General features: G+C 60.1%; 408 protein-coding genes, 5 tRNA genes, 2 pseudogenes and 4 riboswitches (1 of these 419 only partly in view). Of the genes and pseudogenes, 189 read left to right on the forward strand and 226 right to left on the reverse strand.

The genetic code is table 11. The features are described 5' to 3' along the window. Positions 1 to 176: 176 nt before the first annotated feature. From SMD27_RS12190 to SMD27_RS12215, 6 genes are all read left to right on the forward strand, one after another. Positions 177 to 356, forward strand: a complete 180-nt coding sequence (locus tag SMD27_RS12190; protein WP_320508680.1) for a glutathione S-transferase family protein — start codon at positions 177 to 179, stop codon at positions 354 to 356. Positions 357 to 372: 16 nt separating this feature from the next. Next, the gene (locus SMD27_RS12195; protein ID WP_320508681.1) at positions 373 to 822 is read left to right on the forward strand and encodes a GNAT family N-acetyltransferase; all 450 of its coding nucleotides are present in this window, start codon (positions 373 to 375) and stop codon (positions 820 to 822) included. A gap of 13 nt (positions 823 to 835) precedes the next feature. Then, positions 836 to 973 (forward strand): cupin domain-containing protein, encoded by a 138-nt coding sequence (locus SMD27_RS12200; RefSeq protein ID WP_320508682.1) that lies wholly within the window; start codon positions 836 to 838, stop codon positions 971 to 973. Between the two features lie 99 nt (positions 974 to 1,072). Further along, positions 1,073 to 1,714: an FMN-dependent NADH-azoreductase gene (locus tag SMD27_RS12205; RefSeq protein WP_320508683.1), complete on the forward strand. Its 642-nt coding sequence runs from the start codon at positions 1,073 to 1,075 to the stop codon at positions 1,712 to 1,714. Between the two features lie 3 nt (positions 1,715 to 1,717). Beyond that, positions 1,718 to 2,473, forward strand: a complete 756-nt coding sequence (locus tag SMD27_RS12210; protein WP_320508684.1) for an SDR family oxidoreductase — start codon at positions 1,718 to 1,720, stop codon at positions 2,471 to 2,473. A gap of 440 nt (positions 2,474 to 2,913) precedes the next feature. Next, on the forward strand, positions 2,914 to 3,204 hold the full coding sequence (locus SMD27_RS12215) for a hypothetical protein (RefSeq protein WP_320508685.1): 291 nt from the start codon (positions 2,914 to 2,916) through the stop codon (positions 3,202 to 3,204). A 122-nt stretch (positions 3,205 to 3,326) separates the two neighbouring features. Here SMD27_RS12215 and SMD27_RS12220 read toward each other — a convergent pair whose 3' ends face one another. From SMD27_RS12220 to SMD27_RS12235, 4 genes are all read right to left on the reverse strand, one after another. Then, on the reverse strand, positions 3,327 to 4,556 hold the full coding sequence (locus tag SMD27_RS12220; protein ID WP_320508686.1) for a DUF3618 domain-containing protein: 1,230 nt from the start codon (positions 4,554 to 4,556) through the stop codon (positions 3,327 to 3,329). Continuing rightward, entirely contained in the window at positions 4,553 to 4,951 is a 399-nt protein-coding gene (locus SMD27_RS12225; protein WP_320508687.1) for a phage holin family protein, read from the reverse strand. Before SMD27_RS12225 ends, SMD27_RS12220 begins: the two co-directional genes overlap by 4 nt. Continuing rightward, positions 4,938 to 5,459 carry a hypothetical protein gene (locus tag SMD27_RS12230; protein ID WP_320508688.1) on the reverse strand — a complete coding sequence of 174 codons (522 nt, stop codon included), beginning with the start codon at positions 5,457 to 5,459 and terminating at the stop codon, positions 4,938 to 4,940. Before SMD27_RS12230 ends, SMD27_RS12225 begins: the two co-directional genes overlap by 14 nt. Positions 5,460 to 5,616: 157 nt before the next feature. Beyond that, a complete protein-coding gene (locus SMD27_RS12235) occupies positions 5,617 to 6,648 on the reverse strand; it encodes a YihY/virulence factor BrkB family protein (protein ID WP_320508689.1) in 1,032 nt (343 codons plus the stop codon). Positions 6,649 to 7,421: 773 nt separating this feature from the next. On the opposite strand from SMD27_RS12235, the gene SMD27_RS12240 reads away from it, so the two are divergent. Continuing rightward, positions 7,422 to 7,640, forward strand: coding sequence for a hypothetical protein (locus SMD27_RS12240; RefSeq protein ID WP_320508690.1), 219 nt, complete (start codon positions 7,422 to 7,424; stop codon positions 7,638 to 7,640). Between the two features lie 443 nt (positions 7,641 to 8,083). Continuing rightward, the gene (locus SMD27_RS12245; protein ID WP_320508691.1) at positions 8,084 to 10,498 is read left to right on the forward strand and encodes a phosphoketolase family protein; all 2,415 of its coding nucleotides are present in this window, start codon (positions 8,084 to 8,086) and stop codon (positions 10,496 to 10,498) included. Positions 10,499 to 10,901: 403 nt separating this feature from the next. Here the strand turns inward: SMD27_RS12245 and SMD27_RS12250 are convergent, their stop codons facing one another. The 15 genes from SMD27_RS12250 to SMD27_RS12320 all read right to left on the reverse strand — a co-directional run bounded on the left by SMD27_RS12250 (position 10,902) and on the right by SMD27_RS12320 (position 29,713). Beyond that, complete coding sequence (locus tag SMD27_RS12250; protein WP_320508692.1) at positions 10,902 to 12,320, reverse strand: MATE family efflux transporter; 1,419 nt, start codon at positions 12,318 to 12,320, stop codon at positions 10,902 to 10,904. A gap of 52 nt (positions 12,321 to 12,372) precedes the next feature. Next, positions 12,373 to 13,941, reverse strand: coding sequence for a D-aminopeptidase (locus SMD27_RS12255; RefSeq protein WP_320508693.1), 1,569 nt, complete (start codon positions 13,939 to 13,941; stop codon positions 12,373 to 12,375). 245 nt (positions 13,942 to 14,186) lie between these two features. Next, positions 14,187 to 14,780 (reverse strand): HD domain-containing protein, encoded by a 594-nt coding sequence (locus SMD27_RS12260; RefSeq protein WP_320508694.1) that lies wholly within the window; start codon positions 14,778 to 14,780, stop codon positions 14,187 to 14,189. A gap of 45 nt (positions 14,781 to 14,825) precedes the next feature. Further along, positions 14,826 to 16,418: an ABC transporter substrate-binding protein gene (locus tag SMD27_RS12265; RefSeq protein ID WP_320508695.1), complete on the reverse strand. Its 1,593-nt coding sequence runs from the start codon at positions 16,416 to 16,418 to the stop codon at positions 14,826 to 14,828. Positions 16,419 to 16,723: 305 nt separating this feature from the next. Continuing rightward, positions 16,724 to 18,385 (reverse strand): ABC transporter ATP-binding protein, encoded by a 1,662-nt coding sequence (locus SMD27_RS12270; protein WP_320508696.1) that lies wholly within the window; start codon positions 18,383 to 18,385, stop codon positions 16,724 to 16,726. A gap of 4 nt (positions 18,386 to 18,389) precedes the next feature. Beyond that, positions 18,390 to 19,277 carry an ABC transporter permease gene (locus SMD27_RS12275; RefSeq protein WP_320508697.1) on the reverse strand — a complete coding sequence of 296 codons (888 nt, stop codon included), beginning with the start codon at positions 19,275 to 19,277 and terminating at the stop codon, positions 18,390 to 18,392. Then, positions 19,274 to 20,254, reverse strand: coding sequence for an ABC transporter permease (locus SMD27_RS12280; RefSeq protein WP_320508698.1), 981 nt, complete (start codon positions 20,252 to 20,254; stop codon positions 19,274 to 19,276). Before SMD27_RS12280 ends, SMD27_RS12275 begins: the two co-directional genes overlap by 4 nt. Positions 20,255 to 20,501: 247 nt before the next feature. Next, complete coding sequence (pcaF, locus tag SMD27_RS12285) at positions 20,502 to 21,704, reverse strand: 3-oxoadipyl-CoA thiolase (RefSeq protein ID WP_320508699.1); 1,203 nt, start codon at positions 21,702 to 21,704, stop codon at positions 20,502 to 20,504. Between the two features lie 15 nt (positions 21,705 to 21,719). Next, positions 21,720 to 22,382 (reverse strand): 3-oxoacid CoA-transferase subunit B, encoded by a 663-nt coding sequence (locus tag SMD27_RS12290; protein ID WP_320508700.1) that lies wholly within the window; start codon positions 22,380 to 22,382, stop codon positions 21,720 to 21,722. Between the two features lie 15 nt (positions 22,383 to 22,397). After that, positions 22,398 to 23,078: a 3-oxoacid CoA-transferase subunit A gene (locus tag SMD27_RS12295; RefSeq protein ID WP_320508701.1), complete on the reverse strand. Its 681-nt coding sequence runs from the start codon at positions 23,076 to 23,078 to the stop codon at positions 22,398 to 22,400. A 30-nt stretch (positions 23,079 to 23,108) separates the two neighbouring features. Next, positions 23,109 to 24,434 (reverse strand): aspartate aminotransferase family protein, encoded by a 1,326-nt coding sequence (locus SMD27_RS12300; RefSeq protein ID WP_320508702.1) that lies wholly within the window; start codon positions 24,432 to 24,434, stop codon positions 23,109 to 23,111. A gap of 27 nt (positions 24,435 to 24,461) precedes the next feature. Further along, positions 24,462 to 24,698 (reverse strand): hypothetical protein, encoded by a 237-nt coding sequence (locus tag SMD27_RS12305; RefSeq protein ID WP_320508703.1) that lies wholly within the window; start codon positions 24,696 to 24,698, stop codon positions 24,462 to 24,464. Then, positions 24,695 to 25,996 (reverse strand): NAD(P)/FAD-dependent oxidoreductase, encoded by a 1,302-nt coding sequence (locus SMD27_RS12310; protein WP_320508704.1) that lies wholly within the window; start codon positions 25,994 to 25,996, stop codon positions 24,695 to 24,697. The genes SMD27_RS12305 and SMD27_RS12310 overlap by 4 nt, the downstream gene beginning before the upstream one ends. A gap of 80 nt (positions 25,997 to 26,076) precedes the next feature. Further along, positions 26,077 to 28,176, reverse strand: coding sequence for an oxidoreductase (locus SMD27_RS12315; protein WP_320508705.1), 2,100 nt, complete (start codon positions 28,174 to 28,176; stop codon positions 26,077 to 26,079). Positions 28,177 to 28,210: 34 nt separating this feature from the next. Next, the gene (locus SMD27_RS12320; RefSeq protein ID WP_320508706.1) at positions 28,211 to 29,713 is read right to left on the reverse strand and encodes an aldehyde dehydrogenase; all 1,503 of its coding nucleotides are present in this window, start codon (positions 29,711 to 29,713) and stop codon (positions 28,211 to 28,213) included. Positions 29,714 to 29,772: 59 nt separating this feature from the next. Here SMD27_RS12320 and SMD27_RS12325 point away from each other — a divergent pair, with 59 nt between their 5' ends. Further along, entirely contained in the window at positions 29,773 to 30,753 is a 981-nt protein-coding gene (locus SMD27_RS12325; RefSeq protein WP_320508707.1) for an IclR family transcriptional regulator, read from the forward strand. A gap of 56 nt (positions 30,754 to 30,809) precedes the next feature. Here SMD27_RS12325 and SMD27_RS12330 read toward each other — a convergent pair whose 3' ends face one another. From SMD27_RS12330 to SMD27_RS12370, 9 genes are all read right to left on the reverse strand, one after another. Then, entirely contained in the window at positions 30,810 to 31,817 is a 1,008-nt protein-coding gene (locus SMD27_RS12330) for an ABC transporter ATP-binding protein (protein WP_320508708.1), read from the reverse strand. Continuing rightward, complete coding sequence (locus SMD27_RS12335; protein WP_320508709.1) at positions 31,814 to 32,824, reverse strand: ABC transporter ATP-binding protein; 1,011 nt, start codon at positions 32,822 to 32,824, stop codon at positions 31,814 to 31,816. Before SMD27_RS12335 ends, SMD27_RS12330 begins: the two co-directional genes overlap by 4 nt. Further along, entirely contained in the window at positions 32,821 to 33,681 is an 861-nt protein-coding gene (locus SMD27_RS12340; protein WP_320508710.1) for an ABC transporter permease, read from the reverse strand. The genes SMD27_RS12335 and SMD27_RS12340 overlap by 4 nt, the downstream gene beginning before the upstream one ends. A 5-nt stretch (positions 33,682 to 33,686) precedes the next feature. Further along, a complete protein-coding gene (locus SMD27_RS12345; RefSeq protein WP_320508711.1) occupies positions 33,687 to 34,700 on the reverse strand; it encodes an ABC transporter permease in 1,014 nt (337 codons plus the stop codon). 38 nt (positions 34,701 to 34,738) lie between these two features. Further along, a complete protein-coding gene (locus SMD27_RS12350) occupies positions 34,739 to 36,358 on the reverse strand; it encodes an ABC transporter substrate-binding protein (protein ID WP_320508712.1) in 1,620 nt (539 codons plus the stop codon). Positions 36,359 to 36,446: 88 nt separating this feature from the next. Continuing rightward, entirely contained in the window at positions 36,447 to 37,490 is a 1,044-nt protein-coding gene (locus SMD27_RS12355) for a transketolase family protein (RefSeq protein ID WP_320508713.1), read from the reverse strand. 34 nt (positions 37,491 to 37,524) lie between these two features. Then, a complete protein-coding gene (locus SMD27_RS12360) occupies positions 37,525 to 38,448 on the reverse strand; it encodes a transketolase (RefSeq protein ID WP_320508714.1) in 924 nt (307 codons plus the stop codon). Next, complete coding sequence (locus tag SMD27_RS12365) at positions 38,445 to 39,182, reverse strand: GntR family transcriptional regulator (RefSeq protein ID WP_320508715.1); 738 nt, start codon at positions 39,180 to 39,182, stop codon at positions 38,445 to 38,447. The genes SMD27_RS12360 and SMD27_RS12365 overlap by 4 nt, the downstream gene beginning before the upstream one ends. A 5-nt stretch (positions 39,183 to 39,187) precedes the next feature. Continuing rightward, a complete protein-coding gene (locus SMD27_RS12370; protein WP_320508716.1) occupies positions 39,188 to 40,420 on the reverse strand; it encodes an aminotransferase class III-fold pyridoxal phosphate-dependent enzyme in 1,233 nt (410 codons plus the stop codon). Between the two features lie 155 nt (positions 40,421 to 40,575). Between SMD27_RS12370 and otnK the strand changes: the two genes are divergently transcribed. Continuing rightward, positions 40,576 to 41,850 carry a 3-oxo-tetronate kinase gene (gene otnK / locus SMD27_RS12375; protein WP_320508717.1) on the forward strand — a complete coding sequence of 425 codons (1,275 nt, stop codon included), beginning with the start codon at positions 40,576 to 40,578 and terminating at the stop codon, positions 41,848 to 41,850. Further along, entirely contained in the window at positions 41,847 to 42,530 is a 684-nt protein-coding gene (locus tag SMD27_RS12380; protein WP_320508718.1) for a class II aldolase/adducin family protein, read from the forward strand. The genes otnK and SMD27_RS12380 overlap by 4 nt, the downstream gene beginning before the upstream one ends. A 32-nt stretch (positions 42,531 to 42,562) precedes the next feature. On the opposite strand, the gene pdxR is transcribed toward SMD27_RS12380, so the two are convergent. Next, a complete protein-coding gene (gene pdxR / locus SMD27_RS12385) occupies positions 42,563 to 43,978 on the reverse strand; it encodes a MocR-like pyridoxine biosynthesis transcription factor PdxR (protein ID WP_320508719.1) in 1,416 nt (471 codons plus the stop codon). A 105-nt stretch (positions 43,979 to 44,083) separates the two neighbouring features. On the opposite strand from pdxR, the gene SMD27_RS12390 reads away from it, so the two are divergent. The 3 genes from SMD27_RS12390 (at position 44,084) to SMD27_RS12400 (ending at position 46,421) form a co-directional block, all read left to right on the forward strand. Further along, positions 44,084 to 44,506: a cupin domain-containing protein gene (locus SMD27_RS12390; RefSeq protein WP_320508720.1), complete on the forward strand. Its 423-nt coding sequence runs from the start codon at positions 44,084 to 44,086 to the stop codon at positions 44,504 to 44,506. Next, the gene (locus tag SMD27_RS12395) at positions 44,499 to 44,963 is read left to right on the forward strand and encodes a carboxymuconolactone decarboxylase family protein (RefSeq protein WP_320508721.1); all 465 of its coding nucleotides are present in this window, start codon (positions 44,499 to 44,501) and stop codon (positions 44,961 to 44,963) included. Before SMD27_RS12390 ends, SMD27_RS12395 begins: the two co-directional genes overlap by 8 nt. Positions 44,964 to 45,260: 297 nt before the next feature. Next, positions 45,261 to 46,421 carry an MFS transporter gene (locus SMD27_RS12400; protein ID WP_320508722.1) on the forward strand — a complete coding sequence of 387 codons (1,161 nt, stop codon included), beginning with the start codon at positions 45,261 to 45,263 and terminating at the stop codon, positions 46,419 to 46,421. Between the two features lie 3 nt (positions 46,422 to 46,424). On the opposite strand, the gene SMD27_RS12405 is transcribed toward SMD27_RS12400, so the two are convergent. The 8 genes from SMD27_RS12405 to SMD27_RS12440 all read right to left on the reverse strand — a co-directional run bounded on the left by SMD27_RS12405 (position 46,425) and on the right by SMD27_RS12440 (position 55,740). Then, positions 46,425 to 47,864, reverse strand: coding sequence for a diaminopimelate decarboxylase family protein (locus tag SMD27_RS12405; protein WP_320508723.1), 1,440 nt, complete (start codon positions 47,862 to 47,864; stop codon positions 46,425 to 46,427). 40 nt (positions 47,865 to 47,904) lie between these two features. Beyond that, on the reverse strand, positions 47,905 to 49,413 hold the full coding sequence (locus SMD27_RS12410) for a M81 family metallopeptidase (RefSeq protein WP_320508724.1): 1,509 nt from the start codon (positions 49,411 to 49,413) through the stop codon (positions 47,905 to 47,907). 18 nt (positions 49,414 to 49,431) lie between these two features. After that, positions 49,432 to 50,403, reverse strand: a complete 972-nt coding sequence (locus tag SMD27_RS12415; protein WP_320508725.1) for an ABC transporter ATP-binding protein — start codon at positions 50,401 to 50,403, stop codon at positions 49,432 to 49,434. Then, a complete protein-coding gene (locus tag SMD27_RS12420) occupies positions 50,396 to 51,394 on the reverse strand; it encodes an ABC transporter ATP-binding protein (RefSeq protein WP_320508726.1) in 999 nt (332 codons plus the stop codon). Before SMD27_RS12420 ends, SMD27_RS12415 begins: the two co-directional genes overlap by 8 nt. A 3-nt stretch (positions 51,395 to 51,397) precedes the next feature. Then, positions 51,398 to 52,246, reverse strand: coding sequence for an ABC transporter permease (locus SMD27_RS12425; protein WP_320509169.1), 849 nt, complete (start codon positions 52,244 to 52,246; stop codon positions 51,398 to 51,400). Next, positions 52,246 to 53,172: an ABC transporter permease gene (locus tag SMD27_RS12430; RefSeq protein WP_320508727.1), complete on the reverse strand. Its 927-nt coding sequence runs from the start codon at positions 53,170 to 53,172 to the stop codon at positions 52,246 to 52,248. Before SMD27_RS12430 ends, SMD27_RS12425 begins: the two co-directional genes overlap by 1 nt. 34 nt (positions 53,173 to 53,206) lie before the next feature. Next, a complete protein-coding gene (locus SMD27_RS12435) occupies positions 53,207 to 54,796 on the reverse strand; it encodes an ABC transporter substrate-binding protein (protein ID WP_320508728.1) in 1,590 nt (529 codons plus the stop codon). Positions 54,797 to 54,864: 68 nt separating this feature from the next. After that, positions 54,865 to 55,740: a MurR/RpiR family transcriptional regulator gene (locus tag SMD27_RS12440; protein ID WP_320508729.1), complete on the reverse strand. Its 876-nt coding sequence runs from the start codon at positions 55,738 to 55,740 to the stop codon at positions 54,865 to 54,867. A gap of 133 nt (positions 55,741 to 55,873) precedes the next feature. Between SMD27_RS12440 and SMD27_RS12445 the strand changes: the two genes are divergently transcribed. Continuing rightward, positions 55,874 to 57,328: an N-acyl-D-amino-acid deacylase family protein gene (locus SMD27_RS12445; RefSeq protein ID WP_320508730.1), complete on the forward strand. Its 1,455-nt coding sequence runs from the start codon at positions 55,874 to 55,876 to the stop codon at positions 57,326 to 57,328. A 649-nt stretch (positions 57,329 to 57,977) separates the two neighbouring features. Then, on the forward strand, positions 57,978 to 59,294 hold the full coding sequence (locus SMD27_RS12450; protein WP_320508731.1) for an NAD(P)/FAD-dependent oxidoreductase: 1,317 nt from the start codon (positions 57,978 to 57,980) through the stop codon (positions 59,292 to 59,294). Between the two features lie 62 nt (positions 59,295 to 59,356). Here the strand turns inward: SMD27_RS12450 and SMD27_RS12455 are convergent, their stop codons facing one another. After that, on the reverse strand, positions 59,357 to 60,922 hold the full coding sequence (locus SMD27_RS12455) for an ABC transporter substrate-binding protein (RefSeq protein WP_320508732.1): 1,566 nt from the start codon (positions 60,920 to 60,922) through the stop codon (positions 59,357 to 59,359). Between the two features lie 354 nt (positions 60,923 to 61,276). Here SMD27_RS12455 and SMD27_RS12460 point away from each other — a divergent pair, with 354 nt between their 5' ends. After that, positions 61,277 to 62,137 carry a DUF1028 domain-containing protein gene (locus tag SMD27_RS12460; protein ID WP_320508733.1) on the forward strand — a complete coding sequence of 287 codons (861 nt, stop codon included), beginning with the start codon at positions 61,277 to 61,279 and terminating at the stop codon, positions 62,135 to 62,137. A gap of 32 nt (positions 62,138 to 62,169) precedes the next feature. Here the strand turns inward: SMD27_RS12460 and SMD27_RS12465 are convergent, their stop codons facing one another. After that, entirely contained in the window at positions 62,170 to 64,191 is a 2,022-nt protein-coding gene (locus tag SMD27_RS12465) for a YgiQ family radical SAM protein (RefSeq protein WP_320508734.1), read from the reverse strand. Between the two features lie 193 nt (positions 64,192 to 64,384). On the opposite strand from SMD27_RS12465, the gene SMD27_RS12470 reads away from it, so the two are divergent. Then, positions 64,385 to 64,969 (forward strand): isochorismatase family protein, encoded by a 585-nt coding sequence (locus SMD27_RS12470; RefSeq protein ID WP_320508735.1) that lies wholly within the window; start codon positions 64,385 to 64,387, stop codon positions 64,967 to 64,969. A 21-nt stretch (positions 64,970 to 64,990) separates the two neighbouring features. Here the strand turns inward: SMD27_RS12470 and SMD27_RS12475 are convergent, their stop codons facing one another. From SMD27_RS12475 to selD, 5 genes are all read right to left on the reverse strand, one after another. After that, a complete protein-coding gene (locus tag SMD27_RS12475; RefSeq protein WP_320508736.1) occupies positions 64,991 to 65,734 on the reverse strand; it encodes an SDR family NAD(P)-dependent oxidoreductase in 744 nt (247 codons plus the stop codon). 33 nt (positions 65,735 to 65,767) lie between these two features. Then, a complete protein-coding gene (locus tag SMD27_RS12480) occupies positions 65,768 to 66,487 on the reverse strand; it encodes an SDR family oxidoreductase (protein WP_320508737.1) in 720 nt (239 codons plus the stop codon). A 39-nt stretch (positions 66,488 to 66,526) separates the two neighbouring features. After that, positions 66,527 to 67,162, reverse strand: a complete 636-nt coding sequence (locus SMD27_RS12485) for a TetR/AcrR family transcriptional regulator (RefSeq protein WP_320508738.1) — start codon at positions 67,160 to 67,162, stop codon at positions 66,527 to 66,529. Between the two features lie 478 nt (positions 67,163 to 67,640). Then, positions 67,641 to 68,846 (reverse strand): hypothetical protein, encoded by a 1,206-nt coding sequence (locus tag SMD27_RS12490; RefSeq protein WP_320508739.1) that lies wholly within the window; start codon positions 68,844 to 68,846, stop codon positions 67,641 to 67,643. Positions 68,847 to 69,343: 497 nt separating this feature from the next. After that, entirely contained in the window at positions 69,344 to 70,432 is a 1,089-nt protein-coding gene (selD, locus tag SMD27_RS12495) for a selenide, water dikinase SelD (protein ID WP_320508740.1), read from the reverse strand. Between the two features lie 391 nt (positions 70,433 to 70,823). On the opposite strand from selD, the gene fdnG reads away from it, so the two are divergent. The 8 genes and pseudogenes from fdnG to SMD27_RS12535 all read left to right on the forward strand — a co-directional run bounded on the left by fdnG (position 70,824) and on the right by SMD27_RS12535 (position 80,926). Further along, on the forward strand, positions 70,824 to 73,907 hold the full coding sequence (gene fdnG, locus SMD27_RS12500; RefSeq protein WP_320508741.1) for a formate dehydrogenase-N subunit alpha: 3,084 nt from the start codon (positions 70,824 to 70,826) through the stop codon (positions 73,905 to 73,907). Between the two features lie 14 nt (positions 73,908 to 73,921). Beyond that, positions 73,922 to 74,863, forward strand: a complete 942-nt coding sequence (gene fdxH, locus SMD27_RS12505) for a formate dehydrogenase subunit beta (protein WP_320508742.1) — start codon at positions 73,922 to 73,924, stop codon at positions 74,861 to 74,863. After that, positions 74,860 to 75,558, forward strand: a complete 699-nt coding sequence (locus SMD27_RS12510) for a formate dehydrogenase subunit gamma (RefSeq protein WP_320508743.1) — start codon at positions 74,860 to 74,862, stop codon at positions 75,556 to 75,558. The genes fdxH and SMD27_RS12510 overlap by 4 nt, the downstream gene beginning before the upstream one ends. Before the next feature lie 84 nt (positions 75,559 to 75,642). Next, positions 75,643 to 76,602 carry a formate dehydrogenase accessory protein FdhE gene (gene fdhE, locus SMD27_RS12515; protein ID WP_320508744.1) on the forward strand — a complete coding sequence of 320 codons (960 nt, stop codon included), beginning with the start codon at positions 75,643 to 75,645 and terminating at the stop codon, positions 76,600 to 76,602. Between the two features lie 10 nt (positions 76,603 to 76,612). Further along, complete coding sequence (gene selA / locus SMD27_RS12520) at positions 76,613 to 78,049, forward strand: L-seryl-tRNA(Sec) selenium transferase (RefSeq protein WP_320508745.1); 1,437 nt, start codon at positions 76,613 to 76,615, stop codon at positions 78,047 to 78,049. Further along, the gene (locus tag SMD27_RS12525; RefSeq protein WP_320508746.1) at positions 78,036 to 78,866 is read left to right on the forward strand and encodes a tetratricopeptide repeat protein; all 831 of its coding nucleotides are present in this window, start codon (positions 78,036 to 78,038) and stop codon (positions 78,864 to 78,866) included. Before selA ends, SMD27_RS12525 begins: the two co-directional genes overlap by 14 nt. Next, positions 78,863 to 80,689, forward strand: a pseudogene (gene selB / locus SMD27_RS12530) (selenocysteine-specific translation elongation factor); the annotation flags it as partial. The gene SMD27_RS12525 and the pseudogene selB, both read left to right, overlap by 4 nt. Before the next feature lie 141 nt (positions 80,690 to 80,830). Continuing rightward, a tRNA-Sec gene (locus SMD27_RS12535) sits at positions 80,831 to 80,926 on the forward strand. A gap of 549 nt (positions 80,927 to 81,475) precedes the next feature. Here SMD27_RS12535 and SMD27_RS12540 read toward each other — a convergent pair. The 15 genes from SMD27_RS12540 to cysE form a co-directional block, all read right to left on the reverse strand. After that, a tRNA-Met gene (locus SMD27_RS12540) sits at positions 81,476 to 81,550 on the reverse strand. A 114-nt stretch (positions 81,551 to 81,664) separates the two neighbouring features. Continuing rightward, positions 81,665 to 81,967: an SCP2 sterol-binding domain-containing protein gene (locus SMD27_RS12545; RefSeq protein WP_320508747.1), complete on the reverse strand. Its 303-nt coding sequence runs from the start codon at positions 81,965 to 81,967 to the stop codon at positions 81,665 to 81,667. 17 nt (positions 81,968 to 81,984) lie between these two features. Then, positions 81,985 to 83,130, reverse strand: coding sequence for a tRNA 2-thiouridine(34) synthase MnmA (gene mnmA, locus SMD27_RS12550; protein ID WP_320508748.1), 1,146 nt, complete (start codon positions 83,128 to 83,130; stop codon positions 81,985 to 81,987). A 37-nt stretch (positions 83,131 to 83,167) separates the two neighbouring features. Continuing rightward, on the reverse strand, positions 83,168 to 84,034 hold the full coding sequence (locus SMD27_RS12555) for a hypothetical protein (RefSeq protein WP_320508749.1): 867 nt from the start codon (positions 84,032 to 84,034) through the stop codon (positions 83,168 to 83,170). A 4-nt stretch (positions 84,035 to 84,038) separates the two neighbouring features. After that, positions 84,039 to 85,490 carry an alpha/beta hydrolase family protein gene (locus tag SMD27_RS12560; RefSeq protein ID WP_320508750.1) on the reverse strand — a complete coding sequence of 484 codons (1,452 nt, stop codon included), beginning with the start codon at positions 85,488 to 85,490 and terminating at the stop codon, positions 84,039 to 84,041. Positions 85,491 to 85,530: 40 nt separating this feature from the next. Then, entirely contained in the window at positions 85,531 to 85,737 is a 207-nt protein-coding gene (gene iscX / locus SMD27_RS12565; protein WP_320508751.1) for a Fe-S cluster assembly protein IscX, read from the reverse strand. Positions 85,738 to 85,775: 38 nt separating this feature from the next. Continuing rightward, on the reverse strand, positions 85,776 to 86,111 hold the full coding sequence (locus SMD27_RS12570) for a ferredoxin family 2Fe-2S iron-sulfur cluster binding protein (RefSeq protein WP_320508752.1): 336 nt from the start codon (positions 86,109 to 86,111) through the stop codon (positions 85,776 to 85,778). Between the two features lie 39 nt (positions 86,112 to 86,150). Next, the gene (gene hscA / locus SMD27_RS12575) at positions 86,151 to 88,094 is read right to left on the reverse strand and encodes a Fe-S protein assembly chaperone HscA (protein ID WP_320508753.1); all 1,944 of its coding nucleotides are present in this window, start codon (positions 88,092 to 88,094) and stop codon (positions 86,151 to 86,153) included. 1 nt (position 88,095) lies between these two features. Beyond that, the gene (gene hscB / locus SMD27_RS12580) at positions 88,096 to 88,734 is read right to left on the reverse strand and encodes a Fe-S protein assembly co-chaperone HscB (protein ID WP_320508754.1); all 639 of its coding nucleotides are present in this window, start codon (positions 88,732 to 88,734) and stop codon (positions 88,096 to 88,098) included. 30 nt (positions 88,735 to 88,764) lie between these two features. Then, positions 88,765 to 89,085, reverse strand: a complete 321-nt coding sequence (locus SMD27_RS12585; RefSeq protein ID WP_320509170.1) for a HesB/IscA family protein — start codon at positions 89,083 to 89,085, stop codon at positions 88,765 to 88,767. A 107-nt stretch (positions 89,086 to 89,192) separates the two neighbouring features. After that, entirely contained in the window at positions 89,193 to 89,597 is a 405-nt protein-coding gene (gene iscU / locus SMD27_RS12590; protein ID WP_320508755.1) for a Fe-S cluster assembly scaffold IscU, read from the reverse strand. A gap of 64 nt (positions 89,598 to 89,661) precedes the next feature. Next, on the reverse strand, positions 89,662 to 90,960 hold the full coding sequence (locus SMD27_RS12595; RefSeq protein ID WP_320508756.1) for an IscS subfamily cysteine desulfurase: 1,299 nt from the start codon (positions 90,958 to 90,960) through the stop codon (positions 89,662 to 89,664). Positions 90,961 to 90,980: 20 nt separating this feature from the next. Then, positions 90,981 to 92,162 (reverse strand): cysteine desulfurase family protein, encoded by a 1,182-nt coding sequence (locus tag SMD27_RS12600; RefSeq protein WP_320508757.1) that lies wholly within the window; start codon positions 92,160 to 92,162, stop codon positions 90,981 to 90,983. Between the two features lie 17 nt (positions 92,163 to 92,179). Continuing rightward, positions 92,180 to 92,704, reverse strand: coding sequence for an Rrf2 family transcriptional regulator (locus SMD27_RS12605; RefSeq protein WP_320508758.1), 525 nt, complete (start codon positions 92,702 to 92,704; stop codon positions 92,180 to 92,182). Then, on the reverse strand, positions 92,701 to 93,495 hold the full coding sequence (cysE, locus tag SMD27_RS12610) for a serine O-acetyltransferase (protein WP_320509171.1): 795 nt from the start codon (positions 93,493 to 93,495) through the stop codon (positions 92,701 to 92,703). The genes SMD27_RS12605 and cysE overlap by 4 nt, the downstream gene beginning before the upstream one ends. A 279-nt stretch (positions 93,496 to 93,774) precedes the next feature. Here cysE and SMD27_RS12615 point away from each other — a divergent pair, with 279 nt between their 5' ends. Continuing rightward, entirely contained in the window at positions 93,775 to 94,443 is a 669-nt protein-coding gene (locus SMD27_RS12615; protein ID WP_320508759.1) for an alpha/beta hydrolase, read from the forward strand. Positions 94,444 to 94,517: 74 nt separating this feature from the next. Here SMD27_RS12615 and SMD27_RS12620 read toward each other — a convergent pair whose 3' ends face one another. Further along, positions 94,518 to 95,612, reverse strand: a complete 1,095-nt coding sequence (locus SMD27_RS12620) for an anhydro-N-acetylmuramic acid kinase (protein WP_320508760.1) — start codon at positions 95,610 to 95,612, stop codon at positions 94,518 to 94,520. A gap of 189 nt (positions 95,613 to 95,801) precedes the next feature. On the opposite strand from SMD27_RS12620, the gene tyrS reads away from it, so the two are divergent. Then, positions 95,802 to 97,055 carry a tyrosine--tRNA ligase gene (gene tyrS / locus SMD27_RS12625; RefSeq protein WP_320508761.1) on the forward strand — a complete coding sequence of 418 codons (1,254 nt, stop codon included), beginning with the start codon at positions 95,802 to 95,804 and terminating at the stop codon, positions 97,053 to 97,055. A gap of 4 nt (positions 97,056 to 97,059) precedes the next feature. Here tyrS and SMD27_RS12630 read toward each other — a convergent pair whose 3' ends face one another. Next, positions 97,060 to 100,257, reverse strand: a complete 3,198-nt coding sequence (locus SMD27_RS12630; RefSeq protein WP_320508762.1) for a YhdP family protein — start codon at positions 100,255 to 100,257, stop codon at positions 97,060 to 97,062. 151 nt (positions 100,258 to 100,408) lie between these two features. On the opposite strand from SMD27_RS12630, the gene SMD27_RS12635 reads away from it, so the two are divergent. The 3 genes from SMD27_RS12635 (at position 100,409) to SMD27_RS12645 (ending at position 104,815) form a co-directional block, all read left to right on the forward strand. Continuing rightward, on the forward strand, positions 100,409 to 103,384 hold the full coding sequence (locus SMD27_RS12635; protein ID WP_320508763.1) for a bifunctional [glutamine synthetase] adenylyltransferase/[glutamine synthetase]-adenylyl-L-tyrosine phosphorylase: 2,976 nt from the start codon (positions 100,409 to 100,411) through the stop codon (positions 103,382 to 103,384). 73 nt (positions 103,385 to 103,457) lie between these two features. Continuing rightward, on the forward strand, positions 103,458 to 103,922 hold the full coding sequence (gene bcp, locus SMD27_RS12640; protein ID WP_320508764.1) for a thioredoxin-dependent thiol peroxidase: 465 nt from the start codon (positions 103,458 to 103,460) through the stop codon (positions 103,920 to 103,922). 98 nt (positions 103,923 to 104,020) lie between these two features. Further along, positions 104,021 to 104,815 (forward strand): ferritin-like domain-containing protein, encoded by a 795-nt coding sequence (locus SMD27_RS12645; protein ID WP_320508765.1) that lies wholly within the window; start codon positions 104,021 to 104,023, stop codon positions 104,813 to 104,815. A gap of 38 nt (positions 104,816 to 104,853) precedes the next feature. On the opposite strand, the gene SMD27_RS12650 is transcribed toward SMD27_RS12645, so the two are convergent. The 4 genes from SMD27_RS12650 to SMD27_RS12665 all read right to left on the reverse strand — a co-directional run bounded on the left by SMD27_RS12650 (position 104,854) and on the right by SMD27_RS12665 (position 111,974). Further along, positions 104,854 to 106,197 (reverse strand): ammonium transporter, encoded by a 1,344-nt coding sequence (locus SMD27_RS12650; RefSeq protein ID WP_379990782.1) that lies wholly within the window; start codon positions 106,195 to 106,197, stop codon positions 104,854 to 104,856. 179 nt (positions 106,198 to 106,376) lie between these two features. Then, positions 106,377 to 107,496 (reverse strand): peptide chain release factor 2 gene (gene prfB / locus SMD27_RS12655; RefSeq protein ID WP_320508766.1). Its coding sequence is split into 2 segments (ribosomal slippage): positions 106,377 to 107,426 and positions 107,428 to 107,496, totalling 1,119 coding nucleotides; the frame shifts between segments, so codons are not numbered across the junction. A 98-nt stretch (positions 107,497 to 107,594) separates the two neighbouring features. Next, positions 107,595 to 110,408, reverse strand: coding sequence for a penicillin-binding protein 1A (locus SMD27_RS12660; RefSeq protein ID WP_320508767.1), 2,814 nt, complete (start codon positions 110,406 to 110,408; stop codon positions 107,595 to 107,597). Between the two features lie 240 nt (positions 110,409 to 110,648). After that, a complete protein-coding gene (locus tag SMD27_RS12665; protein ID WP_320508768.1) occupies positions 110,649 to 111,974 on the reverse strand; it encodes an N-acetylmuramoyl-L-alanine amidase in 1,326 nt (441 codons plus the stop codon). Positions 111,975 to 112,439: 465 nt separating this feature from the next. Between SMD27_RS12665 and SMD27_RS12670 the strand changes: the two genes are divergently transcribed. Beyond that, the gene (locus tag SMD27_RS12670) at positions 112,440 to 115,739 is read left to right on the forward strand and encodes a ribonuclease E/G (protein WP_320508769.1); all 3,300 of its coding nucleotides are present in this window, start codon (positions 112,440 to 112,442) and stop codon (positions 115,737 to 115,739) included. Positions 115,740 to 115,788: 49 nt separating this feature from the next. Here the strand turns inward: SMD27_RS12670 and bioD are convergent, their stop codons facing one another. Further along, positions 115,789 to 116,481: a dethiobiotin synthase gene (gene bioD, locus SMD27_RS12675; RefSeq protein ID WP_320508770.1), complete on the reverse strand. Its 693-nt coding sequence runs from the start codon at positions 116,479 to 116,481 to the stop codon at positions 115,789 to 115,791. Between the two features lie 171 nt (positions 116,482 to 116,652). Here bioD and bioB point away from each other — a divergent pair, with 171 nt between their 5' ends. Genes bioB through SMD27_RS12700 form a run of 5 tightly spaced genes read left to right on the forward strand, consistent with a single transcriptional unit; the run spans position 116,653 to position 121,634 of the window. Next, complete coding sequence (bioB, locus tag SMD27_RS12680) at positions 116,653 to 117,738, forward strand: biotin synthase BioB (RefSeq protein ID WP_452094338.1); 1,086 nt, start codon at positions 116,653 to 116,655, stop codon at positions 117,736 to 117,738. Further along, on the forward strand, positions 117,686 to 119,029 hold the full coding sequence (locus tag SMD27_RS12685; RefSeq protein WP_452094337.1) for an adenosylmethionine--8-amino-7-oxononanoate transaminase: 1,344 nt from the start codon (positions 117,686 to 117,688) through the stop codon (positions 119,027 to 119,029). The genes bioB and SMD27_RS12685 overlap by 53 nt, the downstream gene beginning before the upstream one ends. Before the next feature lie 4 nt (positions 119,030 to 119,033). Next, positions 119,034 to 120,221, forward strand: a complete 1,188-nt coding sequence (locus SMD27_RS12690) for an aminotransferase class I/II-fold pyridoxal phosphate-dependent enzyme (protein WP_320508771.1) — start codon at positions 119,034 to 119,036, stop codon at positions 120,219 to 120,221. Then, positions 120,218 to 120,850, forward strand: coding sequence for an alpha/beta fold hydrolase (locus SMD27_RS12695; RefSeq protein ID WP_320508772.1), 633 nt, complete (start codon positions 120,218 to 120,220; stop codon positions 120,848 to 120,850). Before SMD27_RS12690 ends, SMD27_RS12695 begins: the two co-directional genes overlap by 4 nt. Continuing rightward, a complete protein-coding gene (locus SMD27_RS12700) occupies positions 120,843 to 121,634 on the forward strand; it encodes a methyltransferase domain-containing protein (protein WP_320508773.1) in 792 nt (263 codons plus the stop codon). The genes SMD27_RS12695 and SMD27_RS12700 overlap by 8 nt, the downstream gene beginning before the upstream one ends. On the opposite strand, the gene SMD27_RS12705 is transcribed toward SMD27_RS12700, so the two are convergent. Both SMD27_RS12705 and SMD27_RS12710 read right to left on the reverse strand, forming a co-directional pair. After that, positions 121,635 to 122,783: a pyridoxal phosphate-dependent aminotransferase gene (locus tag SMD27_RS12705; protein ID WP_320508774.1), complete on the reverse strand. Its 1,149-nt coding sequence runs from the start codon at positions 122,781 to 122,783 to the stop codon at positions 121,635 to 121,637. It abuts the gene before it with no gap. Between the two features lie 51 nt (positions 122,784 to 122,834). Then, the gene (locus SMD27_RS12710; RefSeq protein WP_320508775.1) at positions 122,835 to 124,544 is read right to left on the reverse strand and encodes a gamma-glutamyltransferase; all 1,710 of its coding nucleotides are present in this window, start codon (positions 124,542 to 124,544) and stop codon (positions 122,835 to 122,837) included. Positions 124,545 to 124,646: 102 nt separating this feature from the next. On the opposite strand from SMD27_RS12710, the gene SMD27_RS12715 reads away from it, so the two are divergent. The 6 genes from SMD27_RS12715 to aat all read left to right on the forward strand — a co-directional run bounded on the left by SMD27_RS12715 (position 124,647) and on the right by aat (position 130,339). Beyond that, positions 124,647 to 126,038, forward strand: coding sequence for a M48 family metalloprotease (locus SMD27_RS12715; RefSeq protein ID WP_320508776.1), 1,392 nt, complete (start codon positions 124,647 to 124,649; stop codon positions 126,036 to 126,038). Positions 126,039 to 126,143: 105 nt separating this feature from the next. Then, positions 126,144 to 126,989 carry a DsbA family protein gene (locus tag SMD27_RS12720; protein WP_320508777.1) on the forward strand — a complete coding sequence of 282 codons (846 nt, stop codon included), beginning with the start codon at positions 126,144 to 126,146 and terminating at the stop codon, positions 126,987 to 126,989. Between the two features lie 157 nt (positions 126,990 to 127,146). Beyond that, positions 127,147 to 127,605 carry a type II 3-dehydroquinate dehydratase gene (gene aroQ / locus SMD27_RS12725; protein ID WP_320508778.1) on the forward strand — a complete coding sequence of 153 codons (459 nt, stop codon included), beginning with the start codon at positions 127,147 to 127,149 and terminating at the stop codon, positions 127,603 to 127,605. Further along, positions 127,605 to 128,045 carry an acetyl-CoA carboxylase biotin carboxyl carrier protein gene (gene accB / locus SMD27_RS12730; protein WP_320508779.1) on the forward strand — a complete coding sequence of 147 codons (441 nt, stop codon included), beginning with the start codon at positions 127,605 to 127,607 and terminating at the stop codon, positions 128,043 to 128,045. Before aroQ ends, accB begins: the two co-directional genes overlap by 1 nt. A 33-nt stretch (positions 128,046 to 128,078) precedes the next feature. Beyond that, positions 128,079 to 129,419 (forward strand): acetyl-CoA carboxylase biotin carboxylase subunit, encoded by a 1,341-nt coding sequence (accC, locus tag SMD27_RS12735; protein WP_320508780.1) that lies wholly within the window; start codon positions 128,079 to 128,081, stop codon positions 129,417 to 129,419. Between the two features lie 251 nt (positions 129,420 to 129,670). Beyond that, a complete protein-coding gene (gene aat / locus SMD27_RS12740) occupies positions 129,671 to 130,339 on the forward strand; it encodes a leucyl/phenylalanyl-tRNA--protein transferase (RefSeq protein WP_320508781.1) in 669 nt (222 codons plus the stop codon). Here the strand turns inward: aat and SMD27_RS12745 are convergent. The 4 genes from SMD27_RS12745 to SMD27_RS12760 form a co-directional block, all read right to left on the reverse strand. Next, the gene (locus SMD27_RS12745; RefSeq protein ID WP_320508782.1) at positions 130,276 to 130,692 is read right to left on the reverse strand and encodes a DUF2155 domain-containing protein; all 417 of its coding nucleotides are present in this window, start codon (positions 130,690 to 130,692) and stop codon (positions 130,276 to 130,278) included. The genes aat and SMD27_RS12745 overlap by 64 nt on opposite strands. Beyond that, positions 130,689 to 130,928 carry a hypothetical protein gene (locus tag SMD27_RS12750; RefSeq protein ID WP_320508783.1) on the reverse strand — a complete coding sequence of 80 codons (240 nt, stop codon included), beginning with the start codon at positions 130,926 to 130,928 and terminating at the stop codon, positions 130,689 to 130,691. The genes SMD27_RS12745 and SMD27_RS12750 overlap by 4 nt, the downstream gene beginning before the upstream one ends. A gap of 16 nt (positions 130,929 to 130,944) precedes the next feature. Next, positions 130,945 to 131,403 carry an outer membrane lipid asymmetry maintenance protein MlaD gene (gene mlaD, locus SMD27_RS12755; protein WP_320508784.1) on the reverse strand — a complete coding sequence of 153 codons (459 nt, stop codon included), beginning with the start codon at positions 131,401 to 131,403 and terminating at the stop codon, positions 130,945 to 130,947. A 127-nt stretch (positions 131,404 to 131,530) separates the two neighbouring features. Then, the gene (locus tag SMD27_RS12760) at positions 131,531 to 131,971 is read right to left on the reverse strand and encodes an NADH:ubiquinone oxidoreductase subunit NDUFA12 (RefSeq protein WP_320508785.1); all 441 of its coding nucleotides are present in this window, start codon (positions 131,969 to 131,971) and stop codon (positions 131,531 to 131,533) included. A gap of 154 nt (positions 131,972 to 132,125) precedes the next feature. On the opposite strand from SMD27_RS12760, the gene SMD27_RS12765 reads away from it, so the two are divergent. The 3 genes from SMD27_RS12765 (at position 132,126) to SMD27_RS12775 (ending at position 137,477) form a co-directional block, all read left to right on the forward strand. Then, the gene (locus SMD27_RS12765; RefSeq protein ID WP_320508786.1) at positions 132,126 to 133,028 is read left to right on the forward strand and encodes a DMT family transporter; all 903 of its coding nucleotides are present in this window, start codon (positions 132,126 to 132,128) and stop codon (positions 133,026 to 133,028) included. Positions 133,029 to 133,452: 424 nt separating this feature from the next. Continuing rightward, entirely contained in the window at positions 133,453 to 137,187 is a 3,735-nt protein-coding gene (locus SMD27_RS12770) for a vitamin B12-dependent ribonucleotide reductase (protein ID WP_320508787.1), read from the forward strand. A gap of 152 nt (positions 137,188 to 137,339) precedes the next feature. Further along, positions 137,340 to 137,477 carry a hypothetical protein gene (locus SMD27_RS12775; RefSeq protein ID WP_320508788.1) on the forward strand — a complete coding sequence of 46 codons (138 nt, stop codon included), beginning with the start codon at positions 137,340 to 137,342 and terminating at the stop codon, positions 137,475 to 137,477. 187 nt (positions 137,478 to 137,664) lie between these two features. Here the strand turns inward: SMD27_RS12775 and SMD27_RS12780 are convergent, their stop codons facing one another. The 3 genes from SMD27_RS12780 to SMD27_RS12790 form a co-directional block, all read right to left on the reverse strand. After that, positions 137,665 to 139,068 carry an FAD-binding oxidoreductase gene (locus tag SMD27_RS12780; protein WP_320508789.1) on the reverse strand — a complete coding sequence of 468 codons (1,404 nt, stop codon included), beginning with the start codon at positions 139,066 to 139,068 and terminating at the stop codon, positions 137,665 to 137,667. A 387-nt stretch (positions 139,069 to 139,455) separates the two neighbouring features. Beyond that, on the reverse strand, positions 139,456 to 139,707 hold the full coding sequence (locus SMD27_RS12785; RefSeq protein ID WP_320508790.1) for a hypothetical protein: 252 nt from the start codon (positions 139,705 to 139,707) through the stop codon (positions 139,456 to 139,458). Positions 139,708 to 139,857: 150 nt separating this feature from the next. Further along, complete coding sequence (locus SMD27_RS12790) at positions 139,858 to 141,036, reverse strand: alkene reductase (protein WP_320508791.1); 1,179 nt, start codon at positions 141,034 to 141,036, stop codon at positions 139,858 to 139,860. A gap of 141 nt (positions 141,037 to 141,177) precedes the next feature. On the opposite strand from SMD27_RS12790, the gene SMD27_RS12795 reads away from it, so the two are divergent. After that, entirely contained in the window at positions 141,178 to 141,504 is a 327-nt protein-coding gene (locus SMD27_RS12795; protein ID WP_320508792.1) for an ABC transporter permease subunit, read from the forward strand. 534 nt (positions 141,505 to 142,038) lie between these two features. On the opposite strand, the gene SMD27_RS12800 is transcribed toward SMD27_RS12795, so the two are convergent. After that, the gene (locus SMD27_RS12800) at positions 142,039 to 142,743 is read right to left on the reverse strand and encodes an SDR family oxidoreductase (RefSeq protein WP_320508793.1); all 705 of its coding nucleotides are present in this window, start codon (positions 142,741 to 142,743) and stop codon (positions 142,039 to 142,041) included. 115 nt (positions 142,744 to 142,858) lie between these two features. Here SMD27_RS12800 and SMD27_RS12805 point away from each other — a divergent pair, with 115 nt between their 5' ends. Together SMD27_RS12805 and SMD27_RS12810 are read left to right on the forward strand one after the other, a co-directional pair. Continuing rightward, complete coding sequence (locus SMD27_RS12805) at positions 142,859 to 143,329, forward strand: LysR family transcriptional regulator (protein WP_320508794.1); 471 nt, start codon at positions 142,859 to 142,861, stop codon at positions 143,327 to 143,329. Beyond that, on the forward strand, positions 143,227 to 143,748 hold the full coding sequence (locus SMD27_RS12810) for a LysR substrate-binding domain-containing protein (protein ID WP_320509175.1): 522 nt from the start codon (positions 143,227 to 143,229) through the stop codon (positions 143,746 to 143,748). Before SMD27_RS12805 ends, SMD27_RS12810 begins: the two co-directional genes overlap by 103 nt. A gap of 25 nt (positions 143,749 to 143,773) precedes the next feature. On the opposite strand, the gene SMD27_RS12815 is transcribed toward SMD27_RS12810, so the two are convergent. The 3 genes from SMD27_RS12815 to SMD27_RS12825 form a co-directional block, all read right to left on the reverse strand. Then, the gene (locus tag SMD27_RS12815) at positions 143,774 to 144,388 is read right to left on the reverse strand and encodes a dimethylsulfonioproprionate lyase family protein (RefSeq protein ID WP_320508795.1); all 615 of its coding nucleotides are present in this window, start codon (positions 144,386 to 144,388) and stop codon (positions 143,774 to 143,776) included. 39 nt (positions 144,389 to 144,427) lie between these two features. Further along, positions 144,428 to 145,315: a DMT family transporter gene (locus SMD27_RS12820; RefSeq protein ID WP_320508796.1), complete on the reverse strand. Its 888-nt coding sequence runs from the start codon at positions 145,313 to 145,315 to the stop codon at positions 144,428 to 144,430. 218 nt (positions 145,316 to 145,533) lie between these two features. Continuing rightward, entirely contained in the window at positions 145,534 to 146,736 is a 1,203-nt protein-coding gene (locus SMD27_RS12825; protein WP_320508797.1) for a TauD/TfdA family dioxygenase, read from the reverse strand. Between the two features lie 106 nt (positions 146,737 to 146,842). Between SMD27_RS12825 and SMD27_RS12830 the strand changes: the two genes are divergently transcribed. Continuing rightward, on the forward strand, positions 146,843 to 147,751 hold the full coding sequence (locus SMD27_RS12830; protein WP_320508798.1) for a LysR substrate-binding domain-containing protein: 909 nt from the start codon (positions 146,843 to 146,845) through the stop codon (positions 147,749 to 147,751). A 41-nt stretch (positions 147,752 to 147,792) separates the two neighbouring features. Here SMD27_RS12830 and SMD27_RS12835 read toward each other — a convergent pair whose 3' ends face one another. Both SMD27_RS12835 and SMD27_RS12840 read right to left on the reverse strand, forming a co-directional pair. After that, a complete protein-coding gene (locus tag SMD27_RS12835) occupies positions 147,793 to 148,428 on the reverse strand; it encodes a hypothetical protein (protein ID WP_320508799.1) in 636 nt (211 codons plus the stop codon). 18 nt (positions 148,429 to 148,446) lie between these two features. Further along, positions 148,447 to 149,838 carry a selenium-binding family protein gene (locus SMD27_RS12840; RefSeq protein WP_320508800.1) on the reverse strand — a complete coding sequence of 464 codons (1,392 nt, stop codon included), beginning with the start codon at positions 149,836 to 149,838 and terminating at the stop codon, positions 148,447 to 148,449. 278 nt (positions 149,839 to 150,116) lie between these two features. Here SMD27_RS12840 and SMD27_RS12845 point away from each other — a divergent pair, with 278 nt between their 5' ends. Beyond that, a complete protein-coding gene (locus SMD27_RS12845) occupies positions 150,117 to 150,353 on the forward strand; it encodes a hypothetical protein (protein ID WP_320508801.1) in 237 nt (78 codons plus the stop codon). Positions 150,354 to 150,392: 39 nt separating this feature from the next. Here the strand turns inward: SMD27_RS12845 and SMD27_RS12850 are convergent, their stop codons facing one another. Next, positions 150,393 to 150,776 carry an MbcA/ParS/Xre antitoxin family protein gene (locus tag SMD27_RS12850; RefSeq protein ID WP_320508802.1) on the reverse strand — a complete coding sequence of 128 codons (384 nt, stop codon included), beginning with the start codon at positions 150,774 to 150,776 and terminating at the stop codon, positions 150,393 to 150,395. 217 nt (positions 150,777 to 150,993) lie between these two features. Between SMD27_RS12850 and SMD27_RS12855 the strand changes: the two genes are divergently transcribed. Both SMD27_RS12855 and SMD27_RS12860 read left to right on the forward strand, forming a co-directional pair. Next, entirely contained in the window at positions 150,994 to 151,458 is a 465-nt protein-coding gene (locus SMD27_RS12855; protein WP_320508803.1) for a RidA family protein, read from the forward strand. 136 nt (positions 151,459 to 151,594) lie between these two features. Further along, positions 151,595 to 152,755 (forward strand): GNAT family N-acetyltransferase, encoded by a 1,161-nt coding sequence (locus SMD27_RS12860; RefSeq protein WP_320508804.1) that lies wholly within the window; start codon positions 151,595 to 151,597, stop codon positions 152,753 to 152,755. A gap of 6 nt (positions 152,756 to 152,761) precedes the next feature. Here the strand turns inward: SMD27_RS12860 and SMD27_RS12865 are convergent, their stop codons facing one another. From SMD27_RS12865 to SMD27_RS12880, 4 genes are all read right to left on the reverse strand, one after another. After that, positions 152,762 to 155,113: a Tex family protein gene (locus SMD27_RS12865; protein ID WP_320509176.1), complete on the reverse strand. Its 2,352-nt coding sequence runs from the start codon at positions 155,111 to 155,113 to the stop codon at positions 152,762 to 152,764. 262 nt (positions 155,114 to 155,375) lie between these two features. After that, the gene (clpA, locus tag SMD27_RS12870; RefSeq protein WP_320508805.1) at positions 155,376 to 157,688 is read right to left on the reverse strand and encodes an ATP-dependent Clp protease ATP-binding subunit ClpA; all 2,313 of its coding nucleotides are present in this window, start codon (positions 157,686 to 157,688) and stop codon (positions 155,376 to 155,378) included. A 97-nt stretch (positions 157,689 to 157,785) separates the two neighbouring features. Next, on the reverse strand, positions 157,786 to 158,142 hold the full coding sequence (gene clpS / locus SMD27_RS12875) for an ATP-dependent Clp protease adapter ClpS (protein ID WP_320508806.1): 357 nt from the start codon (positions 158,140 to 158,142) through the stop codon (positions 157,786 to 157,788). 218 nt (positions 158,143 to 158,360) lie between these two features. Next, complete coding sequence (locus tag SMD27_RS12880) at positions 158,361 to 159,086, reverse strand: hypothetical protein (RefSeq protein WP_320508807.1); 726 nt, start codon at positions 159,084 to 159,086, stop codon at positions 158,361 to 158,363. 224 nt (positions 159,087 to 159,310) lie between these two features. Between SMD27_RS12880 and SMD27_RS12885 the strand changes: the two genes are divergently transcribed. Further along, positions 159,311 to 160,756 (forward strand): D-alanyl-D-alanine carboxypeptidase, encoded by a 1,446-nt coding sequence (locus tag SMD27_RS12885; RefSeq protein WP_320508808.1) that lies wholly within the window; start codon positions 159,311 to 159,313, stop codon positions 160,754 to 160,756. Between the two features lie 67 nt (positions 160,757 to 160,823). On the opposite strand, the gene SMD27_RS12890 is transcribed toward SMD27_RS12885, so the two are convergent. The 18 genes from SMD27_RS12890 to SMD27_RS12975 form a co-directional block, all read right to left on the reverse strand. Then, entirely contained in the window at positions 160,824 to 161,717 is an 894-nt protein-coding gene (locus SMD27_RS12890; protein ID WP_320508809.1) for an urease accessory protein UreD, read from the reverse strand. Positions 161,718 to 161,723: 6 nt separating this feature from the next. Further along, positions 161,724 to 162,356 carry an urease accessory protein UreG gene (ureG, locus tag SMD27_RS12895; protein ID WP_320508810.1) on the reverse strand — a complete coding sequence of 211 codons (633 nt, stop codon included), beginning with the start codon at positions 162,354 to 162,356 and terminating at the stop codon, positions 161,724 to 161,726. A gap of 14 nt (positions 162,357 to 162,370) precedes the next feature. Next, positions 162,371 to 164,083, reverse strand: a complete 1,713-nt coding sequence (gene ureC / locus SMD27_RS12900) for an urease subunit alpha (protein WP_320508811.1) — start codon at positions 164,081 to 164,083, stop codon at positions 162,371 to 162,373. A 5-nt stretch (positions 164,084 to 164,088) separates the two neighbouring features. Further along, entirely contained in the window at positions 164,089 to 164,790 is a 702-nt protein-coding gene (locus SMD27_RS12905) for an urease subunit gamma (protein WP_320508812.1), read from the reverse strand. Between the two features lie 20 nt (positions 164,791 to 164,810). After that, positions 164,811 to 165,494 (reverse strand): urease accessory protein UreF, encoded by a 684-nt coding sequence (locus tag SMD27_RS12910; RefSeq protein WP_320508813.1) that lies wholly within the window; start codon positions 165,492 to 165,494, stop codon positions 164,811 to 164,813. Then, positions 165,491 to 166,000 (reverse strand): urease accessory protein UreE, encoded by a 510-nt coding sequence (ureE, locus tag SMD27_RS12915; RefSeq protein WP_320508814.1) that lies wholly within the window; start codon positions 165,998 to 166,000, stop codon positions 165,491 to 165,493. The genes SMD27_RS12910 and ureE overlap by 4 nt, the downstream gene beginning before the upstream one ends. After that, the gene (urtE, locus tag SMD27_RS12920; RefSeq protein WP_320508815.1) at positions 166,001 to 166,696 is read right to left on the reverse strand and encodes an urea ABC transporter ATP-binding subunit UrtE; all 696 of its coding nucleotides are present in this window, start codon (positions 166,694 to 166,696) and stop codon (positions 166,001 to 166,003) included. After that, complete coding sequence (gene urtD / locus SMD27_RS12925; RefSeq protein WP_320508816.1) at positions 166,689 to 167,483, reverse strand: urea ABC transporter ATP-binding protein UrtD; 795 nt, start codon at positions 167,481 to 167,483, stop codon at positions 166,689 to 166,691. The genes urtE and urtD overlap by 8 nt, the downstream gene beginning before the upstream one ends. Beyond that, the gene (urtC, locus tag SMD27_RS12930) at positions 167,483 to 168,640 is read right to left on the reverse strand and encodes an urea ABC transporter permease subunit UrtC (protein ID WP_320508817.1); all 1,158 of its coding nucleotides are present in this window, start codon (positions 168,638 to 168,640) and stop codon (positions 167,483 to 167,485) included. Before urtC ends, urtD begins: the two co-directional genes overlap by 1 nt. Before the next feature lie 2 nt (positions 168,641 to 168,642). Then, positions 168,643 to 169,533 (reverse strand): urea ABC transporter permease subunit UrtB, encoded by an 891-nt coding sequence (urtB, locus tag SMD27_RS12935; RefSeq protein ID WP_320508818.1) that lies wholly within the window; start codon positions 169,531 to 169,533, stop codon positions 168,643 to 168,645. Positions 169,534 to 169,647: 114 nt separating this feature from the next. Continuing rightward, a complete protein-coding gene (locus SMD27_RS12940; protein ID WP_320508819.1) occupies positions 169,648 to 170,895 on the reverse strand; it encodes a transporter substrate-binding domain-containing protein in 1,248 nt (415 codons plus the stop codon). Between the two features lie 252 nt (positions 170,896 to 171,147). Beyond that, positions 171,148 to 171,753 carry an ANTAR domain-containing response regulator gene (locus SMD27_RS12945; RefSeq protein WP_320508820.1) on the reverse strand — a complete coding sequence of 202 codons (606 nt, stop codon included), beginning with the start codon at positions 171,751 to 171,753 and terminating at the stop codon, positions 171,148 to 171,150. A 9-nt stretch (positions 171,754 to 171,762) separates the two neighbouring features. Continuing rightward, positions 171,763 to 172,959, reverse strand: a complete 1,197-nt coding sequence (locus SMD27_RS12950) for a transporter substrate-binding domain-containing protein (RefSeq protein WP_320508821.1) — start codon at positions 172,957 to 172,959, stop codon at positions 171,763 to 171,765. A 105-nt stretch (positions 172,960 to 173,064) separates the two neighbouring features. Further along, positions 173,065 to 174,813, reverse strand: coding sequence for a gamma-glutamyltransferase family protein (locus tag SMD27_RS12955; RefSeq protein ID WP_320508822.1), 1,749 nt, complete (start codon positions 174,811 to 174,813; stop codon positions 173,065 to 173,067). Between the two features lie 11 nt (positions 174,814 to 174,824). Further along, positions 174,825 to 175,928: an ABC transporter ATP-binding protein gene (locus tag SMD27_RS12960; RefSeq protein ID WP_320508823.1), complete on the reverse strand. Its 1,104-nt coding sequence runs from the start codon at positions 175,926 to 175,928 to the stop codon at positions 174,825 to 174,827. After that, positions 175,925 to 176,734: an ABC transporter permease gene (locus SMD27_RS12965; protein ID WP_320508824.1), complete on the reverse strand. Its 810-nt coding sequence runs from the start codon at positions 176,732 to 176,734 to the stop codon at positions 175,925 to 175,927. Before SMD27_RS12965 ends, SMD27_RS12960 begins: the two co-directional genes overlap by 4 nt. Further along, positions 176,731 to 177,681: an ABC transporter permease gene (locus SMD27_RS12970; RefSeq protein ID WP_320508825.1), complete on the reverse strand. Its 951-nt coding sequence runs from the start codon at positions 177,679 to 177,681 to the stop codon at positions 176,731 to 176,733. The genes SMD27_RS12965 and SMD27_RS12970 overlap by 4 nt, the downstream gene beginning before the upstream one ends. Before the next feature lies 1 nt (position 177,682). Continuing rightward, a complete protein-coding gene (locus SMD27_RS12975) occupies positions 177,683 to 178,801 on the reverse strand; it encodes an ABC transporter substrate-binding protein (protein ID WP_320508826.1) in 1,119 nt (372 codons plus the stop codon). A 261-nt stretch (positions 178,802 to 179,062) separates the two neighbouring features. Between SMD27_RS12975 and SMD27_RS12980 the strand changes: the two genes are divergently transcribed. The 3 genes from SMD27_RS12980 to SMD27_RS12990 all read left to right on the forward strand — a co-directional run bounded on the left by SMD27_RS12980 (position 179,063) and on the right by SMD27_RS12990 (position 181,900). Beyond that, positions 179,063 to 179,731 (forward strand): TetR/AcrR family transcriptional regulator, encoded by a 669-nt coding sequence (locus SMD27_RS12980; RefSeq protein WP_320508827.1) that lies wholly within the window; start codon positions 179,063 to 179,065, stop codon positions 179,729 to 179,731. A gap of 64 nt (positions 179,732 to 179,795) precedes the next feature. Next, positions 179,796 to 181,055, forward strand: a complete 1,260-nt coding sequence (locus SMD27_RS12985; RefSeq protein WP_320508828.1) for an NAD(P)/FAD-dependent oxidoreductase — start codon at positions 179,796 to 179,798, stop codon at positions 181,053 to 181,055. Between the two features lie 35 nt (positions 181,056 to 181,090). After that, positions 181,091 to 181,900: an EAL domain-containing protein gene (locus tag SMD27_RS12990; protein WP_320508829.1), complete on the forward strand. Its 810-nt coding sequence runs from the start codon at positions 181,091 to 181,093 to the stop codon at positions 181,898 to 181,900. Positions 181,901 to 181,948: 48 nt separating this feature from the next. Here the strand turns inward: SMD27_RS12990 and SMD27_RS12995 are convergent, their stop codons facing one another. Then, the gene (locus tag SMD27_RS12995) at positions 181,949 to 184,279 is read right to left on the reverse strand and encodes an aminotransferase class III-fold pyridoxal phosphate-dependent enzyme (RefSeq protein ID WP_320508830.1); all 2,331 of its coding nucleotides are present in this window, start codon (positions 184,277 to 184,279) and stop codon (positions 181,949 to 181,951) included. 240 nt (positions 184,280 to 184,519) lie between these two features. On the opposite strand from SMD27_RS12995, the gene SMD27_RS13000 reads away from it, so the two are divergent. The 11 genes from SMD27_RS13000 (at position 184,520) to SMD27_RS13050 (ending at position 196,250) form a co-directional block, all read left to right on the forward strand. Next, a complete protein-coding gene (locus tag SMD27_RS13000; RefSeq protein ID WP_320508831.1) occupies positions 184,520 to 185,332 on the forward strand; it encodes an enoyl-CoA hydratase-related protein in 813 nt (270 codons plus the stop codon). A 136-nt stretch (positions 185,333 to 185,468) separates the two neighbouring features. Continuing rightward, positions 185,469 to 186,509 carry an ABC transporter substrate-binding protein gene (locus tag SMD27_RS13005; protein ID WP_320508832.1) on the forward strand — a complete coding sequence of 347 codons (1,041 nt, stop codon included), beginning with the start codon at positions 185,469 to 185,471 and terminating at the stop codon, positions 186,507 to 186,509. 80 nt (positions 186,510 to 186,589) lie between these two features. Next, positions 186,590 to 187,699, forward strand: coding sequence for an ABC transporter ATP-binding protein (locus SMD27_RS13010; RefSeq protein ID WP_320508833.1), 1,110 nt, complete (start codon positions 186,590 to 186,592; stop codon positions 187,697 to 187,699). After that, a complete protein-coding gene (locus tag SMD27_RS13015; protein WP_320508834.1) occupies positions 187,699 to 188,604 on the forward strand; it encodes an ABC transporter permease in 906 nt (301 codons plus the stop codon). The genes SMD27_RS13010 and SMD27_RS13015 overlap by 1 nt, the downstream gene beginning before the upstream one ends. Before the next feature lie 10 nt (positions 188,605 to 188,614). After that, complete coding sequence (locus SMD27_RS13020; RefSeq protein WP_320508835.1) at positions 188,615 to 189,412, forward strand: ABC transporter permease; 798 nt, start codon at positions 188,615 to 188,617, stop codon at positions 189,410 to 189,412. A 22-nt stretch (positions 189,413 to 189,434) separates the two neighbouring features. Continuing rightward, positions 189,435 to 190,223 (forward strand): enoyl-CoA hydratase/isomerase family protein, encoded by a 789-nt coding sequence (locus SMD27_RS13025; protein ID WP_320508836.1) that lies wholly within the window; start codon positions 189,435 to 189,437, stop codon positions 190,221 to 190,223. A 45-nt stretch (positions 190,224 to 190,268) separates the two neighbouring features. Beyond that, the gene (locus SMD27_RS13030; protein ID WP_320508837.1) at positions 190,269 to 191,426 is read left to right on the forward strand and encodes an acyl-CoA dehydrogenase family protein; all 1,158 of its coding nucleotides are present in this window, start codon (positions 190,269 to 190,271) and stop codon (positions 191,424 to 191,426) included. Between the two features lie 3 nt (positions 191,427 to 191,429). Then, positions 191,430 to 192,221, forward strand: coding sequence for a TetR family transcriptional regulator C-terminal domain-containing protein (locus SMD27_RS13035; protein ID WP_320508838.1), 792 nt, complete (start codon positions 191,430 to 191,432; stop codon positions 192,219 to 192,221). 4 nt (positions 192,222 to 192,225) lie between these two features. Then, positions 192,226 to 193,068, forward strand: coding sequence for an SDR family oxidoreductase (locus SMD27_RS13040; RefSeq protein WP_320508839.1), 843 nt, complete (start codon positions 192,226 to 192,228; stop codon positions 193,066 to 193,068). A 19-nt stretch (positions 193,069 to 193,087) separates the two neighbouring features. Next, entirely contained in the window at positions 193,088 to 195,217 is a 2,130-nt protein-coding gene (locus SMD27_RS13045) for an acetate--CoA ligase family protein (protein ID WP_320508840.1), read from the forward strand. Between the two features lie 109 nt (positions 195,218 to 195,326). Then, positions 195,327 to 196,250, forward strand: a complete 924-nt coding sequence (locus SMD27_RS13050; RefSeq protein WP_320508841.1) for a LysR family transcriptional regulator — start codon at positions 195,327 to 195,329, stop codon at positions 196,248 to 196,250. On the opposite strand, the gene SMD27_RS13055 is transcribed toward SMD27_RS13050, so the two are convergent. The 14 genes from SMD27_RS13055 to SMD27_RS13120 all read right to left on the reverse strand — a co-directional run bounded on the left by SMD27_RS13055 (position 196,240) and on the right by SMD27_RS13120 (position 217,186). Next, the gene (locus tag SMD27_RS13055; protein ID WP_320508842.1) at positions 196,240 to 196,719 is read right to left on the reverse strand and encodes a GNAT family N-acetyltransferase; all 480 of its coding nucleotides are present in this window, start codon (positions 196,717 to 196,719) and stop codon (positions 196,240 to 196,242) included. The genes SMD27_RS13050 and SMD27_RS13055 overlap by 11 nt on opposite strands. A 5-nt stretch (positions 196,720 to 196,724) precedes the next feature. Beyond that, a complete protein-coding gene (locus tag SMD27_RS13060; protein WP_320508843.1) occupies positions 196,725 to 198,680 on the reverse strand; it encodes an oxidoreductase in 1,956 nt (651 codons plus the stop codon). Between the two features lie 242 nt (positions 198,681 to 198,922). Continuing rightward, the gene (locus SMD27_RS13065; protein ID WP_320508844.1) at positions 198,923 to 199,453 is read right to left on the reverse strand and encodes a hypothetical protein; all 531 of its coding nucleotides are present in this window, start codon (positions 199,451 to 199,453) and stop codon (positions 198,923 to 198,925) included. 11 nt (positions 199,454 to 199,464) lie between these two features. Next, on the reverse strand, positions 199,465 to 200,217 hold the full coding sequence (locus tag SMD27_RS13070) for a hypothetical protein (RefSeq protein ID WP_320508845.1): 753 nt from the start codon (positions 200,215 to 200,217) through the stop codon (positions 199,465 to 199,467). Between the two features lie 52 nt (positions 200,218 to 200,269). Then, positions 200,270 to 201,862 (reverse strand): formylglycine-generating enzyme family protein, encoded by a 1,593-nt coding sequence (locus tag SMD27_RS13075; RefSeq protein ID WP_320508846.1) that lies wholly within the window; start codon positions 201,860 to 201,862, stop codon positions 200,270 to 200,272. Next, positions 201,819 to 203,033 carry an ABC transporter permease gene (locus SMD27_RS13080; RefSeq protein WP_320508847.1) on the reverse strand — a complete coding sequence of 405 codons (1,215 nt, stop codon included), beginning with the start codon at positions 203,031 to 203,033 and terminating at the stop codon, positions 201,819 to 201,821. Before SMD27_RS13080 ends, SMD27_RS13075 begins: the two co-directional genes overlap by 44 nt. Continuing rightward, the gene (locus SMD27_RS13085) at positions 203,033 to 203,827 is read right to left on the reverse strand and encodes an ABC transporter ATP-binding protein (RefSeq protein WP_320508848.1); all 795 of its coding nucleotides are present in this window, start codon (positions 203,825 to 203,827) and stop codon (positions 203,033 to 203,035) included. The genes SMD27_RS13080 and SMD27_RS13085 overlap by 1 nt, the downstream gene beginning before the upstream one ends. 23 nt (positions 203,828 to 203,850) lie before the next feature. Beyond that, positions 203,851 to 205,869: a vWA domain-containing protein gene (locus SMD27_RS13090; protein ID WP_320508849.1), complete on the reverse strand. Its 2,019-nt coding sequence runs from the start codon at positions 205,867 to 205,869 to the stop codon at positions 203,851 to 203,853. Then, entirely contained in the window at positions 205,866 to 206,960 is a 1,095-nt protein-coding gene (locus tag SMD27_RS13095) for a tetratricopeptide repeat protein (RefSeq protein WP_320508850.1), read from the reverse strand. The genes SMD27_RS13090 and SMD27_RS13095 overlap by 4 nt, the downstream gene beginning before the upstream one ends. Before the next feature lie 106 nt (positions 206,961 to 207,066). Next, a complete protein-coding gene (locus SMD27_RS13100; RefSeq protein WP_320508851.1) occupies positions 207,067 to 209,760 on the reverse strand; it encodes a virulence factor SrfC family protein in 2,694 nt (897 codons plus the stop codon). 13 nt (positions 209,761 to 209,773) lie between these two features. Then, positions 209,774 to 212,806 carry a virulence factor SrfB gene (locus SMD27_RS13105; protein ID WP_320508852.1) on the reverse strand — a complete coding sequence of 1,011 codons (3,033 nt, stop codon included), beginning with the start codon at positions 212,804 to 212,806 and terminating at the stop codon, positions 209,774 to 209,776. Positions 212,807 to 212,863: 57 nt separating this feature from the next. Then, positions 212,864 to 214,396, reverse strand: a complete 1,533-nt coding sequence (locus tag SMD27_RS13110) for an SrfA family protein (RefSeq protein WP_320508853.1) — start codon at positions 214,394 to 214,396, stop codon at positions 212,864 to 212,866. A gap of 1 nt (position 214,397) precedes the next feature. Then, positions 214,398 to 215,990 (reverse strand): VWA domain-containing protein, encoded by a 1,593-nt coding sequence (locus tag SMD27_RS13115; protein WP_320508854.1) that lies wholly within the window; start codon positions 215,988 to 215,990, stop codon positions 214,398 to 214,400. 104 nt (positions 215,991 to 216,094) lie between these two features. Beyond that, complete coding sequence (locus tag SMD27_RS13120) at positions 216,095 to 217,186, reverse strand: trypsin-like peptidase domain-containing protein (protein WP_320508855.1); 1,092 nt, start codon at positions 217,184 to 217,186, stop codon at positions 216,095 to 216,097. Between the two features lie 592 nt (positions 217,187 to 217,778). Between SMD27_RS13120 and SMD27_RS13125 the strand changes: the two genes are divergently transcribed. Beyond that, a complete protein-coding gene (locus SMD27_RS13125) occupies positions 217,779 to 218,033 on the forward strand; it encodes an ATP-binding protein (RefSeq protein ID WP_320508856.1) in 255 nt (84 codons plus the stop codon). Between the two features lie 25 nt (positions 218,034 to 218,058). Here SMD27_RS13125 and SMD27_RS13130 read toward each other — a convergent pair whose 3' ends face one another. The 4 genes from SMD27_RS13130 to SMD27_RS13145 all read right to left on the reverse strand — a co-directional run bounded on the left by SMD27_RS13130 (position 218,059) and on the right by SMD27_RS13145 (position 223,098). Next, positions 218,059 to 218,925: an ABC transporter substrate-binding protein gene (locus SMD27_RS13130; RefSeq protein ID WP_320508857.1), complete on the reverse strand. Its 867-nt coding sequence runs from the start codon at positions 218,923 to 218,925 to the stop codon at positions 218,059 to 218,061. A gap of 255 nt (positions 218,926 to 219,180) precedes the next feature. Further along, on the reverse strand, positions 219,181 to 220,065 hold the full coding sequence (galU, locus tag SMD27_RS13135) for a UTP--glucose-1-phosphate uridylyltransferase GalU (RefSeq protein WP_320508858.1): 885 nt from the start codon (positions 220,063 to 220,065) through the stop codon (positions 219,181 to 219,183). A 106-nt stretch (positions 220,066 to 220,171) separates the two neighbouring features. Then, a complete protein-coding gene (locus SMD27_RS13140; RefSeq protein WP_320508859.1) occupies positions 220,172 to 221,041 on the reverse strand; it encodes a division plane positioning ATPase MipZ in 870 nt (289 codons plus the stop codon). Continuing rightward, the gene (locus SMD27_RS13145) at positions 221,038 to 223,098 is read right to left on the reverse strand and encodes a molybdopterin oxidoreductase family protein (RefSeq protein WP_320508860.1); all 2,061 of its coding nucleotides are present in this window, start codon (positions 223,096 to 223,098) and stop codon (positions 221,038 to 221,040) included. Before SMD27_RS13145 ends, SMD27_RS13140 begins: the two co-directional genes overlap by 4 nt. Before the next feature lie 81 nt (positions 223,099 to 223,179). Between SMD27_RS13145 and SMD27_RS13150 the strand changes: the two genes are divergently transcribed. From SMD27_RS13150 to SMD27_RS13160, 3 genes are all read left to right on the forward strand, one after another. After that, positions 223,180 to 224,067, forward strand: a complete 888-nt coding sequence (locus SMD27_RS13150; protein WP_320508861.1) for a DMT family transporter — start codon at positions 223,180 to 223,182, stop codon at positions 224,065 to 224,067. A gap of 217 nt (positions 224,068 to 224,284) precedes the next feature. After that, positions 224,285 to 224,671, forward strand: coding sequence for a hypothetical protein (locus SMD27_RS13155; RefSeq protein WP_320508862.1), 387 nt, complete (start codon positions 224,285 to 224,287; stop codon positions 224,669 to 224,671). A 39-nt stretch (positions 224,672 to 224,710) separates the two neighbouring features. Further along, positions 224,711 to 226,612 carry an APC family permease gene (locus SMD27_RS13160; protein ID WP_320508863.1) on the forward strand — a complete coding sequence of 634 codons (1,902 nt, stop codon included), beginning with the start codon at positions 224,711 to 224,713 and terminating at the stop codon, positions 226,610 to 226,612. A gap of 53 nt (positions 226,613 to 226,665) precedes the next feature. Here SMD27_RS13160 and SMD27_RS13165 read toward each other — a convergent pair whose 3' ends face one another. Genes SMD27_RS13165 through SMD27_RS13175 form a run of 3 tightly spaced genes read right to left on the reverse strand, consistent with a single transcriptional unit; the run spans position 226,666 to position 229,408 of the window. Further along, entirely contained in the window at positions 226,666 to 227,343 is a 678-nt protein-coding gene (locus SMD27_RS13165; RefSeq protein ID WP_320508864.1) for a DUF1028 domain-containing protein, read from the reverse strand. Then, positions 227,340 to 227,903: a RidA family protein gene (locus SMD27_RS13170; RefSeq protein WP_379990760.1), complete on the reverse strand. Its 564-nt coding sequence runs from the start codon at positions 227,901 to 227,903 to the stop codon at positions 227,340 to 227,342. Before SMD27_RS13170 ends, SMD27_RS13165 begins: the two co-directional genes overlap by 4 nt. Positions 227,904 to 227,941: 38 nt before the next feature. Next, entirely contained in the window at positions 227,942 to 229,408 is a 1,467-nt protein-coding gene (locus SMD27_RS13175) for a 4-hydroxyphenylacetate 3-hydroxylase family protein (RefSeq protein WP_320508865.1), read from the reverse strand. A gap of 96 nt (positions 229,409 to 229,504) precedes the next feature. On the opposite strand from SMD27_RS13175, the gene SMD27_RS13180 reads away from it, so the two are divergent. The 9 genes from SMD27_RS13180 (at position 229,505) to SMD27_RS13220 (ending at position 241,996) form a co-directional block, all read left to right on the forward strand. Next, positions 229,505 to 230,410, forward strand: a complete 906-nt coding sequence (locus SMD27_RS13180; RefSeq protein WP_320508866.1) for a LysR family transcriptional regulator — start codon at positions 229,505 to 229,507, stop codon at positions 230,408 to 230,410. 269 nt (positions 230,411 to 230,679) lie between these two features. Beyond that, entirely contained in the window at positions 230,680 to 232,230 is a 1,551-nt protein-coding gene (locus tag SMD27_RS13185) for an amino acid permease (protein ID WP_320508867.1), read from the forward strand. A 124-nt stretch (positions 232,231 to 232,354) separates the two neighbouring features. Continuing rightward, positions 232,355 to 232,453, forward strand: a riboswitch (glycine riboswitch). A gap of 167 nt (positions 232,454 to 232,620) precedes the next feature. After that, positions 232,621 to 233,778, forward strand: coding sequence for a GlxA family transcriptional regulator (locus SMD27_RS13190; protein WP_320508868.1), 1,158 nt, complete (start codon positions 232,621 to 232,623; stop codon positions 233,776 to 233,778). Between the two features lie 58 nt (positions 233,779 to 233,836). Then, positions 233,837 to 235,210, forward strand: a complete 1,374-nt coding sequence (locus SMD27_RS13195) for a glutamine synthetase family protein (RefSeq protein WP_320508869.1) — start codon at positions 233,837 to 233,839, stop codon at positions 235,208 to 235,210. Between the two features lie 9 nt (positions 235,211 to 235,219). Beyond that, entirely contained in the window at positions 235,220 to 236,608 is a 1,389-nt protein-coding gene (locus SMD27_RS13200) for an aldehyde dehydrogenase family protein (RefSeq protein WP_320508870.1), read from the forward strand. Positions 236,609 to 236,702: 94 nt separating this feature from the next. After that, the gene (locus SMD27_RS13205) at positions 236,703 to 238,082 is read left to right on the forward strand and encodes an NAD(P)/FAD-dependent oxidoreductase (RefSeq protein ID WP_320508871.1); all 1,380 of its coding nucleotides are present in this window, start codon (positions 236,703 to 236,705) and stop codon (positions 238,080 to 238,082) included. Beyond that, positions 238,079 to 239,344 carry an NAD(P)/FAD-dependent oxidoreductase gene (locus SMD27_RS13210; RefSeq protein ID WP_320508872.1) on the forward strand — a complete coding sequence of 422 codons (1,266 nt, stop codon included), beginning with the start codon at positions 238,079 to 238,081 and terminating at the stop codon, positions 239,342 to 239,344. Before SMD27_RS13205 ends, SMD27_RS13210 begins: the two co-directional genes overlap by 4 nt. A gap of 14 nt (positions 239,345 to 239,358) precedes the next feature. Beyond that, complete coding sequence (locus tag SMD27_RS13215; protein ID WP_320508873.1) at positions 239,359 to 240,555, forward strand: metal-dependent hydrolase family protein; 1,197 nt, start codon at positions 239,359 to 239,361, stop codon at positions 240,553 to 240,555. 7 nt (positions 240,556 to 240,562) lie between these two features. After that, the gene (locus SMD27_RS13220; protein ID WP_320508874.1) at positions 240,563 to 241,996 is read left to right on the forward strand and encodes an FGGY family carbohydrate kinase; all 1,434 of its coding nucleotides are present in this window, start codon (positions 240,563 to 240,565) and stop codon (positions 241,994 to 241,996) included. Here SMD27_RS13220 and SMD27_RS13225 read toward each other — a convergent pair. Genes SMD27_RS13225 through SMD27_RS13235 form a run of 3 tightly spaced genes read right to left on the reverse strand, consistent with a single transcriptional unit; the run spans position 241,971 to position 245,529 of the window. Continuing rightward, positions 241,971 to 242,501 (reverse strand): O-acetyl-ADP-ribose deacetylase, encoded by a 531-nt coding sequence (locus tag SMD27_RS13225; RefSeq protein ID WP_320508875.1) that lies wholly within the window; start codon positions 242,499 to 242,501, stop codon positions 241,971 to 241,973. The two genes, SMD27_RS13220 and SMD27_RS13225, sit on opposite strands and share 26 nt — an antisense overlap. A gap of 22 nt (positions 242,502 to 242,523) precedes the next feature. Next, a complete protein-coding gene (locus SMD27_RS13230) occupies positions 242,524 to 244,560 on the reverse strand; it encodes an oxidoreductase (RefSeq protein ID WP_320508876.1) in 2,037 nt (678 codons plus the stop codon). 15 nt (positions 244,561 to 244,575) lie between these two features. Then, complete coding sequence (locus SMD27_RS13235) at positions 244,576 to 245,529, reverse strand: ornithine cyclodeaminase family protein (protein ID WP_320508877.1); 954 nt, start codon at positions 245,527 to 245,529, stop codon at positions 244,576 to 244,578. A gap of 187 nt (positions 245,530 to 245,716) precedes the next feature. Here SMD27_RS13235 and SMD27_RS13240 point away from each other — a divergent pair, with 187 nt between their 5' ends. From SMD27_RS13240 to SMD27_RS13250, 3 genes are all read left to right on the forward strand, one after another. Further along, positions 245,717 to 247,702, forward strand: coding sequence for an oxidoreductase (locus SMD27_RS13240; protein ID WP_320508878.1), 1,986 nt, complete (start codon positions 245,717 to 245,719; stop codon positions 247,700 to 247,702). A gap of 230 nt (positions 247,703 to 247,932) precedes the next feature. Further along, a complete protein-coding gene (gene rimO / locus SMD27_RS13245; protein WP_320508879.1) occupies positions 247,933 to 249,333 on the forward strand; it encodes a 30S ribosomal protein S12 methylthiotransferase RimO in 1,401 nt (466 codons plus the stop codon). Between the two features lie 102 nt (positions 249,334 to 249,435). Beyond that, positions 249,436 to 249,909: a hypothetical protein gene (locus SMD27_RS13250; protein WP_320508880.1), complete on the forward strand. Its 474-nt coding sequence runs from the start codon at positions 249,436 to 249,438 to the stop codon at positions 249,907 to 249,909. 16 nt (positions 249,910 to 249,925) lie between these two features. Here the strand turns inward: SMD27_RS13250 and SMD27_RS13255 are convergent, their stop codons facing one another. Next, positions 249,926 to 250,750 carry an LOG family protein gene (locus SMD27_RS13255; RefSeq protein WP_320508881.1) on the reverse strand — a complete coding sequence of 275 codons (825 nt, stop codon included), beginning with the start codon at positions 250,748 to 250,750 and terminating at the stop codon, positions 249,926 to 249,928. Between the two features lie 63 nt (positions 250,751 to 250,813). Beyond that, positions 250,814 to 251,701, reverse strand: a complete 888-nt coding sequence (locus SMD27_RS13260) for a DMT family transporter (RefSeq protein WP_320508882.1) — start codon at positions 251,699 to 251,701, stop codon at positions 250,814 to 250,816. Between the two features lie 218 nt (positions 251,702 to 251,919). On the opposite strand from SMD27_RS13260, the gene SMD27_RS13265 reads away from it, so the two are divergent. Next, the gene (locus SMD27_RS13265) at positions 251,920 to 253,101 is read left to right on the forward strand and encodes an iron-containing alcohol dehydrogenase (RefSeq protein ID WP_320508883.1); all 1,182 of its coding nucleotides are present in this window, start codon (positions 251,920 to 251,922) and stop codon (positions 253,099 to 253,101) included. Between the two features lie 56 nt (positions 253,102 to 253,157). Here the strand turns inward: SMD27_RS13265 and SMD27_RS13270 are convergent, their stop codons facing one another. Continuing rightward, on the reverse strand, positions 253,158 to 254,183 hold the full coding sequence (locus SMD27_RS13270; protein ID WP_452094336.1) for a zinc-binding alcohol dehydrogenase family protein: 1,026 nt from the start codon (positions 254,181 to 254,183) through the stop codon (positions 253,158 to 253,160). A gap of 163 nt (positions 254,184 to 254,346) precedes the next feature. After that, a riboswitch (yybP-ykoY riboswitch) is annotated at positions 254,347 to 254,542 on the forward strand. Positions 254,543 to 254,547: 5 nt separating this feature from the next. Here SMD27_RS13270 and SMD27_RS13275 point away from each other — a divergent pair. Both SMD27_RS13275 and SMD27_RS13280 read left to right on the forward strand, forming a co-directional pair. Then, the gene (locus SMD27_RS13275) at positions 254,548 to 255,117 is read left to right on the forward strand and encodes a manganese efflux pump MntP (protein ID WP_320508884.1); all 570 of its coding nucleotides are present in this window, start codon (positions 254,548 to 254,550) and stop codon (positions 255,115 to 255,117) included. A gap of 35 nt (positions 255,118 to 255,152) precedes the next feature. Beyond that, entirely contained in the window at positions 255,153 to 255,686 is a 534-nt protein-coding gene (locus tag SMD27_RS13280) for a GNAT family N-acetyltransferase (RefSeq protein ID WP_320508885.1), read from the forward strand. 31 nt (positions 255,687 to 255,717) lie between these two features. On the opposite strand, the gene SMD27_RS24170 is transcribed toward SMD27_RS13280, so the two are convergent. Beyond that, positions 255,718 to 256,113 carry a DUF6356 family protein gene (locus tag SMD27_RS24170; RefSeq protein WP_407651921.1) on the reverse strand — a complete coding sequence of 132 codons (396 nt, stop codon included), beginning with the start codon at positions 256,111 to 256,113 and terminating at the stop codon, positions 255,718 to 255,720. Here SMD27_RS24170 and SMD27_RS13290 point away from each other — a divergent pair. Together SMD27_RS13290 and SMD27_RS13295 are read left to right on the forward strand one after the other, a co-directional pair. Beyond that, positions 256,096 to 256,587, forward strand: a complete 492-nt coding sequence (locus SMD27_RS13290) for an Lrp/AsnC family transcriptional regulator (protein ID WP_320508887.1) — start codon at positions 256,096 to 256,098, stop codon at positions 256,585 to 256,587. The genes SMD27_RS24170 and SMD27_RS13290 overlap by 18 nt on opposite strands. Next, positions 256,584 to 256,952, forward strand: a complete 369-nt coding sequence (locus SMD27_RS13295) for a hypothetical protein (RefSeq protein WP_320508888.1) — start codon at positions 256,584 to 256,586, stop codon at positions 256,950 to 256,952. Before SMD27_RS13290 ends, SMD27_RS13295 begins: the two co-directional genes overlap by 4 nt. Positions 256,953 to 257,029: 77 nt before the next feature. On the opposite strand, the gene gatB is transcribed toward SMD27_RS13295, so the two are convergent. The 4 genes from gatB to SMD27_RS13315 form a co-directional block, all read right to left on the reverse strand. Continuing rightward, positions 257,030 to 258,496, reverse strand: coding sequence for an Asp-tRNA(Asn)/Glu-tRNA(Gln) amidotransferase subunit GatB (gatB, locus tag SMD27_RS13300; protein ID WP_320508889.1), 1,467 nt, complete (start codon positions 258,494 to 258,496; stop codon positions 257,030 to 257,032). Between the two features lie 19 nt (positions 258,497 to 258,515). Continuing rightward, a complete protein-coding gene (gene gatA, locus SMD27_RS13305; protein ID WP_320508890.1) occupies positions 258,516 to 260,003 on the reverse strand; it encodes an Asp-tRNA(Asn)/Glu-tRNA(Gln) amidotransferase subunit GatA in 1,488 nt (495 codons plus the stop codon). Between the two features lie 15 nt (positions 260,004 to 260,018). After that, positions 260,019 to 260,306, reverse strand: coding sequence for an Asp-tRNA(Asn)/Glu-tRNA(Gln) amidotransferase subunit GatC (gene gatC / locus SMD27_RS13310; protein WP_320508891.1), 288 nt, complete (start codon positions 260,304 to 260,306; stop codon positions 260,019 to 260,021). A gap of 115 nt (positions 260,307 to 260,421) precedes the next feature. Continuing rightward, complete coding sequence (locus tag SMD27_RS13315) at positions 260,422 to 261,063, reverse strand: LysE family translocator (RefSeq protein WP_320508892.1); 642 nt, start codon at positions 261,061 to 261,063, stop codon at positions 260,422 to 260,424. A 428-nt stretch (positions 261,064 to 261,491) separates the two neighbouring features. On the opposite strand from SMD27_RS13315, the gene SMD27_RS13320 reads away from it, so the two are divergent. Continuing rightward, positions 261,492 to 261,989, forward strand: a complete 498-nt coding sequence (locus tag SMD27_RS13320; RefSeq protein ID WP_320508893.1) for a hypothetical protein — start codon at positions 261,492 to 261,494, stop codon at positions 261,987 to 261,989. Positions 261,990 to 262,018: 29 nt separating this feature from the next. Here SMD27_RS13320 and SMD27_RS13325 read toward each other — a convergent pair whose 3' ends face one another. Continuing rightward, the gene (locus tag SMD27_RS13325; protein ID WP_320508894.1) at positions 262,019 to 265,069 is read right to left on the reverse strand and encodes an aminotransferase class III-fold pyridoxal phosphate-dependent enzyme; all 3,051 of its coding nucleotides are present in this window, start codon (positions 265,067 to 265,069) and stop codon (positions 262,019 to 262,021) included. Between the two features lie 132 nt (positions 265,070 to 265,201). Between SMD27_RS13325 and SMD27_RS13330 the strand changes: the two genes are divergently transcribed. After that, a complete protein-coding gene (locus SMD27_RS13330) occupies positions 265,202 to 265,633 on the forward strand; it encodes an Lrp/AsnC family transcriptional regulator (protein ID WP_320508895.1) in 432 nt (143 codons plus the stop codon). Between the two features lie 15 nt (positions 265,634 to 265,648). On the opposite strand, the gene SMD27_RS13335 is transcribed toward SMD27_RS13330, so the two are convergent. Continuing rightward, entirely contained in the window at positions 265,649 to 266,098 is a 450-nt protein-coding gene (locus SMD27_RS13335; protein WP_320508896.1) for an Lrp/AsnC family transcriptional regulator, read from the reverse strand. Between the two features lie 116 nt (positions 266,099 to 266,214). On the opposite strand from SMD27_RS13335, the gene SMD27_RS13340 reads away from it, so the two are divergent. Continuing rightward, complete coding sequence (locus tag SMD27_RS13340; RefSeq protein ID WP_320508897.1) at positions 266,215 to 267,405, forward strand: MFS transporter; 1,191 nt, start codon at positions 266,215 to 266,217, stop codon at positions 267,403 to 267,405. Between the two features lie 63 nt (positions 267,406 to 267,468). On the opposite strand, the gene SMD27_RS13345 is transcribed toward SMD27_RS13340, so the two are convergent. From SMD27_RS13345 to glmU, 6 genes are all read right to left on the reverse strand, one after another. Continuing rightward, positions 267,469 to 268,509 carry a heme-dependent oxidative N-demethylase family protein gene (locus SMD27_RS13345; protein WP_320508898.1) on the reverse strand — a complete coding sequence of 347 codons (1,041 nt, stop codon included), beginning with the start codon at positions 268,507 to 268,509 and terminating at the stop codon, positions 267,469 to 267,471. A gap of 100 nt (positions 268,510 to 268,609) precedes the next feature. Further along, entirely contained in the window at positions 268,610 to 269,596 is a 987-nt protein-coding gene (locus tag SMD27_RS13350; RefSeq protein WP_320508899.1) for a PDR/VanB family oxidoreductase, read from the reverse strand. Further along, positions 269,593 to 270,186, reverse strand: coding sequence for a dimethylamine monooxygenase subunit DmmA family protein (locus SMD27_RS13355; protein WP_320508900.1), 594 nt, complete (start codon positions 270,184 to 270,186; stop codon positions 269,593 to 269,595). Before SMD27_RS13355 ends, SMD27_RS13350 begins: the two co-directional genes overlap by 4 nt. Before the next feature lie 66 nt (positions 270,187 to 270,252). Next, a complete protein-coding gene (locus SMD27_RS13360) occupies positions 270,253 to 271,386 on the reverse strand; it encodes an aminomethyltransferase family protein (protein ID WP_320508901.1) in 1,134 nt (377 codons plus the stop codon). A gap of 443 nt (positions 271,387 to 271,829) precedes the next feature. Further along, on the reverse strand, positions 271,830 to 273,650 hold the full coding sequence (gene glmS / locus SMD27_RS13365) for a glutamine--fructose-6-phosphate transaminase (isomerizing) (RefSeq protein ID WP_320508902.1): 1,821 nt from the start codon (positions 273,648 to 273,650) through the stop codon (positions 271,830 to 271,832). Positions 273,651 to 273,708: 58 nt separating this feature from the next. Further along, the gene (glmU, locus tag SMD27_RS13370) at positions 273,709 to 275,082 is read right to left on the reverse strand and encodes a bifunctional UDP-N-acetylglucosamine diphosphorylase/glucosamine-1-phosphate N-acetyltransferase GlmU (RefSeq protein ID WP_320508903.1); all 1,374 of its coding nucleotides are present in this window, start codon (positions 275,080 to 275,082) and stop codon (positions 273,709 to 273,711) included. A gap of 114 nt (positions 275,083 to 275,196) precedes the next feature. On the opposite strand from glmU, the gene gph reads away from it, so the two are divergent. Further along, the gene (gene gph, locus SMD27_RS13375; RefSeq protein ID WP_320508904.1) at positions 275,197 to 275,853 is read left to right on the forward strand and encodes a phosphoglycolate phosphatase; all 657 of its coding nucleotides are present in this window, start codon (positions 275,197 to 275,199) and stop codon (positions 275,851 to 275,853) included. Positions 275,854 to 275,877: 24 nt separating this feature from the next. On the opposite strand, the gene SMD27_RS13380 is transcribed toward gph, so the two are convergent. Next, positions 275,878 to 276,729 carry a DUF3108 domain-containing protein gene (locus SMD27_RS13380; protein ID WP_320508905.1) on the reverse strand — a complete coding sequence of 284 codons (852 nt, stop codon included), beginning with the start codon at positions 276,727 to 276,729 and terminating at the stop codon, positions 275,878 to 275,880. 211 nt (positions 276,730 to 276,940) lie between these two features. On the opposite strand from SMD27_RS13380, the gene SMD27_RS13385 reads away from it, so the two are divergent. Beyond that, positions 276,941 to 277,015, forward strand: a tRNA-Val gene (locus SMD27_RS13385). Positions 277,016 to 277,108: 93 nt separating this feature from the next. Here the strand turns inward: SMD27_RS13385 and SMD27_RS13390 are convergent. The 3 genes and pseudogenes from SMD27_RS13390 to SMD27_RS13400 form a co-directional block, all read right to left on the reverse strand. Further along, positions 277,109 to 277,764 (reverse strand): annotated as a pseudogene (locus SMD27_RS13390) (oxidoreductase). Then, on the reverse strand, positions 277,667 to 278,005 hold the full coding sequence (locus tag SMD27_RS13395) for a hypothetical protein (RefSeq protein ID WP_320509191.1): 339 nt from the start codon (positions 278,003 to 278,005) through the stop codon (positions 277,667 to 277,669). The pseudogene SMD27_RS13390 and the gene SMD27_RS13395 overlap by 98 nt, the downstream one beginning before the upstream one ends. A 204-nt stretch (positions 278,006 to 278,209) precedes the next feature. Then, positions 278,210 to 279,325, reverse strand: a complete 1,116-nt coding sequence (locus SMD27_RS13400) for a porin (RefSeq protein ID WP_320508906.1) — start codon at positions 279,323 to 279,325, stop codon at positions 278,210 to 278,212. 150 nt (positions 279,326 to 279,475) lie between these two features. On the opposite strand from SMD27_RS13400, the gene SMD27_RS13405 reads away from it, so the two are divergent. From SMD27_RS13405 to SMD27_RS13425, 5 genes are all read left to right on the forward strand, one after another. After that, a complete protein-coding gene (locus tag SMD27_RS13405; RefSeq protein WP_320508907.1) occupies positions 279,476 to 280,372 on the forward strand; it encodes a LysR substrate-binding domain-containing protein in 897 nt (298 codons plus the stop codon). A 54-nt stretch (positions 280,373 to 280,426) separates the two neighbouring features. Then, on the forward strand, positions 280,427 to 281,659 hold the full coding sequence (locus SMD27_RS13410; protein ID WP_320508908.1) for a bifunctional alpha/beta hydrolase/OsmC family protein: 1,233 nt from the start codon (positions 280,427 to 280,429) through the stop codon (positions 281,657 to 281,659). A 39-nt stretch (positions 281,660 to 281,698) separates the two neighbouring features. Then, the gene (locus SMD27_RS13415; RefSeq protein WP_320508909.1) at positions 281,699 to 282,166 is read left to right on the forward strand and encodes a flavodoxin family protein; all 468 of its coding nucleotides are present in this window, start codon (positions 281,699 to 281,701) and stop codon (positions 282,164 to 282,166) included. A gap of 135 nt (positions 282,167 to 282,301) precedes the next feature. After that, positions 282,302 to 283,204 (forward strand): KPN_02809 family neutral zinc metallopeptidase, encoded by a 903-nt coding sequence (gene ypfJ, locus SMD27_RS13420; RefSeq protein ID WP_320508910.1) that lies wholly within the window; start codon positions 282,302 to 282,304, stop codon positions 283,202 to 283,204. Positions 283,205 to 283,706: 502 nt separating this feature from the next. Then, a complete protein-coding gene (locus tag SMD27_RS13425; RefSeq protein WP_320508911.1) occupies positions 283,707 to 283,862 on the forward strand; it encodes a DUF3309 family protein in 156 nt (51 codons plus the stop codon). A gap of 47 nt (positions 283,863 to 283,909) precedes the next feature. Here the strand turns inward: SMD27_RS13425 and SMD27_RS13430 are convergent, their stop codons facing one another. Next, positions 283,910 to 284,818 (reverse strand): DMT family transporter, encoded by a 909-nt coding sequence (locus SMD27_RS13430; RefSeq protein WP_320508912.1) that lies wholly within the window; start codon positions 284,816 to 284,818, stop codon positions 283,910 to 283,912. A 188-nt stretch (positions 284,819 to 285,006) separates the two neighbouring features. Here SMD27_RS13430 and SMD27_RS13435 point away from each other — a divergent pair, with 188 nt between their 5' ends. The 7 genes from SMD27_RS13435 (at position 285,007) to SMD27_RS13465 (ending at position 292,358) form a co-directional block, all read left to right on the forward strand. Then, positions 285,007 to 285,786, forward strand: coding sequence for an SDR family oxidoreductase (locus tag SMD27_RS13435; RefSeq protein ID WP_320508913.1), 780 nt, complete (start codon positions 285,007 to 285,009; stop codon positions 285,784 to 285,786). A gap of 517 nt (positions 285,787 to 286,303) precedes the next feature. Next, the gene (locus SMD27_RS13440) at positions 286,304 to 287,416 is read left to right on the forward strand and encodes an ABC transporter ATP-binding protein (protein ID WP_320508914.1); all 1,113 of its coding nucleotides are present in this window, start codon (positions 286,304 to 286,306) and stop codon (positions 287,414 to 287,416) included. Next, entirely contained in the window at positions 287,403 to 288,503 is a 1,101-nt protein-coding gene (locus SMD27_RS13445; RefSeq protein WP_320508915.1) for an ABC transporter ATP-binding protein, read from the forward strand. The genes SMD27_RS13440 and SMD27_RS13445 overlap by 14 nt, the downstream gene beginning before the upstream one ends. A gap of 11 nt (positions 288,504 to 288,514) precedes the next feature. Further along, positions 288,515 to 289,390 carry a carbohydrate ABC transporter permease gene (locus tag SMD27_RS13450; RefSeq protein ID WP_320508916.1) on the forward strand — a complete coding sequence of 292 codons (876 nt, stop codon included), beginning with the start codon at positions 288,515 to 288,517 and terminating at the stop codon, positions 289,388 to 289,390. Positions 289,391 to 289,398: 8 nt separating this feature from the next. Continuing rightward, positions 289,399 to 290,196 (forward strand): carbohydrate ABC transporter permease, encoded by a 798-nt coding sequence (locus SMD27_RS13455; RefSeq protein WP_320508917.1) that lies wholly within the window; start codon positions 289,399 to 289,401, stop codon positions 290,194 to 290,196. 24 nt (positions 290,197 to 290,220) lie between these two features. Further along, entirely contained in the window at positions 290,221 to 290,493 is a 273-nt protein-coding gene (locus tag SMD27_RS13460; protein ID WP_320508918.1) for a DUF2160 domain-containing protein, read from the forward strand. A gap of 101 nt (positions 290,494 to 290,594) precedes the next feature. Then, positions 290,595 to 292,358 carry an ABC transporter substrate-binding protein gene (locus tag SMD27_RS13465; protein WP_320508919.1) on the forward strand — a complete coding sequence of 588 codons (1,764 nt, stop codon included), beginning with the start codon at positions 290,595 to 290,597 and terminating at the stop codon, positions 292,356 to 292,358. Between the two features lie 48 nt (positions 292,359 to 292,406). Here SMD27_RS13465 and SMD27_RS13470 read toward each other — a convergent pair whose 3' ends face one another. Next, on the reverse strand, positions 292,407 to 294,488 hold the full coding sequence (locus tag SMD27_RS13470) for an acetate--CoA ligase family protein (protein ID WP_320508920.1): 2,082 nt from the start codon (positions 294,486 to 294,488) through the stop codon (positions 292,407 to 292,409). 202 nt (positions 294,489 to 294,690) lie between these two features. Between SMD27_RS13470 and SMD27_RS13475 the strand changes: the two genes are divergently transcribed. The 3 genes from SMD27_RS13475 to SMD27_RS13485 all read left to right on the forward strand — a co-directional run bounded on the left by SMD27_RS13475 (position 294,691) and on the right by SMD27_RS13485 (position 297,911). Beyond that, positions 294,691 to 295,425, forward strand: coding sequence for an SOS response-associated peptidase (locus SMD27_RS13475; RefSeq protein WP_320508921.1), 735 nt, complete (start codon positions 294,691 to 294,693; stop codon positions 295,423 to 295,425). 173 nt (positions 295,426 to 295,598) lie between these two features. Beyond that, positions 295,599 to 296,939, forward strand: coding sequence for an NAD(P)/FAD-dependent oxidoreductase (locus SMD27_RS13480; RefSeq protein ID WP_320508922.1), 1,341 nt, complete (start codon positions 295,599 to 295,601; stop codon positions 296,937 to 296,939). A gap of 3 nt (positions 296,940 to 296,942) precedes the next feature. After that, complete coding sequence (locus SMD27_RS13485) at positions 296,943 to 297,911, forward strand: DMT family transporter (protein WP_320508923.1); 969 nt, start codon at positions 296,943 to 296,945, stop codon at positions 297,909 to 297,911. Positions 297,912 to 297,920: 9 nt separating this feature from the next. Here SMD27_RS13485 and SMD27_RS13490 read toward each other — a convergent pair whose 3' ends face one another. Next, positions 297,921 to 299,297, reverse strand: a complete 1,377-nt coding sequence (locus SMD27_RS13490) for a cobyrinate a,c-diamide synthase (protein WP_320508924.1) — start codon at positions 299,295 to 299,297, stop codon at positions 297,921 to 297,923. 3 nt (positions 299,298 to 299,300) lie between these two features. Beyond that, complete coding sequence (gene cobA, locus SMD27_RS13495; protein ID WP_320508925.1) at positions 299,301 to 300,140, reverse strand: uroporphyrinogen-III C-methyltransferase; 840 nt, start codon at positions 300,138 to 300,140, stop codon at positions 299,301 to 299,303. 68 nt (positions 300,141 to 300,208) lie between these two features. On the opposite strand from cobA, the gene SMD27_RS13500 reads away from it, so the two are divergent. After that, positions 300,209 to 301,312, forward strand: a complete 1,104-nt coding sequence (locus tag SMD27_RS13500) for a cobalt-precorrin-5B (C(1))-methyltransferase (protein WP_320508926.1) — start codon at positions 300,209 to 300,211, stop codon at positions 301,310 to 301,312. Next, positions 301,293 to 302,081: a cobalt-precorrin-6A reductase gene (locus tag SMD27_RS13505; protein ID WP_320508927.1), complete on the forward strand. Its 789-nt coding sequence runs from the start codon at positions 301,293 to 301,295 to the stop codon at positions 302,079 to 302,081. The genes SMD27_RS13500 and SMD27_RS13505 overlap by 20 nt, the downstream gene beginning before the upstream one ends. Here SMD27_RS13505 and SMD27_RS13510 read toward each other — a convergent pair. From SMD27_RS13510 to SMD27_RS13540, 7 genes are read right to left on the reverse strand one after another with little or no spacing between them, the layout of a single operon-like run. Beyond that, positions 302,021 to 303,277, reverse strand: coding sequence for an MFS transporter (locus SMD27_RS13510; RefSeq protein ID WP_320508928.1), 1,257 nt, complete (start codon positions 303,275 to 303,277; stop codon positions 302,021 to 302,023). The two genes, SMD27_RS13505 and SMD27_RS13510, sit on opposite strands and share 61 nt — an antisense overlap. 6 nt (positions 303,278 to 303,283) lie before the next feature. Further along, complete coding sequence (cobM, locus tag SMD27_RS13515; RefSeq protein WP_320508929.1) at positions 303,284 to 304,060, reverse strand: precorrin-4 C(11)-methyltransferase; 777 nt, start codon at positions 304,058 to 304,060, stop codon at positions 303,284 to 303,286. Next, a complete protein-coding gene (gene cobJ, locus SMD27_RS13520; RefSeq protein WP_320508930.1) occupies positions 304,057 to 305,913 on the reverse strand; it encodes a precorrin-3B C(17)-methyltransferase in 1,857 nt (618 codons plus the stop codon). Before cobJ ends, cobM begins: the two co-directional genes overlap by 4 nt. Then, entirely contained in the window at positions 305,910 to 306,614 is a 705-nt protein-coding gene (gene cobI, locus SMD27_RS13525) for a precorrin-2 C(20)-methyltransferase (protein WP_320508931.1), read from the reverse strand. The genes cobJ and cobI overlap by 4 nt, the downstream gene beginning before the upstream one ends. A gap of 16 nt (positions 306,615 to 306,630) precedes the next feature. Next, positions 306,631 to 307,833, reverse strand: coding sequence for a precorrin-6y C5,15-methyltransferase (decarboxylating) subunit CbiE (cbiE, locus tag SMD27_RS13530; RefSeq protein ID WP_320508932.1), 1,203 nt, complete (start codon positions 307,831 to 307,833; stop codon positions 306,631 to 306,633). Next, positions 307,830 to 308,468 (reverse strand): precorrin-8X methylmutase, encoded by a 639-nt coding sequence (locus tag SMD27_RS13535; RefSeq protein ID WP_320508933.1) that lies wholly within the window; start codon positions 308,466 to 308,468, stop codon positions 307,830 to 307,832. Before SMD27_RS13535 ends, cbiE begins: the two co-directional genes overlap by 4 nt. Before the next feature lie 27 nt (positions 308,469 to 308,495). Further along, positions 308,496 to 309,614 (reverse strand): sirohydrochlorin chelatase, encoded by a 1,119-nt coding sequence (locus SMD27_RS13540; RefSeq protein ID WP_320508934.1) that lies wholly within the window; start codon positions 309,612 to 309,614, stop codon positions 308,496 to 308,498. 58 nt (positions 309,615 to 309,672) lie between these two features. Between SMD27_RS13540 and cbiB the strand changes: the two genes are divergently transcribed. Further along, positions 309,673 to 310,659, forward strand: a complete 987-nt coding sequence (gene cbiB / locus SMD27_RS13545; RefSeq protein WP_320508935.1) for an adenosylcobinamide-phosphate synthase CbiB — start codon at positions 309,673 to 309,675, stop codon at positions 310,657 to 310,659. On the opposite strand, the gene SMD27_RS13550 is transcribed toward cbiB, so the two are convergent. From SMD27_RS13550 to cobU, 5 genes are read right to left on the reverse strand one after another with little or no spacing between them, the layout of a single operon-like run. Beyond that, entirely contained in the window at positions 310,649 to 312,112 is a 1,464-nt protein-coding gene (locus SMD27_RS13550; RefSeq protein WP_320508936.1) for a cobyric acid synthase, read from the reverse strand. The genes cbiB and SMD27_RS13550 overlap by 11 nt on opposite strands. Before the next feature lie 15 nt (positions 312,113 to 312,127). Further along, complete coding sequence (gene cobO / locus SMD27_RS13555; protein WP_320508937.1) at positions 312,128 to 312,751, reverse strand: cob(I)yrinic acid a,c-diamide adenosyltransferase; 624 nt, start codon at positions 312,749 to 312,751, stop codon at positions 312,128 to 312,130. Next, positions 312,748 to 316,509, reverse strand: a complete 3,762-nt coding sequence (gene cobN / locus SMD27_RS13560) for a cobaltochelatase subunit CobN (protein ID WP_320508938.1) — start codon at positions 316,507 to 316,509, stop codon at positions 312,748 to 312,750. Before cobN ends, cobO begins: the two co-directional genes overlap by 4 nt. Before the next feature lie 30 nt (positions 316,510 to 316,539). Next, positions 316,540 to 317,571 carry a cobalamin biosynthesis protein CobW gene (cobW, locus tag SMD27_RS13565; protein ID WP_320508939.1) on the reverse strand — a complete coding sequence of 344 codons (1,032 nt, stop codon included), beginning with the start codon at positions 317,569 to 317,571 and terminating at the stop codon, positions 316,540 to 316,542. An 18-nt stretch (positions 317,572 to 317,589) separates the two neighbouring features. Next, on the reverse strand, positions 317,590 to 318,147 hold the full coding sequence (cobU, locus tag SMD27_RS13570) for a bifunctional adenosylcobinamide kinase/adenosylcobinamide-phosphate guanylyltransferase (RefSeq protein ID WP_320508940.1): 558 nt from the start codon (positions 318,145 to 318,147) through the stop codon (positions 317,590 to 317,592). A gap of 53 nt (positions 318,148 to 318,200) precedes the next feature. Beyond that, a riboswitch (cobalamin riboswitch) is annotated at positions 318,201 to 318,419 on the reverse strand. 166 nt (positions 318,420 to 318,585) lie between these two features. Between cobU and SMD27_RS13575 the strand changes: the two genes are divergently transcribed. Together SMD27_RS13575 and speB are read left to right on the forward strand one after the other, a co-directional pair. Beyond that, entirely contained in the window at positions 318,586 to 319,458 is an 873-nt protein-coding gene (locus SMD27_RS13575) for an NAD(P)-dependent oxidoreductase (RefSeq protein ID WP_320508941.1), read from the forward strand. 78 nt (positions 319,459 to 319,536) lie between these two features. Beyond that, complete coding sequence (gene speB, locus SMD27_RS13580; RefSeq protein ID WP_320508942.1) at positions 319,537 to 320,442, forward strand: agmatinase; 906 nt, start codon at positions 319,537 to 319,539, stop codon at positions 320,440 to 320,442. Positions 320,443 to 320,464: 22 nt separating this feature from the next. On the opposite strand, the gene arsC is transcribed toward speB, so the two are convergent. Then, entirely contained in the window at positions 320,465 to 320,812 is a 348-nt protein-coding gene (gene arsC, locus SMD27_RS13585) for an arsenate reductase (glutaredoxin) (protein ID WP_320508943.1), read from the reverse strand. A 103-nt stretch (positions 320,813 to 320,915) separates the two neighbouring features. On the opposite strand from arsC, the gene moaD reads away from it, so the two are divergent. The 4 genes from moaD to SMD27_RS13605 all read left to right on the forward strand — a co-directional run bounded on the left by moaD (position 320,916) and on the right by SMD27_RS13605 (position 323,552). Then, positions 320,916 to 321,167: a molybdopterin converting factor subunit 1 gene (moaD, locus tag SMD27_RS13590; RefSeq protein ID WP_320508944.1), complete on the forward strand. Its 252-nt coding sequence runs from the start codon at positions 320,916 to 320,918 to the stop codon at positions 321,165 to 321,167. 9 nt (positions 321,168 to 321,176) lie between these two features. Further along, on the forward strand, positions 321,177 to 321,653 hold the full coding sequence (locus SMD27_RS13595) for a molybdenum cofactor biosynthesis protein MoaE (RefSeq protein WP_320508945.1): 477 nt from the start codon (positions 321,177 to 321,179) through the stop codon (positions 321,651 to 321,653). Between the two features lie 127 nt (positions 321,654 to 321,780). Continuing rightward, complete coding sequence (locus SMD27_RS13600) at positions 321,781 to 322,533, forward strand: TerC family protein (protein WP_320508946.1); 753 nt, start codon at positions 321,781 to 321,783, stop codon at positions 322,531 to 322,533. Positions 322,534 to 322,667: 134 nt separating this feature from the next. Beyond that, positions 322,668 to 323,552: an NAD(P)-dependent oxidoreductase gene (locus SMD27_RS13605; RefSeq protein WP_320508947.1), complete on the forward strand. Its 885-nt coding sequence runs from the start codon at positions 322,668 to 322,670 to the stop codon at positions 323,550 to 323,552. A gap of 62 nt (positions 323,553 to 323,614) precedes the next feature. Here the strand turns inward: SMD27_RS13605 and SMD27_RS13610 are convergent, their stop codons facing one another. Next, positions 323,615 to 324,511 carry a branched-chain amino acid aminotransferase gene (locus SMD27_RS13610; RefSeq protein ID WP_320508948.1) on the reverse strand — a complete coding sequence of 299 codons (897 nt, stop codon included), beginning with the start codon at positions 324,509 to 324,511 and terminating at the stop codon, positions 323,615 to 323,617. Between the two features lie 89 nt (positions 324,512 to 324,600). Between SMD27_RS13610 and SMD27_RS13615 the strand changes: the two genes are divergently transcribed. Genes SMD27_RS13615 through SMD27_RS13625 form a run of 3 tightly spaced genes read left to right on the forward strand, consistent with a single transcriptional unit; the run spans position 324,601 to position 327,184 of the window. Next, positions 324,601 to 325,089 (forward strand): MarR family winged helix-turn-helix transcriptional regulator, encoded by a 489-nt coding sequence (locus SMD27_RS13615; protein ID WP_320508949.1) that lies wholly within the window; start codon positions 324,601 to 324,603, stop codon positions 325,087 to 325,089. A 16-nt stretch (positions 325,090 to 325,105) separates the two neighbouring features. Then, entirely contained in the window at positions 325,106 to 325,837 is a 732-nt protein-coding gene (locus tag SMD27_RS13620) for a response regulator (protein ID WP_320508950.1), read from the forward strand. A 6-nt stretch (positions 325,838 to 325,843) separates the two neighbouring features. Further along, on the forward strand, positions 325,844 to 327,184 hold the full coding sequence (locus SMD27_RS13625; protein ID WP_320508951.1) for an ATP-binding protein: 1,341 nt from the start codon (positions 325,844 to 325,846) through the stop codon (positions 327,182 to 327,184). 24 nt (positions 327,185 to 327,208) lie between these two features. Here the strand turns inward: SMD27_RS13625 and pgeF are convergent, their stop codons facing one another. From pgeF to lgt, 3 genes are read right to left on the reverse strand one after another with little or no spacing between them, the layout of a single operon-like run. Next, positions 327,209 to 327,976, reverse strand: a complete 768-nt coding sequence (gene pgeF / locus SMD27_RS13630; protein WP_320508952.1) for a peptidoglycan editing factor PgeF — start codon at positions 327,974 to 327,976, stop codon at positions 327,209 to 327,211. Then, positions 327,969 to 329,090, reverse strand: a complete 1,122-nt coding sequence (locus tag SMD27_RS13635; RefSeq protein ID WP_320508953.1) for a class I SAM-dependent methyltransferase — start codon at positions 329,088 to 329,090, stop codon at positions 327,969 to 327,971. Before SMD27_RS13635 ends, pgeF begins: the two co-directional genes overlap by 8 nt. A 24-nt stretch (positions 329,091 to 329,114) precedes the next feature. Beyond that, complete coding sequence (gene lgt / locus SMD27_RS13640) at positions 329,115 to 329,924, reverse strand: prolipoprotein diacylglyceryl transferase (protein ID WP_320508954.1); 810 nt, start codon at positions 329,922 to 329,924, stop codon at positions 329,115 to 329,117. A gap of 150 nt (positions 329,925 to 330,074) precedes the next feature. On the opposite strand from lgt, the gene SMD27_RS13645 reads away from it, so the two are divergent. The 12 genes from SMD27_RS13645 to SMD27_RS13700 all read left to right on the forward strand — a co-directional run bounded on the left by SMD27_RS13645 (position 330,075) and on the right by SMD27_RS13700 (position 339,007). Next, positions 330,075 to 330,350, forward strand: coding sequence for an accessory factor UbiK family protein (locus SMD27_RS13645; RefSeq protein ID WP_320508955.1), 276 nt, complete (start codon positions 330,075 to 330,077; stop codon positions 330,348 to 330,350). Between the two features lie 197 nt (positions 330,351 to 330,547). After that, positions 330,548 to 331,051, forward strand: a complete 504-nt coding sequence (locus SMD27_RS13650) for a type III secretion system chaperone family protein (protein ID WP_320508956.1) — start codon at positions 330,548 to 330,550, stop codon at positions 331,049 to 331,051. A gap of 6 nt (positions 331,052 to 331,057) precedes the next feature. Then, positions 331,058 to 331,906 (forward strand): pyrroline-5-carboxylate reductase, encoded by an 849-nt coding sequence (gene proC, locus SMD27_RS13655; RefSeq protein ID WP_320508957.1) that lies wholly within the window; start codon positions 331,058 to 331,060, stop codon positions 331,904 to 331,906. A gap of 5 nt (positions 331,907 to 331,911) precedes the next feature. Continuing rightward, entirely contained in the window at positions 331,912 to 332,412 is a 501-nt protein-coding gene (locus tag SMD27_RS13660) for a YbaK/EbsC family protein (protein ID WP_320508958.1), read from the forward strand. A gap of 101 nt (positions 332,413 to 332,513) precedes the next feature. Further along, positions 332,514 to 333,296, forward strand: a complete 783-nt coding sequence (locus SMD27_RS13665) for a TetR/AcrR family transcriptional regulator (RefSeq protein WP_320508959.1) — start codon at positions 332,514 to 332,516, stop codon at positions 333,294 to 333,296. Positions 333,297 to 333,434: 138 nt separating this feature from the next. Then, positions 333,435 to 333,920, forward strand: a complete 486-nt coding sequence (locus SMD27_RS13670; protein ID WP_320508960.1) for a phasin family protein — start codon at positions 333,435 to 333,437, stop codon at positions 333,918 to 333,920. 287 nt (positions 333,921 to 334,207) lie between these two features. Beyond that, complete coding sequence (locus SMD27_RS13675) at positions 334,208 to 334,570, forward strand: tRNA-binding protein (RefSeq protein ID WP_320508961.1); 363 nt, start codon at positions 334,208 to 334,210, stop codon at positions 334,568 to 334,570. Between the two features lie 53 nt (positions 334,571 to 334,623). Continuing rightward, positions 334,624 to 335,775 carry a M24 family metallopeptidase gene (locus SMD27_RS13680; protein WP_320508962.1) on the forward strand — a complete coding sequence of 384 codons (1,152 nt, stop codon included), beginning with the start codon at positions 334,624 to 334,626 and terminating at the stop codon, positions 335,773 to 335,775. Positions 335,776 to 336,140: 365 nt separating this feature from the next. After that, entirely contained in the window at positions 336,141 to 337,085 is a 945-nt protein-coding gene (locus tag SMD27_RS13685; protein ID WP_320508963.1) for a ribose-phosphate pyrophosphokinase, read from the forward strand. Positions 337,086 to 337,215: 130 nt separating this feature from the next. Next, positions 337,216 to 337,887 (forward strand): 50S ribosomal protein L25/general stress protein Ctc, encoded by a 672-nt coding sequence (locus SMD27_RS13690; protein ID WP_320508964.1) that lies wholly within the window; start codon positions 337,216 to 337,218, stop codon positions 337,885 to 337,887. Between the two features lie 17 nt (positions 337,888 to 337,904). Continuing rightward, complete coding sequence (gene pth / locus SMD27_RS13695) at positions 337,905 to 338,540, forward strand: aminoacyl-tRNA hydrolase (protein ID WP_320508965.1); 636 nt, start codon at positions 337,905 to 337,907, stop codon at positions 338,538 to 338,540. Then, positions 338,537 to 339,007 carry a pyridoxamine 5'-phosphate oxidase family protein gene (locus SMD27_RS13700; protein ID WP_320508966.1) on the forward strand — a complete coding sequence of 157 codons (471 nt, stop codon included), beginning with the start codon at positions 338,537 to 338,539 and terminating at the stop codon, positions 339,005 to 339,007. Before pth ends, SMD27_RS13700 begins: the two co-directional genes overlap by 4 nt. On the opposite strand, the gene SMD27_RS13705 is transcribed toward SMD27_RS13700, so the two are convergent. Next, positions 339,004 to 340,299, reverse strand: coding sequence for an Nramp family divalent metal transporter (locus tag SMD27_RS13705; protein ID WP_320508967.1), 1,296 nt, complete (start codon positions 340,297 to 340,299; stop codon positions 339,004 to 339,006). The genes SMD27_RS13700 and SMD27_RS13705 overlap by 4 nt on opposite strands. Positions 340,300 to 340,586: 287 nt before the next feature. On the opposite strand from SMD27_RS13705, the gene ychF reads away from it, so the two are divergent. Beyond that, on the forward strand, positions 340,587 to 341,690 hold the full coding sequence (ychF, locus tag SMD27_RS13710) for a redox-regulated ATPase YchF (RefSeq protein ID WP_320508968.1): 1,104 nt from the start codon (positions 340,587 to 340,589) through the stop codon (positions 341,688 to 341,690). 95 nt (positions 341,691 to 341,785) lie between these two features. Here the strand turns inward: ychF and SMD27_RS13715 are convergent, their stop codons facing one another. From SMD27_RS13715 to petA, 4 genes are all read right to left on the reverse strand, one after another. Further along, positions 341,786 to 342,643, reverse strand: a complete 858-nt coding sequence (locus tag SMD27_RS13715; protein ID WP_320508969.1) for a VOC family protein — start codon at positions 342,641 to 342,643, stop codon at positions 341,786 to 341,788. 166 nt (positions 342,644 to 342,809) lie between these two features. Then, positions 342,810 to 343,607 (reverse strand): cytochrome c1, encoded by a 798-nt coding sequence (locus SMD27_RS13720; protein ID WP_320508970.1) that lies wholly within the window; start codon positions 343,605 to 343,607, stop codon positions 342,810 to 342,812. Then, complete coding sequence (locus SMD27_RS13725; protein WP_320508971.1) at positions 343,607 to 344,983, reverse strand: cytochrome b/b6; 1,377 nt, start codon at positions 344,981 to 344,983, stop codon at positions 343,607 to 343,609. Before SMD27_RS13725 ends, SMD27_RS13720 begins: the two co-directional genes overlap by 1 nt. Positions 344,984 to 344,997: 14 nt before the next feature. Then, positions 344,998 to 345,552: a ubiquinol-cytochrome c reductase iron-sulfur subunit gene (gene petA / locus SMD27_RS13730; protein ID WP_320508972.1), complete on the reverse strand. Its 555-nt coding sequence runs from the start codon at positions 345,550 to 345,552 to the stop codon at positions 344,998 to 345,000. Between the two features lie 371 nt (positions 345,553 to 345,923). Between petA and SMD27_RS13735 the strand changes: the two genes are divergently transcribed. Both SMD27_RS13735 and hemF read left to right on the forward strand, forming a co-directional pair. Further along, complete coding sequence (locus SMD27_RS13735; protein WP_320508973.1) at positions 345,924 to 346,430, forward strand: tRNA (cytidine(34)-2'-O)-methyltransferase; 507 nt, start codon at positions 345,924 to 345,926, stop codon at positions 346,428 to 346,430. Continuing rightward, the gene (hemF, locus tag SMD27_RS13740; protein ID WP_320508974.1) at positions 346,427 to 347,308 is read left to right on the forward strand and encodes an oxygen-dependent coproporphyrinogen oxidase; all 882 of its coding nucleotides are present in this window, start codon (positions 346,427 to 346,429) and stop codon (positions 347,306 to 347,308) included. The genes SMD27_RS13735 and hemF overlap by 4 nt, the downstream gene beginning before the upstream one ends. Here the strand turns inward: hemF and SMD27_RS13745 are convergent. Then, the gene (locus SMD27_RS13745; RefSeq protein WP_320508975.1) at positions 347,305 to 348,528 is read right to left on the reverse strand and encodes a CCA tRNA nucleotidyltransferase; all 1,224 of its coding nucleotides are present in this window, start codon (positions 348,526 to 348,528) and stop codon (positions 347,305 to 347,307) included. The genes hemF and SMD27_RS13745 overlap by 4 nt on opposite strands. Before the next feature lie 47 nt (positions 348,529 to 348,575). After that, entirely contained in the window at positions 348,576 to 350,195 is a 1,620-nt protein-coding gene (locus tag SMD27_RS13750) for a phytoene desaturase family protein (RefSeq protein ID WP_320508976.1), read from the reverse strand. Between the two features lie 134 nt (positions 350,196 to 350,329). Between SMD27_RS13750 and SMD27_RS13755 the strand changes: the two genes are divergently transcribed. Beyond that, positions 350,330 to 350,761: an Lrp/AsnC family transcriptional regulator gene (locus tag SMD27_RS13755; RefSeq protein WP_320508977.1), complete on the forward strand. Its 432-nt coding sequence runs from the start codon at positions 350,330 to 350,332 to the stop codon at positions 350,759 to 350,761. 16 nt (positions 350,762 to 350,777) lie between these two features. Here SMD27_RS13755 and SMD27_RS13760 read toward each other — a convergent pair whose 3' ends face one another. Next, entirely contained in the window at positions 350,778 to 351,455 is a 678-nt protein-coding gene (locus SMD27_RS13760) for a CoA pyrophosphatase (protein ID WP_320508978.1), read from the reverse strand. Beyond that, a complete protein-coding gene (locus SMD27_RS13765; protein WP_320508979.1) occupies positions 351,452 to 351,976 on the reverse strand; it encodes a DUF1285 domain-containing protein in 525 nt (174 codons plus the stop codon). The genes SMD27_RS13760 and SMD27_RS13765 overlap by 4 nt, the downstream gene beginning before the upstream one ends. A gap of 67 nt (positions 351,977 to 352,043) precedes the next feature. Between SMD27_RS13765 and SMD27_RS13770 the strand changes: the two genes are divergently transcribed. Genes SMD27_RS13770 through SMD27_RS13785 form a run of 4 tightly spaced genes read left to right on the forward strand, consistent with a single transcriptional unit; the run spans position 352,044 to position 358,940 of the window. After that, positions 352,044 to 353,102, forward strand: a complete 1,059-nt coding sequence (locus SMD27_RS13770; protein WP_320508980.1) for an AAA family ATPase — start codon at positions 352,044 to 352,046, stop codon at positions 353,100 to 353,102. Positions 353,103 to 353,111: 9 nt separating this feature from the next. Beyond that, a complete protein-coding gene (locus tag SMD27_RS13775) occupies positions 353,112 to 354,044 on the forward strand; it encodes a DUF58 domain-containing protein (protein WP_320508981.1) in 933 nt (310 codons plus the stop codon). A 49-nt stretch (positions 354,045 to 354,093) separates the two neighbouring features. After that, positions 354,094 to 356,832, forward strand: coding sequence for a DUF4159 domain-containing protein (locus SMD27_RS13780; protein WP_320508982.1), 2,739 nt, complete (start codon positions 354,094 to 354,096; stop codon positions 356,830 to 356,832). Then, entirely contained in the window at positions 356,829 to 358,940 is a 2,112-nt protein-coding gene (locus SMD27_RS13785; protein ID WP_320508983.1) for a hypothetical protein, read from the forward strand. Before SMD27_RS13780 ends, SMD27_RS13785 begins: the two co-directional genes overlap by 4 nt. A 96-nt stretch (positions 358,941 to 359,036) precedes the next feature. Here SMD27_RS13785 and SMD27_RS13790 read toward each other — a convergent pair whose 3' ends face one another. Then, entirely contained in the window at positions 359,037 to 359,390 is a 354-nt protein-coding gene (locus tag SMD27_RS13790) for a hypothetical protein (RefSeq protein WP_320508984.1), read from the reverse strand. Between the two features lie 166 nt (positions 359,391 to 359,556). On the opposite strand from SMD27_RS13790, the gene SMD27_RS13795 reads away from it, so the two are divergent. Next, positions 359,557 to 360,477, forward strand: a complete 921-nt coding sequence (locus SMD27_RS13795; protein ID WP_320508985.1) for an isocitrate lyase/PEP mutase family protein — start codon at positions 359,557 to 359,559, stop codon at positions 360,475 to 360,477. Between the two features lie 3 nt (positions 360,478 to 360,480). Here SMD27_RS13795 and SMD27_RS13800 read toward each other — a convergent pair whose 3' ends face one another. Further along, on the reverse strand, positions 360,481 to 362,925 hold the full coding sequence (locus SMD27_RS13800; RefSeq protein ID WP_320508986.1) for a GcvT family protein: 2,445 nt from the start codon (positions 362,923 to 362,925) through the stop codon (positions 360,481 to 360,483). Between the two features lie 393 nt (positions 362,926 to 363,318). Between SMD27_RS13800 and SMD27_RS13805 the strand changes: the two genes are divergently transcribed. Then, the gene (locus SMD27_RS13805) at positions 363,319 to 364,092 is read left to right on the forward strand and encodes a type 1 glutamine amidotransferase (RefSeq protein WP_320508987.1); all 774 of its coding nucleotides are present in this window, start codon (positions 363,319 to 363,321) and stop codon (positions 364,090 to 364,092) included. Between the two features lie 165 nt (positions 364,093 to 364,257). Here the strand turns inward: SMD27_RS13805 and SMD27_RS13810 are convergent, their stop codons facing one another. Further along, positions 364,258 to 364,638, reverse strand: a complete 381-nt coding sequence (locus tag SMD27_RS13810; protein WP_320508988.1) for a cupin domain-containing protein — start codon at positions 364,636 to 364,638, stop codon at positions 364,258 to 364,260. Positions 364,639 to 364,831: 193 nt separating this feature from the next. Further along, the gene (locus SMD27_RS13815) at positions 364,832 to 365,236 is read right to left on the reverse strand and encodes a hypothetical protein (RefSeq protein WP_320508989.1); all 405 of its coding nucleotides are present in this window, start codon (positions 365,234 to 365,236) and stop codon (positions 364,832 to 364,834) included. 246 nt (positions 365,237 to 365,482) lie between these two features. On the opposite strand from SMD27_RS13815, the gene SMD27_RS13820 reads away from it, so the two are divergent. Then, a complete protein-coding gene (locus SMD27_RS13820) occupies positions 365,483 to 366,481 on the forward strand; it encodes an aldo/keto reductase (RefSeq protein ID WP_320508990.1) in 999 nt (332 codons plus the stop codon). Positions 366,482 to 366,506: 25 nt separating this feature from the next. Here the strand turns inward: SMD27_RS13820 and SMD27_RS13825 are convergent, their stop codons facing one another. Together SMD27_RS13825 and SMD27_RS13830 are read right to left on the reverse strand one after the other, a co-directional pair. Beyond that, positions 366,507 to 367,280 carry an anti-sigma factor family protein gene (locus tag SMD27_RS13825; RefSeq protein ID WP_320508991.1) on the reverse strand — a complete coding sequence of 258 codons (774 nt, stop codon included), beginning with the start codon at positions 367,278 to 367,280 and terminating at the stop codon, positions 366,507 to 366,509. After that, positions 367,270 to 367,836 carry a sigma-70 family RNA polymerase sigma factor gene (locus SMD27_RS13830; RefSeq protein WP_320508992.1) on the reverse strand — a complete coding sequence of 189 codons (567 nt, stop codon included), beginning with the start codon at positions 367,834 to 367,836 and terminating at the stop codon, positions 367,270 to 367,272. Before SMD27_RS13830 ends, SMD27_RS13825 begins: the two co-directional genes overlap by 11 nt. A gap of 443 nt (positions 367,837 to 368,279) precedes the next feature. Between SMD27_RS13830 and SMD27_RS13835 the strand changes: the two genes are divergently transcribed. Both SMD27_RS13835 and SMD27_RS13840 read left to right on the forward strand, forming a co-directional pair. After that, positions 368,280 to 369,431: a patatin-like phospholipase family protein gene (locus SMD27_RS13835; protein ID WP_320508993.1), complete on the forward strand. Its 1,152-nt coding sequence runs from the start codon at positions 368,280 to 368,282 to the stop codon at positions 369,429 to 369,431. 157 nt (positions 369,432 to 369,588) lie between these two features. After that, positions 369,589 to 371,238, forward strand: coding sequence for an HD-GYP domain-containing protein (locus SMD27_RS13840; protein WP_320508994.1), 1,650 nt, complete (start codon positions 369,589 to 369,591; stop codon positions 371,236 to 371,238). A 17-nt stretch (positions 371,239 to 371,255) separates the two neighbouring features. Here the strand turns inward: SMD27_RS13840 and SMD27_RS13845 are convergent. The 4 genes from SMD27_RS13845 to SMD27_RS13860 all read right to left on the reverse strand — a co-directional run bounded on the left by SMD27_RS13845 (position 371,256) and on the right by SMD27_RS13860 (position 375,936). Beyond that, positions 371,256 to 371,330, reverse strand: a tRNA-Gln gene (locus tag SMD27_RS13845). A gap of 124 nt (positions 371,331 to 371,454) precedes the next feature. After that, complete coding sequence (locus tag SMD27_RS13850) at positions 371,455 to 372,321, reverse strand: 4-(cytidine 5'-diphospho)-2-C-methyl-D-erythritol kinase (RefSeq protein ID WP_320508995.1); 867 nt, start codon at positions 372,319 to 372,321, stop codon at positions 371,455 to 371,457. A gap of 21 nt (positions 372,322 to 372,342) precedes the next feature. Further along, a complete protein-coding gene (locus SMD27_RS13855) occupies positions 372,343 to 374,172 on the reverse strand; it encodes a tetratricopeptide repeat protein (protein ID WP_320508996.1) in 1,830 nt (609 codons plus the stop codon). A 120-nt stretch (positions 374,173 to 374,292) separates the two neighbouring features. Continuing rightward, entirely contained in the window at positions 374,293 to 375,936 is a 1,644-nt protein-coding gene (locus SMD27_RS13860; protein WP_320508997.1) for an electron transfer flavoprotein-ubiquinone oxidoreductase, read from the reverse strand. A 221-nt stretch (positions 375,937 to 376,157) separates the two neighbouring features. On the opposite strand from SMD27_RS13860, the gene SMD27_RS13865 reads away from it, so the two are divergent. The 9 genes from SMD27_RS13865 (at position 376,158) to SMD27_RS13905 (ending at position 385,284) form a co-directional block, all read left to right on the forward strand. After that, positions 376,158 to 377,063 carry a uracil-DNA glycosylase gene (locus SMD27_RS13865; protein WP_320508998.1) on the forward strand — a complete coding sequence of 302 codons (906 nt, stop codon included), beginning with the start codon at positions 376,158 to 376,160 and terminating at the stop codon, positions 377,061 to 377,063. Between the two features lie 312 nt (positions 377,064 to 377,375). Next, entirely contained in the window at positions 377,376 to 378,989 is a 1,614-nt protein-coding gene (locus SMD27_RS13870; RefSeq protein ID WP_320508999.1) for a lytic transglycosylase domain-containing protein, read from the forward strand. Between the two features lie 41 nt (positions 378,990 to 379,030). Further along, positions 379,031 to 379,573 carry a molybdenum cofactor biosynthesis protein B gene (gene moaB / locus SMD27_RS13875; protein ID WP_320509000.1) on the forward strand — a complete coding sequence of 181 codons (543 nt, stop codon included), beginning with the start codon at positions 379,031 to 379,033 and terminating at the stop codon, positions 379,571 to 379,573. Positions 379,574 to 379,586: 13 nt separating this feature from the next. Continuing rightward, the gene (locus tag SMD27_RS13880; RefSeq protein ID WP_320509001.1) at positions 379,587 to 380,789 is read left to right on the forward strand and encodes a M24 family metallopeptidase; all 1,203 of its coding nucleotides are present in this window, start codon (positions 379,587 to 379,589) and stop codon (positions 380,787 to 380,789) included. Between the two features lie 59 nt (positions 380,790 to 380,848). Next, positions 380,849 to 382,018: a PA0069 family radical SAM protein gene (locus tag SMD27_RS13885; RefSeq protein WP_320509002.1), complete on the forward strand. Its 1,170-nt coding sequence runs from the start codon at positions 380,849 to 380,851 to the stop codon at positions 382,016 to 382,018. 109 nt (positions 382,019 to 382,127) lie between these two features. Continuing rightward, complete coding sequence (locus SMD27_RS13890) at positions 382,128 to 382,619, forward strand: hypothetical protein (RefSeq protein ID WP_320509003.1); 492 nt, start codon at positions 382,128 to 382,130, stop codon at positions 382,617 to 382,619. Positions 382,620 to 382,622: 3 nt separating this feature from the next. Next, positions 382,623 to 383,258 carry a ribonuclease HII gene (locus SMD27_RS13895; RefSeq protein ID WP_320509004.1) on the forward strand — a complete coding sequence of 212 codons (636 nt, stop codon included), beginning with the start codon at positions 382,623 to 382,625 and terminating at the stop codon, positions 383,256 to 383,258. A 55-nt stretch (positions 383,259 to 383,313) separates the two neighbouring features. Beyond that, the gene (locus SMD27_RS13900) at positions 383,314 to 384,417 is read left to right on the forward strand and encodes a site-specific DNA-methyltransferase (RefSeq protein WP_320509005.1); all 1,104 of its coding nucleotides are present in this window, start codon (positions 383,314 to 383,316) and stop codon (positions 384,415 to 384,417) included. A gap of 195 nt (positions 384,418 to 384,612) precedes the next feature. Beyond that, complete coding sequence (locus SMD27_RS13905; RefSeq protein WP_320509006.1) at positions 384,613 to 385,284, forward strand: LysE family translocator; 672 nt, start codon at positions 384,613 to 384,615, stop codon at positions 385,282 to 385,284. On the opposite strand, the gene mutY is transcribed toward SMD27_RS13905, so the two are convergent. Further along, entirely contained in the window at positions 385,281 to 386,378 is a 1,098-nt protein-coding gene (mutY, locus tag SMD27_RS13910) for an A/G-specific adenine glycosylase (protein WP_320509007.1), read from the reverse strand. The genes SMD27_RS13905 and mutY overlap by 4 nt on opposite strands. A 29-nt stretch (positions 386,379 to 386,407) precedes the next feature. Here mutY and SMD27_RS13915 point away from each other — a divergent pair, with 29 nt between their 5' ends. The 8 genes from SMD27_RS13915 to SMD27_RS13950 all read left to right on the forward strand — a co-directional run bounded on the left by SMD27_RS13915 (position 386,408) and on the right by SMD27_RS13950 (position 394,189). After that, positions 386,408 to 386,980, forward strand: a complete 573-nt coding sequence (locus SMD27_RS13915) for a DUF721 domain-containing protein (protein WP_320509008.1) — start codon at positions 386,408 to 386,410, stop codon at positions 386,978 to 386,980. A gap of 230 nt (positions 386,981 to 387,210) precedes the next feature. Then, a complete protein-coding gene (locus tag SMD27_RS13920; RefSeq protein WP_320509009.1) occupies positions 387,211 to 387,867 on the forward strand; it encodes a DsbA family protein in 657 nt (218 codons plus the stop codon). 59 nt (positions 387,868 to 387,926) lie between these two features. Next, entirely contained in the window at positions 387,927 to 391,391 is a 3,465-nt protein-coding gene (smc, locus tag SMD27_RS13925; RefSeq protein WP_320509010.1) for a chromosome segregation protein SMC, read from the forward strand. Positions 391,392 to 391,618: 227 nt separating this feature from the next. Beyond that, the gene (locus tag SMD27_RS13930; protein ID WP_320509011.1) at positions 391,619 to 391,930 is read left to right on the forward strand and encodes an AtpZ/AtpI family protein; all 312 of its coding nucleotides are present in this window, start codon (positions 391,619 to 391,621) and stop codon (positions 391,928 to 391,930) included. Between the two features lie 69 nt (positions 391,931 to 391,999). Further along, positions 392,000 to 392,809 (forward strand): F0F1 ATP synthase subunit A, encoded by an 810-nt coding sequence (locus SMD27_RS13935; protein WP_379990718.1) that lies wholly within the window; start codon positions 392,000 to 392,002, stop codon positions 392,807 to 392,809. A 68-nt stretch (positions 392,810 to 392,877) separates the two neighbouring features. After that, positions 392,878 to 393,105, forward strand: a complete 228-nt coding sequence (locus SMD27_RS13940) for a F0F1 ATP synthase subunit C (RefSeq protein WP_320509012.1) — start codon at positions 392,878 to 392,880, stop codon at positions 393,103 to 393,105. A gap of 101 nt (positions 393,106 to 393,206) precedes the next feature. Next, positions 393,207 to 393,698 (forward strand): F0F1 ATP synthase subunit B family protein, encoded by a 492-nt coding sequence (locus tag SMD27_RS13945; RefSeq protein ID WP_320509013.1) that lies wholly within the window; start codon positions 393,207 to 393,209, stop codon positions 393,696 to 393,698. After that, the gene (locus tag SMD27_RS13950; protein ID WP_320509014.1) at positions 393,698 to 394,189 is read left to right on the forward strand and encodes a F0F1 ATP synthase subunit B family protein; all 492 of its coding nucleotides are present in this window, start codon (positions 393,698 to 393,700) and stop codon (positions 394,187 to 394,189) included. Before SMD27_RS13945 ends, SMD27_RS13950 begins: the two co-directional genes overlap by 1 nt. 80 nt (positions 394,190 to 394,269) lie before the next feature. Here SMD27_RS13950 and SMD27_RS13955 read toward each other — a convergent pair whose 3' ends face one another. The 8 genes from SMD27_RS13955 to SMD27_RS13990 all read right to left on the reverse strand — a co-directional run bounded on the left by SMD27_RS13955 (position 394,270) and on the right by SMD27_RS13990 (position 401,807). After that, a complete protein-coding gene (locus tag SMD27_RS13955; RefSeq protein ID WP_320509015.1) occupies positions 394,270 to 395,445 on the reverse strand; it encodes an aminotransferase class V-fold PLP-dependent enzyme in 1,176 nt (391 codons plus the stop codon). 18 nt (positions 395,446 to 395,463) lie between these two features. Beyond that, complete coding sequence (locus tag SMD27_RS13960) at positions 395,464 to 395,994, reverse strand: isochorismatase family protein (protein WP_320509016.1); 531 nt, start codon at positions 395,992 to 395,994, stop codon at positions 395,464 to 395,466. 7 nt (positions 395,995 to 396,001) lie between these two features. Next, positions 396,002 to 397,525, reverse strand: a complete 1,524-nt coding sequence (gene gcvPB, locus SMD27_RS13965; RefSeq protein WP_320509017.1) for an aminomethyl-transferring glycine dehydrogenase subunit GcvPB — start codon at positions 397,523 to 397,525, stop codon at positions 396,002 to 396,004. Next, the gene (gene gcvPA, locus SMD27_RS13970; protein WP_320509018.1) at positions 397,522 to 398,871 is read right to left on the reverse strand and encodes an aminomethyl-transferring glycine dehydrogenase subunit GcvPA; all 1,350 of its coding nucleotides are present in this window, start codon (positions 398,869 to 398,871) and stop codon (positions 397,522 to 397,524) included. Before gcvPA ends, gcvPB begins: the two co-directional genes overlap by 4 nt. Positions 398,872 to 398,885: 14 nt before the next feature. Further along, positions 398,886 to 399,263 carry a glycine cleavage system protein GcvH gene (gcvH, locus tag SMD27_RS13975; RefSeq protein WP_320509179.1) on the reverse strand — a complete coding sequence of 126 codons (378 nt, stop codon included), beginning with the start codon at positions 399,261 to 399,263 and terminating at the stop codon, positions 398,886 to 398,888. Positions 399,264 to 399,340: 77 nt separating this feature from the next. Continuing rightward, entirely contained in the window at positions 399,341 to 400,525 is a 1,185-nt protein-coding gene (gene gcvT / locus SMD27_RS13980; RefSeq protein ID WP_379990714.1) for a glycine cleavage system aminomethyltransferase GcvT, read from the reverse strand. Positions 400,526 to 400,723: 198 nt separating this feature from the next. Further along, positions 400,724 to 400,828: riboswitch (glycine riboswitch) on the reverse strand. 125 nt (positions 400,829 to 400,953) lie between these two features. Next, complete coding sequence (locus SMD27_RS13985) at positions 400,954 to 401,517, reverse strand: hypothetical protein (protein ID WP_320509019.1); 564 nt, start codon at positions 401,515 to 401,517, stop codon at positions 400,954 to 400,956. A gap of 50 nt (positions 401,518 to 401,567) precedes the next feature. Then, on the reverse strand, positions 401,568 to 401,807 hold the full coding sequence (locus SMD27_RS13990; protein ID WP_320509020.1) for a CDGSH iron-sulfur domain-containing protein: 240 nt from the start codon (positions 401,805 to 401,807) through the stop codon (positions 401,568 to 401,570). A gap of 289 nt (positions 401,808 to 402,096) precedes the next feature. Between SMD27_RS13990 and ispH the strand changes: the two genes are divergently transcribed. The 3 genes from ispH to rnhA all read left to right on the forward strand — a co-directional run bounded on the left by ispH (position 402,097) and on the right by rnhA (position 404,614). Further along, the gene (gene ispH, locus SMD27_RS13995; protein WP_320509021.1) at positions 402,097 to 403,041 is read left to right on the forward strand and encodes a 4-hydroxy-3-methylbut-2-enyl diphosphate reductase; all 945 of its coding nucleotides are present in this window, start codon (positions 402,097 to 402,099) and stop codon (positions 403,039 to 403,041) included. A gap of 112 nt (positions 403,042 to 403,153) precedes the next feature. Then, on the forward strand, positions 403,154 to 404,116 hold the full coding sequence (locus tag SMD27_RS14000; RefSeq protein WP_320509022.1) for a homoserine kinase: 963 nt from the start codon (positions 403,154 to 403,156) through the stop codon (positions 404,114 to 404,116). Between the two features lie 9 nt (positions 404,117 to 404,125). After that, positions 404,126 to 404,614 carry a ribonuclease HI gene (rnhA, locus tag SMD27_RS14005; protein WP_320509023.1) on the forward strand — a complete coding sequence of 163 codons (489 nt, stop codon included), beginning with the start codon at positions 404,126 to 404,128 and terminating at the stop codon, positions 404,612 to 404,614. A 21-nt stretch (positions 404,615 to 404,635) separates the two neighbouring features. Here rnhA and recQ read toward each other — a convergent pair whose 3' ends face one another. The 3 genes from recQ to SMD27_RS14020 form a co-directional block, all read right to left on the reverse strand. Then, complete coding sequence (gene recQ / locus SMD27_RS14010; protein WP_320509024.1) at positions 404,636 to 406,468, reverse strand: DNA helicase RecQ; 1,833 nt, start codon at positions 406,466 to 406,468, stop codon at positions 404,636 to 404,638. 59 nt (positions 406,469 to 406,527) lie between these two features. Beyond that, positions 406,528 to 407,010, reverse strand: coding sequence for a peroxiredoxin (locus SMD27_RS14015; RefSeq protein WP_320509025.1), 483 nt, complete (start codon positions 407,008 to 407,010; stop codon positions 406,528 to 406,530). A 90-nt stretch (positions 407,011 to 407,100) separates the two neighbouring features. Continuing rightward, the gene (locus tag SMD27_RS14020) at positions 407,101 to 409,116 is read right to left on the reverse strand and encodes a protein-disulfide reductase DsbD family protein (RefSeq protein WP_320509026.1); all 2,016 of its coding nucleotides are present in this window, start codon (positions 409,114 to 409,116) and stop codon (positions 407,101 to 407,103) included. Between the two features lie 194 nt (positions 409,117 to 409,310). Between SMD27_RS14020 and SMD27_RS14025 the strand changes: the two genes are divergently transcribed. After that, a complete protein-coding gene (locus SMD27_RS14025) occupies positions 409,311 to 409,856 on the forward strand; it encodes a YqgE/AlgH family protein (protein WP_320509027.1) in 546 nt (181 codons plus the stop codon). An 18-nt stretch (positions 409,857 to 409,874) separates the two neighbouring features. On the opposite strand, the gene SMD27_RS14030 is transcribed toward SMD27_RS14025, so the two are convergent. From SMD27_RS14030 to coxB, 12 genes are all read right to left on the reverse strand, one after another. Beyond that, entirely contained in the window at positions 409,875 to 410,486 is a 612-nt protein-coding gene (locus SMD27_RS14030; RefSeq protein WP_320509028.1) for a GNAT family N-acetyltransferase, read from the reverse strand. A gap of 16 nt (positions 410,487 to 410,502) precedes the next feature. Beyond that, positions 410,503 to 411,771, reverse strand: a complete 1,269-nt coding sequence (locus SMD27_RS14035; protein ID WP_320509029.1) for a M16 family metallopeptidase — start codon at positions 411,769 to 411,771, stop codon at positions 410,503 to 410,505. Between the two features lie 90 nt (positions 411,772 to 411,861). Then, on the reverse strand, positions 411,862 to 413,271 hold the full coding sequence (gene thrC, locus SMD27_RS14040) for a threonine synthase (RefSeq protein ID WP_320509030.1): 1,410 nt from the start codon (positions 413,269 to 413,271) through the stop codon (positions 411,862 to 411,864). A gap of 162 nt (positions 413,272 to 413,433) precedes the next feature. Beyond that, entirely contained in the window at positions 413,434 to 414,933 is a 1,500-nt protein-coding gene (locus tag SMD27_RS14045) for a carboxypeptidase M32 (protein WP_320509031.1), read from the reverse strand. Continuing rightward, positions 414,930 to 415,655 (reverse strand): SURF1 family protein, encoded by a 726-nt coding sequence (locus SMD27_RS14050; protein WP_320509032.1) that lies wholly within the window; start codon positions 415,653 to 415,655, stop codon positions 414,930 to 414,932. The genes SMD27_RS14045 and SMD27_RS14050 overlap by 4 nt, the downstream gene beginning before the upstream one ends. A 10-nt stretch (positions 415,656 to 415,665) precedes the next feature. Further along, positions 415,666 to 416,067, reverse strand: coding sequence for a DUF983 domain-containing protein (locus tag SMD27_RS14055; protein WP_320509033.1), 402 nt, complete (start codon positions 416,065 to 416,067; stop codon positions 415,666 to 415,668). A gap of 46 nt (positions 416,068 to 416,113) precedes the next feature. Further along, positions 416,114 to 416,959, reverse strand: a complete 846-nt coding sequence (locus tag SMD27_RS14060) for a cytochrome c oxidase subunit 3 (protein ID WP_320509034.1) — start codon at positions 416,957 to 416,959, stop codon at positions 416,114 to 416,116. Positions 416,960 to 417,045: 86 nt separating this feature from the next. Continuing rightward, positions 417,046 to 417,744: a cytochrome c oxidase assembly protein gene (locus SMD27_RS14065; RefSeq protein WP_320509035.1), complete on the reverse strand. Its 699-nt coding sequence runs from the start codon at positions 417,742 to 417,744 to the stop codon at positions 417,046 to 417,048. A 9-nt stretch (positions 417,745 to 417,753) separates the two neighbouring features. Then, positions 417,754 to 417,912: a hypothetical protein gene (locus tag SMD27_RS14070; RefSeq protein ID WP_320509036.1), complete on the reverse strand. Its 159-nt coding sequence runs from the start codon at positions 417,910 to 417,912 to the stop codon at positions 417,754 to 417,756. After that, a complete protein-coding gene (cyoE, locus tag SMD27_RS14075; RefSeq protein WP_320509181.1) occupies positions 417,913 to 418,860 on the reverse strand; it encodes a heme o synthase in 948 nt (315 codons plus the stop codon). Positions 418,861 to 418,989: 129 nt separating this feature from the next. Next, positions 418,990 to 420,618, reverse strand: a complete 1,629-nt coding sequence (ctaD, locus tag SMD27_RS14080; RefSeq protein ID WP_320509037.1) for a cytochrome c oxidase subunit I — start codon at positions 420,616 to 420,618, stop codon at positions 418,990 to 418,992. A 27-nt stretch (positions 420,619 to 420,645) separates the two neighbouring features. After that, positions 420,646 to 421,530: a cytochrome c oxidase subunit II gene (coxB, locus tag SMD27_RS14085; protein ID WP_320509038.1), complete on the reverse strand. Its 885-nt coding sequence runs from the start codon at positions 421,528 to 421,530 to the stop codon at positions 420,646 to 420,648. 544 nt (positions 421,531 to 422,074) lie between these two features. On the opposite strand from coxB, the gene tldD reads away from it, so the two are divergent. Then, positions 422,075 to 423,508 carry a metalloprotease TldD gene (tldD, locus tag SMD27_RS14090; protein ID WP_320509039.1) on the forward strand — a complete coding sequence of 478 codons (1,434 nt, stop codon included), beginning with the start codon at positions 422,075 to 422,077 and terminating at the stop codon, positions 423,506 to 423,508. 68 nt (positions 423,509 to 423,576) lie between these two features. Here the strand turns inward: tldD and SMD27_RS14095 are convergent, their stop codons facing one another. Then, positions 423,577 to 423,843: a DUF1289 domain-containing protein gene (locus tag SMD27_RS14095; protein WP_320509040.1), complete on the reverse strand. Its 267-nt coding sequence runs from the start codon at positions 423,841 to 423,843 to the stop codon at positions 423,577 to 423,579. A 127-nt stretch (positions 423,844 to 423,970) separates the two neighbouring features. On the opposite strand from SMD27_RS14095, the gene SMD27_RS14100 reads away from it, so the two are divergent. Next, a complete protein-coding gene (locus SMD27_RS14100; RefSeq protein ID WP_320509041.1) occupies positions 423,971 to 425,704 on the forward strand; it encodes an adenylate/guanylate cyclase domain-containing protein in 1,734 nt (577 codons plus the stop codon). 8 nt (positions 425,705 to 425,712) lie between these two features. Here the strand turns inward: SMD27_RS14100 and SMD27_RS14105 are convergent, their stop codons facing one another. From SMD27_RS14105 to SMD27_RS14115, 3 genes are read right to left on the reverse strand one after another with little or no spacing between them, the layout of a single operon-like run. After that, positions 425,713 to 426,186, reverse strand: a complete 474-nt coding sequence (locus SMD27_RS14105; protein ID WP_320509042.1) for a tetratricopeptide repeat protein — start codon at positions 426,184 to 426,186, stop codon at positions 425,713 to 425,715. A 17-nt stretch (positions 426,187 to 426,203) separates the two neighbouring features. Further along, entirely contained in the window at positions 426,204 to 426,773 is a 570-nt protein-coding gene (locus SMD27_RS14110; protein WP_320509043.1) for a glutathione peroxidase, read from the reverse strand. Next, positions 426,763 to 427,455 (reverse strand): sulfite oxidase-like oxidoreductase, encoded by a 693-nt coding sequence (locus tag SMD27_RS14115; protein WP_320509044.1) that lies wholly within the window; start codon positions 427,453 to 427,455, stop codon positions 426,763 to 426,765. The genes SMD27_RS14110 and SMD27_RS14115 overlap by 11 nt, the downstream gene beginning before the upstream one ends. A gap of 332 nt (positions 427,456 to 427,787) precedes the next feature. Between SMD27_RS14115 and SMD27_RS14120 the strand changes: the two genes are divergently transcribed. From SMD27_RS14120 to SMD27_RS14145, 6 genes are all read left to right on the forward strand, one after another. After that, on the forward strand, positions 427,788 to 428,393 hold the full coding sequence (locus tag SMD27_RS14120; protein ID WP_320509045.1) for a DUF1638 domain-containing protein: 606 nt from the start codon (positions 427,788 to 427,790) through the stop codon (positions 428,391 to 428,393). Positions 428,394 to 428,427: 34 nt separating this feature from the next. Beyond that, complete coding sequence (locus tag SMD27_RS14125) at positions 428,428 to 428,742, forward strand: virulence factor (protein ID WP_320509046.1); 315 nt, start codon at positions 428,428 to 428,430, stop codon at positions 428,740 to 428,742. 5 nt (positions 428,743 to 428,747) lie between these two features. Further along, a complete protein-coding gene (locus SMD27_RS14130; protein ID WP_320509047.1) occupies positions 428,748 to 429,314 on the forward strand; it encodes a methylenetetrahydrofolate reductase C-terminal domain-containing protein in 567 nt (188 codons plus the stop codon). Next, positions 429,311 to 430,357, forward strand: a complete 1,047-nt coding sequence (locus SMD27_RS14135) for a methylenetetrahydrofolate reductase (protein ID WP_320509048.1) — start codon at positions 429,311 to 429,313, stop codon at positions 430,355 to 430,357. The genes SMD27_RS14130 and SMD27_RS14135 overlap by 4 nt, the downstream gene beginning before the upstream one ends. A 44-nt stretch (positions 430,358 to 430,401) precedes the next feature. Further along, entirely contained in the window at positions 430,402 to 431,352 is a 951-nt protein-coding gene (locus SMD27_RS14140) for a methyltetrahydrofolate cobalamin methyltransferase (RefSeq protein WP_320509049.1), read from the forward strand. A gap of 154 nt (positions 431,353 to 431,506) precedes the next feature. Beyond that, positions 431,507 to 433,573 (forward strand): ASKHA domain-containing protein, encoded by a 2,067-nt coding sequence (locus SMD27_RS14145; RefSeq protein ID WP_320509050.1) that lies wholly within the window; start codon positions 431,507 to 431,509, stop codon positions 433,571 to 433,573. Here the strand turns inward: SMD27_RS14145 and SMD27_RS14150 are convergent. From SMD27_RS14150 to SMD27_RS14160, 3 genes are all read right to left on the reverse strand, one after another. After that, entirely contained in the window at positions 433,570 to 435,057 is a 1,488-nt protein-coding gene (locus SMD27_RS14150; protein WP_320509051.1) for an FAD-dependent monooxygenase, read from the reverse strand. The genes SMD27_RS14145 and SMD27_RS14150 overlap by 4 nt on opposite strands. A gap of 65 nt (positions 435,058 to 435,122) precedes the next feature. Then, positions 435,123 to 436,799: an energy-dependent translational throttle protein EttA gene (ettA, locus tag SMD27_RS14155; RefSeq protein WP_320509052.1), complete on the reverse strand. Its 1,677-nt coding sequence runs from the start codon at positions 436,797 to 436,799 to the stop codon at positions 435,123 to 435,125. Positions 436,800 to 436,948: 149 nt separating this feature from the next. Further along, a complete protein-coding gene (locus SMD27_RS14160) occupies positions 436,949 to 438,613 on the reverse strand; it encodes an MFS transporter (protein ID WP_320509053.1) in 1,665 nt (554 codons plus the stop codon). A gap of 433 nt (positions 438,614 to 439,046) precedes the next feature. Between SMD27_RS14160 and SMD27_RS14165 the strand changes: the two genes are divergently transcribed. The 9 genes from SMD27_RS14165 (at position 439,047) to SMD27_RS14205 (ending at position 448,119) form a co-directional block, all read left to right on the forward strand. Then, positions 439,047 to 440,717, forward strand: a complete 1,671-nt coding sequence (locus SMD27_RS14165; protein WP_320509054.1) for an ATP-binding SpoIIE family protein phosphatase — start codon at positions 439,047 to 439,049, stop codon at positions 440,715 to 440,717. A gap of 18 nt (positions 440,718 to 440,735) precedes the next feature. Next, positions 440,736 to 441,086 (forward strand): STAS domain-containing protein, encoded by a 351-nt coding sequence (locus tag SMD27_RS14170; protein WP_320509055.1) that lies wholly within the window; start codon positions 440,736 to 440,738, stop codon positions 441,084 to 441,086. 9 nt (positions 441,087 to 441,095) lie between these two features. Next, on the forward strand, positions 441,096 to 441,893 hold the full coding sequence (locus SMD27_RS14175) for an MlaE family ABC transporter permease (protein WP_320509056.1): 798 nt from the start codon (positions 441,096 to 441,098) through the stop codon (positions 441,891 to 441,893). 5 nt (positions 441,894 to 441,898) lie between these two features. Then, positions 441,899 to 442,777: an ABC transporter ATP-binding protein gene (locus tag SMD27_RS14180; protein WP_320509057.1), complete on the forward strand. Its 879-nt coding sequence runs from the start codon at positions 441,899 to 441,901 to the stop codon at positions 442,775 to 442,777. 33 nt (positions 442,778 to 442,810) lie between these two features. Continuing rightward, positions 442,811 to 443,836 carry an MlaD family protein gene (locus tag SMD27_RS14185; RefSeq protein ID WP_320509058.1) on the forward strand — a complete coding sequence of 342 codons (1,026 nt, stop codon included), beginning with the start codon at positions 442,811 to 442,813 and terminating at the stop codon, positions 443,834 to 443,836. A gap of 13 nt (positions 443,837 to 443,849) precedes the next feature. Then, a complete protein-coding gene (locus tag SMD27_RS14190; RefSeq protein WP_320509059.1) occupies positions 443,850 to 444,434 on the forward strand; it encodes an ABC-type transport auxiliary lipoprotein family protein in 585 nt (194 codons plus the stop codon). Positions 444,435 to 444,749: 315 nt separating this feature from the next. Further along, positions 444,750 to 445,700, forward strand: a complete 951-nt coding sequence (locus SMD27_RS14195) for a hypothetical protein (RefSeq protein ID WP_320509060.1) — start codon at positions 444,750 to 444,752, stop codon at positions 445,698 to 445,700. A gap of 62 nt (positions 445,701 to 445,762) precedes the next feature. Continuing rightward, positions 445,763 to 447,586 carry a hypothetical protein gene (locus tag SMD27_RS14200; RefSeq protein ID WP_320509061.1) on the forward strand — a complete coding sequence of 608 codons (1,824 nt, stop codon included), beginning with the start codon at positions 445,763 to 445,765 and terminating at the stop codon, positions 447,584 to 447,586. 101 nt (positions 447,587 to 447,687) lie between these two features. Further along, positions 447,688 to 448,119 carry a metallophosphoesterase family protein gene (locus SMD27_RS14205; RefSeq protein WP_379990695.1) on the forward strand — a complete coding sequence of 144 codons (432 nt, stop codon included), beginning with the start codon at positions 447,688 to 447,690 and terminating at the stop codon, positions 448,117 to 448,119. Positions 448,120 to 448,332: 213 nt separating this feature from the next. On the opposite strand, the gene SMD27_RS14210 is transcribed toward SMD27_RS14205, so the two are convergent. The 4 genes from SMD27_RS14210 to SMD27_RS14225 form a co-directional block, all read right to left on the reverse strand. After that, positions 448,333 to 448,409 (reverse strand) — tRNA-Ile (locus SMD27_RS14210). A gap of 89 nt (positions 448,410 to 448,498) precedes the next feature. Further along, a complete protein-coding gene (gene rpoD / locus SMD27_RS14215) occupies positions 448,499 to 450,466 on the reverse strand; it encodes an RNA polymerase sigma factor RpoD (protein WP_320509063.1) in 1,968 nt (655 codons plus the stop codon). Positions 450,467 to 450,519: 53 nt separating this feature from the next. Further along, positions 450,520 to 452,535: a DNA primase gene (gene dnaG, locus SMD27_RS14220; RefSeq protein ID WP_320509064.1), complete on the reverse strand. Its 2,016-nt coding sequence runs from the start codon at positions 452,533 to 452,535 to the stop codon at positions 450,520 to 450,522. A gap of 23 nt (positions 452,536 to 452,558) precedes the next feature. After that, the gene (locus tag SMD27_RS14225) at positions 452,559 to 453,014 is read right to left on the reverse strand and encodes a GatB/YqeY domain-containing protein (protein WP_320509065.1); all 456 of its coding nucleotides are present in this window, start codon (positions 453,012 to 453,014) and stop codon (positions 452,559 to 452,561) included. 613 nt (positions 453,015 to 453,627) lie between these two features. Here SMD27_RS14225 and carA point away from each other — a divergent pair. The 4 genes from carA (at position 453,628) to SMD27_RS14245 (ending at position 459,281) form a co-directional block, all read left to right on the forward strand. Next, positions 453,628 to 454,770 (forward strand): glutamine-hydrolyzing carbamoyl-phosphate synthase small subunit, encoded by a 1,143-nt coding sequence (carA, locus tag SMD27_RS14230; protein WP_320509182.1) that lies wholly within the window; start codon positions 453,628 to 453,630, stop codon positions 454,768 to 454,770. Positions 454,771 to 454,837: 67 nt separating this feature from the next. After that, positions 454,838 to 458,074 carry a carbamoyl-phosphate synthase large subunit gene (gene carB, locus SMD27_RS14235; RefSeq protein ID WP_320509066.1) on the forward strand — a complete coding sequence of 1,079 codons (3,237 nt, stop codon included), beginning with the start codon at positions 454,838 to 454,840 and terminating at the stop codon, positions 458,072 to 458,074. Between the two features lie 146 nt (positions 458,075 to 458,220). Further along, the gene (gene greA / locus SMD27_RS14240) at positions 458,221 to 458,694 is read left to right on the forward strand and encodes a transcription elongation factor GreA (RefSeq protein WP_320509067.1); all 474 of its coding nucleotides are present in this window, start codon (positions 458,221 to 458,223) and stop codon (positions 458,692 to 458,694) included. 110 nt (positions 458,695 to 458,804) lie between these two features. Further along, on the forward strand, positions 458,805 to 459,281 hold the full coding sequence (locus SMD27_RS14245; RefSeq protein WP_320509068.1) for a GNAT family N-acetyltransferase: 477 nt from the start codon (positions 458,805 to 458,807) through the stop codon (positions 459,279 to 459,281). 7 nt (positions 459,282 to 459,288) lie between these two features. On the opposite strand, the gene SMD27_RS14250 is transcribed toward SMD27_RS14245, so the two are convergent. Then, complete coding sequence (locus SMD27_RS14250) at positions 459,289 to 459,600, reverse strand: cupin domain-containing protein (RefSeq protein ID WP_320509069.1); 312 nt, start codon at positions 459,598 to 459,600, stop codon at positions 459,289 to 459,291. A gap of 174 nt (positions 459,601 to 459,774) precedes the next feature. Between SMD27_RS14250 and SMD27_RS14255 the strand changes: the two genes are divergently transcribed. Then, positions 459,775 to 460,125 carry an ArsC family reductase gene (locus SMD27_RS14255; protein ID WP_320509070.1) on the forward strand — a complete coding sequence of 117 codons (351 nt, stop codon included), beginning with the start codon at positions 459,775 to 459,777 and terminating at the stop codon, positions 460,123 to 460,125. Between the two features lie 7 nt (positions 460,126 to 460,132). Here SMD27_RS14255 and SMD27_RS14260 read toward each other — a convergent pair whose 3' ends face one another. Further along, positions 460,133 to 461,373, reverse strand: the 3' portion of a protein-coding gene (locus tag SMD27_RS14260; RefSeq protein ID WP_320509071.1) for a UbiD family decarboxylase. The gene runs 268 nt beyond the window's last position; only the last 1,241 of its 1,509 coding nucleotides appear in the window; its start codon lies off the right edge, out of view; the stop codon is at positions 460,133 to 460,135.

Consider the following 461,373-nt stretch of genomic DNA (forward strand, 5'->3'; position numbering starts at 1 on the left):
GGCCGGAGCGAGCCGGCAACTGGCCGCAGAAGCCGCGCCGTCCGGTGGCCGAGGTCCTCGATCTCGTCTGATATCGGTGAAACCAGCAATTTACGGAGACCACGATGCGCTACGCAACCGAATCAGCGCGGCTGCTCGGTGTCCTCGACCAACGGCTCACAGGCCGCGACTAGGTGATGGGCGCCGACTACAGCATCGCCGACATCTCGCTCCTTGGCTGGGTGCGCAACCTGATCGGCTTTTACGAAGCGCGCGAGCTCGTCGGCTTCGACCGCTTTCATCATGTGCAGGCCTGGCTCAACCGCGGCCTCGCCCGGCCAGCCGTGCAGCGCGGGCTCGAAGTGACAGCCGCCTAACTTTCAGGAGCAACTTGTGGAATCGGTCGAGATCAAAACCATTGAGCCCCGCGATTTTGATATTTGGCTTCCGCTGTGGAGAAGTTATCAGCAATTTTACGAAGTGGATATCCCTCACGCCGTGACGTTGAAGACTTGGGAACGCCTCTTGGATCCGGCCGAGCCGATGCACGCGATCCTTGCCATGGTGGACACAAGAGCATTGGGGTTGGCGCATTTGATCTACCATCGATCTACGTGGACCATGGGCGACTACTGCTATCTTCAAGACCTGTTTGTTGAGCCCGGTGCGCGCGGATTCGGCATCGGCCGCGCACTGATCGAGCACGTCTATGGAGATGCGAAAAGTCGCGGAGCGCCTCGCGTGTACTGGTCCACCCACAAAACAAACCATAACGCTAAGAAGTTTTACAACAGCATCGCTGATCGCTCGGATTTCATCCTTTACCGAAAAATAATTGGCTGATTCCTGAGTTCTTATGTCCCAAGTCGATTGGCTGAGCCATCTTCTGAAAATGATGCGCAATGCGAGCAAGACCGAGCCGACCAAGCTGCTCGCTGTCTTCGTCCTCGATACCAATGACAACATCCTGACCACGCCCATCAATGAACCGTAAGACGTGGTCGTGCGGCATCACCGAGAACTAACCAATACTGAGAGAAGCAAAGTTCATGAAGATAGTCGTGATCGACGTAAAACCATGGGAGACGTTCGCATGAACATCCTCCATATTGATTGCAGCCCGCGGCCAGAATCGTACAGCCGCCAACTGTCGGCGGCGATCGTCAAAAAGCTCCTTGGGGTCAGGCCCGGCGCGCACGTCAGCCGGCGAGACTTCGCCTCCGTTCCCTTGCCGCACGCTGCGCCGGACTACGCGACCACCCTGTCTTCGCCGGCCACTTTGGCGGCCCCGCTGAGGGGCGCGCTTGATGTTTCCGAGGCGCTTATTCAGGAAGTCGAAGCGGCCGATGTGATCGTCATCGGAACGCCCATGCACAACCTCACCGTTCCCTCGGTCCTCAAGGCGTGGATCGACCAAATCCTGCGTGCCGGTCGCACCTTCAAGTCAACGCCGGCCGGGAAGATAGGAATGCTGAGCGACCGCCCGGTGTTCATCGGCATTGCATCCGGTGGCGTTTTTGCCGGTGACCGAGCCAATCAGCCGGATTTTCTCACACCGTATTTGTCGGTGGTACTTGGCTCTATTGGGCTGAAGACCCTGCAATTCTTCCCCTTGCAGGCCACGGCGTTTCTCGACTGGGACCAGGCCACATTGGCGGTGGACAACGCGCTCGCGGCAATCGACCTGACGGTCCTGGCGAAGACCGCACGTCCAATGACTGTGAAAGGAGCGTAGGTCATGAAGATAGTGGTAATCGGCGGCACCGGCCTGATTGGTTCGAAGACCGTTACCGTTCTGCGTGGGAGTGGCCACGAGGTCGTCGCGGCGTCGCCCAAAAGTGGCGTTAACACCGTCACCGGAGAAGGACTCAAAGAAGCCATGGCCGGCGCGCAGGTGGTGATCGACGTCTCCAATGCCCCTTCATTTGACGCAAATGCGGCGTTGGATTTCTTCGAGACCTCCGGGCGTAACCTTAGCGCGGCAGAGGCCGCGGTGGGCATTCGGCACCATGTCACGTTATCCATCGTCGGAACCGACCGGGTTCCTGGTCAAGGCTATTATCGCGCCAAGGTCGCGCAAGAGAAGCTAACCGAGGTTTCCGGTATCCCCTACACGATCATCCGCTCGACCCAGTTTCTGGAATTCCTCGGCAGCATCGCCGACGCGAGTACGGATGGAAGCATCGTCAGGCTTCCACCAGGCCTGCTTCAGCCCATCGCGGCTGATGACGTTGCCGCCTTTGTCGCGGAAGTGGCTGTCGCTAATCCGCGAAACGGCATCATCGAGATCGCAGGCCCGGAACGAGCGGAGTTTAGCCAAATCATCGCGCGCTATTTGAAGGGTGTAGCCGACCCGCGAGAGGTCGTGAAAGCTTCCGAAGCCCGGTATTTCGGCGGACGACTCGAGGAAAAGTCACTCGTGCCATTGGGCGAAGCCCATCTCGGCCGCCTTACTCTCGATGACTGGTTCCGGCTTTCTCATAAAAAAGCCTGAGCCGGCGCGCGCTATGCTTATGCAGGTTTCATTGATCGCGATGCGATCATGTACGGCCGTGACTCGTCATGTCGGAAGGCGGCCGCCATGTCTGGCTGATGGGACATGATCGCGTCAACGATAGCTCACCTGTCAACGCGCGCAATCGGCATCTCGGGGCGGCCCGGTCGAAGGGACGCATGGCGCTTAGGCGTCGTCTGCAGCGTGCGGAGTTAGGATTTCGGCCTGACCTTGGAATTGGCCGCGATTCGCGATGTCGACCTAGCGGCCATTATCTCGACCATCCGGCACCCAGCCAATTTTAAGCACGCCTTCTTCACCAGCGATCCGCCATTTCCACTTCACATTTTGGGATCCGCTACCGCGCTGGCCGTGTCCGCTTGAAACCTCTCTTGTCCCTGTCGGTTTCTATCCGAGATGATTTGGAGGAGAAATCAGCCATGGCAACGCAAAATAAAGAAGCCGAGGGAACCGATTATATCGCGATCGTATTTGAGGGCGCGCCCAACCACGAAGGCGCGCGGTTTGTTCAGGTCGAAAACAGCCAGGGTGAAAGCATTCGCCTCGGTGAATGGATAAAGGCTGCCGATGCAGTTAATGACCGGTGGGAGCTCAGGTTATTCGTAACAAGGGAAAACGGAAAAATGATCCTCAATCCGCCTTCCGGGGATTGGATATCGGAGGAAGAGCTGCGATCCATCGGCGCTATTCCCACGGACGAGACAGCCTGAAACACTCGCGCTGACCAGCCAGGCAACAACCTGGCACATCAGGCACATATCCACGATCTAACTCTCAAGCTTCGTCGCGCGAGACTGGGCCGCGGGGCAGAAGGCCAGTCCACGATCGGAAGTTAGCTTCCTTTGATACCGGAGCCGCTAGGACCGCCCGCAAAGGAGCCGCTGCCGGAGGAGGTGCGGCCAGAGGAACCGCCTGCAGTTTCTCCGCTTGTGCCGCCAGGGCTATTTTCAGATACCCCTCCCGCTCCGGTCGGGGAGGCGCCTTTGCTAGCGGCACCGGACATGCCGCCCGAGCTACCCGAGCTTGTGCTGGAAGCGGAATTATCCGCGTCCGACCCTTCCCGACGGAGCGCAGTCTCTGCAGATTGAAGGGTCTCCCGGGCTGTGTCTTCGACTTTGTCGAGGAGCTCACCGCTTCGGGCACCTGCGATGAGCTCGCCCACCGATGTCTCACCTGAAAGGCCATGGGCGCTCGCGCTGCGTTGACCGGCGGAAAGGACCTGTTCCGCGGTCTCCCGGCCGCGGCCGATCACGCTCTGTGCGGCGTCGCGGGCGGTTCGGCTGGCCTTAGCGGCCACATCCCCAAGGGCAGCCTCTTCCTGTTCGGATTGAGGGATCAGCGCGCCAAGCAGCGCGCCAAAGCCTAGGGCCAGTCCTCCCAGGAGAAGCGGGTTATCGCCGATCGTCGTAATGAGATGACTGCCGGCCTCCTTGGCACGTTGCGTTCCTTGCATCACCTTGTCGCTTGCCGCCTGGGCAATAGCGCTTCCCCGCTCTCCGGCCTCTGCAGCACGATCCCGCACATCGTGCACGTTTCTCATGACACTCTCTTTACCCTTCTCAATCGCTTCCGTAATGCGCTGGGCAAAAGATTCAGCCGTCTCCGCCGCTTCCCGCGTGATTCCGACCACGCCGGCTCGAGCGTCATTCACCCGCGCACGCCAGGCATCATCAGTCTCATTATCGCGCCGGACCACATCACGTTCGGCGTTGGATAGACGCAAATCGAGGTCATCGAAGTGCCTTTCGGCAGGCTGGATATCCGGGGAAGGCTGGCCGGGCGAGACCGATGCTTGCGTCCCCGTGTAGCCTGGGCCTCGCGACCCCGAGACCATAAGCCAAGCCAAGCCGATTGCGGTAACCGTCGTCGGCAGTGGATTGTTTCGAACGCTCGCCAGCAGATTTCGCCCGAAGTCGCCACTGCCGCTGTCCCGGACATAGGCCATCACATCATCCAGAATTCGGCCAGGCGTCAGATGCTCTTGCAGCTCGGTGAGCCGGGTATCCATGCGGGCACGCGTCAACCTTAGATCATCTTCGAGCTGGGTGGTGGTGTCCGTCATCGCATATGTTCCTTCACCATGAGTGTATCTTGCTGGAGGTTAGCCGCTGTCCGCGCCGGCGCCAGGGACTTACGGGAAAGCATACCGCGGCCGACCCCCGCGACGAGAGCGCCGACTACGATGACGATCACGCCAACAATCAGAAGCGCCGCCCATACGGGAAGGCGAAGAGCAAGCGCGGCTGCCCCGCCTTCGAGCAGCACGACGAGCCCGGCGAACGCCACCAGAAAGCCTCCTAGGATCCAGAGGAATGCCCCAACGAGGCGATGCAGCTTTTCATCGACTTCTGCACGCGCTAAGGCAATCTCGCCCCGCACCAGGTCCTGCACATCTGTTGCCAGGCCTCCGACGATTTCGCCCAGCGTATGGTTATTTGCCGGTTTATTGGGGTCCATTTTTTGCCTCCTTTGCCCGGGCCGGATCGGAGCGGGAAGCACCGGAGATTGCGACTTTGCCGAGGCGTGCGCTGGCGAAGCCGGCCGCCATCGCCGCGCCAACAAAAAGGACCGGTTGTCTGCGGGCGAGATCTTGGAGTTTGTCGAGGAGGCCTCGCAAATCATTGGAGCGTACGGTTGAAGCCAGATGCGCAAGTTCGTCGGCGCCCCGCTCCACCAGTTGAGCCAGCCAATCCTCCTGGCCCTCCAGTTGCTCACCCGAGCGATGCACGGCACTTGCCACCTCCTCGAGGCGTCCAGCGATTTGCTCCTTCCCTTGTTCGGCGGCCGCGAGTGCATCGTCCTTCACATGCGCGGCGACTTCACCGGCCAGAGCGGTCCCGCGCGCAGCGGCATCTTGGACCGTATCCCTCACTGATTCAGTTGCGCGGCGCGCACCGTCTGTGAGCTTGTCGGGCGCGGCCTTCTCCTCAGGAAAGTTCCCGACGGTTCGCGGGGCATCAACCATGTGCCCTTCCTCCTTTATCGATCGGATATGAGAGCCGACCATAAACAGGGCCATCACAAGGTGTTGGCCGCGATCGGCATATCGGGAATAAGCCGACGGTCGTTGAGTCGTTCCGGCGCCGCACGAAAAAACTTTCAGCGGCGACCGAGTCGCCAGCTTATTCCTGGGCTTCGCCCTTCGCATCGGCGACCCACGCACCGCGCTGGCCCAGCGGCTTGTCACCGCCCACGGTTGTATCATGAACGGTCTGCCGCTCCATCTCGGCATTGATTTCAGCACCCGACAACAGCACGATGGCGGAAATCCATATCCAGGTCATGAAGCCAATAATGGCGCCCAGAGAGCCGTATGTTGCATTGTACTTCCCGAAATTCTCCGTATACCAAGAGAACAGAAGCGAAGCTGCGATCCATACGATGATAGCCCCCACGCTCCCCCAGCTGATCCAGCGCCAACGAGCCTGATGACGACTGGGGCCGAACCGATAAATGATGGCCAAGCCGAAGACTCCAATGCAAAAGAGAATAGGCCACCGAAGCAGATTCAGCAGAAATTTGGAAAAACTTGCCAGCCCCAAATAGTCCAAAGCGATGGGGAGCGCTATCAGAGCCGAGCTGACCAGCAGAAAGAAGATGATCACCGCGACCGTCGCGACGATGCTGAACGCATATAATTTTACCAAGCCGCGTTTTTCGTCCTCCCCGTAAACGATATTGAGCGCGTCGATAAGGGCGCGGACCCCGCTGCTGGCCGTCCATATGGACATAAGTAACCCGAGTATGAGGGTGAAGCCCAAATGGCCAGCAGGCTGTGCGGCGATGCGAGTGATCTGGTCGCGAAGAACCTCTTGCCCTCCACTGGGCAGCACGCCGGACAACTGATCGAAAAGCGCCTGGGCTGATCCTGGGTCAGCAACGAATCCATAGAAGGCGAGAGCTGCCGCGATGCCGGGAAAGATGGCGAGAATACCATAAAAAGTAATGCCCGCCGCGATCGCCAGGACTCTATGGCGACCTATATTCGCCCAGGTCCGTAGTAAAATGTCGCGCCATCCGCGCGGCGGGATCTGGCTAGGCGCACTGGCGTCTCGGCCTCGGCCTGGCTCTTCGACGGGTAATCGCTCCGCTGGGCCACCATGCTTGGCATCCGCGCGCTTCGCCATCTCCGGATCCTGGTTCGCGATTGTCATTCTCCTCCTATTTTCCTTTATGTCCTCCGCATAGTTAGCTTAAAGGAGACGTCCGGCGCTTTGTTCCCAATTGAAATTGGATATGCGGGGCACTGCCGTGGCCCCATGGCCGAGCGAGATTGGAGCAGATGAGCTAATGGCGGTGGACCGGCATCCTTTACGACGATGACTTCTGACCAACACGGCCAGCTTCACCCGGTGCTCGCTCACCGGAAGTCGCTGCAAATTCGTGCCGCTGCAAATCAAGAGGTCGAGGCATAAGAGAAGGTCTCATTCGACCGGCGGCGAGCGCTGGTTGAGCGCGTAAAATGCACGGAACGCGTCCGATATAGTTCGCTTGATGACAATAAGCCGACTTCTTTGATGCGTTGTATGAACGCGTCTTACCATGATCAATCAACGCGTTCATTGGGCTGAAAGACCCGCGTGCAGGGTTGAGAGGCAATCGTCCCCTTGGATTGTGTTTGTGCGGTTCGTTCTTCACCTCCCTTGATACTCTCCAGTGCACGTCCTTCAAGAAGGCTATCGTCAACGGCAGCACCCCGAAACCCGAGCGAACCACACTACTTCCAGCACATTCGTAGGTCGGACGGCCAGGGCAAGCGAGCCGGAGATGGATAGGACGACCAAGCCATGAGATTATGAGGTCAGGTATTGGACAGACGGATGGAGCATTCCAAAAGCGAGCTTCGTGCACATGCCGAAGCACTTGGGCGGTTTTCGAAGGCCGCTTGATCTCTCGAGGGGAAGAGCGTGTGAGACGCAAAACCCAGATGACGAAAACTGCGCTGGAAGCTTACCTAACGAACCGGATCCAGACCTATGAACCGGACGTTACCGGCGTGATCGTCAACCGCGAAGACCCCTCGCTCAAAGGCTATAGTTGGGACGTAAGCAGAATCGACGGTCCCCTATCCGAATCCATGCTCGATAAAGTGGAGCGCGCGGTTATTTTTCCGCTCCAGAGGAAAATCGACCTTATCGATGAATAGCGAAGCAGCACCGTCCGTGAACTCGATATTTCTTCGCGCCTTAAACTGGATCAGCCCACGCGAAATTGTATTTTGATGTTGATGCACGGCGAGGCAGGGTGAGTTGATTATTGAGCTAACTCAAAGTTCGCGCGAGACAGAGTAATTAATGTGCTGTTGTACTCTCTGTGCAAGACCTGCCTGGAGGAGTCAAAGTCGGTATCGAAGTAAAGGCCCAACTTTCCGACACGCGTGACAGCTGCTCCATGGAATCAGACAACTTATGCATCGTTCCGATGTCGCGCTCCTTTCCCCGTGCTCTTCAATCGGAACCACCATTGATTGACCGTGTTCCACCATCGTCCAGTGTTCTTCCAACCAAGTCTCAGCGCCAGCGGTCATGATGTATCGCCAACACGCGAGGAAGGTATTCAAACAGTCAAGCACCGGAGAGGTACAGACAAATGGAAAGCTCGCAATCATCTTCAAGTCGGAATGAGAGCCAGAAACAGACCCTATCCGGTGAACAAGAACGACTGATCGATGCGTGGTGGCGCGCCGCCAACTATCTCTCGGTCGGACAGATCTATCTGCTCGACAATCCGTTGCTGCAAGAGGCCCTCCGCAGCGAACACGTCAAACCTCGGCTGCTCGGCCATTGGGGCACCACGCCAGGTCTTAACTTCATCTACGTTCACCTTAATCGAATAATAAAAGCACACGATCTCAATATGCTGTTCATTGCCGGTCCCGGTCATGGAGCGCCAGGGGTCATCGCAAATACGTGGCTGGAAGGTACCTACAGTGAAATCTACCCTGAGGTCTCGCAGGACAAGGAGGGTCTGCGGCGCTTATTTCGCCAGTTTTCCTTCCCCCGTGGCATACCGAGCCATGCCTCTCCTGACACACCCGGATCGATTCATGAGGGTGGCGAACTTGGCTATTCACTGGCACACGCTTATGGTGCCGCATTTGATAATCCCAACCTGATTGTCACCTGTGTGGTGGGCGACGGCGAAGCTGAAACGGGGCCCCTCGCCACCTCCTGGCACGGCAACAAGTTCCTGAATCCAAAGACCGACGGAGCAGTATTGCCGATCTTGCACTTGAACGGCTTCAAGATCGCTAATCCGACGGTGCTTGCACGTATAAGCGCGAATGAGCTCGCCTCGCTGCTGCGTGGTTATGGGCATCATCCGATCTTCGTGGAAGGGGAGGATCCACGAGACATGCACCAAAAGATGGCGACAGCATTGGACAATGCAATTGCCGAAATCCACTCAATCCAAAAGCTCAGTCGCGACGGCGGATCTAACGAACGCCCATCATGGCCGATGATTGTGCTTAGAAGCCCCAAGGGCTGGACTGGCCCGAAGATCGTCGATGGACATAAAAGTGAGGGATCCTGGCGGTCGCATCAGGTGCCTTTTAGCGATATGTCCAGGCCAGAGCATCTTCGGATACTCGAAGAATGGATGCGGAGCTATCGCCCATCAGAGCTTTTCGACGTCTCCGGATGCCTGAAGGCCGAGATAGCAGCCTTGGCCCCGGCGGGTGATCGTCGGATGAGCGCGAATCCTCACGCTAATGGCGGCGCTTTGATGCGCCCGTTAAGATTGCCAGAGTTCTCCATCTATGCGGTGGCTGTTCCCGAACCTGGCAAGGTGATTGCCGAAGCAACACAAGTCATGGGTACCTTCCTGCGTGACGTCATGCGTGAGAACGAGAGAACCCGCAACTTCCGGGTTTTTGGTCCGGATGAAACTGCCTCCAATAGGCTGCAGGCGATTTTCCAGGCCACCGACCGCACCTGGAATGCCGCGATGACCTCGGAGGACGATCATTTGTCACCCAACGGCCGCGTGATGGAAATCCTCAGTGAGCATGCCTGCCAAGGTTGGCTCGAGGGCTATCTCCTCACAGGCAGGCATGGCCTGTTCTCGTGTTATGAAGCCTTCATCCACATCGTGGACTCGATGTTCAACCAGCATGCAAAATGGTTGAAGACGTCCCGCGAAGTGCCGTGGCGGCGCCCTATCGCTTCACTAAACTACCTTCTGACCTCGCATGTATGGCGGCAAGACCACAATGGGTTCAGCCACCAGGATCCCGGCTTCGTCGATCACGTTGCCAATAAGAAGGCGGATATCGTTCGCATTTACTTCCCGCCCGATGCCAATACTTTGCTCTGCGTAACGGATCATTGCCTCCGTAGCTGGGATCGAATCAATGTTATCGTTGCGGGAAAGCAGCCCGCGCCGCAATGGCTTGACATGAACGCGGCCATTCAGCATTGCAATCAGGGAAGCGGCATTTGGGCCTGGGCCAGTACCGACCGCGGCCGGGATCCAGACGTAATTATGGCCTGTGCCGGCGACGTTCCCACGCTGGAAACGCTTGCCGCGGTCGACCTGTTGCGCCGACATATACCAGATCTGAGCATACGGGTCGTCAACGTTGTTGATCTTATGACGCTTGTTCCGAAGGCACAGCATTCACACGGCCTGACGGATGAAGATTTCGATGCACTTTTCTCAACCGACAAGCCGGTTATCTTCGCCTATCATGGATACCCGTCCCTGATCCACCGCCTGGTCTATAAACGCCGCAATCATGAGAACATGCATGTACACGGTTTTATGGAGGAAGGCTCTACAACCACGCCCTTCGACATGGTGGTGCGAAACCGATTGGATCGCTTTCACCTTGCCGCTGACGTCATCGACCGAGTGCCCAAACTCGGCGACAGGGTGGCGTATGCCAAGCTTGCGATGAACAATAAGCTTTCCGAGCACAAGCGCTATATAGCCCTTCATGGGATAGACATGCCGGAGGTCAGAGACTGGAGGTGGCCCCCCGCGTCGCAGAAACATGGGTAACGCCTCCAGCACTTGGAAATCTCCTTTGAATTGATTTGTCGCTGACAATCGGGGTTCTGCGATATCGCCGGCGGCGGGATCTCAATGCACGACCGCTTCCGTTCCTCCACGAACACTTCGGAAAGGCCGGGACGTATTTTTACTAGGTCGCGCAGGGCATCGATAACCGGCCAGTACGAGCCAGCCGGGCCCGGAAGTCCGTGGGTGCTGAAACCGAGACCGATGATGACCCTACGCCGCGCCTCATCTAAGAAATCCGGCGCTCGGTATGAGGCGCTGACTCGAGCGTTCACTGCTTGGCAGAGGCCACTAAGACAGCTCCGCGCTTCGGCACTGCATCGCGAATATCGTCAGCTAGAATCCAACTGTCCTGAAACATCTACCCGTCCATCGACGAGTCCTGTTAGCGGATGCTATCCTCGATGATGGTTTCCTGCGAGACCTTGGCGGTCTGTTGTTCCTCTTCGGTCAGACGTGTGGTCTTCCAACTGCCGCGCAGAAACCAGCAGACCGATACGACAGCAACCACCACGTTGGTAACCGGAAAGGACCACCATAAGCCATGCGCCTGCAAAACCGTGTGTTTCGAGAGCACATAGGCCATCGGAAACTGCACCATCCATTGCGCGACCAAGGCGATCACCATGGCCATCAGCATGTTGCCGGAGGCGCGGAACGTGGAGACGATACTGAGCTGGATGCCGACGCAGCCCCAGGCTAAAGACATTGTACGGATGAAGCTGGCGCCTTCGGTAATCACCTGCGGATCGTTGGGGATGAAGAAGGCGACGATCCGCTCAGCGCCGACCCAGGCAAGGATGCCGACCAGGGTGAGGATGACGAAGCCGAGAATGGTCCCCAGCACCGTGATGCGCGCCGCACGCTCGATATTGCCCGCGCCGATATTCTGTCCAACCAGGGTCGAAACGGCCATCGAGAGGCCCATTGCGGGAATCGTCACGACCTGCAGCACATTCGACCCGACGCCATAGGCGGCGATGGTTACCGTGCCGAAGCTCGCCACCAGGAAGGACATGATCATCAGGCCAAGGCCGCGCGTCGACAACTCGATCGAGCCTGGAAAACCGAGAAGGAAGGCCCGGCGGATATATGGCAGATCCGGCTTCAGGCTGGCCCAGCGCAGCTTAATACCATGCCGGCCACGCAGGAAAATATAGATGCCGAACGCGGCGGCGAGAGCCTGTGTCACCAGAGTCGCCAGCGCCGCCCCCATGACGCCGAGCCCCGGGAGCGGACCGAGACCGAAAATGAATAAGGGATCGAGCGCGAAGTTCAGGCTGACCGCCGCCATGACGATATAAAGCGGGATGCGCGTCTGGCCAACACCACGCATCAAAGCCTGGAACATCGCATAGATGAAGACGAAGATGATGCCGATGAAAGACACGCGCATGAAGCCGAGTGCCCCGGCATGGACATCGGGCGCCACACCCAGCAGGTCGAGCAAATACGGCGCCAGGATGAAACCGAGGGAGCCGAGAATGACGGAGGTGATGGCCACCATCACCATTGTCTGAGCGGCGACGTGATCGACCATGTCCTGCCGACCGGCCCCCATATATTGTGCACTCAAAGTGGCACCCGCCATGGCGAGGCCGGAACCCAGCGCTATCACCAGGAAAGTAACCGGAAAACTGACCGAGACAGCAGCGACGGAAGCGGCGCCCAGCCGCCCGACCCAGAAGGCGTCACTCAACTGATAGCCGGTCTGGAGGACGTTGCCGAGAATGATGGGAATTGCCAGGGTGACAAGGGCGCGAGTGATCGGTCCTTGCAGAAACAATTGTCGACGTGAATCCACGCTCGGTCGCTCTTTTTCGTTAAAGACAGGATAAAGCTTAATGCGAGAATGCTTATCTCACTTTGGCGAAAGCAACGTTTCGGGCAAGCCAGCATCCAACGGTCACACCAGCAATTTTTCCATCTGCCGACCGCTTAATTTGTACAGTCCAGTCGCCAGGAGCAGGTGCATCGAGCGAGCGATGGCAAGCAAGACGCCAGATGTCCTTTCCCGCCGGAGACATCGGCATAAGCGGGCCGGTTCCGAGAAAACCGTGGAAAGCCGCGAACCAACTGCCGCCGGCGCATATCAACTCCAGCTCGGATTCCAGTTCAACCGACCGATAAGTCCCGCCTATATCAAGACCATCGTTTGACCCTTCGGTGACGGGAACCGCCAAGGAGTCGATAGCATCACCTTGCCGGAGAATACGGATACCGCCGGCTTCCAATCTAAGCGTCATATCGAGCCCATGCGCGACGCCGTCCGGACCCACGCTTAACACTTTCGGGCCGCCATCATAGCTCGCTTTGAGAGTCCCGTTGCCGGCATTCACCGAAACATCGAGCAATAACCCGGTTTCCCGGTCGATCCAGGTCCCCTCGAACTTCTGGGCTAAGTTACGATCCGATGGTCCCGGCTTATCGCTTTCACCCAAGGCGGCCGCCAGGAGATGCATGGCTGCGCCGGAGCTGTCACTCTCGTGGTTGAACGCGACATCGACGGACAACCGCTCTGAGGGGACCCAAAAGCGCTGTAATCGCCACCCGCGAATCGCACCGCCATGGCCGGTCATCTCGCGGCCCCATCGGACCCGTCTTGCGAGCCCGAGTCCATAATTTGCGGGAGCACCATTGGCGAAAGAGGTTGGACGGGACAACCGAGCATATATGCCATCGGCATCGTCGCGGGTTTTATCGATAAAGCGTTCCCAGGCCACGAGATCGTCAATTGAGGCACAAAGACCGGCATCTCCGGACCAATGTAGATTGTTGACCCCTTGACGCCAGCCGGTAGCGAGTGTGCCTTCATAGCCACTCGCCCCGCCAGGCAGAGCGCTGGTCTCGGGCACGAATGATGCTGTTTCCATCTCAGCTGGCGTGACGACCAAGTCGATCAACAATTCACCGAAATCGCGATCGGCTTTCCGTTCGATGGCGTTGGCCAGCATCCGAAAATTTCCGTTCGAATATGAGTAGCCCGTCCCTGGCTTGAAATGCAGGCTTCGGGTAAGCTCAATCAGCGCAACGGAGTCCCTCGGACGAAAATTCCCTTCAGGCGATGCACCGCAAGGGACGCTGACTGCCCAATAGTCACGGAGCCCCGACTGGTTGTTTGCAAGGTCTAGTGTAGATGGCATGCTTTCTTCAAGGCGTGGCAGTTGGTCCGCGATGAAGGAATCATAATCAGAGGGGTCCGGCGCGACCGACAACAGTGTCGCGCAGGTAAATTGCTTTGTGATCGAACAGATCGGCGTAAGAGTCGTCGGCGTAAACGGTTGATGCGTTTCGAGGTTGGCAAAACCCCAGCCATGTCTGACGATGGGAACGCCATCTTTGACCACCGCAACCGCACCGCCCGGCCCGGGATAGCGCCGTGGCAGATCTTCTACGGCCTGTTCCAATGCGGTAAGGTCCATCATATTCCCCCGAAGAGTGGTAAATTCTGCACGGTGCATATCCAGACCTCTGCCACGCCCCCAGTCAAGCGGGTAATGATTTGCCGAAGTCGATTACGCCCCGCTTCCGCAGCCGAGAACGGTGCCTTCAGAAGGACCGTCAAGCTTTAAAGAGCGCCCCCGGGCGCGATTTTACCATCGCATGTAAAAGCCGCCGATCTGCGGACAGCAAATCGGCGGCTAACGATCCTTCAGGACCGACAGATCGATTAGTATTCCAGACCGGACGTGTGTAGACTCCAGGGCTCACGCGCGAAGACCCGACGCAGGATCGGTTCAAACGCATCCATCGGCATTGAGTCGTAATTGGGATCGAAGGCCATCTGGTCCCATTTTCCGCAGAAATCCGCGGTCATCTCAAAACAGGGATGCCCGCGATATTGCTCACGCTCGTGCCGGTCCCGGCCGATGTGATGGTAGTAGTAATATCCTTGAAAGATCGCGTGGTGCTTGATCATCCAATAGGTTTCGTTGCGCACGAACGGCCGCAGGATCGAAGCCGCATATTCGGCGTGATTCTCCATGCAGAGAATATCGCCAATATCATGAATGAGGGCGGCGACAACTGTCTCGTCATCGGCTTCATCACGAAACGCCCGCGTCGCGGTTTGCAGGCAGTGCTGATACCGGTCGATCTGCTCGCCTTCATAGCTGTCATGGAGATTCTCCATAAAGCTGAGCACCCGGTCCGGCAAACGCGCGGAGAAGGCCTTGGCCGAGGAGATGACCAGTTGATAGTCCTCTGCCGTACCATCCTCCATCTTGATGTAACTTGCGCGCCTTTTCTCTTTTACGTCTGCCATCACTTTATCCTATCGAGGATGATCGCTGATACGCCTTGATGCTGATCACTCGAACCACCAACGCTCCGCCATCCGGAAGCCATCCATGTCCCAGATCTTCACCAGATCTCCGTGGGCAACGTTCTTGGCAGTCGCATTCACATAGTTATTGAAGACCAGAACGATCGTGCCGCTATCGTCGTGCACGATCTGCTGCATCTCGGCATACATGCTGGCACGCTTGGCATCGTCGAGTTCCGACCGGGCGGCCACCAGCAGCTCATTGAAGCGCGCGTTCTTCCAGTTCGTGTCGTTCCAGGCGGCGCCCTCCGCATAGGTCGAGGTGAACATCCAATCGCAGGTGACGCGACCGTTCCAATAGACCGCAACCATCGGCTTCTTCATCCAGACATTGTCCCAATAGCCGTCATTCGGCTCGCGGTTCACCTTGATATTGACGCCGGCTTTCGCTGCTTGTGCACTATAGAGAACGCCGGCATCGGTCGCGCCTGGGAAGGCGGCTTCGGCGACGGAAAGATCGATGGAAAGCGTCTCCAGTCCCGCTTTCTTCAGGTAGAACTTCACCTTGTCGGCGTCGTAGGTGTATTTTGGTTGCGGATCGATGGCATATCTGACCGAGGAAGCGATCGGATTGTCATTGCCCGCTTTGCCGTGGCCCAGGAAGACCTTCTTGACGATCTCCTCCCGGTCGATCGCGTATTTCAGTGCGCGCCGAACATCGGCGTTGTTGAAGGGCGCGATCGCCGTGTTCATGGCAAAGGTGTAGTGACCAATTCCCTCGACCTCCTGGATCTTCACATTCGGATTGCGCTTCAGAAGATTGAGCGTCTTCAAGTCGCAGCCGGCCATGAAATGCACTTCGCCCGTAGTCAGCGCATTGGTGCGAGCGGCGACGTCCGGCACCGACAGGAACTCGACCTCATCAAAATATGGCAGGTTGTTTTTATGGTAATTCGGATTGCGCTTCAGCTTCGTGCTGACGCCGGGATTGAAATTCTGAAGGATAAACGCGCCGGATCCGATGCCCTTGGCCCAATCGATGCCGCCACCATCCTTGGCCGGAAAAATCGGCAGATGATAGTCGCTGACGAGAGCGGGGAAGTCCGCATTGCCGCCATTCAACTCAAAGATCACGGTATTCGGATTGTCCGATGTGACATTGGTTACCGGTGCAAGAAGGGATTTAGCAGCCGATTTCGAATTCGGCGCCATGTGGTATTTGAACGTTTCCACGACATCCGTCGCGGTCAGGTCCTTGCCGTTATGAAAGGTGACACCCTTCCGCAACTTGAAGACCCATTTCTTCGCTTCCTTGTCCGGCTCGTAGCTTTCCGCCAGATCACCGACTACTTGACCACTCGCATTGATTTCCGTGAGGTTGTTACACATAGCACCATAGAAGGCGCACTGCGTATACGTATCCGGCCAAGTGCCTGGATCGATCGTATCCGTGGTCGCGCCTCCAGCCATGGCGAAGCGGGCGAATCCACCCTTCTTCGGTTCGGAAGCGCTGGCGATCTTTGCCACCAGGCTCGATGTCATGGCTGTCGCGCCGAGGGCGGCGGCACGTCCCATGAATTCACGGCGTGAGATCAGACCCTTCTGAAGCCGGCCCGCCCAATACTCCAACTCGCTCATTCTTACCTCCCAGGAACTTTGACTGTTTCATTAATGGATAACTGAGCTTCAAACCGGTATCCGGTTTCTGATACTTGGCACCGGTATTACGTCAAATAAAACAAACGTCGTCCTCGACCATGAACTTCCGCAAATCGCACCTGCGTGCCGACCTGGGCAGCGACCTAGTTCGGTCAGGATGCGTAGTTCGAATCTTTCGCATCCAGAAGAATTTTCGACTCATTGAAATGGGCGTAAGCCATTTCTTGCATTGGCGGGTTCCGCCGCGTTGCTAACCACAGCCTGACCCATCGCAACTTCTCCCCTCAAATCGACATTTCAACTGATGCGCCCTGAGCGGCGCCGCCCGTCTGCCTTTTCTGGAGCACGCGCGGCAACCAGGCGGGATCCATCTCCGGCATCGAGGAGAAAAGCAGCTCCGTATATGGATGTCGCGGCGGCGTAAGGATCTGACTTTTCGGTCCTTGTTCGACAATCCTGCCCCGATGCATGACGACAATCCAATCGGAGATCGCCCGGACGGTCGCCAGATCATGCGTGATGAAGATATAGGTGATGCCGATCTGCTGCTGCAGCCGCAGCAACAGCTTGAGGACGCCTTCTGCGACAATCTGGTCCAGGGCTGAGGTCACCTCATCACAGATGATGAGCTCCGGCTCGACAGCCAATGCCCTGGCTATACAGACCCGCTGTTTCTCGCCGCCGGACAACTCGGATGGGAGACGCTCCAATAGCCGCGTGTTCAGCTCGACCATGGACATCAGCTCGGCAACGCGCTGACGGCGCGCCTCGGCGGAAAGGTGCAGATGGCGGTGCAACGGCCGGCACAAAATATCCCGCACCCGGCGCCGAGGATTCAACGCGGTATCCGGCGACTGATAAATCATCTGGATACGCCTGTGTAGCGGTACTGATCGCTGTTTGAAGGCGAACGGCAGCGCCACACCATCGAATTCGATGGTGCCGGCAAAAGCCGGTTGCAATCCCATAATGGTCCGGGCAAGCGTCGACTTTCCCGATCCGGACTCACCGACCACCGCAACGGTCCGCCCGCGCGGAACGTCAAGATTGATCTGGTCGAGGACCTTAAGTGATCTTCCATAGCCGGCATCGATATCGCGCAGCTGCAGAATCGGCTTCGCCGCCAGATTCTCTTGCTTGTCGAGCTTCCGCACCGCCCATAGCGTTTTGGTATAAGCGGCTTCCGGCGCTGCCAGCATTTTCCTCGTTGACGCCTCTTCGACAATCTCGCCATAGCGCAGAACGATGATTCGATCCGCCACTTGGGAAACGACCGCGAGGTCATGGGTGATATAAATCGCTGCGACACCGAATTCATCTACGATTTGCTTGATCGTCGCCAACACTTCGATCTGCGTCGTGACATCGAGTGCGGTCGTCGGCTCATCGAAGATCAGCAAGCCTGGATGGCATGACATCGCCATAACCGTCATGACGCGCTGCAACTGGCCGCCCGAAAGCTGGTGCGGGTATCGCTCGCCAATCTCCTCGGGCTCCGGTAGAGAAAGCTTCCGAAAAAGGCCGACAATCTTATCGCGCAGCTTCTTCTCGCTGCGTTCTCCATGGATGATTGCCGGCTCCTGGCATTGCTCGATAAGGCGGTGGGCCGGATTGAAGGCGGCCGCGGCGGATTGCGCGACATAAGCCAGTTCCGCACCCCATAAAGCGCGCTTGTGGCGTTCCGGTGCAGAAACAAGATCTATGCCCTTGTATCGCACTTGCCCCGATTTGATCCGGCAGCCCGGCCGAACATAGCCGATCGATGCAAGGCCGATGGTCGACTTGCCGGCTCCGGATTCTCCGATCAGGCCCAGAACTTCGCCTCGCTTGAGATCGAAACTGACACCTTTGACGATCTCATGCCAGCTATCGTCGGATTGTCCCTCGACGCGAAGGTCCCTCACTTCAAGTAGCGGACCGGCCTCGTCGAACGCAGGCTTGCGCATCTGTCTATTCCTTCAGTCCGCTCGTGATATGCAAGAACCAGTCGACGACGAAATTGACCCCAATCGTCAGCAGCGCAATCGCGCCGGCTGGCAACAACGGCGTGATATCGCCATAGTTTATGAGCGTCGCATTTTCGCGAACCATCGACCCCCAATCCGCCGTCGGTGGCTGGATGCCAAGCCCGAGGAAGGACAGGGCCGCGATGGTGAGGAACACAAAGCAGAATCGCATGCCGAACTCGGCGATGATCGGTGCCAGGATATTGGGCAGGATCTCCCTGACCATGATCCAGATGGTGCCCTCGCCTTGCAGCCTGGCGGCCTCGACAAAGTCGAGGACGGTGATATTCAGCGCCACCGAACGCGACACCCGAAACAATCTCGTTGAATCGAGAACAGCGATGATCAGGACCAGATTGACGACTGAAGTGCCGAAGATCGACAGGAGCAGCAGCGCGAAGATCAATTGCGGGATGGCCATGATGACGTCGACGAGGCGGCTGAAAAGCTGGTCCACCCATCCGCCGACCGTCGCTGCAAGCAGTCCCAGCCCCGTCCCTAGCACGAAGGCAATGGAGGTCGTCATCAGTGCGACGGAAATCGTGTTCCGCGCACCAAAGATCAGACGTGAAAGCATATCGCGGCCCAGCTGATCGGTGCCGAGCAGGAATTCGTCGCTCCACGGATCGTATTGGCCACCGACAACCTCAGTTTCGCCATGCGGTGCGATCCACGGTGCGAACAAGGCAACCACCAGATAGGCAAGCACGATAACAATGCCGATCCAAGCCGATAACGGGGCCTTCCTTACGTGCCGCCATACTCTCCGCCAATGCGTTCCCGCGGGACCTGCCGCTTTGGATATGGTCATGACTTTTTCTTCAGCAATCATCGGCGGTGCAATAGTTTTGGATTGGTCACGATGCCGATGATGTCGGCAGTCAGGTTGAGCAGGATGTACGTCGCCGCAAAGATCAGCGCGCAAGCCTGCACCACAGGGATGTCCCGGCTGGCCACCGCGCTGACCATTAACTGGCCGATGCCGGGATAGACGAAGACATTTTCCACGATGACAACGCCGACGATCAGATAGGCCAGATTCAGGGCGATCACATTCGCGATTGGTGCCCAGGCATTAGGCAAGGCATGAAAGCAGATAAGGCGAAACCGGCTGGCGCCCTTCAGCCGCGCCATTTCCACATAAGGCGTCGACATGAGATTGACGAGCGCCGTCCTGGTCATGCGCATCATATGGGCCAGCGTGACCAACACCAGGGTCATCGCCGGCAAGGCGCATTTGACAAGATAGTCGCCGATTCCGGAGTCGCTGGAGACGCTGGCCAGGGACGGCAAGAACTGAAACTTCACTGACAGATACAGCATCAAAATATAGGCAATGAAAAATTCCGGAAAGGAGATCCACGCCAAGGAGAACGAATTGACAAAGCGATCGAAAAAGCTGTTGCGATAGAGCGCTGCGAGAACGCCGAGCAAGAGCGCTAAAGGAACGGCGATGACCGCCGCGAGGCTCGCCAGTATCAAGGTGTTCTTCAAGCGCGGAACGATAATGTCCGTGACTGCTCGGTCATGCCCGCCGCCCAGACTGCCGGCGCTCGAAAAAGAGGAGCCGAAATCTCCGTGTGCAACACCTGCCATCCATTCCCAATATCTCTGCGGAGCTGGCTTATCCAAGCCGATCTGGTGTTGAAAAGCCTTCACGGTTTCCGGTGTGGCCGACTGCCCCAGAATCGCCGATGCGAAATCACCAGGCAGCATTTGAATGGCGGAGAAAATGATGGCCGATACTGCAATCAGCGTCAACACGCCCAAGCCTAGCCGTTGCAGGACAATCTTGAGAACTGGGTTCATCAGCGATTTCGGGATCGCAGCGGTCCATCCTCGCGCTCAGCCATTATCTGGCTCAGCGCAGCCCTGCGGCCGCTCGCACTCCCACTCCTCCCTCGTTCCGTTTTTCGGTTTTTTGTTCCGTTATTGAAAATCGTAATGCCCATTCGACTTTGATGTCAACGCATAAGCCTTTTGATTTGCCCGAAGGCGCCAGCACTTAGGACCATTCTCTCCTAGCGGTCAGGCGCGCTTGCATTCTCGACTGGTTTCACGCTCGTTCAATAAGCATAGCGGTGCCCTGCCCAACGCCAACGCACATCGTCGCGATGCCACGCTTCCGTTGAGAGCCGGTCAAGGACCGAGCCAGCGTCCCGATCAGGCGAGCACCGCTCATGCCGAGCGGGTGGCCAAGCGCAATGGCGCCGCCATTTGGATTCACCTGTGGCGCATCATCGGGCAGTCCCAGCTGGCGCATGACCGCGAGGGCCTGGGCTGCGAATGCTTCGTTCAGCTCAATCAGGTCGATATCGCTGATCTGCAATGCCTGTTTTTCCAACAACCGACGCACCGCCGGAACCGGTCCGATTCCCATGACGCGCGGCTCCACCCCTGCGACCGCGAACCGGCTTATCCTGGCTTTGGGTTCAAGGCCAAAACGTTTGACAGCGGCTTCGGACGCGATGATCAGCGCAGCGGCGCCATCATTCACGCCTGACGCATTCCCTGCCGTTACCGTGCCATTGGCTCGGAACGGTGCCTTCAGCTTCGCCAGGCTCTCCAATGTGGTCTCCGGACGCGGATGTTCGTCATCAGAAACGGTGATCGATGTCTTCCTTTGCTCAATTGTGACCGGTGATATCTCCCCGCTGAAGAAACCCGCTGTCTTCGCCTGCTGCGCTCGTTGCTGCGAGCGGAAGGCGAAAAGATCCTGGTCCTCTCGGCTGATGGCATATTCTGCCGCGACGTTCTCAGCGGTTTCCGGCATTGAATCGATGCCATATGCCGCCTTCATCCGCGGATTGACGAAACGCCAGCCAATCGTGGTATCGAAGGTTTCAATCTGACGGGAAAAGGCTTCCGATGCCTTCGCCATAACCAGCGGCGCACGCGTCATGCTCTCAACCCCGCCGGCAATGACCAAATCGGCTTCCCCGGATCTGATGGCGCGCGCCGCCAACGCGACTGCATCCATGCCGGAGGCGCAAAGCCGGTTCACCGTCGAGGCTGGAATAGACGGCGATAAGCCTGCCAACAGCACTGCCATACGCGCGACGTTGCGGTTATCTTCACCTGCCTGATTGGCGCAGCCGAACACCACTTCGTCGACCGTCTCCCAATCCACCGACGGATTGCGCTCCGTCAAGGCAGCCACGACATGTGCTGCGAGATCATCCGGGCGCATGTCGCGCAATATGCCGGCATAGCGCCCGATCGGCGTGCGAATATAATCACAAATATACGCTTCGGTCATGATGGCTATCCTGGGTCAGTTTGCGCGATCATCGATAAGCGTCGCTTCAGTCATGTTTTGCAGCGACTCGAGGCTCAGCCCGGGTACCGTCTCCTTGACACGGAAGCCTTCGACCGCCACGTCAATGACGGCGAGATTGGTATAGATGCGGTGCACCGCCTTCAGCGCCGTCAAGGGATAAGAGCAGCGCTTGACGAGGCGCGGCTTCCCCTCTTTCGTGACATGCTCCATGACAACCCATAGGCGTCGCACCCCAGCAGCGAGATCCATCGCACCGCCGACAGCCGGCGCTGAATCTGCTTCCGAGGTCGCCCAATTGGCGATGTCACCATTCTCGGCCACTTCAAAAGCGCCAAGCACACAGAGATCCAGGTGACCGCCGCGGATGATGGCGAAACTGTCGGCATGATGGAAATAAGCGCCACCCGGTTGCAAGGTCACATGCTGTTTGCCTGCATTGATCAGCCAGGGATCGACATGCTGCGGGTTCGGAGCTCGCCCCATGCCCAGGATGCCGTTCTCTGACTGAAAGATGACTTCCCGATCGCCGGACACTTGATCGGCGATCAAGGTCGGAATGCCGATTCCGAGATTGACATACCATCCTTCGGGAATATCGCGGGCAACACGGGCCGCCATCTGACCGCGTGATAGCGGCTGCCAGTCCTTTTCCGTCATCGCTCTAGCCGCTCCTCAGCTTTTCGGATCGCCGTAAGGCAGATGTATGACACGTTTTACATAGATACCCGGCGTGACGACGATTTCGGGATCGAGCTCACCAAGCTCTTCGATATGCTGCGATTGGGCAATCGTCAGTTTCGCCGCCGTTGCCACGACTGGGTTGAAATTTCGACCACTCGATCGGTAGGTGAGGTTGCCCCACCGATCGGCTCGCCAGGCTTCCACCAAGGCGACATCTCCCGGCAAAGCGCGCTCCATGACATAGCTGCGCCCGTCGAATTCCTGCACAGGTTTCCCGGCGGCAAGCTTGGTCCCCACAGCGGTTGCCGTATAAAAGGCCGGAATGCCGGCGCCGGCGGCCCGCATCCGTTCCGCTAGAGTGCCTTGCGGGACGATTTCGAGCTCGATTTTCCCGGCCTTGAAAAGTTCTTCAAACACAACGGAACCCGCACTGCGCGGGAAACTGCAGATGATCTTTTTGACGCGACCCAACTCCATCAGACGGGCGAGCCCGGCGCGACCGGTACCGGCATTATTGGCAACGATGGTGAGATCCGAGGCGCCCTGCTCGATCAGGCCTTCGATCAGAAGGGCGGGCTGGCCCACGGCCCCGAAGCCGCCGATCAGAACCGTCGAACCGTCCTTGATGCCCTCCATGGCCTCGGCCATGGTCTTGACGATTTTGTTGATCACAGAACCCCCACTTGTAACCGAAGCCTGTCGCTATGACGCTGCGACCGACGAAAGTGACTTGCCGAAAGCATCGATGATCTCGCCGATATCATCGCCTGTCATCGGCGTCGACAAGGCCATCAAGCCGGTCGGTGCCATCAAGATACCGTTGCGCAACATTGCCTGATGCAGCGCGGTCATGCGCTGTTGCTTGGCGCCGTCGGCATAAGACGATCGGTAATCATGCAGCCGCGCCGATCCAAAATGGATGCGCCGAAGCGACCCTGCTCCGGTCACCTGTCCGTCGATTCCCTGCGTCTTGAAAATCTTTTCGATACCGTTCTGCAATTGCTCGCCGAGCCGGTGCAGATAGTCGAATGATTCGGGCGTCAGGAGCCGCAACGCGATCTGACCCGCGACCATGGTCATTGGATTGGCGGTGAAGGTGCCGCCATGCGGAACTGATGGCTTGCCCCGCCGAGGGTCGAAGACAGCCATGATATCGGCATTCCCGCCCAGCGCGCCGACCGGAAAACCACCGCCAATGATTTTCCCAAAAGTCGTCAGGTCCGGTTTGACGGATCCCGCGCCTTGAGCGCCGTTATAGCCGAGCCGAAAGGCGATGATTTCATCGAAGACCAACAGGCTACCGATCTTATCTGCAACGCGCCGCAACATCGCGAGATAGTCCGGACTGGCTTTGATCAGGCCGACACGGTTCGGCATGGGATCGATCAGGATACAAGCGAGACGTTCGGCATGTTCCAGCAACAGCTTTTCGCAGACCTCAACATCATTGAAGGGCAAGACCAGCACATCGCTCAAAACCCCTTGCGGCGTACCCAGGCTGCTGGCGACCGATTGCGGCCGGATCCGCTCGCCCCACCTGTCGGGCGATGCACCTTCGCTGATTTCCGCGAAATCATAGGTGCCGTGATAGGAGCCTTCGCATTTGGCAATCATCGGGCGGCCGGTATAGGCCCGCGCGGCCTTGATGGCCGTCATGACAGCCTCAGTGCCGGAATTCATGAAGCGCACCTGTTCCACACTCTCGACCCGATCGCAAAGCAGTTCGGCCAGATCTATTTCGGCTTCGGTTGGCAATCCGAAGCACATGCCGGATGCGAGCTGCTCTGTGACCGCGGCATTGATGGCAGGGTGATTGTAGCCGTGGATCAGCGAGGTGAAGTTGTTGATGGCATCAATCCGGACGGTCCCATCGACGTCGGTGATGCGGCAACCATCGCCTTTCTGCGCATAGAGCGGATGCGGTTTGAAGAAGACGGTCGTCCTAGTATTGCCGCCGGGCAGCACTTTCAAGGCACGTTCGTAAAGAAGCGCCGACTTCGCCGATGGCATGATGCTGGCATTATCCATTATATGAACTCTTCAGCTTGCGGTTCATCAGCAGGTTTTACCGACCTCTCCCACGATCGGCTGTTTTAGCTTGTCCTTCGCAGCGGCCAGCAGGTAGTTGCCAGCCGCGGCAATCTCATCGACCGAACGTTCTGCCTTCAGCAGACGCATCACCCCAAGGCCGGCAGCGCAGCTCACGGCATGGCCGGAATAGGTATAACCGGTGAAAACGCCGGTCGAAAGCCGCTCGCCCCAGCTTCGCCGGAAAACAAAGTCGCGGCTCATTGGCGGCCTCCCTGTCGCGCGCCTTGCCGGGCGATACGCTGGTCCTGCCAGTCGAAATAGCGCATGGCATAGGGCACAAACCACGGATTGCCGTGATAGAAAGGCATGGTCGGCACTTTTCCCTGGGAAAAAACCGACGGCTTCGTGTCCTTGCCGATAATCTGATTGGCGATCAATTTGCCGAAATAGGTGCCCATCGGCACGCCGGCGAAATTATAGCCAAGCCCGAACCAGATGCCGTCGCGCATGCCAAGATGCGGCATCATGTCGAAGGTGCCTGCGCATTGACCCGACCAGACATGACTGAAGGACACGTCTTTCAGACCCGGCAAGACCCGCAGCATGATTTCGCGCAGCCGGTTCGCCATCTCTGTCGTCGTCGTCAATCGCGATCCGGTCGATCCCCCGAGCAGGATACGGGGTGTATCTGGCGCGGGTCGGACGAAGTCGATGTTAAGATTGCTGTCGATAACCGTGCGTCGATGCGGAATACAAGTCCCCACCAGTTCCTCGGGCAGGATCTCGGTCGCGGCCATGTAGCCGGTGAAGGGAATGACCCGGCGCGCATGCCAGGGAAACTGCCGCGGCGTGTAGCCATTCGTGGCGATGATCACGTTCTTTGCCGTGATGATACCGCGGGAGGTGCTGACCTTGATATCCGGCGTTTGGCCTTCAACCGCCTGGACTTCGGTACGGCCTGCTACTTGTGCGCCCGCCTGCATTGCGCGTTCAAGTAAACCTTTGTGATAAAGTCCTGGATGAAGCGAGCCGAGATCGGGAATGACGACCCCGCCATAATAGCGGTCGGTCGCCAGCTCCTGGCGCTGGTCTGAACGCGGGACCATGTGATAGTCGAAGCCCATATATCGTCGCGTGATCTCGTAATCCTGCGCCATCGCTTCGTAATGCGTGGGTGAGGTTGCGCCGATGAAGCGGCCGGGCTGCGCGATGTGGCACTCGATATTCTCCTCTTTCACGAGGCTGCGCACATATTTCAGTGCAGCATCCAGCTCGTGATAGACGGCCCGGGCGTAAGCCTCGCCGTGGCTTTTCATCAGCGACGGAAAACTTTTCTTCAGCGTGCGCCCGATATAGCCCGCATTGCGCCGCGACGCGCCGAAACCGGGATCTTCCTTGTCGAGAACGATGACATGGCGACCCGCACGTGCCAAAAGCAGCGCAGCCGAAAGGCCGGTATAGCCTGATCCGACAATCACCACATCCGCCCTCGTGGGCAAGGTCTCGGCGGCAATCGGCACCGGCCGGGCGAGATCCCACCAATATGGTTCCGTCTTCATATCGGTCAGCCGTTTCTGAGTGATATCGCCTAGCATTGCCATCTTCGCCCAAGAATGTGTGGATGTTTGAACTCGCCGTATCAATCCCGGCTCTGCAGCGAAATGCGCTCACGGCGGAACGGGACTTCTTCTATCGCTTCCTCGAATTCCCGCGCGAAGCGATGGCCAGCATAAACAGCGTGATAGATAGCGGCGGGTGCGAGGCAATCGCCGATGCGGCTGACAGAGATGTCTCTATCCCGTTTCTCCTTACCGATGGCCTGGAGCAGCGGCTCATAGAGCGCGTCATTGGATTGCCGCGCGGTCAGCATCACAATGGCATCCGCCGCAATCTCGGCGGCGCGGCCCGTATGGATATGGGCAAAGCGCGGCCCCTGGCTATCGAGGCCCGACAGCAGGTGGTGGGTCAGCACGGTAACGCCCAAACTGTCCAGGCGCCGTGCCACGCGCGGCAATTCCAGCGTATTGTACGAGAAGGCAGAAATCTCCGGCGCCGATGTTACCAGTGTCACCTTGCAGCCCATCTGCACAAGCTTTTCAGCGATAACCCCGCCCATATAATAATGGTCCTCGTCATAGATGACGACCGAGCCGCTCACGGACCGGCCGGCCATGATGTCATCCGGTGTCAAGATCGGCAATGTTGACGTGTTTTCCAACGGCCGGTTGCGCAAACGACCGAGACCATCACGCCGCCAAGTCGAGCCGGTGGCAAGTACGATATGGTCAACATCGAGACCCAGGCAGTCTTCGACGCCGAGATCGCTTTCCAGATAAATCCGCACGTTGGGCATTTTCTGCAGCTGGGTGACCCGCCAATCCCGCACCCGGCCCCATTCCCGCAAGCCCGGCAGAGCCGATTCTGCCGTGACGCGGCCGCCAGGCTGGCGTGACTTTTCGGCAAGCGTCACGGCATAGCCGCGATCGCCGAGCGCTCTTGCGCATTCCAGCCCGGCCGGCCCGGCACCGACGACGAGAACATGCTTGTCCGAGGCTTTCGGCTGCATCTTTTCGGGGTGCCAGCCTTTGCGCCACTCCTCGCCCATGGTCGGGTTCTGCGTGCAGCGCAGATTGGCCATCATATAGTGGCTGGAGACACAGATATTGCAGCCGATGCATTCGCGAATATCTTCGTAACGGCCTTCTTCGATCTTCCTTGGAATAAAAGGGTCGGCGATCGACGGCCGCGTGGCGCCGATCATATCGAGAATGCCGCGCCGGATCAGCGATGCCATGGTGTCAGGCGAGGTGAAGCGGCCGACACCGACGACCGGTTTCTTGGTAACCGACTTGATCCGCTTCACGAAGGGTTCGTGTTCGTTTTCACCGGCGAATCTGGATGTCGGCGAATCATCCGCCCAGGTGCCGACGACGACATCCCAGAGATCGGGAAGATCGCACAGCATCTCGATGACGGCCAAGCCTTCATCTTCGACCTGCAGGCCGACATCACCGCACAGCTCGTCGATGATGAGCCGCACCGATACGGCGCATTCGCCCCTCACGCCCTCGCGCGCCTCCTCGATCAGCTCTTTCAGCAGCCGGGCTCGGTTGCGCAAGGAGCCGCCATATTCATCGGTACGCTGATTGCGGGGCGAGAGAAATTGAAAGGCGATGGTCGAGAAGTTCGCATCGACATTGACGATGTCGAAGCCGGCCTGGACGGCACGCCGTGACGCCGCGCGCATCCAGCCGCGCAGGTTTCGGATATCCTGCAAATCCATCGCACGGACCTGGACCGGGAAATACCCGTCCACCGGCCGTGCAATCGGCCCCATCGGCACTTCGCGTGTCAGCTTATTGGCGTTGTAATAAGCCGCATAAGCCAGCTGGACCCCTGCCAGGGCGCCGTGCTCATGGACCGCATCGCACATCAAGGCCAGAGGCGGAATATCGCCATCGTCCCATAGCGTATGCAGGACTTCCGGCATCAGATCAGAGGTCGGATGGATGGAACAGTGCTCGGTATTGACGACCGCCCATCCCCCTTCCGCCTTCATCCCGCGCATTGCCGCATGGGCCTGGGGCCGGAGACCGCCCATGCCATTGCAATGCGGCGGCTGGTAGAACCGGTTCTTGGCAATACGCGGGCCGATGTGAACATGTTCGAAGAGAATGTCAAACCGGCTGTCCCGCGTGCTTCCGATCTCGGCCTTGGCGGACACATCCATGGTGTTCATTGGCGCCCCTGACAGATGATACGGCTATGCGCTATCAGGACTTTCTGACCTTGATCCAGGTCGTCTTCAGGTCGGTATATTTGGCAATCGCATGGATCGATTTGTCGCGCCCGAATCCGGATTGCTTGAAGCCGCCGAAGGGCGAGGTAATGCTGCCTTCGTCGAAGCAATTCACCCAGACGACACCGGCGCGCAGACGCCGCGACGTGGCAATCGCCGTATCGATATTCTGGGTCCAGACGGCGGCGGCCAGACCATAGATCGTATCATTGGCGATGGCGATGGCTTCTTCCTCGGTCTTGAAGCTGATGGTCGAGAGGACCGGGCCGAAGATTTCTTCCTGAGCGATCCTCATCTTGCTGGACACATTGTCGAAAATCGTCGGTTCGATGAAGTAGCCGCCGGAATTCTGCCGCACCTGCTTGCCGCCCAGCCGCAGCTCGGCGCCCTCCTCCTGGCCGATCTTGATGTAGTTCAAAACGCGGCTCATCTGCTGCTTCGTCACCATGGCGCCGGCCCTGCTGCCAGGATCGAGCGGGTCGTTCGGCATCAATGCCGCGCTTTCGGCAATGAGCTTTTCAAGGAACTCGTCCTTAATACTCTCATCGACCAACAGGCGCGAACCGGCATTGCAAACCTCGCCCTGGTTAAAGAAGATGCCCCAGGCCGCAGCCCGCGCTGCGGTATCGAGATCGTCGCAATCCTTCATGACGATATGTGGGGTCTTGCCGCCACATTCCAGCGAGACGCGCTTCATGTTGGACTGCCCGGCATATTTCAGGAAGAGCTTGCCGACCTCGGTCGATCCGGTGAAGGTGACCGCATCGATATCCGGATGCAGACCGATCGCCTTGCCGGCCGTCTCTCCATAGCCCGGCACGACATTGAGAACGCCGACAGGCATGCCGGCTTCCACGGCGAGCTCCGCAATGCGGATGGCCGTCAAAGGCGATTGCTCCGCCGGCTTGAGGACGACGGAATTGCCGGCGGCCAGCGCGGGGCCCAACTTCCAGCACGCCATCAGTAAGGGGAAATTCCACGGAACCACCGCAGCGACCACGCCCAAAGGCTCGCGGGTGATCAGGCTGAGCGCACCCGGCCCGGTCGGCGCGATTTCATCGTAAAGCTTGTCGATGGCCTCAGCCATCCAGACGATGGTGTTGATCGAGGCCGGGACGTCGATTGACAGGCTGTCCGAAATCGGCTTGCCCATATCGATCGTTTCGAGCAACGCCAATTCTTCGGCGTGGTCGCGCATCAGCGATGCCCAGGCCAGCATCTTGCGCTTCCGATCCGCCGGGTCCAGGCGCGACCAGGTGCCGGCTTCGAAGACGCGGCGAGCAACCTCGACGGCACGATCGACGTCTTCCTGCTCACAGGCAGCGACCGATGCGATCACCTGACCGGTGCCGGGATTCACGCAGTCGAAGGTCTTACCGGAAGCCGCGGCGACATAACGGCCGTCAATAAAAGCCTGGGACTTCACCTTCAGCTTTGCAACTGCCTGCGCCCAATCCTTGGTCGGCTGGATTGTCATCGCCTTCTCCTCCCTGATTTACAAATTCCGTTTTTCGGTATATTGTACCGTATAACAGTATGATAATTAGGTCCTCTTTCTTCTGTCAACATGGAAACAGGCCCCGCTCTGCGGCAATCGACAGCCCGGGTTTTTTCTGGCAACTAAGTGTTATTGCAAGAATCGTTAGGATATTCATGGCAACGCAGTTGAATCCGTCGAAGCTTCGAACCGTCGTTGAGAGACGGCGGAAGGAATCAAGCGAGCAGGAGAACAATGCGGCGGCGGATTCGCCGCTGGACCGTTATTTCCGAGTCCTCGAAGTCGTCGCCAATTTTCCAAATGGCGTCACCTTGGTCCAGATGGTGGAAGTCCTCGGCCTGCCTAAAACGACGGTGCACCGGCTGATTAAGGGGCTCGTTGCCTCCGGTGCCTTGGCTGCCCTGACCCCCCGCTACGGACCTTACGTTCTCGGCTCGCGATTTCGCAATATTCTATATTCGGGCATGCCGGATGACTGGATCGACTGGCTGGCACGGCCGATTTTAAAGGAACTTGCAGACAAGACAGGAGAGACCTGTTTCGTCGCTCGCCTCAGCGATTTCAATATCCATTCGGTGGCGATGGTCACGCCGGAAAATGACGTACGCAGTTACGTGGTTCCGGGCAGGACCCTCACGCCGCATGGCGCATCCTCTGCAAAAGCGATCCTTGCGTTTCAACCGGAAGCCATCATCCGGGCGATTTTGCCGTCTCCATTGCCGGCAATCACGGACAATACGAAAACACGCCTCAAGGATTTGCTGAAGGAATACGAGGAAATCCGCGAGACCAATTTGGCCTATTGCGTCGGAGAAGATATCCCGGGTTTTGCAGGAATTGCGTCGCCAATTCATGTTCCGTCAATTGGGGTGAAATACAGCGTGGCGGTAACCGGAACGATCGATGACCTGATCATCAAGAACAAGAAGAAGTATTCTGCTTTGGTGAGGTCGGTTTCGGAACGATTGGCTGCCGCCATGATCATTCGCTTGTCGCAGACAGGGCAAGTTTCGATCTAGGCTCCAGGCGACATCGTTGATTTGCCTCCCTAATGGAGACCCGGCCACGGATATCATCAATCTTCGGGGAAATGGCACGCCAGATTGTGTGCCGGAGTATAGGCGCCCAGCAGCGGCTCCTCGCTGGCGCAGATATCAGCGCTTTTCCAGCAACGGCTATGGAACCGGCAGCCCGAGGGCGGGTCCGCGGGATTTGGCACATCACCTGTCAGAATGATCCGTTGCTTCGGCCCGCGCGATTGCGGCGACGGCACGGCTGAGAGCAATGCCTTGGTGTATGGGTGCGCCGGATGACGATAGAGCTCGTCCCGCGGGGCAATCTCCACGATCTTCCCCAGAAACATAACTGCGACCCGGTCGCAGAGATGGCGAACGACCGACAAGTCGTGCGAGATGAAGAGACAGGTGAGATTGAACTTCGCCTGTAGCTCCTTCAGCAGATTGAGCACCCCCGCCTGGATGCTGACATCGAGTGCGGAGACCGGTTCATCCAGGATCAGCAGGTCCGGTTCGACACTCAAAGCGCGGGCGATGCCGATGCGCTGGCGCTGTCCACCAGAGAGCTGGTGCGGATAGCGTTCCGCATATTCCGGATCAAGCCGAACCAGGCTCAACATTTCCCGCACGCGGTCCGCCATCGCCTTCTTCGAGAGGCCCTGCAACCGCAGCGGCTCGGCAATAACCTGGCCGATGGTCATGCGCGGATGCAGCGAGGCATAGGGATCCTGGAACACGATCTGGATATGGCGCCGCAGCGGCTGCATCTCAGACCGAGTGAGCGGCGCGATATCCTGTCCGCGGAACAGGATCTGGCCGGAGGTCGGCTGCAACAGCCGGACGAGGCAGCGGCCGAGCGTGGATTTGCCGCAGCCGGATTCACCAACGAGGCCCAAGGTTTCGCCACGCGCGATATCGAAGGAAACATCGGATACCGCATGGACATGGCCAACAGTGCGGTCGATCAGGATGCCCGATTTGATCGGGAATTGCTTCACCAGGTGACGCACGGAGAGGATAGGTTCGTCCGGCTCTTCCATCCGGCCGGCTGCGATGGCTTCGCTCATTCCGACGTTTCCTCGTGGCCGGTCGCGGTCGCCGTCAGCACGGTCTCCGCGAAGTGGCAGGCAACGGCGACATCATCAACCGGTCGCAGCGAGGGTTCCTCAGTCGCGCAGATCCCTTGTGCATAATGGCACCGCGGGTGGAAGCGGCATCCCTTCGGCCTGGACGCTAGCGGCGGCAAGCTGCCGGGAATCACGGTAAGCTTGTCCTCGACGCGGTCGATCTTCGGTAGCGAGGCAAGAAGACCATGCGTATAGGGATGATGCGGCCGGTCGAAGACCGCCGGTACCGTGCCCTTTTCGCAGATCCGGCCGGCATACATGATCGCCACCTCATCGGCGATTTCCGCCACGACGCCGAGATCATGGCTGATCAGCACCAGCCCCATATTGCGCTCGGCCCGCAGCCGTTGCAGCAGTTCCATGATCTGCGCCTGGATGGTGACATCGAGCGCCGTCGTCGGCTCGTCGGCGATCAGCAGTTCCGGATCATTGGCCATGGCGATGGCGATCATCACCCGCTGGCGCATGCCGCCGGAAAGCTCATGGGGATATTGCAGCAACCGACGCTCGGGGAACGGGATCGCCACCAGCTTGAGGAGTTCCATGGCGCGCTCGGCCCGGGTGCGCCTGGACAAACCGTGATGGTGAATCGCGATCGCTTCGCCGAGCTGTTGGCCGATCGTCATGACCGGGTTGAGTGACGTCATCGGGTCTTGAAAAATCATCGCGATCCGGTTGCCACGTAGCCGCGAAAGCTCGCGCTGCGACATGCCGATCAACTCGACGCCGCGCAATTTGATCGATCCGCTGACCGTCATCTCCGGCCCTAGCAATCCCATCAGCGCCAGCATGGTGATGCTTTTGCCGCAGCCGGATTCGCCGACTAACCCCAAGGTCTTGCCATCGGCGACAGTGAAGCTCGCTTGGTGCACCACCTCAAGGGATGCACCCGGCGTTCCGAGACCGACGGAGAGGTTGCTCACCTCTAGGAGTGGCGCGTCGCTCATCGCGACCTCGGATCGAGATAGTCGCGCAGGCCGTCACCCAGGAAATTGAAGCCGAGAACGACGGAAAGGATGGCGAGGCCTGGGCCGGCGCAGATCCACCATTGGTAGAAATGCACGGCACCTTCCGAGATCATCGAGCCCCATTCCGGCGTGGGCGGCGATGCGCCGAGACCGATGAAGGACAATGACGCCGCCAACAGGACTACCTGGCCGAAATCCATCGTCGCATTGACCAGGATCGGACTCCAGGTCAGCGGCAGGATATGCGTGACAAGGGTGCGGACATGACCTGCACCGCTCGCCGTGGCCGCTTCCACATGCTCGCGCGACTTTACGCTCAGCACCTGCCCGCGCATCAGGCGTGCATAGGCCGGCCACCAGACGATAATCATGGCGATTGCTGCATTGCGGAGACCCGGTCCCATCGCCGCAGTCACCGCCATGGCCAACAGGATCGGCGGGAAAGACAAGGTGATATCGACCAACCGCATAATCAACCCGTCGATAAAGCCGCCGGCATAGCCGGCGATGGCGCCAAGCAGCGAACCGACAGCTACCGCGGAGGCGATCACCGCGCAGGACATCAGCAGCGAGAAGCGCGCGCCATGCAGCGTGCGCGTCAGCACATCCCGGCCAAGCGCGTCGATGCCGAACCAATGCTCGGCGCTGGGCGGCGACAGGCGGCGGCCGACCATCTCGATCGGATCGTAAAGCGGCCAGCTATCGACGGTAAGCGCGGCAAGGATCCAGAAGATGGTGATCAGCCCGCCGATCAGGACGGGCAGTTTCAGCCAGGCCGGCAGACGTCGAGACCGGGATACGGTTGGAGCTACAGTCGGAGGCGCGGTATCAGTCATATCGGTCAACTCAGCCGGATGCGCGGATCGGCAAAGGCATAGGCGATATCCGTCAGCAGATTGCTGATGAGGAAGGCGCTACCGCCGATAATGGTCACGCCGATAATGGCAGGATAGTCCAGATTCCGCGTCGCATCGACCGCATAAGAGCCGATGCCGGGCCAGGCGAAGATCGTCTCGGTCAGCACTGCACCGGTGATCAGATAGGCGAAAGTGAAGCCGAGAATGGTCAAGGTGGGGACAAGCGCGTTGCGCAAAGCATGATTGAGCAGCACCCGCAGCTCACCCGCCCCTCGCGCACGTGCCGCAACAATGTAATCCTGGCTCAGCACATCCAGCATGCTCGCCCGCACCAGGCGCGAGACAATGCCCATCACGGTCCAGCCGAGCACCGCTGCAGGGAGCAGCAGATGGTAGATCGCCTGGCCGAACGCGGTGAAATCGCCGGCCAGCAGGCTGTCGATCGTCAGGAAGCCGGTGACGGTTTCAGGCGCGACGGCGCGCGCATCGAAACGCCCGGGGCCTGGCAGCCAGCCAAGCACGACGGAAAAAATATAAAGCAGGATCAGTCCAGACCAGAATACCGGTGTCGATGATCCCATCAGTGCAGCAAGCCGTGCGATGTGATCGATCATGGTGTCACGGAACCTGGCAGCGATGACGCCCAACACGATGCCGGCGATGCTGCCCACCAGCATCGCCGCGATCACCAGTTCCAGCGTCGCCGGCAGGCGCACCAGCAGATCCCGCGCGACCGGCTGCTTGGTCCGGAACGAGGTGCCGAGATCGCCCGTCACCAGATTTTTGAGATAAATGACATATTGCTCAGGCAAGCCCTTATCGAGCCCCCAGCGCGCCTTAGCCGCTGCGACCGCATCCGGATTATCCATCTGCCGGTCGCCGATGATCGAGATCAGGGGATCGCCCTGGGTGGTGTGAGAAATGAAGAAGGCAATGCTGACGATGCCGAGCAGCAGAAGCGGAATGGAGATCAGACGGCGGAGAATATATCTGGTCATCTAGCCGTTCCGCGCTCGCATCGTCTCTTCGGTCCGCCTTACTGGCGGCCGATTTCATCCATCATCAGGTTGCAGCAAGCGCTGTAGCGCACACCGGTGATGTTCTTGCCATGGGCCAGAACAAGGTCCGGACTCACCACCGGGATGATGATCCGGTCATCGATCATCTGCTGGGCGAGCTGCTTGTAGATGCCGTCCTTCTGCGCTTCCGAGGCCGAGAGCGCCTTGGTCAGCACGGTCTCGGTTTGCGGATTGGTGAAGCTTGCATCACGCTTGCCACCGGCGCGGTTCCACCAGGGGCTGCCCTCGATCATGCCGAAATATTGCACATATTGCGCGCTACCATAGTAATCCGGTGCGAAGAACAGGGTCGTCAGCGCGATGCCCTCGGATTTCACCCGGTCACGCCAGACCGAGAATTCGATCGGCGTCAGCTTGACCTTGATATTGATCTTGGCCAAGTCCTGCTGGATCTTCTGATTAAGCAGCGACATGTCGACGCCATAGACATTCATGTTCGGAAAGGCGTCATTGAGTTCGAAGCCCTCGGCATGGCCCGCCTTCTTCATCAACTCCTTGGCCTTCTCCAGATTCTGCTGCGGCAGCGTCAGACCGTCGGTACCAGGGAAGCCATTGGGGATGGGCGATGCAATCTTCCTACCGGCGCCGCCGACCGTGAAATCGATAATGCCGTCGTAGTCAAGCGCCAGGCCAATCGCTTCCCGCACCTCCTTGGTCAGCAGCTTACCGCCATCCTTGGCGCCGGGGGAGAGTGCGACATAAAGGAAATTGTAGGACGGAATGGTTTCGACGCTGACCGTATCGGCCTGGATTGTCTTCGCCGTATCCGGATCGATCTGCATGGCGACATCGACGTTGCCGCTTTCGAGTTGTTGCGCCTGCGTCACCGAATCCTTGGTTTGCTTAATGACGATATCGGCGACGCCGACCTTGGTCCGATCGTAATGCGGATTGGCCTTGAAGCGCAGCTCCTCGCCCGGCTTGTAATCCACCAGCTCGTAGGCACCGCTGCCGGCCGAATGCTGCATGAACCAGCTTTCCGCCTTGTCGGCCGTATCCGCGCCCGGCGCGGCGATGGCGCCATTGGCGCTCGCGACCTTGCTATTGACGACGCCGGTATAGGGTGCCGTCAGAATGTTTAGAAACTCGGAATTCGGGCCACTCAGCGTGACCACAACCGTATGTGCATCCTTGGCGTCGATGCTCTTGACGCTATCCATCATATAGGACGCACCACCTTTGATATTCTCCAGGCGCTCCATCGACCACTTCACGTCCTTGGCCTCGACCGGCGTGCCATCGGCGAATTTGGCGCCGGGATCGAGCGTGAAGGTAAACTTGCTTTGATCCGCATTCGCTTCCCATTTCGTCGCGAGGCGCGGCTTGAGCGTCTTGTTGTCCTTGTCGAGTCCGATCAGGGTCTCATAGACATTGCTCATATAGATCTGGCAGGTGTCGCACCAGGCGCGAGACGGATCGAGCGAATTGATGTCGATGTCGCGGGCGATCACCAGCGTGCTGTCCTGCGCCGATGCCCCCTCGGGCAGCATGGCGAGGGCGCTGACACCGACGCAGAGCGCAGCGGCCAGGCGCAAATGGGTCCAGCTTGGGAGCTGGCGGTTCAAAGCAGGTTTCATTCGAGCCTCCTTGATCGGGATTATCCCGTTGTTATCGACATTGCTTTTTCGGTCCGGGCCCCGGGCGAGATTGCCGTCGCCTCTCCCCTCAACTCTTTAGTAAAGCCTTCGCCTTTTTCGCGATGCCATCCGCATCGAGCTTGTAATGTGCATAGAGTGCCGCCGGCGGTCCCACCGGTACGAATTCATCCGGCACGCCATGACGCATGAATGGGATACGGTCTTCCTCGACGAGTACCTCGGCAACTGCGCTGCCGAGGCCGCCGGTGATGTTATGCTCCTCGACGGTCAGGATCGCACCGGTCTCCCGCGCTGCCTTTCGTACCGCTGCCGTATCCAGCGGCTTGATCGTGTGCATATCGATGACGCGGGCATCGATGCCGTGCTTCGCCAGCTTCTCCGCCGCATCGAGCGAAGCACGCACCACCGAGCCACAGCAGATGAGGGTGACATCTTTGCCCGGCCGCAAGGTGATCGCCTTGCCGAAGCGGAAAGCCTTGGGCACAGTCGGATAGACTTCGGGATCACGGCCGCGGCCGAGCCGGATATACATAGCGCCGGGGTGGTCGACGGATTCACGGAGGATCGCGCGCAGATGATTGGCATCGGTCGCACAGACCACCGTCAGATCGGCGATGGTCCGGGTGATCGCAAGGTCCTCCAAGGCGTGATGGCTGGTACCGTAGAAACCCATCGACATGCCGGAATGGTGACCGATCAGCCGCACCTTCATGCCGGGATAGGCACAATCGGTCTTGATCTGTTCGGCGCCGAGGATGGCGCAGAACGAAGCAAAGGTCGCCGCATAGGTGACGAGGCCGCAGGACGCCATGCCGGCTGCCACAGTCATCATGTTCTTTTCGGCAATGCCGAGATTGAAGAAGCGGTCGGGATGGCGGCGCTTGAAATCATTGGTGCGGTTGGCAACAGCGAGATCGGCGGTCAGCACCGCGATGCGAGGATCATGATCGGCAAGATCCGCCAGCTCTTCACCGAGGATGAAAGCGGGCAAACTCGCATTCGGCGTGCCGCGGACCGACTTCTTGTCCTTGAAAACCTCGTCCTTCAACGAAACATCGCCGCCGGCCGTCCCACGGAAAATGGCGTCCTGGCCCTGCGATGCACGCTGCATTTCCGAGGAACGCGCAGACCGGGATTTTTTCGCGTCAGTTCTTGCCACGCTTCTTCCCCCGTTTGGCCAGCGGCCGCAGACCGGCGCGAATTTCCGCTTCGGCGTCGTCGTAATCTTCGCCGGCGAGATTGGCGACATGCCATTGCAGGGAGAGCTCCATGCGCTTGACGCCGCGCCCCTTGATGGTGTCGCAGATCAGCGCCTGCGGCTTGCCCGTCCCGGCCGGTTTCAACTGGCCGAGCGCCGGCAGGATCGCCTCAAAGTCATGACCATCGATCCGCTGCACCTCCCAGCCGAAGCTGCGGAATCGCTGTTCCAGCGGCTCGACCCGCATGACCTCCTCGGTATGACCATCGATGCAAAGCTGGTTGCGGTCGATGATGGCGATGAGTCCCTGCAATTTGTAATGACTGGCCGCCATGGCTGCTTCCCAGATCTGCCCTTCGGCCAGTTCGCCATCGCCCAGCATGCAATAGACCCGATAGTCGCGCTGCTGCATGCGCCCGGCCAGGGCCATGCCGACACCCACAGAGAGCCCGTGACCCAGCGATCCGGAGGAAAAATCGATGCCGGGAATATGCTTCATGTTGGGATGGTCGCCGAAATGGCTGCCGAGCCGCGTGAAGGTGTCGAGCTCGCTCATCGGGTAATAACCGAGATCGGCTAGGATCGGATAAAGCCCGATTGCCGCATGACCCTTGCTGAGGATGAAACGATCGCGATCCGGCCAGTCGGGATCTTTGGGATCGATATTGAGATGTGCGTAATAGAGTGCGGCGAACAGCTCCGCTGCGGAGAAAGTCGAAGAATAATGGCCGGCACCACAGATGCGCGCCAGCCGCAAGGTTTCCAGGCGCACGAACATGGCGCGATCCGCCAGCATGGCCGACGAGACGTTATGACCGCGTGCCGCGATGCTCTTCTTTACGGCGCTGCCCTTCTTTGCGGCACTCTTCACGACTCTTGCCCCGCTTCTTCCTGGGCCTCCAATTCCCGCAAATGGCGCAGGAAATTCCGACCGCCTTCGACCAGGTCGGCGCGGATGGCGGCGCAGAGCGCGTCCTCATCCCGGCGACGCAGCGCCTCAATCACATATTCATGTTGATGCCGGCCGTCATAGGTCGGATGACCATGCGGATAGAGGTGATTGAGCAACGGCCCATGCTGGATCCATAGATTTTCCAACATGCTGGTCAGATGCGGCATGCCGGATTCTCGGTAAAGACCGAAATGGAAATCGAAATTTGCCCGGACCGCCAGGTCGTAATCCCTGGCTTGTTCGGCACCGACCAGCACCGCATGAGTCCGCGCCAGGGCGTCGATCTGCGCATCATTGATCCGGGCCATCGCCTTGCTGGCCGCCAGGGGCTGTAGGGTCAGACGGATCTCACGGCGTTCCAGATATTCGGCGACCGAAAGTTTTCGCACGCGATAATAGGAATGCGCCTTGCCCTCGACCGCACCGTCCCGGATCAGCTGAAAGATTGCCTCGCGTATCGGCGTTTCACTGGTGCCGAAGGCCTGCGACAGCTCACTTATGCGCAGGCGTTGATGCGGCTTGAAAATGCCGCGCATCAACCGGTCGCGCATCTGATGATAGACGTGGTCGGTCCGGCTCTTCGCTTCGACCTGCTCCAGTTTGAGATTGGAGAGGGACCGGTCACCTTCCAGCGATGCAAGCAGCGTCGTCATTCAGCTTATCCGAACCGCCGCGCGACTTCCGCCAGGGCAGCATCGGTCGCTTCCAGCGTCCTGTCGATGTCATCGGCAGTATGCGCCGCGCTCAGGAACATCGTATGGGTCGCATGCAGATAGACGCCACGCTTCAGCGCCTCGGTACAGAAGAACCAGCCCTTTTCGCGGTTATCGTCATTGTCGAATAGGATGACCGGCATCTGCACCGGACCGCTTTGCTGTAGTTTCACGCCATGCGCCTTGGCCTGGGCGTCGATGCCATCACGCAGACGCTGGCCCATCCGCTGCATGATGCCGATGCCGTCGATCGCCTTCATCTTGCGCCAGGTAGCGAGGCCGGCAGCCATCGACATGGCGCCGTACCAGAAGGAGCCGGTGACGAAGATGCGGGTAGCTGCGTCGCGGAACTTGTCATTACCCGTTACCGCCGCCAAGGCATAGCCATTGGCGATGGATTTCGACCAGGCGGCGAGGTCCGGCTTCACGCCAACCAGTTCCCAACTGCCGCCCATATGCAAGCGAAGGCTGGCGCGCACATCATCGACGATGAGGGCGGCACCGGTCCGGTCGCAAATCGCCCGCGCCGCTTTGGCGAAGGCTTGGGTCGGCAGCACATGGGTCTTGCCAAGATCATGCTTGAAGGCCGAAACGAAGATGCCCGCGAGATCGTCGCCCGCTTCGGCGGCCGCGCGTTCCAGGCTGGCAATGTCGTTATAGTCGTAGCGGATCAGATGCACGCGGTCTTCCGCCGTTGCACCGTTCGGATAGGGATTGCACCAGGGAACCGCGCCATGATAGGCGCCGGTCGCCACCAGCAGCTTGCGCTTACCGGTCGCCTCGCGCGCCGTCATGGCGCAGATCGTCGTCGCATCGGTGCCGTTCTTCTGGAACATCGCCCAATCGGCATGGACGACCGTGCCGACGATTTCTTCCGCCAGTTCGACCATGCGTTCGGTCGGGCCATTGAAAATGTCGCCGAGTGCGCGTTGTTCATCCGCCGCTGCATTCACATCGGGATCGTTATAGCCGAGCAGCATCGGCCCCCAGGAGCACATGTAATCGATATATTCCCGACCCTCGACATCCCACAGGCGGCTACCCTTGGCGCGGCGGAAATACTGCGGATACGCTGCCGGCAGGCGGGCCGCATTCATATGCCCCCACATCGCGCCGGGCACGACGCGGGCAGCGCGCTGCCGCAGGGTTGCATCAGCCGACGGGCGGAACTCAGTCACGAATGGCACTCCCGTTTTTAGATCGACGACAAGATCGCCTTCATGATCTGCCGCCGGAACCCGGTCGCATCGTCACGCCCGAGGATATAGGATATATCTTTCTTCATCCTATATGATATATCTCCAGAAGGAAAAGAGGAATTTGCGGGGGAGCCTTGGCGCTGTTGCTGGCCGGCATTTCAGACGATTTCACGGGCGGTCTGGAATTGGCGTCGATGATGACCCGGGACGGTTTACGCAGCCGGATGCTGACGAAGAAGGCGAAACCGGCAGATATGGAGGGCTTGCAAGTTGCCGTCGTCGCGCTCAAAAGCCGCGTCGCCGCGCCTAAGGAAGCGGTCGCCGATATGAAGAAGGCGATGGATCTGATTGAGACCGTGGGTACCCGTCAGGTCTTCTTTAAATATTGCGCAACCTTCGATTCGACACCGCGCGGCAATATCGGTCCCTGTGCCGATTATCTGGCCGACCGGATCGGCACGGATTTTACCGGCTTTTGCCCCGCCTTCCCCGATGTCAAGCGCACGGTCTTTCAGGGACATCTCTTCTACGCGGACCAGTTGATCTCCGAATCGCCCAAGCGTCTCGATCCGCTGACGCCGATGCGCGATCCCAATCTCGTCCGCGTGTTGCAACGTCAAACGACCCATAAGGTCGGATTGATCCGGCATGAAGATCTGCTCGGTGGCGCCGAAGCGTTGCGCGAACGGGTCCAGACGCTGAAGGCGGCTGGCATCCGCTATGCCATCAACGATGCCGCCGATAACGATGATCTGGCGCGGCTGGGCGAGGTTTGCGTCGACTGGCCCCTGATGACGGGCGGGTCATCCGTCGCCGAAAGCTACCCCCGTCATTGGCGGGCGCAAGGCCTTGCCGGCGCGCTGGTCGATCCCGTCCCTCTCCCGCTTCTCGGCGGACCCGCCGTTGTCCTTGCCGGCAGTTGCGCCGAGCAGACGGCAGCGCAGTTACAGCATTTTGGCCAGTCGCATCCCGTCTTCACCTTGGACCTGCTGGAAGTCGCCGCCGCGCCGAGCCTGTTGGACAAGCTGTTGATCGAGGCCAAGGCCGCGCTCAAGCAGGGCTCCATCGCCATCGCGACGGCGACCACCCCGGCGGCAATCGGTGCGGCGCAAAAGAAATTCGGCCGCCGCGGTGCCGGCCGCCGCATTGAAAAGCTGCTTGGCGATATTGCTGCCGACTTGCACCGCGACGGCATCCGCCGCTTCGTGGTCGCTGGTGGTGAAACCTCCGGCGCCATCGTCGAAGCCTTGAACGTCCGCGCTTTGGATGTCAGCCCCTATCGCGGGCCCGGCACGGCGCGCGCGGTCAGTTGTGGCCCCGACCCTATTTCTTTTCACCTCAAACCCGGCAAGCTGGGCACAGTCGATATGCTGGACAAGGTGACGGCCGGCGAAGGAGAGACAATATGAGCAATTCCGCATCGGAAGGGGAAATCCGCAAATCCATCGTCGAGGTCAATGCCGAGCTTGAACGTCAGCGGATGAATGTCTGTGCCACCGGCAATATCAGCGTGCGATGGAAAGGCGGCATGCTGATCACTCCAGCTGGCAGCCGTACCGAAACCCTGGCACCGGAACATATCGTCTACACCAAGGCCGACGGTACCTGGGAAGGTCCGCTGCGGCCGTCATCGGAATGGGCGATGCACCGCGAGGTCTATTTGAAAGTGCCGGCAGCGAATGCCGTCGTGCATTGCCACGCCGATCACTGCGTCGCCTTGTCCTGCTTCCGCAAGCCGATTCCCTCCTTCCATTACATGATCCAGGGTTTTGGCGGCCGCGACATTCCTTGCACCGATTATTTTCCCTTCGGCTCGCAGCAGCTCGCCACCGCGGCCGGTGAAGCACTGACCGACCGCACGGCCTGTCTGCTGGCCAATCACGGCATGCTGGCGCGGGGTATGACTTTGCTGGCCGCGTTTGACGCCGCGATGAAACTGGAAGTGCTGGCGCGGCAATATCTGATGACACTGTCCATCGGTACCCCGACGATCCTCACCGAGGCGGAGACTGCGGTTGTCCTGGAAAATTACAAAACCTATGGCAAGCCGCAACCGATTGCGCAGAAACCGCGCTGGCTCGTGCCCTAACCCAAGATGTCCGATCTCGCCTTACCGCATCATCACGCAGCTGCAAACTGCTCGATGATGCGGCAAAGGCGGTCGCAGGCTGATTTTAACCGCTGTTCAGGAACCGTCCCGATGCCGAGCAGCAGGCCCGGCCGCGCAGCCTTTAGCGTCGCATACCAAGGCGATAGCGGCGCAGGGGCCAAACCATAAGCCGACGCTTCCCTGGCAATGGCGATGTCCGGTGTCCCTTCCGGCAATCGCAGCAAAGCTGCTAGTCCGCCGATTTGAACCTTGTGCCCCCTGCGCTCAAGGCATGCCGTTAGGGCATCCCGCCGCGTCGCGTAGACCCGCTTCATATGTCGCAGATGGCGCATGTAGTGCCCGTCGCGCATGAATTCCGCCGTAGCAAGCTGGACTGACGGTCCGGGCGCCGGTGCCAGGCAGGCAGCCGTTTCGGCGAATTGCGCTGCCAGGGCCGCGGGGACGACGATAAAGCCGAGGCGAAGCGAGGGGCTGATCGTCTTGCTGAACGAACCGATATGAATTACGCGTCCTGCACGGTCAAGCGAAGCGAGGGCGGGAGCCGCGCGCCCGCGCAACTGCAATTCGCCTAGATAGTCATCCTCGATGATCCAGGCCCCTCTCTCTGCCGCCCAATCGAGCAGACGCAGCCGGCGCGTCAGCGCCAGGGTCGGTCCCAGCGGCGCCTGCTGTCCAGGCGTCACTACGGCAAGCGCCGCATCACCGGCGCGGCGAATTCCGTCATCCACATCGATGCCGTTTTCGTCCACCGCCACTGGTACCGGAATGAGCCGTGCAAGTTCCACGCCCCGCCTTGTCACCGGAAAGCCCGGATCTTCGAACCAGCAGCGACGTCCCTCCAAGCCGAGCACCCGGAGCGCCAGGCCGAGGCCGGCGGCAAAACCGGCGGTGATGATAATCTGCGACGGCGAACAGGCGATGCCGCGCGCGATCGCCAGATGCGCGGCGATCTCCCGTCGTAGCTCCAACTCGCCCTGAGGCGTCGGGTAATGCGCCGGCTTGCTGGTCTCGGTCCGTACCGCTTGAGCCCGGATGCGGGAGAAAAGTTTGGCGGGGAAACGGTCCGAGGCCGGGATTCCCATTTGAAAGATAGCCGGACCGGCCGCCGCGTCCCGGTACATCTCCAGGACCCAGCCGACGGCATCGGGGACCTCAGGCAAAGCCACGATTGACGGCCGTTCGGCAACATAGGTGCCGCTCGCCCGGGACGAGACGATCAACTGGGCGTCGATCAACTTTTCATAAGCCGAACGGACCGTACCGCGTGCCACACCCAACTGCGCCGCAAGATCCAGCCAGGACGGGAGGCGCGCGCCGGGTGCCAGCACACCATTATCGATCGCCGCCGTAATCCCGCGCCGTATCTGTTCCGACAGCGGCATCTTCGCGGAGCGGTCGAGTTCAAAGGGAAGCGATTTCAAAGCCATGCCTTGTGGTACACGAATTCGGTTGCTTTTTGGTGCTATTTTTTGACCCAGCGCGAGGGCATCTATCCCCGGACGCATCCATTACGGATAAAGGAGATGCCGAAAATGATGAGTCCCAAATTGCTTGCCATCGCCGCCTGTCTGGCCTTGGCGGCACCGGCTTATGCACATGGTCCCGCCGAGACCGTCAAACCGAATTTCGCCCATGCGATCCCGAACATTCCGGGCAAGTCGCTGATCGCCGTCGAGGTCACCTACCCACCCGGCGGTGCCTCGCTGCCGCATCATCATGCGAAATCCGCCTTCATCTATGCCTATGTCCTTTCGGGCGCCATCGAGAGCCAGGTCGCAGGCGAGCCGGCGCGGATCTATCACACGGGCGAAACCTGGTACGAGGCGCCCGGCGCCTACCATGTGGAGAGCCGTAATGCCAGCAAGACTGAGCCGGCCAAGCTGCTCGCCGTATTCGTCGTCGATACCAGCGACAAAAAACTGACAACATTTGATCGGGAGAAGACAAATGACTGAACGCATCAAATACATGGATGTGGCTCCAGCCGGCGTGAAGGCGCTGGGCGGCGTTTATGGCTATATCATGCAATCGGGCTTGCCCGAAAACCTCGTCACATTGGTTTATCAGCGCATCTCACAGATCAACGGCTGCGCCTATTGCCTGGATCTGCATACCCGTGACCTGCTGGAAAAAGGGGTGTCGTCGGAAAAGCTTGCGCTCTTGCAGGTATGGCGGGAAGCCGGACCCGTGTTCGACCAACGTGAACAGGCCGCACTCGCCTGGGCAGAAAGCGTGACTCGCGTGGCCGAAACCGCTGTGCCGGATGAAGACTTTCAAGCCGCACGCGCCGTCTTCAGTGAAAAGGAACTGGTCGACCTGACAATCGCGATCGGTCTCATGAATGCCTTCAACCGCATGGCCATCAGCTTCCGGCGCACACCGCAGGCGGCCCTCGCACTTCAGGCCAAATAAAAGGCCGGCATAAATCGTTCCTGGTCGCGGTGTGGTGCAGTTAACAGCGCTGAAGGCGTCGCTGTTAGCCGTACCACACCGCGACAAGCAAGATGGTTACCGTCCCGACAGCCGTGACTCAAGCCCGAGGTGACAGGCAATTGTTGTAGACAGATGTAACGGCTGTCGCCAACAAAGTTGATAACAATTCTGTTTGTGTTGCTTCCCTGCCTGCGCGTCCCTCCTGCGCGGAAAGAGAGTTTGACTTAACGCTTTGGCTGCGAAATTGTGTGCGCCCAAGTGGTCTGGAGGATTGAGATGCAGGGGGGCAATGACGCCATCAATTGGCGCACGCTGATCGCGGCCTGTGCAGCAGTATGTGTTTTCGCTTTTTCGCTCGGCGAAATCTTTCCGCTTTTGTCACTGAACATGGAAAGCTGGGGAACCAGCGCCCATGTCATCGGCCTTAACTCTTCCATGGCCCCTGTCGGCATCCTGCTGGCCGGATTGGTGATTCCCAAGCTGTCGCATACCTTCGGAGCGAAGCCCGTTGCTATTTTTATGGCCGCTTTGACCGGGGTGATTTTTCTCGCCTATCCGACGTTTCCGAATCTGCCGTCTTGGTTTGTTCTGCGTTTGCTTCAGGGCATCAGCGTTTCGACCTTGTTTGCCCTGAGCGAAGCCTGGGTCCTTGGCAGCGCGACGGGGAAAAGCCGTGGCATCGTGGTCGGCATCTATGCGACCTGCATATCGGCGACCTTCGGCATCGGCCCGGCCGTCGTCGGCTGGGCCGGCATTCACGGTTACCTTCCCTTCGTGATCGGCGCGGCCATCCTGTTTGTCGCCATTCTACCGATTACCCTGGTCAGTCCGAGGTCCGCGGCGGTCGAGCAGGCACATGTCTCCATGCTCGGCTTTCTGCCCAAGGCGCCGTTACTGCTGATCGGCATCTGCGTACATGCCATGTTCGATGGCGGCATGTTGGCCTTCCTGTCGGTCTATGGCGTCAAGATGAATATGGACGTGGAAAGTGCCGCGCTTACCTTGACCGCGCTCTCTTTCGGCAATGTCTTCTTTCAAATTCCCATCGGCTGGATTGCCGATCGGACATCCAAACGCGGCACCATCATCGCCTGCTTCATTGTCGCCGCGATCGGATTGGCGATCCTGCCCTTCGTCGTCACGACGATTTGGGTCTGGCCGCTCCTCCCGGTTCTGGGTGCGGCCGGGTTTGGCATTTATACGGTCGGTCTTGCGGAACTTGGCGACCGGTTCAGCGGTGCCGATCTGATCGCCGGCACGTCATCTTTCGCCGCCATGTGGGGCGTGGGATCGCTGATCGGCTCGGTCATCTGCGGCCTGGCCATGGATATCGCTGGGCCACACGGCTTCCCCGGCATCCTGCTTATTGTCTTCACCTTATATCTCGCTGCTCAGGCAATACGCATGCGGAAGATCAGGGTGGCGCGCGCCGGTTAATCGCTACCGCTCCTGCGATACAAGATCCGCATTTTCGTCGCGGGCGAGCATCGGTACGACATTGCCTTCGAGCGTCAACATGACGGCCGCCGCGCGCTGGCGGCCGCAATACTGGAACATCTCTTCCAGCGTATAGGCGCCGACATCGAGCAAAGCCACGATATCTCCCGGTATCGTCGCAGCCGGCAGCCGGCGCGTGGCCGGCAAACGGATGATGTCACTCCGTAACTCTTCCTGCTGCGCTGGCGTCAGATCGGGCAAACGAGAGAGGACCTTTTTAAAGAGGTATTCGCCCTCGACATCGAAGAAACAGTCGGCGGAATCGCAGAGCGGGCCGACGACGCGGAAATCCGCCATCTCGCTCGCCTGAGCGCGGCCGGCATTGACCATGTGGTAATACCAACGCACGGCCGCCGCATCGATCATCAGGTTGTAACCGGCATCGAGGTAGATCCAGGGATGACCGCCACGCTGCCGGCAGCTCTCGATCGTCGTCAACAGGAGGGCAGCATTGCCGACCATGGCGCGGCCGGGCTCGAACAGCAGCTCGACCTCCGTTCCGATCAGCTTTCGTGCGGTAGCAGCGACATCGCTCACCATAGCCTCGGCCTTGCGCATCGCTCCATATTGGCCAAATTCATTGCTGCCGGCCGGCTGGTGGCTGTAATCGATGGGATAGCCACCGCCCAGATTGACATGGCTGAGCGCGGCGCCGAGCTGCTGCTGCACGCGCTTTGCCTGTTCGGCGGCGAAGCTCACGCTGCGCAGATAGGCTTCAGTATCGTCGACCTGCGATCCGATATGAAGATGAATGCCGACGACGTCGACGGCATCGCCGGCCTTTTTCAACCAAGCGAGCGCTTCTGCAAACTCATCCTGCGTCATGCCGAATTTGCTGGTGGCGCTGCCGGTCTGAATGCCGGGCGTCGCGCCGCCGGCAATTCCCGGCACCAAGCGTAGAGAAACGCGCGCCTTTCGGCCCGCTGCCCGCGCCCGTTCGCCGATCCGGCGCAACTCATAGACCGCATCGACATTGATGGCCTGGATATCCAGCGCGATTGCGTGGTCGATCTCCGACGCAGATTTCGCAACCCCATTGAAGACAATCTGCCGTGGCGCGTAGCCGGCACGCTGTGCCTTGTAGAGCTCCCCACCGGAATTCACTTCGATATCGAGGCCATCCTCATGGAAAATCTCCAGCACCCGTCGATTGGAACAGGCCTTGCTGGCATAGAAGACCCGTGCCCTTTGGTGACCGGCGCGCGCTCCCGCGAGAAAGCTCGATGCATTGTGCCGCAACTGCCGCTCGGAAAAAACGAAGAGCGGCGTTCCATGCTCCTGGCCAAGGGCCACCAGATCGTGCCCATCGAAGGTCAGATGCGTATCGCGTTCATCAAATCCTGCCGGCAGAATCGTCTTCTTCGTCATCTCGCTTTGGGACATATCGGACTCCAATAGACTGATCGTCGACGGATCGAGGTCATCAGGCCCTGACTGGCCGCTGCATATTACGATCGATCGGATAGATCGGCCGCGGCACGTTCACATAGGGCAGCTTCTCGAGCTGCAAGGTGCACAGCGCGCCGCTATCGCAGACGATCACCTTCCCCGCGATCGGCTCAAAGGCCGCCCGGAAATGCTGCATCGATTTCAGCCCGACCACCGTCTTTGCCGCCGGGTCGATACCGAAGGCGCGGAACTGCTGCAGGTCGAGCATCTGCGCCGGCAAGGTCGTGACCAGGATGTCGAAACCATCGACTTGAATGACCGCCACCGGACCCCAGCTGAGATTGAGCCCGCCCACCATCGGTCCATCGCCCACATAATCGCCGTCGCTGATCAGCTTCAGCTTTCCGGTCAGATTGAGCGGTCCTCCGCCGAAGCGCGGATCGGTCTTGCCGCCGAGCCGCACCTGCACCGTTTCGCCGATCTTATGTTGCCGAAGCTGCATCGCCGTTTCCGGATCGACGATCGGGCCAAAACAGGCGTCCTCGATTTTAGCCTCCAGCAAGGCGCGGAGCAATTCGGTGGAATCGCCGTAGCCGCCGCCTCCCGGATTATCGGCATAATCGGCAACGATGATGGGACCACCATCGCGCTTATAGGACTTGCAGATCGCCGCCGCTTCCTCGACCGCCATATAGGTATTCAAGACGTCGAAGCGCTTCTCCCAGATCTCGTCAGCGATCGCTTCGGCGAATTTGCGATGCTCCGCCATGTCGCCCTGCCCTGTCACCAGAACCGTCGGACCCACTTCCTCGATATCGGCATTGCCGAAACCGGCATTGATGCTGACGGCAAAGACATCGGTTTCCTGTTCGTAGGCGATGGCGCGCTTGATCCAATCGATCATTGGCCCCACATCGGTGCGCCCGCCATTCGCCTCGTCCAGCATCGGCAGGCGCGCGGCTATGGTAACTGGCTTGATCTCGCCTGCCATGGTCCGATGCAGAATGTCGCCGGCCTGCCGGCCGCGCTCGCGCATGTCGACATGGGGGTAAGTCTTATAGGAGACGATGATCTGCGCGAAATCGCACATCTTGCGCGTCACGTTGGCATGGAGATCCAGTGTAATGGCGATCGGCAAATCAGGGCCAACCACGGCGCGCAGACGCTCCAGCAACTCGCCCTCGCCGTCCTGGCAGAAATCCGTCACCATGGCGCCGTGCAGGCCGAGCAGGATGCCGTTGAGCTTGCCTTTGTGCTCCTTCGCCGCGGCAACGATCGGCCCAGTGAGCCGGTCGAAGGCGTCCCGTGTCACGCGTCCGGCCGGCTGGGCCGAGGCACTCAGCACATGGACGATCTGCCAGCCGTTCCGTCGCCCCGCATCGAGAAAGCCCGCGAGTTCCGTATTGGCATTGCCCCGCTCGGCAATCGCTTCCTTGCCTTCGAAATAGCAATAGCGATCCATGAACGCGGCGTAATCCGTCGCACGCACGCTGAAAGTGTTGGTTTCATGGGCGAATTCGGCGGTCAGAACGGTGAAGCTCATGTCTTTTTCCCCGACGGCTTATTGTTGGTCGATTGGATGATGGCAGGCGGTGCTATGATCATTTGCGCTGGCGATCAGTTCCGGTCGCTCGTGCCGGCAGAGTTCGCTGGCGCGCGGACATCTGGCGGCGAAGGCACAGCCCGGCGGCAGATCGAAAGCGCTCGGGATCTCACCGCTGAGCCGCGTCACCACGCGCCGCTTCGCCGGATCGGGCTCAAAATTGCTGTCGAGCAGCGCGCGCGTATAAGGATGGCGCGGCGCGGCATTCTTGGCCGGCATGGTTTCGACGATGCGCCCCAAATACATCACCACCACCCGGTCGCAGAAATACCGGACCAGACCGAGATCGTGGGAGATGAAGAGATAGGTCAGCCCATATTCCGTCTTCAACCCTTCCAGAAGGTTGATCACCTGCGCCTGGATCGAGACGTCGAGTGAGGCCGTGGGCTCGTCGAGCACCAGGAAGGAGGGTTGCAGGATCAGCGCACGAGCGATGCCGATGCGCTGTTTCTGCCCACCGGAGAGCTGATGAGGATAGGCTTCCGCCATCTTGCGGCTCAGCCCCACTACATCCATCAGCCTGTCGACCTTGGCCGCGGCTTCGCCGCGCGCCAGCCGGATGCCCTGCACCTGCAACGGCTCCAGCAGCGCCTCGCGGATCGAATAGCGCGGATCGATCGCTGAATAGGGGTCCTGGAACACCATCTGCATGCGCTGCCTCAGCTTCCGCAAGCGCCGCGCCGGCAAGCTCCCGAGATCGATGCCGTCAAACATCACCTTGCCGCCGCTGGCATCGAGGAGCCGCAGCACGAGCCGTGCCAGTGTTGATTTTCCGCAGCCGGATTCGCCGACCACCCCGGTGACCTGTCCCGTCGCGATATCGAGCGAGACATCATTGACTGCACGCAGCACGCGGCGCTCGCCAAACAGGCCGGCACGGCTATGGAAATCGCGGCTCAGATACCGCAGGCTCACCAGTACATCAGCCATGCCGCATCCCTTTGGCAGGCGCGGACTCGCCGGCGAAATGGCAAGCTGCCAGGCCGCAACCAGTCAGGCCACCAACACCCACCGGCTCCAACGGCGGCACCGTATCGCAGCAGACCGCCTGGGCGAGCGCGCAGCGCGGATGGAAGCGGCAACCTGAAGGATAATCAAGCACGCTCGGCACCATGCCGGGAATACCGGTCAAGCTACCGGGCTGCGAGGCCGTGCGCGGAATACAGCCGATCAGCGCTCGCGTATATGGATGCTGGGGTGCGGCGAAAATCTCCGTCACCGTATTTCTCTCTGCGACACGCCCGGCATAGAGCACCACCACCCGGTCGCAGGTCTGCGCGACGACGCCCATGTCGTGGGTGATCAACATCAAGGCGAGACCTCGGTCGCGAACCAGTTCGACCAGGATCTGCATAATCTGCGCCTGGATGGTGACGTCGAGCGCGGTAGTTGGCTCATCGGCGATGATGAGATCGGGATCGGCGGCGAGCGCCATGGCAATGACGATGCGCTGCTTCATGCCGCCGGAAAGCTGATGCGGATACTGGTCGTGCACCACCTCCGCTTCGGAAATGCGCAATTGCTGCATCAGATCGATGCTGCGCGCTTTCGCTTCGGCCGGAACCAAGCCGAGATGCAGCCGGGATACCTGATCGATCTGGCTGCCGACGGTCAGCACCGGATCCAGCGATGTCATCGGGTTCTGCGTGATGAGGGCGATGCGCCGGCCGCGCAAGGCGCGGTACTCTTTCTCTTTCAGCCGCGTAAGATCGATACCGTCAAACAGCACCTGACCGCTGGTGATGCGCCCGCGGATCAGCGGCAGCAACCCCATGACGCTCATCGCCGTCAGGGATTTGCCCGAACCGGATTCGCCGACAACGCCGAGAATCTCGCCCTTGCCGAGATCGAAGGAGATCCGGTCCAGCGGTTGCATGCGGCCGATGGTGATGGAGAGGTCGCGTACCGACAGCAGCGCCACGGCTCAGCTCTCCCGCACCCGGCCGCGGATATCCAAAGCCTGGATGACCGCATCGCCGCAGAGATTGATGGCAATCACCGTCAACGCCACGGTGAGGCCGGGAAAGATGATGATCCAGGGGGCGAGGAAGATCTGCGCCGTGCCGCTATTCATCATGGCACCCCAGCTCGGCGTCGGCGGCTGTGCACCGAGGCCGAAAAAGCCCAGAGTCGCCTCCAGGATGATGGCATCGCCTGTTGCGAGCATGCCGCAGACCAGGACCGGCGCGAGGGCGTTGGGAATGAGATGACGGAACAGCACATGCAGATGGCCGGCGCCAAGATTGATCGTCGCTTCCACATATGTTTCGCCTTTGAGGCTCATGATCTGCGCCCGTGTCAGCCGCGTGAACTGCGCAAGATAGGCGATGCCGATCGCCATCATCGTGCTCTCGAGGCCGGGTCCGATGATGGCGACGAAGATAAGGGCGATGAGGATTTCCGGAAAGGACCAGCTGAGGTCCACCACTGCGGTCACGGCGCGGTCGAAGGCGCCCCCGAAATAACCGGCCGCCGCGCCAAGTGACATGCCGACAAAGACCGAGACGCAGATCGAGACGACGCTGACGGTGAGCGAGGTGCGCGCGCCGAAGATGATCCGCGAGAGCACATCCCGGCCAAATTCATCTGTCCCGAGCCAATGCGCCATCGATGGCGCCTGGCTCGAAATGGAGAGATCCTGCACATCATAGGGATAGGGCGCGATCCACGGAGCGAATATGGCGCAGAGCACGACGATCGCCAGGAACAGCGCGGAGATGCCGCCGCGCGGCGTCAGGACGACCCGCCCAAATGTACCGGCCTGTGCCACCATCACTTCAAATTCCCTCTGACGCGCGGATCGACCGCCGCCTGGATGAGATCGCCGAGGAAGGTGCCTAGCATGACCGCGATCGCCAGCATCAGCAGGCAACCCTGCACCACCGGATAATCCCGTTGATTGAGCGATTTGATCAGGAGGGTCCCCAGGCCTGGCCTCGCGAAGACGATTTCGACCGTGACAGCGCCGCCCAGGATCCATCCGATGCGCAGACCGAGAATTGTGATCACCGGCAACAGCGCATGACGCAGCACATGCCGCAACTGGATGCGGAGCGGTGCCAGGCCCTTGGCATGCAGCAGCGTCACAAAGTCTTTCTGTGCCACATCCACCATGGCGACCCGCGTCACCCGCGCCACCAGCGCCGTCCCGCCAAGACCGACGGTTAATACCGGCAGCACAAGCGAATGCCAGTTCCGCGCCCCCGATACCGGGAACCAGCCGAGTTGCACCGAAAAAACCAGGATCATCAACAGGCCGAGCCAAAAGCTCGGCACCGTCGAGCCCAGCAGAATAAGCGCCATGACGCCGCGATCGAGTGCGCTGTCCTTGTAGATCGCGGCCAAACTGCCGGTCACGATGCCGACCACGGTCGAGAACAGCAAAGCCAGACCACCGAGCGCCAGGCTATAAGGCAGGTTCTGGGTGATCAGCGAACTGACCGGACGACGTAGGATGATGGCCTCGCCGAGATCTCCGTTCAGCAGCTTTTTAAGCCAGATCACATATTGTTCGACCAGAGAGCGGTCGAGGCCGTATTTAGCAGTTAGAATCGCCTTCTGTTCCGGCGTCGATCCGGTGCGTATCAGGTTGTCGATCGGATCGCCGGGAATGAGATGGATGATCAGAAAAATGATCATCGACACGGCGAGGAAGACCGGGACGAGCATCACCAGCCGCCTTACAGCGAAACTCAGCATCCTCGGCCCTCCTCGTCTCTCTCGACAAGACCGCTCAGTCGGCGGCAGCCATGTCTAGGAAGGTTTCCGTGCCGATCTGCGTGCCGCGGATTTTTTGCGGCAGCGTCAACCGGTCCTTGTTATAGGCGGTGTTCTGCATCGGCTGATAGATCGGCGCGAAAGGAAACTGCGACAGGATATATTCGTGATAGGTCTTGAAATTCGCCACGCGCTCATCCCAGCTGCGTGACTGGGTCAGCGCCTTGTTATCGAGCTCATCGGCTTTCGGATCTTTGAACATCGAGATATTCGGATAGCCCAGCCGCTCGCCGTTGAAGAACCAGTCCAGAATATCCGCATTGCCCCAGCTATAGCTGCGCACGGCAAGCTGATGTTCATTCTTCTTGTACTGGTCGCGGATCGTACTGGAATCGAAGGTGGTGATATCGGCCTGCATGCCGATTGCCTTTAACTGAGCCTGCACCGCTTCGGTCACGCGCTTGAACTCACTGTCGCTCTGGGTCCAGAGCTTCACTTTCAACGGCTGGCCATCCTTGACACGAACACCATCGCCGCCGGCCTTCCAGCCGGCTTCCTCAAGCAGCTTCTTGGCCTTCTCGGGGTCGTAGCTAATGTCATATTTCGGATCGACTTTGGATTCCTGCAGCGAGCTGATCAGGAAATTATGGGCTTCCAGACCAACGCCTTTATAGATGCTGGAAAGGATTTCCTTCTGGTTGATTGCCAGTGCCGCCGCCTCGCGTACTTTGATGTCAGTGAAAGGCGCCGATGTCACATTGATCGGCATATACATGACATCGAGTCCCGGCATGCTATTCACCGCGATCGACTTCTCTTTCTGTAGCTCGGGGATGAATTCAGTCGGCACGCTGAGCAGCATGTCGACACCGCCCGTTTTCAATTCCAGGAAAGCGGTGGATTCCTCGGCAATCTCGCGGAAGGTCAGTTTCTCGATTTTCGCCGGACCCTTATTGACGCTGAGATCCGAGCCCCAGGTGTAATCGTCATTGCGCGCCAGCACGGTTTCCTGGCCGACCGTAAAGCTCTCAAGCTTGTAGGGACCCGTGCCGATCGCTTCGGTGATGCCGAATTTGTCGCCGAGGGTCTGATAGGCCTTCGGTTCCGGCACGCCCATGAACACGCTGGCGAGGTTGAAGAGCAGATTGGCATCCGGATGCTTCATCTTGAATTTGACGGTGTAGTCATCGACCACGACCACCTGGTCAATGCCGCCCACCAGGTATTCGTTGTCGGTCCCCTTGAACAGCGGGATCCAGGCCTCGATCGTCTTCGCGTTAAACGGTTCACCGTTATGGAACTTCACCCCTTGCCGCAGCTTGAAAGTCCATTCCATGCCGTCCGGCGTCGTCTCCCAAGACGTCGCGAGATGAGGATGGAAGCTATGATCGGCATCCTGCTCCACGAGGCGGTCATAGATCAGCGAGGTCGCGGTATTGAGGATGCTGGCTTTGATCGGGTTATAGGTCGGCGCGCCGACATCATTGCTGCCGAAGACAACGATCGCTTCCTGCGCCCAGGCCGACGACATACTTGCCGTGCCCCCCAAAGCGGAGGAGAACAGAATCGCGCTGGAAAAAAGGACTGCTTTTGTCAGTTGCCGCATGGTTTTCCATCCCTGTTTGGTTTTTATCGCTGTTGCTTTTCCCGGCGCGTTCCGGCACCGGACAATCGTCATTCAGGTCCCGACGTATCTCCGACATAGCCGGTGAATCTGCTGTAAAGCGCCGACACCTTGTTCATTCGTGCTTCAACCGCCGGACCAAGTTCGTTGAAAACGCCATTCACCAGGAGATTGATCAGGCTGCTCATCTGAGCATTGGAATCCCAGAATAGATTGAATTCCGTCATCACCACGAACATCTCATCGACCAGTTCCCGCCCCCAATCGCAATAGGCGTCGGTGATCAGCGTGGTCGGTATCTTCGCCGCGCGGGCCTGTTCCGCCAGCAAGCGAGCCATGCGGGAATAGCGACGGGCTTCAAAGATCACCAGACAGGAGCGTCTCGTATCGCCCAACAGCAACTCGGCGAAATTGCCGCTGGCCAGATCCAGCAGCCGTACACCGTCGCGGAGATATTGCAGCTGGTGGACCAGCGTCTGTGCCATGCCGCGTTCGGTCTGAAAGCCCGTTACATAGACATCCGGCGTCTTCGCCAGGCGGCGCACCACGCGCTTCCATTCCTTGGTATGCGCGAGTTCATAGATTGCCACCAGGCTGGCGATCTCCAATTGCAGGCTGCGTGCAAGCTGATCTTCGCCGGCTTTGTTGCGGCGCTGAAACTCCTTCAACCGGTCGCCGATCAACCAGGGCCGGTCGCCAATATCTTCTTTCAGATCCGCCTTCAGATCCTTGAAATGCTGATAGCCGATGGCGCGGCAAAACCGGCCCACTGTCGGTTCGCTCAGCCCGATCTTCTCGGCCAACGTCGCGGCCGTCTCAAAGGGGATGTGGCTGAGATTGGCGAGCATGTAATTGGCAATGGCCTTCTCGGCCTTGGTTGCCCCGGCCAAGCAATCGACCAGCCGCTGGCGGACTGACGCGCTCAATTTTCCTCCCCTTTGTTTTCGACATGAAGAATTTTTTCTGTCATCCTGTCAAATAATTTTTGTTTTCTTACAAATTTTATCCAACTGATCAATTCCCGGGAACGGGGTCATGATCGACAAAGGGGAGACGGCCATGGACGTGAAAAACCATGAGATCGTGCTGCGCGGCGGCATCATCATCGACGGCACCGGCGCGGCTGGGAGGCCCGGCGATGTCGGCCTCAGAGGTGACCGGATCACTGGCATCGGCGCGCCTGGCTCTCTTACCGGCGGGAATTGTCTCGATATCGACGGCAAGGCGGTATGCCCCGGCTTTATTGATGTGCATACCCATGACGACCGGCTGGTCCTGATCGATCCGGAAATGACCCCCAAGGTCTCGCAAGGCGTCTCTACCGTCGTGGTCGGCAATTGCGGCGTCAGCCTGGCGCCGCTCGATCTCGATGGGCGCGAGCCGCCGCAACCGCTCAATCTGCTCGGTGCCGGGAAGGACTTCCGATTTAAACGAATGTCCGATTACGTCGCGGCGGTAAATGCAACGCGCCCCGCCGTCAATGTCGCCGCTCTGGTCGGCCATTCATCCCTGCGCGTTGCCGCGATGGATGATCTGAAGCGGCCGGCAACCTCGGACGAAATCGAGGTCATGCGCGGCATTCTCGCCGAGGCTTTGTCGGCCGGCGCAGCGGGCCTTTCCAGCGGCCTCTATTATCCCCCGGCCCAGGCCTCGGACATCGATGAGATGGTGCCGCTGGCAAGCGATGTCGCCAAAGCCGGCGGAATCTATACCACCCATATGCGGGACGAGGATGATTACGTCATCGACTCGCTGGCGGAAACTTTCGAGGTCGGCCGCCGTGCCAACCTGCCGGTCGTCGTATCGCATCACAAATGTGCCGGCCGCAAGAACTGGGGCCGCAGCAACGAAACCCTGGCTTATATCGATGGTGCCGCCAGCAAGCAGGAGATCGGTGTGGATGCCTATCCCTATGATGCCTGCTCCACCATCCTCGCCGCCGATTGGGTCGATGAAACCATCCGCATCATCGTCACCTGGTCGACCCCGCATCCCGAGGTCGCGGGCCGTGATCTTGCCGATATCGCCGCCGAATGGGGCATCAGCCAGAAGGAAGCCTGCGCGCGGCTTGATCCGGCCGGTGCCGTCTATTTCGACATGCATGAGGATGATGTGCGGCGCATCCTCAAACATCCTCTCGTCATGATCGGCTCAGATGGCATTCCCCATGACAAGCACCCGCATCCGCGCCTCTGGGGAACCTTTCCCCGTGTCCTTGGCCATTATGCGCGCGATCTCAAACTCTTCCCGCTCGAGGAAGCGGTGCGGAAGATGACAGACCTTCCGGCCCGCCGTTTCAATCTCAAAGACCGCGGCCGTGTTGCCGTCGGTTACTTCGCTGATCTCGTCGTCTTCGATCCGGCCACCGTCGCAGATAGGGCGACCTTCCAATCACCCATCGCGCAGGCACGGGGGATCGAGATGCTATTTGTGAATGGCTCCCTATCCTTCTCGGTAAATGGCCTAACCATCGGACGAAGCGGACAATTCCTGTCCAGGAGGACACTGATTTAACGTCAGCAGTTGATGGAAGCGCCAATAGGATCCGTAGCGTCATCCCGTTGATCACCGATATTGCCAATCGCACGAATCTTCTGGCGTCGGATGTGGCGAGCGAAGCAGTCACGCCGGCAAAGCCCGCATGAGCTTGGCAGTCGCCGGATCGGAAGTGAAGCTCCGCCAACCAGCCATCCAAGGCCACCGACGAAAACGGCCGACAGATCGGCAGCATGCACTTCGCAACCAGGATGCGATGAGCGCGATCGGGAAGATCGAAATTTCATCGATCGCCTCAACGGCGTTGCCTCCAGCATTGCCGCGGCAGCCGAGAAACAGGGTGTCCCCATCTAGGAGATCTCGCGAAACCGCCGCGGCGGCCACCAAATGCCACCACGTGAAACGGCCCTCTTCCTTATCATTATTCTCCACATGGTCATTGGGGTACAGATCGGCGCGGTGTGGACCACGAGGCCCCGCTTCTGAGGAAATCGAGTAACGAAATTCGCATGATCGGTGATCTCTGTCACTTGCCGTACCGAGCTCCCGAAAATCGGCTCCAAAGTCTCGTCTGCCGCTTGTATCCAACATGATGGACATGGCAAGGTCGCGCTATTGACGCTCATTTCTCCGATCAAGCTTTAGTTGCGTTTTGGAGTTCTATTCCGTGAGGAGTATCCGTCGTCTGCCTGCGGACGATCAGACCAATGGCTGGCTGAAGCATCTGCCGCCGCGGCAGCCTCGGCCATCCCTGGAAGGCGCAGTCACCGCTGATTGGCTGGTTGTCGGCGCCGGCTATGCCGGCTTGGCCGCGGCACGGCGCCTCGCCGAGAATCGACCGACCGATCACATTATTCTCGTTGATGCTCGGGCCGTCGGCGACGGTGCGTCCGGTCGGAATTCCGGCTTCGCAATTGATTTGCCGCATCATACCAGCGGTGACTTACAGCATCTCGACACGGCCCGGCGCGCCATCCGGCTCAACCGACTGTCCATCGCTTATCTCGAAGATATCGTGAAGACCTACGGCATCGACTGCCAATGGAGCCGGCGCGGTCAGATCATGGCGGCAAGCGCGCCATTGGGTGCGCGCCACCTCACTCATTTCAAATCCATGCTCGAGGCGCTAGAGGAACCCTACGACTATCTTAATCAGGATAAACTGGCTGCCACGCTCGGTACCCGCTTTTACAGCAGTGCCATTCGGACGCCGCATACCGTGCTGATGCAGCCCGCCGCCTTGGTGCGCGGTTTGGCCGATACCTTGCCGCCGAACGTAACGCTTTATGAGAACAGCCCGGTGACCAAGATTGGTTACGGCGACAGAATCACTGCGGCGACGCCGAATGGAGCGATACAAGCCAGGAAGGTCGTTCTCTGCGTGGATGGGTTCGCGCCGCAATTCGGGCTTTATCGCGGACGGCTATTCGGCTTGCGCATTTTCGCCAGCATCACACGGCCACTGAGCGCAGATGAGCGCCGGGCGCTGGGGGGTGAGGAAGATTGGGGTGTGTTACCGGCTGCCCGCTTTGGGGGCGGGACGTTGCGCTATACCCAGGATCATCGCCTCCTGTTGCGCTCGTCTTATGCTTATCGTCCGTCGATGGTCGCGGACGCCGCCACCAATTCGAAGGTCGCCTTGATACATCGCCGGAAATTTGACGAGCGTTTCCCGATGTTGGGGGACGTGCCTTTCGAAGCGACATGGTCCGGCTTCCTCTGCATGTCGAAAAATGCCGCTCCCGGCTTCGGGCGCCATGCGCCAAACGTCTTCTCCGCGATCTGCCAGAATGGTGTCGGTGTCACCAAGGGAACCCAATCGGGCATCCTGATCGCGGACATGGCCTGCGGTATCGATAATCCCCTGATTGCCGACATGGAAGCTCTCGGCCAACCGAACAGAGTGCCGCCGGAGCCCTTCCTCGGTCTCGGCATCAAGGCAAACCTGCTCTGGCAAGGCTGGCGCTCCCGCAGCGAGCGTTAAGAAAAGCCGCGGCGATCCCAAGGACCGCCGCGGTGCCATTCAAGCCAAAGCGACCGCGGCCGCTATGCGGGTCTGAACTTCGGATAGACCACCGTTCCAGCCGGCGTCAGTCCCGGCGCCACCGTCTTGCGGTAGAGACATCCCTGAATTTCATGTGTGAGGAAGATGTAGGAACCGGATTCATCCATCAGATCCTGCATGCGCTTATAGATCTGGTCGCGCTTGGCGGTATCGAATTCGACCACCCCGGCTTTGTGCAACTCGCCGAACTCCTTCGAATTCCAGCGCTCCCAATTCCAGATGCCAATCTGTTCGGGCACGAACCAGGCGGTGGCCCAGGACGGATCGGGCTCCATCGAGAAACGGCCGATATACATCTGCAGGCTTTTCCATTGGTCGCCGGCGCTCTCCGCACCCAGCGACCAGAAAGCCCCGGAATCATATTGGTTGATCGTTGCATTGACGTTTACTGCGGCGAGATTGGCCTGGATGACCTGTGCCGCCGCCGTGTTCTCGGTGGAATTGAGAATAGAGATCGTCACCGGTTCGCTGACGCCGCCGGCTTCCTTCAACAGCGCTGCGGCCTTGTCCGGGTCGTAATCATACAGCACCTTGTCGCGGTGACCGATCAGGCTGGGGGCGATAATGCCTTGCGCGACGGCCGCCGCGCCGATGGAATAGGCATCCACCACTGTCTTGCGGTCGATCGCATGCTGCATGGCGCGGCGGATCTTCGGATCAGTGAACGGCTTTGCCTGCTGATTGATGCCAAGCCAGACATAGCTCAGCGGCGCCCGCGTCTCGAATTTCGCGTCCGGCGCGGTCTGCTTCTGCAAGCGGGTGACGGAACCTGACGGCACGACGGTAAAATCGATATCACCTGCTTCGAAGGCTCGCTCGCCGGCAGCGGCCTCGTCAATCGGCACGATCTCGATGCGGTCGTAAGCCGGCGCCTCGCCCTTCCAATCGGGATTGCGCACCAGAATGGTCCGCTGCTTCGGCTGCCATTCCTTCAGCAGATAGGGACCACTTTCCGCTGGCGGCTTAGCATCGAACTTACCGCCGGCCTGTTCCATCGCACGCTTCGACAGAATCATCCCGCTGGTGCCGGGCAAGGTGCTGTTCCAGAGCGGCGCAAAGGGTTTCTTAAGAATGATGATGCCCGACCGGGTGTCTTTGACCTCGACGTGATCCAACATCGCCCAGTCGTCGATGTAAGGCGATTTGTTCTCCGGATTGGCGATGCGCTCGATCGAAAATTTGACATCCTCAGCGGTCATCGGTCCGAAGCCGTTGGTGAAGCCGATATCGTCGCGCAGCACGAAGTGGATATGGGTATGGTCCAGTTCTTCGATGGATTGTGCCGCCATCGGCTTCCAGCCCCACTTGTCACCGGTATCGCGCAGCACCAACCCAGCAAAGATGCAGCGGGCGATGTCGGCATCTGGCTCGGAGACGCGGAAACAGGGATCCAGCACTTGGAGATCGCCGTAGGAGCGCACTTTGAGCGTGCCGCCACTTTGGGCAAAACCGGTCTTCGGCCAGATCAGGGCCGACAGGCCGGCAGCGCCTGCGGTCTTTAAAAGCGTTCTGCGGGACGTTTGCAGCGTCGTTTCATGATTTTCCATTACCTGCTCCCCTGCTGATATCCGAGCCAATTTGACGTTCGTCGGGCGATTTTCTCTACAATGGACGACAAGGCAGTGCGATGCAAACCGCGCATCCTGAAACGTTGGCGAAGCTATCGGCCCCGGCGCGGCCCCCAGCTTCCCCGGCCATTCCTTCGAGGCAATTGAGCTATATCCAGTCGTTTATGCTATTTTATGCTCAAGCAAAATCAAATGTCGAAAAAGGGGAAACGCGGCGGGTCTGCGGTTTATTCGGCCGTCCTTTCCGCTGGCGAACCGCAGCGTTTATCACTTGACGACGGGCCTCCCTGTAGGAGATCCGAACTGATTGCAGTCCTGCAGACAAGAGGCCCCATGCACGTCTCCACTTTCTCCATTGTGGCGCGCGATCCGCGCACCGGCGAACTCGGCGTTGCCGTTGCATCCAAGTTCTTTGCCGTCGGCGCTGTCGTTCCCTGGGTCGCTGCCGATATTGGCGCGGTTGCCGTGCAATCCTTCGTCAACGGCCGCTTCGGCAAGCAGGCGCTTTCCCTGTTGCGTCAGGGCCAATCGGCGCAGGACTGCCTGAAAGATCTGATCGAGACTGACGCCGAACCAGACGGGCGGCAACTCGGCATCGTCGATGCGCGCGGTCAGGCTGCCGCCTTCACCGGCCCTGGCTCGCTCCCCTGGGCGGGACATCGCACCGGAGAGGGCTATGCCGCCCAGGGCAACTATCTGGTTGGGCAAGAGACGGTCGATGCCATGGCTGCGGCCTTCGAAGCCAATCGGCATATGGATCTCCCCCGACGGCTGCTGCTCGCGCTGACGGCGGGACAAGACGCTGGCGGCGATAAAAGGGGCCGGCAAGGTGCCGCCCTCGTCGTTCATCGGACCGATGGCGGCTATGGCGGCAGCGATGTCGTCGTGGATCTCAGGGTCGATGACCATCCTGAGCCGGTCGCTGAACTAGAGCGGTTGCTGGCATCGCAGCATCTCTATTTCGGCCATAGCGCTCCCGCCGAACGTCTCGCCATCGACGGAGCGATCGACGCCGAGCTGCGGAAGTCGCTGATCCGGCTAGGACAGCTATCACCTAATGCGGACAGCGCGGCTTTTCTCGCCTCGCTGCGCAATGTCTCCCTGATCACCAATCTGGACGAGCGTGTGCATATCGACAAGCGGGAGATCGACCCGCCGGCCCTTGCTTATCTGACCGCGCTCGAGAAGCTCTGACGGTCACCGCCGAAGCAGCGAAGGAGCGAAGGTTACCGGTGCGGCAGGACGCCTTTGGTGGTGAATTTCTGCATGCCGTGCTTGCGCCCCTGGCGTCGCCCCTCGCCGCCGCTCAGGCCAGTGCCGGCCGGCTGCCAGTTCGGAATGAGGTGATGCTTGCCGGGGCCGATCAGGTCGGCGCGGCCCATGCGCTTCAAGGCATCACGCAGCAAGGGCCAGTTTTCCGGATCGTGATAGCGCAGGAACGCCTTGTGCAGGCGGCGCTGTTTCAGCCCCTTGACGGTCTCGACCGGTTCAGAAGCGCCACGCCGGATCGGACGCAGCGGATTGAGGCCCGAATGATACATCGCGGTCGAAAGCGCCATGGGTGACGGCAGGAAGGTCTGGACCTGGTCGGCGCGATATTTATTGCGCTTCAACCACAGGGCCAGGTTCATCATATCCTCATCCGTGGTGCCCGGATGCGCGGCGATGAAATAGGGAATGAGGAAGTATTCTTTCTTGGCTTCCTTGGCCGCCTTGTCGAACAGTTCCTTGAACTTGTCATAAGTGCCGATGCCCGGCTTCATCATCTTGGAGAGCGGGCCTTCCTCGGTATGTTCGGGGGCGATCTTCAGATAGCCGCCGACATGGTGCGAGACCAATTCCTTGATATAGGCCGGGCTCCGGACCGCAAGATCGTAGCGCACGCCAGATGCCACCATGACCTTTTTGACGCCCGGGATCTCCCGCGACTTCTTGTAAAGTTGGATCAGCGAGTCATGGCTGGTATTGAGATTGGGGCAAATATCCGGGAAGACGCAAGATGGCTTGCGGCACAGCTCTTCCGTGCGCTTGTCCTTGCAGGCAATGCGATACATGTTGGCGGTGGGGCCGCCGATATCCGAAATGATGCCGGTGAAGCCTTTGGTCTTGTCGCGGATCTGCTCGATCTCTTTCAGGATCGACCCTTCCGACCGGTTCTGGATGATTCGTCCCTCATGCTCGGTGATCGAGCAGAAGGAGCAGCCACCGAAACAGCCCCGCATGATCGTCACTGAGAAGCGGATCATGTCCCAGGCAGCGATCTTCGCATCGCCATAGGCGGGATGCGGTGCGCGGGCATAGGGAAGTTCGAAGACGCCATCCATCTCCGCCGTCGAAAGCGGGATTGGCGGCGGTGTTACCCAGAGTTCGCGATTGCCGTGCCGCTGCACCAGCGGGCGCGCATTGCCGGGATTGCTTTCCCGGTGCAGCACGCGCGAGGCGCGCGCATAAGCTTCCGGGTCCTTCTCCACCTGCTCGAAGGATGGCAGGCGGATGACGGTATTGCCCTCCAACCGCCGGGCCCCCTCGGCTGCATCATCGAGATCATTGGCCGGCGCTTCCACCCAGCCCTCGGGTACCCGGTCCTTGAGCAATGCCACGCCGCGAATATCATCGAGATCGCCCGGCGCATCGCCCTTGGCCAGACGGTGCGTCACCTCGACCACCGCCCGCTCGGCATTGCCATAGAGCAGGATATCGCCCTTGGCATCCGCCAGGATCGAGCGGCGCACCTTGTCCGACCAGTAATCGTAATGGGCGATGCGGCGCAGCGAGCTTTCGATACCGCCGAGCACGATTGGCACATCCCTGTACGCTTCGCGGCAGCGCTGCGAATAGACGATCACCGCCCGGTCCGGGCGCCTTCCGCCCTCGTCATTCGGCGTATAGCTGTCATTGTGCCGCAGCCGCCGATCCGCCGTATACCGATTGACCATGGAATCCATGTTGCCGCCGGTGATCCCAAAATACAGATTGGGCTTCCCTAGCGCCTTGAACGGCTCCGGACTCTGCCAATCCGGCTGCGCGAGAATGCCAACGCGAAATCCCTGCGATTCCAACAACCGGCCGATCACTGCCATGCCGAAACTCGGGTGATCGATATAAGCATCGCCGGTCACCAGGATCACGTCGCAGGAATCCCAGCCGAGCTCCTCCATTTCCGCGCGGGACATGGGCAGGAAAGGCGCGGTGCCGAACCGATGCGCCCAATATTTGCGATACGATAAAAGCTGTTTCGCGGTTTCCATAATTCCGCACCGAATTCATTACGCCCCAAACGAAAGCGCGACGTGCTTTTAAGGGGGGCCGGCGGACCGTGCCAAGTCGCGCGGCATATAGCATCTAACTTACTGAAAAGTCAATGTTTTGACCTTCTCTATTAGATCAATGGCTTAGCTTGGCACCAATGGCTATGGTCTGAACAAACGGAAGGGGATGGTAATGGAACATTCGCACCGACTGATCGACCGGGCACAGAGCTGCCTTGTAGTCATCGATGTCCAACAATATTTCCTGGATAAACTGCCGCTCGATCAAAGAGGTCCGCTCGTGGAGCGGATCGCCTGGCTGATGCAGGTGGCGCGAGGACTGGATATTCCCATTATCGCGACCGCGGAGGATATCGAGCGAGACGGGCCGCTCGTGCCATCCTTGATCGCCGAATTGCCGGACAGCAGCAAGGTCTTCGACAAGATGACTTTCGGGCTTTTTGGCCAGGGCGATATCAGAGCTGCGGTCGAAGCGAGTGGACGGCGCGACTTCGTGCTCGTCGGGCTTGAGACCGATGTCTGCATTGCGCATTCCGCGATCGGCCTTCACGAGGCCGGTTATCGCGTCACCGTGATCGACGATGCAACCGCCTCGCCACCACCGCATCACGATCACGGCCTGCGCCGAATGGCGGCAGCCGGCGTGATGATCACATCGGTGAAAGGTGTCTATTATGAATGGGTACGTGGCCTGAAGACCAATGCCGTGATCAGAGCGAAGCTGCCACAGGCGCTGCCGCCGGGATTGACGCTTTGACAGATCGTGGAGCGCCGGTGTTCACGCAGTGTAGCCGCCGTCGACTGAGATGGAATGGCCTGTCAAGAACTGCGATTTTCCAATTGCAGTGAAGACGATCGTGGCCGCAACTTCTTCGGCGCGACCCAGCCGTTGCATGGGCAGGCTTTGCGCCAAGCTGTTCGCATTTGCTGCATCACCGACGAAGCGTACGATCATATCGGTGTCGATAGGCCCGGGCGCCACGGCGTTGACCCGTATCCCTGCACCGGCCACCTCAAGCGCGACCGATTTGGTCAGCCCTTCCACAGCATGTTTGCTCGCAGCATAAACGGCAGCACCCGCAGCACCCTTCTTGCCGACTGCAGAAGACAGATTGACAATGCTGCCGCTACCCTGCGCGAGCATGACACGCACCTCGTGCTTCATGCATAATAGGGTCCCTAGGACATTCGTATCGAAGGTCGCAGCATAGCTTTCGGTGGTCTGCTCGACGATCGAGCTCAAAAATCCTTCGGTACCGGCATTGTTGACCGCGGCATCCAGGCGACCGAAGCGTTGGACTGTCGCATTGACCAAATGGCGCACGTCGTCATCATGGCGGACATCCGCCCGCACGAACTCGGCTTCGCCACCTCGTTCCCGCAGCTCACGAGCAAGGGCGCGGCCCGCGTCCTCGCGTCGCCCGGAAATCACGAGCCGCGCGCCCGCCTCGATGAACGCAAACGCCGTGGCGCGACCGATACCGGTAAGCGCGCCAGTAATTAGTACGACCGGAGAGGTCATGAACGGCTCCCTTGATGAAAATGCGATGGTCGGTCACAAGGCGGTTCTGCCGATTGATCCACCGCCGTCGACGAACAGGGTCTGCCCGGTGATAAAGCCGGCTTCATCCGAGAGCAGGAAAGCAATGGCGGCAGCGATCTCCTCTGGCTTGCCGAGGCGCCGCATGGGGATCTTGGAGAGAAAATGGCTCTCGGCCTCGCTTGCGACCGGCGTATTTTGCCGGAACATCTCCGTCTCCACCGGACCGGGCGCGACCGCATTCACGGTGATCCCCGTCTCGGCCAATTCCATCGCCCAGGTGCGCGTGAGGCTGTTGACCGCCGCCTTGGCTGCCGCATAGCCGCTGCGGAGCGGGATACCCGTGGTCACGAGACTGGTGACATTCACGATCCGACCCCAACCCTTCGCGCGCAGTGTAGGCAGGATTGCCTGCACCGTCTGAACTGCCGAATGCACGTTGACACGGAACATGTCGTCCACGTCGGTGAGATCAATCTCGCCGAGCGGATGCAGTCGCGCCAACCCGACATTGTTGACGACGCCGTCGAAAGAATAGCGTTGAGCGAGGTCGACCAGAGCCTGTCCCGATGCCTTGCTATCATGAAGATCAATCGAAACCAGCGTGCCAGGAAAGCCTGGATCCTTCCCACGCGCGACGCCCACTACCTCATGACCAGCATCCGCGAGACGGTTTGAAAGCGCGCGCCCGATTCCTTTGCTGGCGCCGGTGATCAGGAAAGTCCGTCTGACCATGACTAACTCCTTGGTCTTGGAAGCGATGAAGGTGCGACGCTAGGATCTGCGGCGCAAAGATCTCTTTGCAGAAGCAGCTGCGGCGGGAAGCGGCGGCAGACCGAGCAATTCGAGCGTCTGCCCCGCTGCTTCCGTCAGGAGCAGCCTCTCTGGACGAACCCGTGCCAGAACACGAATGCCCAACAATACGGCCAGCAATTGCCGCGCGGCGTTGTCAGCCGAGTGTGTATTCGCAATGTCGCCACGCTGCTGCCCTTCGGAAAACCGGGCGCGGAAGAAACCTTCGATGAGCTTGAGCTCTTGCGCAACGGCGCCGCAGAGCTCTGCATCCTGGGGCGACACTTCGAGTGCCGAGTTCACCAGCATGCAACCTCGCTGCAATGCGTCACCGAGGGTTCGTTCGATCGTGTCCCAGAAGAAGCCGGTGATCGCCTCTCCGGGAGACGCATTTGCCTCGAGATAGGACATCTTCTCGCGGAGCCGCTCAAGATAATGGTCGAGAGCCCGCCGAAACAGCCTGCGCTTGTCTCCGAATGCTGCATACATGCTGGAGGGGGTCAGGCCCATTCGGGCCATCAGGTCGCGCGTCGATGTCGCCTCATAGCCTTTGGTCCAGAAAATATCGCTGGCCGCCTCCAGCGCCGCCCGCTCATCGAACTCACGCGGTCGTGCCATACGCCCTCTCAAAAACGTATCATATTTTGGATCAACCGCTCCATATTGGGTAATATGGATCGGTCGCTCCAGAACGTCAAGGGGGACGGCATAGGAGCCCTATTGTGCCGTGAGCCGTCGGCAGAGCTGAGCTTTTCTGCGGAATGCTGGATGGGCGATCTGGATAGTAAAAGCTGCCGATCGCACCTTCGCCACAAAGTGTGTCGCCGTCTCTTCGAAGGAGCATCCGACAATTGGGCTCAGGCCAGCCTTGGTAGGCTGCCGGAAGATAGCACGCGGAACAGGTCCGCCAGGAGAGGCCCGGACGACGCTTTCGGTTATTTGAGAGCTTAAAGCTGATGATTGTTGGTAGCAGCGGAGGGATTTGTTCAATATCACCCGTTTTCCATTTGGTCTGTGCGTTTCAGATGCTAGCTGCAGTTTGATGGCCGCGATCAAGCATTTTTCTTGAATTTCTCAAACGCAAAACAGGTTGGCGCTATTTCGTGTGTTGTCTTCCGGCGCCAGTGTTTATGCCACCACCTCCTCCAGCAACTTGCTTGTGGCACAGGTTCCTGCACTCGGTGGCCATTAGCGCCGGTATGGCCAATGATCCAGCAACAATGACTGCACCTACGATTATTAAAGGCCAAGAGAGGGGGGTGGCGCCGACGCCGACCATGGCCATGCCTGCACCTATGCCAGTGCCCATGGCCATAGCCGCCGATTCTTTACTGTTGCAGCAACCCAGACAGGCATCACGGCTTGTATAGCCCTCACAGCTGAATTCGATGACGGCACCTGATGAGGTGCCGTAGGTGGTGTCGTCCCCTCCTTCTCCATTTTTCTCGATGATGATTGAGTACATCCTTACGGAATCAGTGGAAGGACCGAAGATCTCCACACCGTTGGGCGCCATGAAGCTATTATGCTCGAGGCCTTGCGCCAGCGATCGGAAGAGTCGCGGATCGAATGACTCAGGCTCAAAATCAGTCAGCTTAACGAGTTGATGTTCGATAGGTGAGAAAGCGGCCTCAGACGAAGAATTCGGGATAGTTTCAGCGAAGCTATCGTGCCGGATTCTAGCAGATCCCCATTTCTCTCCGTTCCAGCATAAAATCCGATTGGGCGGCCCTTTGAAGAAGGACGATGCATGCGGAAATAACTGATTCAGTTGCTTTCGATCACTCACCAATTCGCGTTCTTTGGGGATACGCTTGCGGCCAATGGTCGATAAGCCCATCGGTAGCAGGGTGTGAATGATTGCACCACCCTGTTCAAGATCGAGCTGAAGTACGACAATGTACTCCGTATATCTAAGGGCCGGCGCCCCGAAACGTCGCGAAGCTACCGGGTCGACAAACCTATTAACAAGAAATGCTGCTCCGGTGTTGCTTTCCGTCGCTTCCGTTCCCAATCTGCGCGATAGCGCATCGAAGAATTGATCATTGCCGGCGGGGGCAAGCGGCGCGATGAACGTGTGCTCATTAAAGTTAGGGCCGCCAAAATCAACAGTAAGGTTGTCCGCGAGAGACAACGGAAAATTTTGTCCATTACTAGTAAATCGCTCGGCTTGCGCTTGCAGAAATTCTGCGGTCTCGGGATCGTCAATCGGAGCGTCAAAATGCGACGCAAAGTTGCTGCCAGCGTTGTCGCCCACCAGCTTCGCGAGGTCATGAAACATAAGAGATTGATCATTGGGCATAGCTGGCTCCATCAAAGGATGGGTGCATTCCCAATTGCGCCTCATTGTCTGAGGCTATGATCACTGCATTTTACCACGTTGCAGGCGGCGGCAAAAGAACTGACGGAAGGGGATTGGAGAAGGAACGGCGCGATCGCCGAACCGCAGAGGGCCTATTCGAGGTAATTTGCGACCTATTGCTTAGAAGTGTATGGCCAACCCGCATAATTCGGCCGAGTTTCTGAACAATGGTCAGTTTTTGCCACTCATTAGAGGTATCCGAGTCCCATTTTGCGCAGATGTCCCATTTTGCGCAGATGAAGAAACAATGCTGCGCCGTTTAGGTCGACCGAATACCGCGGAGGCAATTAGCGCGTATTGGGGGACTTCAGCATGATCATTACGCAGCTTCGGCGGCGGCCGCCAAAAAAGAGCATACCGCATTCGTCGATTTGCAGGTAAACGGTGCACCAAAAAATGCCGAATTCACATAAATAGTGACCGACATTCCAGTCTGCTCAAGCCATCGTCTCGACCCTGACCCACGGTGCACCGGGCTCAACGCGGCCAATCCGACGCGCCGCGTTGTAGCCAGCAGCGGCGATCTCCGTCACGAGCCGGTCTGCTTCCGCCTCTACACAAGAAACAAGGAGCCCGCCGGAGGTCTGCGGGTCGGTGAGAAGCTGGCGCCGCCAGTCCGGAAAGCCCGCCGGCAGGTCGATCGCCGCGCCATAGCTGGCCCAGTTGCGGGTTGACGCACCCGTCACGAAACCTTGGCGAATGAGCGTCTCCGCATGCCGGAACAGCGGCAGGCGGCCGGCGTCGAGCCGCAAGGTGACGCCGGAGCCGCGCGCCATTTCCAGAGCATGGCCAAGCAGGCCGAAACCCGTCACGTCGGTGATGCCATGCACGGCATCATCTTGCGCGAGTGTCGTGCCGACGCGGTTCAAGAGCGTCGTGGAGGCGATCAATTCATCATAGGCGTCAGGGGCGAGCGCCTCTTTCTTCAGGGCGGCCGAATAAACGCCAACACCCAGCGCCTTGGTGAGGATCAGGGCATCGCCCGGCTTGGCGTCGGCGTTGCGGCGGATTTGCGCCTTGGGCGCGATGCCAATGACGGCGAGCCCGTAGATCGGCTCGACACTGTCGATCGAATGCCCGCCAGCGACAGGAATGCCGGCTTCGGCACAGATGGCGGCGCCGCCCTGCAGAATGGCGCGCACCGTGGCGATGTCGATCTTCTCGAGCGGCATGCCGAGGATGGCGAGCGCCATGATCGGCGTGCCACCCATCGCATAGATATCGGAAATGGCGTTGGTTGCGGCGATGCGGCCGAAATGGTCGGGATCGTCCACCACGGGCATGAAGAAGTCAGTGGTGGCGATGACACAGGTCTTGTCATCGAGATCCCATACCGCGGCGTCATCGCCGGTCTCCGTCCCGACCAGCAGATGAGCGAAGGGCAAGTGGGCGGAAGGCAGATGGGCGGACGACGGTATCGCGGCCTGACCGGCCAAAAGCTCCTGCAGGACAGACGGGGCGAGCTTGCAGCCGCACCCGCCGCCATGGGCGAGGCTGGTCAGGCGGAAGGAAGATCCGTCACTCATATCGTCACCTCGGTCTGACTGTTATTTGGGGTGTGACTGTTATCGGGGCGTGACTGATATCGGGGGTTTTGCAGTTGCCGATAGCGATAGCACCGGCGCTTGGCACTGCAGCAGGTGCGGTGCCGCATCTATCATCGACAAATTGTCTGCCCCGCCACGCGGGAGCCCAGAACGAAACCACATGTCATTGTCAGGCGGCATCGGGGGAACGTCAACTGGGCGTTCCGGCAAGGTCAGGCGTTTAGCCATTGGCCCGGCCAGGGTAGCCCGGCTGGATCACTGGCAGGATCGTCGGCTGGGTGATCGTTTGACAGGGGTTGAGCGCAAGAATACGCTTTGCAAGGTAGTCCGCTCCCGCCAAGGGGGCATAACCCAAAGAGAGGAGACCTCCATGAATATGGAGCTCTCGCGACGCCAGTTCCTGGGAACGGCGGGCGCGGGTCTCGCGGGTACCGCGCTCGGAGCCTTCGGCTTCGCAAGCGTGGAGGCGGCCTACGCGGAGGCGATCCGGCCGTTCAAGCTCGCCAATACCACAGAGACCCGCAATACCTGCCCATACTGCTCCGTGGCGTGCGGCATCATCATGTATTCCAAAGGGGATCTCAAGAAGGGCGAAAAGGCCGAGATCACCCATATCGAGGGCGATACCGATCATCCCACCAATCGCGGCACCCTGTGCCCGAAGGGTGCGGCACTGCTCGATTTCGTCAAATCGGAAACCCGCCTGAAATATCCCATGATCCGTAAACCGGGCTCGGACAAGTTCGAGCGGATCGAATGGGGTGAAGCGTTCGATCGCATCGCGCGGGTTCTCAAGGACGACCGGGACAAGAATTTCATCGTCAAGAACAATGATGGCGTGACGGTGAACCGCTGGCTCACCACCGGTTTTCTCGCAGCCTCGGCGACGACGAATGAGACGGCGTTCTGCACCTACAAGGTGGTCCGAAGCACCGGTATTGTAGCGTTCGACAACCAAGCGCGGGTTTGACACGGCCCGACGGTGTCCAGTCTGGGCCCAACTTTTGGCCGTGGCGCAATGACCAATTCGTGGACCGATATTCGGAACGCGGATCTTGTCGTGATTATGGGCGGGAATGCCGCCGAAGCGCATCCCTGCGGTTTCAAATGGGTGACGGAGGCGAAAGCCAACCGCGGCGCGAAGCTGATCGTCATCGATCCGCGCTTCACGCGCTCGGCATCGGTCGCCGATTTCTATGCGCCGATCCGCCAGGGAACGGACATCGCCTTTCTGCTCGGGATCATCAATTACTGCATCCAGAACGACAAGGTGCAGTGGGACTATGTAAAGGCCTTCACCAACGCTTCTTACATCGTCAAAGAGGGCTTTACCTATAAGGACGGCCTGTTCTCGGGATATGACGAGGGCAAGCGCCAATACGACCGGTCAAGCTGGGACTATGAGATGGATGCCGACGGCTTCGCCGCCGTGGACGACACCCTGCAAAATCCCCGCTGTGTCTGGAACCTGCTGAAACAGCATGTTTCGACCTATACGCCGGAAATGGTGGAGCGCATCTGCGGCACCCCGAAGGACAAGTTCCTCAAGGTCGCGGCAATGATGGCCGAATGCTCGTCACCGACCAAGACGATGACCTCCATGTATGCGCTTGGCTGGACGCAGCATTCGAAGGGCTCGCAGAATATCCGCACCATGGCGATGGTGCAGCTCATCCTGGGCAATATCGGGGTGCGCGGCGGCGGCATGAACGCGTTGCGCGGGCATTCCAATATCCAGGGGCTGACCGATATCGGGCTCATGTCCAACCTGATCCCCGGCTATCTGACGCTGGCGACGGACAAGGAGCCGGATTTCGCCACCTACATGTCGACCCGCGGCTTCAAGCCGTTGCGGCCAAACCAGATCAGCTACTGGCAGAACTACAAGAAGTTCATGGTGAGCTTCCAGAAGGCGATGTGGGGTCCGGCGGCAACGGCGGAGAACGATTTCGCCTTCGATTATCTGCCGAAACTGGACGTGCCGTCTTACGATGTCTTGCGGGCGTTCGACCTGATGTATCAGGGCAAGATGACGGCCTATTTCTGCCAGGGCTTCAATCCGCTGCAGGCCTTCCCCAACAAGACCAAGATCGCCACGGCATTGTCCAGGCTGAAATTGCTGGTGGTGATCGATCCGCTGGATACCGAGACAGCCCGCTTCTGGGAGAATCACGGCATTTACAACAGCACGGATCCTGCGTCGATGCAGACCGAGGTCATCCAGCTGCCCAGTACCTGCTTTGCCGAGGATGAAGGGGCGCTGGTGAATTCGGGCCGCTGGCTGCAATGGCATTGGGCCGGCGGTACGCCACCGGGCGATGCCAAGCGCGACAACTGGATCATGGCGCAGATCTTCCTGCGCCTCAAAGGGCTGTATCAGAAGGAGGGCGGTGTCTTCCCCGATCCGATCCTCAATCTGACTTGGCCCTACAAGAATCCGGAGGAGCCGTCATCGGAAGAACTCGCCAAGGAAATGAACGGCTATGCGATCGCGGATGTGTTCGACCCGAACGATCCGACCAAGAAGATCCTGGAGAAGGGCAAGCAGGTTCCGAGTTTCGCGGTGCTGCGCGATGACGGCACCACCGCCAGCGGCTGTTGGATCTATGCCGGTTGCTTCACCGAAGCGGGCAATATGATGGCCCGGCGGGACAACAGCGATCCGGACGAGACCGGCGCCTATTCCAAGTGGACCTTCTCGTGGCCGGCCAATCGCCGCATCCTCTATAACCGTGCGTCATGCGACCTTGACGGCAAACCTTGGGATCCGTCCCGCAAGCTCATCGAATGGGATGGCACCAAATGGTCGGGCTATGACGTGCCAGATATTCCGCCGGCGTCGAAGCCACGGGATGTCGGGCCGTTCATCATGAATCCCGAAGGGGTGTCGCGGCTTTTCGCCCGCGGCATGATGAAGGAGGGACCGTTCCCGGTGCATTACGAGCCCTTCGAATCGCCGGTGATCAATCCGATCGCGCCCGAGGTGCGGGGCAATCCGGCCGCCCGGGTCTTCAAGGGCGACATGGAGCAGTTCGCCGAGCCGGCATCCAAGGAGTTCCCCTATGCGGCGACCTCCTACCGGCTGACCGAGCACTTCCACTATTGGACCAAGCATGTCTGGGTCAATGCCGTCCTGCAGCCGGAGTTCTTCGTGGAAATCTCCGAGGAACTGGCCAAGGAAAAGGGCATCGCGAATGGCGGCTGGGTCAGGGTGTGGTCGAAGCGCGGCGAGGTGAGGGCCAAAGCGCTCGTCACCAAGCGGATCAAGCCGCTGATGTGCGATGGTAAAGCGGTCCACGTGGTCGGCATCCCGCTGCATTGGGGCTTCATGGGTGTTGCCAAGAAGGGCTTCGGCCCCAATGTGCTGACCCCATCCGTCGGCGATGCCAATATCGAGACGCCGGAATACAAGGCGTTCCTGGTCAATATCGAGCCGGTTGCCCCGGTGGCGTAAGGGAGGCGAGACAGATGTTTCCTCCGATCCCCAATCCCACCACCCAGCCGGTGCCGCCGAAATTCGGCGAGCAAGACCTGATCCGCCGGTCGGCGTCGAGAATAACGCCGCCGGCGCAGCGGCAGACCGAAGTCGCCAAGCTGATCGACGTTTCGAAATGCATTGGCTGCAAGGCCTGTCAGGCCGCCTGCCTTGAGTGGAACGACACACACGAAGAGATCGGCGTGAATACGGGTTCCTATGACAACCCGCCTGATCTGACGCCCAACATGTTCACGTTGATGCGCTTCACCGAATGGGTGAACCCGGAAACCGAGAATCTCGAATGGCTGATCCGCAAGGATGGCTGCATGCATTGCGCGGATCCCGGCTGTCTGAAGGCATGCCCCGCGCCCGGCGCCATCGTGCAGTATTCCAACGGCATCGTCGATTTCGTTCACGAGAACTGCATCGGCTGCGGCTATTGCATCAGGGGTTGCCCGTTCAACATCCCGCGCATCTCCATGGTCGATCACACGGCCTATAAATGCACGCTCTGCTCCGACCGGATCGCGGTCGGCCAGGGACCCGCCTGCGCCAAAGCCTGTCCCACCCAGGCCATTGTCTTCGGCACGAAGGACGAAATGAAGGAATGGGCGGATTTCCGCATCAAGGACCTGAAATCCCGCGGCTTCCAGAATGCCGGCCTCTATGATCCGCCCGGCGTCGGCGGTACCCATGTGATGTATGTGCTGCATCACGCGGATCAGCCGGAGATCTATGCCGACCTGCCGAAAGATCCCAAGATCAGCCCGGTCGTCGGTGCGTGGAAGGGCTTTACCAAGGTCGCTGGCCTGGCAGCGATCGGATTCGTCGGTGCCTTCGGCCTCATCCATCATTTCGTCATGGGGCCCAATCGGGTGACGGCGGAGGATGAGTCGAATGCCGAAAAGCTCACGGGGAGTGACCGGCCATGAGCGCCTATGATGTCGGACCGGCTGACAAGGTGCGTAAAGGGCATCCGGTCACGGTCGATCGCTATACGGCCGGCGCCCGGATCAATCACTGGATCAACGCCATCTGTCTCGTCTTGCTGGCGCTGTCGGGGCTGGCGATGTTCCATCCCAGCCTGTTCTTTCTGTCGAGCCTGTTCGGCGGTGGGCAATGGACGCGCACCATCCATCCCTGGATCGGCGTGGCGATGTTCTTCTCCTTCGCAGGCCTGTTCCTGCGATTCTGGCGCGCCAATCTGTGGAAGCGCGAGGACGGCACCTGGTTAGCCCGCATCCGCGACGTGCTGGCGAAGCATGACGAGCATTTGCCCGAAGTCGGCAAATACAATGCCGGCCAGAAGTTTGTCTTCTGGGCCATGTCGTTGCTGATCATCATCATGATCGCCACCGGCCTCGTCATGTGGGACCAGTTTTTCTATGATTATACCTCGATCCCGCAGAAACGCCTGGCGGTGCTGGTGCATGCACTTGCCGCAGTGGTGATGATCTGCATCTGGATCATTCACGTCTATGCCGCCATCTGGGTTCGTGGTACCTTCAGCGCCATGATCCGCGGCTATGTGACCGGCGGATGGGCTTGGCGCCATCATCGCAAGTGGCTCCGCGAATTGGTTTCGCGCAAGCACAATGAACAATCCAAGGGAAAGGCGGTGGAATAAGGCACCGCCGTTTTCGCTACGACAAGTGGCGGTTTCAAGGGCGGAACAAAGTCCACGTAGCCCGTGAGGTTCGTGAGGAAGACGATGTCGAGTTCTCCTGGTTCTCCTAATGCCGCGGGTACCCCTGGCGCTCTTCAACCCGATCCCAGCAATATCGGCGGCGTTCAACAGCCGCCTTTCGTCAGGCTGCCCGATCCCGCTTCGCTGTTCGACATGCGGGCGCGGCGCTTCACGGCGCTGGCAGAAGCAAACGCATTCGGGGCAAGTACGCTGAAGCCCTATCTGCTGTTTCTGTCCAATCTCGGTCAGGTGCAGCACGCGATCGTGGCGAGCTTGCCGGAACCGGTCCTGCCCACGCCCGACGCTATCGAGTGGGCGCGCAGCTTCGAGATGCCGCCGATCGACAGAGGCAGCTTCGTCGCGGATGCCGTCGCCGAGATGACATTGGAGCGCTTCATCGCCGGTGCAGGCAATATCGACATGCCGGAATCCGCCGCCGCACTGGAGACGCTCAGGCAAGCTGATACAGCCACACGACATGACTTGATGCGCAATGTGCTCGCGGACGCCATTCCGGTAGAGGCGCTCTCCGGACACATCTTCGTCGCTCTCGCCCTCCAGGTCCATTTCGCCCGTCTTGCGGCAGGGCTCGATGCCAAACGGCTCGTCCCGGTCGGCGACGGCGCATGTCCGTGCTGCGGTGGCCCGCCGGTATCAAGCCTGATCGTCGGCTGGCCGACGGCGCATGGCGCGCGTTATTGCGCCTGCTCGCTCTGCGCCACGTTGTGGAACTATGTCCGAATCCGCTGCACGCAATGCGGCTCGACCAAGGGGATCGCCTATCAGGAGATCGACGGTGGCAGCGGTACGGTGAAGGCAGAGACCTGCGACAATTGCCATGCTTATGTGAAGGTGCTGTATCAGGATAAGGAGCCGTCGCTCGAGCCGGTCGCGGATGATGTGGCCTCACTGGGGCTCGATATCCTGATGCAGGAGGGGCCTTATCGGCGCGGCGCCGTCAACCTCTTCCTGCTGGGCTATTGAGGCGCGACCCATGACCGCTTTCTCCCCCCTGTTGCGCCAGTTACCGTCGGTCGATCAGGTTCTCAATACCGAGACATCGGCCGTGACAATCGCGCGCTATGGCCGGCCGGCGGCTGTCGAGGCGGTTCGCGATGCCCTTGCCGAGCTGCGCGCGGAAATCCAGGCGGGTGCGGCGGGTGATGATGCGACCATCAGGCCGGACACCGTGGCGGCCATTGCCCAGGCGCGTCTCGACGCTGCGTCATTTTCCAGTTTGCGGCCGATCTTCAACCTCACCGGCACCGTGCTGCACACCAATCTTGGCCGGGCCGTTCTGGCGGGGGAAGCAATCGAGGCAGCCATCGATGCCATGCGTCATGCGGTCGCCCTGGAATACGATCTTGAAACGGGCAAGCGCGGCGAGCGTGACGATCATTTGCGCGGGTTGATCTGCGAACTCACCGGCGCGGAGGACGCGACAATCGTCAATAACAATGCCGCGGCCGTCCTTCTGGTGTTGAACACCCTGTCGCTGGACAAGGACGCCGTCGTCTCGCGTGGCGAACTTATCGAGATCGGCGGCGCCTTCAGGATGCCGGAAATCATGGTGCGCGCCGACGCCCGCCTGGTCGAAGTCGGCACAACAAACCGCACGCATCGCAAGGACTATATCGCAGCCCTCGGCCCGCAGACCGGATTGATCTTGAAGGTGCATACCTCCAATTACCGAGTCGAGGGTTTTACGGCGGAGGTTTCGCCGCGCGAGCTTGCCGCGCTGGCCCAGGAACACGGTGTGTCACTGCTCCACGATCTCGGCTCCGGCACCCTCATCGATCTCGCTTGCTTTGACCTGGGCCATGAGCCGACGGTGCGGGAGGCCGTGCAAGCGGGGGCCGATATCGTTACCTTTTCCGGCGACAAGCTGCTCGGCGGGCCGCAGGCCGGATTCATCCTCGGCCGCCGGGACCTGATTGCCGCGATCAACCGGAATCCCATGAAGCGCGCCTTGCGCGTCGACAAGATCCGCCTGGCGGCGCTGGAAGCAACACTGAAGCTGTACCGCGATCCGGATCGGCTCGCCGACCGGTTGCCGACCTTGCGCCTGCTGAGCCGCAAGTTGCCCGACCTCACGGCACAGGCCGCCCGGCTTGCTCCACTGCTGAAGCAGCATCTCGGTGCGGGTTTTTCCGTCGAGCCGGTTCCATGCAAGAGCCAGATCGGCTCCGGCGCCCTGCCGCTGGAAACGGTCCCCAGCATCGGCCTGAAGCTGCGACCGGTGCCTCACGCCGGTGATCGTCTTGGCCATCTTGTGGCAGCTTTGCGCCGGCTGCCGGTGCCGGTCATCGGGCGGGTTGCCGATGGCGCGCTGCTGCTCGACCTGCGCTGCCTGGAAGAGGAAGCAGGCTTTCTCGCCTCTTGGGAGGCGTTGAGCCTGTCCGATGGGGACTCACCCGATGAGCTGGCTTGAGCGTTTCGCCCACCGCGACTCCCGCCACGACTCTGGCTCGACGGTGGCGGACCAGATGGCGGCTGCGCTCGGCGCGGCAGAGCAGGACGATTACGCTAGTGCCCTTGCGCTCTGGGAGCCGCTTGCCCACGCGGGGGTGGCGCGGGCGCAAAATAATATCGGCGCCTGTTTTGCCGAGGGACTGGGCGTTGCCCGCAATGCGGAACTGGCCTTTCGCTGGCTCAGCCTTGCCGCCGAGGCCGGCGATGCGGTGGGGCAGCGCAATCTCGCGGCGCTGTATTTGAAGGGCGACGGCGTCACCCAGGATCATGGCCAAGCGGCGAAGCTTTATCGCGCCGCCGCGCGACAAGGCGATGGCGCGGCACAGGATATGCTGAGCTGGCTGCTGTTGCAGGGAGAGGGCGTCGTGGCCAACCCTACGGAAGCCTATCGCTGGGCGCTTGCTGCGGCGGAACAGGGGGTCGCTGCCGCGATGACACGCCTCGGCATGCTGTATCACGATGCGCTTGGCGTGGCGCGCGATCCGTTGCAGGCAGCCGAGTGGTGGCGGCGCGGCGCCGAGCGCGGTGATGCCGACGGCCAGGCGATGCTGGGTGCCGCCTATTACCTCGGCTCGGGCATGCCGCGCGATCTGGTGGCCGCCTATGCCTGGCTGCTGCGGGCACAAAGCGGTGGGAGCCTGCTGGCAGCGACCTATCTCGCCTCGGTGCGCGCCTCCCTCTCTGCGGAAGAGATCGCGGCAGCCGAACGCCATGCCGCCGCGCCTTTGCCCCAGCTGCAAACGCAAGCGCAGCCGCTATCACGGTCGCAGCCATGATCATCGGCACGGCGGGACATATCGATCACGGCAAGACCTCGCTGGTGAGGGCGCTGACCGGCGTCGATACCGACCGGCTGAAAGAAGAGAAAGCGCGGGGCATCTCGATCGATCTCGGATTTGCCTATCTGGCGGCGGATGGCGAGATGCTGGGTTTTGTCGATGTGCCCGGCCATGAGCGGTTCGTGCACACCATGCTGGCCGGGACGGAGGGCATCGATTTCGTGCTGCTGGTGGTCGCAGCCGATGATGCCGTGATGCCGCAGACCCGCGAGCATCTCGCGATCGTCGATCTGCTGGGCGTTGCCCATGGCGCGGTCGCGCTGACCAAAACGGATTTGGTGGATGAGGCGCGCTGCAACGCGGTCATCGCCGAGATCGAAGCCACACTCGCGGGAACCTGTTTGCAGGATGCGCCGATACTGCCGGTTTCCGCCGTCACCGGTGCCGGCGTCGACGAGCTGTGCCGGCATCTGGTTGCCGCATCACGCAGCATCGCCGCGCGCTCGGCAGCGGGCCGCTTTCGATTGGCGGTGGACCGCAGCTTCACCCTGAGCGGCGCCGGCACGGTAGTGACAGGCACGGTTCTGTCGGGGCGGGTGGCGGCCGGTGATCGCGTCATGATCAGTCCGGCGGGACTGCCAGCGCGGGTGCGCTCGATCCGCGCCCAGGACCGGCCGGCGGAGATCGGCAAAGCGGGCGATCGCTGCGGCATCAATCTGGCGGGTGAGGGCATCAGCAAGGACGCCATTTCGCGCGGCGACATGGCGCTTGATCCGACATTGCATGCGCCGGCCGATCATATCGATGCGACCTTGCGCGTGCTGGCTTCCGAGCCGAAGCCCATCGGTCAATGGTTTCCGGTGCGCCTGCATCATGCGGCACGGGAGGTCGGGGCACGTATCGTCCTGCTCGGCGATGCCATCCGTCCCGGTGAAGCGAATAAGGTGCAACTGGTTCTCGATGAGCCGATCGCCGCCGCCGCCGGCGATCGCTATGTGGTGCGTGATACCTCTGCCCGGCGGACCATCGGTGGCGGCAAATTCCTCGATCTGCGCGGCCCCAGCCGCAAGCGCCGGGTTCCGGAGCGGCTGGCGCAACTCGATGCGCATGCCTTGACCGATCCTGCGGCCGCCGCAGCGGCCCTACTGGAGATCGCGCCTTTCTACCTTGATCTGACCGCGTTCGCCCGGGACCGCGCTTTGGCATCGGCGGAGGCGACGAGGCTCGCCGACCAGCTCGGCCTCATCCGCCTCGCGGTCGGCGGCCAGATTCTCGCCGTCTCCGCCGCGCGCTGGACGTCATTCAGGCAGGCGCTTCTAGCGATACTTGAAGCCTTCCATACAGAGAATCCGGATCTGCCGGGCCTCGGCCGCGAGCGGTTGCGCCTTCAGCTTCAGCCACGGCTGCCGGCGCCCGCATTTGCCGTTGCCGTGCTTTCGCTGGCGCGTGCGGGCGAAGTCGCGCTTGACGGTGCCTGGGTGCGGCTTGCCGGCTTCGAGGTGCGGCTGACACCGCCGGAAGAAGCGCTTTGGGCCAGGATGCATCCCTTGCTGACCGATGCCGGACGTTTCCGCCCGCCGCGGGTGCGGGATATCGCCGGCATCCTGGAAACCGCCGAGGCCGAGGTGCGCCGCCTGCTCAAACTGATGGGCCGCCTGGGGCGGGTCGATGAGGTGGCGCATGATCATTTCTTTGCGCGCGCCACCGTGGCGGAAATGGTGGATATCATTTGCGAGATGTCTCAGGCGGCCAAAGATGCCCAGTTCACTGCCGCACAGTTCCGCGACCGGGTGGCGATCGGGCGCAAGGTCGCCATCCAGATTCTCGAGTTTTTCGACCGCCACGGCGTCACCCTGCGTCGCGGGGATATGCGGCGGGTCAATCAACACAGGCTGGACCTGTTCCGCGATGCTGCGGAAGATGACGAGGCAAAAGCGGTGGTGGTTGATCCGTTGATGCGAGGAAGAGAGGTGTCCCTGGTGGGGCGCCCGGACTTCAAATCCGGGAAGGGCTGCGAGCCGGTCCTTGGTGGGTTCGACTCCCACTCTCTTCCGCCACTCTCTGGCGAGCGTTAAATGGCTCTGAATTTTGCCTTCACACAATCCGAATTTGCCGCCTCAATGCTTTCAGCTCCCGCAAAGAGATTCCAAACGGTTCGTTAAAGCGGTCGGCCTTACCAGTGCCAGCGGATAGGAGAGCTGCGCCGCATCGGCAGCAGGACCATCCGCCGGCTACCGTGACTATCCAAAAAACAGGCTTTGAAAGGGGGCCTATGGCCCCGATACGAGATCCCGATTGCGCGCTGACTCACACGCGGACGATTGGCACGGCACAAGATTTAGCGCACCCACTGGCCGCAAAACTGCGTCGAATCAGTCCTCAGCTATCCGGCTTCGCAGCAATGTTGCTGCTGTGGACCGAAATGCGAAGGATAAATTGTGGGCCAAAAAAGGGCCGTCGCCAGAGCGGATCTAATAGAAAAATACGGAAAACCGCGGATTTCCAGGGATCTGGAAAGGAAACCGGAGAAAGCCTGTAAAACCACTGCCTCCGGCGAATTTTCTTCAACTTTCAGTTATTTAAACGCTTTAACGGCCGCTCGAAGATGGTAGCAGCGGAGGGATTTGAACCCCCGACCAAGGGATTATGATTCCCCTGCTCTACCACTGAGCTACGCTGCCACCGGGACCTGGATAGGTCTGCTGCCTGCCGCGACAGGCGGGATGCGTATACTCGCCCCCCGGCAGGCTGTCAACCGGCCTCTCACACCGATACTAAGCTTTTGATCGGGCAGCTTAATCGGCAAACATCGAGGTGAGCTTCAAGGCAACGCCCATGCTGCCCTCGACCTTCAGCTTGCCGGTCATATAAGCCAGAGTGGGATCAAGGCCGCCGGCCATCAACTTTTCCAGATTTTCCGCCGAAATCGCGATCGTCGTATTGGCCTCGCCGCCATCCTCGTTAGCAATCGCCGGGGGATGGACGGTCCCGTCCCAGAAGATGATCCCCTCATCAAGGACGAATTTGACCGTATAGCCCAATTGCACGTTTTGAGCGGCGCGGCGCCGCATTTCTTCGGTCAGTTGCGCCAGCTCCATTGGGCTCTCCGCTTCGGTTATTGAGGGACAGTCTGATCGTCGCGACAGATCCAGCCGCCGCCCAGCAGTCGCTCACCCTGATAGAAGACGCAAGCCTGGCCCGGTGCAATGCCATATTGCGGCGCCTCCAACACGACGACGGCGCTGGTGCCGGTTGGACCGGCCTCCTGCAAGGTCACCTTCGCCGGTGCCGGCTGGCTCATGGAACGCAACTTCACGGTGACCGGCACGTCACGGGTCGGTTCATCGGAACGGCCGAGCCAATTCACATCGCGCAAAGTAACGCGATGTCGCGCCAAGGCTTCCTTGGGACCGACATAGACGCGGTGCGTCTGCGGCTCGACCTTCACGACGTAGAGCGGTTTATTGTTGCTGCCGACATCATGCACGCCGATGCCTCGCCGCTGCCCGACGGTGAAGTTGATGACGCCATCATGATGTCCAAGCACCCGGCCGTCGAGATGTACGATCTCACCTGGCTCGATCGAGCCGGGCCGCAACTTCTCGACCACCTTGGCATAGCCGCCTTCAGGGACGAAGCAGATGTCCTGGCTGTCGGGCTTAGCGGCAACGGCCAGACCGAGCTTTGCCGCGATGGCGCGGGTCTCTGTCTTCGGCACATCGCCCAAGGGGAAACGGAGAAAATCGAGCTGCGGCTGCGTGGTCGCAAAGAGGAAATAACTTTGATCACGACTGGGATCGGTACCGCGATGCATCTCGGCACCATATGCACCCGGGACGCGCCGCACATAGTGACCGGTCGCCATCGCCTCCGCGCCGAGATCGCGGGCCTGGTCGAGCAGGTCGCGGAACTTGACGCGCTGGTTGCAGCGAACACAGGGAATGGGCGTCTCACCGTTCAGATATGAATCGGCGAATTCCTGCATCACCGCATCGGAGAACTTGTTTTCGTAATCCAGGACGTAATGGGGGATGCCGAGCTTGTCCGCCACTTGGCGGGCATCATAGATATCCTGGCCCGCGCAACATGCGCCCTTCTTCCCGACGGTCAGGCCATGATCATAGAGCTGCAGGGTGACGCCGACGACGTCATAACCTTCCTGCGCCAAAAGGGCGGCCGTCACCGAGCTGTCGACCCCGCCGGACATGGCGACAACGACCCGAGTGTTCTTGGGGGCCTTATCGAGACCGAGCGAATTCATCTCTGCATATTATCCTGCCGGGGGCGCTTGCGCCAATTCAGCCGAGACCGGCCTGACACAAAGCCGCCGCGAGCGGCGTATCGTCAACCATATGCTGAAACCAGTCCGGCACCACACGCGGGGCATGCCCATCGACATTGGGGGCCGCCAAGCCGGCTGTCACGTGGCGCAACGTAACGGTTCTGCTTTCGGTACTGAAGCGGGCGATCCCCTCCTCCGTCGCAATGCTGCCATGCAGGTGCTGCCCGGAAAAGGCCAGCATATCGCCAGGTTGCAGGACGATGGGCATGGCTGCAGCGGCGGGCGGCTCGTCGGTCACCACCGGCAGAACCGGATAGCTGTCCGCCTTGCCTGTTTCCATCAAGGTTTTCAGGATTTCGAAATCCCAATCGGCGCTGGTATTGGGAACCGGCTCGGCCCAGAGGGTGGGATAGAAGAGGATCGTCCGCTGTGCACTCGTAGGATAAAGGGGTGTCCACCAATTGATCTGCTGCCCGATATTGGAGCCCCAGTTATCGCGATGCGCCGGCAGCGGCATGATCCGACGCCCCTGGTGACTGTTCTGCGAGGGCACGACACGCAGTTGCAACGGATCCCAGTAGCTGTCCGCTGCCGTCAGCCCCGTCGCGACCAAGGCATCCTTGAAAGCGCCTGCGATGGCCGGATCCTGCTTGAACCGGCCGCGCAAGGCCCGCACCCGCTTCAAAAAGAGATCAGCCGGTACGCGTGCTTCAATGGTCAGGGGGTCGTTATCCTGCAAGCCGTCGCGCAACATCGCATCGGCGGTTTCGCAGAGCCGCGCCAAAGCCGGCAATTGCCGCCAGACGAGGAGATCGCCGCTCAGTGTCAGCCGGCCAATTTCCTCCACCGGCAAAGCGCGGTCCAGGAAGTGGACGGCCACCATGCGTTCAGCCTTTCAGGATTTGAATGATGCGTTGGTAGGGGGCCGGATCCACCGCCAAGCCGAAAGCCGCAGAGAAATGCCCCTGATCTCGATTGAAGATATTGCCGGCCGGCAAATGCCAATTACGCGCCAGCCGCACCCCGCCAGCATAAGGCGTAACATTGTCGCGCCGCCCGAGCAGCAGGACGATCCGTGCCGGATCGATCGGCGGTTCCGGAGATGCATCGGTGATTGGCGACAGCGCTTGTATATCTTCTTCCTGCCAGCCGGCAGCAAGGACCGCACGATCAACATCTGCTACTTGGCCAAGAGCCGAGTCCGTGGTCAAGCTGCTCACCTGATCGGTGGTGGTCAGCAGCAGCAGGGCATCCGGCCGGCAGATAGCGGGCCAGCTCGACATGTTGCAGGCAGCGACCTGCGTGCTGAGCGCGCCGAGCGAAATGCCGCCCAGGGCAACCTTGCCGTCGCCCTGCCGGCGGCACCACTCGACCAGCGTGGCGAATTCTCGCGCTGCCTGAATAAAGTGGTACAGGCCCGAGATCGGTGCAGCATGCAGGAAGGCTTCGCCCCCAAAGAAGCCGAGGCGAGTGCGCCGATTATGGCCCGGTGCATCCGGCATCAGGACACGGATGCCGGCGCGAACCAGCGACAGAAAATCCAATGGCCCCTTGACCATCATCTCCAGTTCCATGGCGAGACCGTGGCCCCAGATCAGGCTGGGCGTGCTGGCGTCGGCTCCCATGGGCTCATAGACATGCACCCAAGCCGTATCGCCGCCGCCATGGGCAACGGCCGGCGCAACCGGGCTATGGAATTTCAACCAGTATTCGGCGATTCCCCCCGAGGCATTACTGCCGATCACGGTGCGTCGGCTGACCTCGATGGATGGCAGACGGTCCGGCAGCGCAAACATGCGCTCGATAGCAGCCGGTTCCTCGCGCAACTGGGCAAGAGCGATATCGGGTTTAGGAATATCGTAATTGACCGCTGGCACCCGGTGCCTGCGGGCAAACATCATATAGGCCATGCGATGACCTATATGCGCCTGCGCCGATTGCCGCCGCGCGACTTCGATCTGCGCTAACTTTTCCGCGGGTATGGTTGAGCCCGAATTGAAAGCCGCGTCATGCCAGACGTCGAAAGCATGATCGGCAGCCACACGCAGCACGGCCGTATGCTTGATGCGCGTCTTCAGGCGGTCCGGAATGCGAGACAGATTAAGCAGCTCGGCAAACCGGGGTGGGTCGCCATCGGCGAGATTGGCTGCCGCCCAAGCGCGCGAGGCCGGCAGCAACCGCTTAAAGCCCCAAAGACAAATTGGATCAATAATCGGCTTTGCCAAAAGGCGATTGCTGAGCGGAATAGGATGAGCGATTGCCGAGCGGCCGGATGGCATCGCACCGGCCGGCGGGGCGCCCGCCGGCAGCGGGCTGCTTGGCACGGCATCACCCTGCATGGCTTCCTCCGGAAAGTTTCCGGAAGCGCCGTTGGTCGCGTCAGCTGCGCTCATCCAGCCAGGCCATCTGGATGGCTTCGAGGATTTTTTCGTTGGATTTCTGCGGATCGTCATCGAAATCCGGCAAAGCCTGGACCCATTTCCAAAGATCAGTAAACCGCAGATTCACCACATCGACATCGGGATGGTGCTCTTCCAACTCGATGGCGATATCGTGGACATCTACCCAGCGCAGTTTCTTGGCCATCCCGCCGTCCTATTCCATGATTCCGCTCGGCGGCCCAATTACTTGTCGACCATCATATTCCGGGTCGCGCCCGGCAGGCTGACCGTCAGTCCGTCAAGTTCCTCGGTCATTTTGATCTGGCAGCCGAGGCGCGAGGTATGGGTCAAGCCGAAGGCGAGATCCAGCATATCTTCTTCATCTTCGCTGGCGGCTTCCAAGACATCGTACCATTCCGGATCGACGATCACATGGCACGTCGAGCAGGCCAGCGAGCCCTCGCAGGCCCCTTCCAGGTCAATATTGTTGCGATGGGCAATTTCCATCACAGACAATCCGACCGGCGCATCGACCTCGACGCGGTTACCATCCGGATTGATAAAAGTCATCTTCGGCATTGCAATCTCTCCATACGGACCGGCGGTTCGCACAATCCTTTAATTTTTTGCCTTTCGACCCGCAGCCGAAGTGGCATCCGCCGCGGCCCGATCACCCGGCTCGTCAGTTGCCATACTCTTTTCGACCTCGTCAAGGCTGTGCCCGGTCAGCGCCTCGGCAATGGCCCGGTCCATCCGTTTCTGGGCAAAGCCATGCGTTGCCTGTTCCAGGATTTCAACGGTTGCGTTGATCCGGTCCCGGTCTTCGGACGACATCGCCTGTCGTACCTGGGCAATAGCGCCATTGATCGCTGCTTTTTCCGACGCATCCAAGAGATTACCGTCAGCCTTTAACGCGGCTGAAAGCGCCAGAAGCACGCGCTCCGCCTCAACCCGCGCCTCGATCAGCAGCCGGCGCTCCATATCCTCGCGCGCATGCGTCAGGCTGTCGCGCAACATCCCGGCCATCTCATCTTCGGTCAGGCCATAACTCGGTTTGATTTCGATCTCCGCTTTGGCGCCGGTCAGGCGCTCCTCAGCGCTCACCGTCACCAGACCATCGGCATCGACCGCGAACTTCACCAAGATACGGGCGGCGCCGGCCACCATGGCTGGAATGCCCTTCAACTCGAACCGTGCGAGCGACCGGCAAGCATCGACGGTTTCGCGCTCACCTTGAAGGACGTGAATCAGCATACCCGACTGACCATCCTGATAGGTGGTGAATTCCTGTCCCTTGGTGACGGGAATCGGCGTGTTGCGTTCGATCACCTTTTCGACGATGCCGCCCATGGTCTCGATGCCCAGGGACAATGGCGTGACGTCGAGCAACAGCGTGTCGCTGCCTTGCGTAAGCGCCTTCGCTTGCTGGGCCGCGCCGATCGCCACCACTTCATCCGGATCGATATCGGCAAGCGGTTCGCGTCCGAAAAATTTGCTGACCCGGCGGCGCACCGCCGGCACGCGGGTCGATCCACCGACCAGGACGACGCCTTTAACATCGGCCGCTTCGACCCGCGCATCGATCAAGACCTGACGGCAGGCGCGCAGGGTCCGCGCGATCAGCCCGTCGACCAATTGATCGAACGTATCACGTGTTACATTGACATGCAGGACATGACCATCGGCATCGCAGTCCAGCCAGACGCGGTCTTGCGCCGTCAGTGCTTCCTTCGCATGCCGCGCTGCAATCAACAGAGCCCGCGCACCAATCGGCGTCAGCTTGTCCAGCTTCTGGTCGGCAATCACCCATTCGGCCAAAGCATGGTCGAAGTCATCGCCGCCCAATGCGGCATCGCCGCCGGTCGCCAGGACACGGAAGACACCTTTTTCCAAGCGCAGCAGCGAGATATCGAAGGTGCCGCCACCGAGATCATAGATGGCGTAAAGACCTTCCGCCGCTGTATCGAGACCATAAGCCAGCGCCGCCGCGGTCGGCTCGTTGACAAGGCGTAGCACCTCCAGACCGGCAAGCGCCGCCGCATCCTTCGTCGCATTGCGTGCGGCGTCATCGAAATAAGCCGGCACGGTAATCACGGCACGATCGACCGGCTGATCCAGCTTGCTTTCCGCCCGGGCCTTCAACGCACGGAGAATATCGGCCGATACCTCGACCGGCGAGACCGCGCGGTCGCCGATTTTCAACCGCACCATGCCGCCGGCGCTGTCTTCGGCCAACTCATAAGGCAGGCTGCCGCCCAAGGTCTTGACGTCGCCGATACCGCGTCCCATCAGCCGTTTGACCGAACTGACCACCCGTCCATGCTGCTCGATCTGCATGGCTAAAGCCGCGCGACCAACCACGGGTTTATCGCCAACATAGGCAACTACAGAGGGAATCAAGCCATCGCCGCATTGATCACGCAGCACTTCTGCGCGGTCTTCGTGGCTATGAATGACGGCAACCACCGAATTGGTGGTGCCCAGATCGATACCTACGGCAAGGCTATGCTCACGCGCGTGCGGTTCCGGCGTTTCGCCCGGTTCGTGAATCTGCAGTAACACGTCAAAAACTCTCCAGGGCGACCCGGCGCGAACGCGTTTCCTCGAGGAACTTGCGCAGATATTTCAACCGGGTCGTCAAACGATTGGCTGCTGCCAGGTCATCCGCCGCGAAGGCCTTGGAAATCTCCGACAGCAACTTAATGGCGTCGGCCCCCGCTTTGACCGCCAGCTTCTCCACCGCTTCGGCACTTTCCGCTTCGGCCAGCGCCTCACGCGCTTCCATCGCTTCCATCAGCAAAGCGGGATCGTCGACCGTTTGATCCTTGGCAACCGATGCCGTCTGCCCCTTCAACTGCAGAAGGTAGCTGGCGCGCCGCAGCGGATCGTTCAAAGTCTCGAAAGCTTCGTTGAGACTGACCGATTGCTGTTCTGCCATGGTGCGGTCACGGGCCGATTTGTTTGCGAAGCGATCGGGGTGAACACTACGCTGGAAGCCGAGATAGCGCTTTTCCAGGAGATCGATATCGAGATCGAAACTCGGCTCGAAGCCGAGACGTGTGAAATGATCTATCTGCCGGGGCGGCTGGGCCGCACCGCAGGTATGGCAAAACATCGCCTGGACGGACACTGGTCCCTTACAGGACCAGCATTCGGCCAAAGCCGCGCGGGGAATGGCTTTATGCTCGCCGCCGATCATCATCCTCTTCCGTTCCGATCCGCTTGGGACCGCTCAGACGTGGAAGGATTCGCCGCAACCGCAGCGACCCTTTTCGTTGGGGTTGCGGAACTGGAAGCCGGATTGCAGCTTCTCTTCGACATAATCCATCTCAGTACCGAAGATGAACATGGCGGCCTTGGGATCGATCAGGACGGTCACGCCGTCCTGTTCCACCGCCTCGTCCATCGGACCGCGCTCATCGGCAAATTCAAGCGTATAGCTGAGACCGGAGCAGCCCTTGGTACGCACACCGATACGAATACCGACGGAAGGCTTGCCCCGTTTTTCCAGCAACGCACGCACACGCTCGACGGCCGCCGGCGTCAGCATCATCGCCTGCAGTCGCGGTCGCGGCGCACGCTTTGGCGCCGCTCCGGCGGCAGCTTCCGATGAGGTCGTTACCTGTTCGGACACGATCTTCAATCCTTATTCAGCAGTCTTTATTCGGCGGCCTTGCCACTGGCGGTCTGTCGCTTCTCGCGGTAATCCTTGATCGCCGCCTTGATGGCGTCTTCGGCCAGGATCGAACAATGGATCTTCACCGGGGGCAAGGAGAGATGCTGAGCGATCTCGGTATTCTTGATCTGCTCCGCTTCATCCAGGGTCTTGCCCTTCACCCATTCGGTGGCTAGCGAACTCGACGCGATCGCTGACCCGCAGCCGAAGGTCTTGAACTTGGCATCCTCGATACGACCATCGGCGCCCACTTTAATCTGCAGCTTCATGACGTCACCGCAGGCCGGCGCACCGACGAGACCGGTACCAACGGTACCGTCGTTCTTTTCCAGGGTCCCGACATTGCGCGGGTTTTCATAATGATCGATCAACTGTTGGCTATAGGCCATGACTACTCTCCCTTACTCTTCATCCAATGCGCGTCTGATCAACGCGAGTTCTGTGTTCGGTCAGTCAGTGTTCCGCCCACTGGATCGACTTGATATCGATGCCTTCTTGAGCCATTTCCCAAAGCGGGCTCATCGCCCGCAACCGGTTGACGGATTCGATGATATGCTCAACGGCATAATCGACATCCTGCTCCGTTGTGAAGCGGCCAATACCAAGCCGCAGCGAGGTATGGGCCAATTCTTCCTCGACGCCGAGGGCGCGCAACACGTAAGACGGCTCCAACGAAGCCGAGGTACAGGCCGAACCGGACGACACCGCCAGATCCTTGATGCCCATCATCAAGCCTTCGCCTTCAACATAAGCGAAAGAAAGGTTGAGATTGCCGGGGATACGCTGATCAAGATCGCCATTGAGGAATACTTCCGGCAGACGTTCCTTGAACTGCTTATACATCCGGTCGCGCAGATATTTCAGGCGCTCGGCTTCGCTCGCCATTTCCTTTTCGGCAATCGCGCAGGCTTCGCCGAGACCGACGCAAAGCGGGGTCGCGAGCGTGCCGGAACGCATGCCGCGTTCCTGACCACCACCGTGGATCAGGGCATCCAGCCGCACCCGGGGCTTACGGCGTACATAAAGGGCACCAATGCCTTTCGGCCCGTAAATCTTGTGGCCCGAGATCGACATCAAGTCGATGTTCATCGCGTTGACGTCGAGCGGTATCTTGCCGACCGCCTGCGCAGCATCGGTATGGAAGTAAACGCGGCGCTCGCGACAGATCTTGCCAATCTCAGCCAAAGGCTGGATCACGCCGATCTCGTTGTTCACGGCCATGATCGAGACGATGACCGTCTTCTCGGTGATCGCCGCCTTCAACTGCTCCAAGTCGATCAAGCCGTTCTGCTGCACCGGCAGATAGGTAACCTCGAAACCTTCCATCTCCAGATGACGGCAGGAATCCAATACGCATTTATGCTCGGTCACCGTGGTAATGATGTGGTTCTTGCGATCTTTCTGGAAATGCGCGACGCCTTTGAGCGCCAGATTGTTCGATTCCGTCGCGCCCGAGGTGAAAATCACTTCCTTCTCATCGGCACCGATGATCGATGCGACTTGCCGGCGTGCCTTCTCCACAGCCTCCTCGGCTTCCCAGCCGAAAGGATGGTTGCGCGAATGGGGGTTCCCGAATTTCTCGGTGAAGTAAGGCAGCATCGCCTGCACGACGCGGGGATCACAAGGTGTGGTTGCCTGGTAATCGAGATAGATCGGCAGCTGCGGTTGGTTCTGGCCATCCTGACGCAGGCCATTCACCTGCACCGGCTCATGCACCTGCTGACCGTTTGTCGAACTTCCGTTGACGCTCATGCCACTCACTCTCCTTATTCTCAGGCGGCCGATGAGACGCCGGCCGCGCTTGCTGCGCCCGACATCGCCGTCGCTCCGCCACGTGCCTGGATGGATGACCAAGCGGTAACAAACCGCTCCACATCTCCCAGGCTCGATTGCCAACCCAAACTGACGCGGATCGCCGTACCGGCGGTCGCTGCGTCGAATCCCATCGCGGTGATGACATGGCTGGGCCGCACCTTGCCGGAAGAGCAGGCCGAACCGGCGCTCACAGCAATGCCGGCCAGATCGAGAGCCATCACCAAAGTCTCACTGTTTTTCGTCCCGACCGCGAAACAACTGGTATTCGGCAAGCGCATCTGACCCTGACCGAGGGCGGTGCCCTGACTCCGTCCAAAAATGGTGATCGGCTGGCCGAGCGACAACAGCCGTTCTTCCAGCTTGTCACGCAAATAAGCGACCTGCGCCATTTCCGCAGAGGTATCCAGGGCCGCGGCAGCGCCGAAACCGGCGATCGCCGGGATGTTTTCAGTGCCGGCGCGACGACCGCGTTCCTGGCCACCACCGAGCAGCATGGCTGCCATGTCCCGATCCTTGCCGAGAACCAGCGCACCGGCCCCTTGAGGACCCCCCATCTTATGAGCAGACAAGGTCAGGAGATCGACATCCAGCGCCACCATGTCGATGGCGATGCGTCCCGCCGCCTGGCTGGCATCGCAGTGGACCAGGGCGCCATAACGATGCGCGATGACGCTAACCGCCTGGACCGGCTGAATGACCCCGGTCTCATTATTCGCCAGCATGACCGAGACCAAGGCCGGCCGGCTTTCTCGCCGCAGCAGAAAATCCAGTTGATCGAGATCGACTTCGCCACTGCGCTGAACCGGGATCACTTCGGCCCCGGCGATACGGGCCGGACGCAGAACCGAGTCATGTTCGATTGCTGAAACCAGAAGCCTGCGGGACTCGCGATTGAACAGAGCCAGATTGTTGGCCTCGGTACCGCTCGCGGTAAAGATGACGCTCTCCGGGCGGGCACCGACCAAAGCGGCCACCTGCGCACGCGCGGTATCCACCCGGCGCCGCGCGCCGCGTCCATAAAGATGCACCGAAGACGGATTGCCGGTTTCGACCAATGCCTCCGCCATCACCGACAGCGCCTCGGGGCGCACCGGCGAGGTGGCGTTGTAATCAAGATATGTTGCCGGCTGGTTCGTCATTCCCTTCTTCCCCGCGGCTATTCGGCAGCAACATTAGCACCGTCGCTGGCGACGGGCCGCGATTGCGGCGGCACAGCCGCCTTTTCATCGGTCGTGGTTTCCAACCGACCCATCGGCACAGCCTTGCCGAGAACCCGGCGCTGGCAGACATCCGCCAACGAAACGGAACTCAGAAAAAGCTGGATCTGATGGGAAAGCTCTTCCCACAGGTCATGAGTGAGGCAGCGGCTTTTGTCGCTATGGCAGCCGGCACCCGAATTCGGCTTACACCGGGTCGCCCGGATGGGCTCATCAACCGCCAAAATGGCATCGGAAATCCGTGTATCCTCCGCGCTTCGTGCCAGAAGGTATCCGCCGCCCGGACCACGCACACTTTTCACCAAACCGCTTCGACGCAACTTGGCAAAAAGCTGTTCAAGATAAGACAGCGAAATTTCCTGCCGTGTGGAGATATCCGCCAAAGCTACTGGCCGGCCATTGCTGTTGCTGGCAAGGTCCACCAGCGCCATGACTGCATATCGTCCTTTGGTGCTCAGCCTCATCGACTTGCCTCCTTCAGCCAAGGAGACGCGGCTTCCGGGACCAAGCCCGGTTCGTCCGACGTCGCGGCTTTGCCCGGCAACGCACCATTCAGGGTGACGGACAAGGCCTTTGCCTCCTCAAGCTCTCCTTCCAATGCCCGCAACCGCGCTTGCAGGCTGGATACCTGATCCAACAATCCTTCGATCGCCCGCGCCGTGGGATCCGGCAGGTCGCGGGACGGGATGCCATAGGCATTGAACTCACTGCAGCTGCCTCTGGGCATCACCAGGCGGCCGGGATTGCCGACGACGGCGGCACCCGGCGGTACATCTTTTAAAACCACCGATGCGGCACCTACGCGAGCGCCGGCGCCGACGGTTATATTGCCGAGCACCTGCGCGCCGGCGCCCACAATCGCGCGGGACTCCAGCGTTGGGTGACGCTTCACCCCGATCTGGGCCGCGGAATTCACCGAGGGCAAAATGCCTCCCAGCGTAACGCCCTGATACAGTGTGACGTCGTCTCCGACGATAGCCATTTCGCCGATCACCGTTCCCATTCCATGATCGATGAAGAGACGTTGGCCAATTCTGGCCCCCGGATGAATCTCGATTCCGGTTACCCAGCGCGCAATCTGAGAAACGACCCGACCGAAGGTCTTAAATCCATTGCGCCACAAATAGTTAGCCAAGCGATGCGCTATCACGGCATGGAAGCCGGGATAGGTTAACGCAACCTCGAAACGGGAGCGCGCCGCGGGGTCCCGCGCGATAATCCCGTCCAGTTCCTCTGCAAGGCGCTTGAAAATCATACCGGCCATCGTGTTTACTAGCTCGCCGCCGAGCGCCAAGACCTACAGCTTTTGTCGGATATTGACGCGGGGCGACTGCGGGAATGCCATTCGTATTGGTGATATAGTATGCCCTACTACCACAGTCAAGTTTATCACCGCGGCTCAGAAAAAGCCTGGCTCTTTAAATCCCCTATATGATATCAACTATTACACTTTTTAGCCAAAGCGGGCGCCTCGCGCCCACAAAGCCGAGGCGGCTGACCCCGAGCCGGCGCAAAAGGAACGAGCTGAATAGGCATGCCTGAAGTCATTATGAACGGGCCGGAAGGCCGCCTGGAAGGGCGCTATCAGCAGGGTAGTGGCCCCAATGCACCAATTGCGCTGATGCTGCATCCGCATCCGCAACATGGCGGCACGATGAACAACAAGGTTATCTATGCCTTGTTTCAAAGCTTCCAAAAACTGGGGTTTTCGGTCCTACGCTTCAATTTTCGCGGCGTCGGCCGCAGCCAAGGAAAATTTGACCGGGGCGAAGGGGAATTGAGCGATGCCGCCGCTGCCTTGGACTGGCTGCAGACCTGGAACCCCAATGCCAGCCAGTGCTGGATTGCCGGCTTTTCCTTCGGTGCCTGGATCGGCATGCAGTTGCTGATGCGCCGACCGGAAATCAGCGGCTTCATCTCGGTGGCGCCGCCGGCCAATATTTACGATTTCAGCTTCCTGGCGCCCTGCCCCTCTTCGGGCCTGATGGTCCAGGGCGACCAGGATACGATCGTGCCGCAGGAATCGGTCACCAAACTGGTGAACAAACTGAGCCATCAACGCGGGATCAAGATCGACTACCGGATGATCCCCGGCGCCACTCACTTCTTCACGGAGCACCTGGACCAATTGACCCAGACCGTGGACGAATATCTCAATGCGCAAGTGCCGGAAGTTGCAGCCAAGATCCGGGCCACACGCTGATCCGGAATAAGCCGGTCTTGATCACACGCAGTAAAAAGACGGCGCCTGTTGCAGAACAGGCGCCGTTTTCGCGATCACCGGTGGTTGTGCCGATGCAATGTCCCGCCGCTCAAGGGACGGGGGGCACCGGTGGTACCCGGAAAGCTAATCGGCAGGCCGGCAGAGGATCTTACGGCCATGAAGGCAAAAGCCTGCGCTTCCAAAGCATCGCCATCCCACCCGACTGCCTCGACCGGATCGACGGGGACGGATAGACGCCGGCGCAGCTCCTCCATTAGGACCGGATTGTGGCGTCCACCGCCGGTTACCAGCCAGCGGGCGGCAGGCTGCGGGAACCATTGCAGGGCCGCCGCTACCGTCGCCGCGGTAAAAGCCGTCAGCGTGGCCGCCCCATCAGCCGCCGAGGATCCGGTGGGCATGAGTTTGCGAAAGGCATCCCGATCGAGCGATTTCGGGGCCGGTGCCTGGAAATACGGGTGCGCCAACCAGTGCGCCAGCATTTGCTCGTCAACCCGTCCAGCCTTCGCCAAGGCGCCGCCGTGATCGACCGCCCGCCCCGTATGCAGGAGCGCCCAGTCGTCAATGAGGGCATTGGCCGGACCGGTATCGAAAGCCAGCAGATCCTGCTCGGGCGAACCGATCCAGGTGACATTGCCAACGCCGCCGAGGTTAAGGACTGCCAGCGGCCCCGCCAGCCCCGCCGCCAAGGCCCGATGATAGACGGGCGCGAGGGGCGCCCCCTGCCCGCCAGCCGAGACGTCATTGCTGCGGAAGTCATTGATGACATCGATGCCGGTCGCCTGGGCCAGCAGGGCGCCATCGCCGATCTGCCAGGTGCGGCGCTTCTCCGGCTCATGCAGGATGGTCTGGCCGTGGAAACCGATTAGGGCGATATCCCGGGGCGCGCGATCGGCCAGCCGCAACAGCTCCAACACAGCGACGGCATGTCGTTCGGTCAATTCCTGTTCCACCTCTGTGACAGTTTTTTCCTCCGCACCGCCAAGGCAGGCGCGCAGAGCACCGCGAAAGACGTCGTCATAAGGTATGGTCAGGCTCGGACCGTAAGCGGTGACCGCATTGCCGTCGGTGCGCAGCAGCGCCGCATCGATGCCGTCGCAGGACGTGCCACTCATTAGTCCGATGGCCCAGACTTCCGCCGATTTAGGCATACTTCCCCTTCCACTCGTTACTCATCCCCAGGTTCATTCCCTGGCTCTTATCCCTGGCCTGCCCCTGGCGTCGAGTTTGATCGGCCTCGGCTTTCTGTGTTACATCAGCGCCCGTTCTCCGGGACACTAACAAAATTTCCCGGGAAATTTTAGTCCGAGCCACCATTTTGCCCAAGCAACGAGCCTAAGATGTTTAAGCCGAAATCAGATTTCCTGCGTGTGATCCTGGAGCGCGGTTACCTGCACCAGTGCACGGCGCTGGAGGAACTGGATGCCCTCGCCGCCAAGGGACCGATCACCGGCTATATCGGCTTCGATGCCACGGCGGACAGCCTGCATGTCGGCTCGATGGTGCAGATCATGCTGCTGCGCCGCCTGCAACAGACTGGCCATCGCGCCATCGCGCTAATGGGCGGCGGCACCACCAAGATCGGCGATCCCAGCTTCCGGGACCAGTCGCGCCCGCTGCTGGACGAAACGGCCATTAACGCCAACCTCGCCGGGATCAAGAAGGTGTTCGGCAAGTTCCTGACATTCGGATCCGGTCCCACCGATGCCATGATGGTGAACAATGCCGATTGGCTGGACCGCCTGAACTACATCGAATTCCTGCGCGATTTCGGCCGGCATTTCTCGGTCAATCGCATGCTGAGCTTCGATTCGGTCAAATTGCGCCTGGACCGCGAACAGCCGCTAAGCTTCCTCGAATTCAATTACATGATCCTGCAGGCCTATGACTTTGTCGAATTGGCGCGGCGCAACAAGTGCGTCTTGCAGATGGGCGGGTCGGATCAATGGGGCAATATTGTCAACGGCGTTGAACTTGGCCGCCGCGTCGACAATCGCGACCTGTTCGGCCTGACCTCGCCGCTGATCACCACCGCTTCTGGGGCGAAAATGGGCAAGACGGCGGCCGGTGCGGTCTGGCTGAATGAGGAAAAGCTGTCCGCCTATGATTACTGGCAGTACTGGCGCAATACTGAGGACGCCGATGTCGGTCGGTTCCTGAAACTCTTCACCGATCTGCCGCTCGATGAGATCGCCAAGCTGGAAGCGTTGCAGGGTGCTGAGATCAACGAGGCGAAGATCGTGCTGGCGAATGAAGCGACAGCTTTGTGCCACGGTTCGGCCGCCGCCGCCGCTGCTGCCGAAACCGCGCGGCGCACCTTCGTCGAGGGCGGACTGGGCGAGGAGCTGCCGAGCATCGATATCGCCCAGGCGGATCTCGCAACCGGTATCCCTGCCTATGAGCTGCTGCGCCGCAGCGGTCTCGTCACCAGCAATGGCGAAGCCCGCCGGCTGATCAAAGGCGGCGGCGCTCGCCTCAACGACGTCTCCATCAGTGACGAGAACCGCAAGATCGGCACCGCGGATATCAATGCCGACGGCGTGATCAAGCTGTCGTCAGGCAAGAAGCGGCATGCTGTGATCCGCGCCATCTGAGCGGCTACTTGTTCTCCTGATTGCGCGGCTTCGGCCGCGCAGGCACCTGGCCGACATCATCGTTATCGTCCGCATCGGTGCTGTCATTGCTGAAAAGATTGCGCAGGAAGCCCGGCGCCAGCGCGGACCAGGGATTGATATCGATCTTAGGTTCGGCCAATCCGCCCGTGATCGCGTATGTCGCGGCAAATAACCCTTCACCGGCACCACCCTGGATGATGTTGCCGATCACCGGAATGTTGCCGAGAATGCTGTTGAAGGCATAAGCGGGCACCAGCGTGCCCTTGACATTGATCTGATCGCGGTCGAGATCGATGCGGCCTTGCGCCGTCAGGCCGATCGACGGGCCGGCACTGCGGAATTTGCGGATATCAACGACACCTCGGGTCTTGGTGAACCTGGCAGTGGCGCCATCGAAGAAGAAGCCCTCGCCAGTCAGCACATCGACGAGCCCGGTGAGCGAGGCGACTGTCAGAAAGCGGACGAAGAAGGGCGTGCCGACCAGGCGGTAGGATTTCATCTCCAGCTTGCCGCGCAAGGGCCGTTTGGGCTCACTGTCATTGACCGTACCGGTAATCGATAGCTCGCCGCCTTTGATATAATCGTAGATATTCAGGGCCTGCAATGCGCCGCCGCCATCCTTCGTCTGCGCCGTCAGTTGATGCATGCCGTTGCCGGCTGGCCGATAGGCGAAAGTCAGTGGCTGCCCGCCAGGCAAGCTGGCACGCACATCAATGATGTCCCACCACAGCGGGTCACGCTTGACCTCGACCGACACGTTGCTCAGTTCGCGCCCATCGGCGATACGGGCGGTGCGAAGATTTGCGGCTTTCAGGGTGAAGGGGCGCTGCGGCGTCTCCGCTTCGGCTTCCAAGGTGGCATCGTCCTTTGGCGGCATCTTTCGTGCCGTATCATCGCTCGACATATACGGCTCGACATCCAAGGTCCCGCCGCCGACCACGACATCGATACGATCGCCGACAAAGCTCGCCTCTACATCCTCGACATCCGTGTGATCGTATTTGGCTTCCGCGATCTTGACCTTGTCGACACCACCATCGGGCTTGAAGGTCAGGCTGCCATTGCCGGAAAGATTGCCTGCTGTCACGGCGAAAGACGGGATCGCCACGGCTCTGTCGCCGACCAGATCCAACCGTAATTTGGCAGCGCCGGATGTTCCGGCCGGTTTGCGCCATTTCAGAAAATCGATATTGATCGTCGAATCCCGCAAGTCGAAGGTGGCATCCAACTGCCCCCGCTTGTCGGGATAGCGCGTAAAGGTGAGGTCCGCCTTCCCCGGCCCGTCGATATAGGGCCGAAAATCATATCCGAGCAGCGCGCGCTGATCCGCCGTGGCGGTGCCGACCGCGTGAATCTGCTGGTCGAATTGCGCATTGTCGGTGAAGTTCTCGGTCCAGCTGACATCGAGGGGAATCCCCGCCAGTTTCGCCGGCCCCTTGATGGTCATGCTTTTCTGCGTCAAATCGAGCGAGAGGTTGCCCTCCGTGACGTCCTGGCCAAACATCGCCTTTTTCAGGCCGATATTCTCCAGCGTGGCGCGTACCGCCAGCTTCACCCGCGCGAAAGTCAGATCCTTTTCCGCCGGGAAGTCGAATTGTATATGCGCCGTCGCATCGCCGCTGCTATTGGCCGGCTTCAAACCCAGCTTGGTCGGATAGCCGAGACGCGGATTATCCAGCAAGGTCAGGGCATCCACCAGCGGACTGCTGAGATCGCCACCGACACTGACCGTCTGATCCTCCTGGTCGAGCCCGGCAATCATCAGCTTGCCGCCGGTGATCTTGATCTTGCCGGCACGACCGCCCTTGATATCGGCGGCGAATTGTTTCTCGGTAAATGTTGCGGTTGCCGAGCCCCCGGTGATCGGCGGCAACGGACGCAGGTAATGGACTGTCAGGTTGCTCACCTGCATCGTGCCATTGACTTCGACTACCGGACGCTCGCCCGGCGTGGCCGGCGCTCTGAGCATGATACTGGCTTGCAGATCGTCGATCATGCCGGCGGGGATATTGGGCACCAGCCAAGCCCGCGTATCCTCCGCGGCGCCAATCGGCCAATAGCCGTCCATCAATGCCGCATCGAACTTGCTGGCCGACAGCTTCAATTGCACTTTCATCGGCCCACCATCCGAAGCGGTCCCGCGTAAAAGCCCCTCGATCGAACCCGTCAGCCGCAGGATCGGCCCATCGATATTCGCCGTCAGATCATAGAGCGTGATGAGGTCATTCGAGGAATCGAGGCTGCCCGCCAGAGAAAGCGACTGGAGGGGGATGGGCTTCTTGATGTGCTCCGGCATGGAGACCGTACCGGGACCGCCCGTCATCTCGAAATGCGTGGGGCCAATCCTGCCGTCGAGATCGAATTCCGTCTTCACGCGGCCGCTCAGCGGCACATCGACATTCTCAAGTATCTTCAGACCGGGTTGGGCGAGTTGCAGCTTGCTCGCCTGCAGGCCGTTCATTTGCGCATCGATTTCGAGTTTCTTGGTCTTGTTGCTCAGTCTCAACTGGCCGGTCAGGGAAGCCGGCGAACCGAGATCCGGCGATTCAAGACTGATCGTCCCATCAAGCCCCTCGCGATCGCGCGTCACATTGATCTGCACCTGCTCGGCGCGCCAGAAAGTCCGGGCCTGACGATCCGCCAAAGTGATATCGCCGCCGATGATGGCGACTTCCGTGAGGTAGCCGGTCTGTTTGTGAGGATCTGGCGGCGCCAGCAATTCACCGAAAACCCGCGCCAGCACCTCAGACTGGTTGTCCGCCGCATCCGCTGAATCGCCCGCCAGTTCATGGGGCCCGAACATCAGCCGGTTATCGTGGCTGCGCCAGAATCGCAACGAAGGTCCAAAAATTTCGATCCGGCTGGGCGCGATCACGCCGCGCATCAAGGCTCGGGCGCTTAATGAAATACCGGCTTCCGGAATGGTTGCGAGATCCCGCCCCTTGCGATCGCGGACATGCAGATTGACGCCGCGCACATCCAAAGCGCGGCGCCAGCCGGCCCAGGTGAGAACGGCATCGTCGATCGTAATCCGCAGGTCCTGGTCAGGTCCATTGACGGCCTCTTCCAGATACGGCACCAGAAATCGCAGATGGACCGGCCCTTCATAGGTCAACCGCCAGGCCAGAAACCCGATCAGCAGGGCCAAGCCAGCCAGGGCGGCACCGAGAGCCTCCAGCACAAACTTTGTCGTGCGTCGTATCACGTCCCCACCATTGGTATCCTAGCCGTCGGTTTCCTCTCCCTTCTGGCCCCTGGCCTGTCAGTGATCTTGACCATGCCGCCATCCTTCAGCAGTCTCGATCACAGCCATAGCCGTCCCCCGAGCCTGCATGATGCCCTCGATTGACCAGCAACCGACCCTCGCCCTTGATCCAGCGCGCTTGCCGCGTCCAAGCGACATCCGCCAGGCCGAACTTGGCCGTGAGCATCTGGCCGAGAAACTGCGGGCCGAGAATTCGGACGGCGCTGTCAACCAGCTGAAATCGCCCGGTGTCGCAGCCCTGCTTGATGCGATTTTCGGCAATAGTCCCTTCCTTGGGCAATGCATTCTCGCCGAGTCGGCTTTCTTCCTGGAAGTTTTAACCAACCGGCCAGAGGCTGTCTGTAATAAAGTATTGCAAAATCTAAAGGATTCGACTGCTGCCAGCGGCGAAGAGCAGGAATTGATGCGTCTGCTCCGCCGTGCCAAGCGGCAATGCGCCCTGCTCATTGCCGTCGCCGACATCGCCGGCTGGTGGTCACTGGAGGAGGTGACCGGTGCCTTGAGCGATCTTGCCGAGACCGCCTTGCAGGCTGCCATCGGATTCTTGCTGCGGCGCCTGCATGATGGGGGGGAAATCATCCTGCCCAATCTGGTGCATCCCCTAAAGGATTGCGGGCTCATTGTGCTCGCCCTCGGAAAGTTGGGCGCCCGGGAGCTCAATTACAGCTCAGATATCGACCTTATGATTCTGTTCGAGCCCGAAAAGGTCCGATATGAAGGACGCAAAAGCGTTCAGGAATGCTTTGTCCGTCTCGCGCGCAATCTTGTCAGGTTGATGCAGGACGTGACCGAGGACGGCTACGTCTTCCGCACCGATCTGCGGTTGCGACCCGATCCCGGCTCCACACCCCTGGCACTCTCGACCTTGGCGGCAGAAACCTATTACGAGGGCATGGGGCAGAATTGGGAACGGGCGGCCATGATCAAGGCCCGTCTGGTCGCCGGCGACGAAGTTGCAGGCGCCCAGTTCCTCCGCAATCTGCGCCCTTTCATCTGGCGCAAGCATCTCGACTTCGCCGCCATTCAGGACATCCATTCGATCAAACGGCAAATCCACGCAGTTAAAGGGCACCGCGAAGTGGCTGTTGCCGGCCACAATATCAAAGTGGGACGTGGCGGCATCCGCGAGATCGAATTCTTCGCCCAAACCCAGCAATTGATCTGGGGCGGCCGATTGCCGGAATTGCGGGTCCCGGCGACCTGCGCTGCCATCGATATGCTGGTCGCCTTCGACAAGACCAAGCCGGCGGTGGCGGCGGCGTTGAAGGAAGCTTACCGCTATCTGCGTCATGTCGAGCATCGGCTGCAGATGATCGCCGATCAACAGACGCAGACCTTGCCAGAAGCAGGCATGGCGCTTGACCGGCTCGCCTTGTTCTGCGGCCATGGCGATACCGCCGAATTCTCGCGCGTGCTGCTGCATCATCTGGGACAGGTCGAAGATCACTACGCCGAACTGTTCGAGGAATCGCCGTCGCTGGGCGGCAGCGCCGAAGCTGGATCCGGCAATCTCGTCTTCACCGGAACCGAGGACGACCCAGCCACGGTCGAGACGTTACAGCAGATGGGCTTCACTGACGGCGCCGCGGTTTCCGCACTGGTACGCGCCTGGCATCATGGCCGATATCGCTCGACCCGCAGCGCCCGTGCCCGTGAGTTGCTGACTGAATTGATGCCGCAATTGCTGGAAAGCCTGACGAAGACGGCAGATCCCGATACCGCTTTTCGCCGTTTCGATGGCTTTCTCCGGGGATTGCCGGCCGGTGTGCAGCTTTTCTCGCTGCTTTACGCCAACCCCAACCTGCTCGGCCTCATCGCCGATGTCATGGGTTCCGCGCCGTTACTGGCGGAGATGGTCAGCCATTCGCCGGTTCTGCTCGACGGCGTCCTGAGCGCCGGCTTCTTCGAGGCGGTGCCGGACCGTGAGGATCTGCAGCGCGATCTCGCGCGCCAGCTCGCCATGGGCAACGATTTTCAGGACAGCCTCGATATCCTTCGTCGCTGGACCAAGGACCTGCAATTCCAGATCGGCGTGCGCCTGCTGCATAGCGGCGCCTATATCGATGCGGCGGCCAGCGACCTGAGCGATGTCGCCGATACGGCCATTGCGGCATTGCTGCCGCTGGTCACCGAGGAATTCGCGCGCCAGCACGGGGCATTGCCAGGAGAAGGTCTGGCGGTCATCGCACTTGGCAAACTCGGCAGCCGGGAGATGACCATTACCTCCGATCTCGACCTGGTTTTCATCTACGACATACCGGAGGGTGCCGAGGATTGGGACAGCACGTTGTCGGATGGCGCCAAACCGCTGGCACCGATGCAATATTATGCCAGGCTGGCGCAACGCTTCATCAATGCGATGACCGCCATGACCGGCGAGGGCAAGCTTTTTGATGTCGATATGCGCTTGCGGCCCTCCGGCAATTCCGGCCCGATCGCCAGCGGCCTCGGCCCCTTCGAACGCTATCAGAGCGAGGAGGCCTGGACGTGGGAACATATGGCGCTGACTCGCGCCCGGGTGGTCGCCGGCAAACCGGGGATGCAAGCGCGTATCGAAGATACCTTGCGGCGTATTCTGGCCCGGCCGCGCAATCCCGAGAAGCTGCGAACCGATATCGTCGACATGCGCCAGCGTATCCTACAGCAATATCGCGGCGACAATCCCTGGGACCTGAAATACTATCGGGGCGGCCAGGTGGATATCGATTTCGTCGCGCAATATCTCCAATTACGTCACGCGCATGCGCATCCGCAACTCCTGCGGCGCAATCCGATCAGCAGCCTGAAAGCGGCACGCGAGCTCAATTTGCTCGAGGCAGAGATGGCCGACGATCTGATCATCGCCGGCACGCTTTGGAGCCGGTTGCAGCAGATGATCCGCCTGATGGTTGCCGGCCGCATCGACAACACGAAGCTGCCGCCGCCGACCCAGAACCACCTGGCCATGGTTGCCGGTTGCCCCGATTTTCCTGCTCTCCAGGAAGAAATCGAGATGCGCGCACAATCTGCTTTGCGCGCCGTCACCAGTTTGTTATCGGGATAAGAGCAGGACTGGGCTATGATCCAAGCCACGATCCAGCAATGGACGAATGATCGCGTGTCACGAGGGAAATAATATGTCGTTGAGTATCGGCGATAAAGCACCGGCTTTCACCATGAAGACCGATGGTGGCGGTAAGGTTTCGCTTGCCAGCCTGAAAGGCAAAAATGTCGTTCTTTATTTCTATCCAAAGGACGACACCAGCGGCTGCACCGCCGAAGCTTGCGGTTTTCGCGACGATATGCCGAGCTTCGGCAAAATCGATGCGGTCGTGATCGGCGTTTCGCGCGATAGCGTCGAAAGCCACGATAAATTCAAGAAAAAATATGATCTGAATTTTCCCCTTGCCAGCGACGAGACCGGCAAAGTCACCGAAGATTACGGCGTCTGGGTGGAAAAGAGCATGTACGGCAAAAAGTATATGGGAATCGAGCGCGCGACCTTTTTGATCGATGGTAAAGGGATCATTCGCGGCATCTGGCGTAAGGTGAAAGTGAACGGGCATGTCGAGGATGTGCTGAAGGCCATCAAGGCGCTCTGAGGGAGCGTCCCAGGTTAGCTCCCTTGCGGATGGGTCTGGCGGGAGATAGGCGCGAAGGGATCTCTGGCTTTCCACCTTCGCCCGGTTATGATGCCGCCATGAAACTGCGGCACTCGGCAATCGATATTCTGACCACGGCGGATCCAGCGCTTAAAGTCGCCAAGTCGCGCGAGCTCGCTTCTGCTTGGCGCGCCGGCGCTGTCGAGCAAGGTTTCACTCCAGCCCACATGCCCGATCGACCGGCGCGGCCTGAACGACCGGAATTATGCCGACCCGGTGATATGCCGAGGCGCAAGGCCAGCGGCAGCGCCGCGAAACGCATTGCTTTGTTGCATGCCCTGGCGCATATCGAGCTCAATGCCATCGATCTCGCCTGGGATATGGTGGCGCGTTTCGGTAGCGACGACTCGCCCCGCGGTTTTTTTGATGATTGGGTTCGTGTCGGCGATGAGGAAGCACTGCATTTTGCCTTGCTGAGCCAGCGCCTTCAATCGCTCGGCGCCGCCTACGGCGATTTGCCCGCTCATGATGGCTTATGGAGTGCGGCCACCGAGACGGCGCATGATCTTCTGGCCCGGCTCGCCATCGTGCCCCTGGTTCTTGAAGCGCGCGGCCTCGATGTCACGCCGACGATGATCACCGATCTGAAACGCTTCGGTGACAGCGAAAGTGCGGCCATCCTACAGCGCATCTATGACGATGAGATCGGCCATGTGGAGATCGGCAGCCGATGGTTTCACGCCATTGCCGAAAAACGCAATCTTGTACCTGTTGAGGCTTGGCAGGAATTGGTGAAGCGGCATTTCCGCGGCCATCTCAAGAGGCCATTCAACACGGCCGCCCGCGACACCGCGCATCTGCCGGCAGATTTTTATGAACCGATCGCTGGCTGAGCGGCAGCCGAGACGGCAACCGGCTCTCCTGTTCACGATTACTGCACAGTCTCGCCATGCAGCCCCAGATCGAGCCCATCGCGCTCGATCTCCTCGGTCACCCGCAGGCCGATGATCAGATCGACGACCTTCAGAATGACAAAGGTACCGATGGCGGACCACAATACGGTCAGCAGAATACCTTCGACCTGCGTCATCACCTGCGCCACATTGCCCTCGATCAGCCCCACGGGTGCGTTGCCGCCCTTCACGGCTTGGGTTGCGAAGACGCCGGTGAGTATAGCGCCAACGATACCGCCGATGCCGTGCACCCCGAAGGCGTCGAGCGCATCGTCATAGCCAATAAGATTCTTCACACTCGTCGCAGCGAAGAAGCAGATGATACCGGCGCTGATGCCGATGATAAGCGCGCCGATCGGATCGACGAAACCGGAAGCCGGGGTAATGGCGACGAGACCGGCGACCGCACCGGAAATGATGCCGAGCACAGATGGATGCTTTTTCAGTGCCCATTCGACGAACATCCAAGAAAGGCCTGCCGCTGCCGTAGCGATCTGCGTGACCGCCATCGCCATGCCGGCTGTGCCGCCTGACGTCAAAGCCGAGCCCGCATTGAAGCCGAACCAGCCGACCCAAAGCAATCCGGCGCCGGTCACGCTATAGATAAGGTTATGCGGCGGCATTGGCGTCCTGCCATAGCCACGGCGCTTGCCGATGAGGGCCGCCACCAGACCGCCGATACCGGCATTGATATGCACCACCGTGCCGCCGGCAAAATCCAGGACGCCCTTGTTGAACATCAAGCCTGTACCGGCCCAGACCATATGGGCGACCGGCGAATAAACGAGCAGCGACCAGAGCGCGGTAAACAACAGCATGGCGCTGAACTTCATGCGATCGGCAAAAGCACCTGTGATCAAGGCCGGCGTGATGATCGCGAAGGTCATCTGAAAGCACATGAAGACCGATTCGGGGATGGTGCCGGAAAGCGCGCCCACCTCCATGCCCTTGAGGAAGAGGCGGGAAAAATCGCCGATGACAGCATTGCCGCCACTGAAAGCGAGACTGTAGCCAGCGATCATCCAGATTACCGACACCAGGCAGGTAATAGCGAAGGACTGCATGATGACCGAAAGCACGTTCATCTTGCGCACCATCCCGCCATAGAACAAAGCGAGGCCCGGTATCGTCATCATCAGCACCAAGGCTGTTGCGGTCAGCATCCAGGCCGTGTCGCCGCTATTCAATGTGGGTTCCGCCTGCGCCCAGGCGGGCGCGGCAACCAGTGCTGCGCTCCCGGCAAGTTCCAAGACGGCCATCACCCGCAGCGCGGCCCTGCCAACTGAAAAGGCTCGCATTCCCCGAACGCCATTCACCCGCATTCCCGCCTCCTGGATTTTCACTTGCATTGCATCATTACAAAGCAAGCGATATGCCATGCCGAAACCGGCGTTCTGACGGCCCGGCGCAAGGAGAAGGGCCAGAAAGTCGCCTAAATTAAAGGCAATTTCCTGATCACGCCGGTCTTCTGGTTATTTTTTGAGCAATCTGAGGGGAGTTCTCAAGCCTGCTCGTCCTGGCCGCCATGGATCTTGGCAGCCAGGGAAGCCGACAGAAAACGATCGATATCGCCGTCGAGAACGCCCGCCGTATCGCTGGTTTCGACATCCGTCCGCAGGTCCTTGACCATCTGATAGGGCTGCAAGACGTAGGATCGGATCTGATGGCCCCAGCCGATATCGGTCTTGGAGGCTTCGATCGCTTGGGCCACCTCTTCACGCTTGCGCAGTTCCAGCTCGTAGAGCCGGGCGCGCAGCATATCCATCGCCATGGCGCGATTGCGATGCTGCGACCGGTCCACCTGGCAACTTACCACCACGCCGGTCGGCAAGTGGGTAATGCGGATGGCGCTGTCGGTCTTGTTGATGTGCTGACCGCCCGCACCGGAGGCGCGGAAGGTATCGACCTTCAGGTCCTTGTCGAGGATCTCGACCTGGATATTGTCGTCGACCACCGGATAGACCCAGACCGAGGAGAAACTGGTATGGCGGCGCGCGTTGGAATCATAAGGTGAGATCCGCACCAGACGATGCACGCCGGATTCCGATTTCAGCCAGCCGAAAGCGTTGTGCCCTTTGACCTCGATGGTCGCGGATTTCAGGCCGGCTTCTTCACCCGGGCTTTCTTCCAGCCACTCGACCTTATAGCCGTGTTGTTCCGCCCAGCGCGTATACATGCGCATCAGCATCAGTGCCCAGTCCTGCGCCTCGGTGCCGCCGGCCCCAGCGTGAACTTCGAGATAGCAATCGTTCTGATCGGCTTCACCCGACAGGAGGGATTCCAGCTCGCGCTTGGCGACCTCGGCCTTCAGCGTCATGAGCTGCGACTGGGCTTCGTCGATGCTGCCTTCATCGCCTTCCATTTCGCCGAGCTCGGCGAGCGTCAGGGCGTCGTCCAGCTGCCGCTCCATGGCGCGATAGGCACCGATTGCATCGCTGAGATGCGTGCGCTCACGCATCACCTTCTGGGCTTTTTCCGGCTTGTCCCAGATTTGCGGATCTTCCGACAGGGCATTCAATTCGTCGAGACGACGCAGCGCGTTATCCCAGTCAAAGATGCCTCCTCAGCAGGGCCAGGGAAGCACGTATCTCCCCCGCCGCCGCCTCGATCTCAGCGCGCATGGCGAAACCTCAGTCGTGAATAGTCAGATGCGGCGATACATGCGCGAACTCGGCCGATCCGTCAACCCGCAGATCGGCCAGGCCCGCGCGCCAATCGGTCAATATAGGCCGCCGCTGCTGTCGCTTGCTGGCGGGGCGGCTGGGGCAGCAGGTGGAATCGGATTGGGCTGCTGCTGTTGCTGGGTCATTCCGGTTGCCGGTACAGCAGGCTGATCGCTGACGGCCGGCTGCTCGCCCGGCTGGGTGGTATCCGGCTGCGCTGCGCCGGGTTGGGGCGTGCTTGCCGTTTCGTCCTGCGATGCCGAATAGCTGCCGCCCGAATCGATGATCGTGGTTTCGCTATCCGTCGGACCGGCATTGCCGCCCAGCGGAATGATGCTGCCATAGCCGGCATCCTGGCCGTAATTCGAGTTACCCTCGATCACCGCCATCTGTCCCGTCGGCTCGGTACCCGGCTTGAAGGCTTCCAGGATGATCGGGCCTGAATCACCCGGCACCGGCCGTTGGCCGGTCTTGTAGTTCACCCGCACCAGACGCACGCCGGGGGGTACACGGAAAGGTGTCGCCGGCTTATCTTTCAACGCTTGGATCATGAAATCCCGGAAGACCGGCGCCGAGAGCAAGCCGCCCGTTGCCTTGCGGCCCAGAGAACGCGGCTGGTCGAAACCGAGATAGACTCCGGCAGCCAGATCCGGTGAGAAGCCGACGAACCAGACGTCCCGGCCGTCATTGGTCGTACCGGTCTTGCCGGCGATCGGCTTGCCCACCGCCTTGACCAGCGAGCCAGTGCCGCGTTGCACCACGCCTTCCATCATCGAGACCATTTGATAGGCGTTGACGGGATCGAGCACCTGCGGTCGCGTATCGGGAATTTGCGGCGGCGGCTGGTTGTTGTAATTCGCGGCGATGCATCCATCGCAGGGCCGGTCGTCATGACGATAAATCGTCCACCCGTGATTGTCCTGCACCCGGTCGATGAAGGACGGCGTCACCTTCTTGCCGCCATTCACGATCATCGAATAACCGTTGACCATCCGTAGCAAAGTGCTCTCGCCGGCGCCGATTGACATGGCCAGGGTTTGCTGCAGGTTATCCGCGACACCCAAGCGGCCCGCCATCTCCGCCACACGCTTCATGCCCATCGTCTGCGCCAGGCGAATGGTCATCAGATTGCGGGAATGTTCCAGGGCTTCGCGCATGGTCGCCGGACCCAGGAAATCCTTCTCGAAGTTTTCCGGCTTCCACAACGGCAAGCCCGGCCCTTGATCGATCACGATGGGGGCATCGAGAATGATGGTCGAGGGTGTATATCCGGCCTCCAAAGCGGCGAGATAGACGATCGGCTTGAAGGATGAGCCGACCTGCCGCATTGCCTGCGTCGCCCGGTTGAATTCGCTGAGCTCATAAGACCAGCCGCCCGTCAGCGCCAGAACGCGGCCGGTATGCGGATCCATCGCCACGAAAGCCCCGCTGATTTCCGGCACCTGACGCAGCGCATAAATCGCATTTTCCTTCTTCGCCGATGCATTCTCGGACTGTGCGTCCTTGCCTGGTGCGTCCTTGCCTTGCGCGTCGTTCCCCTGCGCGTCGGCAGATTGCGTATCCGGCTTGATCGGCTCGTCGGCTTCCTTGTCTTCCTTGCCGGCTTTCTCGACCGGTTCGACGGCGACGATATCACCGACCTGGAAGACATCCTCGGCCGATTTGATCGCCGGCCCGATATGCCCCTGCCCGGTGCGGTCAACGGTGCGGCGGCGTGCCCAGCTCAAATCACCGGTGGGAATGGTGCCTTGGCTGCCATCGGCGAGGCCGATCTTGGCGCCGCTCTTTTCCACAGACAGCACAATAGCCGGCTGCCAATCATAGAGCCACGGCATCGGCGCCAGATGCGCCATGGATTGCTGCCAGTTATCGGTGGTTTCAAGATGCCGCAGCGGTCCGCGATAGCCTTGCGTCCGGTCGTAATTCACCAACTGCTTGCGCAATGCCCGGTCGGCATCTGCCTGCAGCACCGGATCGACCGAGGTACGAACGCTAAGGCCGCGCTTGTAGAGCCCGTCCTCACCATATTTCGCCAGCAATTCGCGGCGAACTTCCTCGGCGAAATAATCAGCATCGACGCGTTCGGTATTGCCCCTCTGACGCTGGACCAGCTCCTCCGCCTTGGCCGCCTTATCTTCCTCTGCGGTGATGTGGCCGTCCTCAAGCATGCGGTCGATGACCCAATCACGCCGGGCTTTGGCCGCGTCGTGATTGCGCTTGATGCTGTAGTTGTTCGGCGCCTTGGGCAGGGAGGCGAGATAAGCCGCCTCGCCAACCGTCAATTCGTCGAGCGACTTATTGAAATAGTTCAGCGCCGCCGCCGCCACGCCGTAATTGCCGGAGCCGAGATAGATCTGGTTCAGATAGAGCTCGAGAATACGGTCCTTGCTGAAGGCTTTTTCGATGCGCAGCGCCAGGATCGCTTCCTTGACCTTGCGGCCATAGGAGACCTCATTCGACAGCAGAAAGTTCTTCGTCACCTGCTGGGTGATGGTCGAGGCGCCGATCGGCCGGCGATCGCGCCCGTAATTCAGCACGTTGATCCAGGCTGCCTTGATGACGCTGGGAATATCGATGCCGGGATGGCTATAGAAGGATTTATCCTCCGCCGCCAGGAAGGCATTAATGACCCGCTTGGGGATCGCGCCGATCGGCACGAAGACGCGATTCTCCACCGCATATTCCTGCAATAGGCGACCGTCGCCCGCCTGGACCCGGGTCACGAGCGGCGGATCATAACTGGCAAGCTGGTAGTAATCCGGCAGGCCTTCGGAAAAATGCTTGTACACGAACCAGGCAGCGATCGCTCCACAGACGGCGACGACCATCATCAGGCCCAACAGGAAGGAAAGAAGACGCGAAAAGCGCATGACGGATTCGATTCGCCGCTTTGGTTACTGCAATACGGTAGGCGGGTTCAGGCCCGATCTCCCGGTATGTCTGCCGTCCGGTTCATTCGCTTTCGCTCAAGATGCCGACGGGGTCGACCGCCACCGGCAGCCTTATCTAGCTCGATCTTGGCCTTATCCAAGCCATGGGGCAAGATCAAGGCAAATTTATGGTCCGCTTGGTCTTTGAAATGCCGTTTGCGAGCGTCGGGTCTCACCGCCTCACGAGCGCTTAACCAATTCGTGCCAATCGAAAAAATCATCGATGGCGCGCCTGATGGCTTTGGCAAGTTGGGCCTGATGCCCTTTGTTCACCAACAGGGCCTGGTCCTTGATACTGGAGATATAGCCCATTTCCAGCAGGACGGAGGGAACATCCGGCGCCTTGAGAACGGCGAAGCCGGCAGAGCGGTGCGTATGCTCCAGAAGTAAGGTATCTGCCTTCAATTCGCCGACCAGGTCGGTGGCGAAGCGGGACGACAGGTTGATCGTGTCGCGCTGCGCCAAATCGATCAGGATATCGGTCACCATGCCGCTCTGCTTCGACAGGTCGACACCGGCGATGATGTCCGATTTGTTTTCCTGCGCCGCCAAAGCCGCCGCTTCGGAATCGGAGGCCGTCTCGGACAGCGTGTAGACCGAGGCGCCACGCATCAGCGGATCGTTATGGGAATCCGCGTGCAGCGAGATGAAGAGATCTGCGCCATTGTCCCGCGCCACCTTAAAGCGGTCCCGCAGGGGAATATAGACGTCGCTGTCGCGGGTCATCATCACCCGGTAGCGGCCGGTCGACTGCAGTTCCTTTTTCAAGGCTTTGGCGACCGCCAGAGTGATGTTCTTTTCCTTCACGCTGTTGGCGCCAAGAGCGCCTGGATCGACGCCGCCGTGACCCGGATCAATGACGACCAGCGGCTTCAGGACCTTGCTTTTCTTGGCTGCGGTTCTTGTTTTCTCGGCGGTCTTGCCGGTCGTGGCCACCGGATCGCTGGCCGAAGGTTGATCGCCGACCGGCGCCAGGGCATCGGCCGGATCGACGCCTTTCTCTTTATCGCCATCCCTTATGGCGACCGTCATCGCCGGCTTGTCGGTGGTTTTTGCCGCGATCACCGGCCCGGTCTTGCCGCCCTTTACCGCCGAAAGGAAATCCGCTTCGGTCGTGGCCTCCAAATCGATACCGAGGACCGCCGGCTTGCTGCCACTCCCGCCTTCCAGACTCGAGCGGCCGATCCGGGCCGGTTTGGTGAGGTCGAGTACCACCCGCGAGGTGCCAGGCTTGAAAAGGCCGTAGCGCATGCCCGATACCCAGCCGCTGCCCTGCAGTTTCTGGCCACCCCGCACTTTCCAATCGACCTCATCCAGATCGACGACCAGCCGATACGGATTCGCCAGATAAAAAGTGTGGAATTTGACAGCCGAGCTCACTTGCAGCTCGATGCGGGTCACGGTTGAGGTTACCCCAATGCGCGCTTCGGTTACGGCCGGCTTGGCCAGGGCCGCGACGGGTAAAAGCAAAAAGAGGATAGCGAAAAGATGCCGTATCGCTGGCATTTAGCGTCAGCTCCGAAAAGATCGGCTAAATCTAATATGCTAACTCCATGTGAATCAACAGAAAATTTAGATAGACCCAAATGGGCACATGGGTAAAAAGTGTTAACCATTCTGGATTAGCCATTGTGTTTACCCCCCTGTCTCACTATTCTCCGGCTGTAGTCGCGTTTTCGACTCTTCGGGGTAAGCCTGAGAATAACTTGGTTTTCTCCCCAATCGGTTCGCGACAACCGGGCCCCATCGCCCGAGGCAGCAGCGCCGTCGACGACCATCGCGGCGCACCGGTGCATGGGGCTTATCGGCAGGAGATCGACCTGAATGGCCATGAGGATTATCAGGGCCGGTCGATTGACCGCCAACCGTCACAGGCAAGAATGACATACGTCTGGAATTCACTAACCCATACCGCGCCGCCGTCCGCTAGATCAGCGGATGACGCTTGGCGCGCCGAGGAGCTTTTGTCGCATGGCAAAAACAATGCTGATCGATGCCACCCACCCGGAAGAGACTCGCGTCGCCGTGGTGGACGGGCGGAAACTGGAAGAATTTGATGTCGAAGTCGCCACCCGGCGGCCACTCAAAGGAAATATTTATCTAGCCAAAGTCACCCGGGTCGAGCCTTCCCTGCAAGCTGCCTTCGTCGAATATGGCGGCAATCGGCATGGCTTCCTGGCTTTTAGCGAAATCCATCCAGACTATTACCGGATTCCTGTCGCCGACCGCGAAGCGTTGATGCGCGAAGCCGCCGAAGCGCTGGAGGAAGACGACGACGATATCGACGCTTCCCCGGAGGATTCGCATCACCACCATGATGATGACCACCATCATGATGATCATGGCCATGATCATGACGACGATTATGTCCATGATGAAAACCGCCCCGACGAGCATGTCGGCGAACATCCGGCCGATCATCACCCTGGCGATGAACAGAGCGTCATCGTCAGCGAAAGCGGCGAGTTCGTCGCGGCACCGTTAATCGACGAGGCGCCTGGCACATCGGAACCCGCCGGTCAGCCGTCTGACCACCGGAATACCGAGGAAGCGGCTACACCACCGGCCTCGTCGAGCGAACCGGCTGTCATGGCCCTGGAATCGCGGCGTGATGTGCTGCATGGCGACATTATTGTTCCGGCCAATGCCGAGGGCAGCGAGGCCGAAGTCATTCACCCGCCTTCGGCGGCCGAAGAGAATGCAGGTCCGGAAGCTGTCGCCGTTGAAGGCGAGATACTACCGCCGAACCAGGCCGAAATCGTCGAAGTGCCGGTCCGCGAGGATGTGATCGACACGGTGGGCGGTGAAGAGCCGGCCATTCAGGATGATCCCGAGGCGGACGAAGAGCGGGCTCGCCGCCGCCGGCAGCGCAATATGCGCCGCTACAAGATCCAGGAAGTGATCAAACGCCGGCAGATCCTGCTGGTCCAGGTCACCAAGGAAGAGCGCGGCAACAAGGGTGCCGCCCTTACCACCTATCTCTCGCTTGCCGGCCGCTATTGCGTGCTGATGCCGAATACCGATCGTGGTGGCGGCATCTCGCGACGCATCACCAATGCCAATGACCGCAAGCGGCTGAAATCCATCATCGACGATCTCGACGCGCCGGAAGGGATGGCGGTGATCGTCCGCACCGCCGGTAGCGAACGCAGCAAGGCAGAAGTGAAGCGCGATTTCGAATATCTGCTGCGCCTGTGGGATGAGATTCGCGAGGTCACGCTGCGCTCGACAGCACCGGCGCTGATTTATGAGGAAGCCAGCCTGATCAAGCGGTCGATCCGCGATCTCTATACCCGCGATATCGGCGACATAATCGTTGCCGGCGACGAATCCTACCGCGCGGCCAAGAGCTTCATGCGCATGCTGACGCCGAGCCATGCCAAGCGCGTCCAGCTCTATCGCGACAATTCGATCCCGCTGTTCCAGCGCTATCAAATCGAAAGCCAGCTGTCGGCGATCCATCAGCCGGTCGTGCAGTTGAAATCGGGTGGTTACATCGTCATCAACCAGACCGAAGCTCTGGTAGCGATCGACGTCAATTCCGGTCGCGCGACTAAGGAACGCAATATCGAAGAAACCGCCCTGCGGACGAACCAGGAAGCGGCCGAGGAAGTCGCCCGCCAGCTGCGCCTGCGCGATCTTGCGGGTTTGATCGTTATTGACTTCATCGACATGGAAGAAAACCGCAATAATGCCGCGGTCGAACGTCGGTTGAAGGAAAGCCTGAAGAACGATCGGGCACGTATCCAGATTGGCCGGATCAGCTCCTTCGGTCTGCTGGAAATGTCGCGGCAGCGTCTACATCCCAGCCTGGCCGAAGCCAGTACGGAAATTTGCCCCCATTGCGCTGGCACCGGCCGGATCCGCTCGGTGGATTCCACCGCGCTGCATGTCCTGCGCATGGTCGAAGAGGAAATCACCCGCAGCTATTCGCCGGGCGTCAGCGTCTTCGTGCCGGCCGCCGTGGCCCTTTATATCCTCAACCAGAAGCGTGCATCGCTTGCCGAACTGGAGATGCGGCGCGGGGTGCGGATTTATCTGCAATCTGATGACAGCCTGATCCCGCCTGATTATCGCCTTGAACGGATCAAACAGCTGGCGCCGGGCGAGGAAGTGGAACAGCGGCAACTGCCGCCGGCGAAGATCCTGGAAGAGGACATCGATATCGAGGACGAAGCCGATATCGAAGCCGAAGACGAGGAAGCCGAAAGCGAAACCGAGGCGCCCGAGGAAGTTGCTGCCGAAAGCGGCGAAGGCCGTGGCCGCCGCCGCCGGCGCCGCCGCCGCGGTGGCCGTGGCGAACGGTTCCGGGCGGATGAATTCACCGAAGCCAGCGAAAATGCCGCCGCTGCCGCCGAAAATGGCGGCGGCGCAACCCAAGCGCATCGCGACGAGGAAGGAACCGAGATCGACGAAGCGGAAGGCGAATTCGCCGAAGGTGATGGCGAGGAAGACGAGGCGGAAACAAGCGACGCCGCCGCCACTGAAGACGGCCAGCCCCGGCGGCGTCGCCGGCGTGGCAGACGCGGCGGTCGCCGCCGTTCGCGCCGTCAGCAAGACGGACAGGCCGATGCAGCGTCAGAGGAAGATGTATCTCAGGAAGATGCGAACCAGCCAGGCGAACCGACCCTGCATCCGGAACCAGCAGTCGGCTTCGGCGAGCAGCCGGATTTGCCGGATGCCCTGCCGCTGCACTGGCAGCAACACACCCTGACGCCGGTCGCTGCGCGCGACGCCACAATCACCATCGACAGCACGGTGGAAGCCGACGATGCACCCGCCGCTGGACCCAAGGCCGAAACACCGATCGGCACCGGCGAAGGTGAAGCGGTGACAGAAGCGGTTGCTGGCGATGCACCCGCTGCCATTGGCGAGCCTGGACCGGAAACGGCAACGCCGCGTCGGCGCGCCAAGCGCGAAGATGGTGAGCGTGCACCCCGGACCCGAAAGCCGCGTCGAAGCCGCGAAGAAGCGGCCGCGCCGGCAGCATCGGCCGCGCCGGTGGAAGATGTCGCGGCAGCATCCGATGCCGACGTGACCTCCGACATTGCGGTCGCCGCCGAACCGGCTTATGCGCCGCCCTCGCCGCCCAACGTGGAAGCGGCGACCTCTACGGCAAATGTGGGCGCGGTAAATGAGTCGGTTTCGACGTCGATTACGGTGATCGAGATTCCCAGTTCCGGCGATCCGGCCGTCACCGTCCTCGACAAGCCGAGCGACGATAACGGCGAGCCGAAGCGTCGCGGCTGGTGGCGCCGCTTGATGGAATAATGAAACGCAGCTAATGAAGAAAAGCCCGGCCAAAGAGCCGGGCTTTTTGTTATGCCGTCCGCTCGAGCTGTTCGGCCAATCGCGAAAATTCGCTTGCGGTTGCGTGCCGGTTCAAGCAAACGATATCTATCCCGCCCCAATGCTGCTTCAACGCGGCCGCTGTTTCGCTCAGGGGAACCGGGCTTACCGGCGATTCGTTCAGCACAACGCTGGCAACCGATATTTGCCGCATCTTCAGCACAGCGAGCGCCGTCAGCGTGTGGCTGATCGTGCCGAGATAGCTGCCCGCCACCAGGATTGTCGGTAGCTTCAAGCTTGCCATCCAATCAAGCACGGTGCCGCTTTCCGACAACGGCACCATGACCCCGCCAACCCCTTCGACCAGAATATAATCCAGGTCGTTTTCGAGATGCCGGCGGCAAAAAGCCGTGACGGCTTCGGGATCAATGGTCTTTCCTTCCCGCAGCGCCGCCATATCGGGCGACAAAGGTGCCGCGAACCGCCAGGGTGCCAGACGATCGAGATGCGCGTCGTCGACGGGCAGGCCCATCGCCTGGAGCAGCTCGCCGGCATCGCTGGCCGCCGCCTGGCTGCGGTCGAAGCCGCTCATGACCGGCTTCAGCGCCGAGATCCGCTTGCCAGCCTGGCGCCAATGACGCAGCAAGCCGGCACTGACATAGGTCTTGCCGATATCCGTGCCGGTGGCGGTCACAAAAAAACCCCGTTTAAGCGGCTGATTCATAGGAGACTCTTCTAATTACAGCGAGATTTGCTTGGTGGCCTTTGCTTGACAGGAAGTAAGGTCGCCGATAGCGTCCGGCATCCTGTAACCGGCTGCCGTCAGGCAGGCAAGCTGGGATTCCATCGCAGCTAGAGCCGAGCCGCGCGGGGTTGCAATTTCGAGGAGCAGAAGATGACAGTAATCGCCATGAATGGAACCGGTAGCTTGGCTGGGACCATTGCTACGGCCGGCATCAGCGCGGAGCCTCGCCACGACTGGACGCTGGCCGAAGTAGAGGCGCTGTTCTCTCTGCCCTTCAATGATTTGATCTTCCAGGCGCAGACCATTCATCGGGCGCATTTCTCGCCAAATGAGGTCCAGCTCGCGACATTGCTCTCGATCAAGACCGGCGGTTGCCCGGAGGATTGCGCCTATTGTCCGCAGGCAGCGCGCTATTCGACCGGCGTTGAAGCGGAGAAATTGATGGCGCTCGACGCCGTGCTCGCAGAGGCCCAGAAGGCCAAGGCCGCCGGCGCCTCACGCTATTGCATGGGCGCTGCCTGGCGTGAATTGAAAGATCGCGACGTCGATCAGATTGCCGCCATGATCAAAGGCGTTCGCGCACTTGGCATGGAAAGCTGCGTCACGCTCGGCATGTTGACCGGCGATCAGGCGAAGCGGCTGAAGGAAGCCGGCCTCGATTACTATAACCACAACATCGATACCTCGCCGGAGCATTATGGCGAGATCATCACGACGCGACATATGGAAGATCGCCTGGAAACCCTGGGACATGTGCGCGATGCAGGAATCAAAGTCTGCTGCGGCGGTATCGTCGGCATGGGCGAGCAGCAGCGCGATCGTGCCGGCATGCTGGTAACCCTTGCCAATATGCCGACGCATCCCGAATCCGTTCCCATCAACATGCTGGTCCAGGTGCCCGGCACACCGTTGCATGGCAGCGACAAGCTGGATCCGCTTGAATTCGTGCGTACGATCGCCGTCGCGCGAATCCTGATGCCGAAATCGATGGTGCGCTTGTCGGCTGGCCGGGAAACCATGAGCGACGAGATCCAAGCCCTGGCCTTCCTTGCCGGCGCCAATTCCATTTTTGTCGGCACCAAGCTGCTGACCACCGCCAATCCGACCCAGGATCGCGATGCTCAATTGTTTGCCAGGCTCGGCCTGACGGCAATGGAAGTCGAGATCGAGGCGGAAGATGGGCATGACCATGGCCATGGCTGCGGTCATGGTGGCGATCATGCTTGCCATGCCTGATAGCGCCGCTCCACCCACGGCGCCGGACTGGCTGCAAGCCGGTATGGATCACCTGTGGCTGCCCTATACGCAGATGCGCAATCTGCCGACGCCGTTGCCCATCGTCTCAGCCGAAGGCGTTCGCCTGCATCTCCCCGATGGGCGCAGCCTGATCGACGGTATTTCGTCATGGTGGACGGTCTGCCACGGCTATAATCATCCGCATATCCGCAAGGCCGTCGTCGAGCAGATCCAGCATTTGCCGCATGTCATGCTGGGCGGGTTGGTGCATGAGCCGGTTGCCCGCCTGGCAACGCGGCTGACCGCCATGCTGCCTGGCGACCTTGACCATGTCTTCTTCTCGGAATCCGGTTCGGTTTCAGTCGAAGTCGCCATGAAGATGGCCATTCAATACTGGATCAATCGCGGCGTTGCCGGAAGACATCGCTTCGTTTCCTTCCGCTTCGGCTATCACGGCGACACCATGGCTTGCATGTCGATCTGCGACCCGGATGAAGGCATGCATGGCCTGTTCGCGGGCTGTCTACCGGAGCAGATCATCGCGGATGTGCCGCGCAGCACCGAACAGCGCGCAGCCTTCCGTCAATTGCTCAAGCAGCGCCGCGGGGAGATCGCCGCCGTCATCATCGAACCGCTGGTGCAAGGTGCCGGCGGCCTCAAAATGTATGACGCGGAAACACTCGCCTTCATCCGGCAGGCATGCGACGCGCAGGATCATCTGCTGATCCTGGATGAAATCATGACCGGCTTCGGCCGTACCGGGACGATGTTCGCCTGCCAGCAAGCTGATATGGTTCCGGATATCGCCACCTTCTCGAAAGCCTTGACTGGCGGCACCTTGCCCCTTGCCGCGACTGTGGCGACACGCCGTGTTTTCGAGGCCTTTCTTTCCGACAGCCCGTCGACCGCGCTGATGCATGGTCCCACTTATATGGGCAATCCGCTTGCTTGCGCGGCGGCGCACGCCTCACTCGATTTGTTCGAGCGCGAACCGCGTTTGCAGCAGGTCGCCGCCATCGAAACACGCTTGCGTGACGGCCTTTCTGCCTGCCGTGGATTGAACGGTGTTCTCGATGTACGCACCAAAGGCGCCATCGGCGTCGTCGAGCTGGATCGCGCCGGTGAAGCAAACTGGTTGAAGCCTCGTTTGATTGCCGAAGGTGTCTGGGTCCGGCCTTTCGGCAATATCGTCTATCTCATGCCGCCTTTCGTCATCGAGCCAGTCGATCTCGACCGCCTGACCGCCGCCGTTGTCAAAGTGGTGAGCGATTGGTCGCGCGAACGCGCCTGACGAGATGACATCGCCAGTCCTAGATACGCTGCTGACGGCCAAGCTACAGACTTTGGCGCAGGAAAACGGCCTGCGCCGGCTACGCGGTTTTCGCCGCAATGGCCTGCGCTTGACCGATCAGAGCGGCCGCGAACTGATCGACTTTTCCTCCAACGACTATTTGGGATTGGTGCAGCACCCCAGGCTTATCGCCGCGGCGATCGACTGGACCCAGCGTCTCGGGACTGGCGCTGCAGCATCCCGATTGGTGACCGGCACCTATGAAAAATACCGTGAGGTGGAGCAGCGTCTTGCCGCCTTCAAAGGCAGCGAGGCGGCACTCGTTCTGGGCAGCGGCTTTCAGGCGAATGCCACGGTTCTCCCAGCCGTGATCGAGCTGCTGCAGGTGCAAGGTCCGGTCCGGGTCTTCGCCGACCGCCTCAATCATGCGAGCCTGCATCATGGTTTGGCCGCTGCGGGACTGCGCCAAATCCGCTTCCGCCATAACGATCTCAACCATCTGGAAAGCTTGCTCCGAAAGGAAGCAACGGAATCCGGTCCACGGTTGATCGTGACCGAGTCGGTTTTTAGCATGGATGGCGATCGCTGCGACCTCGCCGCTCTGGCCGATCTTGCGGAACGCTACGGCGCCATCACCTATGTGGACGAGGCGCATGCAACCGGCGTGCTGGGACCGCAGGGTCGCGGCCTTACCGCGACCATACCCGGCCGGATCGATATCGTCATGGGCACCCTGGGCAAGGCGCTGGGCGGCTATGGCGCCTATATCGCTGGGTCTCAAACGCTGATCGACTATCTTGTCACCCGGTGCAGCGGCTTTATCTATTCGACGGCCCTGCCGCCTGCCGTCTTTGGCGCTCTCGATGCGGCGCTCGATCTGGTTCCGCAGATGGAGGCAGAACGCGCGCACCTGCATCGTCAGGCGGACCGATTACGCAGCGCCCTCTGTGCGGCGGGCTTGGCAACCGGCCGCTCCGACACACAGATCGTACCGGTCATCCTCGGAGAAGCCGCCGACACGCTCGCGGCTCAGCGGCAATTGGAAGAAGCCGGCTTTCTGGGCATCGCCATCCGCCCACCCACGGTCCCCGCCGGCCAAAGCCGCCTTAGACTCTCCTTGAGCGCGGCGCATCGCGAAGAGGATCTCGACCGATTGATCGCGGCAATTACCAAATTGGGCCGATCGTCATGATCTTGCTGGTTCACGGCTGGGGTTATGATGCCACCATCTGGGACGAGGTGGCGGATCGATTGGCCGGACTGCCGATCCGGCGGATCGATCTCGGTTTCTTCGGCCAGGTGCAAACGGAGTTGCCACGGGAAACCTGTATCGGCGTGGGCCATTCTCTGGGCTTTCTCTGGTTGCTGCGCCAGGCCCTGCCGATCTGCAAAGCGCTTGTCGCCGTGAATGCTTTTTCCCGCTTCACGGAGACGGCCGATTTCCAGCCTGGCGTCGCTCCTCGCCTGCTTACCCGCATGCGCCAGCAATTTGAGCGGCAACCGGCAGCGGTCCTCGATGATTTTTGGCAACGTTGCGGTGCGGCCGGTCCCACGCAACCAGCCGAGACATCTCGATTGTCCGCAGGGTTGAGCTGGTTGCAGGATTGGGACGAACGCGATCGGCTTGCTGCATTCGACGGCCCGCTCAGCGTCATCGCCAGCCAGGCAGATGCGATCGTCTCGCCGGCCATGACCATGCGGGCTTTCGCCGGCGAAGACCTACTCTGGCATGAGAGCGCAGGCCATGCTTTGCCGCGGCAGGATCCAGCCTGGCTTGCCGCGCAACTTCGGCAGATTTGGGATAGTGCCGGTCATGGCTGACATCGCCCGCCCAATCGCCCAGCGTTTTGCCGAGGCATTGCCGACCTACGACCAGGCGGCCGATATCCAACGGCGCAGCGCGGCCGATCTTGTGGCGATCATCGCGACTTTGCCTTTGCCCGATGCGCCTCAGTTGCTGGAGCTCGGTTGCGGTCCGGGCACCCTGACCAGACAGCTACATCGGCAGTTTCCAAAGATGCAAGCCATGATCAGCGACATCGCGCCTGCCGTGGCTGCCGCTTGCCGGGACCGGCTGACGCTTAATCGCATACATGACGCCGCGAATGTCTATCGTTTCGTCGCGATGGATGGCGAGCTGCCGGCCGTTGCCGATAGCAGCTTCGATCTCGTCTGCGCCAACCTCGCCGTACAATGGTTCCGTGATCTGCCCCAGAGCTTGGCACGGCTGACAGCGGCCTTGCGGCCCGGCGGATATCTTGCCGTCACGACGCTGGGCCGCGAAACATTCAAAGAATGGCATGCGGTTCATGCGAAGCTGGGCCTCGTCGCGGCAACGCCGGTTTATCCAACCGTCGAGCGGCTGACCGCAGACTTGTCTGCCGCCACGAGAGTTTATCTCACTCGCGAGGAGTTGCTTGTCAGCCATCATCCGACAGCCCTGGACTTTCTGCAATCATTGCGCCTGATCGGTGCGGATTTTCCCGCGGCCGGTAGCCGACCGCTTTCTCCCGGTGCCTTACGGCGGGTCCTAAAGCAAATGGATGCGAGCGACCGGGTCGCCGTCAGCTACCAGATCGTGACCCTGGTCCTGCAGCGCCTCTGATTATTTCCGCCAGTTTTTCAGACGGCGAACGGCTTCCGCCATGTCTTCGGTCGCGCCGGCGAAGGAGAAACGCAAAAAGTGATGGCCGCGCTGGGGATCGAAATCGACACCCGGCGTCACCGCGATGCCTGCTTCCGCCAGGATACGTTGGGCGAAGGCAACGCTGTCATCGGTCAGGGCGCTGACGTCCGCATAGACATAGAAGGCCCCGTCGGTGGCGATCAGCCGGTCGAATCCGGCTTCCGGTAAACCGTTCAGGAGGATGTCCCGGTTGGCCGCATAACGCCGGACATTTTGCTGAAGCTCCTCATGGGCATCGAAAGCGGCGATTGCTGCATATTGCGACAAGGTCGGCGGCGAGATGAACAGATTTTGCGCCAGGCGCTCGACCGGTTGAACCAATGATGGCGGCAGAACGAGCCAACCCAGCCGCCAGCCCGTCATCGAGAAATATTTCGAAAAGCTGTTGACCACGATGCTTTGATCATCGATCGACGCCATGGTCGCCGCCGGCGCGCCAAAGGTAATGCCGTGATAGATCTCGTCGGAAATCAGCCGCACGCCCTGTGCACGGCAATAGGCGGAGAGATCACCGAGCGTAGCTGCCTGGATGACGGCCCCGACGGGGTTGGATGGGCTGGCGATGATCAGACCGTCGAACGGCGTTCCATGATACTGGCCCAGCGCATCGAGCGTCGGCTGGAATTTGCTGTCCGCCGACATCGGCAGCAGGATGGGATCGATGCCGAGCGTCTTCAGGATGTTGCGATAGCAAGGATAGCCCGGGCTGGCGAGCGCAACCCGGTCGCCCGGGTCGAAACTGGCGAGGAAAGCCAGAAGGAACGCGCCCGAGGAACCGGTCGTGACGACGACGCGTTCCGCCGGTATGTCGGCCTGGTAAAAATCCCTGTAGTGCCTTGAGATTGCGCCGCGCAATTCCGGCACCCCCAGGGCATCGGTATAGCCGATGCGGTTTGACTCGAGGGCTGCGACGGCCGCCGCCCGGACGATCCCCGGTGCCGGGGTCGAGGGTTGGCCCACTTCGAGATGCAGGATGCCCTCGCCGCGCGACGTGCGGAGATTGGCTTCCCGCATCACCTCCATCACGATGAAGGAATCCACCTCGCCACGTCGCGCGATTTTCAGCATGACCCTCTATTACGTCCTTCGATCTGCACTGTCAGATGCTTTGCCCGCGACTCAGTGCTTCGAGTAGAAACTCGCCAGGCCATTGCCGCGATAATCATTGCGCATGACGCAGCTATCCGGTTTGGTCGGCGCACCGCCAGGGCAATAGATGGCGTTGACCCGGCCCAGGCCATTGCGCTGCTCCACCTGGAAGCCCGCGGCGGTCAGGGCCGATACATCCGCACCATCTTCGTAGAAGACCTTATCCGGTTCGCCGTTGTGAAACACCCGTGGCGCCAGGATGGCCTTGTCCAGGGGAACGTCCTGCCCCATGACCCGATGCAAAATCACGGCTTGGGCAATGGCGCCCGGCATACCGCCGCTGGCAGCCGATGCGTAATAGAATTCGCCATTATGCTGGTTGGCGACAATCATCGGGGCCAAGGCACTGAAGCCGGCACCCTGGTCATTCGGTGCCGGCGCCAGAATGATGCCCGTATCACCCGCCAGGCGACCGGCGCCGAACAAGGCATTCATCGTGAACGTACACGCGATTGCCATACCGTTAAGATCGGCGGCGACCGCGTTGACCGACCAGGGGTTTTCCGGCGACCTCTGCGCCGGCGGCACCAGCGCAGAGGCAGCGATGACACGACCCGGCTGATATCCCGACATCAACTCGCTGGTATGGTTGCTCGAGACGAGATCGGCGACCTCGCGTGTCGCCTCCCCCCCAGGCTTCATCCAGTTGCTGCGATCGGCCATCAAGCGCATGCTGGCGCTGGCCAGGAACTGCGTCTCGCTGTCCTTTCCTTTCGGCGCCGATCCCATGACATTCAGCATTTGTGCCGTGGTGACACCGCCCGATGCCGGCGGCTGTGGCAGATAAACGGTCTGATCGCCGAGCGGTACCTGCAGCGGGCTATACATGCTCGCTTTGAAGTCGCGGAGATCATCCACAGTCAGCGGGGCGCCAATCGCTTGTGCGGCATCCACCAGACGTTGCGCCAAGGGCCCGCTATAAAAGGCCCCGGCGCCGCGAGCGCGAATCTGACCGAGAACGGCGCCCAGTTGCGCCTGCCGCAGATTATCAGCCTCGCCCAGCGGCCGGCCTTCCGGTGTAACGAACAGACCGGCCATCTGCGGATCGTCCCGCAGGATCGGTCCCGCCGCAGCGACGTCATTCGCCAGGGCCCGGCTGGCCGGCGTGCCCGCGGTTGCCAGTTTCTCGCCGGGCGCCACCAGCTGAGCCCATTGCAGCTTGCCGAAACCGGCCCAAAGGGCCGCCATGCCACGAACATTGCCGGGCACGGCAACTTTGCCGCCCGCCGCCATGCGCGGCAGGAAATCGATCACCTGGGTGTTCGACTTGTTCTTATCCCCTACCGGCTCATGCGCGATGCAGACGCCACCGCCGCCCAGCGAGGCGGCAGAAGGCATGGTGACAGCCATGGTAAAATACATGGCGACCATCGCATCGGCCGCGTCACCGCCATTTGCCAGAATGTCCCGTCCGACCAGCGCCGCGCGAGGCTCATCCGCCACGACGCCGCCATAGAAATCGGCAACCGAATAGAGATCGCCGGCATAGTTGACCGGTGCCGTATTGCAGGCGGTCAAATTGAGCAAAGCGACAGATACCAGCCCCAAGCCACAATTTCGACGTATTTTGCCGGCCTTGCGGACGGATCCGCCAGCCACCAGCTGGGTCTTGTTCGTCGTGGTCTCGCTGGCGGCCTTGCCGCTGCGGCTCAGCCTATTATGATAACGCGGTAACATCATGCACTCCGCTTGTGGCGCCTCGATCGGTTTGGCGGAGCATAATGAAGGATCCGCAATGTGATCAACAGATCGATCTTCGGCCGGCCTAGAGCTTTTGCCCCTGTGCCTGGACGACCGCCGAGTCGTCGGGGCTGGAATGGTCTTTTTGCCCGTCGCCTGATTGCCGGCGCGCTGATTCTGGCCTGGTTGGCAGGTCCTATCGGCGTGATTCCCGCCCAGGCGCAGGCGACCGGCGGCTTGATTCGGGATGCCGAGATCGAAGCGACCATTCGCGCCTATGCCGAACCACTGTTCACTGCGGCGGGGCTCGACGCGCCTTTCGTCCAGGTGCACCTGATCAATGATGATCGCATCAACGCCTTTGTCGCCGGCGGCCAACAGTTGTTCCTGAATACCGGCCTGTTGATGAAATCGAAAAACGCCAATCAGGTGATCGGCGTCATTGCCCACGAAACCGGTCATATGGCCGGCGGGCATCTGGCGCGCCTTCAGGACGAGTTGCGCAATCGTACAATCGAATCGATCATCGGCTTGGTCGCCGGTATCGGCGCCGGTGTCGCGGCGGGGAATGCGGGTGTGGGCGCCGGCGCGGTCATGCTGGGCCAGGACATAACGCGCCGTGGCTTCCTGCAATATAGCCGCACCCAGGAATCTTCCGCAGACCAAGCCGGTATGAAATTCCTCGACGCCACGCACCAATCCTCGCGCGGCCTGCTGGAGTTCTTCCAGATTCTCGAAGGCGAAATGGCCCTGCTTGGTGCCAATCAGGATCCCTACCTGCAAACCCACCCTTTGGTGCCCGAGCGTATCGATGCCGTCCAAGCCCATGTCGATCAGTCGCCTTATAGCAATGACAAGGAACCAGCGGAATTCGACATCATGCATGACCGCATGGTGGCGAAGCTGGTCGGCTTCCTGAAGCCGCTCAATCAGGTGTTGCAGCAATATCCAACAAGCGATCAGTCGGTACCGGCACGCTATGCCCGTGCTATCGCGCTGTTCCGCGTTTCACGCTTGCCGGAATCGCTCAACGAGATGGACAGCTTGTTGCGGGATGCGCCGAATGATCCCTTCTTTCTGGAGCAAAAAGGACAGATCCTGTTCCAGAATGGCCGCATCAAGGATGCACTGCCTTATTATAAGAAGGCCCTGGACCTGAAACCCACAGAACCGCTGCTGCGTCAGGAAGTGGCGCAGGTAATGCTCGAGACCGAGGATCCCCAATACCTGAAATCGGCCATCGCCAATCTCAACGAAGCGACCCGGCTCGAGCCGAACGACGCCTCTTCGTGGCGCTTCATGGCGGTTGCGCAGGGCCGTGCCGGCAACCTGCCGGAAGCGGCCCTGGCGCAGGCCGAAGAGCAATTGGCGCGCGGTAAGAAGAAGCAGGCGAAATACTTCGCCAACAAAGCGATGGACGGCCTGCCGATGGGATCACCCAGTTGGCAACGGGCCCAGGATATCCTCGGCGTGTCGGAAAACGACAATGACTGAGTCTCACCGGCCGACGACACGAAATCGTGATGCGCAGTCGTGTTGCAAACGATACCTAACTTACATCATTGACCAGGCGCTGGCCGCCCTAGCGAAGAGATACCGATGACACGTTTCGCCGGACTGATTATTTGTTTCATGCTTGCCCTGGCCGCCGGCTATGGCGTCATGCATTACAGCGGCGCGACGTCTCGCGCCCTCGTTTCTTCGGCTCAAGCTCAATCAGCCGGCTCCAATCAGGCGGCGCCGACGCAATCTTCTCCCGCCATTACCCTGCCTGGTGGCCAAGTTCTGAATGCCGAAGCGCTTGGCCCGATTATCGAGCAATATCTGCTCGATCATCCCGAAGTCATCGTCAAGGCCGTCGGCCGGCTGCAGCAGAAACAGGCTGCTGCCAAGGATGCAGATTTCCAGACCACCATCGCCAGCCAGCAGCAGCAATTGTTCAATTCGCTTTCATCGCCAGTGCTGGGCAATCCCAAGGGCGATGTAACAATGGTCGAGTTCTTCGACTACAAATGCCCGTACTGCAAGCGCGTAGCCGACGATGTGATCAAACTGATCGAAGACGATCCCAACGTCCGGGTGGTTTTCAAGGAATTCCCGATCCTTGGGCCGGATTCGCAAGTCGCTGCCCTGGCGGCGTTGGCTGCCAACAAACAAGGCAGATATTCTGCATTCCATAAGGCCGCCATGAAACACCGGGGGGCCTTCACCAAGGATGTCGTGGTCCAGATCGGCAAGGATGTCGGCCTCGATACCGACAAGCTGCAATCGGATATGACGGACCCGGCCCTGATGGCGGAGATCGAAGCCAATCGTGCCATGGCCGACAAACTCGGCATTGACGGAACGCCGGGCTTCATCATCGGCACCCAAAAGGTGCCGGGCGCAATCACCCTCGACGACATGAAGCAACTGGTCAGCAAGGCTCGGGATCAGAAAAGCTGATCCGCCGCCTTGCTCGCCCCTTCCGCCTCACTTTCCTGGACTGGCTCAGCTCGGCCGAATAGGAATAATATCTTCTTAGCGCCTGCCGCCGGTTTTCTTGCGGCCTGCGGCGTCGGTCGTTATAAGGACAAGCTTAAGCCGATTGGGAGCAATCATTTTGGCCACTCTGCCGCATGTCCTGGTTTTGAATGGACCGAACCTCAATATGTTGGGGGTTCGCGAGCCATCAATTTACGGCCGGGATAGCTTGCAGGACATCGAGAGCGCCTGCCAACAGCGCGCCCGGGAATTAGGTCTCAGCCTGGATTTCCGTCAAACCAATCTCGAAGGCGAATTGGTCACCTGGATACAGCAGGCGCGCGGCAACGCGGCCGCAATCGTGATCAATCCGGCCGCCTATGGCCATACCTCGATCGCCCTGCTGGATGCATTGCTGATCGCCGAATTGCCGGTGATCGAGGTGCATCTCAGCAACATCTTTCGGCGGGAAGACTACCGTCACCATACCTATGTCAGCCAGGCCGCCAGCGGTGTGATCTGTGGGCTGGGCGCCCAGGGATATCTCCTGGCGCTCGATGCCTTGGCGACGATCCTTAAAAATAAGAAAGACCGCTGATGAGCAAGTTCGACGTCGATGATGTCCTGGTGCGCAAACTGGCCAAACTGCTGCAGGAAACTGGCCTGACCGAGATCGAATATGAAAATAACGGCCAGCGAATTCGGGTGAACAGCAGCATCAGCACTTCCGCGCCGGCCGTTCCGGTCACGCCGATTGCCGCAGTTGCGGCCACTAGCGCACCGGCCAAGAGCGACCAGCCCGCCGCCGGCACTTTGAATTCGCCGATGGTCGGCACAGCCTATCTGGCGCCGGAACCGAATGCGGCGCCCTTCGTCAAGGTCGGAGACCGGGTGTCGAAGGGGCAGACCGTGCTGATCATCGAAGCGATGAAAGTGATGAACCCGATTCAGGCGCCTAATGCCGGCACCGTCACCGAGGTTCATATTCAGGACGGTCAGCCGGTCGAATTCGGCGAACCGCTCCTGGTCATTCAATAAGCCCCGCCACCAGCAACTGGACGACGAAGCGAGATGTTCGAAAAAGTCCTGATTGCCAATCGCGGCGAGATCGCGCTTCGCATTCATCGTGCCTGCCGCGAGATGGGTATACGCACCGTGGCGGTGCATTCCACCGCCGATGCCGATGCCATGCATGTGCGGCTAGCGGATGAAAGCGTCTGTATCGGGCCGGCACCGTCGCGCGATTCATACCTCAACATGCCGGCAATCATATCTGCCGCCACGATCACCGGCGCAGACGCCATTCATCCTGGCATCGGTTTCCTGTCTGAGAACGCCAAATTCGCGGCCATGGTGGAGGAGCACGGCTTCACCTTCATCGGCCCCTCGCCGGAACACCTGGCCCTGATGGGCGACAAGGTGCAGGCCAAGGACGCGGCGATCCGTTTGGGGATTCCGGTTGTACCCGGTTCCGATGGCGAGATCCGCAGCGAGGCGGATGCCCGCGTGGTGGGCGAGAAGACCGGCTATCCGGTGCTGATCAAGGCAGCCGCCGGCGGCGGTGGCAAAGGCATGAAGGTCGCCAACAACGCCGAGGAACTGGCCCAGGCCTTTTCCATGGCCCGCGCCGAAGCCAAGGCCGCTTTCGGCAATGACGCGGTCTATATGGAGAAATACCTCTCCCATCCGCGCCATATCGAGATCCAGATCCTGGCCGATAATCACGGCAATGTCGTGCATCTCGGCGAGCGTGACTGCTCGTTGCAGCGCCGTCACCAGAAGCTGCTGGAAGAGGCGCCCTCGCCTGCCCTCAACGAAGCCCAGCGCCGGCAGATCGGCGAGATCGCCACATCGGCCATGAGAAAGATGGGCTACCGCAGTGTCGGCACCATCGAATTCCTGTTCCAGGACGGCGAGTTCTATTTCATCGAAATGAATACCCGTCTACAGGTCGAGCATCCGGTGACCGAGATGATCACCGGCATCGATCTGGTACGTGAGCAGATCCGCGTCGCGTCGGGTGCGCCGCTCGGTTTCACGCAGCAGGAAATACAGATCAGCGGCCATGCGATCGAGTGCCGGATCAATGCGGAAAACCCCGATACCTTCGTGCCCTCACCGGGCAAGATCACCGACTTCCATGCACCCGGCGGTCTTGGCGTGCGCTTCGATTCCGCGCTTTATTCCGGTTATCGGGTGCCGCCCAATTATGACAGCTTGATCGCCAAGCTGATCGTCCACGGCCGCAGCCGCAACGAATGCCTGATGCGATTGCGCCGCGCTCTTGAGGAAACCGTCATTATGGGGGTGCAGACCTCGATCCCCGTGCATCAGCGCCTGATCCAGGCGCCGGATTTCATCAACGGCGATTACGACATCCGCTGGTTAGAGAAATTCGTTGGCCTGACTTGAGGGATCCGACGACGGCGTTCAAGTAACTGCAACGAACAGGGCGGGCCAGCATCGGTCCGCTCTTTTCTTTACTCGGCGGTTCGGCCCGCGCCTGAAAGCTAAAGTGTTGGGCGGCAACAATTCACACACTGCGGAGCTTTGCCAAGAGCACTACAAAGTGACTCAATTTGGATCGATCCGGCTCTAGGCGTGTTCATTCACGACGGCTAAACTACGAGCCATCATGACGCGCTTTGACGGCGGAGGCTGGGATGTCCAATAGGCGTTCGACGCCACAAATCACCCCCGGCATGTTGTTGCGCGCCTATGCAATCGGCATCTTCCCGATGGCCGAAAGCCGCGACGATCCGGATCTCTATTGGATCGACCCCGAACAGCGCGGCATCCTTCCCATGGACGACTTCCACGTCCCGCAAAGCCTGAAGAAAACCTTGAGGCGCGGCGATTTCGAGATTACCTGCGACCGCGCTTTCACCGCCGTGGTGGAGCAATGCGCGGCACCCGCCCCGGGTCGCCGCCAGACCTGGATCAACGATACGATCTTCGATCTATGCCGCCAGCTTTTCGTACTGGGGCATGCTCATAGCATCGAGGCCTGGGCCAATGGGCGCCTGGTCGGTGGCCTCTATGGGATCTCGCTGGGGGGCGCCTTCTTCGGCGAGAGCATGTTCAGCCGCGAGACCGATGCCAGCAAGGTCGCCCTGGTCCATCTGGTGGCACGGCTGAAGGCTGGCGGCTATGGCCTGCTGGATACGCAATTCGTCACCCAGCATCTAGCCCGTTTCGGGGCGATCGAAATCGGCCGCGACGAGTACCGCCAGCAATTGAACGCCGCGATGGCCCTGCCGGCGCGATTCTATTCCGAATTGCCCGAGGGGGCGCTGTCGGCGTTGATGCAATCGAGCACCCAAAGATCATAAACCGGATGCTCCATGGCCGAGAGGGCCGGGCTGGAGGCAAACATCCAGCCGGAGAATCGGCTGGCCGGCGCCTCGCCGGGCTTCACTTCGACGACCTGGAGAAAAGCCGCACTTTCCGGCGTCTCCTCCGGCGGGCGTTTGTCGCAGGCCTTGGCGGTGATCTGCAGCGATCCGAAGGTCACCGTGCCGCCGACCGGCACGGTAATGCGCGAGACCCGCGCGGTGATCTTGTCCAGCGCCTGCAACACCGCTTCATTCATCGGGATGGCCGATGCAGGCCCGGCAGCCGTCGCGGCCAATAGCAGGAGAATGGCGCCCAAGGCCGGCCGAACAAGCGATCCGAACATCGTCATGACTTTCGATAGGGGTTCTTGAGGCCGGCGATCATCTGGTCCAATACGGCCCGGATCTGCGTCTCGTCACAGCCCATGAGGATGGCGTCTTCGACCAGATCCTGAGCCATCTGCTGCAATTCGGTCAGGTTTTGGTTGAGGACCTTGATCTTTTCGACACAGGAAACCGGCTTGCCGTCCGGCTGGCGCCAGAGCGGCGGTTCGAAAGATTGTTTCTTCGGCTGGCGGCCAGCCATAGCCTATTCCATCGCTTCAGTTCTGCTTGCTGCCCGAGCCGCCGACCACAAATTTGTTGATGAGATCGGCAAGATTGAGCGCGCCTTGCACATGGGTGATCTGCTCATTTGGCTTCAAGGTTTCATCATCGCCGCCGATTTCCAGCAGTACATAATTGTCGCCCAGAAGCCCGTCGCTGGTGATGATCGCCGAGGTATCTCTCGGCAACTTGATCTTGGCGTCGATGTTGACCGTCACCACCGCCTGAAAGTTGTCCGCATCGAAGCTCTTCGACACGACAGTGCCGACCTTCGCGCCGGCGATGCGCACATCGGTGCCCGGGCTGACAGAGGCGCCGCGATCGAAGCGCATCACAAGATCATAGCCGTTGCTGGCTTCGCGGTAGCCGACCGTGATCGAGGCGAGATAGAGGAAACCAATAGCGGCAATCAGGACGACGGCGCCCATGACGGTTTCCAGAACGTTGCGCTGCATACTTTACCCCTAATCACCTGATGCGATTCCCGTATGCCGCCGTCGCGATGACGATGCGTCAGAGGATCGCGTTGTGGGCTACACGCACTGAACGGGTTGCAACCCAACATCGATCGCCGCTAACGGCTCAATTCGGAACCCAGGGTTCATAATCCCCGGTCGCCTTGGCCCGCTGGCCACCCATGACGGCATGTCCATCCGGGAAATAAGCGTGATCCGTACCCGTTAGATTCGGCTGATGGGGCTTTTGCCAAGTTTTCCGCTGAGCTTGGCTGGTCGGTGGCGTCACGGTCGTGCGATGCAACCAGGCATGCCAAACCGGCGGCACGCGGCTGGCTTCCACCGAACCGTTATAGATAACCCAGCGGCGCTCCCGCTTCTGACCCTTGGTCCGGCGGTCGATATAGTATTTGTTGCCGAATTCGTCCGTACCGACCAATTCGCCGTAGAACATCGTGAAAAGACGGGTGCCGAATGACATCTCGCGCCAAACCCTGAAAATTGAAGCTGTTACGATTCCGGCGCGCACTATACCGGTGCGCAAGGCCCGTGACAAGGTGAGGGTCACCGCCAATCTTCCTTGTGAAACAAGAACTTGATACTTGGTACGATAAGCCTCCCATTGGCTGCCACCTTATGCTGTGAGGTCGTTGGCGCAGTCCGGCGGCTCGGTTATGGTGGCGGCCTTATCTGCGAGGAGCCAGATCCTGACGACCGATTCGATGGCGGCAAGCCGCCGGCAATACTGGGCCGGATTATGCCTGATCCTACTCGCCTGTGCCTCGCTCAGCATTATTTCGACCTTCGCCAAGCTGGCTTATGAAAGCGGCGCCACGCCGACCACTTTGGTCTGGATGCGGTTTGCCAGCTTTGTCGTCGTGATCGGCGCCTATCACTTGATCCGGCGCCGGCGGCTGCGTCTTACCACCCGGCAACTTTGCGGCGCCGGCATCATGGCCATCGGCATGCTGATGAATTCCATCGGCTATCTGGGCTCGGTCGCCTATATCAGCGTCGGCTTGCAGGTTGTGCTGTTCTACACCTTTCCCATCATCACCATGCTTCTTTCCCTAGCGATCCGGTCGGAAAAGCCATCCGTGACGAAGATCGCCTGCATGTTCGCGGCCTTCGGCGGTGTGGTGCTCGCCTCCTCCCAATCGATCGGCAGCGCCTCAGACTGGCGCGGCGTGGTGCTGGTTCTCATGGGTGCCACCGGCCTTGCCATCGCCGTCGTCTCCGGCAACCGGGCTATGCGTGGCGCCTCGCCGCTTACGATGAATCTCTGGATGAATGTCTGGATGGCCTTGATTTTCAGCGGTCTGATCGCCGTGCCCGGCATGGGCTCCCTGCTCGGCGATTTTGTGCTTCCGGCCGGCGGCCTCGCCTGGTTCGGTGCCATCGCCGCCTCGGCCTGTTACATCCTTGGTTTTTCCACCTTCTTCATCGCCGTCCAGCTTCTGCCGCCATCGCAGACCGGCATCATGATGAATCTGGAGCCGTTCATTGCCACCATTTCCGCCATGCTGATCCTGCACGAACCGACCCATCCGACCCAATGGATTGGCATGAGCGTTATCCTGGGCGCTCTCGCTCTCTCTTCTCTCCTCGGCGCCGGACGCGGCTGAAACTAGGGATTGTGGCGAAAGCAAGTATGTCTGTCTAACTATAGCATGACATTGCGGGATGTTCGGATGACGCACCATGTTTTCCTCACCTGGCAACCACTTGTTTCAATTAGAGAAATCTACCTATTCTCGATCTTAACCTGTATTAACGCCCATTTTTCGAGGCTTCTCGGTCGCGACGCGGCGGTTTCCCTGGGGGAGCACAATATCCAGTGGCGTCAACCCAAAAGAATGACTAGTTCTTGAATTTCCTGCTTGCAGCCCGCTGCCGTTTTCGCCCAATATCTGGGTGTGGGCGCTGACTGTCTGTCAAGATTTAGCGCCTTTTCAACAGTCCCTTACCCCTAGCAGCTGAAGTGTTAGACGAACAATTCGGCCGGGAAGAGGGATTCTGTCTTGAGTGGCCTACGAACCGGGGGGTTGCATGCGTATTGAGCGTCGTTTCACCAAGTCCGACCAGTCAGCCTATGCGGGAATTGACTTCCGCAAGACCGTGAGCGAGATCCGCAATCCGGATGGTTCGATCGTCTTCCAGCTGAAGGATATCGATGTACCGGCCGACTGGTCGCAGGTGGCAAGCGACGTCCTGGCGCAGAAGTATTTCCGCAAGGCCGGGATTCCCGCCAAATTGCGCCCCGTGGTCGAGGCCGAGGTGCCTGAATGGCTGTGGCGCAAGGAAGCCGACCTGGAAGCCCTGATGCAGCTCCCTGCCGAGCAGCGCTATACCAGTGAGAAGAGTGCCACCCAGGTCTTCGATCGCCTAGCCGGCACCTGGACCTATTGGGGCTGGAAGGGCGGCTATTTCGACAGCGAGACCGACGCCAAATCGTTCTATGACGAAATGCGCGTCATGCTGTGCAAGCAGATGGGCGCGCCCAACAGCCCGCAATGGTTCAATACGGGCCTGCATTGGGCCTATGGCATCGACGGTCCAGCCCAGGGCCATTTCTATGTCGATTTCAAGAGCGGCGAACTGGTCGCTTCAAGCTCGGCTTATGAGCATCCGCAACCCCATGCCTGCTTCATCCAATCGGTCGCCGACGACCTGGTGAACGAAGGCGGCATCATGGATTTGTGGGTCCGGGAAGCGCGCCTCTTCAAATACGGCTCAGGGACCGGCTCCAATTTCTCCAAGCTGCGCGGCAATGGCGAGAAGCTGGCCGGCGGCGGCCGTTCCTCCGGTTTGATGAGCTTCTTGAAGATCGGCGATCGCGCTGCCGGCGCCATCAAATCGGGCGGCACCACCCGCCGGGCCGCCAAGATGGTGACGGTCGATCTCGACCATCCGGATATCGAAGAATATATCGACTGGAAGGTGATCGAAGAGCAGAAGGTCGCCGCTCTGGTCGCTGGTTCCAAGCTCGCCAGCACGCATCTCAACGAGGTCATGAAGGCGGTGCATGAAGGCCTGCCGAATGCCGCCAATGAGAATGACCGCATCGATCCCAAAACCAATCCGGCGCTGAAATCCGCGATCAAGGCGGCGCGCAAATCGGCGATTCCCGAGAACTACATCCAGCGCGTCATTCACTTCGCCGAACAGGGCTATACCGAGATCGATTTCCGCAACTACGACACGGACTGGGATTCGGAAGCCTATCTGACCGTCTCCGGCCAGAACTCCAACAACTCGGTGCGCGTTGCCAACGACTTCATTCAGAAGGTGCTGGATAATGGCGATTGGGATCTGATCCGCCGCACCGACGGCAAGGTCGCAAAGACCATCAAGGCGCGCGATCTCTGGGACAAGATCGGCAATGCCGCCTGGGCCAGCGCCGATCCCGGAGTCCAGTTCGATACCACCATCAATGAATGGCATACCTGCCCGGAATCCGGCCGCATCAATGCGTCCAATCCGTGCTCGGAATATATGTTCCTGGACGACACGGCCTGCAATCTCGCCTCGCTGAACCTGATGACCTTTCAGCGCGAAGATGGCAGCATCGATATCGCCGCCTATGAACATGCGGTGCGGCTCTGGACCATCGTGCTGGAAATTTCGGTGCTGATGGCGCAGTTCCCCTCGAAGGAAATCGCCCAGCTCTCTTATGAATACCGCACCCTCGGCCTCGGCTACGCCAATATCGGCGGTCTGCTGATGGCGATGGGCCTCGGCTATGACAGCGAAGAAGGCCGCGCCATCACCGCTGCCTTGACCGCGGTCATGACTGGCGTTTCCTATGCGACTTCGGCCGAGATGGCCGGCGAACTCGGGACCTTCCCCGGCTATGACAAGAACCGGGCGGCGATGCTGCGCGTCATCCGCAATCACCGCCGCGCCGCTTATAGCGAAACCGAGGGCTATGAGAAGCTGAGCGTGAAGCCGGTGCCGCTGGATGCCGCCAATTGCCCGGACCAGGAATTGATCGCCGCCGCCAAGCGCGCCTGGGACAAGGCGCTGGAACTGGGCGAGTTGTTCGGTTTCCGCAATGCCCAGGCAACCGTGATCGCGCCGACCGGCACGATCGGCCTGGTGATGGATTGCGACACCACCGGCATCGAACCGGATTTCGCGCTGGTGAAGTACAAGAAGCTGGCCGGTGGCGGTTACTTCAAGATCATCAACCGCACCGTTCCCGTCGCCCTGCAGACCCTCGGCTATAGCGAAAGCGAGATCGCCGAGATGACCGCCTATGCGGTTGGCCATGGCACGCTGTCCGGCGCGCCGGTCATCAATCATGAGAGCCTGAAGGCCAAGGGCTTCACCTCGGCCGCCCTGCAGGCGGTGGAGAATGCGCTGGCCAGCGCTTTCGATATCCGCTTCGTTTTCAACAAATACACGCTGGGCGAAGAGTTCTGCAAAGCGACGCTGAAGCTGAGCGATGCGCAGCTCAAGGATCCGACTTTCGACCTCCTCGGCAATCTCGGCTTCAGCAAGGCCGATATCGAGGGCGCCAATACCTATGTCTGCGGTGCGATGACCCTGGAAGGCGCGCCGCATCTGAAGGATGAGCACCTGCCGGTCTTCGACTGCGCCAATCCCTGCGGTCGCATCGGCAAGCGCTTCCTCTCGGTCGAGAGCCATATCCGCATGATGGCGGCGGCACAGCCTTTCATCTCGGGTGCGATCTCCAAGACCATCAACATGCCGAACCGCAGCTCGGTCGAGGATTGCAAGGAAGCGTATATGCTGTCCTGGCGCCTCGGCATCAAGGCGAACGCACTTTATCGCGACGGCTCCAAGCTGTCGCAGCCCCTCGCCTCCAGCGTGCTGGGCGAGGACGACGACACGGTCGACGAGCTGCTGGAGGCGCCGGCCGCCGCCCGCGCGCCGATCGTCGCCGAGCGCATTGTCGAGCGGATCGTCGAACGCGTGGTCAATGCCCAGCAGGAGCGCAAGCGCCTGCCCGAACGCCGCAAGGGCTATACCCAGAAGGCGATCGTCGGCAACCACAAGGTCTATCTGCGGACCGGCGAATATGAGGACGGCGCGCTGGGCGAGATCTTCATCGACATGCATAAGGAAGGTGCTGCCTTCCGCAGCCTGATGAACAATTTCGCCATCGCCATCTCGATCGGCCTGCAATATGGCGTGCCGCTGGAGGAATTCGTCGAGGCCTATACCTTCACCCGCTTCGAGCCTTCGGGCATGGTCGAAGGCAATGACGCGATCAAGATGGCGACCTCGGTCCTCGATTACATCTTCCGCGAATTGGCGATCTCCTATCTCGGCCGGAACGACCTTGCTCATGTCCAGCCGAGCGATCTGATGCCCGACAGCGTCGGCACCGGCAACGCCCAGGGCGACCTGCCGCAGAGCGGCCAGGAGGGTCGCCAGACCCCGGCGGCGATGGAAGCGGTGAAGCGCATCGCCTCCACCGGCTATGTGCGCAGCAACCTGGTGGTCTTCAGCAACGCCGCCTTCGCGGCTTCGGGCAACAACGCCCTGGCCGTCCAAGCCCACGCCGCACATGATCACGGTGGCCACGATCACGGCAGCCATGGTGGCCATGGCCACAGCCATGCCGAAGCCGCCGTTGTCAGCAGTGTCAGCAGCAGCGTCATAGCCAAGGTCGACGACCGGTTGGAGAAAGTGCGCGAAGCCCGCATGAAGGGCTATGAAGGCGATGCCTGCGGCGAATGCGGCAACTTCACTTTGGTGCGCAATGGCACCTGCATGAAGTGCAACACCTGCGGCTCGACCAGCGGATGCAGCTAAAGCTGCATTGGCAGCTGCCGCACCTCTTACCGCTACATATCTCAAGGTAGCGATTGACGCCTCGGAAGACCCGCTGTCTTCCGAGGCGTTCCCTTTAGGATATGTTATGCGACTTTTTTTTCTGCGCTGGAATGGCCACGCCGAAACGTTGAATGCAGTCTTGCTTGGTCCAGCGGCATATGGATGAGCTGGTTGACCGGTTGCCGAAACAACGGGATGGCTCGATCGCACCGCATGCCGTTTTCGGCAACCATGAATTCCAGGATTTCGGGATGGCACAGGGGCTGTGAGAGAAAGACACGGCCTGGCGCAGCTTCCATTATAAATGGTTCAAGGTGACATCCGGGATGCGCCAACGGTCGGCTGCTATCGCTGAGGCGATATCGACCGACGGATTCTTTTGGCAGTTATCGATGATCGGATTGGGAATCGACGACTTGCCACGGCCGGCCGCGCCACGCCCGGACCCCTGTCCAATCACGCGGCCGGCATCACGTTGTGATTGAGCCGGAACATGTTGGTCGGATCGTAGGTCTTCTTGATGGATGCCAAGCGCTCATAGCACTCCGGGCCGTAAATCGCTGCGGCATCAGCCGCCTCCTCCGGCGCAAGGCCGTTCACCATCCGCCGGTCGCCGTGCCAGGGTTTCATCCCGTCGAGCATTTTGGCGACCGAGCGCTTAAGCTGCTGCTCCTCCAACCGCGGACCGACGGCGACCCCCAACAGGACATAGGGCAGGCCCCTGGTCGCCACGGCATTCGGCACCGCCGGCTCCCGGTCCCAAGCCCCACCCAAGGCACGCAGTTCGGCGATCGCCAGGCTGGTTTGAGAATCCGGGCCGACGAGCTCGACCAACTTGTCCTGCGCCTGTGCGGGAAACGCCCGCAATGTGATACCCCGTTCGTAATAGGATACTGGTTCGGTCGGCTCGTTGTGGATCGACGCGACCGCGGTGTAGGGCATGTCTGCCACGGTGTCCAAGACCGCCGGCGCTACCGCCCGCAGCGGCGCTACCATTCGCTCGCCATCCTCGGATGTCCCCGTATAGGCGATCCGCAGCGACACTGTGAACGTCCCACGTAGCGGTTCGGGCACTTCCGGCAGCGATGGCAGCCGCAACACCGCGAACGACGAGACCATAATCTCCGGCGTAGCCGGGTGCCAGTCGGTCCAGGCACGCAACAGATCGGCCATCCGCTCACCGGGGAAGTAGATGCCGTCGCCATAGAGGCGGGGCACGGGGAACAAGCGGAACTCCAGCGCAGTGACCACGCCAAAATTGCCCTTGCCGCCGCGCAGCGCCCAGAACAGTTCGGGTTCGGATTCCGGGTCGACATGCCGGAATTCGCCGTCCGCCGTCACCACGTCGAGCGAGCATACATGGTCGGCGGCGTAGCCGTGGGAGCGGCCGAGGGTCGGGCTGAGCCCGCCGCCCAGGGTGTAACCGATGTCTCCTACCGTCGGATTCGACCCGTTCAATGGAGCAAGTCCGGCCTTGGCGGCCTTCTCGACGACATCGGACCATATTGCTCCGGCGCCGACCCGGGCCGTTCGGCCGGCCGCATCGATGGCCACGTCATTCATCCGCCGCGTCGCGATCACGACGGCGCCCTGCGCCTGGCCGACTATCTGGTGGCCGGTGGCCTTTACGAGGACCGGCCGGTGCTGCTGCGCCGCAAAAGTAACGGCGGCCTGGACATCGGCCACGCGCTCCGGCACCACGATCAGCGCGGGTATCAGCTCGTAGTTCAGGTTCCAGACGGCGCGTTCGTCGTCGTATCCCGCCTCGCCCGGCAGTAGAACCGAACCCGCAACCTTTGCCGCGAGCCGCGCTGCATCCGCCGGCGATACCGGCGGCAGTGACGAATCGCTGAACGTCATGACCTACATCCTTTTCTTGCCAGGTATATGCGAAGCTAAGACAGTCTGATCGCCGCGGTCAGCTGGGTGGTCGTCAAGTACATCTGATCGGCCAGTTTTCCGCTCATTAGGTCTTGCCAGCCTGGAATGCGAATGTGCAGGTATGCACTGGGATTGCGACGAGCTGCAGCGCTACCGGGATGTCGGTGCACGGCTGCGTCAAGCAATCACTCGACGATCAAGGCAGGTTGAGAGATACGATCTGGGATGAATTTCGGAGATTGGGTGCTATGACACGTTCTCGATCTTTGGGGAGCTACTCTCTTGGCTACTCTTTGATACGTAGCTTAGCTTTTCATAACCTGACGGCACAGGGAGGGTTGATTTTGAAAAAGCCGCAGGATCGATCTATCCCGCCGTCATGGAGGCATTGAGCGCCGCGACCCGATGCGCCTCCGGATTGGCGAACTTGTTCGACCCGTCAGGATGCTGAGCGTCCGAACGACGGAATTGTAGTTCCTGATTGCCCTGGCCTTTCGGGTCAGATAGCGCGCCGCGTGCGACACCGACCACATGATGGCCGCCAGCAGCGAGCCGGTTAGAGAGTGCACGCGCGATACCTTTGCTGGCACCAGTGACGAGAAATGTCAGTTTGGTCATGATGTCTCTACCTCTCGTGAACACGTGCGGCAAGCGCACCTAACCCGAATTATCGGAGATCACACGACTTCGCCTGCGATGCGCGCGGTTTTGTGGTCGATGGGCAGGCGCTGGTAGAAGCTCGTACCGAACGCCTGCTCCCGGCCGCGGTCAGGCGACGCTGCGGGCAGCGTCACCGTTCAGATATGCGGGGAAGTCGGTGTAACCCACCTCGCCGCGTCGTGTGTAATAGGTCGACCGGTCCGCTTCGGCCAACGGCCAGCCATGCTTGAGACGTTCAACAAGGTCGGGATTTGCGATATATGGCCGGCCGAAGGCGATCAGGTCCACCAAGCCGGTGTCGAGCGAAGCCTGGGCACGCTCGCGGTCCTTGAAGCCGCCACACCAGATGAAGGCGCCACGAAACACCGCTCGAGCCTTGGCAAGCAGGGCATGGTCGAGATAGCGAGGCTTGAACTCCGCCGTCTCCATGTTTCCATCGGGCATCAGCTCGTAGAGCAGATGGATGTAGGCCACGCCGCGCTGGCCCAGTTGCTCGGCAAGGTACAGAAACGTTTCTTCGGTAAGAGGGTCCGCCGGCATGGACCCGTACTTGCCGAACGGCGAGAGGCGAACGCCCACCCGCCCCGGTCCGAATTCAGCCACCACTGCATCGACGACTTCCATCAGGAAGCGCGTACGGTCTTCCATGCTGCCCCCGCCATAGCGGTCGGTGCGCGTATTAAGTACCGAGTTCATGAATTGGTCGAACAGATAGCCATTGGCGGCATGGAGTTCGACGCCATCGAAACCGGCATGGCGTGCATTGGCGGCGGCTTTGGCGAAGATGCCCACCATGGCCGAGACCTCATCGGTGCTAAGGGGCCGCGGTGCCTCGGCCGGCATATAACCCAACCGGCCATCCGGGCCATGGGCAAATACCGACGAGCCCTCTGCTCGTTGCGCGGTGACGCCCACCGGGCCTTGGCCGTTCGGCAGAATCGAGGAATGGGCCAATCTGCCGACGTGCCACAGCTGCAGAAAGATCGTCCCGCCATGACGATGAACCGCATCGGTCACCAGCCGCCAGCCCTGCATCTGGGCTGCCGAATGAATTCCGGGTGTTCTCGCATAACCATGGCCGGACTGGTCCACATCGGCGGCCTCGGCAATGATGAGACCGGCAGTGGCCCGCTGCCCGTAATAGGTCGCCATCAGCGCGTTGGGGACATCGCCATCGGTCGGGAGGCCGCCCTCTGAGGTTCGCGTGCGCGTCATGGGCGGCATGACGATACGGTTCTTGAGGGGGACGGTGCCACCAAGTAGGTGAGTTTCGAACAGGTCTACCATCGGTCTTCCTTCGGTTGGTTTTCCCCGAAGATTTAGTTTCGGTAGCCATCCCGATCTACACACCCTTTGGTCAGTGGTAGCAAATCCCCGCCCGAGGCTCCGAAAGGGGACGGAGCACGGTAAATCAAGATCTCTTCATGGATGCTCTTTCCAGCGCGCTTCAACATAGCAAAAGCGCCGGAAATCGATCAGGGCGCCTATATGACCGAGATTATCCGGGGCGTCATCAAGGCGATTCCGATTGGCGAGATCGAGGCTGGCCGGGCTTTCGGTATGAGCGCCCTCAAAATCTTTCGGCGCATCACGCTTCCCGCCATGCTGCCGCACGCTATTCCGGGTCTAGCAAATATGTGGCAAATCGCGACCAAGGATACCGGGCTGTTAGCTTTCGTCGGTGATGTCGAATTGACCCTTAGGAGGAGGCAATCGCCTCTGCAAGGGCGCTCAGTGCTCACGCTCCGTATTTAGGAAGAGAGGATGAGCCCCGGCGAGCGACCGGCCCACGTTACTTCGCTGCTGTTTCGCCGGCAGACGCCGCCATCGTGATCCCATATTGCCCGGCGCACTGCTATAATGGCTGCTCCGGTCGCAGATCAGCGCGCAGGCTTGAACGTATTCGCCGCGATCAGGCATCGTTCCCCGAAGCGCATCATCCTCTGCGCCCAAATTACCCGCGCGCTTTGAAATCCCCGTGCTCCCTGACGGCATCTTTGCCGCCCTTCTGGATATTGGAGGTCGCTTATGACGAAAAGTCAGTCTCGCCGCTTCCATCGACGGCTTGTCCCGCTCCGCGCCAGTCTGAGCCTCTTGCTCCTCGTTATCGCCGGCTGCGCAGATTCAGGAATGACGGCGAATCCGCGCGACTATCAAGCTGATAGAGATCAACACCCAATACGCTGGGTACACTACGACCACGGCAGATAACAGCTGCGGCCACCATCCGTGAAACGAACTTGCCCGTAAAGTGGTAGCAATCCGGAGCGGTTCGCCTCCCTATTTGTATTAAACCGCGCGCGTAACACCGCCATCGACGCGGATGTTCTGGCCGGTGATATAGGCTGCACCCGGCGAGGCCAGGAAGGCGATAGTCGCGGCGATCTCTTCGCTGGTGCCGTAGCGCTTCAAAGGGACGCTCTCCCGACGCTCTTCGGTCGCGGGCAGGCTGTCGATCCAGCCCGGCAGGATGTTGTTCATGCGGATGTTGTCCGCCGCATAGGTGTCGGCAAAGATCTTCGTGTACGAGGCGAGACCCGCGCGAAAGACAGCGGATGTCGGAAACATGGGGGTTGGCTCGAAGGTCCAGGCAGTCGAGATATTGATGATCACACCCGACTTCTGCCTTTGCATGACCGGCGTTACCAGCCGGGTCGGGCGCACGACGTTCATGAAATAGACATCCATCCCCTTGTGCCAATCCTCATCGGTGATCTCGAGAATGGGCTTGCGTGGGCCGTGGCCGGCGCTGTTCACCAGAACATCGACCCGCCCCCAGGTGGAGAGGGTGAGATCAACCAGCTTGCCAAGGTCGTCATTCGACTGGTTCGAACCGGTCACGCCGACACCGCCGAGCTTCCGCGCCAGTTCTTCGCCTTTGCCGGAGGATGAGAGGATTGCCACCTTAAAACCATCCGCTGCAAGCCGGGCCGCCGCCGCCGCCCCCATGCCGCTGCCACCTGCCGTCACGATCGCTACTTTTTCTACTGCCACGGTCCCCTCCACTTTCGAGAAATGAAAAATTTTTTGCGCTTTGCGAAGTGATATCATCTCCGAAGCATGGGAACGAGCCAATTCCCCTCCCGTGATACAGTAGAAAAACTATCGAATGGCTGATCTTCTTCGACGATTTCCACCGCTCAATAGCCTGCGGGTCTTCGAGGTCGTGACCCGGCACCTGAATTTCCGCCTGGCGGCAGAGGAGCTCGGCGTCACCCAGGGAGCGGTGGCCCAGCAAATCCGCGGCCTGGAGGCGGAGCTGGATCTGAAATTGTTCGACCGGCATCCGCGGTCGCTGCAAATGACGGAGGCGGGGCGAAGCTATATCACCAATATCCGGCGCGCTCTCGAGCTGATCGCCGATGCCACCGAGGCTTTGCGGTCGCAGCCGTTTCACCTGACGATCAGCGTCACGCCGACTTTCGCCGCCAAATGGCTCCTCCCCGGCTATCCGCCTTCACGTCCAGCCACCCGGACATCGACCTTCGCATTGTCGCGACTGACCGTATCTCGAATTTCCAGACGGATGCGGTCGATCTCGCGGTCCGCTACGGACGTCCGCCCTTCGGGACAGGGCTGAAGGCCGAATTGCTGTTCGATGAGGTGATCATCGCCCTCGCCAGCCCGTTCGTGGTCGAGAAGCTAGGCAAGCCCGACAAAGGGGACAACATGGTCCGCTACGCGCTGCTGCACGACGCCCACAATTTCTGGCCGCAATTCCTGGATAAGGCGCTCAAACGCGGCCTGAGCGCGCCTACCAAAAATATCCGCTTCAATCAGACGTCGCTCGCCATCGATGCTGCAATCGCCGGTCAGGGTCTTGCACTGGCAAGCCGGTTCTTTGTCGAGGAGGATATCGCGACCGGGCGTCTGGTGCGCGTTTTCCCATCTGAACTGCATGTCGGAGCCGGTTTCTATATCGTCGCCCCGCGCAAGCCGCGCCATCCGATACCGGTCGCTGCCGTGACCAAATGGCTTTTCGCTGAAGCGACCAAGTGACGATTATCGCTCATGGGCGCGCATTTCATCTCCGTTCGATGCAGCACGCCCAGTCCAAACACCAGACAGCGAAGAGCGGATGGTCGCCGGATTTCATGGCATGCACGATATCCGGCGTGTTGTAGACGATGCCGCCGAGACCGGGTTCGTGCCAAGGGCCCTGCTCCTGGCGCCAGGCGCCAGGCGACAAGACGAGATAAACTTCCGGCGGCGGGTGATGATGGTCGACATACTGGATATGCGGGGCGAGCAGGCTGACGCCGATCTGCAGATCCGAGCGGCGCTCCAGTCCTTCAGTTCCGATGATGATGGTATTGGCATGTCCCTCGGCGAATACCGGGCCCGCGGACTCGCTGCCTTTCCGCCGGTACCAGTTCAGCCGCGGTGCCAGCGCTTCGAAGGCATCCGCTACGGCGGCGAGATCCGCCGGGCCACTTCTCGCCGTTTCCAGGGCCTTGTGCAGATATTGATGTGCCGGCAACGGTTCCTGATCCACCTGCTGACCCGGTTCGCCGGGAATTTTCAAGGCATCAAAGATCTTCCGCGCCAGGTCATGCTCCGCTGATCCGGGTGTCAACCGCTGGAAGATTGCCTTGTCGAGCGCATCGATGAAACGGTGAAGGTCCTGATCTCTGCTCATGGAGGCTATCCCTAAGTCGACAAAAGAAAGCCGGCTATGTCAATGTTGGGCCAGTTGGCGTTGCCTGGCTAGGCGCCGCTGGCGCTCACCGGCAACGCTCAGGCATATTGCGGCACAGACAAGTACTAACGCGGCAATGTCCATCGGCCCGATCGGGTGCGTCAGAATCAGGGCGATGAGCGCGGTGGAGATGACCGGCTCGGCAAAGCTGAATCCGGCGAGAAGAATGGGATCGCCATGCCGGGCGCCCAGATCCCAAGCAAGATTAGCCAAACCCACCGGAATGAGCCCGACCGCCGCCAGGCGGATGAATTCATTCCAGGGTACCTCGCCCTGTTCGAAGCCAAGCGTGATTATCCAGCAGATCAGCGCGCTCGTTCCCACGAAGGCGATCATGGCATCGGGCGGACCGGCGGGAACCCGGGTGCGAAAGCCCGAATAGATCGCCCAGCAAAGCGCACCAACCAGCCCGACACAGATCGGCCAGTCGAGCTCGATATGACCCTCTTTCAGGGAGATCAGCACGACGCCGCTGAAGCCGATGATCATGGCAGTGACATCCCACAGCCCGGGGCGCCCGATGCCGAAGGCCGCGATCAGCGCCACCATGAAGACAGGCCAGCTCAGCGATGCGATATTGACCGTGACCGGTTCGCCGCCGAGCGACAGCGCAACGACATAAAGGCAATTGCTGCCGAAAAGCCCCAGCACGCCTAAAGCCAGGGTCGACAGGGGAATACGCAAAAGATCGCGCACCCCATGCCCTTTGGCGAGCCGCCGCAAAAACAGCACGGCCGCGGCAAAGGTGAATACGATCGCCATCGAGCGGAAGGGCGGCGTGACGGCATTGGATGCCAGCAACACTCCATAAAAGGACCAGCAGGCGATCGCGACCACGCCTAATGTCGTTCCTTGCGCCTTCGTCATGTCCCCCCGCCGACCGGATGCCCAAGGGCAATCTAGCAACTTCATCCGTGCGTCGGAAGGTGGCGCGACTGGACTGGGCCATCGCGGTCGAAGCCGGTGCCCCGAGCGGCTATATGCGGAAGGCAAAAAAGGCCCCCTGGAACCTGCGGTTCCGGGAGGCCTTCTAGATGTGTGTAGTCGCTGCTGTTACCGGCAGCTCGAGCATTCAGGGAGAACGGTCAACGTTCCAAAAGACGAAGCCTGCTCAACACGAAATCCCGGTCGACATAGCAACCCTGTAGATGGCGGCGACCTGTATTTGGGTTGAAAGCGTCGCGTCCATGCAAAATGCGATAATTGTCGAGAATGAACATGTCCCCGGCAGCCAAACGAGGGCGAACATAAAAGCGGGGATTCCGCAACGCTCGCCAGAGTACCAGTAAGGCCTGATAGGTCGACTCAACTTCGGCCGACGGCAGATCGAAGGCAGTCCGCAGCCAGTTGTTGAACCGGATCGCGGTGATGCGGCCATCGTCTCCGAGCTGGATCATACGCGAGCGGCGTCGGATATCGCAACCATCGTCCTGGAACCGGAACTCGATTTCGCGCGTGGATAAAATCTTGAAAGTCTCGGGATCGGTGCGCCGGATTTCCTCGGCAACACTGAACCCGTCCACCAGGACCGAGCTTCCCCCTTCCGCTTCATTCGCCACACAAAACAGAAACTGACAATCCGGCGGCGATTGCCAATTCGCCAGATCCGTATGGGGCTCCAGGGCCATGGCAGTATAGGCGCTGGCATTGGGGTTGGGCATGGTGATGACGTCATACATCGTGCCGAAATTGGTTGGGCGCAAGGGTCCTATGCGGCTGGCGATCTTGACGACTTCCCCCGGTTCCGCCGGTGCACCGCGCAGGAGTGCGGCGCCATAGTCCTTCCAGGCGGCCAGCCAAGCGTGTAGGCCCTTGTCACTTTCCATAACTTCCTTGTACTGGAAGCTTGGGAGCTCAAAGCCGCTAATCCCGCTCCAAAGCTTAGGCTGATGTTGCCGTTCGGCACGGGCCTCATCGCCATAATCATGCTCGCGCAGCCAAGCGGCGGAAAAACGGCTGAGATGCATATTGCCGGCTAAATCCGCGGCGAACCGAACCTCGACATCACCGTAGACGGTCAAGAAGATTTCCTTGACCGCAATTTCGCCAGGCTCGTCAATCAGCAAGAAGCGACGCTCCAGCGCTTTCGGATGGCGGCAGGCCGGGCAAGCGCAATTGTCGCGTAACCAGATACCGTGAAACTGGCTGACGCGCCCGTCGCTCCACCGCAGCACTGCCGAGCCGCCGCTCAACTCTGCTGTGACAATTCGGTGCGGCGTTCGATAGCTTGCCAGATCGAGCATATCCACTGGCTCATCCGATGACTGCGGCGCACTGAAATTCAACATAGCCAACCTCCCAGTAAGATTTCGGTGAGATTAGAAGTTGGCCATTCCGGCCGCAAACGACTAAGCTATGGCCTTTCCATTAATTTTTCTAATGGGCTGGTTGACCATGTCGAGATCGCTACCGCCGGTAAACTGGCTTTATGCCTTCGAGGTAACAGCACGGCATATGAGCTTTACAGAGGCCGCCGCGGAGCTGGGTGTCACGCAATCGGCGGTGAGCCAGCGCATCAGACTTCTGGAAAGCCATCTCGGCCAAGCGCTCTTTCATCGTCTCCCCCGCGGGTTGAAATTGACTGCCTCCGGCGAAGCGCTCGTGCCTTTGGTACGGGAAACATTCAGCCGTTTGTCCGACGGGACCGCAGAAATCTTTGGATCGTCCAGCGTGGATAGATTGGTCGTCCAGGTGACTTTGGGCTTTGCGGGTTTATGGTTGAATCCCCGCCTCGCTCACTTTCGCGCTGCCCATCCCGACGTTAATCTCCGGCTCATCACCTCGGTATGGTCGGTGGATTATCCGGCCGCGGGCGTCGATCTGGAAATCCGCCACGGCGGCGGCAACTGGCCGGGGCTTAAGGCGGAGCGGCTCACCTGGGATAAGGTTTTTCCAGTCTGTGGTCCGGCTTTATTGCGGCAACGCCGAAAACTGCGAAAGCCAGAGGAATTGACAGCCCAGGATCTGTTGCACGTCATCGGCTTTCGCGAAGGTTGGGCTCAATGGTTCGCGGCTGCCGGAATTCCGGCACCGGCGGATATCGGTGCAGGTGTCGAATTCGATACCGCGATATTGGCAATCGAGCAGGCTTTGTCAGGAACCGGCTTCGCGCTTGGCCGAAGTTGCTATGTTGACCATTTGCTGGCCGACGGTCGGTTGGTGGCGCCCTATTCGAGCTTTATCGAAACGCGCGAAGCCTTTTACATCGTGGCACCGGAAGGCCGCCAAGAGAAGGCCGCCGCAAAACTGTTTCGAACCTGGATTAAGTCCGAAGCGCAGCAGGCCCGGCGCGCGAGTATCTGAGGCATCACTTATCGCATCAGCAAATAAATGTGGTGCGGAAGTCAAATGACGAGAAGTAGGATGCCTGTACCACACAATGCTATGCACCATAACAGATCTAGATTGATCCAAGCTGTCCGCAGAAAACCGACGCCGAGCCAGTCATAGACCAGCACGGAAACGATGCCGATCACAAGCAGCATCGTCAGCGTGTGGACACCGACCGCCGCGAATGCAAGCAGCAGCGGCGCCGATGGACCGGCACTCGGCGGTAGCGGCATGGTGGGCAGGCAAAGCGGTATCAACACGGGCAAAAGCATCAGCCCCGCACCGTGACCGATTGCCATTAGAAAGGACCAGGCAAGCAGTCCCGCATAGCCGGTCTGCATTCCGACCCGCAATCGATGGCGGGTGCCATAAAACAAATGATACATCGCCCAGATGATCAACAGCCCACCGGTGGCGATTTTGACAAGGGCATGGTCGATGACCAAGCCGGCACCAATCACCAGCGTGACTGCTGCGCCCACGGCCAGGGCATGGCCAGCGGCAATCGGGAAAAGCGACATGAGCACGGTAAGCCGGCTTTGGCGATGCAGGCCCAGCGCCACCGCGAAGAGCCAGCCCATTGCGGGGTTGAGGCCGTGATAGAAGCCAAGACCGATCAGCACGAGCCAAGGCCACCACGTCTGCTGCATGTTACCGATCAGATCGCGTCATGGATAACAATAAGAATCCGACGAGGCATCCCCGCCTTGCAGCCGTATTTGATGCGGCAAATGTCCCGCTGGCCAGTCGACGAAGAATTCCGGATCCAAGGCCATGCCACCGCCCTCCTTGGCGTCGATCTTCACCATCCAGCCCTTGATCCCCTCCGGATAGAATTGCGGATCGATGGTCCCGTATAGCGAGTTGGTGAAATAGATGCGGCGGCCATCGCGGCTGAGCTCAACCATCTGGGGACCGCCATTGAGCGGCCCTTTCGCTTTCGGATGGCCCGCGCGAGAAACGATGCCGCCGATCCGCAGCTTGCCGGTCTGCTTCGGCCTGAGCGGATCGGTGACATCATATTGCAGAAAATCGCCGGTGCCCCAGCAGGAGACATAGAGATACTTGTCATCAACCGAGAGATCGATATCCGTCACCAAGGGCGGGCAGGCTTTGAAGTCCTTCAAGGCCGGCGGCAATTGCTCCGGGTCGGCAGGCTCGGCGGGAATTTCGATGATCTTTTGAACCGCCCATTTGTTGCCGTCGCGATACCAGGTCCAGATCGAGGAAGAAAGATTTTCCAGACTCAGCACGCAGTTGACGAAACCATAGGCCCTGGTCGGATCATGTGCGGGGCGTAATTCGAAGACCAGTTGCTGTTGCGCGCCGAAATCGATTTCCTGCACATGCTTGCGTTTCTGCAGATCCCAAAAATGCAGCTTACGACCATACTTGGCGCCAAGCAGCAGCTCCGGTACCAGCCCTTCTTCGAACATATCGGGCGTGCCCCATTCGCTGGTCACCATCGTGTCGTGGCCAAGATGCCACCACATGTCATAAGCAAATTCCTGCGGCCCGCGATCGACTTCCCAACGCCCAAGAACCTCGAAACTCTCATGATCCATCACGAAAACGCCGCCGGGCCCCTTGCCATCTGCATTACCGAGGGCCGTCACATAAATGCCGCCCGGACCGCAATGCACGGTGTGTGGCCGCGAATAGCCCGCACGCTCCGCCAATTCCGCCGGCTCGATCACTTTCACAATCTTGGGAGATTTGGGGTCCGGTTTCACGTCGAGGATATGAATGCGGGACGACCGCAACCCCGGCACCACCAGATAACGGCGCTCGACATGCGGATGCGGCGCATTGGGGCAGAGACAGGAACTGCAGGCGTTCCAACCAAAATGATGCAGTTCATCGCCAAGCGCCGACATCTCGACACGGCCGACGATTTCTCCGTAATTGGCGGAGCTTGCATCAAGATCGACGACCGCCAGCACATCCTTCTGTTTTCTGGTCGGATCGAAGCTGGCGACATAAGCCAGCGTTTCGGCCGGCGCGGTGGCGGCAAGACGTGGCGACGGGTAGAAAGTGGGATCCGGTTTCCAGGTAGGCATGAGCATCCTCCCTTCAGCGGCGATATGTGCGGCAATATATCCGGCACGCATACCGGATCGGTCTACCGACGGCAGCAGCGTAGCTTGCCACAAACCGGCCGGACACAGAAGGGCCGGTTCTCGAATTGTGATTTCACTCACATCTTAAGAATGCCAATATGCCACGCGTATCGCGCGAATAATGCAGGATCGACGGAGAGTTCCCCGCTATCATTAATTGGTGCAATGTTATTGGGTCATGGCAAAGGTCGAATGAACCGGATCAGTGGAGGCTATCGATGAACCAGTCCATCCAGCAGGAATTGCTTGGCATCATCAAGACCCTCGCGGCGGAGGTCCATCATGACGACTTTCTGACCACCGAACAGATCACCGAAAGATGGTTTGAGGAATTCCCTGAAAGCGATGTCGATGAAGTCGTCGAGGCGCTCTTGGCATTGGAAGATCAGGGAGCGATCAAATCCGTCCCGGATGATGAAGGCGGCGTCACCGGTTTTTTCGTTCTTCATCCCTGACGCAGCTATGGCGGACCGCTTTCGCTGATCCAATAATGATCAGCGGGACGACCCGCCCCGAAGATGGTCGCGCACCAGCATCAGGCCGATGACGTTGCCACCCGTCATCACATCGATCGGCCGCTTGCCTTCCAGAGATGCATTGGGCTTGCCCAGCCAATGGGCCGCGTGGTCGTTGTCACGGGTGCGCTGGCGCAAGGCGGCATGAATGCCGCTGACGAGGCCAATGCGATGCGGCAGATCGGCAGGAAAATTTCGCACCTGACCGGTGACCCAGTTCTTCAATTCATTCAGGTCCCGGGCGCCCAGGATTGCCAATATCTGCTGGTCCGTTATCGACCAGGTCTTGAGAACGGTGAGCGCCCCTGCCACGCCATGCCTGATTTCGTCCGAACTGAGCCCGATCTTGTTCGATATCGCCATGCCACGCCATCCGTCACCCTATAACCGGGGGCTGCCGGATAATAGCAGATACCGGTGACGCTTGGAGTGAAATCGACGGCGCAGCCAGGGATGGATCGGACGCATCATTGTCGCTATGCTGCCTCCCGGCTTTACAGCTGGGAACCCAGGATCATCCCCGTTCCGGGCGTCTATCTGCAGGAATGGCCGGATATATGACACAGAAATGGAGCATGAGATGTCGGGAAAGATTGCCGCCAAACTGGCCGAGCTGAAAATCGAGCTGCCGCAAGCTGCGGCACCTGTCGCCAATTATGTGCCGGTGGTGCTCACCGGGAATCAGGCTTTCGTCGCAGGCCAGGTCACGGTGTGGAATGGCGAGCGAAAGTTCATTGGCAAATTAGGCAAGGAATATACCGCCGACGAGGGCCAGCAGGCGGCCCGGCTGTGCGGCCTCAACATCCTGGCGCAGCTTCAGGCGGCACTCGGCGATCTCGACCGTGTGAAGCGCGTGGTCAAGCTGGGCGTTTTCGTCAACAGCATGGCCGAATTTTCCGAACAGCCCAAGGTCGCCAATGGCGTTTCGGACCTGATGGTCGAGGTGTTCGGTGATGCCGGCAAGCATGCCCGCTCGGCGGTTGGCGTCAATGTGCTACCGCTGAATGTCGCCGTCGAAGTGGATGCCATCGTCGAGTTCGCCTGAGCCACGGGTGCAACCGCTAGCTTTTCGGGGGCGGGTCAGTGATGGCCCGCCTTCTGCATTCGAGGACGTGACTTGATCCCTCGTCAGCCCCATATACTCTGACATCGGGAAAACGGAACAACTGGGCGATTTCGTTTTGCAAGCACGGATCATCGACTCTCTCAGCGAGATAACAGCCGAAGAATGGGATGCCTGCGCCGGATGGAATGGCGACGGCACGGGCACCAACCCTTTTGTCGCCCATGCCTTCCTGTCGGCGCTGGAGCGTTCCGGCTCGGTCGGCCGAAAAAGCGGGTGGTTGCCCCAGCATCTGCTGATCGAAGACGAAAGCGGCCGCCTGCAGGCCGCCTGCCCGCTTTACGTCAAAGGCCATTCTTACGGCGAATATGTCTTCGATCACGGCTGGGCCGATGCCTATGAGCGCGCCGGTGGCCGCTACTATCCCAAATTGCAGGTTGCGGTTCCCTTCACACCCGTCCCCGGCCCTCGGCTGCTGGTGCGGCCAGGACCAAACGGCGCCGCCATCCGGCAGGCATTGATCGAGACGCTGATCACCACCGTAAGGCGCAGCAAGATGTCGTCGCTCCATGTGACCTTCTGCACGGCCGAAGAGGCCGCAGCTTTCAGCGAGTCAGGTCTCTTGCATCGGCGGGGCGTGCAATATCACTGGCACAATCAAGGCTACGGAAGCTTCGACGATTTCCTCGCCGCGCTCAATTCACGCAAGCGCAAGGCGATTCGCAAGGAGCGCGCCGCCGTCGAAAATTATGGTCTCACCATCCGGCAATTGAGTGGCAATGAGATCGAAAAACGGCATTGGGATGCCTTCTTCGATTTCTACATGGATACCGGCAATCGCAAATGGGGCCAGCCTTATCTCACCCGGCGCTTCTTCGACCTGATCGGCGAGACGATGGACGAGCAGGTCGTGCTGATGCTGGCGGAGAAGAATGGACAGCCGGTTGCCGGCGCGCTGAACCTGCGCGGCGCCGATGCGCTTTACGGTCGGAACTGGGGCTGCCTCGCCGATTACCGCTTTCTCCATTTCGAGCTTTGCTATTACCAGGCGATCGATTACGCCATCGCTCATAAGCTTGCCCGCGTCGAAGCGGGCGCCCAGGGCGAGCATAAAATCCAGCGCGGATACTTGCCGGTGGAGACCCATAGCGCGCATTGGATCACCGACCCCAGCTTTCGCGATGCCGTTGCCGAATTCCTCAACCGTGAGAGCCGCGCCCTGGAATACGAAATGGCGGAACTTGCCGATTACGGCCCGTTCCGCCGATCCGAGAAGTAACCGCGCTTATTTGCGCTTATCGAGACCGGCCTTGGCGAAGGCCGCCGCCAAAGCGCCGCCCATGGCGGAGCCGGCATTGCCGCCCGCATTGCCATTGCTGCGGGCCGGCTGGGCGGTCATAAATTTCCGGTCGCGCTGGGCCAGCGGACGGTCGTTGCTGTTGGCGTTCTCGCGCTTGGCAGCGCCGGGCTGATCGCTCATCCGCATGGTCAGCGAGATACGCTTACGCTTCAGATCGACCTCCAGCACCTTCACCTTGACGACATCGCCGGACTTCACGACTTCGCGCGGATCCTTGACGAAGCGATCGGCCAGTGCCGAGACATGCACCAGCCCGTCCTGATGCACGCCGATATCGACGAAGGCGCCGAAATTGGTCACATTCGTCACCACACCCTCCAGCATCATGCCGGGCTGCAAATCGATCATTTCCTCGACGCCGTCCTTGAAGGTCGCCGTCTTGAATTCCGGTCGCGGATCGCGGCCGGGCTTTTCCAATTCCTTGATGATGTCGGTGACGGTTGGGACACCGAATTGCTCGTCGGTGAATTCTTCCGGTTTCAGGCTGCGCAGCACCTTGGTGTCGCCGATCAGGGCCTTCACCTCGCTCTTGGTGTAAGCGAGGATGCGCCGCACCACGGGATAGGCTTCCGGGTGAACCGAGGAACTATCCAGGGGGTCGTCACCATCGCCGATCCGCAGGAAGCCGGCGCATTGTTCGAAAGCCTTGGGCCCAAGCCGCGAAACCGAAAGCAGTTCCTGACGGGTCTTGAACGGACCGTTCTGATCGCGAAAGGCAACGACATTCTGGGCCAGGCTCTCACCGAGTCCGGAGACACGCGCCAGCAGCTTGGCCGAGGCGGTATTGACCTCGACGCCGACGGCATTCACGCAATCTTCGATGACGGCATCGAGCGCCCGTGCCAGGCGGAATTCGTTGACGTCATGCTGGTACTGCCCGACGCCGATCGATTTCGGATCGATCTTGACCAGCTCGGCCAGCGGGTCCTGCAGACGGCGCGCAATAGAGACCGCGCCGCGCAGCGACACATCGAGTTCCGGCAGTTCCTTCGAAGCATATTCCGATGCCGAATAGACCGACGCACCGGCTTCCGAAACGACGATCTTGGCCAGCTTCAATTCCGGATGGCGCTTCTGCAGATCAATCACCAGACGATCGGTCTCGCGACTTGCGGTGCCGTTGCCAATGGCAACCAGTTCGACCTTATGGCGATGGGCGAGCGCCGCGAGAACTGCAATCGATTGATCCCAGTCGCGGCGCGGCTCATGCGGATAAATCGTGGTGGTTTCCAGCACCTTGCCGGTGGCGGCGATGACCGCCACCTTGACGCCCGTGCGGATGCCGGGATCGAGTCCGAGGGTGGCACGGCCGCCGGCCGGTGCGGCCATCAAAATATCCTTGAGATTGGCAGCAAAAACCCGCACCGCCTCTTCTTCCGCCGCTTGGCGCAGCTTGGTCATCAGTTCGATTTCGATATGCAGCTTGGCCTTCACCCGCCAAGTCCAGCGCACCACATCCTGCAGCCAGGCATCGGCAGCGCGCTTCTGATCGCTGACGCCGAATTTCGCGGCAATCGTGGTTTCCGCCGTGTTGAGGGTCTTGCGATCCTCCGGCTCATCCATCACCAAAGCCAGCGTCAGGACTTCTTCCTTCTGACCGCGGAACAAAGCCAAAGCGCGATGCGAGGGAATCTTGGCGATCGGCTCGGCGGCATCGAAATAATCGGAGAATTTCGCGCCGGCATCGGCCTTGCCTTCGACCACCTTCGATACCAGGCGGGCATTCTCCCAGACGAAATCGCGCAAGCGACCAATCAGATCGGCATCCTCGGCGAAGCGCTCCATCAGGATCTGCATGGCGCCGTCCAGCGCCGCCTTGGTGTCGGCAACGCCCTTTTCGGCATCAATGAAAGCGGCAGCCTCGGTTTCCGGTGTTTTGGTCGGATCGCCGAGCAGCATATCGGCCAGCGGCTCGAGGCCGGCTTCACGCGCAATCTGCGCCTTTGTACGGCGCTTCGGCTTATAGGGGAGATAGAGATCTTCCAGCCGCGCTTTATTGTCAGCGAAGCGGATATCCTTTTCCAACTCCGGCGTCAGCTTGCCCTGTTCCTCGACGCTTTTCAGGATTGCGGTCCGGCGCTCTTCCAGCTCGCGCAGATAACGCAGGCGCTCATCCAGGGTACGAAGCTGGGTATCGTCCAGGCCGCCAGTCACTTCCTTACGATACCGGGCAATGAAGGGAACTGTCGCACCACCATCCAGCAGTTCCACGGCGGCTTTGACCTGCGCCTCGCGCGCATTCAATTCGGTGGCAATTCTGGCTTCGATCGATGGCAGGGACACGCTGTTACCTCATTGTCGTTCCGGCGGGTCCGACTCGCGAACGCGCCTTTTCAGGGCCGCTGTTCTAGCCTTTGACAGGCCCCGGCTCAAGCCCATGCAACCGTCCTGGCAAAGTTGTTATCGCCATATTTTCCAGGCTTTTACGCTGATTTTATTTGCCTGTTATCCGGTTCCCTATCTCACGGGCCATAAAGAAACGGCAGCCTATCGGCTGCCATTTCCTGCTCTATCTGACTTACCCCGGAAGACGGAGGTCTCAGGCCTCGACCGGCTCCACCGTTTCCTCGCGGCTCTGCCCCTTGCTTTCGACGATTTCGAAAACAAGCTTGTCGGCTTCCTTGTCGAGATCGATGCGAACCGTGCCGCCTTTTTCCAGGCGTCCGAACAGAATGTCGTCCGCCAGCGGCTTCTTGATATGCTCCTGGATCGTCCGGGAGAGCGGACGCGCGCCGTAAAGCGGATCGAAGCCCTTGGCCGCCAGCCAGCGCCGCGCGCCATCGGTCAATTCGATGCTGACATGGCGATCGGCAAGCTGCGCCTCCAACTGCATGACGAATTTGTCGACCACCTGGGCCACAATTTCCGCCGGCAGATTGGAGAAAGCGATGATCTGATCGAGGCGGTTGCGGAATTCCGGCGTGAACAGCCGGTTGATCGCTTCCGCATCCTCGCCTTCGCGCTTCTCCCGCGCGAAACCGATCGCGGCCTTCGACATTTCCGAGGCGCCGGCATTGGTGGTCATGATCAGGATGACATTCCGGAAATCCACCGACTTGCCATTGTGATCGGTCAGCTTGCCGTGGTCCATCACCTGCAAAAGGATATTGAACAGGTCAGGATGCGCCTTCTCGATTTCGTCAAGCAACAACACGGCATGGGGGTGCTGGTCGATGGCATCGGTCAGCAGACCACCCTGGTCGAAGCCGACATAGCCGGGAGGCGCACCGATCAGGCGCGATACCGTGTGACGTTCCATATATTCGGACATATCGAAGCGCACCAGCTCGATCCCCAGGCAGCGCGCCAATTGCTTCGCCACCTCGGTCTTGCCGACACCAGTCGGGCCGGAAAAGAGATAACAGCCGATCGGCTTTTCCGGCTCGCGCAGGCCGGCGCGTGACAGTTTGATCGCCGCGCAGAGCGCATCGATCGCCTTGTCCTGGCCGAAAACCATTGTCCGCAAGTCGCGCTGCAGGTTCTTGAGCGCCGCCTTGTCGTCCTTCGAAACGGTTTTTGGCGGGATCCGGGCAATCATCGCGACCACGGCTTCGACATCCTTCACCGTGATCGTCTTCTTGCGTTTCGATTCCGGCAGCAGCATCTGGGCTGCCCCAACCTCGTCGATAATGTCGATCGCCTTGTCCGGCAGTTTGCGGTCACCGATATAGCGCGCCGACAACTCCACCGCCGAACGGATCGCTTCGGTCGTATAGCGGATATTGTGATGCTTTTCGTAATAGGGCTTCAGGCCGCGCAGGATCTTCACGGCATCTTCCATCGACGGCTCGTTGACGTCGATCTTTTGGAAGCGCCGCACCAAAGCCCGGTCCTTTTCGAAATACTGGCGGTATTCCTTATAGGTCGTGGAACCCATGCAGCGAAGCGCGCCGGACTGCAAAGCGGGCTTCAGCAGATTGGAGGCATCCATCGATCCACCGGATGTAGCGCCAGCGCCGATTACGGTGTGGATCTCGTCGATGAAAAGGACCGCACCCTCGGTCGCCTCCAGCTCTTTCACCACGGCTTTCAACCGTTCTTCGAAATCGCCGCGATAGCGCGTGCCGGCCAGCAACGCGCCCATATCCAAGGCGAAGATCGTCGCATTCTTCAATACATCGGGTACATCGCCCTGCACGATCCGCCGTGCCAGACCTTCGGCGATCGCCGTCTTGCCGACACCGGGGTCACCAACATAGAGCGGATTGTTCTTGGTGCGGCGGCACAGCACCTGGATGGTGCGATTGACCTCGGCCTCGCGGCCGATCAACGGATCGATCTTGCCATCGCTCGCCTTGCGATTGAGGTTGACGCAATAAGCATCCAGCGCCTCGGCACCAGTCTTCACGCCGCCCTCGCCTGCCTCCTGTTCGCCACCGCTGCCGGTCCCGCGGACGCGCCGCGGCTCCGCACGTCCTGGCGTCTTCGCGATACCGTGGCTGATGTAATTGACTGCATCGAGCCGGGTCATTTCCTGTTCCTGCAGGAAATAGACGGCATGGCTCTCGCGTTCGGAGAACAGCGCCACCAGAAGGTTGGCGCCTGTCACTTCCTCGCGGCCGGATGACTGGACATGGATGGCCGCGCGCTGCAGCACGCGCTGGAAACCGGCGGTCGGCTTCGCTTCGTTGTTGTGCTTGCCGACGATATTGCCGAGCTGGTTGTCGATGTAATCCGTCAGATCGCTTTTCAGGCGCTCGATATCGACGTTGCAGGCGCGCATGACGGCGATGGCGTCCTGATCGTCGGCCAAGGCCAAAAGCAGATGTTCCAGCGTCGCAAAATCGTGACGCCGTTCATTTGCATAAGCCAGGGCGCGGTGCAGAGTCTGTTCGAGATTGGGCGACAACATCGGCCGATCTATCCTTTCTTAGCACCAGCCATATCGGCCACGACACCGGCTCGATACAGGTAGATGCCATGCTAAACCGACGGGACCAGTCCGCCGATCACTCTTTCTCCATCGTGCATTGCAGCGGATGCTGGTGCCGACGGGCGAAATCGATGACTTGCCCCACTTTCGTTTCCGCAACCTCATAGGTGTAGACGCCACAAACGCCGACACCACGATGATGCACGTGGAGCATGATCTCGGTCGCTGCCTCGCGGCTCTTGTTGAAGAACCGCTCAAGGACATGAACCACGAATTCCATTGGCGTGTAATCGTCGTTCAGAAGCAGCACGCGATACATCGCTGGCTTCTGGGTTTTCGGCCGTACCTTGACGACGGTGCCGGTTCCGGGCCCCTGCTGCCCGCCGTTATTGTCGTCGTCATTTTGTGCGTTGGTAATCGTCCAGTTCAGCATTGTCCGGGGAAGTCTCGTTCCTGATCAGGGTATAATATTGGATATCAAGGCTTCGTTAAAAGGGGTTCGGCGACCTGCTGCAAACCGGGCGACCGAATAGAGCAAGAAATGATCGCTTTGTCATATAGTCCCGCCCTTCGCAAAGAAAATACGACAGCGGCAGAGACCTGACCTGCAGAAATAGCGACCGCCAGCTGAGCAATTATGCCGTTTCCCCATCAAAAGGCGTTCAGCAGACCGCCCAAGCCATTCTCTCTGACGGTCAACTCGAAGGCACCGGTCGGCGCGCGACCACCGCCGGTCCGTCGGAAAGAGGCTCGCTCCGCCGGGCTGGTCACATGAGGAGGCCGGAAAGTCACGCCGGTTTTGTCGCGTTTCAACAGAAAATCCTGAAATTTGATCCCCGCAAAGCCCTGACGAGCCATAGATTGCGGCCGGTTGTTCCAGGCGTAATAGTGAAACACACCGCCCTCGCAACCTGCGGCGATCCAATAGAAGTCCTGCGAATGCAGTTTCAAGCCTTGCGGCGCCGGACCGCCATAGCCGCTTTGCCTCAAAAGCGCACGGAACTCCGCCACTTCCGCCGATGTCAGCGTGACCTGCGATTGCGTCCAGGTCCAGGGACCGAAGATATTGTTGGTCGACCAATTGACCAGATTGCCGGTATTGTTCATGGCGCGGACATTCATGACAGCCCCGCCATGCTTATCCACGAATATGTCGTAACTCCGTAATTGTGCATCGTATTGGCCGTTATAAACGAGCCGGATGCGGTCGGCGCTGCCGGCCGCACAACTTTCGCGGATATCATTACCGTCGAGATAGCTGAACCAGCTGAATTTGCGGACGATCGGATTATTCACGTCATATCGCTGTCCTTCGCGATAAGCACAACCGACAAGAAGCAACGAGATCAGGCATAAATTGCAAACCTTCGTGAACATCGTTCTCTACCTGACGGAAAAAACTGAATTATTTTGCCGTTAATCAAATCTAAATCACGATTGTGGTATAGACAAGATTCGTAGGGTTACATAGAATTCATGGAAATTTTGGCATTCTCAGGACAATTCTGTGTCCGCTCCATGGGGGATCTCCGATGATATCAGCGCGGCGAGCCGGTCGGTTGAAAAAGGGGCAGGGCTTATCCGCTATGCTGCAGCGCACAATGAAACGCGTCCATCATCCATTACTTGTTGGCGCGGCCCTCGTGCTGCTCACCTGCCTTACGCAGCGGGCGGAGGCGAAACCCGTTCAGTCGAATATCATCGTCGACGCCAAGACCGGCTCGGTCATCACTGAATCGAATGCGGATGCGGTCACACAACCCGCCTCGCTGACGAAGATGATGACGCTCTATCTCTTGTTCGAGAGATTGGAACAGGGGAAACTCAAGCTCAGCGACAACATCACCTTTTCATCTTATGCGGCCAGTCGTGCCGCGACCAATCTGAACGTGCAGGCCGGTGACAAGATCGGTGTGGAGACGGCGATCCTAGCGGTCGTCGTGCGCTCCGCCAATGATGTCGCCACAGCGATCGCCGAGACAATTGGCGGTACCGAAGAGAGTTTCGCCCGTCAGATGACGGTCAAAGCCCGCCAGTTGGGCATGAACAGCACCAACTTCCACAACGCGTCAGGGTTGCCCGATGCCGAGCAACGCACCACAGCGCGCGATATGGCGGTCCTGGGCGTCGCGCTGATGCGAGACTTCCCTCAATACTATCCTTATTTCTCGCGCTACACCTTTGCCTATCATGGCGTGAATTATACCGGACATAACCGTCTGCTGAAGAGCTTCAAGGGTGCTGATGGCATCAAGACCGGCTATGTCCGCGCATCGGGCTTCAACCTGGTGACCTCCGCCGAACGTGACGGGCGCCGCCTGGTGGGCGTCGTGCTTGGTGGCGACAGCGTCCCGACCCGCGACAAGAAGATGGCTTCGTTGATGCAGACCGCCTTCAACACGCATGGCGGAACCGGCGATATGTTGATCGCCAAGCTGCAGGGCGGCACCAATCGGAGCGGTACCAATAAGAGCATGTCCGATGCCGTGGCTGCTGCTTTGAGCGAGCCAACCACAGCGATGTCGAATACGCCGGAAACCGCGGAAGCAGAAACCATCGCGACGCCGATGCTCGCATCCGCTTCGGCGACGACAGCCGCGGATACTGTGAGCACGTCAACGACAGCATTAACGACAGGCGGCAGCGCGGATGAGCTGAAGCCCATCCTGAAGCCCGGCACCCAGCTGGCCTTGGCATCGGCGAGTGAGACCAAGGTCGCCTCGGCCAAGCGTAAGAAGCAGCTCACGGTCGATGACCAGACGACAGCCAATGTGTGGAAGTCGAGCACCGGTAATTACGGCATTCAGATCGGCGCCTATTCGCAGTTCAAGAGCGCTCAGCGCGCTGCCGGCAAGGCAACGAAATCGCTGCCCAACCTGCTGGCCGATGCCCGGGTCGTCATCGATCAGCAAAAGAGCAGCAGCAATACGCTGTATCGGGCACGCGTCTTCGGCCTGACCCGCAATGACGCCGAGAGCGCCTGCCGGAAACTGAGGGACTGCATGGTCCTGAAATCCGACAGCAATCTCGCCATGGATAGCAATTGAGCCGACCTGTTTCGCAGCAACACGGCTTCACTCCTGCCGCCGATGCGGAGCCTCGAGTGAAGCGCTGTTACTTGCTCCGGGCCGCCGGCTCCCGCCCCACCAACATCCGCCGAGTGGTGATCCATACCATCCGTTGAATGCGGCGGAGAGCAACCGCGTCACGGGCCAGTATCCGCAGCCAAATACCTGCATCGCGCGACAGCCGTGACGCCATGGCATAAGCACCCGGACAGTTTGCGAGAGTCGCTTGGAGCTCACTGAGCAGCGTGTCGGGCCCCATCCGGCCCGGTATAATGACCATTGAGCCCTGGGCGACGTACTGGCCGTTTGCCCCGGTCAGCCTTCCTTGCAGATCGCTGCCTGAAATGGCAAAGCGGTCCAGAGCCACCAAGCCTTTGCCGGTAATCGTTATCTTCGTCTCGCTGAACAGGTGATCGAATACCCTGCCCTGCTCGCTCGGATCATGACACAGGAAAGAATCGGACAGGATAGCGGTTGCCGTCGGGTCAAGTTCGACAGCCAATCGCGCTTTTACGCGAGCGCCGGGAAACAGGATCAGCGGATCCGGCAGGAATTCTAGAAAGCACCCCGCGGCTGCGCGTAATTCCGTCCGCTGTTCGGCACCGCTAACCGGCGTTTCGTGAACAATGGTCGAGGCCTGGGTGGTGACATGCAGGCCGCTATTCTCTTCCAACGAAACGGCTTGCTGAAGATCGTCGCCGTCGAAGATGCCGCCGGCACAGGATTGCAGATAAACCGTCGCCATGCCGTTCGGATCGCCGGCGAAATAAAACGGGCGGCAGATATGAAACGGATAACAGACGTCCTGCCGCCGCAGAAAGCTCTTTCCGGCCGGCGACAAGGCGGCTTCCAGCCGCGCATATCCGGTCCGACCAAAAACCGGCCGCGACAGTTCGGCTTGAGCCACCGGCTGTTGCTGCAAATGACCATCTTCCGGCATGGCGCCTCAGCGATCGAACAGAACGGTGGATGACAAGTGATCGATCACTTCATCGACGCCCGCGCCGGTGGCGCAATTGGTCAGCATCACCGGCTTGCCGCGACGCACCTCATTGGCCTCGGCGACCATGCGCGGCAAATCGACACGAACATGGGGTGCCAGATCGGTCTTGTTGATGATCAACAGATCCGATTGCAGGATGCCGAGCCCGCGCTTGCGCGGGATATCATCGCCACCGGCGACATCGATCACAAACATCCAGAAATCGACGAGATCCAAAGAAAAGGTCGATGCAAGATTGTCACCGCCGCTCTCGATCAAAACCAGTTCCAGATTAGTGAACTTGGCTTCCAGGTCATCGGCCGCCTGAATGTTCAGCGTCGGATCTTCGCGAATCGCTGTATGGGGGCAAGCGCCGGTTTCGACCGCCAGCACCCGTTCGGGCGCGATCAGTCCGCTGCGCCGGATCCGCTCCGCATCCTCCTTGGTCACCAGATCGTTGGTAACGACGGCAATGTTCCGGCCACGCGCGATAAGGCGAGGAATCATCTGCTCAAGCAAGGCCGTTTTTCCCGATCCGACCGGGCCACCGATACCGACCCGCGCGGCACCTGTCGATATCGCCTTAGGCTTCGCCAAAACACTATCCTGGATCATCGCATCATATACCGCTGGGAAAGCGGCACCCTCTTTGCTGGTTCGCAAGTTGCAAGCTTGCCATCGACGAAGACATCGAAATTCTGGGGGTTGACCGTAATGCTGGGGCAGGCGTCGTTATGCAGCATGTTGTGCTTGCCCAACTTTCTCGTTCCATGCACGGGAAGCAGTTGCTTTCGCAGGCCAAGCTTCCCCGCCAGATCGTTTTCCAAAGCGGCGTGACAGACGAAGCTGGCGCTCAGCGGTTGCGGGGCACGGCCGAAGGCGCCCCATTGCGGCCGCATCGCCACCGGCTCGCAGGTCATCAGCGACGCAGCACTGTCGCCCATGGCGGACCAGACGATGAATCCGCTTTTGATGACCAGTTCCGGCTTGATCCCGAAAAAGGCTGGCCGCCACAACACGATATCGGCCATCTTTCCCGCTTCCAGCGACCCGATATAGTCATCGATGCCGAAGGTGCGCGCGGCGTTGATCGTGTATTTGGCAATATAGCGCTTGATCCGCTCATTATCGCCGATACGGCTCTTCTCGCTGCCGAGGCGACCGAACTGATCCTTCATCTTGCTGGCAAGCTGCCAGGTCCGGCAGATCACCTCATTGATCCGCCCCATTCCCTGGCTGTCGGAACCCAGCATGGAAATCGCGCCCATATCATGCAGCACATCTTCGGCAGCGATGGTTTGCGCCCGGATGCGACTTTCAGCAAAAGCGACATCTTCCGGCACGGCAGGGTTCAGGTGATGGCACACCATGATCATATCGAGATGTTCGTCGAAAGTATTGACGGTGAACGGATTGGTGGGATTGGTCGAGGACGGCAGGCAATATTGCTCACCGGCGACACGAATGATGTCCGGCGCATGACCACCACCCGCACCTTCCGTATGATACATATGTATCGTCCGGCCCTTGATGGCAGCCAGCGTATCTTCCAGGAAGGCGCTTTCGTTTAGCGTGTCGGTATGCAGCTGCACCTGGAAATCATACTCATCCGCAACGGATAGACAGACATCGATGACCGAGGGCATGGCGCCCCAGTCTTCGTGGATCTTCATCCCCATCACGCCGCCGGCCAGCTGATCCAGCAGCGATTTCGGCTTCGAGCTGTTGCCCCTGCCGAGGAAGCCGAAATTGATCGGCCAGTTCTCCGCGGCCTGCAGCATCTTGCCGGCGTTCCAGGCCCCGCCGCAATCGATGCCGACGGTGATCGGACCCAGGGATCCGCCGATCATGGTCGTCAGGCCGGAAGAGATGGCATGTTCGCAGAGCTGCGCGCTGTCGAAATGCACATGCACATCGATCCCGCCCGGCGTGGCAATCAAGCCTTCGGCATCGCGCACCGTGGTCGCGGCGGCACAGATCAGTTTGTTATCGACACCGTCCATGGTGGCCGGATTGCCAGCCTTGCCGATGCCGACAATCTTACCTTCCTTGATGCCGATATCGCCTTTGACGATGCCGATAACGGGATCGATGATGACGGCATTACTGACCAGCATATCCAGCGAACCCATGGCGCTATCGACGCCGGCAGCGAGGCCAAGTCCGTCGCGCAAGGTCTTGCCGCCGCCATGCAAGCATTCGTCGCCATAGACGGCGTGGTCAAATTCCACCTCCGCCAACAAGGAGGTATCGCCGAGGCGAACGGCGTCTCCCGTGGTCGGTCCGTACATTGCTGCGTAGTCGCGCCGCGAAATCCGTGCCATGCCAATCAAGCCCCCCTGAAACCTGCAGCCCGCGCCCGCGCGATGGCGGCAGTTTTGTTCTCGTCGGACAAGGTTGACCCCTCGGTCAGGCCATTGAGACCGAGGATTTCTCCAGCACCGCCAAAGGCCACGAGGGCGACCTCCTTTTCCTCGCCCGGCTCAAAGCGAACCGCCGTCCCGGCGGGAATATCGAGATGCAGGCCGAAGGCCGCTGCACGATCGAAGTCGAGCGCACGATTGGCTTCGAAAAAATGGTAGTGGCTGCCGATTTGGATCGGCCGATCTCCGCTGTTCTTGGCAACCAGGGTTATCGACCGGCGTCCGGCATTCAGTTCAATGTCGCCGGGCGCAGCGATGATCTCGCCCGGGATAATCGCCTCATCGGCCGCCGTCACCGTTTGGCCGGGCCGGATCGGCTCATGCACGGTCACCAGCTTCGTTCCATCGGGGAAAGTGGCTTCGACCTGTAGCATCGGCATCATTTCAGCAACGCCCGGCATGACGTCATCGGTATTGAGAATGGTTGAGCCATAGCTGATCAGCTCCGAGACTGAACGGCCGTCGCGAGCTCCCTCCAGGATTTCATCTGCAATAATGGCGGTTGCTTCTGGATGGTTGAGCCGGCAGCCACGTTGGCGCCGTTTGCGCGCCAGTTCGGCCGCCGTGAAAATCGTCAACCTTTCAAATTCGGTCGGTGTAAGAAGCATGACGGTTTTCTTCGTTCCCCCTAATTGGCGAACAGCCGGTTGTCCTGGATCTCATGGCGCATCAAAGCGATTTCGCTCTGCGGAATATAGGCGTGGCTTTGATTCGCAGCCGGGACGTCGCCTTCGATCGCCACTGCAATAGTCGGCCGCATTCGTCCAATAATGAGCTGGCTGTCGATATGGCTGAGAATGCCGAGACGGATCGCAGCACTGACGATCGATTGGCAAAGAGCATTTGCCGATACGGCACTGGCGATCGGCAAAGGAAGTCCCATCTCGCCCCAGACCAGGCCTTGGACAATGGGCAAGTGGCCGAAAGCTTCACCGCATGTGATGAGCTCGCGATAGCGTTCCGCGGCGGCCGAGCCCAATCGCATATGAACGGACAGCAGTGCCGCACCGCAACGGGCGGAACCGGTGCGCAGCCGGGCCGCAAGGGACATCGCATCGAGAAGGTGATCCAGCTCGATCAGCCTAGCCTGATCATCATGTGCCGCCAACGCTGCCTGCAGCATCGGCAGGTCCGATGTCGCCCAGCGATGGGTGATTTGAGCACGCAGGTAGGATTCGACGCCCGCAGCATCACCGATCACGCCATCCGACACCAATGTCTCCAAGCCCCAGGAGAAAGCTGTCGCACCTCCCGGGAAGAAACTATCGGCATGCTGAAAGGCCGCCAATAATGTGTGCGTCTCGCTTATCACGCCGCCGCCTCGAGGATGCGGATTTGCCCAGCCGTGACCATGAAGTCGAGGCGATCAAGATAGCGTCGCTGGGGACCCTGCAGTTCGACCAGGAGAAGGCCCGATTCAAAGCGGACCGGCCAATGCATGTTCCCGGCAAAATAGCCAAGCTCCAATGCTGCTGCAGCGTCTTTAGGTTCTACACGCAACCATTCCCGTGCGAGCATGCGTACGACGATGGCCCGATTCTTTTCAGCAAGCAAAACCGCGCCATTCTGCAGATGCTGATTGCGCGGCAACGAAATCGCACAATCGGTCCCTTGATCCGTCGTCACCCTCAGTCGGTGGCGCCGGATGTCATCCCCACCCAGATCAATATATTCGACGACACCGTGATGACCGACATCATGTATGTGATCCGCCATTGCTGGCTCTGACAGCAACCCAAGGATCGTGTCCAGCCGCAGCGGCTCCGCATTAGTGGAAACAGGTTTCTCCGCCATCAGCATATGCGCCTCCTTTTCCACTCAGACCGCCATGTATCGATGTAACAGCGCGTCGGACAGATCAGCCGCTGCTCCGGCAGCCGCGATTTGTCCTTTTTCAATGAAGGCGAAGCGATGACAGGAGGTACGGGCAAATTGCACCTTCTGCTCGACCAGGATGATTGTCAGGCCGAATTCGCGATTGAGACGAACGATCGTCCGCTCGATCTCCTGCACCACATTCGGCTGAATGCCTTCGGTCGGCTCGTCCATCAGCACGACACTCGGCTCCGATGCCAGTGCGCGCGCGATGGCAAGCTGCTGCTGCTGACCGCCCGAGAGATTGGTGCCGCGCCGGTTGAGATGCTCCCGCAGGAAGGGGAACATCGACCAAATATGGTCGGGAATCGTCACCTTCCGATCGCGCCGGGCAAAGCAGCCCAGGCGGATATTCTCAAGCACGGAAAGTCCAGGAACGATCTCCCGCCCCTGCGGCACATAGGCGATGCCGAGTCGTGCCCGTTCATAGGTATCGAGGTCAGCAATTTCCCGTCCCTCGAACTGCACAGTCCCTTCAGTACGGACCTTAAGGCCGAGCAGGCTTTTCAGGAAAGTCGTTTTGCCGACGCCGTTTCGGCCCAGCAGGCAGAAAATCTCGCCCTGTCGGATTTGCAGATCGATGCCATGCAGAATATGGCTGCTGTCGTAATAGGCGTGCAGGTTCTTCACATCAAGCATGGCTCACCGTCGCCGATCCCAGATAGGCCTGGATGACATCCGCGTTCCGTTCGATCTCTTCGGCAGTGCCTTCTGCAAGAATGCGGCCCTGATGCAGCACGGTGATCTTCCGGCAGATCTGCCTGACGAAAGCCATGTCGTGTTCGATGACCAGGATTGTGTGATTGCCGGCTAGGGACCGGATGATATCCGCGGTCTTGTCGGTTTCTTCCGTCGTCATCCCGGCGGTGGGCTCGTCCAGCAACAAGATGGATGGGCTTTGTATGAGCAACATGCCGAGTTCCAGCCACTGCAACTGACCATGGGATAGTTCCGCGGCCGAGCGATGAAGAAGGCTACCAAGGCCGATTTGATCGATGACTTTTCCCTGCTGTTCTGCGGGGGATGAATCCGTTCGGCAAAAGAAATTGCGCGAGACGCCGAAGTGCTTGTTGCCTGCAACCTGCAGGTTCTCCCAGACCGACATCGACTTGAACACGGTCGGTGTCTGGAACTTGCGGCCGATGCCGGCCCGGGCGATCTGCGCCTCCCCGATGCCCGTGACATCTCGTCCGCGGAGGAGGATAGTACCGCTGGTTGGGCGAGTCTTGCCGCAAATGAGGTCCAAAAGCGTCGACTTGCCCGCGCCGTTGGCGCCGATAATGACACGCAGCTCCCCGGTCCCCACCTTCAGGTTCACACCATTGACCGCTGGAAACTCATCGAATTTCACGGTCAGGTCGGCGGTTTCAAGTGCCCAAGGCATGCCGGCTTGGCTCTCATCCCCGGTGCAAGAGATTTCCTGCATCAGCGAACCTCCGAAGCCTTCGTGCCCGGCGAAACCCGCTTGGCACCCGTCGCCCCGGCGGCACCGCCATTGCGTAGTTTCCGATCGAGCCAGCCATCGAAAACACCTGCGATGCCATTCGGCATTACCAGCACGACGCCGATGAAAAGCAAACCGAGGATGATGGGCCAGATGGGCTGGAAAATCGGGCTTTCGCTGGCGCCGGCGCCGATCACATTGACTAGCACCGCGCCGACACAGGCGCCCATCAGCGAGTGACGCCCGCCAACCGCCGCCCAGATCACCATGGAGACGCTGAAGCCGGTCGCCATCAAAGCAGGCGAGGCGAATTCCGCACACATCACGAAAAGCATACCGGCCAGACCAGCCAATCCCGCAGAGAGGCAAAAGGCCAGCATCTTATAATTCTCGACTTCGTAACCGAGGAATCGCAAGCGTGCTTCGTCTTCCTGGGTCGCCCGCAGGATCAATCCCATCTTGCCGCTGAGCAGATAGCGACCGCCGAAAAGCGCTGCCGCCAGCACGCCCGTAACAAGATAATACGTGCTGTTGCCATAAGGATCGAATTCAAAACTGCCGATCGTCAGTGGCGCCAAATCTGCTAGTCCGTTGAAGCCACCGGTCAAAGGCTGGTTATTGATGATGATCAGCTGGATGATGAGCGCCAAAGCCAGGGTGATGATCGACACATAGACACCGCCGGTGCGACGCTTGAACATCGCATAGCCAATAGCCAAGGCCATGATCATCGGGACGATGATTGAGGCCACGACGCCGACTGCCTGCCACCGGAAGGGAATCCACAGGAACGATCCCGGCGTAACGCAACAGAGCTCGCGCGGCGCGTTCGGCTCCATGTTCAGGAGCATCAATTGCGGCACCGGATTATTATCCGGGCTGGCCAGCGTCAACGACATCGCCATCATATAGGCGCCCATGCCGAAGAACGCACCTTGGCCGAGGTTTAAGATGCCGGCCCATCCCCAGGACAAGCAGATCGCGACAGCGCAGATGCCATAGACGAGATAGGTGGCGATGCGGTTGAGCCAGAAGGCATCGAGCATGAGCGGCAGCACGAGAAGAACGGCGATGAAGGCGAGATAGCATTGCAGCTGAATGCGGCTTTTGCGAAGGGCGACCAAATCCTGCCTGACCATACTCAGCGACTCCGGATGACGAACAAGCCTTGCGGCTTCCACAGAAGGACCGCGATGACCGTGGCGAAGACGGCGGTGCGGCCATAGACGTCGTTCAGAATCGAGGAAACATAACTCTGCAACTCACCGAGGATACCGGCCGAAGCGACAGTGCCGAACAGATGCCCGACGCCGCCAGCCACGACAACGAGGAAAGCATCGATGACATAGGGCGTACCCATATCGGGCGAAACCGTCTTGAAGCCGGACACCATGACACCGGCGATACCTGCAAGTCCGCTCCCATAGGCGAAAGCGAGACTGTTGATACGCTTCTCGTTGATGCCGCAGCAGGAAGCGATGCCGCGGGCAACCGATACGGCGCGCAGTTGGGCACCAAAATGCGTCCGGTAGACCAGCCACCAGGTGATGCAGCCGAGCAGGGCGGCGACGATGAAAACGAAAGCGCGGTAGACCGGGATATTGGCATCGCCCAGCGTCAGGGTCTGACGCAGCAATTCGGGCACCTGCACATTCTGAAGATCGGAACCCAAGCCGTCGATATGGATGCCGAAGAGCCCGAGTCCCGGATGAATGCGGATCAATTGTTGCAGGATCAGCGATACGCCCCAGGTCGCCAGAAGCGTATCCAGCAGCCGTCCATAAAGCCGCCTCACGATGACGACTTCCAAGGCATAACCGATCGCCGCCGTGACAAGAAAGGCAAGGGGAATGCACAGATAAAGATTGGCGCCGAGATGCTTGGTCGCCAGCACCGTGACATAGGCGCCGATCATCACCATTTCGCCATGGGCGAGATTGATGATTTTCATCGCCCCATAAATGATCGCCAGGCCCAGGGCAACCAGGAACAGAATTGATGCGATACTCAGACCGATGATGAAGGTTTCCACGGCTGCCTGCTCCGTCACTCATCAGCAAAACAAAGGTCTCGCCAGAGACAAGCCATTATCGTCTGTCGACCGCTCTGGCGAGACGAGGTGGCCCGAGAGGGGGGCCTCGTCGGCTTACAGCATTGCGCCTTTCGTCGTGCAGAGCCGCTTTTCCGCCGTCTCGCCCTGGCTGGAATAGGGCAAGGGCACCAGAGGCTCGCTGTATTGATCGACGATCTTCAGCTGCCCATCAGATTGCGTCTGACCGATCCGCGGCGTCAGATAAGTATGCAGATTCTCCGGATCGATCTTGACCTTGCCCTGAGGTGCAGCGAATTCGATGCCCCCGGCATTGGCGACCACCGCATCCGGTGCGACATCCTTGGCCTTTTCCGCCGCCATGGCCCAGATATTCACGCCGATATAGACGGCTTCCATGGCCGCATGCGTGACGGAATCCGCGCCGGCATAAGACTTGAAGTCGGCGACGAACTTCTTGTTTTCGGGACTATCCACCGATTGGAAATATGGCAAGGAGACATAGCTGCCGAGCGCATATTCCGGGCCCATCGCCTTGATTTCAACTTCCGTGGTTGTCGACGAGCAAAGTGGCAGCTTTTCGAAATCATATCCCTGATTTCGGAATTCGCGATAAAAGGCGACGATGGAATCACCGACGACATTGGAGAAGATCGCATCGGCACCGCTCTTGCCGATTTTTGAAACCATTGCGGCCCATTCCGAGTGCCCCAACGGCAGATATTCATCGCCGACGACTTCGGCGCCCAGTTTTTGGCAGATGATCTTCGTTGTCTTGGCCATGCCGCGCGGAAAGGCATAATCCGAGCCGACGATGAACAGTTTCTTCTTTCCCAGTTCACTGACCAGATAGGGAATGGAGTTTTCCAATTGCTGGTTGGGAACGGCCGAACCGGCATAAAGGATGTGCTTCGAGCATTCCTCCCCTTCGTACCAGGTCGGCCAGACCAGCAGGTTCTTCCGCCGTTCGACGACAGGCAACACCGCTTTGCGGCTGGCTGTTGTATAGCAGCCGAAAATCACCCGGACCTTGTCATCGATGATCAGCTTGCGGGCTTTTTCGCCATAGGTGCGTGGATCTGAATTGGGATCCTCAACGATCGGCTTCAGCTTCTTGCCGAGCACGCCCCCCTTGGCATTGAGCTGTTCGATCGCCATCAAGGCACATTGGTTCATCGATTTCTCGACGATCGCCGTCGTGCCGGACAGCGAATACATGATGCCGACAGGAATTTCGTCTGCGGCCCAGGCACGGGAACTCAGCGTGCGAAACACCAATGGTGCTTGAATGACTGCAGCAGATATCGCTGCTCCTTTGAGCAGATTACGTCTTGAGAGAGACATCGCCCTTCCCCTGTTAGGTTCGGTTGCGTTTCCTAAAGCCCAGTCCGGCACTAGCCGGTTCGATTTTATTTTTTTGATGGCAGCCAACTGCACCGCTGCCTTCGGAACACAAAAAAAGCCCCGCGAGGTAAATACCTCTCGGAGCTCCGTTGCTGTCTCTTGCCGGGCACCGTTGCCCAGCTATACTCAGATGCTACTCGCCTGATCAGCCTCGATCAGTCGACCGCATTAGAACGCGATCACCCGATGTCGTCAAGACAATCCTGACTTTTTCAGCAGATTGCCGGCACTGATCAGGCTCATGGCAATATCTTCCGTCGTCACACGGTTCGCCATGGCCTGGCTGCGTAGACGACGATAAGCCTCCTCCTCACTGATTCCGTGCTGGTTCATCAGCACCGCTTTCGCCTGACTGATCAGCTTTACCGATTTCAACTTTCGTTCAAGCTTTTCAATGGCCTGATGATGTTCGATGTGATGCAATTTCGACTGTCGCGCAACGACGAGATTGGCGAGCACACCATAAGGCTGAATCGGCTTGCCGATCACCGCATTCGGCGACATTTCCAGCACCGTCTGCAATGTCGTCGGATCTTCATAGTCGACAATGATGATCAGAGCGGGACCGCGCTCGTGCTGTTCCGCCCAGGCGCTTTTGTATTGCGCCACCATCTCCTGCTTGATCATTAGAAAGATCACATCCGGCCAAAGCGGCGGCACCTCGGCCGGGGGCCATTCCACATCCACTCGACAGCCGATCCGATGCAAATGCCGCACCAGTGTTTGGCAATCGGTGTCTTCCGGATGGTTGACGAGAACCTGCAACAAGCGCAGATCGCGAAGCAGCGTCGGGGTCATTGGCACGCCCTAGCTGACGACTTCGGCGAGCAAATGCCGGCCGTCATCGTCGCGATCCCGCGGGAAAACCAGGTAGGGATCGGGCTTCACGGGCGCCACGCAGTCTTGAACAATATTGAGTTCGCCCGCTGCGCCGATTTCAGCGATCCGCGGCCAGAGATAGGTATGGTTGTTCTCCGGATCCACCCAGACTTCACCTTCCGGCGCACCGAAACGTCGGTTATGCAGCGCACGCACCACCGCATGGGTGTCATCCGTGCCAATCTCCGCAATGGCCTGGGCCACCAGATGTACCTGAAAGTAAGCTGCTTCCGTGCAACTGGTGATGCCTGCCTTGCCGAAGCGCGCAATATATTCGCGCTTGAAACGATTATTCGTTTCACTATCGATCGGGCTTAGGTAAGGCATTGAAATCAGGTGGCCCGAGGCCACGGAAGGACCCATAACGGCGATCTCCGCTTCGCTGGTATTGAGGCTGCCCACAGGAATATGCCTTCGGCCCGCCCTCACTTTTGCCAAGCCGCGATAGAAGGGGATGGTGGAATCGCCGACAATCGTCGAAAAGATCGCATCCGGCTCCAGGGCAACCAGCCTGTCGATCACCGGTTCCACCGCCGCCGCATCGGCTTCCAGCGGCAGATAGTCTTCAGACAGGACGGACCCACCAAGTGCTTGAATCGTTTCTTTAAAGATACGATTGGCTTCGCGGGGAAACAGATAGTCCGATCCGACGAGACAGAACGTCTCGCCGCAATGTTCCATCATATATTTGGCCATGGGGATATTGTTCTGGTTCGGCGCCGCCCCCGAGTAGATCACGTTGTCGGAAAACTCGAAGCCCTCATACATCGTCGGATAACAAAGCAGGGCTCCGTATTCGCGGATGATCGGCAGAACCGCCTTCCGCTGGCTCGACATATAGCAGCCGAAAATGATGTTCACATTGTTATCCGCGAGCATGCGCCGCGCATAGGTTGCGAAATTGGCGGGGATTGAACCCGGATCGTAGATGATCGGCCGTATTGGCCGACCCGCGATACCGCCTTTGGCATTGATTTCCTCAATTGCCAATAGCGCTCCGTTGAGCTGGGTCTGTTCAGTGATGGCGGCCACACCGGTCTGCGACGCGAGGACACCAAAGTTCCAATAAGCGCGGTCAAGTCCCATCAGCCAGGCCTCGGACAGTGATAGCTGGTTGACGATCATCCGCCGTTGACAGACGCTGTCAAGACGTCGCGTTCAAACCGCCGTCGCCGCTCGGCACTTAGCGCCCAAGGCCTAGGGCACGACTAATCGACCCGCTCCTCTGCACTACCATGCCATGGCATAGCATTCGCGCCGCGGATCAGCGCCCGCCGACCGATAGTTCGTCGCCGCTTCGACCGTAATCCCGCAGACGCCGCCGGCACGCCAATGCAGGGCCGGCCAGATGCCAATGCGATGGCCGCGGCTTGATAGCGCGTCCGCTGTATGATGCAAGGCATGCTCCAGCCGCAGCATGCCGGGCTCGCTGTGATGCGGATAGAATGAACTTGGGAAGCTCGAGGTAAAGAAGCGCGGCGTCTCGATAGCCTGCTGGGCATCCATGCCAAAGGTCGTCACATTGAGGAAGAACTGCAGCATGGCCTGACACTGGACATCGCCACCCGGTGTGCCGAAGACCATTGCCAGCTTGCCGTCCTTCAAAGCGAGCGCAGGATTGGGCGTCAATCGCGGGCGACGCCAAGGTGCGATCGTGCTGGGATGGTCGGCTTGCACCCGCGATTGTGTACCGCGATCCGACGCCGCAAAACCCAGTCCCGGAATCACCGGCGTCGTCGAATAGCCGTCGCTGGGCGTTGCGGAGAAACCGTTTCCGTCCTTGTCGATGACGCAAAGATAGGTGGTATCTCGGGCCCGGTCTTCCGAAGGCCGCTCCTTCGCCTTGCTGGCATGGGGCGACAAGCGCGCAATATGGCCGGGCGGCGGCATGTCTGGAAAAGCGCGATCCATGGAAACGGCGCGCCGCCGTTCCTGCGCGTAGCTTTTCGACAACAGCACGTCCATGGGCACGTCGACGAATTCAGGATCGCCGAAATACGCCTCGCGATCGGCAAAGCCAAGCTTCATCACCTCAGTCACCAGGTGGATGTAGTCGGGTGAATTGCAGCCGAGCCGCCGCAAATCATCGTTTTCCAGCATATTCAGGAATTCGAGCAGGACCGGACCCTGGCACCAGGCACCACAGCTATAGACCTGATAGGCGCCGAAAGTGGTCGAGGGCGCATCTTCGATGCCGACATGGAAATCGCGCATATCCTCGGCTGAAAGCCATCCGCCTTCGCGCTCATAGAAGGACAAAATATCCTGCGCGATCTCGCCTTCATAAAAGCATTTCCGCACTGCTTCCAAGCCGGCGATACGGCTGCCGCCGGCGGCTTTCTCGGCGGCAATCAGACGTGCGATCGTCCGGGCGAGATCCGGTTGGCGGAAAACCTCTCCAACCATTGGCGGCCGACCTTTTGGCATGAAAACCTCGGCATTGGTTGGCCAATGCGAAAATTCCGTCGGCTCATCGGAAATCGTCTGGCAGAGCAAGGCATGCGCGGGAAATCCGCGCTCCGCCAGGTCGTAAGCCGCCTGCGCCGTCTCGCCGAAGGTCTTGGTGCCGTATTTGGCCAAAGCCGTCACCCAGGCGTCGATCGATGCCGGCACCACCGTACGCAAGACGCCGAGCGGCAACTCCCCATTTGTCTCGCGGCGGAAATAGTCGGCATCGGTGCGCTTCGGCCAGCGTCCGAGACCGCTGATCGAGATGACTTTCTTTTCTTTGGCAAGATAAAGAATAATCGGTGCAACGCCGGTGAAGCCCACGATATCCGGCTGCAACACGCCCAAGGCCATGCCGGCGGCGACACCGGCATCGACCGCATTGCCGCCACTGTCGAGAATGCGCATGGCGGCCAGGGTTGCGAGCGGATGGCCCGTCGAGGCGGCGACATCGCGGCCCACGATCGGCGGGCGATAGCTTTTACGGCCCGTTGCCTGCGTGCCCGGCAGTGTCTCCAGATCATGTATCATCTGATTATCCCTCAAGCTTGGAGGAGGATGCCGTTCTGATGCGGCCAGGTGACCCGCATCTCCTGGCCCGTATTCACAGCGCCGCCATTGACAGGGCTTCTGTTCAAGCTTGCGACTGCCAGCCGCTGGACGGCATTCGCGAGCTCTAGGTGGTAATAGGTTCGATCACCGACATAGGAAGCCGACAGAACACGCGCCTTTACGGTGTTGCTGCCCGCATCCGTTTCCCGGGCGTCGAGGGACATCTTTTCCGGTCGAACTGCGACGACGACCCTGTCGCCGGCCCTGACCGTTCGCCCACCAGTCGGCACCACGATCATACCGGCGGCGCCTGCATCGACAGTGACGTGATCGCGCACTTCGCGGACCTGACCGGGGAATAGATTGATGGTACCGACAAAACGCGCCACCTCAGTTGAGACGGGACGTTCATATAGATCGCTTGCCGTACCGACTTGTGCAACCTTGCCGGCGGACATCATCGCGACACGGTCTGCCATGGCCAGTGCTTCTTCCTGGTCATGTGTCACGAAGACAAACGTGATGCCGACCGAACGCTGAATCTGCCGCAATTCGATCTGCATCTCCTCGCGAAGCTGCTTATCGAGCGCGCCCAGCGGCTCATCCAACAGCAGCACTTTCGGCCGGCAGATCAAAGCACGCGCCAAAGCGACACGCTGGCGCTGGCCGCCGGAGAGTTGAGTAGCCGCCCGATTGTCAAGGCCCGGCAGGCGGGTCAACTCCAGCATCTCATCCACCCGCGACCTTATTTCAGACTTGGAGAGACCTTTCTTCAAAAGTCCGTAACCGATGTTCTGGCGGACATTCAGATGGGGAAAGATCGCATAGCTCTGAAAGACCATATTGGTGGGCCGAAGATTAGGCGGTACTGTCGCCATCCCTTCCCCATCGATATAGATCTCACCGCTCGTCGGCGCTTCGAAACCGGCCAGCATGCGCAGCAATGTCGTCTTCCCACAGCCGGACGGGCCAAGCAGGGCAAAGAATTCGCCGGTACCGATGGTGAGATCGATGCCATCGACAGCATGAACCGATCCAAAGGACTTCCTGACATTGGAGACGACAATCATCGGATCTTTGGAGATCGCGTTCACAATAAAGCCTCCGACCGCTTTAAGCGCAGCATTTCAGTGATCGTCACTGCGATGATGGAGAAGAAAAGAATACAGCTTCCCAGAGCGAGCATCATTGGCATGCTTTCAGGGAAACGCAGGAGGCCGAACATATAGATCGGCAATGTCGGCTGGCTGCCGCTGAGGAAGAAAGCCAGCATGAATTCATCGAAGGAAACAATGAAGCATAACAGCAGGCTGGCGATGAGCCCCGGCATGGCCAAAGGCAGCGTGATGCGCCAGGCGGTTTCCCAGGCATTCATGCCCAGATCGGCCGATGCCTCTTCGAGGCTTCGATCAAAGCTTTCAAGCCGAGCGATCAGGATCAGCATGGCGAAGGGGATTGTCACCGTGACATGCGCTGCACCGATCGTCCATAACGAAAGAGGAATATCGAGATATTGCCGAAAGAAGCTGAGAAGCGAAGCGCCCTTGATGATGGTCGGCAGGATCAGCGGCAACATGAAAACGGCGTAAAAGAAGTTCTTCGCCGGAACCCGGTATCGCGTCATCGCCTTTGCCACGAGAAAGCCGAGGATCGTCGCGATGACGGCCGATGCCGCGGCAATCTTGATACTGGCCCATAAAGCCGAGAGCATGGCCTCGTTATCGGTCAGCTGGTGATACCACTTGGTGGTGAATTGCGTCAGCGGAAAGACAGCATAGATGTTGTCGTTGAAGGAAAAGACCGGCAGCAACACGACCGGCCCATATAGAACGAGCACATAAAACGCCAGAATCACGGATAAGATCATGGGCAGGCGGCTTCGCCGGGCGGTCGCGCTCATAAGCTGGCCCTCCATTTCTTCCAGAGCCAATAAAGCAGCGCCACGGCACAAACCACGATCACGAGTGCCAGCATCAGGAAGACGGACACGGCCGCCGCCATCGGCGCATTATCTTCCGCGGTAAAGAGCGAAACGATCAGATTGCCGATCATCGTACCGGAGATGCCCCCGAACAGGGACGGCGTCACGTAATCGCCGGCTGCACGAACGAAGATCAGAATCGCCGAGCTGAAGACGCCCGGCAGCGACAAAGGCAAGGTGACGCGGAGGAAGACCTGTATCGCATCATCACCAAGATCCTTCGCCGCCTCCAGGAAGGAGCGATCGATCTTCTCCAGGGACACATAGATCGGCAGGATGGCAAAGACCAGCCAGGAATGCGTCAGCACGATGATGACAGCACCCCGGTTGTAGAGGAGGAATTCCAGCGGATGATCGATAACCCCGAGCCACGCCAGGAAGGAGTTAACCACACCGTTCTCGCCGAGAATCACCTTCCAGGAGGCCACGCGCAGGAAATAGCTGATCCAAAAGGGTATGGTGACGAGGATCAGCCAAACCGCTTTATAGCGGTGAACATGAAATGCCAGGACGTAGGCAAAGGGGTAGGCGACGAGAATCACGGCGACGGTCGTCAGCAGCGGAATCCACAGCGACCGCAGCAGAAGCGCCCGGTAGATATCGCCTTCCGGCGCAAAGAGCGCGAGATAATTGTTCAACGTATATACGACTGGCATGCCCGGATCGGTAAGCTCTCTAAAGCTCACCAGGACCAGGGTGGATACCGATGCAAAAAGCATCACGGCGATGAACAGAAAAGCTGGCGCCATCAGCAGCAGACTGATGAACGCATCGGATCGCTGCCATTGCGGTGGCAAGATATCCGACAACCGGGCAAGCCGTGTCCGACGGCCGCCCGATCGCGCCAGAACTCTAGCGGATGTCATGTCAGAAGCCGGATTTGATCCGGTTATGCAAGGCAACCATCTTACGCAAGGTCGCCTGGGGTACAGCTTTCGCCCAGAGGCCGTGCTTCATGATCTGATCCAGCTTGTCGAAGCCGAGACGCGCCAGGATCTCCGGCGACACCATGCTGAACGACTTTTCATTGGACGAGCCGTAGTAAAGCTTCGAAATATTGAAAGCTCCGGTTTCCGCCGACAGAACGGCATCGAGATAATCGTATTTGAGCTGTTCGTCCGCCGTACCACCCTTGACCAGCGAGAAGCCGTCGATCCAGATCGGCATGCCTTCCTTCGGCACCAGATAATCGACAGGAACGTTCCGCTCTTTCAGACCGGCATACGTCGAATTCCAGCCATAGGCCGCATCGATCTCACCGGAGGACAGTGCCTGCTGCACTTCGGCCTCGGTCGTCCAATAGAAGCGGACCAATTCACGCTGCTTGCGCAGCAGCTCGCCTACCGCCTTCAATTCGTCGTCGGTCAGGTCGTAGGGATCCTTCGCCCCGGCAATCAGAGCGGCGGGAATGATCGTTGCATTGGGCGCGTCGCGCAGCGCGATCTTGCCCTTTAATTTGGGGTCCCAGAGAATGTTCCAGGTCGGATTGTCGACATATTCCGGTGCCGCAGCCTTGCGGAACACCACCCCATTCGTGCCCCAGACCCAGGGAACGAAGTAACGCTCGCCATTCGGCCCGGCCGCCGCATTCTGATCGCGCAGCGGCTTCAATATCTCGTCCCAGTGGGTGAGCTTGGTCGTGTCGATCGGCGCCAACAAGCCATCTTTTACGAAGAAAGGGACATAGTTTTCGGTCGGCGTGACAACATCCGGATGATAGCCGCTGCGAATCTTGGCGCGCGCCTGATCGTTTTCCGTCAGGATCGAGAAACTTGGGGCCTGCTGATGCTTGGCCATATAGGCTGCGTATTGTTCCTTCTGGTCATAATTCGCCCAGGTGAAGACTTCCAATTGCTTCTGGTCGGCATAAGCAAGCCGTGACCTGGTCGATGCTGCCACGATGCCCGCGGAGGCGAGCAATGTATGGAAATGCCGCCGAGTAAGCTCCTTACCGCCGAAGAGCGATTTGAGGTTATCCGAACTCATAATGAAACTCTCCTCCCGATAAATTTTTATATTCGACTAAATAATTATATTGGACGGCGTCTATTTTTCAAGCTAGTTCTTGAAATGTCGATTTCAAAGATTTTCGGTCGGCGGTTGGGAAGCCCCCTCCCCCTTGCCCCGGACTCGTACCCGGCATAAAACGCTTCACATAGATAATGAGGGCCTTCAGTATTCGAGCAGATGATGAGTGCTAATCGCGGCAACACTGGCAAAAAGCGGATGGGAGATAGGCCCATTGTATTGCCGCATAGGGGAAAGCCCGGCGAAGCTTTAGGTCTTCGCGATCGCAAGAAGGCGCAGCAGCGGCTTGATCTGATCGAGGTTGCGGTTCGGCTTTTCAAGAAGCGGGGCTATGAAGCCGTCCGTATGGAGGATATTGCCTCGAAAGCCGAGGTCTCCACCAAGACGGTCTATAACTACTTTCCGACCAAGCGCGATATTCTTATCGAGTTCCTCGTCGCCGATCGCGAAAGAGCGATATCGGAATTTGAAAGAATCATCGAAACGCCGCTCGGCAATCCGATCGACGATTTGGTAAGGCTGATGGAAGCCGATATCGGCGATGTTTTGTTGCCGGGCGAAAGGGCCTTATGGCTTGAAATCATGGCGGTCACGGTGCGCGAGCGGGGAGATGAACGCTTTCGCCGTTACCGCCATATGTTCACCTCCTATTTCGAGACCTTGCTCAGCCATTTTCAGGAAGCAGGCAATATTTCGCCATCGCTCGACGTTGCTCTCGCCGCCCATATTATTCACATCGTCCATTCCGAAAATTTTGAACACTTCTGTATGGAACCGGGTTTAACGGTCGAAGGAGCGCTGTCCCTGGCGCGCAAACAACTGGAATTGTTGTTCAGAGCCTGGGCCGATGATAAGCCGATGGTAGACGCACGCCGGGCACGGAAGTAAAGCGGATGAAGCCGCGCCAAAGCAACATTCGCGCGTGGAAAAGTCAGGGGCGAGGTAAACAATAATGGCTCAGCATTTTATCGTCATCGGCGCCGGCATTGTCGGCATCTCGGCAGGCCTGTATCTGCAGCGCGACGGCCACCGCGTCACGGTGATCGATGAACGTGATCCGGGCGATGGGACATCGAAGGGCAATGCCAGCATCATCGCCATTGAATCCTGCATCCCGATGGCGACACCTGGTGTCGCCTGGGATGTGCCCGGTTACCTGTCCGACCCGATGGGACCTTTAGCGATCCGTTGGTCTTATCTGCCAAAGATCGCGCCCTGGCTCATCCGCTTCATCGCCGCCAGTAAGCCCGACCGGGTCGAGGAAATCTCGATTGCCCTGCGCAGCTTGATGCTCCAGGCGCTGGGCGCGCACAAAACCCTCCTGAAGGAAACCGGGGAGCCGGAAATCCTACGCGAGACCGGCTGGCTGGCAATTTTCGAAACAGACAAGAAATTCCAATCCTACCAGTGGGATCTCGATATCCAGCGGCGTCGCGGCGTTAAGTTCGATATCATCCCGGCTGAAGAAGTGCGTCAGTTCGAACCAAGCCTGGAGCCGATCATCCGGCATGCCGTCTATTATCCCGAAAATGCCTATGCGGCGAACAACTACCGGCTGGTCAAACTGCTGGCTGCCGATTTTGCCCGCCGTGGCGGCGTCATTCTCAAAGAGAAGGTGACCGGCTTCGATATCGGCCTGAATGGACCCACCCATGTCAACACCGCCTCCGGCAAACATGCGGCTGATTCAGTGGTGGTCGCAGCCGGCGCCTGGTCGAAGCAACTCACGCGGCAACTCGGCCATAAGGTACCCTTGGATACCGAACGCGGTTATCATGTGACCTTGCCCAATGCCGGGCGCATGCCGCGCATGCCGCTCTATTCCAGCGATCATTCCTTCGTCATTACACCATTGGATGTGGGCCTGCGTTTCGCCGGTACGGTGGAATTGGGCGGGCTTGAGGCCGCACCCGATTATCGCCGGGCGGAAATCCTGATGAAACACGGCCGCCGGCTGTTCGGCAATTTGGATGAAACCGGGCGCAGCGACTGGATGGGCTTCCGCCCCTCAATGCCGGATTCCTTGCCCGTGATTTCACGCGGCACCCGATGGGCCAATACTTATTTCGGCTATGGGCACGGCCATATCGGCCTGACTTTGGGGCCGTTGACCGGGCGGTTGATCGCCGATCTTGCCGCAGGGCGCGATCCCGGCCTGGATATGCGACCCTTCCGCATCGACCGGTTCCAACGCGTCCACCTCGGCTGGTAGATAAGCCGTGGATCGCCGATGAACTGGAAAAGGTGTTGATCGGCCTGAGGCGTAACCCGGATATCATTGATGAGACATCCATCAGGGACGCCATCAAGGCCAACGCCTTCCATCTGGTTTACCAGCCGAAGATCGATTTGCGAAAGGTCGAAGCGAACACCGCGCATCGCACGGTGGGTTTTGAAGCATTGTTACGCTGGACGCATGCGACGCGAGGCGTGATTTCTCCCACCGACTTCCTGCCGATCATGGAAGCGGCGGGCATGATGGATGATGTCACCGATCTGGTATTTTCCCTCGCGCTACAGCAACAGCGTATATGGCGCGGTCGGGGAATCCGGATATCCGTCGCCATAAACATATCGGCGCAGAACGTTCATGCCACGGACTTCACTGACCATCTCCTCGCGCGCTGTCGCGAATGCGAGGTACCACCGGAATGCCTGATCGTCGAGCTGACAGAAACTGCGGCGATGATGGATGCTGCCGTGGCGATGAATATCCTTACGCGCCTCCGCCTTAAGGGGTTTCGGCTTTCGATTGACGATTTCGGAACCGGCTATTCATCCTTGGTGCAATTGCATTTGCTGCCTTTTTCGGAGCTAAAGATCGACCGTGCTTTCATTCGCGATTGCGGCAGTTCCCGCCAGTCCGAAATCATCGTCAAAACGATGATCGATCTCGGCAAGAATCTGGGATTGGCCGTCGTCGCCGAAGGCATCGAGGACGCCTTGGCCCTGCAGATCGTGTGCGATCTGGGATGCGATTACGGCCAGGGCTTCTATATTTCGCGTCCTTTATCCGCCGAAGCGGCGGAGCAATGGATTCGCAAGACCCAGAATTGATATGATCTGGATGCCCGGCGCTTTTCCGGGCATCCAGGAAGACATAGGCTAGATCTTCGACAGCGCCCGATCCAGGGCCGTAATCGCGATATCCGCATGGTCGCGCTGGAAGACGACCGGTGGGCGAATCTTCAGGATATTACCCAACACACCTTCGCTGCCGATCAGCACGCCCTCGTCTCGCATGAGATTTAGGACGCGCGAGGTCTCGTTCTTGGCCGGCGTCAGCTTCTTGCGGTCCGTTACCAGCTCGACGCCAAGGGCCAAGCCCGTGCCGCGGACATCGCCGATCAGATCGTGTTTTTCCATCAGCTGTTTAATGCCGTTTTTCAGGTATCGCCCGGTCACACTGGCATTCTGGATCAGATTCTCCCGCTCGATGATGTCGAGCACCGCGAGGCCGGCGGCACAGGAGACGTTATTGCCGCCGAAGGTGGAGAAGAACGCGGTTTCTTTCAGGAAACATTCCATGATCTCCGGCGTCGTGATGACCACGCCGAGCGGGTGCCCGTTACCCGCCGGTTTGCCGATCGTGACGATATCGGGCACGACATCATGGTGCATATGGCCCCACATCGTATCGCCCATGCGACCGAAGCCAGATTGCACCTCGTCGCCGATGCAAAGGCCACCGGCCGCCCGCACATTGGCGAAAACGCTCGCCAGATAATCCTTTTGCGGCTCCAGCACGCCATTGGTCATGAAGGCGGAATCCACCATGAAGGCCGCCGGTTTCATCCCCGCCTCGGCCAGGGACGCGATCGCGCGGTCGGCATCCTTCGCGTACAGGCGGCCTAGATCCGGCATGCCATATTTATGAATGCCGCGATAGCCGTCCGGCGCCATCAAGGTCCGCATATGCGGTGCGATGGCGCCGGTCAGGCTGCCGGAAGGAGAGAAGGCGTCCACCGCATCGGTGATGCCGTGATAGGCGAAATCCATGGTCAGGCCGCCGGTATTGCCGGTGTAAGCCTTGGCCATGCGCCAGGCAATGTCATTGGCTTCGCTGCCGGAATTAACGAAAGCGCAGACCTTCAGCTTTCCCGGCAGCGTCGTACCCAGGCGTTCGCTGTATTCCAGGACCTGTTCGCCCAGATACCGGGTGTTCGTGTTGAGAGTCTTGATCTGCTGCGTCAGCGCATTGACCACGTGAGGATGGCAGTGACCGACATGCGGCACATTGTTGTAACAGTCGAGATAGCGCCGGCCCTCAACGCTTGTGAGCCAGACACCGTCGCCAGACACCATATGCAAGGGCGGATCGTAGAAGACATAAAGGCGAGAACCCATCACCGCCTTGCGCCGTTCGATCATCCGATCGACGCTGACAGTCGCGTTTTTGTGTTTGAAATTGCCGCAGGCGGCAAAGGCGGCCTGTGTGAAGGCCTCGCGTCCGATCCCGATAATTGAGGCGCAGGCATCCAGGCCCGTTTCGCCATATTCGGCGAGGTAATTGGCCTCATCCGGCGTCTCTTTGGAACGCACGGCATTGGTGAGCGGAGTCAATAGCAGACGCGCAAGGACGAGATCATAAAGAAGGTTGATTTCTTCATCCTCTAGCGGTGTCACCGCGTGGTAGGCAGCGAGCATCGTCTGCATCACATCCACCGCCTTGTCCGGCGCGATGATGAAATCGGCGATCGTATCGGCGATATCGATGACTAGCGGTCCATGCACCATGTCGCCGAAATCGATGATCCCGGCGATTTCCGGCGAGGCGCCAGCTGTCAGGATCAGATTATGTGCGTGGACATCCCCGTGGATCACCTGCGTTCGCAAGCGTGCCAGCGATGGCAGCACATTCTTATCGAAGGTGCCGACGATGCGCCGGACCATGTCGCGATGCGCCGCCGGCAGCAGATCGACGTAAGGCTGGAATTTCGAGATTTCGCGGATATCCCACAGCAGCCCGCGATTGGCGATTGCCGGGAGCGAGAGGCCGCGCATCGCCCGCCCGAGCCGGGCTACCATCGTGCCGATCTTGCGGTTCAGCGCGGTGTCCAGAACCGAGGCATCGGCGATCCGACCCTCCAGGAATGAGAGCACATAGAAGAGATGTTGCGATTTACCGCCCGGCGATGCGATCCGCACGGTAGTGTCGCCACTCCTCGCAGAGCGGACACGCGGCACCGGCAGCGTTGGATCGACGGCAGCGATATGGCGAAGCGTCTCGATCTGCGCATTGATAATGTCTTCGGGCTCCTCCGTATTGGAGATTTTGAGAACCCAGGCCGTGCCGTCGGCCTCGCGCAATCTGACATTCTGGTCGCGCTCACTGTAAAGCGGTTCCAGGGTGCCCCTGAGGCCGAAATGCTGTTCGGCCAGACGTTCGATCTCTGAAACCGGGAAACGCGGCGCATTGGCATGCAGGAACTTCATGATCTATCTCTCAAAAATTGGACATCCGCGCCGCCTGACATCCTTCTGCGATGGGCGGTCGTTTGCAGGATCGATAGAGTGAGACAGCGATCTCGACATTCCTCCCCTATGCAGAGTCCGGCAGTGCCAACTAGCGTGATCGACCAGCTAAACGCAATACAGATTCTCGATCGTTCTTGACAACCTGTCCTGCACCCCCGCCAAATATTGGACAAACGTCCAATGTTCTGGGGGGAAAAGATGAAAGAGCAATTCGTCGAAACCGAACAAATCGGCCACGTCCTGGTCATCACGCTCAACCGGCCGAAGGTGAATGCAATCAGTCGCGCCTTGAGCCGCGCCATTCACGCGGCCGCCGAACATCTACAAACGGACCCCAATCTCCGCGTCGGCGTCATTACCGCAAAGGGCGACCGGGTCTTCTCCGCCGGCTGGGATTTTCGCGACAGCGTGCAGCAGGATGCGGAGACGGGCGACCGCGATTTCGATATGACCCACGGCCCCGGCGGCTTTGCGGGCATCACTCGCTATTGGGACTTGAAGAAGCCGCTGATCGCTGCCGTCAATGGCGCTGCGATCGGTGGCGGCTTCGAGATCGCACTGGCAGCCGATGTGATTATTGCCGCAGAAAATGCTTATTTTGAACTGCCTGAGATGCAGCGTGGCTTTCTACCAGATGCCGGGGGCGTCCAGCGGCTGCCGCGACGCATACCTTATAATGTCGCTATGGAGATGATCTTGAGTGGCCGACGCATGTCAGCAGCTGAAGCAAAAGGCTGGGGACTCGTGCATGATGTTGTACCGCAGGCAAAGCTTGGGGAGACGGCGGTCACGCTGGCCACGCAAATTGCGAAAGGCGCGCCCCTCGCATTGCAGGCTTTGAAGGAAGTCATGCAGGTCATCGACCACTTGCCGGTGCAAGAGGCGATTCAGGTTACGCGGGCGCCGGATGCGCGCATGCCCATCTTTCAGCGCATGTGGACTAGCGAGGATGCAAAGGAAGGTCCCCGCGCCTTCCTCGAAAGACGCGAACCGGTCTGGCGCGGCCGCTGATTGATGCGGTTTTCCGCCCAAAAATTTGTTGAACGTCCAACAAATGTATGGAACAGTCGCCGGGTCAGGCCAATATGAGCCGGCCGCCGGAACGCTCCGGAAGAAGCCGGCCAGGCCTTGTGCGGAGGAGAGATCCATGAAGCGGTTTACGACGGCTGCCACGGCAGCCCTGTCGCTTGTTACCCTTGCCAATGCAGCACCCGCTTTCGCGGCCGATAGCGTCGCGGTGGCATCCTATGGCGGCGCCTATCAGGAGGCGTTGCACAAGGCATTTTACGAACCGACGGCAAAGACCCTGGGCATCGACATCAAGGAATTCACGCTCTCGGGCATTACCGATGTACGCACACAAGTGAAAGCCGGCGCGGTCGAATGGGATGTCGTGGAATTATATGCCGGGCAATGCCAGCAGGCGGCTGATGAAGGCCTGATCGAGCCATTGGACTACAACGTCATTAAAACCGACGGCGTGCCGAAGCAGTTGGTGCAAAGCCATTGGGTCGGCTTTACGGCTTATTCCACCGTCCTCGCCTGGAACAAGGATGTCTATAAGGACAATCCGCCGAAGAGCTGGGCGGATTTCTGGGACGTGAAGAAGTTCCCCGGCACGCGTGCGCTCTCCGGTTACGGCCCGTCCACGAATGCGGAAATCGCCTTGATGGCGGATGGCGTCGCGACGGACAAGCTCTATCCACTTGACATGGACCGGGCTTTCAAGAAGTTGGAAGAGATCAAGCCGGACATCACGGTCTGGTGGAATTCGGGCGCGCAATCCGGCCAATTGGCGGTCAATCAGGAAGCCGACATGCTGGCGATCTGGGTGGCGCGTATCGACGCGGCCATCAAGGAAGGCGCCCCCTACGACTTCACCTATAACGAGGGCGTTGTCGATATTGAATGCCTGGTCGTTCCCAAAGGCGCCAAGCATAAGGACCTCGCGATGAAGGTCATTAATGAGTTCCTGAAGCCGGAACATCAGGCCGACCTGCCGAAATATGTGCCTTACGGCCCGGTCAACCAGGACGCCTATAAGACGGGCAAGATCACGCCGGATCTCCTGAAGAACGCGAACTCGACCCCGGAAAACCTCGCCAAGCAGGTGATCCAGGACAAGCCCTATTGGGCCAAGAACGGCCAGGCGGCACAGGAACGCTGGGACGCCTTCCTGCAAAAGTGAGACAGGATGGGCGGCCGATGACCGGCCGCCCATTCCTAACGACGCATCACTCGTATCTGAACTTACAGTCTGGAACGACCATGGAGACTAGCGGCAGCCGGTCGACGGCGGCTCGGGCATTGCCCGTCGTCATTCGCAATATCGTCAAACATTACGGCGCGGTCCGCGCCCTTGACGATGTCTCCCTGACGGTTGGGCAAGGTGAATTCGTCACCCTGCTCGGCCCCTCCGGTTCCGGCAAGACGACCTTGCTGATGACCATCGCGGGTTTTGCGCGCCCCACCGCCGGATCGATTGTGGTCGGCGATACCGAGGTTGTGCGCCTGCCGCCCCATAAGCGCGATATCGGCATGGTCTTCCAGAATTATGCCCTTTTCCCTCATATGACCGTCGGGGAAAATGTCGCCTATCCGCTGCGCCTACGGAACAAGCCAAAGGCGGAGATCGCCGAACGGGTGGAGCAGGTTCTCGATCTGGTCCAACTGGCCGGCTATGGCAGCCGTCGGGTCGATGAACTTTCCGGCGGCCAGCGCCAGCGCATCGCCCTTGCGCGGGCGATCGTTTTCGAGCCCCGCATTCTGCTGATGGATGAACCGCTTTCCGCTCTCGACAAGCAATTGCGCGAGCGGATGCAGATCGAGATCCGCCGCCTGCATGACAGGCTGGGGATGACGACGATTGCCGTCACTCATGATCAGCGCGAGGCTCTGACGATGTCGGACCGGGTTGCCGTCCTGCACCAAGGACGATTGACTCAATTCGATACGCCGCGCCGCCTGTATGAAAGGCCCGCCAACCGGTTCGTCGCCGAGTTCATCGGCGAATCCAGCTTTTTGCCGGTCTCCGTCGAGAATGGGACCGCTCGCTATGGCGACACTGTCTTGTCGCTGGCGGAGACACCACCCGGCGCCGCCGCTCAGCTCTTACTGCTGCGGCCGGAGAAGCTGCTCTTCCTGGATGGTCAGGCATTCAGCCATTCCACCACGATAAACCGGCTGCGCGGCATGGTCACCGAAGCCGTCTTCCAGGGCGAAAGCGTGCTGCTGGCAGTTCGTCTGGAAGGCGGCCACGAAATTCATACGCGCCTGCCCAATCGCCAGATCGATAATGCCGCCGCGCCGGAGATCGGCGCGCCGATCGAGCTGGGCCTTGCTGCCGAAGACACGCTGCTGGTGCCGGGAGATCGCTGATGGCCATATCCACCGCCGCTGCAAATCTACCGGGCGACGCCCATTACCTTACGGAACTTGAACAGGATGCGCGCCGCGAGAAGCGGCAGCTTTTCGCGCTCTGCACGCCCGGCCTGTTGCTGACGATGCTTCTGCTCTTCCTGCCGATCGGCTGGCTGTTCTGGTTTTCCTTCATCGATGCCGACGGCAATCCCACGTTTGAACATTACAGCCGGATCTGGACGGAAGGTGCCTATGTGCAGATTTTTGTCATCACCTTCCAGATCAGCATCCTGGTGACCGTAATTTGCGTTCTGCTCGGCTATCCAGTTGCCTATTGCCTGTCGCAATTGCCAGCCAAATGGTCCGGCCTGCTGCTGATCGGCATTCTGCTGCCGTTCTGGACATCGCTGCTGGTACGCACCTATGCCTGGCTCGTCCTGCTGCAACGGCGCGGTATCGTCAACGATACGTTGATCGATCTCGGCATCGTACAGCAGCCATTGCCGCTAATGCACAACATGACGGGAACCATCATCGGCATGGTTCACATCATGATCCCCTTCCTGGTCCTGCCGCTTTATGCCTCGATGAAATCGATCGACGGCTCTTATCTCCGGGCCGCCGCGAATCTAGGTGCCTCACCCACGCGTGCCTTTTGGGAGATCTATCTGCCCCTATCCCTGCCGGGGCTGCTCGCCGGTCTTGTCCTGACCTTCATCCTCTGTCTCGGCTTTTATATCACGCCCGCCGTTCTCGGCGGCGGGCGCGTCCAGATGATCGCCCAGCGGATCGAGGCTTCGGTTCACCTTTACCCTACCTGGGGTCCGGCAAGTGCGCTCGGCGCCGTGCTGCTGCTCCTCACCACACTGATCCTGCTCGCGAGCCATTTGCTGCTTGGCCGCTGGCGCAGGCGTCTCGGCTGAGGAGGGAGAGATGGAAAGCCACGTCACCCATCAGCAGCGCCTCTGGCTTTATCTGCTGACCGTTCTCGTCATCTGCTTCCTAGTGCTGCCGAGCCTCATCGTCATTCCAATGTCCTTTTCCGGCGCAAATTCGCTGATGTTTCCGCCGAAGACCTGGTCCCTGCGCTGGTATGACAATTTCATCCACTCGCCCCAATGGCTCGAAGCCACCTGGGTCTCGGTGCGGGTGGCTTTCTTCACCACCTTGCTGGCGACGCCGATTGGGACGGCTGCCGCATATGGGCTACATGTTGGCCGCTTCGTCTTTGCGCCCGTCATCTATGGCATGTTGATCGCCGCTCTCATGGTGCCGGTTATCCTCATCGCCGTCGGCGCGTTTTTCCTTTTTGCGCAGCTCGACATGATCAACACCATTCCGGCCCTGGTTCTCTGCGACACGCTGCTCGCGGTGCCTTTCGTTCTCGTCACTGTCGCAGCCGGCTTCAAGGGCTATGACATGAACCAGGAACAGGTGGCGCGCTCGCTGGGCGCCCATCGCTTCAAGGCCTTCATGACCGTGACCCTGCCGCAGATCCGCGCTTCGGTGATGGCGGGCGGCTTCTTTGCCTTCATCATCGCTTTCGATGAAGTCGTGATCGCGATTTTCATGTCCGGCGGTGAAGGCGCGACGCTCACCAACCTGATGTTCTCCAGCCTGCGCGACCAGGTCGATCCGACCATCGCGGCGATCTCAACCTTGATGATCGTGCTGACGACGATCCCGCCACTTGCTGTTCACATTCTATCACTGAAACGCCAGCGCCGCTGAGCTTCGCCCGAAAGGAACCGATATGACCGAACTCGTCGAAATCGAGGATCGCAAGGCGGTCCGGATCATCGCCATCAACCGCCCGGAAGTCCGGAACGCCATCAATACCGGCGTCCTGCTGGGATTGCGCAACGCGATCAAGCAGGCGGCAAGAGATGAAAAGGTCCGGGCCATCGTCATTACCGGTCGCGGCGGCGCTTTCTCGGGCGGTGCCGACGTCAAGGAATGGTCCGATAAAAAAAAGGGCATCGATCCGCATCCGGATCACGATTGGGTCGAGGAAGCGATCCAACTGGTTCAGGAAATTGCCCGCTTGCCAAAGCCTACCATCGCGATGATCGATGGTGCCGCCGTGGGCGGTGGATTGGACATTGCTCTCGCCTGCGACTTCCGCATCGCCTCGACCAAGGCAAAGTTCATTTGCGCCTATACACGCGTCGGCTATCCGCCGGATTGCGGTGGTTCCTGGCTGCTGCCCCGGCTGATCGGCTTGGAAGCGGCGAAGCTCTTTGTCTATACCGGCGATCTTTGGGATGCGGCGAAGGCAAAATCTGTCGGCATGGTCACCGAGATCGTGTCGCCGGAAGAATTGGACGCGGCAACCATGACGCTGGCCGAGAAGCTCGCCAGCGGCCCAACCGTCGCCACAGGTTTGGCAAAACAGCTGCTTGATGCCGCTTATCGCCGCACCTTCGCCGAGCAATTGGCCGAAGAGGAACGCGCCGGGAAGGTTTGCGCCAAAACAGCAGATCATGCCGAAGGCCTTGCTGCAGCAAACGAAAAACGCGCTCCGCAATTCGCCGGACATTGATCGCGCCGATGTCTAATCAGGCGCAATACGGAAGGATCGGTTACCATGGATTTCTCATTAACCTTCGAGCAGCAGGCGCTGATCGAGTCACTGGCTGATTTCGTCGAGAAAGAACTTTATCCCCACGAAAACATTGTCGAAGAATTGCGTGCCGTCCCTGCCGAAATCGCCCAGGACATCAAGCGCAAAGCCAAGGCTGCCGGTTTCACCGCCATGAACATGCCTGCCGAACTGGGCGGCGGTGGTCTCGACTACCAGACCATGGCTCTGGTCGAGCGCGAACTCGGCAGGCCATCCACTGCCCTATCCTTGCTGATCAAGCGGCCGACCAAGATCCTGCTGGGCTGCAAGGGTGATCAGGTCGACGAATATCTGATGCCCGTCATTAGCGGCGAGAAGACTGACTGCTTCGCCTTAACCGAGCCGGGCGGCGGCTCCGATGCTCGCGCCATCGTCACCAGCGCCAAACGGGACGGCGATGACTGGATCATCAATGGGGTGAAGCAGTTCATCTCCCACGCCGATGTATCCGATTTCATCATCCTCTTTGCCGTCACCGGCATGGATGATACCCCCAAGGGGCCGCGAAAACGCTTCACGGCCTTCTTGATCGACAAGGACACACCGGGCGTTACCGTGAAGCCGATGCTGTCGATCTGCACTCGGGGTTATAACCCGAACATGATCTATCTGGATAATGTGCGCGTGCCGTCCAGCAAGATTCTCGGTGAGGAAGGCAAGGGTTTCGACTTCGCCAATGACTGGCTCTATTCCGGCCGCGTCATGCTGGCCGCCCATTGCGTCGGCCGGGCCGAACGCGTCATGCACATGGCCTGCGAATGGGCCGGGACCCGCAAAGCCTTCGGCAAGACCATCGGGGAATTCCAGGGCACCGGCTTCAAGATCGCCGATATGGCGACCGATATTAAGATGGCCTATCTGCTGGTCATGGAAGCGGCTTGGAAGATGGACCAAGGTACCCTCACCCGGCACGAGGCCTCGATGGTCAATCTGCATGGCTCTGAAATGATCGGCCGCGTCACCGACCATGCAGTCCAGATCTTCGGCGGCATGGGGATGATGGAAGAGTTCCCGATCCAGCGTTTCTGGCGGGATGCGCGAATCGAGCGAATCTGGGAAGGTACGTCGGAAATCCACCGCGACATCATTGCGCGGGACATTCTGAGGGGATACCGGAGCTAGTCTATGGCCACAGCTGCCAAACGCACGAAAACGATCATTGCGCGACGACAGGACCTGATCACGGGGACGATCAAATCGATCGCCACCATCGGCTATCACAATTCGACGGTACAGACCATCTGCGAAGCGGCCGGTCTGTCCCGTGGATTGATTGGCCATTACTTCAAGGGCAAGGACGATCTGCTGCTAGAAGCTTTCCGCCATCAGACGGCGGAGGCCGACGAGGATACCAAGCAGGCGATCCGGGCCGTCGGCACCGATCCGGTGCAGCGACTTCTGGCGGCGACATCGGTCACCTTCATGCGCTCGGCGACCAGCCGCGAACATGCCCTCGTCTGGCTTGCCTTCTGCGGTGTCGTTCCCTGGAACAGCAGCATGGGAGAACTGCATGCCAAGCTCTATCGGCGTTATCGCTCCTGGATTCAGCGCATGATGGAACAGGCGGCGGAAGAGCGTGGCATCGAGATCGATGCGAAGCGCGCCGCCTTGACCTATGCTCAGATGGTCGATGGCTTTTGGATGGGCTGGATCATGGATGGGGAAGCCTATTCCCTCGACGAGGCAACGGAGATCGTCAGCGATTGGGTTCTCAACCTTTTCGGCGAGAAGCCCACCTCCAAGCGCAAGGCGACGGCAATCAAGGCTGCCACCGATTCCGTTCAGGGGCGTATCGCCAAAGCTGCGGCGGAAATCGACAACGATAAGCAGATAGCCGAGTCAGCCGATGCGGCTCCCTCATCGGCAACGTCAACTGCAGAACGCGCGAAGCCTCGGCGAAAGCCCACTCGAACGTGAGGATATGATGTTCAAGAATGGTCTTCTGGCGGGCCAACGTATTTTGATCACCGGCGGCGGCACCGGCATCGGCCTCTCGATCGGACGTCGCTTTCTCACCCTTGGCGCTGAGATCGTCATTTGCGGACGGCGCGAGAACGTGCTTGCCGACACAGCGGAAATGCTGACGAAAGAGACCGGTGGCCGTGTCAGTTACAAAAGCTGTGATGTACGCGATCCGGCTCAGGTCGACGCACTCTGCGACTGGATCTGGCAAACAGCACCGCTCGACGGCCTCGTCAACAATGCGGCCGGAAATTTCATCGCACAGAGTGAAACTTTAAGCCCGCGTGCGGTCGATGCGGTCTTGAACATCGTCCTGCATGGCTCGGCCTATATGACGCTCAATTGCGGCAAGAGATGGCTGGCGGAGGGACGCAGGGGCAGTGTCCTCTCGATCATCACCACCTATGCCTGGACCGGATCGGCCTATGTCGTGCCGTCGGCCATGGCGAAGGCAGGCGTCTTGGCGATGACGCGCTCCCTGGCGGTCGAATGGGGTGGCCGCGGCATCCGCTTGAATGCGATCGCGCCGGGCCCCTTTCCCACCGAAGGCGCCTGGGAGAGGCTGGTGCCGAAGCCCGAACTGGCCGCCGCTTTCGAAGCCAAGAATCCGCTGAAGCGCGCCGGCAAGCATGAAGAGCTTGCCAATCTGGCGACATATCTGATGGCGTCGGAAGCCGCTTATATCAACGGCGAAGTGGTCACCATCGATGGCGGGGAATGGCTGCAGGGCGCCGGTCAATTCAATTTCATCGGCCAACACATGTCGGAAGACGATTGGCAGGCCTTACGGCCGAAGAAATAACGCAAAGGGGGAAGCCAGCATGTTGGCGAAAGTTGAAACATCCCGGTCGGCGCGGCAGTTGAATATCACGCGGCTTCTCAATCCGCGGCATATCGCCTTTATCGGCGGCGACCGGGCCGGCTGGGCGATCAAAGTCTGCCGTGCCGCCGGTTATGCCGGCGAGATGTATGCAATCCATCCCCGCAAGGATGAGATCGAGGGCGTCGCTTGCGTCCGACAGGTGACGGATCTGCCGGTCGCGCCCGACGCGACCTTTATCAGCGTTCCCGCGGATTCCACTGTCGAGATCGTCGGCCAATTGGCCAAGATGGGTGCCGGCGGCGCGGTCTGCTACGCCTCCGGCTTTGCGGAACTGGGCGAGATCGGCCGCCGACGCAATGAAAAGCTGCTCGCGGCAGCCGGCGATCTGGCCGTCGTGGGCCCCAATTGCTTCGGCATCATCAATTACGTCAATCATGGCAGCCTCTGGTCCGTCCCCTATCTCGGCAGCAAGACGACCCGCGGCGCGACCGTCATCGGACAGAGCGGCAATCTTTGCATCAATCTCTCGATGAACCAGCGCCAGGTGCCCTTCAGCTATATCATCAGTGCCGGCAACCAGGCCGTTCTCGGTTTCGAAGATTATATCGAGGCGCTGATCGAAGATCCGAATGTGACGGCGATCGGGATTTTCATGGAAGGCATCCGCGACATTGCCGCCTTCTCCGCCGCTTGTCTCAAGGCCCATGCCCGCAAGATCCCGCTCGCAGCGTTTCGGGTCGGCGTTTCCGATCTGGGGGCCAAAGTGGCCGCAAGCCACACCAGTTCGCTGGCGGGGCAGAACGAGCTCTATGACACACTTTTCGAACGTCTCGGCATCCAGACAGCAAATTCAGTGCCGCGTTTCCTGGAACTGTTGAAAGCTCTTTCGATCGGCATCCTGCCGAAAGGCAGGCGGCTGACCGTCTTTTCAAGTTCGGGTGGCGATAACGGCATGGCCGCCGATTTCGCCTCGGCCGCAAAGCTGGAACTACCCGAACCGACAAAGGCGCAAACCGATGCGGTCAATGCGCTGTTGCCGGATTACGGCAGCACGTCCAATCCACTGGACTTCACCGCCGGCTATTGGGGGCAGGAAGAGCTGCTGACACCGATGTTCACCCATATGCTGAGCACCGGCTATGATATGGGCGCTTTGGTCATCGACCATCCCCGACCGGAGCTTGGCCCCGATATGGGCAAGCCGATGCAGGCGATGGTACGCGCCATGGCCAAGGCCAGCCGGGCGACCGGCATTCCGGGCGCCGTGGCCTGCGTCAGCTCGGAATCGATGCCGGAGCCCATGCGGCAACAGGTGATCGAGGAAGGGCTTATTCCCCTGCAGGGCGTGCATGATGCTTTCGCCGTGCTGGGTCATCTGGCCAGCTATGAGGCGTTTCGCCGCCGCATCGATGCCGGCGACCTGCCGCTGCCGCCGGCCGCCCCACCGAAAAATATTCCGGCGGGCCGACGGATTCTCGATGAAGGCAAGAGCAAAACCCGGCTCGTGGCCTATGGTCTGCCGGTGCCGGCAGGCTGCGAGGTGGCCCTGGCAGATCTGCGCTGGGCCGTCGAGGCAATGCGCGGTCCCTTTGTGCTGAAGGCACTGAGCGCCGATCTTCCGCATAAGACCGACGCTGGCGGCGTAGCCCTCAATCTGGCCGATGCTGCAGCCGTGGTCGCGGCGGCAGAGGAAATGCGCCGCCGGGTGGCCGCTTATAAGCCCGGATTGCAACTCGACCGGTTCCTGCTGGAACCGATGGTGCAAGATAGTCTGGCCGAGGTGCTTGTCGGCGTGACCATCGATCCGCATTTCGGGCCGGTCCTAGTGATCGGCGCCGGCGGCATCCTGGTCGAACTGTTGCGCGATGCAAGCCGGCTGCTGCTGCCGGCCAGCCGCCAAGAGATCGAAATGGCGATATGCCGGTTGAAGACCTTCCCGCTGCTTGACGGTTTCCGTGGCCGCCCGAAGGCGGACCTGCCGGCGCTGGTCGAGGCCATCGAAGCGGTGGCCCGATATGCCGTGGATCACATCGATAAGACCGTCGAGATCGACGTCAATCCGATCATGGTTCTACCGAAGGGGCGCGGCGTGGTGGCGGCCGATGCCCTGATTGTCGAGGCTGGTTGACCTTGTTTACCCAGGCGGCCACTGCGCGCTGCCCGGGCATCTGTCCCGCCATTGACTTGACCCGCCGCGACCAACAGAATTGCCCGATTCGCTGGTTTCGGTATGGTCTATGCGCCGCTCGTTGGTTCCACCCCTTTATGCCCTGATCGCGTTCGAAAGTGTGGCTCGATATGGCAGCATCATGCGCGCCGCCAACGAGCTGCATCTGTCGCAAAGCGCCGTCAGCCGTCTGGTGAAACAGGTGGAAGACGCCATCCAGGTCCGGCTCTTCGACCGCATCCGCCAGCGCCTGATCCTCACCGAAGCCGGCAACGCCTATGCCGAAGATGTCCGCAAATTGCTGAGCGGCTTCGAGCAGAGCACCTTGCAGGTGATGGCCTACGGATCCGGCGGGCAGGCCGGCACGATCAATCTGGGGGTCTTCTCGACCTTCAGCATGAAATGGCTGATCCCCCGGCTGGAAGACTACCGCACCACGCGGCCCAATACGGTCATCTCCTGCTATGCGCGGCCGCAGCCTTTTTCATTCGACGAAGACCCGCTCGATGCCGCCATCCATTACGGCGAACCGATCTGGCCGGGCGCCAGTGTCGAACCGCTCTTTGGCGAACAACTGATCCCGGTTTGCAGTCGCAGGCTGCCGGGACTCCGTGAGCTGAAGACGCCGCAGGACATGATGAAGCTTCCCCTGCTGCATGAAGTGACCCGGCCATGGTCGTGGAAGCATTGGTTCGAGCAGCAGGGCGTGACCGTCGGCTCACCTTTGCTTGGCGCCCGTTTCGATCAGTTCTCCATGGTTGCCCAGGCGGCGAAGGCCGGATTGGGCATCGGCCTCGTGCCCCATTTCCTGTTCGCGGAGGAAATTAGGGCGGGCGACTTGCATGTGCCGTTGAACCGGCCCATTGCCGGTGAGCACATGTATTATTTCGTCTATCCGCACCGCAACGCCGCCAATGCTGTCGTGCTCGATTTCCGCGACTGGATCATCGCGGCCGCTCAACAGCAACAATCTGCCGCAGCGCTCAGAGGGTAATCCGCTTTTCCATGAAGACGCTGAAGGGATCATCCGTCGGGTAATCGGCAAACGGTCCGCAACGCGTGAAACCCGCGCGTTCGAACAAAGCAAGGGCTTCGGGCTGATAGATGCCGGTTTCGAGCCGCATCAGCGACAGGCCAAGCTTGCGTGTTTCCGCTTCGAGTGCCGCGATGATGTACTTACCGACACCAAGCCCGCGTGCCTTCGGCGAAACGAAGATACGCTTGACCTCGGTAAACGCGCCCTCGTGGATCTTGATCGCGCCGCAGCCAAGATAATCGTCCTCGAACCGCGCCGCAAAAAACCGGATATCTGGCGCCGCCAAGGCATCGATATCCAGAAGATGATTGCTCTCTGCCGGGTAAAGCGCCGTCATGTAGGCGTCCAATTCGGCGATAAGCGCGGTAACAGTAGGCAGGCGCGGATCGGCCTGCTCTATGAGGGGCTTCGCTGGTTCTAGCATCATGGCTCCTAGAGCTTGGTCGCAATATCAAGTCCTTCGAACACCGCTTCCTCGGCGGTACGCGGTGTCACGGCATCGCCGATCGGAAACACCTCAATTCCAAGCGCCGCGATCGGATGCAACAGATCGTCCAACGGCCGGTGCGGTGCAACCACGACAACCGTATCGACATCCTCAAACATGACCGGCTCCTGCGATGCGGTGTGCAGGAAGAAAGCCGTCTTTCCCTCCGTGCCGTAAAACCGCATGAAAGGTAGCATCTCTACACCGAGCCGATGCAGCCGACCGATCGTGGCATCCCGCACGTAATTCTGAATGCTGATCCCAGGGCAGGCGCCGTTGACAGCAAGCCGGACATGCGCGCCTTCAGTCGCGAGCTTTTCAGCAATGCCCATGCCACGCCAATCGGCAAGCCAGTCATAGACCACGACCCTGCTGCCCGTCCGGGTCTTGCCGGCTAACAGATCATCGCCAAGCACGAGGGAAGCACCCTCGCCTTGCTCGATTTCCGGCAGCTGAGGCAGGCTGCCGGTTGCCAGAATAACCGCATCTGGCTTTTCACAAGCGATCATCTCGGCCGTGACGGAACTGTTCATCCTGACCGTCACGCCGGCCAGTTCCATTTCCCGCGCGAGATTGGTGACGATGCCGCCGAATTCGCTGCGATGGGGCAGAAGTTGTGCCAACAAGGCCTGCCCACCGAGGCGCGATGACTTCTCATGAAGCGTAACCTCATGTCCCCGCTCCGCCGCCACGGCAGCGGCTTTCATCCCCGCCGGCCCGCCACCGACCACCATCACCTTGCGGCGCCGCGTGGCCGCAATGCGCGTTCCATAGGCCAATTCCCGCCCGCTTTCGGGATGCTGAATGCAGGAAATCGACAGACCCAATTGCGCGTGGCCGATACAGGCCTGATTGCAGGCGATGCAAGCGCGGATATCGTCGACACGGCCCGCCTCGGCCTTACCCGGCATCTTCGGATCGCAGATCATCGCCCGGGTCATGCCGCATAAATCGGCGGCACCGGCAGCGATGATCTTTTCAGCGTCTTGCGGCTGATTGATCCGGCCCGCCACGATGACCGGCTTGTTCACCGCTTTCTTCAGGGCCGCAGCGAACGGCGCCAGATAGGCATGTTCAACGCTCATCGGCGGGGCGATATGCACGGCGCCGGAAGCCGAGGCCGAGGTGCCGCCGATGACATTGAAATAGTCGAGATCGTGCTGCAGGGCCTGGCAGACATCCAACATATCCTCTTCGGACGGGCCGTCCGCATCGAATTCGTTGCAGGAGAAGCGCAGGCCGACGATTAGCTCGGGAGCCACCTGCCCACGGATGGAAGCGACGATCTCTCGCGTGAAACGGAGACGGTTCTCGAGCGACCCGCCATAGCCGTCCTGACGTGCATTGACCTTCGCATTCCAGAACTGCGACGGCAGGTAACCGTGGCTTGCAACGATCTCCACGCCATCGGCGCCGGCTGCAGCAAGGCGGCGGGCGGTCGTCCCATAGCCCCGGACGATGTCGTTAATCTCCTGCTCACTTAACATCCGGGGCACGATACGGAAGCGTTCGGCTGGTGCGTGCGAAGCCGAATAAGCGGATTGCTGGACGCCATTGCGCCGCCCTAGCAATTCCCGCCCGGGATGGAACAGTTGCACGAAAACCCGGCTGCCTTCTGACTTGATCGCATCGAACAAAGCCTTGAAGGACGGGATACAGGCATCGTCCGAAGCCATCAGCACTTCGGACGTGTATCGCGCCGTGTCATGCACGCCCACCACCTGGACGATGATCAGCCCGGCACCGCCTCTTGCCCGGGCGCGCTGATAGGCAATCAGCGCTTCGCTCGGCAGGCCATGACGTGCAAGGTCGGTGTCGTGACCGGTGGAAACGATGCGGTTGCGGATGTCGATCCCTTTAATCCGAAAGGGCGAGAAGAGATGCGGAAACATCTGCGGCATAAATCAATCTCCCACTATCCTGTTCCGCTCTTTTTGCACAGCATTCGGCGGCAGTTACAGGATTCGCTATTTTGGCCTCCCGGCCTTACTTCGCAAAATCATCGCAAGCAACAAGCAATCGCGCGCCGCTGGCTGCTCTCGGCGCGCAAGACCGTCGACCCCGCGCCGGCAAAAATCCATGCGGGATTTCTCAAGGGTTATTGCAGAAACGGCAAGAAGATGATCGTCAACTGCATCAGTGATCAGGTGCCACCCGTGATCAGCATCAATTCTCTCTGCAGGTCGTCGTACTTCTTCTGAAGACGCTGCAATTCCTGCTGACGGTCCGCATCCGAGCTGAACGTATCGGCCTTCGCCAGCGAGGTCTGCGACTTCACCTGGTCGATGTCCTGCTGCAATTGCGAGAGCCTGGTCTGATTGACGGATTTGTTCGACCGCGCCGTCTTGATCTTTGCATTGAGCTGATTCAGATCCTGATCGAGGCTGGCGAGCTGCGTAGAGATCTTATCGATATCCTGCTGCTGCGATTGCTGCTGCGCCTTCAGATCGTCGAGCTGCCGCTGTTGCTGGACCTTCTGATCCTGGGCATCTTCAAGCGACTGCTGCTTCTGCGTCACGCGTTGATTGTAGAGCCCCCCATTGATCCCTGCCTGGCCACAGCTATATCCATCGAGCCGGGGATCTCCCGTACAGGAACAGCCGGCAAGAAACAACATGCCGGCGCCAAGCAACCAACCGAACTTCCGCATTTCCGTCCGCACCATATTATCCATTACCCATTCGATCAGCCGACCTGCGCCACCTTGCGCTGGGCCATCAGTCGGTTGAGATCGCTTTCGGCGCTGGCGATCTGCTTGTTGAGCTGGCTGATCTGCTTATCCAGTTCGGCCGTATTCAACGAATTATTGGCGGCATTCTGTGTGCTGTCGCGCGCCTGGAGATATTCATCGCGCCGCTTCTTCATGGCATTTACGCTGCGTTGGATCTGGGCGGCGCTTTCATCAACCGATGCCAGTTCCTTTTGCGCCTGCTCCTTCGTCATGCGCTTATTGGCATAGGCGCTTTCGAGATCGGCCAATTTCTTTTCCGTCTGCTGCACGGCGGCCTGCGTGCTTGTCACCATCTTGGCGAGCTTCTCGTTATCCGCCTTGGCTGCGGTGATCTGGCAATCCAGCTGCGCTTCCTGCACAGCATACTGCTTCTTGGCCTCGGCCGTCTGAACGCCGCTGACCGCGCCATAGGCACCGCCGGCGCCAGCGCCGATCGCGGCCCCCGTTGCAGCACCACTGCCGCCGCCCGTGGCGGCTCCCGCCAGGGCGCCCACGGCAGCACCGACAAGGCTCCAGATGGCAGCACCTTCGGCAACCGTGCCACCATAGTTGGTGTCGATATTATCCGCGTTGATCTGCATGCAGGCGGATGGACCATTGGCCGCGCTCTGCGTTGTGGCGCCGGGATTGTCTTCATACGGCGTCGTACAACCCGACAGCACTAGTGCCAGCGCGCCGACGCCACTCATCCAAATTCGGAAAGCCATGTTCCAGTCCCTGGCAAACATTCTCTCGGAGCATCGCCCCCGATGCCCGGTGCTACTTATCCGCGACGGCAGCCAAATCCTTGAGCCAGTCCGCGGAATGCACCTTCTTATCGTTAGCATATTGCCGAATATGCTGCAAAAACACATCTGCGTAGTGCGAGAGCTGGGTCACACCCGCACTGGTTAACTCCGTCTTGAGAATTTCTTGCTGCTTGGTGAATTGCTCGGGGTTGTAGTCGTCGCCCACGCGGATCACCAGATCGGTATAGAACTTCATATTGGCGGCAAGGGCTTGCTCGTTCTGATTGAGCATTTCCTTATAGCGTTCGGCCATCTGATCCTGCTCCGACGAACTCGCCACCCGAGCCTGATAGGTCTCCCGCACGATATTGGTATTGATCTGATCGTCATGCAGCTTCTGGCCTAACCAGGCGCCCAGGCGCAGCATGGTGCGGTTGGCCCGCGCCTGCTGATCCTGCTGCGCCAGCAGCACGGATTTCACCTTCTGCTCGAGATTTTCCAGGCGTGATTTTAGCGCTGTATTACCGTCCGTCTGCTGCGCCAAGGCCGCCAGTTCCTGCACCGGGTCCTCCAGCGGCTTGTCGGCATCGCTTGGCTTTGCCCCGCCGGTGCCGAGCTTGGCCCATTCGGCCTTGGCATCTGAGATATCCTGCGGGTCGGTCAGGACCGGTGCGCTGATCACGAGGCGAAAACCGGTGGTCTTGGATTTGCGCGGCCCCTTATCGCTATAGGGGCTGACCTCACTGCGATAGGAACTGCGAATGTCTTGTTCCGAGGTCAGATAATTGCCGCCCTTGACAATATAGCCGCCAGCCCGGCCATGGGCGCGCGAGACCCTGTTCAGCCGATAAGCATCCATCACATATTCGTCGACATTGCCCAGCATGTCATGCAACCCGAGCGGATTGGGTTGCAACAGGCCGGTCAATTGCACTTTGCCATTGGCGGATTTGCTGCCGGCGAACCAGACATAGCGCTCCATACCGTCCGGCATGGGAAAGGTGCGGGCGGCGAATTCCGTCGGCGAGACGGCAATACCACCGCGTTCGGCATATTCCCATTCCGCCTCGGTCGCCAGACGCAGGAAGGAAATAGCATCACCCGCCGACGGCAGCGATTTGCGCGCATTGGTGAGCAGCCAGTCGGTATATTTGGCGGCGAATTCCACCGCCTCCAGCCAGGTAACATCGGAAACCGGGCTCCGGCCGATCAGATTGGCGGCCGGACAATTCGTCCCCATGATGGCATCATATTGCAGCTTGCTGATCTCGTACTTCGCCATCAGGTAATAGCGCCCCGAGCCGGCGCCGGAGAACGGCGCTGCGATATAATCGGGATGAGCATATTCAGAAAAGGCTAAAGCCTGGTCCGGGTCACCCAGTTTCACCTGGTAATCATCCAAGATACCGCTGCCGGGGACCTGGACCTTGCGGAATACCATGGAACCGCCGCAGGGCATCGGCAGGATCACATCTTCGCTAATGGGTGCCGGATTGAACAATTTGGCTGGCCAAGCGTCATCGGCGCCGGCATTGCCGGCAGATAACAGCAGCGCATAGGTGATAAATCCAACCAGGCGCCTAGACGGCGCGAAGACTTTCGCTGGGGTCAATCTTGACCACATGCGCCCCTCCAACCAAAGCAGCCAGGCCGGCGACGGCCACCGTCACGGCCCAGAACCAGACAAAATGCACGATCTCCAGACGGCAGACCGGGCTATCGCTCATGCCCGTCAGGGAGAAAAGCTTGTTCACCATGATCGAGACGCCGATGATCAACAGGGCCGAGATGCCGTAGCCGGTCATCGCCACCATCAAAGATTCCGCGACCGGCAGCAGCAGCACCTCGCTGCGCTGCAGGCCGAGCAGCCGCAGCATGCTGATATCCTTGCGCTGGCGCTCGACATTAGCCCATTGGCTGGCGGCCACAGAAAAGGCCGCTCCGGCGGCTCCCAATCCGACGATGACTGCGGCGATCGAGGTCAAAGCGCGGTCGAGCAATTTCACCGTTGCGATTTCATGACTCTTTGTCTGCACGGCGACATCGTCTTGACCGGCAATCGCTGCCAGTGGTGCGACATCATCCAATGTTCGGGCAAACAAACGGGCCGAGGCATAGTGACGAGCAGCGAGTTCGTCTGCGGAGATTTGCTCCGATTGCAAATCCGCCGCCTTGCCGTCGCGGAAATCCTCGGTCCGCACCAGGAAGCGTAAGGTCACGAAGGCGACGTCCTGGGATAAAATCGTTTCCGGTGCAATGGCAATGACACGCAGCGGACGGTTGACAATTTCCTCCGCGTTATTGATGCGCCGTGGCACTAATGCCTTGATGCCATCCCCGACCGCAACGCCGAGGGCTTTGGCGGCGCTGGCGGTCAGAGCCACCTCGCCATCCTTCTTCGGAACTGGCAATCCGGCCAGCAGAGGATCGCCCTCACCGGTCGGATAAAGCTGCACGCCCCGCAGCAGAGCACCTCCTGCGCGATCGGCAACGAGATTGACAGTGGTCGATAGGGAACGTGTTGCCGGCACGACGAAAGCCGTCTCCGGCGCCTGGCGCAGGGAAGCAAACCAATCGGGCTTCAAATCGTGATTGCCCATGATCAGGATTTCCAGATTGCGGGGATCCTGATTGAGCTTGTCGGTGAGGCCCTGAATGGCACCGTATTTCAGCCCTACGACCAGCATCAGCGGCACCAGAACCGCGATCAAGCCGAAGACATGGCATAAGGTGAGGCGCAGATCGAAGATCAGGCTGCGGGCCGCGAGGCGCAGGATATAGAGATATCGGCGCATCAGATCTGCACCTTCGCATCCACTGTATTCGGTTCGGCCCCTGCCCTGGCCTCGACATGGAGACGCCTCACGCCGTCCCTGCCGAATAGCCGCTCATCATGGGTCGCGATGACTGGCGTGATACCGAAACGCGGCGACAGGTCCAACAGGAGACCGGTCACCGCCCCCGCGGTCACCGCATCCAAGGATGCAGTCGGCTCATCCGCCAGAAGCAAACGGGGCCGATGGGCCATGGCGCGGGCGAGGCTGACACGCTGGCGCTGGCCGATCGAAAGATCCTTTGGGAAACGCCGCATCAAGGCCGCCGGCAGATCGAGCAGTTGCGCCAATTGATCGAGATAAGCCTCATCCAACCGATCATTGAGCCGCGCCGACATGCGGATATTCTCCCCGACCGACAGAAAGGGCAGAAGCCCACCTGTCTGCGGCATATAGCCGAGATACCGGCGGCGCATATCGGTAAGTCCCGCTTCATGACGCTTCTCGATGAGCTTTGCCAGGTCGACCGGCTGTTCGCTGCTGGGGAAGAACATAAATGCCGCCAGCCTGGTCGGCGTCATGACGAGACCCAGGACGTCGAGCAGCGTGCTCTTGCCCGAACCGCTGGGGCCGACCAGGGCAGCAGGCTGCAGTGACGCGAGATCAAGCCGCCCCATCGACAGGCAAAAGCGTGCGCCACCGTGACTGCGGCACGCCGTCAAACCGGCGATAGTGAGGACGAGCTGGGGCATATCGGCGGTGGCATCACCGGCGCGGCTCATGGAACGATCGGAAATGCCTTGAGTCTCGCTCATCTGGTAAGGCAACCGGCGCGGCGTTATGGCAGCGCGTCGATCGGTATTGGGTAGACATACTCGCTGGCCGGCGCGCTCGGCGACAGGGCGACCCAGCGATCGGCATCGTCATTGATCTTCTGATACAGAGCGAGCTTGCGCTCGATCTCATCCAGGAAGAATTGCTGCTCTGAGATCGACCAGCTTTGCCAGATATCCTGGTCGATTCCCATCACCTTGCTCTTGTAAGGCAGGTCATCGATATATTCGCCGATCAAGCCTAGCTGGCCGAGCTTGGTCGCATTGGGGTCCTTCAGTTTCGCCGGATCGCGGCCGAGGGCTGCCGCCGCCGAGCGGATGGCATCGAAGAAGCCGGTAGGGTCAAGCTGCTTCGCCTTGCCGACATCCAGCACGGTCTTCAAGACCTGCTGCAGATCGCTCAGCTGACTCTTGGTGAGGAGGACGCGGACATCCATCGTCGCAACCTGGGGCTTGGCGAAATCGCGGTCCACCGTCCAAGCCTGTACCAGTTTCGGCGCCGTGGTTTTCGCGACACGGCCAAGATAGGCAAGCCGCATCGCATAACTGACGGCTGCCGTATCGGCCTCCACCTGGTTTTCCACGGAATTGCCGCTGTTGCTGGGCGATTCTGCGCCAACCGCCGCTTTGCCGCTTGAGGCATCCGATACTTGCTGCACGATCGCCTGTGACAACAGATCGACCACCTTGCCGAACTGCCCCACCGATCCGTCGGCGATCGGGTAATACAGTGGTTTCGACAGGTTGGGATAATCGGAAACGGTCTTGTATTGCGCTTCGGCGCTGGCGTGGTCGCTGGCGCCCTCCTTGGTCAAGAGATGAAGCGTGTAGATGGCGACGCCACGTTCCTGGGCGAACAGCCGCACCTGATCGGCATTCAGCTTGGTGCTGGAATATTCATCATTGCCATTAAGGGCGCCGGCATCGGTCACGAGAACGATATAGCGCGCCCCGAAATTCGACCAATCGATATCGTTCAATGCCGTCATGATCCCGGCATAGGAGTCTTCGTTGAAACGCGGTGTGGATACTTTCGCGGCCGACAATTCTTTGACCGCGGCGAGGAAGGTCTTCTTGTCCGTCACCTTGTTGGGGTCGACGAAAACCTTCGAGGTATAGCCGATCGCCTTGTCCTTCTGCGCCCCGGCGCGGAAGGCGACCAGGCCGAATTTGGCGCGGCTGCCGACCATCTTGCCCTGGATCTGATCATACATCTTCTCGACCGCCTGGCGGGTGCGGTCGATATAGGGATCCATTGACTTGGTGGAATCGATGACGAAGACCACGCCGGCCGTGAAATTTGACAACATATCCGCTTCGGAACTCTGCGGCGGGGCATTCGTCTTGCCGGCGGTCGGATCGGCCGGGACCGACGCGATATGCAACTCGCGCACCGGATAACCGGCACCCATCGCCGCATCCTGCGCTTCCAGAATCGGCAGGAGATAGAACTGCTTCGAAATATCGACGTAGTTCTGCGGCTCCATAGCAATGACCGGGAAGTCGTCGGGCACATTGCCAGCGGCAATCACCTGACGGAGCTTCGACGCCTCGTCGCCCGGCTTGTCGGCCATCAGCAGCCTGTCGAGCGCATCGCGCTGCCCAAACATCAATCCGCGATCCCGTCCCGCCGGGTTGGTGAAGGCCAAGGTCAGCTGTTGTTTCCAGGGCAAGGTATCCTGTTCCGCCAGCCAGCCGATGGTCTTGCCATCCGCATTCGCTCCGACCTCGATCCAGCTAGCGCCACTCACATCCTGCCGCGCATAGACATAAAGAATGCTCATTGCCGGCAGGGACTTGCCGCCCGTTTGACCGGCCGCCGTTTGCACAATGGCGCCGGGCTGGGTGAGGACCCGCTCGTAGATCGTCTTCTTGCCTTGTTGCAGCAATGGCTTGCGCACGGCATCGGCAAATCCTGGCCCTATATCCATCGCCATGGCGGCGCAGAGCAGCAGGAATACGCCCAAGAAAAGCCGGCTCAGGCGATATGCATTATGCCCGACCGAAGAGACAGATCGGCTCATTTCCCAAGCTCCTTCAATTTCGCGGTTGCTGCCGCATCGCCCTGCTTGCTGGCAGCCTGCAGCATCGCCACGCCATTATCGAATTCGCCGGTGCCGGCCGGATGGGTTTTGGTCAAGAGCAATCCCAGGCGCCGCTGTGCCTCGGCCAGCCCGGCATCAGCTGCCTTGCCATACCAGAAGGCGGCCGTATCCGAGCTCTTCGTCACCGTGTTCGCTGCAGCATTTGAAGTCGTCCCGCCCAACGCCGCGGTGTTAGCCGTTGTTGTACCGTTTGGTGTCGAGCCCGGTGTCGCCTCGCTGGGATCATAGAGAATGCCGAGCTGCAGCGCGGAACGCGCATCGCCGTGATCTGCGCCTTGGCGATAAAGGTAAAGCGCCGCCTCGACATTGCCCGACTTCATCATGTCGTCAGCCTTGCCGACGATCTTCGACGTATCGGGATTGTCCTTCATGAAGGTTTGCAGCATTTCCCGGGTCGACTGGGGGGCCGCTGTTGTCGATGCCGTTTCAGCCGTCGGGCCGGTCTTATGAAAGTAGAAATAGGCACCTGCGCCGGCCGCTGCCAGAACGATCACGGCAAGGACTCCCGGGATCAGCATGCCCTTGGCCGAGGACTTTTTCTCGACGGTTTTCTCGGCCTTCTCGTCGCCACCGGCCATGCGGAGCTGATCTTCCGGATCGACCCGCAACGTCATCGGCTCGGGCTGTAGCATTGGCTCTGGCTGTAGGGGCGCAGGTTGTGGTGGCGGTGGCGGCGCGGGAGGCAACTGCGCCGCAACCTCCTCCTGACGTGCACTGGATGCCAGAAGCGGGAATTGAGTCGACGGAACCAGAGGCACCGTGGTTTGGCCGGCGGATGACCGAAGGGTCAGACGGAACGCGCTCTCGCTGAGTGTCGCCAGGATGGCATCGACCAGAAGCGGCCCGACCTTGAAGGCAATACCATCCGGCATGGCAACGACATCCCCGGTCACCAAGGAATGCCAGCTTTCCGGCGCGGATTGCCAGCGTCCGTTCAAGCCGAGATAGCTATCTGGCGTTTGGTTCCGCTGAATCCGAAGCGAGCAGTCCCCAACTGGCGTGGTGGCCATGCCGGTCAGCCTAATTTCGCCACGCCCAGGCCCTTCGCCGAATATTTCCGCCTTCACCGCCATATTGCCACTACCCACCGCATGTCAAAGAATCTTCCGCAAAGCTTCATGACTGGCTCTGCGCCGCAAGCTCACGCACGATACCGCCCAATCGGGCATTCTGCTCCAAGGTGATTTCCGCGCCCTCCTGGAAGCCGGCATTTTCGATCACGGCCTGATGCAGCACCGTCAGCCAATCAGTCATGAAAATGATCTGTTGCTGATTCTCCCGGCCCTCCTCCAACTCCGGCAAGCCGTCGCGGCTCGGCTCGACGGTGAAGACCTTGCGTTCGGGCATGAAGCTGTTCTGCAAGGACCGATTTTCCAGGGCACCCAGATACATGATGAAATCGGCGATAACGCGTTCGGCGATCAGCACCTGTTCATCGACGAATTGCAACCGGCGCTTCGCCGCAACCAGTTCCGCTGTGCTGCAGGTCTGCGCCATCCGATCCGGCAACCCGATGCGCAGGGCCGCGGCAACCAGTTCTTCGTTCAACATCTCGGCGATCTCGCTCTCCATGGCGAGATAACGCATCAGGCCGGGCAAGCGCGACATCGCCCGCAACTGGGCAATCCAGTTGCCGGCGACGGCATCGGCGAAACGGCGGGCCCGATCGCTTACCACGATCTCGCTCGAAGGCTTGGCGTCGCCGGCTTTAGTCTTGGTCATCCCCCGCGCCGCCATCAGCGACTTCAGGGAGGTGCCAGCGCGTGGCGCCGGAGCGGCCGGTTTGCCATCCGCGCCATTGGCTGACGCTGTCTCTCCCCGATCGACCAAAGTATCCACGCGCATATAGATCGAGCGCATCTGCTCCGTATCCGGCATCATCGAGTTCAGCAATTCGGGGAACCGCTGGGCTTCGAAATTGCCCGACAGGATTTCGACCAATTTATCGGCCCGCTGACGCTTGATCTCGGCAGCCTCTCCGGCGTCACCGCGATAATAGACGCTGAGCTTGGCATGAAGATCCCGTGCCAGATCGGCGAATTGTTCATGGATACGCTGCTGCTTGTGGTTGGGATCAGCGGTCGCCGACAAGTAGCGCACAATCCGCCCGACACCGCCATCATTTGCCTTCAGCATGGCGTCCCAGGCTTCTGCCGGCTGGGCGATATGACGGGCAACTTCCTCGCTTGCGAGGAAATAATCACGCAGTTGATTCATACGCGCCTGTTGTGCCGGCGCGATACCTACTTCATGCCCGTCCTTCTGTTCGAACAGGATGCCAGGCACGCCCGGCTTGCGTGCCAGAAATATATTGTTGAAGGGCTGGCCGTTCCAGTTTTGCACCCAGTCGAGATTGCGGAATCTCTCCAACACCATGTGGATGACATTGTCGCCCATGACGCTGAGAATATCGGGCGTCTCATTAGCAGCCGGCTGCAGCTTCAGGTCCCACATGGTGGTGACCATCAGCAAGCCGGCCGGACGCCGGGCACGGATAGCCGCGGTCTCGCCTTGGGCTTGCCGCACCCAAGTATCGACCACCGCGCCGATCGTGGTGACGTCGCTCTGCTTGGTGCTGGGCGCACACATGATCAGGAGGTTCATTTCCTGGTTTTCGGTATAGCGTTCGAACAGAAAGCCGACCTTGCCGCGCAGCAACAGCTCATAGGAGCCGACGCCGGCCTGGCCTTCGATTGGCTGCTCGATGATCTGGTTGACGTCCTTGATCTGCAAGCGGCCGCGATAGCCGGGGAAATCCAGGAGATCGACCTGCTCCAGGACCGTCGCTTCCGGCCGCTCCGTCAGGATGAAGCGCAGTTCCGTCGTCAGTGCCGCCAACATGCCGCGCCGGATCGTACGGACACCGCTGGGCTGATCGCCCTTCAGCGGCTGGACGCGAATCTCATCCCCGCCATCGGTATTCAGCTGTTTCAGAATATCGACATTATTGATGCATTTTGCTTGCGTCAGCTCGCCGCTCGCATCGCGTTCGACCAGACAGGCGAGCTCGCAGTAAAGCGTCTCAGCATGATCGACCGCTGTTAAAGCCGCTTGCAGCTTCAGATAGATCTGGCTCAGCGCCTCGATATTGCCCCAGAGCAGGCCGAACAGCTTGGCCCGGTCGACCGGTAACAAATAAGGCGCGATCTCGCAGGCTGTCGGCCAGAAATTGCCCTTCAATTGCTGGCCAATCCGTCGCGACAGGCGCTGGAAATAATCCATCAGGTCGATCACGTCATCCTCGGTGAGACCGGGCACCTGATGTGGCTGCTTTTTGGTGGTCAGTCCCCGAAGCAATTCGCTGATGCTTTTTGGATCAAGGCCGATTCCGATCGTCTCCTGATCGAAATCGTTCATGAAACTGTTCCAGAGAATCTTGATCACATCGGCTTCGGACAGAAGGCCGACCTCGACGGGGAAATCTGCCGGCGCCTGCGACGGCGACCGTGTGAACCTCGTCACCAAGCCGGTTGCTTCCTTGCCGCCGCCCGGCGGATTGACGTGTTTCATGAAATCCAGGCGGACCGATCCCATCTGGGATTCCAGGCGGCCATTGGCGCCCTTCGCCAGGGAATCCACCAGGAACGACTTGCCGGCCTGGCTGATGCCGAAGATGCCAATGGAGAGCGGGCTTTTCGCTGCTCGCGTCAGACGTTTCGATTTGATGCGGCCGCGGCGCAGATCCTCGATCAGGGCGTCGGCGACGCGATTGACGGAGCCGGCGGTGCGACGCACATCCTTCACCCAGTCGATCGCATGAGAGATCGCCTCGTTGAGTGCCTTGCCGCCATTCACTAATGCTTCGGTCATGACCATATCCCCCTTACAGATAGACCGAGCCGGTATCGAGCCAATAACCCGTCGCACCGTCACTGCTGCTGTTCAAGGTATTGAGCCGCAGTACAAGTTTATCCTTGCCGACGGATGCCGCTTCCTTACCATCGGCGCCGCGAATCGCGACACGGGCGATACGGAAACGTTCCGATCCCTGGTCGCGGGCCGACTTCGCCCGCCGGTTCATCCTGCTGCGATCCTTCTCCAAGGTCACCAGCAAAACATATTCATGTAATTCCTGGCGCGCTTCATCACTGTAATTCAACGTATAAAGCGGCGTGGCGGTCCAGCGCGGCGTGGCGATCTGCCGGAAACCGAGACGCATCGGGCCCGACATCGGGAAAGGCCGTTCCGGCAGCGTGTATTCCGGATCGTCGAGATTGAGATCCGACAGGAAAACGTCATTGGCGCTAATCAGGTTGCGTTCGTCCAATCGGCCGAAATAGCGCATAGTCGATCTAAGATCGAACTGGTTCGACAGCAGATTGAAATTGGGCAAACGTCCGGCTGCCAGTACGCTGATCATCGCACCGACCGCCGCCGTCGTCTTCGGATCGTGGATGCAGCCATGACGATGGAACGGATACCAGGTTCCCGCCCGATAATTATGCAACGGTATGACCCGGTCGGGCGTTACCGCCAGCAAGGCGCGCAGCAATTCCGGAATGCCCGGCAGGCGCGAGGGGCGGCCCGTCAGCAAGAGAACATCGCAGCTATAATAAGCGACGACATCGCAAAGCGAACTGAGCGACCCGTAAAGATCGAAATCCTCGCTGAGGAACAGGCGATGCAGCCGCTCCAGGTTCAATTGGACGGGTGTTGCCAGCACATTGAAATTGAGATCCGGCATGCCGGCCGCGCGACGGATGCCATGATTGAAATAAGCGAGGACCCTTTCCTGCGGCGGGAAATGCGGCGGCAGCAGATCAGCCAGTGTCAGCGCCTCGACCGTTTCACCGGCGACCGGGTCGAAATTCTCATAGCGATGCAGGATCGCGAGGGCGGCGGGATGCAGCACTTGGAGCGTGAATTGATGACGCAGGGCAAGGCGCTGCACATCAAGGTTCTCCGCACCGACCAATTGCGACAGGATCGTCTTCGCCTCCGGCACGCCGGCCAATTCCATCTGCGCTTCGATCGCCGGCAGGATGGTGCGCTGAATGACCTGCAGCAGGATATCGTCACCGGCGAGCTTGAAGCCGTCGCGGAAGATTTGCCGCGGTTCAATCTTCACCGCATTGCCTTCCGCTTCCTGCAGCACGTAATCCGTGACCACCAGATCGGTCGTACCGCCGCCGATATCGATGGAGGCGATACGAAGTCGTTCATCGGAGCGTGATGGCACGTCCCGGCGGCGCATCACCTGAAAGAAACGCCGCGGGTCGCCGCCGAAGTGGTTATTGCATTCGGCATAGAGATAGACCACCTGAGCACAGGTGACTTCGTCCCATTTCATCACGACTTCCGGGAATTCGGGCACCGGTCGGCTGCCCTCGCCTTCCGGATCGGCATCTTCCGCATGCCAGCCGAGCGACTTCCAGATCAGCACCACGGCATCATCCATGCGCTGTTTCAGGATGCGCTGTTCCGGAAGCGGCATCGATGGCGGCACGGTGAGGACAACGCGGCGCAGCCGTCGTGACTGGTCCGCCTGGGCCTGGCGCATGCGCTGCATCGGGCTGTTGATCTGTGATAAAGCCTGCAACAGCACTTCCGACAGCATCATCACCATCAGTGAGCTGCGGGAATAATGCGGTTCGAAGACCGGTGTTGCGTCGTCATCGGCTCCGGTCAGGCGGAATAATGCCTCGCCGGCTTCATTGATGAACTTGCAGAAGGGCTGCGCCGTCGCCAAAGGCTCATGCGCTTCCAGGCCATAGGTATGATTGAAACGCCAGCCCGGCACGTAGCGGTCTTCATCCCAGAGATAGCGCTTGGGGCTGCTGAGGCCGGTCGCACCTTCCATACCGCGTCGATTGGCGGCGAGCCGTGTCGCCTCTGGCCCAACTCGGGCGATGCTCGGCCAGTTGAAGGCATTGCCGCGGCCGCTGAGGCTGGAGAATTTATCGTCGCCGAAGCTCGCCTTGTTGAATTCCATCCGGCTTTCGAAGGGTTCGCTATAGACCAGATGCGGCCGCGACAGATCGCGCAAGGTCAGCTCATAGCGATTGCGCATCCAGCTATCGTCCTGCGGATGATCCTCAATCAGGATGCCGCAGGTGCGCGAATTGCCGACGTCCAGCACTAGATCGACATTGATCGGCTCGCTGATATGGTCGGTACCGCTGCTGCGCAAGGTGACGCGCGGCACTTTGGCGAACTGGTCCACCGTGGCCAGGAAGCCGAGATAATGCGCAACATCGATCGAACGACGGATTTCCGCCTCGGCTTCATCCGCATCCAGCTTCAGCCGGGCCGTCGCATTGCTGCGATAAGCATCGCGAATCCATTCGGAGACCCAATGCATCTGCACGAAGGGCAAGGGCTCCAATCCGCGCGCAGCAAGAATAAAGGCATGACCGGCGCCGACATCTTTGCGCTCCGGTGCGAGATAGCTCACCGCCGCATCATCGGTCTGCGGCATCAATGTCGTGTCGAAGGCGATTGTCAGCCGGTGCGTCCGCCCTTCATCATCCGGCACATCGAGGCGCACCAGCCGTGCCCGTGCCCAGTTGCTGGGACCGGCATCGAAACTGCGGCCGGGCCGCACGCGCAGCATCGGGATGGGAAGCCAGACACTGTCCAGCAGCGTCAAGCTATCCTCGACCGAAATCTCGAATTGCGGCTTCACCCGATTGCGCCGCAGACCCGGCGTGGCCGCTTCGGGGCCACCCGGCTGGAAATAACTGTCTTCGGAATCGTCATAATCCAACCGAACGACGATACCATTCGCATCTTTTGAGAAACCATGGGCAGGCAGCCGGCTGGCCTTTGATAGGTCCAGACCGAAATCCATGAACTGGACGCCGCTTTCGGCGATCAGTGTCGCGTTGTCGCCAAATCTTGTCAGTTCCGCCAGCATCGTTCCTCCGGGGACTTGTTCTTATCATAAGCCGCTGGTTGGAGCATCACATTGCCCCTATCGGCCCAGGATGATGTCATAGGTCTGTCCATTGGGGTAACGGCCCGTGCATTTCGTCTGGCCGCCCGAATCCTTGGCACAGGTCACGGTCGAGCCGGCGAAGCTCTGGCCGTTGGAACAGCTCAACTGACCTTGGTCCTGGACGGTCAGTTTGCCATTTGATGTGCTCGCAACCGAGGAACCGCTGCAAGTCACGCCATTCTGCATGCGGAGGGTCGTCGTGCCTTTGCCCGATTTATCGAATTTATAATCCATCGTCACCGGTCCCTTGGAATTTTTCGCGACGAGACCGGTTTTCGAGCGCCAATCCCCTTCCATGAAACTGGGATCGCCTTTGGAAGATGCCTGATCCGGGATATCAAGCGGCTTGATCGGCGGCGCGTTATCGCCGGTCTGCGATTGCTCCCCTGGCTTCTGCTGGTCGCCGGGTTTTTGACCGGATTGTTGATCGGCCGGCTTTTGCTCATCCTGTTTCTGCTGATCGCCGGTTTGCTGATCCGGATTCTGCTGATCCTTCTGCTCCTGCTGATCCGGATTCTGCTGATCGGGCGTCTGTTGATCCGGCTGCTGATTGTCTTCCGGCTTCTGTTCCTCGCCCGGCTGCTTCGGTGTCGGTGGGTTCGTTTCCGGTGTCGTGCCCTCGGGCGGCGTAGCTTCGGGGGGCGTCGCCTCACCGCCCGGCGGCGTGCCTTCGACGGCTCCATTGCCCGTCGCGCCGGGTACGGTTTCCATACCTGTGCCGGGAACCACTTTGCCGTCCGGGCCTATCACGACGCCGTTCCCTGGCACGATCACTTTGCCATCGGGACCGATGACAGGGGCCTGCTCTTCCTTGGGCGCCTGCACGATCCCTTGCAGGAAGTCAGGCAGCATCGGCACGTAAGGCTGCACCGCCGAACAGCTCCGCAGGCCGAACAGCAGGAGTGCCAGCAGAAGCAGGAGCAGTAACAGCCAAAGCAGCCACCACCACCACGGACGACGGCGCTCGGCTTCAAGGGGCGCTTCCACCGGTGCGGCAGCGGGCGCCGATGCGCCAATGGCAGGTGCTGTCGCCAAACTCGACAGAACATGCTTGGTGGCATCGGCGCCGGCGCGAACAAAGCCCCAAAAGGTGACCAGCGGCTTGCCGTTGATCAGATAAAGATGGCTTTCATCGGGAATGCGGGTGCAGAGCTCCAGCAAACGCCCGAAGACCTGCTGATCATTGCTGCGCGGCGATGCCTGGATCTGCCGCGCATGATTCTCGATCCCGGCGCAAAGCTCAGCCACGCGCTGGCGCATGAAATTGCGCTCCGAGTCCGAGGCGGCCTGCCAGGGCACGATGTCGCCATCCGCAGCGGCATACCAATCGATCGTCTCGCCCTTGCTGTCGAACTGCGGAATAGCGAGAAAATCCGCATATTCCTGGCCGAGCTGTCGGGCAACGGCAGTGCGGATCTGCGCCGCCGCAGCATAGACCGGGTAACCGACGCCGCCCAGGGCCGTATAGTCGCGCAGATTGCCGGAACGGATCAATTGTCCTGACAGCATGTCACTTTCCTTCAATGCAGCTTGTTGGCAGCATCACCTGATTGGTCGCGTCCTTGATCGCCTTCTGAATCTCCAACGGCGTATTTGCCGGCAGAACGCGGCCGCCGCCATTGCGTGCGATGCAAGAGCCGAGGCCCTGCCCCGACACATCGACAACATTGATCGTTAAATTGGGATGCGTCGCCTTGGCCTCGGCGGCGACCTGACAGGGATCCTTTTGCCTACAGGTATCATCCCCATCGGTTACCACGACGATCACAGTCTCCTTGGTCGGGCTGATGATGCGCGCCGCGCGTTCGATCGATCGTGCGAGGGGCGTCCCGCCGCTTGGCTGCAATTGATTGACCTTCTGCTTCAATTGCGACCGATTGAGGAAGTAATCGTTATCGACAGCACCGCAATCGGTAAATTTGACGAGCGCGGTGTCGATATCCGCCGGCAGGTGATCGGCGATGAAGGAGACGGAATCCTTCGCCGCGTCAAGACGGGTCTGTCCCCCAACGCGATCCTCCATGGAACCCGAGGCATCGACCACGAAGACGACTTCCGGTGCTTCCCACTTCTTTCGCTGCGGCACCAGCTTCTGGCACTGCGCCTTGCTGGGTTCGGCCGGTACGGGCGGTTGAACTGCGGCCTGCTGCTTGGGCGGCTCTTCCTTCGGCGACTCTTTCTTGGGCGGCTTTTCAGTCTTCTTTTCCGGCTTGGCTGGCTTGGCCTCGGGCTTGGGTTCCGGCTTCACCTCGGCTTTCGGCGGTTCCGGTTTCGGTTCTTCGACCTTTGGCGTTTCCGGCGGCGTGATCTGCGGCTCAGGCTGGGGCGCCGGCTGTTCGGCCGGACATTGCTTCAGCTTGTCGTCGAACTGTTGCTGCAAAGCCGCCAACCGCTTGTGCAGATCGTCGGCCCGGTCGCGTTCCTGCTCCAGCTCCTTGACGAGATTGGGATCGATCTGTGGCGCTTGCGGCTCAGCTACCGGTGCCGGCGGCGGTTCGACCGCTTCACGACGCCAGCAATAGCCCAAGGTTAACAAAGCCGCGAGCAGCAGCAATGCCAGCAAGCCAAGCAGAAGCCAGCGGCGCCACGGGCTGCGCGCCGCGACCGTTTCCGCAGCGGCAGCCGTGCCCGCCGTCGCCATTGCCGCGGTGGCCGGAGGGGGCGCCGGCGGAACAGCTGCCTGCGCGCTGCGATGGCCCCACATGACCAGGACCGGCTCGCGCCCAACGGCATAGACTTGATCGGGGCCGGGATAATTGATCGCAGCCTGCAGAAACTGCTTCATGTCGGCCGGTGTTTCATTCGCTTCCGCCAGTGCCTTGATCTGGCCGAGGCGGATCGCCAAACGCTCCTCGATCGCCAAGCGGTCATGGCCGTTCAAGGTCGAGAGCGGAACTGCCGTGCCTGGATGACTCGTATACCAATCGATCTCGCTGCCATCCGCCGAAGACTGCGGCTGGGCGAGAAATCCATCCAGCCCCGGAGGCCCGCTCTGCCGCAGGAAAGCCGCGATAGCCGCCGCATTCGCGAAAGCCGGCTGACCATTGACCGCCACCGGCTGCGCCTGATCGGCACGCAGCCGCGCCAATCTCACGCGCCGCATGGTGTCCACCTCAGCGGTGACGAAAGGATGCTCACTCGACTGGGCATGTGGCCAACAGTCCGATCAGTGCATTGATATTGGCGATGCATAGATGGAAAATCCGATTAACCAGCATCGGCGCCACATTTGGGCCCTACCGGCAGAACGGCGTGATGCGCGGTGAGAAAGTGGCCGATTACATCTGCCGAAATCGCAAAGCGCGCGGTGCCGCCGTCGCCCTGTCGAAGAAAAGTGTTGATCCCGACGATCTGGCCGCAGCTATTGACCAACGGTCCGCCGCTGCTGCCCGGTGCGATATCTGCCGTATGAACGACGACTGGCACAGCCGACTTGCTGTTCTGCACGGTATTGATGATGCCGCTGCTCAGCACCAAATCCGGCGCATCGCCCACACCGCCTTCCAGCAGCTTGCGGAAATTTTGATCGTTGGAGATCACGGTCCCTGGATAGCCTGCAGCAATCACCCGGTCCAGCGGCTGTGGCTCGGCCGCCAATTGCGGCGCCACCGCCGGCAAGGTGCCGTCGACGGATACCAAGGCGAAATCCTCCTGATTGAAATTCGAGGTCTCGGTTGTAGCCACCACTCTGCCCTGCAAGGCGAAGCCAGCGGATTTGTTCATTACCACGACCTGTCCCTTGGACTGCTCGACGACATGGCGGTTGGTCAGCACCAGATTGGGCGCGACGACGATCCCGGAACCGAAGGCATTCGGCGTTATAACAAAGACCGTCATCGAATTTAATAGCTTGAGCAGCCTCGTCTGATCGAGCGGGTTGGAGGCGGGGCCGATTGCCGCCGTATCGGACGGCGTCCGCAGCGATTGTTGAACCATGCCGGCGGTATCGGTATCGGTCACTTCCGCCGCCATCGGTGTCATCTGGGCATCCGCCGGCGGCGTCAGGCTGGCCTGCTGGAACAGCGCTTCGATCTTCGATTTGGTCGCCGGATCGCAGACATTGAGATCGATCAGAAGCTGCAGTTCCTTGAGCTTGGCCGCGAGATCGTCATTGTCCTTGCGGATCTTCGCCAGCTTGTCGCGCAGTTCGATATTCGGATCGACCGGCGTCGGCATGTTCGGCGCAGGCGCAACACCCCCTGGCGCCGATGGGGCCGGGTTTTCCTGTGCTGGCGGCGTTGCATCACCGGCCGTCTGCGCGATGGCAAAACCGGCGCCGCAGCCCAAACCGGCTATCATGCAGATGATCCCCCAGCTGCTCCTCATATGCGCGAATTGCCCTCTAATAAGTCCTGTTAGCTGAGGTTTTACCATCTTAGTTCGCTGTGAGACCTCGTAGGAAGAGGCATCTTCCTCTGAGACGCAAATTTAACAGAAAAGTCCAGGGAAATCTGTATTCTCACGGGAATATGATGCCGCATACCCCGGCCGTCGCTCGCAAGCCGGAAATTCGTATTTGTTCAGCATATTGCCTCTCGAATTCCGACTCGAGACCGAAGCGCTCAAGGTGGCGACCGCTTAACATGTTCTTTCAAGACTACAGGTAATTGTCACCGCTGACGCTAGACTTCCCGTAGTAATTGCGCGCGATCATGGCCATGCTTTGGCTGGCCGGTCCAGGGATGTAGCGGCCATTGCAGTTTCGTGAGTGAAATCGCCATGACCATCCGCCCCGTCGTCGAACAAAATGGCAATCGCTTTACAGTGGATTGCGCGGCGACTCTAGGCTCGGCCCAGATCGACCAAGTAAAAGCACGACAAGCCCTTCTCAATTTGCTTGGCAATGCGGCAAAGTTCACCAAGGACGGCGATGTGGCGCTCTCGGTGCAACGTGTCAGATCACCATGGCAATCGTATCCAATTCATCGTGCGCGATACGGGCATCGGCATAGCACCGAAAGATTTGCCGCATCTTTTCGAGAATTTCTATCAGGCCAATCCCGGTATTACCCGCGAGTTCGGTGGTACCGGCCTTGGTCTTGCGCTCAGCCAAAAGCTCTGTCACGCCATGGGCGGTGACATTTATGTGGAAAGCAAGCTTGGCATCCGATCGACCTTCATCATCGATCTGCCTGCCAAGCCCTGAAGACTTCCGTGACGGCCAGCGTCGATCAGGGTTTAAAATAGGGAATCTTGGTGGGGTCCGCGCCCCAGGCTTCGGCTAGATACCGCGTCGCCAATTTCTGCAAAGTCCCATCATCGATCAGCGACTGGATAATTTTGTTCAGAACATCTTTGTTGGGCGATCCCTTGGGATAGAGCGCGCCATACTTTTCGCCGGTGGAGTATTGGCCAGCCACTTCCAGAGTCCCATCTGAATGTGCTGCCTGCCCCAGGACGATGGCAGTATCGGTCAATGCAACATCAACCTGGCCGGCCATCAAGGCGGTGAACATGCTGGGCGTATCGGGGAAAACCTTGAGATGTGCTGGCTTTATCCGGTTGATGACAAAATCGGCACCGGTCGTTGCCTGTTGCACACCGAAGCGCATGTCCTTGATCGACGTCTCGTTGACTTTCGTTCCCTGTCGCACCAAGACGCCGATATCGGAATCGAAATAGGGGATGGAAAACTCCACCACTTTCTTGCGAGGTTCGGTTATCGAGATTTGCGACAGCGCGAGATCGAAATTCTTGGTCTGGCCCGCAACCAGGGCATCCCATGAGACATTCACCACAGTGAGATTTTCGAGTCCCGCGCGCCAGGCAATATTCGCCGCCATGCAGTACTCATAGCCGTCCTTGATGCTGTCCACCGTTTCGCCGTTCCACCATCCGGGACCTGGCAGATTGACTTCCACGGTCAATTGGCCGGACCTGGCCGGCGAGAAAGGCATCGTTCCTTTACCACCCGTCAACTCGCAATTGCCGATCTTCGCCGGATCTGCCTCGGCAAGTCCGGCGCAAGAGAGCGTCAGCACAGCCGCCAGTACTGCCAGCCGGCGATAGCCCGGCCGGCTCGGATAATGCCGTCCCATGGCGCCTAGTCCTCCCATTTGAAAATGCTGCGACGATCTTCTAAACACAACGTGTTTCCAGCGCCTTACAACCGTCAATAGAATGTCTAGCATATTACCAATGCTACCGATATTTGAATTCCAAGACGGCGATAAGGCAAGTGCAAAGTCTTTCCTATGGGGCGACTGACATCGGAATGTCATGCCGGATATAAAAGCGGCGGCATCAAAGATGCCGCCGCTGGTCCGTGCTCGAAAGCCGATCGGTCTATCGGCTCACTTCTCGATTTGTTTGGCATATTCCATGATCGTCCGCCGCACGGCTGGCCCGATCTTCGAATGTTTGAGGGCAAAAGCGATATTCGCTTCGATGAAGCCGGCCTTATCGCCACAATCGAACCGCCGTCCCTCAAAGCGATAACCGTGGAAACGGCTGCGGCCCGTCATTTGCGCCAGGGCGTCGGTCAACTGGATTTCGCCGCCGGCACCGGGCTGCTGCTTTTCCAGATGGGCAAAGGTATCCGGTTGCAGGATATAGCGGCCGATAATGGAAAGGGTGGAGGGAGCTTCCTCCGGCTTCGGCTTCTCGACCAAGCCTTCAACCTCGACGACCCGGCCCTGCTCCTTGCCGATCTGTAACACGCCGTACCGATTGGTTTGCTCGCGCGGCACATCCATGACAGCAACGACATTGCCGCCGACTTCATTATAGACCTCGACCATCTGACGCAGGCAGGGAACGTCGGACTGCACGAGGTCGTCGGCCAGCAAGACGGCGAAAGGTTCATTACCGACAAGATTACGGGCGCACCAGACGGCGTGACCGAGGCCATTGGCTTCCTGTTGCCGGATATATGCGACCTGGCCCGGCAGTGGCAGGAGGCCGGTGATCAGTTCCAGCTCGGCCTTTTTGCCGCGCACTTCCAGGGTGTGCTGCAACTCGTATGAATAATCGAAATGGTCTTCGATCGCCGATTTGCCACGCCCGGTCACGAAGATGAATTCCTCGATCCCAGCCGCCTTGGCTTCTTCGACAGCATATTGAATCAGGGGCTTGTCGACGACCGACAGCATCTCCTTCGGCATGGCTTTGGTTGCCGGCAAGAAACGTGTGCCGAGACCGCCCACAGGGAAAATTGCTTTACGCAAAGGTTTGCGCATATTCAGTGCCTCATGAATATTCGAAATGACGGCTGTGCTCTTGTGCCATGCCGATTCGAGGTCATCAAGCCCGGGGCCGGGACGGCACGGAAAAGTTACCTAGCTGTCACGCTGCCGGTTCGGCGGCGGCAACATGCGCCTCGGCTTCATTCATCCGAGTGGTCGCCGGTTTCAAGCCGATAGCATCGATCAGGTCTCTGACCTCCTGGCGCGCCGCGACATGGGACATGCGCCAGGCGACGCCGGAATCCTTCCGGCTGAGGTCCAGCAAGGTCAGCCCGCGCGGGAAGAGTTCGCGAAAGATGACCCGTTCTGTAAAGCCCGGCGCAAGGCGGAAACCGACACGCTTTGCCAGCAGCTCCAGCAATTGCCCGATATCGCGCTTGTTCTTGGCATCGAGACTGCTCAAGCGGTTGCGGATGACAATCCAGTCGATGGGCTTGCCGCCATAAATTGCCCGCGTCTTACGCTGCTCCCAGACCATTTCGGCATAAACGCTGGGTTTCAGAATCTTCGCGCCGTCGGTATCGATGCGACCCAGCAGATCGAGATCGAGAAAGCTGTCATTGACCGGCGTGATCAAGGTATCGGCCAGGGTGTGACCGAGGCGCGACAGGCTGGTATCGGCGCCTGGTGTATCGATGACGATATAGTCGCAAGCATCCAGCTCCTGCAGCGCTTGCGCCATTTTCGTTTCGTCTTCGCGCTGCGCCACAGCGGCACTATCGGCCTGCGAGCGCAGGATCGGCACATGTTGCGGCAAAGGCAGCGGCACCAGCATTTCCGCGGCCGTCTTGCGCCGGTTCTCGAAATAACGCGTGAGCGATCCCTGGCGTGCATCGAGATCGATCGATCCGACGCGATGGCCGTCATGCAGCAGGGAAACGACAAGATGCATGGCGGTGGTCGACTTGCCTGAACCGCCTTTTTCATTGCCCAGTACGATCACATGCGGGCGTCGATCGGTCTTGCTCATGCTGCGCGTACCCATACAGCCGTGTCGTGAAATACAGCGCCGCCATTCGGCAGGCCCGGCTCGGCACTTGTCAGTGCGTTTACGCCGATCCCGCCTTCGAAGCTATGATTCGGCCAGATGCTTTCGATCACCACCACCCCACTGAGTAATCCATCGAACAACTTCGCATGCACGACGATCGATGCCTGACGGTTGCCGACCCGAACCCTGTCGCCATCGGCAAGGTCGAGGCGGGCCGCATCATCCGGATGGATGAGAATCGTCGGACGTTCTTCCCGTCGTTGAGATGTCGGGGTTTCGGTAAAAGTTGAGTTAAGAAACTGCCGCGCCGGTGCAGCGACCAGCCGGAACGGATGATCCGCATCCGCCTGATCGATCACCGCTGCGAAATCCGGCAGACTCGACAAGGCCTTTCCCTGCGGTCCGATTGCCGACCAATCGGCTTTAAAGTGGAACTTGCCGTCGGCATGGCCGAAGCCATCCCGGAATCGCATCTCTTCCGACGACAAGGCGCAATCCTGCCAGTGCTTTTCATAAAGCGAATCGGCACTTGGCCAGCCGGAAACCTTTAGCGTTTCGTCGATGAGCTCCCAGACGCTCATGAAGAATCCGCGATGCTTGCAGCCGAGTCGCTTTGCCAAAGCGCAGATGACATCGTGATTGGAGCGCGCCTCGGCATAGGGTTCGACCACTTTCTTCGTCACCTGCAGATGGGTATGGCCGCTGGCTCGATAGAAATCGTCATGTTCCAGAAACGTCGTGGCCGGCAGCACGATATCGGCCATCGCCGCCGTATCCGTCATGAATTGCTCATGAACGCAGACGAAGAGATCGTCGCGCAGAAACCCTTCGCGCACCTTGAGGCTATCAGGGCAAACGACCACGGGATTGGTGTTCTGGATCAGCATGGCGGTGACCGGCGGACCGTCCCCGAGATCGCGACGTTCACCGGTCAGCACGGCGCCAATGCGTGACTGGTCGAGCGCACGAATCGTGGGGTCGCGCAAATCGGCGCCAACAATCAGCGAATTATCGATATGATAGATCGTGCGGTTCGCATAATGCGCGCCGCCGCCGACATATTGCCAAGCGCCGGTCACTGCTGGCAGGCAACTGACCGCATGCGCGCTTGCAGCACCATTGCGAGAGCGCGAGAAGCCATAGCCGATGCGGATAAAGCTGCGCTTGGTCCTTCCGTAAAGCAGGGCGAAATCTTCGATCTGCGCGGCAGGCACGCCGGTGATCGCTTCCGCCCAATGAGGATCGCGGGATCGGACATGGGCTTCGAGGGCCTCGGGATCGTCGGTATAGCGGGTCATGTAATCGCGATCGACGAGACCATCGCGAAACAGGACATGCATCATGGCGACAGCCAAAGCGGCGTCGGTGCCCGGTCGTAACATCAGATGCAGGTCGGCCGCTTCCGCGGTGCCGGTCCGATAAGGATCCACCACCACGACTTTGGCCCGCCGAGCCTTGCGCGCCCGCGTTACATGCGTCATGAGATTGACCTGAGTCGCCACGGGATTCCCGCCCCAAATCACGATCAGATCCGATTCGACCATCTCCCGGGTGTCGGCCCCACTGATGGTGCCCACGCCGGCCTGCCAGCCGGCATCCGAAAGGGCGACGCAGATGGTGTCCTTCTGCAACGAATATTTCATCTCATGGCGCAGACGGTGAATCCCGTCGCGCTGAACCAAGCCCATCGTCCCGGCATAGTAATAAGGCCAGACCGCTTCCGAGCCATGACGCTGGGCCGCTAGGATGAGTCGCTCCGCCACCTCGTCCAGTGCATCGTCCCAGGCAATCGGCGCATAGGCATCACGGCCGATTCCCTTATCGCCGACCCGTCGCAATGGCGTCGCCAACCGGCCGGGATGATGCTGCCGCTCGGCATAGCGCGCCACCTTGGCGCAAACGACTCCGGCGGTATAGCTGTTCTCGGCCGCACCGCGCACCCGGCCGATGCGATGCGAATCGAGTCGTTCTACCTCCAGCGCGCAGGTACTGGGGCAGTCATGCGGACAAGCACTGTGAACAATTTCCAGCGGCATAGCCGACTCGGCTTTCAATCTGCATAATCGCGAATACTCCAATTCGACTATTACCGTCTTTGACCCGTCTGAGCAAATCTGATGCAAGCTGACTTGGCCAACCTGCACATCAATCCGAAGCGGGCTGTGGCCTATAGTTTGACGGCAGGCTTTCTCCTCACGACGATGGACGCCGTCATCAAATGGCTGGCGGCGGATTATGCCGTTACCCAGATCGCTTTCTTACGCTATGTCGTCGGCCTGTTCGTGGCACTCGGCCTAGCCCGCGCCAGTCCCGCCGGCATCGGCGGTTTGGCAACCCGACGCCTGCCCAGTCACCTTTGGCGCTCGGCTTTCAATATCGCGACCATGCTGACTTTCTACATAGCGATGCGGGAAATCCCCCTTGCTAATGCGGTCTGCATCAATCTCGCCTCGCCCATTTTTATGACCCTGCTCAGCATCCCGATGCTGCGCGAGAAAGTTCCACTGAGCCGTTGGATCGCTGTCCTTCTGGGCTTTGTCGGCATTGCATTGATCGTGCAGCCGAATATGCAAACCGGAATCGGCCTTGGAGAATTGATGGCCTTGATTTCGGCCATCACCTGGTCGCTGACATTGGTGAGTTCGCGGCGCCTGTCCGGTTCGGAATCCAGTTACACCATCCTCTTCTATTATGCGCTGACCGTGGTCATCGTGCTGGGTGCTACCATGCCCTGGTTCTGGCGGACACCCGATACCTGGGTCGATGCCGGCCTGTTCTTGCTGGTCGGCGTGCTTGGCAGTTTCGGTCAATTTTTCCTGAACCAGGCCTATCGATATGGGCCGATTTCGCTGCTTGCTCCTTTCGAATATAGCGGCATGATCTGGGCAATCTTCTTCGATATCGTGATCTGGTTTAATTTTCCCAGCAATATCATGCTGTTAGGAGCCGCGATAGTGATCGCCTGCTGCCTTTACATCGCCCGCCTGGGCCGCAGCAAAGCATGACTCAATCACCGCCCGACTCCGCTTGCAGCCCTACGGGCCACCGCCTATAGTCCCGGCCCGTTCGGCGCCTTGGCCGGTGAGCCCGTCAGTGACATCACCGGAAGCGACGGGAACGAGATCATACCGGATTACCGCTGCTGGAGATGAGACTGCTCCACCTGTCGTGGTTGACGCAGATGCAGATGGTATCGGCTGCAAGCTCAATGATATCCCGGGGATGAAGATGAATAACGTCACCGACAATCGGCAGACGGATTTGGATGCGCAGGAATTGCAGGAAATCGCCGAACGCTGTGCCAGGGCGGTTTCCGGTCCGTGGCAGGTACTGACCGAAGAACTGGTCGAGGCGGCGTGGATCAATGCCGAGACCGAGGATGACGATCTCCCGATCGCCTTGCTGGATTTCCGCAGTGCCGAGGAGAATAAGGCCACGGCGGAATTCATCGCCCATGCCCGCACCGATATTCCCCGGCTGCTGGCGGCCCTGACAGAGGCGCGCAATCGCATCGAGCACCTCCTTGCCGCCAATAATCGAGAGATCGAGGCTCGTATCGCCGCCAATCGCGAAGCCTGTGAGCTGCGCGCTAAGCTGTCATCAAACTGACTCGCGGCGATCTCCAAACCATCGTTGGAATGTAGCTCCATGGGCCTGCGTCACTTTATCCTCGGCAATCCGTTGCAGACCGAAGACCAAAAGCATGAACGCCTGGGGGTCGTTACCGGCTTGCCGATTTTTGCTTCCGACGCCTTGTCATCGGTTGCCTATGCGACGGAAGAAATTCTGTTGGTGCTGACGGGAGCCAGCGCTGCCGTCCTGCATTATTCGTTGCCGATTGCCTTCGTGATCTGCGCGTTGCTCGCGATCGTCACGATCTCCTACCGGCAGACCGTCTATGCCTATCCCAATGGCGGCGGCGCCTATGTAGTCGCATTGGAGAATCTGGGACGCTGGCCCGGTCTGGTCGCGGCGGCCGCGTTGCTTATCGATTACGTGTTGACGGTTGCCGTCAGCATCTCGGCCGGCATCCGCGCAATCATCTCGGCCTTTCCCCTCCTGCAGCAACATATCGTTCTGCTCTGCGTGCTTTCCGTGATGGTGATGGCTTGGGCCAACCTACGCGGTGTCCGGGAATCCGCGCGGCTCATGTCGATACCGACCTGGGGCTTCATCCTGATCATGATATCGCTATTGCTGCTCGGCGGATACCGCTTGGCGACGGGCGAACTGCATCCCTTGCCGCTGCCGGCATCGCTGCCGACGGAAAGCGATCTCGGGCCGATCGCCCTGGTCGTCCTGCTGGTCAAGGCTTTCTCCTCCGGCTGCACCGCGATGACCGGGGTCGAGGCGGTGAGTAACGGCGTGCCCGTCTTCAAATCGCCGGAGCCGCGCAATGCCTCACGCACCTTGCTCCTGCTTTCATCGATACTCGGCGGCATCTTTATCGGCGTCACATTCCTTGCCTATCATCTGGATATCGTGCCGCGCGAAACGGAAAGCGTCCTCTCACAGATTGCCCGTCTGGTTTTCGGGACGGGGCCGCTTTATTACATCACGCAGTTTCTCACCATGGCGATCCTGGTCTTGGCGGCGAATACCTCCTTCGCCGGCTTCCCGCGTCTGGCCTCGATTCTGGCCAAGGATGGCTTCCTGCCGAAGCAGCTCGCCAATCTCGGCGACCGCCTCGCCTTCTCCAACGGCATCGTCGCCTTGGCCGTCGCGGCGATCGTCCTGCTGCTGATTTTCAAGGGCGACGTACACAGCCTGATCCCGCTTTACGCGCTCGGCGTTTTCCTCTCGTTCACGCTGTCGCAGACCGGCATGGTCGTATTTTTCATCCGGAAAAAGCTCGCCAATTGGGAAGCCCGCGCTGCCATCAATTGCGTCGGCGCGATCACGACGACGATCGCCTTTCTGGCGATCGTCGAGGCGAAATTCCTTGCCGGTGCCTGGATCGTTGCGTTGCTGATCCCCGCCTTTCTTTGGCTCTTCCAATCGATTCGTAAACATTACGATGTGGTCGAATTGCAGTTATCGCCGCGCATGGGCGGGCTCGGCGAGTGGCTGCCCTGGAGCCACGAATTCCGTCCCAAGGTGGTGGTGCCGATCTCCAAGATGCATCCTGGCACACTGGCGGCGCTGGAACTGGCCCGTGCGATCAGCCATGACGTCACCGCCGTCACTGTCGATGTCGATCCCAGGGACACGGCCAATCTTCGTCTGGCCTGGCGCGCCATGCGATTGAAGGAGCCGCTGGTGGTGCTGGAAAGCCCCTATCGCGCAGTGATCGAGCCGGTGATGCATTTTCTGGAACAGCAGGACCGCCGCGACGAGGATCGTGGTCAGGCAGTCGTCGTCCTGCCGGAATTCATGCCGGCGAAATGGTGGCAGACTCTGCTGCACAACCAGACCGCCTTGTTGCTGAAAGCGGAGCTGCTGTTCCGCAAGGGTGCCAATGGCGAGAATCGCATCGTGATCGACGTGCCTTACCGGCTGCGCCGACATGCGCAATTAGTACCGCTGCAGAAGAAAAAAATCATGCCATAAAGCAAAACGGCGGCTCCACCGAAGCCGCCGTTTCATTCTCATGACACGATCGATCAGGGGTCGCCCGGCACGCCATAAGCGGGCGCGCTGCGCGGATCGAGCGCGCGGGTGATATAGTCCTGCGCCTGCGGTTCGAATGCCTGCCATAGCTTGCGCAGGGGCGGCAATGGATTCTCATCATCCCAGTCGATCCGCAGATCGACCAGCGGCCATTCGGTCTTGTCAACGACCAGAAGACCGGCGGAATGCACCGGCCCCATTTCACCTCCGGCCTTCAACCCCGCTTCCAAAGCATCCAGGAGACGATCGGCGAGGTGTCCGCCACTCGATTGCTCGAAGCCTTTTACGATCGCAGCCGGAATATCGGTGGTCCGCAGCAAATTGCCCGCGGCGACACAGTCGCGACCTTCTGCGGTCGCATAGGTACCCAATGTCTTGCTCCCGCTCCAGACCGCGGTCCGGCCGGCCGTATCGATCATGGTGAGCTGCCGGTAATCGGCGAATTGTGCGTCCCGCATCAACTTTGCCAAGGCCTCGGGTGCTGAAAGGCCGCTTTGCAGCAAATCGAGCCCTTTGCGGCCGAGGCTGGGATCGGTGACGTTCTGCGTCGCGACAGCACCCACGCCCGCTCGTGCCCAGGGGCACCGGCTGGCGACGGCGATCGATGAGGTGGTGATGGCGACACCGAACATGCCCGTCTTCGGGCAGCGGCCTGCGACGGAGAAGGTCATTTCTTCGCTGCCTTCCTGCCGGCCGTCTTGCGGCCAGCCCCACGTCCCGCACCCCGTCCCGTCCCGCCTTTGGCGCCCGCGGCCTTGTTCTTGGCATCGCGCCATTCGAGGCTGGCCGGCGGCGCTGGCAGTTTGTCCATGCGCTCATCGGGAATCACGGCCCAGACATCGATCTCCATCACCCATTCCGGTCGCGCCAAGCCATCGATGATGAGGCCGGTCGATACCGGATAGACGCCTTTCAGCCACTTGCCGACAACCTGATAGACATCGTCGCGATAGGCACGGTCGGTCAGGTAGATGGTGATCTTGCAGATATCCTCCAAGCGTGCGCCCTGTTCTTCCAGAAGCTGCTTGACGTTCTTCATCGCTTGTTCGGTCTGCGCCCGGGCATCGCCGACGCCCACCATATTGCCCTGCAGATCCTGGCCAACCTGGCCGCGCAGGAAAACCTGGTTGCCGGCCCGCACCGACATCGAAAGATCATTGTCCAGGTTCTGCTCCGGATAGGTGATCTTGGTATTGAACTTACGCAAACGAACATGGTTGTAAGCCATCATTCCCCCGATAGGCACTCGTTACAGACAGCGATCCGCGCTTAGCGCTTCGCCCATTGCTCCATGACATTATCCGACAGATCTGCGGCATTCTTCACCATTGTCAACGCATTCGACGGATCGAAGTTCATATAGACGGCGTTGAGGTGGGCAAAGGGCGGCGACTGGGCGAACAGCTCGAACGTCACCATATGGCCGGCGCGGTCGGAATTGACCAGATCGCGGGCAAAAGCCAGTAACCGGCGGCGATCCTCAGCCGACCAGAAGTCATTGACGTGATAGTACTTCTCCAGCCATTCGGCGATTTCCGGACTTTCGAAGGAACTTGAATCCGGCGTGACACAAATCTGCCCGCCGCACAATTCGCGGGTCAGATGCATCATGGCCGGCAGTTGCGAGCAGGCCAGCTTGCGGCCGGTATAGAGTAGCGACTGGTTCGGCATCAGCAGACCGCCGGGGCTTTTCTGCGCCGTGGCGATCGAGGCCGTCAGATGAGCATTAATCGATTCGCGATAGCAGATCAGTTCCGCGAGCTTCTCACGCACTGCCTGCTGCGCGTCGAGGCCGGTCTGCTTCACATTGAACATCGCCGTGCCGATCAGCAGATCGGCGATGGTCAGCACGCGCTGGGTGAAGGGGAAGGCGCTATAGCGATGCAGCGTGCCACGAATATAGCTTGCTGCCCGGGTATGGCGATAGAAGAGCACATTCTCCCAGGGTATCAGCACATTGTCGAAGACCAGCAACGTGTCGACTTCATCGCAGCGGTTCGACAGCGGATAGTCCTTGGCAGGGGCGCGGCCGGTGAAGCCCGTGCGGCAGATATGCTTCAGGCCCGGCGCCCCCATATCGCAGATGAAACCAAGCGCATAGTCGCTGAGCTTGTCGTCCCCCCAATTGGCGATCGTCGGCTTGACGAAAGCCTGATTGGCATAGGCCGCCGCCGTTTCGTATTTCGCGCCGCGGACGATGATGCCTTTGTCTGTTTCCTTCACCAGATGCAACAGCATGTCCGGATCCTGATCCTGTGGCCGCTTGGAGCGGTCGCCTTTCGGATCGGTATTGGCGGAGACATGGAAGGTGTCGGAGGTCAGCGCATGCTGGATGTGATGTTCGATATTCTTGGAGAATTGCGGATCGACTTCATTGAGGACATCGCGGCCGTCATAAAGCGACCACATCTCGCCGATCGTTTCGTCACCGACACGGACGGCATAGCCTTTGATATCCTTCATCACCGTATCGACGGCGCGGCGCTTGGCATGCCAGTCATCCTGGCTATGGGGCAGCTTGTAGCCGATATTGTTTTCTTCGCCCGTCGCCGGATCGCGATAGGCCATGATCTCCTTGCTGCCCTGCTCATGCGCCATGTCGTAAATGCGGGCGCGGATATCCACAATCGGCTTAATGGCCGGATGTTTCGTCACATCCGCCACCTTTTCGCCGTTCATCCAGACCTGCCGGCCATCACGCAGGGACTCGCGATATTGCTCCCCGGTCCTTAGCATTCTTTTCTCCCCATCGGGCTGTTGCTGCGGAAATCTTGACGGGAGGCTCTGAAAAGGGAAAATATTTTTATAATTAAATGTAGATCGGATTTTCCAATGAGCTACACGCTGAAGCAGCTTCGATATTTCGTGGCGGCAGCCGAAGCCGGCAGTGTGACGGGCGCCGGTCAACGGTTACACGTCTCCCAGCCGTCGATCTCTGCGGCGATTGCCCAGTTGGAAGAACGATTCGGCGTCGCCCTTTTCATTCGTCACCATGCCCAGGGCCTCAGCCTGACTGCGGCCGGCCGGCGGCTGTTGACGGAGGCAAAAGCCCTGCTCGACCATGCGGAAGACTTGCGGCAACGAGCAATCGGTCTCGGCAAGGATCTGGCCGGTGACCTGCATGTCGGTTGTTTCCAAACCTTCGCGCCGTTAGTCCTGCCGCAGGTCCTCCGGGAATTCGCCGTCGCCTTTCCCGATATCACGATCCATCTGCACGAAAATCACGTGCAGGGCGTGCTGGATACGTTGCGCGGCGGCCAGTCGGAACTCGCGCTGACTTACGATCTCGCTTTGGGCGAGGGCATCGATTTCAGTCCGCTGACCGAGGTTCCGCTTTACGCTTTCATTGCCGAGGACCATCCGCTGGCGAAGGAGGATCGCGTGTCACTCCGTGCCCTCGTCGACTACCCCATGGTCCTGCTGTCGCTGCCGCAAAGCCGCGACTACTTCCTGTCGATCCTTTACAGCCAGCGTCTGCAGCCCCGGATCGCATACGAAACGCCGAGCTTTGAAATGATGCGAGGCCTGGTCGCGAACAGCGACTGTTTCTCCATCATGCATTCGCGGCCGGCCAGCGAATTGAGCCTGGACGGCCGACGCTTGGCCTACCGTCCCCTGGCCGAATCACTGCGGCCAACCCAGCTTGGCCTCGCCCGTTTGGCTGGATCGCGGCCGACTCGCAAGGCAGCCGCTTTTATCGACTTCTGCTCGACCCACTTCGCGAAGCGCGCGCAGTGAAACGCTCGGGTGAATCGGGATATTTTGCCTAGACTATTGAAATCTAAAGCGATTTCTTCCCATTCGGACAACCCTCTGCAAAGAATGGTTGTCTTTACAAATTCTTAATGCCGCCGCATACTTGCGCCGTAAAGCGACATAATGTCGCAAAAATGTCGATTCGGGACAATCCTGGGGGTGTCCGGGTCGCTCCGCCGGCACCGCCGGTCTCGCGAACCGAAAGGGCCGGTTCGGCTCGTTGTCTCGGCGACCACATAAGGGGAAACGTCATGTCTACGCATGATCATACGCATGAGGAGGACGTCAAAGTCCTCCACAGCATGGGTTACGCTCAAGAACTGTCCCGACGCATGGGCGGCTTCCAGAACTTCGCGATTTCTTTCACCATCATCTGCATTCTGGCCGGCGGCATCGGTGCTTATACCGTTGCCTTCAGCGCGGCCGGGGGCGGTTCCATCGGCATCGGCTGGATCGTCGGCTCGATCTTCGCATTGCTTGTCGCCGCGGCCATGGGCCAGATCGCCTCGGCCTATCCGACGGCCGGCGGTCTCTATCACTGGGGTTCGATCCTGGGCGGCAAAGGCTGGGGATGGGGTACGGCCTGGATCAATCTGATCGGCCTGCTTTTCGTTGTCGCCTCGGTCAATTACGGCGTCTATCTGCTGGCCCGCGATCTGGTCTTCGTCGGCATCTTCGGCGCCGCACCGGAAAGCTTCACCGGCACGCATCTGATCATCGCCGTCGCTCTGATCACGGTCTCGCAGGCGTTTCTGAACTTCGTCGGTATCCGGGCAACCACGATCCTGACCGACTTCTCCGGCTATCTGATCTTCCTGGTATCGATCGCGATCATTGTCGGCTTGCTGGCCGGCTCGCCGGTGCCCCTTGATTTCTCGCGTCTTGTCACCTTCACCAACAATACCGGCGATGTCGGTGGCGGCACTTGGCCGGCAACCTCCAGCCTGTTCTTCGCCTTCGTGCTGGGCTTGCTGCATGTCTGCTACACGATCACCGGTTTCGACGCCTCGGCGCATACATCCGAAGAAACGCGCGACGCCCAGCGTGCCGTTCCCCGGGGCATGTTGACGGCCGTCTTCTGGTCGGGACTGTTCGGCTGGTTCCTGGTGGTGGCTGTTTTGCTCGCCATGCCCGATATGGGCGAAGGCGCCAAAAGGGGCTGGTCGGTGTTTTTCTATGTCCTGGAATCCAGCGGCATGCCGGCTTGGCTGAAGACGCTCATTTCCATCGGCATCGTGGTCTCGAACTATCTCTGTGCCCTCGCCGGCATGACCTCGCTCTCACGCATGATCTTCGCCTTCGCGCGTGATGGCGGCATCCCGGTCTTCTCCAAATATCTGCGTCGCGTCAGCCCGACCTACCGGACCCCGGGCGTCGCCATCTGGGTCGGTGCAATCCTGTGCTTCCTCCTGGGTTGGGTGGCCGGCTCCGATGCCAATGCCTATATCGTCCTGGCGTCGGGCTGTGCAGTCTTCCTCTATGTCTCCTACATCATGCCGATCGGAGCTGGCATCCTGGCCGAAGGCAAAAGCTGGACGAAGAAAGGGCCGTTCAATCTGGGCGGCCTGTCGAAGCCGGTCGCCGTGCTCGCGGTCATCGGCGGCGGCGTGCTGGCTTTTGTCGGCTTCCAGCCGCCCTATCAATTGGTCGGGCAATTCCTGGCGGTCGTTATCGTTCTGCTGGTCATCATCTGGTTCGGCTATGAGCGCAAGCGTTTCCCCGGCCCACCGCTGACAGAAGAGGCTGTCAAGGCGCGGCAATCGGAGATCGCCCGCGAAGAAGCCGCCTTGGCACAGTCATAAACCGACAAACCGGCTTACACTTAGCCTACAAAGGGGAGGCTTTCAGCCTCCCCTTTTTCTGTCCAGTGGCTTGCAGGAATCCGGCTTGACGCCGCAGCGGCGGCACCGGAGACTACCGTCATCATATCCCGCCGCTGGGAGAGATCGGTATCCTTCGGGACAACCGGCGCCGAAGGAGCAACCGCCCCCGGAAACTCTCAGGCAAAAGGACCAGGGCGGCACCACACTCTGGAAAGCGGGTCGCGAGAAATCGATACCCCACCGACGGAGTAAACCTGTTCCCGCCACTCGGCGTGGGACAAGGCCAATCTCTCAGGTACCGAGACAGAGGGGGGAAGCGCCGTTCGGCCACCGGCCGGGCAGCCGTTTCTACCGCTGTCGGAGAGTCTGGTGACTGCATCTTTTGTCGATCCCATCACATTGCCTAACCACCTGCCGGACCGCTGTCCGGCAGGCGAGGCCGGACCCTACAACACGCTGATTTTGCGACCCGAGGCAGATGGGCGGGTCCTCCTGTCGCTGGTCCTGATACCGGGCTTTGCCCTGGGGGATCTCGCGCGCGTGGTGGATACCCTTGCGGCCGCCAATGCCGTGAGCGGTCGCGATATCTTTCAATGGCAAACCGTCGGCCTGGAACCCGGCCCCGTCCCGTCCGCCAGCGACATCGATGTCCATCCGGTAACGTGCGTGACCGACAGTCCTGCGGCCGCCAATATCCTCGTCCTTGCGGAAATCCTGCCGCCGGATTTGCCTGCTTTGCCAGGGCTCATCGAGTGGCTGCATGAGGCCGACCGGGCCGGCGCTCATATCGGTGCGCTATCGAGCGGCGCCATCCTTCTCTCTCGCATCGGCCTCTTGCGTGGTTATGCTTGTGCGACGCCGACACAACTGGCTTTCACGGATTCTGCACCCAGCCGGAATGATGAGCTGTTTTGCCGTGAGCGAGGCCCGGCCCGGCTGCATCCCGATCTCTTCGTCATCGACCGCAACCGCTTCACCTGTGCGGGCGGCTGCACCACCTCCGACATGATGCTCCGGGCGATCCGGCAATGCCTTGGCGACGATGCCGCCCGGCGAGTTACCGGCCAGCTTCTGCGCGACCGCGCGCGCGATGCCGATGAGATTCAGCCCCGCGCCCAACTGGTCCAGCATGCCGCCGGCAGCCAAGCCCTGCAGCGTGCCATGCAGGTCATGCGCCGGCATGCCGAACAGCCGGTCGAATTGCGCGTCATCGCCATGCGGGCCGGTGTCCATCTGCGTCATTTGGAGCGGCTGTTCCGGCGCCATTTGGAAACCAGCCCTCGTGAGTTCTATTTGCGCCTTCGCCTGCAACGCGCCCGGGAACTGATGCAATGCACCACGGCGACCCTCTCCTCCATCGCCCGGGATGTCGGTTTCGACTCGCTTTCCCATTTCTCCAAATGTTATACGGAAGCCTATGGGACGCGGCCCAGTGAAGACCGCAAGCGGCTGTTCACCACGGCTGTCATTGGGCCCCACGCACCATCACGCGACGTGCCATCGAGGGGGAAGACGATCGCAGCCTGACTGCGCATCGACGGTATCGAAATCACCACTTAAACCTTTCAAGTCATCCGGGGGAAACATGCCTTTGAAGCCAGAGCAGGTTAAGACGGTCGCTGATGCAAAGAAGATCGTCGAGGAACGCGGTTTGACCCATGTCAAGGTCGGCGTCTTCGACGGCGATGCCATCCTGCGTGGCAAATACATGTCCAAAGAAAAATTCTTTTCGGCTTTGGAAAGCGGTTTCGGTTTTTGCGACGTGGTACTTGGCTGGGACAGCAGCGACCAGCTGTTCGACAACACCACCTATACCGGTTGGCACACCGCTTATCCGGATGCTTTCGTCCGGCTTATTCCGGAAAGCTGCCGCGAGGTTCCCTTCGAAGACAATATGCTCTTCTTCCTGGCCGAATTCACCGACAAGGCGGAAGAAGTTTGTTCGCGCGGTACCCTGCGCCGGGTGCTCGACAAAGCGAAGAAGATGGGATTCGAAGCTTACGGTTCCTGCGAGTTCGAATTCTTCATGTTCGACGAGACGCCGGAGAGCATTCGCGAAAAAGGCTATCGCAATCTGACGCCGATGACCCCCGGCTGGTTCGGTTATTCTGTAATCCGCAATACTGTCTGGGCCGATCTCTATAAGGAGATCCTCGAAACCTGCGAGATCATGCGGATGCCGATCGAAGGCCTGCATACGGAAACCGGCCCCGGCGTGCTGGAAGCGGCACTCACCTATGACAAGGCCCTGGAAGCCGCCGACCGCGCCGCCTTATTCAAGACCTTCATGAAGGTCCTGGCGCAGCGCCGCGGCATGATGGCGACCTTCATGGCGAAATGGTCGAACAACTGGCCCGGCCAGAGCGGCCATATCCATCTGTCGCTGAAGGACAAGAACGGCAAGAACGCCTTCCACGATCCCAAGAAGCCGCACAATATCAGTGACAAGATGCGCTGGTTCATCGGCGGACAGCAGGCGCTGATGCCCGAATTGCTCGGCATGGTCGCGAATACCGTCAACGCTTATTCCCGGCTGATCCCCGGCTTCTGGGCACCGACCAATTCGACCTGGGGCATTGAGAACCGGACCTGCGCGTTGCGTGTCATTCCGGGCTCGGAAAAATCCCAGCGGGTCGAGTACCGGATTGCCGCAGCCGACTGCAACCCCTATGTTGCTCTGGCGGCCGCCATCGGGTCTGGCTTATACGGCATCGAGAACAAGATCGAGCCGACCGAGCCGATCGTGGGCAATTCCTATGACCAGAAGCATCCCGCGAAGCTCGACCTGCCGCGGACTTTGTGGGAAGCTGCCCAGCGCCTGAAAAAATCGAAAGCGGCCAATGAATTGTTCGGTGAAGCCTTCGTCGAACATTGGACCGCGACCCGTGAATGGGAGGAGCGCGAGTTCCGCAAGCACATCACCGATTGGGAACTGAACCGCTACTTCGAGATCATCTAAGGAAGCATCATGCCTGCAGTGCAGAAGACGATCACGCCGATCGACAATTCCATTTATGTCGAGCGGCCCTATAACAGCGCCGCCGAAATCCGGACGGTGCTGAGCGCCGCGCAGAAGGCACAAGCAGCCTGGAAGCACACGCCGGTCGCCGAGCGCGCCGCGATCCTGACCAAGGCCGTCGATATCTTTCTCACCAAGAAGGACCAGCACGCCGAGGAGATCACGCGCCAGATGGGCCGGCCGATCTCGCAAAGCCCCGGGGAAATGCGCGGCTTCGAGGAACGGGCCCGCTATATGATCCAGATCGGCCCGGAAGCTTTGGCCGATATCGAGGCTACAGACAAGCCGGGCTTCACCCGGTTCATCCGTCGCGAGCCGTTGGGCGTGGTCTTTATCGTTGCGCCCTGGAACTATCCCTATCTGACCTCGGTCAACGGCGTCATCCCGGCGCTGATGGCGGGCAATGCGGTCATCCTCAAGCATTCCGCCCAGACGCCGCTTTGCGCCGAAAGCTTCCAGGACGCGTTCGACAAGGCCGGTCTGCCCAAGGGTCTGTTCCAGCATCTGGTGCTCACCCATGACGATACCGCCAAGGTGATCGCCGCGCCGGAAGTCGCCTATGTCAACTTCACCGGCTCCGTTGCTGGCGGCCATGCGGTGCAGCAAGCAGCCCTCGGCAAGTTCATCGGCCTCGGCCTGGAACTCGGCGGCAAGGATCCGGCTTATGTGCGCGCAGATGCCAATCTCGATCACGCTGTCGAAAACCTGGTCGACGGCGCGATGTTCAATTCCGGCCAATGCTGCTGCGCCATCGAGCGCATCTATGTACATGAAAGCCTGTACGACAAATTCGTCGATGGCTTCGTCGATCTCACCAAGAAATATCGCCTGGGCAATCCGCTCGACACCAACACCAATCTCGGGCCGATGGTCCGCACCTCGGCAGCCGAATTCGTGCGCGGCCAGATCCAGGACGCGGTGAAGCGCGGCGCCAAGGCGCTGGTCGACGCGAAGTCCTTCGCCGCCGACAAGCCCGGCACGCCCTATCTGGCGCCCCAGGTTCTCGTCAATGTCGATCATTCGATGTCGGTCATGTCAGATGAGAGCTTCGGCCCGGTTATCGGCATCATGAAGGTGAAGTCAGACGACGAAGCCGTGAAGCTGATGAATGACAGCAAGTTCGGCCTGACCGCCGCTTTGTGGACACAGGACGAGCAGGCGGCTCTCAAGATCGGCGACCAGGTCGTCACCGGCACGGTCTACATGAATCGCTGCGACTACCTCGACCCGGCTTTGGCCTGGGTCGGGGTCAAGGATTCCGGGCGCGGCGCCACCTTGAGCAAGGTCGGCTATGAGATGCTGACCCGGCCGAAATCCTTCCATTTGCGACAGATCTAACCGAGCTTGGCCGAATTGACTTCGGCCGGTAACTGTCGATGATGTTCAGGCCCCTGTCTTGCAAGAGACAGGGGCTTTGATATCGGGGTCAGACATGGCTGAGATCGACCGTTCCGACATCGTCATCATCGGCGCCGGTGTCGTCGGCTGCGCGCTGTTCCGGCGCTTTGCCCTGATGGGGCTGAAACCGCTGCTGGTGGAAGCAGGCGGCGATATCCTCTCCGGCGCCAGCAAGGGCAATAGCGCTTTGCTGCATACTGGCTTCGATGCCTTGCCGGATAGCCTCGAACTCACCTGCATGCAGGCCGGCTATCGCGAATACCTCGAGATCCGGGAACACCTCAATCTGCCCTTGGTGGAAAGCAGCGCTTTGGTCGTCGCCTGGGATGACGAGCAATTGACAAAGCTGCCCGAGATCGTGGCCAAGGCCCATCGCAACGGTGTCGGCGATGTGCGCGAGATCGGCAGAGACAATCTGCGCCGGCGCGAGCCCCACTTGGCCGATACGGCGCGCGGCGCCGTTCTGGTGCCGGGCGAGCATATCATCGATCCCTGGTCGGCACCCCTCGCCTATGTTCATCAGGGCCTCGCCCATGGCGGTCGCATCCATCGCCGTTGTCGCGTGACCGGCGGCGATTTCAATGGCGATCATTGGCGGTTGGAAACGACAAATGGCGAGATGGCGGCCGGCCTGGTCATCAATGCTGCCGGTAATTATGGCGATATCGTCGAGGCGATCTGCCGGACAAGCCCGTTCAAGATCACACCACGCAAAGGCCAGTTTGTCGTCTTCGATAAGCCGGCCGCGGCACTGGCTCATGCCATCATCCTGCCGGTGCCGACGGAACGCACCAAGGGAATCGTCATCAGCCGGACTGCTTTCGGCAACCTGCTGGTTGGGCCAACGGCGGAAGACCAGGAGGATCGCGCGCTGGCAGAGGTCGATCAGGCAATGCTCCAACATCTGATTGCGAAGGGCACGGAGATGCTGCCGGCCTTGGCTCAGCAAACCGTCAATGCCGTCTATGCCGGCTTGCGGCCGGCCACACAGTTCAAGGACTATCAGATCGACTTTCTACCGGAGCGTCACTGGATCACCGTTGGCGGCATCCGATCGACAGGGCTGACGGCGGCGCTCGGCATCGCGCAGCATGTTGCTGCCCTCTATCAGCAGCGTTTCGATGGCACCACAACAACGCGACCGATCTGGACACCGGTTCCCAATCTCTGCGAATACCGTGAGCGGCCTTATCAGACGCCAGCCGGCGGCGATATCCTCTGCCATTGCGAATGGGTGACGCGGCAGGAAGTCGAACAGGCTTTGGCGGGTCCTTTTCCCGCCGGCGATCTTGGCGGCTTGAAGCGGCGGACCCGTTGCATGATGGGCCGCTGCCAGGGTTTCTATTGTGGCGCTGAGGCTAGTCGGCTTGCTGATGAACGGTGGTCGGCTAATAATGCGCAGGCCGCTTCATGAGCGGCCACAGATCGATCTCGGCGGAAGTGGCGATCATTGGCGCTGGACCGGCCGGACTTGCCTGCGCGCAGGCCTTGAAGAAAGCAGGCTTGCGCGACATCGTCATTCTCGAGCGCGAAGCGGAAGCGGGCGGCATCCCGCGGCATTGCGGCCATACAGGCTATGGCTTGGCTGAATTCAGTCGCTTGATGACTGGTCCCGGCTATGCGCGTCGATTGGTGGATGGGGTCGCCGGACTCGATCTCCGCACCAAGACCACCGTCTTGCGTCTGGAACCGAATGGCGTTTTGCAGATCACCGATCGCGATGGACCCGCAACGCTTTCCGCCAGAGCCGTGCTGCTAGCCTTGGGTGCACGCGAAACGCCACGTAGCGCGAGGTTGCTGACCGGGGCGCGTCCCTGGGGTGTCATGAATACCGGTATGCTGCAGCAGATGATCTATCTGCAGAACCGCAAGCCCTTCGAGCGGCCGGTCGTAATCGGAACTGAGCTGGTCTCTTTCTCGACTCTACTAACCTTGCGCCATGCCGGTATCAAGCCGGTGGCGCTGATCGAACCCTGCCACCGCATTACCGCGCGCCGGCCGGCTGATTTGATCACCCGCTTTTGCTTCCGGGTACCAGTCCTGCTGAATACGAAACTGCATCGCATTCTCGGAACCGAGCGTGTCGAAGGCATCGAGATCGATCGGGGCAATGGCATTGAGCGCATCGATTGCGATGGTGTCATTCTGACCGGTCAGTTTCGGCCGGAGACGGCTTTGGTGGTGCCAAGCCATCTCGCCCTGGACGGCGTCGTCAATGAAACGGGAACCGGCGGACCGGTGATCGACCAGTTCATGCGCTGTAGCGATCCCAGCTATTTTGCCGCCGGCAATCTGCTGCGTGGGATCGAGACAGCGGGACAGTGTTTTCGCGAAGGCCGGGCGGCCGCATCCAATATCCTCGAGACGCTCCGGGGCAATCTACCGCCGGCTCCGGCTTATATTCCGGTGACACATGCCGAGCCGGTCGCCTACGTTTATCCGCAGCGGATCGACCCGCTCGGTACAACCGATCAGCCTCTGCTGTTCAAATTTCGCGCTATGCGCCCTGCGCGGGGCCGCCTCCAGGTGAGTATTGATGGCAAAGTGGTCTGGTCTCGCTGTATACAGGCGCTGCCGGAACGTCGCTTGGCCTGGCATTTGCCGGCCCGTCTGCTAACTGGCGCCCAAAACGTTCATGTAGAGATTACCGGCGAGAAGCCCTCGCCGGCGCGGTAGGAGCATTTGTCAGTATGCAGTGGTTGATAAACGGTCAGTATCTGGATGTCGAAGCCGGCGCCTTTCGCCGCGGCAATATCACCGTGGATGGCGGTAAGATCGTCAAGCTCGGTGCTAATGGTGCGCCTGCCAAAGGCGATCAAGTCATCGACCTCAAGGGAGCTTGGCTGGTTCCCGGCCTGATCGACTGCCATGTCCATCTGACCCTGCCGACCGATAACTGCGATTACGGCAATCGCACCGATGCCGAAGTCACGCTCTATGCCGCGAAGGCCGTCGAGCGTACGCTGTTGTGCGGCATCACCACGGTGCGCGATGTCGGGGGCTGGAATTATGTCGAGATGGCTATTCGCGCTGCTGTCGAGCGCGGCGACTATATCGGCCCGCGCATGGTCCTGGCTGGACGCATTCTTTCCATCACGACCTCAGGGATGGATCTCTATCCCGGCATGTATGAGATTGCCGACGGGCCGGATGCGGTTCGTGCCGCAGCCCGCAAGCAGCTTGCCCATGGCGCCGATCTGATCAAGGTCATGGCAACCGGTGCTGTGCTGTCACCGGAAAGCGAAGATCCGCGCTCGATCCAATATTCGCTGGAAGAGCTGAAGGCGGCCGTCGAGATCGGCGAAGACAACTTCAAGCATGTCGCCGCTCATGCCCATGCCTGCCGTGGCATTTCGAACGCCGTCGCCGCCGGCTGCAGCAGCATCGAACACGGCACCTATGCCGATGAAGCGGCGTTGCGCGAAATGGCTGCCAAAGGCGTCTTCCTGGTGCCGACGCAATGCACCCTCGATGGCATGCTGAATGACAAGGCCGCTATGGCGACAATGCCCCCGCATCAGGTCGATCGCATGATCGAAAGCAGCAAGATCTCCGCCGAGATGATCCGGCGGGCCTATGAACTGGGCGTGCCCATCGCCATGGGAACCGATGCCGGCACGCCCGGTAATCATCATGGCGACAATTGGCAGGAACTGATCGTCATGGTGCGGGATGGCGGCTTGACGCCCATCGACAGCATCCGCGCCGCCACGGTCAACGCCGCCAAGCTGATCCGCCGCGGCGATAAGCTGGGCCAGATCAAGGAAGGCTATTTCGCCGATATCGTTGCTTATGCCCGCAACCCGCTGGATGATATCAAGGCCGTATCCGAAGTCGGCTTCGTGATGAAGAATGGCGAGGTCTATAAGAACAACTTCGCCGGATAGGGGATCAATGGGGGAAAGATCCGTCATCGCCATCGACCAGGGCACGACCGGTACCAAGGTTCATCGTCTTGGCTTCGACGGCAAGTTCGAGACGCTGGGCGGTTTCGAACATCGGCAGATCTTCCCCCGCTCCGCCTGGGTCGAACACGATCCGAATGAATTGGTTGACCATCTCACCCGCTGCCTCGCGCTTGGAAAAGACGCTGGCGCCATCGGCCTCGATAATCAGGGCGAGACCGTCATTGCCTGGGACGGCAAGACCAAGCAGCCGATTTACAATGCCATCGTCTGGCAGGACGCTCGCACCGAAGACGAGATCCAACGACTGAAAGCAACTGGCGCCGAAACGGAAACGCTGCAGCGGGCCGGCCTGCCGCTCGATCCCTATTTCTCCGCCAGCAAGTTGAAATGGCTACTGGACAATGCGCCTGAAGCGCAGGACTTGCGCCGCCAGGGACGCTTGCGTCTGGGCACCAGCGATAGCTTCTTTCTCGACCGGCTGACAGATCGCTTCATCACCGATGTCACCACCGCATCGCGAACTAGCTTGATGAATCTGGAAACGCTGGAATGGGATCCGATCTTGTGCGATCTCTTCGGCGTGCCGATGGACTGCCTGCCGGAGATCGGACCGACGGCCGGTGAACTCGGCGAGATGAATGGCATACCGCTCACCGCCAATGTCGTCGATCAGCAGGCGGCGCTTTTCGGACACGGTTGCCGCGAGCGTGGCGATGCCAAGATCACCTTCGGCACCGGCGCCTTTGCCCTGACCATCGCCGGCGATAAGCCCTTGCGCGACGCTGCGAGCGGCCTGCTGCCGACCGTCGCGTGGCAAATAGCGGATGAGCCCTGCACCTATGCACTGGATGGCGGCGTTTACAATGCCGCCTCGGCGGTCAACTGGGCGCGCGGCCTGGGGCTTTTCGCGGATTATACCGAGATCGACAGCTTCGCTACCGAAGCCGCCATCGCCCGGGACATCGTCTTCGTTCCGGCTCTGTCAGGTCTTGGCTGTCCCTATTGGGATCGGAGTGCTGCCGGGATGTGGCTTGGCCTCGGTCTCGATACGAACAAATCGGATCTGATGCAGGCCGTGTTGGAAGGGATCGCGCTGCGTGCCAGCGAAGTCATGCGCGCCATGTCGGCATTGACGCCGCCCGGCGATCAATTGTCGATCGATGGCGGCGTCGTGCGGAACGGTTATTTCTGCCGCTTCCTCGCTGCGGCGCTTGCTCGGCGTTTGACGATCCCCTCCTCCGCCGAATTGACCGGCCTCGGCGCGGCGCAACTGGCGATGATCGGCGCCGGTCTCGCCACGATGGAGACACTGCCGCCCGCACCGCCACCGGGCCAGGTGATCGAACCGGGCCAACCGCTGGCAGCGGAACTGCATAGCCGCTTCGGTGAGGCCGTTAAACGGTGCCGCGCCTGGCGTTGACGTCGCGCTGGTAAGCGCTGAAAATCTCATCGCCGAAACAGGCAAAGATCACCTGCTCGATCGACGGATGCCGCTTCAGGCAGGCGAGCGTTTCATCGACGGCGATCGCCACGGCCTGTTCAATCGGATAGCGATAGATCCCGCAACTGATCGCCGGAAAAGCGATGCTGCGAATATCGTAATCCGCAGCGAGCTGGAAGCTGGTGGTGTAGCAACTCCGCAAGAGCTTCGCCTCATGATGGCCGCCGCCATGCCAGACCGGCCCGACCGTATGGATGATGTATTTGGCAGGAAGCTGATAGCCCTTTGTTAGTTTGGCCTGCCCGGTCGGACAACCGCCGAGCTTGCGACATTCTTTCAGCAACTCCGGACCAGCTGCACGATGAATGGCACCATCGACACCGCCGCCACCCAGCAGCGTTTCATTCGCCGCATTGACAATGGCATCGACTTCGAGCTTCGTGATGTCGCCTTGCGAGATCTTGATCTTATCTGTCGCTGCCATCGCCACGCCTCGTTACGCTGACTCAAAATTCCTTGCACAGGCGGATCGCATCATAGATCGCCGCGTGAATGCTGCGGCAGGCGACGGCATCGCCAATGCGGAAAAGCTGGAAGCTGCCCGCCGGGTTATTGACGATGGTCTGCGGCTTGCCGGCGATCAACGCATCGATATCGACCTCGCCGCCATTGCTTGAATCCGACTGCAGGTCGAAATAGAGATCGGCCGCCGGCAAGGTACCGTTGGTGGCGATCACCTGATCCGCCGCACGCTCGCGTTCGGTATGGGTGTATTCGTTATAGATCGTCGCCACCAATTTGTTCCCATCGCGCCGCACGCCGGTCATCCGCTCGTTCGGCGTCAGCACCGCACCGGCCGCATAGAGCGCCTTATAGAAAGCCGGATAGTTCATGCCGCCGACATCCGGACCGATCATCCTGTCCGGCGTGAGGATCTCCAGTTTCGATCCGGATTTGGCGACATATTCGGCGCAGGTTGCGGCTTCATAGCCGCCGTGATCGTCATGCAACAGCACATCCGGTGCCAGGCTGGTCTGGCCGGACAGCACATCCCAGCAGGTTGTGATCAGATCGTCGCCGGCATCGAGATAACCGACATGGGGAATACCGCCGGTGGCGACGATCACAATATCCGGCTGTTCGGCCAACACCTCCGCTTTCTCGGCATAGACGCCGAAACGCAAATCAACGCCGAGACGCTGTACTTCAGCATAAAGCCAGTCGGTGATGCCGATGATCTCCTTGCGCCGCTGGATCTTGGCGGCGAGATTGACCTGGCCGCCCGGCCGGTCGCCCGCTTCGAACAGCACCACCTCATGACCACGCTCGGCACAGACCCGGGCCGCTTCCAGGCCCGCCGGACCCGCACCGACCACCACGACTTTCTTTTTCGGGCCAGTGGATTTCGTCAATTGCTGCGGAATGGTTTCTTCGCGGCCGGTGGCGGCATTGTGGATGCAGTAGGCCGCCCCACTGAGATAGATGCCATCGATGCAGTGGCTGGCGCCGACGCAGGGACGGATGCGATCTTCTTCGCCGGCCTCAAGCTTCTTGACGATATAAGGATCGGCCATATGGGCGCGGGTCATGCCGATCATATCGACAAGGCCGGCGGCGATCGCATGACGCGCCGTTGCAAGTTCCGCCACACGTGCCGCCTGGAAGACCGGCAGCGTGACGATCTCTTTCACTGAATGCGCCAGTTCGAGATGCGGGCCGGCTGGCGTTCCCATGCTGGGAATGACATGGGAGAGCGCCTCGTCGGTATCGATCCGTCCCTTGATCACATTGATGAAATCGACCAGGCCTGATTCGGCGAGGCGCCGCGCGATCTCCAAGCCTTCCCTCTTGTTGATGCCATTCTTGACATCCTCATCCACAGTCATGCGGATGCCGACGATATAGTCCTTGCCGACCTGCTCACGGATTTCGCCCAGCACCTCCATGCCAAAGCGCATGCGGTTCTCCAGGCTGCCGCCATAATCGTCCTGCCGCAGATTGGTGCGGGGCGACCAGAAGGAATCGAAAAGATGGCCATAGGCTTCGATCTCGATGCCGTCGAGATCGCCTTCCTGGCAACGGCGCGCAGCAGCACCATAGGATTTCACCACGCGCTTGATATCGAACAGCTCCATCTCCTTGGGAAAAGCCCGATGGGTCGGCTCGCGCACCGCGGAGGCTGAAATGATCGGCAGCCAATGTTCCTTGTTCCAATTGGTGCGCCGGCCTAGATGGGTGATCTGGCACATGACGGCGCAATCATATGGATGAACGCGGCCGGCCAATTGGCGGAAATAGGGAATGATGTCGTCATTGCTGACATCGAGATTGCCGAAAGCCTGGGGCGAATCAGGTGCCACGATCGACGATCCGCCGATCATCGTCATAGCAAGCCCGCCTTTTGCCTTCTCTTCGTGATAGAGCTGGTATTTCAGCTTCGGCTTGCCCTCTTCCGAATAAGCCGGCTCATGGCTGGTGCTCATGACGCGGTTCTTCAGCCGCAAATGTTTCAGCTGAAACGGTTGCAGCAACGGATCAGCCATCTGACACGTCTCCCATCAAGCTTGTTTCGTTTTCATCGCCTGGCGGATGATGTAATCCGCGACCGCCAGATCTTCATGTCCCCCGCCACCAGATTTGAACCAGGTGACTTCATCGGCGGATAGCCGCGCCGGCTTTTCCCCGCGCGCCACCTGGCCAAGATCGATGATCGCCGTTTCCTGCAGCAATCCGGCAGCCAGCGGCTGGCAGACATCGCCGACAACCGTCAGGGTGGTCAGCCGGGCATCGACATAATGGCGGGCCGCCCGCGCAATCGCCTCGTCGTCGGCCTCGCGCATCTCCGGCAGATAGCCGCCGACAAGATCAAGATGGCTGCCGGGTTTGAGCCAGTTGCCTCGCACGACCGGTTTGGTGGAGCGGGTGGCACAGGTGACAATGTCACCGGCCCGCACCGCTGCCTCCAGGCCTTCCGCAACGATGACCTCGACGCCCGGCAATTGGCATTGCGCCGCCACCTCTTCGGCCTTAGCGAGATTGCGGTTCCACCAGAGAATGCGCCGGATAGGCCGTATCGCGGCATGAGCGGCGGCGAGGTAAGGCGCCAAAGCACCGGCGCCGATCACCGTCAGCGTTTCGGCGTCGGGCCGCGCCAGGAAATCTGCCGCCAAAGCGGAATTGGCCGCCGTCTTCCGCAGGGTCAGTGCAGCGCCATCGAGATAAGCGAGCGGCACACCGTTGGTGCCATCGAACAGCATATAGCTGCCCAGTATCGTCTCCAATCCCTTGGCCTGGTTGCCGGGAAAGACACTGACCAGTTTTACGCCGAAGATCCGGTCATGCCACCAGGCGGGCAGTAGCAGCCAGTCATTGCTGCCGCCATCCGCACGCGGCTGACCCAGGTAGAGACGCTCAACCTGATCGACGCCCATGCGGTTCATCTCTCGCAAAGCCGCCACCAAGCCGGGATAATCGGCCAGGTCATGCAGGGTCGCCGCATCGATAGTCAGCATTGTCCTTCATTCCTCCCGCGGCTAGGTTTCTTTGCGCCCTGGCCTCATATCGCGTTTTGCGCATCGTGCCCTCAATAGCGGGGAGGAGCAAGAGACTGTCGGCATTGACCCACCATGCAGAATTGCCCATCATCCACGAAAAATAACGTGGCATGCGAGAGCTGCAGCAAAGGGAGTCAGGGACATCATGAAGGCCGATCATGCGAAACTGTTCCAACCGCTGACCATTCGCCATAAAACCCTGAAGAACCGCATCACCTTCGGCGCCCATACGGCGAATATGAGCATCGACGGCCTGCCGTCGGAACGGCATCTCGGCTATTACCGCGAACGGGCTCGCGGCGGTGCCGGCATGATTGTGGTTGAACCGGTGCCCGTGCATCAGACCGCCGTGCTCACCGGACGGCAATTTCGCGCCGGCGACGACGCCGTCATCCCGCATTTCCGCAAGATCACCGACACGGTGCATGAATATGGCACCGTGATCATTGGCCAGATGTTTCATGTCGGTGCCCATGGGGATTGGGACAATTCCTTCGAAGCCTCCTGGTCGCCATCCGGCCTGCCCTCGATGCATGATTCCGATGTCAGCCATGCGATGACCGAGGCGGAGATTGAAACCACCATCGATTGTTTCGTCGCCCAGGCCTTGCGCGCAAAGGCATCCGGTTTCGATGGCATCGAAATGATGGCCGCCTATAACGCCCTGATCGAACAGTTCTGGTCGCCCTATAGCAACCGCCGCGACGACAAATATGGCGGCAGCTTCGCGAACCGCATGCGGTTCAGCGAGACCTTGCTGACCCGCATGCGCAAGGCCGTGGGCGAGGATTTCATCATCGGCATGGCAATCAGCGTCGATGACAGCCAGCCGGATATCATGTCGATCGAGATGCATCAGGAGGTTGCCGCCTGGCATGACGAGCGCGGCCTTTACGATTACGTAAGCTGCGGTACCGGCGGCTATTACGATTTCCCGCGGATCATCCCGACCTTCCTCTATGAAGACAAGCTCGGCGCGCAGTATGCCGAGAAGATCCGGCAGGTGGTGAAGCATGTGAAAGTCCAAGCGGAGAGCCATATCCGCACGCCGGACAACGCCGCCTATATCGTCTCTTCCGGGCAGGCCGATATGGTGAGCATCGTGCGTGGCCAGATCGCCGATCCCCATTGGGCGAACAAGGCCAAGGACGACCGCGCCGAAGATATCCGCCCCTGCATCTCCTGCAACCAAATGTGCTGGGGCCGCCGCTCGCGCGATTACTGGATTTCCTGCCTGGTCAATCCGTCCTCGGGCCGCGAATTTCAATGGGAGGGCGACACCTTCAAGCCGGCCGAACAGCCGAAGAAAGTACTCGTCATCGGCGGCGGTCCCGCCGGTCTGGAAGCCGCCCGCGTCGCGGCTGAGCGCGGCCATTCGGTGACTTTGGCGGAAGCGACCGACAAGCTCGGCGGCCAGTTCCGTCTCGCCGGCATGCAACCGCGACGCCAGCAAATTCTCGACCTGATCGACTGGTACGAACGGCAATTGCAGCAACATCAGGTGCAGATCCGCTACAATAGCTTGATGGAAGCCGATGAGATCGGCGATTTCGCCGCCGACGCGGTTATCGTCGCGACTGGTTCACTGCCCAGCGCCACCGGCTTTCAGCGCGCGCTGCCGATGGTCGCGCAGATGCCGGGGATCGACCGTGGCAATGTCTGGTCGGCGGAAGATGTCATGCGGCGTGAAGCGAAGCTCGGGAAGCGCGTGATCGTCATCGACGAAGGCAGCAATTGGCGCGGCTGCGGCACCGCCTGGCATCTGGCGGAAAAGGGCCATGAGGTGATCATGGTGACGCCAGCGACCTATATCGGCCAGGAAATCCAGCGCACCTCGGCCGACTGGCCGCTCCGCAGCCGGCTGAAGAAAATGGGCGTCGTCTTCAGAACCGAAGCGGTGGTCAGCGAATGGCACGGCAATGGCGCCACGATCACCAGCATTCTCGATAACGAAGCGGAGCGGATTGCTGCCGACAGCCTGGTCCTCGCTTTGGCGAACGAAGCCAATACCGCACTGACCGACGCCTTGCGGGCAGGCGGGATCGCCCATCAGGTCATCGGTGACAGTCTGGCACCCCGACATGCACCCGCAGCGATCCTGGAGGGTCGCCGCCTGGGATTGGCCGTATGAAGTATAAGGATTTGAACCATTCCGGCTGCGCGTATCTGCCCCTGCGGGGCTGCACGACTTCGGCCTAATGGCTTGAAATCTCGGGTCTTTCACTCTTCATGGCGCGGTGATATGACCGGGCTGCGACCTTGGCTGCACTTGCTTTAGCGGGCAAATCCGGGTACGTCCTTCGCCGCGATAGCCGGGTTTGCTGATCAGCCCCGGTCGGCCGCTATCAGATCGGAAATGTGATGACCAAAACCGCCAGCCATGCGCCTGTGCGCAAGACGGCCGCCAATCGTCAGCCCACGAAACGAGTGCCGAAAGGCCGCGATCCGCGCGTCGGCATCGTCAGCCTCGGCTGCCCCAAGGCACTGGTGGATTCCGAACGCATCCTCAGCCGGTTGCGCGCCCAGGGTTATGAAATCACGGATTCCTATGACGGCGCCGATGTGGTCATCGTCAATACCTGCGGATTTTTGAACAGCGCGAAACAGGAATCGCTCGATGCGATCGGCGAAGCGATCGCCGAAAACGGCCGTGTCATTGTCACCGGCTGCATGGGCGGCAATGAGGATTCGATCCGCTCGGTGCATCCTAGCGTTCTGTCGGTCACGGGCCCGCAGCAATATGAATCCGTCGTGGAAGCGGTCAATAATGCGGTGCCGCCAAAGCACGATCCCTTCATGGATCTGGTGCCGCCTGCCGGCCTCAAGCTGACGCCGCGCCACTACGCCTATCTGAAGATTTCCGAAGGCTGCAATCACCGCTGCACCTTCTGCATCATCCCCAGCCTGCGCGGCGATCTTGCCAGCCGTTCGGCCCGCGACGTGCTGATCGAGGCGGAGAATCTCGCGAAGGCCGGCGTCAAGGAATTGCTGGTCATCTCCCAGGATACCAGCGCCTATGGCCTCGACCTCAAACATGCCGAAAGCACTTGGCGTGGCCGCAAGGTCAAGGCGCGCATGACGGAGCTTTGCGATGCCTTGAGCGAACTCGGCATCTGGACGCGGCTGCATTACGTCTATCCCTATCCGCATGTCGACGAGATCATGCCCTTGATGGCAGAGGGCAAGGTCCTGCCCTATCTCGACATTCCCTTCCAGCATGCCAGCCCGCAGGTTCTGAAAGCCATGCGGCGGCCCGCCAACCAGGAAAAAGTGCTGGAACGCCTGCGCAGGTGGCGCGAGGCGGTTCCTGATCTTACCATTCGCTCGACCTTCATTGTCGGCTTCCCTGGCGAGACCGAGGATGATTTCAATTTCCTGCTTGATTGGTTGGATGAGGCGCAGATCGACCGCGCGGGCTGCTTCAAATACGAGAATGTCGACGGCGCGACCGCTAACAATCTCGAAGATCATGTCGATGAGGATGAGAAGCAGGACCGTTGGGACCGCTTCATGGAAACCCAGCGCCAGATCAGCGAAGCCAAGATGGAGCGCAAGGTCGGCACGGTGGTTGACGTCCTGATCGATGAGGTTGATGAGGATGGCGCGATCGGCCGGTCCTCGGCCGACGCCCCGGAAATCGACGGCAATGTCTTCATTAATGGCGATGAAGGTGCTTCGCTGAGCCCCGGCGATGTGGTGCGCGTCACAGTCGAGGCCGCGGAGGATTACGATCTCTGGGGCAGTCTTGCGCCCAAGCAATAGCCTCCCCACATCATTCCAGTGTGGAGCACTGATCCCCCAATCTGAGGCGTCGGCTCAGTCATTGCTGCCGGATTTGAATCCGGCCATTCTGGAGCTTCCATCATGTCGCATCCAGATCGTGCGGCACAGGAACGCCGCCTGATCGAGTTAGCTGGCCCGGACCGTTATGCACAAGCTGTCCGTCTCGCCGAGAAGTCTGTCGATCTACCTCCCCCCGCTGTCTGGGTTGCCCTTTATCTTCGCCTCTTCTTATCGGAGCTGGTTCTCTGGTCCGTTATTCTTGCCGGTGGTCTGGGTGTGGCGCTGTTTGACCAGCCTCGTGATTCCCCAATGCTTCTTGGCACCGCTATTCTTGCTGCGCTGGCTATGACCGTTTACCGGCTCATTCGCTTGGTCGAAGCCCAGGATTGTGCGCGCGATCTCATTACGACCGGGAAACTGTGCGAGCATCTGCTGCCGATCTACCGGCGTCCGCTGGATATCGCTATCCGGCAGCATCTGGCGCAAATGAACGTGCCGGTCGCCAATAGCAACGATCCGGTCGGAACCAGCGACCGGAATCGCCGCCGCGGCTGACCAATCGGCTTGAGTATTAGAGCGCGGCGGGAACCTGGACTCCCCGCCGCAGGAGAGCCTGCCAGGCTTCTTCGGCGGTATCGACGATGTCGAAGAGATTGATATCCGCCGGTGAGATAACGCCGTATTCCAGCATCACGTCGAAATTGATCACCCGGCTCCAGTAATCCTTCCCTACCAGCACGACCGGTGAGGCCTTGGCCTTGCCGGTCTGTTCCAGCGTCAGAATTTCGAACAATTCATCCATCGTGCCGAAGCCCCCGGGGAATACGGCCAAGGCCTTCGCCCGCATCGCCAGATGCATCTTCCGCATGGCGAAATAATGGAAGCGGAAGGTCAGCTCCGGCGTCGAATAGGCGTTGGGCTCCTGCTCGTGCTGCAGGGTGATGTTGAAGCCGATGGTCGGGGCACCGGCTTCCATCGCGCCTCGATTGGCGGCTTCCATGATGCCAGGTCCACCGCCTGTGGCGATCACATTGTCGCGCCAGCCATCGACTGGAGCGAGAGCACCGCCCCGTTCCGAAACCAGCCGACCAAAAGCTCGGGCCTCCTGATAGAAACGTGACAGCTTTTCCGCCCGCGTCGCCGCCGCTTCCGCAGCAGGATCGCCGTTCCGGGCCGTTGCCCGCAATGCCTCGACCTGTTCCGGCGATGGTGTGCGGGCGCTGCCGAAACAAATAATCGTCGACCGGACATGCCAATCGCGCAGCAGCAGATCGGCCTTGCTGTATTCCAGTGCGAAACGCAGGCCGCGCAATTCGCGGCGATTGAGCATGAAATCGGTATCTTCGGCCGGCAGGAGATAGCTGGGCGAAGTCTTCTGGCGGGTTGCGTCGGGCATTCCATTCTCTTCGAGCGGTCAAATGACTCGCCGCATCATAGCCCGATCGGACCAAAAAAAGCTTTACGTTCTATTGCATGCCGGGGTTGCCGGCCGGCGGCGCGAGAACCGGCCGCCGAAGGCGATGATGCATAATCCGATCATCAGGACGGAACCGCCGAGGGCCAAGCCATAAGTCACGGGCTCGCCTAGTTGCAGGATGCTCAGGATAACGCCGACCACCGGCATCAGAACCGAAAACGGCATTACCTCGTCGACCCGGTATCGCAACAGCAGCCGGTACCACAGTGTATAAGGCAGAACGCAGCCGATAAAGGCGAGGATCACCACGCCGATCCAGCTCGCTGTCGAAGTCGCCTGCAGCACCGACAACGGATTGCCTTCGAACAGCAGGGTGGCCACCCAAAGCTGCGGTGCGGCATAGCGCAGCAAGCCGGCATAGATCGCCAATCCGGAATCCTTTCCCCAAACAGCGATACCGACCTGGCCGCTCGCCCAGAACATGCCGCTGACCGCTACCAGCGCCACGCCGAAAAGCCGCCCTTCGGCATCCGGCTTGCCGATGACGATGGCGATGCCGATCAGCACCAGTGTCATGCCCAGCCAGTTGCGCAGGTTCGGCTTGTCGCGACCCACCGCCCAGGCCAACACCGCCGCGAAAGGGATTTGCAGTTGCAGGACCAGCATAGCGGTGGAGGCCGGCAGGATGGCGAGACCCGACAGCAGCATCGAGGCCTGGATGGTGCCGGCGGAGGCCGATATAAGAAGCAGATGCAGTGGCCGCGTTTTCAAGCGAGGCGCTGCCGGATAGAGCACCACCGCCGCCATGCTGTAAGAAAGCGCCATCAGAAGGATCGGCGAGATTTGCCCGACCAACGGCTTGGCCAGGGTCAGGACCGCACCCCATAGCACCTGGACCAGTATCGCTATACAGACGTCGACCGCCGACATGGTTTCCTCACATTTTTGTCGAGTTTAACGGTCAGACCGGCCGTGCTCACCTGATAAAAACGAATGGCGGGACGACTACCGACAGCTGTTGCGCACCGGGCTGCGATATGTCTGTACTGGATGTAACTGGGGCGCTGTCGGCTGGCGAAAACCGCTTTTCCTGCCCGGCGAAGCGGCTAGAATGCCGCCATCACCGCGATCAAGGATTGGGACCTTCCATGAGCAACGACGCAGCCGCCTTGCGCGGCAATTGGAATTATCCGACTTCCGTCAAATTCGGCTGCGGCCGCATCGTCGAATTGCCGGATCATTGCAAGGCATTGGGGATCAAGCGCCCCCTGCTGGTCACCGATCCCGGCCTGGCGGGCTTGCCGATGATCAAGGACGCCATCGCCCGGAACGAAGCGGCCGGTTTGCCGACCGGCCTGTTCAGCGACGTGCAGCCCAATCCGATCGGCAAGAATGTCGAAGAAGGTGTGAAGGTCTATAAGGCCGGCAAGCATGACGGGGTCATTGCCTGGGGCGGCGGCTCCGGCCTCGATGCCGCCAAGGCCGTCGCCTTCATGGCGGGCCAGACTCGGCCACTTTGGGACTTCGAGGATATCGGCGATTGGTGGACCCGCGCCGATGCCAATGCGATTGCCCCGATCATCGCCGTACCGACCACCTCCGGCACCGGTTCGGAAGTCGGTCGGGCCTCGGTCATCACAGATGAGGTCAATCATGTGAAGAAAATCATCTTCCACCCGAAGATGCTGCCTTCCATCGTGATCGACGATCCGGAGCTGACGGTCGGCCTGCCCCCGCATATCACCGCCGCCACCGGCATGGATGCGCTGTCGCATAACCTCGAAGCCTTCTGCGCCCCCGGCTATCACCCGCTGGCCGACGGTATCGCGCTTGAAGGCATGCGGCTGATCAAGGAATGGCTGCCGGTCGCGGTGAAGGACGGGAAGAACCTCGTCGCCCGCGCGCAGATGATGGCCGCCTCCAGCATGGGCGCCACTGCCTTCCAGAAAGGCCTTGGCGGCATGCATGCGATCAGTCATCCGCTGGGTGCGCTTTATCACACCCATCACGGCCTCACCAATGCGGTGGTCATGCCCTATGTGCTGGAATTCAATCGCAAGGTGATCGACGAAAAACTGACCGCTCTTGCCCGTTATCTGAACCTGCCCAATCCGTCCTTCCAGGCGGTGCAGAAATGGGTGCTGGATCTGCGCCAGGAAATCGGCATCCCGCATACCTTGCGTGACATCAAGGTCGACGACAAACAGGTCGATAAGGTGGCGGAGATGGCGGCGGTTGATCCTTCCGCCGGCGGCAATCCAATCAAGGTCGGTGCCGCCGAATTGCGGCAGATCTTTGTCGCTGCTTTGGACGGGAAGCTCTCTGCTTAAGGCATAGCGACAACTGCATCAAGGGGGCCGGTCTCGCAAGAGCCGGCCCTTTCTCGTTACCAATCCGCCAGCACGATCTTGCCGATCGTCCGGCCGGCTTCCAACTTGCCATGCGCGTGGGCGAGATTGGCGGCGTTGATCGGGCGCAAGATCTCCGTATCGGTTGGTGTCAGCACGCCCTTGTCGATCAGCACGGAGGTCTCACGCAACAAACGATGCTGTTCGATCATGTCCGGGGTCTGATGCGCCGACCGCGTGAACATGTATTCCCAGTGGAAACTGGCACTCTTATCCATCAGCGGCTGGAGATCCAGCGGCTTGGTCGCGCTAACGACGGCACAGATCCGCCCCTGCGGTGCGATCAGCGAGGACATGACGGGGAAATAGGTCGCGGTATCGCTGAGGCAAAGGATGTAATCCGGGACCGGCTGGGCGATATCTTTCAATTGCGCCGTCAGGTCCTTGCTGTGATCGACAATGTGATCTGCACCCAGCTTGCGGCACCAATCCGCGGATTGCGGACGAGATGCCGTTGCGATGACGCAGAGCCGCGCCAGTTTCTTCGCGAGCTGAATCGCCATCGAACCGACACCACCGGCACCACCGATAATCAGCAGGACCCGGCCGTCATGTTTGCCGGTACGGTCGATATCGAGCCGGTCAAACAAGGCTTCCCAGGCGGTCAATGTGGTCAAAGGCAGTGCTGCCGCGGTGGCGAAATCCAGTGATTTCGGCATCGGCCCGACGATACGCTCATCCACCAGATGGAACTGGCTGTTGGTGCCCGGACGCTTAATGCTGCCGGCATAAAATACCTTGTCGCCCGGCCGGAACATCGTCACCTCCGGCCCGATCCGGCTGACAATGCCGGCGGCGTCATAGCCAAGTATGTGAGGCGCACCATCGGTCGGGGCTACGCGCCCGCGCATCTTGTAGTCCACCGGATTGACCGAAACGGCCTTCACCTCGATCAACAGATCCCGTCCCTCGGCAACCGGCCTTGGCGTCTCGACCTCGACGAAACAGCTCGGATGGTCCGTCGGCAGATGGCGGCGAATGCCGATTGCTTTCATCATTTCCATGGCGCTTGACCTCGATTCTCAATCTCGCCCTTCGTCGGCTCTGTCTTATCTTGCCGTGCAATCGGCTACATGCAAGTGCGCTTCCTGCACTCGCAGATGCAGAATGGCGTACTGGTTATGCAAATATTGGTAGATTGACGTATCGTCCTATATCCGTTACATCCCCACCATCTTTGGGGAGTAGCCGCCCTCCAGTGAGAGGGGTTCGCATCAACAGACTCGGCCGAAACGGCTGTGGTGCGAGCGACGGCCGGTCCGGCGTTTCCGACGCCCCGGCAGCTTGGCGAGACCAATGACGTTGCTGCATCCGAATAGCCGGGGGTGCGGTGCGTCATGGTCATACCGGCTTGGGGATGTTTCCGCGATGAGTTTTCCCGTTCTTTTGGTACTGGCCCTCGGGCTTGCGGTGGATGCATTTGCCGCCGCCATTGCCAAGGGTGCAGCGGCGCGTCAGCATCGCTTGCGCGACGCGCTGAAAGTCGGCGCCACTTTCGGCGCCTGCGAGGCTCTGACGCCGGCGATCGGCTGGCTGCTCGGTACGGCGCTCAGTCGCTACATCGCTTCATATGACCATTGGGTGGCCTTCATCCTGCTGGCAGCAGTCGGCCTCCATCTCATCAAGGAAAGCCTCTCTCCGGCGGATGAGGCCGAGGAAGAAGCACCGCGCAATCATTTCAGCCCGCTCAAGCTCTTCCTGACCGGCATGGCCACCAGCATTGATGCCACAGCGGTCGGCGTCAGCCTGGCGGTGATCAAGGTCAATCTTTTTTATGCCTGCGTCGTGATCGGCGTCGTCAGCTTCGGCATGTCCACAATCGGCGTGATGATCGGCAAGAAGGCCGGCGCGCTGCTTGGCCGCAAGGCGGAAGCGGTCGGCGGTGTCGCCCTCATCGCCATCGGTGCCGGCATCCTGATCGAGCATCTGAGTGCGTGACATCGCGAAGAAAAGCCGCGCCAAGGAGAATTGAAATGCCAGCAACGGCGGATGCCATCGCCATACCCCAACTTGAGACCGAACGGTTGCTGCTGCGCGGGCACCAGGTGAAAGAATTCGAAGACTACGCCGCTATCTGGGGCGATCCTGTCGTGACGCGCTATATCGGCGGCCGTCCCCTCACCCGCGAGGAATGCTGGGCCCGGCTGTTAAGACATATCGGGCATTGGTCAGTCTTGGGACACGGCTATTGGGCAATTGAGGAGAAAGCGTCGAAACGCCTCATCGGCGAACTCGGCTTTGCCCAGTTCAAGCGGGACATCCAACCGGTGATCGAGTTCCCTGAACTCGGCTGGCTCCTGTCTTCCGCTGCGCATGGCAAGGGCTATGCAACGGAAGCCGTCCGCGCCGCTCTGGCCTGGGGCGATGAACATTTCGCCGGCGGCACGACCGCCTGCATCATCGATCCCGCCAATCGGGCCTCGCTCGGGGTCGCGGCGAAATGCGGATATCGGGAATTGCGGCAAGTGACCTATAAGGGTCACGAGATCACGATGCTCACGCGCTAACGATCGCGACGAAACGAGCTATCGGATCGCATCACCGCTCGCGCTGCGTAAGATTGGTATAACGGTCGTCGGCGGATTTGCGTTTCCGATTGGTGACCATTCGCTCGTGGAGTTCGCGGATCGCATTGCTGCCCGTCCGCATGAAGAGTCCAGGAACGGCTGCGTGCACCAAGCAGGCCAAGCTCGCTACGAACATCCGGCTGCCAAATCCGGCGGCGACGCAAAAATGCTCGAAATAACCTTCCTCGACCGAACGCGGATGCTTCAGAAACAGCTTGTCGAACATCAGAACTCTTCCTTCTGGTGATGCGGTAGCGGCGATACTACATCGATTTATGTGGAAATTTTTCCCGTTTTGATCCACGATTAGCGGAAAGTTTGAGATTTCATCCCAATAGTCCGGGATATCATGGTTCAAAATCATCATGCTAACCTTGACCGCCTCGATGCGCGGATCCTGGCCGCGGTGCAGGCCGATGCAGGACAGGCAATCGCCGATCTGGCCGCGACCGTGGGCTTGTCAGCCAATGCCTGCTGGCGTCGGGTCAAGCGGCTGGAAGAGCTGGGGATCATTCGCGGTCGGGTCGCGCTCCTGGATCCCGAAAAGATCGGCCTCGGGGTCACTGTCTTTGTTGCCGTCCGCACCAACGAACATAACGATGTCTGGCTGCGGCAATTCGCCGAAGCGGTGCAGCAAATTCCAGAAGTTGTCGAGTTCTACCGGATGAGCGGCGATATCGATTATCTGCTGAAGGTCGTGGTGGGGGATATCGGTCATTACGACCGGGTCTATAAACGCTTGATCAAATCCGTGAAGCTGACCGATGTCAGTTCCAGCTTCGCCATGGAGCAAATGAAATATACGACGGCCCTCCCAGTCCCGACAACGAGCGACACATGATCCTGCCGAGAGCCTCATCCAGCGACGAAAGAATAGATGCCACCTTTCGCAACGGCTCCATCACAGCGGTCGGTATCCTCACCGGCTTTTCCCTAGGCTATGTCAGCCAATGGGTATCCGACCCGTCACCGTGGGATATTTATGATCTCTTGGCCGTCTGCCCGCTGATCCTGGGCGTTATCATGCAGGTAATGGCTCTCGCCGCCTTGCTTTCCGTCACGTCCCTGTATCTTGGACATTACAACCGCGCCAAGAAGACCTTCCTGATTGGTCTGTTCCTGACAGCCATCGGCATAACGATTGCGGTGGGGCTGGACATTACCGGTTTTGGCAATACATCGCCGCCCGCTCACAGCGCGAACTGACCCCTCAGGTTTGCAGAAAAAAGGCGCGACTTGTGCCGCGCCTTTTTTCTCGCCAGATGGAGTTGTGCGTCCGGGCGTCAGCCCTGGAGCTTCGCTTTCAGACGCTCGTTCAACATCGCCGGATTGGCCTTGCCAGCGGTCGCCTTCATCACCTGGCCGACGAAGAAGCCGAACAGCTTGTCCTTGCCACCGCGATATTCGGCGACCTTGTCGGCATTCTTGGCCAGGATGTCGTCGATTGCCGCATCAATGGCGCCGGTATCCGTCACCTGACGCAGGCCCTTTTCCTCGACGATCGCCGGGGCCGATTTGCCGGTCTCCAGCATCGCCGCGAAGACTTCCTTGGCAATACGCCCGGAGATCGTGTTGTCCTGGATGAGACCGACCAGCTCACCGAGCTGCGGCGCCGAGATCGGGCTCTCGGTAATCGACTTTCCTTCCTTGTTGAGTAGGCCGAACAGTTCCGAAATGACCCAATTGGCGGTCAGCTTCGGATCGCGGCCCTTGGCGGCTTCCTCATAGAACTCCGCAGTTTCGCGCTCCGCCACCAGGACGCCGGCATCGTAATCGCTGAGGCCGAATTGCTTGACGAAACGATCATGCTTCGCATCCGGCAATTCCGGCAGGCCGGCCTTGATGCCATCGACGAAACCCTGTTCCAGAATCAGCGGCAGCAGGTCAGGATCGGGGAAGTAGCGATAATCATGCGCTTCTTCCTTCGACCGCATGGACCGCGTCTCGCCGCGATTGGGATCGTAGAGGCGCGTCTCCTGCTTGATCGTGCCGCCATCTTCGATGATTTCGATCTGACGCCGAGCCTCATGCTCGATCGCCTGGGCGACATAGCGGATCGAATTCACGTTCTTGATCTCGCAGCGCGTGCCATAAGGCTCGCCCGGCTTGCGCACCGAGACATTGACATCGCAGCGCATGGATCCTTCATCCATGTTGCCGTCGCAGGTCCCGAGATAGCGCAGGATCGAGCGCAGCTTCTTCAGATAAGCCGCCGCTTCGTCCGAAGAGCGCATATCCGGCTCGGAGACGATTTCCATCAACGCCACACCGGCACGATTGAGATCGATATAGCTCTTCGACGGATGCTGGTCGTGCAGGCTCTTGCCCGCATCCTGTTCGAGATGCAGGCGCGTGATGCCGACCTCGCGGCGCGAGCCATCCGGCAGGTCGAGAATGATCGTGCCCTTGCCGACGATCGGCTGCGTGTACTGCGAGATCTGATAGCCGGCGGGCAGATCGGCATAGAAATAGTTCTTGCGATCGAACACCGATTTCAGATTGATCTGCGCATTCAGGCCAAGCCCGGTGCGCACCGCCTGCTCCACACAGACCTCGTTGATCACCGGGAGCATGCCCGGAAAGGCCGCGTCGACCAGGCTGACCTGGCTGTTCGGCTCGGCGCCGAATGCGGTGGCGGCGCCGGAGAAGAGCTTGGCCTTGGAGATGACCTGGGCATGCACTTCCAGACCCAGCACCACTTCCCACATGCCGGTGCGGCCTTCGATCAGGTTCTTCGTGTTATCGCTCATCGTCTTTCCCTCCGGCATCTCAGTAACCAGCCGGAACGGCAGTGAAATTCGCCGACTTCTCGACGACCTGGCCGACGCGGAACAAGGTTTCCTCATCAAAGGCGCGGCCGATCAGCTGCAAGCCAAGCGGCAGGCCCTGGCTGTCAAGACCGGCTGGCACCGAAATGCCAGGCAAACCGGCGAGGTTGACCGTCACGGTAAAGACGTCGTTGAGATACATGGCGATCGGATCATCGCTGTTCTCATCGACACCGAATGCCGCCGACGGGGTCGAGGGCGTCAGAATCACATCGACATCCTTGAAGGCTTCGGTGAAGTCACGGGCAATCAAGGCGCGCAGACGCTGCGCCTTCAGGTAATAAGCGTCGTAATAGCCGGCCGAGAGCACATAGGTGCCGATCATCACGCGGCGCTTCACTTCCTTGCCGAAGCCGGCGGCGCGCGTCAGTTCATACATCTCATCCAGCGTCTTGCCGGGCACACGCAGGCCGAAGCGCACGCCATCGTAACGCGCGAGATTCGACGAGGCTTCCGCCGGGGCGATGATGTAATAGGTGGGCAAGGCATATTTGGTATGCGGCAGGTTGATCTCTTTGATCTCCGCCCCCGCCGCCTTCAGCCAGGCAACGCCGTCATCCCACAATTTGGCGATTTCCGGCGACAGGCCATCGAGCCGGTATTCCTTGGGGATACCGACCTTGAGGCCGCGGATATCGCCGGTCAGCGCCTTGCGGAAATCCGGCACGGCCACATCCACCGATGTCGAATCCTTCGGATCATGGCCCGCCATGGCATTCAGCATGATGGCGCAATCCTCAACCGAACGCGCCATCGGACCTGCCTGGTCGAGCGACGAGGCAAAAGCCACAATGCCCCAGCGCGAGCAACGGCCATAAGTCGGCTTGATGCCGGTCGTACCCGTGAAGGCGCAAGGCTGGCGGATCGAGCCGCCCGTATCGGTACCGGTCGCCGCCATGGCGAGCCGCGCGGCAACCGCCGCCGCCGAGCCGCCGGAGGAACCGCCCGGCACCAGCTTCACATCGCTGCCGCCCTGGGCGCTCCCTCGGCGCTTCCAGGGATTGGTCGCCGGACCATGATAGGAGGTCTCGTTGCTGGACCCCATGGCGAATTCATCCATGTTAAGCTTGCCCAGCATCACCGCGCCGTGCCGCCACAGATTGGCCGTCACGGTCGATTCATAGGTCGGCTTGAAACCATCGAGGATATGCGAGCCCGCCGTGGTCAGGACACCTTCGGTGCAGAAGAGATCCTTGATGCCGATCGGCAGACCGTCCATCAGGCCATTGGCCTCGCCCTTGGCGCGGCGCTGATCGGCAGCCTCTGCCATTGACCGCGCCTTGTCCGGCGTTTCGGTGATATAGGCGTTGAGGCCGCGATGCTTTTCCATCGCCGCGAGATAGGCATCCGTCAGCTCGCGCGACGAGAATTTCTTGGCCTTCAGCCCTTCCAGGGCGGCGGCCATCGTCAAATGTGTCAGTTCGCTCATGATCGGATCGATCCGTTATTCGACAACTTTGGGAACGGTGAAGAAGCCATGGGCCGGCTCCGGCGCATTGGCCAGGATTTTGTCCGGCATGGCGCCATCATTGACCACATCTTGCCGTTGCGGCAGGCCACGTTGCTCGACACCCGTCATCGGTTCTACGCCCGTCGTATCGACCTCGTTCAATTGCTCGATCCAGGTCATGATTCCGTTCAGTTCCTTGGCCAGACCGGCCAGATCCTGTTCGGGCACGCGGATGCGCGCTAGAGTGGCGATATGGGCGACAGCTTTGGTGTCCAATGACATCGGGCAACCCGTTCTGTTCAAGTCTCGAGAAACGCTAAAAAGCGCGGCGGAACCTAGCATCCGGCCGGCCCTTTCCGCAACCGCCGCGCGGCCGGAAACAGACGCCAGCCTGCGTCTATTGCTGCCAGTAGAGCTGGGCCAGGGTAAAGACACCAAAGGCCATCAGGGCCAAACCGGCCCCGCGGTTGATGCGGGTAAGCCCCTGGGTGCCGATCCGGTGGCGGATCAGGCCGACCACCACGCACAGCGTAAGCCACCAGGCGGCGGCACCGATGAACACGCCGAAAATCAGCGCTGGCACCGTTTCCAGGGCATAACCGCCACCCGCCGTCACCCCGGCAAAAACGGCTGCGAAGGAGAGGATGGTGGAGGGATTGGCCAGCGTCAGCAGCATCGTGACGAAAAATTCCGCCAACAGCCCGCTCGGTACCTTTTCGCCGTTTTCCGGCTGAATCACTCGCTTGCGACTGAGATAGATGCCGAACAGGATGAGAAAAACACCGGCTCCAAGCTTGAACCAGACCTGCTCCATCCGCAGGATATTGCCGACCAGACTGATCGCCAGGGCACCCACGGCCGCGAAGATCGTATCGGCCACCGCCGCACCCAATCCGGCGCAGAATCCGGCCAAGCGCCCCTTTTCGAGGGTCGTGCGGATGCAAAGCATGCCGATCGGACCGACCGGTGCCGCAACGGCAAAGCCGATCGCCGCACCCTGGATCCAGATCCAGCTATGCATCAGGAGAAGATCGATCATGCCGCGGGCTGCACCAGGGAGATGGTCAGTCGCCTGCGATTATCCGCCGGACAGCATGTAACCCTGCCCGGTCCAAAGGAAATGCAGCTCGTGTTGAAGGCAGCCCGCATGATCGAAGTTTACGCAATCCCTACTGTGGTATGCCGATGAGTAAGCTGAATGAGGATCAGCGACAAGTATTTTATCCAATCGAGAATTTTTGCCGCAGGCTGCCCGCAAAGCTGCCGCAAAAATGCCCCGAAGACATGTTTCTTAATAAACTGATTCTCCAGGCTTGGAGACGCAACAATCCCTTGATAGCCTTATGGAACAAGGCGATCAGACGCAGATCGGTAACTCGGAACCGGATGGACCAGCAAGTGACGATGCAGCGACCGGTTGCTTTCCCCCTTCTCAGAAGATTTTTACCCCGGGTCGTCGGAACCCTCTTGCTCGCGAATTTCCTGCTGCCCAATGCTCTGGTATTCATTTCGTCGGCGGCGGCCGACAGCCCATCCGGCAACCTGCAGCGGACCGCCACCGATTCGCCCCAGGACCTCGTTGTACCCGGGGCCAAACCGATCACCGATCCGGCGGCGATCAAGGCCAAGCTCGATAACATCACCATTTACGGCCGCTACAACGATACCGGCGAAGACTGGATCGAATATCACCTCAGCGATGGCCGCTCGGCCTATTGGGAGAAAGGTTGCACTTATCCCGGCAAATGGTGGATCGATAACGGACAGGTCTGCTACGCCTATCCGAATTACCGCAACAATGCGCCGAACTGCTTCATCATGTTCGTTCGGCCGGATGGCGGCGTGCAATTCGTTTCCATCTTCGACAACGGTCAGGCCTATCTCGCCTCAAGCAGCGTCAAGATGACGACGGGCAATGACGCGCATTTGCCCGTCGGCGGCATCAGCCCCTGTGTTGGCGTCTGAGGTGGCGGCGTCCGACCGCTGTCCGGCCGTCACGCTTCCGCAAACGCGGTTTCCAGCACCTGCATCAGGTGATCGGCATTCGCCTGCGAGAAGATCATTGCCGGCCGCAGCTTGATCACGTTGTCATAGGGTCCGTCGGTTCCCATCAGCACACCGAGCTCGCGGGCCTTCTGGACGATTCGTCCGGCACGCTCCGTCGCCGGATTCTTGCTGGCCCGGTCTTCCACTAGATCGAGGCCGAGAAACAGACCCGATCCCCGCACGTCGCCAATTTCCGGATAGCGTTCCGCCAACCGCTGCATCCGGGCAATGAGGTCGTTACCGATATTGAGCGCATTCTGCCGCAGGTGGTCCCGCTCGATGATCTCCAGCACTTTCAGGCCGATCGCACAGGACACCGCATTACCGCCGAAGGTGTTGAAATATTCCATCCCATTGGCAAATGAATCGGCGATCTCTGCCGTGGTCACCAAAGCCGCCAGCGGATGGCCATTGCCGATCGGCTTGCCCATGGTGACGATATCCGGCACGACACCTTGGCTCTCGAAGGCCCACATATGGGTGCCGATGCGGCCGAAGCCGACTTGTACCTCATCGGCGATGACCAGGCCGCCGGCGGCGCGGATATCGCGATAGACTTCCTTGAGGTATCCCGGCGGCAGTACGATCTGACCGCCGACGCTTGGCATCGATTCGGCGATGAAGCCGGCGGGCTTACGGCCCTGCGCCGCCATGGCCGCAAGCCGGTCGCGTACCGATTGAGCGAAACGTATGCCGTGCTCTGCGACCGGCCAGTCGGCCGGTGCGCGATAGCTGTCCGGCAGAGCCGCTTCCCAGACATGATCCGGTTTCCCCGCGCCACCCTTGCGCTTGTATTTGTAAGGGCTGATTTCGATCAGCGAGCTGAGATGGCCATGATAGGCCCAATCCAATGCCACCATATCCCGCTTGCCGGTATGGGCACCCGCCATGCGCAGGGCAAGGTCATTGGCCTCGCTGCCGGTACAGACGAAGCCGCAAACCCGCAGCGGGGCCGGCAATGTGGCCGTCAGACGCTCGGCATAATCGATGATCGTGTCATGCAGATAGCGGGTATTGGTGTTGAGCAGCGCCGCCTGCCGCGCCAGGACCTCGATGATCTCCGGATGGCTGTGACCGAGATGCGCGACATTGTTGTAGCAATCGAGATAGGCCCTGCCTTGCGCATCGATCAGCCAGACGCCATCACCGCGGACGATCTTCAACGGCTGGCGATAGGAGATGCTGAGATTGCGCAGCAATTGCTGGCGGCGCGCCGTAACGATCTCTTCAACCTCGCGGCCGGTCTGATCGAAAACCTCGTCCGACAGGCCGGCGAGATAGCGGGGATCCGGAAAGAGATCGGCCCAGACATCGAGATAGGCGCTTTCACCAACGCCGATAGTCTCCGCCGCGCTCGCCGGTTCGTAGGTTACGAGTTGCAAATGCAGATGCGGCAGCCAGTTGCCGTTTTCATGCGTATCGCCGATCCAGGCAAAAACCTCGCCGGCCGCAACCCGAGCGCCCAGTTTCAACCTCTTGGTCGTCTTCGACGCCAGATGTCCCCATAGGCTGAAGAAGCGCAGACCGGGTTCTGGCTCATGCTCCAGCAATATCGCACAGCCATAATCGAGCGGCTCTTCCGAGACATAGATGTCCTTCACGATGCCGTCGAGCGGTGCATGCAGGACGCTATCGGGTGCGACAAACAGATCGAGGCCGATATGCACCGTCCGGCGCGACCTTTTATCAAGCAGCGAGACAAAAGCGGGGCTTGAATAGATCGACCGTTCCTCACCCCAGGGACCGATGCCAAGCTCGACGCCGTGCTGTGCCGCCATGCGCGCCCAGATCGCTTGCGCCTCATCGGGCCGCTTATCGGCCGAGGCAATGGCGATTGCATCGGTTTTCCGTCCGAGCGGCACGAGGCCCTTTTCCGACAGCGCTGGATGCCGATCGAAAATCGCCGCGAATTTAGAATGGTTATTTTTGATCCACTGGACGGTTTTTTTGGCACCGACAACAGCCTCAAAACCGCAAGCACGGCGCAGGATACCCGTCGCCAGAACCGGGTTCATGGCGCCAAGCTGCCGCAACAGCGTCCAGGCCGGGCCCTCGCTGATGCTGAGATAGGCATTGTCCTTCGCCCGTTCGCGGCGCGATGCCGAGATGGTGACGCTGGTCACCAGACGCATGGCGATCAGATCGTAAAGCAGATCGATTTCCGCTTCCTGCAACGGCAGATGCCGATGATAGGCAGCGACAATCTGCCCGGCGGCGGTCAGTGGCGCGTCGCTGTCGAGAATTGCATAGGCGCAAGCGATCGCCAGCTCACCGATCAGGGCGCTATGCATCGCATCGCCGAAATCGATGATCCCGGTGATCGCCGCACCGGGCGCATCGACCAGCAGATTATAGTCATTAGGATCGTTGTGAATGACCGAGGCGCGCAGCCGCTGCAAACGCGCTGCAACCTTTTCATCGAAGCGGTTCAAGAAGCTTTCCACCAGCTCCCGGTCCGCGGCATCGTCGATGTGATGCAGCCGGCTGCGAGACCTGCCAGCCTGGCGGATATCCCAATCGAGATCGCAGAAGGCGCCGGGATGGCCGAAGCTTTGCAAAGCCGCATCCATGCGGCCAAGGAGATCCCCCAGACTGCCCAGAAGCTGCGGCGTTTTCACCGCCTGCGCGAAGGGCTCCCCGGGCAAATAGCCGACCAGCCGCACGAAATGCCGGACACCATCTGTTCCCTCGACTTGCGCAAGCAGCCGGCCATCCAGGCTGCGGCGGATATGCGGCACCGGCAAGCTGGGATCGACAGTTGCCAGATGCTGCAGCATGGCGCATTGAAATTCCAGGCGATCCGGCTGTTCCAGGGCATTGGCGATCTTGAGGATCCAGGCCGTGCCATCCGTCTCGACCAGTTTGACATTCTGGTCCCGCTCGCTGTCCAGCGGGCTCAGCCTGCCCGAGAGACCATAGACACGTTTGGCGATATCGCCGATCTGCGCCAGGGTGAAGGCAGGCGGCGGGCTGCTCAGGATCGATGCGGGCTGGTCCATTTGGGGTGGTCCTATCGGCTTGCGAAATATTGCGGAATCTGCGACCTCTGGCGCCACAAGACAACTGCCATTATGGCTGCCGCAACCGCCATTTTGACGGGACGGCCGATCGACTAGCTGATCAGGACTGCAATGCGCCCGCTTGACGACCGCGACCGCCAGATTCTCGATTTGTTGCGGCGAGATGCGCGCCTGCCACTGAAAACCCTGGCAGCCAGGATCGGCCTCGCGCGCAGCACCTTGCGGGAAAGACTGGCGCGGCTGGAAGCCGATGGCGTCATACGCGGCTATCGCATCGACATTGCGCCAGAGGCGAGTGGCAGCGTCGCTGCGTATTTGCTGGCCCGGCTGAAGCGGACGCCGGCACTCGATTTCATCGAGGCTCTACGCAAGATGCCGCAAGTGCGGGATTGCGCCTCGGTCGCCGGCGACATTGATCTGATCATCCAGCTTCACGCCGAAACCATCGAGCGCCTGAATGCCGTGCGCGATGAAATCGCTCGCCATCCGGCCGTTGCGGATCTGACAACCTCAATCGTGCTGCGCCGGGATATCGGCGGCTAAGCCCGATATCTCTGGTTAAGCCACCCGCACACCATCGTCGTGATAGGTATCGAGCATCAGCATGGTGACGGTGCGGTCGATGCCGTCGACATGCCAGAGCGCACAGATCAGGGTTTCCAGGTCTTTCGACGTGCCCGTTCGGACCTTCAGCATCATGCTCGCCTCCCCGGCCAGACTGTGACATTCTTCGATTTCGGGAAAATCACCGAGATCCTGAAACACTTCTTCGCAGGTGCGCCGCTTCAAATAGACCAGGATATAAGCTCCAAGACCGAAGCCGGTGGCCGCCGGGCTCACATCGACCGTATATCGGCGAATGGCACCGGACTTACGCAGCCGCTTGACCCGTTCAAAAACAGCCGGCGCCGAGAGATTGAGCTGTTGCCCCAGTTCCGCGTATTTCGCGGCCGCGTTCCGCTTCAACAGGCTTAACAGCTTTCTGTCGACAGGATCGAGCTCGGTCATTTCGCCTCCACACGGCTGAATGCCATTCGATTTATATCATTCCGCCATTATAGCATTTGCCTTATTCCCATTCGAGCCTTCATAATTTCAGCCGAATTCTATTCGGAGAAACCCGCGTGGCCGACACTGCCTTCAACGCCAATCCGCCGTTGCGCTGGTCGACCACCTGGGGCTTGACAGCGGGGGTCTGCGCTGTCGGCTCGGAAGCCCTCCTGCTCTCGCCGGTCCTGGCCGATATCGGCCGGGATTTCGCCCTCCGCCCCGCGCAAACGGGTTTCGCCGTGACCATCTATGGCATCGCCTTGGCCGCCGTCGCGCCTTTTGCCGGGCTGATCAGCGATCGGCTGTCGCGCAAGCGGGCCTTGCGCCTCGGCCTCATCATCTTCAGCTGTGCCGGCTTCGTCGCTGCCTTCGCCAGCAGCTTTGAGATCCTGCTCGTTGCGCGCGCACTTTGCGCCGTCGGTGCCGCATTGTTTCTGCCGTCGAGCTATGCCTATGTCGGCGATGAAGTGCCGTTTGACCGGCGCGCCCAGGTTATGGGCCGGGTGATGTTCGGCTGGTCGATCTCCATGGTTCTTGGCGTTCCGCTCGGCGGCCTTCTCAGCGAGATTGTTGGCTGGCGGGGCGCCTTGGCGGCGCTGGCACTGCTGGGTCTTTTGGTTTTGGCAATGCTGTGGCGTTTGCCGTCGCGCCATCGCCCGAATACCGAGCCGGGCGCCTTGAAGAGGTTGGCAGGCAATCTCTGGCGACTGATTTGCCAGGGCAAGATCCTGCTGCTGCTGACTGTCAACTTCCTCAACATGTTCAGCTTCTATGGCGTCTACACCTATCTCGGCACCGATCTGCGCGGCGCACTGCAGACCGGCGGAGGCGGTGCTGCCTTATATGCCGGCTTCTACGGGCTGGGTTTCGGGATCTCGAGTATCAACGGCCGGCTGGCCGACCGGCTCGGCAAGCCGCGGACATTGATCATCGCTCTGCTTTGCCTCGCGGTCGTGTTGTCCAGCTTGCCGGTCGCGGCGCATGGTGCCATCACTTTGGCCATTGCCATGTGTATCTGGGGTATCTTCCAAGGCGGCGTCATGGTCAGCCTGCCCAGCATTGTGACGGAACAATCCGCCGAATTGCGCGGCTCCGTTACCGCATTGCTGAGCTGCACCACTTATATCGGAGTCACCGTCGGTTCATCGGCGATGGGTCTGGTTTTCGAGGGTGCCGGCTATCAATTCGTCGGCCTGTTCTGCGGCGCGGCGTCCCTGCTGGCGGCGCTATTGTTTGTGATGCGCCGCCGGATTGCCGATCTCTAAAAGCGCAAGAGCCGGCGGTCATTGCCGGCTCTTGCTGCTCCCAGGCGCCGATAAGACGATCGATCAATCCAGGTCAAAGCCGACGGAAGTCGGCTTGCCGTCGTCATACTTGGACAGCCATTCCACTACCGTATCGCGATAGCGGGTCAGGCCCTTGTAATCGGCCAGTTCCGGCGGCAGCGATTTCAGCACGCGATGGAAACGGCGCCCCCATTTCGGCTCGGTGACCAGCTCGTCCATCTTAATCATATAGCACCGGATCGGGAAAACGATCGCATTGGAACGCGGCAGACGCCAAAGCGATTGCAGTTCGACGCGCAGATGGACCTTGTCGCCGACATTTTCCGGCGTCACCTCGGTCCGGTCTTTGCCCCATTTGTGATAATTCTCGGGGCTGGTATCGAGCCGCGGATTGATGGTCATGGTCCAGTTCAAGCGCCGCACCGGATGGCCATGCTGCAGATTGAGCAGAAATTTCAGCGCGCGTTCAAAAACGCCCATCTGATGGGCCAGCGGCACCGGCCCATGCCATTCCATGAAATTCATACCGATGTCGAAATCCAGCGACCAATCGGCCTGGGTGGTCACCATGCCAGCATCCATCCAGAGATTATTGTCGCGCTGATCCATGATCGCGAAATCGCCCTGAGTCTGGCGGGTGATGTATTCCATCGGCTCATAGGGAAGCGTGCTGACATCGCCGAAGGTGAAGGTATCGTCGATGCCGAGCGGGCGATTGATCCAATGCCACTTGTCGCCCTGCTTATCGAGGCTGAAGAGCTCCGGATAGCTCTTCGACTTGCTCTCCATGATCAGTTCAAGCAGGTCCCATTGTGCCGTCATCATATGCGGCAGGGCCTGGCAGCGCAGCGGATCTTCCTTCAACACCAGCGCCCGGTCACGCATCTCGGAGACGTAATGTTCGTCGACATCGAAAAGGTGCTCATAGACCGAGCCCTTTGCCCCCGGCACATGGGGTTCGATATTGACCGAGTACATGTACTTGTCTTCGGGGAACGGGAACGGAAAGCGCTTGATCGCCTGCGGACTGTTTTTGAACGTAAAACTGTCGCGGAACGTTTCGTCCTTGAACTGAATACCCATCTTACCCTCCCGTGCCGTCGGCCCCTCAGGTCCCGTCCGGCTTCACATAGAGATGCGTTATCCGAGCGCGCTTCTTTGCGGCGCGCTTGCGATGGCGTCATTAAAGATCGAGCACGATCTCACGCCCGTTGAGGCGTGACACGCAGATCATGATCTTCTTGCCGGACTCGCGCTCGTCCTTGCTGAGGTAGTGATCGTTATGCTCGATCTCTCCATCGGCACTGCAGACAACCGTCTCACATTGCCCGCAAGCACCGCCACGGCAGAGGAAGTTCGCATCGACATTCGCGGCTTCCAAAGCTTCCAGAATGCTCTGATGTTCGCCGACCATGACGTCGCGCTGCGATTTCTTCAGCTTGACGATGAAAGGCTTGCCGGATGGCGGTGCGAGGAATTCTTCCGAATGGACATTTTCATCCGGCCAGCCCGCCTCGCGGGCTTTCTTTTTCACCGCCTCGATCATCGGCGCAGGGCCGCAAACATAGAGATGCGTGCCCAGAGGCTGATGTTCCAGAAGATTATCGAAGTCGATCATCTGGCCTTCAGCCTGACAATAGGTCATTACCCGGTTGCGGCCATAACGCTCTTCAAGCTCGCGCCAATAGGCGCCGTGAGTGCGACTGCGGAAACCGTAATGCAGCTCGAACTTGCCATGCCGCGCGGCCAGGGCATCCATCATCGCCATGAAGGGCGTGATGCCGATACCACCGGCGATGAAGATGTGCTTGCGGCCACCGGCGCTGATGGGGAACAGATTGACCGGATTGCTGATGGTCAGGATGTCGCCTTCCTTGACCTGATCATGCATGAAATGCGATCCGCCGCGCGAAGCCTCGGTGCGGAGCACGCTGATCTCGAAGCAGCTTGAATCATCCGGCGACGACATCAGGGAATAGGGATTGCGATAGGTGACGGTGTTTCCCGCCGCATCCCTGCCCTTCATTGTCACGACGACATGCGATCCACCAGAGAATCGTGGCAGGACTGCGTCCGAACCATCGACCGGAACGAAGCGAAAGCATTTGACGGCGTCCGCCACCTTTTTGATCGATGTCACGACGACTTGCATACCCGTATTCTTGCTCATCTGAACGCTTCCTCGACCGGTGGAACCTCGCCAGGCACCTCGGCATCGATGCAAACACCCTGGAATGCCGCGATGCGCCGGGAATAATGATCGCGGACCAGCAATGTCAGCCCGCAATGGCTGCATGTCGCCGGGTTGGTCGTGACATTTTCCGTAATGCCCTTGCAGTGCACGCAGGAGACACGCCGCGCCAAGGATCCGCGATGTTCGGTGCGGATGGAGAGGAAGTTGATGCCGGCATCGGTACCGACCTTCATCACCTGCCCGATAAAGCCTTCGGTGCCGGCGGCGTAAAGCCGCAGACCCATATGCGCCGTCGACAGGATGACACCCAGCCGAGTGAGCATTGTCGATATCGTCGGCGCTTCCCAATAATCGGCGTTCAAAGCACGAAGGGCGGCCGCGTGATTGCTGCCGCCCTTTACATGCAGGATTTCCAGGCGCGATAAGAACCCGGGGTCCTTCGTTTCCGCCTTTTCCAGCAGCGCCAAAGCCCCTTCGCCCTCAAGGGCAACCAGATGCCGTCGCGCGTGCGGATCAATATGCAAGCCCGTATATTCGGGCCGGCTTTTGATACCCGAAACCAGCATAATCCTTGATCCCGTTAGGGCCGTGACGCTCTTGCGAGCATCACGGCTTCAACATTTTCCTTGAACTTAACCGACAGCCGTCCGCTTCTTCTTTTCCGGATCGTCGAAAGTGATGGTATGCGCAATCGCATTTGCCTTGACGTTCTTGCCGCGGACTTCCAGCTTCACGCCTTGCTTGGCATAGGGCGTATCGAGACGGGCGATCGCCATCGATTTCTTCGTGAGCTTGGAATAAGACGGGCAGGTGATGACACCGACCTTCTTGCCGTCGGCCCAAACTTCATCACCGGCATCTGTCATCTTATCCGCATCGATCAGCATGCCGAAGATCTTGAAGCGCTCCTTTCCCTTCAAGCGATAATGTTCCTCTGCACCACGGAAGCCGGTCTTGCCGGGGCTGACGGTGAAGTCGAGGCCGAGTTCCCAAAGCGAATCGCCCGGGCCTTCGTTCGCGAAGGGATACATCTGCGAATTGTCGTAGGGATAGAACAGCAGATAGCTTTCGACGCGCAGCAGGTCGAGCACGCTGAAGCAGACCGGGATGATGCCCATGCTCTTGCCTTCTGCGAGAATGGTATCCCAGACCAACGGCGCATCCTGGCCGCGCACGAAGATTTCATAGCCGCGCTCGCCGGTATAGCCGGTGCGGGAAATCATCACCGGCGCGCCGAACAGCGAGGTCTGCATGTGATGGAAGTAACGAAGGTCGCGAATGCCCGGCACATGCTTCGCCAGGAAGTCGACCGCCACCGGACCCTGCAGGGAAAGATCGTGCAGGTCATCATCGAACAGCACGGCACAATTACGGCCCTGCGCCTGCTTCACCACTTCCTCATGTCCGGAACCCGAACCATGGACCAGCATCCAGGAATTTGGGCCGGTGCGGTAGACGATGCAGTCATCGGTGAAATGGCCGCGCTCATTGAGCATGCAGGCATAAACCGACTTCCCGGGATAGAGCTTGGAAACATCACGGGTGGTGATGTAATCCAATACGGCGATCGCATGCGGACCGACCAGATGAACCTTTTTAAGACCAGAAACATCCATTAGACCAGCTTTGGTCCGCACAGCAGCGTGCTGGTCCAGAATATCGGAATCATAGGTCCAGGCTGTTCCCATGCCGCTCCAATCCTCGAGCTGCGAGCCCAAGGCGCGGTGACGATCTGCGAGCACGGAAAAGCGCCAACTCTTCGGCATTTAATTCCTCCAGAACTTTCCTTTTACGAATTATTATTTCCCGCAGGTTAACCCCGATTTGTGAAATTGCAACCGGATTCCTGCGGGATATTTTTTATTTACCAGCGTTTTATAGCCCGGCGCGCAAGCAGCGGCGATTGTAGCGCCGCCCTGCGGCAGGTCGAGCTCTCAACTACCGGCGGTTTTTGTTATCGCAGCGACCAAATTCAATATCGAGCGGGTCGGCATCGGTCAATCATGCGCTTGAAAGATTGAGAAATAATTGCGGCCAACAAAACCAAAGATGGCCCAATTAAGGAATCTGCCGCACCATTAGCATTATTGGTCTTCACATGGCCTCTACGAGCGGGGAGCTAGATGTGCGGCAGTTTTTATCCAGGGGCGGGAAAGCGCTGATCCTCTAGCGTGGTGATCAGGTGACGCCACGCTTGAGGATCACAACTTCATTCGACGGTCACGCTCTTGGCTAGATTGCGCGGTTGATCGACATCAGTCCCTTTCGCCACAGCTGCATGATAGGCCAGGAGCTGCACCGGCACGGCATAAAGGATCGGTGCTACAAAAGGATCGACCTTGGGCAATGTCACAGCCGCCATGGCGTCGCCGCCCAGCTTGGCGACACCCTCGGCATCGGAGAAAAACACGACACGTCCGCCGCGGGCGCGCACTTCCTGCAGATTGGAGGCGGTCTTGTCGAAGAGGTCGTCATACGGCGCCACGACGATGACCGGGACCTCTTCATCGATCAAAGCGATCGGCCCATGCTTCATCTCGCCGGCGGCATAGCCCTCGGCGTGGATATAGGAGATCTCCTTCAACTTCAGCGCCCCTTCCAAAGCGATCGGATAGGATGTCCCACGGCCCAGGAACAGGACGTCGCGTGCCTCCGCCACCTTGAGGGCGATTTCCTTCAATCGCTGATCGTGATTGAGAACTTCCGAGACCCGCGCCGGCACTTCGATCAACGCGCCGGAAAGCTCGCCCTCTCGCTTGGCATCGATGGCGCCGCGGGCCCGCGCCGCTGCGATTGCCAGCGTGGCAAGCACGACGAGCTGTGTGGTGAAGGCCTTGGTCGAGGCAACGCCGATCTCCGGCCCGGCCAGGGTCTGAAGGACGACATCTGCCTCCCGCGCGATTGTGCTTTCGGGAACGTTGACGACGGCAATGATCTTGTTGCCCTCGCTTTTGGCATAGCGCAATGCGGCGAGCGTATCGGCTGTCTCGCCCGATTGCGAAATGACCAGGGTCGCGCCGTCCGGCGGCAACGGCGCGGTGCGATAGCGGAACTCCGATGCGACATCGATTTCCACCGGCAGCCGCGCGATCTGCTCGAACCAGTATTTGGCGACGAAGCCGGCGAGATAGGCGGTACCACAGGCGACGATGGTCAGCCGACTGAGCTTTGCGAAATCGAATGGCATTGCCGGCAACTCGATCCGGCGTTCCAGCGGATTCAAGAAAACCTGCAACGTATCGCCGATCACCGCCGGCTGCTCGGCAATTTCCTTCATCATGAAATGGCGATAATTGCCCTTGCCGATCAGGGCGCCCGACAACGCCGTCTGCTTGACTTCGCGATTGACCAGGCGATCCTGGTTATAGATCGTCGCGCCTTCCGGCGTGATGACGGCCCAGTCGTCTTCCATCAGATAGCAGATGCGGCTGGTGAAGGGCGCCAGTGCCATCGCGTCGGAACCGAGATACATCTCGCCATTGCCATAGCCGATCGCCAGAGGCGAACCCCGCCGCGCACCGATCATCAGGTCCGGCCGCCCGGCAAACAGGATGGCCAGCGAGAACGCACCCTGCAGACGGGTCATCGCCATCGACATCGCTTCTTCCGGCGTCTTGCCGTGATCGAGATAATGCGTCAGCAGATGGGCCACGGTCTCCGTATCGGTCTCGGTGACGAAGACATGACCGGCCGCGCGGAGCTCGTCACGCAGTTCCTGGAAATTCTCGATGATGCCGTTATGGACCACGGCGACCTTCTCGGTGGCATGCGGATGGGCGTTCACCTCATTGGGACGGCCATGGGTTGCCCAACGGGTATGGCCAATACCGGTTGTGCCGCTCAGCGGTTCAGAAGATAAAAGCTTTTCCAGGTTACCGAGCTTGCCTTCCGCGCGACGACGATCGATCCGGCCGTCCACAAGTGTGGCAATGCCGGCGGAATCATAGCCGCGATATTCCAGACGCTTCAAACCATCAAATAAAAGCGAGGCGACCGGCGATTTGCCGAGAATTCCGATGATGCCGCACATGTTGTTCTAGCTCTCCTGTTGTCGCATCAAGAGCCCCCATACTCAACGTATCCTGCCGTCAGTCTTTGGCTTTACGCGCGGCCTTTTCTGCCGCCTTGGCCTTACGAAACTGTACGGCCCAATCCGGCTTATCGACCTGCGCGCCACGCGCCACAGCCAAGGCATCTGCGGCAACGTCGCGCGTGATGACGCTGCCGGCGCCCACGATGGCGCCGTCGCCAATCTTGACGGGCGCCACCAGAGAGGAATTGGAGCCAATGAAAGCACCTTTCCCAATCAGTGTCTTCTCTTTCAGGAAGCCGTCATAATTACAGGTGATCGTCCCGGCTCCCACGTTACTCTTTGCGCCAACCTCGGCATCACCCAGATAGGTGAGGTGATTGGCCTTGGCGCCGGCGCCCAGTTTCGTGTTCTTGGTTTCGACGAAATTGCCGACATGCGCATCCTCGCCGATCTCGCTCCCGGGCCGCAGGCGCGCGAAAGGACCAATTACCGCGCCCTGGGCAATGCATGTCCCTTCGATGTGACAGAAAGCACGAATCTCGACATTGTCGGCAATGCTGACCCCGGGACCGAAAACCACGCTGGGTCCGATCACCACATCGCGGCCGAGTTTCGTATCGCTGCTGAAATAGACCGTCTCTGGATCCTGCAGCGTCACTCCCTCGCTCATCGCTGCATGGCGCCGGGCGTGTTGATAGAGTTTCTCGGCGGCGGCAAGATCGGCGCGGCTGTTGACGCCCAGCAATTCCTCTGCCGGCGCTTCGACACAGGCGCAGCGCCGGCCGGCCTGCCGGGCCAGCGCAACGATATCGGTCAAATAATATTCGCCCTTGGCATTGTCATTGCCGATGCGCTCGACCAGCGACCAGATGACAGCGGCATCGATCGCCATCACGCCTGAATTGCACAGGCCGACGGCCAGTTCCGCCGCAATGGCATCCTTATGCTCGACGATCTTCGCAACGCTGCCATCGGCCTCGATGATGATGCGGCCATAGCCGGTCGGATCGGCAGGACGCATGCCGAGAACAACCACTGCCGGCTTATCCGTTTCCTGGCGGCGCTCCACCATTTTCCGCAATGTCGCGGTCGAGACGAAAGGCGAATCCCCGAATAGGACGAGGATCGTTTCGGCCCCCGTATCGGCAAGAGCCTGACGCGCGGATTTCGCAGCATGACCGGTGCCCAAGGCTTCGGTCTGATAGGCGATATTATGCGGCGCCACCTCGCAGGCCACGTCATCCATTCCCGGTGCGATCACCGCCGTCACCGAAATTGGCGCCAGCGGCGTCAGGTTATCGAGAACATGGCCGATCATTGTGCGATTGGCGATGCGGTGCATGACCTTGGGAAGGCGCGATTTCATACGGGTGCCCTGGCCGGCAGCAAGGATGATGGCAGCGACGGACAACGATGAATTCTGCGGCATCGGATCGGCGGCTCCAGCGGGTGTCCCGCAAAAGTCATTGAGATAAAGCGGAAAATGCCATATCCCCGGCTTGGCTCCAAGCACCGAATGGACAAGAACGGTCAGGTCACAGATATGCCTCAGAAACGCCACACCTTAGTCTTTGACCTGGATGGAACTCTGGTCGACAGCGCGCCCGATATCGCCGCCGCCGTCAACCAAATGCTGGCGGAACTGGGTGCCGCGCCGGTGGAGTTATCCAGGATCAAGCAAATGATCGGAGATGGCACCCCCAAGCTGATGGAGCGGGTCTTGGCGGCCGCGAGCCTGACCATAACCGTGGCCGACATCATGCCGCGTTTCATGGTCTTTTATGACCGCTACGCGACACGGCAGGTCACCCTTTATCCGGGCGTGGCAGAGACATTGCGCCGGTTGAAAGCGGCAAGTTGCCGGCTGGGTGTTTGCACCAACAAGCCGACCAAGGCTACCCATGCCGTTCTCGCAGCCGGCGGCATCGATGAGGTGTTTGAAGCCGTGATTGGCGGTGATGCGCTGCCACAGCGCAAGCCCCAGCCGGAACCGCTGTGGGCCACCATCAAGCAATTGGGCGGCACGACCGAAACCTCGGTCATGATCGGCGACAGCGCCGTCGATTTCGCTTGCGCTCAAGCGGCCGGCATACCGGCGCTGATTCTGCCTTCTGGTTATGGCATGGCCGAGGTGGCGGCAACGCCGGGCTTCACCCGCTTTGCCGATCTGCCGGATGTGTTGCGACAACTTGATACATAGAGAAGCGGCGCTTCGACAGCGCCGCTATTGGATCGCCACCAGATCGAGGACCATTTCACCAAAGGCATTGGTCGCCGACATACGGACGGGAACGGCCGGAAAGCCTTTCAAAGCCGGAGCCAACCAAAGCCGCGCCTTTTGCGGATAGAGCTGCGATTGAACGGCCGCCTGCTGGAACCCGCCGACAAGTTTGGGGACAGCGCTGCATTCGGTAGCGGGTCCCTGATAGACGGAACGCTGCATTTTATTGACCGTGGCGCCGCCCGTTTTCTCGACCATGATGTCGTACCGCCTGACACCATCGAAAACCGCATAGGCGCCGCCGCAATCCTGGCGCTGGCTGAAAGCGGCCACAAGCGCCACCACCGCGCTGGCGGGATCCATCGTGCCATTGGCATAGCCTTCGCGCACCGCCTGTCGCGCCTGCTGGCTCATCGGAGTGGCACTGATGGTCACCTGTCCGCCGGCGCCATAAGCTAGGCTGATGGTTTCGCGGCGCTGCCAGATCGTCGCTTCGGAGTGGAACTGCTGGGGCACCGGTTTGGCCTTCACCATGCCGCCTTGAGCTTTCATCTCCTGCCGGTAGGGATAGAGCGCAGCGAAATTGCCGCTGGTCGCCATGACGGCATCAACCTGGTAAGTCCCCGAGCCGGCCGCTGCGCCAACGGCGCCCGCCGCGACGGGGACGTCCACCGTGACTGTGAGATCGATAACCGGAAAGCCCGCTAGATAGCCCACATAGGTCAGGATCGTCGGCTTGGCGAAAGCGCTCGCCGGCAGGGCAGCCATCCCGGCGACGATCATGAACAGGGACAGCCGTTTTCCCAGGAAGCTGGCCGCTCGCCGCCCCAGACCTTCACCCCATTGTTTCGCCATGCACTTCTCCTGGACGATGGCCAATGCCTTGATTGGCAAGACTTTCAAATCTCCACGATGCGCGCCTTTGTCAAGTCAGGAGGATGTGAAACGCTTTTCGCCGGCTGCGGCGCCGGACGATGCCGCCAGCGGTTGACAGCCGCGCCGCTCCCCGCTAAAGAACCGCCGCATGCGCTGCTCGCCATACGGCGATCGCGGCCATTGATGACCCGGGTGCGTAGCTCAGCGGGAGAGCACTACCTTCACACGGTAGGGGTCACAGGTTCAATCCCTGTCGCACCCACCATCTGATTCTCCATATATTACAGAAGGTTAAAGCACGACGTAGGTCTGAGCGGCGGCAGTCTGTCTCGACGAGGTCCCTTGCAAAGGTGGGTGCCTATTGTCCGAGAGTGGGCATGTCCGCAACCATCGCCCGGCCGTAAGCCGGATAGTCGGTGTAACCGCACGCGTCGCCACCATAGAAGGTCGATCGGTTGTAAGCGTTCAGCGGCAGGCGGCGGCGCAGCCTTTCGGGTAAGTCCGGATTGGCGATGAAGCTGCGGCCGAAAGCGACGAGATCAGCATGACCGGCCGCCACGATGGCTTCTGCCGAATCCCGGTCGAATCCACCCGCTGCGATCAGAGTGCGGGAGAATTTCGGCCGCAAGTGAACGGCTGGACCGGCTCCTGGCCTTCGGCGATCAATTCGATGCCTTTGATGCGCGGTTCGATGACGTGGAGATAGCCGATCCCGCGGCGATCGAGCTGTTCGACTACATAACCGAATGTCATCGCCGGATTGCTGTCCGACATCGAGCCGTAAGTGTCGCTCGGCGCGAGGCGGACGCCGACACGATCCGCGCCCTAAAACGGAAACCGCCGCATCCGCGACCTCCAGCATGAAGCGCGCGCGGTTCTCGATGGGTCCGCCATAATCATCGGTGCGCCATGTATCTCAACACCATCGAAACCCGCGCGCAAAGCGCGTTCGGCGCTGGCCTTGAATTCCTCGACAATGCCTGGAATTTCGTGCCGCTCCAGCGCACGCGGCACGGAGAATTCCAGGGTCTTTGAGCGTGAAACTCGGCGCTTTGTCGCCGACACCGAGCGCCCGTTCGGCGGCCCCGGAGGCAATGAGCTCCCCGGTCGTACGATGCATCGTCTCGATCACCGAGCGCGGCACGCTATAAGGCGGCTCGCCGGCCTCGAAATCGGCTTTGAAGGCGTCGAGCTTGGCTTGCAATGACATTTGCAGTTCCTCCTTGAATCGCGAGATATGTTTCCGCTGAAACATGCGCCTTACGTTACGGCGCACGACCGGAGGGGGTAGCCGGGCGGTTCGACTAGGAGAAATTCCCCACAGGAATATCGGTGGGGTGGGCTGCGCTGCGATTCTTATGTCACGCCGAATAGAAGAACGGCCGCGCGATCCGAAGATCACGCGGCCGTATCGCCACGTCCTGCTCGAGATGTCTCAGGTTGTGGTCAATCATGGGCCTCAGAAATTGAACGACGTACCGAGGCCGATACCGAAGGAATCGTAGCCATGGGCCTCTTCGTCCTCCGAATCGGCATGTGCCCAGGCATATTGCAACGTGCCATCAATCGCGATACCCGGGCCCAGATCATAATTGGTCGTGAGAGCAACGGTATTGATCCGGCGATCGACGTTGGGGGCAATGAATTCAAAATCGCTATAGCTGTACTGCAAGCCGAAGGTCCAGGCATCGAGCTTGTAGGCCATGCCGGCGCCCGCAACCCAGCCATTCTGATCGGCAGCGATGCCGTCGCCATAATATTGGCCGGCGGCGCCGACCGAGAATGACCCGAATGTCAGGTTCAACGCGGTCTGATAGAAGTCGCCCTTATTGTGGCTTGGACTGTTGCCTCCGCTGCTCAAAGCCCAGGAACCACCCCCACCCCAGGAGAGCGACCAATTGTCGAAATCCTTGTTATAGGTGGCATAGACATCGACGACATTGCGCTGTTCGCCATCGACCGAATGCGGCATGCCGCTGTGGAAATCGGTCACCTCGCCGGATTCGTGGCCGCCATTGGGCGACCAGGAGACGCCGAGCTGGAAGCCGCTGAAATTCGGCGTCATATAAACGATCTTCTGACTGCGTTCTTGGCCGCGAAAGCTATCGACCCCTTCGCAGATACCGGCGGAAAAGCCGCTGAAGGCATTGTTGATGACCTGGTCTTGTGAGAAGGCGCCGAAATTGGCGGTGCCGCCTACCGGCGTCACGCACATCGTTTCCAAAGCGCCGGTTTGCGAACCGATGCGGAGTTCACCCAAGCCGCCGGAGAAATAAGCATAAGCAGCGTCGATCTGGTCGTTGCTTTGCTCTGCTTCCAATTCGACCCGGACGCCGACCGTCACGCCGTTATCCAGTGTCGTCTCGCCCAAGAAATAAATTTCACTATCGTTAAAAACGCCGTAGTCATAACGGCCGTGACCTAGATCGCCTTTACCGTCATCGTCAAAATTGGCCAGAACGGCGGTTTGAAAAAAACCACCAAGCGACAGCTTGATGCCATCGGCCGCGAAAGCTGGGCTGGCCGCAAGACCGACACCCAACAAGGCCGAGGTACCCAACAAAGCCTTTTTCATTCAAATCCCCAATATTGACGATGTCGATGTTTGGGGAACATCGGAAGCATCGCCGTTGATGTTGAAGTCTGGACGGACTCCCCGCGCTTTGTTGCGCTTTGCTGTCCATATGTCTAAGATTTAGTTTATCTGATTTGATACCTAAATGATATGGCCGACCTTCGTCATCTACGTTACTTTCTCGCCGTCGCAGAGGAATTGAATTTTACCCGCGCGGCGGAGCGCTTGCGAATCGCACAACCTCCTCTCAGCCGGCAGATCCGCGACCTGGAAGACGATATCGGCGCATCTCTTTTCGATCGCAGCACACATCCTCTCAAACTGACCGAAGCAGGCCAGTTCCTGCGAGAGGAAGCTCGCGAAATACTGGTCGCCTTCGATCGCGCATTGGATGGCGCCGGCCGGATCGGCGTGCGCAACGCTGGATGGATTGGGATCGGCTTCCTTGGATCGGCAATGTACGGTTTTTTACCGAAGATCCTTTGTCGCTTTCGCCAGCAACACCCGAAAATTGAAATCAACCTGACGGAGATGAGCGCCGACCAGCAAGTGACCGCCTTGCGGGACCGGCGCATTCACATCGGCTTTCTGCGCCCCCGCATCGAGACGGATGAATTCGAGCAGGAGGTGGTGCAGTTCGACACCCTGGCGATCGCGCTGCAAAGCACTCATCCGCTGGCCAAGGCGACGTCGGTCACCTTCGATCTGCTGGGGCATGAACCGTTTGTCGCTTATGGTGGACATTTGCAGCCGAACTTCTGCGATTATCTGCGCCGGCTGTGTAAGGATGCCGGTATCAAGTTGCAAATCGCGATGGAAGTGGATCAGCCAGAAACTGCGCTTGGCGCCGTTGCCGCGGGATTTGGCATCAGCCTCGTGCCCCTTTCCCTCGCCGGCCAGGGACGCGAAGGCGTGGTGGTTAAACCGATCAGCGACCGCCCGCCCTCTCATCCGCTGCTGGCTTTGTATCGCCGAAACGAATCCTCGTCTGCCTTCCATGACTTCCTGGAGATCGTGCGGACGAAGGATTGCGCATCACGGTCATAACATTCCGCTTTATCTGCGTTATCATCCAGATCGGTCAATAAAAGGAAGGTCGGGATGACACGTTCGGAAAAGGTCGAATTTCGGGGCGCACAAGGCGATCTGCTGGCAGGGCGGCTCGACCGGCCGGTTGGGCCAGCAAAAGCGGTGGGACTTTTTGCACACTGCTTCACCTGTTCGAAGGACGTGTTCGCCGCCCAGCGCATCAGCACCGCCTTGGCCGAAATGGGGATTGCCGTGTTGCGTTTCGATTTCACCGGGCTCGGCAACAGCCAGGGTGATTTCGCCAATACGAATTTCTCGTCAAATGTCGAGGATCTGGTCGCGGCGGCGGATTTCCTGCGCAATGAATTGCAGGCGCCAGGACTTCTTATCGGACATAGCCTGGGTGGCGCGGCCGTGCTGCAGGCGGCGCTGCGTATTCCCGAGTGTCTTGGTGTCGCGACCGTCAATGCTCCCTTCGAGCCCGCACATGTCCGCCATCTTTTTGCAGATGCGATTCCAGATATCGAATCAGACGGTGCCTCGACCGTCAGTCTCGCCGGCCGCAGCTTCACCATCAAACGCGAATTTCTCCATGACCTCCTCACTCATCGACCAACCGACACCTTGCGCGATTTGCGGCGCGCTTTGCTGATTTTTCATTCGACCGCCGATCAGATTGTCGGCCTCGACAATGCACGGTCGATCTTTGAGGCAGCGCGCCATCCCAAGACCTTCATCGCGATCGATGGCGCCGATCACTTCCTTTCCAAGCGGCCGGATGCGATTTATGTCGCCGGCATGATCGCTGCCTGGGCTCAGCGCTATCTCGCAACAGAGGGGCCGCAGATTAAGGCACCTATCGCCGCGCCCGGCACCGTCGTCGTCACCGGCGCCGGGGAAGGCAAGTTCCCGCAGTTAATCTCAGCTCACGGGCATCTCCTGCGCGCCGATGAGCCGGTGGAGGTTGGCGGCACAGATAGCGGCCCCGGCCCTTACGATCTCCTTCTGGCCAGCCTCGGCGCCTGTACCGCCATGACCTTGCGCCTCTATGCGAAACAGAAGAACTGGCCGCTGGAAAATGTCGAGGTCACCCTGCGCCACAGCAAGATCCACGCGCTCGACTGCGCCGAATGCGAAAAGTCAGAGCAAAAGATCGATCTCATCGAACGCAAGCTTCGTCTCGAAGGGGCGCTGGATGAGGCGCAGCGGAGCCGCCTGCTGGAGATCGCCGATAAATGCCCCGTGCATCGCACCCTGACCTCCGATATACGGATCGAAACCAGCATCGATCCCGCGGAGGCTTAAGGCCCAGGCGGCGAGGGATCCGAGAGCATCGAGCAGAGGATGGCAACAAAGAAGCTTTTGATCGTCGCCCATATTCCCTCCGACAATACCCGGCGGTTGCGAGAAGCTGTGGTTGAAGGCGCATCGTTTCCCGACATTACCGATGTCGAACTGCGCGCGCTTATCCCGTTCGACGCCGAGCCACTGGATGTCAAATGGGCGGACGCCGTTATTCTGGGAACGACGGAAAACCTCGGCTATATGAGCGGTGCCCTGAAAGACTTCTTCGACCGTGTCTATTATCCTTGTCTCGACGATACCCAAGGCAAGCCCTATGCCCTCTATATCCGCGCCGGTCATGACGGCACGGGAACGCGTCGTGGTGTCGAAACAATTGTGACCGGATTGCGGTGGCGCGCCGTCCAGCCGCCGCTCATTTGTCGGGGTCCCTGGCAGGAAGAATTCGTTGATCAATGCCGCGAGCTCGGCATGACCATGGCTGCCAGCCTCGAAGCCGGCGTTATCTAGGAACCCACCCTATACCACTCTATGGTAAAAAATTTGTGCCCTGTCCAAGATTTCCCCTTGTTAGAGAATTTCCTGGAGCCTGCTAGAATAACGCTCATAAACCGAGGTATCTGGACCGCTGGGCGAGGTTTCATCATGTTGTGGCGACGTGGCAGGCGCAGTGACAATGTCGAAGACCGGCGTGGTGCAGGCGGTTTCGGCGGATTTGGTGGCGGCTTCGGCGGCCCGCGGCGCGGCGTTGGAATCGGCGGCGGATTGGGCCTGATCGTTATTGTGGTGTTGGCACTGCTGTTCGGCGTCGATCCGACCGCCTTGCTACAAGGTCTCAACGGTACGGGTGGCTACGAGACCGAAGACAATCAGCAACCAGGCGAGACGGGCAACAACGTAACCACAACCGACGAGAAGAAAGAATTCGTCTCGCACATTCTGGGCGACACCGAAGACACCTGGCACGCGCTCTTCCAGCAGCTCGGGAGGACTTACCAGGATCCTCCCCTGGTCCTATTCTCCGGCGCAATTCAATCGGCCTGCGGCTTTGTCCAGGCTGCCATGGGCCCGTTTTACTGCCCCGCAGATTCCAAGGTTTATATCGACCTTTCCTTTTACGACGAGTTGCAGCGCCGGTTCCACGCGCCCGGCGATTTCGCGCAGGCTTATGTGATCGCTCATGAGGTCGGGCATCACGTGCAGCATTTGCTCGGCATCACCGATCAGGTCGATCGTCAACGCAGCCGTCTGTCCAAAGCGGACGCTAATGCACTCTCGGTCCGCATCGAGTTGCAGGCGGATTGTTTCGCCGGCGTCTGGGCGCATCACGCCGACAGCGAGCGGAACCTGCTGGAGGAAGGCGATGTCGAGGAAGCCCTGAATGCGGCAGCCGCCATTGGTGACGACCGGTTACAGGAACAATCTCAAGGCTATGTCGTCCCCGACAGCTTCACCCATGGCAGTTCCGAACAACGGGTGAAATGGTTCAAGACGGGGTGGAAAAGTGGCGATCCCGCGGTTTGCGATACGAGCGGCACGCTCGAGTAGATGGGGCTTTCCACGCCGCACTCGCGTTTCTTTGAAAAGGCGGTTTTACGTAACGCGCTTTAAACCAAGCGTTTTTGCCCGAGTCACAGATCATTGAAGAGCGGAACCCACTGTAACGGGAACCCTGGCTACCTGCTCATGTTTCTATGCCAGATTCGGGAATATCTCCCTGATCTAACGTCTTTCGATTTGACTCTGACGGCGTGCGGCCGCGGACGCGACCGCGTGGGAGGTGAAATGAGATATGCTCTATTATGGCTCTTGGGGATTCCGATCCCCGTCCTGCTGCTTATCTGGCTGTTCTTCCGTTGATCGCATCAAGGCCTGTGATGCTGATGCCGCTTTATGCGGACTTTCGATGTGTCGATCGTGCGGCAGCCGCGACCGCCCGGGGCTCAGCATCGCCCTGAGTTAACCTTTCGTTTGGCCTGATCGAGCCAGTTTTGACGTCCCCCCAAAAGGTGTGACGCCAACGTCGTGACGCCTTGAAAAGGAGCTTCTCATGCTTGGTACAATTCTCCTGGTTATCCTCATCCTGCTGCTGATTGGCGCAGTGCCGGCTTGGCCTTACAGCCGCTCATGGGGTTACATGCCGAGCGGCATCGTTGTTCTGCTGCTCGTGATTCTGATCTTTGCGCTTTCCACCGGTCACATCTGACCCGAGTTTGTGCGGCATCGACACAAGTACGCAGGCTGCCGCCTCCGCTATTTCATGGCCGAGGCGGCAGCTCGCAATTCCGCCTTTCGCCGCCATCGCTCGATATAGAGATTGCTGACACCGCTGGCACCAATGAGGACGGCACCGAGGAAAACTCCATTATTCGGCACCTCGCCCCAGACCAGATATCCGAGCCCGAAAGCCCATACGAGGGATGAATATTCCATCGGCGCGATGGCCGAGGCGGGTGCCAGGCGAAAGCTTTTGAAAAGCAAATATTGCGCGATGCCTCCGAGGCTGCCGACACCGGCGATCAACAGCCATTGAAATGGCGTCATTGCTTGCCAGAAAATGAGCGTCGGCACAAAGCAGCCAATCAAGAAAATCCCATTGGACATGAACATCTGCATCAACACGTTTTCGGTCAGACCCGCTTTGCGCAGCAGGATGTTCGAAAAACTCCACAAGACTGCAGCGCCGAGCGTGAGCCAAACCGACAGAGAGAAACCGACGCTGCCCGGCTCACAGGCAATACTGACGCCGATAAAGCCCAAAGCCAAAGCGGACCAGCGACCGATCCCCACGGTTTCTTTCAACATGAAGATCGAGAGTACGGTGATGATGATGGGCGCCGCATAATAAATGGTGACAAGCTGGCCGTAAGGCAGTGTCTTCGACGCGGTGTAGTAACAGAGCCAAGCGCCAAGAATGAAAAGGCCGCGCAGAATCAGGCTCCACTTGCTGGGTGCTCGAATGCTGTCGACGACGACCCGCGGACCTGCCAAGAACAGGCATCCCAGCAGGATGATCGCGCTGCGCGCCGATAGCACTTGCCAGATGGGGATATTGGCTTTCACCAATAGCCGTACCAGGACATCCTGAATGGTAAAAATGAGATATGCCGAGGCCGCGAGCAATAGGCCCCGGGTGGCATTCGGATGTGGCGTGGCGGACATGTGGCGCGGGACTCCCCTGACGCCTTATCTATGAATATAGTCTGATACAAAGTCCATCATAGCCGCGCCGCCTTTGTTGCATAAGGGGCCTGCGCGTGCCGGATGGCAAGTGGCGAGGGCATCCTTTGTTCCCGCCTTCTGCTACGTTACCAATGTTGCGTCCAAAGCACGAAATAAGGAATCACTCGATGGATCTTGGAATCGCCGGCCGCAAAGCGATCATCTGCGCTTCGAGCAAGGGCCTCGGTAAAGGCTGCGCCATGGCTTTGGCGCAGGAAGGCGTCGAGGTCGTCTTGAATGCCCGCTCGAAAGCCGAGTTGGAAGCGACAGCAGCGGAGATCAAGGCAGCGACTAGCGTCAACGTGACAACGGTGATTGCCGATGTCACGACATCCGAAGGACGTGAGGCCATTCTGCGGGCTTGTCCCAATCCTGATATCCTGGTCAACAATGCGGGTGGCCCGCCGATGGGGGATTTTCGCGATTGGCAACGCGCCGACTGGATGCAGGCGTTAGATGCCAATATGCTGGCGCCGATCGAGTTGATCAAAGCCACGATCGACGGCATGACGAGCCGCCGTTTCGGCCGCATCGTGAACATCACCTCTTCGGCCGTGAAAGCGCCCATCCCCTCCTTGGGTCTCTCCAATGGTGCGCGCAGCGGCCTGACCGGATTTGTTGCTGGCCTGGCCCGGCAAGTGGCACGGCACAACGTCACCATCAACAATCTGCTGCCCGGATCCTTTGACACTGACCGGCTGAAATCCGGTGCTGTTACAACAGCGGGGGCAACGGGAAAGACCGTGGATCAAGTCTATGACGAATGGCGTGAAGGTGAGGCTTCGGGCCGCTTCGGTACGCCGGCCGAATTCGGCGCCGCTTGCGCATTCCTCTGCGCTGCGACCTCGGGTTATATAAACGGTCAGAATTTGCTGCTAGATGGCGGGACTTATCCCGGCACGTTCTAGCCACCGATTTATTCCGAATAGGAAGCGTTTGGAGAATGTCCGACAAAGAAAGCTCGGGCATTCTCCCCGCCCCCTCGAATTGTAGGCGATGAGTAGGCATCGACCCGAAAGCCGGCGCCCCCGTCACCACGTCCACCAGTCACCGTCCCAGGGCTGACCGCCGCGAGCCATAGCCTCTCGGCGCCGTTCCTTGGCCATGTGGAGTGAGGACTCATCGAAGATTAAATGTTCGATACCGAACATTTTTGAGGACGCGACCGCAGAGGACCGTTCGCAATCGAATATTTTTTCGTTAAATGGTTTCGATTGCGACAACCAAGCGCACATGTTAGCGTATTTTTCGCGCGATGCGTCGGCGCAACCAAAAGAAGCAGCCAGCCGATGGTTGCCTGATTAGGACCAGCGTGCGTGGAAAGGGGAGGCATGTTCAGCAAGATCATCGAGTCTATCACCCTCCTCCCATCCGCCGCTCCACAGAACCGGCCAATGCCGGCTGCAGGCAGGATGGAATGAAGCGATGCAATTAAGCTTGCAAGGCATCGGCAAGGCCGTCGGCGGAGAAATGCATCTCGCGGATATCTCCGCCGAATTGACGAGCGGCCTCAATGTGGTTCTGGGACCGACAGGGTCGGGTAAGACCTCCCTGCTGCGCTTAATCGCCGGTCTTGACCGACCGACTGCCGGCAAATTACTGCTGGACGGTCGTGACATCACCGCCCTCGGTGTCAATCTACGCAATGCCGCGATGGTCTATCAGCAGTTCGTCAATTACCCGTCTTTTACGGTTTACGATAATATTGCCTCGCCTTTGCGGCAGGGCAAAAGCCATGACGCCAGGGAGATCGACCGGCGAGTACGCGAGGCGGCTGCGTTACTGCATATCGAGCCGATGCTGGACCGGCTGCCCTCACAGCTTTCCGGCGGCCAGCAGCAGCGCACGGCCATTGCCCGCGCTATCGTTAAGGATGCCGAACTCCTGCTGCTCGATGAGCCGCTGGTCAATCTGGATTACAAGCTGCGCGAGGAACTGCGCGCCGAAATGCGCAACCTGTTCATTCAACGCAAGACGATCGTCGTCTATGCCACGACCGAGCCGAGCGAGGCGCTGCTGCTGGGCGGCTCGACAATGGTCCTGGATCAAGGGCGCGTGCTGCAATTCGGACCGACATTGCAGACCTATCACCATCCGGTGTCAACGCGAGTGGGCACCATCTTCTCCGATCCTTCTATGAATCTTCTGGATGCCAAGATCGAGGGGGCGCAGTTGCACTTATCCGCCGATCTCGCCTTTGGCTTGCCGGCGCATATGGCAGATCTGCCCGCCGGCCAATACCGCATCGGCGTTAGGGCGACACATGTCTCTCTTTCCCCGAACGGCGCAGATGCCATTCCGGCCCTTGCCGATGTCGACCTGGCAGAAATCAGCGGCTCCGAGACCTTTCTGCATCTGCGCCACGGTCCGCTCAACTTCATTGCGCAGGTCGAGGGCGTGCATCCCTTTGGCCTCGGCGCACAGGTTACCGTCTACTTGAATCGTGCCCGGCTTTATGCCTTTGACGGTGGTGGCAAATTGGTGGGTGCGCCCATCATCGGAGATATTCGTGAAGGAAGCGGCCATGGCACGCATTGATCTGGTCGAACTCAGCCATTCCTACAGACCGAATCCCCGATCGCGCGACGATTATGCCTTGCCCAAGCTGAACATGACCTGGAAGGATGGCGGCGCTTATGCCTTGCTGGGGCCATCGGGCTGCGGCAAAACAACCTTGCTCAATATCATCTCCGGCTTGATACAGCCGAGTGCCGGCAAGGTCCTGTTCGACGGCCAGGACGTGACATCGCTGCAGCCGCAGCAGCGCAATATCGCCCAGGTTTTCCAGTTCCCGGTGATCTACGACACCATGACGGTGTTCGATAATCTCGCTTTTCCGCTGCGCAATCGCGGCTGGAAGCGGCCGGATATCCAAAAGCGTGTCGAAGAGATCGCCGAAATCCTCGATCTCACCGGCGATCTCAAGAATCGCGCCAGCGGTCTCGGCGCCGATGCCAAGCAGAAGATTTCCATGGGGCGTGGCCTGGTGCGGCCGGATGTGGCCGCGATCCTGTTCGACGAACCCTTGACCACCATCGATCAGCATTTGAAGTGGACCTTGCGCCGCAAGCTGAAACAGATCCATGCGCAGCTCAAATTGAGTCTGATCTATGTCACGCATGATCAGGTCGAAGCCATGACCTTTGCGGAACAAGTGGCGGTGATGTATGGCGGTGAAGTGGTCCAGATGGGCTCTCCCCAGGAATTGTTCGAAGAACCTGCACATACCTTCGTCGGGTTCTTTGTCGGCAGTCCCGGCATGAATTTGCTGCCTTGTGCAATCGAGGGAAACGAAGCGGTTATTGACAATATCCGGATCCCGCTGGATCCCGAGCGCGCTCAAAAAGCCGCCGCGACGAACAGTCCTTTGAAATTAGGCATCCGCCCGGAATTCCTTGGCGTCGTCAAGACTGAAACCACGCCAAGCGGCACGATCGGTGTCCCGACCGTCATTGAAAGCGTCGAGGACCTCGGCAATTTCAAGATCGCCACGACGCGGTTGGGCACGCATCGCCTGAAAGCGAAACTGCCGGAGACCGTCGAAATCACCCCCGGCCCGGCGCAACTCTGCTTTCCAACGGCCCGAACCAGGCTTTATGCCGATGACCGGCTGATCGCGGCCTGAGGAGAAAGCGCATGAATAAGATCTATGACAACCGCGCCTGGCTCCTGGTCCTGCCGGTCTTCGTCACCGTCGCATTCAGCGCCGTCATCCCGATGATGACGGTGGTGAATTACTCGGTTCAAGATATCTTCGACGCTGATAACCGCGTCTGGGTCGGTACCGAATGGTTTACCGAGGTGATGCAGGACAGTGACCTGCAGGACGCGCTCTTCAAACAGATATTCTTTTCCGCTTGCGTCTTGCTGACGGAGATTCCGCTCGGCATTGCTATCGCCCTGTGCCTGCCGACGCGCAGCGGTTGGGCCTCGTCGCTCTCGCTAATTCTGTTGGCCCTGCCGTTGCTTATTCCCTGGAACGTGGTGGGCACCATCTTCCAGATCTTCGGCCGTGCCGATATTGGGCTTGCCGGTTTTCTGTTGAATGCGATGGGCATCAATTACAACTATGCGGCCAATTCCGTGGATGCCTGGCTAACCGTATTGGTGATCGATATCTGGCATTGGACGCCCCTGGTCGCCTTGCTGTGCTATGCCGGCCTGCGGGCAATTCCCGATGCCTTCTACCAGGCCGCGCGGATCGATGGCGCCAGCGCCTGGGCCGTCTTCCGCTATATTCAGTTGCCTAAACTGAAAGGCGTACTCACCATCGCCCTGCTGCTCCGCTTCATGGATAGTTTCATGATCTATACCGAGCCCTTCGTGCTGACCGGCGGCGGCCCGGGCAATGCCACAACCTTCCTCAGCCAGTATCTGACCAAGCTGGCCATCGGCCAGTTCGACATCGGACCGGCGGCAGCCTTCTCGATCATCTATTTCCTGATCGTGTTGCTGTTCTGCTTCCTGTTCTACACGGCATTGCAAAACGTCGAGCGCAGCAAGCAAGGATAGGGGATATCATGAGAAAGCGGCATGTCGCTTTGGTCTTTTACTTCTTACTGCTGCTGCTGCCGATCTATTGGCTGCTCAACATGTCCCTGAAGACCAATCAGGAAATCGTAAGCGTGCTGACCCTGTTCCCACAGCACCTGACTTTCGCCAACTTCGCCATCATTTTCACCGATCCCTCTTGGTATAACGGCTATATCAATTCGCTGAGCTACGTGCTCATCAATGTCGTGCTCTCGCTTCTGGTGGCCCTGCCAGCCGCCTATGCGTTTTCGCGTTACCGCTTCATCGGCGACAAGCATATGTTCTTCTGGCTGCTGACCAATCGGATGGCGCCGCCGGCGGTCTTCCTGCTGCCGTTCTTCCAGCTCTATTCCACGATCGGCCTGCTGGACACTTATTGGGCGGTTGCCCTGGCCCATATGCTCTTCAATGTCCCCCTCGCTGTTTGGATTCTCGAAGGCTTCATGTCCGGCGTGCCGCGGGAGATCGATGAAATGGCCTTCATGGATGGCTACAGCCTGCCGAAGTTCTTCCTGCTGATCTTCGTGCCGCTGATCAGGGCGGGTATCGGTGTCACAGCTTTCTTCTGCTTCATGTTCAGTTGGGTGGAACTACTGATGGCGCGCACCTTGACCTCGGTCGAAGCCAAGCCGATCGCCGCCACCATGACCCGCACGGTCAGCGCTGCCGGGATGGATTGGGGAGTCCTAGCCGCCGCCGGCGTGCTCACCATCGTACCGGGCGCCCTGGTGATCTATTTTGTGCGCAACTACATCGCCAAGGGCTTTGCCCTGGGCCGCGTCTAACAAGCGGCACGGGAGGAAATCACGATGGGATGGATGGCCTGGACAATGCCGACGGCGATCTTCTTCGTCGTCATCGGCCTGATGCTGCTCGGCATGACGATCTGGCAGGTCGTCTCGCCCTCTTTGCCGCGCAAGGGCTTTCTGCCAATCGTTACCACGCGCGGCGACCGGCTTTTTATCGGCCTGCTGCTGGCCGCCTATATTCATCTGGTCTGGCTGATGCTGCTGACCGCGCCGCTCTGGTGGGCGCTCGGCATCGCCGTTGTCTTGCTCGTCATTATCATGCGCTGGGGTTAGTGCGACCGGCGCATCACTCTACCGGAAGCGATGGGTAACCCTTCCGCCTGTCGGGCATACAAATCCGGTCTCGCAATGAGAAGGGATGAGGGAGTGGATCAATGAGCAATAAAAGAAAATTGCTCGTCTCTCGGCGTCGGGTGTTGCAAGGGGCGTCGGCCCTGGCGGTGTCCGGTTCCGTCGGCGGGTTGCTATGGCCGATCCGTGCGAAAGCCGACATGGCCGTGGCCGAGAAGTGGATTGATTCGGAATTCCAGCCGTCCAGCCTGTCACGCGACGAGCAGAAGGCGGAAATGGAATTCTTCGTCAAGGCGGCGGAGCCCTTCAAGGGCATGGATATCAATGTCGTCTCTGAAACCATCGATACCCATGTCTACGAATCCAAGACCCTCGCCAAGGCCTTCAGCGAAATCACTGGGATCAATCTGAAACATGATCTGATCCAGGAAGGCGATGTCATCGAAAAACTGCAAACGGAAATGCAGTCCGGCAAAAGCATCTATGATGCCTATGTCAACGATTCCGATCTGATCGGTACGCATTTCCGCTACGGCAAGGCGATTCCGATTTCCGATTTCATCACCGGTGAAGGCAAGGACGTCACGCTGCCGACGCTCGATGTCAATGACTTCATCGGCAAGAGCTTCACCACGGCGCCGGACGGCAAGCTTTACCAATTGCCCGACCAGCAATTCGCCAACCTCTACTGGTTCCGCCACGACTGGTTCAGCCGGCCCGAATTGCAGGAGCAGTTCCGCAACAAGTTCGGCTATGAGCTGGGTGTCCCCGTCAACTGGTCGGCCTATGAAGACATCGCCGATTTCTTCACCAATACGGTAAAGACGATCGATGGCGTCCGGGTCTATGGCCACATGGATTACGGCAAGAAGGATCCGTCGCTGGGCTGGCGTTTCACCGATGCCTGGCTGTCGATGGCGGGTGCCGGCGACAAGGGCATTCCCAACGGCCTGCCGGTTGATGAATGGGGCATCCGGGTCGAGGGCTGTGCACCCGCAGGCGCCTCGATCACCCGCGGCGGCGACACCAACGGCCCGGCCGCCGTCTATGCGCTGACGAAGTATATCGACTGGCTGAAGAAATACGCACCGCCAGAAGCCGCCGGCATGACCTTCTCGGAAGCCGGACCGGTGCCGGGCCAGGGTAATATCGCCCAGCAGATCTTTTGGTACACGGCCTTCACCGCCGCCCTGACCAAGAAGGGTCTGCCGGTCGTTAATGACGACGGCACGCCGAAATGGCGTATGGCGCCCTCGCCACACGGCCCCTATTGGGAAGAGGGCATGAAGCTCGGTTATCAGGATTGCGGTTCCTGGACCCTGCTGACCTCGTCCGATCCGGTGCGGCGCAAGGCCGCTTGGCTCTATGCGCAGTTCTGCATCTGCAAGACGACGTCACTGAAGAAAACGCTGGTCGGCCTGACGCCGATCCGCGAATCCGACTTGAAGACCGACGCGATGTCCAAAGCGGCGCCCATGCTAGGCGGCCTGGTCGAGTTCTACCGCAGCCCGGCCCGCGTCGCCTGGACGCCCACCGGTACCAATGTGCCGGATTATCCGAAGCTGGCGCAGCTTTGGTGGCAGAATGTCGCTTTGGCCGTCACCGGCGAGAAGACGCCGCAGGAAGCCATGGACAATCTCGCCAAGGAAATGGACCGCACCCTGAAGCGCCTGGAGCGGGCCGGCATGAAAAACTGCGCGCCGAAGCTCAATGCGGAAAAAAGCGCTCAGGAATGGTTCGATGCACCGGGCGCGCCGAAAGCCAAGCTCGATAACGAGAAACCGAAAGGCGAGACGGTCGCCTATGAGACTTTGCTGCAGGCCTGGAAAGAGGGCCGGGTGAAGTAACCTTCTATCTCCCCGAGACGGGCGGTATCGGCAACGATACCGCCCTTTTTATGACCTGGCAGGAACGATCAAGGCATCGACGGCGACGCAGCCATCGGCGTCAGCGATGACCGGATTGAGATCGCATTCGGCAATCAGGTCGCCAAGATCCGCCAGCATCACCGAGAAATTCGCGAAAGCCTCGGCCACTGCCGTCTTTGCCACTGCCGGCATGCCGCGATACCCGCCCATCAGCTTGCGCAGCGAGAGACGCTCGATCAGGCGTCCGGCGGACAGCCGATCGATCGGCGCCAAAGCAAATTGGCGATCGCTCAGCTGCTCGATCAATGTGCCGCCGGCACCGATCATCGCCAAGGGACCGAATTGCGCATCACGCAGCCCGCCAAAGGACAATTCCAAACCGCGCGCCGCCATCGGCATCAGCAGTACCTTGGCGCCCAGCCGTGATGTGAGATCCTCATAGGCGGCGGCAACCGCGTCATCGTCCTGCAGGCTGAGATGCACACCGCCGACATCGGATTTATGCAGAATGCCGGGCATCGCGGTTTTCATGACGACTGGGAAGCCAAGCCGACGCGCCGCTGATGCCGCATCGGATGCAGTCTCTGCCAAAGCGAAGGGCAAAGTCGGAATGTTGTAGTCGTCGAGCAGCGTCAGGCTTTCCGCTTCGCTCAGAACCTCGCCGCTTGTCAGCCGCTCCTGCCATTTCTGCCGCAGGCCCGCCGGGGCCGCCGCCGGATTCGGTGGGGGAAACCGCAATCCATCGCGATAGGTCATGGCCTTGCCGATCACCCGCAGGGTCGAGGCGATACCACTGAGAACCGGGATGCCGTCCGCCGTCAGTCCGGCCGCCAGGACGTCGCTGCCGGCGCTGCCGATATTGGTACTGATGACGATCGGTTTGTCGCTGCGCGCGAAGGCCTCCCGCATGGCCCGGGCATAGCCCTCCACCAGATGAAAACCATCACGCGTTTCGGCACAGAGCACGCCGAGCGCGCTAGCCGGATCCTGCATGAGCGCCGTCATCATATCGGCAAAAGCGGCTTCGTAATCATGCCCCGTGCCCCAGGCGTCCAAAGGATTGATCGGATCGAGGCCATGATCGAGCCGGGCGGCAAGCTTCGACTGCGTTTCCGCGCTGATCTCCGCAAACGGCACGCCGGCGTCTTCGGCGAGATCAACCATCAATTCGCGCAGCCCGCCGGAATCGTGCATGCTGGCCAGGCCACCGGCAGCCAGGTCGCGGAGGCCGGAAAAAAGACGCAAGGTGTTGGCGAAATCGTCCAGGTTATCGACCTCGATGACGCCGTAACGATCGAACAAGGCGCGATAGGCAGCATGGTTGCCGGCGACGGCGCCCGAATGACTGGCGGCCATGGCGGCGCTGGCAGCGGTGCGGCCAACTTTCAATGCAACCACGGCGACATGCCGTTCCCGTGCCCGTTCCAAGGCTTTCACGAAGCCGGCCGGATCGCGCACCGTTTCAAGGAACAGGCCGACGCAGCGTATATCCGGCTGCGCCAGAGCGAAATCGAGATAATCGGCGGCCGTCGTCACCAATTCCTGGCCGGATGAGACGGCCAGGCCAAAGCGCAGCCGCTTGTCGTTATGGCAAAGCGCGGAAAAGACCGTACCGGAATGGGTAATGAGGGCGATCCGGCCGGGCTTGATCCAGTCCGGCGGCGGAAAACCACAAACCCGCAACCCGAATTTCAAATGGTAGAAGCCCATGCAATTCGCGCCGCAGATCGGTATGCCGGCCGCGCGCGCGATTGCCGCCAGTCGCTTCGTCAAAGGTGGATCGCGATCTTCCGGAAGGTAGCAACTGCCGAACAAGGTGGCTGCACGAGCACCCGCCGCCACCGCTTCTTGCAAGGCGGCCTCGACGCGATGATTGGCGACGCCGATCACTGCGAGATCGACCTGCTCCGGCAGCGACGCCAGATCCGGATAACAACGCTGCCCGTCGATTTCCTGATAGGCCGGATTGACGAGATAAATCCGGCTGGGCGTTCCCGGTGCCGTCGCTGCAATGATCATGCCACGGCCGACCGAGTCCGGCTTCGGCGAAGCCCCGATCAACGCCACGCTGGCTGGCTTCAACAAAGGGTCCAGACGATGTGCGGGCATGAAGGTGCTCTTTCCCTGAGATTTCTCCGCCGCCCGCTTCTGGAGCTGTCCGGAAGGCCGGAGATCCAGTGACAGATAGGGGATTTGCAATAAACCGTCTATCCGGCGCGGAACTCATCGCCTCATGCTTTCCAATCATGCCGAGTTGCAGCCGACTCGCACGACATGTCAGTGATGAGGGCTGAGGAAAGGATCGAGCAACGTGTGCGGCCGCTTTAAACTCACCACCCCACCCGATGCGCTGGAAGCTCTGTTTGAGATTCGCTGCACGCTCAATCTCGCGCCACGATATAATATCGCGCCCACTCAGGAGGCTCCCGTCATCGGGCTTGGCCAGGAAGGGCGGCGGGAATTGCGCTTGTTCCGCTGGGGCCTGGTTCCCGCCTGGGCGAAGGACACCAAGATGGCCGGGTCGATGATCAATGCCCGGTCGGAAACCGTGCACGAAAAGCCCGCTTTCCGCCAAGCTTTTGCCAAGCGCCGCTGCCTGATCCCGGTGGACGGCTTCTACGAATGGCAGAAGCCCGGTGAGCAGGAAGCCGAGAGGCTGGGCAAGATCCCGGTACTGCTCACCCTGCCGAACCAGCAATGCTTCGCTTTCGCGGGGTTATGGGAAGGTTGGAAAAATCCCGACGGGACGATCCTGCGCAGCTTTACCATCATTACCACGACGGCGATTCCAGATTTGCAGCAGTTGCATCATCGAATGCCCGTCATCCTGCCGCCGCAGGCCTATACCGCCTGGCTCGATCCAAGCACATCGGAGGCATTCCTGCGCGACCTGCTTCAGCCTTACGAGGTGCAGCCGATCACGCAGACACCGGTCGGCAATGCCGTGAGCAGCGTTCGCAACGACGATGCGCGCTGCGTGGAACCACGCCCGTTAATTCCAACCGAACTGGCGCTCGATTGGCCGGAACAACGCGCCGGACGCTGATATTCGCCTGAAAAGCGAAACCTGCTCCCGGCATGCAGGATTTTCATGTGGGACATGCCGGTCATTTGCAACCTCGACAGCCCCCCGGCTAATGCTGGATAGTGTCGGCAAACCAATCCGGCGCGCCGGTCCCCATAGGACCCTGGCCGGCGCATAGATCATCAGGGGGAATCATGGCTATCAATATCATCGACCCGCAGTCGCCCGGCCGGCCACATGTGGACAGCTACTGGGCTCAGACAGCTGGCGACGAGGTCGAAAATACCCCCTCGATCCGCGGCGATATCGACATCGACGTCGCCATCATCGGCGGTGGCTATACCGGGCTTTCCACCGCCTATCATCTGGCCAAGGAATTCGGCCAGACGGCCCATGTGCTGGAAGCCAACCAGATCGGATGGGGCTGCAGCGGCCGCAATGGCGGCTTCGCCTCGATCGGCATCGGCAAAAGCAGCATCGACGGCTGGATCCGGCGTTGGGGCCTGGAAGGCGCGCGCAACAGTTTCGAGCAGAGCCGCGATGCCGTCCGCCTGGTTCACGGCCTGTTACGCGAGGAGGCTATTGATGCTCAGCCGACCCCTGACGGTGGCCTGGAACTGGCGCATCAACCCAGCCGGGTCAAAAATCTGATCGAAGATCAGCGTTTCATGAAGGAAAAACTCGGGGTCGAAACTCGGATTCTGAGCAAGCAGGAACTGGAACGCGACCATTTGATCAGCCGCGAGGCGCATGGCGCGCTGTTCTACGAAGAAGGTTTCGCTCTGCATGCGCTGCGTTATGCCCGGGGCATGGCGCGCGCGGCACAGAAGCACGGTGCAATCCTTCACAGCTCCTCGCCGGTTCAAGCCTGGCGGCGTGATGGCAAACGTCACCTGCTGTCGACGCCGGGCGGCATTGTCCGGGCAAATCAAGTGGTGATCGCCGGCAATGGCTATACCGGTGACCGCCTGCATTCGCATATCAACGGCCGGCTGCTGCCCGTCCTCTCCAATATCATCGTGACCCGGCCGCTCACCGAAGCCGAACGGCAATCGGTCAATTGGCTGACCTATCGCAAAATCTGGGATACCCGCCATCTGCTGTTCTATTATCGCCTGCTGCCCGACAATCGCATCCTTTTCGGTGCGCGGGGCGGCATTGAGGATACGCCCGAAAGCCGGGCAGAACGCCGGGCCTGGCTGATCCGCCGATTGGGCGAGATGTTTCCGCCGCTGGCCAAGGTCGATATCGAGTATTTCTGGAATGGCTGGGTCTGCGCCACCTACGACAAGAACCCGCATGTCGGCACGAGCGATGAAGGCACCGTACATTATGCCCTGGGTTATATCGGGACCGGCGTCGCGCTGTCGACTTATTGCGGTAGGTTGCTCGCGCATCAATTGACGGGCTCCAAGACGCTCCAGGCCAGCAGCCTGTTGCGCGTGCCCTTGCCGCGTTTCCCCTTTCCGGCATTCCGCCGCGTCTATCAACGGGTCATGTATCAGATGTACGAATTCCAGGATCAGCGTTCCTGAACCATGACAGTCGGCTCCGTGGCGATGGAAACGCGCTATCAGTCAACCTGGTTTCGGTATGTCGTGGGGCCGCTTTTCCTACTTGCCATGGGCCTTGGCTGGAGCGGCAGCTATACCTTGGCAAAGATCGCCACGACGCGCGGCGCATCTCCCTTCGGCATGACGATTTGGGAGGGGCTGGGTAGCGGCCTTCTTCTGCTTTTGGTCTGCGCCTTCATCAGGCGCTGGCCACGCTTCGATCGCCGGCATCTGATTTATTATACGATCAACGGCCTGATCGGGTTGTCCTTGCCCTCGGTCATCCTGCTCTGGGTTTCACCACACCTGCCAGTCAGTATCACCACCCTGCTGATTCCCCTGGCACCGGTGGTTACCTATCTTTTCGTCGTTCTGTTGCGGCTCGAACGGTTTCTCGCCTTGCGCGCGCTTGGCGTATTGCTGGGCTTTGCCGGGGTGTTGATGATCGTGCTGCCGCGCAACAGCTTGCCTGATACGTCGATGGTCGGCTGGGTGTTGATCGGTCTGGTTGCCTCGGTACTTTATGCGTCACAGAATGTTTATATCGCGCTGAAATGTCCGCCCGGGGCCGATGCCCTGTCGCAGACGGCTGCCATGCTTTTCATCGGTGGCCTGGTGATTGTACCCTTCGCCTGGGCAACCGACGGCTTCATCTCGCCGTTTCGCGCCTGGGATATCGTGACCTACTGCGCTTTCGGCATGATGGTGATCAATGCCCTCTTCACCATCGCCTTTGTCTGGTTGATCCAGGTCATCAGTCCCGTTTTCGCGTCGCAGAACGCCTATACCATCACACTGTGTGGCACTTTCTGGGGATGGCTGGTCTTCGGCGAGATGCATACCGCCTGGATCTGGGGCTCCCTTGCCGCCATGGTCGTTGGCGTCATGCTCGTAACGCTGGTCCGGGATCGACGGCAGATATCACTTGCGACGCGCGCCGTCGAAGAGGCTTAACCGCTTCAACTAGCGACGATCGATGAGATGCATGAACGATCCGGAAACCACGCCATGCCGATGGCCGGCAATGCCAAGCTCCCGCCCCTGTGCATCGCGCATCTCAAAGAGCTTGCCGCCCTCGTCTTCCTGCAGGATCGTGGCGTAGTGGAATTCATGGCCCCTGAATGAGTCGCCGGCACGTCCGAGCGCATTAGCGGCGAGAAGCCGGAGCTCTCGATAACCGAGATGCAGTTTGCGCTGTGCGAAAGAGGTTTCCAGCGGCAGCAGGCCGAGCATTGCGTGACGGTGCCCCTCCGCATCGGTAACCGCCCGCCCCAAGACCATATAGCCGCCGCATTCGCCATAGATGGTCACGCCGCGCGCGGCCGCATCACGCAAGCCGTCGAGAAAACAGGTGTTAGATGCCAGCTTACCGGCATGCAGTTCCGGATAGCCTCCCGGCAGGAAGATGGCATCGGCCGTCTTGGCTGCCGTTTCATTGGCTAATGGCGAGAAGAAACTGAGTTCCGCACCCGCTTTGCGCCAAGCCAGCAACTGCCCTGAATAGGCGAAAGCAAAGGCGATATCCTTGGCGATGGCGATATGCTGGCCGAGCGGCGGCAGCAAAGCCCGTGGCGGCTTTCCCGTATCTGGCGAGTCGATAGCGATCGGCTGAGCGGCGGCGATCAAGCGATCGATCTCCACATGGGTCGCCATGTGATCGGCCGCCCTCTGCAGGAAGCGTGGCAGATCACCATGTTCTGCCGCCTGGACCAGACCGAGATGCCGGTCCGGCAAAGCAAGATGGGCTATTTGCGGCACGAAGCCGAAAACCGGCAGGCCGAGTTGATCGAAAGCCTGGCGCAGGATTTCGACGTGCCGGGCGCCGCCGACATTGTTGCAGATGACGCCGGCGATATGCACGCCCGGGTGATGGTTGCGCATCCCCCGCGCGACGGCTGCCGCCGTTGCTCCCTGGCCTTTGACATTCAAGACCAGGATGACTGGCCAACCCGTCATTGCCGCGAGCTGCGCCGTCGAGCCGATCGGCAAGATATCGGCCACCGCGCCCGCCGGCATGGCCGCGCCGTCGAACAGCCCCATGACGCCTTCAACAACCAGCAGGTCTGCCGGCGTGGATGCATCGATCAAGGCTGCGAGGCTGGCTGGCCGCATGGCCCAGGGATCGAGATTGAAGCAATCCGCGCCGCTGGCGGCGGCATGGAAGGCGGGGTCGATATAATCGGGTCCGATTTTGCAGCCCCGCGCCGCGATACCCTGCCTCGCCAGCAAATGAAGAAGCCCCAGCGTCAGCGTTGTTTTGCCGCTGCCGGAAGCGGCGGCGGCAATGATCAGGCCGCGAGGGATCGAGGCTCGGGGCCGGCTGTCAGCGCCGACATCCACGCTTTATCCAACCTGTGTCTTGTTTCGGTGCCCGAGGGGATCGGGCGTCAGGATGCGGCCGTCCAGCGCACCGATCCAATCGAGCGCCGCACGCAGACGCACGACCTCGCCCACCACCACGATGGCCGGTGGTTCGATCCCGCTTGCCTCGACCGCAGCCGAGCAGGCCGCCAGTGTCGTCTCCAGCACCCGTTGCTCCGATGTCGTCGCCTTGCTGACCACCGCTACCGGTTCATCCGGCCTGCGGCCGGCCTGTTGCAGCCTCTCCGCAATCTGCCCGATATGTTTCAAGGCCATGTAGAGCACAATGACGGGCGACCCTTTGCCCAGCGACATCCAGTCGATACCGTCTGGCACGACGCCCGATGCATCATGGCCGGTAATGAAGGTCACGGCGGAATTGCAGTCCCGATGGGTCACCGGGATACCCGCATAAGCGAGGCCGCCGATACCGGCGCTGACGCCCGGCACGATGCGGAACGGAATGCCGGCTTCGACCAGGCTCAGAGCCTCCTCGCCGCCGCGTCCAAAAACGAAAGGATCGCCCCCCTTCAAGCGCAACACCCGCTTGCCCTCGCGCGCCAATTGGATGAGGCGCAGCGAAATATCGGGCTGCTTGGCCGAAGGCTTTCCGCCGCGTTTGCCGGCATATTCCAGCACAGCGCCGGGCCGTGCCAGATCGAGCACCGCCTGATCGACCAGCGCATCATAGACGATGACATCCGCCTGGCTGAGGCCGCGTACGGCCAGCAAGGTCAACAATCCGGCGGCCCCCGGACCGGCGCCGGTGAGCCAGACCCAGCCGGGCTGCAATTCCGGTAAGCTATCGAGCAATTTGTTCATGCGGGCATCCTAGTTTTCCGCCGCGGCCAGACTAGTCAAATTTGGACATCGACCGCTAGAATAGCGTCATGACTCGCAAGCCAAAAGACCTTCCCCAGGCCCTGCGGCGCGGCTGGACCACCGGAGCCTGCGCCACCGCAGCGACGAAGGCCGCCTTGACCGCGCTGCTGACGGGGCAATTTCCCGATCCGGTAACCATAACCTTGCCCAAAGGCGAACAGCCGAGCTTCACCCTGGCTCGCACCGAAAAACTGGCCGATGGGCGTTACATGGCGGCCATTATCAAGGATGCCGGGGACGATCCCGATGTGACGCATCTCGCCGAGATTCGCGCCAGCCTGCGCCTCTTGCCTGCAGGCCAGGGCATCGTCTTTCGCGGCGGCCCTGGTGTCGGTATGGTGACCAAGCCCGGATTGCCCATCGGGGTCGGCGAACCGGCGATCAACCCTGTTCCACGCAAGCTGATGCGTGATGTCGTCAACGAACTGATGACGGCGCATGGAAAACAGGCCGATGTCGAAATCGAAATCTCTGTGCCGCATGGCGAGAAACTGGCGGAGAAAACCTGGAATCCGCGGCTCGGCATTCTAGGCGGTATCTCTATCCTCGGCACCACCGGCATCGTCAATCCGTTTTCATGTTCGGCCTGGATCGCCTCGATCCATCGCGGCATTGATGTCATCCGCGCTGCGGGGTTACCGCATGCCGCCGCTTGTACCGGTTCGACCACGGAAGCTGCCGTGCAGCAACGCTACGGCCTCCCCGATTTCGCCTTCATCGATATGGGGGATTTTGCCGGCGGCACGCTGAAATATCTGCGGCTCCATCCGATACCGCGGCTGACGCTTGCCGGCGGCTTCGGCAAGATCTGCAAGCTGGCGGATGGCTGCCTCGATTTGCATTCCGGCCGTAGCCAGGTCAGCTTCGACAGTCTTGCCAAATCCGCGGCGGCGTTGGGTGCCGTCCCGCAACTGGTCGATCGCATGAGCGAAGCGAATACGGCGATGGAGGTCCTGGAACTTGCACAGGCCGCAGAACTGCCCTTGGCCAATGCGATCGCAGAGAAGGCCCGGGCGGTTGCTGCCGAAGCCTGCGATCATGCCGTCAGCATCGAAATCCTGATCTACGACCGCAAGGGTGTCTTGGCCGGCCATGCCGATTTCGCAGCCTAAGATTCTCCTGCTCGGCGGCACCGGCGAGGCCAATCAATTGGCCGCCAGGCTGCGCGAAGTTACCGACCTGCCGGTTGTCACTTCGCTGGCCGGCCGTACCCGCGCCCCGCGCCTGCCCGATGGCGAGGTTCGCGTCGGCGGCTTCGGCGGCGTCGGAGGTCTGACCGATTATCTGCGGCGCCATGATATCCGCCTGATCATCAATGCCACGCATCCCTATGCGGCGCAGATGAGCGAGAATGCCAGAGCTGCAGCCACGGCTGCGGACGTATCGTTGCTGCGCCTGTTGCGGCCGGCCTGGCGGCGCGATCCGTTGGATATCTGGATTGAGGTGGAATCGACTGCTGCCGCAGCCGATATCTGCAGATGGCACGGGCAGCGGATTCTTCTTAGCCTCGGCGGCTCCGATCTGGCGCCCTTCGCAAAAAATACCCGTAGCCATTTCATCGTTCGCATGGTTGACCCGCCGAAGCAAGAACCGCCGCTCGAACGCTACGAGCTGATCCTAAGCAAGGGTCCATTTTCCTGGATCGACGAGCGGCGCCTGATGATGGAACACGAGATCGACCTGATCGTCAGCAAGAACAGCGGTGGCCTCGCGACCTATGCCAAGATCGATGTCGCCCGCGATCTTGCAGTTCCAGTCGTCATGATCGACCGGCCGGCCATCGCGAAACAGCCGGGCTGCCCGGTCGCGGACAATATCGATCAGGCGCTGACCTGCGTGGCCGCCTGGGCAAGTTCCGAGGCGGGTGCAGCGCGCAAGTGACGCACAGGCGAGCACAAGGCAACCAGAGCCGATAGCGAATAGCCGCCGACTGCCAGCCACAAAACACCATCCAGGCCGAGGACCGGCACCAGCAGACCCGCAATTGCTGCGCCGAGGGGCACCGGCCCGTCATTGACGACGCGCACCGTCGCGCTGACGCGCGCCAGCTGTTCCTGCGGCATCAGGCTCTGCCGCAAATGCCGCTCGTGGATGGCGAAATAGCTCGTCACGCCATCCTGCAGGATTTGCTGAGCGATCAGGAGTGGAATTGCAACCACGGGCAACAGCCCGGCCGTCGGCAATAAGGCGAGGCCCAGAGTCTTGACCGCGAAGGCAGCAATGATGCCGGGCCCTACCGGCAGCCAGCCTGCGGTCCAGCGCACAAGAAACGTTCCCAGAAGCGACGCGAGACCGCCGGCGGCAATGATGAACCCAAGTTCTCCCGGTGACACATGCAGATGCTGGATGACATACAAGACATAAAAGGGTCCCATCATCGCCCCGAAAAACGTCCGCAAGCCGCGCGCGATCAGCAATGGCCGCAGCAATGGCTGCTGCCAGAGCGCCCTGAAGCCACCGCGAATATCGCCCCAGAGATCGCGCCGCTGTTGGCGGTCGATGGCGACCGCCGCTTCTGGCCGGCGGATGCGTAACAGCAAGATGGCTGAGAGCAAATAGGAGAGCGCATGGATCAACAAAGTCATGGGCGCAGTGATGATCTGGACCAGCATGCCGCCGATCGGTGGGCCGATCACTTCCGCCGTCGCATCCACGGTCTCACGCTGGCTGTTGGCCCGCAGCAGAACGACCCGATCGACCAGCGAGGGCAAATGCGCCTGATCGGCGATGTCGAAGAACAGTGACAAGGTCGTCACCAGCGCAACGACGACAACTAGCTGAGTTAGTCCGAGCAGGCCGAACCAGGCCGCGAGCGGCACTGACATTAAGACGGCGAAACGCAGGAGATCCGAAGCGATCATGACCGGTCGCCGTCGCCGCCGGTCCAGCCAAGCGCCTGCCATGAGGCCAAGAACGAGGACCGGCAAGGTGGAGGCGACGCCGATCAGGCTGAGCTCGCCTGGCGTCGCCTGCAGAACCAGAACGGCAGTCAGCGGCACCGCCTCTCGCGCTACCTTCGTTCCCATGCTTGAGGTGGCGAAGGCGGCCAGCAGATATCTGAAATCGCGATCCGCCATGGCGGATCAGCCGGCTGCCTTCTTCTTTCCCGGCCGCAAGACGTGCTGATGATCGACGTGGTAGAGCCGGCTGTCGTTGAAATCGCGCCGGCCCAGCACATGCCCGACAAAGATGAGCGCCGTTCGCGTCACTTTCATGGCTTTCACCTTGGCCTTGATATCAGCCAGCGTACCGCGCACGATTTCCTGGTCCGGCCAGCCGACACGGAAAGCGATGATCACTGGGCAATCTTCGCCATAATGCGGCGTCAACTCGGCAACCACTTTGTGGATGTTGCGGATCGACAGATGGATCGCCAAGGTCGCGCCGGATTTACCGAGCGTTGCCAGATCTTCGCCCTCAGGCATGGGCGACGCTTCGCCATCGGTCCGGGTGATGATGATGGTCTGGCTGATCTCCGGCAAAGTCAGCTCGCTTTTGAGCGCCGCAGCTGCTGCAGCGAAAGCGGGCACGCCGGGCGTTACGTCATAGGTGATGCCAAGCTCATCCAGCCGGCGCATCTGCTCGGCTGTCGCGCCATAGATCGACGGATCGCCAGAATGCACGCGGGCGACCGTCTTGCCCGCGTCGATCGCCTCTTTGATATGCGAAATGATCTCGTCCAGATGCAGGGGCGCGGTATCGATCACCACCGCGTCGGGCCGCGCTAGCGCAACGATTCCCGGTGGCACCAGCGAACCTGCATAGAGCACGACCGGCGCGTCTTCGATCAGACGCTTGCCCTTGACGGTGATCAGTTCCGGATCGCCCGGCCCTGCACCGATGAAATGAACCATGCTCATGCTTTGCCCCCAGCCAGCTTTTGTCCGCCATCGGACCGAATAGTCATCTTCTTCTCATAACCGCGCGGCGTATAGACCCAAACACCGCCATCGGGCCGCTGTACCACACGACTGGCGCTGCTGCCGACCTGGACCAAGGTCAGCATATCGACATCATCGACATTGAGATCGGTCAGATGCACCACGCGCAAGGTCTCACCAGGACGGCCGAGATTGCGCGCCAACAGGACCGGCGTGTCGCCTGGCCGATGCTGCAGCAGGATCTCCTTGGCCGCGGCAAGTTGCGTGCGGCGGCGCTGCGACACCGGATTATAGAAGGAGATGACGAAATCGCCTTCCGCCGCCGCTTTCAACCGCTGCTCGATGGCCGGCCAGGGCGTCAGCAGATCGGAAAGCGAGATGGCGCAGAAATCATGGCCCAGTGTCGCGCCGATACGCGCGGCTGCCACCTGCATGGCCGACACACCCGGCAGGCCGGTGATCTCCAGCCGCTCCCAATCCGGATTGCGCTCCTTATCGATCAGTTCATAGACCAAGGTCGCCAGGGCATAGATACCCGCGTCACCCGAACAGACCAGTGCGACGTCCTTGCCCTGGGCCGCGAGATCGAGCGCAATCCGCGCCCGGGCTTCCTCGGCGCCAAGATCGGAATCGTGCAGACCCTTGCCCTGCGTCAATGGCCCCAGCAGATCGAGATAGAGCTTGTAGCCGACGAAATCGCTCGCTTTGCGCAGGGCGGCATCGACCTCATGGGTGCGCGATGCGGCAGCACCCGGCCCGATGCCGACAATGGCGAGGCTGCCGCGCGCCCGACCGATGCTCGTCGGATCGACGATGCCGGTAGCGCGAGCAACGGCGCAGGTCGCGCGATTGCTGCGCTGTTTCGGCAGGATCAACGCACCGGACGCGCCGACACCGGCAAGGGCCGCGCCCTCGGCAACGCCATGACAGCCGGTCTCTTGAAACACGATCTCCGACGGATTGACGAGACGGGGCGCCTGGGCTTCCAATTCCGCCGCGGTGAAGACCCGTACCGGCACACCAAGCTCGCGAGCCAAGGCATGAATGGCCGGCTCCGCGGCTTTCAAAGCAATGGTGGCGATGCAGGCGACGGATAGCGGCGAGATGCCGGCGTCGGCGAGGGAACGCCGCGCCAGATCGCTCACTTCTTCGAGGGGCGCCAGCCGCTCGCAACCGATGCCCAGAACCACGGTCTTCGGCCGATAGACGAGATCGGCCGAAGCATCCTTGCGATCGCTGATCAGAATGGTCTTCCGGCCGCCGCTAGGGACGATGCCGTTGACCCCGCTCAGCCAGGTGGCTTCAGCGCCGCCCTCGATCTGCAGAGTGACCGTCTCGCTGGCGAGCAACGCCGCCGCTACCGGCTTTGCCTGGGCGATATCCTCGATCACCCAGCCGCTCGGCGGTTCATCCAGGGCGATGCCCAGCTTGAGATCGCCGGCCGTGGTAATAGCTGCGTGACCCTGTAAGGCAGCAGCGACATCGCGCGCCAATTGATTGGCGCCATGATGACCACCAAGCAGCGGCACCACACTGGATCCATCGGCAGCGACAGCAAGGACCGGCGGTTCCGATACTTTATCCGTCAGCACCGGGGCGAGGCCGCGAATGAGTATACCCGCGGCACAGATGCCGATGATGGGCCGGCCAGCCAGGAACAAGTTCCGCAAATGTGCTGGTGTTTCCGTAAAGGTGAGATCGGCATCGTCGATCCGCGCGGCGAGACTATGGATTTCCGCAGCCGGCACAGCGGCCTTGATACGTTGCGCGAGAGCGAGGCTGCCGCGCGACAGCACAATGATCGCGGCGCGCATGTCGTTTTGCATCATCATGACCAGGCATCCCCCCGGCGATGCATCAGCAGCATGGAGAAATACGGTACCGCATCCTCGCTGAGTTCGTTCAATTTCATCACTTTCTGATTATCCAGCGTTGCCCGCTCGACATAGCGCGTATTGGCTTCAAGACCGAGCTCACGCAGCACGCGACGGATCTTGGGGAAATGCCGGCCGACCTTGATGATCGCCGCCGCTTCCGCGCTCGCCAGGTTTTCGCGCAATTGCTCCTCCGGCAAGGGTCCCGGAATGATGGTCAGGACATCGTTGCGTGCCGCCAAAGCCCCCCGGCTCGCCACCGCGCAAGCCATCAATGACGAAACACCCGGCACGACTTCGACGCGGCAACGGCCGGCCATGCGAGCATAGAGATACATGAACGATCCATAAAAAAACGGATCGCCCTCGCAGAGCACGACGACAGTCTTGCCCGCTTGCGCGGCGCGAATGAGTTCTTCCGCTGCCCCTGTATAGATATCGTCCTTGGGAAACTGGCCGTCGCCGATATTCATGCGGATCGCCAATTCCGGCCGGCCCGCCGTCAGATAAGGCGCCGCGATTGTCCGGGCGAAACTGTCGCCGGTTTCCGGCGCCGGATAAGCAATCAGATCCGCTGCTGCGATCAGGCGCGCCGCCTTCACTGTCAGCAATTCCGGATCGCCCGGTCCAACACCGATGCCGTAAATAATACCTGTCATCACTTCGAACTCTGTTTCACCTGTGTATCGACCACTGCGTGATCGGCATTAAAGGCTTCCAGCCATGATAGGGACCGATCGGCGCGGCCCGCGACACCGCGATGCGGGTAAGCTCCCCGCCGAGTTTCTGCCAGGCTGCCAATAAAGTTGCCTCGCCTTCCAAAGTCACCGCATTGGCGACCAGCCGCCCGCCGGGCTTCAGTGCGCCCCAGGCTGCTTCGACGAGACCGGCCTCGCTCAACCCGCCGCCGATGAAGATGGCGTCCGGCTGCTTCAGGCCGGCAAAGATTTCCGGCGCACGGCCGGCGATCAATTTCAACTGCGGCACGCCGAGGTTGAGCGCATTCTGTTCAATCACGCGCTGGCGCTCGGGATCGGATTCGATGGCGATCGCATTAGCAGTGCGATGCTGGCGCAGCCATTCAATGGCAACGGAGCCACTGCCGGCACCGACATCCCAGAGCAACTGCCCCGGCATCGGCTGCAAGGCGGCCAAGGTCGCCGCCCGCACTTCGCGCTTGGTCAGTTTGCCATCATGGAGAAAGGCGTCATCCGGCAAGCCGAAACCGCGATGCAACAGACGCGTGCCGGGTCCTGCCTTGCATCTGACCGCGACCGTGTTGAAATCGGCGATCGACTGATCCTGCCACTCCGCTGCCTTGCCGGTCACGATGCGCTCGCGTGGTCCGCCCATATGTTCGAGGACGATGACATCGCTGTCGCCATAACCCAGCGCCGTCAAGCGCCGAGCGACTTCGGCCGGCGTCTGGCCGTCATTGCTGAGGATCATCAGCCGGTGATCCGGCGCGACCGCCGCCGCCAGCAATTCAGGCGGCCTCCCATGTAGGGTCAGGCATTCGACCTCGGAAAGCGGCCAGACCAACCGCGCGGCTGCCAATGTGAAAGCGGAAAGATGCGGATAAATGGCGATCTCGTCCCGCCCAACATGCTTGGCGAAGGTGACGCCGATCCCATAATGCATCGGATCGCCGGTCGCCAAGACAACGACAGGTTTTCCGCGCCAGCCGAGCACCTCGTCGACCGTCAATCGCAGAGGCGAGGCCCAGGTGATCTTGCGGGCCGGTATATCTGGCAGCATGGCCAGATGCCGGTCGCCACCGACGATCAGTTCGGCGCGCTCGATCAAGCCTCGAAGCATGGGAGCGACGCCCTCAATGCCGTCCTCACCGATGCCGATGATGCTGAGCCAGGCTGTCATAGATTGCCTCGCAACTCTTCGCTGCTGAGCGCATTGATCGCCGCCGCCGCGATCGCGCTGCCGCCCCGCCGACCGCTGAGGGTCAGACAGGGCACGCCAAGATCGGCGGCAATCAAGGCATCCTTGGATTCGGCTGCGCCGACAAAACCGACGGGGAAACCGAAGATCGCCGCCGGCTTCGGGCCGCCCGATTCGATCATTTCGATCAGATGAAACAAGGCGGTCGGCGCATTGCCGATCACGGCGACGGAGCCCGCCAGGACATCGCGCCACATCTCGACCGCGGCCGCCGAACGTGTCGTGCCGAGTTTAACTGCCAAATCGGCGAGGCCGGGCGCGTTGATATCGCAACGGATATCCGTCGATGGGAAGAAGCGCTTGATAATGCCGGAAGCCACCATCTGAGCATCGCAAAGAATCGTCGCGCCGGCAGCGAGCGCCTGGCGCGCCGCGCCGATGGGGTCACCGCGCCAGGCCATATTGCCTGGCAGATCAGTCATGCCGCAAGCGTGAATCATGCGAATGGCCACAGGCCGCAGAGTCTGCGGCAAGGCCGCCAGATCAGCTTCCGCCTCGATCGTCGCATAGGACTGCCGATAGATCGCCTGCGGATCACGCTCATAGACAAATGCCATGACAGCCTGCTCCTTTAGCAGCTTACCTCACAGCCGTTCCGGATTGCGCTTCCCGGGGCCATGCGGGTGATCGGCATGGGGATGCGGAAAATGCGTGTGAGTATGACCATGGCCATGATCATGGCCATCGCTGTGCCCGTGATGATGATGATGATGGTTGTGATCATGGTCATGTGCATGGTGATGATGATGGTCATGATCGTGGCCGTGATCATGGTGGTGATGATCATGGTGGTGGTGAGCGTGACCGCGGGCATGAGGATCGCCATCCGTGCCAATGCCTTCGACGTGATGGTGATGGCTTTCCTGGACGCGCCCCACTTCTGCCTCGAAGCCCAGCACCTGGGTGCGGTACTTGCAGAGCTGGCAGTTCATCTTGTTCTCGCCGCTCAGGATTTCCCGCACCCGTTCTGCAAAGGCATCAAGGATCAAAGGATGATCGTTGAGGTAATCCGCCTTGAGGAACTCGATCTCCGGATGGCGCGCGGCCATTTCATCGGTAATCGAATAGATCCGCTTCACCAGGATGCCGGTGAACAGGAAATAGGGGAAAACGATGATGCGCTTATAACCCAGCTTCACCGCATGTTCGAGGCCGGGACCGACCAGCGGAAAGGTGACACCGCTATAGCAGACTTCCATCCAGCCGAAACCCATGCCTTCCCACAGCATGCGAGCGACCTTGGAGATATTGGAGTTGGCGTCCGGATCGGAGGTGCCACGGCCGACGACCATCAACAACGTCTCGGTGCGCGGCACCTGACGCTCCGCCTTCTTTTCCGCCGCTTCAATCCGCTCTGCCGCTACCTGCAGCAGCTTGGTATCGACCGCCAGTTCCCGCCCGTAATTGATGGTCAGGCCCGGGTGCTGTGCCTGATAGGTATTGAGGACCGATGGGATATCGTCCTTGGCATGGCCGGCAGCAAACAGCATGCCCGGCACGGCGAGAATACGGTTAACGCCACGTTCACGCAGCCGGTCCAGGCCGTCGCGGATGATGGGGCGGGCGAATTCCAGAAAGCCGTAATCCGCCGGATATTCCGGCAGGCGCTCGGCGATACCGGCGGCAACGGCCTTGAATTCCGTGATCGCCTCTAGATCGCGACTACCATGGCCGCAGACCATGACGCCAAGCTTCTCCATCATCTTCTCCTTGTCACGCCGTTATTGACGCGATCCCGTGAATCGGCCAATGAAAGTTGCCATGTTCGATGCGCTTACCCACTGGAACCATCTCGGTTCCTTGCTGATCGCCTTGCTGATCGACGCAGCGGTGGGCGATCCGCATTGGCTTTATCGCCGTTTGCCGCATCCGGTGGTCTGGATCGGCCGCGTCATCGCACGGGCGGACGAGCAGCTCAATCGCGCCAGCGACACGCCTAGTCGCCGCAAGATCATGGGGATAGCCGCCACCGCCGCGCTGCTCTTGGGGTCTCTCGTGATCGGCGCCCTGCTGCAAGCTATGTTGCTGAAATTGCCCGGCGGCGGCCTCTGGCTGGCGATCGCGATCAGCAGCCTGATCGCCCAGAACAGCCTTTACGATCACGTCGCCGCCGTCGCCAGCGGCCTGGAGACGAGCGGTGCCGAGGGCGGCCGGATTGCCGTTTCCCGCATCGTCGGCCGCGATCCGGAAGCCCTGGACCGGGCCGGTATCAGCCGGGCGGCGATCGAATCGCTGGCGGAAAACTTTTCCGACGGCATCGTCGCGCCGGTCTTCTGGGCGGCTTTGCTCGGCCTGCCCGGCATCCTGGCCTACAAGGCGATCAATACTGCCGACAGCATGATCGGCCACCGTACGCCACGCCACCAGCAATTCGGCTGGGCCGCGGCCCGAGTGGACGATCTGCTTAACCTCATTCCCGCCCGCTTGAGCGGCCTGTTGCTGGCCGCGGCTACTTTGTTCGTGCCTGGGGCGAATCCCAGCAAAGCGCTCAGCGCCATGTGGCGCGATGCGCGCCGTCACCGCTCGCCCAATGCCGGCTGGCCGGAAGCGGCCATGGCCGGGGCGCTGGGCCTCGCGCTGAATGGGCCGCGCCGCTACCACAACCAGCTGGTGATGGATGCCTGGATGGGATCGGGCGGTACACCCTATGCCAGCGCCAATGACATCCGCCGCGCCTTGCTGCTTTATGTCATTGCGTGCCTTATCCAAGGCGTCATCCTGATGGCGGCGATCTGGTTTAGCCATTAGCGATCTCCAGCATCCGGTCGAGATCGGCATGCCTTTCGAGATGATCGGCCAGACCGTCGAGGAGACTATCCACCAATGCATCATAAGAAAGACCGCTGGCATCGCGTTTCCGCAGACGGTTCAGGAAGGCGTTGCGGAATTCGTCAGCCGCGAAAAGGCCGTGAACATAGCAGCCCATGACCCGGCCATCGGTGCTGCACGCGCCATCGGCATGGCTACCCAGCACCAGCATCGGCCGCGCCAGACCAGGGCCCGATGTGACGCCGATATGCATCTCATAGCCCCGTACCGGCATGTCAGTCACAATGTCACGGCCACTGACTTCCGTCAGCGTCTTGGCGCCTGACAAGACGGTGGTGATATCGAGCAGGCCCAGCCCGGCGCAGCTTCCCGCCGGCCCTTCCGTGCCATCCGGATCATCCAGCCGCATACCCAGCATCTGATAGCCGCCACACAAACCGAGCACCCAGCCGCCACGCCGGACATGAGCTTTCAGATCGATATCCCAGCCGGCGGCGATCAGCGCCTGCAAATCGCCGATTGTCGATTTTGAGCCCGGCAAGAGCACGAGGTCGGCATCGCCCGGCAATGGCTGCCCCGGTGAGAGTATCTCCAGCCGCACATCGGCCTCCGCTCGCAACGGATCGAGATCGTCGAAATTCGAGATGCGCGGCAAACGCGGTACGACGATCTTGATATAGCCGTTCCGCCGCGCTTCATAACTATCGAGCGCCACCGCATCCTCTGCCGGCAGGAGATGCGCCCGCTCGAACCAAGGTATGACGCCGAGCCCCGGCAGACCGGTTTTCTGCTCGATGATCCGCAGGCCATCGGTAAACAAGGCGATGTCGCCACGGAACTTATTGATCAGGAAACCTTTGAGCCGGGCCGCTTCATTCTCCGGCAGCAGCATCTTGGTGCCGGCAATGCTGGCGATGACACCGCCGCGATCGATATCGCCGATCAGAATCACCGGCAGATCCGCCGCCTCGGCAAACCCCATATTGGCGATATCGCCGGCGCGCAGATTGACCTCCGCCGGGCTGCCCGCCCCTTCGACCAGCACCAGATCCGCCTCACCCTGCAGATGCCGGAAGCTCTCCAGCACCTTCTCCATCAATTGCGGCTTCAACAGATGATAGTCGGCGGCCTTGGCTTGGCCGAAGACCTTGCCCTGCACCACGATCTGCGAACCGATCTCGCTTTGCGGCTTCAGCAGTATCGGATTCATATGCACGCTGGAGGCGATGCAACAGGCGCGCGCCTGCAAGGCCTGGGCGCGGCCGATTTCACCACTATCGGCCGTCACCGCCGCATTGTTCGACATGTTCTGAGGCTTGAACGGCCGGACGGCCATTCCGCGTCTGGTAAAGGCGCGCGCCAGGCCAGCGACGATCAGCGATTTGCCGACATCGGACCCGGTCCCCTGGAACATGATTGCGGCCTTACCCATTCAGCGTCGATCCGATCAGAACTCGATACCCTGCTGCGCCTTCACGCCATCCCGGAAAGGATGCTTGATCATTGTCATTTCCGTGACCAGATCGGCGATCTCGATCAATTCATCCTTGGCATTGCGGCCGGTGATGATGACATGCAAATCCGGCCGCTTGGCCGTCAGCTTGGCGATCACCTCATCCAGCGGCAGATAATCGTAACGCAGGCAGATATTGAGTTCGTCCATCAGGACGAGCTTGAAGCTCGGATCATCCATCATGCGGCAGGCTTCGTCCCAGGCCTGGCGTGAAAACATGATGTCGCGCTCGCGGTTCTGCGTCTCCCAGGTAAAGCCTTCGCCGATCGCCTTGATTTCGCAAAGATCGGGGAACCGCTCCAACACCGTGCGTTCGCCGGTATTCCAGGCACCCTTGATGAACTGCACGACACCGACCTTCATACCATGGCCGATGCAACGCATCACCATGCCAAAGGCGGCGGTCGATTTGCCTTTGCCCTTGCCGGTATGAATGATGACCAGGCCTTTTTCGCGGGTTTTCTCCGCCATCATCTTGTCGCGTGCTTCCTTGCGCTTGGCCGATTTCTCATTGGCCCGGCGATTGATGTCCTCTGCCGATTGAGATTCACTGCTCATGATGCCAGACTCCTTCCCGCCCATTCACCCAACTGGCCGAAAGCGGTGTTCGACCGGGCTTTCCACAAACCGCGCTCCTGCGCCTCCAGCAGCCGTTCGGCGATCTCGCGTAAGGCTGCCGGATTGTTCGATGCAATGAAGTCGCGCACCGTCTCATCACCCAGATAGGCATCGAAGACGGCATCGAAATGATGATCCGCCACGCAATCCGCCGTCGCGGCGAAGGCAAACAGATAATCGACCGTCGCCGCCATTTCGAAGGCGCCCTTATAGCCGTGACGCATCACACCCTTGATCCACTTCGGATTGACGACGCGGGCACGGACCACGCGGGCGATTTCTTCATCGAGGCTGCGGATACGCGGCGCTTCCGGACGCGAATGATCGTTGTGCCAGACGACGGCCTTGCGGCCGGTCAGATGCTTCACCGTCGCGGCGAGCCCGCCTTCGAACTGATAGTAGTCGTCGCTGTCGAGCAGATCGTGTTCGCGGTTGTCCTGGTTATGCAGCACGGCATCGACCTGGCGCAGCCGTGTTTCGAACATCTGGCGCTCCGCCTTGCCTTCCGAGCCGGCACCATAGGCATAGCTGCCCCAGGCAAGATAAGCGCGCGCCAGATCCCCGGTCTCCGACCAGCCGCGTTCGTCGATCAAGGCTTGCAACCCGGCGCCGTAAGCGCCCGGCTTGGAGCCGAAAACCCGGTAGCCGGCGCGCTGCTCCGCCTCACCCACCGTCAGGCCGGTGGCAATCAACTGATCCCGGTCCCGGCGGAACCGAGCAGCGATGGGATTGAGGTTGTCGGGCTCATCCAGTTTGGCGACTGCGCGCACGGCGCTGTCGAAAAGATCGATCTGTGCCGGGAACGCGTCGCGGAAGAAACCCGAAACACGCAATGTGACATCGACGCGCGGCCGATCGAGCAGGCTGAGCGGCAGAATTTCGAAGCCGCTGACACGACCTGACGCGCCGGCATCCCAAATCGGTCGCACACCGATCAGCGCCAATGCCTGGGCAAGGTCATCACCACCGGTGCGCATATTGGCCGTGCCCCAGGCGGAAAGTACGAAAGACTGTGGCCAGTCACCATGTTCCTGGCGATGCCGCGCCAGCACCAGTCCGGCGGATTTCCAACCCAGCGCCCAGGCGGTGGGCGTCGGCACGGCACGCGTATCGACGGAATAGAAATTGCGGCCGGTCGGCAAGACATCCAGGCGCCCGCGCGTTGGCGCACCGGAAGAACCGGGTGCGACGAAACGGCCGTCGAGGCCTTTCAGCAAGCCTCCGAGTTCGCTAGCGCCGCAGCCTTCGACCATCGGCCGCAATTCCGTCGCGATGAAATAGAGCACGGCCTGTGTTCGGAGCCAGCCGGCATCGCATTGCATTTCCCCCGCCACCAGACGCTGCGCCAGGATCTCAAGCCGCTCCACCATATCGCCGGCTGTCCGCCAGCTGTCGGCAAGAAGACGCTGCAGCACCGCGGGGCGCGGGCCCGACCAGATTTCCCCCATCTGCACGGCCAAAGGATCGATTTCCTCACCGAGTGCAAGATCCGCTGCCAAAGCGCGGATCAGGGATTGATCCCCTCCCTCGCCGCGCCCACGCGGCAAGCGGGTCAGAGCGACAAGGAGATCAGTCAACTGCAATCCGTCCGGCGACCGGCCGAAGATATGCAGCCCATCCCGGATCTGCAGCTCCTTTAATTCGCAGAGATGATTGTCGAGCTTGCCGAGAGCGGTATCGGTATCGTCGCCAGCACCGATGCCACAATCTTCGGCAAGACCGCTCGCGCGGGCGAGATCGAGAATCTGCTCGCGCAGGTCGCGGCAGCGCCGGGGATCGAGCTGGGATGCTTCGTAATATTCATCGACCAGCAATTCGAGATCGCGCAGCGGCCCGTAGCTTTCGGCGCGGGTCAGCGGCGGCGTCAGGTGATCGACGATGACCGCGCCGGTGCGGCGCTTGGCCTGGGTACCCTCGCCCGGATCGTTGACGATGAAGGGATAGAGATGCGGCACCTGACCGAAGACGGCTTCCGGGTAGCAGGCTTCGCTGAGCGCAATCGCTTTGCCGGGCAACCATTCCAGATTGCCGTGCTTGCCCATATGCACGATCGCTTGCACCTTGGCGATGCGCCGCAGATAGGCATAGAAGGCAAAATAGCCGTGCGGCGGCACCAGATCCGGATCGTGATAGGATTTCACCGGATCGATATTGTAGCCGCGCGCCGGCTGGATACCGACCAGCATCGCGCCCAGCCGGATCATCGGCAGATGGAAGAAGCCATCGGCAAAGAAGGGATCGTCGCTCGGTTCGCCCCAGCGCGCCGCGACAGTTTCCCGCGTCGTGGGCGGTAGCGCATCGAAGAACTGCCGGTAATCAGCCAAGGACAAAGTGATCTCACTTGGCCGTGTCCGACTGTCGGCGGCGTTGGTGCGGCCGGCCAGCAGCCGGTCTAGCAAGGCATTGCCATCCGTGGGCACGTCGGCAATGGCATAGCCGGCGGCTTGCAAAGCCTGCAACACGGCGACGGTGCCGGCCGGCGTATCGAGCCCGACGCCATTACCGATCCGGCCATCGCGATTGGGATAATTCGCCAGGATCAAGGCTAACCGGCGGCCGGATGGTAGTGTCGCGCGGAGATCAGTCCAGGCAGCTGCGAGCTCGGCCACCGCCGCCACGCGATCGGGGACCGGTGCGTGAACGACGATATTACACTGCGTGGCTTGGTCGAATCGTGCGGCCGTCTTGAAAGAGATCGCGCGGCTGAGGATCCGGCCATCGACCTCCGGCAAAGCGACCTGCATGGCGAGATCGCGCGGGCTCAGCCCGCGCGTGCCGTCGCGCCAATCCTCCAGCCGATCACCGGACAGGACAACCTGCAAGATCGGCGCATCGGCGATGTCGAAGGGCGTGCGTGCCGTCCTGGCGCCGGGTTGCGACAAGGCAAAGCCGGTGCAATTCAATGTCACGCTGGGTGCCGCGGCGCGATAGAAGCCGTCGATCAGATCCGCCGCCACCTGTTCCTTCAAACTGGTGGCATAGATCGGCAAGGGATTGAGGCCGCGCGCCTGCAAAGCGGCGATCAAGGCATCGATGGCAGCTAGATTGCCGGCTTGCAGCAGCGCCCGATAGAAGACGATGGTCCCTACCGGGCGCTGCGGCTTCCAAACAGCCTGCAAATCATCGAGACGCAGAATCTGGCGGCCCGGCCAATAAAGGCCAGCACGGAGCAGCGGTCGGGGTTCCTGCCAATCGCTCTCTCGGCCGGTCAGGCTGGCGCCATAAGCCAGCAATTGCCGCGCATTTTCGACACCACCTTGCACAAGATACTGCCAGAGGCGATGCACGGCTTCCGCCGGCAAGGTCGATTGCTCGGATAGTTCGGGATCCGGCTGATCGTCGCCCGGCAGCAAGGCCAAAGCGATGCCGCGCTGGCGGCAGATCGCTGTTACCTGTTCGATGCCATAGGGCCAGTAGCGCACGCCACCCAGCACACGCACCACCACCAGGCGGGCATGAGCAATGATGTCTTCGACATAGGTGTCGATGCTGAGATTATGGCCAAGCTGCAGCAAGCTGGCGAGACGCAGGCTGGGCGTCGAAGCATCCTGCCTGCTGATCTCCGCTTGAGCGGCAGCGAGGCAGGCGAGCTCCGTATCGGCGGCACTGAGAACGACGATATCACCCGGTGTCTGACCGAGATCAATCGCTTCCGACCCGTCGGCGATGACACCCGGTTTGGCCGCCAGAAGATGCATCGGTCTGCCCTTCCCCGTCCAATCGCGCTTTTAGAGAGCCAGCGCGCGCGCGATGGAGTCGCGATCGAGCCCCTTGAGGCCGATGACGACGAGACGACCGTTCCGTGCTTCACCGGCCTCCCAGGCGCGGTCGTAATAATGCTGCACCCGACTGCCCACACCCTGGAGCACCAGCCGCATCTCCTTACCGGCAACATTGAGGAAGCCCTTCACCCGCAGGATGTCATGGCGTTCGATGGTCGGCAGGAGCTTTTGCAGCAATTGATCCGGCGAGGTGAGCTGCGGCAGATCGAGATGGAAGCTCTCGAAATCATCATGATCATGATCCTCGCCTTCCAACTCGTGATGCGAAGGCCGGCTGTCGAGATCGTCTTCGGCACCGGCACCGATGCCGAGCAAAATGGCCGGATCGATCGCGCCGAAACTGGCAGGCAAGATCTTGGCGCGACGCTGCAATTCCTTGTTGATCGCCGCTTCCGCCGCCTGACGGGCGGTATCGTCCATCAGGTCGCTCTTATTGAGGACGATGAGGTCGGCACAATTGATCTGGTCTTCGAACAATTCGGCCAGCGGGCTGTCGTGGTCGAGATTGTCATCGGCGGCGCGCTGCTGATCGACCGCATCCGGATTGTCGGCAAAACGGCCGGCGGCAGCGGCCGGCCCGTCGACCACAGCCACGACACCGTCGACCGTCACGCGCGTGCGCACTTCCGGCCAGTTAAAGGCTCGGACCAGCGGCTTTGGTAAAGCGAGGCCGGAGGTTTCGATAACGATATGTTCCGGCGGCTGCGGCCGGTTGAGCAGGATCTGCATGGTCGGCAGGAAGTCATCCGCGACGGTGCAGCAGATGCAGCCATTGGCGAGTTCGACGATGTTTTCTTCCGGGCAGCCTTCGATCTTGCAGGCCTTGACGATTTCGCCGTCGACGCCGGTTTCACCGAATTCATTGATGATGAGGGCAATGCGCCGGCCCTTTGCATTCTTCAGCAGGTTCTGGATCAGGCTGGTCTTGCCGGCGCCGAGAAAGCCGGTCACCACGGTTGCCGGAATTTTTGTGCTCATGTCCTAAGCCCCTTCGGATTACTTCAGTTTCAGCGGCAATCCCGCCGCGATGAAAAACACCTGATCCGCCGCCGCCGCCAGCCGCTGATTGAGGCGTCCGGCGTGATCGCGGAACGCCCGCGCCAAGGCATTATCCGGCACGATCCCAAGCCCTACTTCATTGGCAACGAAGACGACCGGCCCGCCCAGTTGCGGCAGGGCCGCGATCAACTGCGCCGTTTCCGCCTGGATATCGCGTCCGGCACCCATCAGGTTGCTCAGCCAGAGCGTCAGGCAATCCACCAGGATGGCATCGCCTTGCTCGGTTTCTCGGACCATGACGCCGGCAATATCGAGCGGCGCCTCCATGGTGCGCCAGCCGTCGCCACGCTGCGCCTTATGCAGGCGTACGCGTTCCGCCATTTCCTCGTCATAGATTTCCGCCGTCGCCAGATAGACGCGCTGCCGTGCCTCGCGATGCAAAAGCTGCTCAGCGAACCGGCTCTTGCCAGAGCGCGCGCCGCCAAGCACCAGCGTCACCGGCGGCAAGCTGGCGGATGTCATGGCATAGGCGGCTTTGGATGTCCCACGCGACATGGAATCAGTCCTTTCCTCCCACCGAGGTGGCTGAGTTTGGTTTCGGGCCGCCGAGGTTTCCTGACTCGATCGCCGGCAAGGGCTGACGCCCTAACCAGAATGGAGCACCTTCCCAGCACCTTGCGGCGCCAGTGGCTGTCGCGCTGCCATTCCACCGATCGGCCACTGGTCGCGGCCGTCGCTTGAACGATCCTACAGTTGCGGGGGCAGTGCCGGCCTAGCCGGCGGACGATCACCCGTGACGTGATCAAAACCGGCGCACCAGCTTCCCTCCTGCGGTGGCGCCAACCTATCGGAGGCAATCCGCCATTTCCACCTTTTTCCCGGGTCAATGGATAAGACTATTTTCTTATGTCGGTATCTTGCCTCGGCCTAACTTGTTTCAAACTGTCTCGCGTGACATGGTTCCGGCATCAAGCATCTCCATCCGGTAGTTAAATGCCCGCCAAGCCAAAGATCGCGTTTCTCGGAATCGGCCTGATGGGGTTGCCGATGGCCGAGAACCTGCTCCGCGCCGGCTTTCCCTTGATCGCCTGGAACCGCACCGCTGCGAAGCTCGCGCCATTAGAGGCCTTGGGCGGCGAAGCGGCATCCAGCCCAGCCGACGCCGCAACGAATGCGGATATCATCATCACCATGCTGCTCAATGGCGATGTGGTTGAGCAGATTTTGGCGGAGATCGAGCCGCAATTGCGACCCGGCCAGCTGCTGATCGATATGAGCTCCATCGCCCCGCGCATGGCGCGCGGCCACGCTCATCGCCTGGCACAAAGGCACATCGACTATCTCGACGCCCCCGTCTCCGGCGGCACGGTGGGCGCCGTGGAAGCAAAGCTCGCCGTCATGGCCGGCGGTGACGAGACGATCTTCCAGCGCGCCCAGCCGGTCTTTGCGGCCCTCGGTAAATCGACGCTGGTCGGTCCCCATGGCGCCGGCCAACTCGCCAAACTTGCAAATCAAGCCATTGTCGGCATCACCATCGGCGCCGTCGCCGAGGCGCTGCTGCTGGCGAAACAGGGCGGCGCCGATCCGGCCGCGGTGCGCCACGCCATCACCGGCGGCTTCGCCGATAGCCGCATCCTGGCGGTGCATGGCGAGCGCATGATCACGGGCAATTTCAAGCCGGGCGGCACCGTCGCCACCCAGATCAAGGATTTGCGCAATATCCTCGACGAAGCCGCGGCCCTGAATCTCGATCTTCCCTTCATCCGGCTTGCTTATGAGCTGTTCCAGCGAGCAGCCGAGCGCGGCGATGGCGAGCTCGACCACAGCGCGCTTTATCGCCAGCTGGCTGCCATGAACAAGCTGTGACAGCTTTCGGCCGGCGATTGCGCCTGCCATCATGATCGCTATGATGCGCCCGGATGCGATGTTAAAGGAGTATGTCACATGGCCGGTGTACCGACTTTCGCCAGCTATCCAAGCTTTTTGTCGGTGCGCAAGACGACGCCGGATGCGCGTTTCTGCGTTGCCGGGATACCTTATGACATTGCCACCAGCTTCCGTCCCGGCGCCCGTTTCGGCCCTAATGCAATCCGCCAGATCAGCCGCATGCTGCTGGATGGCGAGAATCCCCATGACTGGAGCGATATCAGCGATCTGGACATTGCCGATCTGGGCGATTTCGACATCCGCATCGGCGATGTGCCTGAAAGCATGAAGATGATCGAGGCCCAGGCCTCGGCGATCGATCATCTGATCACTTTGGGCGGTGATCATTCCATCACCTTGCCGCTGCTGCGCGCTCTGGCGAAGAAGCAGGGACCGGTCGGTCTCGTTCATTTCGATGCACATATCGATACCTGGCCCGACACTTTCGGCCAGGTCCACGGCCACGGTTCCGTCTTCTATCACGCGATCAACGAAGGTCTGGTCGATCCGCAGCGTATGATCCAGGTCGGCATCCGCTCACCGGTACAGAAGACTGTCCATGACTGGACCACCGGCAAGGGCGTCGAAATCATTTCCGGTCCGGAAATGCATCGGACCACGCCTGACGAGATCGCGCGGCGCATCAAGGAGAAGGTCGGCACCGGCAAGACCTATCTCAGCTTCGATATCGATTGCATCGATCCGTCGCAGGCGCCCGGCACAGGCACGCCGGAAATCGGCGGGGCGCAGACCTGGCAGATCCTGGCGATCCTGCGGCAGCTGCGCGGCATCCGCTTTGTCGGCATGGATGTGGTCGAGGTTGCGCCGGCCTATGACCATGCCGAGATCACCTCGCTCGCGGCGGCCACCATCGCCTGGCAGTATCTCTGCCTGCAGGCGGGCGATAGCGACGCCACGCGCTAAATAAGAATTGGGCGTTAAAGGATCAGACGACTTCCCACACCTTTTCCGGCGGGCGGCACAGAACCGCCGCCTCGTCGGTGATGACGATCGGCCGTTCGATGAGGACCGGCTCTGCCACCATTTTCGCGATCAGATCGTCATTCTTCAGTTTGGCGACATCACCTAGGGCTTCATAAGCATCGCCCTTGCGCCGAAGAATATCGGCCGCCTTGGCCCCGCCCATCAGCTTCAAGATGCGCTTTAGCTCCGTGGCACTCGGCGGCGTTTTCAGGTATTCGATCACTTTGGGCTCGATGCCTTTTTCCTTGAGCCAGCCCAGCACCTTGCGTGACGTGCTGCAATTGGGATTGTGGAAGATCGTGACGCTCATGCTCGCTCGCTTTGCTGACTGGATTTGCTGGGGCAGCTTACCCAAATCTGAGGGCAGGATGCCACTCTTTGCATCCGGTGGCGGGCTGCGCTAGAGATAGGTCATGAAACTGCTGTATTTCGCCTGGATCCGTTCGAAGATCGGCATCGCCGAGGAAGAAGTTGCCCCACCTACCGAGGTAACCACCGTGGGGGCGTTGCTGGATTGGCTGGCGGCGCGCGGCCCCAATTATGCCGAGGCCCTGAAAGCGCGGGCGGTTGTCAAAACCGCCGTCAACCAGGAATATGTCGATCCCGATCATCCGGTGCATGTGGGAGACGAGGTTGCTCTCTTCCCGCCGGTTACCGGCGGCTAGGATAGTTTCATGATCCGCGTGCAGCAGGAAGATTTCGACATCGGCGCCGAACTGGCGAGATTATCGGATGGCGATCATTCCGTCGGCGGCATCGCCAGCTTTGTCGGTCTGGTGCGGGATATGGCGCCAGATGGAGCTATCGGATCAATGACCCTGGAACACTATCCGGGGATGACGGAAAAGCAGCTCGCCGCGATCGAGACCGAAGCCCATCGCCGCTGGCCGCTGCAAGCCAGCCTGATCATTCACCGCTACGGCCGGCTGACCCCGGGCGACCGTATCGTGTTGGTTGCCACTGCCTCTGCTCATCGCCAGGCAGCTCTGGAATCTTGCGCCTTCCTGATCGACTGGCTGAAGACCAAAGCGCCCTTCTGGAAAATGGAAGATGGCCCCGGCGGTCCCCAATGGGTCGAGGCCAAGACCACTGACGATGCCGCTGCGGAGCGTTGGGCGCGCTCGGAAGGACACACCGAAAAGCACGGTTAACGTGTACATATTGTCGCATGCCGCAGCCGCCGGTCGCGAATCATGCATGTCAGCTATTGATTTTCTGCAGGGGCATCCACATCTCCAACCCCTTCGCAGCTAAAAGAGGCCCGAACGGACCCCTGCCATGATCGATCTTCTGACCGATCCCCACATCATCCTGAGCTTCATCACCCTCGCCGTCCTGGAAATTGTCCTCGGTATCGACAACCTGCTTTTCGTGCAGCTTGTCGCCGGCCGGGTTGAGCCGAAACACCGCACCGTTGCGCGGCGTGCCGGCTTGGCGCTTGCCTTGCTGACGCGACTTGCCTTGCTGGCCTCGATCTCCTGGATCGCTAGCCTCACCACGCCGATCTGGAGCATTAACTGGCCAAAATACGGATGGTCCTTCGACCTTTCCTGGCGCGATATCATCCTTCTCGCCGGTGGCCTCTTTCTGCTCGCCAAAGCGACCACGGAAATCCATCATCACATCGAGGGGCTCGAGGAAGGCGACCATCCGAACAAGAGCTATCTCGGTCTCGGCTCTGCGGTCGTTCAGATCGCCATGCTCGATATCGTCTTCTCGCTGGACAGCGTCATTACCGCGGTCGGCATGACAAATGAATTGCCGATCATGGTGGCCGCCGTCGTTGCCGCGATGATCGTCATGATCGTGGCGGCGGGACCGGTCGGCAATTTCGTCGATCGTCATCCCTCGGTGAAGATGCTGTGCCTAGCCTTCCTGCTCTTGGTCGGCGTGGCATTGCTCGGCGAAGGCCTCGGCTTCCACATTCCAAAAGGCTATCTCTACTTCTCCATCGCTTTTTCGGCGCTGGTCGAAGGGCTCAATCTTTGGGCCAAGTCACGACGCCAGGCTGCTCAGAAAGCCGGTACGTAAGCGACACAGGACCGGCGATGGACCTTTCATCGCCGGTCGGTTCACCACCGCGCATTTCGCACTGTCATATGATCGCCGCTTTGCCACTCTCTTACTTGCCGATAACATTGGTCATGATTTGAGAGGAGGCAGTCATGGAAATCGGTTTTATCGGCCTCGGTGCCATGGGCAAGGCCATGGCGACCAATCTGGTCAAAGCGGGTCATCGCGTCCGCGTGTGGAATCGATCGCCAGGTCCGGCCGCCGCATTGCGTGAGATTGGAGCGGAAGCCGCCGCGAATGCGGGTGATGCTTTCCGCGGGGACCTCGTCATCTCTATGCTGGCCGAAGACGGCGCCGTGCGGGCGACCTTGCTGGATAATGGTGCCATCGCAGCAGCGCCGAAAGGATTGCTGCATATCAATATGGCGACCATCTCCGTTGCCCTGGCAACCGAGCTGACAACTCGCCATCGGGAATGCGAACTCGGCTATATCGCCGCGCCGGTTTTCGGCCGTCCCGACGTGGCGGCGGCCGGCAATCTCAACATCGTCGCCGCCGGCCCCACCGACTTGCTCGACCGGGCACAGCCGGTTCTCGATGTGCTGGGGCAAAAGACCTGGCGTGTGGGCGAAGAGCCGATCCGCGCCAATATCGTCAAGATCGCCGGCAATTTCATGCTCGGTGCAGCGATCGAGGCGATGGGGGAAGCGACAGCCTTGACCCGCGGCTATGGTGTGTCCGCGGGCGATCTGCTGGAGATCCTCTCGAACACCTTGTTCGCGGCCCCCGTATATAAAGGATATGGCGCGCTCATTGCCGAGGAACGCTACGAGCCTGCCGCTTTCAAGCTGAAACTTGGCCTCAAGGATATCCGCCTCGCCCTCGCGGCGGGCGACGGCGCTAATGTACCTTTGCCGATGGCCAGCCTGCTGCGTGACAATATGCTGGATGCCATTGCCGCCGGCGATGGCGACCGTGATTTCGCTGTTTTGGCGACGGTCGCGCAGCGCCGCGCCGGACAGCTATCGAAGAGCTGAAATGGCAGCGCCCCGTCCTGAAGAGGACGGGGCGCTTCGTAATCTCTAATTCCTTGGACGGGTTATTCCGCCGCCGCGCTGGCAACATGGGCGCGGACTTCCTTCAGATAGTCCTCGCGCAATTGCTTGGTCAGCGGACCGACCTTGAAGCTGTAATCGCCGATCTGCCCGACCGGCGTCACTTCTGCTGCCGTGCCGACCAGGAAGACTTCGTCGGTCTTGGCCAGTTCTTCCGGCATGATCGCCCGCTCGGTCACCTTGAGCTGGCGGCGACGCGCCAATTCCATCACCGTCTGACGCGTCAGGCCGTTGAGGAAGCAATCCGGCGTCGGCGTGTGCAATTCGCCGTTCTGCACCAGGAAGACATTGGCGCCAGTCGCTTCAGCAAGCTGACCGCGATAGTCCAACATCATCGCATCCTGGAACCCTTCGGCTTCGGCCTCGTGTTTGGATATCGTGCAGATCATATAGAGGCCGGCAGCCTTCGACGCCGTGGGTGCAGTATCCGGTGCCGGGCGGCGATACTTCGCCCATTTCAGCCGAATGCCCTTTTCCAGCAATTCGGGAGAGAAATAGGACGGCCATTCCCAGGTGGCGATCGCCAAATGAATGGTGCTCTGCTGCGCCGAGACGCCCATCATCTCGCTGCCACGCCAAGCGACGGCGCGGACATAGCTGTTCTTGAAGCCCATTTTGGCGACCAGATCGGTCTTCGCCTTCTCGATCTCATCCACTGAATAGGGAATCTTGAAACCGAGGATGGCGGCGGAATTGTGCAGCCGCTCGCTATGAGCGCGTGATTTGAAAATCTTGCCTTCATAGGCGCGCTCGCCCTCGAAGACGCAGGAGGCATAGTGCAGCCCGTGCGTCAAGACGTGGATTTTCGCGTCGCGCCAGGGCACCATCTTGCCATCGAACCAGATATAACCGTCACGATCATCGAAAGGCAGGATGCTCATCAGGGATTACTCCAAACGGGGATGGGTATAGGGTTATAATGTGATCTTAATCGACCCAAGATTTAAAACATTCGGAAAAATAAGTCAACATGGCTGACATAAAAACACCAGCTAATCCGCTATTCCTGCGTGACGATGACTTGCGCCAGGGAATCGAATTATTGTTTTTCGCTTATCGCGATTTCACCGCAAAAGCGGACCAGACTTTGGCGCAATATGGATTCGGGCGCGCGCATCACCGGGTCATCTATTTTGTGGGCCGCAATCCGGGCATGACGGTGTCCGATCTGCTCGACATCCTGAAAATCACCAAACAGAGCCTGAGCCGTGTGCTTGGCCAACTTGTCCGGCAGGGTTTCATCACCCAGCGTCCGGGCACCATCGACCGGCGGCAGCGCCTGCTGAGCCTCACCGAGCTGGGCGCTGATCTGGAGCGCAAATTGACCGAGGAACAGCGCGCCTTGGTGGCCCGGGCCTATAAGGCCGCCGGCGCCGAAGCCGTGGATGGTTTCCGTAAGGTGGCGCTTGGCATGATCAACGAGGGCGACCGTTCCCGCTTCCGCCCCACCACACGCTGAAAAAGGTAAGACCGCAATGTCCGCCAGCGATATGCCTCAGGACAGCCAGGAAGCCATGCCCGGCACGCAGCCGCATATCCTCGTAGTTGACGATGACAACCGGCTGCGCGATCTGCTGGGCCGGTATCTGGCCGAACAAGGGTTTCGTGTCAGTACCGCGAACGACGCCGGTGAAGCGCGCAACAGGCTCGCCAATTTTACCTTCGATTTGCTGATTCTGGATATCATGATGCCGGGCGAAACCGGCCTGCAATTGACCTCCAGCCTGCGGCGGGACAGCAATGTGCCGATCCTGCTGTTGACCGCCATGAGCGAATCCAACGACCGGATCAATGGTTTGGAAGTTGGCGCCGACGACTACCTGCCGAAGCCCTTCGAGCCGCGCGAACTGGTATTGCGGATCCAAGCCATCCTCAAGCGCACGCGTAACGAGGCGGGTGACAGGTTACCAAGCCAGATGGTCAAGTTCGGAGATTTCATTTTTGATCTCGAGCGGCGGCGCCTGACCCGTCACGGCGAACCGGTCTACCTCACCGAAGCCGAGATCGATCTTCTGGCGCAACTGGCGAGCCATCCCGGCGAGCCTCGGTCGCGCGAAGAACTGTCCGAGCAAGGCGACGATCTCGGCGCCAGCCGGATGATCGACATTCAAATGACACGATTGCGGAAGAAGATTGAAAGCGACCCCAAATTCCCACGCTACCTTCAGACCGTGCGCGGGCGCGGGTACGCCTTGCAGCCGGATTGAGATCAAATGGGCGATTATCTCGCGGAAGCGGTGACCAATCTCGAACGCGTGCTGCCGAGATCTCTTCTCGGCCGCTCGGTATTGATCATCGTCACGCCGATCGTGCTGCTACAGGTCATTTCAGCCTGGGTCTTCTATGACAGCCATTGGGACACCGTTACCCGCCGGCTAGCGCAATCTGTTGCCGGTGACATTGCCACCATCATTCAATTGCTGCCGCAACCATTGGACACCGCACAAACCGACCGGCTGTTCCAGATCGCCAACGACAATATGCGGATAAGCATCACTTATAAACCCGGTGAAATCCTGCCGAACGATCCGACGATTATGCGGCAGAACCTGGTCGACAGACAGCTTTCAAACGCTTTGCAGGATCGCGTCGAGCGGCCTTTCCTGATCGACAGCCGGTCGCTGGAGAAGTATGTCGAGATTCATGTTCAGCTCGCCGACGGCGTTCTGCATGTGGTGGTCAACCGCCGGCGGCTCTTCAGCTCCACCACTTACATCTTCTTCCTCTGGATGGTCGGCACGTCGCTTGCCCTGTTGACCATCGCCACGCAATTCATGCGCGGGCAGGTTCAGCCGATCAAGCGCCTGGCCCAAGCAGCCGATGATTTCGGTAAGGGGCGCGATATCACCGATTTCCATCCCGAAGGCGCGGCCGAGGTCGAGCTGGCCGGCCGCGCCTTCAACCTGATGCGCGATCGTATCAGACGCCAGATTGCCCAGCGAACGGAGATGCTGGCGGGCGTCAGCCATGATCTGCGCACGCCACTGACACGCATGAAGCTGCAACTCGCGATGATGGGATCTGCGCCGGAAATCGTCGAACTGAAAAACGATGTCGCCGATATGGAGCGGATGATCGGCGCCTATCTCGCTTTCGCCCGTGGCGAAGGGGCCGAGCAAAGCTTCCCGACCGACCTTGTCGATGTCATTGAAGAGGTTGTCACCAATGCCCGGCGGGAGGGTGCCAGGGTGAAGCTCGATCTCCCCGAGCGGTCACTCATTCTGCCCCTGCGCCGCGACGCCTTCCGGCGTGCCCTGGCCAATATCATTGGTAATGCGCATCGCTATGCTAAGAACCAACACCTTTGGCTCCGCCAGACCAAAAACGGCATCGATATTTTCGTCGATGATGACGGGCCCGGTGTTCCCGCAGATAGCCGCGAAGATGTCTTCAAGCCTTTCTTCCGGCTGGAGCAGTCACGCAATACCGAAACCGGCGGCACCGGGCTTGGCCTGACCATCGCCCGCGACATTCTGCGCAGCCATGGCGGCGATCTGACATTGGCCGAGTCGCCCACAGGTGGATTGCGCGCGAAGCTTCGCCTGCCCTTCTGATTCGGCAGTAATGGCCGCAATAACCTAGGGCCGCAAACCGATGATGGAGATCTGTCGGCCGTAATCCGGCTCCTGTCGGATCGTCGCGCGGCGGTAAGAGAAGAACTTGTCCTCTTCGGCGCAGGTATCGTTACCGGCCATTTCCACCGAGCACAGCCCCATCCCCTGGAGCTGGCTGCGCACATAGCCGGCGAGATCGAACATGTAACGCTGATCGCGCACCGAGGGGATGAAATAGCGCGCATTGGTCGGATCCTGCGCCAGGAAGGGTGCGGGAAATTCGGGGCCCACCTCGTAAGACAGCTGGCCAATGCAAGGTCCGATACCGACTTGAATCCGGCCGCGCCTGGCACCGCTTTCGGTCATCTGATGCACGGTTTCCTGCAGCACGCCGCCGAGCGCGCCCTTCCAACCCGCATGCGCCGCCCCAACCACTTTGGCCTTGGCATCGGCAAAGAGAACAGGCACGCAATCCGCCGCCAGAATGCCGAGTGCGATACCGGGCAAGGTGGTCACCAGACCATCGACCTGGGGCGCTTGCTCGCGCGGCCAGACACGGTCGACCACCGCTACTTTCGCACTGTGCACCTGATAGGCCGTGACCAAGGATTCCGCCGGCAGGCCGACGCGGGCGACCGCACGTGCGCGGTTTTCGAGGACATGGCAGACATTGTCCTTCGAACCGATGCCGCAATTGAGCGAGGCATAGATGCCCTCGCTGACACCGCCCTGCCGGGTGAGAAAGCCATGCCGGATTTCCGACAGCTCGGCCAGTGTTTGGAGTTCAATCATTCAAAAATCCCGCCAGATCGCTGAGTTGCGGCCCTGCCAATGCCGATACCTTGAACAAACTGCCCATTTCTGCTGGATCGATCAAGCGACGCAATGCGTTTGCGATTTCCGATGCGACTTCATCCCCTTGTCCTCGTGACAACCGTGCCGCCCGCATTTCGATCCCCAGCGCGCGCAGAAAGGCGCCTTGCGTCAGCGGTCCGAAACAAGCGCAGCCGGCGAGACGGCCAACATCCATCAGAGCCGCAAAATCGACATGAGCGGTAAGATCCGCCGCGCCCACATCTTGCAATGGATCGTGATAGCGATGTTGGCGCAAGGCCTGCAAACTATCGCCCAAGCCGCTTTTCGCCGGGCCATAATCGATCAACAAAGCCGCGCCGCCATCGGCCGAACATCGCCGCGCGATCTGATCGCAGATTGCCATCGAGGCCGGCGATACTTCGGCAATATCGCCCGGCTTTGCGGATTGATGCACCGGCCGCAGGAAGGCCAGTTGCGGACCGCACGGTAATAGCGTCCAGGCGAAGGCCACGTCATCGTCATCTGACGACGAGCCTTCCGCCAGCGTCACTCCACGCTCACGCCAGCCCGACGATGTCATTTCAAATTGATGTATCGGCAAGGCATCGAAGAATTCATTGGCAATCAGGATGGCCGGCCCGGCGGGAACCGTGTCGAGCGTTTCATGCCACTGCGGATGATAGGCGCCGAGGGCTTGGCCTTGTGTCGCGATCAGGGGTTGGCTGATCTCCACCAGATGGAGATCGAATGCTCCCAGGAAGTCCGGTGCCAGCCGCGCCGCGCGCAGGGCATCCGCCATCAACGTGCCGCGGCCGGGGCCCAATTCAATCAAGCGAAAGCGGCTAGGGCTTCCCAGCCGATGCCAAGTATCGACACACCAGAAGCCGATCATTTCGCCGAACATCTGGCTGATTTCCGGCGCAGTGATGAAATCGCCCTGGCGGCCGAGCGGATCGCGGGATGCATAATAACCAAGATGCCGCGCCGCCAAAGCAAGACGCATGAATTCGGCGACAGTGACCGCACCCTGGGCGGTGATCTGCTGAGCGATCTGATGGCGCAGATCGCGCTCCCGATCGGTTGCGCTCATCGCCGCCTTTGCCTCACGGCCGCCTCACGCGGCGGCCTTCTGCCGACGGTGCAACACGAGATAAAGGCCGAACAGGATCATCGGTATGCACAGGATCTGGCCCCAGGTCGTTGCTGCGTTAGCACCCAGGTTGACCTCCGGTTCGCGGAAAATTTCCGAGATGCTGCGCGCAATGGCATAGCCGATCAGGAAAATACCGCTAAGCGTGCCGGTCCGTTCGCGAATCCATTGCTTCCGCGAACTGACATGCATGAGCAGGAAAAGCAGGACCCCTTCCAGCAGCGCTTCATAAAGCTGGCTGGGATGACGCGGTTCGGGACCGGCATTGGGAAAGATCACCGCCCAGGGAACATCCGTGATGCGGCCCCACAATTCGCCATTGATGAAATTGGCGATCCGCCCAAGGCAAAGGCCGATCGGCGTGCCGCAGGCGACAATATCCGACAAGGTGAAGAAGCCGAGCTTCTGGCGGCGGCCATAGAAATACATGGCCAGGATGACCCCGATCAGGCCGCCATGGAAAGCCATGCCCCCCTTCCAGATCATGACAATTTCCAGCGGATGCCTGAAATAGTAACCGGGCGCCCAGAGCAACACCTGGCCCAGCCGACCGCCCAGGATGATGCCGACGACGATCCAGGTTACCAGATCGTCGAACTGTTCGCGTTTCACCCGGCGCGGCGGCAGCGAAATCAGCTTCACGCAATACCACCAGCCGAGCAGAATGCCGGCGATATAGGACAGGGCATACCAGCGGATATCAAGCGGCCCCAATGACAGGGCGACCGGATTGAAATCGGGGAACACGAAATAGCCGGAAGGATCGGCAGCCATGGGATACTCGCCTGTGGGATAGTCGCGTGGAATACTCGTCAAAGGATGGGCGTTCCGTTATATAGTGGCCGCATGAATAGCGGCAAGTTATGATCTAAAACATCAAGATGCGTGTGGGCATGACATTTACCGCCCAGACAGGAGTTCCAAATGCAGACAGAAAACCGGCTTCTCGATGATCTCGCAAAAGTAGCGACCGGTGCTATCGGATCGCTTACCGGCATGCGCCATGAAGTCGAGGGCAAATTGCAGCAGCAACTGGAACGCATCGTCGCGCGCATGAATCTGGTTAGCCGCGAGGAATTCGAAGCCATGCGGGCCGTCGCCCAGGCCGCGCGCGAAGAACAGATCCGTCTTGAGCGTCGCGTCGCCGAGTTGGAAGCGCGCTTGATGCAGCCGGAAAAAGCGCCCAACCAGACAGCTTGAAAAGCAAGAGCCGCAACTGCCAATCGCCCGGCAGAGGACTGGCCGCAATTAAAACTTATTAAAATCAGGCCTTGCACCGGAATCTCAAATCTGAGAGTCTAAATCTGGTGGGGCTTCGTATATCTGTATCTAGATCCTGGGGGCCACCCGCTCCACCTTGCGCGGGCACCCAGGGGCCGACCAAGGAGGGCGCTGCAATGGCATTACTCCAAGCGGAGTCGACCCGGGCCGACATCAATCCAATCGATGTGATGGAAGAATTGGTTAACGCCAATGAATGGCGCTATGACCGTTCGACCGATGAGGAGATGATCGTCGAATATTCGGGTCAATGGTGCGACTATCGTATGTTCTTCGTCTGGCAGGAAGATCTGGGGGCGATGTATTTCTCCTGCCTCTTCGACCTGCGCATTTCGCCAAGCAAGCGCCGTGAAGCCGCAGAATTGCTCACCCTGGTGAATGAACGCCTGTGGCTTGGCCATTTCGATCTGTGTTCGGAAGAAATGGCTCCAATGTTCCGCCATACCATCCTGCTGCGCGGCACTGCCGGCGTGGCCGTCGAACAATTGGAAGACCTGGTGGAAGCCGCCGTCAATGAGTGCGAACGCTTCTATCCCGCCTTCCAATTCGTCGTATGGGGCGGTAAGAAACCTCAAGAGGCGGTTGAAGCCGCCATGATGGAGACTGTCGGCGAAGCCTGAGGAGACATGACTGAAAAGACTGAGCAACGGCAGGCGTTGCGCTTGCCGGGACCGATGTTGCTTGTCGGTTGCGGCAAGATGGGCGGGGCCATGCTCCGAGGCTGGCTGGCACGTGGTGTCGCGGGCCCTCAGATCTTCGTGGTAGACCCCTCGCCCCGGGAGCTTGACGATGTCATCGCGGCCGGCGTCACGGTCGTCGCCAAACCCGGCGACCTGCCGGCTGATTTCGCACCCGGCGTCATCTTGCTGGCGATCAAGCCCCAGTTCATGGATGACGCCCTGCCTGATTACCGGCGTTTCGTGCGGCCCGGCGTGCTTTTGCTATCGATCGCAGCCGGCAAGACCCTGGATTATCTGCGCCACCGGCTCGGCAACGCGACCATCATCCGATCGATGCCGAATACCCCGGCCGCCATTGGTCGCGGCATGACCGTGATCGTCCGCCAGCCGGATGTCGCTGCAGCCGATCTCCGTCTCTGCGCTGAGCTTTTATCAGCCGTCGGCGAAATCGCCTGGGTCGATGACGAGGATCTTATCAATGCCGTCACTGCCGTCTCCGGTGGTGGACCGGCTTATGTCTTCCTGTTGATCGACTGCCTGGCCGAGGCCGGCCGCGCCGCCGGCCTGCCGGCGGATCTCGCCATGCAGCTCGCCCGCGCCACGGTCTGCGGCAGCGGCGAGCTTGCCTATCGATCCAGCGAATCGGCCGAGGCCTTGCGCAAGGCCGTGATGAGTCCGAAGGGCACCACGGAACAGGCGATTGCCGTGCTTATGGCGCCCGATGGCCTGCAACCTTTGATGACACGCGCCGTTGCCGCCGCCACCGCGCGATCGCGCGAACTGGCAGCCGGATAGTCGAGATGGCCGAGGGAAACACGACACACCGCAGCACGAGCGGCAGCATTGCCCGGGTAGAACAGGCATTGCGAAACCTTGGCCTGGATCGTCCGATCAAGCATTTCGGTGCGTCCACTCGCACGTCCGCAGACGCCGCCGCTGCGATCGGCTGCGACGTCGCCCAGATCGCCAAATCCCTGATCTTTCGCGCCCAGACCAGCAATCAGCCCGTATTGGTCATTGCAAGCGGCAGCAACCGCGTTGACGAAAATAAGATCGAGACCGCGCTTCACGATCGTATCGCCAAGGCAGATGCCGCTTTCGTGCGCGATCAGACGGGTTTCGCCATCGGCGGCGTGGCGCCTGTGGGACATACCGGCCCGGTCAAAATATTCATCGACCGGGACTTGCAGCAATATGACGTTATCTGGGCCGCAGCCGGTTCGCCGAATGCCGTGTTTGGCGTGAGCCCTTCGGAGTTGGAGCGGATAACTGGCGGACAGGTAATCGATATCAAACCTTGACTTTCATTTACGCGTGATCGGTCGCGCGGCGGTGACTGCGGATGCTTGCCGATAGATCACGCGGGTATTAGATCAATCTTTGACCACCTGAGGAGGCGGCTATGGCTCAGCGACCCAAGATCCGCACAGGTAGCAAGACGACCCCCGGCCCCAAGGCGCAGACGGGTGCCAAGACCCGGACTGGTAGCAAAACGCGGGCTGGTAGCAAGACCCAAACAGGTTCGGCCGGGCGCGGTCGATCGGCGGATAGGAGGACCGACCGAGGCGAAACCTCAGGCACTGCAAACGGGACGGGCAGCCAGCAAACCGGCGATATTCGCGGCCGCCTTCATCAAGCGCTGCTGACCCAACTGGCCACGATTGGCTGGCAAGATCTCAGCTATGCCGAAATCGTCGACTCTGCAGGCCTTTCATTGGCGTCGGCCTACCGTGTCTATCGGTCGAAGACCGCTATCCTTACCGGGTTCATGCGCGAAATCGATCAACAACTGCTCGGCACGCTGGAGGCGGATGCGCTCGACGGCACCACCCGCGACAAACTGTTCGATCTCATCATGCGGCGGCTCGATCTCCAGCAAGCCAACAAGGCCGCCCTCGACGGCCTGTTCCGCGATCTCTCCCGGAGCCCAGCCGATGCTCTGTGCGTTGCCGATCGCCTTGGCCGTTCTATGGGGTTGATGCTCGAAATGGCTGGTATTTCCACCAGCGGTCTCCGCGGCTTTTTGCGCACCCAGTCGCTCGTCGGCCTTTATATGCATGTCTTGCGAACCTGGTTAAAAGATGACAGCGAGGATGCGGCGAAAACCATGGCTCTGCTGGACAAGCGACTCGATCAAACCGAGCGCCTGCTCGGCCTGCTGAAGCGCCGGGATCGCGATAAATAACTGAAATAACTAGGGCAAGTTTTTTATTGCGGCGCAGCAAAAACTCCTTGACGTTTGTGCTGCACCGCAACATATTAGTCTCCAGATTGTGCGCCGCAAAAGAGCTGGCGCGTTCCCCTAAGTCTGGAGATGAGACATATGGCTAAGGCCAACACAATTGAAAATGACTTCGTGAAACTCCCGGATTTCACGCAGGTCCAGGCCGACTTCAACAAGTGGGTCAATGATTGCTCGAAGTTCTTCGTCAACGGCCGTGTTCCGAGCCTCGACCTGGATGGTATCTTTACTGCTCAGCGCAAGAACGTTGAAGCCCTGACCGCTGCCAACCAGGTGGCTTTCGAGGGCGTCAAGGCCGTAGCGCAGCGGCAAGCCGAGATTGCCCGCACCGTCGTCGAGGACCTGACCAAGGCGACCAAGGAATTGGGCAGCGCCGGTACGCCGGAAGAGAAGCTCCTGAAGCAGACGGAACTCGCCAAGTCGGGTTTCGAGGCGGCCATCACCAATATGCGCGAGCTGAACGAAACGCTGCAGCGCGCCAATAGCGAAGCCGCGAGCCTGATCAACAAGCGCGTTGCTGCCAGCTTTGACGAGCTGAAGGACGCTTTCGCCAAGGCGAAAAAGTAACCAAGGCGAAGAAGCAAGATTAAAGGCCCCGCCGAGGCGGGGCCTTGAACCGAGTTCCTGCCAGTGTCCTAGAGCCTCCCCGCACGAGGACAGGCAGCTTGCCCGCCTGGACGCAAGTCCCGGCGGGCTTCTCTTTAGGCGGCTTCTACGATATCCTGCGAGATATCGGAGCCATCCGCGCCTACGTCATCGACCAGCCTCCAATCGACTTGAGCCTCTGGCATTGCCAGTGACGTTGACGGCTGCTAGCGTGGCCCACGGCGCTTAGTTGAGTCAAGGTAAAGCTCGTGCATGACACGTTAGAAGCGATCGCTCCGGAAATCAGCTATGAGGATTTTCGGCGGATCGATATCCGCGTCGGTACCATCGTTGCGACGGAACCCTTCCCCGAAGCCCGCCGGCCCGCCATCAAGCTTACCATTGATTTCGGACCGGTCATCGGACAGCGGCGGAGTTCCGCTCAAATCACCCATCATTATGCGCCGGAGAAGCTGATCGGTCGGCAGATCGCCGCGGTAGTCAACTTTCCGACGAAGCAGATCGGCAAGTTCATGTCCGAAGTCCTCGTCCTCGGGTTTCCCGATGATGATGGCGAAGTGGTGATGATCGGGCCGGATCAAGCGATCCCCAATGGCGGACGCCTCTTTTAATCCATCCTTTCCTGATATCTTTTTGAAACCGGCAACGCCGGACGGAGTTGAGAATGGCCCTGCATTTCGCCGAAACGGAACTGGCAGAACGTCGCCGCCGCACCATCGAAGCGATGGAAAAGCGAGGCCTCGATGGCTTGCTGATTTTCCGTCAGGAAAGCATGTACTACCTGACCGGCTACGACACCTTCGGTTATGTCTATTTCCAGTGCCTCTATCTCGGCGCCGATGGTCGAATGATGCTGCTGACCCGGGCGCCGGATTTGCGGCAGGCCCAGCATACCTCGGACATCCAGGATATCCGCGTCTGGATCGATGCGCCGAATGCCGATCCGGCTTCAGAATTGCGCGAATATCTCCGGCGCTGGGGGCTCGGCGGCAAAACTTTCGGCGTTGAATGGGAATCCTACGGTCTCACCGCGCGGAGCGGCATGCGACTTCAGGCAGCCTTCGACGGTTTCGCCGATCTGGTCGATGCTTCGGATCTCGTCAGCCGGCTGCGTCTCATCAAAAGTCGGGCGGAACTCGCTTATGTCCGCAAGGCAGCGGAACTGGCCGATCTATCTTTGGACGAGGCGCATCGTCTGGCCGCACCCGGCGTCGATGAAGGTGAAATTCTCGCCGCCATGCAATCCGTCATCATTCGCGGTGGCGGCGACGATCCCGCCAATGAATTCATCATCGGCTCTGGTGACGATGCATTGCTCTGCCGCTACAAGACCGGCCGGCGCAAGCTTTCGGCCCAGGACCAGCTGACGCTGGAATTTGCCGGCGTCTACCGCCACTACCATTCCTGCCTGATGCGGACGATCCCGATCGGCCAGCCACCGGCCCGGCAGGTCGAGATGCACAAGGTCGCTGTTGATGCGCTCGAAGCCTGCAAGACCGCCTTGCGCCCGGGCAATACGCTCGGCGCTGTTTTCGATGCCCATGCCAAGGTGTTGGATAAAGCCGGATATCAGGCGCATCGCATGAACGCGACCGGTTACAGCCTGGGCGCAACCTTTGCACCGAACTGGATGGACTGGCCGATGTTCTATCACGGCAACCCGGAAATCCTGCAGCCGGGCATGGTCTACTTCATCCATCTGATCATCTTCGACAGCGAGAATCGTCTGGCCATGACCAGCGGGCAGACCTGTCTGGTAACCGAAGGTGCCTGTGAAACGCTGTCCCAGCGGCCGACGGATCTGGTCATCCGCTGACGGTCGGCGGGTTCGGCCGTGCCGTATTTTTGGTTGATGGGAATCGGTTTTGCGGTCGGCTTGGCCGTGTTGTTTCTGGCAACGTGAGGCCAGCCACCGCAGAACCGTCGATTTCCGGGGAAAATGTCATATTTGTCAGCTGGTTAAACAAATATGACGGATTCAGCTTGGGACCATTTACAGCCCCGAGCCGCCTTGATACATTCCGCGCGCTTTTCGCCCTGCCCGTTATGGGCGGCATGGGTTATTGGCATTGAACGCACGGGCTGACCGGCCGAGAGCCAGTCGCCCGATTGTTGTATGAACGATGTCTTGCGTGCGGCTGGTCCCGGTTTTCGGGATGCGGCGTCGAGGAACGGAATCTGATGAAGATCCTGACTGGGAACAGCAATCGGCCGCTGGCCGAGGCGATTTCCGCCTATCTGAACCTGCCACTGGTCAATGCCAGCATCCGGCGGTTCTCGGACATGGAAGTGTTTGTCGAGATCCAGGAAAACGTGCGTGGCGAGGATATCTTCATCGTCCAGTCGACCTCGTTCCCGGCCAATGACAATCTGATGGAATTGCTGGTGACGCTGGACGCCTTGCGCCGGGCATCGGCCCGCCGCATCACCGCCGTCATCCCCTATTACGGCTATGCCCGGCAGGACCGCAAGTCCGGCTCCCGTACCCCAATCTCTGCCAAGCTGGTCGCCAATCTGATCACCAAGGCCGGCGCCGACCGCGTGCTCACGGTCGATCTCCATGCCGGCCAGATCCAGGGCTTCTTCGATATCCCGACCGACAATCTGTTCGCGGCCGGCGTCCTGACCAAGGACATCAATGAGCGCTTCGTCGCCCAGGGCGGGAACGGCGACCTCGTCATCGTCTCGCCGGATGTCGGCGGCGTGGTGCGGGCCCGCGCCATTGCCAAGCGCCTGGATGCCGAACTCGCAATTATCGATAAGCGCCGCGAACGGGCTGGCGTCAGCGAAGTCATGAACATCATCGGCGATGTCGGCGGCAAGCGCTGCATCCTGGTCGACGATATCGTCGATTCCGCCGGCACCTTGTGCAATGCCGCCGTGGCGTTGCGCGAATCGGGCGCGACCTCGGTTGCCGCCTATGTCACCCATGGTGTTCTATCAGGCGGCGCGGTTGCCCGCGTTTCCGCTTCGCCCCTGGAATCCCTGGTGATCACCGACAGCATTCAGGCGACCGAAGCCGTGCGCGTGTCACAGACCGTGCGCCAGCTTTCGATTGCACCGCTGCTGGCCGAGGCGATGGCCCGGATCAGCGAAGAGCGTTCGGTCTCCAGTCTGTTCGACTGAGGCCGTGAAAACGGTCGGCTGCGGCAGAGGCCGTGACCGGCCGAAAATCCGATCAGGCACCCCTGGAGGCCGATCGGTCCGAAAATTCGATCCCGGATTTTCGGCGACTGCGAGATAAGAGGAGATAGACATGTCCGCAGTTCAATCCGTCAGCGCGGAACTTCGCGACCGCGCCGGGAAGGGGGCCGCTCGCGCAACCCGTCGTGCAGGCCGCGTTCCCGCCGTAATCTATGGCGATAAGCAGGAACCAATGTTGATCTCATTGGAACCGAAGGAACTCGATCGGCTGGTGCATAAGAAGGCTTTCTTCGCCACCCTGCTCGACATCGACATTAAGGGCAAGAAGCACCGCGTCCTGCCCCGCGATGTGCAGTTCCACCCGGTCACCGATGTGACCGAGCATCTGGATTTCCAGCGCATCGGCAAGGACACCAAAATCCACGTCAACGTGCCGGTCGTCGTGAAGAACGAAGCCGCGGCGCCGGGTATTAAACGTGGTGGCGTGCTCAACCTGGTCCGTCACGAAATTCCCTTCATCTGCTCGCCGGAATACATCCCCCAGGAGATCGTCGTCGATCTCACCGGTCTGGATATCGGCGCCAGCGTGCATATCAGCTCGCTCGAATTGCCCCAGGGTGCCACCCCGGCCATTCGCGAGCGTGACTTCACCGTCGTCACGATCGGTGCGCCGAGCGGCCTGAAGGCCGAAGCGGAAGCGGCCCCGGCTCCAGCCGCGGCTGCTGCCCCGGCTCCAGCGGCGAAGGCCGCTGCTCCGGCCGCCAAGGCGCCGGCAAAGAAGTAAGGACGAAGTAGCCGGTCATGCGCCTGATCGTCGGCCTGGGCAATCCCGGTCCGTCTTATGCAGGTAACCGGCACAATATCGGCTTCATGGCGGCGGGCGAGATCGTCCGCCGCCATTCCTTTTCCGGCCGGCGGGAACGCTTTCATGGCGTGACCTGGGAAGGCAGCGTCCAGGACGAAAAGATCATCGTCCTTTGTCCACTGACCTATATGAACGAGTCAGGCCGCGCCGTTCAGGCAGCGGCACAGTTCTTCAAACTGCAGCCCAACGATGTCGCCGTCATCCATGACGAGCTCGATCTGCCCCTCGGCCGTTTGCGGGTCAAACGTGGTGGTGGTGCCGGTGGTCATAACGGCCTGCGCTCCATCGATGCCCATCTCGGCAACGATTACTGGCGGCTGCGGCTGGGTATCGGCCATCCTGGCGTCAAAGATCTGGTCAAGCATTACGTGCTACAGGATTTCACCAAGGCCGAGCAGCCACAAGTCATCGCGGTTGTCGATGCGGTAGTCGATGCCCTGCCCATCCTGATCGGCAAGGGCGGCAATTGGGGCGACAACGCCTTCATGACCAAGACCAGCCTGATCCTCAATCCCCCGTCCCCGAAGCCGGCAAAATCCGCCGACAAAGACAAACCGAAAGCAGAGTCGTGACGATCGACGCCGCTCTGGCTCGCTTGGAAGAGGCGGTCAGGTTGCGCCGCGGTGCCTTCTGCCTGGCGGCATTGGCAACCGTCGCCGAGGATCGCCCGCAGGTTCGCAACGTCATTATTCGAAATTTCTCCGCGACCGGGCTGATACTCACCTTCTTTTGCAGGTCGGATGACGCCAAGTATCGCGAGATCCTCGCCAACCCACAGGTCGAGCTGGTCGTCTATGGGCGCGATCCGGACTGCCAGATCCGCTTGGCCGGCCGCGCCGAGAATATTAGTGATGCAACATCGCTTGACCGCTATTGGACCCAGGTAAGCCAAACGGCACAGCGAGACTATGTCGCCGAGGGCACGGGCCCCACCGATGGCCGCGCAGCGCTCTTTGCGGCCATTGAGGTCAAGATAGAGCGCATCAAGGTCCTTACCTTCGAAAACGATCGCTGGCGCCTGCAGGAACGCGGAATTTAGACCAGCGAATAGAGCAACGTGGCATTGGCGGCGATCAGGCCAAGCGACAGGATCGCCCCGCCCATCGTCATCCAGTGCGGCGCCGGCAGGTTGCCCATGATGCGGCGATCCGCCGTGAAAAGAACCAATGGAATGACGGCGAATGGCAGTTGCAGCGACAGCACCACCTGGCTGAAGACCAGCAGCGATTCCGCACCGTGCTCCCCACCGATCGCCGTGATTGCCGCCGCCGGCACGATGGCGATGGCTCGGGTGATCAGCCGCCGCAAAGCCGGTGACAAACGAAAGGCAGTAAATCCTTCCATCACCACCTGCCCCGCCAGGGTTGCAGTCACCGTCGAATTCTGGCCGGCGATCAACAAGGCCAGAGCAAAGACGATGGCAGCGGCCGGTCCCAGGATCGGCTCGAGCAGTGCCTGGGCATCGGCCAGGCCGGCGATATCCCCCTGCCCGGTCGCGTAGAACGTGGCAGCGGCCAGGATCAGGATGGCCGCATTGACTGTGAAGGCACCGATCAGCGCGAAATTGGAATCCGCCGTGACGGCTTTCAAGATCGCGTTGGCGGAATTGCCTTCTGCCGGCCGATGACGCTTCACCAATGCGCCATGCAGATAAAGGTTATGCGGCATGACCGTCGCGCCGATAATGCCGGCCGCCAAGATGGTAGCGCCCGGCATCGCGAGAATCGTGCGATCCGGCATGAGACCACCGGCGATCGCCAGCCAATCGGGCCGCGCCAGCAGAACTTCGAAGACGAGGCAGCCGATCACCGCCAGAACCAGCAGGGCGATGGCAACTTCCAGAAACCGCAGCCCGTGACGTTCCAGCGACAGCATCAGCACCGTCAAGCCGAGGCTCGCCGCGACGCCCGCCAGCAAAGGCACGCCGAAAAGCAGCTTCAGGGCGATGGCCGTCCCGACGATTTCCGCGACGTCGGAGGCAATGATGCCGATCTCGGCCAGCAGCCAGAGCGCATAATTGACCGAGGGCGGGAATCGATGCCGGCTTGCTTCAGCCAAATCCAGGCCGCTGACCAGACCAAGCCGCGCCGACAACGCCTGGAACAGCATCCCCGCCAGACTGGCCAAAACGACGATGAAAAGCAGCTTGTAGCCGAAGGCCGAGCCGGCGGCGATATCGGTCGCCCAATTGCCGGGATCCATATAGCCCACAGCGATCATCCAGCCCGGCCCGGCAAAAGCTAATAGGCGCCGCAGGAGTTGCGAGAGGCCGGCCCGGCCGGTCAGATTTCGGGTGGTGCTGCGTAAGGTCTGGATTACAAGCTCGGTCATGGCAATCTCGATCCAGGGGAATGCTTCCAATCACCTGTTAATATGTAAATGCGAATTAGTCGCATTTCAAATAAGTAGATTGCATTGCAGCCATGGCCGGCCTCTATGACCGGCTTACAGGGAGGGGATGCCGGTCGCGTTTGGGAAAACGGTTGTTCCGCCAAGGCTTTCCTGATAGGTCACCCGCGCTGGCTGACCTTTGCGAACTGCCCCGTTCCGGCGTCGCGACAACCCGGATTTTGCGGGTTTCAGCCGGATTTTCGGCACCGTTATCTGGGATTGCAGTCATGGGTTTTAATTGCGGCATCGTCGGCCTGCCTAATGTGGGCAAGTCCACCCTGTTCAACGCGCTGACCTCCACAGCTGCGGCCCAGGCGGCCAATTATCCTTTCTGCACCATCGAGCCCAATGTCGGCCGCGTCGCGGTGCCCGATCCCCGTCTCGACAAGATCGCCGCGATCGGCAAATCCGCGAAGATCGTTCCGACCCAGCTGGAATTCGTCGATATCGCCGGCCTGGTGCGGGGCGCCAGCAAGGGCGAAGGGCTGGGCAACCAGTTTCTCGCCAATATCCGCGAGACCGATGCGATCGTTCATGTGCTGCGCTGCTTCGAGGGCGAAGTGACCCATGTCGAGGGCTCGGTCGATCCGATCCGTGACGCCGAGACGGTCGAGACGGAACTGATGCTGGCGGATCTCGAGAGCCTCGAGAAGCGCCACGATAATGCAGTGAAGAAGGCACGTGGCGGCGACAAGGATGCCAAGGCCCTGGTCGAGATCACCGAGCCGGTTCTGGCCGCGCTACGTGAAGGCAAGCCGGCCCGCACCGTGGCCGCCAAACTCTCCGCCGAGCAGATGCCTCTCTTCAAGCAATTGCAGCTGCTGAGCGGCAAGCCGGTCCTTTATGTCGGCAATGTCGAGGAAAGCAACGCAGCCACCGGCAACGCGCTGTCGGAGAAAGTGGCCGCCAAGGCGAAGGCGGAAGGCGCCGTAACGGTCGTCATTTCCGCCGCCATCGAGGCTGAGGTGGCGCAGCTACCGACCGAAGAAGAAAAGGCCGAATTCCTCTCGACTCTGGGATTGGAAGAGACCGGCCTCGCCCGCGTCATCCGCGCCGGCTATGGTCTGCTTGGCCTGCTGACCTTCTTCACGGTGGGTCCGAAGGAAGCCCGCGCCTGGACTGTCCGGGCCGGCGCTAAAGCGCCTGAAGCGGCCGGCGTCATCCATACCGACTTCGAGCGTGGCTTCATCCGCGCCGAAACCATCGCTTATGACGATTTTATCGCCTGTAACGGCGAAGCCGCCGCGAAGGAAGCCGGCAAGATGCGGGCCGAGGGCAAGGAATACGTCGTCCAGGACGGCGATATCTTCAATTTCCGCTTCAACGTGTAGAAGGCGGCGCGTTTACCTGCCATCGGCGATCCGCCGGCAATATTGCGGCATCAAGCCATTCGCCTGAGGCTGCTCTCGAGAGGCGGTCGGTGACGTCAGCGCCCGACCAGTTCCAAGACCAGGCCGTTGGCATCCCGGGGATGGACCAGGCACCCTTCATTCGTCCGCGCAGCAGCGATGCCGGCCTTTTGCAGGTAGTCCCGGCAATGGGCGCGGTCTTTGACTTCCAGCTTCATCGCCGCCACCCAGGGTGTCGGATAGCTCGGCAGATTGGCGATATGCGGATGCAATGACAGGAAACCGTCCGGCGTCACGAAGCGAAGGGCGCCGAAACCGCAATTCACCACGGTCATGCGATCCGTCACCTTGATCCGGTCTGGCCCGAAGATCGCCAGATAACCGAAGGCGGCGACCACGGGATCGTCACAGACGACGGTCATCGATATGAGGGCGGTGGCGCCGTTGGGATGTATCTGCCAATCGGGGCGGCGTAGCAGTTGCGGCGTGCGGTGGTGACAAATGAAGGCCCGTAACGCAGGGGTCTCTTCCGGCGGCAGGAAGATCAGGTGAAAGGACGGCGTGACATCGCCTTCCGGCAATTCCAATTTGCGTGCGAGGTCCTTTGGGCCGTCGGGATGTAGCCCGGCTTCTGCGAGCTGCTGGCGGCAGGCTTCCGCATTGTCGGTGGCGAAGGCCAGACCCATGAGTCCTTCACGGGTTTCCAGGAACTTGTCGAGATTGTTGGTGAATTGGGCTGGATCGATAATGCCGAGCAGTTCGACATAGCCGCTATCCAGCATGATGCAATAATTGCCGGTACCCCAGCCGATATGCCGTCCGCGTGGACAGACGGTGAAACCAAGCCGCGTCCAAATCTCACGCGCGGCTTCCAAATTGCGAACGCCGATCAATGCGTGGTCGATTCCGGTGATGCCGCATCCCGGCGTCATCATCTAGATCCCCTATCTCGGCCGCGCGACGCACAGCCTAACCCACCTAAAAGCCACTCTCTTTCAACGGCATTGCCGTCAAAAAATAAACCGCCGCCGAGCATATGACATTCGGCGGCGGTCGTCATGTTTATCTCATCCGATCAAGACCGGATGATGACAGTTAGCTTCAGTGGATGTTTTTCCACACCTTCCGCTTGGCGGCATAGGCCAGCAGCGTGAAAACGACCAGGAACAGCATGGCCCTGAGGCCGGTCTTCTTGCGCTGTTCCATCTCGCCTTCAGCCGTCCAGGTCAGGAAGGTTGCGATATCGCGGGATTCCTGGTCCAGGGTCGCCTTGGTGCCGTCGGCATAGGTCACCGAATCGTCCTGCAGTGGCTGCGGCATGGCGATCTGGTGGCCCTTGAAGAACTTATTGTAGTTCATGCCCGGGTTAAGCTTCATATCCGCCGGCGGCTCGCCATAGCCGGTCAGCAAGGCATGGATATAATCGGCGCCGGAATAGCCACCGAAGCCTTTGCCGGCCCGCGATTTCGCCAGCAGTGACATATCCGGCGGCAAGGCACCGTTATTGGCCGCGCGGGCAGCCTGCTCATTCGGGAAAGGCGGATGGAAGAGGTCGGACGGCTTGCCCGGACGCTCGAACATTTCCCCGGCATCGTTCGGGTCTTCGTTCTGAACCTGAACCTTGGAGGCGATTTCCTTCACTTCGTCTTCCGTGAAGCCGATGCTTTGCAGGTTGCGGTAAGACATCAGATTCATCGAGTGGCAGCCGGAGCAGACTTGCGAATAAATCTGGAAGCCACGCTTCAACTGCGCCCGGTCATAGTGACCGAAGAACCCCTGGAACGACCAATTTTCCTTCGGGATATCGATATGGCCACCGGGTTCAGCCGCGATGAACAGGACTGCCGCAGCCCCGACAAGAACCGTGGAAGCCTTGAGTACAAGAGAACGGATACTCATTACGCCTTCTCCATCGGCTTGCTATGGGCATGAGCAACGGCTGCTTTGCCGCCGCCTTTCAGAACCGGCTCGCTGATCGACAGCGGCAGGCGCTTCGGCGTTTCGAAGATCGACAGCAAAGGCAGGATCACGATGAAGTAGGCAAAGTAGTACAGGGTCGCCAACTGGCCGAGGAGCAGGATCCGGATTCCCAGCGTGCCGCCCGCGAAGGTGATCGACCATAGGGAATCGGCATCCGGTACGCCGGCCGCCGCGACGACTTCCTCAACCGGCGTCACGCGCAGGGCGAAAGGCTGCCAGAACCAGTCCGGCGGGTTCTTGCCGACAAACATCAGGATGGCGCAGTCGAAGACCAGCATCCAGAAGAACCACTTGAAGACCGGCCGGAACGTACCGGAGCGGACCGGCGAGCGGTCGAGCCAGGGCAGCACGAACAGGATGGCGATCGAGGCACCCATGGCGATGACGCCAAGCAGCTTGTCCGGGATCGAGCGCAGGATCGCGTAGAACGGCAGGAAGTACCATTCGGGAACGATGTGCTCGGGCGTCGAAAGCGGATTGGCGGGGATGTAGTTGTCGGGATCACCAAGCGCATTCGGGGCGTAGAACACCCAGAAGGCGTAGAAGATCAGGAAGATGCCAAGGCCGAAGATGTCCTTGGTGGTGTAATAGGGGTGGAAGGGGATCGTATCCTGCTTGCCCTTGGTGTCGATGCCGATCGGATTGTTGGAGCCGAAACGGTGCAGCGCGATGATATGCAGCAGCACGACTGCCAGGATCACGAAGGGCATCAGGTAGTGCAGGGCGAAGAAACGGTTCAGCGTCGGATTGTCGACGGCGAAACCGCCCCAGAGCAGCGTCACGATCTTGTCGCCGACCAGCGGAATGGCCGAGAACAGATTGGTGATGACGGTGGCGCCCCAGAAGCTCATCTGGCCCCAGGGAAGCACGTAACCCATGAAGGCCGTCGCCATCATCAGCAGCAGGATGAGGACGCCGAGTTGCCACAGCAATTCGCGCGGTGCCTTATAGGAGCCGAAATAGAGGCCGCGGAAGATGTGAATATAGACGACGATGAAGAACATCGACGCGCCGTTCATGTGCAGATAGCGCAGCAGCCAACCGAAATTGACGTCGCGCATGATGCGCTCAACCGAGTTGAAGGCCATGCTGACATGCGGCGTATACTGCATCGCCAGGAAGATGCCGGTGGCGATCATGGCGATCAGCATGAAGCCGGCGAGCGAGCCGAAATTCCACCAGTAGTTCAGGTTCTTCGGCGTCGGATATTCGTTCGCCTCATGATCCAGATAAGAGAAGACCGGCAGGCGGTGGTCGATCCAGCGGACGACCGGGTTCTTAAAATGTTTGCTCATGTCTGATGCTCCCCTTAGCCGACCTTCACCGTGGTATCGCTGGTGAACGAATAGGGCGGGACCGCCAGATTGAGCGGCGCAGGACCTTTACGGATACGGCCAGATGTATCGTATTGCGAACCGTGGCAGGGGCAGTAATAGCCGCCATACTCACCACGCGGTTCGGAAGACTTCTCGCCTTGGGGCACGCAGCCGAGATGGGTGCAGACACCGATCAGCACCAGCCATTCCGGCTTTTGGACCCGGTCCTTGTCGGCCTGGGGATCCCGCAGCTGGGCGACATTGACGCCTTCGGCCGCCTTGATTTCCTCGGGCGTACGGCGCCGGATGAACAACGGTTTGCCGCGCCATTTGACGGTGATGCCCTCACCCGGCTGAATGCTGCTGATGTCGACTTCGATGGACGACAGTGCCAGCACGTCTTGCGACGGGTTCATGCTGCTGATGAAGGGCCAGGCGACCGTCGCCGCGCCATAGGCGCCGGCTGCAGCCGTCATCAAATAGAGAAATTCGCGGCGCGTGCCGCCGGAATGCCCATCCTTGGGCACCGCATGCGCTTGATCGGCCATATAATTCACATCCCTCTTGCGGTCGCTATCCCCTGGCACCGGCGGCCTTAATGCCGATGCAGGAGTCCCGGACCTTTCTTTGGTCGGACGCCTTATACCACGTCAAAAGTTGGGTGATCGGACAGCACCTTGCGACAAACCGCCGCACGAAACCGCCCGCAAGCCGCTACCCCATCCGCAGCCTTCGGCGATGATCCGCGTCGGGTATATAGGAATTCCCTGTTTTTGCAAAGCATCCGGGAGGTCGCAGACGCCGCGATCCAGCCCCACAATGCGGCATCGCAGCAGCGGTTTTCCGCTCAGGCTTCTGTTAAGAATAGCCTTGTTTCGAGCATCTGCCCGACCCCGACCGCAATCATCCGACACCCGATATGCGCCTTGCTTTGTACCAACCCGATATCCCGCAGAACACCGGCACGCTCCTACGCCTCGCCGCCTGTTTCGGGCTATCGGTCGATTTGATCGAACCCTGTGGCTTCATTTTTGACGACCGGCGCCTCCGCCGGTCCGGCATGGATTATCTTGCCGCGGTCGATCTCACCCGGCATAGCTCCTGGGAGGCCTATTGCCAGACTCGGTCGCGCCTTCACGTTCCTGGTGGCCGATTAATCCTTTTAACCACGCGGGCGTCCATGCCTTACACGGGTTTCGCCTTTAAGGCGGGTGATTCCCTGATGGTTGGCAGCGAAAGCAGTGGCGTGCCGCCGAGCGTTCACGAAGCCGCCGATGCCCGTGTGAAAATTCCGATGCGCGGCGGCTTTCGCAGCTTGAATGTGGCCGTTGCCGCAGCCATGGTGATCGGCGAGGCCCTGCGCCAAACCGGTTTTCCGGCACCCGCTACGACATCCACTGGCACGACCGAAGAGCACGGATCATGAGCGACTACCCGATCGATCACAAGGACCAGGCCGCCACCTGGTTCGTCACCTTGCGCGACCGGATCTGCGCGGCATTCGAACAGCTGGAAGACGATCTCGCCGGCACCGAGCATGCCGCACTTCCAGCCAGCCGTTTCGAGCGGCAGGAATGGCACCGGCCGGATGAGAACAGCGAGAGCGGCTATGGCGGCGGCGGGGTGATGTCGGTGCTGCGCGGCCGAGTTTTCGAGAAGGTGGGCGTGAATGTCTCCACTGTGCATGGGACCTTCAGCCCGGAATTCCGCAAGCAGATCCCCGGCGCAGCGGATACCGGGCATTTTTGGGCCAGCGGCATTTCCCTGGTTGCCCATATGCGCTCGCCGCTGGTCCCCGCGGTGCACATGAACACGCGCCACATCGCCACGAGTCATGCCTGGTTCGGCGGCGGCGCCGATTTGACCCCCATGTATCCCGAGCTGCACGAGCAGGATGCCAGCGATTTTCACGCCGCCTTGCGCGGTGCCTGCGACCGTTTCGATGCCGATTACTACCAGCGCTTCAAGAAATGGTGCGACGATTATTTCTATCTGCCACACCGCAAGGAGCCGCGCGGTGTCGGCGGCATTTTCTTTGATACCCTGAACACCGGCGACTGGGCGAAGGATTTCGGCTTCACCCAGGCGGTGGGCGAAGCTTTCCTCGCCATCTATCCGGAAATCGTCCGCCGGCATATGAACAAAAGTTGGACGCCGGAACAGCGTCGGCATCAACTGATCCGCCGTGGCCGCTATGTCGAATTCAATCTGCTCTATGACCGCGGCACCACCTTCGGCCTGAAAACCGGTGGTAATACCGATGCCATCCTGATGTCGATGCCGCCGGAAGTGATATGGCCTTAACCGGTCGTCAGCTGCGCCTTCAGCCAGCTCATACAGGCGGCACGATCGGCCCGGAAATCGCCCGCAATCCACCAGGCTTCGGCCAGAGCCAACCAGCGGCCCATCGCTGCTCCGGGTTGCAGCCCGAGTTCCGCGAGATCCTTGCCGCCGACCGGCATGCGCGGTGCGTGCCATGACTCGGCAATCGCCGCGACCTGCACGAGGTCAGCATCGTCCTCCGCATGTACCAGCAGCAGATCGAGGGCCAGGTCATTGCCATGCCGATAGACCAGCCGCCGAACGGCGACGGGCTCCAATTCCAGCATGATTTCAGGCCCGGCAGCGATGCCGGAAAGACGTTCCTGCTCGCGGCGCGACAAACGCAATCTGGTGCCTACCGCCAGGGCCTCGGTTTTGCCAGGTAGCAGCGCCGCCAGCCGGCGAATGGCGGCCGGCGCGATTCGCAGCGCTGCTTCACGTTGCGCCACTAGAACGAGACGCGCCTGATCCGTTGCTTCCGGCAGATAAGCCGAAACGATGCCCGCTTCCAGCATGTGTCCCCAGGTTTCCGGACCTCGCCCCGCGGCCAGCAGCTTCAGCGTTTCCTGGCGTAGGCGTTCGCCGGAGAGATGGGCGAGTTGCGATGCCGATGCCTTGGCCGCCGCCATCGCCGCCGGATCGGGCTCGCCGGCCGCGTAATTGGCGTGAAACCGGAAGAACCGCAGCACCCTAAGATAATCTTCCTTCATGCGGGTCCGCGGATCGCCGACGAACCGCACACGGCCTGCCGTCAGATCGTCAAGGCCGCCGAAATAGTCGTGCACCCGGCCATCGAGGCGGCAGGACAAGGCATTCATCGTGAGATCGCGGCGCGCTGCATCAGCCTGCCAATCATCGGTGAAGGCGACGCGCGCCTGACGGCCGAAGGTCTCGACATCGCGCCGCAACGTCGTGACCTCGATCGGCTCGCTGTTCACCACGGCCGTGACAGTGCCGTGTTCGATCCCGGTCGGAATGTTCTTGATGCCGGCGCTGGTCAGAAGCTCGATGACTTTGCCGGGCGGCAGCGGTGTCGCGATATCGATATCGTTTATCTTCCGTCCCAGCAGCGCATCACGTACGCAGCCGCCGACGAAGCGCGCCTCGTCGCCCTCCGCTGTCAGCGCATCATAGACATGCCGCGCCGCGCCCTGGAGCATCCAGGGCTGCGGCAAGGGTTGGAAGGATAAGGATGTCGACATGCCCGCCACTATCGACGGACGACGCGGGCGGCGTCAACTGGACCGCTTCAGCCGGCCCGCTTCAATCGCCGCGCCTTGAAATCACGCAGGATCTCCCGTGCCGCGTTATGCCCCGGGGCACCGGTCACGCCGCCACCTGGATGCGTGCCCGAGCCGCACATATAGAGGCCTGCCAAGGGGCCGCGATAATCCGCATGGCCCAGCATCGGCCGCGCCGAAAAGAGCTGATTGAGATCGAGCTGGCCGTGGAAGATGTCGCCGCCGATCAGGCCGAAGGTGCGCTCGAGATCGAGCGGCGAATTGATCTGCCGGGCCAGCACGGAGGCTTTGAAATTCGGCGCATAGCGATTGACCGTCTCGATCATCAGATCGGCCACTTCCTCGCGGTGATCGTCCCAGGATGCGCCGTTCGGTAATTCCGGGGCCACATGCTGGCAGAACAGGCTGGCGACATGCTGGCCCTTGGGTGCAAGGCTGTCGTCGAGGGTCGAAGGAATCAGGATTTCGACGATGGGTTGGGCCGACCAGCCATTGGTCCTGGCATCGATATAGGCGCGCTCCATGTAAGCGAGGCTCGGCGCCATGATGATGCCGGAGGTATGATGCTCGGCGACATCCTTGCCCGGTAGGCAGGTAAAATCGGGCAGTTCTGACAGCGCCACGTTCATGCGGAAAGTGCCGGAGCCGCAACGCCAGTTTTCGATGCGCTTGCGGAAGTCGGTGGGCAAGGCCGCTGGGTCGATGAGTTTCAGATAAAGCAGCTTGGGATTGAGATTGGAGACGACGGCGGAAGCGCGTATTGCCTCACCCGATTCAGTGACGGCGCCAACGGCGCGACCGTTTTCAACAATGATTTCGCTGACCGGATGCGCAGTCTTGATATCGACGCCGAGCGCCGTGGCCGCCTTCGCCATGGCCTGGGTGATCGCGCCCATGCCGCCGATCGCATGTCCCCAGGCGCCTTTCTTGCCATTCACTTCACCAAAGACATGATGCAGCAGCACATAGGCAGAGCCGGGCGTATAGGGGCTGGCGTAATTACCGACGATGCCGTCGAAACCATAGGCCGCTTTGATCGGCGCGCTCTCGAACCAGCCGTCCAGATAATCTCCTGCGGACTTCGCGAAAAGATCCAGCAACTCGCGCTGCATCTCAATATCGAGTTTGCGGATACGGTTGCCGATCTTGCCGGCCTTCACGAGCTCACCCAGCGCCGCGATGGGATGACCCTGAATGACATTGGGCGGCGTCTGCAGCACCAGATCGCGCAACACATCGGCAATGACATCAAGCCTTTCGCCATAAGCGTCGAGCCGTTCGGCATCGCGATTGGAGAATTTTGCAACTTCCTGCGTCGTCTTGCCGCCACCGACTTTCAAATATCGGCCGTCATCCAAAGGCAGGAAATTGGAGATCTTCCGTTCCACCACGCGCAGGCCATGGGCAGCGAGGTTGAGATCGCGGATCACCTTCGGATTGAGAAGCGAAACGGTATAGGAGGCGACGGAATTGCGGAAACCGGGATGAAACTCTTCGGTCACCGCCGCACCCCCGACCACGCCGCGGCGTTCCAGCACCGTCACCTTTAGCCCGCTCATCGCCAGATAGGCCGCACAGACCAGGCCGTTATGGCCGCCACCAACAATCACCACATCCTGCATCGTCATCCCCAAGGTCATGCCAGCGCATGTTCATCCAATTGAAATCTCTCGCAGTCTCGTAGAAATTTTGGCGAAATGCACTTGCCGTTTCGACGAATTATCAAAATACTATCGGCAGATCGCCGAAAGAACATGGCATTATGGAAATCGATTCCACCGACGAGCATTTGCTCTCCCTTTTGCGGGAGAATGCGCGGTTATCCACCACGGAACTTGCGCGGCGCCTCGATTTGTCCCGCACCACGGTGCAAAGCCGGATCGAACGTTTAGAACGGCAAAAGGTCATCGCCGGCTATACCGTCAAAGCGGGCGGCGCCGATGAACGCAGCTACATCAAGGCGCATGTGATGATCACCGCTGTGCCGAAACTGACCCCCGCGGTAGAAGCCGCGTTGCGGCAATTGCCGCAGGTGCGGACCCTGCATTCGGTGAGCGGCGTCTATGATTTCATCGCCGTCTTGGCCGCCCCGACCGTGCGCGAGCTCGATTTACTGATCGACGGGATCGGTGCACTGGACGGCGTCGAACGCACAACCACATCGATCGTGCTCTCGACCCGAATAGATCGATAGAAGCTGCTGGATAATTCTAAGCCTGGCCGGCATCGTCGGGTCCCAGAACCTCGGCCAGATTCCACAACATGCCAGCAGTAGCGCCCCAGATATAGCGGTCTTCCCAGGGATAGGCATAGAAGAACCGCTCCCGGCCGTTGAACATCCGACTTTCCTTGCGACGGTTTGACGGTTCCCGGAAGAAGGCAAGCGGCACTTCAAAAACCGCCGCCACTTCGCGGGGATCGGGATGCAGCTCCAAAGGCGGCTTCACCAATCCGACGCAAGGGATCACTTCATAGCCCGTCCGCGTCACATAAGTGTCCAGCCGGCCGATCAGATGCACGTGATCCCGCGGCAGCCCGATCTCTTCTTCCGCTTCGCGCAAGGCTGCGTCTTCAGCATCGCGATCCGTGGGATCGATGCGACCGCCGGGAAAGCTGATCTGACCGGCATGATCCGACAGATGCGCCGAGCGTTGAGTGAGCAAGACGGTCGTGCCCGTCTCCCGTTCCATCAGCGGTACCAGTACCGCTGCGGCCGTCAAGGGCTGGCGCGGCAGCATATCCGGATTGAGATCATGATCGCCGCGACCCGACCGCCGAGCAATGACGGAATCCAGGGTCGCTTCCGGCGTCGTGCCGGGACTTGAGCGCCGGCCGGGGGCCGGCTTCGTCTGAAAACGGCTGATGATCGCATCGCGCAGAATTGTCATCGCGCCGTCTCCAGCCGATCGAGATTACCGAGCGGGAAGAAGTCGCCCTCGCTCCAAACGCCGAAGAGTGCCCCCTCCTCCGTCCGGCGCACCTCGCCCAATTCGACCAGATGATAGAAAACCGGCCGCAAAATCAGGGCATCGAGACCATCGCGAACCGTTACATAGGGGCTCGGCTCGGCCTTGCCCGTCACGTAGTCGACGTGGATAGGGTGTTCGGCGCCCACCGTTATCACGTCGTCGACATTGGTCCGAAAGGTTAAAACCTGCTGCAGGCCGGTGCCGCTGGCCGTCAATTCCACAGCGGTGAAAGGGGCATCATCGACCTGCACGCGGCCCCGCTCCGCTGGCGTCACCAGCCAATACGCGCCGTCATCTTCTCGCCGCAATACGGTGGAAAATAGTTTTACCAGCGGTTTCCGGGCAATCGGCGATCCACGATAGAACCAGGTACCGTCGCGGGCGATGCGCATATCGAAATCGCCGCAAAGCGGCAGGTCTGCGAAGTCTGGGTTGGACATTGCCCCAGTCAAGGGTTTACCCTCCGTAATCAATAACTTACGCCGTCACAATCCAGCGGTCAGCAAGATGACGAACAGCGCCTCTTACACCGACGACACAACCGGAACACCTTCAGCCCCCACTGCGGCCGGGTATCATAGCCAACGCCCGTCGGATCTGGCCGGCGAGATCGAGCTACTGAGCAATCGGCTGTCCAATGTCCGCGCCAATCTCGCCAAAGTTATATTTGGCCAGGAAGAAACCATTGAGCAATCCCTGACGGCTATCTTGGCCGGCGGGCATGTCCTGCTGATCGGCGTGCCCGGTCTTGCCAAGACCAAGCTGGTGGACAGCCTCGGGCGGGTCCTCGGACTCGATGCGAAACGGGTGCAATGCACGCCCGACCTGATGCCATCCGACATTCTCGGATCGGAGGTGCTGGAAGAGAGCGAAGCGGGCCATCGCAGCTTCCGTTTCATCAAGGGTCCGGTTTTTTGCCAATTGCTGATGGCGGATGAAATCAACCGCGCGAGCCCGCGCACACAATCGGCGCTGCTGCAGGCAATGCAGGAACAGAAGGTCTCGATCGCCGGTCAGACCTATCAGCTGCCGGTGCCGTTCCATGTCCTGGCGACGCAAAATCCGCTTGAGCAGGAAGGCACTTATCCCCTGCCGGAAGCCCAGCTTGACCGCTTCCTGTTGCAGATCGATGTGAATTATCCCGATATCGATGCCGAACGGCGCATGCTGATCGTCACGACTGGTGCCGAAGAAGCGGCACCCGAAACAGTGCTCTCTGCGGCGGAATTGATGGCAGCGCAGCGCCTGGTGCGGCGCCTGCCGATCGGCGACAAGGTCGTTGATGCCATTCTGCGCCTGGTCCGCGCCGGTCGCCCCGATGGCAGCGAATTGCCGGAAGTGAAAACACAGCTCGCCTGGGGGCCCGGACCTCGTGCCGGTCAGGCGCTGATGCTGGCCTGCCGGGCCCGCGCCTTGATCGAGGGGCGTCTCAGCCCGTCGATCGATGATGTCGTCGCCCTTGCACATCCCGTCTTGCGTCACCGTATCGCGCTCAATTACGGCGCTCGGGCCGAAGGCGTCACCCTCACCAGCGTCATCAACCGCCTGATCGGGCTGCTGGGGTAACCCGACCGGATGGCATCCCTTCCCGGCACAGCCGCGCCTAGTGCACAACAGGCCGAGCGCGTCAAGGCTCAGGCCGCCGATATTGCTGGCCGCCTGCCCCCTCTGCTGGTGGCTGCGGAACGCATCGCCGTCACTGTCGAGCAAGGCGTGCATGGGCGTCGGCGGGTCGGCCGCGGCGAATCGTTCTGGCAGTTCCGGCAGTATTATCCGGGTGACGATCTGCGCCGGCTCGATTGGCGCCAATCGGCGAAATCGGACCGGCTTTATTTGCGACAGATGGAGTGGTCGGCGGCGCAATCGGTTTATTTGTGGTGCGACGATTCCCCCTCGATGTCCTATGCCAGCAACCGCAACCTCCCTGAAAAGCTCGAGCGGGCGCGGATCATGTTGCTGGCCCTGGCGACGGTCCTGTCCCAGGCGGGGGAACGGGTCGCCCTGCTCGGCACCGGCGAGCCGCCGATTGCCGGGCGCAATGTCGCGGAGCGGCTGGGCGAACGGCTGTTGCTAACCGGCCGGTCGGAACAAAACATCACCCCTGACGGTTTGCCGCCACAGATATTGCTCCCGGCCCATGCTCACGTGGTGCTGATTAGCGATTTTCTCGTACCGCTCGAAAAGCTTGAAAAGATCATCGATCGCTTCGCTGACCGGGATATCCACGGCCACCTGCTGCAGGTGCTGGATCCGGCTGAAGTCGACCTGCCTTTCAGCGGCCGGGTGCGGTTCCAGGGTTTGGAAACGGAAGGCGATTACCTTGTGAGCAAGGCCGATCTGTTGCGCGATTCCTATCGCGACCGCCTGGCAGCACACTGGCAGGGGCTGCGTGATCTGGTCGCCAGCGCCGGTTGGAGCTGCTCACGTCATGTGACAGGCGATTCGCCGACCCGGTCCTTGCTTGAGCTCTATCAGTGGCTTGCGGCCGATTACAGGCTGCGCCGATGATGCGAGGTCATATGAGCCCTAAGACGATTGCACGAAAGACCGATCCGGCATGTTATCGTTCGGCGCATTGAGTTTCGCAGCCCCCTGGGCCTTGGCGGCGCTGATCGTCCTGCCGATCCTTTGGTGGCTGCTGCGGTTGACGCCGCCGAGCCCGAAGCGCATCGGGTTTCCGGCGATCCGGCTGCTGTTCGGCTTGAAACCGCGCGAGGAAACACCGGATCGGACGCCGTGGTGGCTTATTTTGCTCCGTCTCGCCATTGCCGCTTTGCTCATTCTCGCGATGGCGCGGCCGGTGTGGAACAGCAATCCAACGACAGAAAAGCTCGGCGATCTCCTGCTGGTACTCGATAACGGCTGGGCCAGTGCCAATGGTTGGCAAGAGCGCCAGGCCGTTGCGACCGATCTGATCAGCGCCGCCGGCCGCCGCGGCGGCAAAGTAATGCTGCTGACCACCGCACCCCATGCCGATGGCAGCGCGATTGCCTTGCGCAATATGGCGGCGAGTGAAGCTGCCAGCCTGATTTCCACACTGACGCCGCAACCATGGCCGAGCGATCGCAAAACAGCACGGGAGGCTCTGAATAGTCTCTCGATGGCGGCCAATACCGAGGTCGTCTGGTTGACCGACAGCATCGCCTCGACATCGGCGGATCTCGACGAGTCACTGGCCGGCCGGTTGCGCGAACTAGGCGCCCCGCGCATTCTCGCCACCAGCGATGCCGGCTTGCCGATCCTGCAACTGCCGCCGCGCCGGGACGCCGATGGAATTACTGTCAAATTGGTGCGTCCGATGGTTGGCGCCGGGCAATCGGTCTCGGTACGTGCCCAGGATCGCGAAGGCCATGGCCTAGGGACGACTGAAGTTGCCTTCGCTGCCGATCAGGCGACAGCGACCGCACACATGGCCCTCCCCCTCGAGCTCAAGAATCGCGTCAGCCAAATGTCGATCGATGGGCAATCCACCGCCGCAGCCGTCGCCTTGCTCAGCGACAGCGGTGGTCACAAACCGATCGGCCTGATTTCCGATAATCCATCACAAGGCCAACAGCCCTTGCTGGGCGAGCTCTATTACATCGAGCGCGCTCTGGCGCCAAACAACGAGGTCCGCATCGGCGATCTGGCCACCTTGACGGCGCAGCCATTGTCGATGCTGATTCTGCCGGATCAGACCGCCTTGACCGGCGACGAGGTAAGCAAGCTGAAGCAATGGGTCGAACGTGGCGGCACGCTCGTCCGGTTTGCCGGTGAGCGCTTGGCGACTGTTGCCGATGACCAGAGCGAATTGCTGCCGGTGCGGCTGCGGCGGGGCGATCGCGCGGTTGGTGGCGCCTTGTCCTGGAGTGCCCCGCTGCATCTTGCCGCTTTTCCCGATAAGTCACCCTTCGCGGGGCTGCAGCCCATACAGGACGTGTCAGTGCGGCGGCAGGTTCTGGCGGAGCCGGATATCGATCTCGGCAACCGCACCTGGGCCCGCTTATCCGACGGCACACCTTTGGTGACTGGTGCGCAGCGCGGCAAAGGCTATGTCGTCTTGTTTCATACCAGCGCCAATGCCGATTGGTCAGATCTTGTCCTGTCTGGTTTGTTCGTCCAGATGCTGGACCGGCTGGTGCTGACCTCCGAAGGCATTCCACCCGTCCAGGAGAATGACACCAAGCCCTTGCCGCCGGCAGCGATGCTGGATGGTTTCGGCCGCCTGGGACCGGCAACGGCGACCGCTTTGCCCATCACACCCGCCGAGCTTGCCAAAGGTGTGGTCGGCCCGCGTCACCCGCCAGGCTTCTATGGTACTGCCACGGCGCGCCGGGCGCTCAATCTCAGCCCGGCCATTCCCCGCCTTGCACCGCTCGGCCTCGCCAGCGAAAAAATGCGTCTAGGCGCGACCGTGGATCTCAAGCCCTTGGCTTTGTTGGTTGTGCTTCTTCTGCTGTTGACGGATCAGACTATCGCCCTTGCCTTGCGCGGTCTTATTCGTGGCCGATGGTCCACTGCCGCCGCAATCGCCGTGACATTCGGCCTAGCCATGACGCTCGGCTATCGTCCGGCGCAAGCGGCGACCGTACCGGATTCGCAAATCATCGAACTTACGCAGACGGCGCATCTCGGCTATATCCGCACCGGCGTCCCGCAAGTCGATGCCGTCAGCAAAGCTGGTCTCGTCGGCTTGACCTCGGTTCTGCTGGAGCGCACGGCGGCGGATGTAGGTGATCCCGTTGCCATCGACGTTGAGACCGACGATCTCACCTTTTTCCCCGTCATCTATTGGCCCGTGACGGCATCCCAGCCGACGCCTTCCCAGGCCGCCATCGCCAAATTGAACAAGTACCTCGCAAATGGCGGGCTCATTCTCTTCGATACGGCCGATCAGAATCTCAGCGGCTTTTCCGGTGGCGATGGCAGTGCCGCTTCGGCGCGATTGCAAGAACTGACAGCCGGCATGAACCTGCCGCCTTTGCGCCCCGTCCCGGCCGATCACGTCCTGACCCGGGCCTTCTATCTGCTGAAAGACTTCCCGGGTCGGTGGGTTGGCTCGACACTTTGGGTTGAAGTGGGCCAGGATCAGGTCAATGATGGCGTCGCCGGCATCATTGTCGGCGGCAATGACTATGCCGCGGCCTGGGCGATCGACAATATCGGTCGGCCGATGTTCCCCGTCTCGCCGGGCGGGGAGCGCCAGCGGGAAATGGCTTATCGCTTCGGCATCAATCTTGTCATGTATGCGCTGACCGGCAATTACAAGTCGGATCAAGTACATGTCCCGGCGATTCTGGAAAGGCTCGGGCAATGATGGGCCAGTTGTCGCTCGACGCCTATTCGATCACCACAGATCCGCTGTTGCCCTGGCCGCTGATCGCGGGCTTGGGCGCCCTGCTCCTGATCCTCGCCTTGTTCGGTTTCTGGCGTCATGCCCATGGCTCGATGCTGCGCTTTCTCCTGGGCGCGGTGCTGATTGCTATTCTCTTCAACCCCTCGATCATCGAAGAGCAGCGGCGTTACCAGAAAGACGTCGCGGTGGTGCTGGTCGATCGCTCCCCCAGCCAGGCCCTCGAACATCGCACCGACGACGCGAATAAGGCGATGACCGAGCTTAAACAGAAATTGGCGCGCTTCGACGATCTGGAAACGCGCATCGTCGAATCGAGCGGCGGCAGCGACCCGGCGGAAAAAGGCACCGAGCTGATGGAAGCGCTGCATCGCGCCCTTGCCGATCTTCCGCCCAATCGCGTGGCGGGCAGCATCCTGATCAGTGATGGCCAGGTGCATGATGCGCCCACCGATGGCAAGGATCCGGCCATCAACGCGCCTTTGCATTTGCTGATGACCGGCAATCCCGATGCCGGTGATCGCCGGCTGATGCTGACCGAAGCACCGAGCTTCGGCCTTGTCGGCAAGAATGTCGAAGTTAAATTGCGCGTCGACGATCTTGGGCGGGAAGCGGAGGCCGACGGAACGGCGACCATATCGATCAGCCGCGACGGCGTGGCCATGCCCAGCCAGGACGTCCGCATCGGCCAGGAAGAAACTGTGCAACTACCGCTCAGCCATGGCGGCCAGACGGTGTTCCAATTTGCGGTCAATGACGGTCCCGAGGAACTCACCCGGATCAACAATTCCGCAGTCATCACCGTCAATGGCGTACGTGACCGATTGCGCGTGCTATTGGTTTCCGGCGAGCCCTCGCCCGGCGAACGTACCTGGCGCAATCTGCTCAAATCGGATCCGGCGGTTGAGCTGATTCACTTCACCATTTTGCGTCCGCCCGCGAAGCAGGATGCGACGCCCATCAACGAACTGGCCCTGATCGCCTTCCCGATTGACGAGCTCTTCAATTTCAAGCTCAAGGAATTCGATCTGATCATCTTCGATCGGTTCCAGCACTTGAACATCCTTCCCGACGAATACTTCCACCACATCGTTGATTATGTCGAAGGTGGGGGCGCGGTCCTGGAGGTCGACGGGCCGAGTTCGGCCGGCCAGTTCAGTCTCTACCGCACGCCGGTCGAGGAGATTTTCGGCGCAACACCGACCGGTGAGGTTTTGACCGGCGGTTTCCGCCCGAGCCTGACCGATCTTGGACGTCGCCATCCGGTCACCGCGGATCTGCTGCCGCCCGATCTGGCCAATGATGCGAGCGCCAAGACCAATCCGAATTGGGGCCGCTGGTTCCGGCAGATCGCCGCCACCAGCAGCCGGGGCACCACGGTCATGACCGGCCTCGATGGTCTTCCTCTGCTGGTGCTCGAACGGGTCGGCAAGGGCCGCGTCGCGCAGCTTTTTTCCGATCAGATCTGGCTTTGGTCGCATGGCTTCGAAGGTGGCGGTCCGCATGCCGAATTGATCCGACGCATCGGTCATTGGCTGATGAAGGAACCCGAATTGGAGGAAGAGGATCTGCGCACGGCCGTGGTGGATGGCCGACTGGAGATCACCCGGCAAAGCCTGAGCACCGACTTGCCCACCATCACCGTCAGCCGGCCTGATGGTACGGAAGATCATCTGCAATTGAAAGATGCCGGCCGAGGCCATGCCACCGCAACGGTATCCGCGCCCCTGCCCGGTCTCTACCGGGTCAGCGACGGCCAGCGCCAAGCCTTCGCCGCGTCGGGCAGTTTGAATTCACTGGAATTTCGCGATCCACGGGCCAATGCGGCGCCGCTGACGCCCCTGACCAAAGCCAGCGATGGCGGCATTTTCAGCCTGACCAAGCAAACAATACCGGATATTCGGCGGATCGCTGCCGGCGGCGAAATGGCCGGCAATGGCTGGTTGGGCCTGCGCCAAAATCGCGACTATGTCGTGGCCGGCTTACGTCAGGTGCCGCTGTTGCCGATCTGGCTGGCCTTGGGCCTGGCTTTGCTGCTTTTGCTGCTAACTTGGCGCCGAGAAGGGCGCTAGAAACAAGGTGTCGACAGCACCGATCGTTTTGACGTCCAAAGCAAATCGGCCCCGCTAGCAGCGGGGCCGATTGCCGATCAAACGGGAATCCCGTGATTACAGATTGGCGAGCTCGTCGTCATAGACCTTCATGAGGTCCGCGACGGACTGATGCTGGCAACCCTTGGAATCAACCAACTTGCGCGCATCGGTCTTCGCGGTTTCGATCAGGGTCAGGCGTTCGCCGGCGCCGATCTCATGATTGACCTTGGTGTCGATAAAGGTCGCCATCTTCCGCCAGTGCGCGGCATCGAACGTCGTGTCGCGGCAGAGCTCCGTCACACGAATCGCTTGATAGTACTTGCTGAACGTCCCCGCCATATCTTGGGCTGTGGCCAGCGTAGCGCCACCTGCGACGCCCGCGGCAACCAGCGCGGCCAGCGACAACCGGGAAAGAGTCTTTTTGGACATTTAGGTGATCCCCCTTGGTGGGTGTTGAAACTGCGGTTAGTCTCTGGTGTCAAGGCCGCCTTTGCAACTCCTTTTTGCAGTAAAAGTGTCGATTTCGGCGGCGGAATACCCGCAATAACATGCCAGTAACGCGAAGTATTACAGCTGGATGCCGTCGGATCGAGGAATGCAGATGCGCCGCACGACACGTTTCCGTGAACTGATTGAAGCTACCGAAATCCTGCTCCTGCCTGGCGTGCATGACGCCCTCTCGGCGCGAATCGCTGCAGAAGTCGGCTATCAGGCCATTACCTGCGGTGGCTATGCCGCGACGGCCAGCCTGCTCGGCGCGCCGGATATCGCCCAGTTGTCGATGACCGAGATGGCCGATCTCTATGCCCGGCTCTGCGACTGCGTCAGCCTGCCGATCCTGGCCGATGCCGATACCGGCTATGGCAATGCGGTCAATGTCGCCCGGACTGTACGTGCTTTCGAACGGGCCGGTGTCGCCGCCTTGTTCATCGAAGACCAAGTGGCGCCGAAACGCTGCGGCCATATGGAGGGGAAGCGCGTGATTCCGGTGGCGGACATGGTGGCCAAATTGAAGGCTGCCCTCGATGCCCGCCAAGACCATGATCTCGTCATCATGGCGCGCACGGATGCCCGTGCCATCGAGGGTTTCGAAGCCGCAATCGAGCGGGCGCAGATCTATCGCGAGGCAGGAGCCGACGTCATTTTCGTCGAAGCGCCACTGACCGTCGACGAAATGATGCGCATCTGTTCGGAGGTACCGGCACCCTGCATGGCCAACAATGTCGAAGGCGGCAAAACGCCCTTGCTGGCCGCTGCCCAGTTGGAAGAAATCGGCTATGCCGCCGTCGCCTTTCCGGTTGCCGCCACTTACGCTATCGCCCAGACGCTGCGGCGGCTCTATACGGTCCTGCTGCAAAGTGGCGACACCGCCAGCCTGCAAAAGGACATGGTCGGCTTCACTGCCTTTCACGATATCGTGGGCTTGCCGCAATTGCGCGAGATGGAACGGGGCTGTGAAGGCTTTGCCCGCGACCTTCTGGAGCGGCTGGCCGATCCCGAACGACGCGACCTATAGGCGTTATCTCGGAGGATAGGCCGGGCGGGTCAGGCGGGTCAGCGGCACGATCTCCCCGGCGATATTGAGCTGATAGCGGCCCTGCGCCAGGAATACCGTATCAATGGGTGCTGTGGAACGCACATAGCCCATGACCACGGCACGGCCCAAACAGGCGCTATAGCCCGCCGAGGAGACCTCTCCCACCGGCGCGCCGTCCCTGAGCAGGATCTCGCCACCCCAAGGGAACACAGCACTGTCATCGACCGTGAACATGGCGAGCCGCTTATGCGTGCCACGTGCCTCCTGCTCCTGCAACGCAGCCCGGCCGATGAAGTCGCTCCCCTTCTCCATTTTCACCGCATACATCAAGCCAGCCTCCAGCGGCGTCTCATCCGGCCCCAGCTCGGAGCCGAAGGCCCGTCGTCCGGCTTCGACGCGCAAGGCATCGATCGTATAATAGCCGCCATCGGCAAGGCCGAGATCGTGCCCAGCTTCCTCCAGCGTTTCATAGATGGTCGCCATCATCTCGCTCGGCACATAGAGTTCGAAACCGGCGCCGCCGATATAGGCGATCTGTGCTGCCCGGATGCGCGCCGGACCGACATCGATCATCCGCGTCTGGTTGCCGGAGAAGATGTCGCCGGCTGCAATCTCAGGCGAGACTCGGGCGAGAATGGCGCTGGAACGCGGCCCCATAAGGGAGAGCACGCCATAGGCCGAGGTGACATCCGTCAGCACCGCATGCGCATCGGCGATATGGCTTTCGATCCAGGCAAAATCGCGCGTGGTCTGGGCGGTGCCTGTGATGATGAGGAAGCTGTTTGGCGCCACGCGGATCACGGTGAGATCGGATTCGAAACCGCCGCGCTCGTTCAGCATGGCAGTATAGACCATGCGGTCCACCGCCACATTCATCTGGTTGGCGCAAACCTTCTGTAGGACACTCAAAGCCTCGCGGCCTTGCAGAAGGAATTTCGAAAACGAGCTTTGATCGAAAATCGCCGCCGCCTCACGCGCCGCGCGCTGTTCCGCCAGCATATATGGCAGCCAGTCGGGTTTACCGAAGGTATCGCGCGCCGGTGCGGCATCGAGCGGCGCGAAATAATTGGCGCGTTCCCAGCCCATGCGCGAGCCGAAACGCGCACCTCTGGCCTGTAAACGATCGTAAAGCGGCGAACGCCGCAACGGGCGGGCTGATTGCAATTCCTGCCGGGGATAGCGCATGGCATAATGCAGGCCGAGGCTTTCAACCGTGCGTTCGCGCAGGAAGCGGCGATTGCCGAGATAGGCTGCCAGGCGGCGTATATCGACATCCCAGAGATCCTGGCTGGGCCCACCGTCGACGATCCATTCGGCGGTCAGTCGTCCGGCACCGCCCGAATTTGCGATGCCGGCGGAATTGAACCCCGCGCAGACGAAATAGTTCGCCACCTCAGGGGCTTCACCCAGAATGAAATTGCCATCCGCGGTGAAGCTCTCCGGCCCGTTCAGCAATTGCTTGATCTCTGCGCTTTCCAGGCACGGTGTCCGCTGCAGGGCGTTCTGCATCAGGATTTCGAACTGGTCCCAGTCTTCCGATAGAAGCTGGAATTCGAATTTGTCCGGGATGCGAGCGACATCCCAGGGCTTGGCCTTGGGTTCGAAACCGCCCATGACCAGTCCGCCGACCTCTTCCTTGAAATAGATATAGCCGTCGGGATCGCGCACGACCGGCAGATCCGGGTGCACGCCGTCGATCTTCCCGGTCACCAGATAGAAATGCTCCGCCGAGTAGAGCGGTACATTGACGCCCGCCAACTGGCCGAATTCCCGCGCCCATTGCCCGGCACAATTGACGATGTAGTCGCAATCGACATTGCCCTGCTCGGTCGACACGCCGATGACTTGCGGGCGGGCGTGAGAGGTCAAGCGAACGCCCGTTACCTTGACGCCCTCGACGATCTGCGCGCCACCCATGCGGGCACCTTTAGCCAGCGATTGGGTCAAGTCGGTCGGATTGGCCTTGCCGTCATTCGGCAGCCAGACCGCACCGGCAAGATCGTCGGTACGCATCAAAGGGAACAGCTTGCCGGCTTCGGCGGGCGTGATGAATTCCGCTTCGAGGCCGAAGCTCTTGGCGCTGGCGAGGCTCCGCTTGAGCTGCGTCAGGCGGTCCGCGGTGCGGGCGACGGTGATCGACCCGCATTTTTTCCAGCCGGTCGCAAGACCCGTTTCCCGTTCCAGCTCGGCATAGAGTTGCGTGCCATACATGCTCATGCGAGTCATGCTGCGATTGGCCCGCAACTGCCCCACCAGCCCGGCCGCATGCCAGGTCGTGCCGCAGGTCAACTGCCCCTGTTCCAGCAACAGCACCTCGCGCCATCCCAGCTTGGTCAGATGATAGGCGACGCTCACCCCCGCAATGCCGCCACCGACAATGACGACGCGGGCCGATTTAGGCAGTTTGCTGGATCCGGGTGACGTCATGCCATCCTCTTAGATGATGATTTGCCATAAATTGCCACTTTTTGGCAAATATTGCAACACATCATAGCAGTGGATCATGACAATTGATGGTGCAGCGCTATGCAATAGACGCAATCAACAATCACTTGCATTGCCGGGAAATTTACCTAATTTTGCGGCAGACGCTGGCAAGCAAGCCCCTGGCTATCCGCGTCGCGCATGCGCGGCGGATGTGGTTAAGCAAACAAGAGTTGGCGTCCTTTGTGTGGTTTGAACTGCCGTTCCAACTGGCACTAAGGAGGTCATCGGAAGCCCCGCCAGCGCCTCGGCTCCTCAGGAGCTGATGCAAGCAAACGGATTCCGACTGCCAACGACATCCAGGCCGACGGCTCCTTTCGCGGAAGGAGTTGCGTTATGCATTTGCTTGTCATTCAACATTGCCCTGTCACGCCTGCTGGCCTCGTCGGCCGGATCGCAGAAGAACGCGGTGCGGAACTCCGCACTGTCTTTCCCCATCAAGGCGAAAAGCTGCCCGCGAACGGCGCCGATATGGACGGCCTGATCGTGCTGGGCGGCCCGATGCATGCGGGTGACGATATCGGCTATCCGGCTTTCGTCGATATCATGGCCCTCATCCGCGATTGCCATGAACGAGCCGTTCCGGTTCTCGGTATCTGCCTTGGCTCGCAATTGATTGCCCGCGCCTTCGGCCAGCGCGTCTATCGCTTCGGCGGCCTCGAGGTCGGCTATCCGGCGGTCTATTTGACCGAGGCGGCCAAGAGCGATCCCTTGCTGTCCGGTCTGGCCGCGGAGCAGCGCATCATGCAGATGCATGAAGACAGTTTCGATCTGCCGCCGGAAGCGGTGCTGTTGATGCAGAACGAAGTTTGCGCCAACCAAGGCTTCCGCATCGGCATGACGACCTATGGCTTCCAGTTCCACCCGGAAGTGACCTTGCAGGAAGCAAGATCCTTCCCGCGCGACTGCTGGGCTTCGATGAGCCGGCATTTCGGCAATCGGGCACCGGCACAGGAGGCCCGCGCCCTGCGTGAGGCCGATCTCTATTTCGACCAGGGGGCTGCCTTCTGCCGCATCATGACCGACCGTTGGTTGGACTTGGTCGCGAAACGCCCCCTGACCTCGCAGGCATACGTGGCACGTACCGACGGCGAGCGCCGTCGGGCTTGAGCCGCGGTTTCGGCCGTACAGGGACCGACGCCGGTCATCTGTTGCGCCAAAGTCGGCGGACAGGTGGCAGCTCGATCGCGCTGATGGCTGATGATGGGTGTGAAGATCGAAACGGCAAGCGCCACGTCGCCTAGTCAGGCAACGTGGCGCTGAACCGAGCGGCAATTACTTGCCGTCCTGCTCCAGGAAGATGGTGTAGAACTTGCGCACCGTCTTCGGCATATGCCAGGTGCCCTTGAAGCCCTTGGCGATGGTGAAGGTGTCGCCCTTCTTGAAAACTTCGGTATTGCCGCGCTGATCGGTGATATGCACCTCGCCTTTCAGGATGTGGCAGAACTCATCAAAGGGATAGCCGGTCAGCTTCAGCGTGCCCTTCGCGCACTCCCACACACCGGTCATGAACTTGCCGGTCTTATCAGTGAAGTAGTTGTGGCTGGCTTCCACCGGATTGCCGTCCACCAATTTGCCCAATGTCGTGACACCGCCCTGTTTCAGGCCCTTGCCCTCCGGGCCGTCTTTCGACATGCGGACCAGTTTCTTGCTCATTGTCGCTCCTCGATACGCAGACACGTTTAACGGCGCCCTATCGCACCGTGCCAGTCCGATAACCCGTTATGGCACAGGCTGTCTATCGCCGAAGCAGTCTGGTGTGTCGAAAGAGCGTCAACTTGAGCTGAAGCGCGTCGGCTTGTCCCAGGTAGCTTGCCCTGGTCAATTTGCCGCGGTGAAGTTGCCGCAGTCAGCTGGCCCGGGCAAACGGCAGAGAGATGACGATCGCCGATGGCAAGGCCAGCTCCGCATCCCTGATCGCGGCGGAAGCCAGCGTGACGCAGATGCCCGGCTCCTCGAAGCGGGTCAGGGCTTCGACCGGCTCGGCTGGCGGCACGGTCAACCCATCAGCGCGACCGGGAATGCCGTGCAGACGCAGGCTGCCATCGGCCGCCCGGCGCAGCTCGGCCTCGACGGTAACGTGACGCCAGATTTCGGTCTCGCCGCGCCGCCAATCTTCCCGGCACTGCCGGATGAGATCGACCTCAATATCGACGGAGACTGTTCTGCTGGTTGGTGCTGCCGCCCGGTTACCATGGAATGGCACAACTCGGTCCTGCGTGCCTGGCACGTTGCGGTTCAGAGAACGCCGCATGGCCGCCCCTCCTGGGGATCTCGGCGCGGACGGACAGCGGGTCGGGCGCCGCGACCTCCGCACCGTCCCGCGATTTGCGATATGACGCAGATCGCCCCTATCTTCAAGAGGAAAGGTCCTCATTTTTTCGTCAATGGCGGCGGCGTGTCACGCGCGCAACACTTTATCGACCAAGCCAGCCGATCGTCATAACCTTCGCGTATTGTTTCGAGACCACGACGTAAAGAGAAAATAAAGGAGAGCTGCATGTCCGCGAAAATGTCCTACACCCGTCTCGGCAAGAGCGGCCTGCGCGTCTCTCGCCTCTGCCTCGGCACCATGACCTATGGCACGCCTGCCTGGCGCGAATGGGTGCTGGACGAAAAGACCTCGCGCCCGTTCTTCGAGCGTGCTTTGGACGCCGGCATCAACTTCTTCGACACCGCTGACATGTATTCCAATGGCGTCAGCGAGGAGGTCGTCGGCCGCGCCATGCGCGATCTCGTCTCGGATCGTGAGGACGTGGTGATCGCGACCAAATGCTATTACGGCACGGCGGGCGACAAGCCCAACCGGCGGGGCCTTTCCCGCAAGCATATAATGGATGCCTGCGACCGGTCGCTGCGCCGACTGGGAATGGAATACATCGACCTCTATCAGATCCACCGCTTCGACCCGGACACTCCGGTCGAGGAAACCCTCGAAGCCCTGCATCATCTCGTCCGCGCCGGCAAGGTCCGCTATATCGGCGCTTCCTCAATGTATGCCTGGCAATTCGCCAAATATCTCTATCTGGCCGACCGGCAGTTTCTGACCCGCTTCGTGTCGATGCAGAACCATTACAATTTGATTTATCGGGAGGAAGAGCGGGAGATGATGCCGCTTTGCCAATCGGAAGGCATCGGCTGTATCCCCTGGAGCCCGCTTGCCCGGGGTTTCCTGGCCGGCAACCGCGACCGTCAGGGCGGTGGCGGTACGACCCGCGCCCGCAGTGACGACGCCGCCGGCAGATTCTATTACCGCGATGACGATTTCGCCGTCGCCGAACGCAATGTCGAAGTGGCGAAGCGGCTGGATGCCAAACCGATGCAGGTCGCCCTGGCCTGGGTGCTCAGCAATCCGGCGGTGACCGCACCGATCGTGGGTGCCAGCCGGATCGAGCATCTCAATGACGCATTGGAAGCGTTACAGCTCACCTTGTCGATCGAAGACAAGGCAGCACTCGAAGAATGCTATCGCCCGCATCCGGTTCTGGGACATGACTAGGGAGGGCAAGACGAACCGCGATGAATCAGCCCGGCTTGATCTGGGCGTTCCGCTGGACCAAGGCGGTGAAGAGCTGAAGATCCGTCGGCTCGGCATCCGAGACCACCCAATAGGTCGCCCGGCCTGCCGTCCAATAGGTCAGATGGTATCCCTTGATGGTCATCGCCTCGGTACCATGCCCATGCACTTCACCGGGCATCGGGGGACAGGCGAGGAAATTGATCCAGTGGTTCTCATGACGATAGACCAGAGCCGCCACGGCGCGGCCGGCAACATAATCAAGCCGGCCGCCCACCAGCTCGAAATTCTGTGATGCAAGATCGGCAACCACCGGCGCCACGCTAACCTTGCCATTGAACCAGGGAACGATCTGATTGGGGTCACCGGACGCTACATCCGTAAGGTGCCCCGGCATCAGCGACCGGATATGGCTTGCCACAACCTGCTCGGCGAGATCCGGTTCTACCTGCTGCCGTGTCAGCCGGTAAGCCACGCCGCCGGCCACGAGCAATCCTACCGCCGAAGCAGCGACGGCCAGGGCGCGCCGCCGGGACAACACAACAGTATCTGCATTCGGCTGCATCGCCATGGCGACGCCCAAGCGCTGTCGCAGCCCCTCTGGCGCCCGATAGCGGACCAGGGTCGATTGCAGCCGGAGATGCAATGCCCGGCGTTCCAACCGGCGCTTGCGGCAATGAGGACAGGCCGCCAAATGTGCCTCCAATGCCAGAATGCTGGTGAGATCGAGCTCACCATCGACATCGGCATCGATCAGGCCAACCATCCGATCACAATCCATGAGCCGCCCCATGGCCGACCTGCCGCTCCATAGCGGTGGTCAGATGCTCCCGCGCCCGCGCCAGCCGCGACATTACCGTTCCGATCGGTATACCGGCAATTTCGCTGATCTCGCGATAAGAACAGCCCTGCAATTCCCGCAACACGATGACCTCCCGATAATGCGGCGCCAGATCGGCCACCGCCTGATGCAGTTGTTCGCGCATTTCTTTGTCCGCAAGCGTCGCTTCCGGTGTTTCCGTCGCCGTGGGATACAGCGTCACCACAGTCGATCGGTTGGCCATTTCGATGGCGGCGTCGTTATCAGTGAAAACCAGTTGATGGGGTCGATTGACCCGCAACCAACTGAAGCAGCAGCGGCGAACGATGGTCAGCAGCCAGGGCCGGGCTTCCGGGCCGCGGAAGGTGCCGAAATGCTTCATCGCCTTCAAATAAGCCTCTTGAACCACATCCTCAGCATCGCTGCGATTACCGGTTAGCCACCGCGCGAGATTATAAGCATCATCCAGATGCGGCAGCATGAGGCGCTCGAAGGCCGCACGTTGTACCTGATCCACGAAACCCAGCCTCCGCCGATACATTTGGTATCTGGAACGAGGACTCGCTTATTCCCGCCTTTATTCCAGATCGCCTGAAAATCGGATGTCATAACCATAACATGCTGTCGGCAAGGTATCGTGCCGCGTGAGGCATCCTTACCGTGTGACCTCTGTCACCGATATGCTTGGATCTGATAACAGTTCAAGGAAATTTATGCTGCAACGCAATAAATGAGTTGCGAATCCCTGCAACGCCGAGAGAAGATCATGCTGCAATGCAGCATAAGCTTTCACGATCTGACAGAATGAGCGGCCCGTTATGGCAGCGTCTCACATCACATTTCGGCTATTCGCCAAAACCTTCGCCGGCAGACTCAACTGTCGCGCCAGGAATGGTACAGCCGGAAGGTGAGGCGGCGCCATTATCCGCGGTGTCAGACATGCCTACAAATGCATCTGCGATGAGATCAGCCGCTGCCATTCCGCCCTTTCAACCGCCGCCGCACACAGTTCTCAATTCTTTCCTCGAACCGGCACAGCTCACCGATGCTGAAGCCGCACTTGAAAAATCGAAGGGCCCAGCGCAAACGACCGATCCCCAAAAAGCCGCCGACCGTAGACTGGCTCTGGCCCTGCAAGGTGGTGGTGCCCATGGCGCTTTCACCTGGGGCGTACTTGATCGTTTGCTGGACGAATCCGACATAGCCATCGATGCCATCAGCGGTGCCAGCGCCGGTGCACTCAATGCAGTCGCCCTTGCAGCCGGCTATATGCAGGATGGCAGGGCCGGTGCGCAGGAGATGCTGAGCAAGCTCTGGCACCGCATCGCAGATCTGGCCAGCATGAGCCTTCTGCAGCCCACGCCGATGGAACGCCTTGCGCCCGGCTGGCGCAGCGATTGGTCACCGGGCCACCTATTGCTCGACTTCTTTTCGCGCTTCGTCTCACCTTACCAATTCAATCCCTTTGGCATCGATCCACTTCGCCAGCTCCTGCAGGATCTGATCGACTTCGATTCGTTGCGACGACCCGAAGCGATCCGACTTTTCATCTCCACCACACAGCTCGACACCGGCGATCTCCGTATTTTCGGCAACGAGACCATTACGGTAGAAACCATTCTGGCTTCGGGCTGTCTCCCCTCGTTCAATCAGGCCATCAAACTCGACGATACCTATTATTGGGATGGCGGCTATAGCGGCAATCCAGCGTTGCTGCCGCTCCTCATGGAGACGACGGCGATGGAAATCTTGCTGGTGCGCATCGATCCGAAACAGGTCGCAGGCGTGCCGATGACGGTAAACGGCATCCGCAGCCGCCTTAATCGCATCATGTTCAACGCACCGCTCAATGCCGAATTGCGTTTCATCGATTGGCTACGGCACGAGCTCAACGGGCCGGCGCGGCCATTGACGCCGGTGGGCCAGCGGCTGAAGCACTTACATATACAGTCGTTGAGCGCCGACGATTTCATGGGCCAGCTGGACGATTCCAGCAAGCTGATGCCGGATCTGGAATTCATCAGCCGATTACGCCGGGTCGGCCATGAAACCGCCAGTCAATGGCTGGGCGCGCGGTCAGCTCGTAAGCTGCCGCAAGGGAATTGTGATTAAAATCACAGAACGCCAATGCTTAGGTCTTCGTTAAAGCTTATCGCGGAGATTGATTCTGCGAAGGTGTGACAGTATCGATGGCCATAGCCAATGGATGCCGTCTACGCGGCAATTGTGCCGCCGATAACCACGAAAAAGACCAACGACAGATAATGCCATGACCGCCATCTCAAACCGGCAAGATCCGATCGAGGCTCCCCTTTCCCAAAGCGGCGCGACTGACAGCGAAGCTTTGAAGCAGCTGATCGATCTAGGTCTTGCTCTGTCTGCGGAACATGATCATGCCCGGCTGCTGGAACGAATTCTGCTTGGCGCCAAGCATTTGACCAAGGCAGATGGTGGCACACTCTACCTTCTGTCCGATAACCACTTGCAGTTCCGACTGATTTATAATGACTCGCTGAAGATTGCACTCAACGGCGACGATCAATGCACGGCTTCCTTTCCGCCGCTGCCGTTGCATCTCGACGATGGCGGAGCCAACCACAACAATCTCGCGACTTACGTTGCGCTCACAGGCAAGTCGGTGACGATTGCCGATGCTTACGGTGACATAAGCTTCGACTTTTCCGGAATCAGGGCCTTCGATGCGCGGACCGGTTACCGCTCGAAGAGTCTGCTTGCGGTGCCACTGAAAAATAACAAGCATGAAGTACTTGGCGTCCTGCAGTTGATCAATGCCCGGCCGGCGCGAACGTCACCCGAGACGACCGACTGCATTGCCTTCAACGACGAGATCCTGCCACTGATTAACGCTTTGGCGAGCCAGGCGGCAATCGCTCTCGACAATCAGCGTCTCTTGCAGGAGCAGCGCGAGCTTTTTGATGCCTTCATCACCATGATGGCGCAGGCGATCGATGCCAAATCACCTTATACCGGTGGCCATTGCGAGCGCGTGCCGGTTCTGACGGAGATGCTGGCTCAGGCCGCTTGCTATGAGAGCGAGGGCCCGCTTGCCGATTTCTCACTGACGGCCGAGCAGTGGTACGAACTTCGCGTCGCCGGCGGCTTGCATGATGTCGGCAAGGTGACGACGCCGGTTCATATTCTCGACAAGGCGACGAAGCTGGAAAAGATTCACGATCGCATTCATGAGGTGAAGACACGGCTCGAGCTCCTACGCCGCGATGCCGAGATCGCTTGCCTCAAGGCGCAATTAGCCGGTACATCCCGCGAGCTTGCGGAAGCGGAATGCGACGCCCGGTTGACGGAGCTCGATTCCATGTCCGCCTTCCTGGCCAAGGCGAATATCGGCGGCGAATTCATGGCCGATGCGGATATCGAGCGACTTCGCCAGATCGCCAATGAGTCCTGGTCTCTTCAAGCAGCACCGCAGCCGCTGCTGGAGGAAGAGGAATTGGAAAACTTGTCGATCCGTCGCGGCACCTTGAACGCCGCTGACCGAAAGATCGTCAACGACCACATCGTTCATACCATCCGCATGCTTGAAACGCTGCCGTTCCCGAAACATCTTCGCAACGTCGCGGAAATCGCCGGCGGACATCACGAGAAGATGGATGGCACCGGCTATCCCAAGGGATTGAAGCGGCACGAAATGTCCTGGCTTGCACGCATGATGGGGATCGCCGATATCTTCGAGGCACTGACAGCCTGCGACCGGCCTTATAAAGCGCCGAAGACCTTGTCCGAATCGATCGGCATCATGGCGGAGATGAAGAGGACCGGTCATATCGATCCCGATCTCTTCGATCTCTTCCTGCGCTCAGGTATTTATCGGCGCTATGCCGAACGTTTCCTGGAGCCCTGCCAGATCGACGCGGTCGATATAGCGGCCTGTTTGGCGTGAGCTATGCATCGGGAAGGTGGCTGGGGCGCCAGGGATCGAACCTGGGAATGGCGGTACCAAAAACCGCTGCCTTACCGCTTGGCTACGCCCCATCAGCCGGGCGGCTCTGCGCCGGCGAAACGGCCGGTAACATAGCAAAAGTCAGCCGAACTGCAACCCCGGACAGCGCAAATTCGGCAATTGTTTTGCCCAGTAGATCGACTGAGCAAACTGGCTTCAATGCACTTTGAGCGGCGCCGGGACGACCCACCAATTGGGACGCCGGCGGCGAATCTCGGCGGCCGCGGTTTCCGCCGCAGCGGCATTGCCATAGAGCCCGAAACAGGTGGCGCCGCTGCCGGAAAGGCGCGCCACCAGGCAATCCCCGGTTGTCTCGATCAGCGTGAGCACGTCGCGAATGACCGGCGCCACCGTGATGGCCGCTTCGGTCAAATCATTGCGGCGTCCCTTGAGATAGGTTGCCAGAGCGGCGGCATCCGTAGGTGGCACCGACCAGCGGGCCTCGCCCGAGAAGTCACCGCGCCGCGCCTTGAATACCTTTGGGGTCGGGGTCGGCACGCGCGGATTGGCCAGAACGAGCCAGGCAGGCGGCAATTGACCGGCCGGCATGAGTTCCTCGCCGATGCCACCGACAAAACTGGAGCGGCCATCGAGACAGACGGGAACATCGGCTCCGAGCCGCAAGGCGAGGTCCAGCAGGGCCTGGGTGTCAACATCCAACTGCCAAAACTCCACCAGTGCCCGCAACGTCGCAGCCGCATCGGCCGAACCGCCGCCGATCCCCGAAGCAATGGGCAAGTTTTTTGTCAGGCGGATACGGGCACGCGCATCGACACCGGCAATCTCCGCCAGACCCCGCGCCGCCCGCAGCACGAGATTGTTAGCCTCGTGCTTCAATCCCGCAGAGAAAGGTCCGTCGATATCCAAGGCTAAATCGTTATGCGGCGAAATCGACAGATAATCGCCGGTCTCGGCAAACACGATGAGGCTGTCGAGCAGATGAAAACCATCAGCCCGTTTGCCGACAACATGCAGATAGAGATTGATCTTGGCCGGCGCCAACAAAGGGGAAAGCTTGGACATGGTGGTTAGAGCGCGCCGATATCAGCCCGCCTTTTCACTGCTTGCACCGTCGCTGGCGCCCCGGTTATTGCCGTTATCGCTCTTTCCGCCGTTCTTGTCGCTCTTTTCCGGCAAACCATCGCGAATTTTCGCTTCGATCTGTTTTGCCTGATCGGCTTCCGGCTTGAAGCTCAAGGCGCGGCTCCACTGGAAACGGGCCTCATTGAAACGACCCGCACGCCAATAGGCGTCGCCCAGATGATCGTTCAAGGTGGGATCTTGTGGCGACAATTCCACCGCGCGTTCCAGATACTTCACCGCATCGGCGAAATCACCGAGCTGGTAATGCGCCCAGCCGAGACTGTCGACGATGAAGCCTTCTTCCGGCCGCTGGTTGACCGCCGATTCCAGCATCTTGAGTGCCTGATCGAGGTTCTGCCGCCGCTCCACCCAGCTATAGGCGAGGTAATTGAGCACATAAGGCTGATCCGGCGAGAGTTCCAGCGCCTTCTTGAAATCCGCTTCTGCCTTGGGCCATTGCTTTGCCCGCTCATATGAGGTGCCGCGGAAATAGAAGATCGACCAGTCATTGGGCATCGGCGTACCGATCCGCTCGAGTGCCGTGCTATAGGCAGCGGCGGCCGCGTCGAACCGATCGGCGCCCCGCAGCAGATCGCCAAGCAGGACGGGTGCCTCGACATTCTTCTTGTCGCGGGTGACCATTTGCCGCAGCTGCTTTTCGGCTTCGTCGATCTTGTTCTGGCGACGCAAGCATTCTGCGATCGAGAGATCGCCAGACCATCGATAGATCGAATCCTTGCCGATCATCCGATACATTGCCACCGCATCGTCCAAATGATCGGTCCGCCGATAAATGTCGCCGATCAGAATCTTCGCCATCTCCTGATCCGGCATGAGATCAAGGCCAAGGCGCCCGAAGAGCAAGGCTTCGCCCGTGATGTTCTCCTGCAGCAGCAGGATGGTCATGCCGGACAAGACCTCGGCGATGCCTTCTTTGGCCGAATTGATGATCGGTTTCGGCTTCACATCGCGCTTCAGCGATTGAATGAGCGGCCCGGCGATGGAATCGTTGCGTCCGGTATTCTCGCTCTCGAAGCGATCGACCAGTTGTTTCAACGCGGCCTTGTCGCCCCGGCGCTGGAGCAGATTGCCATAGGCCTGCACCAACAATGTCGGCAACTCGCTCGCGGAATCCGCCGCTGATTGATAGCTCTTCTGCGCTGCTTCCTGCTTCTGCAAGAAATCCTCGATCGCGCCGCGCTGCATCAGCGCGAAAGGCGCGAAGCCATCAAGTGATTCCAGCGGTTGCAATTCCTTGACCGCGGCATCGACCTGCTTCTTGCTGGCGGCGACCAGCCAGGCACGCAGCATCGGCCCTGCATATTTTCCAACCTGTTGATCGGGAAGCTGGCGGGCCAATGCCAGAGCTTCCTCATATTTGCCTTCTTTGATCTCACCCTGGATCAACAGCATCATGGAAAGCGGCGCATCGGTTTTCAGCGATGGCTTTTCCTTGGTCAATTGCCGGGCAAGTCGAATCCCTTCATCGACGCGGCCCGCACTGATCAGCGCGATCAGCGTCGTTTGCAACAGGCTGGGGTCACCCGGGTTGGCTTTGAGGGCGATCGGCAGCAAATCGGAAGCCGTCGCCATATCGCCGGTTTCCTTGGCGTTGATCCCCGCCAGGAACGCACCGGCCACCGACCAGTTTTCTTTCGGCGCGTCTGCCAAAGCGGGTGTAACGGCCGAGACGACCGGCGTGGTCGCTATCACGATCGTCAAGAAGCTGGTGGTCAGGCGCGACCGCAAGCGAGAGCGCCGTGAATCGATCTTGGACAGGAAGGAAGCCATTGTCACCAAACGGAAGTGGGTGTCTGTCGACACTCACTTCTAGCAGGAACAATTGGCTTTGGATAGCATGCCGCCGCCAGATGCGGCGATCGGCGTGCGGCGGCCTAGCCGCCAAATACCTTACATATTGGGATAATTGGGTCCACCCGAGCCTTCCGGTACCACCCAATTGATATTCTGTGTCGGATCTTTGATGTCGCAAGTCTTGCAGTGGACGCAATTCTGGGCGTTGATCTGCAACTGCGGATTGCTGCCGTCACTGTCCCGCACGATCTCATACACGCCCGCCGGGCAATAACGCTGTTCCGGCGCGTCATACAAAGCGAGGTTGACCTGGATCGGCACGTCCTTGTTCTTCAAGGTGAGATGCGCTGGCTGGTTTTCCTCATGATTTGTGCCGGACAGGAAAACCGAGGACAAGCGATCGAAGCTGACCACATTGTCCGGTTTCGGATAGTTGATCTTCGGCATCTCCGAGGCCTTCTTGATCTGCAGATGATCCGGCTGGTGATGGAAGGTCCAGGGTGCCCTGCCCTTGAAGATATAGGTATCCAGACCGGAATAGAGCAGGCCAAACCAAAAACCCCGATGGAAACTGGGCCGGATATTGCGCACCCGGTAGAGCTCGTCCCATAGCCAGGTTTTCTTCAGCTGCTCCGGATAGGCAGTTACTTCGACCGGCTTTTCCGCTGCCGCGCCGGAAACCAGCGCATTGAAAACCGCTTCAGCGGCGGTCATGCCCGATTTCATCGCCGTATGCGTGCCCTTGATCTTCGGCACATTGAGGAAGCCCGCAGTGCAGCCGATCAAGGCGCCGCCGGGGAAGGTCAGTTTCGGAATCGATTGGAACCCGCCTTCATTGATCGCGCGGGCGCCATAGGCAATGCGCCGGCCGCCTTCGAAATAGGGACGAATATCCGGATGCTGCTTGAAGCGCTGGAATTCATCGAACGGCGACAGATGCGGGTTCTCGTAGTCGAGTCCGATCACGAAGCCGACCGCCACCTGATTGTTCTCCAGGTGGTAGAGGAAGGAACCGCCATAGGTATTGGCATCCATCGGCCAGCCGGTGGTGTGGATGATCTTGCCCGGACTGTGCTTCGCCGGATCGATTTCCCATAATTCCTTGATGCCGATACCGAAGGTCTGCGGATCGACGCCGTCGCGCAGATTGAACTTCTCGAACAGCGTCTTGGTCAGGGAACCGCGGCAACCTTCGGCGAAGATCGTCTGCTTGCCATGCAATTCGACACCACGGGTGAAATTGGCCGTCGGCTCGCCGTCCTTGCCGATCCCCATGTCGCCGGTCGCAACACCTTTGACCGCGCCGCTCTCATCATAAATCACCTCGGCGGCAGCGAAACCGGGATAGATTTCGACGCCCAACTCTTCCGCCTGCGTTGCGAGCCAGCGGCAGAAATTCCCGAGCGAAATGATATAGTTCCCCTCGTTATGCATCTGCGGCGGGGTCGGCAGGCGGAACGATTTCTTCTCCGTTAGATACAGAAAGAAATCCTCTTTGGCCGGGGTGTTGAGGGGTGCGCCCTTTTCCTTCCAATCCGGAATGAGCTCGTTGAGCGAGCGGGGTTCGAGCACCGCACCGGAGAGAATATGGGCACCGATCTCGGCACCCTTTTCGATGACGCAGACCGAGATCTCGTGCTCTTTCTCAGCCGCCAATTGCTTGAGCCGGATCGCTGCGCTCAGGCCCGATGGCCCGCCGCCGACGATTACGACATCATATTCCATCACCTCGCGGTCCATTCTCCCCTCCCGGCACTCTCGGCCCAGTCAGTCAGTCCAATCCCGCCGGCGCCCGATCGGCCAGCCTAGGTCGGGCTAGGTGTTACAATGTGGTCAGGGGTGCTGACAACTGCTCACACCGCCCTTTTTTTGCCCCGGAACGCATAGCTCGGCGGGCCTGGCAAAGACTTTTGGCGCGCTGCCACTTTCGAGGCGACGCCGCCGGTGCTAGGTTCCCCGCCATGCAGACCTCGGGCGATATCCTGGACCCCCTCGCTCTCCTCAGACTCTATATCGAGTGGGGAGCCGACGAGGCTTTGGAAGAGACGCCGCAAAGCCGCCTCGGGGCGACCCTGGCAACGCTGGACATGCCTGGCCGCAATGCGGGGGGGCCAGACCAGTTGCCACCTCGTCCTCATCCGGCCGGCGCAGGCATGGGCGCTGCAGCCGGCCACACTCCAGCCGCCGCTCGGATTGCCAGAGCGGCTTCGCAGGCCCAGCCTGATAATCCTAATAATATAGCCTCGACCGGCGAGCCGGCCGCCGTCGTCAGCGCCCGCGAAGCTGCCAAGGCGGTGCCCGATCTTGCCGCCTTACAACAGGCCCTGCGGGACTTTGATGGCTGCGCCTTGAAGAAGACGGCCACCAATCTGGTTTTTGCCGATGGCAATCCCGCCGCCTCGGTCATGCTGATCGGCGAAGCGCCAGGCGCGGACGAAGATCGTCAGGGCAAACCGTTTGTAGGCGTATCCGGTCAATTGCTCGACCGCATGATGGGCGCTATCGGTCTCGACCGCAGCACATTTTACATCACCAATGTTTGCTTCTGGCGCCCGCCCGGCAATCGCAAGCCCACCGAAGCGGAACTCGCCGCCTTGATGCCTTTCGTCATCCGGCATATCGAATTGGTAAATCCCAAGGTCTTGGTAATGGTCGGCGGCTCGTCCGCCCAGGGCTTGCTGGGTACCAATGACGGCATCACCCGCTTACGGGGCCGCTGGTTCGAATTTCACGCGCCGGGCTTGCCGGCTCCGATACCGGCCCTGCCGCTGTTCCATCCCGCTTATCTCTTGCGCCAGCCCGGGCTGAAAAGAGAAGCCTGGCGTGATCTGCTGAAGCTGAAGATGCGCCTCGCCTCGCTTGCCTAAATTGAAATCCTTTAGCTGAGTTTCAGTCCCTTAGGACCAACCGAAAATTCCTATGACTCGGGTCGCATTAACCATGCCAACTAAGTCCTTCACGTTATAGTTAAGAGGCGGGCCACGAATATTTTATCGGCCAAATGCTATATGTAGTAGATCGTCTCGCAGTTGACCCCATATCTGTAGATCACATTGGCTTGAAAAGCTGGACTCCCCTGGCACGATCCTCTAAGTCTGGCGTTAGAAACGCACGTAGAGATTTTTCTTTCAACCGTGTCCTAGCCGGGCTGGGGCACAAGTCAAGGGGACGACACCTTGATGAGCAAACATTGCCGACACGGCAAGCCGGCCTCGCTGGCAATGACCGCGCTGACAGTGGTACTGCTTAGTGCCGCCGCCCTGCCGAGCCAAGCCTGGTCACAAGACGGCATCGCCCGCGCGACGACCGCGGCGAGCAGTGAGCGGGACGACCGGGCGTCGGACGAGACGGCTGCCCTCCCCGATGCGACGAACAATATTGATGTCAGTGGGCCCCAGTTACCGCGCCCGCTCGACGCGATCAACGCAGACCGCTACCGAGAAATTTTCCGGGCCCAAGCGCGCGGCAATTACAAGGCCGCCGATAATGTGATGAGCGAGCTGACAGATCAGTCTCTCGTCGGCAATGTGCTCGCCAGCCGCTATTTGTCGCGGGATTATAAGAGCAGCGCCAAAGAGCTTTCGGATTGGCTGAAGCACTATAGCTCCCTGCCGGATGCGCCGGCTGTCTATGCCTTGGCCCAGCGGAAAGGTGCCGGCAAGCTGACGAAGCCGACCGCCTCCACGGTGGTGCGCATGGGATCCCCGGATGAAAGCGTCATCGATACCAATTCGAATTGGCAGGCCGGATTGGCGGCTTGGCGCAAGCGTGATTACACAACCGCAGCCGCCCGCTTCGCCGAAGCCTACGAGAAGGGCGATGATCCTTGGAACAAGTCGGCGGCGGCCTACTGGGTCGGCCGGTCCTATCTGCGGGCCAAGCAGCCGGCGAAGGTCAGCGCCTGGCTGGTAAAGGCCGCCAAGCAGCCGCGCACGTTCTATGGGCAGTTGGCGATTCGCGCCCTCGGCACCGAAAATACTTTCGACTGGCGTACCCCGTCTTTCAATGAACGTTATGCGCGCGCAGTTCTGGGAACGCGGGGCGGCAAGCGGGCGCTGGCCCTCTTGCAAGTCGGTCAGGTGAACCAAGCCGAGAAGGAATTGCTGGTTCTACAGCAGGATGCAGATGATACGCTCTCCGAAGCGCTGCTTTCGCTCTCCCAGGCTTCGCGGATGCCCTCGCTAGCGCTCCGGATTGGCGCAAATACCCGCATGAGGGAAGGCAAGATCATTTCGGCTGCCCTATATCCGCTGCCTTCCTGGCGACCGAGCGACGGCTTCGACGTCGACCGCGCCCTGCTTTATGCGATCATGCGCCAGGAATCCGGGTTCAATCCGGAAGCGGTGAATTCAAGTTCTGGCGCCGCTGGATTGATGCAGCTCATGCCGTCCACTGCGAAACTCGTAGCCGGCAGCAAGACCGCCAATATCAAAGACCCGATTGTGTCGATGGAAATCGGCCAGCAATATATCAATCAGCTGACAGCTGACGAAAATGTCGGCAATAATCTGCTGAAGATGGTGATCGCCTATAATGCCGGCCCCGGCAATCTGGCGAAGTGGTTCAAATCCACCGATGCCGAGAAGGACCCTCTGCTGTTTGTCGAAACCTTGCCGTCCAGCGAAAGCCGGCTGTTCGTCGAGCGGGTGGTGGCGGCTTACTGGATCTATCGCCAGCGGCTTGGTCAGGATGCCACGTCGATCGATGCGATCGCCAGCGGCGAATGGCCAAAATACCACCGTCAGGACGTCGCCAAAGTGATCCCCGACAGGCGCAAGAAGTCGATCAATTAACGCCAGTTGACGGCGGCCCGTCATCCGCGGGATGGTGGGCCATGCCAAAGATCGACGAAAGCAGGCCATTCCTGGCCATCAATATCGCCATACTCACGGTCTCCGACACACGCCAAGCCAGCGATGATCGGTCCGGCCAGGCCCTGGTCGAGATGATCTCCCGCGATGGGCACAAGGTTGCCGACCGCCAGATCGTCAAAGACGACATCGCGGCGATCGCCAACCAGTTGCGCCTTTGGATTGCCGATCCCGCCATTGACGTGGTGATTTCAACCGGCGGGACCGGCGTCACCGGCCGTGACGTCACGCCCGAGGCTTTCGAGACGGTCATTGAAAAGCGCATCGATGGATTCGGTGAATTGTTCCGTTGGCTGTCTTTTCAAAAAGTCGGCACATCCACTATTCAGTCGCGCGCTTTAGGTGGTGTCGCCGGCGGAACCTATCTCTTCGCCCTGCCGGGATCGCCCAGTGCCTGCCGCGACGGCTGGGATGAGATATTGAAATGGCAGCTCGACAACCGCTTCCGGCCTTGCAACTTGGTAGAATTAATGCCGCGCTTGCAAGAGCATCTGCGTCAAAAATGAGACGGTCATCGATATGACAAAGGGTATCGGCGGTTCCTCGGCAGCAGTCGAACTTGCAGATATTGGCGCCTGGACCGATCAAGCCGCGCCTATCTCACCCGCCGAGCGTCAGACGCGCCTCGACGAGGCGAGGCATTTGACCTCGGCGATGGGCGCCGATGCCTTGCTCGTCAATGCCGGCACCAGCCTCGACTACTTCGCCGGCATAAGCTGGGGCGCCAGCGAGCGGCTGCTCGCCCTGGTCTTGCCGCGTAATGGCAGACCCATCATCGTTTGCCCCGTTTTCGAACGCGGATCGTTGGAAGCCGAGCTCCGTATCGAAGCCGATCTGCGCTTATGGGAAGAAGATGAAGATCCTTATGCGCTGGTGATCGATGCATTGCGGCAGAGCGGTGGTACAACGCTCGCCCTTGATCCCGCAGCCAGCTTCGCCATCCACACCGGCCTCAAGCAAACGGGCGCCAATATCGATATTCGCGACGCCGGCAGCGTGATCGACGGTTGCCGCTCGTGCAAATCACCGGCCGAGTTAGCGCTGATGCAGCAAGCGAAATCAATGACGCTCGAGGTGCACCGACACGCCGCCCGCATTCTGGCGCCCGGCATCACCACAACCGAGGTCAAGCGTTTCATCGATCAAGCCCATCGGGCGATCGGCGCCGATAACGGATCGACCTTCTGCATCGTACAATTCGGCCGCGCGACCGCCTATCCCCACGGCCTGCCCGGCGAGCAACGCCTGCAGGAAGGCGACATGGTGCTGATTGATACCGGCTGCCGGGTGCAGGGTTATCATTCCGACATCACCCGCAGCTATGTCTTCGGCACGCCCACCGCCGAGCAGCGAAAGGTCTGGGCTTTGGAACAGGAAGCCCAGCAGGCCGCCTTTGATGCGGTGAAACCGGGTCTTCCCTGCCACGCGGCCGATGATGCCGCGCGCGCGGTCTTGGTCAAAGCCGGCCTCGGCCCGGATTATAAGCTGCCCGGTCTACCGCACCGGACTGGCCACGGCATCGGCCTTGCCATTCACGAGGCCCCCTATTTGGTTCGCGGCAACCGAACGCCACTGGCGCCGGGCATGTGCTTTTCCAATGAGCCGATGATCGTCATTCCCGATCAATTCGGCATCCGGCTCGAAGACCACTTCTATGTCACCGAGACCGGCGCCGCCTGGTTCACCCGGCCATCGCCCAGCATCGACGCGCCATTTGGGTGAAAGCACATCCCCGATTTTGTTCTTTATTTGTTCTCATTTTGATGCCAAGATCTGGCATCATGAGTGCGCCACAACAATCCAGACCAGATTTCGACTTCGGCGACATGACGCCGGCGCCCGAGACGGCGCTGCCGGCCCAGGTGCGCAAAGGCCGCGGTGCCATCAGCAATCGGCCTGGACGCTACGAACCAGGGGACCGGCCGGCGGAGGATGATGGCTGGCCGCGCTCCGAAGAAGAAGAGGCCCTGCCGCCTCTGCGTACCGTTGTCGGCCTCGACACCAGCAAAACGATCATCAGCCGTAACGATTCCCCCGACATTCCCTTCGACCAGTCGATCAACCCGTATCGGGGTTGTGAACATGGCTGTATCTACTGCTTCGCCCGGCCGACCCATGCTTATCTCGGTCATTCTCCCGGTTTGGATTTCGAGACCAAGCTTTATCACAAGCCCAATGCGGCTAAATTGCTGGAGAAAGAGCTACGGCGACCGAGCTATCGTCCCTCGCTCATCGCCCTCGGCGCCAATACCGATCCCTATCAGCCGATCGAACGCCGTTACCGCCTGACCCGCAGTATTCTGCAGGTCCTTTCCGACTTCAATCACCCGGTCGGCATCACCACAAAATCCGCCAATGTGCTGCGCGATATCGATCTGCTGACCAATATGGCACGCCGGCGCCTGGTGCACGTCGCCATCTCCGTCACCAGCCTGAATGCCGATATTGCGCGCCAGCTCGAGCCGCGCGCCAGCGCACCCCATCGACGGCTTGCCGCGATCAAGCAGCTTGCCGCTGCCGGCATTCCGGTCAGCGTCTCCGTCGCACCAATCATTCCCGCTTTGACCGATCATGAGATCGAAGCGATCATCGAAGCGGCGGTCAAAAACGGCGCGCGCGGCGTGAATTGGACGCTGCTGCGCCTGCCGCTGGAAATCAAAGACCTCTTCAAGGAATGGCTGGAGGCCCATGTCCCGGACCGGGCGGATCACGTGCTTAGTCTGGTCAAGGATTGTCACGGGGGACAGATTTATTCGAGCCAATGGGGCAGCCGCATGAAAGGCTCGGGTCCCTATGCCGAAATGATCCGGCAACGGGTCGAGCAGGCCGCCAAGCGCCATGGGATCGGTGCCCGCGACTGGCGGCTGGATCTGTCACGCTTTGCCGTACCTCAGGCGATACCGGCCCAGCCGGATCTCTTTTCCATGATTGGGGAATCGGACAGCCGGTAAGCTTTCAAGGCCGGTCGGTGCCACTGGGACTCATCCAGGCAGTTGCAGGATGGGACAAATTCAGGCATGGCTGGGAAGTCGAAGACGTCTCCGCCACCGCCGGGTGCCCATGTCCAGCCGATCTCGCCTCCTTGCCGCAATCACCCTGCTGATCGTCGGATCGTCATCGGCCGATGCCGCCTCGAAGATTGTCGATACTGCTTTCAAGCAGGGCGCTGAGGATGGTGCAGCTTGTCTGCCACAGGATTCGAAGGGTGGTTTGCAGGCATTTCAGCAATGCATCGACAAGCATGTGAAACAGCCGGAGGCTGGCAAAGCTGCCCAGGATAGCTATCTTCTCGGTCTCCGTGCGGAGACATGGGCCCTAATCAATCTGCAGGCCCAAAAGGCTTGGGATGCTGGATCAAGCGGCAGCACCGCACAGCAGGAAGAGGCAAAAAAGGCCGCCAATATCTTGCTTGACGTCGCGCATGCCCATTTCCTCGAAATGCGCAAACTGCAAAAGAAGGTAGCGGCATCCGACCCAGACGTTTCCCAAGCGCTCGGCCTGCCCTACGAGGCGCTGCAGGCGCATTTCCAGTTCTATGAGAATTGGAAATAGCCCATGCCCCATCTCAAGCATGAGAAAGCGCATGGATTGCTTCCCGGTCTGAGTGGTGGCCGGATCGTTTGTGGTATCGATGAGGTCGGGCGCGGCCCGCTGGCGGGGCCCGTCGTGGCCTGCGCGGTGGTCATCGATCCTGCGCGCCTGCCGCGGGGCCTCGCCAAGAAGATCGATGATTCAAAGAAGCTGGCGCCTGCCGTCCGGCAGTCGCTGCACGACACCCTGCTGGATTGCGTTTCTTATGGCATCGGCCAGGCCAGCGTCGACGAGATCGACGAGATCAACATCCTGCAGGCAAGCTTCTTGGCCATGCAGCGCGCCGTTGAGGCCTTGCCCACCAAGCCGGATATAGCCCTGGTCGACGGCAACCGCCCGCCGCGTCTGGGTTGTGAAACGCACTGCCTCATTGGCGGGGATGCCATTTCACTGACGATTGCATCGGCCTCTATTATCGCAAAAGTAGTGCGTGACAAGATCATGTACGATCTCGCTTTGGAGCACACCGTATATGGGTGGGAGACCAATGTGGGCTATGCAACGCCGGAGCATTTGGCCGGAATTAAGCGTCACGGGGTCTGTGCCCATCACCGGCAGACATTTAGACCAATATCTCAGAGTCTTAGCATAACAGACTGACTCTTCACATTTTTTGCGCTTGACTTAGCGAGTCGCCTGACTCAGGATCGGGCGCATGAAAACGAAGCCGCCCAAATCCGACCTTAAATCCCTGCCGCTGGATAGCATCCTGCGCGGCGATTGTATTGCCGCCATGAATGCCCTGCCGGAAGGGTCGATCGACATGATTTTTGCCGATCCGCCCTATAATCTCCAACTCGAGGGAGAGTTGCATCGACCGAACAATACCAAGGTCGATGCAGTGGATGACGATTGGGACAAGTTCGCGGATTTCGCGACTTATGACGGTTTCACGGAGGCCTGGCTGAAGGCAGCCCGGCGCATCCTGAAGGATGACGGCACCATCTGGGTGATCGGCTCCTATCACAACATCTTCCGGGTCGGTGCCAAGCTGCAGGATCTCGGCTATTGGATGTTGAACGACGTGGTCTGGCGCAAGACCAATCCGATGCCGAATTTCCGCGGTCGTCGCTTCACCAACGCTCATGAGACGATGATCTGGTGCTCGAAGTCGAAGGACAGCCGGCATCAGTTCAACTACGAATCAATGAAGGCGCTGAATGACGATCTGCAGATGCGCAGCGACTGGCTGCTGCCGATTTGCACCGGCAATGAGCGCATCAAAGACGAAAAGGGCAATAAGGGCCATCCGACCCAGAAACCGGAAGCCTTGCTGCACCGGATCATCATGGCTTCGACCAAGCCGGGCGATGTGGTGCTCGATCCCTTCTTCGGCAGCGGCACCACCGGTGCGGTCGCCAAGCGCCTGGGCCGCCGCTGGATCGGTTTGGAACGCGATGAAACCTATATCGGCCTGGCCAAGAAGCGCATTGCCGCCGTACAGCCGGTCACCGATCCGAGCCTGCTGCATACCCCATCGAAGCGCGAAGAGCCGCGGATTCCCTTCGGTTGGCTGATCGAGCGCGGCCTTCTGCCGCCGGGCGAAGTGCTGCACAGCTTGAACGGCCGCTGGACCGCCAAGGTTCGCGCTGACGGCACGCTGATCTCCGCCGATCATCGCGGCTCGATCCATCAGGTGGGTGCTGCCGTCCAAGGCGCGCCGGCCTGCAACGGCTGGCAATTCTGGTGCATCCAGCGCGAAGGCCAGTTGGTGCCGATCGATTATCTGCGTCAGCAGCTTCGCGCCGAAATGCACTGAAGACGGCTTTCGACTTTAGAGTTAGGTGCCTGAACTGCCCGGCTGACCGTAAGGTCGGTCGGGCATCTTTTTATTCGCCGTCGCCGGGAACTATACACCGAGAATACAAGTGGATGGCAAGCACCGGTCATTCCGGTCCTACCTCGCCGCGCGAGATTATCGAAAGATGCTGCAAATAACGGAAAGCATCGGTCTATGTTCAGCGGCATCCACTCGGGCATTCACTGGCAGGCATTTCTGGTCGCGGCGATCGTCCTAGCGACTTTTCCCGGCCCCGGCATGCTTTATGTCCTTGCCCGCACGCTGCAATCGGGAAGCCGCGATGGTTTGCTGTCCTCTTTGGGCACCGGCCTGGGCGGCTTTGTGCATGTCATGGCCGCCGCTTTCGGCCTCTCTGTGATCCTTGCCACTTCAGCCAGCGCTTTCACTGCGTTGAAGTGGGTCGGCGCGGGTTACCTGATCTTCCTTGGCATCCGCAACCTGATACAGGCACGGCAGGACGGCCATGCCATGCTGGGCGCGCCGGCCGCAGCCGCAGATGCCACGCGGCAAAGAAGTCTTATGCACGCCTTGCGGGACGGCTTGCTCGCGGAAGTGCTTAACCCTAAGACGGCCCTCTTTTTCCTGGCCTTGCTGCCACAATTCGCCGTGCTGGATGCAGCCCCCCTGGCGCCGCGGTTGGTGCTTCTCGGCACCATTTCCGTCACGCTCAATACCGCTGCCGATCTTGTCATCGTCGCTTTGGCAGCGCCGCTTGGCCGTTACCTGCGACGTCATCTCGGATTTCAGCGACGCCTGTCGCAAGCCTCCGGCCTGACGATGATCGGGCTCGGCCTCTTCCTGGCAACCGCCAAGAAGAGCAGCTAGGTCACATCTGAGACCTTACGGTTCATCGCAAGATCGACCACCTTGCGCATCACCGTGGGCAAGGCGTAGTCCGACAATCGGTCCGGTGAGACCCAGATGAGATCGGCAGCCGGTGATTTACGGATCAGCGCCCGCTGTACGCCGAGCCGCAATTCGAAATGGGTGAATACGTGTCGCACCTGCCCGTCCAGCATCTGCCATTTCCCGGCTGCGGGAAGCTGTGCCCGCACCTCCGCCTCTGCCCAGTTTTCGGTTCGCCACTCGGTCGAAGGGATTTCCATCATGCCGCCCAGCAATCCCTTTTCCGGCCGGCGGCGCAGTGCGACTTCACCCTTGTCATTGATCATCCAGAAAGCGACGCCGTGGCGGACCGGCCTGACCGCTTTTGCCGCCTTGCGCGGATACGTCTCGGCGTCGCCCGCGGCAAAGGCCGCGCAAGCCGGCCGCCAGGGACAAAGAACGCATTTGGGCCGGGTTGGCGTACAGATCGTCGCGCCAAGATCCATCACCGCCTGAGCGTAATCACCGGGCCGGTGCTGCGGCGTCAGCTTAGCCGCCAGCGCCCGCAATTCCTCCTTGGCCTTCGGCAGCGGTGTCTGCACCCGGTGCAGGCGACTGATTACCCGCTCGACATTGCCATCCAGGATGGTTGCCGGCCTGTCAAAGGCGATGGCGGCAATCGCTGCAGCGGTATAGGGGCCAATTCCGGGCAGTTCCAGCAATTCGGCTTCGGTGTTGGGGAAGCGGCCAAGCGCCGCGACTGCCTGGGCGCAACGATGCAGGTTACGCGCCCGGGCATAGTAACCGAGCCCAGCCCAGGCGGTGAGCACTTGGTCGAGATCGGCCGCCGCCAGATCCTCGACCCTGGGCCAACGCGCGAGAAAGGCGTCGAAATAGCCTTTCACTGTCGCCACCGTGGTCTGTTGCAACATGATTTCCGAAAGCCAGACATGATAAGGATCGGGATGCTGGCCCGGCAGGCTGCGCCACGGCAAGAGCCGCCGGTGCCGGTCATACCAAGCGAGCAAGCTTGGCGGCAATTCCTCGGCGATCTGGTCTTTGCGGCGGCCTGATATTGTCTGGCTTGTATCCATTGCGAGCGGCACCATAAACTTGGGACAAGATGACGACAAACCCCAAAACGCTCGCTTCGGGCACTAAAGCGCTCGTGGCCGCAAAGACCCGGAGCGAGGAAACACGCCGCAAGGAAACGCGACGGGGCGGTGTCGCCGCCCTCGCCGTCAATGTCCCGGCGATCACCCGCGCCGCTTTGGGCAGCCGGGGCTTCGCGGAAGCCGGCCTGCTGACCCATTGGCCGGAGATCGCAGGGGCCAACTTGGCCCGCGGCTGCCAGCCGGACAAGCTGCGTTTTTCCAAGGGCGAGCGGCGGGACGGCACCCTGATCCTGCGCTGTATCGGCGCCTTGGCCTTGGAGCTGCAGCATCAGGCGCCGCATCTCCTGGAACGCATTAACGGCTATTTTGGCTATCGCGCCGTGGCGCGTCTGCAGATTGTTCAGGGAACCCTGCGGCGTCGCAGGCCTCGCCCCAAACCGCCGTTGCCGGCCTTGAGTGCCGCGGATGCCGCCGTGACGGAGACGACCATCGCGCGGGTTCAAGATGGCGATCTGAAGGATGTGCTGCGGCGACTCGGTCATGCGATCCATCGGCGCAACAAGCGGGCGGAAAACCGTTGAAATCCGCCGACTCGGCGGAATCCCTAACCGGCCGTAATGACTCGTAAAAATCGACTCCGGCCCATTCCCCATGGATCCTGGCGCAGCTTGCGCCGCTCTCCGAATCCTGCCAAAACCGGGCATGGTGGGAATTGACCCGAGATAGAGTCGGCGCAGGGTGGCATATCGGGGAATGCGCATCGCCGCTCAACCGGCCGGGATGTGCCGGTCGATGTTACAAAGGTGTGGATGTGAGCAAAAAAATTCTGATCGCCCTCGCGGCCGTCGTGGTTGTCGTCATTGCCGGCCTAGTTGCCTGGCAATTCTGGCCGGCTAAGCCGACGGTGGCCGAGACGGTGGATACGACGACTGTGCCAGAGGCCCCGCAGGTTCGCCCCGACGACATCGTGATGGGCGATGCCAAAGCCCCGGTGACAATCGTCGAATATTATTCGCTGAGCTGCCCGCATTGCGCGCATTTCCATGAAGAAATTCTGCCGCAGATCAAGAGCGCCTATATCGACACCGGCAAGGTGAGGCTGGTCCTGCGCGACTTCCCGCTCAACCGCCCAGCCTTGCAGGCATCCCTGCTGACCCATTGCCTGCCGCAGGACGGCTTCCTCAGCATGACCGATCTGCTGTTCAAGCAACAGAGCACCTGGCTGGTGGACGATTCGGTAACGGCACTGGCCAATATCGCCAAGACCGCCGGCATCGATCAGGCCAAGTTCGAGCAATGCCTGAACGACAAGGCCTCGCAGGAAAAGATCATCAATTCGCGCAAGGAGGCTGAGGATAAGTTCAAGGTCAATTCGACCCCGACTTTCCTGATCAAAGACCAGAAGCTGGAAGGCGCGCGGCCATTTGAGGTGTTCAAAGCTGTGATCGACGCCCAGCTCGCGAAGTAAGAAAGGTCCATCCGCGCCGGCTCCGGCCGTCGCTTATATCCAGACGGGAATACGCTGCCTTGGTTCAGTTTACGAAACTCCGATTGCATGGCTTCAAGTCCTTTGTGGACCACACCGAGCTGCTGATTCAGCCGGGCATGACCGGCATTGTCGGACCCAATGGCTGCGGCAAATCCAATCTGGTTGAAGCCCTTCGTTGGGCCATGGGCGAAACCTCGGCCAAGCGCATGCGCGGCAGCGAGATGGACGACGTCATCTTCGGCGGCAGCGTCAACCGTCCCGCCCGCAATGTTGCCGAAGTGACCATTTGCCTCGACAACAGCGACCGCAAAGTGCCGGCGCAATTTAACGACAGCGATGATCTGGAAGTCTCTCGCCGCATCGATCGCGGCGAGGGATCCAGTTACAAGGTCAATGGCAAGGATTCCCGTGCCCGAGACGTCCAATTGCTGTTTGCCGATTCCGCCACCGGCGCCCAGTCGACAGCACTGGTGAGCCAAGGCCGTATCGGCGCCATCATCAATGCCAAACCGACCGATCGCCGCGGCCTGCTGGAAGAGGCTGCCGGCATTACCGGCCTGCATTCCCGTCGCCACGAAGCGGAACTGCGCTTGAAGGCGGCGGAAGCCAATCTCGCCCGCTTGGACGACGTCATTGTCACGTTGGAAAGCCAGCTTTCCGGCTTGAAGAAACAGGCCCGCCAGGCTTCGCGCTATCGCAATCTGAACGATCAGATTCGCCGCGCCGAAGCGGTCCTGTTCCACCTGCAATGGACCGACGCCTCGCAGCGCCGCCAGACCGCCGAACAGGCCTTGGCGGCAGCGGAACACGCCGTCGTCTCCTTGACGAGCTCCGCCGTCATCGCCGCCACGCAGCAGAGCGAAGCAGCACTCATCCTGCCCGATCTGCGCCGGACGGAAGCGGAAGCGGCGGCCGAATTGCAGCGCCTGACCATCGCCCGCGCGCAGCTCGATCAGGAAGAGCAGCGCATCGCCGGCGCCCGGGCCGATGCCGATCGTCAATTGCGCGACATCGAGAACGATACGGCGCGCGAAACCGCTCTGGCCGAAGACGCCGTCCAGGCCCAGGAACGCCTCCTCCAGGAACGTGCCGAACTTGAAGACACTGCCGGCAGCGAAGCGGCTTTGGCCGAAGAGGCCGAGCGCGCGGTCACGGTTGCCAGTGCTGAGGTCGAGGAATGCGAGAGCGAGCTTTCTCAGCTGACGCAGAATGTGGCGACCGGCGAAGCCCGACAATCGGCCTTGCAGCGCCGCATGAGCGATCTCGCCCAGCGCCTGGAGCGGCTGCGCATGCGCGCCTCGGAAGTGGCACTGGAAAAAGAACGCCTCGCCGCCGAGATCGAGAACGACATTGAGATGCTGGCTGCGCGCGATGCCGCTGGCCAGGCGGAAATGGAACTGGAGCAGGCCCAGCAGGCATCGGCCGATCTGGAAGCCAGCCGGAGCGCCGCCAACGAACGCGAGGCGCAGTTGCGCAGCGAATTGCAGTCGGTGGAAGCCCTGCGCGCCCGGCAGAAGGCAGAGGTTGAGGCCTTGAGCGCCCTGCTCGCCCATGCCGAATCCGATATGTGGCCGCCGGTCGTCGATGTGCTGCAGGTCTCAAGCGGCTATGAAGCTGCCCTCGGCGCAGCTCTGGGCGATGATCTGCAAGCCTCGCTGACCGAGGGTGCGCCGGTCCACTGGCGTGACCTGCCGGTAGATCCCAATGCCCCCACCTTGCCAGCTGGCGTCGAGAGCATGGCGCAGCATGTCACCGGTCCTGCTGCCTTGCTGCGCCGGCTGAGCCAGATCGGCGTGGTCGCCGACGAAGCGACCGCCCGCAATCTGATGACACAGTTGGCCCAAGGCCAGCGTCTGGTAACCCGCGACGGCGCCATGGTGCGCTGGGACGGCCTCAGCATGGCTTCCGGCACGCCGACTGCCGCGGTGCAGCGCCTGAAACAGAAAAACCGCCTCGCCGAATTGCAGACCGCCCTGGAAGAGAGCGAGTTTACTTGGATGGCTGCCGAGGAGGCTTACGAGGCCGCCAAGCTCGCGGCTGCCGATTTGGCCAGCCGTGAACAGGCCGCGCGTCATGCCGTGCAGAATGCTTATAATGTTGCGCGTCAAGCACGCGAGCAGTTGAGCCGCGCGGAACAAACCCTGTCGCGCCTGAGCTCACGCCGCGAAGCCTTGGATCAGCAGTCGGAGGCGGTTGAAGGCGATATCAGCGAAGCCGCGATGGAACAGGCGGCGACGGAAGACGAAATCGCCAACCTGCCGGATCTTCACGCCGCCCAGCTGCGCATTGCCGAATTGCGGCCGCTGCTGGCAGAACGCCGCAGCAAGCTGGTCGAGTGCCGGGCAACCGATGAAAGGCTGCGACGCGAAGCCGATCAGCGGCAACAGCGCCTGCTGTCGATCGCCCGCGATATCGACTCCTGGCAGAACCGGGCCGGTAATGCCCAGCGGCAGCTTGAAACCTATGCGCAGCGCCGCGAACATATCATTGAGGAAATTGAGCGCCTGGCGATGATGCCGGAGCAGATCGCCGAGCAGAAGATGACGCTGCTGGATCTGATCGAGACGGCGACCATCGCGCGCCAACAGGCGGCCGATGCCTTGGCTGAGGCGGAAAGCTCCCTTGCCGCGGCCGACCGGAATTTGAAGGGCGAAGAAAGCAAGCTGGTCGAAGCGCGTGAATTCAAGGTCCGCGCCGAAGCTGCCATCGCCCAGGCTGAGGAGGCTTATCAGACCCTGACCGAGCGCATTCGCGAACGGCTCGAATGTTCGCCCGAAGAAGTGCTTGGCTTGGCTGAACTTGAGCCCGGCGAGCCGTTGCCCGACCGTGCCGAGACCGAGCAGCGCCTGCACCGCTTGGGCCGCGAGCGCGAGAATATCGGTCCCGTCAACCTGCGCGCGGAGGCCGAGTCAAACGAACTCGATCAGCAGCTGACCGGCATGCAGACCGAGAAATCGGATTTGATCAACGCCATTTCGCGGTTGCGCCAGGGCATTAACAGCCTCAATCGGGAAGGCCGCGAACGTCTGCTGGCAGCCTTCGAGCTGGTCAACGGTCACTTTGAAAAGCTCTTCACCGATCTCTTCGGCGGCGGCAAGGCGCATCTCAAGCTCACCGAGGCCGAAGATCCTTTGGAAGCCGGCCTGGAAATTCTGGCCAGCCCGCCGGGCAAGCGGCTGCAGGTCATGTCCTTGCTCTCCGGCGGTGAGCAGGCGTTGACGGCTCTTGCTTTGCTGTTCGCGGTCTTCTTGGTCAATCCCGCACCGATCTGCGTGCTGGACGAGGTCGACGCGCCGCTCGACGATGCCAATGTGGAGCGGTTCTGTAACCTGGTCCAAACGCTCAGCCACCGCACCAAGACCCGGTTCCTGGTTATTACCCACCACCGCCTCACCATGGCCCGGATGGATCGGCTGTTCGGCGTCACCATGGTGGAACGCGGCATTTCCCAGCTGGTTTCGGTGGATCTGCAGCAGGTCGAGGAATTGAAGGCCGCCAGTTAAAGGCTTCAATCACCGCGGGATGTCGCCATCGCGGATGACGGCCACCTTACATAGGGGTGGCTTTCAGGCTGCGACAAAACGCCTTTTTGTTAGCGTTTTCAAACAGTTACTTTTCCGGGAATCGACTTGACAGGAGTCAGGCCCAACCGTATGTTTCGCGCGCCTGCGCGTTGCTGAGGGGTGATGCGGGGTGGCGTTTGCCTGGGGATGTTTCGAGGTAATGCGGAATGGCCGAGAACGACCCGGAACGGCTGCAAGAGCTTGATGCGCGGCTGAAAGCGGCGCGCGAGCGCATTGAAGGCGGTTCCGGCGCCGATCAGCGGCAAGGCGCGGCTGATAGCAGAATGGCAGCAGTCGGCTGGCGCATGAGCCTCGAACTGGTCGTCGGCATCGTGGTTGGACTGGGCCTGGGTTGGTTGGTGGATTACAGCCTCGGCAGCAAACCGTGGTTCATGATCATCTTCATGTTCCTGGGATTGGCGGCCGGTATTTCGAACATCATGCGCACCGCGCGGGATCTCGAGCGGCGCCAGCGCTGAAAAGAATTGAGCGGCCGCTTGGCCTTGAGGCAAGCCCTCCGGGGATGTAGCCCGAGGCGGATCGGCCGGATGAAGATGAAACCGGGGCCGGCTGGCCCTTATGAGAATGGGGTCGGCATCGTGGCGGCGCAAGAACATCACAGCCCACTTGAGCAATTCAGGATTGAGCATATCGGTGGCCATCTGTCGCTCGGGGGCTATGATATCTCCTTCAACAATTCGGCTTTGTGGATGCTGATCGCGGTTGCGGCGATCACGGTTTTCATGCTGATCGGCATTCGCAAGCAGGCGGTCGTTCCCGGCCGCTGGCAGGCACTCGTCGAATTCCTCTACGATTTCGTCGCGAATATGCTGAAGGAAAATGTAGGCAGCGAGGGGCGCAAGTATTTCCCCTGGGTGTTCTCCATTTTCATGTTCGTGCTGTTCTGCAACCTGTTCGGCCTGCTGCCGAAGTCGTTCACGGTCACCAGCCACATCATCGTCACTTTCGCGCTGGCGATGATGGTCTTCCTCATCGTGACAGCGATCGGCTTCATCCGGCACGGTTTTCACTTCCTGTCCTTCTTCGTTCCCAAGGGCGCACCGGTCTGGCTGCTGCCGCTCATGATCCCGATCGAGGTCATTTCCTATTTCATCCGCCCGATGTCGCTGTCGGTCCGACTGTTCGCCAATATGGTCGCCGGCCACGTGATGCTGGTGGTGCTCGGCAGCTTCGTTCTGCCGCTCGGCCTGGCTGGCGCTTACATTTCGGGCATCGTGCCGGTCGCGGCGATCACCGCCATCATCGGCCTGGAATTCCTGATCGCCTGCCTGCAGGCCTATGTGTTCACCATCCTAACCTGCATCTACCTGAACGACGCCGTTCACATGCATCACTGAGGCATGGCCTGCGCGCGTTCCAAGTCACGAGTTACAACCTTTAACTTTCGGAAAAGAGGAACTGACAAATGGATCCACAAGCTGCGAAGTACATCGGTGCCGGTATTGCCGCTCTCGCCCTGGGTGGCGCTGGTATCGGCCTCGGCATCCTGTTCGGCAACTTCATGAACGGCGCGCTGCGCAATCCGGCCGCCTCGGCCAAGTTGTTCGGCAACATGATGCTGACCTTCGCGCTGGTCGAAGCGACCGGTCTGATCGCCTTCGTCGTGGCGATGCTGATCCTGTTCGCCGCCTAAGACCACGCTAGATTGATGATCTGGCCGCTCGCGCGCGGCCTTCCGGCAACTGGTTCGACCTGTTCAACGGAAGGCCGTCTCGCGGTGGCGGAGAGGGAGCGATGCCACAGCTCGACCCAACATCCTTTTCGCCGCAGCTATTCTGGCTGGCGATCGCGTTCATCCTGCTTTATCTGCTGATGTCCCGCTTGGTTCTGCCGCGCGTGGGCAAGGTGCTGGGGCAGCGTGAAGAACGCATCCAGGGCAACCTGGAAAAGGCGGTTAAGTTGAAGGCCGAGGCCGAAGAGGTCCTGGCCGCTTATCACAAGTCCATTGCCGATGCCCGGGCCGAAGCTCATTCAGCTCTGAACCAGGCAGCGGCGGAAATTGCGGCAGCGACGGGCGCCCGCGAAGCCGACTTCGCCAAGAAATTGGCGGAACAGACGGTGGTGGCGGAAAACCGGATCAAGGCCAGCAAGACGCAGGCTCTGGCCGATATCCGCACGGTTGCCGGCGATCTGGCCTCGGCCATGACGGCGAAATTGACCGGCGTGACGGTCAATGGCAGTGATGCCGTCGGTGCGGTCGAAGAGATCCTGAAGGAGCGTGCCTGATGGAAGAGATGCTCCAAGAGCCGCATTTTTGGGTCGAAATCGGTCTGGCGATCTTCGTCATCTTCGCCGGCCCGAAGATCTGGCGCGCCCTGACCAGCTTCCTCGACCAGCGGTCGATGAAGATCAAGGCCGACCTGGATGAAGCCCAGAAGCTGAAGGACGAGGCGCAGGCTTTGCTGGCGGAATATCAACGCAAGCAGCGCGACGCCCTTCGCGAGGCGGAGGAAATCCTTTCCAGCGCCAAGGCCCAGGCCCAGCGCGAGATCAAGGAAGCCAAGGCCAATCTCGATGCCAGCCTGGCACGCCGCGAGGCCGCCGCCCTGGAAAAGATCGCTCAGGCCGAAGCACATGCCCTGGCCGAAGTTCGTCGCGAAGCGGTCGATATCGCCAGTGCCGCCACGATCCAATTGCTTGGCCGCACGCTGGACGACAGCAAGGCCAATGCCTTGATCGATCAATCGATCTCGGAACTGAATCGAAAGCTGCATTAAGCAGCACGATACCAAGAGTACTCTGCAAGAAGAGAGGCCGGCCTAGTCAGCCGGCCTTTTTCTTTGCCTATATTCGCAATCTACGTTAGCTCGCCAACCACGCGGCAGAGCTGTTCGATCTCTTCCTCGGTATTGAAGTAGTGAACCGAGGCCCGGATGATTTGATCAAGCTGCCGAGCGGTCATGTCGAGATAGGTCGAGGACTGGCCGGAAATCGAGACATTCACGCGAGCCTTGTTCAAGGCCGATTTGATTTCCGTCACGTCGATACCGGCCTTGCTGAAGGTCACGATACCGCCTTTCTGCTCGCCGATATCATGCACCGTAATGCCGGGCAGTGCCGCCAGTTGCTGTCGCAGGAAAGCAGCCTTTCGGCGCAATTCCCCTTCAATCTCTCCCATGCCCAGGGCAAGGGCGTAGTCAACCGCTGCACCCAGGCCGAGCCGCCCCGCAATCCCGCTCTCCCAATTTTCGAACCGCCTGGCATCAGGCAGCATTTCGTAGCGGTCTTCCGCCACCCAGGTCGCCGCATGCAGGTCGAGAAACGGCGGCTCCAGCTGCTCCAGCATGGCGCGACGCACATAGAGAAAACCGGTTCCGCGCGGCCCGCGCAGATATTTGCGCCCCGTGGCCGATAGCATATCGCAGCCGATCGCCTGGACATCGATCTGCAATTGGCCGATCGACTGGCAGGCATCCAGCAAGAATGGAATCCCGTGTCGCCGCGCGACAGTACCGATGGCGGCAGCCGGATTGATCAATCCGCCATTGGTCGGCACATGGGTGACGGCAATCAATTTCACCCGTGCATCGATCAGGCTTTCCAGAGCTGCTACCGATATTTGGCCATGGGCGTCATTGGGAATGGCGATGATTTCCGCCCCGCTCCGCCGCGCCACCTGCAGGAAGGCGATATAGTTGCTGGCATATTCGGCGATACTGGTCAGGATGCGGTCGCCAGGCCGGAATTGCAGGGAATAGAACGCCATATCCCAGGCTCGGGTGGCATTTTCGATCAAGGCCACTTCATCGGCGGCACAATTGATCAGCTTGGCGATCGAGCCGTAGACCGCTTCATGCCGCTCTTCCATCTGGTCGGCCGCTTCATATCCGCCGATCTCACCCTCAAGTTTGAGATGCGTAATCATGGTATCGAGGACCGGCTGTGGCTGCAGGGAGGCACCGGCATTGTTGAAATGCATCACGTGGCGGCAACCCGGCGTCTCCGCCCGCAAGGCGGCAATATCGAGGCTCATACGGCATTCCTCACGATATTAGAAATTGATCTCGGCTGCCGGCTTCAGGCGCACCGTCCCGCTGCGACTGAGGACGCGGTTATGGTGACGGATGATCTGGGCCGCGGTCAGCTCCGGACCATCGTAGGTGGAATGCGCGTCTTCCGCCAAGAGGACGTCATAGCCAAGATTGCACGCCACCCGGCAATTGGAGTCGACGCAGAAGTCGGTCTGCAAACCGGCAATGACAAGTGAGTCGACGCCCAGCTCGCGCAGTCGCCCATCAAGCTCTCCACTGACGAAGCTGCTGGATGTCGTCTTGTCGACAATTGGCTCAGCGGCTTGGGGCGCAACATCCGGATGATGGAACCAGCCCGAGCTGTCGCGCGCCAGATCGTCGTCATCCGGTCCCCCATCGTGGCGGACATGGAAAACGGGCACGTCCGCCAGCCGTGCCCGCCACAGAAGTCCCGCCGCCAAGGCCACAACCTCACTGCCGCGATAGACACAGCTTGGCGCTCTTAAGAGACCGAGCTGGAGATCGATCAGCAGCAAGGCTGTCTTCTTCATCGCTCGCTCATTCCGCGGCCTGCTTCTCCACCGGCGGCTTCCATTTCAGGATCGGCTGACGGGCCGCCAGGGTCTCGTCCAAACGCCGGCGGGGCGTATGGTACGGGGCGCCTTCGAAGTAAGCGGTATTCCCGGCTTTCGCCCGTTCGGCTAGGCCCTTCACCACCTCGATATAGCGGTCGAGCCCGTCCTTGCTTTCCGTCTCCGTCGGTTCCATCAGCAAAGCGCCGTGGACGACCAGCGGAAAGTACATGGTCATCGGGTGATAACCCTCATCGATCATCGCCTTGGCGAAGTCCAAGGTGGTCACATCCGTGCCTTGCAGGAAGTCGTCGTTGAACAAGGCTTCATGCATGCAGGTGCCGGGGAAAGCCGGGGTCAGCGTATCCTTCAGGCCGGCCAGGATGTAATTGGCGTTCAGCACTGCATCGCCCGAAGCTTGGCGTAGCCCGTCGCTGCCATGACTCAGGATGTAGGAAAGCGCCCGGGTGAACATGCCCATCTGGCCATGGAAACCCTTGAGGCGTCCGAAAGCCGTGCCGCCTTCATCCTGTTCCTTGAGATCGAAGCCATTCGGCCCATGGGTGACGTAGGGCAACGGCGCATAGGGCGCCAGTGCCGCTGAGAGCACGACCGGTCCGGCACCCGGCCCGCCGCCGCCATGAGGCGTCGAGAAGGTCTTGTGCAGATTGATATGCATGGCATCAACGCCGAGATCGCCCGGCCGCACCCGACCGACGATAGCGTTGAAATTCGCCCCGTCGCAATAGAAGTAGCCGCCGACTGCATGGATTGCATCGGCGATGTCGATGATATCGTTCTCGAACAGGCCGCAAGTATTGGGATTGGTGATCATGGTGCCGGCGACATCGGGGCCAAGCTTGGCCTTGAAGGCCGCGAGATCGACTCGGCCGCGCTCATCCGCGGGCACGGGATCCACTTCATAGCCGCAGGCCGCTGCGGTGGCCGGATTGGTACCATGGGCGGATTCCGGCACCAGGATCCGCTTGCGCGCATCGCCCTTCGCCAGCAAGGCCGCGCGAATGGTCATGATGCCGCAAAGCTCGCCATGTGCACCGGCAGCCGGCGACATGGCGACCGCCGGCATATTGGTCAAAGTCTTCAGCCAATGCGCCAGCCGGTCGATCAATGCCAAGGCGCCCTGCACAGTCGAGATCGGCTGCAATGGATGCAGATCGGCAATGCCCGGCAACCGCGCCACCTTCTCGTTCAGGCGGGGATTGTGTTTCATGGTGCACGAACCCAGCGGATAGACGTTCATGTCGATCGCGAAGTTCTTCTGACTGAGCTTGGTGTAATGCCGGACGACTTGCGGCTCAGACAGGCCCGGCAAGCCGACCGCCTGCTTGCGCTTCAGCCCACCGAGGCGTTCCTGATGCTCTGGCACCGCCGGTAGATCGACAGCCGTGCGGCCGGAGGCATCCTGTTCGAAGATCAACGGCTCTTCGATCTGCAGAGCCTTGTTGCCGGAAAGCGTTGTGCCGGCTTGCGGCATGCTCGGCATTGTCATCGCAGCACCTCTTTCAGCGCCGTCTCCAGCGCCGCCATATCGTCATCCGTCACCGTTTCCGTCGCGGCGACCAGCAGCAGGTTTTCAAGCTCGGGCCGGCCGGGCCAAAGCCGCGAGACCGGCACACCGCCCAGAATGCGGCGCTGTGCCAGATCTTCCACCACCTGGGCCGCGGGCTTCGACAGCTTGACGGTGAATTCATTGAAGAACTGCGCGATCTGCAATTCGACACCGTCAATGGCGCTCAACCGATCCGCCAGGCGCCACGCTGCGGCATGATTGAGCTCGGCCAGTTGCCGCAATCCGGCTTCACCCAACAGGCTGAGATGGATGGTGAAGGCCAGGGCACAGAGACCGGAATTGGTGCAGATATTGCTGGTCGCCTTTTCACGGCGGATATGCTGTTCGCGGGTCGACAAGGTCAGCACCCAGCCGCGCCGTCCTTCGGCATCTACGGTCTGGCCGGCAAGGCGGCCCGGCATCTGCCGCAGATATTTATCGCGCGTGGCAAAGAGCCCGACATAAGGTCCCCCGAAGCCGAGGGGATTGCCCAGCGACTGGCCCTCTGCCGTGACGATATCGGCGCCCATTTCGCCCGGCGGCGTCAGCAGGCCGAGCGAGATGATCTCGGTCACGGCAACGATCAACAGAGCGCCGGCGGCATGCGCCGCTTCCGCCAGCTTCGTATAGTCGCGCACATGGCCGAAGACGTCCGGATATTGCACGACGATGCAGGACGTATCCTTATCGACCATCGCCATCAGATCCTCACCACCTTGCGGCGCCGGCTGCGGCGAAACGATGTCAAAGCCGGTGAACTTCGCCAAGGTAGCGATGACCTCGTGGTAATGCGGATGCAAGCCGCCGGAGATCACCGCTTTCTTGCGGCGCGTGATGCGATTGGCCATCTGCACGGCCTCGCAAGTCGAGCTGGCGCCGTCATACATCGAGGCATTTGCGACATCCATGCCGGTCAGCAAGGCCACCTGCGTCTGGAATTCGAACAGGTATTGCAGCGTCCCCTGCGTGACTTCCGGCTGATACGGCGTATAAGAGGTGAGGAACTCACCGCGTTGGATAAGATAGTCCACGGTCGCCGGTACATGATGCCGGTAAGCTCCCGCGCCCAGAAAACTCGGACACGAAGCAGTACCGAGATTCTGATTGGCGAAAGCCTGCATCTGGCGTTCGACCTCGATTTCCCCCTGATGATTGGGCAGCTCGGCAATCGGCGCCTTGAGAAGCGCCTTTGGTGGAACATCGGCATAGAGACTGTCGATCGACGGAACGCCGATCTTGGCGAGCATCGCCCGCCTGTCAGACTCAGTCAGCGGCAAATAGCGCATGGATCGGACCCGGCTCAGTGTTCGCTATCGCACAGCGCTTTGTAGGCGGCTTCGTCCATCAGGCCGGTCAATTGGTTGCGATCGGCGAGCTTCAGCTTCACGAACCATCCCTTGCCCAAGGCGTCTTCATTCACCGTGGCCGGTGCATCGGTCAGCGCGTTATTCACCTCGACCACTTCGCCGCTGACGGGCGCATAGACCTCGCTGGCGGCCTTGACCGATTCAACCACGGCCATCTCCTTACCCTGCTCAACCTTGCGGCCGACTTCCGGCAATTCGACATAAACGACATCGCCGAGCTGCTCCTGGGCATAAGGTGTGATGCCGACTGTCACGATATCGCCTTCGGCGCGAAGCCATTCATGGTCCTTGGTGTAACGCAGATCGCTCATCATTCACTCCCTGTTTCGATATTGAGTATTCCATTGCATTGCATCAGGCCCCGTTGATGCAGTGAAACACGCTTGCTTCAAGCGCGACGATAGCGATGCGGCGCAAAAGGCAGAGCGACAACGCTGGCCGGCAAGGATTTGCCGCGAACCAGCAGGTTCAGCCTAGTGCCCGGCGTGACATGGCTCGCTGCGACATAACCCATGGCCACCGGCGCATTGACGCTGGGACCAAAGCCGCCCGAGGTAATCTCGCCGATCACCTGCCCCGCCTCATCCGCGATTTCGGTATGGGCACGCGCCGGCGCCTTGCCATCCGGCTGAATGCCGACACGCTTGCGGGCCACACCGTCTTTCCACTGCCGTTGCAACACACCGGAGCCCGGGAAGCCGCCCTGTTCGCGGCGGCGCTTGCTGATTGCCCAGCTGAGGTCGGCTTCGACCGGCGTCGTCTGCGGCGTGATGTCATTGCCATAGAGACAGAGCCCTGCTTCCAACCGCAGCGAGTCGCGGGCACCAAGACCGATCGGCTTGACCTCGGATTCCGCCAGAAGCCGTCGCGCGAGATCTGCCGCCGCTGCATTGGATACGGAGATTTCGAATCCATCCTCGCCGGTATAGCCGGACCGGGTAACGAAGCAATCGATGCCGGCAATGGTCAGCACGCGGGCGGTCATGAATGTCATGGCCGCGCTATCCGGCGCCAGCCGCGCCAGGACCTCGCCCGCAGCAGGACCCTGCAAGGCGAGCAGCGCGCGATCCGCCAATTCGGTGATCTCGCAGCGGTGATTGAGATTGGCCTGCAGATGCGACAGGTCCTGAGCCTTGCAGGCGGCATTGACCACCACGAAGAGATGATCGCCGTGTTTCACATCCTGCAGTCGGCTGACCATCAGGTCATCCAGGATGCCGCCCTGGTTGTCGGTGAAGAAGCTGTAGCGTTGGCGGCCCGGCTGGAGGCCAAGGAAATCGCTGGGACACAACCGCTCAAGAGCGGCGGCAACCGCATCATGACTTTCGGCGGCCAACCTGATCTGGCCCATATGGGAGACATCGAATAGACCGGCAGCAGACCGACAATGCAGATGCTCGGCTATGATGCCGGCCGGGTAATTGACCGGCATCTCATAGCCGGCAAAAGGCACCATCTTGGCGCCGAGTTCCAGGTGCAGGTCGTATAGCGGCGTGCGCTGCAACGCTCCCGCGCTCGATGACGAGCCCGCCGACGATGATGCATCCTTGGACGCTGTAGCATTGGTGGTCAAGATATCCTCCGACAGAATTCATTGGGGTCGACACAGACGCTTGGCCTGCATCGTTCCCCCCTCTGTCCTTGGAACCTGAGAGATTGGCCGCTCTCTCAACCGGATCCGGCAGATCGCCCGATCGCATGGCAAAGAGAGCCTGGTTTACTCCGTCGGTGAGGCATCCCAGCCCCGGGATGCCCGCTTTCCAGAGTGTCGAACCCGCAGCGGTCCTTTTGCCTGAGAGTTTCCGGGGGCGGTTGCTCCTTCGGCGCCGGCCGATGATCACTCTGGTCACCGGACGATCTCTCCCAACAGCGGGATTACATGTCGGCTGAGAGGATGATCCCCGTCCTATTTTCCGTCAAGCGGCATTTTTCTGACTGGAAACGTCATTCAAATGCGCCGCCAAACGACAGACGATCCCTTCAGTCGCCCAAGCCGTGACCTCAGCGTGGATTGCGCTTGTTGTATTCGAGCTGCTCTTTGGTGAGATCGAGGCCGATATAGATCCGGTAGAAATCGCCGTTTTCCTTCTCCTTAGGGAAGACCTTGATCGGATCGATTTCATCCACCGTGATGTTTTTGACCTTGTCGCCGCTCAAATCGATATCGGAGTCGAAGACTTCCTTCTTGATCGGCTCACCGCCCGGTCCGGTGATGGCGACGAAATATTTGAAGCTGGCCTTATCACCGGTAAATTTCGGCCCCCGGGCCGCGATGAACTGTATCTTGATGGCCGTCCGGATATAAGGCGGCTCAGCATTGGCGGAGTATTTGCAGTAGCTCGAGAAGGTGTCGAGGCCGGCCTCGAAGGAGATATCGGACAGATCGTTCCCGCCGCCACCGAATTTGGTGACATGAGCCAACTCACGCGGCGCCATCACCATGGGACAGGGTTGGGGCGGGCCCTTCTCCTTGCTGGCACAACCGGTAAGCGCGATGGCCAGCAGGCCGAAGGATGCGAGGTTGCGAAGAACCTTGCTGGGGGAAGTACCGGAACAGTCGGTCATCGACGATCCTTGCTCTTTTTGTGTGACATCATCATGGAGGGGGAAGGTGCTTAGAGGCGGCTATGCGTACCGTCGCAAAGCGGCATCTTGCCGGAATGCTTACAACCGCAGAAGTACACCGATTTGCTTTCGGCGGCATCGTATTTGATCGGCGAGAACTCGCTGCCCTTATGCGAGCCGTCGCAGAAAGGCTGTTTCTGGCTTCTGCCGCAGGCACACCAGAAATAGGTCTTGCCGGCCGTCACCTCGACCTTATAGGGCGATTTCTGCGCGATCTGCGGTTCGGCCATCGACCTTCCCCCGGTTCAGTCCGACCTCCCTGCCGCCGGATTGGCCGGTTACGGGAAGATCTTTTAATGTTCATGCCGACTCTAGAGAAGCGCCCGCAGATTAACAAGCGAATCGGGTTAATAACCCTGGTCCGGCTCCAAAATCGCCGCCGGCTTCCCATGGGGTATGCTTGGGGACCAGCGCAGACTGCCGCCGACATGTCTAACCGCGGATCCGATCAGCGGATTTGGCGGTTGCCCGGCGGGTTGAAACTTCTATATTCCAGGAAAGCAAAACCGGGATTTAAGCATGCAAAAACCCAACCTGACCCTGCTTCTGGCGGCACCGCGCGGCTTTTGTGCCGGCGTCGATCGCGCGATCCAGATCGTCGAAAAAGCCCTGGAGCGGTTCGGCGCGCCGGTCTATGTCCGCCATGAGATTGTCCACAATCGGCACGTGGTTGAGGAGCTGGAGCGCAAGGGCGCCATTTTCGTCGAAGAGCTGGACGAAATTCCCGGGCAGTTCCCGGTGGTTTTTTCCGCCCATGGCGTGCCCAAGGCCGTTCCAGCCGAAGCCGAAAAGCGCAACCTGCTATATCTCGACGCCACCTGCCCATTGGTGAGCAAGGTGCATCGCGAGGCCGAAGGCCATTTCAATATCGGCCGTCACATCATCCTGATCGGCCATGCCGGCCATCCAGAGGTGATCGGCACCATCGGCCAGTTGCCGCCCGGCGCGGTGACCTTGGTCGAAACCGTTGCCGATGTCGCCAAGGTCGAACCGCCGCAGATCGAAGAGCTTGCCTATATTACCCAGACCACGCTCTCGGTCGATGACACGGTCGATATCATCGACGCCTTGCGGCAGCGCTTCCCGGCGATTCACGGGCCACGCAAGGAAGATATCTGCTACGCCACGACAAACCGGCAGATGGCGGTGAAGGCCATCGCCGGTCGCTGCGATCTCGTCCTGGTGATCGGGGCACCGAATTCCTCCAACTCACGGCGTCTGGTGGAGGTCGCCCGGGTTGCCGGCTGCACCAATGCACATCTGGTGCAAAAGGCTGCCGAGATCGACTGGAACTGGTTCGAGGGCGTGAAAACGGTCGGCATCACCGCAGGCGCCTCGGCGCCGGAAATTCTGGTACAGGATGTGCTGGACGCGATCCGGCTGCGCTACACGATCGAGATGGACGAAATTCCGGTCACCACCGAAACCATCCATTTCAAATTGCCGCGCGCATTGACCGCGTGAGCGGCACCGCAGCCGGCATGACGGCCGCAACAGCATGCTGATGATCAGCCCGGCCCGGTGACAAACACGTTGCCGGGCCTTTAAACAGAAACCAGATCGCGTCCAAGATCCCATGGCTGTCTATACAGAAGTGCCGGATGGCGAGTTGAATACGTTCCTCGCGCAATACGATCTCGGCAATGTCGTCGCCTGCAAGGGCATTGCCGAAGGCGTCGAGAACAGCAACTATCTGCTGCGCACGACGCTCGGTACCTACATCCTGACCCTCTATGAAAAACGCGTCGCGCGCGAGGACCTGCCGTTCTTCCTGGGACTGATGGAACATCTGGCGGCTAAAGGGTTGAGTTGCCCCACGCCGATTCACGCCCGCGACGGACAGACCCTGCATGAGCTTTGCGGCAGGCCCGCGGTGATCGTCAGCTTTCTCGAAGGGATGTGGCCGCGTCGGCCGACCGAGCGCCATTGCCAGCAATTGGGCGCCGCGCTTGCTGATCTGCATCTGAAGGGCCGCGACTTCACCCTAAGCCGCGCTAATGCCTTGTCACTTGCCGGTTGGCAGAAGCTGGTCGAGGCAACGAAAGATCGCGCGGACGAGGTCGAGCCGGGTCTTGGCAAGGTCATCGTCGACGAACTGGCCTTCCTCAACGCGCATTGGCCGAAGGATCTGGAGATCGGCGTGATTCATGCCGATCTCTTTCCGGACAATGTCTTCTTCCTCAACGATCGCCTGTCGGGGTTGATCGACTTCTATTTCGCCTGCACCGATTTCCTGGCCTATGACCTCGCCGTCTGTCTCAATGCCTGGTGCTTCGAGCCGGATCACAGCTTCAACATCACCAAGGCACGGTTGATGGTGCAGGCCTATCAGTCGGTCCGCCCCGTGCCCTCGGTTGAAACGGCGGCCTTGCCGCTTCTCTGCCGTGGCAGCGCCTTGCGCTTTCTTCTCACCCGTCTTTACGACTGGCTGAACCACCCGCCCGGCGCTTTCGTGAAGCCGAAGGATCCGCGCGAATATCTGCGCAAGCTTCGTTTCCATCAGGGCGCCGCTTCGGCCGGCGCCTATGGTATCGGCTGAGCGGTACCCATGACTGCATCTTCCGAGACCACGTCTCCCACCGAGACCGTCAAGGTCGTCGAGATATTCACCGATGGCGCCTGCAGCGGCAATCCCGGCCCCGGCGGCTGGGGTGCGATCCTGCGCTATGGCGCGGTCGAAAAGGAGCTATCCGGCGGTGAAAGTCCGACCACGAACAACCGCATGGAAATGATGGCCGCGATCATCGCCCTGGAAACGCTGAAGCGTCCAAGCCAGGTGGCCCTCTACACCGACAGCCAATATCTCATGAAGGGCGTCACCGAATGGATGCCCGGCTGGAAACGCAACGGCTGGCGCACCTCGGATAAGAAGCCGGTGAAGAATTCGGATCTCTGGCAGCGTCTCGACCATGCCATCAAGCCGCACCGGGTTTCCTGGCATTGGGTGAAAGGCCATGCTGGCCACCCCGAAAACGAGCGCGCCGATCTTCTCGCCCGCGAAGCCATTCAGTCATTGAAAACCCAGGACATCATGTAAACAGCGGACATGCTGTGGGCATCACACGAAGTCCGACAGCACTTCCAGGAAGTCGTCGCCGTAACGCGCCAATTTACGTTCGCCGATTCCGGGAATCTCCAAAAACTCATCAAGGGTCTGCGGCTTACGATGGGCGATTTCGATCAGGGTATTGTCGTGAAAAATCACGTAAGGCGGCACGTTCTGCGCTGCTGCCAGATCGCGCCGCCGCGCCCGTAAGGCCTCCCAGAGTTTCGCATCGACCCCGCCCGGGCCGAGCTGTGCCGTAAAGCTGCGCCGGCCACGTTTGCCGCCGCCCAGCTTCACCGTCGCCTTGCGCAGATTGAGCCGCTCTTCGCCTTTGAGCAGCGGACGCGCCGTCTCGCTCACGGCCAGCGTGTTGAAGCCATCGCCGTCCACCGTGAAATAACCCAATGACACCAGTTGCCGCGCCAGCGACTTCCAATCGGCGACGGCGAGGTCACCGCCGATGCCGAAGGTCGAGAGCTTGTCATGCCCGTATTGCGTCACCTTTTCCGTCGTCTCGCCGCGCAAGACATCGATCAGGTGAGTGACGCCGAAGCGCTGGCCGGTACGCCAAGCGGCCGATAGAAGCTTCTGCGCCGCTACCGTCGCATCCCAGGTCTCGCCGGGATCAAGACAGATGTCGCAATTGCCGCAGCGCCCCGCGGTCTCGCCGAAATAGGTGAGCAATGCCTGGCGCCGGCATTGCGTCGATTCACAGAAGCCCAGCAAGGCATCCAGCTTGCGGCGCTCGACCCGCTTGCGCTCCTCGGATGCAGCCGATTCGGCAATGCGTTTGCGCAGCATGACCACATCGGCGAGACCGAATGCCAGCCAGGCCTCGGCCGGTGCGCCGTCACGGCCTGCGCGCCCGGTTTCCTGGTAATAAGCTTCAATACTCGCAGGCAGGTCGAGATGCGCGACGAACCGCACATCGGGCTTGTCGATCCCCATGCCGAAGGCGACCGTCGCCACCATGACCACAGCCTCCTCGCGCAGGAAGCGCTGTTGATTGAGGCGGCGCAGCTCGGCGCTCATGCCCGCATGATATGGCAAGGCGGAGATTCCCCGCTGACACAGCCATTCTGCGACCTCTTCGACCTTCTTCCGCGACTGGCAATAGACAATACCGGCATTGCCGGCCTGTTCCTGTTGCAGGATCTCCAGCAGCTGCCGCTTGCCGTCGGTCTTTTCCACTACACGGTAGCGGATATTCGGCCGATCGAAGCTGGCGAGGTAGATTTCCGCATTTTCCAAGGCCAGGCGATGACGTATCTCCGCCTGGGTTTCGCGGTCGGCCGTCGCCGTCAGGGCGATACGCGGCACATCGGGGAATTGCTGATGCAACACCGAAAGCTGGATATATTCCGGCCGGAAATCATGCCCCCATTGCGACACGCAATGCGCCTCGTCAATGGCGAAAAGCGCGATCTTCAGATCGCGCAACAGGTCGAGGAAACGCGGCGTCAGTAGACGTTCGGGCGCGACATAAAGCAGCTTCAGCGCATCGCGGCGCAGTTGGCGTTCGATGTCGCGCAGCTCGTCCAGGGTCAGGCTCGAATTCAGGAAGGCAGCTGCAACGCCCATTTGCTGCAAGGCCGCCACCTGATCCTGCATCAAGGCAATCAGCGGCGAGACGACGATACCGACGCCATCACGCAGCAAGGCCGGAATTTGATAGCAGACGGATTTGCCGCCGCCCGTCGGCATCAGCACCAGAGCATCGCCGCCTTCGACAACATGCTCGATGATCGCGGCCTGCTGGCCGCGAAATGCCTGGTGCCCATAGATCCTGTGCAATAGATCGAGGGCACGTTGCGCTGTATCCGGCTGATCGAACATTTTATCCATCGATGGAATCAAAATGGGGCGGCAGCCAGGCTACCGCCCCATCGCGGAATACAGCGATCTTAGAGCGCCTTCAATAAGGCTTCGGCACTGGAGACCTCGAAAGCGCCCGGCGCTTCGACATGCAAGGCCTTCACCTCGCCATCCTGCACCACCATGGCGTAACGGCAGGCGCGCAAACCCATGCCATAAGCCGTGCCATCCATCGTCAGGCCAACCGCCTTGGAAAAATCCGCATTACCATCGGCCAGCATCAGCACCTTGTCTTCCGCATTCTGCTGCTTGCCCCAGGCATCCATGACAAAAGCATCATTGACCGACAGGCAGGCGACGGTATCGATACCCTTTTCCCGAATGGCGCTCGCATGGGTCACGTAGCCCGGAAGATGCTTTGCCGAGCAGGTCGGCGTGAAGGCACCCGGCAGCGCAAAAAGCACGACCTTTTTCCCCTTGAAAAGGTCATCGGTACTGACCGTCTGCATGCCGTCCTTGTCTATGTATTTCAGCGTGACATTGGGGATGCGATCGCCAACCTTGATGCTCATAACATGGTCCTTTCTTAACCTTGTCGCGATGCCGCCAAGATAGGCAAGCCGGCGATCAAAGCCAAGTCTGCTGACACCTACGGTTGATGGTCACGGCTCGATCGCCGCTGACGAGCCGGCCCCGGCGCGTTGCAGCGCCGAGATGACCGCATCGCTGGTCAGCAGCTCCGGCAAGACGATTCCCAGCGGTGCGCCCGGGCCGTAGACGATGTTGAAGGGAATTCCGTAACGGCCGTGATCGGCAAGATAGCGGGCGATCGTGTCGTCCGGTTTGGTCCAATCGGCCTGCATGGCCACAACACCGGCCCGCTGGAGCCGGTCGATAACCGGCGGGCGGTCCGTTACCAGCCGTTTATTGGCCTGGCAGGTCACGCACCAAGCCGCTGTCACATCGACGAAAACCACCTTGCCGTCACGCACGAGGGGGGCAATACGTGCCTCCTCGAAGGGCTGCCAGGCGAGCCCCCCGCTACGACTCGCTTCGGCCTGTTGCCCCGGAAGAAGGCCAAGCTGAATGGCTAGAATCGAGCCGAGCCACAAGGCCGAACCGATCAGGGCTAACGCCAGGACGCGCTTTAACCACAGCATCCAGCGGCCGGGCTTCGGCAGCCACGTAAGCGCCCCTGGCAGCAACGCCACCACGATGTAAGGCAGAGCAAGCCCAAGGCCGAGCATGGCGAAAATCAGTAGAATATCGCCGGCCCCGCGCGACAGCGCAAAGCCGACGGCAGTGCCGACGAAAGGCGCCGAACAGGGCGTGGCCATCAATGTTGCCAACATCCCGGTCAGGAAGGACTTGCCGAGTGCGCTGGTGCCGGATCTCTCCAGTGTCTCGCTCGCCGAGCCGATGAAGGCCGGCAGGGGAATTTCGAACCAGCCGGTGAGATTGGCGGCGAAGGTCAGGCAGACCAGTATCAGGAGTAACAGAAAGAGCGGTTGCTGGAACTGAATGCCCCAACCGATGGTGGCTCCCGCCGCTTTCAACCCGACCAGCGCCAAAGCAAGCAGCAGGAAGGCTGCCAGTACGCCAGCAGCGGTCGAGATAAAGCTGAGACGAATGGTGCGTCGGTCGGCCCCGGCATGATCGGCCACACCCGCCAGTTTCAAGGCCAGAACCGGCAAGACACAAGGCATGACATTAAGGATCAGGCCGCCGACGAGGGCGATAGCCAGAATGGGCAAGAGACGTACCCATCGCGTCCAACCCAGCGCGTCGCTGTCGGCAATGATCCCGGTCACGCTCGGCCGAACCTTTTGTTCCAGCGCACGCTCACCATCGACCACCGTGATCGTCAGATCGCTTTCGCTGAGCTGCGGCGCCTTGGCGCTGCGCGTCACTGGCACGATCAACCGCGCCCGCATTCCCTCGTCGGAGATTTCCGTATTCGGTGCACCGAAATCGAAGCCAGCCGGTCCCTCAATGACGATATCCGGCATTGCAAAAGGTTGCCCGTCAGACGCGAGATCGGCAACCAATCGGCCATCGGTTGCGACGCCGAATTGGGTGAGGCGGAAGCCGGCACGCGCACCATCGCCTGGCACGAGAGAACGGAACTTGTTGATGAGGGGCGCATCGTCGCTGAGATCGGCCGGTGCCGCCGGCATGGCCAAGGTCAGGTTGGCAGTATAAGGGATGCAAACAGTCTCGCAGACCAGATAGCGGATCTGCGCCCGGATCGTCATCGGCTGGCCCGGCTCCTGCGGCCGGGCGGAAATCGGGAACACCACTTCCTTGCTGTAACCGAAGGTTTGCAAACCAAAAAGCTGGAATCTATGGGGCGCGGGCCAGGCGATATCCGCGCCAGCCAGATTACGGGAGCCCTGATAATCGATGGTGACGGGATAACCGGCATCGCCGGGGCTTCGCCAGTAAGTCTTCCAGCCAGGTTTCAGTGTGAAATGCAATCCGAGCGGGATCGTCTTCAGATCACCGGTTCCGGTCACGGCCGAGATCAGGCTTACTTCCGTCTGATCCGTCGTCACGGTCTCGCTGGACACGGACTCGGCCTTGGCAGGAGCCGGGCAGGCCTGGACCGCCACCGCCAGCAGGACGAATCCGGCCAGCAGCCGATTGATTGCTTTTATGCGCCACGCCCGTCGGATCATGCGGGATTCACCATTTGCCAATCACTTGGGCTGATTATCCTGTCAGTTGCTTTGCATATCGCGTGCCTAACGAGGCTTATACGCCACTTCGCCGCCGATCACTCACGGGAATATTAGAAGCCTGCCATCTTGTCGCCATCGGCCAGGAGAATTACATTTAGCGGATGACCAGAGGGCTTTTACATCAAGGCTTTATGACCGGCCAATTACTGGTCGCCATGCCGCAGATGCGGGACGCCCGTTTTTCCCGGACGGTCATCTATGTTTGCGCCCATACCGGCGACGGGGCGATGGGCTTGGTGATCAACCGGCTGGTCGGTTCCCTCACTTTCCCCGATCTTCTGGAACAGCTTGGCATTGACGGCCTTGTCAACGCCGAACACATCCGCATCCGCAGCGGCGGGCCGGTGGAGACCGGGCGAGGTTTCGTGCTCCATTCTGCCGATTACCAGGAAGACGCCACCCTCCAGGTGGGCGAGCATGTCGGCCTGACCGCCACCATCGATATCCTGCGCGATATTGCCGCCGGCAGCGGTCCGAAGCGCAGCTTGCTGGCCCTGGGCTATGCCGGCTGGGGACCTGGTCAGCTCGACGCCGAAATCCAGGCCAATGCCTGGCTCTGCGTGCCGGCGGATGACGATCTTATTTTCGATGATCAGCTCACCGATAAATGGGAACGATCGATCGGCAAGCTGGGGGTCGATTACAAGCTTCTTTCGAGCGACGCCGGCCGCGCCTAGTCTTCCCTCCACTGCAGATTATTTCACTGGTTCCGCCATGCCCCGGGAGACCAGCAGGTTTTCCAGGATCAGATCGAACAGCATATGGTCCTGCCAGAAACCGTTGATCTTGAGACAGCTATGCGCGATGCCGATCGGCTGAAAGCCGAATTTATGTAGCAGGGTCCGGCTGGCGTCATTGCCACCGAGACAGGCGGCTTCCACCCGGTGCAGATGCAGATCGTGAAAAGCAAATGGCAGGGCCAGCGCCAAGGTCGCGGACATCAGGCCCTGGCGGGCATATTGCTGCCCAAGCCAGTAGCCGATGCTGGCCGCCTGAGCAACGCCGCGTCGCACGCTGTTGAGATTGACGCCGCCGACCAGCCTGTCATTGGTCCGCTCGAAAATATGGAAGCTATAAGCGACATCGGCGCGCCAGTCGCGCGCCATGCGCGTCGTCCGATCCCGATAGGTCGCGCGGCTGAGCGCCTCTTCTCCCCAACTCGGCTCCCAAGGTTCGAGAAAAGCTTGGCTCTCGCCACGCAGTCTGGCCCATTGCCGAAAGTCGCCGAATTGCGGCGGACGCAGATAGACCCGCGCGTTCCTCAATAATGGCGGCGGCGGTGAGAAATGGGGGCCCTTTCCGAACATGCCGCCGCCCCGCGCGTCAGGACAAGCGCTTCCGGAGATCGTCGTAGGGCATCACCTGCCCGATCGGGCCGAGCGTGACCAACGTCGGCGGTGAAACAAGAAACTGCCGGGTGATGCGCCGGATGTCATCGGTGGTGACGGCATCGATCTTCGAAACGATCTCCTGCACCGGAATCGCCCGGTCAAAAACCAGCACCTGATTGGCCAACTGCTCGCAGCGCGCACTGGTCTTTTCCCGCGACATCAGCGTACCAGCCTTCAACTGTGCCGCTGCACGCACGACCTCCTCGTCGTTGAGATCATCCGGCAGGCGCGCCAGCTCATCGCAGATTACCGGCATCATCTCACCGACTTCCTCTTCGCCGGTGCCGGCATAGACACCGAACAACCCGCAATCGTCGAAGGACGTCGAGAAACTATTGATGCTGTAGACGAGACCGCGCTTTTCCCGCACTTCAAGGAAGAGCCGTGAGGACATGCCGCCGCCGAAAAGCTGCGACATCACCGAGGCGGTATAATAATCGGGATGGTCCTGGGCCACACCATCGAAGCCCAAGGCCACATGCACCTGTTCCAGATCGCGGTTGAGCCGCAGATCGCCGCCGCGATAGCTCGGCGCTTCGACGAGCGGCCGCGCGCCGGTCGGTAAACGGTCGAAAGCCTTGATCGCCAGATCGACCAGCACGTCGTGATCCACCTTGCCAGCCGCGCAAAGCACCATCTGGTCGGCGCGATAGCGGCTTTCCAGATAACCGGCCACCACGTCGCGCGGCAGATCGCGCACGATTTCCGCACGCCCCAGAACCGGGCGACCCATCGACTGGTCGGGATAAGCGATTTCCTGGAAGTGATCGAAGATGATGTCGTCCGGGGTATCCTCGGCCTGGCCGATTTCCTGCAATACGACGGCGCGTTCGCGTGCCAGCTCGGCTTCCTCGTAAGTCGAGTTCTGGATGATGTCGGCGATGATATCGACCGCCAGCGGCACGTCCTTGGCGAGCACACGGGCATAATAGGCCGTCTGCTCGCGACCGGTATAGGCGTTGAGATAACCGCCGACCGCCTCGATCTCGACAACGATGTCGCGGGCGCTGCGCCGCTTCGTCCCCTTGAATGCCATATGCTCCAAGAGATGCGCGACACCGTTATGCTCTGCGGGTTCGTGGCGCGTTCCGACCGCAGCCCAGATGCCGATCGCCGCAGTCTCCACCGATTCCATGCGGTCGGTGGCGATCCGGAAGCCGTTCGGCAATGTGGTGATACGAACCGTGGATGCGGGATCCAACCCTGCGCTGTTCGAGGCTTGCTTCGTGCGGGTATTTGTCGTGCCAGATGTCTTAGTCAGTTTCGTCTTCCTCATAACGCTTTGAGATAACTACTGATTCCGCCGACTCGCGAGCACAAAATCCTTCACGCGCTCGAGGTTGTTGGGCAGAACCGTCATGCGCTCAGACCGATCGTAAAGGTCGGCAAGGTGGTCCGGCAAGTCCGGCCGGCGACCGGTGGCCCGTTCAACCGCCTCGGGGAATTTTGCCGGATGGGCGGTTGCCAGGGCAATGATTGGGATTTCCGGATCCGCCCGCTTGGCTTCCGCGGCCGCAATCCCGATCGCGCTATGCGGATCGATCAGTTCGCCGGTCCGCTTATAGAGATCGCCCATCGCCGCCAGGGTCGCCTTGTCATCGAAGGCGGCAGCGGCGAACAGCGTTTCGACTTGTTTCCAGCTCTGCCGCGGCGCGGTCATGCGGCCCGCCTTGCGGAAATCACCCATGGCCGCCGCCAAGGCCTGGCCGTCTCGGCCATAGAGATCGAATAGCAGCCTTTCGAGATTGCTGGAGACCTGGATATCCATGGACGGGCTCAGGCTCGGCTCGACCTGGGTGATCTGCATCGCCGCGGTATTGAAGAAGCGTGCAAGGATATCATTGCGATTTGAGCCGATGATGAGCGGCGCGATGTCCAGGCCCATTTGCCGCGCGCCATAGCCCGCATAGACATTGCCGAAGTTCCCGCTGGGAACCGAGAAGCCGATGCGCCGATCTGGTGCGCCGAGCGCCACCGCCCCGACGACATAATAGACGATCTGCGCCATTACCCGCGCCCAGTTGATGGAATTCACCGCCGACATGTTCACGCGGTCGCGGAAGGCGTGATCATTGAACATCGCCTTCACCATGTCCTGGCAATCGTCGAAAGTGCCTTCGAGCGCGATGTTGAACACATTGGCTGAATCGATCGTCGTCATCTGACGGCGCTGCACTTCCGAGACGCGACCCTTCGGATGCAGGATGAAGATGTCGATCGCATCGCGGTCGCGGCAAGCTTCCAGCGCCGCCGAGCCGGTATCGCCAGAGGTCGCGCCGATGATCGTCACACGCTGCTTTCGCGCTTTCAGCACATGATCATAGAGGCGGCCGACCAACTGCAAGGCGACATCCTTGAAGGCCAAGGTCGGACCGTGGAATAGCTCCATCAACCAGAGCGACTGGTCGATCTGTTTCAGCGGGACGACGGCCTGGTGCCGGAAAGCGGCATAGGCATCTTTGACCATAGCGGTGAAATCACCATCGCCGATCTTGCCCCCGGTCTCGCCAATGAGAAAAGGCTGCATGACCGCGACGGCGATATCCGCATAGGACTTGCCGCGCAAAGCGCGAATGGCTTCGGTCGTCAGGCTGGGCCAGGTTTCCGGCACATAGAGGCCACCGTCGCGCGCCAAGCCGGCCAAAAGAACATCGTCGAATTCCAATGCCGGCGCCGCGCCGCGGGTACTGATATAACGCACAGGGTCAATCCTCTTAACAACGTGCCGAACCTAGTAGCCGGGCATGTTCGGTGCAAGTCACCAAGAAGGCCAATGAGAAATGGTCAGCCCACCGATGCAGCAGCGAAATAAGCGGTCCGGCGGCGGCCAATGCCACCGGATGTTCCGCACCTGTTCCAGCCGTCAGCCGGCTAGATAACGCTGCCGCAGATGGTTCTTGAAGACGGCGATATCCAGCGGCCGGCCGGTCGCGCGGGTTACGATTTCCGGCGTCGACAGGCTGGACCCCAAGCCGTGAACATTCGTGGCCAGCCAATTCCGCAGCGGTGCGAAATCGCCCCGCCCGATCGCTGCCGGGATTTCCGGCCTGGCCGCAACGGCAGCCGCGAAGATCTGCGCCGCCGTCATCGCCCCCAGGCTGTAGCAGGGGAAATAGCCGAAGGCCCCATCATACCAGTGAATATCCTGCAGACAGCCTTCGCAGTCGCTGGGCACATCGAGCCCAAGCAAGGCCTTGAAACCGTCATTCCAGGCCCCGGGCAAATCGTCCAGGCTCAGCTCGCCGGCGATCAGCGCCTGTTCCAGGCGATAGCGCAGAATGACATGCGCCGGGTAAGTAACCTCATCGGCATCGACCCGGATGAAGCCCGGCTTCACACGGGTATAGAGCCGGCGCAGGTTGTCCGGCGCGAAAGCCGCCTCGTTCCCCGGAAAAGCGTCCATCAGGAGCGGCGCGAGATAGCCGCAGAAAGCCTCGCTGCGGCAAGCCTGCATCTCCATCAGGAGCGACTGGCTTTCATGCATGGTCATGCCGCGCGCCTGACCGACCGGCTGCAGACGCCAATCGGCCGGCAATTGCCGTTCGTATAGCGCATGGCCGGTTTCGTGGATGATACCCATCAGGGCATAGACGAACTGGCTTTCGTCGTAGCGCGTGGTGATGCGCACATCGTCCGGCGTGCCGCCGCAGAACGGGTGCAGGCTGGTGTCGAGACGCCCATGGGTGAAATCGAACCCCATGGTTCCCATGATCCGCTGGCCGAGTTCCTTTTGCTTGTCGATCGCGAATGGTCCGCGGGGCTCGACCGGGGCCTGCTGTTGCGCTTGATGGGCCAGAACCTCAGCGAGAAAATCCGGCAGGAAAGCCGCGTAATCGGCAAAGATCGCATCGATTGCGGCGACCTTGGCGCCCGGCTCGTATTGATCCATCAAAGCTTCATAGGGCGAGCAACCGAGCCGCTCGGCCTTCGCGGCCGCGGCCTGGCGGGTCAGCGAAAGCACTTCCTGCAGATAGGGTTTCACCTGAGCAAAATCCGCTGCCGGCCGCGCCTTGCGCCATATGCCTTCGCAGGTAGTACAGGCTTTGGTCAGTGCTTCGACCAGATCGCTGTCCAAGGCCGTCGCATGGACGTAGAGCCGCTGCATCTCGGCCAGATTGGCAATCTGCCAGACATCAAGCCTGTTGCTTTCCTGCGCCGCGGCCAGAAGCTCTCCGGTTTCGGGCGCCGTCAGCATTTCGTGGCTGACGACATCCAGTGCAGCCAATTGCTCGGCGCGTGCGCCGTGCCCGCCCTCCGGCATCACCGCCGCCATATCCCAGGTCAACATGCCGGCCGCTTCCCGCAGGGCCGACCAGCGTCGGAAACGGGTTTCCAGGCTTTTATAAGCGTCGAGAACGGTCATTGCTGCTCCCGCTGCAGTCGCAGGTGATAGAGAATATAGATGACGATCAGCGCGCCCGCCAGCAAAGCCCAGGTGATGGCATATTGCAGATGATCGTTGGGCAGATTGATATGGGTTTGCCCGCCTAAAGGATAGCCTCCGGGCACCGGAGCGGGACCCGCGTCGACATATATATCCTGGCGCATCGCAGGCGCGCCGAGATGTTTGGCGATGGCCGGCAGGTCGATGAAGAACCAGACATTCTGATCCGGCTCATTATCCGGCTGCATCCAGGCCTTTTGTTGCGAGAGACGGACAATGCCATCGACCGTCAACGTACCTGCCTGCTGCCCGGCTTGGCGCGATTCCGGCAGTTTCTTTTCGGTCGGCACCCAACCGCGATCGACCAGCACCGTGTCCCCGCCCTGAAGGACGAAAGGCGTCAGGATGTGATAGCCGACATTGCCGTTCATCGACCGCGCCGCCAGGTAAAGTTCATGATCGTGCTGGTATTGGCCCGTCAGACTCACCCGGCGATATTCGGCGGCGCCGAGATCGCCACCGGCGGCCGGCAGCGCAACCGGCGCGGCAGTGACGCGCGCCTGGCGATCGGCGATCAAGTTTTCCTTCCAGTGCAGACGTTGCACCTGCCAGATCGAAAGACCGATCATCATCAGGACGGCCGGCACCGTAAACAGGGTGGGCCCGAGGGTGGGACGGAATTTCAGCCGTGATAACAACATGTCTTCAGTCTCAATGGTCGCCGACGCCACGACTGCTGCCGCCATTCTGGCGGAAGCTGTCCTGGGGTCGATGACGAAATTGCAGGGCAATAAGAATGGCTTTAGCCGGCCGCAACAGGCCAAGCGAACCGCCGAGCACCAGGACCGAGGTCAATAGCATGACCAGCCAGGCCGGCCAGCCGAACCACGTCCAGATGGAAAAGGCGAAGGGAACCGCAATGGCGAGGACGATGAAGATGACGAAGACCGCCGGCCCATCGCCGCTATCGGCGGCCCGCAGGTCAAGCTGGCAAATCTCGCAGCGCTCGACCAGGGTAAGAAAGCCGGAAAAAAGCCCGCCGCGCCCACAGCGCGGGCAACGGCAGGCTAATCCGGTGCTGACCGGCGACGGTCTGGAGACGCCGCCGGCCAATTAAATGATGTCCCCGGCAATCAAGCCGATGGAACGAGTGCCGGGCTTAGTGGCTGGCATAGGGACCGGAACCACCGCCCCAGATATAGACGAAGATGAACAGGAACAGCCATACCACGTCGACGAAATGCCAGTACCAGGCGGCGGCTTCGAAGCCGAAATGATGCTCCGGCTTGAAATGGCCGCGGATCGCGCGGAACAGGCAAACCGCGAGGAAAACCGTACCGACGATCACGTGGAAGCCGTGGAAGCCGGTCGCCATGAAGAAGGTCGAGGCGAAGACGGTGTCCTTGAAGCCGAAAGCCGCATGGGCATATTCATAAGCTTGGCAGGCGGTGAAGGTTAGACCCAGCAGGACCGTCAGCGCGAGGCCCTGGATCAGGCCCTTGCGGTCGCCTTCACGCAGCGCATGGTGCGCCCAGGTGACCGTGCAACCCGACGTCAGCAGGATCAGGGTGTTGAGCAGCGGCAGTTCGAACGGATCGAACGGATGAATGCCCTTCGGCGGCCAGACGCCGCCGATACCTTCCTTCGGGAAGAGCGCGGCATCGAAGAAAGCCCAGAAGAAGGCGGCGAAGAACATCACTTCGGAAGCGATGAACATCGACATGCCGTAGCGCAGGCCGATCTGCACGACCGGATTGTGGTGCCCCTGATGCTCGGCTTCATCGACGATGTCGCTGAACCAGAAGAACATCGTGCCGAGGATGAAGACGATACCCGGCGCAATCCACCAGATCGGCGGCAAACCGCCCAATGGCTGATCATGCATAAACTGGATCATGCCCGCGGCGAACATCAGGCCGCCCAAAGAGCCGGTCAACGGCCACGGGCTGGGATTCACCAGATGATACGGATGATTGGCCTTGTGGGCGCTATCTGCTGCACTCATTTCCACTCTTCCCTTCTTGACCGCCCCTGGAAATCAGGACGGCTACATCCCCATAAAACATGCGCCGAACGGGTCGGCAATCATGGTCAATTTACCGAACTCTTCTGTCCGCTGCCAGACGCACCGGCAGTCGCAGCTCCGCTTTTGCCCGCAGCCTCTTCGGCAGCTCCCAAGGTGGTGGCCGCTTTCTGGTCCGCCGCGCGGAAGAAGGTGTAGGACAGAGTTATGTCGTTGATTTTCGTCAGCGTCGGATCTTTCAGGACCCCAGCATCGATATAGAAACTCACCGGCATATCGACTTTCTGGCCCGGCTGCAGCGTTTGCAGCGTGAAGCAGAAGCAAGCCGTCTTATCGAAATAGGCGCCGAACGGATCGGGCGAGATATTGAAGGTCGCCGTTCCCGTCACCGGCTTGCTTTCCATGTTCTCAGCTTCGAAGAAAGCGAGATAGCTTTTGCCGACCTGAACTTCCATCGACTTCTGCTTGGGTCGGAAACGCCAGCCGAGGCCGTTTGCGACATCGGCATTGAAAGTCACTGTCACGACACGGGTGCTGGCATCGGAGGTATTGGCCGCCACCTGCCGCGGCGTGCCCTGATAGCCCGTCACCTTGCAGAACAGCGAGTAGAGCGGCACCGAGGCATAAGCGAGGCCGATCATCCCGAACACCACACCCGCCAGAATCAGCATGACGTTCCGGTTACGGCGCTCACGCTGCGACAGCGCGGGACGGGCCGGTTTGGAATTCTGCGGCGGCATCTCGCTATTTTGCACAGGGCTGCTCATGCGATGTTCTCAATGTCCTGTCAGGCGGACCAACGTGATCCCATAGACGATGGCGCAAAATGCGACCAGCGCGAGCAGCACCGCCCAGTTGCGGCCGCGCTGGCGACGTCGCCTTTCGGCATCGATGGCCTGGCGGTCATTATGGCCTTCGGTTTTGCTCGCCATCATTCAGCCCACCAGCATGTGCAGCCAGGCCGGATCGATCAAGCCGGACAGGGAGTCGATATGCAGCAAGCCGGGTGCGCGATCGATCATGAGCACCGCGAAATGCAGGGAAAGATAGAGCAGCGAGTATTTAAACATCGCCTGGGCCCGGCGCAGATCGCTGCTGCCCAGCACGCGCAGGGCATGGGTGATGAAACCGATATTCAGCAGAAGGGCCGTCACCGCATAGATCGATCCCGCCACGCCGAGCACAGCCGGCACCAAAGCGATCGGCAGCAGCACCAGGGTATAGACGAGCATTTGGATCTTGGTCGACCGGGCACCGGCGACAACCGGCATCATCGGCACACCCGCCTTGGCATAGTCGCCCTCGCGATAGAGCGAAAGCGCCCAGAAATGCGGCGGCGTCCACATAAAGATCAGCAGGAAGAGCGAGATCGAGGCGAGGCTTATATCGCCGGTCACGGCGGCCCAGCCGATCATCGGCGGGAAAGCACCGGCTGCACCGCCGATAACGATGTTCTGCGGCGTCCGTCGCTTCAGCCACATCGTATAAATGATGACATAGAAAAAGATCGTGAAAGCAAGTAGCGATCCCGCCGTCCAATTGACCGCCATGCCCATCAGCACGACGGAAAACAGCGCCAGCACCAAACCGAAGCCCAAGGCTTCGTTGGGATCGACATTGCCTTTGGGAATCGGCCGGTTGCGCGTGCGGGTCATCACCGCATCGATATCCCGGTCGTACCACATATTGATGGCGCCCGAGGCGCCGGCGCCGACCGCAATGCAGAGAACCGCCACCGCCGCGATCAGAGGATGGATATGGCCCGGCGCGACCACCAGACCGGCCAAGCCGGAAAAGACCACCAGTGACATCACGCGCGGCTTCAGCAAGGCAATGAAGTCGCTGACACGCGCACCGGCAACCGCACCCGACAATTCGCGCACGCGGTGATCAGTATTGGCGGCAATGTCGAGGCTCTCGTCGGCCACAAGAATCCCCAATTCTACAGTTTCGCTCAAAATCACGTTCCGTCAGAGCAGCGACGGCGGGAAATCCCGCCGTCGCGCTCAGTTTTAGTGCCCAGCGGAGGCTTCGATCCGCGGCAGTTCTTCGAAGGTATGGAACGGCGGCGGCGAGCTCACCGTCCATTCCAGAGTCGTCGCCCCTTCGCCCCACTGATTGTTCACGCCGATGCGCTTGCCAGCGAAGATCGTGTAGAGCGCGACGACGAAGAAGAACAAGGTGGAGCCATAGGAGATGAAGGCACCGATCGAGGAGACTTCATTCCAGAAGGCGAAGGCCACCGGATAATCCGGGTAGCGGCGCGGCATGCCGGCCAGACCCAGGAAGTGCTGTGGGAAGAAGGTCAGGTTGACGCCGATGAAAGTCGTCCAGAAGTGCAGCTTACCCGCCCATTCCGGATACTGCCGGCCCGACATCTTGCCGATCCAGTAGTAGTAGCCGGCGAAGATCGAGAACACGGCACCCAAAGACAGCACGTAGTGGAAGTGCGCCACCACGTAATAGGTGTCATGCATCGCAACGTCGATCGGCGCATTGGCCAGCACCACGCCGGTCACGCCGCCGATGGTGAACAGGAAGATGAAGCCGGTCGCCCACAGCATCGGGGTCTTGAAGCTGATCGAACCGTTCCACATCGTGGCGATCCAGGAGAAGATCTTGATGCCGGTCGGCACCGCGATCACCATCGTCGCCGCCATGAAGTAGGCGCGGGTATCGACATCCAGGCCGACCACATACATGTGGTGCGCCCAGACCACGAAGCCGACCACACCGATCGCCACCATGGCATAGGCCATGCCGAGATAACCGAAGACCGGCTTCTTCGAGAAGGTGGAGATGATCTGGCTGACCATGCCGAAGCCCGGCAGGATCATGATGTAGACTTCGGGATGGCCGAAGAACCAGAACAGATGCTGGAACAGGAGCGGATCGCCGCCGCCTTCCGGCTTGAAGAAGTGCGAACCGAAATTCCGGTCCGTCAGCAGCATGGTGATGGCACCGCCGAAAACCGGCAGCGACAGCAGCAGCAGGAAGGCGGTGACCAGCACCGACCACACGAACAGCGGCATCTTATGCAGGGTCATGCCCGGCGCGCGCATGTTGAAGATGGTGGTGATGAAGTTGATCGCACCCAGGATCGACGATGCACCGGCAAGGTGCATGGCGAAGATCGCCATGTCGACCGCGCGGCCGGGCTGGCCGTCGCTGGAGAGCGGCGGATAGAGGGTCCAGCCGGTGCCGGCGCCGCCATCCACGAAGGGCGAGGAGAACATCAGCACCGAAGCCGCGACGAGCAGCCAGAAGCTGATATTGTTCATGCGCGGGAAGGCCATATCCGGCGCGCCGATCATCAGCGGCACGAACCAGTTGCCGAAGGCACCCATCATGGCCGGCATGACGGTGAAGAAGATCATGATCAAAGCGTGAGCCGAGATGATGACGTTCCACATCTGGCCGTCGGGATTGGCATCGGTGCCGAAGAACTGGATGCCGGGATGCATCAGCTCTGCGCGCATATAGACCGAGAAGGCCCCGCCGATCAAACCGGCGCAGACCGAGAAGATCATATAGAGCGTGCCGATGTCCTTATGGTTGGTCGAAAAGAGCCAACGCGCGACAAAACCGGGCTTGTGATCGTGATGATCATGCGCGGCGTGGTGAGTACTTACCGGGCTCATGTGTCGTCCCTCTATCTTCTTGATCTATCAGTTCGCAGTGCTGGCAACGGCGGCCGGCGCCGTCTGCGCAACATCGGTGACCGGCGGCGTGCCGTCGACCTTGGCGAATTTCTTCTGCGCATCGGCGACCCACTTGGCGAATTCTTCCTGGGTTACCGCGCGGACGGTGATCGGCATGAAGCCATGGCGCACGCCGCAGAGTTCTGAGCACTGGCCGTAATAGATGCCGGGTTTCTCGATATTGAACCAGCTTTCGTTGACGCGACCGGGGACGCCGTCATGCTTCACGCCGAAGGACGGCACGGTCCAGGAATGGATCACGTCGGTCGCGGTGATCTGCACGCGGACATTCTTGCCAACTGGCAGAACGACCTCGTTATCGGCCTGCAGCAGATAGAGATCCTTCTTATCCGCCGGCAGCTGTTCCTTTTCCACCAGATTGGCGTCGAAGGTGAAATTGCCGTTATCAGGATATTCGTAGGACCAATACCACTGGTGACCGATCGCGCGGATCGTCAGATCCGGCTTCGGCAGATCGAGCTGCTTGTAAAGCAGGGGGAAGGAGAAGATGGCGATGAAGACCAGGACCAGCGCCGGCGCCACGGTCCAGATCACTTCGATTAGGGTGTTGTGCGTCGTCTTGGACGGAACCGGATTGGCCTTCTCATTGAAACGGAAGATGCAGATCAACAGCAGAACCAGCACGAAAAGCGTGATGATCGTAATGATCGGCATGAGAATGTGGTTATGCACCGTTTCCAACTGGCGCATCAAATCGGTTGCCGGTTCCTGCAACCCCAGCTGCTTCGGTCGTGGCGCCCCCACCACTTCATCGGCCACGGCGACGCCGGAACCCAGCATCATCGTACCGATCAGGGCAAACAGCTTGGCGAGTCCTTGCTTCAAGCTCATGTCCAATCATCCCATCCCTAGTTGTGCCGATCCGGAAACCGACCTATCGGCCTGTACTTCATACCCGGATCAAGCGTCCGGCCGTTGACACTCGCCAGCTCTCCGGGAACGAGCCCGGCGGGGCCGAAAGCAAGATGGCGGCCAGAAGAAATCCGATCTGTTCGAGGCCTGGCGACATTCTGCTCCGACACGCCCGTTTCCGCACGCGCAACGGCAGACGAAAGCCGACCCGGCCCGAATTACCGGGAAGCTACACCTGCCTTTGACATATCTCAAGCATTTCGCGGGCTTGCCGGCCCGCGCCCGGGCGGCTGGCAACGGCACAATAGAGCAATGCGACGATCCGCCGCATAAATCGCTGCGGTCTTTGCCTCTGCAGACAATCCGCTCGTCCCCAGATTCCGCAGGCCCAGGCGACATATCGAAGATTGCCTACTGACACCGGGATCGCGGACCCTATATTTACTGTGGATGTCCCGCATTTTATCGAATGCCTGGTCGACCGACCGGACCGCTACGTGGTTAACCGCTTCAGGAGTGCCCCATGTCCTCTCTCGCCATTACGGATAACCTGTTTTTTGAACGCGCCGGCCTGGATCTCGCCCGGACCCAAGCGCGGGTCGCCGAGGCTCTGAACGGCGCCGAAGATGGCGAACTGTTCCTGGAATATAGCCAGTCGGAGAGCCTCAGCTACGACGATGGCAAGCTGAAAACTGCGGCCTTTGATACGACTCAGGGTTTCGGACTGCGGGCCGTGGCCGGCGAAGCGCATGGTTATGCCCATGCCAGCGATCTTAGTGACGCGGCGATCGAACGGGCCACCCGCACGGTGCAAGCGGTGCGCGGCGGTCATAGTGGCGAGCTGGCTTTGCCGCCGATCGGCACCAATCGGGCGCTCTACAGCGATGAAAATCCGCTCGCCGCTTTGGAATTCGGCCGCAAGGTTTCCCTGCTGGGCGAGATCGACGCCTATGCCCGCGCCAAGGATCCGCGGGTCAAGCAGGTCATGGCCTCGATCTCGGGCGTCTGGCAGGCCGTGCAGATTCTGCGCGGCGATGGCCACCGTGTCGCCGATATCCGCCCGCTGGTACGCCTGAATGTTTCGGTCATGGTGGAAGAGAACGGCCGCATGGAAACCGGCAGCCACGGATCTGGCGGCCGCTTCACTTACGATCTCCTGATCGATCCGAAGCATTGGCAGGCCAGTGTCGATGAGGCGTTGCGCCAGGCTTTGGTCAACCTGACCTCAATCCCCGCCCCGGCGGGCGAAATGCCGGTGGTCCTCGGCTCCGGCTGGCCAGGCATACTGCTCCATGAAGCGATTGGCCACGGCCTGGAAGGCGATTTCAATCGCAAGCAGACCTCAGCCTTCGCCGGGTTGATGGGGCAACAGGTCGCCGCCAAGGGTGTCACTGTAATCGATGACGGGACGCTGCATGAACGCCGCGGCTCGCTCAGCATCGATGATGAAGGTACGCCAAGCCAGTGCACCACCTTGATCGAGGACGGCAAATTGGTCGGCTATCTCCAGGACCGGCAGAATGCGCGGCTCATGAATATGAAGCCGACCGGCAACGGCCGGCGCCAGAGCTTCGCGCACAACCCGATGCCGCGCATGACCAATACCATCATGCTGGGCGGTAATCTGGCGCCCGAGGAAATCGTCAAATCGGTGAAGAAGGGCCTCTATGCCGTCAATTTCGGCGGCGGGCAGGTCGATATCACCTCTGGCAAATTCGTCTTCTCAGCCTCGGAAGCCTATCTCATCGAAGACGGCAAGATCGGTCCGGCGGTGAAAGGTGCCACCTTGATAGGCAATGGACCGGATGTCCTGACCAAGGTCAGCATGATCGGCAATGACATGGCGCTGGATCCGGGCGTCGGCACCTGCGGCAAGGAAGGCCAGGGTGTCCCGGTCGGCGTCGGTCAACCGACCCTGCGTATCGATGGACTGACCGTCGGCGGCACCGCCGCCTAAGTCGACCAAACCGTTTTGATCGCCCTCGGCCCTTCCCCGCCCGGGGAAGGGCTTGGCGTTTTTGGGCGTTATTTGCCGGCCTTGCGCTCGGCAAGCTGCGCCAGGATCGCATGACGTTGATCGGGCGTCGAAATGATCCAGTCGCGAATTTCATCGACCGTCCGATAACAGCCGATACAATAGCCTGTCTTGTTGTCGATCTGGCAAACACTGATGCAAGGTGATGGCGGGCCGCTCATCAGCAACCGTCGCCGCTCTTCGCGCCGCTTCTCACGGTCTGCTCTCGACCGGGTCGCCGGCTCGGCTGCATCGCGCTTTTCGGCATCGCCTTCCATTGTCATCCGCTCTGTTCGCTCAACCTGGCCGAAGCCATATCCGACTGTTTCCGTCGCTGTAACGGTTTATTATCATAGCCTCGCCGGCCTGAACAGGCAGGCGGATATCGGATAGAGACGGGTGCCCATGACGCCGCAGCGATTGATCGGAACAACCCGCCTCGTCACCGGACTCATCCTGTTTGCTTATGTCTTGAGCCACGATCTCAATCACGCGTTGGGACTGATCTCGCTTTCCGCCCTGGAAACCGGGCGCCATATCTTTATCGCCTTCTGGCAATTCCCGCCAATCCGCTATGCCTTTTATCTCAGCATTCTGCTGCATATGCTGATCGCCTTGCGGGCGCTGTTCCTGCGCCGCAATCTGCGGATGCCGCCGGGCGATTTTTTCCAGCTCACCCTCGGCCTCGCTCTGCCCCCCTTGCTCGCCCTGCACGTGTTGGGGACGGCCGTCGCCAACCTGACCTTCGGTGTCGATCCCGATTATGAATATGTCGTCTGGTCGATCTGGGTGGCGCAACCCCATTACGGCCTGCTGCAGACAGCAGCATTGCTGGTGGCGTGGATTCACGGCTGTATCGGCTTGCGCAGTTGGCTGCATCTCAAAGACGGCTATGCAAGGTGGCGTGATGCGCTCTATGCCGCAGCGTTGATCGTGCCGATCCTCAGCCTGCTGGGTTTCGCTTCCGCCGGACGCGCCGTTGCCGAACTCGCTTCATCGCCTGGCTGGGTCAGCACCATGTTGGCGGCGGCGAAGCTGCCCGACGCTGCCGGCGTCGCCCGCTTATATGCCTGGCTCAATGCGGCGCTGATCGGCTACGTCATCGCGCTGGCATTAGTCCTCATCGCCCGCCTGCTACGTATTTGGCTGCGACGGCGCCGCGCCATTGAGATCCGTTATGCCGACGGCCATACGGTCACCGTTCAGCCCGGCACCACCGTTCTCGAAGCCAGCCGCATCGGCGGCGTGCCCCATGCGGCGGTGTGCGGCGGCCGCGGCCGTTGTTCCACCTGCAGGATCAAGGTCATCAGCGGCGCCGAACACCTGCCGCCGGCCAATGATGATGAGAGCAAATTGCTGGCACGGATCGGCGCGGCGCCGGGAACGCGTCTGGCCTGCCAGACCCGGCCGATCGGACCGGTGGCTGTCGCTCCGCTGTTGCCGCCGATGGCCGCCCCTCGTGCCGCTCTCGGCCATTCCGTGCAACATCACGGCCAGGAGCGCGAGATCGCCGTGCTTTTTGCCGATCTGCGCGGCTTTACCCGCTTTGCCGAACACCGGCTGCCTTATGATGTGGTGTTTCTCCTCAACCGCTATTTCCGTGCGATGGGCGAAGCCGTGAATGCCAGTGGCGGCCGGGTCGACAAATTCATCGGCGATGGCGTCATGGCGCTGTTCGGATTGACCGGAACACCCCAGGAAGCCTGCAGGCAGGCCGTCGACGCTGCCGCCCGCATGTCGATCAATCTCGACCAGCTAAATCTTCTCTTCGACCAAGATCTGAAGCAACCTTTGCGCATCGGCATCGGGATCCATGTGGGCACGGTCATTGTCGGCGAAATGGGCTTCGCCGGCGCGCAGGCGCTGACGGCGATCGGCGATACGGTCAACACGGCGAGCCGGCTGGAAAACGCGACCAAGGAATTCGATTGCCAGCTCCTGCTCTCTTCGGAGGTCGCCGCCTTGGCAGGATTGCGGCTCGACGATCTGACACCGCACGACATCCCTTTGCGTGGACGCAGTAAAAATGTCATGGCTTATGCCTTCGACGATGCGAGAACGCTTAAGGCCGAAGGGCTAAAGGGTAAAACGCCAAGGCCGGACGCTGCGCCCGGCCTTGCCCCAGTGGAATCTTCCTGAAGTCGTCGTTACGACTGACCGTGCGCCTTCTTATAATCGGCGACGGCTTCTTCCAGGTCTTCATATTCCTCGCAATCGCCACAGGCGCTTTTCAGCACCCGCAGACGCTCTTGCGCTTTCGGCAGGTCATTCATCTCGAGATAAAGTTCACCGAGATATTCGTTGGCGCCAAGATGGTTCGGCTCCAGCTTCAAGGCTTGCAGATAATAGTCCAAACCTTTTTGCTGATTGCCGGATTTGCGATAGGAGTAACCCAGAAGGTTGAGTGCGTCAGCGGAAGGTCCTTTCTCCTCGATGGTCTTCCGCAGCAGCGGAATAGCTTCGGCATATTCCTTGTCGTCAACCAGTTCCTTGGCCTGCTTATAGCGATCCGCCTGGCTGTTCGATGGGGTGCTGTCGCTGCCCATGGCGAAAGCCGCCGTCACCGGCAAGGCGGCGACCAGGGCCAGACTCAAAATAACCTGCTGAAATGGCATTTTCATGATCAATATCCTTGTCTTCAGTGTGCTGGCAGATTGGCGTCGATGGCGCTGATCAGCTTCGGGTCATCGGGCGTGACCTTGGAGGAGAAACCGCCGACCACATGGCCGTCCGGCGCGATCAGATACTTATAGAAGTTCCAGCGCGGCCGGCCATCGTCGCCGAGCTTCGCTTCCAGCCACTTATAGAGCGGATGCGCCTCAGAACCGGTGACAGCGACCTTTTCCGTCATCGGAAAATCGACGCTGTAATTGCGTTCGCAGAACTGCTGGATTTCGCTCGATGTGCCCGGTTCCTGCCCGCCGAAATCGTTGCTCGGCACGCCGAGAACAATCAGGCCTTTATCGCGATATTGCTGCCAGAGTTTTTCCAGGCCGGCATATTGCGGCGTGAAGCCGCATTTCGAAGCGACATTCACCACCAGCATCGCCTTGCCTTCATACTGTTTCAGGGGCAGGTCGCCGCCTTTAAGAGCTTTGAAATCGAACTCGAAAGCGCTGTTCATGGCTGCCACCGCCGGCGGAATGGGTTGCGTGGAAACGAGCCCCAGCACCAGGGGAATGCTTCGAAGGAGATGTTTAATCGTCATAACGCTCCTCTTCCCACGGATCGCCGTGATTGTGGTAGCCGCGTAATTCCCAGAAACCTGGCTTATCAAAAACAGCGAATTCAATTCGCTTCAGCCATTTGGCGCTTTTCCAGAAATACAGTTTCGGCAGGATGAGCCGCAGCGGTCCGCCATGTTCCAGGGTCAATTCCTCGTCCTGCCAATGGGTGGCCAGCAGCACATCCTCATCGGCGAATTCCGCCAAGGGTATGTTGGTGGTGTAGGTATCATAGCTGTGCAGGATGACATGTTGAGCATCCGGCCGCGGTTTCACGAGATCCAGCAAGTCGCGCACAAGAACACCGCGCCAGCGATTATCGTAACGTGACCAGGCCGTGACGCAATGAATGTCGCTGACCGATTGCGATTGCGGTAGGGCCTGGAACCCGGCCCAGTCCAGCTTCTGCGGGTTGGCAACGGCGCCATCGATCCAGAGTCGCCATTTGTCGCGCGGTATGTCCGGATGAACGCCAAGGTCCAGCACCGGCCAGTTCTGCACCAGGCGTTGGCCCGGCGGCAGGCGATCGGTTTCTCGATTGCCATTGTTCCCAGTCAGCAGTCGGCCTTCTGCCGCCCATTCCTGTTTGCGCCGGATCAGCTTGTCGCGCTTCCCTTGCTCGTCCTGATTTTCCAATCCGGATTCCCCGTCATTCGAAACTGTCACTAAGAAGACTCCGCGGTCGCTGTTCGTATTCCATGGAACACTACGCTTTAGCCCGACGCGTCGTCTCGGCGAAGAACGCGTCGTTCCGCGAGCTGCGGAAATACGTGTAAACGATAATACGTAAAATCAGGTAAAATGGCCCTTTTTCAGGCCGATCCTGTTCACAATCTCCTTTCTGACGCCTGGCCGTCAAAACCCGCGCATTTGCGACGTTTTATCGCGTCGTTTTTCGGCGATCCTCAGTCGCGGCAATAGCAGCCGGCCTGTCGGCTGAAGCCTAGTAATCCCATTTAGATGACATCGACCTTCATATTGCGGGTCGGGATCGGATCATGGCCGAAACAGCAGATCGCACATTGTTCATTGCCTGCGGGGCACTCGCCAGGGAAATTGTCGCCCTGAAGAAGGCCTATGGCTGGGATGATACAGTCGAGGTGACCTGCCTGCCGGCCATCTGGCACAATTATCCGAGCCGGATCCCGGCAGGGGTGAAGGCCAAGATCCAGGCCGGCAAACGGAAGTTCGGCCGCATTTTCGTGCTATATGGGGATTGCGGCACCGGCGGCGAATTGGACAAGGTACTGGCCGAAGAAGGTGTCGAGCGGATCGATGGACCGCATTGTTACGAGTTCTTCACGGGCAGTGTCGATTTCAACAAGCTGATGGATGACGAGCCGGGCTCGTTCTTCCTGACGGATTACATGGTCCGCCATTTTGATCGGCTGATCTGGCAGGGATTGGCGCTGGACCGCCATCCGGAATTGCGCGATGCCTATTTCGGCAATTACCGGCGGCTGGTCTATCTGGCGCAGATTGATGATCCGCGCTTGCTGGAGAAGGCCAAGGTTGCCGCTGAACGGTTGGGGCTGGAATTCATGCACCGCCGGACCGGCTATGGGGACTTGGCGACATTCATGGCGGCGAAGGCCAGCAATTAAGCGGACCGCGGCAAGAGGGATGAGAGGGAGAATTATGGCGAGTTTGACCATCGTTTATTGGCGGGACATACCCGCCCAGGTCATCGTCAAGAAAGGTCGCGACACGGCCAAGATCCAATTGACCGAGCGCTTCGAGAAAGCGATCGATCGTGCGGCCATGCGTGCCCATCTGCGGGATACAGATTCGTATCTGGCGGAATGGCGTCGCGGCACGCCGGTGGATGTCAGCGACGACCTTCAAGCCGAGGCCGATAAGAAGGCCGCGGAACTGGAAGCGGCCTATCCGGATGACCGGTTGAAGGTTCTTGTCGAAGCTGGCGGCCTCGATGCCGCCAAGGCCGAGGGTTAAGCGCCATGTATGCCGTTCGTCTCTGGTCGGTGCGCCACGCGCGGGGCCTGAACCTGTTTTACAAGACCTTCGAGAAGGCGCTGATCGCGCTTCATCCGCTGTGGAACAAGATCGGCTACGACAAGCTCGAGAAACCCTTCGAAGTGACTGAAAAGGCGGTGAAAGGCTTCCTCTTCGATTGTCAGATGTGCGGTCAATGCGCGCTGTCCTCCACCGGCATGTCCTGCCCGATGAACTGCCCGAAGAATCTGCGCAACGGGCCCTGCGGCGGTGTCCGCCCCAATGGTCATTGCGAAGTGAAGCCGGAAATGAAATGCGTCTGGGTGCAGGCCTGGGCCGGCGCTGAGCGCATGGCGGCCGGCCGGCCCGTGAAGGCCGGCGCCGATGCCATCGTCGATGTGCAGAAGCCGGTCGACAACAGCATCAAGGGCAAGTCCTCCTGGCTGCGCGTCATCCGCATGACCAAGCAGATTGGTGAATTTGCGCCGAAGCCGCCGAAGAAGCCCGCTGCCAAACCGGCAGCGCCGGCCGCTTCATCCGAGACCGCGAAGACTGAAGGGAAAGCGGCATGAACCAGGATTTGCCGCCGCATTGGGATCCCGGCGCACCGCTGCCGCATAAGCCCGGTCATTCTTCCCAGGGTCGCTTGGAACGTGTATTGCGCTCCGGCCGCTTTGCCGTCACGGCCGAACTCAACCCGCCCGATTCCGCCGACCCGCGTGACGTCTATGAGCGCGCCTTGGTGCTGTCGGAGGTCTGCGACGCGATCAATGCGACCGACGCTTCGGGCGCCAATGTGCATATGTCCTCCGTCGGCATCTGCTCGCTGCTGACCCGCGCCGGCTATGCCGTGATCATGCAGATCTCCTGCCGCGACCGGAATCGCATCGCGATCCAAGGCGACGTGCTCGGCGCCTCCGCCATGGGCGTGCAGAACATCCTCTGCCTGACCGGCGACGGCGTGCAGGCCGGCGACCAGCCGCAGGCCAAGCCCGTCTTCGACTTCGATTCGACCTCGCTGCTGGAATGCATTCGCGGTATGCGCGACAAGGGGCAGTTCCTGTCGGGCCGGAAGCTTACCACGCCGCCCCGCGTCTTCCTGGGCGCCGCCGCCAATCCCTTCGCACCGCCTTATGAATATCGCGGCGTTCATATCGCCAAGAAGATTAATGCCGGGGCGCAGTTCATCCAGACCCAGTATTGCTACGACGTGCCGTTGCTGAAGAGCTTCATGGCCCAGGTTCGCGAACAGGGGCTGCATGAAAAGGCATTTTTCCTGGTCGGGGTCGGTCCGCTGCCATCGGCCAAGACCGCGCGCTGGATGCGCAGCAATGTGCCGGGCGTACATATTCCCGATGCCGTGATCGAGCGGATCGAGAAGGCCAAGGATCAGAAGGCTGAAGGCAAGCAGCTTTGCATCGACCTCATCCAGGAAATCAGTGAGATCGAAGGCGTTGCCGGCGTACATGTCATGGCCTACCGCCTGGAAGAATATGTCAGCGAGATCATCCAGGCCTCGGGCATCATGAAGAATCGCCAGCCGCGCCGTGCGCCGCGCCCGGCTCCGGAGACCGAGCCGGCTGGGGCTGCAAACGAGTCCATTACGGCCGCTTAAACCGTTACAGAAACACCACGTTATTTCGTCTGAAAGGAAGACCCATGACCGATACCGTCGTCAGCTCGGCCACCAAGGAAGTCGTGATCGGCTTCGATCGCCCCTTCTGCGTCATCGGCGAGCGCATCAATCCGACCGGCCGCAAATTGCTGGCTGCGGAAATGGCGGCGGGCGACTATAGCCGCGTCAAGGCCGACGCCCTGGCCCAGGTCGAGGCCGGCGCGCATATGCTCGACGTCAATGCTGGCATCCCCCTCGCCGACGAGCCGAAGATCCTGGCCGAGGCAATCCAGCTGGTGCAGTCCCTGACCGATACGCCGCTCTCGATCGACAGCTCGATCGTTGCCGCGCTGGAAGCCGGCCTTGCTGTCTACAAGGGCAAGGCTCTGGTCAATTCCGTGACCGGCGAAGAGGAGCGCCTGGAAGTCGTGCTGCCGTTGGTGAAGAAATATGGTGCCGCCGTCGTCGCCATCTCCAATGACGAGACCGGCATTTCGGAAGACCCCGATGTGCGCTTCGAAGTGGCAAAGAAGATCGTTCACCGCGCCGCCGATTACGGCATCCATCATTCCGATATCGTGGTCGATCCGCTGGTCATGCCGGTCGGCGCGCTCGGCCAGGCCGGCCGGGCCGCCTTCAGCCTGATCCGCCGCCTGCGCGAGGAGCTGAAGGTCAACACCACTTGCGGCGCGTCGAATATCAGCTTCGGCCTGCCCAACCGCCACGGCCTCAACCAGGCGTTCCTTTCCATGGCGATCGGCGCAGGCATGACCAGCGCCATCATGAACCCGCTGCATATGGAAGAGATGACCGGTATTTGGGGTGCCGATGTCATGATGGGCCATGACGCCCATTGCGCCTATTGGATCAAGCGTTTCCGTGAGCCGGCGCCGGAAGGTGAAGCGGCCGGTGGCCGTGGCCGCCGTGAAGGCCGTCGTCGTGGCGGCGGTGCGGCTGGCGGCGGCGCAGCCGGCAGTGAAACCGTCAGCGTCTAAACAGGACCGACAACTACCCTCTCCCGGAACGCCGGGAGAGGGTTTAGATTGCCCGACCACACAACCCCCCGACCACCCAGCCCGCCGATCGGCGGGTGCTGCCATTCTGGCGGCAGGCGGATAAGCCTTCACAGCGTAGATGCGAGAGCAGATCGTGGACGAGACAGTGACGACCGAGACGACACACCCCAACGGCAATGGCGGCAATGGCGGCGAAGATGCCTTGCTGGTCTTCATGCCCTCGGGTCGACGCGGCCGCTTTCCGCTCGGCACGCCGGTGCTCCAGGCGGCCCGGCAGCTCGGTGTCGATATCGATTCCGTTTGCGGCGGTCGCGGCATTTGCGGGCGCTGTCAGGTCGTTGTCTCGGAAGGTGAATTCGCCAAGCTCGGCGTCACCTCGAAAGGCGACCATCTCAGTGATTTCAGCGCTGTCGAACAGCGTTACGGCGACAAGCGCGGCATGAAGCCGGGCCGCCGGCTTTCCTGCCAGGCCCATCTGCTCGGCGATCTCGTCATCGACGTGCCGGCCGACAGCCAGGTTCACAAGCAGGTTGTTCGCAAGCGCGCCGAGATGCGCGACATCACCTTGGATCCGGTGGTGCGGCTCTATTATGTCGAGGTGCACGAACCCGACATGCACGATCCGACCGGGGATCTGCAGCGCTTGGAAAAGGCCCTGACGGAACAATGGAATCTGCCGAAGCTCGATACTGATCTGCGGGTCATCCAGGGATTGCAGGAAGCTTTGCGCAAGGGCGGCTGGAAAGTCACCGTCGCCGTGCATATGGGCAAGCAGATCACCGCCGTCTGGCCGGGCTTCCATGACAAGGCCTATGGCCTCGCCGTCGATATCGGCTCGACGACCATCGCCGGCCATCTCTGCGATCTTTCCACCGGCGAGGTTGTCGCCTCTTCGGGCCTGATGAATCCGCAGATCCGCTTCGGCGAGGACCTGATGAGCCGCGTCTCCTATGTGATGATGAATCCGGGCGGTGAACAGGAGATGACCAAGGCAGTTCGCGAAGCTCTCAACGATCTTTGCGAAGCAGTCGCCAAGGAAGCCAAATGCACGGTGCGCGACATTCTCGAATGCACCTTCGTCGGCAATCCGATCATGCATCATTTGCTGCTCGGCATTAATCCCATCGAGCTTGGTGGCGCGCCCTTTGCACTGGCGACCGACGGGCCGACGATGTTCTGGGCGACCGAGATCGACCTCAAGGTCCATCCCAACGCCCGTATCTATGTGTTGCCCTGCATCGCCGGCCATGTCGGCGCCGATACGGCCGGCGTCATTCTCAGCGAGACGCCGCATGAATCAGATGAGATGACGTTGATTGTCGATGTCGGCACCAATGCGGAAATCGTGCTGGGCGACAAGAACCGGCTGCTGGCCGCCTCCTCGCCGACCGGTCCGGCTTTCGAAGGGGCGCAGATTTCCTGTGGCCAGCGTGCCGCGCCGGGTGCCATCGAACGGGTGCGGATCGACCGCAATACCCTCGAACCGCGCTTCAAGGTGATCGGCTGCGACCTCTGGTCGGATCACCCGGATTTTGCCAAGGAAACCGATGCGATCGGCGTTACCGGCATTTGCGGTTCCGGCATCATCGAATGCCTCGCGGAAATGTTCCTCGCCGGTGTCATCACCCAGGACGGCGTCATTGACGGCGCGATGGCTGCGACCTCGCCCCGCATCGAAGCCGATGGCCGTACCTTCTCCTATTTGCTGCATGACGGTTCGCCGCAGCTCAAGATCACCCAAAACGACGTGCGCGCCATCCAGCTGGCCAAGGCGGCGCTTTATGCCGGCGCTCGCCTGCTCATGGACCGCATGGGCATCGACAGGGTCGACCGCATCACGCTGGCCGGCGCCTTCGGCAGCCATATCGACGTCAAATACGCCATGGTGCTCGGCATGATCCCCGATTGCGATCTCGCCAAGGTGACCAGCGCCGGCAATGCCGCCGGCACCGGCGCCCGCATCGCCTTGCTGAACCGCTCCGCCCGCGACGAAATCGCCCGGGTGGTGAAGCAGGTCGAGAAAGTCGAAACCGCCGTCGAGCCGAAATTCCAGGAGCATTTCGTCGGCGCCATGGCCCTGCCCCACAAGACGGCGCCCTATCCGCATCTCGCCAAGGCGGTCAATCTGCCGGAACCGAAAGTGGCGGCGATGGGCGGCGACGACGAGACCGGCGGTCGCCGGCGGCGGCGGCGCGGCTAAGCCGCTTTAGGCTGCAGGGCGGTGAGATAGCGTTCGATGGCGATAATATCGCCTTCGGCCGCAGCCACCGCCACATAGCCATCGGGCCGCAGCAGCCATAACCCGTTTTCTGCTGATGCGATGACATCAGGATGCAGCAAGGTCGGAAAGCGTTCGGCAAGCCGCGTCATCGCCATTGGCGCGATCCGTCCGGCAAGATGGAAGCGTGGCTGCCGCTTGATCGTTGTACTGCTCCAGGCCGGATAGCGATATCCGACTTTCGGCTCCTGTGCCGAACCGTTCAACCCATATCCATTCAGTGGGCTGCGGCGATATCGTACCGTCAGACCCGCCAATTGCCGCGCCAGAAAGCGTTGGACCAGTCGTCGTTCCATGATCGCCGACGCGATGCGGTTACGGAGGAATTGCGCGACGGGATGGCGTAGCAGGCCGAGCCAGGTCATGCGGCCCGCCACCCGCAGCGTGCGCTCGCCGACATCGCTGCGCTCCGGGTGATAGCTCTCCAGCAACAATCTGCTATCGGCGTCGCCGCGGCAGATCATCGCCAGCTTCCAGGCCAAGTTCGCGGCATCCTGCATGCCGGTATTCATTCCCTGTCCACCGGCGGGGCTGTGAACATGGGCGGCATCTCCGGCAAGAAATACGCGCTTGCTGCGATAGCTGCGCACCTGCCGTTCATGGACCTGGAATGTGCCGTGCCAATAGGCGGTGGTCGCCTTGAGTCCGTTGGGGCCACGGCGTTCGATCAATTCCTGTATCTGGGCCAAGGTCATGTTGTCGCCCTGTCGCTCTTCAACCACTGAGCCAAGATTGGCGGCGAGGCGAAACAGATTGTCGGGACCAATGGGAAACAGCGCAAGAATGCCATCGCTGTGGAAATAGAGCGCCGGTTCGCCGGAAGGTGTGCGCAAGCCCGTCAAACGAAGATCCGCCATCAACCATTCGGTGGGGAAGCTTCGACCACCGAAGGACTGACCGATGAGATCTCGCACGGTGCTGCGTGTACCGTCACAGCCGATCACCCAATCCACCGGGAACTTTTCCTGATTGCCATCGCCATGCCGCAAGGTGACGTCAACGCTGCCTTCATTCTGTTGCAGCGAGAGCAGCTCGGTCGGTCGCTCGATCTGAACACCGAAGGTATCTAGATGTTCTCGCAGCAAGCGTTCCGTCTCGCTCTGCGGCAACATCAAAGCATAGGGAAACGGACTGGCCAGCAGCGAGAAATCGACCTGAACCGCTTGTTCAGTAGCATCGATCAGATGCGCTGCTCTCGCGGCGATGCCGGCCTGAATGAAGCTCTCGGCACAACCCATGCCATCGAGCATCTCGAGCGTTCGGCTCCAGACCACCACGGCCTTCGACTTGTCCGTCGGCTGCGGCGCCTTATCGATGATGCGGAGACCGACGCCATACCGCGCCAGTTCCGCCGCCATGGTGAGACCGACCGGACCGGCGCCAACGACGAGAACCTGCGGCCGCATCCTCATGCTCTGTCCCGGAGGGTGTCCCCTCCTCAAGAGCTGAGGAGGGGTCGTTGAAGGTGTGATTACGCCCGCACCAGCGGCTTGTATTTGATGCGGTGCGGCTGATCGGCATCGGTGCCGAGGCGACGATGCTTGTCGGCTTCATAATCCTGGTAATTGCCTTCGAACCATTCGACATGGCTATCGCCCTCGAAGGCCAGGATATGGGTCGCGATACGATCGAGAAACCAGCGGTCGTGGCTGATGATGACGGCGCAACCGGCGAAGTTGTCCAGTGCCTCTTCCAAGGCCCGCAATGTATCGACGTCGAGATCATTGGTCGGCTCGTCGAGCAGCAGGACATTGGCGCCGGATTTTAGCATCTTGGCAAGATGCACCCGGTTGCGTTCACCGCCCGAGAGCAGGCCGACCTTCTTCTGCTGGTCGGCGCCCTTGAAGTTGAAATTGCCGACATAGGCGCGGCTCGGCATCTTGGTCTTGCCAAGCTCGATTTCATCGAGGCCGTCGGAGATTTCCTGCCACACCGTCTTGTTGGCATCGAGGCTGTCGCGCGACTGATCGACATAGCCGAGCACCACCGTATCGCCAACCTTGAACGTGCCTGAATCCGGCTGTTCCTGGCCGGTGATCATGCGGAACAAGGTTGTCTTGCCGGCACCGTTCGGACCGATGACGCCGACAATGCCGCCGGGCGGCAGGCGGAAGGAAAGATCTTCGATCAGGAGGCGGTCGCCGAAGCCCTTGTTCAGGTTCTCCGCCTCGATCACCACATTGCCAAGACGGGGACCGGCGGGAATGGTGATCTGGGCAGTACCCATCGTCTTTTCATTGCTCTGCGCCAGCAGGCTTTCATACGCACTGATACGGGCCTTGGACTTGGCTTGGCGCGCCTTGGGCGATTGCCGGATCCAGTCCAATTCGCGCTCCAGCGATTTCTGCCGCGCGGTCTCAGTCTTCTCTTCCTGTTCGAGCCGCTTCTGCTTCTGTTCGAGCCAACCGGAGTAATTGCCTTCGAAGGGGAAGCCTTGGCCGCGATCCAGTTCCAGAATCCAGCCGGCAACATTGTCGAGGAAGTAGCGGTCATGCGTGACCGCAACGACGGTGCCTTTGTAATCCTCCAGGAAGCGCTCCAGCCAGGCCACGGATTCAGCATCGAGATGGTTGGTCGGTTCGTCGAGCAGCAGCATATCCGGATTGGAAAGCAGCAGGCGGCAGAGTGCCACCCGGCGCTTTTCACCGCCGCTGAGCTTCGTCACATCTGCATCACCCGGCGGGCAGCGCAGGGCATCCATCGCGATCTCGACCTTGCGCTGCAAATCCCAGGCATCGGCGGCATCGATCTTCTCCTGCAGCTCCGCCTGGCGCGACAGCAAGACATCGAAATCGGCATTCTCATCGCCCATGGCGAGCGAGACCTGTTCGAATTCTTCCAGCAGCGCCTTGGTCGGGCCGACGCCTTCCATGACATTGCCCAGCACATCCTTGTCCGGATCGAGCTGCGGCTCCTGCGGCAGATAGCCGACGCTGGCGCCTTCCGCCGCCCAGGCCTCGCCGCTGAAATCCTTGTCGATGCCGGCCATGATCTTCATCAGCGTGGACTTACCGGCACCGTTGCCGCCCAGCACGCCAATCTTCGCGCCGGGCAGGAAGCTCAGCCAAATATTATCCAGCACCTTGCGGCCGCCCGGATAAACCTTGGTCAGGCCTTTCATGACATAGATGTACTGATACGCGGCCATCTGGCACTCCAACTTCCTGATTTAGGGGATTGCTGAGGTTTTTAGCCCAGGGCAGGCCGCAGGAAAAGCCCCGATTGCCGGCACTTTCGAAGGGAAAGGCCCGTCCGGCAAGCCGAACGGGCCTTCTGACAATCCGCTGACGCCGTTTGTTACCAGACGTCGATCCGATGGTCCTTGGTCTCGCGGATGAAGACGACCCCCACGATGAAGGTGATCACGGCGATGATGATCGGATACCAGAGGCCGTAATAAATATTGCCTCTCGCCGCGACCAGAGCGAAGGAGATTGCCGGCAGGAAGCCGCCGAACCAGCCATTGCCGATGTGATAAGGCAGCGACATGGATGTGTAGCGGATCCGCGTGGGGAACAATTCCACCAGCATCGCGGCGATCGGACCGTAGACCATGGTGACATAGAGCACCAGAATCACGAGCAGCAACGTCGTCACGACGTAATTAATCTGGTCGGGATCGGCCTTTTCGGGGTAGCCGGCGGCCTGGATCGAGGCGGTCATTTCCACGGTGAAAGCTTTGGTCTTGGCCGCCAGATCCTCTTTCGGCAGGCCTTCGCCCTCGAAGCTCTGAACGACTTTGTCACCGATTCTAACGCTCGCTACCGTGCCAGCCGGCGCGGCCTCGTTCCCGTAGTTCACGGAAGCTTTCGCCAGGAAGCTTTTGGCGATATCGCAGGAGGTGAGGAATTTCGAAGTCCCCACCGGATTGAACTGGAACGAGCAGGTCGCCGGATCGGCCACCACTGTTACCGGTGCGTTCGCGAGGGCCGCTTCCAAGGCCGGGTTGGTGAAGTGGGTAATCCCTTTGAAGATCGGGAAATACGTCACCGCCGCCAAGAGGCAGCCCGCCATAATGATGCGTTTGCGGCCGATCCGGTCGCTGAGCCAGCCGAAGACCAGGAAGAATGGCGTACCGATGAGCAAAGCGACAGCGATCAGGATATTCGCCGTTGCCGCATCGACCTTCAGCGTCTGGGTCAGGAAGAACAGCGCATAGAACTGCCCCGTATACCAGACGACTGCTTGTCCCATGGTCAGGCCGAACAGCGCCAGCAAGACAATCTTCAGATTGTCCCAGCGCGCAAAGGATTCCGTAAGAGGCGCAGAGGAGCCTTTGCCCTCGGCCTTCATGCGCCGGAAGGTCGGCGATTCACTTAGCCGCATCCGGATCCAGACCGAGATCGCCAAGAGGAGCACCGAGACCAGGAACGGGATGCGCCAGCCCCAGGCGCCAAAGGCTTCTTCGCCCATCGAGGTCCGCACGATCAGGATCACGATCAGCGACAGGAACAGGCCCACTGTGGCCGTGGTCTGAATCCAGCTTGTGTGATAGCCGCGTTTGCCGTGCGGTGCATGCTCGGCCACATAGGTTGCCGCACCGCCATATTCGCCGCCGAGGGCCAGGCCCTGCAGGAGGCGGAGACCGATCAGGATGACCGGCGCCAGGATGCCGATGCTGGCATAGTTGGGGAGCAAGCCGATGAGGAAGGTCGACAGGCCCATGATCAGGATGGTGATGAGGAAGGTGTATTTACGGCCGACGAGATCGCCGAGCCGACCGAAGACGAGTGCGCCGAATGGACGTACGGCAAAGCCGGCCGCGAAAGCTAATAGGGTAAAGATGAAGCCAGCTGTCGGATTGACCGCGGAGAAGAACTGCTTGTTGATGATGGTTGCCAGGGAGCCGAAGAGATAGAAGTCATACCATTCGAATACTGTCCCCAGTGAAGACGCGAACACCACGGTTCGCAGCTCGCTTTTGGTCGGTTCGCGAATTGCCGCTAAGCTTGCATTGGCCAAGAGTACCTCCCGATTAAATTTGACGCATCGATGGGCCGCTCCTTTGCGGAGCCATTACCGACGACCGGTCGGTCCTGCCCGTTCGTGTCGGTCGAATCGACCGGCTTCTCCCCTCTCCACACCGCAAGTAAGCTATCATCTTGCTATTTCCGCGGCAAACTGTCGCAGGAAAATATGCCAGTGGAGGTGATCGCCATGCGCCATCGGAACGCGCCAATGAAGGCCCGGAAATGCGACCTTAAATTGTGCTTTACATCACAAGGCGGTCAGCGAGCCCTGCCGAGAAGCTTGGCAGTTCGCCCAAGAACCCGCACTATGGCCCGCGCTTAACCATACGTGCTAGCACAATCGGGTTCGATAATTGGCAAAGACTCCTCCTCCAATGGTAGCAACAGAGAGGTCAGCAAGTGCCGGCCGGTCCCCGCATGATCCGTTGGACTTCGCCGCCGCGCTTAGCCGCTCCTTCGCGGCGACTCGGGATGTCGATGCCACGATCCGCCATGCCCTGACCCACATCGTCGAGCTGATGCAAGTGGAGGCCGGGGCAATTTTTCTGACCGACGAAACTGGCGGCAATCTGATCTGTCGGGCGAGCGCAGGCCCGGTGAATATCGACGGGCTGGTGGTTCCCCAGGGCCACGGAATCGTGGGGCGGTCAGTTGCGGACGATGTCGTGCTCGTCGTCGAGAATGCCTATGACAACGAGGCCTTCTATGCCGAAGCAGATAAGCGTACCGGCTTCATCACGCGCTCCATCCTTTGCGCCCCGATGACTGTCGGCTCCAACCGGATCGGTGCCGTTGAGGTTTTAAACAAGTATGACGGCCAGCCTTTTGACGACGCCGACCAGAACATGCTGAAGGTGGTCGCGAGCTCGGCGGGGCTTGCGATCTCCAATGCGCGCCTGGCCGCCAAACTGGTGGAGCAGGAACGCCTCAAGCGGGAACTGGAACTGGCCGCCGCGATTCAACGCAGTCTGCTGCCGCCGGCGGATGACACGCTGCCCATCGCGGGGATCAATCGGCCGATGCGCGAAGTGTCCGGGGACTTCTATGACTTCTTCCAGACGCCGGACGGCATCATCGCCTTTTGTCTTGGCGATGTGTCCGGCAAGGGCATGAATGCTGCTTTGCTGATGGCAAAGACAGCCAGCCTTTTCCGCTGCCTCGGCAAGACCATGCATGATCCGGCACGCTTGGCCGGCGTGCTTAATCGGGAAATCTGCGACACCGCCAGTCTTGGCATGTTCGTCACCATGGTCATCGGCATCTACGACCCGGCGACCGGCATGCTGAATTTCACCAATGCCGGCCATATGCCCCCGCTCCTTCGACGCGCCGATGGGGTTACCGAAACTTTCGCCGCCGAGGCGCCGCCCTTAGGCATCCTGCGCGAAGCCAGATACGCGACCCAGAACCTGCCGCTCGATCGCGGCCAGTTTTTCCTTTACTCCGACGGCCTCACCGAATTTCCCGCCGGTTATGATGAATTGGGCATCGACGGCCTCGACCGGATACTCGCCAAACAAACCGATACCCGGCTGGCCGACCGATTGGCGGCGGTGCTGCAGGAACTGGATGAAACGGGCGGTCAGGCGCGCGACGATCTGACCTTGCTTGCCATAGATGACCGCTTGGCCGCCCATGCCAACGGCCGCCAGATGACGGCAGCTTTCGAAGACGGGGAATTTCTGGTGGGATTCACCCTGATTTCCAACCCCAACCGTCTGAGAATCCTACGTCCCGCTTTGCTGGCCGCCGCGACGGCCTGCGGTTTCGAGACGGAAGATGCGCATGATTTCGTGCTCGGCGCCGTCGAAGCGGTTGAGAACATCATGATTCACGCCTATGGCGGCGGGAAAACCGGCGAGATCACGCTGGCAATGCATCGTTTGCCCGATGGCATTATGCTGCGGATTCGAGACTTCGCACCCCGGGTCGATCCGGCTAAGATACAGCCTCGGCTCTTGGAAGATGTGCGTCCCGGGGGGTTGGGCACGCATTTCATCCGTACCGTCATGGATGATGCAAGCTTCATTCCGATGCCTGAAGGCGAAGGAAATCTGCTGGAGCTGGTGAAACGCAGGCGGACCGGACAGGAATAGGGGATGGGGACGTAGCATATGCCGGTAGATCAAATTAGCGAGGCGAATAGTCGCATCGTCATCGCACTCAGGGGTGAGATCGATCTTGAAACCGCGCCGGCGGTTCGCAAAGCGCTGCTCGACAATCTGAAGGGCGGCAAGGATCTGCTGATCGATCTTGCCCAGGTGAGCTATATCGATTCATCAGGCATCGCCAGCCTGGTGGAGAGTTTGCAGCTCGCGCGCAAACAGGGCCATGACGTCGCTTTGGTCGCGGTCAGCCCGCGCGCGCTCCGGGTGCTGGAATTGGCCCGGCTCGACAAAGTCTTCACCATCCATGCCGATCTCGCTTCGGCCCTGGCGGTGAACGACAAGACTGCGCAGCAGTAAGCCAACAGAATGACAGCCGTCGCGCGCTTCTTCGAAACCATCGGCCGACGCACGGTCCAGAGCCTGGACGAAGTCGGCTACGGCGCCAGCCTGCTGGGCGAGAGCCTGTTCTGGCTGGCGATGGGCCGGCGCTACCGTCAGCCGGTTCGTGTCGAAGCCACCATGCTCGCCATGCTCAGTTTCGGTGTAAGCGCGCTGCCCATCGCCACTTTGCTCTCCGGCACGATCGGATTGATGCTGGCGATCCAGAGCCTCTATTCCCTTGGTCTCTTCGGCGCAGAAAGCTTCGCCTATATCGGCATCGCTTTCGGGGTGGTACGGGAATTCTCGCCGATCATCATGGGCATCCTGATCGCCGGCCGATCCGGCTCCGCAATCGCCGCGCGCCTCGCCACCATGACCATCAATCAGGAAATCGATGCGCTCCAGGTGATTGGCATCAATCCCGTGCGTTTCCTCGTATCGCCGGTGCTCATTGCTTTGGTGATCACCGTGCCCTGTCTTGCGATGTGGGCCAATCTCGTATCGATCACCTGCGCGGGGCTCTATGTTTCCGCCGCGCTCGACATCTCCTTCATGGCCTATATCCGCGACACGATGAGTGTCCTGACCACGCATGATATCTGGCACGGGATCGGCAAGTCGGCCCTGTTCGGCGTGTTGATTGCCCTGGTCGGGGTGATCAATGGCGCTGGCGTCACCGGCGGCGCCGAAGGCGTCGGTCAGGTCACCACACGCGCCGTCGTGCAGTCGATCACCTTGATTGTGCTTGCCGACATGATCTTTGCCTATATCTCGACCCATTGACCGCCATGAGCGAGCAACCCGCACCATCCCATCAACAAACAGCCGTGCCGCCTGGTGAACATGTCGTCTGTCGCCCCAGCGAAGCGGAACTCGCCGCCCGGCCCAAGGTGATCGAAGTCGATCATCTCGATTGGTCTTACGGCAAGCGGCAAGTCCTCTTCGATATCTCGCTCGATGTGCGCCAAGGCGAGATCATGATGATCATGGGGGGCAGCGGCAGCGGCAAGAGCACGCTGTTGCGCCATCTGGTTGGTCTGATGCCGCCCTTGCCGGGCAAGGTCAAATTACTGGGCAAGGATTTCGGCACCCTGAAGCCGATGGAGAAACTGGATCTGCGCCGCAAGATCGGCGTCGCCTTCCAGTTCGGCGCTCTCTTCAGCTCGATGAATGTCGCCGAGAATGTCAAGCTGCCGCTGCGGGAGCTGACCAAGCTGAACGAAAAAACCATGGACATCATGGCGCGCATAAAACTGGAGGTCGTCAATCTCTCCGGTTTCGGCGATCTGATGCCGGCGGCGCTTTCCGGCGGCATGGTGAAGCGTGCCTCGATCGCCCGTGCCATTATCATGGATCCGAAGCTGCTGTTTCTCGATGAGCCCTCCTCGGGCCTCGATCCGGCGGTTTCCTCGGCGCTTGACGATCTCATCCTGCGGCTCCGCGAGGCGATGGATATTTCCGTCGTCATCGTCACCCATGACATCGACAGTGCTTTCAAGATCGGCGATCGTATCACCATCCTGGACAAGGGCCGCATCCTGGCGAGCGAACGGGTGGAGACGATCCGCAACAACAAGAATGAACGCGTGCAACATCTGCTCAACCGCCAGGCGGAAGAGATCGAGGTCGATCCGACCGAATATCTCAAGCGTCTGACGGGTGGTTGAGAACCGACCAGCGGAGCGACGAGAGAACGTCATATGCGTAGTCATTTTCTGAATTATACCGCTGTCGGGCTGTTCGTCTCCGCCATGGTGATCGCACTGATTGTCGTGGTGCTGATGCTGAGCGGCCGCAGTGGTCCGACGGATCGTTACTCGATCGTTTTCGACAATGTCAGCGATATGAAATACGGCACGGTGGTGCGCTATGAGGGATATACGATCGGCGAAGTCAACAAGATCGAGCCAGAGCGTTCGGACAACCGCTACCACTTTCGCGTCTTCGTCGATGTGAAAAAGGGCTGGCAGATCCCGGCCGATTCAGTCGCGCGCATTGCCGCGTCAAGCTTCCTCGCCGCCAAGACGATCGAGATTGCCGGCGGCAGGGCGCCGGAAGTGATCCAGCCAGGGGGCGAAATCCCCGGAGGATCGCCAGCCGATATATTCACGCTGATGAGTTCCGTCGCCGCCGAGATCGGCGATCTTAGCAATTCCTCGCTGAAGCCGATGCTGGCGAAGATCAGCGATACGATCGACCGGATCGGCATGGCCACTGAAGGCAATCTCAATCAGCTCTTTGGCTCGCTCAATAGCATCGCGAAATCGGTGCAGGACAAGACACCGCAGATCGCCAATGATATCGCTAGGCTGACTGCGCAATTGAACACCGAAATGGGCCAGATCGACAAAATCCTTTCCGACGGCAATGTTGCGACAATCCAGCGTTCCCTCGGCCATGTCGAGGATGCCTCCGCCAATGCCGCGGCGGCCACCAAAGATCTGAAAACGCTGTCGCAGAAAGCCAGGGCCTTGGCGGATCAGTTGAACAATCTGGTGCAGGGCAATACGCGGAATGTCGACAGATCCGTGGCAGATCTCGCTTATATCCTGCGGACGCTGTCGCAAAATATCGATGCCATTACGCATAATCTGGAAGGAAGCACGCGCAATATGAACGAGTTCAGCCGTCTGATCCGGCAGAATCCTGGCCTACTTCTTTCCGGTGGCAGCCCATCTCCAGATCGCGGCCTGACACCGGTTCCGGATCAGTCCAAGGATCAGTGATATGAAGCCGGGAATGCCGCGCCACCTTCTGATCCTGTCGGTCCTCACCCTCGTCGGCTGCGCCGCACCTGAGGTGCCGAAGGAACAGTATTTCCGCCTGATCGCCACACCTGCCGAGACACCTGTCGCAAAACCCCTGAAGGGCATCGTCGAAGTTCCGCCCTTCGATGCAGAAGGCGTCCTGGCAGAAAGGCCTTTGTTGTTCACCGCCGATGGGGGCCGCAAGCTGGAGCAGCGCAATTACGCCTATTGGACCAATTCGCCGCCGCAAATGCTGCGCGATCAACTGGTCACCTATCTGCGCAGCGCTCAGATTGCAAAAGAGGTGGTGCCGAGCGAGCTGCGGGTCGATGCGAAATATGTGGTGAGAGGAAAGCTACGGCGCCTGGAGCAAACCGCCAATCCCGATGGCGGCGTCATCGAGATTGAGGTCGCTCTGCTTGATGAAGACACGAACCGCCTTATTGCCAGCAAGGTCTTCCTTGCCAAAGAGCCGGCGACCAGCGGCGATATCGATGATGCGGTAGCGGCGCTCAATACCGGAATGAACCAGATATTCCGCGAGATCGCCGGCATGATCAGCCGGCCTCACTCGTGAACTGGTGCAATTGATGAGCTGTTGAATTAAGCATTACTTGGCCACGGGCAAGGCAATTCGTGGCCGAAATGGCCCCTGCTCCCCGAGACACTTACCCCGCTTTCAGGCATAAATCGGCCAAATTCTCTAAATTTGCGAATATGTTGACCAAACTCCACCAGATATTTTCTCTTGCGGGCTCGCTCTCCTTTTCTCCTCCTGATACCCTTTTCGTGTAATGACCGTTTATACGGTTTTCCGTATAAATGACCGTTTGCTGAAAAAAGTACAGAAGATGGTGAGCACGTAACTAATGCTCGCAGAGGATCCGCGTGTGTGATGGCGCCTTCGATAAAACGCCTTAAGGAAATTGAGTCCGAGCTTGGCACTCTAGTCCACTGGGAAAAGCGCCCATGGGTAAAGATCGGGATCCAATTGAATGCTGCACATGATTGGCAGGGGTGGGAGCAAAATGAGCGGTCCTTCTCGGCGTGGCTCGCCGATATCGCGGAAAAATTGGAATTAAACCCCAGCAACCTGTGGCGATATTACAGTGCAATTCGCTGGTATAATGAGACACTCGAAAATGAACATTGGGACGGCACCAAGCTACCACCTGCTATTTCTCTTTCGAATACAACAAGCCCAGAAAATATAGAATTGCTGGCGAAACTCCAAAGGGTGCTTCCTGATAGAGAATTTAAAGAACTAGCATCGAAGGTTGTTTTTGGAAAAGTTTCACGCTCGGCAATGAGAGAGGTCTGGGAGATCTATCGCCCGGCCCTTCAGGGAAAAACGGCACGCGGGCGTTCCTCCAGCGCACCGCGGATCGACGTCGAAAATCCGACACAGATGGATGCTAAATGGAGAGCGGATTTCGTGGCCCTCATTCAGCACGAGGCTTCTTGGACCGGTGCGTCGGATCCCTCTCTATATAAGGTGATCCCCGCAGTATCGTTTTACGCGGAGGAAGGGCCAAAAATCGAATTCGACGCCGTTGTTCTTCTTCAAAGGTCCCCAAAAACGCCTCTGGAGTTTCACGGAGTAAAAATTCTTCCGCCATCTTCGCGTATTCCCAAACGCACAGCGGCACTTCTCGGCCAAAAGTGCGATTTCATATGGTTCGTCTCGTCCGATCCCGATATGTCGCAAGGCCCGGATTCCACTTCAGGTATTCTCATTGTTGTTGAGGCTAAGGTCCAAGTGGCGCAGCAACCACAAAATTCATCCACGACCCCCAACCATTCCGCAGAACTGGCTCGCACCATCCTTCAACAAGTGTTCTAATTTTGATGATTTACTCTAGCCCGCTAGAGTATAATTGTCCTGCCGAGTCGGAGGAAGACGCCATGTTAGATGACCAAGCGGTCGAGAGGCTTATGGCCGATCTAGAACTACCAGATCGCGGTAGAGAATTAGTTCGGCATGCACGTTCGAAAAGCCCCGTGCGACAGGTCCGCTCTACGCTGAGTAATTCAGTGATTTCCCAATACAGCCAGAAAATGGGCGGCCGGCATCTTGAGCTTGAAAGCAGAACGGTAGAGTCAGCGGCAGCGACCATTTATGAAACCGATGCCGCCTGCCTGGAGTACTGGCCTCAACCATTTCAAGCCGAACTCATTCTTTGCGACACCGATGGACGACGGATCGGTCGGACGCGCCACATCCCCGATTTCATGATCATAACGAAAACACGTATTCTGGTTGTTGAGTGGCGAGAAGAATCTCGACTTATCAAGTACTCGCTGAAAGGCAAACAGTATTCTAAGGATGAAAACGGCCGTTGGCATTATCGTGCAGCCGAAGAATACTTCGGCGGCACCGGTCTGACTTATGAGCTGCATAGTGCCAACGAGCTGTCACGCAACTACGTCCTGAATGCGCGCTTTCTCGAGGAGTATCGATCCGACAGAGCTCCAAAACTCGATCTGGCTGTCAGTCGTACCTTGTCGGAACTCCTTATTGCCCACGGTGCGATACCATTCGTCGAACTCATTCAAAAGCACGGATTTACGGCCGATCAGATTTTTCTGGGTCTTACTAGCGGCATCGGAGCGGTCGATCTTAATGCCGACCGCCTGGACGCAACCGCCGATCTTATAATCTTTAGAGACGCTTCCCTGTGCCGCGTTCATCATATAATCCATGCGCGGGGGGAAGAATCTTTGCCGTTGCCGAGTGTCGCCAAACTGACGCAGGGGACGAGCCTAAACATCGGCTCACAAGCCTACACCGTCATTTCAACGTGTGAGAACGGCATCACACTGCAAGACTCACGAGGCGAACTCTCCTTTTTGTCCATGGAACACGTTGACGCTCTGCATCAGAGTCAGGATATAACTTCGATTGTAAACCCAAAAGGAGAGCAATCGCAGATCAGATATGTCTCGCAGCTTTCCCAAGAACAGCTTGAAAGAGCTTTAGCTCGGTACCACGCTCTGGGTGGCTCTGGCCGCTCCGCAAGAAGGTGGAGAAAGCGCGTCGCTGGCCTTTCAACTCTAGCTGAGAAACTAATCGCCCTATCGGATAGAATTGACGAACGCGGCAATCGGACTTGCCGCATCTCATCACTCTCGCTAGAAGCCGCAGATAGATGCGTTCAACGACTTTACAATACCAAGGAAGGTCGCACTGCGTTCGCTGTTTGGGAAGTATACGAAAACGAGTGCCTTCAACAAAATATCGACGCCATGTCGTATGCCACCTTTTGTAACCGACTTAAAGATACTGGTTCGATAGAGATCCGAGAAGGCAAACGAAAGGCATATCAGGTAAATCCAATTCCATTGGTATTTGATTATCGTTTTCCGGTGGATGGGGTTCGACCACACGAGGTTTGCTACATCGATCATACTATATGGAGTATTGCGACAATCAGCCCCGGCGGGTTAGATCTCGGGAAGCCGACTTTGACGCTTGCAACAGACGGTCACGTCACGAAGATGCGTGCGTTCTATCTCTCTTATGATCCGCCATCAGCAGCCGTTGTCCTAATGGTTCTCAGAGACTATTGCCGACGTAATGGTCGGCTTCCGACACCTTTGGCCAAGCGGTTGTATTGGTTGGAGGGAACCATGAGCCATATGGGGACAGTCTTTACGCTGCAATCGCTGACAGCCGAAAAACCGCTGAGCGCGCCTGTAAGAACCGGCAAGCACCAGTCCATTTCCTAGAGCGGGAAGTGTGTGAACTCCGAAGCCGCGACGGTGTGCCAGTTCGGGTCATAGGTGCTACGCTGTGGACTGACTTTTCCCCCTTTGGCGAGCAGCGCGCCTTGGCTGATATGGAGCGTGCTTGGCGCGACATGAATGACTATGTGCGAATAAAGATTCGCGATCCATTCAGTGGCGAAAAGATCCGTCTGACGCCCCAGAATACCTCAGACTTCCATCTGGCCAGCCGGCGCTTCATCGAAGCGGAACTTGCAAGGAAGTTCAACGGATACACAATCATCTTGACCCATCACGCGCCGTCTGGCCAAAGCTTACCGAGCTTTCGTCAGGAAGATCCTCATGCCGCGGCCTATGCGTCGTCTCTAGAAGATCTAATAGAGGCATTTCAGCCGCACCTTTGGGCTCATGGGCACGTCCATAGTTCGGCCGACTATACGATCGGGAGTACGCGAGTAGTGTGTAATCCTAGAGGCTATGTCCCAGATTACTCCAATCGAGCCTTCAATTCTGAATTAGTTGTGGAGCTAAAGTGATCTTCCACAGGGACGGAACGCGGCGCCTGCGACAATTTATGCCGAATTCCACGGGAACCGTCATTCAAGACCTGAAGCATAAAGTGTCGTTCCCCACAGTTTACTTTCATTCCACAGCAATTAATGGCCAAAATCTCCTTAAGGCATAACGTGGCCAAGTGGCCAACTTATGCCCGATTCCACATGAGCAGACGTTCGAAATCATGGAGGAAGTGGTGGGCCCGGAGGGACTTGAACCCCCGACAACACCGTTATGAGCGGCGCGTTCTAACCAACTGAACTACAGGCCCAACCGGGCACCGATACCGGCGCCAGCCATCTTGCGACAGGCAGAGCTATAGCACCCCCGCCCCACTTTGGGGAGAGGGTGCGGAAAGCTTCAGGTATCGAGGAAGCTGCGCAGCTTGCGCGAGCGGCTGGGATGCTTGAGCTTGCGCAAGGCCTTCGCTTCGATCTGGCGGATACGCTCGCGCGTGACCGAAAATTGTTGGCCAACTTCTTCCAGTGTGTGGTCGGTATTCATGCCGATACCGAAGCGCATGCGCAGCACGCGCTCCTCGCGCGGCGTCAGCGAAGCAAGCACCCGGGTGGTGGTTTCCCGCAGATTAGCCTGAATGGCGGCATCGAGCGGCAGAACGGCGTTCTTGTCCTCGATGAAATCGCCGAGATGGCTGTCCTCTTCGTCGCCGATCGGCGTTTCGAGCGAGATCGGCTCCTTGGCGATCTTCAGGACCTTGCGCACCTTCTCCAGCGGCATCATCAGCTTTTCCGCCAATTCTTCCGGCGTCGGCTCGCGGCCAATCTCGTGCAGCATCTGCCGGCTGGTGCGGACCAGCTTGTTGATTGTCTCGATCATATGCACCGGGATACGGATGGTGCGGGCCTGGTCGGCGATCGAGCGGGTGATCGCCTGCCGGATCCACCAGGTGGCGTAGGTCGAGAACTTATAGCCGCGGCGATATTCGAACTTATCGACCGCCTTCATGAGGCCGATATTGCCTTCCTGGATGAGATCAAGGAATTGCAAGCCGCGATTGGTGTATTTCTTGGCAATGGAAATCACGAGACGCAGATTGGCCTCGACCATTTCCTTCTTCGCGCGGCTGGCCTCGCGCTCACCCTTCTGCACGATGTTGACGATGCGGCGAAAATCGCCAACCGGCAGCTTAACCTGATCAGCAATGGCAGCGATCTCGTCGCGCACTTCCTTGGCTTCGTCCTTGTGCTTGGCGACGAAGTTCTTCCAGCCCTTGGAGGTCAGCTTGCCGAGCTTGACGAACCATTTCGGATCCAGCTCGGACCCATAATATTTCTGCAGGAATTCTTCGCGCTTCACGCCGGCCTTCTGGGTCAGGCGCAGCAACTGTCCTTCCAATCCCATCAGCTTGCGGTTGAGGCCATACATCTCATCGACCAGCGCTTCGATACGATTGTTGTTGAGACGCACCGAGCGCATCAGCTCGATCATCTCAAGTTTCATCTTCTCATAGGACTTCTCGGAGCGCGGGTTCAGCTCCTCGCCGGCCAGGATCGTCTCCAGGCGCTTCTGCTGCACTTTGTCGAGCTTCTTATAGAGCGCCGCGATATTGTCGAAAGTTTCCAGCAGCGAGGGCAGCAATTGCTGCTCCATGGCGGCAAGCGACATATTGGCTTCGTCGCCCTCGCCTTCTCCACTTTCACCACCTTCGCCCTCGGCGGCACCTTCCTGTTCGGTTTCTTCCTCCTCGAATTCACTTTCATCGGCGCCGTTCATGATCTCGTCGCCCTCGCCGGGCACGCCACCCATGGTGGCGTCGAGATCGATGATGTCGCGTAGCAGGATTTCGCCGGCTTTCAGCCGGTCGCGCCATTCGAGGATAGCACGATGGGTCAGCGGACTTTCGCCGATGCCGCCGATCATCATGTCGCGGCCGGCTTCGATCCGCTTAGCGATGGCGATTTCGCCTTCGCGGGAGAGCAGTTCGACGGAGCCCATTTCGCGCAGATACATCCGCACCGGGTCATCGGTGCGACCGACTTCGGCATCGTCGAGATTGCCGGTTACCCGGCCTTCCTCGTCACCATCGTCGGCGCTGGAAGCGGCTTCCTCGGCCTCGTCGCTTTCTTCATTCTCGACGACATTGATACCCATCTCGTTGAGAAGGGCCAGCGTGTCTTCGATCTGTTCGGAGGACATCTGTTCGGGCGGCAGGACGGCATTGAGCTCGTCATAGGTGACGTAGCCCCGCTCCTTCGCCTTGGCCAACATCTTTTTGACGGCGGCGTTCATGCCGTCCATCAGCGGACCTTCTGCGCCGTCTTCCCGCGGCTTTGCCGCTTCTGCCTTGGCCGAGCTTTTGACTGCCATTGACGCCACCTGTTTACAAACACCAAGATTTAGACCGGACCATGACTGGCCGGTTACTGCTTCACGACCTGGCCGAAAGCGTCCCGATCGATGTCCCGTCGCCGGCTCTCCGCCTCCAGCGCCAGGCGCTGCGCGGCTTCGAACCGCGCCAGATTTTCCTCGGTCATGCTGTTCGAAAGCGCCGCCGCTGCCTCCGCCAATTCGGCGCGGATGTCAGGCTCTCGAAGCACGGCCATAACGTGCAAAAGCCCCTCTTCGGCAAATAACGGATCTGCCGAACGAAGGGTAAACCTGTAATCTGCGGTCCGCGCCAGAAGGCTATCAAGACCGGCAGAAAATCCCTGATCCCTCAGATGGTTCTGCAAGGCGACGGCGTCAAGCTGCGGATATCGGGCAGCGAGGTCTATAATGGCGGCCCGAAGCTTGTCAAGGTTGCCGCCACCCTCATCGTTGGGCCCGCTGTCTCGAGGAGCGCCATCTTCACCAATTGTTCTGTCAGGATCGCCGGTCGGAAATGTCAGCAAGGTTACCGCTTCGCCGTGCCTATGAATAAGATCGGGATGGTTAACAAGAGTTGCAAGTATCTTCTCATAGGGCAATCGTTGAACGCCCCTCAAACCTTCGCGAACATCGCCGCCACCCAGTTCCGACAGATGGGTGGGTCGGGCCCAGCGCGGCTGGTGACGGCCCATACCGGCATTGGGCAGGTTGTCAAAGCCGCCATAACCGCCTACGCGGCTTGGCCGACCACCGCCCGCCCCGCTTGCTGACGAGTGACGCAACGGAGCATCGGATCGGGGCCGGGCAAAAAGCCCGTCCAGACGAGCGAACATCTCCTGGCGATAGGCATCCTGGATCGACTTGTCGGCGATGCGGCTGATCGCTTCGAAAAGCTCACGGCGAAAGCCGCTGCGGCGCTCCGGCGTGTCCAGCGGTCGATCGGCAAGGACCATCCGCCAAACCACGTCGACCAGCGGCGCGGCGCCGTCCAGCACCTGTCGCAATGCCGCAGCCCCCTGGCTTTTGATCAGCGAATCCGGGTCTTCCCCAGCCGGCATCCAGGCAAACCGCAGAGAAAGCCCGGGTTTCAGGATGGGCAGGACCCGTTCCGCCGCCCGCGCGGCCGCCTTCTGGCCGGCAGCGTCACCGTCGAAACATAACAACGGCTCCGGCGCCAGGCGCCAGAGCAAGCCGATCTGGTCTTCCGTCAGGGCCGTGCCAAGCGGCGCCACCGCCTGGGGAAACCCAGCCTGGGTCAAAGCGATCACATCCATATAGCCTTCGGCCACAATGATCTCGTTCTTATCCCGCGCGGGTTTTTGCGCCAACGACAGGTTGTAGAGCACGCGCCCCTTGTGAAAGAGCGGGGTCTCCGGCGAGTTCAAATATTTTGGCTTTTCATCGGTCAGGATACGGCCGCCAAAGGCAATCACCTGGCCACGCCGGTCGAGGATCGGAAACATCACCCGGCCTCGGAAGCGGTCATAGGTGGCACCGGGGCCATCCTCTGGGCGGATCAGCAGCCCGGCTTCCACCGCCAGGGTTTCCGGCACGTTCTGCTTCTCGAGATGGGCCTTCAACGCAGTGCGGCTGTCCGGTGCGAAGCCGAGGCGGAATTGCTTGATGGTTTCCGGCGTCAGGCCACGCCGGCGGAGATAATCCAAACCCGCTTTCCCGCCACTGGCGCCGAGATGCGCCTCGAAGAATTTGGCCGCCAGTTCTATGACACCGGCCAGCGTCGCCTGGCGTTCGGCCCGCTCGCGGGATTCGAAACTGTCCTGCGGCACCGTAAGGCCTGCTTCCGCCGACAGCTTTTCCACGGCATTCCGGAAATCCAGCCCTTCGGTATTCATGACGAAGCCGATGACATCACCATGAGCGCCGCAGCCGAAGCAGTGATAGAAGCCTTTATCTTCGCTGACCGTGAAAGAGGGCGATTTCTCGTTATGGAACGGGCAGAGCCCGCTGGCTTCTTGGCCGCGACGGATCAGCCGCACCTTCCGCCCGACCACGTCAATGATCGACAGGCGCTGCCGCAAGTCTTCCAGAAATGAAGGGGGGAAGGCCATGCCGTCCCGTTCGTTTGCCTAAGTCAGCCCAGCTTCTGCTTCACACGGGCGCCGGCCTTAGCGAAATCCATCCGGCCGGCAAACCGTTCCTTCATGGCGGCCATGACCCGCCCCATATCCTTGATGCTCGTCGCCCCCAGCTCTGTGATGAGCTGGTCCACCGCCGCATCCGACTCATCATCCGACATCTTCTTGGGCAGGTAGCGCTCGATGATATCGATTTCGCCCTGCTCCTGGTCGACCAGCTCCTGGCGGTTGCCCTGTTTGTAGAGCGCAATGCTCTCATTGCGCTGCTTCACCATCTTCTGCAGCATCTCGACGATTTCCGCCTCGTCGATTCCATCGGTGATTCCCCGGCTGCGGGCAGCGATGTCGCGGTCCTTCAAGGCCGCGAGCACCAATCGCAGGGCAGACGTCGCGGCCTGATCCCGGGATTTCATCGCAGTTTTCAGATCGTCGCTCAGGCGCTGCCGCAACATGATGCTGCCTCTCTGGTCAATGTAATGGCTGCGGGACAATACAGAGATTAGCGTTGTACACCACCCCGATAATGCATCGCTGCGGGTCAAAAAAGCCAGCTTGCCCAAAATCTTGACCAATTTCGTCTTAACCATTCCCGCGGATTCTTTTTCTTGACCAAAAGCTTCGCGAAGGGTAGGACTCCAGCATCTGACATTTTGTCGTATCTTGTCGTAAATCGTCGCCGATAAGGGTAGCAGCATGCGGCCTGAGCAACAGCAGGTCCTGGTGGAATGGGCGCGCGCCGTCGGCCTGACGCAAATGCATGGCCGCAAGGTGATCTACGAGCGATTCCGGGAATTGGTGGAGGCCCAGGGCCACAAGGCGCCGACCTTGCCGGCCATCGACAAGTGGATCGAACGCGGCGTCATCCCCTGGCGCTGGCAAGTCGTGCTCGGCGATTTGCGACGACAGATCGATGGTGGGGAGCCGCCCGCCCCGTCCGCGCCTTCTCCGATGGCGCCCTCAACCCAGCCAGCAATTGCTTTCGACCAGCCAGCGAAACGGATCCTGCCGATGTCCAGCTCCGCCTCCCAGCCCGCCCAATCCCAGCCCATCAATGGCGATACGCCGATGCATACCGCCCTTCTGGTGCTCGCCGACGGCACCGTGTTGAAGGGGCGAGGTCTGGGCGCCGCCGGCTCCGCCGTGGGCGAGGTCTGTTTCAATACCTCGATGACCGGCTATCAGGAGATCATGACCGATCCCTCTTATGCCGGGCAGATCATCAACTTCACCTTCCCCCATATCGGCAATACCGGCGCCAATGGTGAGGATATCGAGACCATCACGCCGGCCGCGCGCGGCTGCATCCTTTCCGCCGATATCACCCAACCGAGCAACTGGCGGGCGGCACAGCATTTCGATGCTTGGCTGAAAAGCTACAACCTGCCGGGCCTCGCCGGCATCGACACCCGCAAGCTGACCCGGCGTATCCGCGATGGCGGCGCGCCGAACGGTGTGCTGGTGCACAATCCCGAAGGCATCTTCGATATTCCTGCTCTCGTCGCCGAAGCCAAAGCCTGGCCCGGCCTGGACGGAATGGACCTCGCCAAAGACGTCTCCTGCCGGCAGACCTTCAACTGGGATGAAAGCACCTGGGCGCTGGGACGCGGCTATGGCCACCAATCAGCACCAGCCTATCGTATCGTCGCCATCGATTATGGCGCCAAGCGCAACATCCTGCGCTGCCTCGCTGCCGCCGGCTGCGCCGTGACGGTGGTGCCGGCGACGGCCACGACGGCGGATGTGCTGCGCCACCGGCCGGACGGCGTCTTCCTCTCCAACGGTCCCGGCGATCCCGCCGCGACCGGTGAATATGCCGTGCCGGTGATCCGCGAATTGATCGCTCAGGGCCTGCCGGTCTTCGGCATCTGCCTCGGCCATCAGATGCTGGCTTTGGCGCTCGGCGGCAAGACTGAGAAGATGGCGCGTGGCCATCGCGGCGCCAATCACCCCGTCAAGGATCTGACCACCGGCAAGGTCGAGATCACCAGCCAGAATCACGGTTTCCAGGTAATGCCGGAAAGCCTGCCGAGCAATGTCCGCGTGACGCACCAATCGCTGTTTGACGGCTCGGTCGAAGGGCTGGAACTGACGGGCAAGCCGGTCTTCTCGGTGCAGTACCATCCCGAAGCCTCACCCGGTCCGCAGGACAGCCATTACCTCTTCCACCGCTTCGTTGAAAAGATCGCACAGCACAAAGCCGGGGCGTGATGGCGCTGCCCCGATGAATTCTGCCTATCAGCCAAACATAAGTCCTTGACCCACGCGAGTGTTGAAGATGCCGAAACGCACTGACATCAAATCGATCATGATCATCGGCGCCGGGCCGATCGTCATCGGCCAGGCTTGCGAGTTCGACTATTCCGGGGCACAGGCCTGTAAGGCCCTGCGCGAGGAAGGCTACCGGGTCATCCTGGTCAATTCCAATCCGGCCACCATCATGACCGATCCGGATCTGGCGGATGCAACCTATGTCGAGCCGATCACCCCGGATGTCGTCGCCAAGATCATCGAGAAGGAACGGCCCGACGCCTTGCTGCCCACCATGGGTGGGCAGACGGCCCTCAATACGGCGCTGTCGCTGCACAAATCCGGCAAGCTGGCCGAGCTTGGCGTCGAGATGATCGGCGCCGATGCCAAGGCAATCGACATGGCGGAGGATCGTTTGCTGTTCCGCGAGGCGATGGACCGCATCGGCCTCTCCAGCCCGCGCGGCGATCTCGTCTCCACCCTTGAGGAAGCGCTGGATGTGCTGGCGCAGGTCGGGCTGCCGGCTATCATTCGTCCCTCCTTCACCCTGGGTGGTACAGGCGGTGGCATCGCCCATAGCCGCGAGGAATTCATCCGCATCGTGGAAGGCGGCCTCAAGGCCTCGCCAGTCGGCGAGGTGCTGGTCGAGGAATCGGTGCTCGGCTGGAAGGAATATGAGATGGAGGTCGTGCGCGACCGCGCCGACAACTGCATCATCATCTGTTCGATCGAGAACATCGATCCCATGGGGGTGCATACCGGCGATTCCATCACCGTCGCCCCCGCTTTGACCTTGACCGACAAGGAATATCAGATCATGCGCAACGCCTCGATCGCGGTGTTGCGGGAGATTGGCGTCGAAACCGGCGGGTCCAATGTGCAATTCGCCGTGCATCCGGAGACCGGCCGGCTGATCGTCATCGAGATGAATCCACGCGTGTCGCGGTCTTCGGCTTTGGCCTCGAAGGCGACCGGCTTCCCCATCGCCAAGGTCGCCGCCAAGCTGGCGATCGGCTACACCCTGGACGAACTCGCGAATGACATCACGCGCGTCACGCCGGCCTCTTTCGAACCGACGATCGACTATGTCGTCACCAAGATGCCGCGCTTCACCTTCGAGAAATTCCCCGGTGCCGAACAGGTACTGTCGACCTCGATGAAATCGGTCGGCGAAGCCATGGCGATCGGCCGCAGCTTCCAGGAATCGGTGCAGAAAGCACTGCGCTCGATGGAGACGGGCCTGACCGGTTTCGATGAAGTCGAACTTGGCGATGATAAGACCTCGATCCGCGCCCAGCTCGCCAAGGCGACGCCAGACCGCCTGCTGGTCATCGCCGAGGCGTTGCGGCGCGGCCTGACCGTCGAGGAAGTCTGCGAGGTCAGCAAATACGATGCGTGGTTCGTGCGCCAGATCGCCGATATCGTCGCCGTCGAAGCGGAGATCCGCAGCGACGGTCTTCCCGCCGGCAAGGCAGCCATGTTGCGGCTGAAAAAGATGGGCTTTTCCGATGCCAGGCTCGGCAAGCTGACCGGCCGCACCGCCGCAGATGTCACGGCCCATCGCCAGAAGCTCGATGTGCGGCCGGTCTATAAGCGGATCGATACCTGCGCCGCCGAATTCGCCTCGGCAACGCCCTATATGTATTCCTGCTATGAAGGCGATGGAATCGAGGCCGCGGAATGCGAAGCCGATCCCAGCACGCGCAACAAGGTCATCATCCTGGGCGGCGGGCCGAACCGCATCGGCCAGGGCATCGAATTCGACTATTGCTGCGTGCATGCGGCCTATGCCCTGAAGGCTGCCGGCCATGAGACGATCATGGTGAACTGCAATCCGGAAACCGTCTCGACCGATTACGACACGTCGGATCGCCTCTATTTTGAACCGCTGACGGCGGAAGACGTGATCGAGCTCGCCCGGATCGAGCAGAGCAAGGGCAAGCTTCTCGGCGTCATCGTGCAATTCGGCGGCCAGACGCCGCTGAAGCTGGCGCATGCTCTGGAGAAAGCGGGCATTCCGATCCTCGGCACCTCGCCAGATGCCATCGACCTTGCCGAAGATCGCGAGCGCTTCCAGCAATTGCTGCATAAGCTGGAGCTGCGTCAGCCAGCCAATGGCACGGCGCGATCTGCCGAGGAAGCCGAACAGATCGCCGAACGCATCGGCTATCCGGTTGTGATTCGTCCTTCTTACGTGCTGGGCGGCCGGGCCATGGAGATCGTCTATGAATCCGCCGGCCTGCGCCGCTACATGCGCAAGGCCGTGCAGGTCTCCGGCGACAACCCGGTGCTGGTCGATTCCTATCTGCAGGATGCGATCGAGGTCGATGTCGATGCGCTCTGCGACGGCAAGGATGTGCATGTCGCCGGTATCATGGAACATATCGAAGAAGCCGGCATTCATTCCGGCGACAGCGCCTGCGCTTTGCCGCCCCATACGCTCTCGCTGGCGGTGATCGCGGAAATTCGCCGGCAGTCGGAAGCGCTTGCCCGTGGCCTCAATGTCGTCGGGTTGATGAATGTGCAATTCGCCGTCAAAGGCGGTGATATTTATGTGCTGGAGGTCAATCCTCGGGCCAGCCGTACGGTACCTTTCGTCGCCAAGGCGACCGGCACGCCGATCGCGAAGATCGCCGCCCGCATCATGGCCGGCGAGAAGCTGACCGCCTTCGATCTCAATGCTACTGTCCGTCATCATGTCGCGGTTAAGGAAGCTGTTTTCCCCTTTGCCCGTTTCCCCGGCGTCGACATCATCCTGGGGCCGGAAATGAAATCGACTGGCGAGGTCATGGGCCTGGATGCCGATTTCCCGCGCGCCTTCCTGAAGGCGCAGATGGGGGCCGGGCTGATGCTGCCGCGCAATGGTGGTGTCTTCATCTCAGTCAAGGACAAGGACAAGCAGGCGATTATCCCGGCGGCCAAGAAGCTTTTGGAAATGGGTTTCGACGTCCTGGCAACGCCGGGCACGGCGGCCTTCCTGCGCAATCAGGGGCTGGCCGTCCGGGCGATCAACAAGGTGCATCAGGGCAGCCCCCATATCGTCGAGGCGATGCAGCGGGGCGAGATCAAGCTGGTGCTGAATACGGTGAACGGCGCCAAGGCCATTCACGACAGTTTCGACATCCGCCGGTCTGCCCTGATGGGCAGCATTCCTTATTACACCACCCTGTCAGGCATCCTGGCCGCGGTGGAGGCGATCGGCGCTTTGGCCAGTGGGGACCTTGAAGTCGCGCCCCTTCAGTCGTACTTTAAGCAGGCATCCTGAAATCCAGGGTGATTAACTTGCAGCCGGGACGGTCGTTAAGTAATTGATGTACCGTCCTTTTCTGGCTCATCGGGTGGTCTGGCCGTTTTTTTGAAAATCGGAAAGCACCCGAGGGGTGCGCTTTGCTGTTTTTGGGTTAACGAATTATGTCAAAAATCCCGATGACGGCCGACGGTTTCGTCCGTCTGGAAGACGAATTGAAGCATTTAAAATCGGTCGAACGGCCGGCGATCATTCGCGCCATCGCCGAAGCCCGCGAGCACGGTGATCTCAGCGAAAATGCTGAATATCATGCGGCCCGCGAGCGACAAAGCTTCATCGAAGGCCGGGTAATGGAACTGGAAGACAAGATCAGCCGGGCAGAAATAATCGACGTCTCGAAACTCTCCGGCAAACAGGTCAAGTTCGGCGCCACCGTCACCCTGATCGACGAGGACACGGAAGAAAAAGCCGTCTACCAGATCGTCGGCGAAGACGAAGCCGATATCAAATTGAAGCGTCTGGCCATCACCGCGCCGCTGGCCCGCGCCCTCGTGGGCAAGTCGGTCGGGGATTCCGTGGAGGTCTCCACGCCTGGTGGCTCCAAGAGCTATGAGATCTCCAAAGTGGTCTTCAAGTAAGCGCACCACATTGTCGCAGACGGAAAGGCCGGTGCCCGAAGCACCGGCCTTTTTGCTGTCGGCGATCAAATCGGCGTAAGATAAAACGGAACCGGCCGAAGGGGGCAGCGATGACACAGACAACCATCATCATCCGGATGGCAAGCCAGGTGGATCACCCTTTCATCTTCAGCCTATCGACGCGCCTTGCCATGGTGGCGCAATTGCCGGGACGCAGCGAAGGCGAATTGCAGGCCTTCCAGGACCGCCATATGCAGACTGCTTTAGCAACGCCGATATCAGGCGCCGTCACGCTGGTTGCAGCCATGCCGAGCGGTCCCGTCCTGGGCTTCATTCATCTCGAACCGGGACCGGATCCGGTAACGGCGGAACCGGCCGGCTACGTTTCCATGTTGGCTGTGGTGCCGGAAGCCGAAGGTCAGGGCATCGCCCGGCAATTGATGACGGCGGCCGAGGAATGGGCGCGAGAACAAGGCTATCGCTGCCTCAGTCTCGATGTCTTCGCCAGCAATGAACGCGCCCGGCGCTTCTATGACCTGCTCGGCTATGACGAGGATTCGGTGAAGCTTTACAAGCTGCTGAAATGACTCTGTCTCAGACGCTGCCTGCCCGCTCGATCACCAGGATGCGCGCCGCACCGACCGGATGTGCGACATGCGCGTCCCCGGCTTCGGCATAAAAAATATCGCCGACTTCCAGGCGAACCACATGCCCGCCTGACGCATCCCGGTAATGCATGTCGATGATGCCATCGACCACCGCAAAGACTTCCTGCCCATCATTGACATGCCATTCATAGGGCCGGTCGGTCCAATGCAAGCGGACACTGATGCCGTCCAGCACGGCGATATCCCGAGCACCCCAGGCACGATCGGCGGTAAAATCGGCCGCTCGAAACAGCTTCATCTCAACTTCACGGCTATTGTCGTATCGATCCAGCTAAACCGCTTCGAGGTCCGTTGGCAAGGACAGACAAGCCGCAAAATCGGACATGGAAAGATCGCGCCGCAACGGGCTTTTCAGATCATCCTGGACGCTCTAGGCTTCGCCCGCATCAGTCCATAATGAAGGCCGACGGACATGACCGCCACCATCTACGGGATCAAGAGCTGCGATACGATGAAAAAGGCCATGTCCTGGCTGAACGACCATCAGGTCGATTACCGCTTCCATGATTACAAGATTGCCGGCATCGACGAGGCGCATCTGAAACGCTGGTGCGACAAGCTTGGTTGGGAGACCGTCCTCAACCGGGCCGGAACCACTTTTCGCAAGCTGCCCGACGCGGCCAAGCAGAACCTGGATCGAGCCAAGGCGATCTCGCTGATGCTGGATCAGCCTTCAATGATCAAACGGCCGGTACTTGACCTCGGCACGGCGCTGCTGATCGGATTCAAGCCGGACGCCTATGTCAAGGCATTTGGCAAGTAGACGGCTTCTATTTCCAGATCGGCTTGCCGCTGCCCGGCAGGCCATAGCTGGACCACTTACGCGTAACGAGATCGACGACGTCATCAGACATACGGATTTTCTCGCCCCATTCGCGCTTGGTTTCCGGCGGCCATTTATTGGTGGCATCAAGGCCGATCTTGCCGCCGAGGCCGCTTTCCGGTGAGGCGAAATCGAGGTAATCGATCGGCGTTCCCTCGATCACCGTGATGTCGCGGGCCGGATCCATGCGGGTGGACATGGCCCACATCACATCCTTCCAGTCCCGCGCATTGATATCGTCATCCACCACGATGACGAATTTCGTATACATGAACTGGCGCAGGAAGGACCAGACGCCCATCATCACCCGCTTCGCATGGCCGGGATAGGCCTTCTTCATCGACACCACGGCGATGCGATAGGAGCAGCCCTCCGGCGGCAGCCAGAAATCGACGATCTCCGGAAACTGCTGTGTCAGCAGCGGAATGAAGACCTCGTTGAGCGCTTCGCCCAGCACCGATGGCTCATCGGGCGGCCGACCGGTGAAGGTCGAAAGATAGATCGGATCGCGCCGCATGGTGACGGCAGTAACGGTGAAAACCGGGAATTGTTCGACTGAGTTGTAATAGCCGGTATGGTCGCCATAGGGACCCTCGTCGCGATAATCGGTCAGCGACACATGGCCTTCCAGCACGATTTCAGCCGTCGCCGGCACCTTCAGCGGCACCGTTTTGCAATCAACCAGCTCAACCTTGCGGCCGCGCAGCAGGCCGGCGAACTGGTATTCGGACACGGTTTCCGGCACCGGCGTCACCGCCGCCAAGATGGTGCCGGGATCGGCGCCGATCACCGCCGCCGCCGGCAGCGGTTCCGGCTTCTCAGCCTTCCAGCGGGCATGATGGAGTGCCCCGCCGCGATGCTTCAACCACCGCATCAGCGTCTGATTCTTGTTCAGCAACTGCATGCGGTAGATGCCGAGGTTGTAATTATCCTCGCGTTTTTTGCTCGGCCCCTTCGTCACCACCAGCGGCCAGGTGATCAGCGGCGCCGGTTCCCCGGGCCAGCAGCCCTGGATCGGCAACTTCGTCAGATCGAGATCATCGCCTTGGAGCACAATGTCCTGGCACGCGCCATAGCTGACCGTTTTCGGATGCATCGCCATGACGGTTTTCAGGAGCGGCAGCATTTCCAACGCTTCGCGCCAGCCCCCGGGCGGTTCCGGCTGCTTCAGAAAGGCCAGCGTTTCGC

This window comes from Dongia soli, from assembly GCF_034044715.1.
In the GTDB taxonomy this organism is placed as follows: domain Bacteria; phylum Pseudomonadota; class Alphaproteobacteria; order Dongiales; family Dongiaceae; genus Dongia_B; species Dongia_B soli.

What these genes read in the sequence shown, in the direction of transcription:
- SMD27_RS12190 (WP_320508680.1), top strand. Translation starts at nt 177, where the DNA reads ATGGGCGCCGACTACAGCATCGCCGACATCTCGCTCCTTGGCTGGGTG.
- SMD27_RS12200 (WP_320508682.1), top strand. Translation starts at nt 836, where the DNA reads ATGTCCCAAGTCGATTGGCTGAGCCATCTTCTGAAAATGATGCGCAAT.
- SMD27_RS12205 (WP_320508683.1), top strand. Translation starts at nt 1,073, where the DNA reads ATGAACATCCTCCATATTGATTGCAGCCCGCGGCCAGAATCGTACAGC.
- SMD27_RS12210 (WP_320508684.1), top strand. Translation starts at nt 1,718, where the DNA reads ATGAAGATAGTGGTAATCGGCGGCACCGGCCTGATTGGTTCGAAGACC.
- SMD27_RS12215 (WP_320508685.1), top strand. Translation starts at nt 2,914, where the DNA reads ATGGCAACGCAAAATAAAGAAGCCGAGGGAACCGATTATATCGCGATC.
- SMD27_RS12220 (WP_320508686.1), bottom strand. Translation starts at nt 4,556, where the DNA reads ATGACGGACACCACCACCCAGCTCGAAGATGATCTAAGGTTGACGCGT.
- SMD27_RS12225 (WP_320508687.1), bottom strand. Translation starts at nt 4,951, where the DNA reads ATGGACCCCAATAAACCGGCAAATAACCATACGCTGGGCGAAATCGTC.
- SMD27_RS12230 (WP_320508688.1), bottom strand. Translation starts at nt 5,459, where the DNA reads ATGGTTGATGCCCCGCGAACCGTCGGGAACTTTCCTGAGGAGAAGGCC.
- SMD27_RS12235 (WP_320508689.1), bottom strand. Translation starts at nt 6,648, where the DNA reads ATGACAATCGCGAACCAGGATCCGGAGATGGCGAAGCGCGCGGATGCC.
- SMD27_RS12240 (WP_320508690.1), top strand. Translation starts at nt 7,422, where the DNA reads ATGACGAAAACTGCGCTGGAAGCTTACCTAACGAACCGGATCCAGACC.
- SMD27_RS12245 (WP_320508691.1), top strand. Translation starts at nt 8,084, where the DNA reads ATGGAAAGCTCGCAATCATCTTCAAGTCGGAATGAGAGCCAGAAACAG.
- SMD27_RS12255 (WP_320508693.1), bottom strand. Translation starts at nt 13,941, where the DNA reads ATGATGGACCTTACCGCATTGGAACAGGCCGTAGAAGATCTGCCACGG.
- SMD27_RS12260 (WP_320508694.1), bottom strand. Translation starts at nt 14,780, where the DNA reads ATGGCAGACGTAAAAGAGAAAAGGCGCGCAAGTTACATCAAGATGGAG.
- SMD27_RS12265 (WP_320508695.1), bottom strand. Translation starts at nt 16,418, where the DNA reads ATGAGCGAGTTGGAGTATTGGGCGGGCCGGCTTCAGAAGGGTCTGATC.
- SMD27_RS12270 (WP_320508696.1), bottom strand. Translation starts at nt 18,385, where the DNA reads ATGCGCAAGCCTGCGTTCGACGAGGCCGGTCCGCTACTTGAAGTGAGG.
- SMD27_RS12275 (WP_320508697.1), bottom strand. Translation starts at nt 19,277, where the DNA reads ATGATTGCTGAAGAAAAAGTCATGACCATATCCAAAGCGGCAGGTCCC.
- SMD27_RS12280 (WP_320508698.1), bottom strand. Translation starts at nt 20,254, where the DNA reads ATGAACCCAGTTCTCAAGATTGTCCTGCAACGGCTAGGCTTGGGCGTG.
- pcaF (WP_320508699.1), bottom strand. Translation starts at nt 21,704, where the DNA reads ATGACCGAAGCGTATATTTGTGATTATATTCGCACGCCGATCGGGCGC.
- SMD27_RS12290 (WP_320508700.1), bottom strand. Translation starts at nt 22,382, where the DNA reads ATGACGGAAAAGGACTGGCAGCCGCTATCACGCGGTCAGATGGCGGCC.
- SMD27_RS12300 (WP_320508702.1), bottom strand. Translation starts at nt 24,434, where the DNA reads ATGGATAATGCCAGCATCATGCCATCGGCGAAGTCGGCGCTTCTTTAC.
- SMD27_RS12305 (WP_320508703.1), bottom strand. Translation starts at nt 24,698, where the DNA reads ATGAGCCGCGACTTTGTTTTCCGGCGAAGCTGGGGCGAGCGGCTTTCG.
- SMD27_RS12310 (WP_320508704.1), bottom strand. Translation starts at nt 25,996, where the DNA reads ATGAAGACGGAACCATATTGGTGGGATCTCGCCCGGCCGGTGCCGATT.
- SMD27_RS12315 (WP_320508705.1), bottom strand. Translation starts at nt 28,176, where the DNA reads ATGAACACCATGGATGTGTCCGCCAAGGCCGAGATCGGAAGCACGCGG.
- SMD27_RS12320 (WP_320508706.1), bottom strand. Translation starts at nt 29,713, where the DNA reads ATGACAATCCAGCCGACCAAGGATTGGGCGCAGGCAGTTGCAAAGCTG.
- SMD27_RS12325 (WP_320508707.1), top strand. Translation starts at nt 29,773, where the DNA reads ATGATAATTAGGTCCTCTTTCTTCTGTCAACATGGAAACAGGCCCCGC.
- SMD27_RS12330 (WP_320508708.1), bottom strand. Translation starts at nt 31,817, where the DNA reads ATGAGCGAAGCCATCGCAGCCGGCCGGATGGAAGAGCCGGACGAACCT.
- SMD27_RS12335 (WP_320508709.1), bottom strand. Translation starts at nt 32,824, where the DNA reads ATGAGCGACGCGCCACTCCTAGAGGTGAGCAACCTCTCCGTCGGTCTC.
- SMD27_RS12340 (WP_320508710.1), bottom strand. Translation starts at nt 33,681, where the DNA reads ATGACTGATACCGCGCCTCCGACTGTAGCTCCAACCGTATCCCGGTCT.
- SMD27_RS12345 (WP_320508711.1), bottom strand. Translation starts at nt 34,700, where the DNA reads ATGACCAGATATATTCTCCGCCGTCTGATCTCCATTCCGCTTCTGCTG.
- SMD27_RS12350 (WP_320508712.1), bottom strand. Translation starts at nt 36,358, where the DNA reads ATGAAACCTGCTTTGAACCGCCAGCTCCCAAGCTGGACCCATTTGCGC.
- SMD27_RS12355 (WP_320508713.1), bottom strand. Translation starts at nt 37,490, where the DNA reads ATGCAGCGTGCATCGCAGGGCCAGGACGCCATTTTCCGTGGGACGGCC.
- SMD27_RS12365 (WP_320508715.1), bottom strand. Translation starts at nt 39,182, where the DNA reads ATGACGACGCTGCTTGCATCGCTGGAAGGTGACCGGTCCCTCTCCAAT.
- SMD27_RS12380 (WP_320508718.1), top strand. Translation starts at nt 41,847, where the DNA reads ATGAGCAATTCCGCATCGGAAGGGGAAATCCGCAAATCCATCGTCGAG.
- pdxR (WP_320508719.1), bottom strand. Translation starts at nt 43,978, where the DNA reads ATGGCTTTGAAATCGCTTCCCTTTGAACTCGACCGCTCCGCGAAGATG.
- SMD27_RS12390 (WP_320508720.1), top strand. Translation starts at nt 44,084, where the DNA reads ATGATGAGTCCCAAATTGCTTGCCATCGCCGCCTGTCTGGCCTTGGCG.
- SMD27_RS12395 (WP_320508721.1), top strand. Translation starts at nt 44,499, where the DNA reads ATGACTGAACGCATCAAATACATGGATGTGGCTCCAGCCGGCGTGAAG.
- SMD27_RS12400 (WP_320508722.1), top strand. Translation starts at nt 45,261, where the DNA reads ATGCAGGGGGGCAATGACGCCATCAATTGGCGCACGCTGATCGCGGCC.
- SMD27_RS12405 (WP_320508723.1), bottom strand. Translation starts at nt 47,864, where the DNA reads ATGTCCCAAAGCGAGATGACGAAGAAGACGATTCTGCCGGCAGGATTT.
- SMD27_RS12410 (WP_320508724.1), bottom strand. Translation starts at nt 49,413, where the DNA reads ATGAGCTTCACCGTTCTGACCGCCGAATTCGCCCATGAAACCAACACT.
- SMD27_RS12415 (WP_320508725.1), bottom strand. Translation starts at nt 50,403, where the DNA reads ATGGCTGATGTACTGGTGAGCCTGCGGTATCTGAGCCGCGATTTCCAT.
- SMD27_RS12425 (WP_320509169.1), bottom strand. Translation starts at nt 52,246, where the DNA reads ATGGTGGCACAGGCCGGTACATTTGGGCGGGTCGTCCTGACGCCGCGC.
- SMD27_RS12430 (WP_320508727.1), bottom strand. Translation starts at nt 53,172, where the DNA reads ATGCTGAGTTTCGCTGTAAGGCGGCTGGTGATGCTCGTCCCGGTCTTC.
- SMD27_RS12435 (WP_320508728.1), bottom strand. Translation starts at nt 54,796, where the DNA reads ATGCGGCAACTGACAAAAGCAGTCCTTTTTTCCAGCGCGATTCTGTTC.
- SMD27_RS12445 (WP_320508730.1), top strand. Translation starts at nt 55,874, where the DNA reads ATGGACGTGAAAAACCATGAGATCGTGCTGCGCGGCGGCATCATCATC.
- SMD27_RS12455 (WP_320508732.1), bottom strand. Translation starts at nt 60,922, where the DNA reads ATGGAAAATCATGAAACGACGCTGCAAACGTCCCGCAGAACGCTTTTA.
- SMD27_RS12460 (WP_320508733.1), top strand. Translation starts at nt 61,277, where the DNA reads ATGCACGTCTCCACTTTCTCCATTGTGGCGCGCGATCCGCGCACCGGC.
- SMD27_RS12465 (WP_320508734.1), bottom strand. Translation starts at nt 64,191, where the DNA reads ATGGAAACCGCGAAACAGCTTTTATCGTATCGCAAATATTGGGCGCAT.
- SMD27_RS12470 (WP_320508735.1), top strand. Translation starts at nt 64,385, where the DNA reads ATGGAACATTCGCACCGACTGATCGACCGGGCACAGAGCTGCCTTGTA.
- SMD27_RS12475 (WP_320508736.1), bottom strand. Translation starts at nt 65,734, where the DNA reads ATGACCTCTCCGGTCGTACTAATTACTGGCGCGCTTACCGGTATCGGT.
- SMD27_RS12480 (WP_320508737.1), bottom strand. Translation starts at nt 66,487, where the DNA reads ATGGTCAGACGGACTTTCCTGATCACCGGCGCCAGCAAAGGAATCGGG.
- SMD27_RS12485 (WP_320508738.1), bottom strand. Translation starts at nt 67,162, where the DNA reads ATGGCACGACCGCGTGAGTTCGATGAGCGGGCGGCGCTGGAGGCGGCC.
- SMD27_RS12490 (WP_320508739.1), bottom strand. Translation starts at nt 68,846, where the DNA reads ATGCCCAATGATCAATCTCTTATGTTTCATGACCTCGCGAAGCTGGTG.
- selD (WP_320508740.1), bottom strand. Translation starts at nt 70,432, where the DNA reads ATGAGTGACGGATCTTCCTTCCGCCTGACCAGCCTCGCCCATGGCGGC.
- fdxH (WP_320508742.1), top strand. Translation starts at nt 73,922, where the DNA reads ATGTTTCCTCCGATCCCCAATCCCACCACCCAGCCGGTGCCGCCGAAA.
- SMD27_RS12510 (WP_320508743.1), top strand. Translation starts at nt 74,860, where the DNA reads ATGAGCGCCTATGATGTCGGACCGGCTGACAAGGTGCGTAAAGGGCAT.
- fdhE (WP_320508744.1), top strand. Translation starts at nt 75,643, where the DNA reads ATGTCGAGTTCTCCTGGTTCTCCTAATGCCGCGGGTACCCCTGGCGCT.
- selA (WP_320508745.1), top strand. Translation starts at nt 76,613, where the DNA reads ATGACCGCTTTCTCCCCCCTGTTGCGCCAGTTACCGTCGGTCGATCAG.
- SMD27_RS12525 (WP_320508746.1), top strand. Translation starts at nt 78,036, where the DNA reads ATGAGCTGGCTTGAGCGTTTCGCCCACCGCGACTCCCGCCACGACTCT.
- SMD27_RS12545 (WP_320508747.1), bottom strand. Translation starts at nt 81,967, where the DNA reads ATGGAGCTGGCGCAACTGACCGAAGAAATGCGGCGCCGCGCCGCTCAA.
- mnmA (WP_320508748.1), bottom strand. Translation starts at nt 83,130, where the DNA reads ATGAATTCGCTCGGTCTCGATAAGGCCCCCAAGAACACTCGGGTCGTT.
- SMD27_RS12555 (WP_320508749.1), bottom strand. Translation starts at nt 84,034, where the DNA reads ATGGTGGCCGTCCACTTCCTGGACCGCGCTTTGCCGGTGGAGGAAATT.
- SMD27_RS12560 (WP_320508750.1), bottom strand. Translation starts at nt 85,490, where the DNA reads ATGCAGGGTGATGCCGTGCCAAGCAGCCCGCTGCCGGCGGGCGCCCCG.
- iscX (WP_320508751.1), bottom strand. Translation starts at nt 85,737, where the DNA reads ATGGCCAAGAAACTGCGCTGGGTAGATGTCCACGATATCGCCATCGAG.
- SMD27_RS12570 (WP_320508752.1), bottom strand. Translation starts at nt 86,111, where the DNA reads ATGCCGAAGATGACTTTTATCAATCCGGATGGTAACCGCGTCGAGGTC.
- hscB (WP_320508754.1), bottom strand. Translation starts at nt 88,734, where the DNA reads ATGATGATCGGCGGCGAGCATAAAGCCATTCCCCGCGCGGCTTTGGCC.
- SMD27_RS12585 (WP_320509170.1), bottom strand. Translation starts at nt 89,085, where the DNA reads ATGATGCTGACGCCGGCGGCCGTCGAGCGTGTGCGTGCGTTGCTGGAA.
- iscU (WP_320508755.1), bottom strand. Translation starts at nt 89,597, where the DNA reads ATGGCCTATAGCCAACAGTTGATCGATCATTATGAAAACCCGCGCAAT.
- SMD27_RS12595 (WP_320508756.1), bottom strand. Translation starts at nt 90,960, where the DNA reads ATGAGCGTCAACGGAAGTTCGACAAACGGTCAGCAGGTGCATGAGCCG.
- SMD27_RS12600 (WP_320508757.1), bottom strand. Translation starts at nt 92,162, where the DNA reads ATGACGAACCAGCCGGCAACATATCTTGATTACAACGCCACCTCGCCG.
- SMD27_RS12605 (WP_320508758.1), bottom strand. Translation starts at nt 92,704, where the DNA reads ATGAGGCTGAGCACCAAAGGACGATATGCAGTCATGGCGCTGGTGGAC.
- cysE (WP_320509171.1), bottom strand. Translation starts at nt 93,495, where the DNA reads ATGATTTTCAAGCGCCTTGCAGAGGAACTGGACGGGATTATCGCGCGG.
- SMD27_RS12615 (WP_320508759.1), top strand. Translation starts at nt 93,775, where the DNA reads ATGCCTGAAGTCATTATGAACGGGCCGGAAGGCCGCCTGGAAGGGCGC.
- SMD27_RS12620 (WP_320508760.1), bottom strand. Translation starts at nt 95,612, where the DNA reads ATGCCTAAATCGGCGGAAGTCTGGGCCATCGGACTAATGAGTGGCACG.
- tyrS (WP_320508761.1), top strand. Translation starts at nt 95,802, where the DNA reads ATGTTTAAGCCGAAATCAGATTTCCTGCGTGTGATCCTGGAGCGCGGT.
- SMD27_RS12635 (WP_320508763.1), top strand. Translation starts at nt 100,409, where the DNA reads ATGATGCCCTCGATTGACCAGCAACCGACCCTCGCCCTTGATCCAGCG.
- bcp (WP_320508764.1), top strand. Translation starts at nt 103,458, where the DNA reads ATGTCGTTGAGTATCGGCGATAAAGCACCGGCTTTCACCATGAAGACC.
- SMD27_RS12645 (WP_320508765.1), top strand. Translation starts at nt 104,021, where the DNA reads ATGAAACTGCGGCACTCGGCAATCGATATTCTGACCACGGCGGATCCA.
- SMD27_RS12650 (WP_379990782.1), bottom strand. Translation starts at nt 106,197, where the DNA reads ATGCGGGTGAATGGCGTTCGGGGAATGCGAGCCTTTTCAGTTGGCAGG.
- SMD27_RS12660 (WP_320508767.1), bottom strand. Translation starts at nt 110,408, where the DNA reads ATGCGCTTTTCGCGTCTTCTTTCCTTCCTGTTGGGCCTGATGATGGTC.
- SMD27_RS12665 (WP_320508768.1), bottom strand. Translation starts at nt 111,974, where the DNA reads ATGCCAGCGATACGGCATCTTTTCGCTATCCTCTTTTTGCTTTTACCC.
- SMD27_RS12670 (WP_320508769.1), top strand. Translation starts at nt 112,440, where the DNA reads ATGGCAAAAACAATGCTGATCGATGCCACCCACCCGGAAGAGACTCGC.
- bioD (WP_320508770.1), bottom strand. Translation starts at nt 116,481, where the DNA reads ATGAATCAGCCGCTTAAACGGGGTTTTTTTGTGACCGCCACCGGCACG.
- bioB (WP_452094338.1), top strand. Translation starts at nt 116,653, where the DNA reads ATGACAGTAATCGCCATGAATGGAACCGGTAGCTTGGCTGGGACCATT.
- SMD27_RS12685 (WP_452094337.1), top strand. Translation starts at nt 117,686, where the DNA reads ATGACCATGGCCATGGCTGCGGTCATGGTGGCGATCATGCTTGCCATG.
- SMD27_RS12690 (WP_320508771.1), top strand. Translation starts at nt 119,034, where the DNA reads ATGACATCGCCAGTCCTAGATACGCTGCTGACGGCCAAGCTACAGACT.
- SMD27_RS12695 (WP_320508772.1), top strand. Translation starts at nt 120,218, where the DNA reads ATGATCTTGCTGGTTCACGGCTGGGGTTATGATGCCACCATCTGGGAC.
- SMD27_RS12700 (WP_320508773.1), top strand. Translation starts at nt 120,843, where the DNA reads ATGGCTGACATCGCCCGCCCAATCGCCCAGCGTTTTGCCGAGGCATTG.
- SMD27_RS12705 (WP_320508774.1), bottom strand. Translation starts at nt 122,783, where the DNA reads ATGCTGAAAATCGCGCGACGTGGCGAGGTGGATTCCTTCATCGTGATG.
- SMD27_RS12710 (WP_320508775.1), bottom strand. Translation starts at nt 124,544, where the DNA reads ATGATGTTACCGCGTTATCATAATAGGCTGAGCCGCAGCGGCAAGGCC.
- SMD27_RS12720 (WP_320508777.1), top strand. Translation starts at nt 126,144, where the DNA reads ATGACACGTTTCGCCGGACTGATTATTTGTTTCATGCTTGCCCTGGCC.
- accB (WP_320508779.1), top strand. Translation starts at nt 127,605, where the DNA reads ATGAGCAAGTTCGACGTCGATGATGTCCTGGTGCGCAAACTGGCCAAA.
- accC (WP_320508780.1), top strand. Translation starts at nt 128,079, where the DNA reads ATGTTCGAAAAAGTCCTGATTGCCAATCGCGGCGAGATCGCGCTTCGC.
- aat (WP_320508781.1), top strand. Translation starts at nt 129,671, where the DNA reads ATGTCCAATAGGCGTTCGACGCCACAAATCACCCCCGGCATGTTGTTG.
- SMD27_RS12745 (WP_320508782.1), bottom strand. Translation starts at nt 130,692, where the DNA reads ATGACGATGTTCGGATCGCTTGTTCGGCCGGCCTTGGGCGCCATTCTC.
- SMD27_RS12750 (WP_320508783.1), bottom strand. Translation starts at nt 130,928, where the DNA reads ATGGCTGGCCGCCAGCCGAAGAAACAATCTTTCGAACCGCCGCTCTGG.
- mlaD (WP_320508784.1), bottom strand. Translation starts at nt 131,403, where the DNA reads ATGCAGCGCAACGTTCTGGAAACCGTCATGGGCGCCGTCGTCCTGATT.
- SMD27_RS12765 (WP_320508786.1), top strand. Translation starts at nt 132,126, where the DNA reads ATGGCGGCAAGCCGCCGGCAATACTGGGCCGGATTATGCCTGATCCTA.
- SMD27_RS12770 (WP_320508787.1), top strand. Translation starts at nt 133,453, where the DNA reads ATGCGTATTGAGCGTCGTTTCACCAAGTCCGACCAGTCAGCCTATGCG.
- SMD27_RS12775 (WP_320508788.1), top strand. Translation starts at nt 137,340, where the DNA reads ATGCAGTCTTGCTTGGTCCAGCGGCATATGGATGAGCTGGTTGACCGG.
- SMD27_RS12780 (WP_320508789.1), bottom strand. Translation starts at nt 139,068, where the DNA reads ATGACGTTCAGCGATTCGTCACTGCCGCCGGTATCGCCGGCGGATGCA.
- SMD27_RS12785 (WP_320508790.1), bottom strand. Translation starts at nt 139,707, where the DNA reads ATGACCAAACTGACATTTCTCGTCACTGGTGCCAGCAAAGGTATCGCG.
- SMD27_RS12790 (WP_320508791.1), bottom strand. Translation starts at nt 141,036, where the DNA reads ATGGTAGACCTGTTCGAAACTCACCTACTTGGTGGCACCGTCCCCCTC.
- SMD27_RS12795 (WP_320508792.1), top strand. Translation starts at nt 141,178, where the DNA reads ATGCTCTTTCCAGCGCGCTTCAACATAGCAAAAGCGCCGGAAATCGAT.
- SMD27_RS12805 (WP_320508794.1), top strand. Translation starts at nt 142,859, where the DNA reads ATGGCTGATCTTCTTCGACGATTTCCACCGCTCAATAGCCTGCGGGTC.
- SMD27_RS12815 (WP_320508795.1), bottom strand. Translation starts at nt 144,388, where the DNA reads ATGAGCAGAGATCAGGACCTTCACCGTTTCATCGATGCGCTCGACAAG.
- SMD27_RS12820 (WP_320508796.1), bottom strand. Translation starts at nt 145,315, where the DNA reads ATGACGAAGGCGCAAGGAACGACATTAGGCGTGGTCGCGATCGCCTGC.
- SMD27_RS12825 (WP_320508797.1), bottom strand. Translation starts at nt 146,736, where the DNA reads ATGTTGAATTTCAGTGCGCCGCAGTCATCGGATGAGCCAGTGGATATG.
- SMD27_RS12830 (WP_320508798.1), top strand. Translation starts at nt 146,843, where the DNA reads ATGTCGAGATCGCTACCGCCGGTAAACTGGCTTTATGCCTTCGAGGTA.
- SMD27_RS12835 (WP_320508799.1), bottom strand. Translation starts at nt 148,428, where the DNA reads ATGCAGCAGACGTGGTGGCCTTGGCTCGTGCTGATCGGTCTTGGCTTC.
- SMD27_RS12840 (WP_320508800.1), bottom strand. Translation starts at nt 149,838, where the DNA reads ATGCCTACCTGGAAACCGGATCCCACTTTCTACCCGTCGCCACGTCTT.
- SMD27_RS12845 (WP_320508801.1), top strand. Translation starts at nt 150,117, where the DNA reads ATGAACCAGTCCATCCAGCAGGAATTGCTTGGCATCATCAAGACCCTC.
- SMD27_RS12850 (WP_320508802.1), bottom strand. Translation starts at nt 150,776, where the DNA reads ATGGCGATATCGAACAAGATCGGGCTCAGTTCGGACGAAATCAGGCAT.
- SMD27_RS12855 (WP_320508803.1), top strand. Translation starts at nt 150,994, where the DNA reads ATGTCGGGAAAGATTGCCGCCAAACTGGCCGAGCTGAAAATCGAGCTG.
- clpA (WP_320508805.1), bottom strand. Translation starts at nt 157,688, where the DNA reads ATGTTGTCGCCCAATCTCGAACAGACTCTGCACCGCGCCCTGGCTTAT.
- clpS (WP_320508806.1), bottom strand. Translation starts at nt 158,142, where the DNA reads ATGCTGAACTGGACGATTACCAACGCACAAAATGACGACGACAATAAC.
- SMD27_RS12880 (WP_320508807.1), bottom strand. Translation starts at nt 159,086, where the DNA reads ATGTTCACGAAGGTTTGCAATTTATGCCTGATCTCGTTGCTTCTTGTC.
- SMD27_RS12885 (WP_320508808.1), top strand. Translation starts at nt 159,311, where the DNA reads ATGAAACGCGTCCATCATCCATTACTTGTTGGCGCGGCCCTCGTGCTG.
- SMD27_RS12890 (WP_320508809.1), bottom strand. Translation starts at nt 161,717, where the DNA reads ATGCCGGAAGATGGTCATTTGCAGCAACAGCCGGTGGCTCAAGCCGAA.
- ureC (WP_320508811.1), bottom strand. Translation starts at nt 164,083, where the DNA reads ATGGCACGGATTTCGCGGCGCGACTACGCAGCAATGTACGGACCGACC.
- SMD27_RS12905 (WP_320508812.1), bottom strand. Translation starts at nt 164,790, where the DNA reads ATGCTTCTTACACCGACCGAATTTGAAAGGTTGACGATTTTCACGGCG.
- urtE (WP_320508815.1), bottom strand. Translation starts at nt 166,696, where the DNA reads ATGCTTGATGTGAAGAACCTGCACGCCTATTACGACAGCAGCCATATT.
- urtD (WP_320508816.1), bottom strand. Translation starts at nt 167,483, where the DNA reads ATGCAGGAAATCTCTTGCACCGGGGATGAGAGCCAAGCCGGCATGCCT.
- urtC (WP_320508817.1), bottom strand. Translation starts at nt 168,640, where the DNA reads ATGGTCAGGCAGGATTTGGTCGCCCTTCGCAAAAGCCGCATTCAGCTG.
- SMD27_RS12940 (WP_320508819.1), bottom strand. Translation starts at nt 170,895, where the DNA reads ATGTCTCTCTCAAGACGTAATCTGCTCAAAGGAGCAGCGATATCTGCT.
- SMD27_RS12945 (WP_320508820.1), bottom strand. Translation starts at nt 171,753, where the DNA reads ATGACCCCGACGCTGCTTCGCGATCTGCGCTTGTTGCAGGTTCTCGTC.
- SMD27_RS12950 (WP_320508821.1), bottom strand. Translation starts at nt 172,959, where the DNA reads ATGATCGTCAACCAGCTATCACTGTCCGAGGCCTGGCTGATGGGACTT.
- SMD27_RS12955 (WP_320508822.1), bottom strand. Translation starts at nt 174,813, where the DNA reads ATGATACATGATCTGGAGACACTGCCGGGCACGCAGGCAACGGGCCGT.
- SMD27_RS12965 (WP_320508824.1), bottom strand. Translation starts at nt 176,734, where the DNA reads ATGAGCGCGACCGCCCGGCGAAGCCGCCTGCCCATGATCTTATCCGTG.
- SMD27_RS12970 (WP_320508825.1), bottom strand. Translation starts at nt 177,681, where the DNA reads ATGACATCCGCTAGAGTTCTGGCGCGATCGGGCGGCCGTCGGACACGG.
- SMD27_RS12975 (WP_320508826.1), bottom strand. Translation starts at nt 178,801, where the DNA reads ATGAGTTCGGATAACCTCAAATCGCTCTTCGGCGGTAAGGAGCTTACT.
- SMD27_RS12985 (WP_320508828.1), top strand. Translation starts at nt 179,796, where the DNA reads ATGGCTCAGCATTTTATCGTCATCGGCGCCGGCATTGTCGGCATCTCG.
- SMD27_RS12995 (WP_320508830.1), bottom strand. Translation starts at nt 184,279, where the DNA reads ATGAAGTTCCTGCATGCCAATGCGCCGCGTTTCCCGGTTTCAGAGATC.
- SMD27_RS13000 (WP_320508831.1), top strand. Translation starts at nt 184,520, where the DNA reads ATGAAAGAGCAATTCGTCGAAACCGAACAAATCGGCCACGTCCTGGTC.
- SMD27_RS13005 (WP_320508832.1), top strand. Translation starts at nt 185,469, where the DNA reads ATGAAGCGGTTTACGACGGCTGCCACGGCAGCCCTGTCGCTTGTTACC.
- SMD27_RS13010 (WP_320508833.1), top strand. Translation starts at nt 186,590, where the DNA reads ATGGAGACTAGCGGCAGCCGGTCGACGGCGGCTCGGGCATTGCCCGTC.
- SMD27_RS13015 (WP_320508834.1), top strand. Translation starts at nt 187,699, where the DNA reads ATGGCCATATCCACCGCCGCTGCAAATCTACCGGGCGACGCCCATTAC.
- SMD27_RS13020 (WP_320508835.1), top strand. Translation starts at nt 188,615, where the DNA reads ATGGAAAGCCACGTCACCCATCAGCAGCGCCTCTGGCTTTATCTGCTG.
- SMD27_RS13025 (WP_320508836.1), top strand. Translation starts at nt 189,435, where the DNA reads ATGACCGAACTCGTCGAAATCGAGGATCGCAAGGCGGTCCGGATCATC.
- SMD27_RS13030 (WP_320508837.1), top strand. Translation starts at nt 190,269, where the DNA reads ATGGATTTCTCATTAACCTTCGAGCAGCAGGCGCTGATCGAGTCACTG.
- SMD27_RS13035 (WP_320508838.1), top strand. Translation starts at nt 191,430, where the DNA reads ATGGCCACAGCTGCCAAACGCACGAAAACGATCATTGCGCGACGACAG.
- SMD27_RS13040 (WP_320508839.1), top strand. Translation starts at nt 192,226, where the DNA reads ATGATGTTCAAGAATGGTCTTCTGGCGGGCCAACGTATTTTGATCACC.
- SMD27_RS13045 (WP_320508840.1), top strand. Translation starts at nt 193,088, where the DNA reads ATGTTGGCGAAAGTTGAAACATCCCGGTCGGCGCGGCAGTTGAATATC.
- SMD27_RS13050 (WP_320508841.1), top strand. Translation starts at nt 195,327, where the DNA reads ATGCGCCGCTCGTTGGTTCCACCCCTTTATGCCCTGATCGCGTTCGAA.
- SMD27_RS13055 (WP_320508842.1), bottom strand. Translation starts at nt 196,719, where the DNA reads ATGATGCTAGAACCAGCGAAGCCCCTCATAGAGCAGGCCGATCCGCGC.
- SMD27_RS13060 (WP_320508843.1), bottom strand. Translation starts at nt 198,680, where the DNA reads ATGCCGCAGATGTTTCCGCATCTCTTCTCGCCCTTTCGGATTAAAGGG.
- SMD27_RS13065 (WP_320508844.1), bottom strand. Translation starts at nt 199,453, where the DNA reads ATGGATAATATGGTGCGGACGGAAATGCGGAAGTTCGGTTGGTTGCTT.
- SMD27_RS13070 (WP_320508845.1), bottom strand. Translation starts at nt 200,217, where the DNA reads ATGGCTTTCCGAATTTGGATGAGTGGCGTCGGCGCGCTGGCACTAGTG.
- SMD27_RS13075 (WP_320508846.1), bottom strand. Translation starts at nt 201,862, where the DNA reads ATGTGGTCAAGATTGACCCCAGCGAAAGTCTTCGCGCCGTCTAGGCGC.
- SMD27_RS13080 (WP_320508847.1), bottom strand. Translation starts at nt 203,033, where the DNA reads ATGCGCCGATATCTCTATATCCTGCGCCTCGCGGCCCGCAGCCTGATC.
- SMD27_RS13085 (WP_320508848.1), bottom strand. Translation starts at nt 203,827, where the DNA reads ATGAGCGAGACTCAAGGCATTTCCGATCGTTCCATGAGCCGCGCCGGT.
- SMD27_RS13090 (WP_320508849.1), bottom strand. Translation starts at nt 205,869, where the DNA reads ATGAGCCGATCTGTCTCTTCGGTCGGGCATAATGCATATCGCCTGAGC.
- SMD27_RS13095 (WP_320508850.1), bottom strand. Translation starts at nt 206,960, where the DNA reads ATGGCCACCACGCCAGTTGGGGACTGCTCGCTTCGGATTCAGCGGAAC.
- SMD27_RS13100 (WP_320508851.1), bottom strand. Translation starts at nt 209,760, where the DNA reads ATGACCGAAGCATTAGTGAATGGCGGCAAGGCACTCAACGAGGCGATC.
- SMD27_RS13105 (WP_320508852.1), bottom strand. Translation starts at nt 212,806, where the DNA reads ATGCTGGCGGAACTGACAAGATTTGGCGACAACGCGACACTGATCGCC.
- SMD27_RS13110 (WP_320508853.1), bottom strand. Translation starts at nt 214,396, where the DNA reads ATGCTGTCAGGACAATTGATCCGTTCCGGCAATCTGCGCGACTATACG.
- SMD27_RS13115 (WP_320508854.1), bottom strand. Translation starts at nt 215,990, where the DNA reads ATGCGGCGCGTGAGATTGGCGCGGCTGCGTGCCGATCAGGCGCAGCCG.
- SMD27_RS13120 (WP_320508855.1), bottom strand. Translation starts at nt 217,186, where the DNA reads ATGATAGCCGGTTTGGGCTGCGGCGCCGGTTTTGCCATCGCGCAGACG.
- SMD27_RS13130 (WP_320508857.1), bottom strand. Translation starts at nt 218,925, where the DNA reads ATGGGACGGCATTATCCGAGCCGGCCGGGCTATCGCCGGCTGGCAGTA.
- galU (WP_320508858.1), bottom strand. Translation starts at nt 220,065, where the DNA reads ATGCGCAAACCTTTGCGTAAAGCAATTTTCCCTGTGGGCGGTCTCGGC.
- SMD27_RS13140 (WP_320508859.1), bottom strand. Translation starts at nt 221,041, where the DNA reads ATGAGCAAGACCGATCGACGCCCGCATGTGATCGTACTGGGCAATGAA.
- SMD27_RS13145 (WP_320508860.1), bottom strand. Translation starts at nt 223,098, where the DNA reads ATGCCGCTGGAAATTGTTCACAGTGCTTGTCCGCATGACTGCCCCAGT.
- SMD27_RS13150 (WP_320508861.1), top strand. Translation starts at nt 223,180, where the DNA reads ATGCAAGCTGACTTGGCCAACCTGCACATCAATCCGAAGCGGGCTGTG.
- SMD27_RS13155 (WP_320508862.1), top strand. Translation starts at nt 224,285, where the DNA reads ATGAAGATGAATAACGTCACCGACAATCGGCAGACGGATTTGGATGCG.
- SMD27_RS13160 (WP_320508863.1), top strand. Translation starts at nt 224,711, where the DNA reads ATGGGCCTGCGTCACTTTATCCTCGGCAATCCGTTGCAGACCGAAGAC.
- SMD27_RS13165 (WP_320508864.1), bottom strand. Translation starts at nt 227,343, where the DNA reads ATGACCTTCTCCGTCGCAGGCCGCTGCCCGAAGACGGGCATGTTCGGT.
- SMD27_RS13170 (WP_379990760.1), bottom strand. Translation starts at nt 227,903, where the DNA reads ATGATGGCTTACAACCATGTTCGTTTGCGTAAGTTCAATACCAAGATC.
- SMD27_RS13175 (WP_320508865.1), bottom strand. Translation starts at nt 229,408, where the DNA reads ATGCTAAGGACCGGGGAGCAATATCGCGAGTCCCTGCGTGATGGCCGG.
- SMD27_RS13180 (WP_320508866.1), top strand. Translation starts at nt 229,505, where the DNA reads ATGAGCTACACGCTGAAGCAGCTTCGATATTTCGTGGCGGCAGCCGAA.
- SMD27_RS13185 (WP_320508867.1), top strand. Translation starts at nt 230,680, where the DNA reads ATGTCTACGCATGATCATACGCATGAGGAGGACGTCAAAGTCCTCCAC.
- SMD27_RS13195 (WP_320508869.1), top strand. Translation starts at nt 233,837, where the DNA reads ATGCCTTTGAAGCCAGAGCAGGTTAAGACGGTCGCTGATGCAAAGAAG.
- SMD27_RS13200 (WP_320508870.1), top strand. Translation starts at nt 235,220, where the DNA reads ATGCCTGCAGTGCAGAAGACGATCACGCCGATCGACAATTCCATTTAT.
- SMD27_RS13205 (WP_320508871.1), top strand. Translation starts at nt 236,703, where the DNA reads ATGGCTGAGATCGACCGTTCCGACATCGTCATCATCGGCGCCGGTGTC.
- SMD27_RS13210 (WP_320508872.1), top strand. Translation starts at nt 238,079, where the DNA reads ATGAGCGGCCACAGATCGATCTCGGCGGAAGTGGCGATCATTGGCGCT.
- SMD27_RS13215 (WP_320508873.1), top strand. Translation starts at nt 239,359, where the DNA reads ATGCAGTGGTTGATAAACGGTCAGTATCTGGATGTCGAAGCCGGCGCC.
- SMD27_RS13220 (WP_320508874.1), top strand. Translation starts at nt 240,563, where the DNA reads ATGGGGGAAAGATCCGTCATCGCCATCGACCAGGGCACGACCGGTACC.
- SMD27_RS13225 (WP_320508875.1), bottom strand. Translation starts at nt 242,501, where the DNA reads ATGGCAGCGACAGATAAGATCAAGATCTCGCAAGGCGACATCACGAAG.
- SMD27_RS13230 (WP_320508876.1), bottom strand. Translation starts at nt 244,560, where the DNA reads ATGGCTGATCCGTTGCTGCAACCGTTTCAGCTGAAACATTTGCGGCTG.
- SMD27_RS13235 (WP_320508877.1), bottom strand. Translation starts at nt 245,529, where the DNA reads ATGCTGACTATCGATGCGGCGACCCTGCATGACCTGGCCGATTATCCC.
- SMD27_RS13240 (WP_320508878.1), top strand. Translation starts at nt 245,717, where the DNA reads ATGAAGGCCGATCATGCGAAACTGTTCCAACCGCTGACCATTCGCCAT.
- rimO (WP_320508879.1), top strand. Translation starts at nt 247,933, where the DNA reads ATGACCAAAACCGCCAGCCATGCGCCTGTGCGCAAGACGGCCGCCAAT.
- SMD27_RS13250 (WP_320508880.1), top strand. Translation starts at nt 249,436, where the DNA reads ATGTCGCATCCAGATCGTGCGGCACAGGAACGCCGCCTGATCGAGTTA.
- SMD27_RS13255 (WP_320508881.1), bottom strand. Translation starts at nt 250,750, where the DNA reads ATGCCCGACGCAACCCGCCAGAAGACTTCGCCCAGCTATCTCCTGCCG.
- SMD27_RS13260 (WP_320508882.1), bottom strand. Translation starts at nt 251,701, where the DNA reads ATGTCGGCGGTCGACGTCTGTATAGCGATACTGGTCCAGGTGCTATGG.
- SMD27_RS13265 (WP_320508883.1), top strand. Translation starts at nt 251,920, where the DNA reads ATGAGCAACGACGCAGCCGCCTTGCGCGGCAATTGGAATTATCCGACT.
- SMD27_RS13270 (WP_452094336.1), bottom strand. Translation starts at nt 254,183, where the DNA reads ATGGAAATGATGAAAGCAATCGGCATTCGCCGCCATCTGCCGACGGAC.
- SMD27_RS13275 (WP_320508884.1), top strand. Translation starts at nt 254,548, where the DNA reads ATGAGTTTTCCCGTTCTTTTGGTACTGGCCCTCGGGCTTGCGGTGGAT.
- SMD27_RS13280 (WP_320508885.1), top strand. Translation starts at nt 255,153, where the DNA reads ATGCCAGCAACGGCGGATGCCATCGCCATACCCCAACTTGAGACCGAA.
- SMD27_RS13290 (WP_320508887.1), top strand. Translation starts at nt 256,096, where the DNA reads ATGGTTCAAAATCATCATGCTAACCTTGACCGCCTCGATGCGCGGATC.
- SMD27_RS24170 (WP_407651921.1), bottom strand. Translation starts at nt 256,113, where the DNA reads ATGATGATTTTGAACCATGATATCCCGGACTATTGGGATGAAATCTCA.
- SMD27_RS13295 (WP_320508888.1), top strand. Translation starts at nt 256,584, where the DNA reads ATGATCCTGCCGAGAGCCTCATCCAGCGACGAAAGAATAGATGCCACC.
- gatB (WP_320508889.1), bottom strand. Translation starts at nt 258,496, where the DNA reads ATGAGCGATAACACGAAGAACCTGATCGAAGGCCGCACCGGCATGTGG.
- gatA (WP_320508890.1), bottom strand. Translation starts at nt 260,003, where the DNA reads ATGAGCGAACTGACACATTTGACGATGGCCGCCGCCCTGGAAGGGCTG.
- gatC (WP_320508891.1), bottom strand. Translation starts at nt 260,306, where the DNA reads ATGTCATTGGACACCAAAGCTGTCGCCCATATCGCCACTCTAGCGCGC.
- SMD27_RS13315 (WP_320508892.1), bottom strand. Translation starts at nt 261,063, where the DNA reads ATGATCGATCTTCTCCTGATGCATAGCTGGATCTGGATCCAGGGTGCG.
- SMD27_RS13325 (WP_320508894.1), bottom strand. Translation starts at nt 265,069, where the DNA reads ATGGACCAGCCCGCATCGATCCTGAGCAGCCCGCCGCCTGCCTTCACC.
- SMD27_RS13330 (WP_320508895.1), top strand. Translation starts at nt 265,202, where the DNA reads ATGCGCCCGCTTGACGACCGCGACCGCCAGATTCTCGATTTGTTGCGG.
- SMD27_RS13335 (WP_320508896.1), bottom strand. Translation starts at nt 266,098, where the DNA reads ATGACCGAGCTCGATCCTGTCGACAGAAAGCTGTTAAGCCTGTTGAAG.
- SMD27_RS13345 (WP_320508898.1), bottom strand. Translation starts at nt 268,509, where the DNA reads ATGGGTATTCAGTTCAAGGACGAAACGTTCCGCGACAGTTTTACGTTC.
- SMD27_RS13350 (WP_320508899.1), bottom strand. Translation starts at nt 269,596, where the DNA reads ATGAGCAAGAATACGGGTATGCAAGTCGTCGTGACATCGATCAAAAAG.
- SMD27_RS13355 (WP_320508900.1), bottom strand. Translation starts at nt 270,186, where the DNA reads ATGCTGGTTTCGGGTATCAAAAGCCGGCCCGAATATACGGGCTTGCAT.
- SMD27_RS13360 (WP_320508901.1), bottom strand. Translation starts at nt 271,386, where the DNA reads ATGCCGAAGAGTTGGCGCTTTTCCGTGCTCGCAGATCGTCACCGCGCC.
- glmS (WP_320508902.1), bottom strand. Translation starts at nt 273,650, where the DNA reads ATGTGCGGCATCATCGGAATTCTCGGCAAATCGCCGGTCGCCTCGCTT.
- glmU (WP_320508903.1), bottom strand. Translation starts at nt 275,082, where the DNA reads ATGCCGCAGAATTCATCGTTGTCCGTCGCTGCCATCATCCTTGCTGCC.
- gph (WP_320508904.1), top strand. Translation starts at nt 275,197, where the DNA reads ATGCCTCAGAAACGCCACACCTTAGTCTTTGACCTGGATGGAACTCTG.
- SMD27_RS13380 (WP_320508905.1), bottom strand. Translation starts at nt 276,729, where the DNA reads ATGGCGAAACAATGGGGTGAAGGTCTGGGGCGGCGAGCGGCCAGCTTC.
- SMD27_RS13395 (WP_320509191.1), bottom strand. Translation starts at nt 278,005, where the DNA reads ATGTTTCAGCGGAAACATATCTCGCGATTCAAGGAGGAACTGCAAATG.
- SMD27_RS13400 (WP_320508906.1), bottom strand. Translation starts at nt 279,325, where the DNA reads ATGAAAAAGGCTTTGTTGGGTACCTCGGCCTTGTTGGGTGTCGGTCTT.
- SMD27_RS13405 (WP_320508907.1), top strand. Translation starts at nt 279,476, where the DNA reads ATGGCCGACCTTCGTCATCTACGTTACTTTCTCGCCGTCGCAGAGGAA.
- SMD27_RS13410 (WP_320508908.1), top strand. Translation starts at nt 280,427, where the DNA reads ATGACACGTTCGGAAAAGGTCGAATTTCGGGGCGCACAAGGCGATCTG.
- SMD27_RS13415 (WP_320508909.1), top strand. Translation starts at nt 281,699, where the DNA reads ATGGCAACAAAGAAGCTTTTGATCGTCGCCCATATTCCCTCCGACAAT.
- ypfJ (WP_320508910.1), top strand. Translation starts at nt 282,302, where the DNA reads ATGTTGTGGCGACGTGGCAGGCGCAGTGACAATGTCGAAGACCGGCGT.
- SMD27_RS13425 (WP_320508911.1), top strand. Translation starts at nt 283,707, where the DNA reads ATGCTTGGTACAATTCTCCTGGTTATCCTCATCCTGCTGCTGATTGGC.
- SMD27_RS13430 (WP_320508912.1), bottom strand. Translation starts at nt 284,818, where the DNA reads ATGTCCGCCACGCCACATCCGAATGCCACCCGGGGCCTATTGCTCGCG.
- SMD27_RS13435 (WP_320508913.1), top strand. Translation starts at nt 285,007, where the DNA reads ATGGATCTTGGAATCGCCGGCCGCAAAGCGATCATCTGCGCTTCGAGC.
- SMD27_RS13440 (WP_320508914.1), top strand. Translation starts at nt 286,304, where the DNA reads ATGCAATTAAGCTTGCAAGGCATCGGCAAGGCCGTCGGCGGAGAAATG.
- SMD27_RS13445 (WP_320508915.1), top strand. Translation starts at nt 287,403, where the DNA reads ATGGCACGCATTGATCTGGTCGAACTCAGCCATTCCTACAGACCGAAT.
- SMD27_RS13450 (WP_320508916.1), top strand. Translation starts at nt 288,515, where the DNA reads ATGAATAAGATCTATGACAACCGCGCCTGGCTCCTGGTCCTGCCGGTC.
- SMD27_RS13455 (WP_320508917.1), top strand. Translation starts at nt 289,399, where the DNA reads ATGAGAAAGCGGCATGTCGCTTTGGTCTTTTACTTCTTACTGCTGCTG.
- SMD27_RS13460 (WP_320508918.1), top strand. Translation starts at nt 290,221, where the DNA reads ATGGGATGGATGGCCTGGACAATGCCGACGGCGATCTTCTTCGTCGTC.
- SMD27_RS13465 (WP_320508919.1), top strand. Translation starts at nt 290,595, where the DNA reads ATGAGCAATAAAAGAAAATTGCTCGTCTCTCGGCGTCGGGTGTTGCAA.
- SMD27_RS13470 (WP_320508920.1), bottom strand. Translation starts at nt 294,488, where the DNA reads ATGCCCGCACATCGTCTGGACCCTTTGTTGAAGCCAGCCAGCGTGGCG.
- SMD27_RS13480 (WP_320508922.1), top strand. Translation starts at nt 295,599, where the DNA reads ATGGCTATCAATATCATCGACCCGCAGTCGCCCGGCCGGCCACATGTG.
- SMD27_RS13485 (WP_320508923.1), top strand. Translation starts at nt 296,943, where the DNA reads ATGACAGTCGGCTCCGTGGCGATGGAAACGCGCTATCAGTCAACCTGG.
- cobA (WP_320508925.1), bottom strand. Translation starts at nt 300,140, where the DNA reads ATGAACAAATTGCTCGATAGCTTACCGGAATTGCAGCCCGGCTGGGTC.
- SMD27_RS13500 (WP_320508926.1), top strand. Translation starts at nt 300,209, where the DNA reads ATGACTCGCAAGCCAAAAGACCTTCCCCAGGCCCTGCGGCGCGGCTGG.
- SMD27_RS13505 (WP_320508927.1), top strand. Translation starts at nt 301,293, where the DNA reads ATGCCGATTTCGCAGCCTAAGATTCTCCTGCTCGGCGGCACCGGCGAG.
- SMD27_RS13510 (WP_320508928.1), bottom strand. Translation starts at nt 303,277, where the DNA reads ATGGCGGATCGCGATTTCAGATATCTGCTGGCCGCCTTCGCCACCTCA.
- cobM (WP_320508929.1), bottom strand. Translation starts at nt 304,060, where the DNA reads ATGAGCATGGTTCATTTCATCGGTGCAGGGCCGGGCGATCCGGAACTG.
- cobJ (WP_320508930.1), bottom strand. Translation starts at nt 305,913, where the DNA reads ATGATGATGCAAAACGACATGCGCGCCGCGATCATTGTGCTGTCGCGC.
- cobI (WP_320508931.1), bottom strand. Translation starts at nt 306,614, where the DNA reads ATGACAGGTATTATTTACGGCATCGGTGTTGGACCGGGCGATCCGGAA.
- cbiE (WP_320508932.1), bottom strand. Translation starts at nt 307,833, where the DNA reads ATGACAGCCTGGCTCAGCATCATCGGCATCGGTGAGGACGGCATTGAG.
- SMD27_RS13535 (WP_320508933.1), bottom strand. Translation starts at nt 308,468, where the DNA reads ATGGCATTTGTCTATGAGCGTGATCCGCAGGCGATCTATCGGCAGTCC.
- SMD27_RS13540 (WP_320508934.1), bottom strand. Translation starts at nt 309,614, where the DNA reads ATGATGGAGAAGCTTGGCGTCATGGTCTGCGGCCATGGTAGTCGCGAT.
- cbiB (WP_320508935.1), top strand. Translation starts at nt 309,673, where the DNA reads ATGTTCGATGCGCTTACCCACTGGAACCATCTCGGTTCCTTGCTGATC.
- SMD27_RS13550 (WP_320508936.1), bottom strand. Translation starts at nt 312,112, where the DNA reads ATGGGTAAGGCCGCAATCATGTTCCAGGGGACCGGGTCCGATGTCGGC.
- cobO (WP_320508937.1), bottom strand. Translation starts at nt 312,751, where the DNA reads ATGAGCAGTGAATCTCAATCGGCAGAGGACATCAATCGCCGGGCCAAT.
- cobN (WP_320508938.1), bottom strand. Translation starts at nt 316,509, where the DNA reads ATGCATCTTCTGGCGGCCAAACCGGGTGTCATCGCCGACGGGTCGGAA.
- cobW (WP_320508939.1), bottom strand. Translation starts at nt 317,571, where the DNA reads ATGAGCACAAAAATTCCGGCAACCGTGGTGACCGGCTTTCTCGGCGCC.
- cobU (WP_320508940.1), bottom strand. Translation starts at nt 318,147, where the DNA reads ATGTCGCGTGGGACATCCAAAGCCGCCTATGCCATGACATCCGCCAGC.
- SMD27_RS13575 (WP_320508941.1), top strand. Translation starts at nt 318,586, where the DNA reads ATGCCCGCCAAGCCAAAGATCGCGTTTCTCGGAATCGGCCTGATGGGG.
- speB (WP_320508942.1), top strand. Translation starts at nt 319,537, where the DNA reads ATGGCCGGTGTACCGACTTTCGCCAGCTATCCAAGCTTTTTGTCGGTG.
- arsC (WP_320508943.1), bottom strand. Translation starts at nt 320,812, where the DNA reads ATGAGCGTCACGATCTTCCACAATCCCAATTGCAGCACGTCACGCAAG.
- moaD (WP_320508944.1), top strand. Translation starts at nt 320,916, where the DNA reads ATGAAACTGCTGTATTTCGCCTGGATCCGTTCGAAGATCGGCATCGCC.
- SMD27_RS13595 (WP_320508945.1), top strand. Translation starts at nt 321,177, where the DNA reads ATGATCCGCGTGCAGCAGGAAGATTTCGACATCGGCGCCGAACTGGCG.
- SMD27_RS13600 (WP_320508946.1), top strand. Translation starts at nt 321,781, where the DNA reads ATGATCGATCTTCTGACCGATCCCCACATCATCCTGAGCTTCATCACC.
- SMD27_RS13605 (WP_320508947.1), top strand. Translation starts at nt 322,668, where the DNA reads ATGGAAATCGGTTTTATCGGCCTCGGTGCCATGGGCAAGGCCATGGCG.
- SMD27_RS13610 (WP_320508948.1), bottom strand. Translation starts at nt 324,511, where the DNA reads ATGAGCATCCTGCCTTTCGATGATCGTGACGGTTATATCTGGTTCGAT.
- SMD27_RS13615 (WP_320508949.1), top strand. Translation starts at nt 324,601, where the DNA reads ATGGCTGACATAAAAACACCAGCTAATCCGCTATTCCTGCGTGACGAT.
- SMD27_RS13620 (WP_320508950.1), top strand. Translation starts at nt 325,106, where the DNA reads ATGTCCGCCAGCGATATGCCTCAGGACAGCCAGGAAGCCATGCCCGGC.
- SMD27_RS13625 (WP_320508951.1), top strand. Translation starts at nt 325,844, where the DNA reads ATGGGCGATTATCTCGCGGAAGCGGTGACCAATCTCGAACGCGTGCTG.
- pgeF (WP_320508952.1), bottom strand. Translation starts at nt 327,976, where the DNA reads ATGATTGAACTCCAAACACTGGCCGAGCTGTCGGAAATCCGGCATGGC.
- SMD27_RS13635 (WP_320508953.1), bottom strand. Translation starts at nt 329,090, where the DNA reads ATGAGCGCAACCGATCGGGAGCGCGATCTGCGCCATCAGATCGCTCAG.
- lgt (WP_320508954.1), bottom strand. Translation starts at nt 329,924, where the DNA reads ATGGCTGCCGATCCTTCCGGCTATTTCGTGTTCCCCGATTTCAATCCG.
- SMD27_RS13645 (WP_320508955.1), top strand. Translation starts at nt 330,075, where the DNA reads ATGCAGACAGAAAACCGGCTTCTCGATGATCTCGCAAAAGTAGCGACC.
- SMD27_RS13650 (WP_320508956.1), top strand. Translation starts at nt 330,548, where the DNA reads ATGGCATTACTCCAAGCGGAGTCGACCCGGGCCGACATCAATCCAATC.
- proC (WP_320508957.1), top strand. Translation starts at nt 331,058, where the DNA reads ATGACTGAAAAGACTGAGCAACGGCAGGCGTTGCGCTTGCCGGGACCG.
- SMD27_RS13660 (WP_320508958.1), top strand. Translation starts at nt 331,912, where the DNA reads ATGGCCGAGGGAAACACGACACACCGCAGCACGAGCGGCAGCATTGCC.
- SMD27_RS13665 (WP_320508959.1), top strand. Translation starts at nt 332,514, where the DNA reads ATGGCTCAGCGACCCAAGATCCGCACAGGTAGCAAGACGACCCCCGGC.
- SMD27_RS13670 (WP_320508960.1), top strand. Translation starts at nt 333,435, where the DNA reads ATGGCTAAGGCCAACACAATTGAAAATGACTTCGTGAAACTCCCGGAT.
- SMD27_RS13680 (WP_320508962.1), top strand. Translation starts at nt 334,624, where the DNA reads ATGGCCCTGCATTTCGCCGAAACGGAACTGGCAGAACGTCGCCGCCGC.
- SMD27_RS13685 (WP_320508963.1), top strand. Translation starts at nt 336,141, where the DNA reads ATGAAGATCCTGACTGGGAACAGCAATCGGCCGCTGGCCGAGGCGATT.
- SMD27_RS13690 (WP_320508964.1), top strand. Translation starts at nt 337,216, where the DNA reads ATGTCCGCAGTTCAATCCGTCAGCGCGGAACTTCGCGACCGCGCCGGG.
- pth (WP_320508965.1), top strand. Translation starts at nt 337,905, where the DNA reads ATGCGCCTGATCGTCGGCCTGGGCAATCCCGGTCCGTCTTATGCAGGT.
- SMD27_RS13705 (WP_320508967.1), bottom strand. Translation starts at nt 340,299, where the DNA reads ATGACCGAGCTTGTAATCCAGACCTTACGCAGCACCACCCGAAATCTG.
- ychF (WP_320508968.1), top strand. Translation starts at nt 340,587, where the DNA reads ATGGGTTTTAATTGCGGCATCGTCGGCCTGCCTAATGTGGGCAAGTCC.
- SMD27_RS13715 (WP_320508969.1), bottom strand. Translation starts at nt 342,643, where the DNA reads ATGATGACGCCGGGATGCGGCATCACCGGAATCGACCACGCATTGATC.
- SMD27_RS13720 (WP_320508970.1), bottom strand. Translation starts at nt 343,607, where the DNA reads ATGAGTATCCGTTCTCTTGTACTCAAGGCTTCCACGGTTCTTGTCGGG.
- SMD27_RS13725 (WP_320508971.1), bottom strand. Translation starts at nt 344,983, where the DNA reads ATGAGCAAACATTTTAAGAACCCGGTCGTCCGCTGGATCGACCACCGC.
- petA (WP_320508972.1), bottom strand. Translation starts at nt 345,552, where the DNA reads ATGGCCGATCAAGCGCATGCGGTGCCCAAGGATGGGCATTCCGGCGGC.
- SMD27_RS13735 (WP_320508973.1), top strand. Translation starts at nt 345,924, where the DNA reads ATGCGCCTTGCTTTGTACCAACCCGATATCCCGCAGAACACCGGCACG.
- hemF (WP_320508974.1), top strand. Translation starts at nt 346,427, where the DNA reads ATGAGCGACTACCCGATCGATCACAAGGACCAGGCCGCCACCTGGTTC.
- SMD27_RS13745 (WP_320508975.1), bottom strand. Translation starts at nt 348,528, where the DNA reads ATGTCGACATCCTTATCCTTCCAACCCTTGCCGCAGCCCTGGATGCTC.
- SMD27_RS13750 (WP_320508976.1), bottom strand. Translation starts at nt 350,195, where the DNA reads ATGACGATGCAGGATGTGGTGATTGTTGGTGGCGGCCATAACGGCCTG.
- SMD27_RS13755 (WP_320508977.1), top strand. Translation starts at nt 350,330, where the DNA reads ATGGAAATCGATTCCACCGACGAGCATTTGCTCTCCCTTTTGCGGGAG.
- SMD27_RS13760 (WP_320508978.1), bottom strand. Translation starts at nt 351,455, where the DNA reads ATGACAATTCTGCGCGATGCGATCATCAGCCGTTTTCAGACGAAGCCG.
- SMD27_RS13765 (WP_320508979.1), bottom strand. Translation starts at nt 351,976, where the DNA reads ATGTCCAACCCAGACTTCGCAGACCTGCCGCTTTGCGGCGATTTCGAT.
- SMD27_RS13770 (WP_320508980.1), top strand. Translation starts at nt 352,044, where the DNA reads ATGACGAACAGCGCCTCTTACACCGACGACACAACCGGAACACCTTCA.
- SMD27_RS13775 (WP_320508981.1), top strand. Translation starts at nt 353,112, where the DNA reads ATGGCATCCCTTCCCGGCACAGCCGCGCCTAGTGCACAACAGGCCGAG.
- SMD27_RS13780 (WP_320508982.1), top strand. Translation starts at nt 354,094, where the DNA reads ATGTTATCGTTCGGCGCATTGAGTTTCGCAGCCCCCTGGGCCTTGGCG.
- SMD27_RS13785 (WP_320508983.1), top strand. Translation starts at nt 356,829, where the DNA reads ATGATGGGCCAGTTGTCGCTCGACGCCTATTCGATCACCACAGATCCG.
- SMD27_RS13790 (WP_320508984.1), bottom strand. Translation starts at nt 359,390, where the DNA reads ATGTCCAAAAAGACTCTTTCCCGGTTGTCGCTGGCCGCGCTGGTTGCC.
- SMD27_RS13795 (WP_320508985.1), top strand. Translation starts at nt 359,557, where the DNA reads ATGCAGATGCGCCGCACGACACGTTTCCGTGAACTGATTGAAGCTACC.
- SMD27_RS13800 (WP_320508986.1), bottom strand. Translation starts at nt 362,925, where the DNA reads ATGACGTCACCCGGATCCAGCAAACTGCCTAAATCGGCCCGCGTCGTC.
- SMD27_RS13805 (WP_320508987.1), top strand. Translation starts at nt 363,319, where the DNA reads ATGCATTTGCTTGTCATTCAACATTGCCCTGTCACGCCTGCTGGCCTC.
- SMD27_RS13810 (WP_320508988.1), bottom strand. Translation starts at nt 364,638, where the DNA reads ATGAGCAAGAAACTGGTCCGCATGTCGAAAGACGGCCCGGAGGGCAAG.
- SMD27_RS13815 (WP_320508989.1), bottom strand. Translation starts at nt 365,236, where the DNA reads ATGCGGCGTTCTCTGAACCGCAACGTGCCAGGCACGCAGGACCGAGTT.
- SMD27_RS13820 (WP_320508990.1), top strand. Translation starts at nt 365,483, where the DNA reads ATGTCCGCGAAAATGTCCTACACCCGTCTCGGCAAGAGCGGCCTGCGC.
- SMD27_RS13825 (WP_320508991.1), bottom strand. Translation starts at nt 367,280, where the DNA reads ATGGATTGTGATCGGATGGTTGGCCTGATCGATGCCGATGTCGATGGT.
- SMD27_RS13835 (WP_320508993.1), top strand. Translation starts at nt 368,280, where the DNA reads ATGAGATCAGCCGCTGCCATTCCGCCCTTTCAACCGCCGCCGCACACA.
- SMD27_RS13840 (WP_320508994.1), top strand. Translation starts at nt 369,589, where the DNA reads ATGACCGCCATCTCAAACCGGCAAGATCCGATCGAGGCTCCCCTTTCC.
- SMD27_RS13850 (WP_320508995.1), bottom strand. Translation starts at nt 372,321, where the DNA reads ATGTCCAAGCTTTCCCCTTTGTTGGCGCCGGCCAAGATCAATCTCTAT.
- SMD27_RS13855 (WP_320508996.1), bottom strand. Translation starts at nt 374,172, where the DNA reads ATGGCTTCCTTCCTGTCCAAGATCGATTCACGGCGCTCTCGCTTGCGG.
- SMD27_RS13860 (WP_320508997.1), bottom strand. Translation starts at nt 375,936, where the DNA reads ATGGACCGCGAGGTGATGGAATATGATGTCGTAATCGTCGGCGGCGGG.
- SMD27_RS13865 (WP_320508998.1), top strand. Translation starts at nt 376,158, where the DNA reads ATGCAGACCTCGGGCGATATCCTGGACCCCCTCGCTCTCCTCAGACTC.
- SMD27_RS13870 (WP_320508999.1), top strand. Translation starts at nt 377,376, where the DNA reads ATGAGCAAACATTGCCGACACGGCAAGCCGGCCTCGCTGGCAATGACC.
- moaB (WP_320509000.1), top strand. Translation starts at nt 379,031, where the DNA reads ATGCCAAAGATCGACGAAAGCAGGCCATTCCTGGCCATCAATATCGCC.
- SMD27_RS13880 (WP_320509001.1), top strand. Translation starts at nt 379,587, where the DNA reads ATGACAAAGGGTATCGGCGGTTCCTCGGCAGCAGTCGAACTTGCAGAT.
- SMD27_RS13885 (WP_320509002.1), top strand. Translation starts at nt 380,849, where the DNA reads ATGAGTGCGCCACAACAATCCAGACCAGATTTCGACTTCGGCGACATG.
- SMD27_RS13890 (WP_320509003.1), top strand. Translation starts at nt 382,128, where the DNA reads ATGTCCAGCCGATCTCGCCTCCTTGCCGCAATCACCCTGCTGATCGTC.
- SMD27_RS13895 (WP_320509004.1), top strand. Translation starts at nt 382,623, where the DNA reads ATGCCCCATCTCAAGCATGAGAAAGCGCATGGATTGCTTCCCGGTCTG.
- SMD27_RS13900 (WP_320509005.1), top strand. Translation starts at nt 383,314, where the DNA reads ATGAAAACGAAGCCGCCCAAATCCGACCTTAAATCCCTGCCGCTGGAT.
- SMD27_RS13905 (WP_320509006.1), top strand. Translation starts at nt 384,613, where the DNA reads ATGTTCAGCGGCATCCACTCGGGCATTCACTGGCAGGCATTTCTGGTC.
- mutY (WP_320509007.1), bottom strand. Translation starts at nt 386,378, where the DNA reads ATGGATACAAGCCAGACAATATCAGGCCGCCGCAAAGACCAGATCGCC.
- SMD27_RS13915 (WP_320509008.1), top strand. Translation starts at nt 386,408, where the DNA reads ATGACGACAAACCCCAAAACGCTCGCTTCGGGCACTAAAGCGCTCGTG.
- SMD27_RS13930 (WP_320509011.1), top strand. Translation starts at nt 391,619, where the DNA reads ATGGCCGAGAACGACCCGGAACGGCTGCAAGAGCTTGATGCGCGGCTG.
- SMD27_RS13935 (WP_379990718.1), top strand. Translation starts at nt 392,000, where the DNA reads ATGAAGATGAAACCGGGGCCGGCTGGCCCTTATGAGAATGGGGTCGGC.
- SMD27_RS13940 (WP_320509012.1), top strand. Translation starts at nt 392,878, where the DNA reads ATGGATCCACAAGCTGCGAAGTACATCGGTGCCGGTATTGCCGCTCTC.
- SMD27_RS13945 (WP_320509013.1), top strand. Translation starts at nt 393,207, where the DNA reads ATGCCACAGCTCGACCCAACATCCTTTTCGCCGCAGCTATTCTGGCTG.
- SMD27_RS13950 (WP_320509014.1), top strand. Translation starts at nt 393,698, where the DNA reads ATGGAAGAGATGCTCCAAGAGCCGCATTTTTGGGTCGAAATCGGTCTG.
- SMD27_RS13955 (WP_320509015.1), bottom strand. Translation starts at nt 395,445, where the DNA reads ATGAGCCTCGATATTGCCGCCTTGCGGGCGGAGACGCCGGGTTGCCGC.
- SMD27_RS13960 (WP_320509016.1), bottom strand. Translation starts at nt 395,994, where the DNA reads ATGAAGAAGACAGCCTTGCTGCTGATCGATCTCCAGCTCGGTCTCTTA.
- gcvPB (WP_320509017.1), bottom strand. Translation starts at nt 397,525, where the DNA reads ATGACAATGCCGAGCATGCCGCAAGCCGGCACAACGCTTTCCGGCAAC.
- gcvPA (WP_320509018.1), bottom strand. Translation starts at nt 398,871, where the DNA reads ATGCGCTATTTGCCGCTGACTGAGTCTGACAGGCGGGCGATGCTCGCC.
- gcvH (WP_320509179.1), bottom strand. Translation starts at nt 399,263, where the DNA reads ATGAGCGATCTGCGTTACACCAAGGACCATGAATGGCTTCGCGCCGAA.
- SMD27_RS13985 (WP_320509019.1), bottom strand. Translation starts at nt 401,517, where the DNA reads ATGACCGACTGTTCCGGTACTTCCCCCAGCAAGGTTCTTCGCAACCTC.
- SMD27_RS13990 (WP_320509020.1), bottom strand. Translation starts at nt 401,807, where the DNA reads ATGGCCGAACCGCAGATCGCGCAGAAATCGCCCTATAAGGTCGAGGTG.
- ispH (WP_320509021.1), top strand. Translation starts at nt 402,097, where the DNA reads ATGCAAAAACCCAACCTGACCCTGCTTCTGGCGGCACCGCGCGGCTTT.
- SMD27_RS14000 (WP_320509022.1), top strand. Translation starts at nt 403,154, where the DNA reads ATGGCTGTCTATACAGAAGTGCCGGATGGCGAGTTGAATACGTTCCTC.
- rnhA (WP_320509023.1), top strand. Translation starts at nt 404,126, where the DNA reads ATGACTGCATCTTCCGAGACCACGTCTCCCACCGAGACCGTCAAGGTC.
- recQ (WP_320509024.1), bottom strand. Translation starts at nt 406,468, where the DNA reads ATGGATAAAATGTTCGATCAGCCGGATACAGCGCAACGTGCCCTCGAT.
- SMD27_RS14015 (WP_320509025.1), bottom strand. Translation starts at nt 407,010, where the DNA reads ATGAGCATCAAGGTTGGCGATCGCATCCCCAATGTCACGCTGAAATAC.
- SMD27_RS14020 (WP_320509026.1), bottom strand. Translation starts at nt 409,116, where the DNA reads ATGATCCGACGGGCGTGGCGCATAAAAGCAATCAATCGGCTGCTGGCC.
- SMD27_RS14025 (WP_320509027.1), top strand. Translation starts at nt 409,311, where the DNA reads ATGACCGGCCAATTACTGGTCGCCATGCCGCAGATGCGGGACGCCCGT.
- SMD27_RS14030 (WP_320509028.1), bottom strand. Translation starts at nt 410,486, where the DNA reads ATGTTCGGAAAGGGCCCCCATTTCTCACCGCCGCCGCCATTATTGAGG.
- SMD27_RS14045 (WP_320509031.1), bottom strand. Translation starts at nt 414,933, where the DNA reads ATGACCGTTCTCGACGCTTATAAAAGCCTGGAAACCCGTTTCCGACGC.
- SMD27_RS14050 (WP_320509032.1), bottom strand. Translation starts at nt 415,655, where the DNA reads ATGTTGTTATCACGGCTGAAATTCCGTCCCACCCTCGGGCCCACCCTG.
- SMD27_RS14060 (WP_320509034.1), bottom strand. Translation starts at nt 416,959, where the DNA reads ATGAGTGCAGCAGATAGCGCCCACAAGGCCAATCATCCGTATCATCTG.
- SMD27_RS14065 (WP_320509035.1), bottom strand. Translation starts at nt 417,744, where the DNA reads ATGAGCAGCCCTGTGCAAAATAGCGAGATGCCGCCGCAGAATTCCAAA.
- SMD27_RS14070 (WP_320509036.1), bottom strand. Translation starts at nt 417,912, where the DNA reads ATGATGGCGAGCAAAACCGAAGGCCATAATGACCGCCAGGCCATCGAT.
- ctaD (WP_320509037.1), bottom strand. Translation starts at nt 420,618, where the DNA reads ATGAGCCCGGTAAGTACTCACCACGCCGCGCATGATCATCACGATCAC.
- coxB (WP_320509038.1), bottom strand. Translation starts at nt 421,530, where the DNA reads ATGAGCTTGAAGCAAGGACTCGCCAAGCTGTTTGCCCTGATCGGTACG.
- tldD (WP_320509039.1), top strand. Translation starts at nt 422,075, where the DNA reads ATGTCCTCTCTCGCCATTACGGATAACCTGTTTTTTGAACGCGCCGGC.
- SMD27_RS14095 (WP_320509040.1), bottom strand. Translation starts at nt 423,843, where the DNA reads ATGGAAGGCGATGCCGAAAAGCGCGATGCAGCCGAGCCGGCGACCCGG.
- SMD27_RS14100 (WP_320509041.1), top strand. Translation starts at nt 423,971, where the DNA reads ATGACGCCGCAGCGATTGATCGGAACAACCCGCCTCGTCACCGGACTC.
- SMD27_RS14105 (WP_320509042.1), bottom strand. Translation starts at nt 426,186, where the DNA reads ATGAAAATGCCATTTCAGCAGGTTATTTTGAGTCTGGCCCTGGTCGCC.
- SMD27_RS14110 (WP_320509043.1), bottom strand. Translation starts at nt 426,773, where the DNA reads ATGACGATTAAACATCTCCTTCGAAGCATTCCCCTGGTGCTGGGGCTC.
- SMD27_RS14120 (WP_320509045.1), top strand. Translation starts at nt 427,788, where the DNA reads ATGGCCGAAACAGCAGATCGCACATTGTTCATTGCCTGCGGGGCACTC.
- SMD27_RS14125 (WP_320509046.1), top strand. Translation starts at nt 428,428, where the DNA reads ATGGCGAGTTTGACCATCGTTTATTGGCGGGACATACCCGCCCAGGTC.
- SMD27_RS14130 (WP_320509047.1), top strand. Translation starts at nt 428,748, where the DNA reads ATGTATGCCGTTCGTCTCTGGTCGGTGCGCCACGCGCGGGGCCTGAAC.
- SMD27_RS14135 (WP_320509048.1), top strand. Translation starts at nt 429,311, where the DNA reads ATGAACCAGGATTTGCCGCCGCATTGGGATCCCGGCGCACCGCTGCCG.
- SMD27_RS14140 (WP_320509049.1), top strand. Translation starts at nt 430,402, where the DNA reads ATGACCGATACCGTCGTCAGCTCGGCCACCAAGGAAGTCGTGATCGGC.
- SMD27_RS14150 (WP_320509051.1), bottom strand. Translation starts at nt 435,057, where the DNA reads ATGCGGCCGCAGGTTCTCGTCGTTGGCGCCGGTCCGGTCGGTCTCACC.
- ettA (WP_320509052.1), bottom strand. Translation starts at nt 436,799, where the DNA reads ATGGCCGCGTATCAGTACATCTATGTCATGAAAGGCCTGACCAAGGTT.
- SMD27_RS14170 (WP_320509055.1), top strand. Translation starts at nt 440,736, where the DNA reads ATGCCGGTAGATCAAATTAGCGAGGCGAATAGTCGCATCGTCATCGCA.
- SMD27_RS14175 (WP_320509056.1), top strand. Translation starts at nt 441,096, where the DNA reads ATGACAGCCGTCGCGCGCTTCTTCGAAACCATCGGCCGACGCACGGTC.
- SMD27_RS14180 (WP_320509057.1), top strand. Translation starts at nt 441,899, where the DNA reads ATGAGCGAGCAACCCGCACCATCCCATCAACAAACAGCCGTGCCGCCT.
- SMD27_RS14185 (WP_320509058.1), top strand. Translation starts at nt 442,811, where the DNA reads ATGCGTAGTCATTTTCTGAATTATACCGCTGTCGGGCTGTTCGTCTCC.
- SMD27_RS14190 (WP_320509059.1), top strand. Translation starts at nt 443,850, where the DNA reads ATGCCGCGCCACCTTCTGATCCTGTCGGTCCTCACCCTCGTCGGCTGC.
- SMD27_RS14200 (WP_320509061.1), top strand. Translation starts at nt 445,763, where the DNA reads ATGTTAGATGACCAAGCGGTCGAGAGGCTTATGGCCGATCTAGAACTA.
- rpoD (WP_320509063.1), bottom strand. Translation starts at nt 450,466, where the DNA reads ATGGCAGTCAAAAGCTCGGCCAAGGCAGAAGCGGCAAAGCCGCGGGAA.
- dnaG (WP_320509064.1), bottom strand. Translation starts at nt 452,535, where the DNA reads ATGGCCTTCCCCCCTTCATTTCTGGAAGACTTGCGGCAGCGCCTGTCG.
- SMD27_RS14225 (WP_320509065.1), bottom strand. Translation starts at nt 453,014, where the DNA reads ATGTTGCGGCAGCGCCTGAGCGACGATCTGAAAACTGCGATGAAATCC.
- carA (WP_320509182.1), top strand. Translation starts at nt 453,628, where the DNA reads ATGCATACCGCCCTTCTGGTGCTCGCCGACGGCACCGTGTTGAAGGGG.
- carB (WP_320509066.1), top strand. Translation starts at nt 454,838, where the DNA reads ATGCCGAAACGCACTGACATCAAATCGATCATGATCATCGGCGCCGGG.
- greA (WP_320509067.1), top strand. Translation starts at nt 458,221, where the DNA reads ATGTCAAAAATCCCGATGACGGCCGACGGTTTCGTCCGTCTGGAAGAC.
- SMD27_RS14245 (WP_320509068.1), top strand. Translation starts at nt 458,805, where the DNA reads ATGACACAGACAACCATCATCATCCGGATGGCAAGCCAGGTGGATCAC.
- SMD27_RS14250 (WP_320509069.1), bottom strand. Translation starts at nt 459,600, where the DNA reads ATGAAGCTGTTTCGAGCGGCCGATTTTACCGCCGATCGTGCCTGGGGT.
- SMD27_RS14255 (WP_320509070.1), top strand. Translation starts at nt 459,775, where the DNA reads ATGACCGCCACCATCTACGGGATCAAGAGCTGCGATACGATGAAAAAG.